Here is a 414,337-nt window from a genome sequence, read left to right on the forward strand (position 1 = left end):
CCGAGTACGGGCACACCGCCGGCGTGGAGACCACCACCGGGCCGCTCGGCCAGGGCGCCGCCAACGCGGTCGGCATGGCGATGGCCGCCCGCTACGAGCGCGGCCTGTTCGACCCGGACGCCCCGCAGGGCGAGTCACCCTTCGACCACACCGTCTGGGCGATCGTCTCCGACGGCGACCTCCAGGAGGGCGTCTCCGCCGAGGCCTCCTCGCTCGCCGGCCACCAGAAGCTCGGCAACCTGGTCTTCCTCTACGACGACAACCACATCTCCATCGAGGGCGACACCGCGACCGCCTTCTCCGAGGACGTGCTGAAGCGGTACGAGGCCTACGGCTGGCACGTGCAGCGGATCGCGCCGCTGGAGAACGGCGACGTCGACGTGCGCGCCCTGTACGACGCCCTGACCGCGGCGCGGGCCGAGACGGCACGCCCCTCGATCATCGCGATGCGCACGGTCATCGCCTGGCCCGCCCCGAACGCGCGGAACACCGAGGCCTCCCACGGCTCCGCCCTCGGCGACGACGAGGTGGCCGCCACCAAGCGCCTCCTGGGCTTCGACCCGGAGCGCTCCTTCGAGGTCCCCGACGACGTGCTCGCCCACACCCGCGCCGCCCTGGACCGGGGCGCCGAGGCGCACACCGCCTGGGACAAGCGGCTCGACGCGTGGCGCGCCGAGCAGCCGGAGCGGGCGAAGCTGCTCGACCGGGTCCTCGCCGGCCGGCTCCCCGAGGGCTGGGAGGAGCACCTGCCCGTCTTCGAGGAGGGCGGGGCGGTCGCCACCCGCGCGGCCTCCGGCAAGGTGCTCCAGGCGCTCGGCGCGGTCGTCCCCGAACTGTGGGGCGGCTCGGCCGACCTGGCCGGTTCCAACAACACCACCATCGACAAGACCTCCTCCTTCCTGCCGGAGGGCAACCCGCTGCCCGAGGCCGACCCGTACGGCCGCACCGTCCACTTCGGCATCCGCGAGTTCTCGATGGCCGCGGAGATGAACGGCATCGCCCTGCACGGCAACACCCGCATCTACGGCGGCACGTTCCTCGTGTTCTCCGACTACATGCGCAACGCCGTGCGCATGTCGGCGCTGATGCAGCTGCCGGTGACGTACGTGTGGACGCACGACTCCGTCGGTCTCGGCGAGGACGGTCCCACCCATCAGCCGGTCGAGCACCTGGCGTCGCTGCGCGCGATCCCCGGCCTGAACGTCGTCCGCCCCGCCGACGCCAACGAGACGGCGATCGCCTGGGCGGAGATCCTGCGCCGGCACAGTACCCGCCCGGCGCCGCACGGGCTGGCCCTCACCCGGCAGGGCGTGCCCGTGTACGCGCCGAACCCGGACGCGGCGAAGGGCGGTTACGTCCTGCGGGAGTCCTCGAAGGACACCCCGGACGTGATCCTGATCGCCACCGGTTCCGAGGTGCACCTGGCCGTCGCCGCGCGGGAGGCGCTGGAGGCCGAGGGGATCGGCGCCCGGGTGGTGTCGATGCCGTCCGTGGAGTGGTTCGAGGAGCAGCCGCGCGAGTACCGCGACGGCGTCCTGCCGCCGTCGGTGCGGGCCCGGGTCGCCGTCGAGGCGGGCATCGGCCTGACCTGGCACCGCTTCGTGGGGGACGCGGGACGCATCGTCTCCCTGGAGCACTTCGGTGCCTCCGCCGACGCCGCGACCCTGTTCGCCGAGTTCGGCTTCACCCCCGAGAACGTCGCCGCCGCGGCCCGGGCCTCGTTGAATTCGATCACGGGCCTTGCCGCCACCCGCGGTTGATCCGATCGCCAGAAAGAAGATGATCACAGTGACCGAAACAACCGCCACCGCGGGTGGTGCCCTGCGGCGCCTCTCCGACGAAGGCGTCTCGATCTGGCTGGACGACCTGTCCCGCGAGCGGATCACGTCCGGCAACCTGGCCGAGCTCGTCGCCGGCCGGCACGTCGTCGGCGTCACCACCAACCCGTCGATCTTCCAGGCCGCCATCGGCTCCGGCGAGGGCTACCAGGAGCAGCTCGCCGACCTCGCCGTACGGGGTGTCACGGTCGACGAGGCGGTACGGATGATGACGACCGCGGACGTGCGGGCGGCCGCCGACGTCCTGCGGTCCGTGCACACGGCCACGGGGGGCCGTGACGGCCGGGTCTCCATCGAGGTCGACCCGCGTCTCGCCCACGAGACCGCGGCCACGATCGCCGAGGCGAAGCAGCTGGCCTGGCTCGTGGACCGCCCCAACGTCATGATCAAGATTCCGGCGACGAAGGCCGGTCTCCCCGCGATCACCGAGGTCATCGGTCTCGGCATCAGCGTCAACGTCACGCTGATCTTCTCCCTGGAGCGCTACCGCGAGGTCATGGAGGCCTACCTGGCCGGCCTGGAGAAGGCCGCCGCGCGGGGCCTCGACCTCTCCACGGTCCACTCCGTCGCCTCCTTCTTCGTCTCCCGCGTCGACGCCGAGATCGACAAGCGCCTCACCGTCCTCGGCACCGACGAGGCCCTCGCGCTCCGCGGGCGGGCGGCGCTCGCCAACGCGCGGCTGGCCTACCAGGCGTACGAGGAGGTCTTCGCGGGAGACCGCTGGACCGCCCTCGCCGGGGCGAAGGCGAACAAGCAGCGTCCGCTGTGGGCATCCACCGGTGTGAAGGATCCTGCGTACAAGGACACGCTGTACGTCGACGAACTCGTGGCGCCCGGCACCGTCAACACCATGCCGGAGGCCACGCTGAACGCCACCGCCGACCACGGTGCCGTCACCGGCGACACGGTCACCGGCGGCTACGCGCAGGCCCGTGCGGACCTCGCCGCCGTGGCGGCGCTCGGCATCTCCTACGACGAGGTCGTCACCCGGTTGGAGGAAGAGGGCGTCGCCAAGTTCGCGGTGGCGTGGCAGGACCTGCTGGACGCGGTCACGAAGTCGCTGAACACCGAGGCGATCGACACCGAGGGAGCTGACGCGGAATGAGCACTGCCGGCACCGACGCCGCCTGGGACAACCCGTTGCGGGATCCCCGCGACCGGCGTCTGCCCCGTATCGCCGGCCCGTCCGGGCTCGTCATCTTCGGCGTGACCGGCGACCTGTCCCGCAAGAAGCTGATGCCCGCCGTCTACGACCTCGCCAACCGCGGCCTGCTCCCGCCGGGCTTCTCGCTCGTCGGCTTCGCCCGCCGCGACTGGGAGGACCAGGACTTCGCGCAGGTCGTCCACGACGCGGTGCGCGAGTACGCGCGGACGCCGTTCCGCGAGGAGGTCTGGCAGCAGCTCGCCGAGGGCATGCGGTTCATCCCGGGCGACTTCGACGACGACACGGCGTTCGAGCAGCTGCGCGACGCCGTCGAGGAGCTGGACCGGTCCCGCGGCACCGGCGGCAACTTCGCCTTCTACCTGTCGGTCCCGCCGAAGTTCTTCCCCAAGGTCGTCGAGCAGCTCAAGAAGCACGGGCTGGCGAACGCGCCGGACGGGTCGTGGCGGCGGGCGGTCATCGAGAAGCCGTTCGGGCACGACCTGGCGAGCGCGCAGGAGCTGAACGCGATCGTGCACGACGTGTTCGAGCCGGACCAGGTGTTCCGCATCGACCACTACCTGGGCAAGGAGACCGTCCAGAACATCCTGGCGCTGCGCTTCGCCAACCAGATGTTCGAGCCGATCTGGAACCGGTCGTACGTCGACCACGTCCAGATCACGATGGCCGAGGACATCGGCATCGGCGGCCGGGCCGGCTACTACGACGGCATCGGCTCGGCGCGCGACGTCATCCAGAACCACCTCCTGCAGCTGATGGCGCTGACCGCGATGGAGGAGCCCGCCTCCTTCGACGCGGCCTCGCTGCTGACCGAGAAGCTGAAGGTCCTCCACGCCGTGAAGCTGCCGGAGGACCTCGGCCGGCACACGGTGCGGGCGCAGTACGCGGGCGCCTGGCAGGGCGGCGAGAAGGTGCGCGGCTATCTGGAGGAGGACGGCATCGACCCGTCGTCCACCACGGACACCTACGCCGCCGTCCGGCTGAACGTCGACAACCGCCGCTGGGCGGGCGTCCCGTTCTACCTGCGCACCGGCAAGCGCCTGGGCCGCCGCGTCACCGAGATCGCGGTGGTCTTCCAGCGGGCGCCGCACTCGCCCTTCGACTCCAGCGCCACCGAGGAACTCGGTGCCAACGCGATCGTCATCCGGGTCCAGCCCGACGAGGGCGTCACCGTCCGTTTCGGCTCCAAGGTGCCGGGCACGTCGATGGAGATCCGGGACGTCACGATGGACTTCGCGTACGGCGAGTCCTTCACGGAGTCCAGCCCGGAGGCGTACGAGCGCCTCATCCTGGACGTGCTGCTCGGCGACGCCAACCTGTTCCCGCGCCACCAGGAAGTGGAAGAGTCCTGGAGGATCCTCGACCCGATCGAGGAGCACTGGGCACGGCACGGCAGGCCCGCGCAGTACGCCTCGGGAAGCTGGGGACCCGAGGAAGCCGACGAGATGCTCGCACAAGACGGACGGAGCTGGCGCAGGCCATGAAGATCGACCTGACCGACACCACGGCAAGCAAGATCAACAAGGCGCTGGTGAAGGGCCGCCGCGCCATCGGCACACCGGCCGTGGGCATGGTCCTGACGATGGTGATCGTCACGGACGAGGAGAACGCCTACGACTCGATCAAGGCGGCCGAGGAGGCCTCGCACGAGCACCCCTCGCGCACCCTGGTCGTCATCAAGCGGCACGCCCGCAGCCCCCGCGAGCGCACGCAGTCGCGGCTCGACGCCGAGGTCCGGGTGGGTTCCGAGGCCGGCACCGGGGAGACCGTGATCCTGCGGACCTACGGCGAGGTGTCCGACCACGCCGACTCCGTCGTGCTGCCGCTGCTGCTGCCGGACGCCCCGGTCGTCGTGTGGTGGCCGGTGGACGCGCCGCAGAACCCGGTCAAGGACCCGCTGGGCGCGCTCGCCCAGCGCCGGATCACCGACATGTACGCCGTCGAGCGGCCCCTCCAGGCGCTGGAGATGCGCGTGCGGTCGTACGCGCCCGGCGACACCGACCTGGCGTGGACCCGGCTGACGCCGTGGCGTTCGATGCTGGCGGCGGCGCTGGACCAGGCGCGGGTGCCGATCGTGTCGGCGGCCGTGGAGAGCGAGGCGGACAACCCGAGCGCCGAGCTGCTCGCGCGCTGGCTGGAGGCCCGGCTGAAGGTGTCCGTGGACCGGGTGGAGACCGCCGGTCCGGTCGTCACGGCCGTCCGGCTCGGCACCGGTGACGGCGAGATCGTCATCGACCGGCCCGAGGGCCCGCTGGCCACGATGTCCCTGCCAAGCCAGCCCTCGCGGACCCTCGCGCTGAAGGTCCGCCCCACCTCCGAACTGATCGCCGAGGAGCTGCGGCGCCTCGACGCGGACGAGATGTACGCCATCGCCCTGCGGGGCGAGGCCACCGAGGAGAACCCCGCCCATGTCTGACACCCCCGTGCTCACCCAGCGGCCCGAGTGGGCCGCGCTGGAGGACCACCGCGCCCGCCGACCTGCCCGGCTGCGCGAGCTGTTCGCGACGGACCCGGGACGCGCGGAGCGCTACGTGGTGCACGTCGGCGATCTGCGGATCGACTACTCCAAGCACCTCGTCACCGACGAGACTCTCGCCCTCCTCCAGGAACTGGCCGCCGCCACCGACGTGTTCGGGCTGCGGGACGCGATGTTCCGCGGCGAGAAGATCAACACCACCGAGGACCGGGCGGTCCTGCACACCGCGCTGCGCGCCCCCCGGGACGCGGTGGTCGAGGTCGACGGCGAGAACGTGGTGCCCGGTGTGCACGCGGTCCTGGACCGGATGGCGGCCTTCGCCGACCGGATCCGCTCGGGCGAGTGGACCGGTCACACCGGCCGGCCCATCAGGAACGTCGTGAACATCGGGATCGGCGGCTCCGACCTCGGCCCGGCGATGGCGTACGAGGTGCTGCGGGCCTTCACCGACCGCGCGCTGACGGTCCGTTTCGTCTCCAACGTGGACGGCGCCGACCTGCACGAGGCCGTCCGCGACCTCGACCCGGCGGAGACGCTCTTCATCGTCGCGTCGAAGACGTTCACCACCATCGAGACCATCACCAACGCCACCTCGGCCCGCGACTGGCTGCTGAAGGGGCTGGGCGGCGAGGAGAAGGCGGTCGCCAAGCACTTCGTGGCGCTGTCGACGAACGCCGGGAAGGTGTCCGACTTCGGCATCGACACGGCCAACATGTTCGAGTTCTGGGACTGGGTCGGCGGCCGCTACTCCTTCGACTCGGCGATCGGCCTGTCGCTGATGATCGCCGTCGGACCGGACCGCTTCCGCGAGATGCTCGACGGCTTCCGCCTCGTCGACGAGCACTTCCGCACCGCCCCCGCCGAGGCCAACGCCCCGCTGCTGATGGGTCTGCTGGGCATCTGGTACGGCAACTTCCACGACGCCCAGTCGCACGCGGTGCTGCCCTACTCGCACTACCTCTCCAAGTTCACCGCCTATCTCCAGCAGTTGGACATGGAGTCCAACGGCAAGTCGGTGGACCGCGACGGCAACCCGGTGGACTGGCAGACCGGGCCGGTCGTCTGGGGCACCCCGGGCACCAACGGGCAGCACGCCTACTACCAGTTGATCCACCAGGGCACCAAGCTCATCCCGGCCGACTTCATCGGCTTCGCCCGTCCTGTCGGTGAGCTGAGCGACGAACTCAAGGCCCAGCACGACCTGTTGATGGCCAACTTCTTCGCCCAGACCCAGGCGCTGGCCTTCGGCAAGACGCCGGAGGAGGTCCGCGCGGAGGGCGTGCCCGAGGAACTGGTGGCGCACAAGACGTTCCGCGGCGACCGGCCCACCACCACGATCCTGGCGCGCGAGCTGACCCCCTCGGTCCTCGGCCAGCTCATCGGCCTCTACGAGCACAAGGTGTTCGTCCAGGGCGCGGTCTGGAACATCGACTCCTTCGACCAGTGGGGCGTGGAGCTCGGCAAGGTCCTCGCCAAGCGGATCGAACCGGCCCTGACCGAGGGCACCGAGGTGCCCGGCCTGGACCCCTCCACCACCGCCCTCGTCGCCGCCTACCGCACTCTCAGGAAGTGAACTGACATGCAGCTCGGTCTCATCGGTCTCGGCAAGATGGGCGGCAACATGCGCGAGCGGATCCGCCGCGCGGGCCACACCGTCATCGGCTACGACCGCAACCCCGACGTCACCGACGTGAGCAGCCTGGCCGAACTGGTCGAAGGGCTCCAGGCACCGCGCGTCGTCTGGGTGATGGTCCCGGCCGGCGCCGCCACCCAGTCGGTCGTCGACGAGCTCGGCGGTCTGCTGGAGGCCGGCGACACGGTCGTGGACGGCGGCAACTCCCGCTGGACGGACGACGAGAAGCACGCCCGCGAGCTCGGCGCCAAGGGCATCGGCTTCGTCGACGCCGGCGTCTCCGGCGGTGTGTGGGGCCTGGAGAACGGCTACGCCCTGATGGTCGGCGGCGAGCAGGAGCACGTCGACCGGCTCCGGCCGGTCTTCGACGCGCTCAAGCCGGAGGGCCCGTACGGCTACGTCCACGCGGGCAAGGTCGGCGCCGGCCACTTCTCGAAGATGGTCCACAACGGCATCGAGTACGCCATGATGCAGGCCTACGCCGAGGGCTGGGAGCTGCTGGAGAAGGTCGACTCGGTCACCGACGTCCGCGAGGTGTTCCGCTCCTGGCAGGAGGGCACCGTCATCCGCTCCTGGCTGCTCGACCTGGCGGTCGACGCCCTCGACGAGGACGAGCACCTGGACAAGCTGCGCGGCTACGCCCAGGACTCCGGCGAGGGCCGCTGGACCGTGGAGGCCGCCATCGACAACGCGGTGCCGCTCCCGGCCATCACGGCCTCGCTGTTCGCGCGGTTCGCCTCCCGCCAGGAGGACTCGCCGCAGATGAAGATGATCGCCGCCCTGCGCAACCAGTTCGGCGGCCACGCCGTGGAGTCGGCGAAGCAGTAGGCCCGGTCGCGGGGCACGCCCGGTGAGCGGCGGGCGTGCCCCCGCTCCTGACGGTCCGTCGGACCCCGGTTGACACCGTACGGAGGGCCCGCCAGAGTCGCGGCTGATGGAGATCGACGATCTGACACCGGCCGAGCGGCGCGTCTGGCGGGCCTTCGCCACGGCACGGCCCGTGGACTTCCGGACCGCGGACGCCGGGGGCGCCCAGGACGGACCCGAACGGACCCTGCGGGCGGCCGTGTTGCGGGCGCTGCTCCTCAACGGCCCGCGGGAGCCGGGGGAAGTCGCGGCCCTCATGGTGGTCGGAGCCCGCATCACCGGTGTGCTCGACCTGCGGTACGCGACCGTCGACAGCGTCATCCGCCTCCACCACTGCCGCTTCGACGAGGCACCCCGTCTCTCCGGCGCCCAGCTCGGCTACGTCACCCTGCGCGACTCCGTGCTGCCGGGCCTGTCGGCGGACCACTGCCGGATCGACGGCGGGCTGCGCCTGACCCACTGCCGTGTCGACGGCGCGGTGATCCTGAGCAGGACCCAGATCTCGGGGGCCCTGTACCTGGACGGCGCGGAGGCCGGCGCGGACGGCCCGGCGCGGACCGCGCTCCAGCTCAACCGGATCTCCGTCGACGACGACCTCTGCGCGCGGGGCCTGCGCACCCGCGGCCTGATCCGGCTGGACGGCGCGAGCGTGGCCGGCTCGATCGACCTGGAGGAAGCCGAACTGAGCAACCCGGGGGCGCACGTCCTGGACGGGGAGTCCCTCGAGGTCGGCGCCCACATCATCGGCCGCCGCCTGCGCGCCCACGGCCGGATCGACCTGCGCGGCGCGCGCATACCCGGCCGCGTCGACCTGCTGCACGCGACGCTCTCCTCCCCCGGCGACACCGCCCTGCGCGCCAGCAGCTGCGTGATCGGCGAGATGTGGCTGCGCGGGGGCCCGCCGGTCGTGGGCAGGCTCAACCTGCGGCGCGCCGAGATCAACCAGCTCCACGTCGAGCCGGAGATGCTGCCCGGCCAGGTGCGTCTGCTCGACCTCACCTACACCTTCCTCACCCCGCACGAGCCCGCCGAGCGCCGGCTGCCCATGCTGGAGCGCGACGACGACGCGTTCGACCCGCACGCCTACGAGCAGCTCACCGCCGCCTACCGCCACGCCGGTGACGACCGGGCCGCCCGGCTGGTGCAGCTCGCCAAGCTGCGCCGGCACCGGGGCACCCTCCCCTGGTACGGCCGGCTGTGGGGGCACCTGCAGGACGCGGCCGTCGGCTACGGCTTCCGCCCGCTGCGGGCCGCCGTATGGCTGCTGTCGCTGCTGGCGGCCGGGTCGGTGGCGTTCGCGCTGGAGCACCCGCGGGCGCTCAAGGCGTCCGAGGCCCCCGACTTCGACCCGGTCTTCTACACGCTCGACCTGCTCCTGCCGGTCGTCTCGTTCGGCCAGGAGTCCGCGTTCGCCCCGTCCGGCTGGCACCGGATCCTGTCGTACGTCCTGATCCTGACCGGCTGGCTCCTGGCCTCGACCGTCGTCGCCGGTGTGACGAGGACGGTCAGCCGGCAGTAGACCGGGCCGGGGCCCGCCGGTCAGCGTTCGGCGTGCTGGGCCGCCAGCCGCACCGGAGCGTTCACGGCGCCGTAGCCCCGGTAGCCGCCGTCGCGCTGGACGAGTTCGAGGAAGACGCGGCCGACGGTGCGGGTGTAGCAGTGCCGGAAGACCCCGTGGGCGTCCCGGTCGTAGAGGATGCCCAGCTCGCGGTACGTCTCCAGCTCGCCGTCGGCGAACTCGTACCGGGCCGCGAGGTCGTCGTGGTAGTTCGCGGGGATCGGCAGGAGGCGGCCGCCGGCCTCGGTGAAGCGGCGGGCCGCCGCGACCACGTCGGGGACGGCCAGGGCGATGTGCCGGACGTGTGTCCGCCCGCGAGACGGCGAAGGTGCCGACCGAGGAGCTGGGCCGGCGCACCCGTCCGGAGGCGGCCCGGCGGGAGACGGAGACGGTGACGGCCTGAGCGACCGCGCCCCCGGGCCCCCGGACGCCGGCAGCGGCTCCGGGGGCCCGGGCGTGCCCGCGGTCAGGGCCCGCTATCCCTCGTCACCGCTCCTGGGGATGCCGTAGGCCCGCTCCACGCGTACGCGCACCACGAGGCGGCGGTCGCGGACCATGGCGGCGCGGTAGTCCTCCCAGTCGGGGTGTTCGCCCAGGAGGTCGCGGTAGAGCCGGACGAGTTCCTCGACCGTGTCGTCGTAGGGGTGCTCGGCCACCGGCGAGAGGTCGGCGGTGCCCTCGACGACCGTGTAGGCACGGCGGTCGGGCGCGGAGACGTGGTACGAGGCGCGCGGGTCGCGGCGCAGGTTGCGGGTCTTCGCCCGGTCGTCGGTGACGGAGATCCGGATGACGCCCTCGTCCGGGTGGTAGTGGTGGCTGACGTTGGACAGCTGCGGGCGCCCGTCCCGCTTGAGGGTGACCAGCACCCCGCCGGGGCCGTCGGAGAGCAGGGCGAGCAGGGCGTGCCGCGTCGAGTCCTGAGTCATGTCGGCACAACCGGCGCGGGACGCGTCCGCATTCCCGGGCGGACACCCGCACATGTGAGTAGACAGTGTCTACGCACGACTGGTAGACACTGTCCATGAGCGATGAGGAGAAGCCGGGGGCGGACCTGCGGGTCCGGCTGGTCGACGTCGGGGTGGAACTGCTGGCCCGGGAGGGCGTCGGGGCACTGACCCTGCGGGAGATCGCCCGCAGGGCGGGCGTCTCGCACGGGGCCCCGCGCCGCCACTTCCCCACCCACCTGGAACTGCTGTCGGCCATCGCCCGCAGGGGCTTCACCGACCTGTCCGGCCGGGTGGCGGCGGCCCGCGGCGACGGCACCGCGCCCGCCCGCGACCAGATCACGGAACTGGGCCGCACCTACCTGGAGTTCGCCCTCGGCAACCCCGGCATGTATGAGCTGATGTTCCGTCACGACCTGTTGGAGAGCGGCCACCTGGGGCTCCGCGACACCAGTCTCCCGCTGTTCGGCGTGCTGGTGGACCTGGTCGGCCGGGTACGGCCCGGCGCCGACGCCCGTGCGGTCACGGCGGCGCTGTGGGCGAACCTGCACGGCATCGCCCAGCTGTGGAGCTGGGGAAGCCTGCAACTCGCCACGGACACGCAAGAGTTCGAGCCGCTGCTGCGGACGGCGCTCGACGCGCACCTGGGGCCGGAGGCCGGTCGGTGAAGCGGCCTCCGATCCTGGTGAGCAGTGTGGCCGGTGCCGTGGTCGTGGCCCTGGACGGCACCGTCCTCACCGTCGCCCAGCCCACCCTGCGCCGCGACCTGGACGCCGACTTCGCCCAGGTCCAGTGGACCAGCACCGGGTATCTCGTCGCCGTGGCGAGCCTGTTGGTGTTCGCCGGGCGGCTCGGCGACCGGTACGGCCACCGGCGTACGTTCGCGGTGGGCATGCTCGGCTTCGGGGCGGCCTCCGTCGGTGTCGCGGTGGCGCCGGGCGTGGGCTGGGTGATCGCCCTGCGGGTGGTGCAGGGGGTGTTCGGGGCGCTGTTGCAGCCGGCCACGCTCGGCATGCTGCGCTCGGCGTACCCGGCGGATCGGCTGCGGCGGCCGATCGCCGTGCGGACGGCCGCGATCGGGCTGGCGGCCGCCGCCGGTCCGGTGCTGGGCGGGGCGCTGACGACGGGCTTCGGATGGCGGGCCGTGTTCCTGCTGAACGTGGTGCCGGCACTGGCCTTCGGCGCCCTCGCCCTCACCGCCGGTGGACGGGAGGGTGCGGCACGGGCGGCGGCTCCGGCCTCCTCTTCGACTCCAGCCTCCTCTCCAGCCTCCTCTTCGGCTCCGGCCCCGGCTCCAGCCTCCTCTTCGACTCCAGCCTCCTCTTCGGCTTCGGCATCGGCCTCTTCTTCGGTGTCCGCGTCCGTACGGGCTCTCGACGCGGCCGGTGCCCTCTGGCTGGCGGTGGCGCTGGCCTGCCTGGTGCACACCCTCGTCGCGCCCGGGGGGCCGGCCGGCGCGACGGGCGCGGTGGCGGCCGTGGTCGCCGGTGCCGCCTTCGTCCGCCACGAGCGCCGCGCACCGGCGCCGCTGGTGCCCGCGGCCGTCATCGGTTCCCCGCCGGTCCGGGCTGCCCTGACCCTGCTGGTCATCGTGTCGGCGGCCCTCAACGGCGGCCTGTTCGCCTGCGTGTACGTCCTCCAGGACGACCTGGGGCTCACCCCGCTGGGCACGGCCCTCGTCAGCCTCCCGCTGGCCGCGTTCCTGGTGGCCGCGGCGCCGGCGTCGGCCGTCCTGCTGCGCCGGGCCGGCGCCGTCCGAACCGTCGCGGGGGCCGTCGCCGTACTCGCCGCCGGTCTCCTCGTGCTCGCCGCCGCCCCGGGCACGGCCGCCTTCTGCGCCGGGTTCGCGCTGGTGGGCGCCGGGTTCGGGACGGTGATGGTCGCGGCCACCCACGTCGTCGTACGGCAGGCGCCCGCGGAGTCGGCCGGGGTGGCGGGCGGCCTGCAGCAGACGGCCATGAACATCGGGCCGGTGCTCGGGGTGGCGGCGGCGACCGTGCTCATGGACACGGGCGGGAGCAGGGCGCCCCTCGTCGCGCTCGCCGTGGCGGCCGCGGCGGTGCTGCCGCTGTGCCGGGCGCTTCCGGGACGGCCGCGCCCGGCCGCCACCGGGGTTCCCGCCGGCCCCGCGCCGCGCCCCGCCCCCGGCCGTCCGTCCGGCCCTCCCCACTCCGCCGATGTCCTCCCGGTGCCTCCCGCCGCCGGTCCGGGGGACGCGGGGCATCCCGTTCCCGCTGTCGAAAGGGGTCCTTTCCCGCCGTCCCTGGGCGACGATGAGGTCTGAGACCGTTCCGACGGGGTATGCCGGACCGCGCCTTGATCGAACGCACCGGAGGAGAGCCATGGCACAGCTGCGGCAACAGGTCGACCCGAGCGAGGTGGGGCTGGACGGGAAGGCGCTGGACCGCCTCGACCAGTATCTCGCCCACCACGTCGACGAGGGACGGCTGCCCGGTTTCCTCGTGGCCGTCGCCCGCGGCGGCCGGGTCGCGCACCTCACCACCCACGGCCGGCGCGACATCGCCGCCGGACTGCCCGTCGAGTCCGACACGCTGTGGCGGATCTACTCGATGACCAAGCCGGTCACCTCGGTCGCCGCGCTGATGCTGGTGGAGGAGGGCCGGCTCTCGCTCGACGACCCGGTCGCCGCGCACCTGCCGGCCTTCGCCGACCAGCGCGTGTACGTCCGGGGCTCCGGCGCGGACCTGGAGACGCGCCCGGTCGGGCAGCCGGTGCTCGTACGGCACCTGATGACCCACACCGCGGGCCTGACCTTCGCCTTCTACCACTGCCACCCGGTCGACGCCCTGTACCGCGAGGCCGGGCTGGAGTCGGCGGTGCTGCCGGGCTCGGACCTGGCCGGGACCGTCGAGGCGTACGCGCGTCTGCCGCTCCAGTTCGAGCCCGGCACGCAGTGGAACTACTCGGTGGCCGCCAACGTCCTGGGCCGGATCGTCGAGGTCGTCTCCGGCCGGCCCCTCGATGCGTTCCTCGCCGAACGGATCTTCCGTCCCCTCGGCATGCCCGACGCCGGTTTCCAGGTCACCGGCGAACAGGCGGGCCGGCTGGCGGAGTTGTACGGCGACACCGAGGACGGCGGGATCGAGCCGATCCCCGGGCTGCCCCTGTCCGGGCGGCCCCGGTTCCTGTCCGGGAGCGGCGGCATGGTGGCGACCGCGTACGACATCCACCGCTTCGCCGAGTTGCTGCGCCGCCGCGGCGAACTCGACGGCACACGCCTGCTGAAGCCCGCGACGGTGGACCTGATGACCCGCAACCATCTGCCCGGCGGCGCCGACCTGCGCACGGTCGGCAGCCGCCCCGCCCACGACGATCCCGGCAACGACGGCGTCGGCTTCGGCCTCGGCGTCTCCGTGGTGATCGACCCGGAACGCACCCGCGCCCCCTCCGGGCTCGGCACCTACGGCTGGAGCGGGGTGGCCACGACGACGTTCTGGGTCGACCCGAGCCGCGACCTCACCGTCCAGTTCTTCACGCAGGTACGGCCGAGGAGGTCGTTGAAGCTCTACCCCGACCTCAAGCGGCTGGTCCACGAAGCGGTCACGGACTGACCGCCGGGCGGTCAGGGACTGGCCCTCGGGTGGTCGTGGCCCCGGTCCCCCTCCCCGCACGGCCCGGCCGGCCCGTCGTGCGCCGGTCCCGTGATGCGCGCCGGCCGTCGCGGCCCCTGTGCGTCGCGGCGGCCGGCAGCGCGTGCGCTCACGTCCGTGCGCTCACGTCCGTGCACTCAGGACCAGTGCGCGACCGCGTCCAGGTGGGGCAGGCGGTGGTCCAGCCGCTCCCGCTTGGTGCGCAGGTACGTGATGTTGTTCTCGCACGGCTCGATCAGCAGCGGCACCTCCTCGGCGACCTGGACGCCGTTGTCCACCAGCGCCTCCCGCTTGCGCGGGTTGTTCGACATCAGGCGGACGGAGCGCACGCCCAGGTCGCGCAGGATGTCGGCGGCCACCTTGTAGTCCCGCGCGTCCACCGGGAAGCCCAGCGCCACGTTCGCCTCGACGGTGTCCAGACCCTCCGCCTGGAGCGCCATCGCCCGCAGTTTGCCCAGCAGTCCGATGCCCCGGCCCTCGTGCCCGCGCAGGTAGACGACGATGCCCCGGCCCTCGGCGACGACGGCCCGCAGCGCCGACTCGAGCTGGTCGCCGCACTCGCAGTGCTGGGAGCCGAACGCGTCACCGGTGAGGCATTCCGAGTGCAGCCGGGTCAGCACGTTCTCGGTGCCGGGATCGCCGTACACCAGGGCGACCTGCTCGTCGCCGCGGTCGTGGTCGAGGTAACCGATCGCCTGGAATTTGCCGTACACGGTGGGCAGCGGTGCATTCACCACGCGTTCCACACCGGTGCGCTGGGAGGACTTCTTGCCGAGCACGCCAAATTTGTCTGTCATGATCTGGTTCCTAAGCAGAGACGAAAGGCCGGGAAAAGATGAGTGGTTCGGGAATGCGGACGGCGCAGGCGTACGGACTCGTGCCGGCGGACACCACCGAGGACGTGCGGTCGCGGGGCGCGGACGTCCCGGTCCAGGTGGCGGTGCTGCCCGTCGGAAGCTTCGAACAGCACGGACCGTACCTGCCGTTGGCCACCGACACGCTCGTCGCGTGCGCGATCGCCGGGGAGGTGGCCGCCGCGTATCCGGTGCACCTCCTCCCTCCGGTGACCATCGCCTGCTCGCACGAGCACGCGGACTGGCCGGGAACCGTCAGCATCTCCGCCGTCACCCTTCACGCGGTGGTACAGGACATCGCGGCCTCACTGCGCCGCTCGGGCGTCGAGGCCCTGGTGCTCGTCAACGGACACGGCGGGAACTACGTCCTGGGCAACGCCGTCCAGGAGTCCTCCGCCCGCGGTGAGCGGATGGCGCTCTTCCCGGCCCCGGAGGACTGGGAGGAGGCCCGGGCGGCGGCCGGGGTGTCGACCTCGCTGCTCACCGACATGCACGCCGGGGAGATCGAGACCTCGATCCTGCTGCACACCCGTCCCGAACTCGTCCGGCCCGGTTACGAGTCCGCCGATTTCACCGCGGACGACCGTCGCCATCTGCTCACGCTGGGAATGTCCGCCTATACCGATTCGGGCGTCATCGGCCGTCCCTCCCTGGGGTCCGCGGAAAAGGGGAAGGAAATCCTGTCGAGCCTGACGGATTCCTTCGGAGCGTATTTCTCGATACTGACGTCCGGGACCACGGCGGAGGATTCCGGGGACGGTCCCGCGTAACGCGCGGCGCCGGGCCCCGCCTCCGGTGCGCCGGCGGGTACGACGGGTACGACGGCGTCGCAGGCCGTCGTACCGGAGGCGGGGTCCTCGTCCCGCGGCTCCGTGTTCCCCGGCCTCCCGCACCAGCGGGCGACGAGGACGGCGAGGCCCGGCAGCGCGGCCGCGAAGCTCAGCACCCCGTACACGACGGCGACGGCGAGCCCGGTGCCCGCGCCGAGGCCGGCGGCGCCGAACGCCCAGGCGGTGACGCCCTCGCGGGGCCCCCAGCCACCGACGTTGAGCGGCACGCCCATCGCGAGCAGCGCGAGGACCGCCAGCGGCAGCAGTGTGAGCACCGGGGCGGCGGAGCCGGCCGCGCGGGCGGCCACGACGAAGGTGGCCAGGTGGCCGGCCAGGACGACCGCCGACGACAGGGCGACGCCCGGTCCGTTGCGCCGGGACAGCAGTCCCTCGCGTGCCTCGGCGAGCGCCCTGCCCGTGCGTCCGCCCCGGCGGGCCGCCGAGGAGTTCATCCGCACGGCGAGGACGACGGCGAGCGCGCCGACCGCGCCGAGGCCGACGGCCGGCGCGAAGTGCCGTACGTCCGCCATGACGGGGGACGGCAGGGTCAGCAGGATCGTCACTCCGGCGAGGGCCAGCACGAGTTGGCCCGCCGTGCGCTCCAGGACGACGGCCCGCACGCCGCGTCCGACGTCTCCGGTGCTCTGTCCGTGGCGCACGGCGCGGTGCACGTCGCCGAGGATGCCGCCGGGCAGGGCCGCGTTGAGGAACAGCGAGCGGTAGTAGTCGGCGACGGCGGGCCCGAGCGGAAGCCGGATCCGCAGTCCACGGGCCACCAGCGCCCAACGCCACGCGCTGAACACGGTGGTGACGGCGCCGATCCCGAGCCCGAGGAGCAGGGTGACGGCGTCGATGCGCCGCAGCCCGTCCACGACGGGGCCGGTGCCCGTCCGCCACAGCAGGACGCCGAGGATCAGGACCCCGGCGAGGGTGCCGCCGTGGGTGCGCAGCGCCGCGAAACGGGAACGCGCGGCCGGCCGCGGGGCCGGCCCGGTCACGATCGTCCCGGTACGGTCCTCGGAGACGGCGGAGACGGCGGAGACGGCGGAGACGGCGGGGACGGCGGGGCCGGCAGGGGCGGCGGAGCCGGTGGCCGCCGTACCGGCCGGGGGCACGTTCACGGTGGCCGTGCGGGACGCGGGCGGGAGCACGGCCGGCCGCGCGGCGGCGTCGTGCCGGGGCCGTCGTACGGTCGCCCGCTCGCACCGCGTCGGCGGGGCCGGCGCCGGGACACGCGCGCCCGCCGTCTCCGCGCCCATCAGAGGCCGCCCGTGGGCCGGGCCAGGGCGAGGAGGTCGCTGTGGTGGACGGTGACGTGGAGTTCACCGGCCGCGCAGGCCGCCAGCCGGGCCGCGAGGTAGGTCTCGGCGCGGGCGGCGAGGCCGGGGCGCTCCTCGACGGCGGCGCCGACCCAGCCGCGCAGCCACTGGGCGGTGAGCGCCGCCTCGTAGGGGCCGAGCCGCCAGGCGCTGGGGTGCACCTTCACGGTCGCGCCGTGGTCGGCGAACGCCTCGCAGGCCGCGGTGACCGCGTCGGGGCCGAGGAGGCCGCCGCGCCGCTGGTGGTCGTTGAACGCGGCGGCGATCTCCTCGTCCATCGGGTCGGGGGCGGTCAGTTCGACGCGTCCGGCCACCGAGAGGGTCAGCAGGGCGGGGCAGCCGGCGCCCGCGCAGGCCGCGGCGAGGGTGTCGATCTCCTCGCGGGTGAGGACGTCCAGCAGCGCCGACGCGGTCACCAGCGAGGCGCCGGCCAGGGCGTCCGGGGTCAGCCGGGCGACGTCGCCGCGCCGGGTCTCGACGGTGACCCGGCTGCCGTCGGCGGCGGCCCGCGGGGAGCCGACGGCCGCGAAGTGCAGCAGGTAGGGGTCGCGGTCGTGCAGGATCCAGTGCTGGGGGCCGTCCAGGCGGGGGGCGAGCCAGCGGCCCATCGAGCCGGTGCCGCAGCCCAGGTCGTGCACGACGAGTCCGCCGGGGCGTCCGGGCAGGTCGGCCAGCCGGATCCGCAGCGGGTCCAGCAGGTCGGCCGCCCGCGCGGCGGCGTCGGCGGGCTCGCGCAGCCGCAGCCACTCGGGGGCGTAGCGGGGCGGCTCCTGCGCCGTGCCGTCCCCGTTCCCCTCCCCCTCGCGCAGCCGTACGGTCGGCCGTTCGCCGGGGCGGGTCACCGGGCCGGCGCCCGCGATCACGCCGGATGTCTGCGTCTCCATGTCCGAGGACACCTCCCGAGGTCCGGGCTGGGCGGGAATCCGCCCGGCCTGCCGTGCCAGGTCGGCCGGGGTCGGCGTGGTCTTCCTCATGCCGCCCTCCGGGGTTCGCCGGGCAGCCGGCCGAGGACGCCGGCGAGGCGCTGGGCGGTGCTCGCCCAGCCGCCCAGGGCCGCCCGCCGGCCCCGTGCGGCCGCCTTCAGCCGGCGCCGCACGTCCGCCTCGCCGAACCAGCCGCGCAGTTCGGCGGCGAGGGCTGCCGGGTCCTCCGGCGGCACGAGGATGCCGGGGACGCCGCCGTCGGGGGCGCGGCCGACCGCCTCGGGCACGCCGCCCACGTCGGTGGCGAGGACGGGGATGCCGCGGGCCAGTGCTTCGGTGACCGCCATGCCGTAGGTCTCGGCGTAGGAGGCGAGGACCATCAGGTCGGCGGCGGCGTACGCGGCGTCGAGCTGGGCGCCCGCCTTGGGGCCCGCCAGCTCCAGCCGGTCCTCAAGGCCGTACCTGCGGATGAGGCCGCGCAGGTGGGCGACGTACTCCGGGTCCTGGCCGAGGCCGCCCACGCAGGAGCAGGTCCACGGCAGGTCGGTCACCGAGGCGAGCGCCTCGATCAGCCGGTGCTGGCCCTTGCGGGGGGTGACCGCGGCCACGCACAGCAGGCGGGAGACGCCGTCGGTGCCGGAGGCGAGGGGGGCGATGTCGGCGCCCGGTGCGGCGTCGTGCACCTTGTCCGGGGCGAGGCCGTGGTGCGAGACGAGGCGGCGGACCGCCCAGTCGCTGGTGGCGATCACCGCGGGGACGGCGCGCAGCACCGCCCGTTCCCTGGTGTCGAGTTCGGCGGCGAGCACCGGGTCGAGTCCGGTCTCGTCACCGAGCGGCAGGTGCACCAGGACGGCGAGCCGCAGCCGTTCCGCCTCCGGTACGACGATCTCCGGGACGCCGCAGGCCACCAGACCGTCCAGCAGGACGACCGTGCCGTCGGGCAGCTCCCGCAGGGTGCGGGCCAGTTCGGCGCGGGCGGCGGCCCCCGGGCGGGGCCACTCACCGGCGACCCGGTGCTGGTGGACCTGCCAGCCGAAGCCGGGGAGGTCCAGGCAGACGCGGCGGTCGTAGGCGTTGCCGCCGCTGGGGTTGGCCGGGTCGTCGACGCCGCCCGGCATGACGAAGTGCACGGAACGCAGGGACATGGGGATGATTCCCCCGGTCTTCGGGGCCGCCGGGCCGGTCTTCGGGGCCGCCGGCTGCGCGGGCAGGTAGGCGAGCGGGGCCTTTTCCACGGTCACGTCGGTCACAGCGCACGCTCGTAACTCGCCCAGGCGACGTGCGACTCGTGCAGGGTGACGGAGAGGGCGGCGATGCCGCGGGCGCCCTCGCCGAGCGCGCCCCGGTGGATCCGGTCGGCGAGCCGGTCGGCGATCACCTTGGCGAGGAACTCGGTGGAGGTGTTGACTCCGGCGAAGTCGGGCTCGTTGTCGAGGTTCCTGTAGTTCAGCTCGCTGACCACGGCGCCCAGTTCCTGGGTCGCCAGGCCGATGTCGACGACGATGTTGTCGTCGTCGAGCTGTTCGCGGCGGAAGGTGGCGTCCACGAGGAACGTCGCTCCGTGCAGGCGCTGTGCGGGTCCGAAGACCTCGCCGCGGAAGCTGTGGGCGATCATGATGTGATCGCGGACCGTGACACTGAACAACGGACGACCCTCCAGGTGCGGCGCGTCTGGTCCCCCGGCCATCGGCCGCCGGGGGATGCCGTGTAGTACGGCTCTCGGCTTCCCCCCGTTCAGCCGACTTCCACTCTTTTCTCAGGTCAGGCGCTCTTGTCGTAGCGAACGCGGTGGCACAGGGCCGCGATCGCCCCGCTCGTGAGCCGGGGCATCACCTGCGGCAGCTCGTCGAAGGCGCTCTCCCCGGTGACGAGGGCGTCGAGCGCGGGGTCGGCGAGGAGTTCCAGGGCGAGGGCGAGCCGGTCGGCGTAGCTGCGGTTCGCGCGGCGCGGGGAGACGGTGCCGACCTGGCTGCTGCGGATCACCAGCCGCCGGGAGTGGAAGGCCTCGCCGAGCGGCAGGGAGACCTTGCGGTCGCCGTACCAGCTCAGTTCGAGGACGGTGCCCTCGGCGGTCAGCAGTTCCAGGGACCGGGCGAGCCCCTGCTCGGTGGCGCTGGCGTGCACCACCAGGTCGCAGCCGCCCAGCGCCTCCTCGGGGGAGGCGAAGCCGACGCCCAGTGCCTCGGCGGTCCTCGCCCGTGCCGGATCGGCGTCCACCAACTGCACGCGCACGCCCGGGAAGCGGCTGAGCAACGCGGCCACCGAGCAGCCGACCATGCCCCCGCCGACCACCGCGATCCGGTCGCCGACCAGCGGCGCCGCGTCCCACAGCGCGTTCACGGCCGTCTCGACGGTGCCGGCCAGGACGGCCCGTCCGGCGGGCACCGAGTCGGGGACGACGGTGACGGCGCTCGCCGGGACGACGAAGCGGGTCTGGTGCGGGAAGAGGGAGAAGACGGTGCGCCCGGCCAGTTCCCGGGGGCCCTCCTCCACCACCCCCACGTTGAGGTAGCCGTACTTCACGGGCGCCGGGAAGTCGCCCTCCTGGAACGGCGCCCGCATCACCGCGTGCTGGCTCTCCGGGACCCCGCCGCGGAAGACGAGGGTCTCCGTGCCGCGGCTGACCCCGGAGTACAGCGAACGGACGACGACCTCGTCCTCCGCCGGGTCCGGCAGGGTCACGTCACGGATTTCCCCCTGACCCGGCGAACCGATCCAGAACGCACGTGCGGTGCGGTTCATCGGCGTCCTCCTGAACGTTCGGGAACTTGTTCACGTACCGAGGTGTGCACAGGTCGCGCACAGTACGCGGCCTTGATCGACTCTGTCACCTGGCCGGAGGATGTGCGGTGGCCCTGAACAACATTGACGACGCGAGGCTGGTCCAGCAGGAGACCGCTGTGGGAGCGGGCGTGCAGATCCTGGTACTGGCCCTGCTCGGCGCCGGGATCGGCATGGGCCCGGCGGGCTGGGTGACCGGCCTCGTCTTCGCCGTGGCCACCTGGGCGGTGCTCTCACGGGCACTGCACCGTTCGGGTCTGCGCACGTTCGGCCCGGCGAACCGGGTCACCCTCGGCCGGGCCACCCTGGTCGGCGGGGTGACGGCCCTGGTGGCGGACTCCTTCGTGAGCGCGCCGCCGGTGTCCCTGCTGGTCGGCCTGACGGCCGTGGCCCTGCTGCTGGACGGCGTGGACGGCAAGGTGGCCCGGCGCACGAACACCTCGACGGCCCTGGGCGCACGCTTCGACATGGAGGTCGACGCGTTCCTGATCCTGGTGCTCAGCGTGTACGTCTCCATGGAACTGGGCCCCTGGGTCCTGCTGATCGGCGGCATGCGCTACGCCTTCGTCGCCGCGGCCCGCGTGGCCCCCTGGCTCAACGCCCCGCTGCCCCCGTCCTTCGCCCGCAAGACGGTCGCCGCGCTGCAGGGCATCTGCCTGCTGGTCGCGGGCGCGGACCTGCTCCCGTACGCCGGCAACTTCGCGGTGGCGCTGCTGGCCCTCGTCCTGCTGCTGTGGTCCTTCGGACGGGATGTGCTGTGGCTGTGGCGGGAGTCGCGGGTCGGGGCGGCCCGGGCGGCGGCGAGGCCGTCAGCGGCCAGGACGGCAGCGCGGCCGGCAGCGGCCAGGACGGTGACGCGGACGGGCGCGGATGCGACGGGCAAGCGGCTCGAGCTGGGTCCGGACCTGGAACTGGCCCTGGAACTGGGGCTGGCCGGACGTTAGTGCCGGGGTACGACGTCGAGGGGCCCGGTCCGCTGAGCGGACACGGGCCCTCGTCACGTCCGCGGCGCGGGCAGTGGGAACCGGGGCGGTGCCCCTGGACCAGGGCCTGTCCGGCGGATCGTGCCGGAGACGCGGGGTCCGGCACGCCCTCCCCCGGAGGGGGTGCCCCCAGCGGCGTTGTCGTCGGTCGCCGACGTCCCCCGGCCTTCGGCCGGGAGGTGCCCCCACCGCGTCGACGCCCTCCTCCGCCCTGCAGCCGGACACACCGGACCCCGCTCACCTCGGCCGCAAGGCGCCGCCGATCTCCTCCGACTTGACCCGCCGGACCGGCCCTGGGTGGGCGGCCAACGCGCGCCCCTACCCCCGCCGTGGCAACAACAGCACCGCCCCGGCCGGCACCGCCGCCAGCACGGCCCACGGCACGGCCGCCGGCAGGTCCCCGTCGAGCAGGACGCCCGTCCCCGCGCTGCCGGCCAGCACGATCACGCCGGAGACGGACGACAACGCGCCGGTGTACAGGCCGAGTCGCCCCTCCTCCGCGAGGTCGGGAAGCCAGGCCCGCGCGGCGGGCGCCACCAGCATCTGGCCGAGGGTGAGAAGGACGACGAACCCGGCGGCGGGCAGCAGCCCCGTCGTCCCGGTCGCCCCGGAGGGCACCGTGAGGGCGACGACGCCGAACCCGGCGGAGATCAGCGCCAGCCCGGCCGCCATGGAACGGCGCGGGGTGAGCCGCTCCCCCACCCACCGCGTGACGGGCAGCTGCGCGGTCACCACCAGCAGGGACGACAGCGCGAACAGCCAGGCCAGCGGCGTCTGGGAACCGGCGGCACGTTCCACCTCGGTGGGCAGGGCGAGGTAGAGCTGGTTGTAGGCGAGGAGGTGGGCACCGTACGCGCCGCACAGTGCGAGGAAACGCCGGTTGCGCAGCAACGGCGCCATGCCTCCCCGCACGTGGACACGCACGCGTCCGGGGATGTGCCGGGGCAGCAGCCGGGCGTGGCCCGCGAGGACCAGGGCGAAGACGCCGGCTCCGGCCAGGCACACCGCGCGGAAGTCGACCGCCAGCAGCAGCGCGCCGAGCAGGGGCCCGACGAACGCTCCGGCCTGCCCGGCGACGGTGAACAGCGCCAGGACGCGCGTCCGGGGCCCGCCCCCGGACTCCTCCCAGGCGACGGCCTGCCGCACCACCTCGGACTCGACGGCGGGCGAGAACAGCGCGGCGGCGAACCCGATGAGGAGCACCGCCCCGACGACCGTCCAGGCCCGCTCGGCGTACCCGAGCCATCCGAACCCGGCGATGCGCAGTACGCAGCCGGCGAGCACCACGGGCCGGATGCCGTACCGGTCGGCGAGCGCCCCGCCCACCACGAACAGCCCCTGCTGGCTGAAGGTCCGCAGCCCGAGCACGAACCCGACCGTCCAGCCGGCCATCCCGACCGCCCCGCCGAGGTGTGCGGCGAGGAAGGGCAGCACGGCGAAGAAGCCGACGTTGAAGGCGAGTTGCGTGAGGACGAGGAGCCGCAGGAGCGGCGGGAGCCGGGCCCTTTCCCGCGCACCGCGCACGATCGTCGGCGCGGTCACGTGACACCCACCGGCTGGTCCGACGCGGTGGCCGGAGTGCCGACGCGGGCCCGGGCCGTCACTGCCGTACGGCGCCGGGCCCCCCGTGTCCCGCCTCCCGCCGCCGTCACCGCGAGTGCGCCCAGGAGGGCGAGGGCGGCGGCGGGGGCGAGGACGGCCCAGGGGGCGCGTTCGGCGTAGGGCTGGTTCTCGGCGAGGAGCAGCCCCCACTCGGGTGACGGGGGCTGGGCGCCGAGGCCGAGGAAGCCGAGGGAGGCCAGCGCGAGGGCGATGCCGGGCAGGCGCAGGAGGGCGTGGCGGGTGACGGACGGCAGGACGGCCGGCAGGAGTTCGCTCCTCAGCAGGTATGTGCGGCCGGCGCCCAGCGCGCGGGTCGCGGTCAGGTGGAGGGTGGCGCGCTCCTGCCGCAGCAGCGCGGAGGTGTGCGCGGCCAGGGGCGCCCAGGCCACGACGGCGACGGCGAGGACGGGCGCCCCGGCGCCGCCGCCCTGGACGGCGGCGACGAGGAGCGCGACGAGGACGGGCGGGACGGCGTTGACGGTGTCGACGAGCGGCCCGGACAGCGCGGGCAGGCAGCCGAGCAGAACGCCGGCGAGCCAGGCGAGCGCGCTGACGGCGAGGGCGAGCAGCAGGGTGTCGAGGGCCCCGTGGGCGACCCGCGCGAGGACGTCCCGGCCGAGGGCGTCGGTGCCGAAGGGGTGGGTGAGGGAGGGGGCTCGGAGGCGGGCGGCGGTGTCGAGGGCGAGGGGGTCGCGGGGCAGGCCGAGCATGATGACGCCGGTCAGCAGAAGGCCGTAGGCAAGGGGCAGGAACCTGCGGACGGTCGGCCGTGGTGGCGGTGGCGGCCGGTGCGGGCTCTGCAGGGCGCCGTCGCGCAGCGCGGGGCCGATGAGCCGCCCGGCGGTGAGGCGTGCGGCGGTCGTGGTGACGGCGGCGAGGGCGACGAGCAGGAGGGTGCCGGCCTGGAGGACGGGCAGGTCCTGGGCGATGGCCGCCCGGAGCGTGGTGCGGCCGAGGCCGGGAATGTCGAAGATCTGTTCCACGGCGACCGAGCCGCCGGTGAGGCCGACGACGAACAGCCCGAGGTTCGGCAGCAGTCCGGGCACGCAGCGGCGCAGCGCCTGCCGGGCGACGGCGCGGCCGGGCAGTCCGCGGGCGGCGGCGGCCAGGGCCCAGGGTTCGGCGAAGGCGCCGGGGAGCTGGTCGTCGAGGAGGCGGCCGAGGACCGCGCCCGCGGGCAGGCCGAGGGCGAGCGCGGGCAGCACCGTCCACTGGGGGCCGTACCAGCCGAGGGCGGGCAGCCAGCCCCACTGCACGCCGACGACGGTGGCGAGCACGGACGCGGTGAGGAACTCGGGCAGTGCGGCGAGCACCGCCGCACCCGAGCCGCCGGCCGGCCGTCCGGCGAGGCGGCGACGGGCACCGAGGTGGAGGGTGCGGGCGCACACGGCGGCGGCCGTGACGAGGGCGACGAACAGGGCCACCGCCATCAGCAGCAGGGAGACACCGAGCGCCCCGAGGACCTCGGGCGCGACCGCGGAGCCGGAGGTCCACGAGTGTCCGGCGTCCCCGCGCGGCAGCCCGGCGAGCCACCGGCCGAGCAGGCGCAAAGGGCCGTCGTCGAGGTCGAGTCGGGCTCGGATGTCGGCGAGCACCTCGGGGGTGGGGTCACGGTCGGCGGACCGGGTCCTGAGCACCGTGAGCGCCGGGTCGGTGCGCGAGAGCCAGGGCAGCAGCCCGATCCCGCACACCAGCAGCACGCCCAGTACGGCGCGCCACAGCAGCGCGCCCACCCCGCTCCCCCTGCTTCCCCCACTCCCCCTGTTCCCTCTGGTCCCCCTGGTCCCCCTGGTCCTCATGGATCAGCTCCGCGTCCCGGTGCCGACGAGGGTGCGCTCGTAGGGATCGAGGAGTACGCCGCTCACCCGAGGGCCGACGCCGGTGATGACGCGCTGGTGGACCAGGGGGACGACGGCGTCGGTGCGCAGGATCGCGGCTTCGGCGGCCATGGCGGCGTCCTGCCGTTCGGCGGTGCCGTCGGCGCCCTCGGCCTTCGCCACCGCCGCGTCGACGGCCTTGTCGCAGAGCTGGGCGAGGTTGTATCCGCCGCCGCAGGTGTGGTCGCCGGCGAGGACGGCGACGGGGTCGCCGGTGTCGACGAGGGTGTTGCGGGCGAGCACGAAGGCGTCGAACTTCCCGGCGAGGGCGTCGCTCTCCAGCCGCGCGTACTCGCCCACCGTCAGCTTCACCGTGAACCCGGCCTTCTCCAGCTGCTGCTTCAGCACCTGCGCCACTTCGGGCAGTTCGGGCCGGTTGTCGTAGGTGGCGAGGGTGATGGTGGCGCCGGCGGGCGTGCCGGGACGGGTGGCCGCGGTGGGAGGTGTGCGCTTGCCCGCGGCCCAGGTGACGGCGGGGCCGTAGATGCCGGTGCCCGCGTCGGCGTGACCTTCGTAGACGTTCTTCGCGAGGACGGAGGTGTCGACGGCCGCGCGGGCGGCGGCGCGCAGCGACGCGTTCTCGAAGGCGCCGGACCGGGCGTTGAGGAGGAGGCTCGTGGTGCGGGTGGTGGCGGTCTCGCGGCGGGTGTCCGCGTCGAGGCCGGCGGCCTGGGCGACGGGGATCGCCTCGGCGACGTCGACCTGGCCGGTGCGCAGGGCGTTGGCGCGGGCGGTGCCGTCGGCGATGAAGCGGGCGTCGATGCCGGAGGCCTGGGCGCGGCCGCCCCAGTAGTCGTCGAAGCGGTCGAGACGGGCACTGGTGCTGCCCTCGACGTCGGTGAGTTCGAAGGGGCCGGTGGCGGTGCCGGCCGGGTCGGCCGCGCCCTTGGCGTCGTAGGCCTTCGGGGAGAGGATCGCCAGGCTGGGGCTGGACAGGCGCAGCGGGAGGACGGGGTCGGGTGCGTTCGTGGTGACGCGGACGGCGCCCGCGCCCTCGGCCTCGGCCTCGGCCTCGGCGGTAAGGGTGACGCCGGAGAGGGCGGCCGGGGCGGGCCTGGCCCTGACGGCGTGGGCGAGGGAGGCGGCGACGGCGGCCGGGGTGACGTCGGTGCCGTCCTGGAAGGCGGCCTCGCGCAGGGTGAACAGCCAGGTGCGGTCGTCCTCGCGCCGCCAGGACGCGGCGAGCGCGGGGGCGGCGGCGCCGTTGGCGTCGAGGGAGGTGAGCCCTTCGGTGACGCCGAGCCGGCTGAGGATCGTGGCGTCGGCGCCGTACGGGGAGAGGTTCTCGGCGGGCGGGAAGGCGAGGGCGACGCGCAGCCGGGAGCCGCCCTTCGCGTCGGCCGTGCCGCCGCCGTCGCCGCCGGAGGCGAAGCAGCCGGCGAGGGGCGCGGACAGCAGCGGGGTGAGCAGGAGGGCGGCGAGAAGCCGCGGACGGCGGTTGGGGCTCATGGGGTCTACCGGCCTGTGAGGTGGGGGGTGAGGGTCTGGGCGTGCAGGGGGATGTCGAAGTGGACGATGCCCTGGCCGCCGCCGGGCTCCTGACGCTCGTCGTGCACGACGCGGCCGAGGGACCGCCAGAAGGCTTCGGCACCCTCGACGGACGGGTCCGTGTGCAGGTAGACGGCCCGGTATCCGCCGTCGGCGGCGGCGAAGGCGAGCAGCTCGGCGACCAGCCGCCGGGCCAGGCCGCGACGCCGGTGCTCGGGGCGGATGTAGACGCGGCGCAGTTGGGCGGTCGTGCCCGAGGGGTAACGCTCGGCGACATGGCGCGGGTTGGGCGGGTGCAGGGGCCCGCGGGCGTCCAGCGCGCCGGTGCCGACGACGTGTCCCTCGCCGTCCACGGCGACCAGCAGCGCGTGCCGGGCGGGCACCAGGTAGGCGGCGGCCGGGTCGACGATGTCCCCGTGCCAGCGGGGCACGTAGCCGGTTCCGAAGTCGCGGTAGACGGTGTCGAGCATGACGGCTCGGGCACCGTCGAGGTCCTCGGGGCCCGCGGGCCTCACGCAGTACTCATGCACTTGCACATCATATGCATTAAGCCGAGCACCTTGATCCACAAAGGCGCCCGGAGGCCCCGAGGCGCACCCCCGACCCGCCCACCCGTCCGCCCGCCCACCGCCCGTCTTCCCGGCTACTCCACTCCCGTCGCGTCGACGAGTCGGACCAGGTCTCTGCGTCCGTATCCGAGCAGGCGGGCCCGGTGAACGGCCGTCAACACCAGGTGCGCGACGGTCGTGCCGGGGTGCCCGTCCCGGTCCTCACTGAGCCACTCCTGCGGTGTGTCGACGCCCAGGCTGTTCATCACCAGTCCGTGCGCGCGACGGATCTCCGCGACGGTCCCCGCGACCGCGTCGAGGAGCGTCCGCCCCGGACGCTCGCACTCCAGGGCGAAGCAGCCCCGGTCGACCGGGACGCACCCCTCCGGGGGACGCGCCCGCAGGCCCGCGTACCGCTCGTCCGCGAAACCGGCGGCCTCGAACTCCTCGAACCCCTCGAACTCCTCGTGCACCAGGGAGAACCGGTGGAAGCCGGGCGGAACCGGGGGCGGAGGCGGCGTGTACTCCCACCCGGCGTCCTCGTACAACCGCCGCTTGACCTCCTCCGCGTCGACGTGGGTCACGGTGAGACCCGACCCCTCGTTCCGACCGGTGGTCGTGCCGTCCGGGTTGCGACGGAAAGTCAGACCCATGCGTGCCCCCGTTTGCCGCGATGAAGGATGAACGCGTTGAACACGATGAGCGTGTTGAACGCGACCGAGATGTCCTCGTCGCTGGATCAAACGGGCCGCCGGTCCGAAGCGTGCCCGCCGCTGGCGACCTCACCCGAACGTGTGACCAGATGCCCGGGGTGGCAGGCGTACACCACCGGGCAGGGCCGCCCGGCGTTCGCCGGTCGACGACCGCGAACCGCTCGGACGGCCCTGTCTTCACGCGTACTCGACCGGCCACGCCTTCACGCGTACTCGACCGGCCACGCCTTCACGCGTACTCGGCCGGCCGCGCCCGTGGACCCGACGCGTGACGAGGACCGGTACCAGCCCCCACGCTCATCGATCACGTACACAGCCGGGGCGTCGCCCACACCAACGCCATCGTCCCGAAGCCCCCTCGGCCGGAAGGAATCACGAACCTCCCCCTGGGAGGCCTTCCGTTCGTCTGGCATCACAGGGTTGCCCGGCGCGCCACGACACGTCCGGGCACATGGTCGTCAGCCGTTCAGCAGCTCCTCGATCTCCTTCATCCGGTCCTCGCTCAGCGGCCCGTGCGCCACGGCTGCCGCGTTCTCCTCCGCCTGGGCCACCGAGCGGAACCCGGGGATCGGCAGACTGTGCGGGCTACGGGCCCACAGCCAGGCCAGTGCGCCCTGGGCCAGCGTGCGTCCACCGCTGGTCAGCACCTCCCGGACGGCCGCCACCCGCTCCGCCCAGACGGGAGCGGGCACTCCGCCCTCGCCGTACCAGGTGAGCCAGGCCGGGGGCACCGCGCGGATGTCGCCGGCGTCGACGGGTCCGCCGTCCGTCCGCGTCTTCTTGGCCAGCAGTCCCATCGCGAGAGGGCTGCGGTTGATGCTCGTGAGGTCCCGGTCGGCGCAGAGCGCGAACATCTCCGGCGCGTCCTGCAGCACGTTGGCCGCGTGCTGGGCGGCGAAGCAGTGCGGGCCGTCGGCGAACAGCGCGGCTCTCCGCGGGTCGTCCGTGCTCCACGCGTAGCCGCGTATCAACCCCTCCCGCACCAATTCCTCGCAGACGTCCCGCAGTTCGAGGGCCCGGTCGAGGGGTGCGTCGGACAGATGGAGCTGGTACAGGTCCACGCGGTCGGTGCCGAGACGTTCCAGGGAGGCCGTGAGCGCCCGGCGAACGTAGCGGGGCGAGTCGTCGGTGCCCGTGAGGGTCCGGGTGCGCTCGTCGAAGGTGTTGCCCCACTTGGTCGCGATGACGACCTCGTCCCGTCGTCCCCGCAGGGCTCGTCCGAGGACACGTTCACTGTGACCGGCACCGTAGGTGTCGGCCGTGTCGAAGAAGGTGATGCCGAGGTCCAGTGCCCGGTGCACCGCGGCGACGGACTCGTCGTCGTCGACCCTGCCCCACCCGAGCGGATTGCCGTCGGGGTCCTGCCATTCACCGCCGATCGCCCAGCACCCGAATCCCAGTGCGCCGACCTCGATGTCGCTGTGTCCCAGCTTTCTGTGCTGCAAGGCGTTCATACGAGGGGACCTTAGGGGTTCGGCGATGCCTGCACACAAGGGCATCATCACCCCCGGTGACCACATAGAACCTTTCTGGTCACTTCTCGCGTGCCCGATACAGGGTCTTGACATGCGACTTTCGTGCCCGCATTGGCAACGTTGCCGACATCGTTGTCCATCAAAACGGACAAAGCCGTGGAAGCGCTCCCACGCCCAACGTGAAGTCGACATGCCCGTGTTGCCCGCGCGCCATCCGCCCGACACGGCCGACGGGGGCTCGACATCGGCTACATGCTTTCGCTGACGCCTCGTCAGATCATGATGTTCCTTCACCTGGCACCTGACTCCATGTCATCGTTCCGGTGCGACGGCCCGCCAGCGCCGACGGACGTCCCGCTCCAGCGTTCACCGATCTCTTCGCACGACGCAACGAACGGAACCAGCGTGAAACAGCCTTCCCCCACATACGTGCTTCCAGCTCTGTCATATGCCGGAGTCGTATGTCAGAGCGTTCTCGCCGTCGACAAGCCGACACTGCCGGAGTCGTCCCTCTCCGTGAGCCGCGGCGCGAACCACCTCCTCTTCAGCGCCGCACAGACGGAGACTCCGACGTGCTTAACCGCGTAGTGGTCACAGGCAGCAGCGGCATGCTCGGCACCGCGCTGGTGCGGCGGCTGGCCGAGAGCGGCTGCGAGGTCGTAGGAATCGACCTGACGCACCGTAGCGACTCACCCGCCGCCCGGCTGGTCACGGGCGACATCCGCGACGCCGCTCTGCTGCGGCAGGCCGTCAAGGGCGCCGACCTGGTGGTGCACAGCGCCTCGGCCCTCCCCAGCTATCCCCCGGCCCAGATCGACTCCATCGTCGTCGAGGGAACGCGCACGGTGCTCGCCGCGGCGGCGAGCGAGAACGTGCCGCGCGTCGTTCATCTGTCGACGGGGTCCGTGTACGGACTGCCCACCCAGGTGCCGACGCCGGAGACCCACCCCCGCCGGCCGATCGACCCCTACGGCACGGCGAAGGCCCGGGCCGAGGAGCTGGTGGAGAAGGCCCGCGCCGACGGCATGGTCGTTCCCGTGCTCCGCCCGAAGACGTTCCTGGGGCCGGGACGTCTCGGCATCTTCGCGATGCTCTTCGAATGGGCCGACGAGGGACACCACTTCCCCGTGCTCGGCGACGGCCGCGTACGCAGCCAGATGCTGGACGTCGAGGACCTCATCGACGTCGTCCTGCTGGCCGCCGAGGCCCCCGCGGAGGACGTCAACACGGAATTCAACGTGGGCTCCGCGGAGTTCGGCACCCTGCGGGAGGACTTCCAGACGGTGCTCGACGCCGCCGGGCACGGCAAGCGTGTCATCGGACTGCCGATGAGACCCGCGGTGGCGACCCTGGAGCTGCTCGCCCGGGCCCGCCTCTCCCCCGTCTACATGCGACTCATCCACAAGCTGCGCATGGACTCCTATATGGACATCACCCGCATGCAGGAGCGGCTGGGCTTCACGCCGCGTCACTCCAACCGCGAGGCCATCCTGCGCAGTTTCGCGTGGTGGCGGTCCCAGTCACGCCGCGGTGGTGCCGGAGCAGGCGGCAGGACCAGCCGCGACGCCTGGGGTCAGGGAGCGCTCAAACTGGCGAAGGCGGTCTTCTGAACCGTTGTGAGACCGGCTCGAGAGCATTCGCGCACCCCCGCCCCTCACATCGGTCCTGAGGAGAGTCATGCCCGGCGTCAACTCCACGGTGTCCCCCGTCCCTTCGCCCCCCGCTCCCGCCTCGTCCGCTCCCACCGTCCCCGGCGCCTCCGCTGCCACGGCGCCCACCCCTTCCGTCGTCCTCCCGGCGCCTGCCGCGCACAGCGCTTCCCCGGTGGCGCAACCGCCTGCCGCCCCTCCGCACCGCGTGCTGCGCGTCCCCCGTGCGCTGCTGCGCCTGTCACGGCCCTACCAGTGGGCGAAGAACCCGGTCGTCATCGCTCTGCCGGCGGTCCTCCTGCACCGGGGTACGGCACAAGCGGCGCTCGCGGTGCTGTCGGCGACGGCCCTGTTCACCCTGGCCTCGATAGCCGTCTACGTGCTCAACGACATCCTCGACCGGGAGCGCGACCGCCTGAACCCCGCCAAGAGCCACCGCCCGCTGGCCTCCGGCGAGTTGTCCCCCGGTGCGGCCTGGACCTACCTGGCCGTGGTCTGCGCCGCCCTCACGGCGGGCGTCGCCCTGGCCTCCCTGGAACGGGCTTGGCCGGTGCTGGTGTACCTGGCGCTCAACCTCGCCTACAGCTACCGGCTGAAGCACGTGTCGCTCGTCGACGCCTTCGTGGTCGCCGTGGGCTTCGTCCTGCGCGCCGTCCAGGGTTACCTGGCGCTGGACGCCCGACCGTCGTCCTGGTTGCTGCTGACGGTGTTGACCGGCTGCCTGCTGCTCGCACTCGGCAAGCGCCGCAGGGAACTCCTCGACGTCGGCGGGGAGCACCGGCCTGCCCTCGCCGGGTACTCGGTGCAGTTCATCGACTACCTCACCCTGGTCAGCGCCACCTTGTGCGCGGTGGCCCTCGGGATCTACCTGACGGCCGCTCCCGACGAGAGCCCCGAAGCCACGGCTCTCGTCTTCCTGACGCTGGGCACCTCGGTGCTCGCCGTCTTCCGCTATCTGCAGTTGCTGCTCGTGGGCGACGGCGGCGCCGACCCGGTGCGCACGCTGTTCCGGGACCGGTTGATGGTCGGCTGCGGCCTCGTGTGGGCCGGCGCCTTCATGTTGCTCTCCTGAGGCCCGCACGACGCCCCGCGGGCGCGCCACCCCAACCTCCACGCCCGCCGGCCTCACAGCCTCCACCGCTCCTTTCTCCCCCCTCGTATCCGCTGTTCCTTGTGTGTCCCGCTGCCCCCGGCCGCGCCCAGGCGGTCGCGAGGCCCCTTCGCGACCGGCGAGAAGAACGCGGGCCAGGTGCGCGGCGGCAGTACGGGCCGTGCGGCACCGGGACACGGCGGACCGGCGGTCGGCGGCACGAACCGAAGAGTCAAGAAAGTAAGGACCCCATGGAAGAACCACTGGTCTCCCTGATCATCCCCAACTACAACTACGGGCGCTCCCTGGGCCTGTGCATCCGGTCCGCCAAGGACCAGGACTACCCGAACCTGGAGATCATCGTCGTCGACGACTGCAGCACGGACGGCTCCGCGGAGATCGCGCAGTCCTACGGTGTGACCGTGGTGAGCACCGGCACCAACAGCGGAGTCGCCGTCGCCCGCAACACCGGAGCCGCCCGGGCCCGCGGCAGCATCCTCTTCTTCCTCGACTCGGACGTGGCGCTGAGTCCCGGTGCCGTCCGCGCCGCCGTCGACCTGCTGCGGGACAACCCGGGGATCGGCGCGGTGTGCGGCATGTACGAGCCCGAGCCGTTGATCCGGGACAGCCTCGTCGAGGAGTGCCGCTGCCTCCAGGCGTACTACTGGAGGACCAGTTCCGAGGGCACGGTGAGTTTCCTGATCTCCGCCATGTGCGCCATGCGCGTGGAGGTTTTCGAGGAGATCGGCCCGTTCAACCCGAAACTGCGGCAGACCGAGGAGATAGATTACGGGCAGCGGCTCAGCCAGCGCTACGACCTGCTGCTCACCCCGGCCGTCCGGGGCGCGCACGACGACGATCACGAGATGTGGCCGCTGGTGCGGAAGATCTTCACTCGGGGACGGCTGCGCGTCCCGCTCTATGCCCGGCGCAAGCGGTTCGCCAAGGGCTTCGAGACGGCTTCCCGCTCCTGGGCGAGCCTCGCCTCCGCGCTGGCGGTGGTGTCGCTGGCGGCTCCGGTCGTGCTGGGCCCGGCCGGGTGGGCGCTGCCGGCCCTGCTGTTCGGCGCCGTCATCGGTCTCGACTTCGGCATGTACCGTTTCGTCGCCGCGCGGCGCGGACCGCTGTTCATGCCCGCCTTCTTCGGCGTGCAACTGGCCTTCAACCTCACCGTCGTGGCGGGAGTGGCCTTCGGCGCGGCGCACTGGCTGCTCTCCCCGTCGTTCCGCAGGCTGTACGACCGCGACCACGCGGTCCCGTCCGCCGCGGCCGCCCTGTGACCGTCTTCCATGGGCCGGCTCCCGAGGGCACCGTCCTCGAGGAGCCCGGTCCGGACAGCGGAGAACGGGCCCGTACGAGCCGTCCCGGGCAGGGCCGCGCGGTCCGCTTCCTGGTGACTCTGGCCGTGCTGTGGGCCTGTTACACGGTGCTGCAGCGTCTGATCAGCGGCCGCTGGTGGGTGATGCTGGCACCCGATCTGGTGCCGCCCGTGACCTTCCTGCTGGTGCCGGTGCTGCTGATCGCGGCGGCCGGTGTCCTGGCGCTGCGGCGGAACAGGCGGCGCGAGCGGGGAGCCGGCGTCGCGGTCGCGAGCGGGGCCGAGGAGGTTTCCGACCCGTCGGGCAGCGGGGTCCCGGCGAGCGCCGGCACTCCGGCCTCCGGTTCCGTCACGGGTCCGGGGCTCCGCGGGCGTACGGCGCCGGGGCGCCGCGCGCGCGGTACGGCCCTGCTCCTGGTGTGCTGCCTGGCGCTCGTCTCGGCCGCGGTGAGCTGGCCCCGCAACGGGATACGGCTGTCCGCGCTGACCCACCAGGTCTCGTCCGCCACCGGTGACCTGCGCGTCGTCTCCTGGAACACCACCTGGTGGGGCCAGGACGTCGACACCGACCGGTTCTGGGCGACACTGCGGGCCCAGCGGGCGGACGTCTACCTGCTGCAGGAGTACATCCACGGCATCGACTACCGGCAGGAGAACCTGAGGCCGGTCGACGACCTGGCGCGCATCAGCCGGGAGTTCCCCGGCTATCACGTCGTCTCCCGGGGTGAGCTGATCACGCTGTCCCGCTTCCCCGTGACCGGATACGAGCTGGTGGGCCCGGGCAGCGCGGTCGCCGACCGGCCCGACGCACCGTGGCTGGAGGTGTACCGCGCGGTGAAGACCCTCCGCGTCGACATCCGGGTGGACGGCCGGCCCCTGTCCCTGTACAACGTCCACATCCCCGTGCAGATCGATCCCGGACCGCACCTCGTCTCCCCTTCGTTCTTCGGCATGTTGCGGGAGCGGCAGCGGACCCGGACGGCACAGTTCGAAGGGCTCGAGGCGGAACTGCGCGAGCAGCGCCGACGTGGTGCCGCCGCCGTGATCGCGGGGGACTTCAACAGCAGCCCCGTGATGGGGGAGATGGACGAGCTGCGCGCCACCCTGCGCGACGCGGCGGACAGCGGCGGCGGTCTCTACCCCCGTACCTGGAACGAACTCGTCCCGGTTCTCGGCCTGTGGCGGCTCGACTGGGCGTTCTCCACCGGCGCGGTCACCGTGGACAGCTACCGCTTCGACGACATGAACAGCTTGTCCGATCACCGAGCGCAGATCCTGGAGGTGTCCCTGTGACCGGCACCGACCCCGCGGCGGCGGCCGTTCCCGGTGACGGCGCCGGCGATCCCGGCGGCGCGCCTCCCCGGGTGTCCGTGGTCATCCCCAACTACAACTACGCGGGGACGCTGGAACTGTGCCTGGCCTCCCTGCGCCGGCAGACCCTCCAGCCGTTCGAGATCATCGTGTCGGACGACGCGAGCACCGACGACTCCGTCGCCGTCGCGGAGCGCTTCGGCTGCCGGGTCCTGCGCGCCGGCACCAACCGCGGTGTCTCCACCGCGCGCAACGCCGGGGCCGCCGCCGCGCGGGGCGACATCCTGTTCTTCCTCGACTCCGACCAGGCCCTGTCCCCCGACTCGCTGGAGAACGCCGTACGGCTGCTCCGGGCGGACCCCGCACTCGGCTGTGTGCACGGCATCATCGACGCCGTACCCCTCGTGGACCACGGGCCGGTCGAGTGGTACCGCACCCTGCACGCCCATCACTGGCGTCTCAAGGGAGTGGGTCCGACCCCCACCGCGTTCTTCGCCGCGGCGGCCGTACCCCGCCGGGTCTTCGAAGAGATCGGCCCCTTCCATCCCGCGCTGCGCGACAGCGAGGACGTGGAGTACAGCGAACGGCTCTCCGCCCGTTACGGCATCCTGCTCACCGACCAGGTGGTCGCCGCCCACGACGAGGAGCACCGGCTCGGTCCCATGCTGCGCGAGCAGTTCCGGCGGGCCCAGTACCTGCTCCCCTTCGCCGCCGCCCACCGCCGCCGCCCCGGAGCGCTGCGGGCGAACAGCATGCTGGGGGTGGCGGCGGCCACGTTCACCGTCGCCACCGTGCCGGCCGCCGTCCTCGCCGCGCCCCTCGGTGTGCTTCCCGTCCTCGGGATCATGGCGTTCGCCTGCGCCGATCCGTCCCTGCTGCGCTTCGTGCGGCGCCGGCGGGGGCTCGGTTTCCTGCCGCTGTTCATCGGGCTGCACCTGCTGGTCAACCTGCAGATCGCGCTCGGCGCCGGCACGGGCTGGCTGCGCAGCAGGTTCGACCCCGGCTTCGGCAGGGTCGTCGGCGGTCCGTCCCGCGGCACGGACCTCTCCGCCGGGTCCGACGCGGGCCCGGGCGTCGGCAGGCCCGACGCGGTCGAAGGACGAACGGGATGACCGAAGCCGTGCACCACACCAGCAACGCGCCTGTCGTTCACCCGGGACAGACCGGCCTGCCCCTTCCCGGGCAGTCGCACGGAGCGTCCGGGGGAGCCCCCGGGGAGCCGGACTCCGGACATCCGGCGGTACCGGCCGTCCCGGCCAGGGAGCCCGGTGTCCGGGCCGGCGCGCGCACACGGGCCGTGCGGGAAGGAGTCCGGCCGCCTGACGACGGTACGCCAACGGGCGCCGGCGGAGCGCCGGCGGGCAGGCGCGGCTGGACCGCGCTGCTCCGGCCCCTCCTGGCGGCAGCGCTGATCGCCGGCGCCGGGTACGGGATGTGGCGGGCCCTCGGGGGCAGCGGTGATGTCATCGGGGAACTGCTCGCCCGTGACGGCGCCGCCCCCTGGCTGGTCGGCTCGGCCGTGGTCAACCTGGCGGGGCTGACCCTGAGCATGGCCTCCTGGCGCAGCACGGTCACCGGTCTGGGGAGCCCGCTGTCCTGGGGTCCCACGTGCCAGATCTTCGGTGCGACCGTCCTCGGGAAATACCTGCCCGGCCCTTTCTGGAGCGCCTTGGCCGGAGTGCATCTCGGGCGCCGCCACGGAGTCACCGCGCAGCGCATGGTCACGGCCTACGTCCTCAACTCCGTGGTGGTGCTGCTAACCGCCGCGGTGGTGGGAACGCTGGCGGCGCCGCGCGTGATGGGCGACGGTGCCTGGTGGTTGCTGCCGGTGGCCCTCGCCCTGGCGGTGCTGCTGCGGAAGCCGGGCGTCATCGTACGGGCGGCCGGCCGGGCGGCCCGGTTGCTGCGCCGCCCCGCGCCGGACCTGCGGGTCGCGGACGGCGACCTGCGCCGTGCGGTCGTCTGGGAAGTGCTGTCCTGGCTCGTCGGCGGCGCGCACCTGTGGATGATCGCGGTGGTGCTCGGGGCGTCCCCGGCGGGTTCCCTCGCCCTGTGCGTGGGAGGGTTCGCCCTGGCCGCGGCAGCGGGAGCGGCCGCCCTGGTGGTACCCGGTGGTGCGGGCGTGCGCGAGGTCGTTCTGATGGTGGTCCTGACGGCCGACCTGCCCTGGGCGCAGGCCGGAGCGGCGGCCCTGGCCAGCCGTGTGTGCTGCACGGTCACGGAGATCGTCGGCGCGGGTGCGGCGCTGTTGGCCGTCCGGTGGGCCCGGCCCGGCCACGACCGGGCTGCGTCCGTGGCCACCGAGGAGGTGTCCCGTGTCGTATGACACACGTCCCGCGACCCTGCGCGCCCTGGGCTCCCAGGTGGCGTGGAGCATCGTGCGCCGCGCCGAGGTGCTGCGCACCGGGAAGGCGGGCCACGACGGGAGGGGCCCCCTCCTCGCGCGCGGCCCGGTGTTCCGCGTGCCGCACGGCGACGCGGTCGCCGGACCGGTCCCCGGCAGGGGTACGGGAACGGCCGTCGACGCCGGTGGGCCGTGGAACGTGGCGAGGCCCGTCGCCCTCACCGTCGACGACGGTCCCGACCCCACGTGGACACCGGCCCTGCTCGACGTGCTCGCCGCCCACGCGGTGCAGGCCACGTTCTTCGTGATCGGCGAGCGTGCCCGGGAGCACCCCGGGCTGCTGCGACGTGTCCTGGCTGCCGGCCATCACCTGGGCAACCACTCGTACTCGCACTGCCAGCCGTTCGCCGCGCTGCCGGCGGCGGCCGTCGCCCGGGAGATGGGCGAGACCCAGCGGGTGGTGACCGGCGAGACCGGCGTCAGGCCCGCTCTGTTCAGGGCTCCGGCCGGAGGCTGGTCGCGTCGTGTGCTGGCAGCCGCACGCGTCCACGGTCTGACGCCCGTGGACTGGACGGTCGATCCCAAGGACTGGCGGGAGCCCCCCGCGGACCGTATCGCCGAGCGGGTCGCACGGGCTCGCCCGGGCGACATCGTTCTCTGCCACGACGGCGGCGGCGACCGCTCCCACACCGTGAAGGCGCTGGACCTGGCACTCACCCGGCTACGCGAACGAGGCACCCTTTTCACCGCACTGTGACGTCCCGGCCCGGCGTCGGCAGGGACCGACGCCGGGCCGGGCGACCGTACGGTTCGGGAAAGCCACCGGATCACTCCTCGGTGAGCGCCCCCTGCGCGCTTCCGCACCACCCGGCTTTCGGCGTGCGCGAGGAGTGCTCCGCGTTCGCGGCCCGTCGCTTCGCCCCACCCGCCGCCGGACGGGTCCCGGTCTGTCTCCGTGCCGCAGCGCCGACGTTCCGTGCCGCAGGGCCCGTGTCGCGCCGCAGACCGCAAAGCCGCTTCGAACGACTCGTTCAGCCGACCCGCTTCCACTCCTGGCACCGGTTCGTCTTGAAGTACTCCCCCTTGTTGAGGGTCACCCGTCCCGGCCCCTCCAGGTTGTTGTTGGCGATGATCGAGCCGAACTCGCCGCTGGCGTCCTTGGCCCGCTCCCAGTAGCAGCCGAACGCGCCCTCGGAGCCGGCCGTCTTGTACGTCCCCGGCTTGACGTCCTCGCCGACGAGGTACTCGCCCTCGCCCGAGAAGGTGGTCGCGGGGCCGGCCGGCTCGGTCTTCTTCGGCCGGGCGGTGACCGTCTCGGTGACCGTGGGGGCGGGGGCCGCCTTGCCCGCGGCGGTCTCGGTGACGGTCACCGTCGGGCGGGGTCCGGCCTTCGCGTCGGTGGTGGCGTCGGCCGCCGGCTCACCGCCGCCGCCGGCGCCGATCCCGACGCCGACGAACAGGGCGACGGCGGCGGTGGCCCCGTACTTGATCCGCTGCTTGCGGCGGGCCGCGAGCGCGAGGGGAGCCGGCGGGCCCGGCGGAACCTGCGGCATCGGGCCCCAGCCGGGCTGCGGGGCGCCGGGGGCCTGCGGCGGGGTGAAACCGGACTGCGGGGTGGAACCGGGCTGCGGGGTGGGGTTCGGGGTGGTCATGGAGTACTCCGTTCGGTGTCGCCCGGCCTGACCCGCCGTGGTGCGGGCGGGGGCGGTGAGCGAGTGGGTCGGTGCGGGCCTGTGGTGCGGAGGCGCCCGTCGGAGCGGGCATGGAAGGCACCCGCCGCGGTACGGCCCGGCGTGCCGTAACGGCACGACGTCGGGGCACGACCTCGGGGCACGGCGTCAGGGCACACCCCCGGCAGCGGACCTGCCGGAGGCCGCTCCCCTTCGGAAGCATCCACAGATAAGCACGACACTGAAAGCATCGTCAAACACGTTGACAGATTTGACGGGTGCTGTAGGTTGTTGACGTTCCCAGCCGACAGCAGAGAGCCAGGACTCCCCCCATGCCCCAGTCATCCGCCCAGGTGACCGCCGCCGAGATCTCCCGCATCGCGGGGGTCACGCGCGCCACGGTCAGCAACTGGCGCCGTCGGCATGACGACTTCCCGGCGCCGTCCGGCGGCACGGACAGCAGCCCGCTGTACGACCTGGAGTCGGTGCGCTCGTGGCTGGCCTCGCGCGGCCACGTGTCGGCGGCGAGCCCGTCGGAGGAGTTGCGCACGACTCTCCGCCTGCACGCGCAGGGCGGCGGGGGCACGTCGGACTTCCTGCTCCTCGTCCTCGCGGCGGCGGGCCTGTCACCGGAGGAGCTGACGGCCGCCGCGCAGTCGCCGGACGCGGACCTCGTCTCCCGCGCCGGGCGCGATGTGGCCACCGCGGCCGACGCCGTGCCGGCCGCGGACGCCGTCCGTTTCGAGGCGGACGACGCGGCGGTGCTGCGCGCGCTGTACACGTGCGTACGCGACGAGGGCGGGCAGGCCGCGCTGGGCGTGCTCGCGGAGCGGGAGCTGGAGGACAGCGCCGCCTCCGGTGCGTACCGGACCCCCGCGCAGCTCGCGGACCTCATCGCGCACCTGGTCCCCGGTTCCCCGGCCCGCGTCCTCGACCCGGCCTGCGGCAGCGGCACCCTCCTGGCGGCCGCCGCCCGGCGGGGCGCACGCGAGCTGTACGGCCAGGACACGCTCCCCGTGCAGGTCCGGCGCAGCGCCGTCAGCCTGATGCTGACGGCTCCGGAGGCCACGGTCACCGTGCGCGCCGCCGACAGCCTGCGCGCGGACGCCTTCCCCGGCCTGGTCGCCGACGCGGTGCTGTGCAACCCGCCGTTCGGCGTCCGCGACTGGGGCCACGACGAGCTGGCGTACGACCCGCGCTGGGCGTACGGCGTCCCGCCGCGCGCCGAGTCGGAGCTGGCGTGGGTGCAGCACGCGCTCGCCCATCTGACTCCCGGCGGTCACGCGGTCCTGATCCTGCCGCCGGCCGTGGCGGGCCGTGCGTCGGGCCGTCGCGTACGGGCGGAGCTGGTACGGAACGGAGCCCTGCGCGCCGTGATCGCCCTGCCGGTCGGCGCGTCGGTGCCGCTGCACGTCGGTCTCCAGGTCTGGGTGCTGCAACGCCCCGAGCCGGGCGGCCCGGAGCGCAAGTCGGTGCTGTTCGTGGACGCGGCGGAAGCGCCGACGGGCCCGGGAGGCGGTGGTACGGCCGGAGCCGGCCGCGCGCGGGGCGGGGCGGGCCGGTCCGCCTCCCTGGACTGGGCGGCGATCACGGCACGGGTCCTGGGGGCGTGGCGGGCGTTCGCGGAGGGCCCGGACACGTTCGAGGGCGAGCCCGGTGTCGCGCACGCGGTCGGGGTGGTGGACCTCCTGGACGACGTGGTGGACCTGACCCCGGCGCGTCTCGTACGGGCGTCACGTTCCGAGGTCGATCCGGCGGAACTGGCGGCGGAGGCCGACGCGGCGCGACGCGACCTCGTCGAGGCCGCGAAGTCCCTCGTGCGGGTGGCCGGTCACGAGGAGTGGAGCAGCGCGGGCGCCGCGGCCCGCGAGTGGCGGACGGCGACGGCGGCCGACCTCTCGCGCGGCGGGGCGCTCACCCTGCTGCGGACGGTGCCGGAGGGCGCGCGGGGCGCACGCGCGGAGGTCGGGGACGGCGAGGGGGACGGCTGGACCGGGGCCGCCCGCGCGGTCCTCACCGGCTCCGACATCGCGTGCGGGTCGGGTCCCACGGGCGACCCGGCGAAGCTGCGCGGCGCGGTGGCGCCGCCGGTCGCCGTCGGGGACGTCCTCGTGCGGGCGGTCGCGGGCGGGGACGGCCCGATGGCGCGGGTCGCGGGCGAGGAGGACGCCGGCGCGCTGCTCGGCCCGCACGTCCACCTCTTCCGGCCGGACCCGGCCCGCCTGGACGCCTGGTTCCTCGCCGGGTTCCTGGGCGCGGAGGAGAACATCGCGGGCGCGTCGACGGGCAGCACGGTCCTCACCGTCAGCCCCGGCCGGCTGCGCGTGCCGCTGCTGCCGCTGGAGGAGCAGCGGCGGTACGGGGAGGCGTTCCGGCACGTGCACGAGCTGCGGGCGGAGGCCCGGCGGGCGACGCGGCTGGCGGAGGAGACGGCGCGGCTGCTGGCGGGCGGGCTGACCGGCGGGCAGCTGCTTCCGGAGCGGGGCGGGGCGCCACGGACACCGGGGCGCGGTTCGTCCTCGTGACTTCCGTGGCCTCCGTGACTTCCATGGCCTCCGTGACTTCCGCGCCCTCCGTGGCCTCCGTGGCCTCCGTGGCTTCCGCGCCGGGAGGGGTCGACGTCTCCGTCCCGCAATCCCCGTCCCCGGCCCCCACCGCATCCACTACCGTGTCTCAGGCGCGCATCGCCGCTGATCAGACGCTCGCCATGATCGATTTTCGAGGACACACGTGCAGATCACGCCCCTGAACCCGGAGGACCCGCGCTCGCTGGGCGACTTCGACCTCCTCGGCCGGATCGGCCAGGGGGGCATGGGCCAGGTCTTCCTGGGGGAGTCGCCCGGCGGTGAGCCCGCGGCGGTGAAGGTGATCAAGCCGTCGGTCGTGGACTCCGAGTCCCGTCGGCGGTTCGCGCAGGAGATCGAGATCCTCAAGACCATCTGGGGTCCGCGCCTCGCGGCGTTCCTGGGGGCCGACGCGGAGGCGGAGCAGCCGTGGCTGGCCACCGAGTACGTGGCGGGTCCCGACCTCGCCCGGCACGTGGAGACCCACGGGCCGCTGCCGTCGGCCCTCACCGCCGCGCTCGGCGCGGTCCTCGCCGAGGCCCTGTCGGCCGTGCACACGCAGGATCTGCTGCACCGCGACCTCAAACCGGCGAACGTCCTCCTCGGCCCGAACGGCCCGAAGATCATCGACTTCGGCCTGGCCGCCTTCACCGAGTCGAGCGTGTCCCTCACCGCACCCCACCAGGTGGTCGGCACCCCGGTCTGCATGGCCCCGGAGCAGGCGGCCGGTGAGAAGCCGCTGACGCCCGCCGTGGACGTGTACGCGCTCGGCGCGGTGCTGCTGTTCGCCGCGACCGGCCACTACCCGCACCAGGCGGCGACGCCCTACATGGTCTTCCACCTGGTCACCGACCCCGGTACGGCCCCGGACCTGTCCGGTGTCCCCGCCGACCTGGTGCCGTTGCTGACGGACATGCTGGCCCACCGCGCGCAGGACCGTCCGCCGCTGGCCGAGGTGGTGGGGCGGTGCCGCTCGGTCGTCGAGGCCCACGGCCTGAAGATCGCCCAGGCGCGCCGCCGGCTCACCGCCCTCACCGCGCGGCAGCACAGTCCGGCCGTCCCGCCGCCCGCGCCCGCCCCGCCGCCCGCCGTCGCCTTCGCGGACCTGTCCACGGCGACCGCCCCGGCCGCCCGGGAACCGGCACCCCCGGCCGACGCGGTGGTGCCCGCGCCCACGCTCCCGGCCCCGCCCTCGCCCTCGACGCCTCCCGTGCTCCCGGTCCCGCCCTCGGTCGCGGGGACACCCGATCCCCGGGTGTCCTTCAGCGCCCCGCACGGCGGCACCCCGGAAGGCGCCCACGGTCACCCGCCGGCGCCGGCCCGCCCCGTGAAGCCGCTCCCCCACCGCGCGGAGCCGTCGCGCACCCCGCGCCACTCGGCGCAGGCGCGCAGAACGGCGGAGCGCATCCGGGCGGCCTACGCGGCGGGCGCGCCCTTCGCCCCGAGCCGGACCGCCTGACCGCTTGACCGACGGACCGCCTCACCGATGGACCGCCTGACCGCCTCACCGGCGGACCGCCTGACCGCGGTACGGCACCTCCCACGCCGCCCGTGACCGGCGCCCGCACCGGCCGCACCGCCCACACGGCCACACGGCCACACGGCCACACGGCCACACAGCTACACGGCCACACGGACGCGCGAACGCCGCACCCGGCGCGGCGCCCGCCCCAGCACCTCGACACGACGACCCAGGAGGCACCCGAGTGACCGCCGACCTCACCACGGCCCCCGCGACGAGCGGCGAGGACGCCCTCTTCCCGCCGGGCGCGCAGATCCTCGTACGGGACGAGGTGTGGCTGGTGCGCAACGCGACGCGGACGGAGCACGACGGCGCCCGGGTGGAGGCGGTGGGCGCGTCGGACTTCGTGCGCGACCAGGAGGCGGTGTTCTTCACCGGGCTGGACCGGATCGAGCTGCTCGACCCGAGGCGGACGCGCCTGGTGCGGGACGACTCGCCGAACTTCCGCCGTTCGCGCCTGTTCCTGGAGGCGGTGCTGCGCAAGACGCCGCTGCCGCAGGCCGAGCGGGGCCTGGCGCTCGCCGACTCGTTCCTCCTGGACGCCCTCCCCTACCAGCAGCGTCCGGCGCAGCTGGCCCTGTCGGGCCGCAACCTGCGTCCCCGCATGCTCATCGCGGACGTCGTCGGTCTCGGCAAGACGCTGGAGATCGGTCTCACCCTCGCCGAGCTGATCCGCCGGGGCCGCGGCGAGCGCATCCTGGTCGTCACCCCGCAGCACGTCCTGGAGCAGTTCCAGCACGAGTTGTGGACGCGGTTCGCGATCCCGCTGGTGCGCCTGGACTCGGTGGGCATCGAGCGGATCCAGCGGGAGATCCCGGCGGGCCGCAACCCGTTCACGTACTTCAAGCGGGTCATCGTGTCCATCGACACGCTGAAGAACACCGACCAGTACAAGCATCACCTGGAGCGGATCACCTGGGACGCGGTCGTCATCGACGAGTCGCACAACCTGATCAACAAGGGCTCGCTGCGCAACCAGCTGGCCCGCACGCTGGCCCCGCACACGGACGCCCTGCTGCTGGCGTCCGCGACCCCGCACAACGGTGACGCCCGTTCCTTCGCCGAGCTGATCTCCCTGCTGGACCCGGCCGCGATCCGCGATCCGGAGCACTACCGGGCCGACGACATCAAGCACCTGTTCATCCGGCGCACCAAGGTCAGTCCGGAGGTGCGGGAGCAGATGAAGGGCCAGTGGGCGGACCGCGGGCCCTCCCGTTCGGTCCGGGTGACGGCGACGCCGGCCGAGGAGCGGATCTTCGAGGAGCTGGCGGCGGTCTGGCTGCCGTCCGACGGCTCGAAGTCGGTCAGCGACGTGCCCCTGTTCCCGTACACGCTGCTGAAGTCCTTCCTCTCCTCCCCCGCGGCGCTGAAGGCCACGGTCGCCACGCGCATCAGGACGCTGGAGAAGAAGGACGCCCCGGAGTCGACGGCCGCCGAACGCGCGGCCCTGCACCGGCTGCTGGAGCTGTCCTCGGGCATGACGGAGGCGGACTCGGGCAAGTTCGGGGCGCTGCTGGAGCAGTTGCGGGAGATCGGGGTGGGTCCGAAGTCGGACACCCGTGTCGTGGTGTTCTCCGAGCGGGTGCAGACGTTGGAGTGGCTGGCGCGGACCGTGCCGCAGGCCCTCGGCTTCAGGGGGAAGGCGGCCCAGGAGGCGGCGCGGGTCATGCACGGCGGGCTGTCGGACGAGCAGCAGATGCAGTGCGTGGAGGACTTCGGCCTCGCGGACACGCCCGTGCGCATCCTGTTCACCGGCGACGTGGCCTCCGAGGGCGTCAACCTGCACCGCCAGTGCCACCAGCTCGTCCACTACGACGTGCCGTGGTCGCTGATCCGCATCGAGCAGCGCAACGGCCGCATCGACCGTTACGGGCAGCCGCACCGGCCGCAGTTCCGGGCGCTGATCCTGACCAGCTCCGTCGACGGCGCCAAGGACGACACTCTCGTGTCGGAACGCCTGCTGGAGCGCGAGGCGCAGGCCCATCAGGCGCTGGGCACGGCGGAGGCGGTGTCCGGCCTGTACCGGGCGGAGGCCGAGGAGAAGTCCCTCATCCAGGATCTGCTGCGGGGCCGCACCGTGGACGAGTCCCTGGACGCCGACCGCGCCTCCGGCGACGGCGACGGCGCCGACGACGGTGTGGACGACTTCCTCGCGGACTTCTTCGGCGCCGTGAACGACGAACCGGAGGGGGAGGACGAGGGCGCCGCCGACGGCGACCACGCCGGCGGCTCGGTGCCCACGGCGCACGTGCCCCGCCTGTTCGCCTCCGCCCGCGAGTTCCTGGACGAGGCGCTGCGCGAGGTCTACCCGGACGCCCACGACCGCCTCGACCTGTCCGCCGACCCCGAGACCGGCCTGCTGTCCTTCGTCCCGCCCTCCGACCTGGTCCACCGCCTCAAGGCGCTGCCCCCGGAGTACGTGCGCGAGCAGGGCCTGCGGGACCGCCTGAAGGTCACCTTCAACCGGCGGCTCGCGGACAGCAGCCTCACCCGTGCCCGCGCCTCGGCGACGTCGAGCTGGCCCGACATCTCCCTGCTGACCGACCTGCACCCGGTCATGGAGTGGCTCACCGACAAGGTCCTGGTGCGCCTGGACCGCCAGGAGGCGCCGGTGCTGACCGCCGACGTCTCCCGGCCCACGTACCTCGTGCAGGGCATCTACTCCAACGCGCTCGGCCGGCCGACCGTCGTCAAGTGGATGGCGGTCACCGAGGACGGCGACGTCGACGACGACATGGTGGCGGTGCTGCGCCGCGCGCAGGTCGGCCCGACGATGGCGAACCCGGGCCTCGCCCACGACCCGGCCGCTCTCGCCGAGGCGATCCCCGGCGTCCTGGACACCGCGGAGGCGTTCCTGGAGCGGCACCGCACGGCGTGGGACGAACCGCTGCGGGCGCCCGTCGAGGAGTACAAGACCCGCCTGGGCCTGTGGGAGCAGCCGACTCTGGCGGGCGGCGCCGCCGCGCCCGCCGGCACCCGCGAACGCCTCGCCTCCCTGGCGGACTCCCTGCTCACCACCGGCCGTCCGATGCTGCGCGTGCTCGCCGTCCTGGCGCCCGCCACCGCCCACGCCGCCTGACCTGATCCCGCAGAGGTACACGAAGATGACGTACGACAGCCTGGTCAACCGCGGTGACTACTTCTCCGCGCACTACCTCGCCGAGGTCCTCCCGAAGGATCTGAAGTCCGGTCTGCTCGCCGAGTGGAAGCAGCGCGAGGAGGACGCCGCCGGCGCCGAGCGCCCCGAGGGCGCCCTGCCCGTCACGCCGCGCGCGGGCCTGCGGACCCTGCGCCGCCCGTATTTCGCGGCGCGCTCCTACTTCACGACGGACGAGGAGCGGGCGGCGACCGGCGACGACGCCGTGACGTACGACGCCCCCGACTGGCGCGACCGCGTCCGCGCGCTGAACGCGGAGGTGCTGCGCGCCCTCGGCTACGACGCCGAGCCGGGCACGCTCACCGTCGTCCGCGCCGAGCAGTCGTACGAGGTGACGGTCGCGCACGCGGAGAAGGACCTGGTCGCCCTGGACTGCGGCTGGTCGGCCGAGCCGGACGACGCCCTGGACCCGGAGGGGGCGGGACGCCTCCTGGAGGCGCTGCGCCTGGACGGCCGGCACACCGTCGCCACCGGCTCCAAGCTGGCGTCCTTCCTGTTCGCCTGCGAGGACGCCCCGCGGTACGTGCTGCTGCTGGTCGGCGGCGTCGTCGTGCTCGCCGACCGGGCCGCGTGGGGCGAGGGCCGCTACCTCGCGGTGTCACTGGACCGGGTGCTGGAGCGCAACGACACCAAGGCGGGCGGCGAACTCGACACGGTGGCCGCCCTGTTCGGCGCCGACTCGCTGCGCACCCCGGAGGAGGGCGGCGAGAACCCCCTCGCCACGCTCCTCGACAAGTCGACGAAGCACGCGGTGGGCGTCTCCGGCGAGCTGCGCGACGGCCTGCGGCTGAGCGTCGAGCTGATCGCCAACGAGGTCCTGGACCGGCTCCGCGAGGCCGGCGTCCGCCCCGAGGAGGTCAAGGAACTCCCCGAGCTGGGGAAGCAGTTGACCCGCGAGTCGCTGCGCTACCTGTACCGGGTGCTGTTCCTGCTGTACGCGGAGGCCCGCCCCGAACTGGGCATCCTGCCCTCGGACTACCCCGAGTACCAGCTGGGCTACGGCCTCGGCCGCCTCGGCGAACTGATCGCCGAACGCGACCTCGTCGACGAGAAGTCCCGCAGGGGCTTCTACCTGTACGAGTCGCTGGACCTGCTGTTCCGCAAGGTCCAGGAGGGCCACCGCCCGCGCCGCACGCACGGCGCGGACGCGGAGCGGGCCGACTCCGTGACGGCGAAGACGTCCGAGGACGTGGGCCTGCGCTTCGAGCCGCTGCACTCCAAGCTGTTCGAGCCGGGCTCGATCCGGCTCATCGGCCGGTACGCCGTCCCGGACCCGCGCGTCGACACCGAGGCCGGGGCCGCCGGTGACGGGGGCGGCGAGCCGGGCGGGGAGCGCTTCCTCGACACCCGCCTGCGCAACGAGACCCTGTACCGGGTGCTGCGCCTGCTGATGCTGACGCGCGGCAAGCGGCGCGAGCGCGGCGGCTTCATCTCGTACGCCCAGCTCGGCATCAACCAGCTCGGCGCGGTGTACGAGGGCCTGATGTCCTACTCGGGCTTCGTCGCGGGCGAGGAGCTGTACGAGGTCGCGAAGAACGGCGACCCGAAGGACGGCTCCTGGCTGGTCCCGGCGACGAAGGCCGACGAGTACCCCGACGAGGTGTTCGTCCGCCACAAGGACGAGGACACCGGCGTGGAGGAGCGGGTGCGGTACGCGCCGGGCGCGTTCGTGTACCGCCTGTCGGGGCGCGACCGTCAGACGTCGGCCTCCTACTACACGCCCGAGTCGCTGACCCGCGTGACGGTCCAACTGGCGTTGCAGCACCGCCTGGACCAGGACGACACGGTGACGGAGGCCCGCGAACTCCTCGACTGGAAGATCTGCGAGCCGGCGCTCGGCTCGGGCGCGTTCCTCAACGAGGCGATCAACCAGGTCGCGACGGAGTACCTGCGGCGCCGCCAGGACGAGCTGGGCACCGCCATCGACACCGAGAAGTACGCGGTCGAGCTCCAGAAGGCCAAGGCGTACATCGCCCTGCACAACTCCTACGGCGTCGACCTCAACGACACGGCCGTGGAGCTGGCGGAGGTGTCGCTGTGGCTGAACACCATGCACCCCGGCATGGAGGCCCCGTGGTTCGGCCTGCACCTGCGGCGCGGCAACTCGCTGATCGGCGGCCGCAGGGAGGTCTACTCCGCCGAGCGCCTGAAGAAGGGCGGCTGGCTCGGTACGACTCCGGAACGCTTCCCTCTCTCTGAGGCGCTGGCGGGGGCGACGCTGCCCGAGGGCGCGGTGCACCACTTCCTGCTCCCGGCGAAGGAGTGGGGCGCGGTCGCCGCCGAGAAGGAGGCCAAGGCACTGGCCCCGGCGGAGGCGAAGGCACTGGCCGCCTGGCGCAAGGCGATCACCAAGTCCCCGAGTCCCGCGCAGACCAAGCGGTTGCAGGGTCTGGCGCGGCGGGCGGAGTACCTGTGGGGGCTGGTCGTGCGCCGGCTGGAGATCTCCGAGCGGGAGATCTCACGGCGCATCGACGTGTGGGGCGCGGAGGACGGCTGGCTGCGGTCGCCGGAGGTCGCGGTGCCGAGGGAGAAGGTCAAGGCCGACCTGGAGGCGGTCGACACCCCGTACTGGCGCCTGAAGACACTGATGGACGCGTGGTGCGCACTGTGGTTCTGGCCGGTGCAGGAGGCCGCGCTGCTGGACGGTACGCACGAGGCGTACGCGCGGGCGGCGGAGGTCGCCTCGCAGTCGGGCGAGTGGGTCGTGTCGACGGCCCCGGCACCGGCCTCGGTGCCGGGTCAGGCGGGGGCGCCCGTGCGGGAGACGTACGAGTCGGAGGACCTGTTCGGCGACGTCCAGGTCGTCGAGGTCAAGTCGAAGGCGGTACGGGGCGGCAGCCGCAAGGAGCAGATCCGGGGTGAGCGGCGGACGGTGATCCCGCTGGCCTCACTGGACGACTGGCTGGACTTCGCGGAGTCGCTGCTCGGCACGCAGGACGTGGCCGCGGACTCCCTGGTGGCCCACTTCGACACGCTCGACGAACTGGAGCGGTACGAGGATGAGTTGCCCGAGTGGATGGGCATGGAGCGGTTCTTCTCGCTGGAGTCGCGGTATCCGTGGGCGGGGGTGGCTCGGGATGTGGCGGAGCGGCAGGGGTTCTTTCATTGGGAGTTGGAATTCGGGCAGGTCTTTGGGGCGCGGGGCGGGTTTGACTTGCAGGTGGGGAACCCACCTTGGGTGCGACCGCGATGGCAAGAAGATGGGATTCTTGCGGAGTACGAGCCGTGGTTCGTGCTTACCGAGAACCCTAGCGCCGCCGAATGGCGGCTGCGTAAGTCGAACCTATTGGAGGAGTTCGCACCTGCACGATCCTATTTCCTGAACGAACTGAGCGCCAACACCGGGCTCGTCTCTTCGCTTGGCAGCGCCGTGACGTATCCCTTGATCGCCGGAACACAGCCGGACTTGTATCGCGCCTTCATGGTGCAAGTCTGGCAGCACCTCGCCCAGTGTGGCACCGTGGGGCTCATTCACCCGGACACGCACTTCGGCGGCGTTCGCGAAGGCACTATCCGGGCATCTGCATACAGGCACCTGCGGGTGCACGCACACTTCGTGAACTCTTCGAACTGGGCGTTCGAAGACCTGAACCGATCACAAGAGTTCGCGATGCACATCTACGGCACGCCGCAGGATCCCAACTTTCTACACCTCAGTGAGTTGCGCGGTGCCAACGTCCTGCCAGATTCGCTAGTCCATGACGGGCGGGAATCGACACCTGGGATCAAGTACAAGGGTTCGTGGGATATCCGGCCGCACCGAGAGCGCGTCGTACACGTGAACATGGATCTGCTGGCCAGTTGGCAAGCTCTGACCGGATCGACTGGTTCGATAGCACAGACTCCACTGCTTTACCCTGTCCTACGGAGTGAACAAGGGGCCATTGAGGCGTTGGCCCAGCACCCCAGCAGCCTGGCAGACTACGAGCCGCTAATCACGCGAGGATACGACGAATCCGGTGCGAAAAAGGCGGGCCTAATCCGCTGGGGCAACCAAACCGTGCAGTCCATCTCGGACGTCATCCTCCAGGGACCCCACTTCGCGGCAGCACTTCCATTCTCGAAGGAGCCGAGAATTCCCTGCCGTAGCAACAGAGACTGGGATCCAGTCGCCCCGACGGAGCTACTAAAGACGTACACCCCAGTGACTAATTACGTGCGAGCGACCGACGAAGCCACATATTTCACCGCTCAAGACTCCTGGCACGAAAGGCCGTTCACCGATTTCTTTCGGCTCGCCTGGAGAAAATTCATTCCCTTCGATAGTAGCCGCTGTCTTCACGCAGCCCTAATTCCGCCTGGCCCTGCGCATATTGATGCGGTCCGCTCGATGTCCGTTACAGATGCGCGCATCACCGCACTCAACGCAGGTTTCTGGGCATCCCTACCTCTCGACTACGTGCTGCGCATCACCGGTCGCTCGAATCTCCACGAGGGAGAAGCCCTCAAGATGCCTGCCGCAGACCCCGCCCACCCACTTGCCCCAGCCCTCCTCCTCCGTACCCTCCGTCTGAACGCCCTCACCTCGCACTACGCCCCCCTATGGCTAGAGCTGTTCGATCCCCGCTGGGCGGGGTACGAGGACTGGGCCAACCCTAACTGGCCTGATCTGAATCCCCTTGCTGCTGACCTCAATCCGGCCTGGGAATACACCACACCGCTCCGCACCGAGCACGAGCGCCGGGCCGCGCTCGTCGAGTTGGACGCCCTTGTTGCCGTCTGGCTCGGCATCACCGCCGACCAACTCGGCGCAATCTTCAAGTCGCGCTACCCGCAGCTGTACGACTACGAGTCTGCGACCTACTTCGACGCCAACGGGCGCAAAATTGCCGCAGACTTCAACACCTACGGCCACGGGCAGACCAAGCAGGACTACATCGACCTGCTGGCCTACTTGGAGAACCCGAAGACCACCCCACCTCCGACTGGCTACACCGCCCCCTTCTACAAGGCGGACCGTGAGGCTGAGATGCGCGCCGCACACGCCCACTTCCAAGCTCGCTTGGACAAGGAGATCGCCGCCGGCCGCTGGACTCCGCCTGGGAGCCGCGAGGCCTGAGTGCCGCTCCTCATAGCGAAGGTGGGCGCTTCCTTGAGAGAAGCGCCCACCTCGCAGGCCGTCGTACGCCTCCGCTCGACCGGCCATGGACGGCCAACTCACGGCGGCAACAAGCTCACATCGTCTCAAGCAACGCTGTCCACGCCGCCGAGCCGACCTTCAACACAGGCCCACCCTGCGCCACCTGCTTCGAGTCACGCACGTGGACAGCGGCGACCTCCACAGCAACCTCAACACACTCGCCGCCCGCACCACTGCTGTAGCTGCTCGTGAACCAGCGCAGTTCCGAGCAAGACTGGAGGCTCGTGTCTTCCGTGTTCATAGGTCTCCCAACAGCTTCTGAATGAAGGCCAGTGACTCCGAGGGCGTGAGGCCCTGGGCTCGCAGGATGCCGTACCGCTCCTCGTAACCCCGGACCACCGGCCGCTCACTGTAGAGGTGGCTGTGCTCGTTCACCTCCACATAGGCGATCCTCTGCGCCTTGCTCGTCTCCATCAAGGTGAACGGACCACCCATCCCGGCATGTTGGCGTCGATCGGTCGGCATGACCTGGATCTCGACGTTGCGCTGCTGGCCGTAGAGGAGGATCTGCTCCAACTGAGCCCGCATCACTGCCCTGCCTCCCAAAGGCCGCCGCAGCGTGCTCTCCTCGATGACGAAGCTGATCGTCGGCATGGACCTGCGCGAGAACACTTCCTGGCGGGCCAGCCGGGCAGCTACACGCTGGTTCACGGTCTCCTCGTCCAGAAGGGGGCGCCACATCTCGAACACCACCCGCGCGTACTCCTCGACCTGCAACAGCCCCGGCACAGCCTGGTTGGCATAAACATGCAGCTCAACCGCCCCCGCCTCCAACTTCGCCGCATCCCGGAAGAACGCCGGGTACCGCGCCCGCGCCACCTCCTCCTTCATGACCGCCAGCAGCCCGCCGGCCTCCAGCACCGCGTCCGCCCGCTCGATGAACTCCGGCCTCGGAATGCGCCGCCCCAGCTCCACCGACGCCACCATGTCCTCGCCGTACCCGAGCTTCGCGCCCAACTCCGCCCGCGTCAGCCCCCGGCTCGTCCGCAGCAACTGCAACTGCCGCCCGAAACACCGCAGGATGCCCGTCTCGCCCTCGCTGCCGCCCTGAGTCGTCACCGGTCACCTCACCCCGTCCGCCGTACAGAGGCACCCGCCCCGCGTCCCGCCGCAGGCACCCCACCGTCACTCACCACTCACTCTAGGGACACGGAACGTGACTTTCGCGCCACTTGGCGCCACTCCCCCCGTACCGCGTACCAGCACCCGCCCCCACCGCGTACAGCCCCCGCCTGTACACCCGCACCCGCGTGACCCACCACCACTCCAGGAACGCCGTGCCGTCCCTCAATGGGCTCCAAGCTGACGAGGGCGCAAGGCAACGCCACTCCATTCGTGATCTACATTTGGGTCACTTCAAGTATGTGCAGGTCACCGGGGGAGCCATGGTCGAGATTCGACACGTATGCCCACACTGCGGGCACGGTGTGGGCCGGTTGATGCGCATCAAGAAAGAAGGCGTCTCGAATTGCGCGAATTGCCACAAGAGCGACTGGAGTCGCAGGTTCCCGTTCCCCGGGGCGGATCCTGCCCGAGCGCAGTGGGAGGCTCAGGAAGCACGCCGCGTACAGCTGGAGGCGATCTTCTCCAGGGTGCCGTTGCGCAAGGAGGAGCCCGCCGACGTCGAATCCCCCGAACGCAACGCCCCAACCGCTGCGCAGCACCTTGACCCGGAAGAGGAAGAGCTCGTCCGTATCGCCCGCGAGGAGACGCCCGACAAGTCCTATCGAGCTCCCTTCACGTCCTCAGGTGCTCAACTGCCGTACGCTCCTGGCTCTCGCCTCCGCACCTGGTGTCTGATCACTGCGGTTGTCGTAGTCGTAGCAAGTGCCGCTGACATCGCTCTGGGCCGAAGCGCGACCCAGACCACTGCCGAGACCACGACCCGGCCAGCTCCGACGATCACTGTCACGATGACCGCTACGGCAACGGCGACCGAAACCGTCACCGCATCACCTGCTGATCAAGCGAAGGCACAACCCGTTGAGCCGATAGCAGAGTCGGAGTCGACGGAGGAGTCACCCTCGGTCCGAGCGGAGCCCACTCCTCAGAGCACGCCCTCCGACTCACCGGGCCGACATGACGGGAGCAACTACGACAACCTCTCACCGGAGGGACAAGAGGCGCACGACACGCTGAACTGCGCCGATGTGCCAGGCCACAAGAAGGGCAGCTGCAACGAACCCAACCGGAAGTGCAACCTGGACGGTGCTCAGGTGACCTCATCCGGAGGGATCCGGTTGACTTGTCAGATGGCCGACGACGAACGGTTGCGTTGGCTTCCTTGACGTCGTACGGGTCTACGACTCACGAGGTCGGCGCCTCTCCGAGAGAACTACCGACCTCATGAGTCGCTGTACGCCTCTGCTCGACCAGTCATGGAGCGGCCAGGCTCACGGCATCACCAAGTTCACATCGCCTCAAGCAACGCCGACCATGCCTCCGAGCCGACTCTCAGCGCAGGCCCGCCCTTCCCCACGCACTTCGAGTCACGCACATGCACGGCACTCGCCGTGAGGGCGACCTCAACGCACTCTCCGCCCGACCCCGTGCTGTAACTGCTGGTGCGCCAGGGCAGGTTCGCCTGACCGCACGTCGCTTCTTCCGCGTTCATAGCTCTCCCAGCATCTTTTGGAGGAGCCCCAGATACTCGCGTGGAGTCAGGGCCTGAGCACGCAGGATGCCGTACTGATCCTCTCGGTTCGTCAGTACCAGCAGGGCCCTCACCAGAGCGGTCGCCCATTTCAGGTCGGTGCGGGCTGGACCGCTCCGGGTTTGCTAGAGGCTCCACCAGCCCGATGGCCAACGGTTGCTGGACCAGTCTCTCTGCGGTTCGTTGCGCTGCTTTGGGACGGGGTGTCGGCAGTACCATTTGTTTCACCGATGCGAACGGGCTTATGGGAACGGAATGTTGACCGTTCCCAGGACCCTGTCACGGCACGCCCTAAACCTGTCGAGCTGAAGGACGCTAGGTAGTGACGGAATCTGTACTGGCCGGGTGTGTGCCCTGGGATCACTTCGGCATCACGTGTGTGCGCGGGTCTTCGCTCGATGAGGTGCTGTCGCGCCTGGGTGTCGCCGATCAGGCACCATATCCGCTGTGTACCCCCGAGGAGGCGTTGCAGTGCTTCGGGTGGGACGAGCAGACACCGGCGGTGAGGGTGTGCCGCAGCGGGGAGTGGATCTTTCTTCTCGATGTTGATGCGCACGGCAGGTTGCTGCAGCCATCGGTGCTCTCTGGCTTGTCCATGGGGACCGAGGCAGTGTCGGTGTGGTATCAGATGGCGGGTACGACCCGCATCGTGCACGCGCGGGACGGGGAGATCATGGCCGACTTCGATGCCTGGGCGGTTCATATGACAACGGGCGCGGATACCTCTCGCCTCTGTAGTGCTCTGGCTGACGTCGGCTTCTTCCCGGAGGACGAAGACGACTTCGACGACGATTGGTCCCCGTCCGTGATGGCGTTGGTGGCGCTGGAGCGCGCATTTGGGCTGACGCTTTCCCCGGGGGTGGCCAAAGGTGCCCTTCCGACGGTCAGCCTCCAGCACTTGCGAGGCTGACCGCCCGGCCATCGGTGGCGTGCCTGTCAGGAAGTCAGAAGGTGACTCTTATCCAGAACGGGTCGTCATCCGCGAGCAGTACGTCCTTGATGAAAACGCCGTAGGCTCCGCCCAGGTCAGTGTTCAAACTCCTGGGGATGTGGCCGCGCACGCATTTTTCGCTGCCTGAGACGGTCCCGACCGTTGTCACGGTGGGCCAGTCCAGAGCCAGGTCGTTCGTGGTCCCGGCACGGACTGCGGTGACCTGGGCGCAGTCCTTGCCGTGGTCAACGCCGTTGAGTGCACCGCTTTCGTAGGTGCCGGCGAAGGGGAACTCGTCGCAGGAGTCGTTTTGGATGGCCGGGTCAGGGGTGAACTTCGTCGCTCCGCAGATCGCGCGTCGGTTGCTGTCCTGCTGCGAGGAGCTTTGCAGGCGGTGGAGCGGCTGGCCGGTTCCACGCAGGCCCCAGTGACCGGAGAGGTTGTTCTGGGCCCACTCGATCATGTCCGCGGACGAGCCGTACTGCGCCCGTGAGATGCGCAGTGTCGGGGTGTACCAGGGAACCACGCAGCCGGCCTTGTCGAGACTGGAGAGCTTGTTGTCACAGCGGACCTCGGCGCCGCCCCATGTGATCGGCGGCAGCAGGTCGATGGCCTCGGGTGCGCCGATGGAGAGTTGGTAGTCGAGGTCGATGTAGTCGTAGACGGTGGACGGCGCATCCCTAAGGGTGTAGGTCGTTTTGAGGTTCTGTCCGTCACGGATGGAGGTCTGCACCCAGGGCTTGGTGCTCTTCGGGGTGCAGGTGGCGGAGCAGTTGGTCGTCCACGACACACCCAGATTGGCGGGCAGCGTCCCGGTGGAGGACAGCATGGTGATCTGGTCGGTCTCGGTCCACTGCAGGCTGTTGGTGGCCAGGTCCAGTTGCTGCGCGGTGGCGAACAGAGCGGTGCCGAGCTCCTTGCCGTCGCTGTCCCGGTAGGTGTACTTCACGTTCGGGTAGATCTGGCATTGCATGGTCCGGGTGGCGTACCAGGAGCCGTCCTCGTCACCGGTGCAGTCGTTCACCGGCAGCGGAGTGACGAGCGCTGCAGATGCACCAGCGTTTCCGACCGTTACGCTCGACGCAAGAGCAGCTTTGCCCTCGGCGGGTGTGAGCTGGGTCAAGCAGCTGTACGGGCGAGGTGCGGTGGCGGTGCGTGCCGCTTGTTCTGCGGCCTCTGTGCAGTCTTCTTCGCTGGGGCCGGACCGGGTGGCGCTTCCGTCCAGGCGCTCTTTGTCCGATGCGAGGGGAACCTGACTGGTGGGAGCCGAGCGTCGGTCGGCGGTGTCTGCAACAGAAGCCGTCGATTGAACTGTCGCTCCCACGAGGAGCGTAGAGGTGATCAAGGCGGGCAGGAGGATGCGTCTTAACACGGACTACCTTTCAGTAGCACCGCAGAGCCATCGGAAGGTCCGTGGCTCTCAAAGCCGGGAATCGTCGACATGATCGCAGCGGCGTTTTGCACGGACAAGACAACCCGTCAGGCTAAAAGAGCATGGCCTTGGCTGCCCGAACGCCCATACAAAGCTGCGGACATGCTGCTTTTCCGCCTCCGATGCTGTGCGTTTCGATGTCCGTACGCGCATGTCAATGCAGACTTCAGTCGCCGACTCAAAAAATGAATCTCGTGATCTCGCTCACAACGCGAGCTGAGGGCATTGTTTCCAGATCATTTACCCCTACCCGCTCCATTCGTCCCGCCAATGACGATGTGCCCAGTATGGGGAACGGCTTCAGCAGACGCGGCCGGGGAATCGGGCAGCGATCTCAACGAGCACCAAGCCCAACACCGAAGCGAGCAATCTCTTCGCGACGCCCCGCGACGGCATCTTCCACAAATCCCAGCTCGCCGCAACCGAGAGGCCTGACAGGGGGCACCCGCACACGAGAGCACGGTCGAGATGAGCCGGGTCGCCTACCGCCGGCGACGGCAAAACAGTCGGCGCGTCAGTCGAAGCGTCGCTGGGTGGGATCGATGCGACCCAAGAGGGCGCGGATCAGGTCCTGGACGGTGCCGTCATCGCGCCACTTGGTGAAGTAGTACATCACCGCACCGCACCGCACGGCGGAAGGTCGTGCGGAAGCAGGTCCCACTGGCAGCCGGTGCGGCCCTGGTAGAGGAGCGTGTTGACGATCTCCCGCACCCCATAACGGTTCTGGTGACCGCTGACCGAGCGGTGCGCGGCCTTCCATGCGGCGATCACCGGCTCGACAAGCGCCCGCTGTTCGTCGGACAGGGCGGTCCTGTAGGGCTTGCGCTCGCTCACGTTGCTCAGCCCAGTACGCCAGAGCCCGCCGATCGGCCAGAGTACCGTGCTGCCCCACGTTCAGGTGACGGCAAATCGCCTATGCACTTACATACCCCCCTCTTACGCAACCGGCTTCACGGAACCTCCACGATCGAGCTCGGTGCGTATTACAGTCTTCTCCGCGCGACTCGTCATCTTGTGTCGCGCAGGAGACAGATGGGGCGGAATCTTCCGCATGCCCAGAAGGTGCCGCCGGGGGGACTTTGTGCAGGAAATGATCATGGGTTCGAACGTGGCCCTGGCGGACCTGAGCGACGACGTCGGTTCGGTGGTCGTCAGTCTGGGCTGGGCCAGCCCCACCGGCGAGGGCGACGCGGACGTGTCGGTCCTGCTGCTGGACTCGAACGGCAAAGTACGCAGCGACGACGACTTCTACTTCTACAACCATCCGGTGGCCGCCGACGGGAGCGTGCAGCTTCTGGGCAAGACGCCGACGGCGGACGGCAGTGAGGACCGGATCAGTTTCGACCTCACCGCGGTGCCGGCCGGGATCGACCGGATCGTCGTCGCCGCGAGCAGGTACGACGGGGCCCGTTTCGGTGAGCTGGAGGACGTGAGGATCACGCTGGCCGACGCGGCCGGTGAGAGCCTCCTGCGGTTCGCCGTCGACCACGCCGGTTCCGTGACGGCGGTCATCTTCGGCGAGCTGTACAGACGCGGCGAGGAATGGAAGTTCCGCGCCGTCGGACAGGGCTACGAAACCGGTCTCGCGGGTCTGGCGTCGGACTTCGGCGTCGACGTCGAGGACGACGCGGCCGCGGAGACGGAAGCGGCGCTCGAGGCCGCCGAAGCCGATGAGCGGGCGGAGGCGACGATCCCGGCACCGGCCCCGGAGCCGGCCGGGGAACCTGCCGGGCGGGCACCGCTGGAGGCCGTTCCCTCTCCTCGCCGGCCGGAGGACGAGGCCGGTGAGCCGCGGAAGCCGGCCGCTCGTCCTCGCACCGCGAAGAAGAAGGTCGTCCTTCCCAGAACGGCGAAGAAGACGCTGGCGGAGAACGACTCCTGGAGGCAGGCCCGGCTCTTCCCGGTCTCGGTGCTCAAGACCGACCGGGACCGCGAGACGCGCGCGACCTCGGTGCTCCTGGCGGTGATGGCGCAGGTCCCGGAGTTCAGCAGGAGACTGACCGCCGGGTTCGGGGCTCCGGCCGGTCGCATGGAGACGTTCACGGAGGTCTCCCTCCCCCACGGTGAAAGTCCGCGGCGCCCGGACGGTGTGATCCGCGTGGAGCGGGCCGGCAAGCTGTGGACCGCGCTGGTCGAGACGAAGACCAACGGCAACGCGCTCAAGGCCGACCAGGTGCAGGCGTACATGGACATCGCCGCGCGCCGGGGCTACGAGGCCGTGATCACGCTGACGAACGACGTCGCGCTGGAGGGCAGTCCGCTCGTCGACGTCAAGATCGACAAGCGGCGCAAACACAAGGTGGCCCTCTGGCACCTGTCCTGGGCGGAAGTCGCGTACCAGGCGCAGATGCTGATCAGGCACGAGGGAGTGGGCAACGCGGCACACGCCTGGCTGCTCCAGGAACTGCTGCACTACCTGCAGCACGAGAACTCGGGCTGCCACGGCTTCCAGAACATGGGCCCGGCCTGGGTCCCCGTGCGCAACGGGATCGACGAGGAAACCCTCTGCCAGGGTGACGCGCGGGCACTGGAGGTGGTGGAGAGCTGGGAGCGGCTCATCCGCCAGGTCTGCCTCAGGCTGGGCGGCGAGCTCGGACAGAAGGTCCTCCCCGTCCAGCGCGCCAAGCGCGGAACGGATCCCAGGGAACGCCGCAGCCGCCTCGCCGACCAGCTCTGCCTCGACGGGCGACTCCAGGCGGAGCTGCGCATCGACGGCACCCCCGGCGTCCTGACCCTCGGCGCCGACCTGCGCACCGGCAAACTGCGCACCGGCATCGACGTACCGGCCCCCGCGCAGGGCTATCCCCTGAGCTGGGCCAAGCGGCTCGTCCGACGCCTGGCCGAGGCACCGGCGGACCTGCACGTCGAAACCCTCGTCGACAGTGAGGCCGGAGGCCCGCGCGGAACACTGGAGCGGCTCCGCCCCGAACCGGCGGACCTGCTCCCCAAGGACAACAACACCAGGATCACCGGGTTCCGCCTGTCCCTGCTCAAGAGCATGGGAAGCGGCCGCGGCAATGCCGAGACCGGCTTCATCCGCAGCGTCGACGACGCCGTGCACCGCTTCTACACCAACGTCGTCGTCCACCTGGACACCCCGACGGCGAGCCGGACACCGTCCAAGGAGGGAGCAGCGGCGGGATGACACCCGGGCGCGGACGGCCGCGAGTCCGTCCGCGCCCCTCGCGAGTCGTCCTCTCGCACGGGCCCGCACTCGGCCCGAGTTCCGCAAGGGGACACTCGCACAGCATGCGCCGAGCACCCGACGACCACCCGATCGAGACGGCCGTTCGAGCACGAAGTCCCCAGAGCATGACGCCAAAAGCCACTTACGCTTCGGGGTGCTCCGGCAGGGCGAGCCAGTCCGGCCAGGAGATCTCGCGGCCGAGGAAGCGCGGCTGCCCGAACGGCCAGTCGGCGGCGATCCACTGCGGCACCAGCGCGTCGAGGGCCTGCTCGACCTTGCCGCCCACCAGCTCGTCCACCACCCACCAGGAGATCTCGCCGTCCGCACCGGCCCGCTCCGGCGGGTCGATGTAGACGCAGCCGAGCAGAGCTGTCTCCGCCGCGTCGAACAGCGCGTAGTTGAAGGACTGGTGTGCGGCGATCTCCTTCTCGTGCCGCAACAGGTCGGCCCGGTCGGCCTCGTAGGTCATGGTGGCCGCGGGCCAGCCCCAGGCCGGGCCGAAGATGGTCCACAGCCGCTCGCGCGAACCCATCACAGCCGGATGGTCGAGCGGGGCGTCCGCCTCCCGGATCGGCCGCAGGTGATGACCACCGCCCGGCAGCGGTACCAGGACGGGATGGACGAAGTCATCGGGAAGCCAGCTCATGGCGCCCGACCGTAGCAGCGCGCGGCCGACCCCGGCGTTGCCTTGCCGGTGTTCACAGCGTCGCCCGCCGCCTCGCCCGGGCGCACGATGTCGTCGAAGTCCGCTTCGGCCCCCACGAAGCCGGCATGGCTGGTCCGGCCGTCGGGGTCCCGGAGCACCACGGCCATGCGCGTGAACGCCAGGTCGAACAGGGCACGGATCCGGGGGGGGCCACGTACTCCAGATCGTCCACGGCGCAGGGGAGGAACTGTCGGGACGCGACCGGCAGAGATCGACGAGGGGGCTGTCGACCGCCTTGACACCCGAGTAGTTGCCGAAGGCGGCGTCGGTCGGGACGTCGGAGATCCGCCGCTCGCGCACGCGCCACCGCCCGGGGCCCCGGGCCCGCACCTCGACGCCGACGTACCGTGCGCCCATGCCGCACGTCGCGGTGACGACGGTGCCCTCGCGGGTGAATGTGCCGCTCGGCGTCCGGCACGGAGTCCGTCCAGGAACCCGTCCCGCCCGGGCGCCGGGCGTCCCTCACGACCCACCACAGAGTCAAGTGCCTTGCCCGTCATACGAGTTGACATCCCTTCCCGCACAACCCACACCGGCGCACCGCCTCACGTACAGCCCCCTGCCGTACAGGTGTCGCTGCTGGTGGCACGCCCGTCGCGGCCGTCACGCTGACGGCATGCACAGCCCCTCCTCCCAGCGGCACCGGCCCTCCCCCGGCGCCACGGCGGCCACCGAGCTCGCCCTCTCCTTCACCTCGACCCCGCGAGGCGCCCGCCTGGCCCGGCTGTTCGTCGCGCACTGCCTGGACTCCTGGGGCCACCCCTACGACGGCCACGTCAACGAGACGCTGACGCTCATCACCGCCGAACTGTGCGCCAACGCCGTACGGCACGGACGCGTCCCCGGCCGGGACTTCCACGTCCGGCTGACCGCCGAGACGGACGGCGGACGGCTGCGCGTCGAGGTCTCCGACACCCGCGCGGAACACCGGCCCGCCGTCACCCCCGCCCCCACGAACCCCGACCCCGACGCCGAGTCCGGCCGCGGCCTCCTCCTCGTCACCGCCCTCGCCGACGACTGGGGCGTCACGGAGCGCCGCGGCGGCCCCGGCAAGACGGTGTGGGCGGTGCTGGACACCGCGTCGAGCGATCGGCCCGGTGTCCGGCCGTCACCGCGATGACGAAAACCTGTGCTGCTGCCGCACCAACTCTGCCTGGACACGGGCCACCCACGCGGTCCCGGGACGTGGAACCGCCCCGCCGTCTCGGTGACGGTGCTGCACCATGCGAAAAGAGCCGCCACCGCGGTCGAAGTCCCGGGCAACCCCGCACCGCTCATCAAGTGAGCGCGAGCGCGCCCGCGTCTACGCCGCCAGTGCGGGGAACACCACCACCGAGCCGTCCTTGTCGCGGGCGATCTCGATCGCCACGTCCGGCGTGGGGCCGTCGGTCGTGACGCCGTCGGCCAGCCGGTGGATCCGGTTCGCCGCGCGCATCAGGCGGTCGACCTCGACGTTGGTGAAGACGGGGCGCAGACCCTGCGGGCGTGCCAGCTCCAGCGTCGACAGGCGTTGCAGGACACCGGCGATGCCCGACTCCAGTGTGTCGAGGCGCTGCTGGGCGGACTTGAGCGCGCGAGTGAAGTTCTCGAACGGGTTGCCGGGGTCGCTCTGGGCGTGCTCGACGGCCTGCAGGACGATAACCCGCCGCTTCAACGCGATCGCCAGGGCGGCGAGTTCGAGGTGGGTGCGGAACGTGCCGCCGTCCTCGTCGACGCCGGGGAACGCCTTGGTCAGCGTGGCGATCTCGACGGCCTTGCCGTCGGGCAGCTTGTCGAGTGCGTTCCGCCACTTGGCGAGACGGTCGTCGGCGGCGCCCAGCGCCGTGTTGATGGCGTGCACCGCCGAGTCCAGTCCGAGCGAGACACCGGGCCTGCCGTGGTCGAGCAGGACGGCGGTGGCCTTGTCGATGGCGTCGCGGCAGCCGTTGAGTTCGCTGCGCTCGCCCTCGAGCTTCTCGTCGTGCAGTTGCTCCAGCAGTTCCGTGATGTGCTCGATGGCCTTCTGGCGCTTGTGGTCGGCGCTCGCGCTCACCCCCACCGCCACGGCCATGAGCACCAGCGGCGCGGCCACGGTGAGCGCCACGCTGCCGCCGACCGCGACGCCGGCGGTCGCACCGGCTCCACCGACCGCGCCCGCGGCCGCCGCCGTACCGACCGGCTGGAACGTCGCGCCGGCGACGATGCGGCCCGTCACCGAGTTCACGAGCGGGCCGCGGATGCCACCGGCCATCCCCTTCGTCGCCATCGGGCGGACGACGCCCTGCGCGAACTGGGCGGCGACCTTCGCCGGAACCACCATGCGGTACAGGCCCTCACCGGCGGCGGTCGCCGTGGCCGCAGAGGAGGAACCCCGCGCCGACTGCGTGATGAGCTGCGACAGATGCTGCGCCAGGGGGCTCGCGGCGTCGAGCGGGATGCCCCGGCCGCGGTCGAGCCCGTCGGGCAGCGGATGCGCCTCGAGTGTGGCGATCGGCTGGTCGGCCAGGACCGCCAGCACACCGCGCAGTTCGGCCAGGCGCTCGGCCGTCATCGGCCCGTCCCCGGCCAGTGCGGGCACCTGGACGTCACCGGTCGCCAGCGTCCACACCGGAACGGTCGCCTTGCGGTAGTCGATCATCGTCTCCCCCTCGTTCTCCGACGACAGCCTACGGCCGACGTCCGACGGGAACGGTACGAACCGTCGTTCGGCCACGGACGCTGCCGCCGGTGAACCGACGATCCGGCACAGCTCCCCCCACAAAAGCCGTTCCAGCGTTCCTTCGGCAGGCACCGACCGGGTGTGGCGGAGATACACGTCCAGCACGCGGCTGCGCCGCTCCACCGTTCCAGGAGATCCCGCCGGCTCGCCCGGCCATGCGGTCACCGGTCGGCTCCCGGACCCTGGTCACCCGACTGGTCACTCGGCTCCGGCGGCCCCTACTCGGCTCGCGGCATCGTCAACCGGGCGGCGACGGAGGCGAGCCAGCCGCTGGGAGCGTACGGGGCCGGAGGATCGACCTCCATTCCCAGCTCGGCAAGGGCCAGGGCGTAGTCCGACTCAGCCAGGTCGAGGGCGAGGAGTTCGTGGAGCTCACCGGTGAGCCGGGCGACGAGGTGCGGGTCGGTGCGCGCGAGGAAGTCGGCGACGGCCGCGTCGTGGTCGTCGAACTCGTCCGGCATGTCCTGGGAGAACCAACCACCGAGGAACTGTCCGAGCTCCGGGAAGCGCGCGTGCCACTCCCAGCGGGTCGCGGGCACGGCCGAGGGCGGGACCGCTCCCTCCGTGACGCTGTGCTCGATGTGGTCGGCGAGGCAGTGGAGCCACTGCTGAATCTCGCCCTCGGGCAATCCGACGTCGGGAATGGCGTAGAACTCCCCCAGCCGCCGGCGCAGTCGTCCCGCCGGGTGCTCGGCGTATTCGCGCAATTGCCGCTCCGCGACGGCCAGCGCCCACGGGCGGGTGTGCCAGGTCTGCCGCAGGTAAGCGGTCAGCGCCTGGCTCGGGCGCTCCGGTGTGTCGTCAGCCGGCTGGCCCGCGTAGGCACGGATCACCTGGTCCAGTTCGCCGTAGCGGCGGTCGTGTTCACGGGGACTCAAAGGCATGATGACCAGTCTCTACGGGTGACTACAAGTAGATGGGGAACGTGGCGTGCACGGCGAAGCCCTGTGGGCGGGACGCGTCCCGCGTAAGGATCACGCGGGCAGCCCGCACGTCGATGGGCTCCCGCCCCGCGAGCATCATCGCCTGCAACAACACCCGGCCGACCGGCTGCTCCCTGGACGGCCAGGACGCCTCGATGGCCAAACGGGAACGCGTGGATCGGGCCAGCCAGCGGTGGATCACCTGCTCGTTCGCGGTGACGACCTGCTGGGTGGCCCATTGGGCGGTTTCGTGGTCCGGGTAGGACGAAGTGACCGTACGTACGGGGCGGCCCTCAGACACGGTGACCACCTTGTGCGAGAAGAAGTGAACGGACGGGGCTGCGGTCGTGGTCGGAAAGTCTCGCGCCCCCGGGGTCCGGGTGAGTGCGTGCCTCACCTCGCCGCGCCGACGCACCGGCGAGGACGTGGATCAAGCGAGCGAGTGACAACGCCCCGACCGGATCATCGGCGAACCGTCGCACCTGTACGGGACCGACCTCGTCCAGGAACACCTTCTCGCGTGCCAGGACGAACCCCATCGTGAGCAGGGCCGCCCGGCCGTTGCCGTCGTCGAACGGATGGAAGAAGCACACATCCAGATAGGCACGTGCGGCCCGGGCTGCCAGGGGAACGTCCGTGACGATCGGGGTGGCTTGGGACAGGCACGCCTCGAACTGCTCAGGTGTCTCCTCGCACACGCCGTACCGTTCACGCCCTCCCTTGGCGAAGGCCGGGAGGCTGCGGAACGCCACGTCCGGGCGCCCGAGCACCAGCTTCTGCCACTCGACGAGCAGGCCGAAGCCGAGCGGCCGGTTGGCCGCGGCGTCCGTGCGGGCCAACCGCCAGGCTGCCCGCATGCCGACTCCACGCGTGGTGTCACCGTGTCCGTCCCGCGCGCCCGCAACCGCGTCGAGGGCGTCGTGAGTGCCCCGGATGGGACCGACCAGCTCCTCCGAGGCCTCGTGCCACGCGATCTGCGAGCGCACCCTGAGCCAGTCCTGGAGGTCGTCACGCACCATGCCCTCCGATGGCCTTGCAGGCACGGCCGACCACTTCCGCATCGGGGGCCACCCAGCTGTCGAACTCCGAGTCCACGACCTCGTCGGCCAGTTCTTCGGCCTCCATAGGACTCATCCCTGTCGATTCGAGGTACCAAGTGAGCGTCTGCGCACAGGCCCCACGCCAGGTCTCGCCGGCCCCTGTGCGTTCCACGACGAGTGTCACGAGCGGAGCGACAGCGCGTTCACGCATCCGCCGTCTCTCCTCACTGCCCGTGTCGGAACCGGGAGCGAACTGCGCGAAGACCGCAGCGATCTCCTCGAGCCAAGCACGCCATTGGAGCACGGCACTGGTGTACCGCTGCGCCTGCTGCTCCAGGTCGCCGCCGCCCAGACCACTCGTGGGCAGATTCTGGATGATCGCCCCTGAGCCGGGGGACTCGTCGACGGCGTTGTACCAGCCGAACGCCCACGAGCCGTAGTGCTCGGCAAGGCCCCGGGCGACCGCATTGTCCGACCACAGCCCTCGTGGCCGGCCCGATTCGGGGTCGGGCGAGGACACCACGTCACGCACCACGTCGAGCGCCTGGGAAGGGTCGAACGGATGTACGGTCGGATCGACGTCTCGCCACGTCATCGACGTCGGGTACCAATCGGAACTGATGACTACTCCTGCGATCTGGGGATCGGTGCCGCTGAGGCTGTCTGGGGTTGGTGCCGCTAAGGCTGTGACGGCTGCTCCGGCATCGACGTCAGGACAACGAATGGCGGGTCGAGCGAGTCATCATATTTGAGGACGGTTTTCACGCCCTTCACGTTGACGGCCTCGGCTTCCATGCCTTTGTTCTTGAATCCTTCGTTGTTCACGTCATTGGGCTGCTTGGTCACGCTGCGGCCACTGTAATCGCCGTTCGGAGCCGTCGTGTCGATCGGCAACTTGAGGTCGTTGTTCTCCGCCTTCGGCGGACGACCCAGCCACTCCGTGATCTTGGCCGAGTTCTGGTCGATGTTGTACTGCGTCAGCTCCTGCGCCTTCTCGGCCGACGTGAACGTGGACGCGGCGGCGATGGACGGCTTTCCGTGTGGCCACGCAGGCGTCGGCGGTTGTCCCTGATCCCGCAATCGCTGGGCGAGCTGCTCGTCCGTCTTCCCCACATGCTTGTCGAGGGTGTGCCCCCCGCCCATCCACTCATGGCCGGCCAGATCCACCTTGTAGACACCGTTCTTGGTGTCCTCGGGGTGGGTCCACACGTGTTCGTTCCTGAACTCGTTGAGCGCCCGCATCCCGAAGCCCTGTGCCCGCGCCTCCTGGGCCTCGAACTTCGGGGCGCTCCGATGCGCCTCGTCCAAGGGGCCCATGAGCGCGTCGAGTTTCGGGACGAGCGCGTCGACCCGTCGGTTGTACTCGGTGACGATCGCGTTCAGCTTGGCGGTGTCCATGTTCAGGACGATGCCCTGACCCAGCTGGCTCGCGCCCTTGGCAACCCCCTTGGCCACGCCTTTGAGGAAGCCCTTGACGTCGTCCATGCCGACGCCGTCCTTGAGGTTGACCTCGACCTTGGGGATCGCGTCGCGTACGGCCTCGATGTAGACGTCCCACACCTCGCGGTTGAGGTAGACGGCCGCCTCGGCGAACTCGTAGAGGAGGTCGCTGACTTTCTGAGCCGTGTCGAACAGCACGGTCATCACGGGGTGGGTGGCGGTCTGCGAGGAGGAGCTGTCGTGTTTCCACTCGTAGCCCTCACGGCTTTTGCCCCACGCCGTCGTGCCCCACAGCGAACTGCAGAAGTGACGCATCGCGTCGTGCCACTCGCTGTTGGTCTGCTGCGTGATGCTGCTGACGTTCCCGGTCAGCCCGCTCTCCGCCGTGGAGAGCGAGGTGGTCGTCGCCATCCACGCCTTCGACAGCGAGTTCAGGTAGTGCTGCTGGGGAAACGGATAGACCTCGGCGACCTTGCCCATTCGGAACGCGTGCTCGACCACCGGCCTCAACACGTCCCGGACCGGCCCCGGCACCCACTCGAGGACCCTGCGGATGAAGTCGTCGCCTCCGTCGTCGTCGCCCCACTTCAGATCGGGCACGGAGCCGTAGACGGGCGGCTTCTCGATGACCTTCGGCAACGGCTGGACGACCGGTTTCGCCTTCCCCGTGGGATCGTTGGCCGCCTCGGCCTTCGCGTAGGTGTTGGCCGTCGTGGTGAAGCCGACCGCCGCACCGCCGATGCTGACGACGCTCTTGGCCCATACCTCGAGGAAGCGGTTGCCCACCTTGACGTACGACGTCGCGAAAGCCTGGGGCGAGGTGCCGTAACCGCCGGCGTCCGGGTACTTGTGCAGCTCGTCGAGCAGGGTTTTGACACCCTTGTCCATCACCGTCTGCTGGCTCGCCACACCTGCGGAGACGCGGTGGAGGTCGGCCGGCTTGACGTCGATGGTGCCGTTCTGGCCCGGCGGCGGCGTCCCCATCAGCCGGCCCCCCAGCCGCGCAGCACGGCCTGGTGTGCCGCCGCGTAGTTGACGTGGCTCGTGGTCGCGCACTCGTGCAGCCACTTCTGGGCCGCCTGGAGGTCCTGGGCCGAGCGGTCCCACTCGTCGAGTTTGTCGACGAAGACCTCGCGGGCCTCTCCCTCCCAGGACAGGACGACCGGCACGACCCGGTCGTGGAGGTCGTCCAGGCTGTCGTTGAGCTTCTTGAGGATGTCCTCCAGCTCGGCGGCGAGCTCGCGGAGGGTGGCGAAGGAGACGGTGATGTGGCCGTCGTCCGCGCTCCCGGTTGTCATGGTTCCCCGTTTCACAGATGTCGTCGCGGTTGCCGCAAGGGCTGTCGGAGGAGCCGTCAGAAGGAGTCGAGGCTGCTGCGCGGAGGGACGGGCCCGGTGGCCTCCGGGTTCGGTGTCGACAGCTTGTCGACCTCGCTGTCGATGTCCACCGTGATCGCCCGCAATTGGGCCATCACCTCGAGTTCCTGTTCCGTGAAGCCGTCCCGGCTCAGACGGACGGCCTGCTCGATGTGCCGGATCACTTCACGGATGCGCACGGCGTCCTCGGCCGCCGCCCGGTGGAATTCCCGGTACGCCGTCGCTGCCGGCCCTCGCCAACCCGCCTCGACGCGGTCGACGATCGCGTCCATGCGCCTGACCTGTTTGTCCAGGTGGTCCTGCATGTCGTCGAGGTCGTCGGCCAGTTTGGTGAGGTCCTGGCTCGACGCCCTCAGGTCGACGCCGCCCTCTTGGCTCGCGCCTGCTCCACCCATACCCATGCTTACTACCTCCGCCCCCGTGACTTCGGCATGGCAAACCGCGTCTGCACGGTGATCGTAACCTCGTGCTCTTCCGAAGTGGGCGCCCGGCGGTGGGCCCGTGGAAGGACCGTCGACGGGCAGGCACGGTGCCTTCGGCCATGGGCGTCACCGTGCACCCGCGTCCCGTCCGTGCCGCGCGTCCGGCGTCCGGGATCCGACCAGGTGGGTACCGATGTCCGAGGTGGGCGTTATTTTTGACGCTGATCGTCACGATGCCCTCGCCGCCTGTCACGGCGCGGCGCACCCGGCGGTCGCGGTAACCGTCCCGTCCGAAAGGTCCTCGTGAAGCCCACCCTGGCCGCCGCTCAGCTCCGCGGCAGTCTGACGCAGTACCTCACGACGACGTACGCGCTGGCCGACGAGGACACGCGGCTCGCGCTGGAGCGGTTCCTCGGGGACCCGGAGACGGGCATCTTCCGGGGGCCGTACCTGCGGATCAGGACGCCGTTCCACCCCGCCGACGACGCGTGGCGGTCGGCGCTGGAGTGGCAGCCGTCGTTCACGCCGTGGCGGCACCAGGCGAGGGCGTGGCAGCGGCTGAGCACCTACCGGGGGGCCGCCGAGCCGACGCTCGTGACGACCGGCACCGGGTCGGGCAAGACCGAGTCGTTCCTGATCCCCGTGCTCGACCACTGCCGGCGGCAGAAGGCGCTGGGCCGGCGCGGGGTGAAGGCCGTCCTGCTGTACCCGATGAACGCGCTCGCCACCGACCAGGCCGGCCGCGTCGGCGACTACCTCGCGCAGCCCGAACTGGCCCAGGTGACGGCCGGCCTCTACATCGGCGACAAGCCGGACACCGACTTCCGGCGGGTGATGACCCGGCGCGAGGAGATGCGGCTGTCCCCGCCGGACGTGCTGATCACCAACTACAAGATGCTCGACCTGCTGCTCCAGCGGGCCGAGGACCGGCCGCTGTGGGAGGGCGCGGACCCGGCGTACGTGGTGCTGGACGAGTTCCACACCTACGACGGCGCGCAGGGCACCGACGTGGCGATGCTGCTGCGGCGGCTGGCGTCCGCCGTGGGCGCCTCGAAGCCGGAGCGGCCCCTCGGTTCGATCTGCCCGGTGGCGACCTCGGCGACCCTCGGGGAGGGCGGGGGCGACACCGGCGGCATCCTCGGCGTCGCCGAGCAGGTGTTCGGCGTGCCGTTCGGTCCGGACGCGGTGATCGGTGAGGAGCGGCTGAGCGCCGACGAGTTCGTCGGCGACATCGACTACGAACTGCCCGAGCCGCCCGACCCCAAGGAGGTCATCGAGGTCTCCGGCGGGCCGGGCGTGGAGTCCGACCCGGACCGGCTCGACCTGGACGGGCTCGCCGAGCGGCTGCTGGGGCGGCGCGGCCTGGACGCCTTCCAGATCGGGCGGCTGCTGAAGAAGCACGACTTCACCCACGGCGTGCTCGCGCTGCTGAACGGCGAGCCGCTCGACGAGTGGGGGCTGCGGGACCGCATGGCCCGCTTCGGGTACGCGTGGGCGCGCACCGCGCGCGAGAACCCGCGGCTGGCGCTGGAGGCGCTGTCGCGGTTCGTGGCGCTGCTGTCGTCCGCGCGGGACCCGGGGTCCGACGAACGCCGGCCGCGTCCGCTGCTGCACGTCGAGGCGCACCTGTGGGTCCGGCCGGTGGGACGGGTGCTGAGCGGCGTGGGCGCCCGGCCGGAGTTCCGCTGGTACGAGGACGAGCGGACCCTCGCGCGGCGCTCCGCGCTCACCGCGTCGTCCGCGGCCGAGGAGTCGTCGGACGGCGACGAGTGGCCGACGGCGGACTCGCGGCGGCCCGAGGCGCTGCCCGGCTCGGACACCGTGCAGCGGCCGGCCCAGGCGCACCTGCCCGCCGTCTACTGCCGGGTGTGCGGCCGTTCGGGCTGGGCGGCGCTGTCCCCGGAGGCCGATCCGCAGAAGCTGGAGATGAGCCCGCAGCGGATCTGGTCGGCGGGCCTGGGGCGTGACAAGCGACGACTGCGGTACTTCGTCTCGGCGACGCCGGCCGAGGCCCGGGACGCCCTCGCGGCGCTCACCGGCACCGCGCCCCGGCGGGCGGGCGGCGTGGATCCGCAGTCCGTGGTGGTGCTGGACGGGGCACAGGGCACCTACCGCCTGCCCGTCGCCGAGGACGCGGAGGGCTTGCAGGACGCCTGGTTCGCGCGGGCGATCCTCGACAAGAAGACCGCCGACCAGGCCGCCAAGGACGACACCTGCCCGGCGTGCGACACCGACAACGGCATCCGGTTCCTCGGCACCGCGCTCGCCGCGCTCGCCTCCGCCACGGTCACCCAGCTGTTCACCGGCGGCCAGGAGATCGCGCTGGCCCCGGAGGAACGCAAGACGCTGCTGTTCAACGACTCCACGCAGGACGCGGCACACCGCGCCGGATACGTCGCCAACGCCTCGTACAAGTTCTCGCTGCGGTCCCTCCTGGCACACCGGCTGGACGACACCGGCGCGCCGCTCCCGCTCAACGACCTGATCGGCGACGTCCTGGACTCCGTGGACGACCCGCAGGCGCTGGCCGCCGTCGTCCCGCCGGACCTGCACGACGAACCCGGCGTGGACCGGCTGCTGTCGGGGCGCGGCACCGGGGACGCGCGGACCTGGAAGCTCATCGGGGAACGGCTCGCGTTCGCGACCGTCATGGAGTTCGGGCTGCGCTCCCGGCTCGGACGCACCCTGGAACTGACCCGGACCACCGCCGCGGAGGTGGTCGTCGCCGACCCGGACCGGATCGTCGCGCTCGCCCGCGACCTCCACCTCGCGCTGCCGGGCCAGCTGGGGCTGGACGGCGGGCTGCCCACGCCCGACCGGTACCTGGCCTACGTGCGGGGGCTGCTGGAGCGGATGCGGCTGCGCGGCGGCGTGCGGCACCGGTGGCTGGACACCTGGATCAGGGAAGCCGGCGTCAACCAGTACCTGATCTCCGGGCAGCGGCCGGAGGGGATGCCCGCCTTCCCCGAGGGGTACGTGGCACCGCCCAGGTTCCTGCTCGACGGCCCCAAGGAGAAGACGAAGTTCGACACGATCACCGGCCGGGGCAACTGGTACCAGGACTGGACGCGGCGCTGCCTCGGCCTGGACGCCGCGCAGGCCACCGAGTACCTGCGCAGGCTGCTGCCGGTCCTCGCCGACGAGGACGTGCTGTCGGTGCGGACCGCCAAGGACCGCACGAGCCGCGTCTACGGGCTCCAGCCGGGCCACATCCACGTGCGGCTGCTGACGGACGACCTGGTCAACAAGGCCTTCGTGTCCTGCGAGGAGTGCGGCTGGCAGCAGGTGGTGCCGCCCGAGCGGCGCACCCGCTGGTACGGCCACCCCTGCCCGCGCTGGCGCTGCACCGGCATCCTCACCCCGCCGCAGCACGGCACGCCGTCGGCCGCAGCGGGCAGCGGCGGCTTCGGCGGGAGGCTGGAGCGCGACTACCGGGCCGACTACTACCGCCGCCTGTACCTGACCGGCGGCACCTACCGGGTCGTCACGGCCGAGCACACCGGCATGCTGACCCGGCCCGAACGCGAGCGCGTGGAGCGCACGTTCCGGCAGGGCACCCACTACACCGACCCCAACGTGCTGTCCTGCACGCCCACACTGGAACTGGGCATCGACATCGGCGACCTGTCGGCGGTGCTGCTCGGCTCGCTGCCCGGCGGCCCCGCCAACTACGTGCAGCGCGCCGGACGGGCCGGCCGCCGCACCGGCAACGCCCTGGTGGTCGCCTTCGGCGGACGCCGGGCCCGCGACCGGTACTACCTGGACGACCCGACCGAGATGATCGCCGGTGACATCGTGCCGCCGGGCTGCTACCTGTCGGCCGTCGAGATCCTGCGCCGCCAGTACACGGCGCACCTGCTGGACCGGGCCGCGCGCGGCGAACTGACCACCGCGGACGGCGAACCGCTCATGCCGGTGCCGCGCCTGTCGTCCGCGCTGTTCGGCACGACCGGCTGGTGCCAGGACCTGTCGGACGCGGCGCTCACCCACGGGGCGCGGCTGGTGGAGGAGTTCCTGGCGCTGTTCCCGCAGGCGCCCGGCGGCCCCGACGACGACCGGGGGGTGTCCGCGCACGCCGCGGACGAGCTGCGCGCGTACGCCGGCGGCGGCATCGCGCGTGCCCTGGCGGAGGCCGAGGAGGAGTGGACGGCGCGCCGCGAGGAACTGCGCCGCCGCATCGCCGCCATCGACACCGCCGTGGAAGGGCTGCTCGCCGAGGACCGGGAACAGGGCGCCGAGCGGCGCGAGCTGCTCGCCGAACGGCGTGCCACGGGCGAACTGCTGCGCCGGCTGAGCCAGACCGGCGCGCACGGCGCCCTCGTCGAACTGGGCCTGCTGCCCAACTACAGCCTCACCGACACGACCACGTCGCTGGAGGCCACGCTCTACTGGAAGGAGGCGTCCGGGGACGACGAGGGCGCGGAGGCCCCGGAGGGCGACGGCGAGCGCCGCGCCCCGACCTACCACAGTGAGACGCGCGACTACGAGCGGTCCCGCAAACTGGCCCTGACCGAGCTCGCGCCCGGCAACAGCTTCTACGTCAACGGCTACCGGCACGTCGTGCGCGCCCTCGACATCGGCAGCCCGGAGCGGCGCGCCTGGGCGGTGTGGCGCCTGTGCCCGGCCTGCGGATACGCGCGCACGCACGGCGACCCGAAGAGCGACACCTCGCCGTGCCCGCGGTGCGGTTCGCGGGAGATCGCCGACGCGGGCTGCGTGCACCACGTGCTGGAGCCCCGGCGGGTGATGTCCCGGGACAAGCGGGACGACGCCCGGGTGCGGGACGACCGCGACGAGCGGGACCGCAGGCGGTACGCGGTCCTCACCACCGTCGACATCGACCCCGCCCACCTGACGGCCGGATCGTGGCGGCACGACACCGCGGTGTTCGGCGCCGACTTCACCCGCAGGGCCGTCGTGCGCACCCTGAACCTCGGGATCGACCGGCAGGACGGCAGCAGCACGGTCCCGCTGGCCGGGGACGACGTACGCCTCAACCCGTTCCACGTGTGCACGAGTTGCGGCGGTGCGACCGCCGACGGACGGCCGGTCGTCGACCAGTCGCAGCACGCGCTCACCGCCTCCCTCGCCCGCTCCACCCGCGCGAGCGCCCACCACCAGCTGTGGTGCCCGCGCCGGCGGCTGCGCGGCGGCGGGGAGGAGCAGGGCGCCGGTCTCGACGTGCCGCTGCTGCTGGCGCACGAGCTGACGACGGAGGCCGTGCGCATCCTGCTGCCGGCGTCCGTGGCGCGGGCCAAGGAGCGGCTCGCCTCGTTCACCGCGGCCCTGTTCGCGGGCATAGCCGCCCGCTACGGCGGCGACCCCGACCACATCGACATCACCGCCGCGTCCATGCCGGACGGCGAGGACCGCGACTGGCCGCGCCGGTTCCTGGTGGTGTACGACCGGCTGCCCGGCGGCACCGGCTACCTGCACCGCCTGGCGACCTCCGACGGTTTCCGCGAGGTCCTGCTGAAGGCCCGCGAGGTCATCGAGGACTGCGACTGCCTGCGGAAGGGGCTCGACGGCTGCCACCGCTGCCTGCTGCGCCGCGTGCCGCCCGCCGACTACGACAAGGTCAGCCGCAACGAGGTCCGGCAGATGCTGGACGAACTGCTCGGCGCCGACGGCGAGCGCTGGCACACCTCGCCGGTCGCCACCACCCAGCACATCCCGATGCACCGGCAGGCCGAGAGCGACCTCGAGGTCCTGTTCATCGACACGCTGCGCGAGTGGGCCGCGCTGCCCGAGAACCGTGCCAGCGGCGACGCCTACGTCACGCCCGCCGGCACCCACGCGCTGGACCTGCGGCTGACCGCCGCCGACGGCACCACGCTGAGCTGGCGGGTGTCGCAGCAGCGGGTCCTCGACGGCACCCGCCCCGACGTCCTCTTCGAACGCGTCGACGCGCCCGGCCCGCGCGTGGCCCTCTACCTGGACGGCTACGAGTTCCACGCCGGCCGGGAGCACAACCGGGTCGGCGACGACGCCGACAAGCGCACGCGGCTGCGCGCGGAAGGGCTCAGGGTCTTCCAGCTCGCCTACGGCGACGTGCGGGAGTGGCAGCGCCGCGTCCGGGACACCGGCCGTGCGGGCGCCGGCCCGGCCGACCCGGTGTGGGAGCCGTACGGCGACCGGGCCCGCGGCAGTGCCCGTGACTACTACGCCAAGGTGTGGGGCGCCCTGCCCGGCGAACTCGCGGAGACGGTGTGGGTCAATCCGGCCGTGCAGCTCGTGGAGTACCTGCGCCGGCCGGACGCGCGGCGCTGGCAGTGGCGGGCCGAGGCCGCCCTGGCGGGTTTCATGGGCGCCGGGGCCCGCCCCGTCGCCCTGTCCCCGGACGGGCTCGGCGAGCGGATCACGGCGGCGCTGCGCGGCACCACTCCGGCGGGGCCGCGCGGGCCGGTGCAGCTGTTCACCGTCACCGACCGGTCCGGGCTGCCGCTGGTCCTCGCGGCGGACGGCCGTGCGAAGCCGCCCGCGTGGACCGGCATCGCCCTCCTCGACGACGGGCCCGGCGTCCACGCCCGGGAGGACGCGCACAAGCGCCGCTGGCGGGCCTGGCTGTACTGGTCCAACCTGCTGCAGTTCCTGGACACCGGCGGCGGCGACGCCGTCCAGCTCACCACCGGCCGCCTGGACGGGTTCCCCGTCGAGGCCCTGGCCGTCACGGGTGGGGGCGGCGTCCTGGAGAGCGTCCGCGTCACGCTCGCCGGGTCCGGGTCCGGGTCCGGGTCCGGGGCCGGGGCCGGGGCCGGGGCCGCGACCGGGGCCAGGGCCGGGTCCGGGGCCGCGACCGCCGACGGCCCGCCCGCGCCGGCCGGGGCCACCGCACCCTCGCCGCGGGCCGCGCCCGCCCCGGAGACGCCGCCCACCGCGGGCGCCGTCCCCCCGGTCCGGGACCCGGCCTGGGACCGGGTCGTCGAGCACCTCGACCCGGACGAGCCCGGCCTGCTCGCGCTCGCCGAGGCCCTCGCCGCGCGCGGTGTGCCGGTCGCCGAGGACGGACACGAACTCGACGGGAACGGCTGGCTGGCCGAGTTGGCCTGGCCCGCCGCACGCGTCGGTGTCGTCCTCGCCCCGCGCCCGCCGGAGGGCGAGGAGGAGGACCCGGAGGCCGTCGACCGCGACCGCGCGTTCGCCGCGGCCGGCTGGGAAGTGCGGCCCGCCGCCGGCTGGACCGCGGAAGACATCGCGAACCGCCTGGACGGCACACCTCCGTCCGGCGGCCGCAGCCATCGTGACCTGCCTGACGGCACCGCCACGGAGAACGGGGAGAGAGAACAACCGTGACCGGCAAGAACGTGACACTGCGCCTGCTCGACAAGGCGGACCGGGAGATCCTCAGGCTCCCCCGCCCGGTCAAGGGCGCGATCTACGACTTCCAGCACAAGTTCAAGACCAACCCCGACTCCGCGGGCCTGCGCCTCAAGCAGTTGCAGGGGCACGACAAGCTGTACTCGGCACGCGTCAACGACGAGTACCGCGCGCTGCTGCTGCGCCTGGCCGACGACGACTGGCTGATCGTCTCGGTCAAGCACCGCAAGGACGTGTACGCGCACCTGGACCGGCTCACGTACTCGGTGAACCGCGTCACCGGCGGCATCGAGTACGTGGACCTGCAGGTCGTGCAGGAGGAAGTGCTCAGCACCACGGCCCCGCGGACCACCGCACCCGCCGGGCCCGCCGGGCCCGCCCTGCCCGCCGAACCCGCCGAGTCGGCCGAGCCCGCGCGTCCCGCCGGGCCGACCCCTGCGGAGCCGCTGTTCGCCACCTGGTCGGAGCAGCAGCTCACCGACCTGGGTGTGGCCCCGCCCCTGATCCCGCTCGTCGCCGCGCTGACCACCGAGGACCAGCTCCTCGGGCTCGTCGAGTACGCGCCGCAGCTCACCGGCGAGGTGCTGCTGGCGCTGTACGACGGCAAGGCGTACGACGACGTCCTGGAGCAGGTCACCGCCCCCGTCGCGGCGCCGGAACCCGTCGACACCGAGGACTTCCGGGCCGCGGCCGACCGTCCCGCCACCATCGTCACCACGACCGACGACGCGCTGCGCGAGGCGCTGGAGGGCGAGGACTTCGGGCGCTGGAAGGTGTTCCTGCACCCCACCCAGGCCAAGCTGGTCGCGCGGGACTACAGCGGTCCGGCGCGGGTGGGCGGCGGGCCCGGCACGGGCAAGACGATCGTGGCGCTGCACCGGGTCAGGCACCTGGTCGAACAGCTCCCGGCCGGCCGCGACAAGCCGGTCCTGCTGACGACGTACAACAAGAACCTCGCGGCGGACCTGCGGTCCCGGCTGCTGGCGCTCGGCGGCGAGGTGCTGCTGTCCCGCGTCGAGATCAGCCACGTCGACCAACTGGCGCTGCGCACCGTCCGGGAGGCCGAACCGGGCAACCGCAAGAGGATCGTCGACGAGGCGCAGGCCGTCCGCGAGTGGCGCTCGCTCCTGGACGAACTCGGCGAGGACGGCTGGGACGCGGAGTTCCTCAACGACGAGTGGACGCAGGTGATCCTCGGCCAGGCCGCCACCTCCCGCACGGAATACTTCCGGGCGCGCCGCGCCGGACGCGGCCGCACGGTCACCCGTGCCGAGCGCGCCGAGATCTGGCAGCTCGCCGAACGGTTCACCCAGCGCCTGGACCGGCTGGGCGTCCAGACGTGGGACCAGGTCGCGGAACGCGCAGCCCAGTTGGAGGCGGAACGCGCCCGGCGCATCCAGGCCGTCGACCGCCGGCGGGAGGAAGCGGGCGGGCTGGACAACATCCACGTCGCCGACGGCTCGGGAGGCTGGCTGCGCTACCGGTACCGGCACATCGTGGTCGACGAGGCCCAGGACCTGCGGCCCGCGCACTGGAAGATGCTGCGCGCCATGACCGCCCCGGACCGCAACGACCTCTTCCTGGTCGGTGACACCCACCAGCGCATCTACAAGAACCAGGTGACCCTCGGCAGCCTCGGCATCAACATCCGCGGCCGGTCGTCGAAACTGTCGCTGAGCTACCGCACCACCCGGCAGATCCTGCGCTCCGCGCTGAACGTGCTCGGTGACGAGACGTACGACGACCTCGACGGCAGCGCCGAGACCCTGGCCGGGTACCGGTCCGTGCTCAGCGGCGCCGTCCCGGACCTGCACAGGCTGAACGACTGGGAGGACGAACGCGAGGCGATCACCGCGCTGATCCAGTCCTGGGGCGAGGTGCCGCACGAGCAGATCGCCATCGCCGTGCCGACCAACGACATGGCCCGTGAGGTCGCGTACACGCTGGCCCGGCACGGCATCCAGGCGCTGGAGATCGGTCCGGACGGGCCTCGTGGGGACGGCGGCGTCCACATCGGCACGATGTTCCGGTTCAAGGGGCTCGAGTACCAGCGCATGATCATCGCCGGGGTGACCGACGGGCTGGTGCCGCGTGCGCGCGTCCGGCAGCGGCGCGCCACCGACCCGGCCCGCTTCCGGACGGAGATGCAGCGCGCACGCTCGCTGCTCTTCGTCGCGGCCACGCGCGCCCGGGACAGCCTGGACGTCTTCTGGCACGGGGAGCCGAGCCCGTTCCTCGAAGAGCTGATCCGGGTCCGGCCGCCGGCCGCGGCCTGACCGCCCCCGGGGGCCGCGGCCTGACCGCCCGCCGGAGGGCCGTGCCGTGGTCGGCCGCGGCTAACGCGGCACGACGGGCCCTTGGGGTACCAGGAACGGCCGTCGGGGATCCTCCGGCGGCATCCTGCGGGTCGCGAGCGCCGGAGCGGGGGCCGGCAGGTACGGGGCGAGGGCCGCGTACACCTCCACCGCACCGCCGGGACGGTCCTCGGGACGCTTGGCGAGCAGTGCGTGCGACAGGTCCTGAAGTGCGGCAGGGGCGTCGACCCCGCTGTCGGCGAGCCGGGGCGGGGACGCGGTGAGGTGCTGGGTCACCAGCTCGGCGGGGCCCTCGCCACGGAAGGGAGGGTGGCCGGTGAGCATGTGGTGCAGCAGGCATCCCACCGCGTACAGGTCACTGCGGCCGTCCAACGGCCTGTCACCGGACAGGAGTTCCGGCGAGGCGTAGCAGACGTTGCCCAGCGCTTCGCCCGTCATGGTGAGCCGCGGGTCGGTGTCCGAGAGGACCTTCACGAGGCCGAAGTCGAGGATCTTCACCAGGCCGCTGGCGCGGACCATGACGTTCTGGGGCTTCAGGTCCCGGTGCACGAGTCCGGCGGCGTGCGCGGCGGACAGCCCCGAGCACAGTTGCGCGGCCACGGAGACCGCGGCCGCCACGGGCAGGCGTCCGTCGTCGGCGCCGTCGACGACGTTGTCGAGGGTCGTTCCGTCGACGAGCTGCATCACCAGGCAGCAGACGTCCTCGGTGACGGCCGCGTCGTACACGGTGGTGATGTTGGCGTGGTCCAGGCGGGCGGCGGCCTTGGCCTCCCTCTCGAAGCGTGCCAGGGCGGTGCCGCGCCAGTCGGGCAGCGCCAGAAGATCCGCGGCGACGGTCTTGACCGCGACGGGGCGCTCCAGATACACGTCCGTGCCCTGCCAGACGTGCCCCATCGCCCCCCTGCCCAGGATCCGCTCCAGCCGGTACCTGCCGCGCAGAATCCTGCCCGCAGCGAACTGCTCCACGTTCACGTCCTTCGGTGATTCCCCGCCGTGGCCCGTCACGTACGTGTGCCGTACATCGGGCACCGTACCCGGAGCCGGTCGCGCGAGCGGCGAGGGCCCGGACGACCCCCGGAAAAGTGAAAGCACCGGTTAACGAGTTGACAGGAAAGACGAATGTAAACGATCATCGAGGTGGCCGGGCGGCACGGTTCCCGTGTCCGGCCGACCAGGCGAGAGGCGCGCTTGCCTCCCGACGCGCGATCCACGACAACCAGCGGAGAAGGCACCACACATGAACGACACGTCGGCCTCCTACCAGCTCCTCCCCGGAGCCCCCGACTCCCCCGTGATCCTCCACGTCCCGCACTCCTCGCGGGCGATACCGGCGGCGGTGCGGCAGGACATCGTCCTCGACGACGCCGCGCTGGAGCGGGAGTTGGACCACATCACCGACTCGCACACGGCGGAGATCGCGGCGGCCGCCGCGGCGCGCTGCTCCACCGCGCCCTGGCGGTTCGTCAACCGGCTGTCCCGGCTGGTCGTCGACCCCGAACGGTTCCCGGACGAGCGGGAGGAGATGCTGTCGGTCGGCATGGGCGCGGTGTACACGCGGACCACGCACCGGGAGGAGCTGCGCCAGGCCGGGCACGACGGACGGCCGCTCGTGGAGGAGTACTTCGAGCCGTACGCCGCCGCCATGACCGACGCGGTGACGGAGCGGCTGGCGGCCGTGGGGCGGGCGGTGATCGTCGACGTGCACTCGTACCCGACCGCGCCCCTGCCGTACGAACTGCACGGCGACGGCCCGCGCCCGCCCGTCTGTCTGGGCAGCGACGGTTTCCACACCCCGGAGGGGCTGCGGCTGCGCGCCGAGCGGGCGTTCGCCGGCTTCGGCGGCACGGGGATCAACAGCCCGTTCGCCGGTACGTACGTCCCGCTGGCGTACTACGGGAAGGACCCGCGGGTCAGCGCCCTGATGATCGAGATCCGCCGGGACGTCTACATGACCGAGCCGGGCGGCCCGGCCGGCCCCGGACTGGACGCCCTCGCCGGCGCCCTCGCGGAGCTGGTCGACGCGGCGGGCGCGGCGTGATCGCGGCTGCCGGACTCTGAGCCGACCACCGGGAGCCCGAGCCCCGACGGGCTCCCGGGACACACCGAGGTGCATGTCCGCGGCGCGAGTTGACGGGCTCTCACCACAGATGTCCATCGGTGGCGGTCCGCAGCGCCCGTCCGTTGCGGCACGGGCCGCAACGGACGGCGCCGCGCAGTCACCGTGCCGCCCGGCACAGCCCTGACGACGAGCCGGGGTCACCGGGGCCCTCGCCTCGACGACGGCCCGCACAGGCATCACCGGCCTGCTGGGCCTCCACCGCACAACGGCCCGGTCTACCCGGACATGCCACCCAAGTTCGTGGGCGAGTGGCGGACGCACCGGATGACGGGAGTGCTAACCGACCCGCTGCATCGCCTTCCGGTGCCGTTCCGCCATCGTGGCCCCGGACTCCCGGCGGGCCATCCTGCGCAGGACGGACGGTGCGAGGAGCAGCCCGGCGACCGCCCAGGCGCCCAGCACGCCCACCGTCTCCAGGTACCGCCAGGACGCGCCGACCTCGGCGGCGACCGCCCCGGCCGGCAGCAGTGCGGCCCGCAGACCGAGGCCGAGCCAGTACACGGGGAAGACCTGCCCCACGATCTGCAGCCATTCGGGCAGCTTCGACAGCGGGAAGTAGATTCCGGAGACCGCGATCAGCCCCATCACCGGAAGCATCAGCAGGCCGACGGTGCGCGGGCTGTCGACGAGCGAGCCGATGACGGCGCCCATGGGCAGGGTCGCCAGGAGGCCCAGCGGCACCACCCACACCAGCGTCAGCAGCGCTCCGCCGCCCTGCCGGGCCACCCCGTCCACCAGGAACACGCCGACGACGAAGGGGAGCGCCATGGAGACGAGAGCCGTGCCCGACACCATGACGATCTTGCCGACCAGGAGGCCGACCATGCCGTGGGGCACGGCCTTGGCCCGTAGCAGCGTGCCGTCCTCGCGCTCGGTCGCGAGCAGCTGCGCCGTGGTCATCACCCCGGTGAAGGCGAGCGTCATGCCCACCATGCTCGGCAGCATGAACGCGCCCGCGGAGATGCCCGCGCCCTTCAGCGGATCGTCCCTGAGCAGGAACAGCGGCACCATGAGCAGGACCGTCCAGAGCACGTACCCGAACAGGTCCTGGCCGGAGGTGAAGGTCTGCCGGAGTTCCGTCCGGCCGCGCCGCACCCCCACCCTCGCCGCGTACCACACCGGACTCATCGCGGTCCCTCCCCGAAAGCGCGTGCCGCCCGCCCGCCGGGGCCGCTTTCCGTCTCCAGCTCCCGCACCATCGTCAGGTAGGTGTCCTCCAGGCTCGCCCGGCGCACCTCGAGACCGCCGATCGCCTCACCGTGCTCTTCGAACAGCCGGCGGACGAACCGGGTGGGTTCGGCCGTCGCCCGCTCGAAGGCCCGCCCGTCCTGCGTCCAGCGCACGGTGGCCTCCCCCGACACCTGCCGGGACAGCTCCTCGGCCGAGCCGTCGGCCACGATCCGGCCGCCGGCCAGGATGAGGATCCGGTCGGCGAGCTTCTCCGCCTCGGCGAGGTCGTGCGTGGTCAGCAGAACGGTGGTGTTCTCGTCCGCGAGCCCGCGCACCAGGCCGTGGAACTCGTTCCTGGCCTCCGGGTCCAGACCGGCGGTCGGCTCGTCCAGGAACAGCGTCTCGGGCTTGCCCACGATGCCGACGGCCACGTCGAGACGCCTGCGCTGGCCGCCCGACAGGGTGCCGACCCGCTTGTCGGCCTGCGCTGTCAGCCCCACCGCGGCGATGAGCTCGTCGGTGTCCCACGGCCGCCGGACGAGGGCGGTGGAGTACGGCGCGTAGTACGAACCGAGGTGGGCCAGCAGTTCCCGCACCCGCCACTTGCCGTGGTCGCGCCAGGACTGCAGCACGATGCCCAGGCGCGCACGCCACCGCTCGTCCCCGCGAGCCGGATCGGCGCCGAGGACGGTCACGTCACCGGCCGAGCGCATGCGAAAGCCTTCCAGGACCTCGATCGTGGTCGTCTTGCCCGCGCCGTTCGGGCCGAGCAGCACGAGGACCTCACCCCGCCGCGCCGTGAAGTCCACGCCCTTCAGCACCTCTTGGTCGCGGTAGCGCATCCGCAGGTCCCGTACGTCGATGACCGTGTCGCTCTCCGGCGGCGGACTGCTCCCCACCCCGGGCGAAGCGTGAGCGGGCGTCATCGGTGTTCCCCCGTCCGTCTCGTGATCCGTTCCCCGAGCACGGGGACCGGGGGCGTGCCGACGTCCGTGGTCATGGAACGCGTCACGGCTGTGGTCGCCGTTGCCCGTGGGCAGCAGCCGTTCACCTCTTCCCCGGACGAACACACTACCGAACGGCTCGGACCTCCCGTGCTGTTCCGCGGGCCCGGCGAACCCTCCCGCTCACAGCACCGGTTCACGCGCTCGGCCCGGCAGGCCGGTCCACCGGCACCTGACGCGCCGGGAGAAGGGCGGGTCCGCAGGAGTTTCAGCGCTTCCGGTCGCCCAGGGCCGCGGCGACCGTCACAGCGGTGCCGGCGAGAAGCGGCGTCGTCATCGCGGCGAACAGCCACCCGGGCACGTCCGGTTCGGGCGTGGAACGCCACAGCATTCCGCAGCCCGTGAGCAGGGTGAGGCCGATACACGTGTCGAACAGCAACAGGGCCCGGGCGATCCGGCGTGCCGACGCACGACTGCCGGGCCTGTTGAGCACGGACGAGGACAGCCCGGTGGCGAACGACGGCCTTTTCGTGTCCGGCAGTTCGTCGCGTGGTGTCATGCGCAGGGTCAGTTCGGCGCAGCCGGTCAGCAGCACCGTCATGCCCGTGTACACGAAGACCAGGACGAACGCGCTGCCGATCGACCGGTCCGTCCAGGCGTCCACTCCGTCGACACCGATGTGCTTCGGTATCCGCTCCGGCAGGTGGGAGTAGCGGATCGCGCCCCAGACGCCCATTGCGGCGAGGAGGACGGCGTTGGGGAGCAGCCAGAGCCGGACAGCGGAAGAAAGCACCATGGCACCGATCATCCGATGTGACGCGGGAACATCGGAACCGTTCGCGCATCCGCGTCGTGCGGGCCTGCCGCCCGCGAACGGCCCCGCGTCACGCCCGGCCCGGCGGTGGCCGGACCTCTCGTCCGCGTCCGTGACGGACCCTCAGGTCCGGTGCCGCCAACCGGGATCATCCGACCGACAGGGGGAAGAAGTCGTGCCGGGCCCGGAGGACCGGTGGCCTTCCCGTGGCCTTCCCGTGGCCTTCCCCTGGCCTTCCCGCCGGACGGTGAAGGGCATGAGGGAACAGTCCGGGACCCGGCCCGGCAGATGATCAGGTACACGGTGTTTGAAAGCGGCCCGACGGTAAACACGGTGCACTAACAGAAACTTTATACAACGAGGTAGGAGACGCGTCATGGGAATCATCGCTTGGATCCTCATCGGCCTGCTCGCGGGCTTCATCGCCAAGGCGCTGATGCCGGGCAAGGACCCCGGTGGCGCCATCATCACCATGCTCATCGGCATCGCGGGCGGCCTCCTCGGCGGCTGGCTCGGCAAGGTGATCTTCGGCGTCGACTCCATCGACGGCTTCTTCGACCTGTCCACCTGGATCGCCGCCATCGTCGGCTCCGTCATCCTCCTCGCCCTCTACCGCCTGGTCACCGGTAACCGCCACGCCCACCACCGCCACGCCTGATCCGACGCTCACAGCACACGGAACGGCTCCTCGCCCCCTGGGACGAGGAGCCGTTCTCTTTCCCACCCGACCGGCATCCGACCGGCGTCCGAACGGTCCCGTCGGCGGTGCCGCTCCCGGCGCTGCCGACGGGACCGTTCGGAACGGCATCCGCTCCGGCGGGCCGGGACCGGAGCACGGCGTGAGCACGGCGTGAGCACGGCGTGACCGCGGTTGCCGGACACTGATCCGGCCGCCGGGAGCCCGGGCCTCAGTGAGCTCCCCGGACATGCCAAAATGCTTGTTCGCAAAGCGAGTTGACGGACCCTCACCACGGGTGTCCGCCTCGGCGGTGAACAAGTCGAACGAGTTCAGGACGGAGTCAGGCCACATGTCCTCCCCCGGTAGCGGTGACCAGGGCGGTTCCCCCGCCCACGTGATCGACACGAGCAGGCCCCACCCGGCCCGGATGTACGACTACTTCCTCGGCGGGAAGGACAACTACGAGGTCGACCAGGAGGCCGCCGAGGAGTTCATGAAGGTGGCGCCCGAGGTGCGGGAGGGCGTCCGCGCCAACCGGCGTTTCCTGCGGCGCGCCGTCGAGCACGTGGTCGGCGAGGGCGGGATCCGGCAGATCCTCGACGTGGGCACGGGCCTGCCCACCGAGCCCAACGTCCATCAGATCGCGCGGGCCCTCGCACCCGAGACCCGCGTCGCCTACGTCGACAACGACCCCATCGTCAGCACGCACTCGATGGCGCTCCTCGACGAACCCGACACCTCGGTCGTCCTGGCCGACCTGCGTGATCCCCGGGGCGTCCTCGACCACCCCGAGGTGCGCGAACTCATCGACTTCGACCGGCCGGTGGCGCTGCTGCTGGTGGCCGTCGTGCACTTCATCGCCGAGGCGGAGGACCCGGACACCATCCTCGCCACCCTCCGCGACGCGCTCCCGGCCGGCTCCTACCTCGTCCTGTCGCACGCGACGGGCGACGTCCACGAGGACCGGCGGGAGGACGCCGCCGCCGTCTACCGCAAGGCCACCGCGTCCATGAACCTCCGCCCGCACGCCCGGATCCTGGACTTCTTCGGCGACTTCACCCTGATCGACCCCGGCCTGGTCCGCGTCACCGACTGGTGCCCGGAGGAGCCGCCGCGGCCCGACCTGCCGCCGATCGGCATCTACGGCGGAGTGGCCAGGAAGGACTCCTGACCCGGTCGGCCCGACGGTTTCCGCACTGACGGCCGTCACTGATGACCGGCGAGGTGGTGGGGCTCCGAGGCGGTGGGGCTCCGTGTCCGGTGCGCCTTGCCGCCTCTCCGCCCGCTCTCTTCTCCCTCTCCGTCGGGCCCCGTCCCCTCTCCCTCCCCGCCGGGCCCCATCTCCCCTCTCCCTCGGGCTCCATCCGCCCGAAGCCGCGCCGTTGTCCACTTCGTGGGACCGGCGTCTCGACACTGATGTGCGGTGTGTATAGTCCCGCCCCATGGAATCCGGCGTCGAGCTCGTCAAGCGCGCGCACATCGACCTGCTCAGGGTAGCCACGGCGCTCTGTAGCTGATTCCGCACGCCCCGCGGGCGGCGCACGCCCGTCAGGGGCCGCGCCCGTCAGGGTCTGCCTCCCCCCTCTCACGTGCTTCCGGCGTGTCCGGCGTGGTTCGACGCCGCATCGGCACCACGTCGTCGGCTCTCGGCCCCCGTCCCGCGGTACTCGGCCCTTGGTCCTCGGGGCTCGGGGCTCGGGGCTCGGTCCTCGGGGCTCGGTCCTCAGCCGTCGGTCCCACGTGACCACGGGGACTCCCCCTTCGTTCGCACCCTTCGCCCGGGCGCTCGCCTCCCGTGCCCGAACGCCGTGCCCCCCGGCACTCCTTGGAGATCTCATGACCGTGCGCCTGCACTGGTTCCTGCCCACCACGGGCGACGACCGTGACGTGGTGGGCGTGACCGCCCGCGACTCCCTCCAGTCCCGCACCACCGCCCGTCCGCCCACCCTCGACTACCTCGCCCAGGTGGCCCGTGCCGCCGAGTCCGCCGGGTTCGAGGCGGTGCTGACCCCGACCGGCAGCGACTGCGAGGACTCCTGGCTGACCACGGCCGCGCTGATCCCGCAGACCAGCCGGCTGAAGTTCCTGGTCGCCTTCCGGCCCGGCGTCATCGCGCCCCCGCTGGCCGCCCAGATGACCGCCACCTACCAACGGCTGTCCGGCGGGCGCCTGCTGCTCAACGTCGTCACCGGCTCCGACGCCGACGAGCAGCGCTCCTACGGCGACTTCCTCGCGCACGACGAGCGTTACGCCCGCACCGGCGAGTTCCTGCACCTGCTGCGCACCGCCTGGCGCGGGGAGGCGTACGACTTCGAGGGCGACCACTACCGGGTCGTGGGCGGACGGCTGCGCAGGCCGCCGCTGCCCCGGCCGCCGGTCTTCTTCGGCGGCTCCTCCGAGGCCGCGCTCCCGGTCGCCGCCCGGTACGCCGACACCTACCTCACCTGGGGCGAGCCCCCGGCGGCCGTCGCGCGGAAGATCGGCCGGGTGCGCGAACTGGCCGCCGCGGAAGGCCGCGAGCTGTCCTACGGCATCCGGCTGCACGTCATCAGCCGGGACACCGCGGCAGAGGCGTGGGCGGAGGCCGACCGCATCCTCGACGCCCTCGACCCGGTCGCGATCCGGGCCGCCCACGAGCGCTTCAGCCGCTCGGAGTCGGAGGGGCAGCGGGCGATGGCCGCGCTGAGCGGCGGTCGCACCGACCGGTTGGAGATCCACCCCAACCTGTGGGCCGGCTTCGGGCTGGTGCGCCCCGGCGCGGGCACCGCGCTCGTCGGCAGCCACGAGCAGGTCGCCGAGCGGATCGAGGAGTACGCCGCCCTCGGCATCGAGCACTTCGTCCTCTCCGGGCAGCCGCACCTGGAGGAGGCGATCCGGTTCGGCGAGTGCGTCCGGCCCCTGCTGACCCGGCAACTCATCCACATCTGAATCTTTTTGACACCTCACCACTTTTGACGCCCCCTCACTTCACCTCTGATCCTGACAAGGACTCCCCCATGCCCCGTTCCCTCGACAGAAGGTCCGCCCTGCGTCTGTTCGGCGCCGCGGGCCTCGGCCTGGGTCTCGCCGCCTGCGCCGGCCCCGGCGGCGGCTCCTCCGGTGCCGCGAGCAGCGCCTCCCCCTCCGGCCTCGCCACCTCCGGGGCCGTGAAGGGCACCGTCTCCTTCGCGCACTGGCGGGCCGAGGACAAGGCGGTGCTCGCCGGCCTGGTCAAGGCGTTCGTGAAGAAGCACCCGGACGCGGGCGTCGAGCAGGACATCGCCCCGTCCGCCGACTACCAGTCCACCGCCCTGCGCCGCATCCAGGGCTCCAGGACGGGTGACGTGTTCACCGCCTTCCGGGGAGCCCAGTTCCAGCAGATCGTCAAGGCGGGGGTGTACGCGCCGCTGACCGGCACCGGCGTCGTCGACGCGTACCAGCGAAACCTCATAGGCCCCGGCGCACAGGACGGCAAGCAGTACGGACTGCCCTACCAGCTCGTCTTCAACATGCCGCTCGCCAACACCGACGCCCTCGACAAGGCCGGCCACACCGCCGCGCCCGCGGACTGGGACGGCTTCCTGCAGCTCCTGGACGACCTGAAGGCCAAGGGGTACACGCCGCTGGCCTGGCCGGGCGGCGACTCCGCCAACGCGGGCCAGCTGCTGAACGTGATGGTGATGAACAACGCGCCGAGCGACGACGCGTTCGCCCGGATCGAGTCCGGCGCCCTGAAGGTCACCGACGACTGGTTCCTCGGCACGCTGGAGCAGTACGCCGCCCTGCGGCCCTACCTCCAGGAGCGGGCCACCGGGTCCGGCACCGACGCCGTCACCCGGCTGTTCGCCGAGGGCAAGGCCGGTCTGCTGGCCACCGGCTCCTTCCAGATGGCGGGCGTGCGCGCGCTCGGCGCGAAGTTCCCCTTCGACCTCGTCGCCCCCATCACCACCGCCGCCGGGAAGGCGAAGTACGAGGGCGTCTTCAACACCACCTTCATCCTCGGCGTCAACAGCGCCTCCACGGTGCAGCCCGCCGCCTACGCCTTCCTGGAGTTCCTCAGCGACCCCGAGAACGCCGGCACCTACGCCAACGGCACCGGTCAGCACGTCACCGTCGAGGGCGTCGAGTACACCAACGCCGACCTGAAGGCGGTCGCGCCCTGGCTGACCCGGAAGACGCTGCTCGCACCGCGCTTCCAGTTCCTGGACCTCGACATCCGCACGGCCGTCGAGAACGCGACCGTGGCGGTCGTCGGCGGCAAGAAGCCGGAGCAGGCCGCCGAGGAGGCGCAGCGTGTCATCGACCAGAAGCGGTCGTAGGCGGCGGCGCACGGCGCGGGCACTGTGGCTGTTCCCGGTGCCCGCCCTCGCCCTCTACCTGTTCTTCTTCGCCTACCCGGTCGTCCAGGGCGTGCAGTACGCGCTGACCGACTGGGACGGCTACAGCGCCGGCTACCACGACGTGGGCCTGCGCAACTTCACCGAACTCGCCGGTGGCGACGACATGTTCCGGAACGCGGCGGAGAACAACCTCAAGCTCACCCTCACCGTCGTCGTCACCCAGACCGCCCTGGCGCTGCTGCTGGCCCTCTGGCTGGTGCGCACCAGCCGCGCCTCGACGCTGCTGCGGGCCGTCTTCTTCCTGCCGACGGTCCTGTCGTCGGTGTCGGTCGCGTTCGTGTGGCGGTTCGTCTACGACCCCGACGGCGGCCTGCTCAACTCGGCGCTGCGGGCGGCCGGGCTGGACTCCCTCCAGTCGGTCTACCTCGGCAACCCGGACACGGCCGTGTTCTGGCTGGCGCTGACCCAGGTGTGGTTCCACGCGGGCCAGATGATGGTCGTCTTCATCGCGGGGCTCCAGGCGATACCGAGGGAGCTGTACGAGGCGGCGGAACTGGACGGCGCCGGCCGCCTCGCCAGGTTCCGGTACGTGACCTGGCCGTTGGTCGCCCCGGCCACCGCGATCGTCGTCGCGTACACCACCGTCCAGTCGTTCAAGGCGTTCGACCTCGTCCTCGGCCTGTCGGGCAATCCGCCGGGCCCCGCCCTCGACATCCTCTCCACCCGCATCTACACGACGTTCTCCAACAACCAGTTCGGCTACGCGGCCGCCCAGTCGGTGGTGTTCATGGCGCTCATCGCGCTGCTCACCTGGGTGCAGCGGCGGGCGACGGGAGGGGCGACCCGATGACCAGGACCGTACGCCCGATCGCGCTGGTGGCGGGCGCCGCCGTCGTCGTACTGCCGCTGCTGGTGGTGGTGTTCGGCACGTTCAAGACGCTGCCGCAGCTGTTCGACGCGCCGTTGGCCCCGCCGTCGTCGCCGACCCTGGACAACTACCGGCGGGCGGTGGGGGAGGGCGGTCTCGGTGCCGCGTTCGCCAACAGCGCCGTCGTCACGGCGGGCGCGGTGACGCTGACCCTGGTGGTGGCGAGCCTGGCCGCGTTCTTCTGCGCCCGGATTCCCGGCCGGGTGGGCTGGGCCGTCTTCGGCGTCCTGGTCGCTGGGCTCGCGGTGCCCGCGCAGGCGGCGATCGTCCCGCAGTACGTCCTCTTCGACCGTCTCGGGCTGACCGACAGCCTGCTCGGGCTGGTCCTCGTCGACGCGGTGACGACCCTGCCGACGGCCGTGTTCATCCTGGGCGGTTTCCTGCGCACGATCCCCGAGGAGCTGTACGAGGCCGCCGAACTCGACGGGGCCTCGCCGCTGCGGGCGTTCCGCTCGATCGCGCTGCCGCTGACCCGGCCGGCCCTCGCCACCACCGGCATCTTCCTGTTCGTGATGGACTGGAACGACCTGCTCTACCCCCTGCTGTTCATCCGCTCCCAGGAGCACCGCACCCTGCCGCTGGCGCTGCTCGACTTCCAGGGCGAGTTCCTCACGCAGTACCCCCTGCTGTTCGCGGGCGTCGTCATCGCCTCGGCCCCGGTGGTCGTCGTCTACGTCCTGCTGCAGCGCCACTTCGTGACGGGCCTGACGACGGGGGCGGTGCGGGGGTAGGGAGAAGGGGGGTCGGCACGGGAGTGCGGGGTCGTGACGTCGCGGGCGCGGGGGGCGCAGGGTTGCGGGGGTGCGGGGCCGTGACGTCGCAGGGTCGTGGGGCCGTGGGGTGTCGCTGCCTCTTCCTCCCGCGCCCTTTTGCCGCGAGCCCGCTCCCGTCACACTGGTGCCGCTCGGCACCGGTCCGGCCCATGTCCCGGACGGGGGAGGCGACTTGGGGGGAGCGGGTTTCGTGGTGGCACCAGACGATCCGTCCGACGACGAGGTGCGTGCGGCGCTCGCCGCGTCCCTGACGCGCGGCGGGGGCGGGCGCCCCGGTCCGCCGGCCGCGGATTTCCTCCTCACCCGCCTGCACCTCCTCGAAGGCACCGTCACCCGGTACGTCGAGCGCCGCACGGAGGAGACACGGCACCGGCCCGGCACCGTCGACCTCGCGGAACGGCCGGTCTACGACGTGCTGAGGGACTACAAGCTCGGCCCGCACGAGACGCCCCTCGACCAGCCGCTCGACCTGGTCAAACGCGGCACGCCGCACCTCAGGTCCTGCGACTGCGGCAACGGCCGGCGACGCTGTGCCGACTGCGACGGCACGAAGTACCACCCGTGCGAGCCGGCCCAGGTGTGCGCCGTGTGCCAGGGCGTCACCGCGTGCACGCAGCACCTCAAGCACGGCGGCCTGCCCGGCACCCCGCCCCGGCCGCCCAAGCAGGGCCGGGCCCACCGCCCCGACGAGCGGGTGACCTGCGAAGGCTGCCACACCCCCGACAGCGCGTGCCCCGGATGCCGGGGCTGGGGGAAGGTCACGTGCCAGGAGTGCCGGGCGAGCGGGCGCATCCCCTGCGAGCCGTGCGGGCGTAAGGGCACCGTCGAGTGCACCACCTGCAAGGGACACGGGAGCCTGACGTCCTGGACGGCGGGCCGGATCGAGTGGACCTCGCGGACCGAGAACGTGCCGCCCCCCGTCCCGCGGCCCCGGCGGGTGGCCTCGGAACTGGGCTCGGGCGGCTGGCACACCGACCGGCTCGACGCCGGCGATCCGCTTCCCGACGACCTCTCCCCCGACCACCGCGCGGCCCTCGAACCCCACCTGCGCCGGGCGAAGGCGGAGAAGGACCGTCGGGTCGTCCTCCGGCGGCTCACGGTCGTCAAGGCGACGCCGCCCGGCTCCGGCAACCTGGAGTTCTACGTCTTCCGTGGCACCGACGGACGACTCGGCGTCCTGCGGCGGCTGTCGGAGGAGGGCCGGTGGAAGGCCTCCCTCGCCGTGGCGGCGGTCGTCGCCATCGTCGTCCTCGTCCTGATCCTGGTCTCGTCCTGATCCTGGTCTCGTGATGACCTGGTCCCCTGACCTGATGGCCGGACGGCACTCCTGGGGGCGCCGCCGCGGGAGCAGGACCGGGCCAGGACGGCGGGAGGGCCGGGGCGGCGGGAGGGCCGGGGCGGCGGGAGGGCCGGGGCGGAGCGGCGGCCGTACGGCGGGGCGGGCGCGCCGACGGGGCGAACGCCCTTTCCCGCTCCGCGCACCCGCGTCCGGCACCCCGCGTCCGGCCCCCGGGTCAGGCCGCCTCCGCCACCCCCTCCCGGTGTCTGCGGATGATGTCCGCGTAGTGGCGTCCGGTGCCCTTGATGGTGCGCTCCTGGGTGCGGTAGTCGACGTGGACCAGCCCGAAGCGCTTGTCGTAGCCGTACGCCCACTCGAAGTTGTCCAGCAGCGACCAGGCGAAGTAGCCGGCCAGCGGGGCGCCCTTGCGGGCCGCGGAGGCGCAGGCCGCGAGGTGTCCGGAGAGGTACGCCCGGCGCTCGGGGTCGTCGACGGTGCCGTCGGGGCGGACGACGTCCGGGTAGGCGGAGCCGTTCTCCGTCACGTACAGGCGGCGGGCGCCGTACTCGTCGGTCAGGCGCAGCAGCAGTGCCTCGATGCCGCTCGGGTCGACCTCCCAGTCCATGCCGGTGCGCGGGACGCCCGGGCGGCGTACGGAACGGGCGTACGGGGCGGGGCCGTCGGGGTCGTCGGTGACGGTCGCCGGGAAGTAGTAGTTCAGGCCCAGCCAGTCGAGGGGTGCGGCGATCGTGTCCAGGTCGCCGCCGCGTTCCGGGAGTTCGACGCCGTAGACCTCGCGCATGTCGGCCGGGAAGCCGCGGCCGTGGACCGGGTCGAGCCACCAGCGGTTGGTGTGGCCGTCCACCCGGCGGGCGGCGGCGAGGTCCTCGGGACGGCCGGAGGCGGGGTGGACGGTGGAGAGGTTGTTGACGATGCCGACCTCGGCGCCGGGTGCCGCCGCCCGAATGGCCCGGACGGCGAGGCCGTGGCCGAGGAGCAGGTGGTAGGAGGCGCGGACGGCGGCCGTCAGGTCGGTCAGGCCGGGCGCCATCGTGCCTTCGAGGTGGCCGATCCACGCCGAGCACAGGGGTTCGTTGAGGGTGGTCCAGTGGGAGACCCGGTCGCCGAGCCGCCCGGCGACCGCCGACGCGTACGCGGCGAAGTGCTCGGCGGTGTCGCGCTCGGGCCAGCCGCCGCGGTCCTGGAGCGCCTGCGGCAGGTCCCAGTGGTAGAGGGTGACGGACGGGGTGATGCCGGCGGCCAGCAACGTGTCGATCAACCGGTCGTAGAACGCGAGACCCTTGGGGTTGACCGGGCCGTCGCCGCCCGGCATCACCCGCGGCCAGGCGATCGACATCCGGTAGGCGTTGGTGCCGAGCCGGCGCATCAGGTCGATGTCCTCGCGCCAGCGGTGGTAGTGGTCGCAGGCGATGTCGCCGTGGTCGCCGCCGGCGGTCTTCCCGGGGGTGTGCGAGAAGGTGTCCCAGATCGACGGCGAACGGCCGTCCTCCGCCACTGCTCCCTCGATCTGGTAGGCCGAGGTGGCCGTGCCCCACAGAAAGTCGTGCGGGAGTGCGGCGAGGTCGATGGTCACGGAAGTCCCTTCGGGATCACGGAGGTTGTTCACTTCACCGCTCCTGCCGTCAGGCCGGCGACGAGGTAGCGCTGCAGGAGGAGGAAGCCGGCCACCACGGGCACGCTGACGACCAGCGAGGCGGCCATGATCTGGTTCCAGTACACGTCGTTGAGGGTGGAGTAGCCCTGGAGTCCGACGGCGAGGGTGCGGGTGGTGTCGTTGGTCATGACGGAGGCGAACAGCACCTCGCCCCACGCCGTCATGAAGGCGTAGACGGCGACCGCGACGATGCCGGGGACCGCGGCCGGCACCACGACGCGGAACAGCGCCCCGAGCGGGCCGCAGCCGTCCACCAGCGCCGCCTCGTCGAGATCGCGCGGCACCGAGTCGAAGTAGCCGATCAGCATCCAGATGGAGAAGGGCAGGGAGAAGGTCAGGTACGTCAGGATCAGTCCGCCGCGCGAGCCGAACAGGGCGATGCCGGTGGCGTTGCCGATGTTGACGTAGAGCAGGAACAGCGGGAGGAGGAAGAGGATGCCGGGGAACATCTGCGTGGACAGGACGGTGACCGTGAACGCGCGCTTGCCGCGGAAGTCGTAGCGGCTCACCGCGTAGGCGCTGAACACCGCGATCACCACCGAGCAGACGGTCGCCGCGCCCGCCACGACCAGCGAGTTCACGAAGTAGCGGGCGAGCGGGACGGTCGACCAGATGTCGACGTACGGCCGGATCGTCAGGTCGCTCGGCAGCCAGCGGAACGTGCCCGAGACGTCCGCGAGCGGCTTCAGGGAGCTGGAGACCATCACGTACACCGGCAGCAGCACGAAGCCGGCGAGCAGGGTGAGGAAGACGCGCCGCGACCACAGGAACGAACGCGGCGGCGCCATGGGCGAGCGGGGCGCCGCCCGGTGGAGGTGGGTGTCAGGCACCGGCGGGCCTCCGTCCGCGTGAGGTGACGGCCAGGTACACGCCGGTCACGGCCAGCAGGAACAGCAGCAGCAGGACCGACATCGCGGAACCGGCGCCGAAGTTCCAGGTGACGAACGAGGCCTGGTAGATGTGGACCGAGACGAGGTCCGCCGCCTCCGGGGCGGCCTTGCCGAACAGGACGTAGGGCGTGTTGAAGTCGTTGAACGTCCACAGGAACAGCACCAGGACCAGGACCTGGTTCACGGCGCTCAGCGACGGCAGGGTGATCCGGCGGATCTGCTGCCACACCCCGGCGCCGTCCAGGGCGGCCGCCTCGTACAGCTCACGGGGGACGTTCTGCAGGCCGGCCATCACGATGAGGAAGGCGAACGGCCAGCCCTTCCACACCGACACGGTGAGCAGCGCGTAGAAGCTGTTGTCGCCGATCAGCCAGAAGGACGGCTTGTCGGTGAGGTGCAGCTGGTCGTGCAGGACGTGGTTCACCAGGCCGTTGTCGTGCTGGAACATGAACACCCAGGTGATGACGGCCGCGTAGACCGGCAGCGCGTAGGGCACCAGGAACAGCGCGCGCAGCAGTCCGCGGCCGCGGAAGGTGTCCTGCATGAAGATCGCCGCGGCCGTGCCGATCAGCCAGCACAGCCCCACCGACAGCAGGGTGAAGGCCACGGTGACCAGGAACGAGTGCAACAGGGCTTCGCCGACGGGGGCGTCGAAGTCGACGGACATCGCGTAGTTGTCGAGTCCGGCCCACGGGGCGGCGTCCCAGTCGCGGATGAAGAACTGGGTGAGTTCCTTGAAGCTCATCACGATGCCGATGGCCATCGGCACGAGGTGGACGAGGAGTTCGAGGATCAGGGCGGGCAGGAGGAGCAGGTAGGGCAGTCCGATCCGGCGGATCCGCCCGGGGCGGCGGGGGCCGTCCGCCGCGCCCGGGGAGTCCTTGCGCACGATGGTCTGCTCGGTGGCCTGCTCGTTGGCCGTGGTCGTCATCGTGCTCACTTCGTCGGCATCTGCTGCTGGGCCTTCTCCAGGCGGGCCTTGACCGACTCGGTGGTCACCGCCCGTCCGGCGGCCGCGTCGGCGAACAGCTCCTTCACGGCCGTACCGACCGCCGTCTCGAACTGCGACTCGTCGGCGACCTGCGGCAGCGCGGCGGCGCTCTTGGCGAGGGTGTCCTTCAGGACGGCGTTGGCCGGGGTGTTGAAGGCCGGGTCCTCCTGCGCCGCGGCGACCGGCGGGATCGAGCTGTAGGCCTTGTTGAGGATCTTCTGTTCCTCGTCGCCGGTCATGAACTTCACGAACTTCGTGGCGCCGTCGAGGTTGTCGGTGTTCTTGAAGACGGCCAGGTTGATGCCGGCGACCATCGAGTTGACCTGCGTGCCGGTGCCGGGTGTGCCCGACCGCACGGGCACGGGCGCGATGCCGTACTCGTCCTCGCCCATGCCCTGGGACGTGAGGTTGGCGGAGGCCGACTGCCAGAGCAGGAACGCCGTCCTGCCCTTGGCGAAGTCGCTGACGGACTGGTTCTGGGCGTACTCGGCGTTGCCCTGCGGGATGGCCTTGTCCTTCGCCATCAGGTCGACGTACTGCTTGACCGCGCCCACCGCGCCGTCGGAGGTGAAGTCGGGCTTGCCGTCGGAGGTGAAGAAGTCCGCGCCGTGCTGCTTGGCGAAGGTGAAGACGTGGTGGACGTTCTCGGAGACGTTCGCTCCCTCGGCGCCCAGGACCTGCTTGCCCTTCGCCCGGATCTTCTTCCCGTCGGCGACCAGCTGGTCCCAGGTCGCCGGGGGCCGGGAGATGCCCGCGTCGGCGAGGATCTGCTTGTTGTAGTAGAGCGCGTACGCCATCGAGTACAGCGGCACGGCGGCCGGGTCCTCGCCCCGCGCGCCGGTGGAGCCGAGCGCCGACGCCACGAACCGGTCCTTGCCGCCGATCCTGGCGAAGTTCGCGTCGTCCCAGGGCAGCAGCCCGCCGGTCGCCTGGAGCGAGGCCGACCAGGTGTTGCCGATGTTCAGGACGTCGGGGCCCTGCCCGGAGGTGGTGGCGGTGAGGATCCGGTTGAGCAGGTCGGACCAGGGCACGACCTCCAGCTTCACCTTGATCCCGGTCTCCTTCTCGAACTTGTCGAGCTCCGGCCGGAGGACCTTCTTGTCGATCTCCGTGCTGGCGCCCTGGTTGGACGCCCAGTACGTCAGTTCCTTCGGCGAGTCGTCGGACCCGCTCCCGTCCGTCGACGAACCGCCGCCGCAGGCCGTCACGGCCAGGGCGAGTGACATCACGACGGCGCCTGCGGCCGCGGCTCGGAGGGTACGCATGGGTCGGCTCCCGGGTCTCTCATCATGGCTTAATTTAGGACGTGAGTTAAACCTCGGACGCGAGCCGCGTCAAGAGTTTCGACGAGGGTTGTGCAACTCGGGTGCGGCGGGTGCCGCCGCCTTCGCGGGGCTCCCGCCGCCGCTCTTGTCGCGACTCGCGGCTCATGACTCGCGGCTCGTGACTCGCGGCTCATGACTCGCGGCTCACGGCTCACGGCTCGCGATTCGCGGCTCACGATTCGCGGCTCACGGCTCACGGCTCTGGTCGCCGCCCGGAGCGAGGCATGCGGGGCGGGGCCCGCGGTGCGGACGTCGCCGTCATCCGCGCCGCGGCCCCCGCCCGTACGCCCCGGAGGGGGCCTCCGGGGCGTATGGGTCCTACGGCGCCGGCTGGTCCTACGGCGCCGACACCGGTGCCGGCGTCGGGGCGTATCCCGTCGGCCGGGTCGTGAAGGTGCCGCGGCCCTGGGTGCGGCTGCGCAGCCGGGTCGCGTAGCCGAACAGTTCCGCGAGCGGCACGGTGGCGGTCACCACCGCCGCACCGCCGCGCACCTCGGAACCGGTCACCCGGCCGCGCCGGGCGGCGAGGTCGCCGAGGACCCCGCCCACGGCGTCGCCCGGCACAGTGACCGTGACCTCCACGACCGGTTCCAGCAGCACCATCGCGCAGGCCCGCAGGGCCTCACGGAGGCCGAGCCGGCCCGCCGTGCGGAAGGCCGTCTCGGAGGAGTCCTTCACGTGGGTCGACCCGTCGGTCAGCGTGACCCGCAGGCCGGTCACCGTGTGCCCGCCCAGGGGGCCCTCGGCGAGGGCGTCCCGGCAGCCGGCCTCGACGGCACGGACGTACTCCTGCGGCACCCGCCCGCCGACCACGGTGGACCGGAAGTCGAACCCGTCCTCCAGCGGCTCCACGTCGAGCACGACGTGCGCGAACTGACCGGCGCCGCCGTCCTGTTTGACGTGCCGGAAGACCAGTCGGGACACGCCGCGGCCGACCGTCTCCCGGTAGGTGACGCGCGGCCGGCCGACGTTGACCTCCAGGCCGTGGGCGAGGCGGATCTTCTCCACCGCGACCTCCAGGTGCAGCTCGCCCATGCCCGAGAGCACGGTCTGGCCGGTCTCGGCGTCGGTGCGCACCGTGAGCGACGGGTCCTCCTCGGCCAGCCGGGCGATCGCCGAGACCAGCCGGTCGGCGTCGGTGCCGCGCCGCGGTTCGACCGCGACGGAGACGACGGGATCGGCGACCCCGGGCGGTTCGAGGACCAGCGGGGCGTCCGGCGCGCACAGGGTCGAGCCCGCGCGGGCCGCCTTCAGCCCGATCACGGCCACGATGTCCCCGGCGACCGCCCGTTCCAGTGGGGCGTGCCGGTCGGCCTGGACCCGCAGGATGCGGCCGACGCGCTCGCTCCGGCCGGCGGTCGCGTCCCACAGCGCGTCTCCCTTCCCGATCGTCCCGGAGTACACCCGCAGGTAGGTGAGCCTGCCGGTGGGGGTGGCGTGGACCTTGAACACGAGGGCCGCCAACGGTGCGGCGGGGTCGGCCGGCCGTCGCTCGTCGACACCGTCGTGCACACCGCGTACCGCCGGCACGTCCAGTGGCGACGGCAGATAGGCGACCACGGCGTCGAGCAACGGCTCGATCCCGCGGTTGCGGTAGGCCGAGCCGCACAGCACGACCACTCCGTCACCGGTGCGGGTCAGGTCGCGCAGCGCCGTGACGAGCGTCCCGGCCGTCAGCGTCTCCCGGTCGCAGAACTCCTCCAGCGCGGCCGGATGCCGTTCCGCGACCGCCTCCTCCAGCAGTCGGCGGCGGCGCAGCGCCTCCTCCCGCAGTGCGTCGGGCACGGGTCCCTCCACGGCCGCCCCGCCGTCGTCGTCCCAGGTCAGCGCCCGCATCCGGAGCAGGTCGACGACGCCGGCGAAGGCGTCCTCGGCGCCGATCGGCAACTGGACGACGAGCGGGACGGGATGCAGCCGTTCCCGGATCGACGCCACTGCCGCGTCGAGGTCGGCGCCCGCCCGGTCCAGCTTGTTGACGAACGCGATCCTCGGCACGCCGTGCCGGTCGGCCTGCCGCCACACGGACTCGCTCTGCGGCTCCACCCCCGCGACGGCGTCGAACACCGCGACCGCCCCGTCCAGCACCCGCAGCGAGCGCTCCACCTCGTCGGCGAAGTCGACGTGTCCCGGGGTGTCGATCAGGTTGACGCGGTGGCCGTCCCAGTCGCAGCTGACGGCCGCGGCGAAGATGGTGATCCCGCGGTCGCGCTCCTGAGGGTCGAAGTCGGTGACGGTGGTGCCGTCGTGGACCTCACCGCGCTTGTGCGTGGTACCGGTGGCGAAGAGGATCCGCTCCGTGACGGTGGTCTTGCCCGCGTCGACGTGGGCGAGGATGCCCAGATTGCGTACGGCGGCGAGGTGACGGTCGAGGTTGTTGCGCACGGCCCATGGCCTTTCGAGGTGTGTCTCGTGAAAGGGGCGGCGCGATTGCTGACGGGACGCCAGTCGACGTGACGACGGAGCCGCCACCCCGAGGCAGGGTGCGCCAAGGGGTGGCTCCGTAGCGGTGACTGACGTGGCGTCAGACCATCCGGTGCCGGCCGCGCCGCGGGCACCGGACGGACAAGGACACGAGGATCACCTCGTAGCGGGAACGGGGAGCCGCGGCGGCGTGGTCACTCATGGCCGGGCTCCCCTCGTTCGTCGCGGTGCGGCGCGGCCCTGTTCGTGGGCGGCGCTCGATGGAGCGAGTGTAGGGAGGAAGGGTCCGGCGGGGCACGCGCTTTTCCCGGACCCCCGGGAGACCTCGGTCGAACCGGGCGGCCAGGACGAGCGATCAGGCCGAGCGGTCAGGACGGGCGGTCAGGACGGGTAGAAGTGCCGCCGTACCTTCCTCAGCCACGCGTCGGCGGCCCTCTCGTCGGGGTGTTCGGGCAGCACACTGCGGGCTTCGTCGAACGCCGCCTCGTACCGGCGCAGCAGCGGAAGGGCGGCATCGGGATCGGCCGCCACCTGTTCGCCGAAGCGGTGGAAGCTCTCCGGGTCGTCGACGCGGATGCTCAACGTGCCCGTGGTGTACAGCTCGTAGCCCTGCCCGCACAGCCTCTTGAGGTGCCGGGCGTGCTTGGCGGTCCGCTTGCGCGTGTCGGCGGAGAACGAGCCGTCGCCGCGGCCGAGCAGCCTGCGGAACTGCTGGGTGGCGTAACCGAGGTAGGCGTCCCGGACGCGCCGGGCGCTCAGGAAGGTCGTACGGATGCCGACGAGTTCGTCGCCGAGCGGGGTGCGCACCTCGTACAACTCGTCCGGCAGCCAGACGAGTTCCGTGACGGTGGGATTGCCGCCGAGCGCGAGCCGGCACCACTTGGCGGCCTCGTGCAGGGTCCGGTCGGGTGCCGTGCTGACGTGGGACTCCTTCGGCGGGTGCAGGCCGTGCAGCTCCTCGGTGGGCGCCGCGAACAGGCCGAGCCGGTCCACGTCGGACCCGGCGTGCGCGAGCCCGTAGGCGGTCGAGCCGACCACGCCGGACAGCAGGATGTTCTGGACGGTCACGGACTCCCCCGGTGGTGATCGGCCGACACCGCGAGAAGGTGGCGGAAGTCGTCATGATGCCCCGGCGACCGGCCCCACCACCTCGCATTTTCCGGCCCGCCCCCGTCGCCCGGGACCCGCCGCGGGCCTGTTCGGCCACCGGGTCACCGGACTGCCGGGCCGGGGCCGGAGGGCCACCGGGCCACTGGACCGAGGCAGGACGGCCTCAGGGTCGCCGGCCGGCAGCGCGGCTCGGTCGCGTCACGGCCCGGTCGCGCCATGGCCCGGTCGCGCGGCCGGGCGGCGCCTCGCCCACCCACACTGCCCCGCCCTCCCACGCTGTCGTGCCCACCCAGGCTGTCGTGCCCGCGCGCACCGCCCCGCCCCACCGCCCGACCGCCGCACCCCCTCGCCTCCACCGCCCCACCGCCGCGTCCTCACCTCCCTCCCGCACCCGGCGTAACCCTCACCCGTATGGCTCCCTGCGTTGGTCGAGCGGCCGGGCCGGTGGTGCGGTGGAGGCGAGGGGGGCCGCCCGGGCACACCTGCGCCGGGAACACGTCCCGTCCTCACCCGCCCCGTCCCGGCCGTCCCCGCCCGTCCCGTCCCGACCGCCCTCAGGAGGCAAACGTGATCACCCCTCGCCCGACCGGCCGCCCGTCCCGACCGGCGCGGAACGCCGCCGCTCCGGACCCGGCCCTGCCGCGTACGGCCCCGCCCGCCGCGGCGGCACCCCGCACGGCGGGCCGTCGGGCCCGCGCGGCCCGCCCGGTCCGTGTCCTGGCCGCCGCGATGGCCACCGGGACGCTGCTCGCCACGGCGGCCTGTGCCGGCGGGGACGACAACACGTCGGCCGAGTCGGAGACCGCCGCCGCCACCGTCGCCGAGCGGCCCCTCGCCGCGCGGACCACCACCCCGTCCCCGTCCACCACCCCGTCCCCGTCCGCCCCCTCGTCGTCGGCCGCCGGCAAGTCGGCCAGTGCCACCCCGTCGCCCACCGCCACCCTCTCGGAGACCGGCGCCCGGAACGCGCTGATCACCGCGGCGGACATCGAGGACGACTGGGTCCAGGTGAAGAACCCGCAGGGCTGGAGCGACAAGCTGCTCATCGGGCAGGTGGACGCGGCCCAGTTCGTCACCGGCAAGACCGACGCGGCCGACTGCCAGCGCCTGGTCGACGCGCTCTACGACGACACCCTGCTCGGCAGCCCGTCCGGGGCGTCGGCGCTGAACGGCTTCCAGGAGGGCGACTCCCGGCTGCTCTACCAGGTCGCCGCCTACCAGAAGGACACGCTCGACAAGTCGATGGACTGGCTGGGGAAGCTGCCCGACACGTGCGACCAGTTCACCCTGACCGGCGGCGACAGCGGCGACCGTACCGTGCAGGTCGTGGAGGCCTCGCTGCCCAAGGAGGGCGACGCCAGGCAGGGCCTCACCGTGACGGTGAAGGGCACCTCGAACGGCGACCCCGTGACGCTCACCCTCGACGTCGCCGTCGTCCGGGTCGGCGACGACGCCATCACGGTCACCAACGGCGGGCTCGACGGCGCCGACGAGGACACCACCAAGGCCGCCGTGGAGCAGGGCACCAAGCGCCTCAAGGAGGTCCTGGCGGGCCGTACGCCGACCCCGACGCCGAGCATGCTCGACTGATCCCCGACAGAACCCGACCCCCGACCCCCGAACCCGGCCGTCACCCCGCGCAGCAGCAGTCCCTGCCCCGCCGCGCTCACGCTGCCCGTGCGGGGCGGGCGGCCGGACCGCCGCCCCGAGCGGGTCACCGACGCGCTGCGGCCCGGCACGCCGACGGCCGGACCGGACGACGGACCGGACGACGGACCGGACGGACCGATGGACGCGGACACTCCCGACGGGCCGGTCGGGCCGGTGCCATGTCACACGGCGGACGTCTGTGATCTTTGTCGCTGGTTGGGCGGAGTGACCGATGGGCAGGCACTGCGGGTGTCCGTAGAGGTGGTGTCTTTCCTGTGGGGGAAACCGTGAGAGTGTGTGTGATCGGTGCGGGCCTGTCGGGGCTGGCCACGGCACGGGCCCTCAAGACGGCCGGTGTCGACTTCGTGTGCCTGGAGAGGTCGGCCGACGTGGGCGGCATCTGGCGCCGCCCCGGGGCCGGGGAGCGCGGACCGGGTTACCTGTCGCTGCACCTCAACACGACCAAGAAGCTGACCGGTTACGCCGACTACCCGATGCCGGCCTCCTACCCGGTCTATCCCCGGCACAGCCAGATGGCCGCCTACCTGCGGTCGTTCGCCGAGTGGGCCGGCGTCCTGGACCACGTCGAGCTGGAGACGGCCGTGGAGTCCGTGCGGCAGGAGGCCGACGGTTCCTGGACGGTCGCCGTCGTGGACGCCGCGGGCGTGCGCGGCACACGGAGCTTCACCCATGTCGTCGTCGCGTCGGGGCACAACACCGAGCCCCTGCTGCCCACTCCGCCGCCCGGAGCGGACACCTTCACCGGAACGATCCTGCACGCCCTGGACTACCGCGACGGCAGTGACTACGCGGGTCGGGAGGTGGTCGTCGTCGGGCTCGGCGCCTCGGCGGTGGACATCGCGGCGGACCTCTCCCGGTACGCGGCGACCACCCTGCTCTCGGTGCGCCGGGGCCTGCACATCCTGCCCAAGCAGTTGTACGGCACACCGCTCGACGAGGTGGCCGAGGCGCCGTGGTGGACGAGCATGTCGCTGGAGGAGCAGCGCGGTTTCATCGAGCAGGCCCTGCTCGTGGCCCGCGGCAGGCTCTCGGACTACGGCCTGCCCGAGCCGGACCATCCGCTGTTCGCCTCGGCCGTGACCATCTCGGACGAGATACTCACCCGCATCCGGCACGGCGGGGTCGTCCCCAAACCCGCCATCGCCTCCCTCGCCGGGGACCGGGTGGTCTTCACCGACGGGACGTCCGCGCGGGCCGACGCGATCGTGCACTGCACCGGCTACCGCATGGCGTTCCCGTTCCTGCCGCCCGGTTGCCCGATCGGACCGCGGGGCTCGGTCGAGTTGTACAAGCGGGTCGTCGCGCCCGGCCACGCCGGTCTGTACTTCGTCGGCCTGGTCCGGCCGCACGGCTCCATCACCCGGCTCGTGGAGGCGCAGTCGCGCTGGATCGCGCGGATCGTCACGGGAGAGGCGGTGCTGCCGGAGCCGGAGGTCATGCGCAAGGAGGTCGCCGACCACCTCAGCGGCATCGCGGGCCAGTACGGCCAGGCGGAGGGCGCCTCGATCCAGGTGAACGTGGTGCCGTATCTCCAGGAGCTGCAAGCGGTGTGACGGACCGTCGGTGAGAGGTCGGCAAGCGGCGGGGGCTCCCCCGCGGGCCGGCCCCTTCGCCGTGCTTCGCCGCACTTCGCCGTGCCACGGCCCTCAGCTCGCGCGTTCCGCCGCCGCGCCACGGGGCCCGGTCACGTCGCCCCGTCACGTCACGTCACGTCGCCGTGGCTGCGGGGCGCGGCGGTGGGGCGCGGCGGTGGGAGGGGAGCGGTCCGGCGTCATCGGCGTACGGCTCCCCGGGAAGTGTCCCCCGGTACCCGCCGGTTACCGCACGGTCGCGGGCTCGGCGGGCAGCAGACCGACGGGCGGGCGCACCGCGTACGCCTCCGAGGAGAGGTACGTCGTGACCCGGGGCGGCTGCCCCTGCTGGTGGGCGAGCGCCAGGTAGGCGACGAGTCCCACCCCCTCCTCCGGGCCGCGGTCGGTGAGCGCGGACACGGCCGCCGACAGCGGGGCGGGGTCCTGCCCGTAGCGGCCGAGCAGGACGGTGGCGCGGGTGAGAGCCTCGCCGTCGTGCGGCGCGTAGTCCCGGACCGGGACGTAGAGGGTGAAGCCGCTGGGCAGGCCGGAGGCGCTCTCGGTGAAGGCGTGGCAGGACTGCACGGGGCGCCGCACCGCCGGAGCCGGGGCCAGGGCCGTCTCCGAGCCGCCGCCGTCCGCCTCGTCCTGGCCCGCCGCGATGCGGAAGAACTCCTCGTTCTGCTCGGCCCTCTCGGCCTCCGCGGCCCGGGGAAGGCCGCCGGTGCGGGACAGTGCGCCGGCCTCCGCGGCCGACAGGTCCTGGTGGGCGAGGTAGACCTTCACCCTGGGTTCCGCCCAGTCGCCCAGATCCAGGGCGAAGAACAGGTGGCGGTCGTGCGGCGGCAGCGCCGCGAACGCGTCGTGGTGGCCGAGCCGCCGCAGCGCCTCGCGCACCGTCGCGGCGGCGTGCCCGCGGCCGTTGGCCGCGGGGTTGAGGTAGACCTTGACCTTGGGGACGCCGCCGGGGCGCAGTTCGAGCGCGCACCACAGGGCGAACGGGCCCTCGGGCGACGGCGGCAGGAACAGGTCCTCGAGTTCGTCGAGCCGGTCGGTGGCGAAGCCCCAGCGCGCCGCTGTCTCGCGGACGGCCCGCAGCCCGAGACGTCCGTTCTGCGCCAGGTCGCCGACCGCGCAGCCCGGCTCCAGCAGCACCCGGAGTGTGGGCGCCGCGCCCGGCACGAAGGAGAGCGAGAACTCCACCGGGGTGTGGTCGTCGGAGAGGAACGTCGGGTTCGGGGGCGGCAGGTCCAGCGGCCGTGCGGCGGCCGCGCCCAGCATGGCGGTGAGGGTACGCGCGTAGACCTCGGCGTCATGGGCGGTGAGTCCCACGACCTCGCACAGGCGCAGCAGTTGGCGGGTGGTGTGGCCGCCGAGCGTGTCGGTGCCGGTGAGTCCCGGCGCGTCGGGCCGGGTGGCGGTCACCGGCCCTCCTGCCACGAGCCGGAGCCGACATGAAGATACCCGCCGGTGGGGGCGGGTATCTCGAGGCTCAACACCGCGGGGTGTTGGTGGGGAACGGTGTTGGTGGATATGTGGTCCACGTCAACTCCTCGGGCTGGTGGGACATGCGCATTACCGCATGGCTCACTACCCCTGAGGTTGAACCGTCATACAAGAGTGAAGACTTGGTCGGTGTTGTGTGAATCACCTCGTCAGCCAGTTGAGGAACTGGCTCCACACTCCCGCGCGTTCGGACCGGGCGCCCGGCTGGGGCTGCTGCGGACGGGCGGGGGCCTCGGTGTGCGCCGGGGCGGCCGGCTTGCGCGCGGCCACCGGGGTGAACCGTGCGGGCAGCGCGACGAGTCCCCGGTTGAAGGGGCCGGGGCGCCAGGTCAGGCTCTCCTCGGGGACGGCGAGTTCGACGTCGGGGAGCCGGTTGAGGAGGTTCTCCAGCGCCGTCACGGTGATCTGCCGGGCGGGGTCCTTGGACGGGCAGGCGTGCGGGCCGGCGCTCCATGCCAGGTGGGCGCGGTTGCTGCCCGCCTGGCGGGCGGCCGTCAGCGCGGGGCCGGTGTTGGCGGCGGCGAAGCTGACCAGGACCAGGTCGCCCGCCTGGAACTTCTGACCGGCGAACTCCATATCGGCGGCCGGGTAGTGCGGGGCGAGGTTCTGCATGGGCGGGTTCTCCCACAGCGTGTCGTCGATCGCCTCGTCGATCAGACCGCCCTGGTTGGCGTACGCGTCGTGGGTCAGCAGCCGGTGCAGGGTGTTGCCGATCAGGTTGCGCAGCGGCTCGTTGCCCCCGACCAGCAGGAGAGCCAGCTGGTGGACCATCTCCTCGTCGGTGAGGGCGGCCTGGTGCTCCATGAGCCAGGAGGTGACGTCGTCACCGGGCTTGACCCGCTTGAGCGCGACGAGTTCGCCCACGGCGCCGAACAGCACACCCATCGCGCGCTCGGCGTTGACGCCGTCGAACATGCCGCTGATGCCGTAGACGACGCGGTCGCCGATGTCCGGCGGGCAGCCGAAGAGTTCGTTGAACACGAACAGCGGGAGCTGCTTGGCGTAGTCGCCGAGCAGGTCCGCCGAGCCACGGGAACCGAACTGGGAGATCAGGTAGTTGGAGACCTGCTCGGTGGTGTGGCTCAGCTTGCGCGTGTCGACGCGGGCCATGCTGTCCGTCACGGCCTGGCGCAGCCTGAGGTGTTCGGCGCCGTCGCTGAACATGCAGTTGGGCCGGTAGGCCAGCACGGGCGCGACCGGGCTGTCGGGCGAGATCTTGCCCTCGTTGAAGTGCCGCCAGCGCCGCGCGTCCTTGCGGAACGAGCCCGAGTCCTGAAGAAGTTGCAGGGCGGTGGCGTAGTCCGTGACGAGGGTGGCCTCGACGCCGGGGGCGAGTTCGACCGGGGCGGTCGGCCCGTAGTGACGCAGGTAGCTGTAGTAGGCCTGCGGGTCAGCGGCGAACTCCGGTCCGTGGAGCGGCACTCGGGCGCCGCTGTGGTGCGCCGGGCACCCGGGCGGGGGCACGGGAGCGGTGGGTTGGTCCATTGATGCTCCTAGTGGGCACGGTCCTGCAAGTGGCGGACGAGAGTGATGAGCGCTTCGGCCGACGACCGCTCGTCCCGCGCGTCGCAGGTGACGACGGGGGTGTCGTCGAGCAGGTCCAGCGCGTCGCGCAGGGCGGTCTCGTCCCGCAGGGGGGAGCCGTCGAAGTGGTTGACGGCGATGGCGTAGTCCAGCCCGTACTGCTCGATCAGGTCGATCACGGCGAACGAGTCCGCGAGCCGTTCGGGGTCGACCAGGACGAGGGCGCCGAGCGCGCCGCGGGCCATGTCCTCCCACATCTGCACGAAACGCTGCTGTCCGGGCGTCCCGAACAGGTAGAGCACGACCCGGTCGCTGATGGTGAGGCGACCGAAGTCCATGGCGACCGTGGTGGTGACCTTGCCCTGGACCCCCTTGAGGTCGTCGACGGACTCGGCGGCCCGCGTCATCGTCTCCTCGGTGGACAGCGGGGTGATCTCGGAGATCGCCCCGATGAACGTGGTCTTGCCCACCGCGAAGTGGCCGACGACGAGGATCTTCACCGCCGTCTGCGACGCGCCCTCACGGACGTACGCCTGCTCATCCAAACTTGGCCCTGAGACCATTCAGCACCTCCTCCAGGATCTCCCGGTCGGCGAGGGGTGCCCGCTGCACGGGCGGGCGGGTGATGAGGTAGCCGCCCTCGGTGAGGGCGGCGAGGAGGATCTTCACCACACCGAGGGGCAGTTGGGTGTGCCCGGCGATCTCGGCGACCGACAGGTAGCCCGCCGAGCACAGCTCGAGCAGGCTCTGCTCCTCCGGGGACAGCCGGGTCGGCCGCTGCTGGTGGTCGGCCGCCGCCGTCACCAGGGTGATGAGGGAGAGCTGCTCCTCGTCGGGCAGTCCACGTCCCTTGGTGATGACGTACGGACGCACTAACTCCGCTGTCTGGGGCTCCAGTTCGTCGAAGCCGGTCATGACCGTGCGCCGAGGTTCTCGCGCGGCGGTGTCGTCAGCGCCTTGCCGAGCTGGCCGACGAGCTGCTGCATCCGGAAGGTGATGTCCGCCATGTCGACCTCGGGCGAGGCGGAGACGCCGAGGTAGGCGCCCTCTCCGGCGGAGATCAGGAAGACCCAGCCGCCGTCGAACTCGACCAGTGTCTGCCGCCACCGCTGCTGGGCGTCCTCGCAGAAGAAGGCCAGGGAGCGGCTGAGTGACTGCACACCGCTCATGGCGGCGGCCACCCGGTCCGCGTCGTCCTTTCCGAAGTCCTGCGTCCGGGCCATCAGCAGGCCGTCGGCGGATATCAGGACGGCGTGCAGGGCCCCGGGTATCTCCAGGGCGCTGTCAAGCATCCATGACAGATCGTCGTTCACGAGAACTCATGCCCTTCGCTGCTTGCGCCACGTGTGCTGCTGGACTGTTCCGCGGGGTCCGCAGGGGTGGCCCGCCGGCCGGACTGGGTACCGCGCTGGAAGGCGCCCATGATCGCCGCCGTCTCCGCGCCCGAGCGGGAGGGGGCGGCGGCGGCCGGTGCGCTGCCGGGCACGATGGCCATCGGCCGCTTGCGGCGCCGCTTGGGCAGGCCGTCGACGGTGGTGCTCGGGGCCGGCGCGACCTCGGGGCCGCCACGGGTGGGTGCGGCCACGGCGACGGGCGGGACGACCGGCGCCGGTTCCTTCTGCTCGGGTGCGTTGGTGAGCAGGTCGTGCGGCAGGAGCAGGACCGCGCGGACGCCGCCGTAGGGCGAGCTGGAGTCCACCGAGACCTCGAAGCCGAAACGCTCGGCGAGGACGCCGATCACCGCGAATCCGAACTGCGGCGGGTTGCCGAGCCCGGAGACGCCCGAGACGCGGTCGCTGGAGAGGAGTTTCTCCGCGCGGGCCCGCTCTTCGTCGTTCATGCCGACACCGGCGTCGTCCACGACGATGCAAATGCCCTTGGGCACGGTGCGAATGTTGATTTCGACGACGGTGTCCGGGCTGGAATAGCTGGTCGCGTTGTCGAGGAGTTCGGCGAGGGCCAGTGCGACCGGTTCCACGGCGCGGCTGGTGATGCCGAAATCGACCTGCGAGAGAATTTCCACCCGCCGGTAGTGGCGGATCCTGCCCTGGGCGCTGCGGACCACGTCGTAGACCGACGCCACTTCACGCTGACGTCCCAGCCAGCCGTCGCAGAGGACGGCGATGGACTGGGCCCGGCGGCCGAACTGGGAGTTCGTGTGGTCGATCTCCAGAAGGTCCTGGAGGATGACCGACTCGCCGTACTTGCTCTGGAGCCGGGAGACGATCAACTGCTGTTCCGCGGCGAGGCCCTGAAGGGTCCGCATGGCGGACTTCAGGACTGTTTTCGTTGCCTCTTCGGCTCTTTCCTGCGCCGCCTCGACGGATTTCGCGTACCCGTTCTCCAGCTCAGTGTGCTGAGCCCTGAGATCTGCGAACTCCTGCCTTAACGTCCGCGCCGCCCTCCGTTGACGAACGATGAGGGCGACGGCGACGAGCACGGCGACGAGGAGAGCCCAGAGTATCGGGTTCTGTATGTAATCAGTCATAAGACTCTCTTCAAGGCGACTGACGGCCAGTTGCTGCATTCCCGTCAATGCGGGTGGACCGGCGGGACCGCCCGCATCGGGACCACCGCCCGGACTGTCCCCGTAGTCGGGGATGTCGTCCTTCACCCATCCGCCCGCTCTACAAGCGCCGTGATCGTATCACCACGCGAAGCGGTCACAGACCGCCAACATGGGCGGTCCGGATGAACATTGACGGACCGTCAGCGAACGGGAGCCGAGCCGCTCTCGACACAACCGATAAACGGGCTTCCGCGGCATTCGGGGGCAATCGAGGTGTTGGGAGGGTTTCCCCGGGAGTGGACACATCCGAATACGAGAAAACCCGCCTCCGGGAACCCCGGGGCGGGTGACTTCTGTGCACATACTCTTCGCCACCCTCCCCTCACCGAGTGGAGCGCACTCGATACGGAGGGTGATACGTGTCCGAGGGGGGACTTGAACCCCCACGCCCGATAAAGGGCACTAGCACCTCAAGCTAGCGCGTCTGCCATTCCGCCACCCGGACCAGGTGTCTGTCACTGCGGCTGTTCCCCGCGGCGACATGGACAACAATACCAAGCTTTCGGAGTGCGTCTCACCCGAGTATTCGCTGGCCGGGGGCCTGCGGACGTCCTGGTGACGCACGCTCCGCAGCGTCACGGAGCGTACCCGCGTGCTCACGAGTGCTCACGGGCGCTCGCGGGGCGCCCCGGCCTACGGCGTCGACGGCGCGTTCGCCGGCACGGTCGTCCGTGGGGCGGCCCTCCCCGGTCCGGACCGGGGAGGGCCGCCCCACGCGTGCGGGAACGTCAGCACTTCTCGCGCAGCGAGTGCAGGTGTTCGCTCGAACGCCGGGCGAAGGTGAGGGAACCGGCCGGGTTGTCGTGTTCCGCCTGCCAGTGGTGGGCGAGCCGCTCGCCCCGCAGCCGGGTCACGGCGGAGATGAACCGCTGGTAGTCGATGTCGCCGTCGCCCACGTCGGTCATGCGGTAGCCGTAGGTGTTCGCCGGGTCGCTCACCCCGTCCTTGACGTGGAAGAGCGGGTAGCGGTGCGGCTGCCTGAGGACGTAGTCGAGCGGTTCGAACGGTGCGGGCGTGCCGTCGGGCCGCTCGGAGAAGCGGAACTGGCCCGAGTAGGCCCAGAAGATGTCCATCTCCAGGAACACCAGGTCGGGGTCGGTCTCGGCGAGCAGGACGTCATAGAGGCGGACCTCGGGGTCGTCGGTGGCGAAGGAGAACTCCTCGGAGTGGTTGTGCTGGTAGAACTTCATGCCCCGGGCCCTGGCCGCGGCGCCGTAGGTGTTGAAGTCCTCGGCCGCGCGCTTCCACGCGTCGACGGTGGAGCCGTAGCGGAACGGACCGGAGGCGGTGCCGATGTGCCTGAGGCCGAGGGCCTGGGCGTCGTCGAGGACCTTGGTGAGGTTCTGGGCGAAGGTGTAGGCGTTCGGGTCGTCGGAGTGGTAGCCGACGTGGCTGCCGATGGGCGTCAGGCCGTGGTCGCGGGCCAGCCGCCTGAGCTGCTTCAGGGTGATGGGGCCGGCGGAACCCTGCGTGTATCCGGCGAACTCCACCTCGTCGTAGCCGTACTTCTCCAGTTCGGCGAAGACGGGCGCGAAGCCGAGCGTGGAGACCTTGTCGCGGAGGCTGTAGAGCTGGATGCCGAGCCGGCCGGGAGGCAGGACCGGCCGGCCGTGGCCGCCGGTCGTCGTGCCGGTCGTCGTCGCGGCCGCGGGGGCGGCGGTCGCGGGGGCGGCGGCGCCCAGCAGGGCGGCGGCGGTGGCGCCCGCGGCCACGCCGAGCATGCCTCGTCTGGTGAGGCGGTGGGTGAGTTCGGGGTCGGGCTGGGAGATGCGGCTCATGCCTGGAACTCCTCGTGGTCGGAGGCCGTTGTCAGTGGTGAGTGCTCCACTTGTGACCGGTCAGGAGAGACCGGCCAGGTGCAGCAGCAGGGACTTCACATCGGTGGCCGCGACCCGGTCACCGACAGCGCGGGGGGTGGAGCAGATGAGAAGCGGACCGTCGTCGTCGCTCGCCGGAAGACGGCCGTGGCTGCCCCGGACAGGTGACGGATCGAGGGGCACGACCGCCATGCGGTAGCGCATGCCGAGCTTCTTGCGCGCCAGGGCGGTGGCGGCCTTGACCTTCACATAGGGGTCGAGCGGGTCCATGAACAGCTCGACCGGGTCGTAGCCGGGTTTGCGATGGATCTCGACGAGCTGCGCGAAGTCGGGTGCGCGGGCGTCGTCGAGCCAGTAGTAGTACGTGAACCAGGCGTCCGGCTCCGCGACGGCGACCAGCTCGCCGGAGCGCGGATGGTCGAGGTGATGCGCCTTCTTGCCCTCGTCGTCGAGGAGTTCGCCGACGCCGGGCAGAGCGGCGAGTACGGCCCGGGTGGCGTCCAGGTCCTCGGGACGGCGCACGTAGACGTGGGCGAGCTGGTGGTCGGCGACCGCGAAGGCGCGGGAGGCCATCGGGTCGAGGTACTCCATGCCGTCCTGGGTGTGGACCTCGAGGAGGCCGGCGCGGCGCAGGGCGCGGTTGATGTCCACGGGCCGGTTCACGCGGGTGATGCCGTACTCGGACAGGGCGACGACGGTACGGCCCTCGGCGCGGGCGTCGTCGAGGAGCGGGGCCACGGCGGCGTCGAGGTCGGCGGCCGCCTTCAGGGAGCGCGGGTCGTCGGGGCCGAAGCGCTGGAGGTCGTAGTCGAGGTGGGGGAGGTAGCACAGGGTCAGGTCGGGCCGGCGGGTGCGCAGGATGTGGCGGGTGGCGTCGATGATCCACTGGCTGGAGACCAGGTCGGCGCCGGGGCCCCAGAAGTGGAACAGGGGGAATGTGCCGAACTTCTCGGTCAGTTCGTCGTGCAGGGCGGGCGGCCGGGTGTAGCAGTCGGGTTCCTTGCGGCCGTCGGCGTAGTAGACGGGGCGGGGGGTGACGGTGATGTCGGTGTCGGCGCCCATGGCGTACCACCAGCAGATGTTGGCGACCGTGTAGCCGGGGTGGGCCCGGCGGGCGGCGTCCCACAGCTTGTCGCCGGTGACGAGTCCGTTGTGCTGGCGCCACAGCAGGACGTCGCCGAGTTCGCGGAAGTACCAGCCGTTGCCGACGATGCCGTGTTCCGACGGGAGGGTGCCGGTGAGGAAGGTGGACTGGGCGGCGCAGGTGACGGCGGGCAGGACGGTGCCGAGGGGGGCCAGGGAGCCCCTCTGCGCCAGGGACTTGAGGTGGGGCATGTGGTCGAGGAGACGGGGGGTGAGACCGACGACGTCGAGGACGAGGAGGGGGGTGGGGTCGGTCATGGAAGCTCCTTCAGGCCGAGGTCCGTCAGCAGGTCGCGGGCCAGGGTGAGTTCGGCGGCGATGCCGTCGGCGAGCCGGGTGCGGTCGCGGGGGCGCAGCTCGGGCGGGAGGGCCTGCCAGGTGTAGGTCTCGACCTCGAGGTGGCGGGTGAGGGGGTGCGGGCCGCCGACGAGCCGGGTCAGGACGGATTTCAGGACGGGCAGCGTGGAGGTGAGGGGCGCGGCGGGGGCCGCGTGCAGCGGGACGTGGAAGTGGGAGCGCCAGGGAGCCGCGTCGGGCAGGGCGTCGCCGGCCAGGGCCTCGTCGAGGTCGTCGGTGCCGCGCAGGCCGGCGGGGGTGGAGGTGCGGGTCTGGTGCAGGAAGCGGGGTTCGGCGAAGGCGGCCAAGGCCTTGCGGACCTCGGGGAGGTGGGGCTGTTCGGCGTGCAGGGCGGCGGAGAGCTGGGACTTGACCACGGGCACGCCGGCCCGGGTGAGGTCGTCCAGGGCGGTGTGCGGGTCTTCGAAGGAGGTGGCGAGGTGGCAGGTGTCGACGCAGATGCCGACGCGGTCGTGGGCGATCGCGGTGAGCGGGGCGATGGCGTCGCGGGTGGTCTCGACGACGCAGCCGGGTTCCGGTTCCAGGGCGACCCGGATGGAGCGTCCGGTCAGCTCCTCGAGGGCGTCGAGGCGTTCGGCGAGGGTGCGCAGGGCGGTGCGGGCCGTCTCCGCCCGCTGCTCGTCGCAGGCGGTGCGCCAGGCCAGTGGCAGGGTGGAGATGCTGCCGTCGGTGACGTCGTCGGGGAGGAGTCCGGCGAGGACGCGGGCCAGGGAGGTGGTGTGTTCCAGGCGCTCGGGGTCGGCCCAGTCGGGTCTGTAGACCCGGTACTTGACCTCTTGCGCGCCGAAGCCCTCGTAGGGGAAGCCGTTGAGGGTGACGACCTCCAGGCCGCGCCGGTCGAGTTCGCAGCGCAGTCCGCGCAGGGCGGCGGGGTCGGTGACGAGGGCGTGCGCGGCGTCCTTGGCGAGCCACAGGCCGATGCCGAGCCTGTCCCGGCCGAGGCGGCGGCGGACCGGTTCGCAGTGGTCGCGGAGCTGGGCGAGGACGCCGTCCAGGGTTTCGGCGGGGTGCACGTTGGTGCAGTAGGCGAGGTGGACGGTGGTGCCGTCGGGGTGGCGGAAGCGCATGGCTCACGCCTCCGTGGCGGGGGCGCCGGCCGACCGGGGCTCGTCCTTCGGGGCGCCGCGCAGGACGGAGTTGCCCTCGTGGGTGGCGCCGGTGGCGTCGACGTCGAGGTTCAGGCGGCCGCTGAGCCCGTAGAAGGCGACGGGGTTGCGCCACAGGACCAGGTCGACGTCGTCCTCGGTGAAGCCCTCGGCGAGCATCAGGTCGGCGACCTTGCGGGTCTTGAGGGGGTCGCTCCTCCCCCAGTCGGCGGCGGAGTTCACCAGGACCTGCTCGGGACCGTGGGCGCGCAGGATCGCGACCATCCGTTCCTCGTCCATCTTGGTGTCCGGGTAGACGGAGAAGCCGAGCCAGGCGCCGCTGTCCTTGGCCTCCTTGACGGTGGTCTCGTTGAGGTGGTCGACCAGGACCCGGTCGGTGGGCAGGGCGGACTCCCGGACGACGTCCAGGGTGCGGCGCAGTCCCGCGAGCTTGTCGCGGTGCGGAGTGTGCACCAGCGCGGGCAGTCCGTGGTCGGCGGCGAGCTGGAGCTGGGCGGCGAGGGCGGTGTCCTCGGCGGGGGTCATGGAGTCGTAGCCGATCTCGCCGACGGCCACCACGTTGTCCTTGACGAGATACCGGGGCAGCGCGTCGAGGACGGGCGTGCAGCGCGGGTCGTTGGCCTCCTTGGGGTTGAGGGCGAGGGTGCAGTGGTGGGCGATGCCGTACTGGGCGGCGCGGAAGGGTTCCCAGCCGAGGAGGGCGTCGAAGTGGTCGAGGAAGGAGGCCGGGGAGGTGCGGGGCTGGCCGAGCCAGAAGGAGGGCTCGACGACGGCGCGGACGCCCGCGGCGTACATGGCCTCGTAGTCGTCGGTGGTGCGCGACGTCATGTGGATGTGGGGGTCGAAGATGCGCATCAGGACTCCTTGCCGTGGGGGTCGTCCGTGCCGTGCGGCGGAGTGGCGGGGGCGGACTCGGCCAGGGCCAGGACGCGGTGCAGGTCCTCGGGGACGGGGCGGCCGGCGGCGGTGCGTTCCGCGGCGTGGTCGCCGAGCATGCGGGCGAGTTCGTCGTCGCCCCGGGCGCGTCGGTCCAGGTCCGCCACGTGGTCGAGGCCGATGCCGGTGAACAGGCACTTCAGGACCGCGTGCCGCCAGGCGTGGGCGCCGAGGTGGCGGGCGGCGTAGGGGCCGAGGGCGGCGGCGACGAGCCGGGTGTCGTTGGTGCGCAGGGCGTCCTCGACGAGCGGGAGGGCGGCGGGGCCGTCGGGCACGAGGTGCGGCAGGGCGTGGAGGACGGCGCGGCGTTCGTCGGCGGTGCCCTGGAGGTAGACCCGGCTCAGCGCGTCGGCGTCGGCGTGGGCCGCGTGCAGGATGAGGACGCGGGCGGCGTCGGCGTGGGCGGGGCCGCAGCGGCGGCCGGCCTCGGCCAGGCGCAGCTCCCACACGGAGATGGGCCCGTGGGTGCCGGGGTGGGCGGCGGCCTCGTCCAGGGCCTGGTGGAGCCAGGCGCGGGCGGCTGCGCCCAGCCGGTCGTCGAGGCGGCGGCGCAGTTCGGCGGGCGGGGTGAGGGCGGGGGTGGTGCCGTCGCCGGGGGTCGCCGGTCCGCCGGTGGTGTCTGCCTCCGGGGTGGCCGGTGCGGCATGCGGGCGGGTCATGGGGTTCTGCTCCCTTCGGGGGTGGCGGAGGGATCACCGTGCGGTGGGACGGGGACGGAAGGGGTGGCGTGGCGGAGGAACGGGAGGGAGCGGGCGGCGAAGTGGGGGCCCGCGTGGGAGTGGCGGGGCAGTTCGACGACCGTCAGGCCCTGGTAGCCGGTGGCGGCGAGGGCCGCGAGGACGGGCGGGAAGTCGATCTCGCCGTCGCCGAGGGGGAGGTGTTCGTGGACGCCTCGGCGCATGTCCTCGATCTGGACGTGGCGCAGCCAGGGGGCGGCCTCGCGTACGCAGTCGGCGGGCGGACGGGGCTCGAGGCACTGGCAGTGGCCGAGGTCCAGGGTGAGGCCGAAGGGCTCGGGGTCGCCGAGCGTGCGGCGCAGGTGGTGGAAGTCGGCGAGGGTGGCGAGGAGGTGGCCGGGTTCGGGTTCGACGGCGAGGGGGACGCCGGCGCCGGCGGCGGCGTCCAGGACGGGGGTGAGGGTCTCGGCGAGGCGTTTCCAGGCGGTGTCCTCGTCGGTGCCGGCGGGGACGGTGCCGCTGAAGCAGTGCACGGCGTGCGCGCCGAGGTCGGCGGCGACGCGGACCGCCCGCAGGAGGAGGTCGACGCGGCGGGCGCGGTCGTCCGGGTCGGCGTCCAGCAGCGAGGGGCCGTGCTTGCGGCGGGGGTCGAGCACGTAGCGGGCACCGGTCTCCACGGTCACACCGAGACCGAGCCCGTCCAGCCGGTGCGCCACCCGGCGGGTGCGGGCGGCGAGGTCCGGGGCGAGCGGGTCGAGGTGCATGTGGTCGAGGGTCAGGCCCACGCCGTCGTAGCCGAGGTCGGCGAGGAGGGCGAGGGCGTCGTCGAGGCGGAGGTCGGCGAGGCCGTTGGTGCCGTAGCCGAAGCGGAGGGAGGTGCCGGCGCGCCGGTTCACGTCCCGGGCCCCGTCCGCGCGTGCGGATCGGCTCGTGTCCCGGGCCGTGTCCCCGCCCGGGCCGTGACCGCCACCGCTCCCCTCCCGGCCCACGTGCCGGACCGCGCGACCCGTCACGTCCTGACCCCCCTCCACGGCCGGGACACGGGCGTCCCCGACCGCCTCCCGGTTCACGTACCGGCCCGGACGGCCGCTCCCCTCCCGGCTCGTGTCCCCGCCAGGGCCCCGACCGTCCCCGGCCGCCTCCCGGCTTGCGTACCGGGCCGGGCCGCCGCCCGCGTCCCGGCTCGCCCCCGGGGCCGGGACGCGGCCGTCCCCGGTGACGTCCTGGCTCGCGCCCTGGTTCGGGTTCCGGCTCACGTGATGCTCACCTTCCTCATGCCGGTCCTCCTCGCGAACATCCGGCCGGCCGGGGCGAGGGCAGCGACCAGGAGGGACGTGGCGGTCGCGCCGGAACGGGCGGCGAGTGCGGCTTGGAGCGGGATCGTGGCGCGGATGCCGCCGCCGACGGCGCGCTGGGTGAGCGGGGGTGAGGGGTTGAGCGTGGCGTGGAAGTAGGGCCGGGCGGCCGTGACGGCGTAGGCGGCGCCCAGGGCGGTGGCCAGTGCCGTGGCAGGCAACGTTTGCCCGTGAAGGAACGGCGGCCGGTGCGTGCTCTCGGCGTGCCGGCCGGAGGCCCTCGTACTGGACGTGCTCGGGTCTTCGGCCGGTGCGGCGAGAGTGCGTGCCGGGCGTCGCGACGGGGCGAACGTTGCCTGTCGCGGCACTAGGACGCCGGTGGCCCGGGGCGTGCCCTCGGCCGGGCCGGAGCCCGGCAGGCCGGGGGCGGCTGCTGCCCGTCGGCCTGCCGGGAGTCGGGTGCGGCGGTGGGTGACCAGCCGGGTCAGCGCCCCCGTCGTCGCGAGGGCCGCCAGCGGGGCCAGGGCCGAGCCGCCGGTGGTCTCCCGGCGGGACACGGCCGTGACCGCGAGGGTGTGGCTGCCGAGCAGCGCGGCGGAGGGCAGGGCGGCGCGGGTGCCGCCGCCGGTGGCCGCGGCGCCCAGGAGCAGGTCGAGTCCGCGGGCGGCGGCCATGGCCGCGGGACCGGCGGGCGTGTGCTTCAGGGCGAGGTCGTAGGCCCAGACGGTCGCCGCCAGGGACGCGGCCACCGCGAGGGCGGGCCGTCCCGCGCCGGCGGCGAGCGCCAGCCCGGCGCCGGTGAGGGCACCGGCGGCGGTGAGCGCGGCGGCCGGGCGGATGCGGCCGGACGGCAGCGGGCGGTGCGGGCGCTCCACGGCGTCCTCGGCGCGGTCCGCCCAGTCGTTCAGGGCCATGCCGGCCTCGTACAGGCACACGGAGGAGCCGATCGCGAGCAGGGTCCGCGGCCCGGGGCGCGCACCGGCCGCCGCCGCGCCGGCCAGGGCGTCGCCGGGGACGGTGAAGAGGGCGGGCAGCCGGAGCAGTTCGGCCCAGGCGCCCGCGCGGCCCGCGTACGGGCGCGGGTTGCGGGAGGCGGCCTCGTCCCCGGGAACCGTCCCGCCCGTCGCCGCGCCCATCAGGGCGGACCCGGCGACGGTGAACAGCACGGGCAGCCGCAGCGGTCCGGCCCACCTGCCCGCGCAGGTCGGGCCAGCTGTCGCCGTCGGCCCGGTCGGCGCGGGTGTGGCCTTCGCCGAGGCGGTCGTGCGGCTCACCGCCGGGCCTCGCGGTCGTCGGCGCCGTCCCGCAGCCGCTCGGCGAAACGCCTCAGCTTCGTGTACTGCTCGGCCAGGGACGCGGGGCCGTCGCCGACCGGGTCCTTGAAGTAGAAGCCCAGTTCGCCCAGGGGGCCGGTCAGGCCGTTCTGCCGGGCGCGGGCGGTCAGCCGGGCCAGGTCCAGGACGAGCGGGGCCGCGAGGGCCGAGTCGCAGCCCTGCCAGGTGGTCTGGAGGACCATGCGGGTGCCGAGGAAACCGTCGAAGGCGATGTGGTCCCAGGCGGTCTTCCAGTCGCCGAGGGCGGGCACGTCGTCGATGTGCACCTGGCCCTCGGGGGTGGTGCCGAGGGTGTCGGCGAGGACGCGTTCCTTGCCGGCGTTCTTGGCGGCGGCGGCCGCCGGGTCGGCCAGGGCGGCTCCGTCGCCACCGCCCAGGAGGTTGGTGCCGGACCAGGCCCGCACGGCGAGGGCCCGCTGCGCGAACATCGGCCCGAGGACGGACCGCAGCAGTGTCTGCCCGGTCTTGCCGTCGCGGCCGGCGTACGGCAGGCCCGAGGCGGCGGCGAGCGGAGCCAGCGCCGGGTGGTGCAGGCCCGTGGAGGGGGTGAAGTTGACGTAGGGGCAGCTGGCACGCAGGGCGGCCGCCGCGTAGAGGGAGCTGGGCGGCAGGGTGCCGTCGGTGGGGGCCGGCTCGGTGGAGGCGACGTTGATCACGACGGCGCCCGCGAGGTCCCGGCGGCGCACGAAGTCGCGGATGTCGGCCGCGAACACGTCGATCCACCGGTCCCGGGTGCGGCCGGTGTCGCCGGGCGGCGGGCCGCCGGGCCTGATGTCCCGGTCGGCGGCGACGAGTTCGGCGTGCACGGCGGACGGCAGGCCGTGCGGCAGGACGCCGCCGTCGGCGAGATGCTCGGCGCGCTTGGGCAGCGGGCAGTCGTCGGTGTCGTGACCGCCGAAGACGAGGGACGACAGCGGCGGCAGACCGCAGGAGGTGAAGCCGGGCGTCTCGGTGACCATGCCGGTCGGCGGGTGGAGTCCGGCGGCGACGGCGGCGCAGCCCGCGATCGCGGTCGTGGCGACGGATCCTCGTGCGCCGATGAACCAGACGCCGAAGCGGGGGGCCGGGGTGGGGGTGGGGGTGGGGAGGGACGGTTCGGCGGACATGGGCAGCCTCCTTGTCGTACGCGAACCTGGTGCGAGCGCCGGAGGGGGACGAGCGGGGTGCCGGGCGCGGGGCCCGGCGGGACGGCGGGCGGAGGTCCGGCGTCCTCCGCCCGCCGCCGTTCCGGTCGCCCCAGGGCCTCTCGTTCGGGTCAGGCCGGGCTCGCGGGCCCTGGCACCGCCCCTCGCCGCGTTGTCGTCGGTCGCCAGGGCTCCGCCCCGACTCCCTCCTCCGCCTTGCGAGACACGGCACCGGGCCCCGCTCCCTGATCCGGCCCGACCCGAACGAAAGACCCTAGGAGCGCAGTTCCTTCAGCTGGATGTCGCGGAAGGAGACCTGGTCGCCGGCGCCGTGGTTCTGCAGGCCGATGTAGCCGTCGGTCAGGCTCCGCTCGGGGTCCTTGTTGGTGAAGTCGTTGATCTTGACTCCGTTGAGGAACACCTGGAGGCGTTCGCCCTGGACCTTGATCTCGTAGGAGTTCCACTGGCCGGGCGGGCGCAGGACCTGGTCACGGGCCTTGATGTTCGCCGACTTGAACGAGTAGACGGAGCCCGTGGTGCGGTCGGCCGCGTCCGTGGCGTCGATCTGGATCTCGTAGCCCTTGTTCACCGCGGACCAGGGGTCGTCGGAGGCCGGGAAGCCCACGAAGATCCCGGAGTTGTCGTCGCCCCGCATCTTCCAGTCGAGCTTGAGCGAGTACGACTTCAGCTCCTTGGCCTGGTACCAGAGCAGTCCCATGCCGCCCTCGGACTGCAGGGTGCCGTCCTTGACGTCGAACTTTCCGGGGCCGGCCTGCTTCCAGCCGTCCAGGGTCCGGCCGTTGAAGATCTGCCGGTAGCCCTTGTCCGGCTTGCAGTCCGCCTTCACCTGGCCGGTGGCGTACTGGAGGCCGCCGAGCAGGTGGGCCCGGAAGGCCTCGTCGGCGTACGACTCCTTGGTGTGGCCGCCGCCGGTGTAGAAGGACCGGCCGCCGCCGTAGCTCTGGCACCAGGCGATCGGGTGGTCGCCCTTCATGGTGCCGCCGCTGTAGGTCGTCTCGTCGAGGGTGGCGAGGACCTTGGCCTGCTCGCGCGGGTTGGTGCGGTAGTTGTACCACTCGTCGGTGCGCTCCCAGGTGTCGCCCAGGTGCGCGGTGGCGGGGTGGTCGTGGTCGTGGACGCGCACGGTGGCCTTCTGGACGGCCGGGTGCGAGTCGAAGTAGGCGCCGACGAGGCCGCCGTAGAACTCCCAGTCGTACTCGGTGTCGGCGGCGGCGTGGATGCCCAGGTAGCCGCCGCCGTTCCTGACGTAGTCCTCGAACGCTTTCTGCTGTTCGGCGTCGAGGACGTCACCGGTGGTGGACAGGAAGGCCACCGCGTCGTACTTGGCGAGGTTGGCGGTGGTGAACTGCCGGGCCTCCTCGGTCGCCGTGACCGAGATGCCGGCCGGGGCGCCCAGTTCCTTCAGCGCGGCGACGCCCTCCGGGATGGAGTCGTGCCGGAAGCCGGCCGTCTTCGAGAAGACCAGGACCTTCTTGCCGGCCGTGAACGGCTCGGTGGAGAACTCGAAGTCGTCGATGTCGTACAGCGCGCCCTCGCCGCCCCGGAAGACCAGGTAGATCTCCGTCGTCTTCTTCGGCAATGACCGCAGCGGCACGTCGACGTCCTGGAAGGTCTCCCAGCCGCCGGTCGGCGGGATGTACGCCGAGCCGTGGAGGGTGCCGGTGGGCGAGCCGGTGCGCAGTTCGATGAAGCCGCCCGCGCCGCCGGAGGAGGCCCGTACGGTCATCTTCTTCTGTCCGTCGAACTTGTAGGGGCTGAAGGAGATCCAGTCGCCGTCGTCGATGTCGCCGACGGTCCTGCCGCCGTTGGCGCCGGTCTTGTCGATCACCGACACGCCCTGCTGGGCGCCGAAGTGCTCGGCCTGGCGGTGCAGCGGCTGGAGCACGGTGCGGGCGGTGCCGGTCAGCGCCTCCTGGCCGTTCGCCCCGCCGTCGGTGTAACTGGCGCCGACGACACCGTAGACGTTGGCGTTGGGGTCGTGACCGCCGTCCCCGGCAGGCGGCTGGAGGGTGCCCTCGCAGCCCGTCTCACTGGTCAGTTCGTGGGCGTGGGAGTCGTGGCCGAGGCTGTAGGCGACCTTGACCCTGGAGCAGTCGATCCGCTCCTCGGGGTCGGTGACGGTCACCTTGAACGGCACGGGCTCGCCGAAGGCGGCCAGGCTGCCGTTGCCCGGAACGGTGATCTTCACCGTGGGTTCGGTGTTGCCGACCACGATCCGGACACTGGCGTTGCCGGTGTTGCCCTCGGGGTCCTTCGCGGTGAAGGTCGCGGTGTAGGTGCCGGCCTTCTTGTATCGGTGGGTGGGGGTGAGGCCCTCGCCCGTGGTGCCGTCGCCGAAGTCCCAGCCGTACGTGAGGTCCGGGGAGTCGGCGTCCTTGGCGCTGCCGGTGAACTCGACCCGCAGCCCGGCCGCGCCGGACGTCTTGTCCGCGTCGGCCTCGGCGATCGGGGAGAAGCCGTCCTCGGCGTTCTCGATGCGGTACAGCGCGGAGTCCTTGTCACCCTGGAACCAGGACAGGCCGTAGTCGAGGACGTAGAGCGCGCCGTCGGGGCCGAACTCCATGTCCATGATCTGGGTGCCGGTCCACGGGAAGTCGTTGATCTTCGCGACCGTGCCGTCGGGTCCGTCCTCGGTCTGCTCGATCCGCTTGATCCAGCGGCGGCCGAACTCGCCGGCGAAGAAGTCGCCGTCGTACGCCTCGGGGAACTTCACCGAGGAGTCGAGGTCGGGGTCGTAGCGGTAGACCGGGCCGCCCATCGGGGACTCTGAGCCGTTGCCGAACTCGGGTACGGAGCCGCCGTCGTAGGGGATCCAGGCGGCCTGCGCGGGCGGCAGGTCGACGAGGCCGGTGTTGTGCGGGGAGGTGTTCTCCGGGGCGGCGCAGTCGAACTTCTCGCCGGAGGCGCCGGTGGCGAAGTCGTAGTCGTTGTAGGCGTCGTTGTCGCCGGTGCAGAACGGCCAGCCGAAGTTGGCGGGCTTGGTGACCTTGGCGAACTCGACCTGTCCCGCCGGGCCCCGGTTCGGGTCGGCGGCGCCGGCGTCGGGGCCGTAGTCACCCACGTAGATGATGCCGGTCTTCTTGTCGATGTTCATCCGGAACGGATTGCGGAAGCCCATCGCGTAGATCTCGGGGCGGGTCTTCTCGGTGCCGGGGGCGAAGAGGTTGCCCTCCGGGACGGTGTACGAGCCGTCCTCGGCGACCTTGATGCGGAGGATCTTGCCGCGCAGGTCGTCGGTGTTGCCGGCGCTGCGGCGGGCGTCGAAGGCCGGGTTGCGGTTCGCCCGCTCGTCGATCGGCGTGAAGCCGTCGGAGGAGAAGGGGTTGGTGTCGTCGCCGGTGGACAGGTAGAGGTTGCCCTCGGCGTCGAAGGCGATGTCGCCGCCGACGTGGCAGCAGGTGCCGCGGGAGGCCGCGACGTCCAGGACCTTCTTCTCGCTGGCCGGGTCCAGTGTGCCGTTGGGGTTGAGGACGAACCGGGAGAGGCGGTTGACGCCGTCGAACTTCTTGAAGTCCTCGGCGGTGCCGGTCTCCGGGGCGTCGCCCGCGGGGGTGTCGAGGGGCGGGGCGTAGTAGAGGTAGATCGCCCGGTTGTTCTCGAAGTCCGGGTCGATGCCGACGCCCTGCAGGCCCTCCTCGTCGTGGCTGTAGACGTCGAGCTTGCCGGCGACCTTGGTGACGCCGCCCTGGTCGGTGAGGCGCAGCGTGCCGTCGCGCGAGGTGTGCAGGACGCTGCGGTCCGGGAGCACGGCGAGCGACATCGGCTCGCCCGTCTCGGGCTCGCCCTTGGCGAGCGGCACCTGCTGGAACTGCCCCTCGGCGGCTGCCGGTCCGTCGTGCTCCGGGTGGCCGGGGTGGGCGCCGGCGACGGTCGCCGGGGCGCCCACGGCCAGCAGCAGGCCGGTGAACAGGGCGAGACCGGTACGAAGTCCTGAACGACGCCTCGTGGTGTGGGTGGATGTGAGTCTGCTTCTGTGCACGAAGTCCCTCCGGGAACGGGGTGGGGCCGTACGGAACAGGTGCGAGGAGGTGTGGTGCGTGCGGTGCGTGCGGGTGCCGGGGTGCGCCGTCACCCCGGAGGCGTGGGTGTCCTGAACACATCAGGGACGGCAACCGCGTTCTTCCGGAGCTCTTCCGGAGCTCTTCCGGAGCTCTTCCGGAGCTCTTCCGGAGCTCTTCCGGAGCTCTTCCGGAGCTCTTCCGGAGCGAAGACCCCTTGGGCCGGGACCGGTCGGTCTTTTCCCCGGCCCGGGACAGGGCGGCATTCGGGCAGGCCGGGTCCGGGGACCGACGGATGTGCCGGTCTCCGTGCCCGACCTGCCGTCGGGCGCGGCTCAGCTGTTGAACGCGGCGTCGAAGGACGCGCTGGGCGGCTCGAAGTCGTAGGCCTTGAGGTGCTTCAGCGCCTCGGGGGCGCCCTGGAGCCGGTCCATGCCGGCGTCCTCCCACTCCACGGAGACCGGGCCGCGGTAGTCGATCGAGCGCAGCATCCGGAAGACGTCCTCCCAGGGGACGTCGCCGTGGCCGGCGGAGACGAAGTCCCAGCCGCGGCGCGGGTCGCCCCAGGGCAGGTGGGAGCCGAGGCGGCCGTTGCGGCCGTCGAGGCGTCTGCGAGCCTCCTTGCAGTCCACGTGGTAGATCCGGTCGCGGAAGTCCCACAGGAAGCCGACCGGGTCGAGGTCCTGCCACACGAAGTGGCTGGGGTCGAAGTTGAGGCCGAAGGCCGGCCGGCGGCCGACCGCGTCCAGCGTGCGTACGGTCGTCCAGTAGTCGTAGGCGATCTCGCTCGGGTGGACCTCGTGCGCGAACCGCACGCCCTCCGCGTCGAAGACGTCGAGGATGGGGTTCCAGCGCTCGGCGAAGTCCTCGTAACCGCGCTCGATCATGGTGTCGGGGGCGGGCGGGAACATGGCCACCAGGTGCCAGATGGCGGAGCCGGTGAAGCCGACGACGGTGTCGACGCCGAACGCGGCCGCCGCGCGGGCGGTGTCGGCGATCTCGGCGGCGGCCCGCCGCCGGACGCCCTCCGGTTCGCCGTCCCCCCAGATCCGGGCGGGCAGGATGGCCCGGTGGCGTTCGTCGATGATGGCGTCGCAGACGGCCTGGCCCACGAGGTGGTTGGAGACGGCCCAGCAGCGCAGGCCGTACTTGTCGAGCAGGGCCCGCCGGGAGTCCAGGTACGCCGGGTCGGCGAGGGCCTTGTCGACCTCGAAGTGGTCTCCCCAGCAGGCGAGTTCGAGGCCGTCGTAGCCGAAGTCGCGGGCCAGCCGGCAGACCTCCTCCAGGGGGAGGTCCGCCCACTGGCCGGTGAAGAGTGTGAACCTGCGCGGCATGCTGGAAGCCTCCTCAGTCGGCGATCGGGGTGTAGACGGAGTTCTTCTCGGCGCTCTCCTCGACCGCCGCGAGGACGCGCTGGACCTGGAGGCCGTCGGCGAAGGAGGGCTGCGGCCTGCTGCCGCCGGCGATCGCGTGGACGAGGTCGCGGGCCTGGTGGACGAAGGTGTGCTCGTAGCCGAGGCCGTGGCCCGGCGGCCACCAGCCTTCCAGGTAGGGGTGGTCGGGCTCGGTGACGAGGATGCGGCGGAAGCCGGCGTGGCTGCCGGGCTCGGTGGCGTCGTGGAACCACAGCTCGTTGAGCCGCTCCAGGTCGAAGGCCAACGAGCCGAGTTCACCGTTGAGTTCGAGGCGCAGGGCGTTCTTGCGGCCGGTGGCGTAGCGGGTCGCCTCGAAGGAGGCGAGGGCACCGGAGGCGAAGCGGCCGGTGAACACGGCGGCGTCGTCGACGGTGACCGTCCCGGTGGCAGTACCAGGATCGGTACCAGTACCAGTACCGGGACCGGTTGTGGTGCCAGTACCGCTGGCGGTGCCGCCCCCGGCGGCCAGGCCCTCGGTCGGTCCGCCGGGCAGCGGCCGCCGCCGTACGAACGTCTCGGTGAGCGCGGAGACCCCGGCCAGCCGCTCCCCCACGAGGTGCTGTGCGAGATCGACGATGTGCGCGCCGAGGTCGCCGAGGGAACCGGATCCCGCCCGTTCCCGGCGCAGTCGCCACGTGAGCGGGAACTGCGGGTCGTTGAGCCAGTCCTGGAGATACGACACCCGGACGTGCCGCAGGCGGCCGAGCCGTCCCTCGGCGACCATGCGCCGGGCCAGCGCGGTGGCGGGGACGCGACGGTAGTTGAAGCCGACCATCGACAGCCGGCCCCGTTCCGCGAACGCGGTCTCGGCGGCGCGCGCCATGGCCTCGGCCTCCTCGACCGTGTTGGCGAGGGGCTTCTCGCACAGGACGTGCTTGCCGGCGGCCAGCGCGGCGAGCGCGATCTCGGCATGACTGTCGCCGGGGGTGCAGATGTCGACGAGGTCCACGTCGTCGCGGGCGACCAGCGCCCGCCAGTCGGTCTCGGTCGTCGCCCACCCGTGCCGGTCGGCCGCCGCGCGGACGGCCGCGGCGTCACGGCCGCAGAGCGCGGTGAGCACCGGGCGCAGGGGCAGGTCGAAGACGCGGCCCGCGGTGCGCCAGCCCTGGGAGTGGGCGGCGCCCATGAAGGCGTAGCCGACCATGCCGACGCGCAGCGGCGGCTTCCCCGTACGGGCCCCGTCGGACGCTTGCGGCTGTGCCATTCGGATGTCCTCCTCGTCGTCGTGGCGGGCGGGGACGGGCCCCACCCGTGGGCTGGTCAGGCCCGTGGGGCGGGGCTCCTCACCGGAAGCCGGTGGACATGTACCGGTCCACGTTCTCCTTGTCGACGACGGCCGAGTAGCAGGTCACCGACGAAGGGATCTCGAACTCCGCGAGGCCGCCGACGCCCTTGCCCTGGCCGAGGGCACGGGCGAGGTCGATGGCGGAGGCGGCCATGGTCGGCGGGTACAGGACGGTGGCCTTGAGGACGCCGTTGTCCTGTTTGATCGCCTGGAACGCGGAGAGGGCGCCCGCCCCGCCGACCATCATGAAGTCGTCGCGCCCGGCCTGCTCGACGGCGCGCAGCGCGCCCACGCCCTGGTCGTCGTCGTGGTTCCACAGCGCGTCGAACTCCGACTGCGCCTGGAGGAGCTGGGCCATCTTCGCCTGCCCCGACTCGACGGTGAAGTCGGCTGCCTGGCGGGCCACCTTCTTGATGTTGGGGTAGTTCTTCAGGGCGTCGTCGAAGCCCTGGGTGCGCTGCTTGGTGAGTTCCAGGTTGTCCAGGCCGGCCAGTTCGACGACGCGGGCGCCGACCTTGCCCTTGAGTTTCTCGCCGATGTAGTGGCCGGCGTTCAGGCCCATGCCGTAGTTGTCGCCGCCGACCCAGCACCGGTACGCCTGGGGGGTGTTGAAGATCCGGTCGAGGTTGACGACGGGGATGCCGGCGCGCATCGCCTTCAGGCCGACCTGGGTCAGGGCCTTGCCGTCGGCGGGCAGGATCACCAGGACGTCGACCTTCTTGTTGATGAGGGTCTCGATCTGGCCGATCTGCTGGGCGGTGTCGTTGGAGCCCTCGGTGATCTCCAGGGTGACGTCGGAGTACTTCCCGGCCCGGCTCTTGGCGTTGTCGTTGATGGCGTTGAGCCAGCCGTGGTCGGCCTGCGGTCCGGCGAAGCCGATGGTGACCTGTTTGCCGGGCTTGTCGTCCGCGGCCGGCCGGGTGTCGGCGGCGGGTTCCTCGTCCTTGGGGTCGTTGCTCGTGCAGCCGGTCAGGAGGGCACCGGCCGAGGCGGCGGCGGTCCCGAGGAGCAGGCCTCGGCGACTGGTGAGGCGGCTCGGAAATCTCATCGGCTCTGGCATGGCGGTGAACCCTTTCCTCAGGTCGTGCTCGCGGTACGGCGCTGGACCAGCACGGCGGCGACGATGATCGCGCCCTTGGCGATCTGCTGGACGTCGCTCTGCAGGTTGTTGAGGGCGAAGATGTTGGTGATCGTGGTGAAGATCAGGACGCCGAGCACGGAGCCGACGATGGTGCCGCGGCCCCCGCTGAGCAGGGTGCCGCCGATGATCGCGGCGGCGATGGCGTCGAGTTCGTAGAGGTTGCCGTTGGTGTTCTGGCCCGAGCCGGACAGGACGATCAGCAGGAAGGCGGCGATGCCGCAGCACAGTCCGGACAGCAGGTAGAGGTAGAGCCGCTGGCGGCGCACGTCGATGCCGGCCAGGCGGGCGGCTTCCGCGTTGCCGCCGACCGCGACCGTGCGCCGGCCGAAGGTGGTGCGGTTCAGCACGAGCCAGCCGATGACCGTCACGACGGCGAAGACCATGACGAGGGGCGGCACGCCGAGGACGTACGCGTCGCGCTCGCCGAGGTCGAGGATGCCGTCGGAGGTGACGATCTGCGTCTTGCCGTCGGTGATCTGCAGCGCGAGTCCGCGGGCGGAGGCCAGCATCGCGAGGGTGGCGATGAACGGGACCATTCCGCCGTAGGCGATGAGGAGGCCGTTGACGAGGCCGCAGCCGAGGCCGACGAGGACGGCGGTGAAGAGGATGCCTCCGAAGCCGTACTCCTGGGTGGCGAGCGTGGTGGCCCACACGGAGGCGAGGGCGACGATGGCGCCGACGGAGAGGTCGATGCCGCCGGAGGTGATGACGAAGGTCATGCCGACCGTGACGACGCCGATCACCGAGGCCTGGGTGAGGACGAGTTGGAGGTTGCGGGTGTCGAGGAACTCGTCGGGCCTGGTGATGCCGCCGATCACGACGAGGACGGCGAGGACGCCGAGCAGCGACAGGGTGCGGACGTCGGCGCGGGCCATCAGGCCCCGCCAGGCCGGGGGTTGGGCCGGGGGCATCTTGTCGGTGCTGTCGCGCGGCGGGGAGACGGGCTGCGTCATGACGCCGGACTTCCTTCCATGACGAGGTCGAGTACGCGGTGTTCGTCCAGTTCGCGGGCGGGCGCGGTGTGGACCACGCGTCCCTCCCGGAGCACCAGGACCCGGTCGGCGAGGCCGAGGACCTCCGGCACCTCGCTGGAGACGAGCAGCACGGCGAGGCCTTCGTCGGCCAGTCGGCGGACGACCGCGTACAGCTCGGCGCGGGCGCCGACGTCGACCCCTCGGGTGGGTTCGTCGAGCAGCAGGACGCGGCAGCCGCGCAGCAGCCAGCGGGCCAGGACGGCCTTCTGCTGGTTGCCGCCGGACAGGGTCCGTACCGGTGCGGACGGGTTGTCGGGGCGCAGCGACAGTTCACGGGTCGCCGCGCGGGCCGCGCCCCGTTCGGCGCCGCGGTCGATCCAGCCGCCGCGCGAGAAGCGGGAGAGGGAGGAGACGGAGACGTTGCGGGTGACGGACTCCAGCATCAGCAGGGCCTGGGCCTTGCGTTCCTCGGGGGCGAGGCCCAGGCCGGCGCGTACGGCGGCCCGCACGCTGCCCGGCCGCAACGGCTTTCCGTCCACCACGACGTGACCGGCCGTGGGTCGACGGGCGCCGTAGACCGTCTCCAGGATCTCGGAGCGGCCGGAGCCGACCAGCCCGGCGAGTCCGACGATCTCCCCCGGCCGCAGGTCGAGGTCGAGCGGCTCGAACTCGCCCTCCCTGGCCAGCCCGCGCACCTCCAGCAAGGGCTTCCCGCCCGTCGCCGGCACGCCGGCCGCGCGCCGTTCGGGGAAGACGTACTCGACGTTGCGGCCCGTCATCAGCGCGACGACCTCGCGGGTGGGTGTCGACTTCGCGGGCAGCCCGCCGGCCACCGCCCGGCCGTCCTTGAGCACCGTGACCCGGTCGCCGATGCGGCGGATCTCCTCCAGGCGGTGGGAGATGTGGACGACGGCCACACCCTCCGCCGTCAGGTCACCGACGATGCGGAAGAGGTTGTCGACCTCGTCCGGGTCGAGGGCGGCGGACGGTTCGTCCATCACGATCAGCCGGACGTCGTGGGAGAGGGCCCGCGCCATGGAGACGACCTGCTGCTGGGCCGCGGACAACTCCCCCACCGGAGCGGCCGGATCGATCTCCGTGTGCCCGAGCCGCCGCAGCAGGGTCTCCGTCGCCCGACGGGCCGTCCTGGTGCGGACGACGAATCCCGCGGCGGTGGGTTCGTGGCCGAGGTGGACGTTCTCCGCCACCGACAGGTGCTCCACCAGGTCGAGTTCCTGGTAGATGGTGGCGATGCCGAGGCGCATGGCGGCGATCGGCGAGCGCAGGGTGACCGGTTCGCCGCGCCAGCGGATGGTGCCGCCGTCGGGCTGGTGGGCACCGGCCAGCACCTTGATGAGGGTGGACTTGCCGGCCCCGTTCTGACCGAGCAGGCAGTGCACTTCACCGGCCTGGACGTCGAGGTCGACGCCGTCCAGGGCCCGGACGCCGGGGAACGACTTGGTGATGCCGGACATGCTGAGCAGCGGTGGTTCTGGTGCCATGTGGATTCCCCTCGGCGGGCGTGCGGGCCGGAGTCAGGGCAGAACGCCAGGAATCGGGCGCTCTTGAGGTGGCGCGGGGCAGGCGAGAGCGAGGCGGAGCGGGGCGGAGCAGGGCGCTGTGCCGGTGGTGCCGTACGAAGCGGGCTGGCGGGTTCGTCGGAGGACTGGGGCGGACGGCCGGTGCGAACGGAGTGGCTGCGCGGGTGAGAACAGGTCGCCGGTGCGAACGGAGTGGCTACGCGGGTGAGAACAAGTGGTCGCTGATGAGGCGGGCCGCGCCGATCACTCCGGCGGTGGGGCCCAACTCGCCCAGGACGATGGGCAGATTGCCGGTCGCCAGGGGCAGCGACTGGCGGTAGACCTGGGTGCGGATGGCGGCCAGCAGGGTGTGGCCGAGGCCGGTCACCCCGCCGCCGATCACGACCAGGCCGGGGTTGAAGAACGAGACGAGTCCGGCGATGACCTGACCGACCCGGTTGCCGCCCTCACGGATCAGGTCGAGGGCGGTGGCGTCGCCCGCGGCCGCCGCGGCGGCGACGTCGACGGCGGTGAGGCCGCCGTTCGTCTCCAGCCGTGCCGCGAGTTCCGCCGACAGACCCTGCTGGGCCGCTTCCACGGCGTCACGGGCCAGCGCCGCGCCGCTGAAGTAGGCCTCCAGGCAGCCACGGTTGCCGCAGGCGCAGGGCCGGCCGTCGGGCACCACCTGGATGTGCCCGATGTCGCCCGCGCTGCCGGTGGTGCCGCGGTAGACCTGCCCGCCGACGACGATGCCGCAGCCGATGCCGGTGCCGATCTTGACGCACAGGAAGTCGGCGACGGTGCGGGCGACGCCCGCGTGCTGCTCCCCCATCGCCATGAGGTTCACGTCGTTGTCGACCATGACCGGGCAGCCGAGTTCCTGGCTGAGCGCCTCCCGCACGGGGAAGCCGTCCCAGCCCGGCATGATCGGCGGCGCGACCGGTACGCCTTCGGGGAAGCGGACCGGGCCGGGGACGCCGATGCCGGCGCCGTCGAAGCCCTCGGCGAGTCCCGTCGCCTTCAACTTCGCCGCCATGGCGAGCACTTGCTCGAAGACCACGACCGGTCCCTCACGTACGTCGAGGGGCTGGTTGAGGTGTCCGAGCGTCTCCAGTTCGGCGTTGGTGACGGCGACGTCGACCGAGGTCGCGCCGATGTCCACGCCGAGGAAACGGAGTTGGGGATTGAGCCGGACGTTGTGCGAACGGCGGCCGCCGCGCGAGGCGGCGAGCCCGTCGGCCACGACCAGCCCCGTCTCCAGCAGCCGGTCCACCTCCACGGCCAGTTTGGACCGCGAGAGGTCGACCTGATCGCCGAGCTGTGCACGGGAGTTGGGACCTCCGTCGCGCAGCAGCCGCAGCAGCCGGGCCTGATGCGCGTTCGCGGGTCGTGCCGTCATGCGTCTCACGAACCCCTCCCCGCCTCGATCGGCCGCCTGGTGTCCTGCTTTCGAGGGGAACGTAGCAGCGGTTGCCGGGAGTGGGAAGAAGTCGTGCACGGATTGCCGTCAACTTTCTCCACTCACTGGACAAAGAAGTGCCCCGCGGCGTGTCGAGGGCACGCAGCGCGGGGCACGGGTGCGCGGGCGCACGGAGGCAGGGGGACAGCAGGGCCGGTCGGGGTGCCGTCCGGGCGCGGCCACGGGTGCCGTCCGGGCGCGGGCACGGGGCGAATCCGGGCGCGGGCACGAGGCCGGTCCGGGTGCCGTCCGGGCGCGGGCACGGCGCCCGGCTACGCCCCCCGGCGGGCGCCGCGGATCACTGCGGGCGGGGCAGGGCAGGGCCGGGCGGGGCCGACCGCGTCACGCCGCACGCCGCCGCCCGGATCCGCGCCACCCCCCGTCACGGGCAGCGGACGACCTGCCCCGCGTACGACAGGTTGCCGCCGAAACCGAACAGCAGGACCGGATCACCGCTGGAGATCTCGCCCCGCTCCACCAGCTTGGAGAAGGCGAGCGGGATGCTCGCCGCAGAGGTGTTGCCCGATTCGGTGACGTCGCGCGCGACCACGGCGTTGACGGCGCCGATCTTCGCCGCGAGGGGCTCGATGATGCGCAGGTTCGCCTGGTGCAGCACGACGGCGGCCAGGTCCTCCGGGGCGAGGCCGGCCCGCTCGCAGGCCTGCCGGGCGAGCGGCGGCAGCCGGGTGGTGGCCCACCGGTAGACGCTCTGCCCCTCCTGCGCGAACCGGGCCGGCTGCCCCTCGATGCGCACGGCATGCCCCATCTCGGGCACCGACCCCCACAGCACGGGCCCGATCCCGGGCTCGGTCCCGACGGGGCAGGCCTCGACCACGGCGGCGCCCGCCCCGTCGCCGACGAGGACGCAGGTGGTGCGGTCGGTCCAGTCGGTCACCTCGGACATCTTGTCGGCGCCGATGACGAGCGCGCGGGTCGCGGCGCCCGCGCGGATCGTGTGGTCGGCGGTGGCGAGTGCGTGGGTGAACCCGGCGCACACCACGTTGACGTCCAGCGCGGCCGGCCCGGGGATGCCGAGCCGGGCGGCGACCCGGGCGGCCATGTTGGGCGAGCGGTCCACGGCGGTGGAGGTGGCGACCATGACCAGGTCGATGTCCGCGGGGGTGAGACCGGCCGCCGCGAGCGCCTTGGCGGCGGCGTGCCCGGCCAGCTCGTCCACCGGCTCGTCGGGACCGGCGATGTGGCGCGTGCGGATGCCCACCCGGCTCCTGATCCACTCGTCATTGGTGTCGACCAGTTCCGCCAGGTCCTCGTTGGTGAGTACCTTGGCGGGCTGGTAGTGACCGACGGCGGTGATGCGCGAGCCGTTCATTGGGGGGTCCCCCTCGTTGCCTTGGGTAGCGGGACCCACCAGTCTGATCAGTGACTCACGGGTACGCGGGTACGTGAAGCGACAGGAAACCCGCACCGGGCTTGTCGGCTTCCCGCTATCCCCTGACGACGGTGTGCGCGTGCCGCGGCACATGCCGCAACCCGACGCCGCGCGTGCAGGACAATGAGATCGTGAGGGTCACCTCGCGGCACGGCGGTCCGGTGACCCACGGCGACTTCCGCATCAAGGGCCTTTCGGCCACCAGCACGTACAGAACCGGGGCTGACGACATGGGACGAGTCACCGAACGACGCAAGGTGCTCCGCATCCGCGACGGAGCGGTCTCCAGCCGCCCGGACACGCTGGTCGCGGAGGAGCCGCTGGAGATCCGCCTCAACGGCAGACCCCTCGCCATCACCATGCGCACGCCCGGCGACGACTTCGCCCTGGCCGCCGGGTTCCTGGTCAGCGAAGGCGTCCTGGCGGAGGGGTCCGACCTGCAGAACATCGTCTACTGCGCCGGAGCGACCGTGGACGGGTCGAACACGTACAACGTCGTCGACGTACGGACCGCACCCGGCGTCACCGTTCCCGACATCACCCTCGAACGGAACGTCTACACGACCTCGTCCTGCGGCCTGTGCGGCAAGGCCAGCCTGGACGCGGTGCGTACGACGACCCGCTGGCCCGTCGCCGACACTCCCCCGCTCCGTATCTCACCGGAACTCCTCGCCGTCCTCCCCGACCGGCTGCGCGCGTCCCAGCGCGTCTTCGACAGCACCGGCGGTCTGCACGCGGCGGCCCTGTTCTCCGAGGACGGCGAGCTGCTGGACGTCCGCGAGGACGTCGGCCGGCACAACGCGGTCGACAAGCTGGTCGGCCGCGCCCTCCAGAACGGCGGCCTGCCCTTGTCCCGGGCGATCCTGCTCGTGTCGGGCCGGGCCTCGTTCGAGCTGGCCCAGAAGGCCGTGATGGTGGGCATCCCGGTACTCGCGGCGGTGTCGGCGCCGTCCTCCCTCGCGGTGGACCTGGCGGCGGAGACGGGACTGACGCTGGTGGGCTTCCTGCGGGGTACTTCCATGAACGTGTACGCGGGCGAGGACCGCATCGCCCTGCGGACGGCGGCCGCGCGGGGCTAGGGCGTGTTTCGTCCGGATCATGCCGGGCGCGCGGTGTCCCGTCTCACCGCCGGTCCGTCCCCGGGTCGGGGGCCGAGGAGCGTGCCGCCGGCGCCGCCGCCACGGCGTCGGCCGCCGCCGTCTCCGCGCTCGCCTCGGCCCGCGCCTCCGGGTCGTGCGAGCGGCGCTTGGCGATGACCGCGCAGACCATGAGCTGCATCTGGTGGAACAGCATCAGCGGCAGCACGGCGAGGGAGGCGTGCGCGCCGAACAGGACGCTCGCCATGGGCAGGCCGGAGGCCAGGGACTTCTTGGACCCGGCGAACTGGATCGCGATCCGGTCCGCGCGGTCGAACCGCAGCGCCTTCGCGCCGTACCAGGTCAGCGCGAGCATCACGGCGAGCAGTACGGCCTCGACGACCAGCAGTGCGGCGAGCCGGGCCGGGCTGACCTGGTGCCAGATGCCCTGGACCATGCCCTCGCTGAACGCGGTGTAGACGACGAGGAGGATCGAGCCGCGGTCGACGTAACCGAGGACCTTCCGGTGCCGGGCGACGAACCCGCCGATCCAGCGGCGCAGCACCTGTCCCGCCACGAAGGGCACGAGCAGTTGCAGCACGATCTTCACGAGGGAGTCCGCGGAGAAGCCGCCGCCGCTGTCGCCGAGCAGGGCGGCCGCGAGCAGCGGTGTCACGACGATGCCGACCAGGGAGGAGAAGGAGCCGGCGCAGATCGCGGCGGGCACGTTGCCGCGGGCGATCGAGGTGAAGGCGATCGAGGACTGGATGGTCGACGGGACCAGGGTCAGGAACAGCAGCCCTTGGTGGAGGGGCTGTGTGAGGAGCACCGGGACGAGGCCTCGGGTGGCCGTGCCGAGCAGCGGGAAGATCACGAAGGTGCAGGCGAGGACGGTGAGGTGCAGGCGCCAGTGCTTGAGTCCGTCGAGCGCCTCCCGGGTGGACAGGCGGGCGCCGTACAGGAAGAACAGGAAGGCGATCGCGGCCGTGGAGGCGCCGGAGGCCACGTCGGCGGCGGCGCCGCGGGCCGGCAGGAGCGCCGCGAGGCCGACCGTCCCGAGCAGCAGCAGGATGTACGGGTCGATCGGCATCCGGCTCGGCCGGCGCAGGCGTTTCACGGTGCTCCACTTGCTCGTTCGTACGGGTGCCGTGGGGCGGGAGGGCCCCCGTCCATCGTCCTCCCCGGCCCCGTGATCGGGAATCCGGTACACCGCTCTCACTGTGATCGCACGGCGTGATGACCGGTACGGTGGCCGGTGTGTACGAGCCGTCTCAGCTGCGCACCTTCCTGGCGGTCGCCCAGACCCTGAGTTTCACGCAGGCCGCCCGGCGGCTGGGGCTGCGCCAGTCGACCGTCAGCCAGCACGTGCGCCGCCTGGAGGACGCCGCGGGGCGGACGCTGTTCACCCGGGACACGCACTCGGTGGAGCTGACCGAGGACGGCGAGGCGATGCTGGGTTTCGCGCGCCGGATCCTGGAGGTGCACGAGCAGGCGACGGCGTTCTTCACGGGAACGCGGCTGCGGGGCCGGCTGCGCTTCGGCGCGTCCGAGGACTTCGTGCTGACGCGGTTGCCGGAGATCCTGGAGGGCTTCCGGCACGACCACCCGGAGGTCGACCTGGAGCTGACGGTGGAGCTGTCCGGCACGCTGCACGAGCGGCTCGCGGCCGGGAAGCTGGACCTGGTGCTGGCCAAGCGGCGCCCCGCGGACCCGCACGGCGAACTGGTCCGGCACGACGAGCTGGTGTGGATCGGCGCGGACCGGCTGCGGCTGCACCCGGACCGGCCGGTGCCGCTGATCGTCTTCCCGCCGCCGGGGATCACCCGTGCCCTGGCCCTGGAGGCGCTGGAGCGGCAGGGGCGGGCGTGGCGGATCGTGTGCACGAGCGGCAGCCTGAACGGGCTCATCGCGGCGGCCCGGGCGGGCCTGGGCGTCATGGCGCACTCGCGGGGTCTGATCCCGCCGGGCCTGGTGCGGGTCCCGGAGCGGGCGGGCCTGCCCGAACTGGGCCGGGTGGAGTTCGTCCTGGTGCACGGGCGGCGGCGGACGGCGGCGCAGGGGGCGGCGGACGCCCTGGCGGCGGCGATCCTGGCGGGCGGCGACCGCCTGCACCGGCGCGGCCCCCGCCCGGCGGACGCGGACCGGGCGCGCGAGCGACCCTAGGGTCTTTCGTTCGGATCATGCCGGGCTCGTGGGGTCCGGCATGATCCGAACGAAAGACCCTGGGCGTATCGATCACGAGAGTCGTCGACACCGGCGGGCCGCCGGCTCCTCGCGCCGGGTCCCGGCGGCGTAAGCGGGTCGGGCAGATTCGGTGGAGATTACGGGACCGAAACTTACTCTTCCGTCAGTTTCCTGTCCGACCCTTCCGCATGTGAGCCCATTTTCCGGCACTGACCAGCGCGGACGAGGACATCGCCCGCTTTCCGACCCCCTCCCGTGCCGCGCGGGCGTGGGGTAGCTTTCACGGCGCTGTGCGGCCATGGGAAGCGGGGTGCGGGGTTTGCGCGAGTTCACCAACCCTCCGTCGGCGTCGGCACCGCCAGTGGGCGGTCTGGCCGACGTCGTCTTCGAGCACGCCCGGAACGACCCGCGGCACGTGGCGCTGGGCCGCAAGGACGAGCGGGGCGACTGGCGGGACGTGACCTCCGCCGAGTTCCGCGACGAGGTCCTCGCCCTCGCCAAGGGGCTCCTCGCCGAGGGCGTCCGGTTCGGCGACCGCGTGGCGATCATGTCCCGCACCCGCTACGAGTGGACCCTCTTCGACTACGCCCTGTGGACCATCGGCGCGCAGGTCGTCCCCGTCTACTCGACCTCCTCGGCCGAGCAGTGTTTCTGGATGCTGCACGACTCCGAGGTCACCGCCGCGGTCGTCGAGCACGAGGACCACGCGATGACCATCGCCACCGTCATCGACCGCCTCCCCCGCCTGCGCCGGCTGTGGCAGCTCGACGCCGGGTGCGTGCAGGAGCTGTACGACGCCGGCGCCTCCGTCGAGGACGAGGTGGTGCACCGGCACCGGGAGGCGGTGACCCCCGAGTCGACCGCGACGGTCATCTACACGTCGGGGACGACCGGCCGCCCCAAGGGCTGTGTCATCTCGCACGGCAACTTCATGTTCGAGGCGGACACCGTCATCGAGCGCTGGGAGCCGGTGTTCCACTCCCGCAAGGGCGACGAGGCGGCGACCCTGCTGTTCCTGCCGCTCGCGCACGTCTTCGGCCGGATGGTGCAGATCGCCGCGATCCGCGGCCGGGTCCGCTTCGGCCACCAGCCCCAGCTGCAGGCCTCCGCCCTGCTGCCCGACCTGGCCGCGTTCCGGCCGACGTTCTTCCTCGCCGTGCCGTACATCTTCGAGAAGGTCTTCGACGCGGCGCGCCGCAAGGCCGAGCGGGAGGGCAGGGGCGGGGTGTTCGAGAAGGCCGTCGAGGTGGCGGTGGACCACGCGGAGGCCGTCGAGGCGAAGGCGTGGGGCATCGGGCCGGGCCCCTCGGCGGGCCTGCGCGTGCAGCACCAGCTGTTCGACAAGCTCGTCTACTCCAAGGTGCGCGCGGCCATGGGCGGCCGGGTCCGGCACGCCATGTCCGGCGGCTCGGCGATGGACCGCAGGCTCGGCCTGTTCTTCGCCGGCGCGGGCGTGCAGATCTACGAGGGCTACGGCCTGACCGAGACCACCGCGGCCGCCACCGCCAACCCGCCCGGACGCACCCGCTACGGCACCGTCGGCCAGGCCGTCCCCGGCACGAGCGTGCACATCGCGGAGGACGGCGAGATCTGGCTGCGCGGCGACAACGTCTTCCAGGGCTACCTCAACAACCCCAAGGCCACCGACGAGGCGCTGCAGGACGGCTGGCTCGCCACCGGCGACCTGGGTTCCCTCGACGAGGACGGCTACCTCACCATCACCGGCCGCAAGAAGGAGATCCTCGTCACCTCCGGCGGCAAAAGCGTTTCACCGGGCCTGCTGGAGGAACGTGTGCGGGACCACCCGCTGGTGAACCAGTGCATCGTCGTCGGCAACGACCGGCCGTTCGTCGCCGCCCTGGTCACCCTCGACCAGGAGGCCGTCGAACACTGGCTCCAGATGCGCGGCGAACCGCAGCCGGCCCCCGCCGATCTGGTGCGCGACCCGGACCTGGAGGCGGAGGTGCGCCGGGCCGTGGTGACGGCGAACACGCTGGTCTCCCAGGCCGAGTCGATCCGCACCTTCCGCATCCTCGCCCAGCCGTTCACCGAGGAGCACGGTCTGCTGACCCCGTCCCTGAAGCTGAAGCGCAGGGCTATCGAGAGCACGTACGCCGACGAGGTCGACGCGCTGTACCGGACGTGACCCCCGGCCGACGGATTCCGGGGTCAGGAATGCATGACGCCCCGTGATCGTTGACCATGGGAGTACCACTTGACGGACAACCGAAGGATCAAGAGCTCGTGAGCAGCAAGGTCCCCCCGATCATCCTGAACAACGGCGTCGAGATGCCCCAGCTGGGCTTCGGCGTCTGGCAGGTGCCGGACGACGAGGCCGAGCAGGCGGTGGCCACCGCGCTGGAGGCCGGGTACCGCAGCATCGACACAGCGGCGATCTACGGCAACGAGGAGGGCACCGGCAAGGCGCTCGCCGCCTCGGGCGTGGCCCGCGAGGACCTCTTCGTCACCACCAAGCTCTGGAACAGCGACCAGGGGTACGACGCGACGCTCCGCGCGTTCGACGTCTCGCTGGAGAAGCTGGGCCTCGACCACGTCGACCTGTACCTGATCCACTGGCCGCTGCCGGCCCGCGGTTCCTACGTCGACACCTACAAGGCGTTCGAGAAGCTCCTCGCGGACGGCCGCACGCGGGCCATCGGCGTCTCGAACTTCCTGCCGGAGCACCTGGAGCGGCTGATCGCCGAGACCTCGGTCGTCCCCGCGGTCAACCAGATCGAGCTGCACCCGCACCTCCAGCAGCACGCCTCGCGCGAGTTCCACGCGGAGCAGGGCATCGCCACCGAGGCCTGGTCCCCGCTGGGCCAGGGCAAGGGCCTCCTGGAGGTGCCGGCGATCGTCGCCATCGCCCGCAAGCACGACCGCACCCCGGCCCAGGTCGTGCTGCGCTGGCACCTCCAGATCGGCAACGTCGTGATCCCGAAGTCCGTGACGCCGTCGCGGATCAAGGAGAACATCGAGGTGTTCGACTTCAGCCTGGACACCGAGGACCTGGCCGCGATCAGCGCGCTGAACGAGGACCGGCGCATCGGTCCCGACCCGGCCACGTTCGACATCGGCTGAGCCCGCACCGGCTGAGCCCGCACGTCCGGGACGGCACGGCCGGGCCCGCGGCCCGCATGCCCCGGAGGGCGCCCCTGATGTCGGGGGGCGCCCTCCGGCGCGTCAGTTGGGCTGTCCGAGCGGGCGTACGACGACGGTGTTGACGTCGACCCCCTCGGGCTGGCGGATCGCCCACACCACGGAGTCGGCGATCTGGTCGGCGGTCAGCAGATGCCCGGGCGGCAGGCTGCCGTAGCTGTCCCAGAACGGGGTCTCCACCCGGCCCGGCGCGACCAGGGTGACGCCGACGCCCCACTCGGTGACCTGCCGGCGGGTGTTCTCGGCGAGACCGGTGACCGCCCACTTCGTCGCCCCGTAGAGGTTGCCCGGAGTGGGCACGAAGCCGGCGACGCTGCCGATCAGCACGATCCGGCCGCGGGTCTCCCTGAGCGCGTCCACGGAGGCGCGGACGAGGAAGGCGGGCCCCAGCACATTGGTCAGGACCATGTCGGTCCAGCCGGCGGGGTCGCCGTCGGCGACGGAGTCGTGGGTGGCCGTGCCGGCGTTGGCGACGACCGTGTCCAGCCGGCCGAATTCCTTGAGCGTACGGTCGACCGCCGACTGGACGTGGTCGTAGTCGGACGTGCTGCCGACGACCGTCAGCAGCCGCTCCGGCTCGCCCAGTTCCGCGGCGAAGGCGCGCAGCCTCTCCTCGCCGCGGCCCGTGACGGTGACCCGGTACCCCGCGTCCAGCAGGCGCCGCGCGACGGCGGCGCCGATGCCGCTGCCGCCGCCGGTGATGAGGGCGACGGGTGCGGCCGTCGTGTCCGGAGAGCTGTTCATGGTGGGTCCCCCCTGTGCGTTGCGCGAACGGCACGGAGTCCATCACTTGAAGTGCTCTCCAAGTCAAGTCCCTTCCGCCAAGTCCCTTTCGACCAAGTCCCTTTCGACTAGACCGACTTGACCGCGGTGTGCACCGAGTGGGCGGCCAGCACGAACACGTCCGGCCGGTGGTGCACGCCCCCCGGGTCCTGCGGGTCGAGCAGCCGGTCGAGCACGGCCCGGTCGTCCGCGTCGAGCGTGTCGCCGAAGACGTCCCGGAGCCGGCCCAGGGAGGCGGCGATGTAGGCGCGGGCCCGGTCGGAGGCCGGGGCCGGCAGGTCGAGCAGGAAGCTGCGGGTGCGGGTGTGCTTCAGGCCCGCGGCGCTCAGCAGCGCGGCCCAGTCCTCGGTCTCCTCGACGGCTCCGGGCAGGTCGGCGCGCATTTGGGCGAACCACTCGGCCTCCAGCGCGTCGAGCCGTGCCTCCAGGCCGGGGCGGCCGAATCCGAGGTCGCGCGGCAGGAACCGGCTCGGCAGACCGCCCTCCATGAGGGCCAACGTGCCGCCGGGCGCCAGCCGTTCGGCGAACGCGGCGAGGGCGGCGCGCTGGTCGCCCAGGTGGTGCAGGCTGCGGCCGGCCCAGATCAGGTCGGCGGGGTAGTCCAACTCGTCAAGAACTTGGGGCAGTTCACCGGTCAGCGTGCCGAAGCGGTCGGCGTACCCGAGTCGGCCGGCCCGCGCCTGCGCCCGCTCGAGGAGCGGTCCGGAGCCGTCGACGGCCATGACCCGTGCGCCGGGGAACACCTCGGCGAAGAGACAGGACACCACACCGGGGCCGCTGCCCGCGTCGACGATCAGCCCCGGTTCGGTCACCTCTTTCCCGAGCCAGGACAGGGCCTTCTCGTACAGCGGCGTGAACAGCTCGGCCTGGGCCTCCAGATGCGGGGCCATCTCGGCCCAGTCGATCTCGGTGCCGTTCCCGTGCCCGTGTCCATGCCCGTGCCCGTGTCCGTGCCCGTTCGTGTGTCCCGGGCCGTCGTGCCCGTGCTGCTGGTGCTGTTCGTGCTGTTCGTGCTGTTCGTGCGCCATGGTGGTCAGCCTCTCGTCCGTGGTGCCGACAGCGTGCGCCGACGCACCGGTCGGAGGCCATCTCTGTTGCCGGGACGGCAAAAAACCGGCAACCGGTTTCCCGGGGACCGCTGGTTCCCGGGGACCGCTGGTTCCCGGGGACCGCCGACCGGCCGCTCCCGGTGGACGGGAGCGGCCGGTACCGCGCCGGGGGCCGGGTGGCGCACCCCCGACGGGTCACGCGGTTACGGCAGCGGCGGGTAGGCGTTCTGCATCAGCTGCTGGAACTGGGCGGAGAACCAGTGGCCGGAGATCGGCGCGTTCGCCAGGGCGCCCGACATGTTGTTGTTGTTGCGCGGGTTGCCCGTGTACGTGGGGTCGCACATCCGGTCGAAGCCCTTGCCCTCGTCGTTCGAGATGGCACTGCTGGCACCGTCGGACTCGCCCGGCGGCTTGACCCAGACGTAGGCGTCGATCCCGGCGGCCGGAGCGGCCTGCGGGCGTTCGCCGAGGCCGGCACCGGCCTGGTTGCACCAGTTGCCGGTGTTGAGGCGGCGGTCGTAGCGGCCGCCGTCGACGTAGGTGTCGACGCTGGTCGTGGCGCCCGGTCCGGCGGGCCGGGCGGTGCCGCCCCAGCCGTTGCGGGAGGTGTCGATCAGCATGCCGATGTTGGAGTTGAAGCCGGCGGTGACCAGCTGGTTGCGGAAGGCCTGGGCGTAGGACAGCTCGTCGACGTAGCGGTTCCAGTCGACCCACTTCGACTCGCGGACCGACTTGCCGGCCACGTTGTCGTTGATGGAGAAGTTGTTCTCCTTCAGGGCGCTGTAGTTCGCCGTGTTGGTGATGAAGCCGTGGACGTCGTTGACGGTGGCGCCCTCGGTGGTCGCCGCCTCCTTCATCAGGGCCGCGCTGGGGGCGAAGTTGTCGTCCCAGCCGAGCCAGCCGTGGTGTCCGGCGTCGACGTAGTTGTAGACGTTGGGCACGTCACCGAGCTTGTTCAGGGCGTAGCCGACGCCCTTCTGGTAGTTGCCGTTGGCCTTCATCACGTCGCACTGCGGGGTGGCCGTCACGCGGCCGCCGGTGTTGGTGACGAGGTTGGGCAGCGAGTCGATCTCGACGGTGTTGACGATGCGCAGCCCGGCGTACTTGGAGTCGGCCATGATGGCCTTGATCGGGTCGATGTACTGCGTCTTGTACTTGTCGATCTCCGTCGGGCCCAGCTCGCCGTTGGAGGCGAGGGCCGCGCAGTCCCGTCCGGGCAGGTTGTAGATGACGAACTGGACGACGAGCTCGCCGGAGCCCTTCTGCTTCAGCGCCTCGTCGAGGTGGGCGCGCAGGCCCATCTTGCCGTTGGCGCCGTTGATCGCGGCGATGCGGTCGAGCCAGACGGCGGTGGGCTGGTTGGAGACGCGGCTGCCGCCGGGTTCGGCCGCGGCGTTCGCCGACCACTCGGGGTTCACGTACACCTTGGCACCGGCGTAGGGGTTGTCGACCCTGGTGCCGGGGGTGCCGGGATCGGTCGGGCCGGGGTCCGTCGGACCGGGGTCGGTGGGGCCGCCGCCGTCGACGTTGCAGGTGACGCCGTCGAGGGTGAACGTCGTCGGGAGCGCGTTACTGCCGCTGTAGGTGCCCTGGAACCCGAAGCTGGTGGAAGCGCCCGTCGCCAGCGTGCCGTTGTAGCTCTCGTTGGCGGCGGTGACGGCCGTGCCGGACTGGGTGACCTTCGCGCTCCAGGCGTTGGTGACCTTCTGGTTCCCGGCGTACGACCACTTCACGGCCCAACTCGACTTGGCGGCCGAGTTGTTGGTGACGGTCACGTTGGCGGTGAAGCCGGTGCCCCAGTCGTTCTGCACCTTGTAGTCCACCGTGCACGGTACGGCGGCGATGCCGGCGTCACCGGGGACGACGGCGAGCGCCGTCCCGGAGGCACCGGCGACCAGCGCCAGCGCGGCGAGTATCGCAGTTCTGCTACGGCTCATGAGTGCGGGATTCCTTCTCGGTCGCGAGTGTGGGGTGACGCGCTTTTCCCTGGGGGTCGTGGTCGTGGGGTGGTACCGGGGTCAGCCGTTCGGGGCGCGCGGACGATCACGCGACCCGATGCCGTACGCGGTGGATGTCCCGTCGTGGTGCGAGATCGGGGACGGACCGACGGAGCCCGGTCGGCGGCGGGGGCGCGTGGGGAGTTCCGACGGCCCTCGTCGGCACGGGAGTCGACGCCGTACGGCTGCCGGGCGGTGAGGCCGCCCGTGGGACCGGCCGGCCCGCACCTCAGCCACTGGCCGGGGTGGTCGGGGCAGGCGATCCACCGGCGAGGACCACGCGGTCGGCACCGGTCGGTGCCGGTCGACCGTACGGCGTCGACCGGATCCTGTACACACCACCGGCAGGACGGCGCCCGGGGCGAGGACGACCGTGCCGGCGACGGCTAAAAGTACTGAACGCGGGGGGTGTCGCATGAGCGAGTCCTCACAGCTCGGGCACGTCGGTACGGACGCGTCGACTGATGGAACCGCTCCCACTGGTGCCAATGAAGCTAGCGCCAAGTGTCGGCAAAGAACAGAGGGTTGCTGACTTTCTCTCAACCTTGCATGTCGAACATTTTCGACTCTTCAAGCACCTTGACCGCCTCCACCCACGTCCCCACTATGGGAGCGCTCCCACTGGTTCAAGGCTTGTTGCTCCTCCCCACTTCTCCGAGCCGCAAGGAGGAACCGGCACCATGGATCCCTCACGCAGACGCCGCACGGCGCGGCGACTGTGGACCGCCGTCCTGGCGGCCCTCGCGCTCCCCCTGGCCATGCTGGGCACCAACACGACTCCGGCCCAGGCCGCGGCACTTCAGTGCAGCGTCGACTACAAGACGAACGACTGGGGGTCCGGCTTCACCGCGGACCTCACCCTCACCAACCGCGGCACGGACCCGATCAGCGGCTGGACCCTGACGTACGCGTACGCCGGCAACCAGAAGCTGTCCAACGGCTGGAACGGCAGCTGGTCGCAGTCGGGCAAGCAGATCACGGTGACCAGCGCCTCCTACAACGGGACGATCGCCGCCGGCGCGTCGGTCGGCACCGGGGCGCAGTTCACCTACAGCGGCGGCAACGCCGCTCCCACGACCTTCTCGGTCAACGGCACCCCGTGCACCGGCGCCCACCAGCCGCCGATCGCCGTGCTGACCAGCCCGGCCGCGGGCGCGGTCTACACCCAGGGTGACGCGGTGCCGCTCGCGGCCACCGCGGCCGCCGCGGACGGCGCGACCGTCAGCAAGGTCGAGTTCTACGACGACACGACCCTGCTCGGCACGGACACCAGCGCGCCGTACTCGCTGTCGGCCTCTGGTTTGACCGTGGGCAGTCATTCGCTGGTGGCGAAGGCCTACGACAGCCTGGGCGCCTCGGCATCGTCCACGCCGGTCGGCATCACGGTCGCCTCGGGACCGGCCGTGGTGGCCTCCACGACCCAGCTCGCCGTCCAGCAGGGCAAGACGGGGACGTACGAGCTGCGCCTCTCCACCCAGCCGTCGGCCAACGTGACCGTGACGACCGCCCGGGCGAGCGGCAACACGGGACTCACGGTGACCGGTGGCGCGAGCCTGACCTTCACCCCGTCGAACTGGAACACCGCGCAGAAGGTGACCGTCACGGGCGACAGCTCCGGCACGGGCGCGGCGACCTTCGAGTCGACGGCGAACGGGCACGCGAAGGCCTCGGTCACGGTCACCCAGATCGCCGCGTCCAAGGCGTACGACGCGCGCTTCCTGGAGCTGTACGGGAAGATCACCAACCCTGCGAGCGGCTACTTCTCCCCCGAGGGGATCCCGTACCACTCGGTGGAGACGCTGATCGTCGAGGCCCCGGACCACGGGCACGAGACGACGTCGGAGGCGTACAGCTACCTGCTCTGGCTGCAGGCGATGTACGGCAAGGTCACGGGCGACTGGACCAAGTTCAACGGCGCCTGGGAGATCATGGAGAAGTACATGATCCCCACCCACGCCGACCAGCCGACGAACTCCTTCTACAACGCATCCAAGCCGGCGACGTACGCGCCGGAACTGGACACGCCCAACGAGTACCCGGCGAAGCTGGACGGCGCCGTCTCGGTGGGACCGGATCCGATCGCCGGTGAACTGAAGAGCGCGTACGGCACGGACGACGTCTACGCCATGCACTGGCTCCAGGACGTCGACAACGTCTACGGCTACGGCAACTCCCCCGGCAAGTGCGAGGCCGGTCCGGCCGACACCGGCCCGTCGTACATCAACACCTTCCAGCGCGGCGCGCAGGAGTCGGTGTGGGAGACGGTGCCGCAGCCGACCTGCGACGCCTTCAAGTACGGCGGGAAGAACGGCTACCTGGACCTGTTCACCGGTGACTCCTCCTACGCCAAGCAGTGGAAGTTCACCAACGCCCCGGACGCCGACGCGCGCGCCGTGCAGGCCGCCTACTGGGCGGACGTCTGGGCGGAGCAGCAGGGCAAGGGCAGCCAGGTCTCGGCCACCGTCGCCAAGGCGGCGAAGATGGGCGACTACCTGCGGTACGCGATGTACGACAAGTACTTCAAGAAGGTCGGCAACTGCGTGGGTCCGTCCGCCTGCCCGGCGGGCACCGGCAAGGACGCCTCGCACTACCTGCTGTCCTGGTACTACGCGTGGGGCGGCGCCACCGACACCAGCGCCGGCTGGGCCTGGCGCATCGGTTCCAGCCACGCGCACGGCGGCTACCAGAACCCCCTGGCCGCCTACGCGCTCAGCAGCTACGCCGACCTCAAGCCCAAGTCGGCCACGGGACAGGCGGACTGGGCCAAGTCGCTGACCCGGCAACTGGAGTTCTACCGGTGGCTCCAGTCCAGCGAAGGCGCCATCGCGGGCGGCGCGACCAACAGCTGGGCGGGCCGCTACGCGACTCCCCCGGCCGGGAAGTCGACCTTCTACGGCATGTACTACGACGAGCAGCCCGTCTACCACGACCCGCCGTCCAACCAGTGGTTCGGCTTCCAGGCGTGGTCGATGGAGCGGGTCGCCGAGTACTACCAGCAGACGGGTGACGCCAAGGCCAAGGCCGTGCTGGACAAGTGGGTCGACTGGGCCCTGTCCAAGACCACGGTCAACCCGGACGGCACGTTCCTGATCCCCTCCACCCTCCAGTGGTCGGGCCAGCCCGACACCTGGAACGCCTCGAGCCCCGGTGCCAACACGGGACTCCACGTCACCGTCGCCGACTACACCAACGACGTCGGCGTGGCCGCCGCGTACGCCAGGACCCTGACGTACTACGCCGCCAAGTCCGGTGACACGGAGGCGAAGGCGACCGCCAAGGCCCTCCTGGACGGCATGTGGAACAACAACCAGGACGCCCTCGGCATCGCGGTCCCCGAGACCCGCACCGACTACAACCGCTTCGACGACGCCGTGTACGTCCCGAGCGGCTGGACCGGCACCATGCCGAACGGTGACGCGATCAGCGCCTCCTCGACCTTCGACTCGATCAGGTCCTTCTACAAGAACGACCCGTCCTGGTCGAAGATCCAGAGCTACCTCGCGGGCGGAGCCGCGCCCGTGTTCACGTACCACCGGTTCTGGGCCCAGGCGGACATCGCCATGGCCATGGGCTCGTACGCGGAGCTTCTCGAATAAGCCCCCGCTAAGGCTCCGCGTACCGCGCCGGGCGGTCCCCACCCGCACAGGGGGCCGCCCGGTCGTCGCATCCGGGCTCCCCACCCGGCCCCGGCACGCTCCCGTGCCCCTCCCGCACGTCCCTGCACGTCCCTGCACGTCCCCGCACATTCCTTGACATGGCTTCTCGAGGAAGGACCCCACTGTGCGAAGAACCCGTGTCCTCACGGCCGCGCTGGCGCTCGCGGCCGGTCTGCTCGCCGGCGCCCCACCCGCGCTCGCCGCCGACAGCGCTCCGCCGGCGCCCCTGGCGGCGGAGTCGTACACCTGGAAGAACGCCCGGATCGACGGCGGCGGTTTCGTCCCGGGCATCGTCTTCAACCGCAAGGAGAAGAACCTCGCCTACGCCCGCACCGACATCGGCGGGGCCTACCGCTGGCAGCAGAGCAACAAGACCTGGACGCCGCTGCTGGACTCGGTCGGCTGGGAGAAGTGGGGGCACACGGGCGTGGTGAGCCTGGCCTCCGACTCCGTCGACCCGAACCGGGTGTACGCGGCCGTCGGCACGTACACCAACAGCTGGGACCCGGGCAACGGGGCGGTGATGCGCTCGGCGGACCGGGGCGCGAGCTGGCAGCGGACGGACCTGCCGTTCAAGCTCGGCGGCAACATGCCCGGCCGGGGCATGGGCGAGCGCCTCGCCGTCGACCCGAACCGCAACAGCGTGCTGTACCTGGGCGCGCCGAGCGGCAAGGGGCTGTGGCGGTCGACGGACTCGGGCGTCACCTGGTCGCAGGTGGCGAACTTCCCCAACGTCGGGAACTACGTGCAGGATCCGAGCGACACGAGCGGTTACGCCTCCGACAACCAGGGCATCGTCTGGGTCACCTTCGACGAGTCGACCGGGACGTCGGGCAGCGCCACGAAGACGATCTACGTCGGTGTCGCGGACACGGCCAACGCGGTGTACCGCTCGACGGACGCGGGCGCCACCTGGTCGCGGCTGGCCGGACAGCCGACGGGATACCTGGCCCACAAGGGTGTACTGGACGCCGTCAACGGTCAGCTGTACCTCGCGTACAGCGACAAGGGGGGCCCGTACGACGGCGGCAAGGGCCGGCTGTACCGGTACACGACGGCGACCGGGACCTGGACCGACATCAGTCCGGTCGCCGAGGCCGACACCTACTACGGCTTCAGCGGACTGACGCTCGACCGGCAGCGCCCCGGCACGGTGATGGCGACCGCCTACAGCTCCTGGTGGCCGGACACCCAGATCTTCCGCTCCACCGACAGCGGCGGCACCTGGACGAAGGCGTGGGACTACACCTCGTATCCCAACCGCGAGAACCGGTACACCATGGACGTCTCGTCCTCCCCCTGGCTGACCTGGGGAGCCAACCCGTCACCGCCCGAGCAGACCCCGAAGCTGGGCTGGATGACGGAGTCGCTGGAGATCGACCCCTTCGACTCGGACCGGATGATGTACGGCACGGGCGCGACGGTCTACGGCACCGAGAACCTCACCGCCTGGGACTCCGGCGGAAAATTCACCATCAAGCCCATGGTGCGGGGGCTGGAGGAGACCGCGGTCAACGACCTCGCCTCTCCCCCGGCCGGCGCCCCGCTGCTCAGCGCGCTCGGCGACATCGGCGGCTTCCGGCACACCGACCTGGACAAGGTCCCGTCGATGATGTTCACCTCGCCGAACTTCACCACCACCACGAGCCTGGACTTCGCCGGGACCAACCCGAACACGGTCGTGCGGACCGGCAACCTCGACTCGGGCCCGCACGTGGCGTTCTCGACGGACAACGGCGCCAACTGGTTCGCGGGCACCGACCCTTCGGGGGTGAGCGGCGGCGGGACGGTGGCCGCGGCGGCGGACGGCAGCCGCTTCGTGTGGAGCCCGGCGGGCGCCGGCGTGCACCACACGACGGGCTTCGGCACCTCCTGGTCGGCGTCGAGCGGCATCCCGGCCGGCGCGGTCGTGGAGTCCGACCGCGTCGACGCCAAGACGTTCTACGGTTTCAAGTCGGGCCGTTTCTACGTCAGTTCGGACGGCGGTGCGACCTTCACCGCGTCCCCGGCGACCGGTCTGCCCAGCGGGGACAGCGTGCGGTTCCAGGCGCTTCCCGGCACGAAGGGCGACATCTGGCTGGCCGGCGGGGCGAGCGACGGGGCGTACGGGCTGTGGCACTCGACGGACGGCGGTGCGAGCTTCACCAAGCTGTCCGGCGTCGAACAGGCCGACACGATCGGTTTCGGCAAGGCCGCCGCGGGCGCCTCGTACCAGACGCTGTACACCAGCGCGAAGATCGCCGGTGTGCGCGGCATCTTCCGTTCCACGGACAAGGGCGCGAGCTGGACACGGATCAACGACGACGCCCACCAGTGGGGCTGGACGGGCGCCGCGATCACGGGTGACCCGCGGGTCTACGGCCGCGTCTACATCGCGACGAACGGCCGGGGCGTGGTCTACGGCGACACCTCGGACGCCGGAGGCGGCGACGGGGGCGGCGGCACGGACCCGACGCCGTCCCCGACGGGCGCCTGCGCGGTGACGTACACCGTCACCAACCAGTGGTCCGGCGGCTTCCAGGCGGACGTGAAGCTCGCCAACACGGGGACGAGCGCCTGGTCGGGGTGGTCCCTGAACTGGGCCTTCACCGGCGGCCAGACGGTCTCCCAGCTGTGGAACGCCGAGCACACCCAGTCGGGTGCGTCGGTGACCGTGAAGAACACCGGCTGGAACGGCACCGTGGCGGCGGGCTCCTCGGTGGGCTTCGGCTTCACGGGCAGCTGGTCGGGCACGAACGCGAAACCGGCCGCCTTCAAGCTGGGCGAGCAGACCTGCGCGGTGAACTGAGGCGCACTGAGGTGAGCCGGGACGGTCGGTGAACCGGTGGGGCGCGTGCCGCTCGCGGCACGCGCCCTTCGCATGCGGTCGGTCAGGGCGTGTAGACGGTGGGCCGCGGTGCCGTCGCCATCCCGTCGCCGAGGAAGAAGCTCGGGTGCGGCGGCTGGTTGTAGGCGGTGTTCTGCCAGGCCAGGGCCGTGCGGTACTGGGTGTCGTGCAGCAGGGTGGTGATCTTGGTGCCGGTCTCGACCGGGGTGGAGTAGATGCGCAGGGCCTTGTTGTCCGTCGTCGGCCAGACCACCTCCTCGCGCCAGTCGCCGAGGATGTCCCCGGACAGGGACGGGGTGGACTTGGTGCCGTTGTTGGAGTGGACGCCGGAGGCGGTCAGCAGGCGGGTGTCGCCGGAGGTGCCGTACTTGTCGATGCGGGTGCCGTCGAGGAGTTCGCGGACGGGGTCGCCGTCCCACCAGGTGACGAAGTTGATGCTGGACGGCTCGCGGCCGAGGGAGGCGCCGGTCGCCGAGCGCAGGGTGGTGTCGGAGGCGGACCAGGCCTCGGCGCCCGCGCTGCCGGCGTAGACGTCGGCGGCGACCCCGCGGCCGTTGTCCGCGCCGGAGGCCGTCTGCCAGAGGATCTGACCGGTGCGCGCGTCCGCCATCCAGGAGCCCGGCTTGCTCGTGTCCTCGGAGACCTTGAAGTACTCCAGTCCGGGCCGGGACGGCACGAGGTCGCCGAGGTGGGCCGCGTCACCGTGGCCGAGCTTGGTCGTCCACAGGCCGCTGCCGTTGTCGTCGACGGTCATCGCGCCGTAGACGATCTCGTCCTTGCCGTCGGCGTCGACGTCGGCGACCGACAGGGCGTGGTTGCCCTGACCGTCGTAGCCCTTGCCGGAGTTGGTGGAGGAGCTGGTGTCGAAGGTCCAGCGGCGGGTGAAGGCGCCGCCCCGCCAGTCCCAGGCCGCGATCACGGTACGGGTGTAGTAGCCGCGGGCCATGACGAGCGAGGGGCGGGTGCCGTCCAGGTAGGCCGTGCCGGCGAGGAAGCGGTCGACGCGGTTGCCGTAGGAGTCGCCCCAGGAGGAGACGGTGCCGCGGGCGGGCACGTAGTCGACCGTGCCCATGGCCTTGCCGGTCTGCCCGTTGAACATGGTGAGGAACTCGGGGCCGGACAGCACGTAGCCGCTGGAGTTGCGGTGGTCGGCACCGGAGCTGCCGATGACCGCGCCGGTGCCGTCCTTGGTGCCGTCGGCGGTCTTCATGGCGACCTCGGCCCTGCCGTCGCCGTCGTAGTCGTACACCTGGAACTGCGTGTAGTGGGCGCCGGAGCGGATGTTGCGGCCCAGGTCGACGCGCCACAGGCGGGTGCCGTCGAGCTTGACGGCGTCGATGATCGTGTTGCCGGTGTAGCCGGACTGCGAGTTGTCCTTGGCGTTGGTCGGGTACCACTTGAGGACGAACTCCAGGGCGCCGTCACCGTCGAGGTCGCCGACGGAGGCGTCGTTGGCCTCGTAGGTGTAGGCCACCCCGTCGGGGGTGGTGCCGCCGGCGGGCGGGGTGATCGGCACGTCCTTGTAGCCGGTGCGGAGTTGGACGGCGTGGACGGAGTCGGCCTGTTCGACGCCGCCGACGACCGCGCGGACCGTGTAGTCGGCCTGGGCCGGGGCGCCGGAGTGGAAGAAGTTCGTGGAGCCGGTGACCGGGGTCGCGTTGACCTTCGTGCCGGCCCGGTAGACGTTGAAGGAGACGTCGCCCGGGTCGGTGCCGAGCCAGCGCCAGCTGACCAGGTTGCCGCTGTCGGTGTGCACGCTGACGACGCCCCGGTCGAGCTTCTCGACCTGGCGGGCGGTGGCCGCTTCGGCGCTGCCCTGGGTGAGCGTGGTGAGTCCGGCGCCGACGAGCACGGCCACGGCGGTCGCCGCGGCGAGGACGGCGGTCCTGCGCCGCCTGCGGTGGGTGGGGGGACGCAGAGGGGCCTGTTGCTCGGGCGGGTGCGGATGCGGATGCTGCACGAGAGGTACCTCCGGGGAGGGGGACGGGTTCCGCTCTTCCAGTCGCCGCCGACGGGCCGGGGGTTGCCGGGGTCGTCGGGCGGTTCGCCGGGACGGTCGCCGCGGCACTCGGCCGGCACGGTCACGGTCCGGACGGGGCGAGCCCCGCGGCCCGGGGCGGCGCGAGCACCTCCGTGTCCGCGCCGGGCCGGACGGACTCGTCGTGGGCGCGCGCCGTGGACCGGACGGGAACGGTGGCCCCGGTCCGGCCGCCGGCGCCGGCGCCCCGCCGGGAGCGGGCGTTCCCGGCCGACGACGGGGCCGCCCGGGTGAGCGACCGGACCACGGGCTTGGATCACGGGCTTCACGCGTCCGCCGGCGCCCCCGGCTTCCGGTACGCCTTCAGCGTGAACCAGGGGTCGGGGCGGGGCCGGTCCTGGTCGGGCAGCGCGGCCAGGCGCGCGGCGAAGGTCTCCGTGATCGTCTCGCCCGGCGGGAGGGTGACGAACCAGCCGCGCCGCAGGTCGGCGACGGTGCGGCGCGGGCTGCGGCCCTGACCCCGGCCGGGGAAGCGGCCCTGGCCCGCGGGGACGAGGCCGCGGTCGACGGCGTACGCGTCGACGAGCGAGGCCTCGTCGCGGGCCGCGCGGGGCGGGCGGGAGGCGAGGACGGCGTCGATGTCGCTGCCCACGTTGTGCGAGGCGGCCTTGTCGACGGTGGTGACGTACACGCCGCCGGGCCGCAGCACCCGCGCGCACTCGGCGACGATCGCCCGCGCGTCCGCGTCGGTCGGCGCGAGGTGGAGCAGCCACACACTGCTGACGGCGTCGAACTGCCCGCTGCGGAAGGGCAGTCGGCGGCTGTCGGCGCGCACCACGGCACCCGGCAGACGTACGGCGGCCCGGCGGACCATCGCCGCGGCGAGATCGACGCCGGTCACCCGCAGGCCGTCGCGTCCGGCGAGCCTGCGCGTGACGATGCCGGTGCCGCAGGCGACGTCGAGCAGGCCGCGCGTCCCGTCCGGCAGCAGGGCCAGGACGGCTTCCGCGGCGGCCGCCGCCCGGGGTTCACCGCCGCGTGAGGCGTCGTAGCGTGCGGCTTCCTCGTCGTAGTCCAGCACGTGGGGCCCCGTCCCGTCCGCCGCGCGTCTCAGTGCGCGCCGTGCGCCGGGGCCAGGTCCCGCACCCGGCGGGCCAGCTCGAAGTCGAGGTCGGTGACGGCGCCGCCCGCGCTGTGGGTGTTCACCGCGAGGGACACCGTGCGGTAGCCGAGGGTCAGCTCGGAGTGGTGGTTCAGCTCCTCCTGGACCTGGGCCACGTGGACGACCAGCGCGGTCGCGGCGACATGCGAGGCCAGCTCGTAGGAGCGGGTGAGCCGGCCCGCGTCGTGGGACCAGCCGGGCAGCTCCGCGAGCCGGTCGTCGATCTCCTTCTGCGACAGCGGTGCGACGGCCATGACTGGCTCCCTTCCCTGGGGTGGGCGTCGGGTACCCGTCCAGCCTGGCACAGGACGGCCGCGCCGGCCCCGGCCGGAAGGGTTCCCACCGGTTCGGGCCGGCCGCCCTCGGGCCCGGCGCGCGCGGGGTCCGCGGGGCCCCGCTCTCCGGCCACCACGGCCCGCGCGGCACCGTCGGCCGGCCCGCTCTCCGCTACGGTCGTCCGTATGACCCTTCTCGCGACCGGCACCACGGGCTCCGCCGCCTCCGCCGACCGGGGCGTCGGCCCCCTGCTGCGGGCCTGGCGGGAACGGCGCAAGGTCAGCCAGCTGGAACTGGCGCTGCGCGCGGATTCCTCGGCCCGGCACATCAGCTTCGTGGAGACGGGCCGGTCCCGGCCGAGCGAGGAGATGGTGCTGCGGCTGGCCGAGCACCTGGACGTGCCCGTGCGCGAGCGCAACGCCCTTCTGGTGGCGGCGGGTTACGCTCCCCGCTACCGCGAGACCCCGCTGGACGATCCGGCGCTGGACGCGCTGCGGGCCGGCATGGAGCGCCTGATCCAGGGCTACGAGCCGTATCCGGCGCTGGTGGTGGACGCGACGTACAACGTGCTGGCCGCCAACCGCGGCATCACCATGCTGCTGGCGGACCTCCCGGAGTCGCTGCTCGCACCGCCGCTCAACGCCATGCGGCTGACGCTGCACCCGGAGGGCCTCGCGCCGCGCATCCGCAACCTGCCCGAGTGGCGCGGGCACCTGCTGGCCCAGATGGAACGGCAGATCGCGCTGCACCGCTCCGCGCCGTTGCGGACGCTGTACGAGGAGGTCGCGGCCTATCCGGTCCCGCGGACCACGCCGGAGACCGGACCCGTCGAGGCCGTGCCGTACTTCGCGCTGCCGATGCTGATCGAGCACGAGGGCCGGACGCTGTCGTTCATCTCGTCGATCTCCACGTTCAACACGCCGATGGACGTGACGGTCGCCGAGCTGGCCATCGAGACACTGCTCCCGGCCGATCCGGCGACCGTCAAGTACCTGCATTCGCTGGTGAACTGAGTGGTCGTCGGGTGCGAGGTGATCCCGTCGTCCCTGTCGGAGCGCAGTCGGAACATGACACACTGACCGGCGTGCTTCGACACGTAGGGGAGACGTGGCGTGAGTGAAAGGCGGCCGGCGCCCACCGTGGGCCAGGTGGTACTCGGCAGACGGCTGCAGGAGTTGCGCGAGGCGGCGGGGTTCAGCCGTGAGGAGGCGGCCCGCGCACTGCGGGTGGCCCCCGCGACCGTGCGGCGCATGGAGACGGCCGAAGTCTCCCTGAAAATCCCTTATGTACAGGTGCTGTTGGAGGCCTACGGGGTGGACGAGGCGGAGACCGGCACCTTCGTCACGCTCGCCGAGGAGGCGAACCGGCCCGGCTGGTGGCAGCGGTTCCACGACGTCCTGCCGGAATGGTTCAGCCTGTACGTCAGCCTGGAGGGCGCGGCCCGTCTCATCCGCTCCTACGAACCCCACTTCGTGCCGGGCCTGTTGCAGACGGAGCGGTACGCGCGAGCCGTGCTGGAGGCCGGGACCGTCGGCCGGACCAGCCCGGAGGCCATCGAGCGGCACGTGTCGCTGCGCATGGCCCGGCAGCGGCTGCTCGAAGGGCCCCAGCCGCCCCACCTGTGGGTCGTGATGGACGAAACGGTACTGCGCCGGCCGGTCAGCGTCGACGCCGACGTCATGTACGAGCAGGTCGACAAGCTGCTGGAGCTGGCGGAGCGCGACCGGATCACCCTGCAGGTCGCGGAGTTCGCGAGCGGCCCGCACTCGGGGACGTCCGCGCCGTTCTCGCTGTTCCGGTTCGCCGAACCCGAACTGCCCGACATGGTCGTCACCGAGTACCTGTCCGGCGCGCTGTACCTGGACTCGCGCAGGGAGGTCTCCGCGCACCTGGAGGTCCTCGACCACATGACGACGCACGCCGCGTCGGCGCAGCACACGAGGAAACTGCTGCGTGATGTCCGCGGCGAGTTCTGACCGTCCGTCCCCACTCGTTCCCCTCACCAGCCACCCCTCACCAGTCACCCCTCACCAGTCACCAGTCACCAGTCACCAGTCACCGGGAGAAGACCGCGCATGACCGGACCCGAGCCCGAGGCCACCGTCCGCATCGACACCAGCAGGCCGCATCCGGCCCGGGTGTACGACTGGTGGCTGGGCGGCAAGGACAACTACCCCGTGGACGAGGAACTGGCCCGCAGGATCCTCGCCGTGGACGGCACGGTCTTACGCGGGGCACGCGCCAACCGCCGGTTCATGCAGCGGGCCGTGCGCACGGTCGCCGAGAGCGGCGTCCGCCAGTTCCTGGACATCGGCACGGGCATCCCCACCGAGCCCAATCTGCACCAGGTGGCACAGAGCGTCGCCCCCGAGTCGAGGGTCGTCTACGCCGACAACGACCCGATCGTGCTGCGGCACGCCCAGGCGCTGCTGCACGGATCGGCCGAGGGCGCCACCGAGTACGTGCACGCCGACGTCCGTGACGTCGACACCCTGCTGCACCGGGCGGCCGGCTTCCTGGACCTGGAGCGGCCGGTGTCGCTGTCCCTGGTCGCGCTGACCCACTACCTGGGCGAGGACCCGGCGGGCGACGACGTGTACGGGCTGCTGAAGCGGTACGTCGACGCGCTCGCACCGGGCAGCCACCTGATCCTCTCCCAGGTCACCCCCGACCTGAACCCGGAGGCGATCGAGAACGCCGCGAACCATTTCCGGCGCAGCGGCACCCCCTTCCACCCCCGCTCGCTGACGGAGTTCTCCCGTTTCTTCGAGGGCCTGGAGCTGCTCGGTCCGGGCGTGATCCCGGTCTCCGGCTGGCGGCCCGACCCCGAGGACGTCGCCCTGCAGGCGGACGGGATCGTGCCGGTGTACGCGGGGGTGGCCCGCAAGCCCTGAGGCCACCGGGCGCCGGGGCGCGCGGTCCCGGGGCGCGCGGTCCCGGGGCGCCGGCGCGGGTGACCCGTACGGGCGCCGTGAACGGGTACGCTCCCGCGCCCGCCCCTAGGTTCGGGACGGGGGCGAGCAGAGGGAGCGCCCTGTGACCGACACGCGGAGACCGCCCACCGGCCCCCGAACCACCGAACCCCGGACCGCCGACTCGCGGCCCACCGGCCCCCGGACCACCGACTCGTGGCCCGCCGGACCGCGGCACCTCGAACAGCCGGGCGCGGTGCCGGCACCGGCCTCGACCCCGGCCCCGCCGCGCGTGCGCCCCGTGAAGGAGGCGTGATGCCCTCGGACGCCGTGCTGTACCAGGCGGCCGCGCTCTGCCTGACGTACCCCGACCACGATCTGTACGCGAGGCTGCCCCTGCTGCGCGAAGCGGCCCCGCCCCTGCGGGAGTTCACCGACCACGCGGCCGTCACGCCACGGGCGGAGCTGGCCGGGCACTACGTGCGGGTCTTCGACTCCGAGGACCGGCACAGCCTGCGTCTGAGCCGGTGGTACGACGAGGGCGACCCGTGCGGCGGTGTCGCCCCGGCCCGCTTCGAGGACTCCTACCGGCGGCACGGGCTGGAGTTCACCGGCGAGGAGCCGCCCGACTTCCTGCCGGCGGTCCTGGAGTTCGCCGCCCGCACCGGCGACACCGGCCTGCTCACCGGGCACCGTACCGGTCTGGAGCGGCTGCGCTCCCGGCTCGCCGGCTTCGGCACACCGTACGCGTCGGTCCTGAACGCCGTGTGCGCCACACTGCCGACCGCACACGACAGACCGTAGGCGGATGACCGCGCCCGGACGACGGACGCCAGGCTACGGACGACGAACGCCAGGCTACGGGCGACGGACGACAGGCGACGGACGACGGACGACGCCCGGTGGGCGCGACCGGCCGTGGCGGGTTCACCGGGGCGGGCCGGCCGCCGGAAGGTCGCGGCGTGGTTCGCCGCGCAGCCGCACCGCGTGCCACGGCCGGTCGGTGACCAGCACGTCCACCCGGGGGTCGGCGAGGAAGGTCCGCAGTCCGGCGTCGTCGTTGACCGTCCACACCAGGGTGAACAGGCCCCGCCGGGCGGCCCCGCGCAGTACGGTGGCGCGGGCCAGCCGCTGGTGGACGGCGACGCCGTGGGCTCCGCAGGCCCGCAGGCGCCGGGCCGGGAACAGTTCGCTCGCGCGGGTCCCGGCCAGCCGGACCGTCGCGACCTCCCGGCGGTCCCGTCCCAGCGACAGGGCGGTGCGCACGCCGGGAAAGCCGCGGGTGATCGCGGCGACGGAACGGTCCTCCAGCGTCGTGGCGACGAACCCGTCCCGGCCGAGCAGTGTCACCGCGAGGTCGATCAACTCCCGCTCGTGGCCCGTCTCCTTCAGGTCCAGATGGCCGATCAGCCTGCCCGCGACCAGCGTCATGACCTCCTCGACGAGGGGGACGGCGTGTCCGGTGCGCGCGCACAGCTCGGTGTAGGTGAGGCGGGACAGCGGGGGCCCGGTGCCCGCGGCGCGCGGGTCGTGGTGGACGACGAACACGCCGTCGGCGGTGCGCCGGACGTCGAACTCCGCGTACTCGGCGCCCGAGGAGAGCGCGTCCTCGTAGGCCTCGAGGGTGGCGGCCGTACGGTGCTCGCTGCCGCCGCGGTGGGCGGAGACGGCGGGTCGTGTCATGCCTCCTCCTCACGGACGCGGCGGACGGGGCGGACGGGGCGGACGCGGCGGCCCCCCGGAAAACCCTGGCCCCGGCACCCGGCACCCGGCCGGTCGTGCGGTGGCGCGACCGGCCGGGTGTCCGGCGGCTCAGGCGAGCTTCGCGGACAGGGTGATCGGTACGGCCTTCAGGGCCTGCGAGACCGGGCAGTTGACCTTGGCCTGCTCGGCGGCGGCGAGGAAGGCGTCGTTGTCGAGACCCGGCACGGTGCCCTCCACGGTGAGGTGGATGCCCGTGATGCCCTCACCCGGCTGGAAGGTGACGTCGGCGGAGGTGACCAGCTTGGCGGGCGGGGTGCCGGCACCGGCCAGGGCGTGCGAGAAGGCCATGGAGAAGCAGCTGGAGTGGGCGGCGGCGATCAGCTCCTCCGGGCTGGTCTTCCCGTTGGCCTCCTGGGTGCGGGCGGCCCAGGTCACGGGCTGCTCGCCGATGGCACCGGAGGAGTCGAAGGTGACGACCCCGTTCCCCTCGATCAGGCTGCCTTCCCAGACGGTGTGTGCGGAGCGCGTGGTGGCCACGGTTCTTCCTTTCACATGTTTTCCCGTACGACGGTACGACGGGTTTCCGTGCCCATCCGATCACACTCCCGCTCACCGCACCCGGAAGACCGGCCCCCCCCGGGGCGTGAACGGCGGTCGGAGCCTCGCCGCGCGGGACGGCCGGGCGGCGCGGCCCGCCGTTCCACGGCGCGCACGGGCCGGTTCTTCAGGCGGCCCGCTCCTCCCGGGGCGTCTCCAGCGGTACCTGGGGCCCGTCCGATTCGCGCAGCCAGCGGCGCAGGACGTGGTGGACCTGCTCGGCGCCGGTCAGGTCGGCGCCGTCCTCGACCGGCGCGGACAGGGCGAGCGGGGACAGCAGGAACGGTTTCGACTGGGCGCCGCCGAGGCCGCCGTGGGAGCCGATCTGCTCCTCGAAGGCGAGGACCTCGCCGTCGGCGGGGTCGTGGAAGGAGTTGACCATGATGTCGGCGGTGTGCGGGAAGGAGTGGGTGCGGCGTACGGCCTCCACGGCACCCGGCTCGAACCCGGCCAGCGGGCCGGGGTCCTCGTCGAGCCGGTCGAGGGGGACCTCCGCGCCGTACGGGCCCAGCACCACTCCGCCGTGTTCCTCGCTGCGGACGAGGAGGAAGCCGATGCCGGGGTGGTTGGCGAGGGTGGTGAGCAGGGCGGGGTGGCGGGCGTCGATCTCCTCCTTGCTCATCCGGTGCGGCACGTCGGGGAAGGAGACCAGGCCGAGGTTGCCGGAGGCGAGCACGATCGGCTCCGAGCGGGGGGCCGGGCGGTGCTGTTCGCCGCCCTCCTCGACGGGCCGGTGCAGTGCGGCCCGGACGGCCGCGCGGGCCTCGGCGCCGCTGTGGGTGCGCCGCGCCCGGCGCGGCACGGGCAGCCCGCAGCCGGCCCGGACCAGGTCGGCGAGGGTGAGGCCGTAGCGGGCGCGGAAGGTCTCGCCGGGGCTCTGTCCGTGGTCGGACAGGACGACGATGCGGTACGGCCGCGGGGCGTGCTCGGCGACGTTCTCGACGAGCGCCAGCGAGCGGTCGAGGCGGGCGAGGACCTGTTCGGTGTCGCGGCCGAGCGGCCCGGAGTGGTGGGCCACCTCGTCGTAGGCGACCAGGTCGGCGTAGACGGCGCTGCGGCCGGCCAGCATGTCGCCCGTCACGGCGGCGACGACGACGTCCCGCTCGACGACGGTCGCGAAGGCGCGGATGAAGGGGTACAGGCCGCCGCGGGCCACCCGTGGCCGCTGCTTGCGCAGCCGGGCGCGGGTGGACTGGCCGATCTCCCGGCCGGTCTCCGCCACGAAGGACAGGGCGGTGCGGACGGCGTTGGCGGGGTCGGAGAAGTAGGCGAAGTACCCGGACCGGGAGCGGGTCGCGCGGCTGCGGCGGGTGGCGACGGACAGGACGAGGGCCTGTTCGTCGGCGCCGCCGCCGAAGAGGTTGCCGCGGCTGGCGCCGTCGGCGGAGAGCAGCCCACCGTCGCCGGTGCGTTCCACGGCGCGGCGCTGGAGTTCGGCGGCGCTGGTGGGGCGGTTGCAGACCACCACCTCGTGGCTGTCCTTCTCGTACCAGCGGAAGGCGGGCACGTCGAAGTTGCTGCCGTGCAGGATGCCGAGCTGGCTGGCCCCGGTCTGGCTGGACCAGTCGGTGCGCCACGGGGTGAGGCGGTGCGTGGGGCGGGCCGGCGCGCCCGGTCCGGCGCCCAGCCACTTGGCGACGGTCGGCATCAGGCCCTTCCCCACGGCGGCGGCCAGCACGTCGTGGCCGACGCCGTCGAGCTGGATGAAGACGGTGCCGTGGGTGGTGGGGCAGGCGGGGCCGCGGCCGCGGCGGCGGTCGGCGAGACGGTACAGCCGGCGCCGGTAGGCCTCGTCGTCGCGGACGGCGAGGGCGCCGCCGGTGGCGGAGGCGACGGCGGACATCACGGCGGCGACGATGACGGCGGTCTCGGGGGCGGCCTCGCTCTGGCCCGACGGGTTGAGCCGCAGGGCCAGCAGCAGCAGCGAACCGTTGAGGAAGAACACCAGCAGGCCGAGGACGAGCGCCGGCACCAGCAGCAGCAGGCGGACCAGCAGCGGCCAGGCGAGCGCCGAGAGCACGCCGAAGACACCGGCCCCGACGGCCGCGGTGACGGCGATGGTGGTGGCGCTGTCACCGTCGGGCGACTGGAGCCGGAAATCCGGCAGGATGCCCGCGAGCACCAGCATCGTGACGGTGGAGACGCCCCACACCGCGACGCTCCGCCCGGCCTGACTGACGGCCCGCCGCCAACGCCCCTGACCCACTCCCCGTACACCTCACGTCCCGGGCCGTCCTCGGTGCGGCCCTCTGCCCCATCACCTTGTCACACGGACTGTCGGCGGCGACGCCCCGACGGGAGCCGCGGGGCGCACCGCCGTCCGGGGCGGGGACGGTGCGGGCGGTCAGCGCCCGTCGTACCCGGCCGTCGGCATCGACAGCCTCCGGTGCACCCGCGCCTTCATCTGCGCGTCGTAGGCGGGTTCGGCGACGCCCACCGTCTCCACCCGCACCCCCCGCCGCGCGCACTCCTCGGCGAACTCGTCCACGGACGACAGGGCGCTCTCCAGGACCCGCCGGCTGGGCGCGACGAAGAGGTCGACGCCTGGCCTGACCCCGTCCCACAGCACGCAGTGGTCCGGCCGCAGCCCGCGCACCAGCAGTTCGCGGCTGACGACGTAGCCCCGTTCCGCGGCCCACCGCGCGCACATCGCGTGCTGGCCGCGGGAATCCACCAGGAAGGGATCGGCGTCCAATTCCTCCAGCGGTGTCAGACTCGCGATCGCCGTGACCCGCACCGGTCCCATGGCGTCCCCCTCACCTCCGGGTTTCGCCGCAGACCCTACTCCTGCCCGTAGGCTTCGGGGGAGTCGCGCGAAGGGGGCAAAGAGGTGCCGGTGGAGATCACGTGGTGGGGTCACGCCACCTGCACGATCACGGATTCGGACGTGCGTGTGCTGACCGATCCCCTGTTCGCCCGTCGGCTCGCGCATCTGCGCCGGCGCCGGGGGGCGCCGCCCCCGCCCGACGCCTGGCGCGCGGACGTGGCGCTCGTGTCGCACCTGCACTCCGATCATCTGCACATCCCCTCGCTGACGCGCCTCGCGCCGGGCACGCGCCTGCTGGTGCCCCGGGGCGCGCCGCGCGCCGTCCCGGGTCTGCGGCGCCTGCGCCACCTGCGGCTCACCGAGGTGGCACCGGGTGACGAGACGACCGTCGATGACCTGCGCGTACGGGTCGTGCCGGCGCGGCACGACGGGCGGCGGCTGCCGGTCGGCCGGCACCACTCCCCCGCGCTGGGGTACGTCGTGGAGGGCGAGGCGCGGACGTACTTCGCCGGGGACACCGGCCTGTTCGAGTCGATGGCCGAGGAGGTCGGGCCGGTCGACGTGGCGCTGCTGCCGGTGGGCGGCTGGGGGCCGTACCTCGGGCAGGGGCACCTGGACGCGGGCCGGGCCGCGGAGGCGCTGGCCCGGCTGGCGCCGCGCAGTGCGGTGCCGGTGCACTACGGCACGTACTGGCCGATCGGCATGGACGCCGTGCGCCCCCATGAGTTCCACGCGCCGGGCGAGGAGTTCGTACGCCTGGCGGCCGAGCGCGCGCCGGACGTGGTGGTGCACCGGCTCGGGCACGGGGAGAGCGTGCGCCCCGAGGTCGCGCGATGACGCCACTGGCCGCCGTCCCGGCGGTCATACCGACGGAGTCCACGCAGCAGGCGTTCGGCTACCCGTCCCTGTTCCTGCTGGTGCTGATCGGCGCGCTGGTGCCGGTGGTGCCGACGGGGGCGCTGGTGAGTTCGGCGGCCGTGGTCGCCTTCCACCAGACGGCGCCGTTCGCGCTGGCCCTGGTGTTCGTGACGGCGTCGCTGGCCGCGTTCTGCGGGGACGTCGGGCTGTACTGGCTGGGGCGGCGCGGGATGCGGTCGAAGAACGGCTCGCGCTGGCTGGCGGCGATCCGGTCGCGGGCGCCGGAGGAGCGGCTCGCGCAGGCCCAGGAGAAGCTCGCCGACCACAGCACGGCCGTACTCGTGCTGTCCCGGCTGGTGCCCGCGGGCCGCATCCCGGTGATGCTGGCCTGCCTGATGGCCGACTGGCCGGTGCGCCGGTTCGCCCGGGGCGACCTGCCGGCCTGCCTGGCGTGGGCGGTGACCTACCAGTTGATCGGCATCCTCGGCGGCTCCCTGTTCCCCGAGCCGTGGGAGGGCGTCGTGGCGGCGGTCGTCCTGACCCTGGTCGTCAGCGCGGTACCGGGCCTGTGGCGCAGGCTGCGGGAGCGGTCGACGGGGTGAGTGCCGCGGGGGGTGGGGTCGCGGGCCGTGCGCATGCGCCATGCCTCATGCCTCATGCCTCATGCCTCACAGGTGGCGGATGCCCCATGCGCCACAGGTGGCAGGTCGTCCGGGGCGACCGGTCGCGCAGCTCCCGCGTGTCCGGGGCACACCACCCGCACGCCCCTGAGCCGCACCCGCCTGCCCTCTCGCCCCCGTGCCCCGTCCCCCTTCCCCGCCCCGTCCCCCGTCCCCCGTCCAAGCGCAGCGTCACAGCACGCGTGAGCCCCCCACCGCCAGGTCCCACAGGTCCTCGCGGGGCAGGCCGGCCTTCTCCCAGGCGGCGCGGACGCGGGTGAGGGGTTCGAGGACGGGTTCGGCGGAGAGGACGAAGGTGCCCCAGTGCATGGGGGCCATCCGGCGTGCCCCCAGGTCGCGTGCCGCCCGCACCGCCTCCTCCGGGTCGCAGTGGACGTCGCTGAGCCACCAGCGGGGGTCGTAGGCGCCGATGGGCAGCAGCGCGAGGTCGATTCCTGGGTAGCGCTGTCCGATGCGGGAGAACCAGTGGCCGTAACCCGTGTCGCCCGCGAAGTAGACGCGGCGTCCGTCGGGGTCGGTGAGCACCCAGCCGCCCCACAGGGTGCGGCAGGTGTCGGTGAGGCTGCGCTTGGACCAGTGGTGGGCCGGTACGAAGTCGAAGCGCACTCCGGACAGTTCGGCCGCCTCCCACCAGTCCAGTTCGGTGACGCGGACGAACCGGCGGCGCCGGAACCAGCGGCCGAGCCCGGCGGGCACGAACACCGGTGTGCCGCGCGGGAGTCGGCGCAGCGTGGGGGCGTCGAGGTGGTCGTAGTGGTTGTGGCTGATGACGACGGCGTCGACGGGCGGCAGGTCCTCCCAGGGGACGCCGACGGGGGTGATGCGGGCCGGGGTGCCGATGATGCGGCGGGACCAGACCGGGTCGGTCAGAACGGTCAGCCCGCCGATCCGCACCACCCAACTGGCGTGTCCCGCCCAGGTGACGGCGACGGTGCGGGTGTCGACGCAGGGCAGCGGGCCGGGCTCGAAGGGCAGTCGCGCGATGTCGGCGAGGCCTTCCTTCCCGGGCCGCACGGCGCCTTCGCGGGCGAAGCGGGCGAGGGCCCGGAAGCCGGGCAGCGGGGCGGTCAGCCGGTCGTGGAAGGTGCGCGGCCACACCCGGGGTTCGCCCAGCGGGCGCGGCTCGGCGGGCGGCGGGACGGGGGAGGTCACGGGGGACTCGACCGGCGGGGTGCCGGTGTCCCGCACGGGCGTGGGGGTGGTCGACTCGGACTGCTGCGTCATCGAGGAGGCTCCCATCGCTGAGCGTCGTCACGGAGGTCGTCGAGGACCGACCTCAGGCGGGTCAACGCGCGTTGCACATGCGGCAGTTCCAACGGGTCGGGCGACATGAGGCATTCCGTGCGCCGCGCGTGCGTTCCGCCGAGCAGCATGCCCGTGGAGAGCCGTACGCGCAGCGCGCCGAGGTCGTCGCCGAAGCGGTGGCCGCCCGGCGCGGGCATGCCGAGCCGGGCGGTGAGGAGGTCCTCCAGGTCCTGTGCGTCGCCGACGCCCCGCGCGGCCGACTCCTCGCGCAGCGGCCCGAGGTCGACGTACAGGTGGCGGCCGGCGCGCGGCGGCAGCGCGAGGGCGCCCGCGGCGACGACGGCGGTGTGCGCGGCGGCGGCCACGCGCGCGTGCAGGCGTACGGCGGTGCCGACGCGCGTGGTGACGGGCTCGGGTTCGGACAGCGCGAAGGCGGCGGCCGCGGCGACGGGGGCGGCGACGCGCGCGTCGAGTGCGGTGAGGACGTCGAGCACGCGCGCGTGGAGGTCGTCCCCGGCGGCCGTGGCGGGCAGGCGGGCGACGGCGGCGGGCCAGCCGGTGGGCAGCAGGGCGCCCGCGAGGTCGCTGACGACGGTGACCCGGCCGGGCAGCATCTCGGCGGGGCTGACCAGGACGGTGTCGTGCGGGGCGTGCAGGGTGTCGCGCCAGGTCTCGTCGCTGATCAGGTGCAGGCCCTCGGCGGCGGCCGCCTCCACGGCCTCGTGCAGCACCTCGGGCGGGGCGACGGTGGCGGTGGGGTCGTCGGCGACGGACAGCACCAGCAGCCGGGGGTCGCCGCCCTCGGCGCGGATCCGGCGCACGGTCTCCAGGAGGGCGTAGGGGTCGGGGACGCCGCCGCACTCGGCGGGGGTGGGCACGTGGAAGACGGGCCGCCCCAGCAGCCGGGCGTACGGCGCCCACCAAGCCGCGCAGGGCCTCGGCACCAGGACGTCGCCGCCGAGGGCGGCGGTCAGCGCGACCAGCAGGACGGGGGCGCCGGGTGCCGCCACGACCCGGTCGGGCCCGGTGGGGGTGCCGCGCCGTTCCCAGTAGGCGCAGGCCGCGTCCAGGAGGGCGCGGCCGCCGCCGACGGGTTCGCCCTCGGGGCGTTCGGCGGCCGCGGCGAGGACGGCGGCGAGGTCGGGCAGCACGGGCAGGCCGTCCGCGGGCAGCTCGGGCCCGAAGCGGACGGGGCCGTGCCCTTCCGGTTCCGTGCCCCGCATGCCGTCCTCCGCGCCGTCGGTGCCTGGTGCCCCGCGCCCTGTGCCGCCGCCGGACCCGTCGTACGGCGGCGGGACCCCGTCCGTGTGCCGGGTGGTGCGGGACGGGGTGTCCGGGGCCGGGCGGGCCCTCGGGTGCCGAGTACCCCGTGTGCCGTCGCCCCATGGCAGCGGGCCGGGGTCGCGCCGGTCACCCCGCGGGCCGGGCGGCGTCAGACGCCCGCCGTACGGTCCCGGCGGCGCAGCCGGTGGACGGCCGCGCCGAGTGCGCCGGCGATGAGCAGCCCGCCCGCGACCAGGGCGGGGACGGAGTCGGTGAAGGTGCCGCCGGTGCCGGCGCGTACGCCGTGCTGGACGGCGGCTCCGGGGCAGGCGGCACCGTGCGACGCGGTGTCGCGGGAGGCGGCGTCCCGGGAGGCGGCGTCCCGGGAGGCGGCGTCCCGGGAGGCGGTGACGTGCGGCGCGGTGTCGCGGGAGGTGGGGCAGGGCTGGGGTGCGGGGCGGGTGGGGCAGGGGGCGGGGTGGCCGGCGGCGCACGGCTGGGGCGTGGGTGCCGCGCAGGCCGTGGGGTGCGCGGGCGCGCAGCTCGGGGCGCCGGGCACCGAGCCGTCACCCCCGCCACCACCCGCGCCGTCACCCTCACCACCACCCGCGCCGTCACCCTCACCACCGCCCGCGCCGTCACCCTCACCACCAGCCGCGCCGTCACCCCCACCGTCGCCCGCGCCGCCGCCCGTGCGGGGGACGTCGTAGGTGGCGCTCCACGGGCCGCCCTGGCCGCCGGGCGGTGCCGGGCAGGTGCCGTCGACGGTCCAGGCGGAGTCCGTTCCGACCGCGTCGGCCGGTACGTCGAGGTCCGCGGCCGGGGCGATCCGGGCGGTGCCCCGGTAGGCGGGGCCGGTCAGCTCGTCGCCGCCGGGCTCCAGGGTGAGCTCGACGGTGCCCTCCTCGAAGGCGTCCGAGGCGGCGTCGATGGTCCGTGGGGCGGGCGCGCCGAGGGGGTCGCAGGTGACGGTGACGGTGACGCTGCCCCCCGGAGCGGCCGTGGCCGGGCTGATCTCCGCCGCCGGGTCCGCGAACGCGGCCGGGGCGGCGCCGGCCAGCACGGCACCGGCCAGGGCGGCGACGGACAGGACACGGGCGGTGGGGCGCATGGGACGGCTCCTTCGGCCGACGGCTGCGAGGCACGTGTCCGTGCCTCCCGGCTATCACAGCCCGCGCGGTCCGCCACCGCCCGTGGCCGCGGTCCATTGGCGGGACGGCCGCACCCGATCGGGTGACGGGTGCGGAGCCCCGGCGCTCCCTCTCTTCGGGCTCTTCGGGCTCTTCGGGCCGCGTCCCTCAGCACCTGTTGACACGACCGGTCGCGGCACCGGCCGACCGGCCGGGACCGGCGCGTCCGCGAGATGCCCGGCTCCCCCGCGTCCACGACTTCGGCGGCGGGGACCCGGTGTCGGTTCCGGCCCCTCGGGTACGCGGAGGGCCTGCACCCGAGGAAGTGGAGGGAGACATGCAGCGAGGCAGCGCCCGGCTGAGTGTCCACCGGGACGACGAGATGAAGCACGAGCTGCAGGGCCTGCTGAGGTCCGGGCACCCCACGCGCTCCGAGGAGTGGCACGACCCCGAGCCGTCCGCGGAGGACGATCCGCAGGTCTGGGGCGGACCGGTGGTGCCGGGGGACGCGCGGGCGTCGCTGGCGACGGTACGGCTGGAACTGGCCCGCATCCTGGGCCGCAGTTCGTTCCCCGCCGGCTCCCAGGAACTGGCGAGGACCCTGCGCCGCAAGAACGCGCCGGACGCGCTCGTCGAGGCGGTACGGCGGCTGCCGCACAAGCAGCGCTACGCCACCGTGCAGGAGCTGGCCGAGACCCTGACCAGGGCCTGACCGCGGACAGAGCCCGAGCACACAGGCGCACACAGGCACACATACGGGGAAACACCGGAAAGGACGTTGAACGATCATGCGCATCGCGTTTCTGACGGCTCCCGAGGGCGTCGAGCAGGTGGAGCTGACCGACCCCTGGCAGGCGGCGGTGGACGCGGGACACGAGCCCGTGCTGGTGTCGACCGAGCGGGGCGAGGTCCAGGCCTTCAACCATCTCGACAAGGCGGACACCTTCCCCGTCGACGAGGTGGCCGGCGAGGTTTCGGCGGACTCCTTCGGCGGCCTGGTCCTGCCGGGCGGCGTCGCGAACCCCGACTTCCTGCGCACCGACGACAAGGCGGTGGCGTTCGTCAAGGCGTTCTTCGAGCAGGGCCGGCCGGTCGCCGCGATCTGCCACGCCCCGTGGACGCTGATCGAGGCGGACGTCGTGCGCGGCCGGGTGCTGACCTCCTGGCCGAGCCTGCGGACCGACATCCGCAACGCCGGCGGCGACTGGGTCGACGAGCAGGTCAAGGTCTGCGACCACGGCCCGAACAAGCTCGTGACCAGCCGCAAGCCGGACGACCTGAAGGCGTTCTGCGAGACCTTCCTGGACGTGTTCGCCCAGGAAGCCGCCTGAAGGACGCCCGAAAGACTCCCGCGCACCGGGAGGCCGGTGGGTGAAGCGGCTCCGGCGGGGTTCAGACCCGGCCGGGGCCGTTCGCCGTGCCGGGACCCCACTTGCCGACGGGCGTGCCCGGGCGGTCGGTGCCGTCGGCCCGGCCGGCGCGTTCCCGGGCGCCGTCGCGGGTGCGGGCGGGCGAGACGAAGCGGCGCGGGTTGCGGCGCAGGTACTCGCCCTCCAGCTTCGCCATCCGGTCGTTGTGGGCGCGCAGGGCGTCGTTCGAGCCGTACAGCAGGGTGTCGTGGCGGGTGCGGTGGATCGTCTCCAGCTCTTTCATGAGCTGCTGGTCGTCCAGCCTGTCGGGGTCGACTCCGGTCATCGTGGTACCCCACTCGTCGTGTGCGTCCATGGGGTCCGGGTACCCGCCCGCGCGGCACGGACGTCCGGCCGGCATCGGGGAGGGGCCATGGATCTCGCGTCCTTGAGTCCACTGTACGAACAATCCGGCTCCCGGGCCTCCGGCTGCGGCGGGCGTGCGGGCCTCCCCCGGCCCGCCCCGGCCTTCACCGGGCGGGCCCCGTCCGCTAGCGGACGCGCTCCACGCGGCGCTCGTCCCACACCGGCTCCGGGGTCTCGCGGACCCGGCCGTCGCTGCCGAAGACGAGGTAGCGGTCGAAGGAGCGGGCGAACCAGCGGTCGTGGGTGACGGCCAGGACCGTGCCCTCGAAGGCCTCCAGCCCCTCCTGGAGCGCTTCGGCGGACTCCAGGTCGAGGTTGTCGGTCGGCTCGTCGAGGAGGAGGGCGGTGACGCCCTCCAGCTCCAGCAGCAGGATCTGGAAGCGGGCCTGCTGCCCGCCGGACAGCCGCTCGAAGGCCTGCTCGGCCTGCTGGGTCAGCTCGTAGCGGCGCAGCCGGGACATGGCCGCGCCGCGGTCCTGGGAGTGCTCCTGCCACAGGATGTCCAGGAGCGTGCGGCCCAGCAGTTCCGGGTGGGCGTGGGTCTGCGCGAAGTGGCCGGGCACGACCCGCGCCCCCAGCTTCCACTCCCCCGTGTGCGCCACGGTGTCGCCGGCCAGCAGGCGCAGGAAGTGCGACTTGCCGGAGCCGTTGGAGCCGAGGACGGCGACCCGCTCGCCGTAGAAGACCTCCAGGTCGAAGGGTTTCATCAGGCCGGTCAGTTCGAGGCCCTTGCAGGTGACGGCCCGCACGCCGGTGCGGCCGCCCTTGAGGCGCATGGTGATGTCCTGCTCGCGCGGCGGCTCGGGCGGCGGGCCCGCCTCCTCGAACTTGCGCAGGCGGGTCTGCGCGGCCTGGTAGCGGGAGGCCAGCTCGTGGCTGATCGAGGCCGCCTGTCGCAGGTTCAGGACCAGCTTCTTCAGCTGGGCGTGCTTCTCGTCCCAGCGGCGGCGCAGTTCCTCGAAGCGGGCGAAGCGTTCGCGCCGGGCCTCGTGGTAGGTGGCGAAGCCGCCGCCGTGCACCCAGGCGTCGGCGCCGGCCGGTCCCGGCTCCACGGAGACGATCTTCTCGGCGGCCCGGGAGAGGAGTTCGCGGTCGTGGGAGACGAACAGGACCGTCTTGCGGGTCTCCTTCAGCCGCTCCTCCAGCCACCGCTTGCCCGGCACGTCGAGGTAGTTGTCGGGCTCGTCGAGCAGCAGCACCTCGTCGGTACCGCGCAGCAGCGCCTCCAGCACCAGCCGCTTCTGCTCGCCGCCGGACAGGGTGCGCACCTGGCGGAACTGGGCCTTGTCGTAGGGCACGCCGAGGGCGGCCGTGGTGCAGATGTCCCACAGCGTCTCGGCCTCGTACCCGTGCGCCTCGGCCCAGTCGGACAGGGCCTGCGCGTAGCTCATCTGCGCGGCCTCGTCGTCCACGGTCATGATCGCGTGCTCCGCCTCGTCGACGGCCCTCGCGGCCTCCTGGATGCGCGGCGAGGACACCGACACCAGCAGGTCCCGTACGGTCGTCTCGTCGCGTACGGAGCCCACGAACTGGCGCATCACACCGAGCCCGCCGCCGACGGTGACGGTGCCGCCGTGCGGTTTCAGCTCGCCGGAGATCAGCCGCAGCAGGGTCGTCTTGCCGGCGCCGTTGGGTCCCACCAGGGCCACGACGGCCCCTTCGCCCACCCGGAAGGACACGTCGCCGAGCAACGCCCTCCCGTCGGGGAGGTGGTACTCGAGGTGCGCGGCTTCCAGATGTCCCATGAGGGTGCATTCTGCGGGCCGTCGGCCGGATGCGGCAAACCCTTATCGATGTCTCGCCGGCGCGGTCCCCGCAGGTCGGGAGATCATCCGGCCGCGCCGAGCGGCTCGCCGGCCGGTCCGCCCCCGCCCGCGGGTGTCACGGTCGCGCCCGCCCAGGTCAGGGCCTCGAACCCGGCGGAGGGGGTGCCGTCGAGGACGATCACGCCGGTGTTGGCGAGTCGGCGGGCGGCGGCGAACGGCACGTCCACGTTGCGGGCGCGGGCCGCCGTCCAGGTGCGGATCGCGGCCCCGTGGCTGACCAGGGCGACGCGGCGGGCGCCGCTCGCGGCGGCCTCGGCGACCACGGTGTCGTAGCGCTCCAGGAACTCGGTGCCGCTCTCGCCGCCCGGCATGCGCAGCTCCAGGTCGCCGGCCGCCCAGGCGAACACGGTGCGCAGGTACCGCTCGCCCTGCTCGGACCCGCCCGGCAGGAGTTCGAGGTCGCCGGCGGAGATCTCCCGGATGCCGTCGCGCTCGAGGACGTCCAGGCCGCGGGCGGCGGCCAGCGGCGCGGCGGTGAGCCGGGTGCGCACGAGGGTGGAGACGTACAGGGCGTCGATGTCCTCGTCGGCGAGGGCCCGGGGCAGGGCGGCGGCCTGCCGCTCGCCGAGCGCCGTGAGGCCGGGGCCGGGGACGGCGGTGTCCAGCAGGCGCTGCACGTTGGTGGGGGTCTCACCGTGTCGGATCAGGAGCAGACGCATGCGCTCACCTTCCGGTGCCGTGCCGCCCCGCGCGGGGACCGGCCTCTGAAGGGTACCCGCGGGCCGCCGACGGCATCCGTCCGCCCGGGGGCTCGCCCGGGGCCGGACACCGGTCCCGGAGCACTTCACTGACGGACCGTCAGTCCATCTTTCGGAACGAACTGTCTCACTATGCGAATACGGGACTACCGTGACGCACGTCAGCCCCCGGGCTCCACCAAGTCCGGGGACCGGGCCGTGAAGGCCGTGAAGAAGGGGCCGAGCCATGCCGGAAGCGCGGGAGACCGCCGTCTACACGCACGGACACCACGAGTCGGTACTGCGGTCGCACACCTGGCGGACCGCCGCCAACTCGGCGGCGTACCTGCTCGGTTCGCTGAAGCCGCACATGAAGATCCTGGACATCGGCTGCGGTCCGGGCACCATCACCGCCGACCTGGCCGCCCTCGTCCCCGACGGCCACGTCACCGGCGCCGACCGGGCACCCGACGTCCTGGAGCAGGCGCGGGCCACGGCCGCCGGACGCGGCCTGACCAACGTCGACTTCACGGTCGCCGACGTCCACGCCCTCGACCACCCGGACGACACGTTCTGCGTGGTCCACGCCCATCAGGTGCTCCAGCACGTCGGCGACCCCGTGCGGGCGCTGCGCGAGATGCGGCGCGTCACCAGGCCCGGTGGATACGTCGCCGTCCGCGACGCGGACTACGCGGCCATGACCTGGTACCCGGCCTCGGCCGGGATGGACGACTGGCTGGACCTCTACCGCGCGGTGGCCCGCGCCAACGGCGGGGAGCCCGACGCCGGGCGCCGGCTGAAGGCCTGGGCGCGGGAGGCGGGCTTCACGGACGTCACGGCCACCTCCGCCACCTGGACCTTCAGCACCGCCGAGGAGCGGGCCTGGTGGAGCGGCCTGTGGGCCGACCGCACCCTGGCCTCCGCCTACGCGGAACGGGCCGTCGAGGGCGGCCACGCCGACGCCGGGCGGCTGGGGGCCGTGTCCGAGGCCTGGCGGGAATGGGGACGGCGGGAGGACGGCTGGTTCGCCGTTCTGCACGGGGAAATTCTATGCAAAAAGGACGCCTGAATCGCACATTCGGGGAAACTCGGCCGGCAGGAGGTCGAAACTATGGTTCCCATCCTGCTGGTACTGCTTCTGGTGCTGATTCTCTTCGGTGCCGGATTCGCAGTGAAGGTGCTCTGGTGGATCGCGATCGCGGTTCTCGTTCTCTGGCTCCTGGGGTTCCTGATGCGCGGTACCACCGCGGGCGGGGGCCGGGGCCGCTGGTACAGGTGGTGAGTCGGCCCCGGGAGCGTCTCACCGCCGCCCCCGCGGGCGGCATCCCGTAGGGCGCCTCATTCCCGGGGCAGCAGGGGTCCGAGCGGCCCGAGGTCCAGATTCAGGTCCTCGGGCCGCAGGCCGTAGCGGTCGCGCAGTTCCGTCATCCGGTCGTCGAGCAGCATCAGCGTGAGCCCGATCCGCTCCTCCTGCTCCTCGGACAGGTCGCCCTGGTCGAAGCGGCGCAGCGCCTGCCGTTCCATCAGCTGACGCAGCAGCTCGACGACGGTGAGGACGAGCTTGATCAGATCCCGCTCGACCGTGTCGGGCTCGAGATCGACATGACGCTCGCTCGGCGTGGTCACGAAAGCTCCTCCCAGGGCGACGGAACGTTCTCGTTCACAGAGCTGATCAGCGCGTTGAGATCGATGCGGACCAGGTCGACGTCCGCGATCCGCAGGGTGATGTCGCCCTTGATGACGACCCCGCCGGCCAGCAGCCGGTCGAGCAGGTCGACGAGGGCGATCTCGCGGCGCTCCACGACGGTCATGAGCCGGCCTCCCCCGCGCTCCCGCCGCTCTCCTCGCCCCTGCCGCGGTCCCCGCCCCGCACACCCTCGTCCGCCGGGGGATCCACGAAGGAATACGCCGCCCACGGTCCCGTGAGTTCGACGCGCATTCCGGGTTCCTCGTCCTTCGTACGGTCCACGCGTTCCACGAATTCCTCGGATTCCGTGCGGGGCACGAGATAGGCGGCGTTCAGCACGTTCTGTCCCGAGGAACGGGAGAGGGCGGAGTTCTGCGGTGCGTGGAGGCGGGCCGCGTCCGCGTGCTCCGAGAGCAGGGAGTGCAGCCGGCCGGCGAACCGTTCCGCCCGCTGCCAGGTGTCCTCCTGCGCCCTCGCCTTCCTGCGCCGCTGAAGGAGGTAGTCGCGCCCCGAGGCGGGTTTCGCCGGCCCGGCGTCCGGGCCGGCGGTCTCCTCGCCCGTGGGCTCCACGTAGACCTTCACACCCCACTCCACGCGCCCCTCCAGCCGGTCCAGGGTGCGCCGGAAGAACTCCTCGCGTTCCTCCATCATCACGCGGACGCCGCTGTCGTCGCGGAAGACGGTGGCGAGCCGCAGGGGCAGCGGCGTGGTGACCGCGGTGAGCGCGTCGATCACCTGCTGGTGGCCGCGCGCGGTCGCGGCCAGCCAGTCCAGGTCCTCCAGGTGGGCGCGGAGCGGTTCCTCGGCGAAGTCCTGTGCGGGCACGTCGCTGACGACGGCGATCAGGCCGTGGTGGTGCAGCATCTTGGCCGGCGCGCCCGCCACACCCGTCAGCTCGGCCTGCAGAGGCGCTCCGACCGGCCGGCAGACGGCGTACACGTACCGCAGTCCGGTCATGAGGACTCCTCCCCGGTGCGGGCACGGCCCGGCTCCAGTTCCTCCAGGCGAGCCAGTCGTTCACGCAACTCGGCGTTCTCCTTGGTGAGTTGGTCACGTCTGGCCCGGGTGGACAGCGCCGGGTCGTCCTCCCACCAGTCGATGCCCATCTCCTTGGCCTTGTCGACCGAGGCGACGATGAGGCGGAGCTTGATCGTGAGCAGTTCGATGTCGAGCAGGTTGATGCGGATGTCACCGGCGATGACGATGCCCTTGTCGAGGACGCGTTCCAGGATGTCCGCGAGGTTGGCGCCGCCGCCCTGGCCGTACGGTTCCGGCATCCGGCTCGGCATGCTCATCGACGGCTCCTCCTGTCCTCGTCCTCCGGGGCCTCTTCCTCGTCTTCCTCGTCCTCTTCGTCGTACTCGTCGGCCTCGGCCTCGGGCTCGCCCTCCTCCTCGTCCTCTTCGTACTCGGCCTCGGGCTCACCCTCCTCGTCCTCTTCCTCCTCCTCGTACTCGCCCTCGGGCTCCTCGTCGTACTCCGCCTCCGGCTCGTCCTCGTCGTACTCGCCCTCGGCCTCCTCCGACTCCTCGGGCTCCTCCGACTCCTCGGATTCCTCCGACTCCTCGGCTTCTTTCTCCTCCTCGGCCAGGGCGTCCTCGTGGGAGCGGACGATCTCGCCGTCGCGGATCTCACCGCGCCAGCCGTCCTCCGCCTCCCCCTTGAGGGTGATGAAGCGGGCGAAGTTCTTCAGGTCGAGGCGGGCACGGCGGCCCTGGGCGCGCCAGATGTTGCCGGTCTTCTCGAACAGGCCCGTCGGGTAGTACTCCATGACCAGCACGACGCGGGTGAGGTTCTCGGCGATCTCGTGGAAGGAGATGACGCCCTTGGTGGTGCCCTTGGCGCCCTCGGACGTCCAGGAGATCCGGTCGTCCGGGACCTGCTCGGTGGTCTTCGCCTTCCAGCTCCGGTTGGACCAGAAGACCTTCAGCTGCCAGTCGCTGCTGGTGTCGTCGGCGCGGCTGGCGCTCTTGACGCCCTTGGCGAAGGTGCTGAAGTCCTGGTACTTGGTCCACTGGTCGTAGGCGGTGCGCAGTGGCACGCCGACGTCGATCTGCTCCATGATGACGGTGGGCTTGGAGCCCGACCCGCTCTTGCGCTTGCCCTTGCCCTTGCCGCCACCGAGGTTCTTGAAGGCGCCGGTCACCTTGTCCTTGATGTTCGAGGCGCCGAGTTCCATCGCGGTGCGCATCGGGCTCTTGCCCTCGGCCAGCTTGCGGCCTCCGTCGAGGGCCATCTTGGCCAGACCGGGGCTCTTGCCCTCGGCGATGTCGTTGAGTTTGCCGGTGGTCTCACCGAGCTTGCGGCCGACGCCGACCAGCACGCGCTGGGCCTGCGCGGCGAGGTACTCCTGCGCCTCCGCCTTGAGCCGGTCGGCGGCCTCGCTCTGCGCGAGGTCCGTCAGCGGGTTGCCGCCTGCCTTGTCCGTCGCCTCGCCGGCCGCGGACTTCGCCGATCCCAGTGCCTCGGTCATCACTCACCGCCTCCCTTCGACCGCCGGGTCCGCGACGTGGTCTTCGCGGCCGTCTTCCGGGCCGAGCCGGCGGTCTTCTGCGAGGCCGCCCCGCGCGCGGACGCCTTCTTGGCGGGGGCCTTCTTCGCCGCGGTCTTCTTGGCGGGGGCCTTCTTCGCCGGGGCCTTCTTCGCCGCGGTCTTCTTGGCCGTCGCCTTCTTGCGCGGCGGCTCCTCCTCCTCGGGCTCTTCCTCCTCGGGCTCTTCCTCTTCGGGCTCTTCCTCGGCCTCGTCGGCCCGGTCCTCGGCGTCCTCGTCCTCGTCGCCCTCGTCGGCCCGGTCCTCGGCGTCCTCGTCGTAGTCCTCGCCCTCGTCCTCGTCGCGCGCGGACTCGGGCTCCTCGTACTCGTCCTCGTCGTCCGCCTCGTCCCGCGACTTCCCGCCCGGCACGTCGGGGACGACGCCGTCGAGCTCGTCGCGGACCCGGTTCGTACGGCTGTGCAGCCGGTCGGCGAGGGCGCTCATCTGCCGCTCGACCATCGCGCCCGAGGCGGCCTTGCCGACACCGCGCAGCTCGCCGCGGAGCTGTTCGGTGATCTCCTTGAACTGCGGGTTGTCCTTGAGCTGCTGGGACACCAGGTCGGCCACGCCGCGCGGGGTCAGGTTCAGCTTCTTGCCCGCGACCATCGAGCCGACGGCGAGCGCCAGTTTCATCTTCTTGCTGCGTCCCAGGAGGTATCCGGCCCCTACCGCGAGGCCCAGTCCCACTCGGTTCATCGTGCTGTCCCGTCGTCGGTTCCCGTACTCCTGCGCATGGCGATGTCCAGCCGGTCGAGGAGCTCGTCCTCCATCCGGTCGAACTCCTCCTCCGTGATCGCTCCGTCCTCCAACTGCTCCTCGAGACGGGAGAGTTCGGCCCGAACCGTGGCGGGGTCGTAATAGATCCGCTCGGCCTCCTGAACGACCTGCTGGATCACCCAGCCGCTGCCGCGCACCGGGGCGAACGGCAACAGCAGCACCTCTGAGATCAGGCCCATCTCCCTGCTCCTTCGCTGGTGTGCCCCCGCTAGCCGGCCGCCGGTACGGCGGGCTTCGCGGGGCCGGGCTCGACGAAGCTGTACGGCGGCAGCGGGCCGTTCACCCGCACTTCCAGGTGGGGACGGCTCTCGCGCAGTCCGTCCGCCGCCTCCAGGAAGCGCGCGGCCTCGTCCCGGTCCACCAGGAACGAGACGTTGGCCAGCCAGCCGGTGGACTCGGGACCCGGCTCGACGCTCGCCGCGAGGGGCTCCAGGACCCGCTGCACCTCCGCCGCGTCCTCGGCCTCACGGGCCTTGACCGCGGCCGCCACCATCTCGCCGAGCTGGATCTTCTGCTCGTACGAGCCGCCGCCGGCCTGCCGGTTCGCCTCGGCCATCGCGCGCAGCTCGGGGCTGTCCGCCATCACCTGGTGCAGCACGGCGTCCTCGACGTGGGATGCCTTGATGTTGTACTCGACCTTGTTCTCGAGCGCCCGCAGCCGCTCCAGGTAGTGCTCGGCGCGCTCGGTCAGGACGCCGGTGACCGCGTCGTCGTCGGGGGCGACGCTGCCGAACCGCATGGGCAGTACGCACCCCTCCGCACCCGCCTCGCCGAGGACGGTCTGGTGGGCGAGGAGATCGCGGCGCTTGGGCCGCAGGTTCTCGGGAGCATCGCTGACGACGGCCGCGAGATCACCCGCGTGCAGCACCCGTACCGGCAGCGGGGGCTCTCCCACCCCGCTCAGCCCCTCCGGGAGGGCGGGGTGCGAAGCGGCGGTGATGCCGTAGACGTAGGTGCTCACTCCTGCTCCTCCTTCCGGCGCGCGGACGTCGACTTGCGCGTACGCGGCCTGGACTCGGTCTCGCCTTCCTCACGGGCCTGCTTGAAGGCGCCGGAGATGGTCTCGGCGGCGCCGGACAGCGCCCCCTTGGACTTGCCGCGCGCGCCGGACTCGGTGACGTCACCGACGATCTCGGGCAGGCCGGGGCTCTTGCGCGGGCCCGCCTCCAGGTCGAGACGGTTGCACGCCTCGGCAAACCGCAGGTAGGTGTCGACACTGGCCACGACGACCCGTATGTCGATCTTCAGGATCTCGATGCCGACCAGAGAAACCCGCACGAAGGCGTCGATGACGAGCCCCCTGTCGAGGACGAGTTCCAGGACGTCGTAGAGGCCGCTGGAGCCGCCTCCGCCACCGGACTGTTGTGCCGGGACCACGGTCATGCCGACCGCACCTCCTTGTGTGTGATGAATGGTGTGTGATGAACGGTTGTGGGGCCGGGCCGTTCGACGGGCGAACGGCCTACCGGCCACCGGAGCGCGCGTCGGACCGCCCGCGCTCGTAACGGCGGATGCGGCGGTAGCCGGTCAGCTGGCCCTCCGGGTCGAGTTCGACCTCGTAGCTCGCCATGAGGCTCATGGTGTCGGGCACCCGCTCGAGTTCGAGGACCTCGACCTCCAGGGACCAGCCGTCTTCGGTCTGCGAGAAGGACGAGACGCTCTCGGCGGTCATGCCGGTCAGCTCGGCGAGCTGGGCACGCGCCTGGCGCAGCACCTCCATGGGCTTCGGCCGGTCGTCCGTCACGGTGTCGTCCTCGCCCTCTTTCCGGTCGTCGGTCGGGGAACCGCCCTTCGGGGGTCTCCGCGAACTCCGCGTGTTTCGTGAAGCCTGTGTGTCTGCCGTGTTCTTTGTGTTGGACATGGCCACCTCTTCCTTCCGTGTGGCCGGAAGGACCATGGCCAAACCTCCAGGAGCACACGCGTCTGGGCCGGTCGCGGCACGTCCTGCACACCGGCGGTAGGTGCATCAGACACGCAGCGCGTCGAGGCGGCGCCGGGCGGGCCCCAGGGCACGTCCGGCGCCGCTCGTCCCGGACCACGGCCGGGTCCGGGCCTGCTCGAGGGCGTCGGCGACGGTCCACCGGCGGGGCCCGAGACCGGGGTCGTCGAGCTGGTCCCGGGCGATGGGCATGGCGACGGGGGCGCCGGGACGGGCGCGCACGGTGAAGGGGGCGACGGCGGTCTGCGCGTAGCCGTTGCGCTGCACGTCGAGGTAGAGCCGCTTCCCCCGGTCCTTCTTGCGGGCGGCGGTGGTCAGCTGCTCCGGATGTCCGGCGGCGAGCAGCTCGGCGGCGTCCCGCGCAAAGGTGCGCACCTCGTCGAAGCCGTGCTGTCCGTCCAGGGGGACGACGACGTGCAGTCCGCGCGAGCCGGTGGTCATCAGGGCGAAGGGCAGCCGCACCTCGTCGAGCAGGTCGCCCAGCCACCGGGCCGCCTCGCGCACCGCGGCGAAGTCGTCCCCGGAGGGGTCCAGGTCGAAGATCATCAGGTCGGGGCGGTCGGCCCGGCCGGCCCGCGACAGCCAGCGGTGGAAGGTGAGACAGGCCTGGTCGGCGAGGAACACGAGGGTGGCGGTGTCGTCGCAGACGGTGTGCAGGACGGTGCCGTCCTCCTTGCCGACCCGCGTCCGGGTGATCCACCGCGGGTAGTGCCCGGGGGTGTTCTTCTGCATGAACCGGGGGCCGTCGACGCCGTCCGGATGCCGTTCCAGCATCAGCGGCCGGCCGCGCAGCTGCGGCAGCATGAACGGGGCCACCGACCGGTAGTACGCCACCAGGTCGCCCTTGGTGTACTCCTCGCCGTCGGCACCGGCCGGGAAGAGCACCTTGCCCGGCCGGTGCACCTCGACGGTGCGGCGTCCGGCCCGCACCCGGCGAACGTCGCCGCCTTCTGGACGGCCGCCGTCGCCCTCAGGGCGGGCGCCGTCGTCCTCAGGGCGGGCGCCGTCACCGTCCGGACGACGGCCGTCGCCGCGGGACCGGCCGCCGTCGCTCACGGGACGACCGCCGTCTCCACCAGCAGTCGGGCGGAGGCGGCGATCGACTCGGCGTCGATGCCCGCCGCGTGCAGTTGCTCCTCGGGGCTCGCCGAACCCGGCATCGTCCGCACGGCGAGCCGCACGAGGCGGGGCACCGGGCGCCCGTCGGTGAAGGCGTCGAGGACCGCGTCGCCGAGTCCGCCCTCCTCGTGGTGGTCCTCCACGGTCACCAGGCAGCCGGTCTCCTCGGCGGCGCGCCGCAGGGTGTCCCGGTCGACGGGCTTGACGGAGTACAGGTCGATCACCCGGACCGGGATGCCCTCGGCGTCGAGGGCGTCGGCGGCCTTCAGCGCCTCGTGCACGGTCACGCCGGCCGCGACGAGGGTCAGCCGGTCGCCGCCGGAGGCGCGCAGCACCTTGCTGCCGCCGACCGGGAACTCCTCGTCGGGCCCGTAGATCACCGGGCTCTCGCCGCGCGAGGTGCGCAGGTAGCGGATGCCGTCGAGCCCGGCCATGGCGGCGACCAGGTGGGCGGTCTGGTTGGCGTCGCACGGGTACAGGACCGTGGAGCCGTGCACGGCCCGGAACATCGCCAGGTCCTCCAGGCCCATCTGCGAGGGCCCGTCCTGGCCGATGGCCACCCCGGCGTGCGAGCCGACCAGATTGATCCCGGCGCCACTGACGGCCGCCATGCGCACGAAGTCGTACGCCCGGGTCAGGAAGGCCGCGAACGTGGAGGCGAAGGGCACCCGGCCGCAGCCGGCCATGCCGACCGCGGTGGCGACGAGCTGCTGCTCGGCGATATAGCACTCGAAGAAGCGGTCGGGGTGCTCCTTGGCGAAGAACTCGGTGCGGGTGGAGTCGCCGACCTCCCCGTCGAGGGCGACGACGTCGCCGCGGGCCGCGCCGAGGGCGGCGAGGGCCTGCCCGAAGGCGTCGCGGGTGGCGACACCCTTCTCGGGATCGCCCTTCTCCCAGCGGGGCAGGTCGAGACGGCCGGTGGGCACCGAGTGCAGCATGCGGGTGGCGGGCGGCTCGTGCACCTCGACGCGCAGGTCGCGGATCCCGCCGAGTTCCGCGATCGCCTCGTCGGCGTCCGGCAGCGGCTTGCCGTGCAGCCCCTCGCGGTCCTGGACGGCCTCGACGCCCCTGCCCTTCAGGGTGCGGGCGAGGATCGCGGTGGGCTGGCCCTTGGTGGAGACCGCCTCGCCGTAGGCGCGGTCGACGGCGTCCACGTCGTGGCCGTCCACCTCGACGGTGTGCCAGTCGAAGGCCTGGAAGCGGCGGGCGTAGGCGTCGAGGTCGTGGCCGTGCCGGGTGGGGCCGCGCTGGCCGAGCCGGTTGACGTCGACGATCACCGTGAGGTTGTCCAGGTGCTCGTGGCCCGCATGCTCGGCGGCCTCCCACACCGAGCCCTCGGCCATCTCGCTGTCCCCGCACAGCACCCACACCCGGTGGTCGGAGTGGTCCAGCCGCTTGCCCGCGAGGGCGATGCCCACGCCCACGGGCAGCCCCTGGCCGAGGGAGCCGGTGGCCGTCTCGACCCAGGGCAGGCGCTGCGGGGTGGGGTGCCCTTCGAGGCGGCTGCCGAGTGCGCGGAAGGTGAGGAGCTCCTCGTCGTCGATCGCGCCGGCCGCCTTGTACGCCGCGTACAGCAGCGGGGAGGCGTGGCCCTTGGAGAGGACGAAACGGTCGTTGGCCGGGTGTGCGGGACGGTCGAAGTCGTAGCGGAGGTGGTTCGCCAGCAGGACGGCCATCAGGTCCGCGGCGGACATCGACGAGGTCGGGTGCCCGGACCCCGCGGCGGCGGAGGCACGGACGCTGTCCACTCGCAACTGCTGGGCGAGCTCGCTGAGTTCGGCGGTGTCCATCGGGTTACTGCTCTCCTTCTCGGGGGAGGGGACGCGGCTGGTCACCGGCGGGCCCGGGGCCGGGCCGGCTTTCGGCGGGCCCACCGCCGGGCTGGTTCTTCGCCGGTTCGCCGCCGGGCTGGTTCTTCGCGGGCTCACGGCCCGGCTGGTTCTTCGCGGGCTCGCCGCCCGGCTGGTTCTTCGCCGGTTCCGGTGCCTGGCGGTGCCCGGCCTGCTCGTTCTTCACCGGCTCGGGGGTCGGTGAGGTGATCGTCCGGGAGGTGTCGTCACCGCCGCCTCCGCCCAGGGCCTTCTGCCCGGTGGTGGCGGGAACGCCGGCCGCGGACGTCGCGTCCCGCTGCCGTTCGCGTCCGTCCGGCATCCGCGCCAGTTCCGGCGAGGCCGTGTCCAAGGGCACCGACCAGGACCGGACGAGGCCCAACTGGACGGCCTGGCGCGGCAGTACGGCGTCCAGCAGCCAGTCGGCCGCGACGCGCACGCGGTTGCCGGGCATGGCGGCCAGGTGGTAGCCGCGGGTGACCGCGCCGGCCGGCAGCCCCGACAGCGGGACGCCCAGCGGGTTCGCGGCGGCCTTGACCCCGCCGAGGTCGACGACGAAGCCCATGTCCTTGTGCCGGTAGGGCCGCAGCTCGCGCCCGGTCAGCGAGGCGGCGATGTTGTGTGCGGCGACCTTGCCCTGCCGCCAGGCGTGCTGTGCCGTCATGGGCGTGTACGCCCCCGGCTTCTCCAGATCGGGTACGGCGGCGGCGTCACCGCACGCGAACACCTCGGGCCTGCCCGGCACGCGCAGGGTCGGCTCGACGAGGAGCCGCCCCCGCTCCATGGGCAGCCCGAGGGACTCCGCGAGGGGATCGGGCCGTACGCCCACGCACCACACGAGGGTGCGGGTGTCGACGAACTCGCCGTCGGTGAGCAGGACTCCGTCCGGGGTGGCCTCCTTCACGGAGGTTCCCATCCGCACGTCGACGCCGCGTTCGCGCAGCACCCGGTCGGCGGTGGTGGAGAGCCGCTCGTCGAGTTCGGGCAGGACGCGGTCGGCGACGTCGAGCAGCAGCCAGCGCGGCCGCATGCCCTTGCGCAGGGGGTGGGCGCGCACCAGCGCGTCGGTGAACAGCTGCCCGTGGGCGGCGACTTCGGTACCGGTGTAGCCGGCGCCGACCACCACGAACGTACAGCGGGCCGTGCAGAGCGCGGCGTCGTCGGCGGAGGAGGCCAGTTCGACCTGCCGGGTCACGTGGTCGCGCAGGTAGAGCGCCTCGGGCAGGCCGCGGAAGCCGTGCGCGTGCTCGGCGACGCCGGGGATGGGCAGCAGCTTGTTGACGCTGCCGGCGGCCAGCACCAGCCGGTCGTAGCCGAGGGTGCCCGCCTCGCCCTCGGGGCCGGTGTAGTGCACGGTGCGCCCGTCGAGGTCGATGCGGCCGGCCTCGCCGAGCACCAGCCGCACGTCCGGCAGGTTGCCGGCGAGGGAGACGGTGACCCGGCGCGGTTCGAGGATGCCGGCGGCCACCTGGGGCAGCAGGGGCAGGTAGAGGAAGTAGTCGGTCGGGTTCAGCAGGGTGATGTCGGCCCGGCCGCGGGCCGCCCGCGCGAGGGTGCGGGCCGTGCGGTATCCGGCGAAGCCGGCTCCGACGATCACGATGCGGGGTCGACTCACGTTCGCCTCCGGTGGCCCCGCGCCGTCGGGGCCGCGGGGAAGTGTGTCGTACGGGGGTTTCCGCGTCCCCCCGGGCAGACCCGCCAAACGTCCGCGGGCCCCGCGGAGCCCCGTGGGACCCCGGTTTCCCGCCCGCGCGCGGGGCACCCCGGACCGCGACCGCCCACCCGCCGCACCCCGGCGGAGGTACCCCCGCGGCCGAGTACGGCTGTTTCCCGTCCTGCGAGGAGTCCGGCCCCGGCTTCCCGTCCTGCGAGGAGTTCGGCCCCGGCTCCGGTCACCACGGCGGTCCTGCCGCGCGTCCACGTCGTGGGTCGGGCCCGGTCGGGTCAGGCCCGGTGGTGGGGCGTCTCGGGGTCGATGCGGCCGGGCCGCGGCGCCTCGCCCGGCTCGGGGACGCCCACGCTGGGTGCGGCGGTCGGCATCGGCGGGTAGGGCGTGCCGGTGGCCGCCCCCGTGGGCGGTGCGGCGGGTCCCGGCTGTGCGGACGGGACCGTGCCGTGGTGGGCCGGGTGCGGGCGGGCGGCGCTGCGCAGGACGTAGGCCAGCACGCCGAGGAGGGCCGCGGTGATCAGGGCGGCGGCCCAGTCGGGCAGCCCGATGTCGAGGGCGAGGCCCACGGCCAGCGCGACGGCGGCTCCCGCGTACAGGGCGAGCGCGCCGGAGGCGGCGTACAGCGTGGCCCTGCGGCGCTGCTTGCGGGTCTGTTCGCGCAGTTCCTCGCGGATGGTCTCGCGTGCCACCTGCGCCAGCTCGTCGACGAGGTGCTTGTCCAGATGCTCCAGGTGATCGATGCGCTCCATTCCTCCCGGGTACCCGGCGCCATCGGCCGGTAACGCGGTGCGGGGCGGGTGCGCGCCGGCCCGGCGGGGGCCGCCGAGGGGATCGTGAAGGGATCTCCGCGGCCCGTCCGGCCCAACTAGGCTTTCGCGCATGAACATTCTGGGAGCCACCCTGCGTGTCTGCGTGGACGATCTGGAAGCCGCCGTCCCCTTCTACGAGCGCCTCTCGGGCGCCCCGGCGCTGCGCTTCGAGCGCGGCGGCGTGCGGGTCGCCGCGGTCGGCTGCTTCCTGCTGATGAGCGGGCCCGCGGCCGAGCTGGAGGTGCTGCGCAAGGTCGCCGCGACGATCGCCGTGACGGACGTCGACCAGGCGTACAAGACGCTGGACGAGCTGGGCGCGGACATCATCGCGGGCCCGGTGGCGACCCCGGCGGGCCGCAACCTGATCGTGCGGCATCCGGACGGCGCGGTGTACGAGTACGTGGACCGCCGCCCGGCGTGAGGCGGACGGCGGACGGCGGACGGCGGACGGCGGACGGCGGGCGGCGGGCGGCGGTTCAGGAGCGGCCGAGGGCGGTGACGTCGAGGCCCGCGCAGCGCGGCGAGGTGAGCAACGGCCGCAGCGGCGCGACGAGTTCGTCGGGGAGGAGACCGTTCGGGTCGGGACTGTCGACGGCGGGCACGACCGTCGGGTCGAGGACGTCGGCGTCCAGGTGCACCCGGAAGCCGTCCGGTTCGGGGCGCGCGAAGGCGCGTGCGGTGGCCTCGCCGAGCATCTCAGGTCCTCCCTCGCGCAGTTCGCCCACGGTGACGACGGGCATCCCCAGGGCCGCGGGTTCGGCGGTGTCGTCGGCGAACTCGTCGCGGATGCCGGGGAACCGCACGTCCTCGTCGCGCAGAACGGTGCCGGGGGCGGGCGCGGTCCCCGGTGGGAGGGGGCGTCGAGCACCACGAAATTCCGCATGCCCGGCGTCCTCGCCGACGTACAGTCGGGCATTCGACGGCTTTCCCGCGGACCACGCGGGACATGCGGGACACGAAGGAGCGGACGCGGTGAGCGAGCAGACGGCCGAGCGGCACACCTACCGGGTCATCGTCCGGGGCACCTGGGACGGTCTGACGGAGGCTGCGCGTGCCCGGCTGCTCTCCGAGGCCGCCGAGCACGGCCTGACGAGCATGCGGTTCACCGAGGAGGGATCGCTGACGTACGAGCCGTCGCCGCTGAAGCACTTCTCGCTGCGGTACGTGGTGGTCTCGGACGCGGCGGACGGCGAGGAGATGGCGGGCGCGCTCGCCGAGGAGCGCGCCGAGACGACGCTGCGGGAGCTGGGCTACGGCTTCACGGGCCTGAAGTCGACGGTCACGGACCTGGACACGATGAAGATCAACCGGAAGGGCGGGCGGTCCCGGGGGACCGCGGGGAACGCGGGGCATCCGGGGAACGCGGGGAGCGCATCTCGGCGGTGAGCGCCCACCGCTCGTGGTCGCGCCAGTCCCCGTCGATGTGGATCATCTTCGGGGAGAAGCCCTCCAGCCGGAACCCGCAGGCCCGCGCGAGGGCGATCGAGGCGGCGTTGCCGGGCTGCACGTTGATCTCCAGCCGGTGCAGCCGCATCGGCCCGAAGGCGTGGGCCACCACGAGGTCGAGCCCCTCGCGCATCAGTCCGCGCCCGGCGGCGTGCGCGAAGGCGCCGTAGCCGAGCGCGCCGCACTGGAAGCCGCCGCCGACGATGTTGTTGATGTTGATGAACCCGGCGACGGCCCCGTCGTCCAGGGTGCACACGAGGAACCCGGCCTTCGTCGGGTCCTCGATGAGCCGTCCCGCGTAGGCCCGGTACGCCTCGGCGGTGGCCGGCGGGAACAGCCACGGACGGTGCAGGTCCCTGCTCTCCCGGACCCGGGCCGTGAACTCGTCCGCGTCGGCGTGGGAGAAGTGGCGTATGCCCACGCGGGAGCCCTCGGCGAGGTGGCGGGATGTGGTGTGCGGCATCGGGCCAGCGTACGGCGTGGTCGGTCGCGCCGTCTGACGGCGTACGCGCCGCACAGCGCGCCGACGACCCCGGTGGCGGGCATCGCCGTCCACAGCGGCACCGTCACCGTCACCTCGGGGACCAGCAGCCTGATCCGGATGGCGCCGGTGTTCTCGAAGATGAAGATCAGGGCGAGGAGGGCGAGCGCCAGGACGGTGATCCGGGTGGGCGTCGGCGCGCCCCCCGGCCCGCTGGTCTTCCCGCCGCTCTCGGAGGTCTCCGGACTCATACGACCAGGGTGGGCCCGCCGGCACCCTCCCGCGCGGCGGAGGACTGCCCCCGGGTGACGCCCCGGCCGCCCGTCCCGGATGCTCGCTCCGGCCGGTGGTGGCCTGCCGGTGCCGGGCCCGACGGGTGACGGGCCGGGCGGCTGACGGGCCGGGCGGCTGACGGGCCCGACGGCTGACGGGCCCGGCGGAAGTGGTCAGCTCAGGGCGGGCGTGGCGAGGGTGAGCGTGCCGGCGTCCGCGTCGAGTTCGGCGGCGACCCCGAAGGGCACCGTCAGGGCGCCGTCGCAGTGGCCGAAGCCGAGTTCCTCGACGACCGGCACGCCGAGCCCGCCGAGCCGGTCGGCCAGCACGGGCCGCAGTTCCTCGTAGGGGCCGCACTGCGCCCAGGAGCCCAGCGCGATCCCGGCGACGCCGTCGAGCCAGCCGGTGCGCAGGAGGTGGGTGAGCGTCCGGTCGACGCGGTACGGCCGTTCCCCGACGTCCTCCAGGAGCAGCAGTCCGCCGCGGGCGCCGGAGCGGGTGTGCGGGGTGCCGTACCCGGTGGCGAGGAGGGTGAGGCAGCCGCCGAGGGTGACGCCGCGGGCCCGGCCGGGAGCGAGGGCGGTGCCGGTGGAGGTGAGGGTGCGGACGGCCTCCGGGGCGAACAGGGTGGCCCTGAGATGCTCCTGGGCGCGGGAGTTCTTCACGAAGTCGACGCCGGCGGCGACGGGGCCGTACAGCGTGACCAGGCCGAGGCGGACGGCGAACGCCTCCTGCAGGGTGGTGCTGTCGCTGAAGCCGAGGAACACCTTCGGCCCGGCGGCCCGCATGGCCTCCCAGTCGAGCAGGTCCACCATGCGCTGGGCGCCGTACCCGCCGCGCGCGCAGATCACCGCGTCGACGGACGGGTCGCACCAGGCGCGCTGGAGGTCGGCGGCCCGGTCGGCGTCGGTGCCGGCCAGGTGGGGCAACGCGCCGTGCACGTCGAGGACGTGGGGTGCGGCGAACGGGTCGAGGTCCCAGCCGCGCAGCAGGTCGAGGCCGGCCTGGAGCCGTTCCTCGGCGACGGGTCCGCTGGGCGCGACGACCGCCACCCGGGCGCCGGGGGCGAGCCGGGGCGGCCGTACGAGTTCCTTCACCTGACCAGCTCCAGAGTGGGGACGCCGGGCGTGTTCAGCCCGAACACCTGTGCGTACAGGGACAGTTCGGCCTCCAGGGCGCGCACCACCGTCTCGGCCCGCCGGAAGCCGTGCCCCTCGCCCTCGAAGGCGAGGTAGGCGTGCGGCACTCCGCGTCCCGCGATGCGGGCGAGGAGCCGCTCGGCCTGGGCCGGCGGGCAGATCACGTCGTCGAGGCCCTGGAGCAGCAGGAACGGTACGCCGATGCGGTCGGCGTGCTCGACGGGCGAGCGTTCCGCGTAGCGGGCGGGCACCTCGTCGAGGGGGCCGACCAGGGTGTCGAGGTAGCGCGACTCGAAGTCGTGGGTCTCCCCCGTCGCCCAGGCCGTGAGGTCGAGGACGGGGTAGCTGATCGTGCCGCAGGCGTAGACGTCGGTGCCGGCCAGGGACGCGGCGGCGGTCCAGCCGCCCGCGCTGCCGCCGCGGATCGCCAGCCGGCCGCGGTCGGCGGTGCCCTCGTCGGCGAGGGCGAGGGCGACGGCGGCGCAGTCCTCGACGTCGACGACCCCCCACTGCCCGCGCAGCCGGTCCCGGTACGCGCGCCCGTACCCGGTCGACCCGCCGTAGTCGACCTCGGCGACGCCGATGCCGCGGGAGGTGAAGTAGGCGATCTCCAGGTCCAGTACGAGCGGGGAGCGGTCGGTGGGCCCGCCGTGCGCCCAGATCACGTAGGGCGGCGGTTCGGCGCCGGGGGCGGCGCAGTCGGGGTTGCGCGGCGGGTGGACGTGGGCGTGGATCTCGCGGCCGTCGGGGCCGGTGAAGGTGCGGATCCGGGGTTCGGGGTAGTACGCGGGGTCCACGGCGTCCTCGTGCCCGGCGCCGATCACCCGGGCGCGGCCGGTACGCACGTCCAGTTCGACGACCTCGTGGGCGCTGCGCGGGCCGGCGCCGACGGCGACGACCCGCTCCCCGTGCACGGCGAGGGTGGAGGCGAACTCGGTCCAGGGCCCGGCGACGTCGACGACCTCACCGGTCTCGGGGTCGAGGACGCCGAGCGCGGTGGCCCCGCGGCCGTGCACGACGGCGACGAGGCCGTCCGCCAGCGGGGCGAACCAGCGGTGGCCGAGCTTCCAGAGCGCGCCGCCGAACTCCTCCTCGCGCGGGCACACGGGCCGGTGGTCCCGGTACAGGTTCCACCAGCCCGTACGGTCGCTCGCGTACAGCAGACAGCCGTCCGTCGACCAGTCGACCTGCGCGATCGACTCCTCGGGACCGCCGGCCACCACGCGGGGTTCCCCGAACGTCCCGTCGGCGCCGACCTCGGCGACCAGGACCTCCGTGCCGTCCCACGGCATCCGCGGATGGTCCCAGGCCAGCCAGGCGGCCCGTCGGCCGTCGGGCGACAGCCGGGCTCCGGTGACGAACCGCCGCCGCGCGTCGGTGAGTTCGCGCACGGCACCGCGGTCCGCGGCCGCCGAGCCGTCCAGCGGCACGGCGGCCAGGACCCGGCGCACGTCGGTGGGTCCGTCGCCGGTGAACTCCTCCAGCACGCACCACACTTCGTCACGCCCGGGCGGGAACTGCGGTTCCGCCCAGCGCAGTCCGCCGCCCACCTCCGACACCGGGGTCAGCGGACGGGGCTCGCCGCCGGGCTCGCAGGCGTACAGGCGCTGGTCGGCGAAGTGCACGAACACCACCAGGGTCCGGCCGCCCAGCACCCGGCCCGCCCAGGGCTGTCCGCCGTACTCGAGGACCCTGCTGCGCACGTTCCACGGCGCGGGCAGGACCGACTCCTCGGTACCGTCGGCCCGCCGTCGCACCAGCGTGCGCCGGCCGCCCTCGGCGGGCCGGGGGGCCGTCCACCACACCTCGTCGCCGACGAAACCGACGTACTCGGGACGCCCGTCGTGCGCGGCGGCGAGACGCGCGTCGAGGGGGGAGGGCCAGGCGCCGTACGGCAGGTTCTGCACGTCTCGCTCCTCTAGGCCGTGCGCAGGAAACGGTCGAGGACGTCGACGCCGAAGTGCAGCGCCTCGACGGGGACCCGTTCGTCGACGCCGTGGAAGAGGGCCTGGTAGTCGAGGCCCTCCGGCAGCTTCAGCGGGGCGAAGCCGTAGCCGGTGATCCCGAGCCGCGAGAACTGCTTGGCGTCCGTGCCGCCGGACATGCAGTACGGCACCACGTGGCCCTGCGGCGCGAACTCCTCGACGGCCGCCCGCATCCTGGCGTACGTCGGCGAGTCCACCGGCGCCTGGAGGGCGACCTCGCGGTGCGCGAACTCCCAGTTCACGTCGGGGCCGGTCAGCGTGTCGAGGGTGGCGCGGAACTCGTCCTCGCAGCCGGCGAGATACCGCCCGTCGACGTACGCCACCGCCTCCCCCGGAATCACGTTGACCTTGTAACCGGCTTCCAGCATGGTCGGGTTGGCGCTGTTGCGGACGGTCGCCTCGACCAGTTTGGCCGCCGGGCCGAGCTTCTCCAGCAGAGCGTCCACGTCGTCCAGGTCGGCCTCGATGCCGTAGAGGGCGGCGATCTCGGTGAGCGCGGCGGTCACCGTGGGGGTGAGCCGCAGCGGCCACTCGTGCTCGCCGATGCGGGTGATCGCTGCGGCCAGCCGGGTCACCGCGTTCTCCCGGTTGACCTTGGAGCCGTGTCCCGCGCGTCCGCGCGCGGTCAGCTTCAGCCAGCCGGTGCCGCGTTCCCCGGCCGCGATGGGGTAGATCTCGCGTCCGGTGCCGTCGTGGAAGGTGAACGCGCCCGACTCGCTGATGCCCTCCGTGCAGCCTTCGAAGAGGTGGGGGTGGCGGTCCGCGAGGAACCCGGAACCGTCCTCGGCGCTGGCCTCCTCGTCCGCCGTGAAGGCGACGACGACATCGCGCCGGGGCCGGACGCCCTCGCGGGCCCAGGACCGGACGACGGCGAGGATCATCGCGTCCATGTTCTTCATGTCGACGGCCCCGCGCCCCCACACGACGCCGTCGCGCACCTCCCCGGAGAAGGGGTGCACGCGCCAGTCCGCGGGCTCGGCCGGCACCACGTCCAGGTGCCCGTGGACGAGCAGGGCGTCCGCCGACGGGTCGGTGCCCTCGATGCGGGCGACCACGTTGGTGCGGCCCGGCGTGCGTTCGAGGAGCGTCGGCTCCAGGCCCGCCGCGGCGAGCTGTTCGGCCGCGTACTCGGCGGCAGGCCGCTCCCGGCAGTCCCCGCCGCCCCGGTTGGTCGTGTCGATCCGGATGAGGTCCGAGGTGAACCGCACGACCTCGTCCCTCGCCTGCCCGTCAGCCATACTGCTCCTCCACCGCGGCCGAGACGACCGTCGTGACCGCCTTGAACGTGCGAATGCCCTCGTACATGGTGCCGCTGGTGTAGGCGACCCTGCGCTCCGCGGTCCGCGCCACGCCCGGCACCACGGTCGCGGCCATCGCCAGGTGCTCGGCGTCGAACTCGACCGCGACGGTGAACGGTCCCGCGTCCACCGGCTCCCCGCGGACCGCGAGCCCGGCGGCCTCCTTCGCCGCGGCCCGGATGTCCGCGGCGGTCCTGGCCGGGGTCCGGCACACCGCCGCGTACCGCGACACGTGGTCCTTGACGGCGACCTTCAGCGCCTCGGGCGCGTACCCGAGCGCGTCCTCGCAGGCCACGTCGTCACCGGTGACCAGCACGACCGGCACCCCGTACTCGGCGACGACCCGCGCGTTGAGCAGCCCCTCGCTGGCCCGCACGTCGTTCAGCCACACCCCGGTGATGGAGTTGGCGAGGTAGGTGTGGGCGAGGACGCCCTCCGCGCCGGCTCCGGCGTGGTAGCCGACGAACGCGATCCCGTCGACGTCGCCGTGCTGGACGCCCTCCACCATCGACAGCGACTTGTGCCGCCCGGTGAGCATCTGCGCCCGCTCGTCGAGCCGCTCCAGGAGCAGGTTGCGCATCGTCCAGTGCGCCTCGTTGATCAGGACCTCGTCGGCGCCGCCGTCGAAGAACCCGAGGACGGCCGCGTTGACGTCGGAGGTGAACAGCGCCCGGCACCGCTCCCACTGCGGCGTCCCCGGCAGCACGTCGGCCGGCCAGGTGACGCCGGTGGCGCCCTCCATGTCGGCGCTGATCAGGATTTTCATGCCCGCGTCCGTCCTCTTTCGGGAAACCCCCTGAGCTTAACGGTCCTCCGGACGGCCGGCGGAGGGCCTGCCCGGCGGGACAGGCGCACGGCGGCCGCGGCGGCCGACGCCGGGACGCCCTGCCCGGCGGCGGGCCCGTACGGTGTGTCGCCCGCCGGTGGCGCGGACCGGCTCCGTACGCGCTCCCGCACGCTTCGCGCGGGCGGCGTACGCCGCGCCGTGCGCCCCCTCGGCCGTGGGAGGCCGGTCAGCGTCCGGGGAGGGTCAGTTCGAACCAGACCGACTTGCCCGCGGCGGTCCGGCTGGCGCCCCATTCCCGGGCCAGCGCGCTCACCACCCGCAGCCCGCGCCCGGACTCGTCGTCGGGCCCCGCGCTCAGCAGGGTCGGCAGCTCGTGGTCGTCGTCGTCCACCTCGCACAGCAGCGTCTCGCCGCGCACCAACCGCAGGGTGAGCGGCCGTCCGTGCGCGTGCCGCAGGGCGTTGGTCACCACCTCGCCGACCATCAGCTCGGCCGGGTCGGCCAACCGCGCGAGCCGCCAGTCGTGGAGCTGTTCACGGACCGCGGCGCGGGCCCGGCCGGCCTGGGCGGGGTCGAGGGCAAGGGTCCATTCGGCGACGTCGCCGGGTTCGATGCCGCGGAGACGGGCCATCAGGAGGGCCACGTCGTCCTTGCGGCTGCCCCGGCCGGCCTTCGAGAACGTCGCGGCGAGGGCGCGGACGATGGTGTCGCAGGCGTCGTCCATGGAGGCGGCCGGGTGGGCGGCGGACTCGCACAGGGCCGCCAGGCCCACGCCGATGTCCTCGCCGCGCGTCTCGACGAGTCCGTCGGTGCACATCACGAGCCGGTCGCCGGGCGCCACGCGCACGCGTACCTCCTCGAAGGGCACTCCGCCGACGCCGACGGGGGCGCCGGTGGGCAGGTCGAGCAGTTCGCCGCGGCCGTCGTCGGCGCGCACCAGCACGGGCGGGACGTGGCCCGCGTTGGCGAGGTGCAGTTCGCCCGCGATCGGGTCGTAGACGGCGTACAGGCAGGTGGCGAGGTAGGTGTCGCCGAGGCGCCGGGCGAGGTCGTCGAGGTTGCGCAGGAGTTGCGCGGGCGGCAGGTCGAGCGCCGCCATGGTCTGCACGGCCGTGCGCAACTGGCCCATCCTGGCGGCGGAGTGGAGACCGTGGCCCATCACGTCGCCGACGACGAGCGCGGTGCGGGCGCCGGGCAGTTTCACGGAGTCGAACCAGTCGCCGCCGACCCGCCCCAGCAGGGTGCCGGGCAGATAGCGGGTGGCGATGTCGCAGCCCGCCATCCGCGGCGGTATGTGCGGCAGCATGCTGTCCTGGAGGGTGTCGGCGACGCTCTCCTGATACGTGTACATGCGCGCGTTGTCCAGCACCAGGCCCGCGCGGGCGGCGAGTTCGGCGCCGGTGACCCGGTCCATGTCGTCGAACTCGACGCGCTCGGGGTGGCGCAGCAGGACCATGAAGCCGAGGACGACGTCGCGTGCCTTCAGCGGGACGACGAGCATCGATCGGCCCGTGATCAGGGGTCGGAGGTCCCGCTTGTCGAACTGCGAGGCGACGGCGTGGCCCAGCTGCTCGCCGATGCGCGGGACGAGGACGGGTTCGCCGCTGGTCATGCACTGGAAGAACGGGGTGTGCTCCGGAAAGGGCATGGCCTCGCCGACGGGCACGACGTCGTCCCAGCGGCCGGGTTCGTCGGTGTGCTCCAGGGCGACCCGGTGCCACATGGTCGTGGTGTCCGGCACGCCGTCGGGGAACTCCTCGCCGGCGAGCACCTGTTCGCGCAGATAGGTGCAGGCGACGTCGGTGAAGCGCGGTACGACGGCCCTGCTGACCTCGCCTATGGTGCGGGACAGGTCGAGGGAGGTGCCGATCCTCCCGCTGACCTCGTTGAGGAACTCCAGGCGCTCGCGGACGGCGGCGTGCTCGAGGTCCTCGCCCTCGTCGTCGGGGTCCTCGGGCGCGGGCCGGCCGGCGGCCGCGGCGCGGGCGGCCCGCTCGCGGCGGACCCTGCGCTCGACGCGCCGCGCGACCCCCCAGTCGGGGGTGACGGGCACCCGGTCGTTCTGGCTGAACTCCAGGATGGGATAGCCCAGTTCGAGGACCTGGGAGACGATGCGGGCGCTGTCGTCGACGCTCATGCTGGGCAGGATCTCGGGGAGCCTGCGGGCGAGGTCCTCGGCGCCGGGGAAATCGGTGTGCAGGGCGAAGCCGGGCGCGATGCGCTCGACGCGCGGGCCGTCGTCCCGGTCGGGCCGGTGCAGGCCCTCGGCGTCGGCGGCCAGCACCAGCAGCCGCTCACTGCCCGGGCCGACCAGGGGGTACGCCCACCACAGCACGTCGACGCGGTTCCTCTCCCACCCCGCGGGCCGGGGCTCCGTCCCGCCGCGCTCGGGCACGGTCAGCCGGGCCCGCCCGGCGGACGGGTAACCCGGCCCGCGGTCCAGGGAGTCGCCCGGGCCGGGTCCGAGGTCGCCGTAGGGTGCGTGGTCGTGGCACGGCAGGTGGTCGTCGTACGGCGGGTGGTCGTCGTACGGCGGGTGGTCGTCGTACGGCGGGTGGTCGTCGATGTCGGGGAGGGCGCCCGAGACGGGCAGCAGGTCGATGGCGGGCTCGCCGATCGCCTCTTCCCTGGGGACGCCGAACAGCCGGCGGGCGCCGCTGCTCCAGTGCGAGACGAGGCCGGCCCGGTCGACGACGACCACGGCGAGCGGAATGCGTCCGGCGTCCGCGGCCTCGGGTGGCGCACCGCTCTCCGCTCCGCGGCTGGGAGGTATGTCCCTCTCGGTGCCACGGTCCATGGCCCAGACCCTCTCTCCCCAGAGCTGCACATGATCTCCCCCGCAGTCCCCACCGTACGGCGCGCGCCGTACGGGATGTGCGGCAATTCTGGAATTGGTTTCACCGGGGAAGTGCTGGGTAACGGGCTTCCCCGGGGTTCTCTCAGTCCTCGTGGCCCAGTTGCAGATCACGCTCCGTGCGGCCGCCGCCGGCCACCTGCAGCACGGTGGCGACCGGCGGGTAACCCGCGGCGATGACGGTGTACTCGCCGGAGGACAGGTCGACGAAGCGGAAGGTGCCGTCCGGGCCCGTGGTGAGGGTGTCCACCACGTTGCCCGCGGCGTCCAGGAGCGTCACGCGCGCGTCCTCGACGGGCCGCCCGCCGGTCGCCCGGACCGTGCCGCGCAGCACGGCGCCGCCGGCGAGTTCGACGTCCTGGCGGGTCTCCCGCGAGGCCTGCACGGTGACCGGCAGCGCGGCGGGGCGGAAGGCGGGGGCGCTGGCGGCGAGGGTGTACTCGCCGGCCACCAGCTCGGTGATGACGTACCCGCCCTCGCGCCCGCTGCGGGTACTGGCGACGACCTCGCCGTGGACGTTGGTGAGGGTGACGGCGGCGTCCCGCACGGGCGTGCCGTCGGCGGTGACGACGGCCCCGGCGAGGCGTCCGGCACCGCCGAGGACGACGTCCAGCTCGACGGGGCGCTCGCCGACGGTCACGGAGACCGCCTGCGGCTGGTGCCCGCCGGCGGCGGCGATCAGGACGTACGACCCGGAGCCGGGCGTGGCCAGCGCGTACCGTCCGTCCTCGCCGCTGGCGCCGCGCCCGATCTGCTGCCCGGCCACGTCGATGAGGGTGAGCGCGGCGCGCGGCACGGCGGTTCCGTCGGGGTGCTGCACCGTGCCGCAGACGGGGATGCCCGCGGTGTACGCGGCGCGGGCCTGCGGGACGGTGGCGGTCACGGACGCGGGTTCCGTTTCGGTGGCGTGGTGGGACACCAGCGGTTTCTCCTTGAGGAAGAAGGCGAGCACGAGGCCGAGGGCGAGCACCGGTACCAGGTACAGGAAGATCCTCGGCATGGCGTCGGCGTACGCGTCGATGTAGGCGTCGCGCAGCGCCGGGGGCAGGGTGTGGACGAGCTGCGGGGTGATCGACTCGGGGTCGGGGAGGCCGGCACCGGCGTCCGCGCCGCCGGGGAGACGCTCGCGCAGGGAGTCGGTGAGCCGGTTCGCGAAGAGGGTGCCGAAGACGGCGGCGCCGACGCTGCCGCCGATCTGGCGGAAGTAGTTGTGGGCGCTGGTGGCGGTGCCGAGGTCGGCGGGGCGCACGGAGTTCTGCACGGCGAGGACGAGGACGGGCATCACCAGCCCGATGCCGGCGCCGAGGACCGCCATCCAGAGGCTGTAGTGCAGCCGGGGCGTGTCGGCCTCGAGCCGGGACAGCAGCCACATGCCGACCACGGCGAGGGCGCTACCGAGGACGGGGTACACCCGGTAGCGGCCGGTGTGGGTGATGAGCTGTCCGGAGACGACCGAGGTGACGACGATGCCGCCCATCATGGGCAGCATGAGCAGTCCGGACTCGGTGGCGGAGGCGCCGTCGACCATCTGGAGGAAGGTCGGCAGATAGCTGGCGGCGCCGAAGAGGGCGACGCCGGTCACCAGCCCCACGAGGCTGGTCAGGGTGAAGACGGAGTCGCGGAACAGCCGCAGCGGGATGAGGGGTTCGGCGGCGAAGCGCTCGGCGACCAGGAAGAGGACGGTGGCCAGGGCGGCGCCCGCGCCGAGGGACAGGATGAGGCGCGAGTCCCAGGCGTGCTCGGTGCCGCCCCAACTGGTCAGCAGGACCAGGCAGGTGGAGGCGGCGGCGAGCAGCAGGGTGCCGAGCACGTCGAAGCGGGGCCTGGTGCGCGGCTTGGGCAGCTTGAGGACGACGGCGACGACGGCGAGGGTGAGCACGCCGAAGGGGACGTTGATGTAGAAGCACCAGCGCCAGGACAGGTGGTCGGTGAAGTAGCCGCCGAGCAGCGGTCCCGCGACGGAGGCGAGGCCGAAGGCGGCGCCGATGAGGCCCATGAAGCGGGCGCGCCGCCGGGGCGGCACGATGTCCGCGATGATCGCCTGTACGCCGATCATGAGCCCGCCGGCGCCGACGCCCTGCACGGCGCGGAAGGCGATCAGCTGGTCCATGGTCCGCGCCCGTCCGGCCAGCGCGGAGCCGACGACGAAGACGACGATGGCGAACTGGAAGACGCCCTTGCGGCCGAGGAGGTCGCCGAGCTTGCCGTAGACCGGCAGTCCGACGGTGGCGGTGAGCAGGTAGGCGGTGATCGCCCAGGACATCTTGTCCAGGCCGTGCAGTTCGCCGACGATCTTCGGCAGCGCGGTGGCGACGATCATCTGCTCCAGCGCCGCGAGGAGCAGCGCGAGCATGAGCGCGAAGAAGACCAGCCGCACCCGGCGGGGGCTCGGCCCGGCATGCCGAGCGGCCTCGGGCGCGGCGGGCGGCGGAGGCGCCGTCGCCGGTGCGCTCCGCGCTCCGTCGTGCAGGTCTTCCTGCACCAGAGTGGTCCCACCCACCTACCGCTCCCCTCGTCGCACCTGCCGCACAAGTCCCGCGTGAAGCGACAACTCCGAGCAAGTGCGACGAGTCACGGCGTCGACCCGGTCCGGAGGGAGAACCACTCGAACCGGTGAGGTGGAGCGACGGTCAGGAGTCGTCGGGCTCTTGACCTGCGGTGAGCCGCCCGTCGAGGGCGGGCTACTTCTCGACCTCGGTGGCGAGGTTGCCGAGGATCGCGTCGTAGATCCGGCCGAGGCCCTTGGGGGCGAAGGTCCTCTCGAAGAAGCCGCCGATGCCGCCGGCGCCGGTCCAGGTGGTGGTCACGACGACGCGGGACCTGCCCTCCCCTGCCGGGGTGACCCGCCAGACGGTGACCATGGAGGAGTTGCGGTCCTTCTCGACCAGTTCGCCGTCGGTGGGCTCGGTGACCTCCAGGAGACAGTCGCGGACGCGCTTGCTGGTGGCCTGGAGCTTCCAGTGGACGAGGGTGCCCTCTCCGTCGCCGCCCTCGCGCACCTCGTACTCGCTGAACTGCTCCGGCAGCAGCTTCGCGCGCGTGCCGCTGTAGTCGGCGATCGCGTCGAACACCGTGTCCGGGGCCGCCGCGACGACCCGCTCGGTGGTGGCCTCGACCTGCGCCATGGGGTTCCTCCAGGTCCTTGTTGCTCGGTGGTTCCTCGGATCGGGGCAAGCCAACCACCCCGGTCCCCGGCCGCCCAAATCGGGGTTGCGGAAGCGGTCGCGGGCCGGTCGGAAAGCACCCTCGCACGATCATGGGGACAAGTGTTCTCTCGCGAGTCCAGTGCTGCCGAGGAGGCCTCACGGGCTGGGAGAACCCCGCCGCGGAACCCGCCGCGGCGGCCCGCCACGACCGGCCGCCCGAGCCGGTGGCGGAGCCCGCCGCGGCCGGACCGAACCGGCTCGGCCCGCTCCGAGCGCGTTCGTGGGGAACCGGCGGACCAATCGGGTCAAGTATCGGCGGAACAGGTTCTTCCGGGCGCCGATTCCGGGACGATGCGCCGAGGACCGTGATCCACGCGGTCCGTCGACCTCCGTCCTGGGAGGACCCCATGAGGAAACGCGCAGCAGCGCTGTGCGGTGCCGCCGCCGTCGTGGCCGGGGCGTTGACCGCCGTGCCCGCCGACGCGATCCCGTCGCCCGCCGCACGGGCCGCGCCGGCGGCCGGACCCGTCTGGGAGAAGTGCGGCACCACCGACCACCCGACGCTGCAGTGCGCGTCCCTGGAGGTGCCGCTCGACCACGCCGACCCGGGCGGGGAGCGGATCACGCTCGCGCTGTCCCGGGTGCCGCACACCGCCGGGACGTACCAGGGGCCGCTGCTCGTCAACCCGGGCGGGCCCGGCGGCAGCGGACTGACGCTCGCCGGATTCGTCGCGTCGTCGCTGCCGAAGGAGGTGGCCGCGCAGTACGACGTCATCGGCTTCGACCCGCGCGGGGTGGGCCGGAGCACGCCGGCCCTGAACTGCCGGCCGGGCCACTTCGCCCCGGTGCGCCCGGACTCCGTCCCGTCCACCGGTGAGATCGAGCGCGCCAACCTCGCGCGGGTGAAGGCCTTCGCCGAGGACTGCGGGAAGAAGTACGCGCGCGTGCTGCCGTACATGGACACCCTGAGCGCGGTCCGGGACATGGACGCGATCCGCCGGGCCGTCGGCGCGCCGCAACTGAACTACTTCGGTTACTCGTACGGCACCTACCTCGGCGCGGTCTACGCCAAGCTGTACCCGCAGCGGGTGCGGCGCCTGGTCCTCGACTCGATCGTCGACCCCACCGGCGTCTGGTACGACAACAACCTCACGCAGGACCAGGCCTTCGACGACCGCCACCGTGCCCTGATGGCGTGGATCGCGCGGCACGACGCCACCTACCGGCTCGGCACCGACCCGGACCGCGTCGAGGCGAAGTGGTACGCCATGCGGGCCGCCCTGGCGGGGGAACCGGCGGGAGGCAAGGTGGGGGCCGCCGAGCTGGAGGACACCTTCATGCCGGGCGGTTACTACAACGGCTACTGGCCGTACCTGGCCGACGCGTTCGCCGCGTACGTCAACGACCGCGACGCCGATCCGCTGATCGAGACGTACGAGAACTTCGGCGCGGTCGACGCCGCCGGGGGCAACGGCTACAGCGTCTACACGGCGGTGCAGTGCCGCGACGCCCACTGGCCGCGCGACTGGGACGAATGGCGCTCCGACAACTGGTCGGCCCACCGGAAGGCGCCGTTCATGACCTGGAGCAACGCCTGGTACAACGCGCCGTGCGCGTTCTGGCCGACCCCCTCGCGGGGACCGGTGGACGTCGCGAACGGCCGGCTGTCGCCGGCGCTGCTGTTCCAGGCGACGGACGACGCGGCCACCCCCTACGAGGGCGGCGCGATGATGCACGCCCTGCTCGGCGGATCCAGCCTCGTCGTCGAGGAGGGCGGCGGCAACCACGGCATCACGCTGAGCGGGAACACCTGCCTGGACAAGCACCTGGCGGCCTATCTGAGCGACGGCACGGTGCCGCGCGGGACCGGCCGGGCCGACGCGGTGTGCGAGGCGCTGCCCGACCCGGAGCCGCTGAGCGCGAAGGTCGGCTCGGGGACGGCGCACGGTACGACGCTGCACGGGCTGCTCGGCTTCCGCGGCTGACGCACCGTCGGCCGCGACCCCGTCGGGGGCGTTGTCACACCCGTGGTCCACCATGGACGCATGAGTGAGCTGACCAGGATTCCCGCTCCCGACGGCGTCGCCGCCTCCGCCCAGTACACGCACGTCGTGCTGGGCACGGGCCGTTTCGTGGCCGTCTCGGGCCAGCTGCCCCTGGACGAGCGGGGCCGGACGGTCGGCGAGGGCGATCCGCGGGCCCAGGCCCGTCAGGTCTTCGAGAACCTGCGGCGCTGCCTGGCCGCCGCCGGGGCGACCTTCGACGACGTCGTCAAACTCACCTACTTCGTCACCGACATGGCGCACATGCCGGCGATCCGCGAGGCCCGCGCCGCACACATGGCCGACGACCGGCTGCCGGCCGCCTCGGCCGTGCAGGTGGCCGCGCTGGTCCGGCCGGAGTTCCTGATGGAGATCGAGGCGTTCGCGGTGGTCGGCGCATGACGGCCCTCCGGGTGCGCGAGATGACCCTCGGCGACTGCGACCGCGTCTCGGAGATCCGCGTCCGCGGCTGGCAGAGCGCCTACCGGGGCCTGATGCCGCAGTCCCACCTCGACGCCCTCAGCGTGACCGAGGACGCCGAGCGGCGCCGCGGCTGGTTCACGCGCGGCGACGGCAGTGTGGTGAACCTGGTCGCGGAGCGGGCCGGCGAGGTGGTGGGCTGGGCCGCGCACGGCGCCTACCGCGAGGGCGAAGTGCGCACCGAGGAGGCCGAGTTGTACGCGATCTACGTCGACCCGGCGCGCGTCGGCGGCGGCATCGGAGGGGCGCTCCTGGCCGAGTCGGTACGGCGGAGCACGGCCGCCGGCCACCGCCGCATGCACCTGTGGGTCCTCAGGGACAACACCCCGGCCCGCCGCTTCTACGAACGTGCGGGCTTTCGCGCGGACGGCGCGGAGGAACCCTTCGAGGTGGCAGGCGCGCGGGTACCGGAGGTCCGTTACACCCGGTCCTTGACGGCCTGACGGCCTGACGGCCTGACGGCCTGACGGCCTGGCTGCCCTGGCGCCCGCGACCGGATCGCCTGACACCCGACGGCTGACGGCTGACACCCGACGGCTGACGGCTGACGGCTGACGGCTGACGGCTGACGGCTGACGGCTGACGGCTGACGGCTGACGGCTGACGGCCGGTCTACGGCACTGCCCCGCAGCCCGGCAACCCGGCGCCCAGTGGCCGGCACTCCGACCGGCCCGGGGCCCGGCGAATCCCATCGGCCCACGGTCCGGCAGACCGGTGGCCCACGGCGTGGTAAGCATGCGGCACCGCAGCCCGGTCCCGGCAGTCCCGCCGACCCCCATCTGCCCCGCCCAGCCCGGTGAGCCGCCATCTCACGGGACCGGCGGCCACGGCCCACGGTCCGGCAGACCGGTGGCCCACGGCGTGGTAAGCATGCGGCACCGCAGCCCGGTCCCGGCAGTCCCGCCGACCCCCACCTGCCCCGCCCAGCCCGGTGAGCCGCCATCTCACGGGACCGGCGGCCACGGCCAGGCAAAACCAGGGCCCGGCAGCCCGGCAGTCCCAGCGGTTCCCTCCCGTCCTGTCGGCCCGGTGAGCCACCGGACCGCCTCCGCGAGCCCGCGGCTGAGGCCCCGGCGCCCGGCCGACGCGACGCTCCGGCCCGGTGCCCCGTCCCGACCCGCCCTTCCGCTCACCGCTGCCGGGGGATGCGCGCCAGCGCGCGCACCGCGGCCTCGGCGAGGAGAGGGTGGGCGAGGGCGTCGTCGAGGACGGGGCGGGCGCGGGCGTCGCCCAGGTCGCCGAGGCCGTCCACGCACGCGAGGGCGACCCGCCGGTACGGGTCGTGCGGGCGCAGCCGCCGCCGCAGCGTGGTGATCAGCGCGGGCACCGCCTCGGGTGCGCGCAGTTCCACCAGGAGCCGGACGGGGTGCAGGGCGTAGGCGACGCGCAGTTCGTTGGTCGCGAGGGCGGCCGCCGCCCGGGCGGTGCGCGGGTCGCCCAGGCGGGCCAGGGCGTGAGCGGCGGAGGCACAGCGGGGCGGGTCGCGGTGGTTCAGGAAGAGGACGAGGGCCTCGAAGGCGCGCCGGTCCCCGGCCAGTCCGAGGCGGAACGCGGCCAGCTCCCTCGCCCACAGGGGCTGTCCGGCGGCGGTGAGCACCTCCGCGAGCGCGTCGCGGTCCCAGGTCGCCGCCAACTCCTCGAAGGCGGCGCTCCCTCCCGACTCCTGCCGTAAGCGCTCCGTGAGCGATCGCAACTCTTCGTCCATGGAGCCGAGCCTAGAGCGGTGGCGTCGGCGCCGGGACGCACATCACAAACACGGGGGCTGGCGCGCTCGTTACCCACCGGTTAAGCTCATACGAGCGAGTTACCCACTCGCACCCCCGTTCGTGACGGCCTGGTGACGCAGCCGCCGCGGCGGAGTCGGTTCGGTACTTCAGGTACCGCTTCGCACGACCCGGCCACGGGACAGGGCCGGTCGGTCATCACCGTTCCCCGGACGTGTGCACGTCCGCCGTGACGGCCCCGGGCGTGTGCGCTCGCAGCCCGGCAACACCCGCACCGAGCACTCCTCTTCACGCACCCCCGGTGCGTCCGGACCGTTCTTCGGGACCGCCGGACGCACCCGGGGCCGCTTCCAGTCGTCACCCTCATTCCTGGAGTCCCGCCATGGCCACTCCCCTGTCCCCCGCCCCCCTCTCCGACCTGCGGACGATCGCCGTCGTCGGTCTCGGCACCATGGGCACCGGCATCGCCGAGGTCCTGGCCAAGGCCGGCCGCACCGTGATCGGCATCGACGTCAGCGAGGCCCAGGCCGCGCGGTCGCTCGCCGCCCTGGAGGCCGCCACCGCCCGTGCCGTGGAGCGCGGCCGGCTCACCGGCCAGGAGCGCACCGACGTCCTCGCCCGGGTCCGCACCTCCACCGACCTCGCGGCGGCGGCCGACGCCGACCTGGTGATCGAGGTGGCGCCGGAGTCGTACGAGATCAAGCAGCAGATCTTCCGGGAGCTGGACGGGATCGTGCGCCCCGAGGCGATCCTGGCGACCGGCACCAACGCGCTGTCCGTCACCCGGCTCGCCGCCGACTCGGCGCGCCCCGAGCGGGTGCTCGGCCTGCACTTCTTCAACCCGGCGCCGGCGATGAAGCTGGTCGAGGTCGTCTCCTCGGTGCTGACCGCTCCCGCCGCCGTCGCCGCGGTCACCGACCTCGCCCTCGACCTGGGCAAGGAGCCGGTGGCGGTCGGGGACCGCCCCGGTTTCGTCGCGGACGGGCTGCTGTTCGGCTACCTCAACCAGGCCGCCGCGATGTACGAGGCGAAGTACGCCTCCCGCGAGGACATCGACGCCGCGATGCGGCTCGGCTGCGGTCTGCCGATGGGCCCGCTCGCCCTGCTCGACCTGATCGGCGTCGACACCGCGCGGACGGTCCTGGAGGCCATGTACGCCGAGTCCCACGACCGGCTGCACGCCCCCGCGCCGATCCTCAAGCAGCTCGGCGAGGCGGGCCTGACCGGCCGCAAGTCGGGCCGCGGCTTCTACACCTACGACGCCCCCGGCAGCGCGACGGTCGTGCCCGACGCCCTGACGCCCGTCGCCGGCGCGTCCGGCACCCCCGGCCGTCCGGTGCGCGCCGTCGGTGTGGCCGGCTCGGGCACGATGGCCTCCGGCATCGCCGAGGTGTTCGCGAAGGCGGGCCACGACGTCGTCCTGGCCGCCCGCAGCGAGGAGAAGGCGCAGACGGCGAAGGCCCGGATCGGCAAGTCCCTCGCGCGTTCCGTGGACAAGGGCCGGCTCACCGCCGAGGCCGCCGCGCAGACGCTGGAGCGGATCACCCCGGCCGGCTCCTACGACGCCTTCGCCGACGTCGACCTGGCCGTCGAGGCGGTCGCCGAGGACCTGGACGTCAAGCGGCAGCTGTTCGCGGCACTGGACAAGGTGTGCAAGCCGGGCGCGGTGCTGGCCACGACCACCTCCTCGCTGCCGGTCGTCGCGCTGGCCCGCGCCACCTCGCGTCCGCAGGACGTGATCGGCATGCACTTCTTCAACCCGGCGCCCGCGATGAAGCTGGTCGAGGTCGTCCGCACGGTGCTGACGGCCGAGGACGTCCACGCGACGGTCCACGAGGTCTGCGCCAGGATCAGGAAGCACGCCGTGGACTGCGGCGACCGGGCGGGCTTCATCGTCAACGCCCTGCTGTTCCCGTACCTCAACAACGCGATCAAGATGGTGCAGGAGCACTACGCGTCGCTCGACGACATCGACGCGGCGATGAAGCTGGGCGGCGGCTACCCGATGGGCCCCTTCGAGCTGCTGGACGTCGTCGGACTGGACGTCTCGCTGGCGATCGAGAAGGTCCTGCACCGCGAGTTCCGCGACCCGGGGCTGGCCCCGGCGCCGCTCCTGGAGCACCTGGTGGCCGCGGGCTGCCTCGGCCGCAAGACGGGCCGTGGCTTCCGCGAACATGCCCGCCGCTGACGGCGCCGGCGACCGGTTCAGGGCCGGTGAGGACTGGGGCGGGCTGCTCGGACCGGCGGCCCCTCCCCCGCCCGCGCGGGGCGGGGGAGGGGCCGGACACGCGCGCCGAGCTGCGCACATGCAGTACGTTCAGGGCATGCCCCAGCCCGCCAAGTCCTCACGTACACCAGCCACGCCCGACGCGCCGGAGAGTGCCGCCGGCTCCCGCGCGGCGGCCCAGCGGCTCAAGATGCGCCGCGAACTGGCGGCTGCCGCGATGGAGCTGTTCGCGACCAAGGGGTACGAGGCCACCACCGTCGACGAGATCGCGGCCGCGGCCGGGGTCGCCCGCCGCACCTTCTTCCGCCACTTCCGCTCCAAGGAAGAGGCGATCTTCCCCGATCACGACGACACCCTGATCCGCGCCGAGGCGGTGCTGAACGCGGCTCCCGCGCACGAGCACCCGCTCGACACGGTGTGCCGCGGCATCAAGGAAGTGATGAGGATGTACGCGGCCCGGCCGGAGATCTCGGTCGCCCGCTACAAGCTCACCCGCGAGGTGCCCACCCTGCGCGAGGCGGAGATCGCGTCGGTGGCGCGCTACGAGCGCTTGTTCACCCGTTACCTGCTGGGCCACTTCGACGAGCACGCCCACGACGACGACGCCAACGACGACCCGCTGCTGGCCGAGGTCGCCGCCTCCGCGGTGGTCACCGCCCACAACCACGTCCTGCGGCGCTGGCTGCGGGCCGGCGGCCAGGGCGACGTCGAGGCCCAGCTCGACCACGCCTTCGGGATCGTGCGGAAGACGTTCGGCACCGGCATCGGCGCCGGACGCAGCACCGCCGGGGCGCGTCCGGCCGCCGCGGCGGTCTCCGAGCAGGGCGAGGTCCTGGTGACGGTCGCCCGCACCGACGCCCCGCTGCACGAGGTCATGCGGACCATCGAGCAGGCGCTCAAGGAGCGCTGAACCACCCCTCACGAGCCCATGGCGCTGTGACGACGGCCACCCCACCGGGTGGCCGTTTTGGCATGTCAGAGCACCTTTTCCCGCGGATTTCCGAGCCCGTTCGATCGATCATCGCTCATTTGTCACGTAAAGATTTCATCTGAGGCGAAGTTCTGGCACTCAGTGCCTTGCGGGGTGACACGCGGTGTCATACGTTGAAGGAGTCCGGGCGGCCGGCGTGCAGAGACCTTTCGTACGTCGGCTGTCCCCGCAAGCCCTCCCCCAGCGCCCCACCGGCCGGGGGGACCCCGGCTCGCGCGCCCGGACGCCTGCGTCACAGGCAACCTCCCGCGCCACAAAGCGCCGCCGCACAGCACCACCCGCCGAACCGACGGCACACCCCCACCCACCCTCAGCAGCACCGACGTAACCATCGGCGCCCCTCCCTCAGGGCGCTCACCGCCGGAGGCAACACCGTGACCGTGAAGGACATCCTGGACGCGATCCAGTCGCCGGACTCGACGCCGGACGACTTCGCCGCTCTGCCGCTCCCCGAGTCGTACCGCGCGATCACCGTGCACAAGGACGAGACGGAGATGTTCGCGGGCCTCGCGACCCGTGACAAGGACCCGCGCAAGTCGATCCACCTCGACGACGTGCCGCTGCCCGAACTGGGCCCGGGCGAGGCTCTGGTGGCCGTCATGGCCTCCTCCGTCAACTACAACTCGGTGTGGACCTCGATCTTCGAGCCGCTGTCGACCTTCGGGTTCCTGGAGCGCTACGGCCGCACCAACGACCTCGCCAAGCGCCACGACCTGCCGTACCACATCATCGGCTCCGACCTCGCGGGCGTCGTGCTGCGCACCGGTCCGGGCGTGAACGCCTGGAAGCCCGGTGACGAGGTCGTCGCGCACTGCCTGTCGGTCGAGCTGGAGTCCAGCGACGGCCACAACGACACGATGCTCGACCCCGAGCAGCGCATCTGGGGCTTCGAGACCAACTTCGGCGGCCTCGCCGAGATCGCGCTGGTCAAGTCCAACCAGCTGATGCCCAAGCCGGACCACCTCAGCTGGGAGGAGGCCGCCGCCCCGGGCCTGGTCAACTCCACCGCCTACCGGCAGCTCGTCTCCCGCAACGGCGCCGGCATGAAGCAGGGCGACAACGTCCTGATCTGGGGCGCCAGCGGCGGACTCGGCTCCTACGCCACGCAGTTCGCGCTGGCCGGCGGCGCCAACCCGATCTGTGTGGTGAGCAGCCCCCAGAAGGCGGACATCTGCCGGGCCATGGGCGCCGAGGCGATCATCGACCGCAACGCCGAGGACTACCGGTTCTGGAAGGACGAGCACACCCAGGACCCCAAGGAGTGGAAGCGCTTCGGCAAGCGCATCCGCGAACTGACCGGCGGCGAGGACATCGACATCGTCTTCGAGCACCCCGGCCGCGAGACCTTCGGCGCGAGCGTCTACGTCACCCGCAAGGGCGGCACCATCACCACCTGCGCCTCGACCTCGGGCTACATGCACGAGTACGACAACCGCTACCTGTGGATGTCGCTGAAGCGGATCATCGGCTCGCACTTCGCGAACTACCGCGAGGCCTGGGAGGCCAACCGCCTCATCGCCAAGGGCAGGATCCACCCCACCCTGTCGAAGGTCTACTCCCTGGAGGAGACCGGCCAGGCCGCCTACGACGTGCACCGCAACCTCCACCAGGGCAAGGTCGGCGTGCTGTGCCTGGCCCCCGAGGAGGGCCTGGGCGTGCGCGACGAGGAGAAGCGCGCCCGGCACATCGACGCCATCAACCGCTTCCGCAACATCTGAGACACCCGGGGTCATAGATGACTGAGCGTCAGAAGGACCGGCCGTGGCTCATGCGCACGTACGCCGGTCACTCCACGGCAGAGGCGTCCAACGAGCTGTACCGGCGCAACCTCGCCAAGGGCCAGACGGGCCTGTCGGTGGCGTTCGACCTGCCGACGCAGACCGGCTACGACTCCGACCACGTCCTCGCCCGCGGCGAGGTCGGCCGGGTCGGCGTGCCGGTGGCCCACCTCGGTGACATGCGCCGGCTGTTCCAGGACATCCCCCTGGAGCAGATGAACACCTCGATGACCATCAACGCCACCGCCATGTGGCTGCTGGCGCTCTACCAGGTCGTCGCCGAGGAGCAGGGTGCGGACATCACCCGGCTCCAGGGCACGACCCAGAACGACATCGTCAAGGAGTACCTGTCCCGCGGCACGCACGTGTTCCCGCCGGGACCCTCGCTCCGCCTGACGACGGACATGATCGCGTACACGGTCTCCCACATGCCGAAGTGGAACCCGATCAACATCTGCAGCTACCACCTGCAGGAGGCGGGCGCCACGCCGGTCCAGGAGATCGCGTACGCGATGTCGACGGCGATCGCCGTGCTGGACGCGGTCCGCGACGGCGGCCAGGTGCCGCAGGAGCGCATGGGCGACGTCGTCGGCCGCATCTCCTTCTTCGTCAACGCGGGCGTCCGCTTCGTCGAGGAGATGTGCAAGATGCGCGCCTTCGGCCGCATCTGGGACCGCGTCACGCGCGAGCGGTACGGCATCGAGGACCCCAAGCACCGCCGCTTCCGCTACGGCGTCCAGGTCAACTCCCTCGGACTGACCGAGGCGCAGCCGGAGAACAACGTCCAGCGGATCGTGCTGGAGATGCTGGCCGTGACCCTGTCCAAGGACGCACGCGCGCGTGCCGTGCAGCTGCCGGCCTGGAACGAGGCGCTGGGCCTGCCCCGCCCCTGGGACCAGCAGTGGTCGCTGCGCATGCAGCAGGTGCTGGCCTACGAGAGCGACCTGCTGGAGTACGACGACATCTTCGAGGGCTCGAAGGTGATCGAGGCGAAGGTGGGCGAGCTGGTCGAGGAGTCGCTCGCGGAGATCGAGCGGATCCAGGAGATGGGCGGCGCGATGGCCGCCGTCGAGTCCGGCTACCTCAAGTCGCAGCTCGTCTCCTCGCACGCCGAGCGCAGGGCCCGGATCGAGTCCGGGCAGGAGAAGATCATCGGCGTCAACGTCTTCGAGACGACGGAGCCCAACCCGCTCACCGCGGATCTCGACACGGCCATCCAGACGGTCGATCCGGCGGTCGAGGCCCGGGTCGTCACCTCTCTGCGGAACTGGCGCGACACGCGCTACCAGCCGCCCTTCAACCATCCGCGCCCGTGCAAGGCGCTGGAGAAGCTGAAGGAGGCCGCCAAGGGCACCGCCAACCTCATGGAGGCCACCCTGGAGTGCGCCCGCGCCGGGGTCACGACCGGCGAGTGGGCCGGGGCGCTGCGCGAGGTGTTCGGCGAGTTCCGCGCCCCGACCGGCGTGTCGTCGGCGCCGGTGGCGGTGCCGGCCGAGGAGGGCTCGGCCATGGCCGACGTCCGCCGCAGGGTCGACGTGACCGCGAAGGACATGGGCGTCGGCAAGCTGCGCTTCCTGGTCGGCAAGCCGGGCCTGGACGGGCACTCCAACGGCGCCGAGCAGATCGCCGTCCGCGCGCGGGACGCCGGCTTCGAGGTGGTCTACCAGGGCATCCGGCTGACGCCCGAGCAGATCGTGGACGCCGCGCTGGAGGAGGACGTGCACGCCGTGGGCCTGTCCATCCTGTCCGGCTCGCACGCCCAGCTGGTGCCCGACGTCCTCGAACGGCTGCGTGTGGCCGGTGCCACAGACATCCCGGTGATCGCCGGTGGCATCATCCCGAATGGAGACGCCGAACGGCTCAGGGCCGCCGGCGTGGCCGCGGTCTTCACCCCGAAGGACTTCGACATCACCGGAATCATCGGCCGCATCGTCGACGAGATCCGGAAAGCGAACAAGCTCGACCCCCTGGAGGTCCCCGCATGACTGTCAACCGTCTTCGTCCGCGGCGCTCCTGTCTGGCCGTTCCGGGCAGCAACCCGCGCTTCCTGGAGAAGGCGCAGGGCCTCCCGGCGGACCAGGTCTTCCTCGACCTGGAGGACGCGTGCGCGCCGCTCGCCAAGCCCGAGGCGCGGCACACCATCGTCAAGTTCCTCAACGAGGGCGACTGGACGGGCAAGACGCGGGTGGTCCGGGTCAACGACTGGACGACCGAGTGGACGTACCGCGACGTCGTGACGGTGGTCGAGGGGGCCGGACCCAACCTCGACTGCATCATGCTGCCGAAGGTGCAGAACGCCCAGCAGGTCGTGGCGCTGGACCTCCTCCTCACCCAGATCGAGAAGACCATGGGCTTCGAGGTCGGCCGGATCGGCATCGAGGCGCAGATCGAGAACGCCCAGGGCCTCAACAACGTCAACGAGATCGCGCAGGCCTCCCCGCGCATCGAGACGATCATCTTCGGCCCGGCCGACTTCATGGCGTCGATCAACATGAAGACGCTGGTCGTGGGCGAGCAGCCGCCCGGCTACCCGGCGGACGCCTACCACTACATCCTGATGAAGATCCTGATGGCCGCCCGCGCCAACGACCTCCAGGCCATCGACGGCCCCTACCTCCAGATCCGCAACGTCGACGGCTACCGCGAGGTCGCGCGGCGCGCCGCCGCGCTCGGCTTCGACGGCAAGTGGGTGCTGCACCCGGGCCAGGTCGAGGCGTCCAACGAGATCTTCTCGCCGTCCCAGGAGGACTACGACCACGCCGAGCTGATCCTGGACGCGTACGACTACTACACGTCCGAGGCGGGCGGCAAGAAGGGCTCCGCGATGCTCGGCGACGAGATGATCGACGAGGCCAGCCGCAAGATGGCCCTGGTCGTCTCCGGCAAGGGGCGCGCCGCCGGCATGCAGCGCACCAGCAAGTTCGAGATCCCGGAGGGCTGAGCGCGATGCAGTTCGGACGCACCTACGAGGAGTTCGAGGTCGGCGCGGTCTACAAGCACTGGCCCGGGAAGACGGTCACGGAGTACGACGACCACCTCTTCTGCCTCCTCACCATGAACCACCACCCGCTCCACATGGACAGCAACTACGCGGAGCACACGACCGACTTCGGCAAGAACGTCGTCGTCGGGAACTACGTCTACTCGCTGCTGCTCGGCATGTCCGTGCCGGACGTCTCCGGCAAGGCGATCGCCAACCTGGAGATCGAGTCGCTGCGGCACGTGGCGCCGACCTTCCACGGCGACACGATCTACGGCGAGACGACCGTGCTCGACAAGTGGCCGTCGAAGTCGAAGAACGACCGCGGGATCGTCCACGTCGAGACCAAGGGCTACAAGCAGGACGGCACGCTGGTCTGCGTGTTCCGCCGCAAGGTCATGGTGCCCACGGAGACGTACATCAAGGAGCGCGGCGGCGAGCAGCCCGGCCGCCCGGAGCTGAACGACCCCTCGGAAAAGACGGAGAAGTAGCCATGGCGCGACTCGCCCAGACCGCCGGTCTGACGGACGTCCAGCAGGAGATCCTCGCCACCGTCCGCGACTTCGTGGACAAGGAGATCATCCCGGTCGCCACCGAGCTGGAGCACCGCGACGAGTACCCGCAGGCGATCGTGGACGGCCTGAAGGAACTGGGGCTGTTCGGCCTGATGATCCCCGAGGAGTACGGGGGCCTGGGCGAGTCGCTCCTCACCTACGCCCTGTGCGTCGAGGAGATCGCCCGCGGCTGGATGTCCGTCTCCGGCATCATCAACACGCACTTCATCGTGGCGTACATGCTCAAGCAGCACGGTACCCAGGAGCAGAAGGACCACTTCCTGCCGCGGATGGCGGCCGGCGACATCCGGGGTGCGTTCTCGATGTCGGAGCCGGGGCTCGGCTCCGACGTGTCGGCGATCACGTCGAAGGCGGTGCGGGACGGCGAGGAGTACGTCCTCAACGGCCAGAAGATGTGGCTGACGAACGGCGGCACGTCCTCGCTGGTGGCCGTTCTCGTGCGAAGTGACGAAGGACACCCCGAGGGGACCGCGCCCCACAGGTCGATGACGACCTTCCTGGTGGAGAAGGAGCCGGGCTTCGGCGAGGTCCGCCCGGGCCTCACCATCCCGGGCAAGATCGACAAGATGGGCTACAAGGGCGTCGACACCACCGAGCTGATCATGGACGGCCTGCGCGTTCCCGCGGACCGGGTGCTCGGCGGGGTCACCGGCCGCGGTTTTTACCAAATGATGGACGGCGTGGAGGTCGGCCGCGTCAACGTCGCCGCGCGTGGCTGCGGCGTCGCCCAGCGTGCCTTCGAGCTGGGTGTGGGGTACGCCCAGCAGCGGCACACCTTCGGCAAGCCGATCGCCCAGCACCAGGCCATCCAGTTCAAACTGGCCGAGATGGCTACCAAGGTCGAGGCCGCCCATGCCATGATGGTGAACGCCGCACGCAAAAAGGACTCCGGGGAACGAAACGACCTCGAGGCAGGGATGGCGAAGTACCTCGCCTCCGAGTACTGCAAGGAGGTCGTGGAGGACGCCTTCCGGATCCACGGCGGCTACGGCTTCTCCAAGGAGTACGAGATCGAGCGCCTCTACCGGGAGGCCCCGATGCTGCTCATCGGGGAAGGCACGGCCGAGATCCAGAAGATGATCATCGGGCGCAGACTGCTCGAAGAGTATCGATTCCAGGGCTAGATGCCCGGTTGGGGGTGTTTTCTTCGAGAAGAAGATCACACCCCGTCAACCGCCCCATGCCGTCGACTCGGCTTCCTGGCTTACCCAGTTACGGCCCGGAACCGCTACGATCGCGGGTAAAGCCGCCGTCCCCCTGTCGAAGCGCGGCATCATCCGCTACGAAGGTCATCCATGCCCCACAGCCAAACCTCTGCACCTCGCGACAGCCTGGCCGGCGTACGCCTTGCGCGCGGAGCATCGCCGTGGCTCCTCCCGACCGTCGCCACCGCCGCCGTCAGCCTGGTCCGCGCCCGCCGCTCGGGTGTCGCCAAGGCCGTCGCCGTGCCCGCCACCGCTCTCGCGGCGGGCATGCTGTGGTTCTTCCGCGACCCCGAGCGCGAGATCGCGTCCGGCAGGGTCATCTCCCCCGCCGACGGTGTGGTGCAGAGCATCATGCCGTGGAAGGACGGACGGACCCGGGTCGCGATCTTCATGAGCCCGCTCAACGTCCACGTCAACCGCGCCCCGCTGGCCGGCACGGTGACGTCGGTCGAGCACATCCCGGGCGGGTTCGTGCCGGCCTTCAACAAGGAGAGCGAGAACAACGAGCGCGTCGTCTGGCACTTCGACACCGAGCTCGGTGACATCGAGATGATCCAGATCGCCGGAGCCGTCGCCCGCCGCATCGTCCCCTACATCCCCGAGGGCACGAAGGTCGAGCAGGGCGAGCGCATCGGCCTCATCCGCTTCGGCTCCCGCGTCGACATCTACCTGCCCGAGGGCGTGGACGTCGCGGTCGAGGTGGGACAGAAGACCGTGGCGGGGGTGACTCGCATTGACCGTGATTGACCCGGAGACCCAGGGGGGCTGGGTGCCCGAGGCCGACGAGGTGGACGAAGAGGAGGAGATGCCGCTCTCCCTCCGCCTGTCGATAGCCGACACCCTCACCCTCGGCAACGCCACGTGCGGATTCATGGCGGTGTACTTCACCACCACCGGCATCCTCATCCCGCACCTCACCGACAGCCAGGAATCCGGCATGGCGCGCAACAGCGCGGCCACGGCGGTCATCCTGATGCTCTGCGCCGCGGTCTTCGACCTGTTCGACGGCCTGGTGGCGCGCAAGCTGCGCTCGTCGCCGATGGGCGCGGAGCTGGACAACCTCTCCGACCTGATCAGCTTCGGCCTGGCACCGGCGTACTTCGTCCTCGTCTACGGCATGGTGGCGGACGACGCCTACCAGCGAGTGGCCGCGGTCGGGGCGATCGTCGTGCTGCTGGCGGTGGTGCTGAGACTCGCGCGCTTCTCCTGTGTGACCCCGACGAACGGCATGTTCCAGGGCATGCCGTCACCGTTCGGAGCGCTGACGGTCGTGTCGATCGTGCTGCTGGAGCTGCCCTTCGTGGCGACGCTCCTCGCCATCCTGGGCACCGCCTGGCTGATGGTGAGCCGGGTCGAGTACCCGAAGCCGCGGGGCCGCCTGGCCGGCGCGATGCTCGGCTGGATCGTGCTGTCGATGGGTCTGCTGACCGCCTGGGCCTTCGACGCCCCCGGTGGCCAGCTGCTGCTCCAGACGGGGTGCGCGCTCCAGCTGGTCATGGGCGCGGTCATCCCGCTGTTCGCCACGGCCCGCCGGGTGAACAACTTCCGCGGCAACCGGCGCGAGGCGCGGGCGGCACAGCTGCCGTAGCCCTCTCCCCTCACCGACGGGTGTGGCCCGGACCTTCGAGGTCCGGGCCACACCCGTTTCGTCCGCCGGTCCCTGTCGCCCTCCCCCGCCTCGTGGCGGATCGGCCGGCCCGGATCAGGTCAGGTCAGGTCAGGAAGTCCCGGCCGATCCGCTCCGCGACCCGCTCGAGGATCGGGCCGGCCTCCGCGATGCACGTGGCGACGTCCGGCTCGGCGTCCGTGAGCGGATAGGCCCGCCGGATGCCGGCCCGGCCCAGGGCCTCGGGCGGCAGCGCCAGACGGCCGCACACCGCGACGACCTCCTTGCCGGCCGCACGGGCCGCCGCGGCGACCCCGGCGGGCGCCTTGCCGTGCAGGGTCTGCTCGTCGAGGGACCCCTCGCCGGTGATCACCAGCTCGGCCCGCTCCAGCGACGGCGCGAACCCCAGCACGTCCAGCATGACCTCGATGCCGGCCCGGAACCGGGCGCCGAGCAGCAGGGCGCCGTACCCGATGCCGCCCGCGGCGCCCGCCCCCGGCGCGGCGGCGTACTCGGCGGCGCGCGGCCCGACCGAGGTCTCCAGCACCGTGGCGTAGTGCGTGAGCGCCGAGTCCAGCGCCGCCACGTCGTCCGGCGAGGCGCCCTTCTGCGGGCCGTAGACCGCCGGGGCGCCCTTGGGACCGGTCAGCGGATTGTCGACGTCGCTGGCCAGGACGAGTTCCACGGAGGCCAGGCGCGGGTCGAGACCGGAGAGGTCCGCGCTCGCCAGGTCCGCGAGACCGCCGCCGCCCGGTGGGACGGGCGCGCCGTCCGCGGTCAGGAAGCGGGCGCCCAGCGCGGACAGCATGCCCGCGCCACCGTCCGTGGTGGCGCTGCCGCCGACCCCGAACACGATCGTGCGCACCCCCGCGTCCAGCGCGGCCCGCAGCAGCTCGCCCGAGCCGTACGTGGAGGCCGTCAGCGGGGCGAACACGCCGGCCGGCAGCCGTTGCAGTCCGCTCGCCTCGGCCATCTCCACCACGGCGGTGTCGCCGCGCAGCGCGAACGCGGCGGTGACCTCCTGCCCGAGGGGGCCGGCGACCCGCACCTCCCGGCGTTCGAACCCGGCCGCGACCGCCGCGGCGACCGTGCCGTCGCCGCCGTCGGCGACCGGCAGGGCCTCGACCTCGACCTCCGGCAGGGCCCGGCGCAGTCCGGCCGTCACCCGCTCGGCGACCTCGACGGCCGTCAGCGAGCCCTTGAACTTGTCCGCGGCCACGAGCACCCTGCGGGTGCCCCGCGCTCCAGCGTCCGCCACTTCCATCCCCTTGCTCTCCCGGGCCCACGCGCATCGGGGCCAGTCGCGCCGCTGCGACCTTAACCGGCGGGCGCCCTCGCCGTCATGCCCTGTCCGGGCCGTGAACAGCCACGACGCCACCGCCAGCGGCCCCCGTCCCCTGCGGGCCGGGCGCGGACGGGCGGCGCGCGGGGACGCGGCAGGTCGCGGGATCGGGTAGACCGGAAGCATGACCGCTGTGGGCAACGAGCCCGGACTCGCCGACCGCGTCCTCGGGGGCTGGCTGGGCCGCATCGCCGGGAACATGCTGGGCAAACCGGTCGAGCAGGGCGACCTGTGGACGCGCGAACGCATCGACCGCTACCTGCGGCGGGCGGACGCCCTGCCGCTCACCGACTACCTGCCCGAACCGGCCCCCGGCCACGACGGGCCGCCGCTGCGCCCCGAGTGGCGCCAGTGCGTCCGCGGCCGCGTCCACGGCAGCTGCCGCGACGACGACATCGACTACGCCGTCCTGGGCCTGGACCTCCTGGAGACCCACGGCTTCGGCTTCAGCACCGAGCAGGTCGGCGATCTGTGGCTGCTGCGGCTGCCGTACCTCCAGACGTTCACCGCGGAGCGCGCGGCCTACCGCAATCTCGCGAACGGGCTGAAGCCGCCGCTGACGGCGACGTACGACAACCCGTACCAGGAGTGGATCGGCGCCCTGATCCGCGCCGACATCCACGGGTGGACCAGCCCGGGCCTGCCCCGCCGCGCCGCCGCGCTGGCCCGCCGGGACGCGGTGCTGTCGCACACCGGCAACGGGGTCTACGGGGCGATGTGGGCGGCGGCGCTGGTGTCGGCCGCCTTCACCGCGCCGTCGGTGCGGCACGCCGTGGACGAGGCGCTGGCGGTGATCCCGGCGAGCAGCCGCCTCGCCCGGACCGTACGCCGGGTCACCTCCCTCCACGGCACCGGTCTGAGCTGGGAGGACACGCTCAGCACGGTGGCGGAGGAGACGGCGGGCCTGGGCTGGATCCACACGGTCCCCAACGCCGCCGTCCTCACCGCCGGGCTGCTGTACGGCGACGGGGACTTCACCCGCACCATCGCCCTCACCGTGCGCGGCGGCCTGGACACCGACTCCAACGGGGCGACGGCCGGTTCCGTGGCCGGGGTGCTGACCGGAGCGGCCGCGATCCCCGCGCAGTGGACGGAGCCGCTGGAGGACACCGTGCGCAGTGCCGTGTTCGGCTTCGACGGGGTGCGGATCAGCGAGCTCGCGGGGCGCACACTGCGGCTGGTGGGGGCGGACACCCCGTGAACGGGCCGGTCCCCCGCCTCCGCGCGCGGCGTCGGCGGGCACGGGACCGGACATCCGGCTGGATACCCTTCGGGGATGACCACCACTGACTACGCCACGTACATCGCCTCGCTGCCCCGCGTCCTGGCCGGCGCCGCCACGCTCTTCCGGGACGCGCGGGGGCGGGTGCTGCTGGTCGAGCCCAACTACCGCGCCGGGTGGGTGCTCCCGGGCGGCACGGTCGAGTCCGACGACGGTGAGACCCCGCGCCGGGGCGCGCGCCGCGAGACGCTGGAGGAGATCGGCCTCGACCGCGAGCCGGGACGGCTGCTCGCCGTGGACTGGGTGCAGGGTCAGAACCGGCCACCGCTGGTGGCGTACGTGTACGACGGCGGAGTCCTCGACGAGGAGGACCTCAAGGCGATCCGCCTCCAGGAGGAGGAGCTGCTGTCCTGGCGGCTGGTGCCGCGCGAGGAGATCACCGACCACCTCCTGGGCACCCTCGGCCACCGGGTGCTGGCCGCGCTGGACGTCCTGGCCGACGGCTCTGGGACGGCGGAGCTGGAGAACGGCCACCGGGTGGCGTGACGGGCGGACCCGCGGGTTCCGCGGGGCGCCCTCGCCGGGGGCGGAGCGTTCGTGGCGGTCTCAGCCCTCCACGTCACGCGGCTTGACGTCCACCGCGCGCAGCGCCTCGTCGCGGGTGGCGGTCCGCGCCTCGGTGCGGTGACCGCGCTCGATGTAGTCGCGCACCACGAGTTCGACGGCGTCCCGGGGACTCCCCACACCGGTGAGCACCATGACCTCGACGACGAGATCGGCGTCGAGGGAGATTTCGACCTTGGCCATGGCCGGACGATAGCACCGGCCGGGACCGCTCGGTGTCCGTTCGCGGACCCCGGCGGCCCCCGCCGGACGACGGTGACGCCCCGGCGGCCGGTGGGGGCCGTCGGGGCGTCGGGGCGTCGAGGCGTCGGGGCGGAGCGCGTGGGGGTGGGCGGTCCGCCCGCCGGGCAGGCCCTAGTTGCCGCCGAAGGTGACGACCAGCCGGCCGTCCGAGGCGTAGGACCAGTGCAGGGCCCCGGAGTAGGACGAGCAGCGGGAGCCGTTCGTGCCGGACCAGAACTGGTTGGTGCCGTCGGCGCTGCCGATGATCCGGTCGTTGGTGCCGCTGCCGCTGCGGCAGGAGGTGTTGCCCCGGAACACCGAGGTGCCGGCGTCGAAGTTGAAGTTGCGCTGGGCGTTGTCGATGCTGATGTTGTCCGACACCGTCATGGAGCCGGGGTTGCTGTTGTAGGTGAAGCCGTGCTTGCCGTTGTGGTAGGCGATGCTGCGCCGGACGATGTGGTCGACCGCGATGTCCTCGCCGCCGAGCTTGTATCCGTTGCGGTCGCCGTTGCCGGCCTGGGAGCCGTCGCTGAGGGTGCCGTTGTCGTAGGCGAGGGAGTCCTCGATGGTGACCGGGCCGATCGGGCCGGTGTCCGACTTGGTGTAGAGGTCCCAGCCGTCGTCGATGTTGTTGTGGGACACGGCGTAGCGGAAGACGTTCCCGGGGCCGGTGGTGAGCTTGGCGGCGAAGCCGTCGGCGTCCTCGCCGTCAGAGTCGGCGTTGTCGTGCGACTCCGCGCTCAGGATGAGGTTGTTCGACGGCCACTGGCTGCTGGGGGTGCTGGACAGCATCCGGGAGAGCTGCAGGCCGGTGTCGCGGTTGAAGCGGGTCACCGTGCGCTCGATGACGTTGTTGCTGCCGCCGACGAAGATGCCGTTGTCCCCGGCGCGTTCGACGACGATCCCCTTGATGTGCCAGTACGACCCGTTGACGGCGAGGCCGCGGTTGGCGGGGTCCTCGGCCTGGGCGGAGAAGTTCAGGACCGGCGTCTCACCGGGGTAGGCGAGGAGTTCGGTGCGGTCGGCGGCGGTGCCGTTGTTGCCCGCCGGGATGGTGACCGTCTGGGCGTGGCGGTACGTTCCGCCGCGCAGGTAGATGGTGCCGCCGGGGGTGATGCGGCTGATCGCCGAGGTGAGCGTGGTGGGCGCCGTCTGGGTGCCGGCGGCGCCGTCGGTGCCGTCGGGCGCCACGTAGAGGGCGGTCGCCGAGGGCGGCGGGGTGGTGGTGCCGCCGGTCTCGGCGTCGAGGTGGTCGATGTTGGGCAGTCCGGCGGCCGTGGTGGGGCTGAGCCGGATGATGTTGCTGCCCGACGTCACCGGCACCGACAGCGTCTTCGTCGTCCACGCGCCCCAGGTGCCGGTGCTCTCGAAGGAGACCGTGGTGGCCGACGAGCCGTTCACCGTGAGGGTCGCGGGCCGGGCGGCGGTCGTCCCGTTGGCGAAGCGGACGCCGAGCGTCGCCGTGCCGGCGGCGGAGGCGTTCACGGTGAACTGCACCGACGCGCCGACCGCGTTGGTGGCGTTGCAGAATCCGCTGCCGGAGTAGCCGGCCCAGTCGGAGTCGATGGTGCCGGTGCAGACCGCGGGCGAGGTCTCCGCCTCGTAGCGGGTGGACGCTGCCTGCGCCGTGTTGCCGGACAACGCGACGACTGTGCCGGCCAGCAGGCCGACGCACGCGATGACGGGTCTCCGTTGCATCGTTCTCTCCAGGTGGTTGCGGCTCTACCGACGAGGGTTCGCTGACCCCTTTGCCCTGCGGCGGGCCCGGTGCGACCATACGGCTGGTTCGACGAGGTGAACACGGCGGACGACCGGGCTCGGCACGCAGAGGACGAAAGCGCTTACCCCCTGGAAGGTAAGCACTTGCCATGAGCGCGTCAACGGCCCTGCATGTGATTGTTGTTCAGAGACGTGAACGAGAACGGTTCGAACCCGGCGGAGCCTAGAAGAGTGCCGCGGCGCCCCTTCCGCTCTCGAAGTCCAGCAGCTGCCGCTTGCGTTCCAGGCCGCCGCCGTAACCGGTGAGGCTGCCGTTCGCGCCGACGACACGGTGGCAGGGGACGATGATGCCGACCGGGTTCCGGCCGTTGGCGAGACCCACGGCGCGGGAGGCGGTCGGCCGGCCGAGGGCCTCGGCGAGTTCACCGTAGGTGCGGGTCTCGCCGTAGGGGATCTGCCGCAGGGCCTCCCAGACCGTGCGCTGGAACGGTGTGCCGTGCAGCCTGAGCGGGAGCGTGAAATCCTTCGACTCGCCCGCGAAATAGGCCTCCAACTGTTCCTCGACAGCGCCGAAGAGCGTGTCGTCGCGGGAGCCGAAGCTCTCCTCGACCGGACGGTGGCGCTGTTCGGTCATGTAGAGACCGCACAGGACACCGTCGTCGGCGACGAGCGTGAGGGGGCCGTACGGGCTGTCGATGACGGTGTACCGCTTCATGGTGCGTCCCTTCGTGAACGTGCTCAGGCCGGAAGGTGGTTGACCGGGTGGCTGCCGGTCGCCCACAGGTACTGGACGGCGTACGCCCGCCAGGGGCGCCACGCCGCCGCGCGGGCGGTCAGCGCCGCCGGGGTGGACGGCAGGCCCAACTCCTCGGCGGCGCGCCGGATTCCGAGATCGGTGGGGAGGAAGGCGTCGGGGTCGCCGAGTGCGCGCATCGCGATGACGTCGGCCGTCCAGGGGCCGAACCCGGGCAGCTCCAGCAGTCGGGCACGGGCCTCGGCCCAGTCGGACTCCACTCCCAGGTGCAGCCCGCCGCCCGCGAGTCGGGCGACGAGGGTGGTGAACGTCGTACGGCGGGTGCGGGGCATCGCCAGCGAGGCGGGGTCGAGGGCGGCGAGCGCCTCGGGCGTCGGGAAGAGGTGGGTGAGGCCGCCCTCCGGGTCGTCGACGGCGTCCCCGTACGCGGTGACCAGCCGGGCCGCGTGGGTGCGGGCCGCCGCCGTGGACACCTGCTGCCCGAGGACCGCGCGCACGGCGAGCTCCGCCTCGTCCACGGTGCGCGGGACGCGGCGGCCCGGCGCCTTGTCCACCAGCGGGGCGAGCAGCGGGTCGGCCCGCAACCGGTCGTCGACGGCCACGGGGTCGGCGTCCAGATCGAGCAGCCGCCGGCAGCGGCTGATGGCGACGGTGAGGTCCCGCAGGTCGCTGAGGGTGAGCCGGCAGGCGATGTGGTCGGGGCGCGGGGCGAGCCCCACGATCCCGTGCCCGTACGGCAGCCGCAGCGTGCGCCGGTACGCCCCGCCCCGCCACTCCTCGACGCCCGGCACGGCGGTCGCCGCGAGGTGCCCGAAGAGGTTGTCGGGGTTGAGGGGGGCGCGGAACGGCAGGCGGAGCTGGAGGGTGACGGGGGCGGCAGGGGCCGCGGCCGTTCCGGCGGGTGGCGTGCCCGGCGTCGGCCGGATCGGGGACGTCAGGGTCGCGGGTGTGGGGGTGCGGAGTGCCGTCGCGGTGGCGTCGCCGCGCTTCGGGACGCGGGCGCGCAGCTCGGTCGGGGAGAGGGCGAAGACCTCGCGCACGGTGTCGTTGAACGCGCGCACGGACGCGAAGCCCGCCGCGAACGCCACGTCGGCCATGGGCAGCGCGGTGGACTCGATGAGCAGTCGGGCGGTCTGGGCCCGCTGGGCGCGGGCCAGCGCGAGGGGGCCCGCGCCGAGTTCCGCGAGGAGCTGGCGCTCGACCTGGCGGGTGCTGTAGCCGAGGCGGCCGGCGAGGCCGGGCACGCCCTCGCGGTCGACCACGCCGTCGGCGATCAGCCGCACGGCGCGGGCCACGAGGTCGGCGCGCCGGTTCCACTCCGGGGAGCCGGGGCTGGTGTCGGGCCGGCAGCGCTTGCAGGCCCGGAACCCGGCCTGCTGGCAGGCGGCGGCGCTCGCGTGGAACACCATGTTCTCCGGTTTCGGCGCCACCACCGGGCAGCTCGGCCGGCAGTAGATGCCGGTGGTCAGGACGGCGGTGAAGAACCAGCCGTCGAACCGCGCGTCCTTGGACTGCACAGCGCGCACACAGCGTTCCCGGTCGGTGTACATCCCGTTCAGCATGCGTCCAGCATCGGCCATCGGGCCCGTCGCACGCTGGCGGGAATCCGACATCAGCCTCGCGTGTGCTGCGCCCTCGCCGGTCACCCCTGCCAGGCGCGCTCCCGCAGCAGCCGCAGCCCGTTGAGCCCGACCAGTACGGTCGACCCCTCGTGACCGGCCACACCGAGCGGCAACGGGAGGTGGCCGACGAGGTCCCACAGGACGAGGCCGGTGATGAACGTGCCGGCGATCACCAGGTTCTGCAGCACCAGTCGGCGCGCGGTCCGCGAGAGCCGTACGACCGCCGGTACGGCCGTGAGGTCGTCGCGGACCACGACGGCGTCGGCCGTCTCCAGTGCGAGGTCGGAGCCCGCCCGGCCCATCGCGAGACCCGCGTGGGCGGCGGCGAGCGCGGGCGCGTCGTTGACGCCGTCCCCGACGAACAGCACCTTGCGGCCCGCGCGGTGGAGGCCGCGGACGGCGTTCACCTTGTCCTCGGGGAGCAGGTCCGCTCGGACGTCCGTGATGCCGGTGGCCTCGGCGACGCGGGCGGCGGCGGGTGCGTTGTCGCCGGTGAGGAGGACCGGGGTGGTGCCGGTGAGCCCGGCGAGGGCGGCGGTGGCGGCCGGGGCGGCGGGGCGGAGGCGGTCGGTGAGGACGAGGGTGCCGACGGGGGTGGCGTCGCGGGTGACGAGGACGGTGGTGCCGGCCGGGGGGCGGGGGTGCGGGCGGTCGAGGCGGGAGTGGCGGGGAGCGGGATCGTGTGTGCCGGCGCCCGCCGGCAGGTGGGTGTCCCCCGTCCTGCCCACCTCCACCACGCGCCCGTCCACCACGGCGCCGACCCCGCGTCCCGGGGTCGCCACGAAGTCCCGTGCCGGGGAGATCCGCAGTCCGCGGGCGCGGGCCGCTTCCACGACCGCCCGCGCCAGCGGGTGTTCGCTGGGGTGCTCGGCGGCCGCGGCCAGGGCGAGGAGGGCGTCGGCGTCGAGGCCGGAGCCCGGCAGCGGGCACACGTCGGTGACCTCGGGTGCTCCCTCGGTGAGGGTGCCCGTCTTGTCGAGGGCGGCGGTGTCGATCTCGCCGAGGCGTTCCATGGCGACGGCGGACTTGACCAGGACGCCGTGCCGGCCGGCGGTGGCGATGGCGGACAGCAGCGGCGGCATGGTGGCCAGGACGACCGCGCACGGCGACGCGACGATCATGAAGGTCATCGCGCGGAGCAGGGCGTCGGTGAGGTCCGCGCCGAAGGCGAGCGGCAGGGCGAAGACGGCGAGGGTGGCGGCCACGACGGCGACGGCGTAGCGCTGCTCGATCTTCTCGATGAACAACTGCGTCGGCGCCTTGGTGCGGGAGGCCTCCTCGACGAGGGTGACGATGCGGGCGATGACGGAGTCGGCGGGGTCGCGTTCGACGCGCACGCGGAGGGCGCCGGTGCCGTTGAGGGTGCCGGCGAAGACGTCGTCGCCGGGACGCTTGACCACCGGCAGCGGTTCGCCGGTGACGGTCGCCTGGTCGGCCTCGCTGACCCCGTCGACGACGCGGCCGTCGCCGCCGATGCGTTCGCCGGGGCGGACCAGCAGCAGGTCGCCGACGCGGAGTTCGGCGGCCGGGACGGTTTCCTCCCCGTCGTCGGTGAGGCGGGTGGCGGTGTCCGGGGCCAGGTCGAGGAGGCCGCGGACGGAGTCGGCGGTGCGGGCGGTGGCCAGCGCCTCCAGGGCGCCGGAGGTGGCGAAGATGACGATCAGCAGGGCTCCGTCGAAGACCTGCCCGATCGCGGCCGCCCCGAGCGCGGCGACGATCATCAGCAGGTCGACGTCGAGGGTCTTCTCACGCAGGGCCCGCAGCCCTTCGAGGGCCGGTTCCCAGCCGCCGGCCGCATAGGCGACCGCGTACGGGATTCCGTACGCCCACGACGGTGCGCCGCCGACGTCGAAGCCCAGGCCGGCCAGGAAGGCGACCGTGGCCGCGAGGGCCCAGCGGGCCTCCGGAAGGGCGAGGAGGCGGGTGCGGCGGCGGGGCGCCGCCGGGCCCGCGGCGGTGGGGGGAGAGGCAAGGGTGTTGGACAACGTGGACACCCGCCCCACCATACAGGAACACATGAAGACTCATTCATTCGTTCATGTCAGGTGGGTAAGATACCGGCATGGGTCATGGAGCCGTCACCACCACAGCCACCGAGCGCGTGCGCCTGGACGCGGACAACGTGGCGAAGGTGGCCACCACCCTCCAGGCCCTCTCCACCCCCTCCCGGCTGCTGATCCTCGCGCGCCTGCGCGAAGGCCCGCTCCCCGCCACGGAGTTGGCCGCCGCGGTGGGCATGGAGCAGTCCGCGTGCTCGCACCAGCTGCGGCTGCTGCGCAACCTGGGCCTCGTGGTCGGCGAGCGGCGCGGCCGTTCGGTCGTCTACGCGCTGCACGACCACCACGTCGCCGAACTCCTCGACCAGGCCGTCTACCACGTGGAGCACCTGCGCCTGGGCATCAGCGACACCTCCGAGTGACCCGCCACCCGCCGCACCGCCGAGCCCGGGCCGGCAAAAGCCGCCCTTCCCCCGTCAGCCGGTCTTCGCCCGTCAGCCGGTCTTCGCCAGCCAGGACGCCAGGGCCCGGAGCACGAGCACGTCGACCGCCATCACCACCACCGACCACAGGGGTTCGTACGGCAGGAAGAGGAACTGGGCGACGAGGCCGAGCGAGGCGAGGAGGACGCCCGGGACACGGGCCCGGGGGGAGCCCCGCAGGAGGCTCGCGCCGGTGACGGCGGCCAGGAGGCCCAGGACGAGGTGGATCCAGCCCCAGCCGGTGAGGCTCAGCCCGTAGACGTACGAGCCGACCCGGGCGTAGATGTCGTCCTCGGCGATCGCGGCGACGCCCTGGAGGAGGGCGAGGAACCCGCCGCACAGCATCAGGGTGCCGGCGAGGGTCACGCAGCCGCCGACCCCGGTGCCGGACCGGTCGGGCGGGCGGGGTCCGCCGCGCGGCACGGACCAGGCGGTGCCGATCTCACCCGTCGGGCCGCCTCGGGGGCGGACCTCCGGCGGCCGCTCGCGCCCGGCCCGCTCGTCGCCCGGACCACCCGGACCACCCGAGCCGCCCTTGCCGCCCCCGCCGCCCCCGCCGCCCGAGCGGCTCGTGTCCCCCTGCGGGGTGCCACCGTCCGCCATGGTGCCCTCCCTGGTCAGCCGGCGCTGTCCGCGGGCGCGGTCCACCGGCTGCCAGGACACCGTGGGTCCGCGGCGGGGGCGAGCGCGGCGGGACCGTCCGGGTGAACGGGCCCGCCGCCCTTCTCACATGTTGATCATGTGTCCGGCCAGGCCGTGCACGGCCTCCTTGACGGCCTCGCTCAGGGTGGGGTGGGCGTGGACGTTGCGGGCGACCTCGTGGACGGTGAGGTCCCACTGCTGGGCCAGGGTCAGCTCGGGCAGCAGCTCGGTGACGTCGGGGCCGATGAGGTGGCCGCCGAGCAGCTCGCCGTACCTGGCGTCGCTGATCAGTTTCACGAACCCGGTGGTGTCGCCGAGCCCGTGCGACTTGCCGTTGGCGGTGAAGGGGAACTTGGCGACCTTGACGTCGTACCCGAGGTCGCGGGCCTGGGCCTCGGTGTGGCCGAAGCTGGCGATCTGGGGCTGGCAGAAGGTGGCGCGGGGGATCATCGCGTAGTCGAGTTCCATGGTCTCCGCGTCGGCGAGGGTCTCGGCGGCGACGACGCCCATCGCCTCGGCCGCGTGCGCGAGCATCAGCTTGGCGGTGACGTCACCGATGGCGTAGATGTGCGGGACCGACGTGCGGCAGCGGCCGTCCACGTCGACGGCGCCGCGCTCGGTGACCGTCACGCCGGTGTTCTCCAGGCCGTAACCGGTCACGTTCGGGGCGAAGCCGATGGCCTGGAGGACCTTGTCGGTCTCCAGGACCTGCTGGGCGCCGTCCTTGCCGGTGACGGTGACCCGGACCCGCGGGCCGGACTCGTCGATCGCGTCGACGCGCGTCGAGGTGAGCACGTCGATGCCCAGCCGGCGGTACTGCCTGGCCAGTTCGGCGGAGACCTCGGCGTCCTCCAGCGGCGCCATCCGGTCCAGGAACTCGACGATCGTGACCTTCACGCCGTAGTGGTGCAGGACGTAGGCGAACTCGATGCCGATCGCGCCGGCTCCCGCGATGACGATCGACTGCGGCAGGTCCTCGGCGAGGATCTGCTCCTCGTAGGTCACCACCCGGGCGCTGCGCTTGGTGCCGGGCAGCAGCTTCGGGGTGGCGCCGGTGGCGATGATGCAGTGCGTGAACCCGATGGTGCGGGTCTCGCCGTCGTAACCGCTCACCTGGAGCGTGTGCGGGTCGAGGAAGGTGCCGCGGCCGTCGTACTCGGTGATCTTGTTCTTCTTCATCAGGAAGTGGACGCCCTTGACGCGGCCGTCGGCGACCTTGCGGCTGCGGCGGTAGGCCTCGCCGTAGTCGAAGGAGACCTCTCCGTCGACCTTGATCCCGAACGTCTTCGCCTCACGGGTGAAGATGTGCGCGAGTTCGGCGTTGCGCAGGAGGGCCTTGGTCGGGATGCAGCCCACGTTCAGACAGACGCCGCCCCAGTACTTCTCCTCCACGACGGCGACGCGTTTCCCCAGCTGGGCGGCGCGCACCGCGGCGACGTAGCCGCCGGGCCCGGCGCCGAGTACGACGACGTCGAAGTGCTCGTCCTGCTCCACCATGGGACGTTCCTCTTCCTTGCTCGGCGTTATCCGTTCCGTGGTGGATTGTTCCGCTCCCCCGCGCCCGCCGCCACAGAGATCGTCGCGGTGTGTCCGAGATCGCTGTCGGGACCGCTGTGGAGAGGACCCGTCGGGACGGCTCCGGCAGGTCCTCTCCGCCGTGGGTGCGGGTGGCGCGTCTACTCCGTCGCCGTCGGCCGGCGCGAGGCCGCCGTGGCGTCCGCGACACGGCTCAGCGGACGCAGCCGGTAGGTGTACGCGTAGTCGCGGTCGGCGAACAGCTTGTACTCGTCGTGGGTGTGCGCGCCCCAGCTGTTGTCACCGCCGACGCCCATCTGCCGGTGGCTCAGGCGCAGGACGACCTCGGGGCGGGGGGTGAGCTGGTAGTCGTGGCGGGCGCCGACCGACAGGTCCTCGGGCGTGAAGTGGGAGGCGTTGACCTCCAGCAGGGGTTCGCCGGTGGCGAGCAGGCCGGCGCCGTCGCGGTCGGTGAGGGCGATCCAGCGCACGTCGGTCCTGTTGCCGTTCTCCTGCGGGCGGATGTACGGCGTCCACTGGCCGGTCACCGTCCCGGAGTACAGGCCCACGTCGGTGCCGTCGTTGCGGTCCCAGTGGTTCTCCTCGGGGCCGCGGCCGTAGTAGTGGACGTGCTCCAGGCGGGCCGGCAGGAACAGGATGCTCCCGACCTCCGGGAGGTACGGCAGGTCCGCGGCGCCCGGACGCAGGGTGTGGTCGACCTTGATCTCGGCGTTCCCGAACACGGTGTAGATGGTGGTGTACGACGACGGGGTCGTGGTCGGCAGGGTGCCGGTGACCTCGATCCGCACGGCCCGGTCGCGCAGGGCGCGCACGCTCACACCGGTGACCGTGCGACGGGTGCCCGCGTCGCGCCAGGTGCGGTTGCGAGTGTGCTGGCCGTTGCCGAGGTCGTTGTCGGTGGGCGCCCGCCAGAAGTTGGGCGCCGGCCCCGAGACGACGAGGGGGACGCCGTCCGCCTCGTAGGAGGTGATGACGCCGGTGCGCTTGTCGACGGTGACGGAGAAGTCCCGGCCGGTGACGGTGACCGTCGTGCCGCCGTCCTCGTGGATGAGGGCGGGCACGCTCCGGAGGGGGACGGGGGTGACGGCCGGACTGCCCGCTTCCAGGGGGAGTTGATGCCGCGCCACCTCGAATCCGGCCTCGGCCCAGGGGGTGGACTCCCGGAGGGTGAAGGACAGTTCGAGGAAGTACTCGCTGCCGGGCGGCGGGGCGGTGGGCAGCTTCACGGGGACGGTGACGTCCTTGCGGGTCAGCGGCGGCACGTCGAGCTGGCCGCGGGTCAGCCGGCCCTTCCGGGTGACCTTCCCGTCGGTGACGAGCGACCAGGTCGCGTCGAAGGCGCGGAGGTTGGTGAAGAGGTGCTCGTTGGTCAGCGTGACCGCGCCGGGGCCGCCGCCGGGCACCGCCGCCGCGTCGACGGCCTGGTGGACGCGCTTGACCTCGGCGGCCTTGCCGGTGTGGCGGCGGTCGGCGGTGACGATGCCGTCGGCGACGAAGGCGCCGTCGTTGGGCAGGTCGCCCCAGTCGCCGCCGTAGGCGAGGAAGGTCTTCTCGCGCGGCTGCCTCTCGTCGACGGCGACGGTCGCCGCGTCGAACCAGAACCGCACGCCGTCGTCGCCGGGACCGCGGTCGTCGTCGGCGAGTTCGGCCGCGGTCAGCGCGCGGGCGTGGACGCGGGCGCGGCGGATGGTGCCGCTGAACTCGCGCGTGTGGTTGTCGGTGTCGTTGCCGAGGGCGAGGGGCGCGGTGTTGCCGCTCGGGCGGCGGGTGGTGGCGCGGGTGGCCCGTACCACGCCGTCGACGTACAGGGTGAGGGTGCCGGCGTCCGCGTCGAAGACGCCCGCGACGTGGTGTTCGCGGCCGGTCCAGTCCTCGGGGACGGTCCAGTTGGCGGTGATCCACTGGCCGCCGCCGTGGATGAAGAACTCCAGGGTCCGGTCGTTCTGCTTCAGGGCGTACTGGGTGTCGCCCTTGGCGATGATCGGCTGGTGGTAACCGGTGAAGCGGGGGGTGACCCAGGCCTCCAGGGTGAGGGAGCCGGTGAGGTCGAGGCCGGGGTCGCGGGCGAAGACGGTGGCTCCGGAGACACCCCGGGCGCGGTCGAAGGTGCCGCTGGACGCCATGAGTTCACCGCGGAGCCGGGCGGGACCGCTCTCGGTGAACAACGTGCGGGCCGGCGTGGGCCAGTTGAGGGACTGGTCGACGAAGTCCCAGATCCAGCCGCCCTGGAGGACGTCGTGGCGGCGGACGAGGTCCCAGTACTTCTTGAAGTTGCCGGTGGAGTTCCCCATCGAGTGGCTGTACTCGATCATGACGTACGGCCGGGTGTCGGCGGTGTCCTTCGCGCGCTGTTCGACGCGTTGGGGGCTGTCGTACATCTCGGAGCGGATGTCGCTGACGCCGGGGCGGTCGTCGCCCTCGTACTGGATGACGCGGGTGGGGTCGTAGGAGCGGATCCAGTCGTGCATGGCGGTGAAGGTGCTGCCGCCGCCGGCCTCGTTGCCGAGGGACCAGATGACGACCGAGGCGTGGTTCTTGTCGCGGTGGACCATGTTCTGGGCGCGGGCCACGCAGGCGGCCGTCCAGTCGGGGTGGTCGCCGGGGTACCGGTCGCGGATGCCGTGGGTCTCGAGGTTGGTCTCGTCGACGAGGTAGAGGCCGTACTCGTCGGCGAGTTCGTACCACTGCGGGTTGTTCGGGTAGTGCGAGGTGCGGACGGAGTTCATGTTCAGCCGCTTGATGATCCTGATGTCCTGGATCATGTCGGCGCGGGTGAGGGCGGTGCCGCGGGCGGGGTGCATCTCGTGCCGGTTGGTGCCGCGGAAGGAGACGGGGCGGCCGTTGATGCGCATCAGCCCGTCCTTGAGGGCGAACTCGCGCAGGCCGACCCGGTGGGAGAGGGTCTCGATCACCTTTCCGGCGGGGTCGCGCAGGCGCAGGACGGCGGTGTGGAGGTAGGGGTCCTCGGCGGACCAGAGGCGGGGGGAGGGGACGGCCCGCGCGGCGCGTACGGTCGTCTCGCCGCCGGGGTCGAGGTCGACGGTCTGCCGGAGCGGGCGGGGCCAGACGGGGTGCCCGTCGGCGTCGTACAGAAGGGTGTCGACGGTGTACCGTCCGCCGGATCCGCCCGCGTAGTCCCGCACGCTCGCCGTGACCGCCAGCTCCGCGGTGGTGTGGTCGGCGCCGAGCGGGGTGTCCAGCTTGAAGTCGCGCAGGTGGACGGCCGGGGTGGAGAAGAGGTAGACCGAGCGGAAGATGCCGCTCAGCCTGATCATGTCCTGGTCCTCCAGCCAGTCGCCGTCGGAGTAGCGGTACACCTCGACGGCGATCTGGTTGGTGCCGGGCTTCAGGTGGTCGGTGATGTCGTACTCGGCGGGGGTGCAGGAGTCCTCGTGGTAGCCGACGAGACGGCCGTTGATCCACACGTAGTGCGCGGACTTGACCCCTTCGAAGTGCAGGAACGTCCGTCGCCCGGCCCAGTTCGCGGGCACGGTGAAGGTGCGCCGGTACTGGCCGACGGGGTTGTGGCGGGTGGGTGCGGCGGGCGGCTGCGGGTTCTCGCCGTGGCCGTTGGGGCCCCAGTACGGGTAGGTGATGTTGACGTAGATCGGGCGGTCGTACCCGTGCAGCTGCCAGACCGACGGGACGGGGATGGTGCCCCAGGAGCTGTCGTCGAGGTCGGTGCGGTGGAAGTCGGCGTCGCGGTCGTCGGGGCGGTCGGCGTGCGCGAACCTCCAGGTCCCGTCGAGGTCGATCCGGTAGGGGGAGCGGGTGCGGTCGGCGGCGAGGGCCTGGGCGAGGTCCGCGTACGGCATGAGGGTGGTGTGGGGTGGTTCGGTGCCGAGCCGGAAGACGTCGAGCCGGCCGTTCCACTCCGGGGTCGTCTCCGCGGCGGCGGCGCGGCGGCCGGCGGCGGGGGCGGAGAGGGCGAGCGCGCCGAGTACGGCGGCCGATCCCTCGAGGAGACGACGACGGCTGACGGCCACCCGCGGGGGGCGGTCCGGCCGGTGCATGGACGACACGTGCGGGTGCGACATGACCATGACCTTCCTCGTGGCGAACCGTGCGGCTGCACGGGACGGAGGGTGCGTCAGATCTTGTCCGTTGGTGTTGACAAACCGAACAGGGACGCGCCGGTATTGGCCGAATATCAACTCAACTCGGCGCAACGCGACTTGACGGGGATCACCCTGGGTGACCGCCCGTCAGTAGACGTCGCGCACGTACCGTTTGTCGGCGGCCAGCTGCTTGACGTACGCCGCCGCCTCCGGCTCCCCCAGGCCGCCGTGGACGACGGCGACGTCCCGCAGGGCCTCGTCGACGTCCCTGGCCATGCGGGAGGCGTCCCCGCAGACGTAGAAATGGGCGCCGTCCCGCAGCCAGGACCACAGCTGGGAGCCGTGCTCGCGCATTCTGTCCTGCACGTAGATCTTGGCGCGCTGGTCGCGCGAGAAGGCGGTGTCCAGGCGTTCCAGGGTGCCGTCGGCGAGCAGGTCGGTCAGTTCCTCCTCGTAGAGGAAGTCGGTGGCCCGGCGCTGCTCGCCGAAGAACAGCCAGTTGGGGGCCCGGTGCCCGCGCGCGCGGCGCTCCTCGAGGAAGCCGACGAACGGCGCCACGCCGGTGCCGGGTCCCACCATCACCATCGGGGTCGACGGATCGGCGGGCGGCCGGAAGTGCGGTGAGCGCTGCACGTGCACCGGCACCCCGGTGCCCGGCCCGGCGTCGGCCAGGAAGGGTGAGCAGACACCCTGCCGGGAGCGGCCCGCCAGGTTCTCGTACCGCACGACGGAGACGGTGAGCGAGACGAGGTGGGGGTCGGTGAGCGGGCTCGACGAGATGGAGTACAGGCGCGGCTGGAGCCGTCCGAGCGCCTCGGCCCAGTCCTGCGCCCCGGCCCGCACCCCGAACTCGGCGGCCACGTCGACGGCCTGCCGCCCCCAGGACCACTTCGCCAGCTCGCCCTTGTTGTCCGGGCGCAGCAGTTTGCGCAGCTCGCGGGGGTCGCGGGCGCGGTCGGCGGTGAACCGCAGCAGGGCGGGGGTGATCCGGGTGATGTCGAGGTGGCGCAGCAGGGCCTCGTCGAGCGCGACCTCCCCGACACCGTTCAGCCGGACCCGCGCGTGCGCGTCGAGCCCGGTGACGGAGAGCCATTCCGCGACCAGGCCGGGTGCGTTGAGGGGGCGCACTCCGAGGGCGTCCCCGGCCTCGTAGACGAGCGGGGTCCCGCCGTCGCGGGTGTCGAAGGTGAAGCGGCGCACCTCCTTGCCGGAACCGGGCCGGCTCAGCAACCGGTTGCCGACCAGACGGGCGGTCACGGGAGCGGGGCGCCCGGAGCGGCGTGCGGTGGCGGTGACGGGCGAGGAAGACGCGGTCGATGGGACCGGTGGGGCAGATGGGGCTGGTGGGGCCGGTGGGGCCTGGGTGAGGAGCCCGGCCGCCGGTGCGGGCCGCACCGCCTGTCCGGTCCCCGCCGCTCCGGTCCCCGCCGCTTCCCCGGGTCCGGCCTCCTCGAGCGCGCCGAGCACCTGGTCCAGCCAGGCGTCGGCCTGCGGCTCGTAGTCCGGTTCGCAGTCGGTGCGGGGCGCCAGCCGTACGGCGCCCAGCTCGTCCATGCGGTGGTCGAGCCGGCGTCCGTGTCCGCAGAAGTCGTCGTAGGAGGAGTCCCCGAGGGCGAGGACGGCGTAGCGGCGGCCGGTCAGGCGTCCGGCGTCCAGGCCGGCCAGGCCGTCCCAGAAGCCGGCGCCGTTGTCGGGGGCGTCGCCGTCGCCGAAGGTGCTGGTGATCAGCAGGAGATCGGCGTCGGAGGGCAGGGCGGCGGGGTCGGCCTCGTCCATGGCGACGAGGGCGGGGGTGTGGCCGCCCGCGGCGAGCCGGTCGGCGGTGACGGCGGCGACCTCCTCGGCGTTGCCGGTCTGCGAGGCCCACAGGATCACCACCCGGCGTCCCGCGGGCCGCCGCGGCGCGGTGCCGGTGACCGGGTGGGCGCCGGGACCCTCGCCGGTGCGGGAGTACATCCCGGCCAGGGTGCCGTTGACCCAGAGGGCGTGGTCCGGGCTGAAGGGCGCGTCCGGCGGCAGCACCGGTACGCCGGGGGCACCGGCCGGGATCCCCGCGAGGAACCCGACCAGGTACCGCCGTTCCGGCTCGGTCAGGACCGGCGGCGGGACGGGCTCCAGACCGAACGCGGCGGCCGCGGAGTCGGACGGGGAGCCTGACGGGGAGAGGGCCGGCGCGGCGGGGGCCGCGGTGGCGGGGAACACGGCGCCGGGAGTCGCGGTGGCGGGACGGACCACGGTCGGCCCGACGGCCGGCGGGGGCGCCGGCAGGCTGCCGGGCGCCCGCACGCTCACCGGCGTCGACACCCGGCTCAGCGACACCGCGCACACCTTCAGCTCCGGCTGGAAGGAGAGCGGGTCGACGGCGTCGCCGGTCACGGCGTTGACGCTGAGGTACTCGCCGAACAGGTCGTTCCAGTGGAAGGGCGCGAAGCAGGAGCCGGGCAGCACCCGGTCGGTGACGACGGCGGGCAGCACGGCCCGGCCGCGCCGCGAGGCGACCTCCACCGAGTCGCCGTCGGCTATCCCGAGCCCGGCCGCGTCCTCGGGGTGCACCTCGACGAACGGGCCCGGATCGAGCTTGTTGAGCTTGGCCACCTTCGCCGTCTTGGTCAGGGTGTGCCACTGGTGCTGGAGGCGGCCGGTGTTGAGGACGAACGGGTAGTCGTCGTCCGGCATCTCGGCGGGCGGGACGTGCGGGCGGGCGTGGAAGACCGCGCGGCCGGTGGGGGTGGGAAAGGTGAGCGAGCCGTCCTCGTCGACGTACCGGACGGGGTTGCGGTGGGGGCCGTCGGCGGTGGCGGCCGGCCACTGCACGGGGGTGGCGCGCAGCCGCTCGTACGTCACTCCGCGCAGGTCGTAGCCGGTCCGCGGGTTGTGGAAGCGCTTGATCTCCTCGAAGATCTGCTCCGCGCTGTCGTAGGAGAAGCCGCTCTCGTAGCCCATCGCGCGGGCCACGGCCGCGATCAGCCGCCAGTCGGCCGTGGCCTCGCCGGGCGGGTCGGTGGCGGGGCGGGCCAGAGTGAGGTTGCGTTCGCTGTTGACGAGGACGCCCTCGGTCTCGGTCCACAGCGCGCCGGGCAGGACGACGTCGGCGTAGGCGTTGGTCTCCGTCTCGGAGAAGACGTCCTGCGCGACGACGAACTCGGCGGCCTCCAGGCCCTCGATGACCGTGCGGCGGTTGGCGACGGAGGCGACGGGGTTGGTGCAGATGATCCAGCAGGCCTTGATGTCGCCCGCGGCCATCTTCCGGAACATCTCGACGGTGCCCTTGCCGACGCCGTCGGCGCGGATCGTGCCGGGTTCCAGCCCCCACACGTCCTCGGCGAAGGCCCGGTCGGCGTCGACGAGCACGGACCGCTGTCCGGGCAGGCCGGGGCCCATGTAGCCCATCTCCCGGCCGCCCATGGCGTTGGGCTGGCCGGTGAGGGAGAACGGGCCGCTGCCGGGACGGCAGATCCTGCCGGTGGCGAGGTGGAGGTTGACCAGCGCGTTGGTGTTCCAGGTGCCGTGCGTGGACTGGTTGAGGCCCATCGTCCAGCAGCTGGTCCACTCCCCCGCCTCGCCGATCAGCCGGGCCGCCTCGCGCAGGTCGGCCTCGGGGATGCCGGTGATGCCGGAGACGGTCGCGGGCGGGTAGTCGGCGAGGAACTCCGGCATCGCCTCCCAGCCCTCGGTGTGCGCGGCGATGAAGGCGGGGTCGGTGTGCCCGTTCTCGTGCAGGAGGTGCAGGAGACCGTTGAGCAGGGCGAGGTCGGTACCCGGCCTGATCTGCAGGAACAGGTCGGCCTTGGCGGCGGTGGCGGTGCGGCGGGGGTCGACGACGATCAGTTTCGCGCCCGCCTTGACCCGGTCCGTCATCCGCAGGAAGAGGATCGGGTGGCAGTCGGCCGTGTTGGAGCCGATGACGAGGAAGACGTCCGCCCGGTCGAGGTCCTCGTAGGAGCCCGGGGGGCCGTCCGCCCCGAGGGACAGCTTGTAGCCGGTTCCCGCGCTGGCCATGCACAGCCGCGAGTTGGACTCGATCTGGTTGCTGCGCAGGTACCCCTTGACCAGTTTGTTCGCGAGGTACTGCGCTTCGAGGCTCAGCTGGCCGGAGACGTAGAGGGCGACCGCGTCGGAGCCGTGCTCGTCGACGACGGCGCGCAGCCGGCGTGCCGTCTCGGCGACGGCCGCGTCGACGGGCGTCGGCTCGGGTTCCTCGCCGCGGTCCGGGCGGACCAGGGCGGTGGTGAGCCGGCCGGGCGCGGCGAGCAGGTCGGCGGTGGTGGCGCCCTTGGTGCACAGCCGGCCGCGGTTCGCCGGGTGCTCCTTGTCGCCGGACGCCTTCAGGACCGTACGGCGTCCGTCCGCTCCGCGGCCCACGTCGAGGACCAGGCCGCAGCCGACGCCGCAGTACGAGCAGACCGTGCGCACCTTCGTCGTGCTGTCGGTCCGCGGGTCCGGCACGGCCACGGGCGCCCCCTTCTTCCTGACGATCGGCCTCACAGAAGCCGCTCTTCCTGACGACCGGCCTGGTGAGAGCCACCGCGAGCCTTCCGCGACGGTACGAACCGTGCATTACACAGGTGTCTCCCGGACCGGCCGCCGGGGGTTAATCCCGGCGCACAGCGGAGGACTGCCGGATGTGAGCGGGCACGCGCGCGGCGGCCCGCGCTCGGGCTCACCGGCGGGGCACCGGTCCGGTGGGAACGGGAACGAGGGGGGGCGGGGGCGGGGGCGGGGGCGGCCGTGCTCCCCTCAGCCCAGTCGCGCGGCGAACGCCGTGTACGCCTGTTCGTCGAAGAGGACGAACCTGACCTCCTCCACCGCCGTCGGCGTCGCCCGTACGGTCTCCACCGCGATCCGCGCGGCGTCGTCCACGGGCCAGCCGTAGATGCCGGCGGAGACGGCCGGGAAGGCGACGGTGCGGGCGCCGAGTTCGTCGGCGACGCGCAGGGACTCGCGGTAGCAGGAGGCCAGCAGCTCCGAGCGGTCCTCCTCGGCGCTGTGGCGGGGGCCGACCGTGTGGATCACCCAGCGGGCGGGAAGCCGGCCGGCGGTGGTGGCGACGGCCCGGCCGGCGGGCAGTCCCTTGCCGAGATGTCCGGCGCGGAGCCTGCGGCACTCCTCCAGGACGGCGGGGCCGCCGCGGCGGTGGATGGCGCCGTCGACCCCGCCGCCGCCCAGCAGTGAGGAGTTGGCGGCGTTGACGACGGCGTCCACGGACTGCGTGGTGATGTCGCCCCGGACGAAGGTGACGGCGGTCATGGCGGATCGGCCTCTCTCCGCGAAGGCGGGGTCTGCGAAGACGGGGTCGGTGAGGACGGGCGCTGTGAAGACGGGGTCGGTGATGCGGTGACGGCGGTGTTACGGCTGCTGCTGCCGCAGTCTGCGCCAGACCGCCTTGGCCGCGTTGTGGCCGGACATGCCGTGGACTCCGGGGCCGGGCGGGGTGGCCGAGGAGCAGATGAAGACGGCCGGGTGCGGGGTGGAGTACGGGGACAGGGAGAGTCTGGGGCGCAGCAGGAGCTGGAGACCGGACGCCGCGCCGGTGCCGATGTCGCCGCCGACGTAGTTGGCGTTGCGGGCGGCGAGTTCGGCGGGGCCGGCGATCGCGCGGGCCAGGACGCGGTCGCGGAATCCCGGCGCGAAGCGCTCCAGCTGGCGTTCCATCGTGTCGGTGAGGTCGCCGCTCCAGCCGTTGGGCACGTGGGCGTAGGCCCAGAAGACCTGCTGGCCGGCCGGGGCCCGGGTGGGGTCCACGACACCGGGCTGCACCGTGATCATGAACGGCTTCCGCGGGGGGCGGCCCTCCCGGGAGGCGGCGCGCAGGGCGGCGCCGATCTCCGCGCTGTCCGCGCCGATCTGGACCGTGGTGGCGCGGCGGGCCTCGTCGGCGGTCCAGGGGACCGGGCCGTCGAGCGCGTAGTCGATCTTGTAGACGCCGGCGCCGTACCGGTAGCGCTCGTAGAAGCGGCCGAGGCCGGCGATGCGGGCCAGGGCGGTGGGCGAGGTGTCGAAGACGTAGGCGCGGGCCGGGGGCAGGTCGTCGAGGCGCTTGACCTCGTAGTCGGTGTGGATGGCGCCGCCGAGGTCCTTCAGGTAGGCGGCCAGGGCGTCCGAGATGGCCTGGGAACCGCCGCGGACCACCGGCCAGCCGCGGGCGTGCGCGGCGAGCGCGAAGACCAGGCCGACCGCGCCGGTGGCGAAACCGCCGAGGGGGGCCATGACGTGGGCGACGAGTCCGGCGAAGAGGGTCCTGGCCTTCTCGTCGTGGAAGCGGCGGGTCAGCCAGGTGGACGGGGCCAGGCCGACCAGTCCGAAACGGGCGAGGGTGACGGGATCGCGGGGCAGTGCCGTCAGCGGCAGCGACATGAAGTCCCGGACCAGGGCGTCCCACTTGGGCAGGAAGGGCTCGACCAGCCTGCGGTACGCGCCCGCGTCGCGGGGGCCGAAGGAGGCCGCCGTCTCGGCGACCGAGCGGGACAGCACGGCCGCGCTGCCGTCGGGGAAGGGGTGCGCCATGGCCAGCTCGGAGTGGAGCCATTCGAGGCCGTACCGCTCCAGGGGCAGGGCGCGGAACGCGGGCGAGTTGACGCCGAGGGGGTGTGCGGCGGAGCACGGGTCGTGACGGAAGCCGGGGAGGGTGAGTTCCTCGGTGCGGGCGCCGCCGCCCACCGTGTCCTTCGCCTCGAAGAGGGCCACGGAGAAACCGCGGCGGGCCAGCTCCGCGGCGGCCGTCAGGCCGTTCGGCCCCGCTCCCACCACGACGACATCGAGCATCGACGACACTTGGACCCCTTCGTCAGCCGGCGGCCTCCGGGATCAGGATATGCCGGGAGCACGACGGCGTAGGCGGCGCGGTGGAACGTGGCCGTGGACCGCCGCCGACGCGGACGCCCTCACGGCCGGGGGCGAGGTTCAGGGGCGGGGACCCGGAAGGCCGGGGGTCAGGTCGGGAGGGCGAGGTTCAGGGGCGGGTCCCGGACAGCAGGCCGGTCACCCGCCGGGCCGTCGCCGCGTCCCGGGCGGCCGTGAACGGCAGGGAGTTGCCGCCCGTGATCCTGAACGGCTCGCCGGTGAGGGTGAGATGGGCGCCGCCCGCCTCCTCGACCAGCAGCAGTCCGGCCGCGTGATCCCAGGCCGCTTCCCAGGAGAAGGCCGTGGAGTCCAGCTCACCGCGGGCCACGGCGAGATACTCCAGGCCCGCCGAGCCGCAGGCGCGCGGGGCGACGCCGTCCGTCCACAGACCGAGCAGGGCGCGCTTCTGGTCGTCGGTGGTGTAGTCGGGGTGCGAGGTCGCCACCGTGAGGTCGCGGCCGGGTGCGGGCGGGCCGGCGAACAGCCGCTCGCCGTCCAGGAAGGCGCCGCCGCCGCGCACGGCGGTGGCCAGCTGGTCGCGGGCGGCGGCGTACGTCCAGGAGGCGTGCACGACGCCGTGCCGGGCGAGGGCGACCAGGGTGCAGAAGCCGTCGTCGCCGTGCACGAACTGCCGGGTGCCGTCGACCGGGTCGACTATCCACACCGGGGCGTCGCCCCGTATCGCCTCGTAGACGGCCGGGTTGGCGTGCACCGCCTCCTCGCCGACGACGACCGAACCGGGCAGCAGGGCGCCGAGGGCCTCGGTGAGGTACAGCTCGGCGTTGCGGTCGGCGTCGGTGACCAGGTCGTGCGGCCCGGTCTTCTGGTCCACCTCGTGTGCGGCGAGCCGCCGGAAGCGCGGCAGGATCTCCGCGGCGGCGGCCTTGCGGACGGCGTCCGCCACGTCACCGGCGTGGCGGACGAGAAACTCGTCGATGGTTTCCGTGTCTCCGATCATGCCCCCATGAGAACACGCCCCACTGACAATCCCCGCCGCGCCGGTGCACACCCGGTGGAATCGGGATGAAGAGAGGAGAAGGGGAGGAGAAGAAGGGGAGAGAGGAGACGGGCCTCGCCTCCGGGCCTCGCCTCCAGGCCTCGCCTCCGGACCCTGCCCCGGCCTCGGCCCCGCCTCAGCGCCCCACCGCATACCCCTGCATCCCCCGTGGGTTCGCCGCCGCCGACAGGATCCCCGTCTCCGGGTCCCGGGCGACGGCGCACAGCCGGCCCTCGGACCACGGGTCGGCGACGGTCACGTCGTGGCCGCGGCCGCGGAGGTCCTCGACGACGGGCCACGGCATGCGGGACTCCACGGTCAGGCTGCCCGGCCGCATGCCGCGGGGGTAGAAGGAGCCCGGGAAGGCGTCGGTGTGCCAGTTCGGGGCGTCGATCGCGCCCTGGAGGTCCAGCCCGCCGCGCACCCGCGCGCGCAGGGCCACGGCCAGGAAGAAATGCAGCTGCCACTGGTCCTGCTGGTCGCCGCCGGGAGTGCCGAAGGCCAGGACCGGGACGCCGTCGCGCAGCGCGATCGAGGGCGTGAGGGTGGTGCGGGGGCGGCGGCCGGGGGTGAGGGAGTTCGGCAGGCCCTCCTCCAGCCAGGTCATCTGCAGCCGGGTGCCGAGCGGGAAGCCCAGTTCGGGCACGACCGGGTTGGACTGGAGCCAGCCGCCGCTGGGCGTGGCGGCGACCATGTTGCCCCAGTGGTCGACGACGTCGAGGTGGCAGGTGTCGCCGCGGGTGGTGCCGTCCGCGGCGGTCTCCGGCTCGCCCGGCACCGGCGGGGCCGGACGCCCGGCGACGGTCGGCTCGCCGGCGCCCATGGGGCTGAACCCGGTCTCGTCCGTGGTCACCGCGCGCGCGTGGGCGCTCAGCCGGGGCTCGCGTCCGCCGGGGCTGCCCGGCCGCAGCTCGTACGACGCCTTGTCGCCGATCAGCGCGCGCCGGCCGGCGTTGTACGGGACCGAGAGCAGCTCGTCCAGCGGGACCCCGGCCGCGTCGCCGTACCAGGCCTCGCGGTCGGCCATGGCGAGTTTGCAGCCCTCCACGAGGAGGTGGACGTAGTCGGCGGAGCCGTGGGCGGGCAGCTCCGGCGGGAGGAGGGCGAGTTGCTGGAGGAAGGCCGGGCCCTGGCTCCAGGGGCCCGCCTTGCAGACGGTCCAGCCGTTCCAGTCGTACGTCGCCGGCGCCTCGTAGGCCGCGGACCAGCCGGCGAGGTCGGCGGCGGTGAGGGTGCCGGCGTGGCGCTCGCCGCTGGTGTCCAGGGTGGGGCGCCCGGCCTGCCGGACGAGGGCCTCGGCGATGAATCCGCTGCGCCAGACCTCCCGCGCGGCGTCGATGCGGGCCGTCCGGTCCCCGGCGCCGGCCGTCTCGGCGAGCAGCCTCTTCCAGGTGGCGGCGAGCGCGGGGTTGCGCAACAGCCGGCCGGGGCCGGGCGCCCGGCCACCGGGCAGGTAGACCTCGGCGGAGGACGTCCACTCGGTCTCGAACAGCTCGCGCACGGTCTCGACGGTCGCGCCGACGTTCTCCACGGGCGCGTGCCCGTGCTCGGCGTAGCCGACGGCGTACTTCAGGACGTCGTCGAGGGACTTGGTGCCGTGGTCGCGGAGCAGGAGCAGCCAGGCGTCGAAGGCGCCGGGCACGGCCGCCGCGAGGGGGCCCGTGCCGGGGACGAGGTCCAGACCGAGGCCGCGGTAGTGGGCGACGGTCGCGCCGGCCGGGGCGACGCCCTGCCCGCACAGCACCCGCACCTCGCCGCCCGCGGGGGCCAGCAGGATCGGCACCTCTCCGGCGGGGCCGTTGAGGTGGGGTTCGACGACGTGCAGCACGAAGGCGCCGGCCACGGCGGCGTCGTAGGCGTTGCCGCCGTCCTCCAGGACGGCCATCGCCGACTGGGAGGCCAGCCAGTGGGTGGAGGACACCATGCCGAAGGTGCCCTGGAGGGTGGGACGGGTGGTGAACGGCACTTCTCACCTCTTCGTCGACGCGACAACCGGTGGACCGGCGCCCGGATGCTACCCCCGCCCTCGCGGCCGCGGCGGACGGCGTGTTCCGGCCGGCCGGTTTCCACCCCTGCCCGCCCGGACGAGGAGGTCCGACGGTCCCGGCGACGTGCGGAAGGCCGTCCTCGGCAGCCGTCGGTCGGCAACGGCTGCAAGGCCGGCGCGGTCCCCCGGCCCGGGGCCGTGGGCTCGGCCCAGGGCTCGCCGGGCGCCCCCAGCCGGGAGGGCCGTACCGCCCGCCGTGGCGGAAATCCTCCCCTCCGCTGTCACCGCGCCACCACGGAGCGAGTTCGCACTTCCTCCCCACAGGGAGTCGTGTGAGACTGACGTCCCCGTCCGCGTCGTGGACCTCGTCCGCGCCGTCCCCACGAAAGCGCGCCGTGCGTTCTCTCCCCCTGCCGCTCGCCCTCACCGCGCGACTGACCCCGGTGATCGTGCTCGCCTGCGCGGGCTGGGCGCTGTCGTCCGGCCCGCTCGACTCCGGGAAGGAGACCGCGGCCGAGGACACGCGGAAGTCCCGCTCGGAGTCGGCGGAGTCGTCCGAGTCGTCCGCCCCGTCCTCGACGGCGGTCACGAAGACGTACGGCGCCGCTCCCCCGCCCTGCACGAGTGTGGCCGCCAAGACGGTGAGTTCGCTGGTGCCGACCGCGAAGACGGCGGGCAAGGAGATCCCGTCGACGGACACCTCCCTGCGCCGCACCTGCTCCTGGAACGCGCTCAAGGGGTACGACTACCGGTGGCTGGACGTCTCCTTCGAGCTGCTGGAGTCCGACGAGTCCGCCGCGGCGTCGTACCAGGACCGCACCACGGAGAAGAACGGCGGCGGGGCCGTTCCGGGGCTCGGGGACGAGGGCTACTCGGTGGTGAACCTGACCACGGAGGACAAGCAGCAGACCCGTGAGGGCACCGTCATCGCGAGGGTGGCGAACGCGCTCGTCGTCGTCACCTACAACGGCAGCGACTTCGAGTCGAAGAAGGCTCCGAGCACGGACGAGATCAACAAGGGCGCGATCAAGGCGGCGAAGGAGGCGGTCGCCTCACTGAAGGCCGCCGCGGTGAACTGAGCCCGGCCGGAACTGAGCGCCGGCCGGAACAGGGCGCCGGAGGGTCCCCCACCCGCCGGCCACCCCGCCCACCCTTCCTGACACGTCACGCATCACGCGTCCTGCTCCTCACGCGTCACGCCTCACGCGTCGTGCACCACGCCTCACGCGATGGTCCTCTCCCGTCCCCTCGTCAGCATCAGCGCCACGTAGAGCGCCATCGAGGTGCCCAGGCCCACGGCCCAGCCGTAGTCGGCCAGCGGTTCCAGCGCCGGGACGGGCCGCCCGTCGACGAGCGGCTCGAAGCTCGCGCCGCCGACGGCGAGGACACCGCCCACCGCGAAGGCCACGACGGCCCGCCAGTTCCAGCCGGCGTCGTACCAGTACCGGCCTCCGGTGCGGTAGAGGTCGGTCAGGTCGAGCTTGCCGCGGCGCAGGATCCAGTAGTCGGCGATGAGGATGCCGGCGACCGTGCCGAGTAGCCCGCCGACCAGGCCGAGCCAGGTGAAGATGTAGCCCTGCGGGTCGGAGTACAGCTTCCACGGGAAGATCAGCACACCGAGCACGCAGGTGGCGAGCGCACCGGTGCGGAAACTGATCCTCCGGGGCGCGATGTTGGAGAAGTCGAAGGCCGGCGAGACCAGGTTGGCCGCGATGTTCACCGACAGCGTCGCCACCAGCACGGTCACCAGCGCGAACAGCAGTCCCACGACGTTGTCCGTCTTGGCGGCGAGCTGTACCGGATCCCAGATCGTCTCGCCGTACACGGCCTGCGAACCGGAGGTGACCAGCACCGACAGCAGGGCGAACAACGTCATGGTCGTGGGCAGACCAAGAGCTTGCCCCCACGTCTGCGCCTTCTGCGACTTGCCGTAGCGCGTGAAGTCGGGGATGTTCAGCGACAGCGTCGACCAGAAGCCGATCATGCCCATGAGGGACGGCCAGAAGAGCTTCCAGAAGTCGCCGCCCCAGCCCAGCTTCGACGGCTGGTCGAGCAACGGGCCGAAACCGCCGGCCTTGTCGCTCATCCAGACCAGCATCACGAGCGCGCCGACGAGGACGAAGGGCGCGGCCCAGTTCTCGAAGCGGCGAATCGTCTCCATGCCCCGGTAGATGATCGCGACCTGGAGCGCCCAGAAGATCGCGAACGACAGCCACATCGTCCAGGGGTGGCCGCCGAACGCCCCGGCCTCGCTCCAGCCGTTGCCGATCAGTTTTCCGGCCAGGAAGTAGATCGCCTCGCCGCCGATCCAGGTCTGGATGCCGAACCAGCCGCACGCCACCAACGCCCTTACGACGGCGGGGAGGTTGGCGCCGCGGATGCCGAAGGAGGCGCGGGCGAAGACCGGGAAGGGGATGCCGTACTTCGGTCCCGCGTGCCCGGTGAGCAGCATCGGCACCAGCACGATCAGGTTGGCGAGGGCGATGGTGAGCACCGCCTGCTTCCAGTCCATGCCGACGGCGATCAGACCGGAGGCGAGGGTCCACGAGGCCGTGTTGTGGGCCATGCCGATCCACAGCGCGGAGAAGTTGTACGTGGTCCAGGTGCGCTTCTCGACGGGGACCGGCAGCAGGTCCTCGTTGGCGTAGGGGCCGCTGGGCGGCGGCGAACCAGGGGCGATCTCCACCCGGCCGTCGGCGAGGGTGACTTGGGAGGTCGGCGGTATGGCCGTGGGAGCGGTGTCGGTCATGGGCAGGCCAATCGAACGAGGTGGGACGGGAGAGGCCGTGCGGGCGGTACCGAGGGGGGTGCGCGGGAAGGCGCCCTGGGCCCCCTTCCCCGGACGGCGGGAAGGGGGAGTTCTGAGGGGGTCGGCGGGCCGGCGACCGAGCCGGCGCCCGTTCAACAGTTGACGACAAGTCAGCCGGTTTTGGCAGGTCGGATGTTGACGGCGGGTCAGCCGTTGACGGCGGGGATCACCCGGGAGCCGTAGGCGTCGATGGTGGCCTCCTGCGCGTCGTGCATGTCGTAGACGGCGAACTGGTCGACGCCCAGCTCCCGCAGCGCGTTCAGCTTCTCGACGTGCTTCTCCACCGGACCGACGAGGCAGAAGCGGTCGACGATCTCGTCGGGCACGAACCGGGTGTCGGGGTTGTCGGCGCGGCCGTGGTGCGCGTAGTCGTAGCCCTCCCGGGCCTTGATGTAGTCGGTGAGTTCGTCGGGTACGGCGGCGGAGTGCTCGCCGTACTTGGAGACCAGGTCGGCGACGTGGTTGCCGACCATCCCGCCGAACCAGCGGCACTGCTCGCGGGCGTGGGCGAGCGCCTCGGGCGAGTCGTCCTCGGTGACGTACGCAGGGGCGGCGACGCAGATCTTCACCTCGGCGGGGTCGCGGCCGGCGGCGACGGCGGCGTCCTTCACCGTCTTGACCATGTACTCGGTGAGGTACAGGTCGGCGAGCTGGAGGATGAAGCCGTCGGCCTCCTCGCCGGTCATCTTCAGCGCCTTGGGACCGTACGCGGCCATCCAGACGGGGAGTTCGGCGCCCGGCTTGATCCACGGGAACCTGATCACCGTGCCGCCGAGGTCGGCCTCGTCGCCGCGGCCGAGGGCGCGGATGACCTTCATGGCGTCGCTGATGCGGGCGAGGGTGTTGGGCTTGCGGCCCGCGACGCGCATCGCGGAGTCGCCGCGGCCGATGCCGCACACCGTGCGGTTGCCGAACATGTCGTTGAGGGTGGCGAAGGTGGAGGCGGTGACCTCCCAGGTACGGGTGCCCGGGTTGGTGACCATCGGACCGACCGTCAACGTGCTGGTGTTGGCCAGGATCTGACTGTAGATCACGAACGGCTCCTGCCAGAGCACGGCCGAGTCGAAGGTCCACCCGTGGGTGAAGCCGTTGCGTTCGGCCCGCTGCATCAGGCTGATGACCTTCGAGGCGGGCGGGTCGGTCTGCAGGACGAGTCCGAAGTCCATGGCACCACTCCTAGGTGAGGTACTGACAGGTGGAGCGCGGGATGTAGGCGCCGTGACCGGCGCGACCGGTGTACTCCCGCTCGGTGATGACGGGCTCGCCCCGCGAGAGGACCGTCTCGACGCGGCCGGTGATCCGCTTGCCCTCGTACGCCGAGTAGTCGACGTTCATGTGGTGGGTCTCGGCGGAGACGGTCTGCTCCGCGTGCGGGTCGTAGATCACGACGTCCGCGTCGGCGCCCGGGGCGATGGTGCCCTTCTTCGGGTACATGCCGAACATGCGCGCCGGGGTGGCGCAGGCGATCTCGATCCAGCGGCGGCGCGAGATGTGTCCGTCGACGACGGCCTGGTGGAGCAGGTCCATGCGGTTCTCGACGCCGGGCAGACCGTTGGGGATCTTGGAGAAGTCGCCCCGGCCCAGCTCCTTCTGGCCCGTGAAGCAGAAGGGGCAGTGGTCCGTCGACACCACCTGGAGGTCGTTGGTGCGCAGTCCCTGCCACAGCTTGGCCTGGTGCTCCCTGGGGCGCAGGGGCGTGCTGCACACGTACTTGGAGCCCTCGAAGCCGGGCTCGGCGAGGTTGTCGGTGGACAGGAACAGGTACTGCGGGCAGGTCTCGCCGAAGACGTTCAGCCCCTCGTCGCGCGCCCGGGCCAGTTCCGTGACCGCTTCCATCGCCGACACGTGCACCACGTAGAGGGGGGCGCCGGCGACCTGCGCGAGTCTGATGGCGCGGTGGGTCGCCTCGGCCTCCAGCAGTGCCTTGCGCACCTCGCCGTGGTGGCGGGGGTCGGTCTCGCCGCGGGCGAGGGCCTGCTCGACGAGGACGTCGATGGCGATGCCGTTCTCCGCGTGCATCATGATCAGGCCGCCGTTCTCGGCGGAGCGCTGCATGGCGCGCAGGATCTGGCCGTCGTCGCTGTAGAAGACGCCCGGATACGCCATGAACTGCTTGAAGGAGGTCACGCCCTCCTCCACCAGCAGGTCCATCTCCTTGAGCGTCTCCTGGTTCACGTCGGAGACGATCATGTGGAAGGCGTAGTCGATCGCGCAGTTGCCCTCGGCCTTGGCGTGCCAGGCGTCCAGGCCCGCGCGCAGGGTGTGGCCGACGCTCTGCACGGCGAAGTCGACGATCGTCGTGGTGCCGCCCCAGGCGGCCGCGCGGGTGCCGGTCTCGAAGGTGTCGGAGGCGAAGGTGCCGCCGAACGGCAGCTCCATGTGGGTGTGGGCGTCGACCCCGCCCGGGATGACGTACTTCCCGGTGGCGTCGATGACCCTCCCCCACCCTTCGGGCGGGGGCGCCCCCGTCTCGCTTCGCTCGGCGGTCCAGGCCTGGGCGGCCGGGGTGCCGGAGGCGGCGAGGGCGGCGATACGGCCGTCCTCGATCAGGACGTCGGCGTGGATCTCGTCGGACGCGGTGATGACGAGGCCACCCCGGATGACGGTTCGGCTGCTCATGCTCCCTCTCCTGCCGTGCTCAACACGTGCGTCGTGCCGGGGGACCGCCGCCGGCCCGGCCCCGTGCACCGGACCGGCGGCGGTCGCGGCCTGCTACGGGGCGGTCAGCGGCGGGTAGGCGTCGGGACGGCGGTCCCGGTAGAACTGCCAGCGGTCGCGGACCTCGCGCAGCTTGGCCATGTCCAGGTCGCGGACGACGAGTTCGCTCTCCTTGTCGCTCGCCACCTCGCCGACGAACTGCGCCTCCGGGTCCACGAAGTACGAGGTCCCGTAGAAGTCGTTGTCGCCCAGTTCCTCGACGCCGACCCGGTTGATCGCGCCGACGAAGTACTCGTTGGCGACGGCCGCCGCCGGCTGCTCCAGCTGCCACAGGTAGGCGGACAGGCCGCGCGAGGTGGCGGACGGGTTGAAGACGATCTCGGCGCCCGCCAGGCCCAGGGCGCGCCAGCCCTCGGGGAAGTGACGGTCGTAGCAGATGTACACGCCGATCCTGCCCACGGCGGTGTCGAAGACCGGCCAGCCGACGTTGCCGGGACGGAAGTAGAACTTCTCCCAGAAGCCCTTCACCTGCGGGATGTGGTGCTTGCGGTACTTGCCGAGGTACGAGCCGTCGGCGTCGATCACCGCGGCGGTGTTGTAGAGGACGCCGGGCTGCTCCTCCTCGTACATCGGCAGCACCAGGACGATGCCGTGCTCGCGGGCGAGGGCCCGGAACCGCTCGACGATCGGCCCGTCGGGGATCCGCTCGGCGTACTCGTAGAACGTCGGGTCCTGGACCTGGCAGAAGTACGGCCCGTAGAACAGTTCCTGGAAACACAGGACTTGGGCACCCTGGGCGGCCGCGTCGCGCACCGCCTGCTCGTGCACCCGGATCATCGACTCCTTGTCGCCGGTCCACGCGGTCTGGAAGACGGCGGCTCGGACCACTTGGCTCATCGGGACCTCCGGTCGCTCGGTGTGCGAGGAGCCTAGGAAGTCCGAAAGCGGGCTTTGAGGTGCACCGTGTCACGTCCGGGGGCATCCGGCGTGCCACGGTGTCACGACCTCGTCGACACATGTTTCACCACCGTTTTCCCAGGTCGTCGCATGTTTCACTGTTGTTGCGCGTCGTGCGCGAGGAGGGCGATGTGCACCGACGCGGCCTGCTCGAAGTCGTCGAGGTCCACGCCGAGCCGCGCCTGGATCGCCTCCAGCCGCCGGTACAGCGCGGGCCGTGACACGTGGTGGAGCTGGGCGGTGCGGGACTTGTTGCGGCCGGTGGCGAGGTAGGTGCGCAGGACGGCGAGCAGATCGTCGCCGGCCGCGCACAGCAGCCCGTCCAGTTCCCGTTCGGCGAAGGCCTGCACGTGCGGGTCGTCCCGCAACAGCCGTATCAGGCCCCGCAGGTGGACGTCCTTGAGGCGGACGACGGCCGGCAGGTCGAGGACGGCGGAGGAGTCGGCGACGGCGTCGGCGACGTGCCGGGCCTCGCGCAGTCCGGCGGGTACGTCGTCCCAGGCGGTGCGGGGGGACGCGGCGGCCACGACGGTGCCGCTCTCCCCGGACTCGGTGCGCAGCCGGGCCGCGAAGTGCGCGGTGAGCGCCTCGGCGTCCTGGTCCCGGGCCAGGCTGAGCAGGACGGCGGTGGCGCCGTCGGCGAGTTCGGCGACCAGTCCGGCCATGCCCAGCAGGCGCAGCAGCCGCTCGAGTGGGGTGCGGTGGCCGTCGCGGACGACCAGCGGGACGAAGGTGCGCCGGTTGACCGGCAGTCCGGCGGCCCGCGCCCGGGGCAGCAGCTGGCGGGCCGCCACGACGCCGGAGACCAGGTCGGTGAGGAGGCCCTGCGCGGACTGCTCCTCCCAGGAGTGGGCGGAGGCGCCGCCGAGCATGCGGTGCAGGACGAGGGCCTCGGCGGCCCGGTCGGCGAGCAGCCGCCCGCCGGCGGTGTCGCCGCGGTAGCCGCAGAGCATGATCTGGCCCCAGCGTTCGCCGCGTCCGCCCAGTTCTGCGCGGATCCAGCCGTCGCCCTCGGTGCCTCCCCCAGTGCCTGAACGGCCTGGGTGGTGCCCCCATGCCTGCCGGGCGATGCGTTCCCAGTCGCGCAGCACGTCGTCGACCGCGGACCGCTCCCCCGCGGTCGCGAGGACCCGGTGGGCGAGGTTGGTGACGACGACGGGACAGCCGGTGTGGTGGGCGATCTCGTCGAGCAGGTGTTGCAGCGGCGCACCGGCGGTGATGAGCGCGGTGAGCGCGGTGCGTACGGCCTCGGAGAGGCTGACGGCGGCGAACTTGCGCCGCACCAGGCGCGCCTGGACCTCCTCGGTGAGTTCCGCGAAGGGGAAGGGCCGGTGCAGGACGACCATGGGCAGTCCGCACCGTTCGGCGGCGCGCCGCATCATGGCCGGCGTGGCCGCGAAGGCCCTCCCGAGACCGAGGACGACGGCGGCGGCCTCCGCCCGGTGCAGCGAACGGACGTACTCGGCCTGGGCGTTCTCGTCACCGGCGAGCAGCACTCCGGTGGTGAGGACCATCTCGCCGCCGCTGAGCATCACGCCGACGTCGGCGGCCTCGGCGACGTGCACCCAGCGCACGGGCCGGTCGAGCTGGGCCGCGCCGGCCACCACCTCGGGCTCCCCGGCCAGCACGCGTTCCAGCGCGAGGACCTGACGGACCGACAGGGCGGGTTCCAGGGGCTCGACGGGCCCCGGGTGCTCCCGGATGGTGGTGGTCATGGCGTGGTTCCCTTGGCTCAGGCGCCGCTGTGTGCGCTCGGGCGGTGCCGGTGCGTCGGGCACCGCCGGGTGCGCTCGGACACCGCGGTGCGGCCGCTCGGGCGCTACCGCGTGCCTCTCAGCGCGCTGTCGAGGATCGCGGCGCCCTCCTCGGCCTCCGCGACGGTCAGGGACAGGGGCGGGGCGATGCGCAGGGCGCTGGTGCTGTGGCCGCCGCCCTTGCCGATCAGCAGGCCGTCGGCGCGGGCGGCCTCCAGGACGGCGGCGGCCCGGTCGGGGTCGGCCCGGTCGGTGCCGGGCTCGGTCAGTTCGATCCCGATCATCAGCCCGCGGCCGCGCACCTCGCGCACGCCCGGATCCTGCGCGGCGGCGGCCCGCAGCCGTTCGATGAGCAGTCCGCCGACCCGCCGGGCGTTGCCCTGGAGGTCGTGCTCCAGCAGGTGGGTGAGGTTGGCGAGGCCGGCGGCCATGGTGACCTGGGTGCCGCCGAAGGTGGAGATGCTGTTGGCGTCGAGGCAGTTCATGATCTCGGAGCGGGCGATCACCCCGCCGACGGACATGCCGTTGCCGATGCCCTTGGCGAAGGTCACGATGTCGGGCGGGCCGTTGCGGTCGTGTGCCTGCCAGCCCCAGAAGTGGTCGCCGGTGCGGCCCCAGCCGGTCTGCACCTCGTCGGCGATCCACAGGATCCCGTGTGCGTCCAGCACTTCCCGGAACGCCGCGTACAGCCCGTCGGGCGGGGACGTGAAGCCGCCGACGCCCTGGACCGGCTCGGCGATCAGGGCGGCGGGCGGCCGGGTGTGGCCGAGCAGGTCCTTCAGGTCCTCGACGCAGGCCGCGATGAAGGCGGTGTCGTCGAGCGCGGCGTACGGGCCGCGGGTGCGCACGCCTCCGTGGACGTACAGCGTCTGGAGCGGGGACAGCGAGGTGGGCGACCAGCCGCGGTTGCCGGTGATGCCGACGGCGCTGAAGGAGCGGCCGTGGTAGCTGTTGCGCATCGCCAGGATCGTGTTGCTGCGCCGGTGGGCGGTGGCGAGCAGCAGGGCGGTGTCGTTGGCCTCGGTTCCGGAGGTGGTGAAGAAGACGCGGGCGTCCGGGATGCCGCTCAGCCGGGCGATGCGCTCGGCGAGTTCGACCATCGGGCGGTTGAGGTAGAGCGTGGAGGAGTGGATGATCCGTCCGGCCTGCTCGCTCACCGCCTTGGTGACCTCGGGCAGCGCGTGCGCGGTCATGGTCGTGAGGATGCCGCCGAAGAAGTCGAGGTACTTGTTCCCCTCGGCGTCCCACACGTGGCGGCCCTCGCCGTGGGTGAGTTCCAGCGGCCGGTCGTAGTAGAGCGCGAGCCAGTCCGGCAGGACCCGGCGGTGGCGGGCGTGGAGGTCGTTCACGGCCGCACCAGCCCTTCGTAGGCGTCGGGCCGGCGGTCGCGGTAGAAGGCCCACGTCCGCCGCACCTCCTCGACCAGGTCGAGGTCGAGGTCGCGGACGAGGAGTTCCTCGTCCTTGTCGCCGGCGGTCCCGCCGACGACCTGTCCGCGCGGGTCGACGAAGTAGGAGGTGCCGTAGAAGTCGTTGTCGCCGTACTCCTCGACGCCGACCCGGTTGATGGCGGCGACGAAGTACTGGTTGGCCACGGCGGCCGCGGGCTGTTCGAGCTGCCAGAGGTGGGCGGAGAGCCCCCGGTGGGTGGCGGACGGGTTGTAGACCAGCTGGGCGCCGCCCAGGCCGAGCTGGCGCCAGCCCTCGGGGAAGTGGCGGTCGTAGCAGATGTAGACGCCGACCTTGCCGACGGCGGTGTCGAAGACCGGCCAGCCGAGGTTGCCGGGACGGAAGTAGTACTTCTCCCAGAAGCCCTTCACCTGCGGGATGTGGTGCTTGCGGTACTTGCCGAGGTAGGTGCCGTCGGCGTCGATCACGGCCGCGGTGTTGTAGTAGAAGCCGGACTGCTCGATCTCGAAGACCGGGACGACGGTCACCATGCCCGTCTCGCGGGCCAGCTCCTGCATACGGCGCACGGTCGGCCCGTCGGGGACCGGCTCGGCCCAGCGGTAGTGCTCCGGCTCCTGGACCTGGCAGAAGTAGGGGGCGTTGAAGACTTCCTGGAAACCGATGATCCGCGCGCCCTGCCGGGCCGCCTCGCGGGCGTGCTCCTCGTGTTTCGCCACCATGGACTCGGTGTCGCCGGTCCAGGTGGCCTGGACCAGGGCGGCACGTACGACGTTGGCCATGAGCTGCTCCTTCGGCGGAAGACGTCAGAGCCCTCTACGCCCGTAGAAGCGGGCCGTAGAGGGACGAACGTAAGCCTCCGGGACGGGCTTGCCAAGACCATCGTCGTTAACCCGCGGAGTCGATCGCGTTTCACACTCAGGTGGGTGAGTCGGAGGCGTACGGCGTACCGGCGGGGTCCGGGGTTCAGGTCGTGAAGCCGGCGACCCGCAGGGCGTGCACCAGGTCCCAGTGCCGCTCGTCCGACACGCCGCGGGCGGCCTCCAGCAGCAGCGGAACCAGGAGCTGCGGGTCGGGGGCGACGCTGCGGGCCGCCTCCTCGGGGGTGCGGACGCGGACGTAGGCGTCCAGCAGCGCCTCCACCTCGCGGTGGCGGCCCTCGGCCGCCAGGGCGCCGACGGCCTCCCCGATCTCGCCGGCCGGACGGGCGACGCCCTGCCGCAGGATCTGCTCACCGTCGGCCGTGCGGCCCGCCTCGACCAGGGCGTCCGCCGCGGCGACGAGCCGGTCGGCGGGCAGCGAGGCGGCCTCCCACAGCAGGGTCGTCCAGTCGGCGGTGAGTCCGGACCGCTGAAGGCCCTCGGCGAGCAGCGGGATCCGGGCGGCGGGCCAGTACGCCAGCTCGACGAGCAGCACGTGCGCCTCGCCGCTGCGGCCCTCGGCGCGGAGCCGGATCAGCCGTTGCACCGCCTCGGCGGTCTCCCCGCGGGCCGTCGCGTCCACCGGCCCGGCCGACGGCTCGGGCCGGGGCTGCGGCTCCTCGGCGGCGGCCCCGGCGAACCGGGCACCGCGCGGGGTGCGGCGGGTGCGCGGCGCGGGCGCCGGCGACGGCGTCCCGGCGGCGGGGGGTACGGCGACGGGGCCGGCCGCCTCCTCGGTCATCCCGGCGAACCGCGCACCGCCCCGGCGGCGCTTGCGCTGCCGGGGGACGGCGGCGGAGGCGGCGTCGTCGTCCGGGGCGGGCTCGTGGGCGACGGGTTCGGCGCGTGCCCGGTCGTGGGCGGACGGTGCCTCGTGGACGGCTCGTGCCTCGTGGACAGCTCGTGCCTCGTGGACGGCCCGTGCCTCGTGGGAGTCGGTGCCGGTGTCCTCCGGGCCGCGGACGGCGAAAGCGTCCGGGGCCGGCCCGGGGTGCGGAGATGCCGGGGAGTGCGGGAGTCGGCGGCCCTCGGCCCGGCCGGCGCGGCCCCCGCCGGCGCCGCCCCCACCGATGCCACCTCCGCCGCGTCGGTCGACGTCGGCCATGCGGCGGCGGAGTTCGGCGCAGCGGGCGGTGGCCCGTTCGTGGTCGTCGTGGGCCCAGGCCAGGTCGAGGCGGACGGCCTCGGCCTCCTCGCGGGTGGTCGCGGCGGCGAGGAGGCGGCCCAGTTCGGCCTCCCGGCCGGCGGCGTGGCGCTGTTCGCGGAGCATGGCGTCGAGCCGGTCCCCGAGGGCGTCACGGGCGCCGGGGCGGGCGTCCTGGGCGGCAAGGGCCGCGATGTGCAGGGGCCGGGCCCGTTCCGCCTCCCGGGTGGCGGCGGGGGCGCCGTAGTGCGCGGCGAGGTCCTGGAGGAGGGCCTCCACGACGTCCCAGGGCGGCACCTCACGGCCGTCGAGGCAGGCGCGCATACCGTCCGGGTCGCGCTGCCAGAAGACCGCGCACCAGCCGGCGCCCTGATCCAGGCGCGCCAGCAGTCCGTCCAGGTAGTTCGCGAACTCCCTCAGTTGCCTTGGGAGTTGATCCAAAGTCATCGCCCAGCTCCCGCCCGACCGGAACACTCCGGTCCGTAGGGAACACCATGCGTGTTACAGCGCGGCTACGGGGAGTTTTCGGAGAAGACGCGGCGATCTCCCGCCGCGCCGCCGGCCGGTGGCGGTCGACCGTCGACGACTGACGGTCGGCGGTCGGTCGCCATCGGCCGGCGGTCGGTCGCCGGAGCGGGTTCCCGTACGGCGGGCAACCGCTCAGGCGACCCGGCCGACCACGTGCGCCGGACCCCCCGCGTCGGCCGCGCCCCCCTGCGGGACCGCCACCAGCGCGCACCGCGCCGCCAGTTCGTCCATGGACAGGCCGAGCGCACGGGCGAGGGCGGCGACGGTGAAGAAGGCCGGAGTCGGCGCCCGGCCGGTCTCGATCTTGCGGAGCGTCTCGGCGGAGATGCCGGCGCCCGCCGCGATCACGGCCATGCTGCGACCGCCTCGGGCCTCGCGGAGCAGGGCGCCGAGCCGCTCGCCGCGTTCGCGCTCTTCGGGGGTCAGCGGGGTGCGTACCATGAAGCCATTCTAATACCGGTATAACAATTGGCGCGATGGGACCGGAGCGGTGGGACCGGAGAAGGGCACGCGGGGGCGATCGCGGGAACGGGGCCGCACGCCCCGGCCGAACGGCAGCCGCCCCCGCCCCGCCGCCCCCGGAGTCGTCCCGAAGCTGCCCCGAGACCGCCGCCGGACCCGCTCCGAAGCCAGCCCGGCGTCTTCGCGCCGAGTCGAGGACGAAGCAGGACATGCCGCCCCAAAAGGAACGTGTCATCGTGGTGTAGCCCGGCACGGACACGAAACTCGTCGGCACCGGCAACGCAGTCGATGGAAACGGAACGCCATGACCAGCGGCTACATCGGCCCGGAGGGGGACCCCTTCGGTGAATTCCTGGCCCGCTTCTTCGGCGGGCCCCGCCCCGGCCCCCGCCAGATCAACATCGGCCAGCTCCTCAGCCAGCCGGCCAGGGAACTGGTCCGCGGCGCGGCCCAGTACGCCGCCGAGCACGGCAGCCGGGACCTGGACACCGAGCACCTGTTGCGCGCCGCCCTCGCGGCGGAGCCGACGCGCGGTCTGCTCAGCCGCGCCGGGGCGGACCCCGACTCCCTCGCGACGGAGATCGACGAGCGCTCGGGCCCCGTGCAGCACCCGCCGGGCGAGGTGCCGCCGCCCACCTCGCTGTCGCTGACGCCGGCCGCCAAGCGGGCCCTGCTGGACGCCCACGACCTGGCGCGCTCGCGCGGCAACGGCTACATCGGCCCCGAGCACGTGCTGAGCGCGCTCGCCGCGAACCCGGACTCCGCGGCCGGGCACATCCTCAACGCGGCCCGCTTCGCGCCGTCCGCCGGCCCGTCCGAGCCCTCGGACGCCATGCCCGCCCAGTCCCGCCAGGAACGGCAGCGTCCCACCTCCACGCCCACCCTGGACAAGTACGGCCGGGACCTCACCGACCTGGCGCGCCAGGGCCGTATCGACCCGGTGATCGGCCGGGACGACGAGATCGAGCAGACGATCGAGGTGCTGTCCCGGCGCGGCAAGAACAACCCCGTGCTGATCGGTGACGCGGGGGTCGGCAAGACCGCGATCGTGGAGGGGCTCGCCCAGCGCATCGCGGACGGTGACGTGCCGGACGTGCTGGCCGACCGCCGGGTCGTCGCCCTGGACCTGACCGCCGTGGTGGCCGGCACTCGTTACCGGGGCGATTTCGAGGAGCGCCTCAACGCCATCGTGAACGAGATCCGCGAGCACTCCGACCAGCTGATCGTGTTCATCGACGAGTTGCACACGGTCGTGGGCGCGGGCGGCGGCGGCGAGTCGGGTTCGATGGACGCGGGCAACATCCTCAAGCCGGCCCTGGCCCGCGGCGAGCTGCACGTCGTGGGCGCGACGACGCTGGAGGAGTACCGGCGGATCGAGAAGGACGCGGCACTGGCCCGCCGGTTCCAGCCGGTCCTGGTGCCGGAGCCGTCGGCCGCGGACGCGATCGAGATCCTGCGCGGTCTGCGCGACCGGTACGAGGCCCACCACCAGGTCCGCTACACCGACGAGGCGCTGGTGGCGGCCGTGGAGCTGTCCGACCGCTACCTCACCGACCGGCGGCTGCCCGACAAGGCCATCGACCTCATCGACCAGGCGGGCGCCCGGGTGCGCCTCGGGGCCCGCAGGAAGGGCACGGACGTGCGCGCCATGGAGCGCGAGGTCGAACAGCTCACCCGTGACAAGGATCAGGCGGCGGCCGACGAGCAGTACGAGCAGGCCACCCGACTGCGGGACCGCATCGTCGAGTTGAAGCAGCGGATGACGGACGCGGCCGGGGGCGGCGAGGTCGACGAGGGCCAGCACCTGGAGGTCACCACCGAGGCCGTCGCCGAGGTCGTCTCCCGGCAGACCGGCATCCCCGTCGCCAGTCTCACCCAGGAGGAGAAGGACCGCCTGCTCGGTCTGGAGCAGCATCTGCACGAGCGGGTCGTCGGCCAGGACGAGGCCGTACGGGTCGTCTCGGACGCGGTGCTGCGCTCGCGTGCCGGGCTGTCGAGCCCGGACCGGCCGATCGGCAGCTTCCTGTTCCTCGGCCCGACCGGCGTCGGCAAGACCGAACTGGCCCGCGCCCTCGCCGAGGCGCTGTTCGGCAGCGAGGAGCGGATGATCCGCCTGGACATGAGCGAGTACCAGGAGCGGCACACCGTGAGCCGCCTGGTGGGCGCCCCGCCCGGTTACGTCGGCCACGAGGAGGCGGGCCAGCTGACCGAGGCGGTGCGCCGGCACCCGTACTCGCTGCTGCTGCTCGACGAGGTGGAGAAGGCCCACCCGGACGTCTTCAACATCCTGCTCCAGGTCCTCGACGACGGACGGCTGACCGACGCGCAGGGCCGCACGGTCGACTTCACCAACACGGTGATCGTGATGACCAGCAACCTGGGTTCGGAGGCGATCACGCGGCGCGGTGCCGGCATCGGTTTCGGGGCCGGCGGCGCGGACGCGGACGAGGAGGCGCGCCGGGAGCAGGTCATGCGCCCGCTGCGCGAGCACTTCCGGCCGGAGTTCCTCAACCGCATCGACGAGATCGTCGTCTTCCGTCAGCTCAGCACCGACCAACTGCGGCGGATCACCGACCTGTTGCTGGAAGGTACCCGCCGGCTGGTGCACTCGCAGGGCATCACCGTGCGGTTCTCCGCCGCCGCCGTCGACTGGCTCGCCGAGCGCGGGTACCAGCCCGAGTACGGCGCCCGCCCGCTGCGCCGCACCATCCAGCGCGAGGTCGACAACCAGTTGTCGCGGCTGCTGCTCGACGGGCGGGTCCAGGAGGGCGCCGCCGTGACGGTCGACGTCGAGGACGGGCGGCTCGCGTTCCGCACGAGCAGCGACGAGCCGCCCGCTCCCGAACGGTGAGGCCGCCGGCCTGAAACGGCCTGAGACAGTCTGAGGCACACGGTCGGGAGCGGGCGGCGTGGTGCCGCCGGTTTCCTACGGCGCCGGCAGCACCACCTGTGCCGAACCGCCGCCCCGCCGCACGGTCTCGGCCGCCGCCAGCCACTTGCCGTTCGGCAGCCGCTGCACGCCGGTCGTGGCGCCGATCTCCGGATTGAGCTTGAACGAGTGCCCGATGGCCTCCAGTTGCCCGGCGAGGTCACTGCCGTAGAGGCCGGGTTCGAGTTCCGTCTGGGCGGCGTTGCGCTGGCTGGCGCGGGGGGCCGCGATGGCGTCCACGAGCGGGAGCCCGCGGTCGAGGAACCCGGTGAGGGTCTGGAGCACGGTGGTGATGATGGTCGCGCCGCCGGGCGAACCGAGGGCCACCACCGGCAGGTGGTGCCGGTCGAGGACGATGGTCGGCGAGATCGACGAACGCGGCCGCTTGCCCGGACCGGGCAGGTTCGGGTCGTGCACGGCCGGATTCGCCGGGGCGAAGGAGAAGTCCGTCAGCTCGTTGTTGAGGATGAATCCGCGGCCGGGGACGGTGATGCCGCTGCCGCCGGTCTGCTCGATGGTGAGCGTGTAGGAGACGACGTTCCCCCACTTGTCGGCGACCGTCAGGTGGGTGGTGTTCTCGCCCTCGTACGTCGTCGGCGCCGCCGTGCCGCCGCCGGCGCAGGCCGCCGGCCGGCGCGGGTCGCCCGGTGCGAGGGGGCTGGTCAGCACCGCGTCGTCCCTGATCAGGCACTCCCGCGAGTCGGCGTACCGCTGCGACAGCAGTTCCTTCGCCGGTACGTCCTCGAAGGCGGGGTCGCCGACCCAGCGCCCGCGGTCGGCGAAGGCGATGCGGCTGGCCTCGATGAACCGGTGCAGGTACTGGGCCCGGCTCGCCTTGGAGAGGTCGGTCCGCTCCAGGATGTTGAGGGCTTCGCCGACGGTCGTGCCGCCGGAGGAGGAGGGGGCGATGGAGTACACGCCGAGGCCGCGGTAGGTGGTCTCGGTGGGCGCCTGGAGCTTGGCGCGGTAGGCGGCGAGGTCCTTCGCGGACAGCTCGCCGGGCCGGGCGTTCCAGCCCGAGTCCGGGTCCACGGGCGGCTTGTTGACGGTGTCGACGATGTCCTCGGCGATGTCGCCCCGGTAGAGGGCGCCGACCCCCTTGCGCCCCAGCTCGGCGTAGGTGCGGGCGAGATCGGGGTTCTTGAAGGTGGAGCCGACGACCGGGAGTTGTCCGCCGGGCAGGAACAGCTCGGCGGTGTCGGGGAAGTGGCGGAAGCGGGTCTCGTTGGCGGCGGTCTGACTGCGGAAGGTGGCGTCGACGGTGAAGCCGTCGCGGGCGAGGCGCTCGGCGGGCTTGAGCACCGTGCCGAGCTTCCTGCTGCCCCACCGGTCGAGGGCCGTCGCCCAGGTGGCGGGCGTGCCCGGGGTGCCGACGGCGAGTCCGCTGCTGACGGCGTCGGCGAAGGCGAGGGGCTTGCCGTTCTCGACGAAGAGGTCCGCGCCGGCGGTCAGCGGCGCGGTCTCCCGGCCGTCGATCGTGCGCACGGTGCGGGACTTGGCGTCGTAGTAGACGAAGTAGCCGCCTCCGCCGATGCCGGAGGAGTAGGGCTCGGTGACGCCGAGGGCGGCGGCGGTGGCGACGGCCGCGTCGACCGCGTTGCCGCCCTTGCGCAGCACCTCGATGCCGGCCGCGGAGGCGTCCGCGTCGACACTGGCCACGGCGCCGCCGTAGCCCACGGCGACGGGTACCTTCTCGACCGGTGCCTTCTCGACGGCCGGCTTCTCGACGGCCGGCTTCTCGACGGCCGGCTTTCCGGCGGCGGCGGGTGGCGCCGCCGCCCCCACCGAGACCACGGCGGCCGAAACCGCCAGGACCGACAGTTTCCGCGCGGCCGACAGTTTCCGCGCGACAGAGCGACGCATCCGTACCTCCAGTCCGGGAACGTCCGCGCAGCGTAACCACAACACCGGTGCCCCGACAGCCCTCTTCCGGGCCGTGTCGTACGACTGTCACACATCGAACACGGGTACGTTCCGGCCATGGGACCCCACTACTATGCGCGCCCATGAATGACGACGTGCGCAACATCGTTCTGGGCGTGGTCGCGGCCGGCATCAGTGCCGCGCTCGGCTGGGTGGCCCGCACCTACCTCTGGCGGCGGAAACTACGGCGCAAGCAGGCCTTCTTCGGCCTGCCGGACAACTCGGAGTGCCTGCTCGTCGTCAACCGCGATCCGGCGAGCCCGGAGCCTGCGGTCCACCGCATCGACGTCTTCGCGCTCCTGGAGCTGTCCGCGCTGATCAAGGACTGCGGCGCCAACGTCCAGGTGGTCACGCAGGACGCGGCCCAGCAGGGGTTCGGGGAGCGCACCGAGTTCTGCGTCGGCGGCCCCGCCTCCAACCGGCGCATGATGGCGCACATGTCGGCGATGCTGCCCGGTGTGCGGGTCAACGTCGATGCCGAACCGGGCCCGGACCGGGGCGCGTTCCAGATCGGCACCGAACGCCACCGGCTGGAGGCGGGCGTCACCGAGTACGTGCTGCTGGCCCGGCTCACCGCCGCCCAACGCCGGGACGCGCGGCCGGTGTTCCTCTTCTGCGGCCAGCGCGCGATCACCAACCAGGCCGCCACCCGCTACCTGGCCCGCAACCACGAGCGCCTGTACCGCAAGCACGGGAACAACTCCTTCGTGCTGCTGCTGAAGGTCGTCAACTCCCAGGCGTACGGCCCCGACGTGGTGGAGCTGGTCGCCGACGTGACGCGGGCGGCCCAGACGCCGCTGCCCGCGCAGTCCGTCTCCCCCCGCACCTCGCACCGCGCGTCCTGAGCCCCGTCGCCGGCAAGCCGTGCGGCGCGGACCGGGAGCCGTCGTCCACGGCGTACGACGTCCTGGCGGGGCACCGGCCGGCCGGGGGGGCGTCGACACGGTCGACCCGCTCCCCGACGAGCACAACCCGTCCGGCGCGCGGCTGACCTTCTCCTCGCCGGCGAACGACCCGTGGTACGGGGCGATTCCGCTGTGCGAACAGTGATCTCCGGCCGGCGCCGGGCGGGTATGGCTCCTCGAGTGCTGCCCCTGCGGCCCGGACGAACGACCCATCCTAGACGAGGGTCGCCGGGGGGTCATGGCGGGAGTGCACAGTTCTAATGCTTGAGGATCTTGGAGAGGAAGTCCTTGGCCCGGTCGCTGCGCGGATCGGTGAAGAACTCGTCCGGGCTGCGGTCCTCGACGACGCGGCCGTCGGCCATGAAGACCACGCGGTTCGCGGCCGAGCGCGCGAAGCCCATCTCGTGGGTGACGACGACCATCGTCATGCCGTCCCGGGCGAGCTGCCGCATGACCTCCAGCACCTCGTTGATCATCTCCGGGTCCAGGGCGGAGGTCGGCTCGTCGAACAGCAGCGCCTTGGGCTCCATGGCGAGGGCCCGGGCGATGGCCACGCGCTGCTGCTGGCCGCCGGAGAGCTGTGCGGGGTACTTGTCGGCCTGATCGGCCACACCGACCCGGTCGAGCAGGGCACGGGCTTTCTCCTCGGCCTTCTTCTTGTCGGTCCTGCGGACCTTGATCTGGCCCAGTGTCACGTTCTGGAGCACGCTCTTGTGCGCGAACAGGTTGAACGACTGGAAGACCATGCCGACGTCGGCGCGCAACCGCGCCAGTTCCCTCCCCTCCGCCGGCAACGGTCTGCCGTCCAGCAGGATCGTGCCGGACCGGATGGGCTCCAGCCGGTTGATCGCCCGGCAGAGCGTCGACTTGCCCGACCCCGACGGGCCGATGATCACGACCACCTCCCCCTTGCCGACCGTGAGGTCGATGTCCTGGAGGACATGCAGCTCCCCGAAGTACTTGTTGACGTCACGCAGCTCGATCAACGGATCGACGGCCATGCGCAGCCCTACTCACTCTCGGCTGTCCCGTGCTGCCGCAAACTATCCAGACAAAACGGACTTACAGATACGACACGCACCTTTCGGGCATTAGCCGTATTTACGCCCCACCGTGGATCGTCGCCCCACCCCCCGCCCCGCACCCCCGCCGCACGCCTCCGCCGCACGCCTCAGACCTCCGCCACCTCGCCGTAGTGCTGGGACAGCTCCGGGACGCCGTTCACGGCCCACTCCTGCCCGGCGGTCACCACGTCGAACTCCCGGCCCGACGCGATCCGTACGACGGGCTGGCCGCCGGGCCAGACCTCCCAGACGGCGCCGGGGACGGTGCGCACGATGACCGTGCCGAGGTAGAGGCCCGCGTCGTTGCCCAGCCAGGGCAGGATCTCCTCGTCGTCGCGCCAGCGCGGCAGCAGCTGGTCGAGCGCCTCCAACGAGGCCGGTGTGTCGTCGAGCCGGATGCCCTCCCGCTCCGCCAGGGTGCGCAGCAGCTCGCACTCGGAGAGGAGTTCGGCGACCCCTTCGGGGTCCGCGGCGGTCAGCGTCGCCTCGGCGTGCTTCTTGCGCCTGCTGCCCAGGAAAGGGATGTTCATACGCCCAGCGTGGCATTCACACCGGCGCGCGCACCACAGGCGCGCGGACAGCCGCGAGCGGCCGGAACCCCCTCCCCCGCCCGCCCGGTGGATCGACCGGCGGGCGGCGCTTTCACGACCGTCGCGGCGCCCGGACGGACGACCTGACGGACGGACGACCGGACGGACGGACGGGAGGAGGCGGTACGGGAGGGGGGGGAGTCGCCACGTCCGGACGGGGTCGGTACGTGCGGCGGCCGTCGCGCGGTGCTCCCGGGCCGGCCCCCGGCCGTCGGCCCGGCCCTCCCCCCTCACCGGCCGGCCCCGCACGCGGGCCTACACGTCGAGGTCGACGACGACCGGCGCGTGGTCCGAGGCGCCCTTGCCCTTGCGCTCCTCGCGGTCGACGTAGGAGTCCTTCACGGCCTTGGCGAAGGACGCGTTGCCGTAGACCAGGTCGATGCGCATGCCGCGGTTCTTGGGGAAGCCGAGCTGGCGGTAGTCCCAGTAGGTGAACGGGTGGTCGTACTTCAGGGGGCGCGGGACGACGTCGGAGAGGCCCGTCTCGCGCAGGGCGGCGAGGGCGGCGCGCTCGGCGGGGGTGACGTGGGTGGAGCCCTCGAAGACGGCCACGTCGAACACGTCGTCGTCGGTCGGGGCCACGTTGTAGTCGCCCAGCACGGCGAAGGGGCGGCTGCCTCCCGCGTCACCGGCGACGGCGGCCCGGAGGGCCTCGAACCACTGCAGCTTGTAGGCGTAGTGCGGGTGGTCCACCTCCCGGCCGTTGGGGACGTAGACCGACCAGAGGCGGACCGGACCGCAGGTCGCGGAGATCGCGCGGGGCTCGGCGGCGCCCTCGTACCCCGGATCGCCGGGCAGGCCCTTGACCACGTCCTCCAGACCGACCCGGGAGACCACCGCCACGCCGTTCCACCGCCCGGTGGCGTTGACCGCCGCCTCGTAGCCCAGCTCGCGCAGCTGGTCGAACGGGAACTGCGCCTCGGCGACCTTGGCCTCCTGGAGGCAGAGCACGTCGGTGCCGCTGCTCTCCAGCCAGGCCAGGAGCCTCGGCAGGCGGGCGGTGATCGAGTTCACGTTCCAGGTCGCGATGCGCATGACCGACAACTTACCCGCAGGGTCCGACAACGCCCTCGCTCAGATCTGCGCCGACGCCCCCGACGCCAGCCGCTGGTGGTCCGCGCCGCCGAGATTGCCCAGGTGGGTGTCGTAGATCGGGCGGGCGAGGTCGGTGAGGAGGGCGTCGTGGATGTCGTAGACCCGCCGCGGCCGGACCTCCCTGACGTACTCGATCACCTCGGCGATCTTGTTCCAGGGGGCCATGACCGGGACGAGGAGGGTCTCCACCGGGTGGTCGGGGACGGTGAGGGCGTCACCGGGGTGGAAGACGCGGCCGCCGTCGATCAGGAAGCCGACGTTGGTGACGCGCGGCAGGTCCGGGTGGATCACGGCGTGCAGTTCGCCGTGGACCCGGACGTCGAAGCCCGCCGCGGTGAAGGCGTCGCCGTGGCCGACGGTGTGGACGCGTCCCGGGAAGGCGCTCGCGATCTTCTCCGCGACCGACCGGAGGGTCCAGATCTCGGCGGCCGGGTCGGCCTCCAGGGCCGCCCGCAGCCGCTCCTCGCTGAAGTGGTCGGGGTGCTCGTGCGTGACGAGGATCGCGTCCGCGCCGAGCGCGGCGTCCGCCTCGGTGAACCCGCCCGGGTCGAGGACGAGGGTGCGGCCGTCCTTCTCCAGGCGGACGCAGGCGTGCGACTTCTTCGTGAGCTTCATGGGAGCCGGGGGCGGCATGGGGGTCTCGGGAGTCCTGGGCCGGTCGGGGGTGGTGGGCCGGTCGGGGGTGGTGGGGGTCATGGCCCCATCCTGCCCCCGCCGGGCGGCCGGCTCACTCGGTGGGCGTCGTCTCCTCCCGGATGACCTGCTGCGCCACGCGGAACGCCCGGTTCGCGGCGGGTACGCCGCAGTAGACCGCCGTCTGGAGCAGCACCTCCTTGATCTCGTCCGGGGTGAGGCCGTTGCGCAGGGCGGCACGGGTGTGGGCGGCCAGCTCGTCGAGGTGCCCGCCGGCCACCAGCGCGGTCAGGGCGACGCAGGAGCGCGAGCGCCGGTCGAGGCCGGGGCGGTCCCAGATCTCCCCCCAGGAGTAACGGGTGACCAGCTCCTGGAAGTCGCCCGAGAAGTCGTCGGCCTGCGCCAGCTCCCGGTCCACGTGGGCGTCGCCGAGGACCTCGCGCCGCACCTTCAGCCCGGCGTCGTACGGGTCGGGGCGGCCCATGACCTGCGGGGGCGCGACCACGGGGGCGGGCGCGATCTCGGCGATCGGCGCGGCCTGCGGCGGCGCGGGCTGCACTGGCCTGAGGGAGACGCCGGGGACGGCGGTCTGGCCCGTGCTGTGCTCGTACGCCGGCTGCCAGGCGGTGGAGAAGTGCCGGACCAGCAGGTCGGTGACGGCGGCGGGCTGCTCGACCGGCACCAGGTGGGAGGCGCCGGGAACGACGGCGAGCCGGGCGTCCGGGATGCCCGCGACGAGGGTGCGGGCCTCGGCGGGGCCGGTGACCTGGTCGTCCGAGCCGACGAGGACCAGCGTCGGCACGCCGACCATGCCGAGTTCGGCCCGCACGTCGAAGGAGGCGAGCGCCTCGCAGGCCGCGATGTAGCAGCCGGGGTCGGTGGTGCGCACCATCTGTACGGCCCACTCGGTGATCGCGGGCTGGGCGGCGGCGAAGCCGCTGGTGAACCAGCGGTCGGGCGAGGTGCGGGCGATGGGGTCGAGGCCGTTGGTGCGTACGATCACCCCTCGCTGCCGGAACTCGTCCGCCGTGCCGAACCGCGGCGAGGCCGCGATCAGCGCGAGCGAGGCGACCCGCTCGGGACGACGCAGCGCCAGCTCCACACCGACCGCGCCCCCGAGCGCACAACCCGCGTAGCCGAAGCGCTGCACGCCGAGCGCGTCGAGCGTGGCGAGCAGCCGCTCGGCGAGGTCGCCGACGGAACCCGCCGGATAGGCCGGCGCCCCGCCGTGGCCGGGCAGGTCGAAGCGGAAGATCCTCCACTGCTGGGCCAGTTCGGGAACCTGGCGGTCCCACATGTGCCATGTGGTACCCAGTGAGGGACCCAGGATCAGGACCGGAGCGTCTTCCGGCCCGTCAAAGCGGTATTGCAGGGTGTTCGGTGGCGTCTCACTCACGCCCCAGACTTTCTCACGTATCGCCGAGCCCTCGTCACGGGGGCTTGAGGGAAGGCGGACGGCATCGTGCCGCGAGAGCCGGAACCTCCCGGGTCGCACCGCGTTTCGGGGCCGTCTCCGACGCCGGGCGGGAGGAAGCCCAGGGGCTCGTTCCAGGTCGGAGAAGCGGTGCGGTGTCCCCGACGGAGCGGGAGGGTTCCTCCGCGGCGCCGCCTGGCAGGCCGTCGGCCGCGGCCTCCGGCCAGGTCGCGACGACGTTCCGCAGCCGCGCTCCGGGCTCCGGGCTCCGGGCTCCGGGCTCCGGGCTCCGGGCTCCGGGCTCCGGCAGCAGGGTCCGGGCCGAGGCGGGGGTGTTGACGGTGGCGAGGGGCAGGTCGCCCTCGTGGAAGCAGGCGTCGAGCAGCGGCTCCTCGATCGGCGGACGCACGGCGCGTGTCCCGTGCCCTGCCTGCCGGTCACCCCGAGGCCAGCTGTTCCGTTATCTCCTTGATCCAACCGGCGCTCTTCGCCGGGTCGTTGAGGGTGTCGGCCCACACTTCCGGATCCAGCTTGTGGTTGGTGGGGCCTGATTTGAGAGCGACGAGGAGGGCCCTCGCGGATTCCCTCATCTCGGCCGTCGCGTTGCCGCTGCCGGGGATGTCGGGGCCCGCCGCCAGGGCGTAGATCTCGCGCGCCATGGCCTGGCGTTCGCCCTGCGACACCTTCTTCCAGAACTTCAGGGCGTGCTTCAGGGATTCGCCGCGGGACGCGGCCTCCGCCGGGGTCCCTCCCTCCGGCGCCCAGCGCTCGGGGTGGCGGGCCTCCTCGTAGCGCTTCGTGGCGGCACGGAGCGCCTTGTACATGGTGACGCCGAAGACGAGGCCGGCGCCGGCCCCGGCGAGGCCCCATCCGACCGGGTTGCTCGCCAGCCCGGCCGTTCCCGCCGCGACCGCCGTCACGACGCCGGCCGCGGCCTTGGTGGATTCGCCCACCGCGCCGCCGACCGTCTCCTTGCCGATCTTGGTGAGCTGCTTCTTCTTCGCGTACCCCTGCACCGTGCTCAGCTTTTCCACGTCGTTCTCGGCGCGCTGGAGGCTCTCTGCGGCGTCACGGGCTTCCCCCATCGCCTCCCAGGCGGCGTCGACGGCCTCGGAAACGAGTTCCAGCCGCCCCTCGCCCTCGTGCTTCCAGTAGGCATCCAGCGCGACGTACGCCTCCGCCGCGGCCCAGTTGGCCTGCTCCCGCGACTCGTTCAGCCGGGCCAGTGACCCCGCGTGGACGAGGTGGGGATCTCCGAGCTCCTTGATCTTCTTGTACTTGCGGGCCGCTCCCCCGACGCGGAAGGCCGCCCGCGCGCCCTTGATCGCGCCGATGGAAGCGCTGGCGACACCGCTCGCCTCGGACGCCACCGCGGCGTCCGCCGCCTTCTGGACCTTGGTGACCTCCTTGGCGATGGCGGCGCTGTAGCTTCCCGAACCGGCGGCGCCGACGACCGTGTCGGTCCCCTTGGTCTTGGCCTTCTTCTTCGCCGTGTGGTGGCCGGCCCCGGTCCGGTGCTTCTCGAGGTCCTTCATGTTCTTGTACGCGTCCATGCCGCTGACCACGGTGCCGGCGGCCTCCGTGAGGAGGTTCCCCGACGCGGCGGAGGTCCCCGAGGCGGCGGCGGAGTGCTTGAGGCCCTCGTTGGCCGCGGCGGCGGCCTGCTGGGTGAAGCCCGCGTTGGTGGGGGTCTGGACACCCTTGATGAAGGTGTCGATGGGCTCGAGGTTCTTCTTGAACCTGTCCAGGAGCCCGGCGATCCGGTCGCGGTAGTTCTTCTTCTTCGCTCCGGCGGACGCGCCGCCGTTCTCCGGCGCCTTCCCCTTGTCCGCGCCCCTGGCACGCTGCACCGCCGCGGTCGTGGCCCGGTTGCCGGCGCTGGACTGCATCCGGAGGAGGGCGTGCTCCACCGAGTTCCCGGACGGACTCCCGGTCCGGTTCCCCTCCCGGCGCTGCCGGGCCGACGCCAGGACGGCTGCGGACTGCCGTGTCGAGGTGCGGTGGACCGGGGTGCTCATGGACGTGCCTCTCCTGCTGCCGGACCGGGCGAGGCGAAGGTAGCCGGGCACGGCCAACAGGAGGGGGTCGGAAGGGAAACTCTTCGGGGACGCCGTGGAACACGTTGTGGGAGAACCCGTCTCGGACTTGGGGCGGCGTCCGGAATCTCGCTCCGGGCCCGGGGCGCGGCCGTCAGGTGCTGGAGCGGACGACCAGGCGGGTCGGAAGGATCAGCGGGGTGGGGTCCTGCCCGTTGACGAGCGCGACGAGCATGCGCGCCATCTCCCGCCCGAAAGCCTGTACGGGCTGATGGACCGTGGTGAGCGGCGGATCGGCGATCCGGGCGACCGCCAGGTCGTCGAAGCCGACCACGGCGACGTCGGCGGGGACCCGTCGGCCGGCCTCGCGCAACGTGCGCAGCGCTCCCGCCGCCATGTTGTCGTTGGCGGCGAACACCCCGTCCACCTCGGGACGGTCCGCCAGCAGGGCGGCCATGGCGGCGGCCCCGCTGGGCTCGGTGAAGTCGCCCTCCCGCGGAGGGAGCGGATCGAGTCCGGCGCCCAGCAGAGCGTCCCGGTAACCGCGGTACCGGGCGCGCCCGGCCTCGGTGTCCAGGCGCCCGCAGATCGCGGCCACGCGTCTGCGGCCGCGCGCGACCAGGTGCTCGGTCGCCTGGCGTGCTCCGCCGACGTTGTCGACGTCCACGTACCAGCGGGGGGCCGGACCGACCGGGCGTCCGCCGAACACCACGGGCATCTGCGCCTCGTCGGCCATGCGGGTCAGCGGATCGTCCTCGCGCAGCGCCATCAGCATGACCCCGTCCGCGCCCCTGGACCGAAGGAGCTCCTGGACCCTCTTGCGGCCCCGGTCGGAAGCGGCCAGGCACAGCATCAGATGCAGGTCGGCCTCCTCCAGGGCGGCCGACGCCCCCACGATCACCTGGGCGAAGAACGGATCGGCGAAGATCGACGGATCCTCTCCCGAGACGACCAGGGCGGCCGCTCCCGTCTGGCGCATGGCCAGGGCGCGGGCGGTCGGATTGGGGACGTAACCGAGTTGCCGGACGGCCTGTTCGACCGCCTCACGCTTGGCGCGGCTGACGTGCGGGGCGTTGTTGAGGACGCGGGAGGCCACGGAGCGGGAGACACCGGCGCGTTCGGCCACCTCGTCGAGCGTCGGCTGCCGACGCGGCGCATCCTCTGCCATGAACCGTGAGCCCTTCCCTCGCGACCGGACGGGCAGCCTCTCACCCCGGCCCGTGCCGCTGCCACCCGCCTGGCGGACGGCGGGGGGGCCGGCGAGGACCCGCAAGGGCCGACCGACTGGGAGCGCTTCCAGTTTCCGAACCCTCCGGTCTTCCGGCAGGCGCATCCCAGAGCGTGCTTGCGCGTCGACTCTTGACAGTCCACCTGCCCCGTCACACCATACCGACCACGCCCCGACGGTTTGCCGGGCACCTGGAAGCGCTTCCAGTGGGAGCGCTCCCGGAACAGGTCGCACCACCGCACTTCCTCAGCGCGTCGCACGCTCGGGACGAGAGCGTGCGACGCATCCCTGCCAGGAGAACGAGGTTCCGTCATGCGCCGCAGACTCCGCGCCCTGACCGCAGCACTCTTAGCCCTGCCGCTGGCGTTCGCCGCCGCACCGTCCGCCCACGCGGCCGACCCGACCACCATGACCAGCGGGTTCTACGTGGACCCCGACTCCAGCGCGAAGAGGTGGGTGGCAGCCAACCCCGGCGACGGCCGGACCGCCGCGATCGACGCGTCCATCGCCAACACGCCGACGGCCCGTTGGTTCGGCTCCTGGAGCGGCACCATCGGCACCGCCACGGGTGCCTACGTCGGAGCGGCGGACCAACGGGACAAGCTGCCCCTCCTCGTCGCCTACAACGTCTACAACCGCGACTACTGCGGCGGGCACTCCGCCGGCGGAGCCGCTTCGCCGTCCGCCTACGCCGACTGGATCGCCCAGTTCGCCGGCGGGATCGGCAACCGCCCGGCCGTCGTCATCCTCGAACCGGACTCCCTCGGGGACTACGGCTGCATGAACCAGGCGCAGATCGACGAACGCGAGGGCATGCTCACCGGCGCCCTCGCCCAGTTCAACCGCCAGGCCCCCAACACCTGGGTCTACATGGACGCCGGCAACCCGCGCTGGGTCGACGCGGCGACCATGGCCCGGCGCCTGCACGAAGCCGGCCTCCGTCAGGCCCACGGCTTCTCGCTCAACGTCTCCAACTACTTCACCACCGCGGAGAACACCGCCTACGGCAACGCCGTCAACAGGGAACTCGGTGCCCGCTTCGGCTACACCAAGCCGTTCGTCGTGGACACCAGCCGCAACGGCAACGGCTCCGACGGGCAGTGGTGCAACCCCTCGGGCCGCCGCATCGGCACGCCCACCCGGACGGGCGGAGGAGCCGAGATGCTCCTGTGGATCAAAGCCCCGGGCGAGTCGGACGGCAACTGCGGCGTCGGAGCCGGCTCCACGGCCGGGCAGTTCCTCCCCGAGGTGGCGTACAAGATGATCTACGGCTACTGATCCGGGACTCCGCCGCCCGCCCGGGCGACCGGCACTCCACCGGAGCGGGCGGCGGTTCCGTCGGGGCGGTCAGCAGTCCGCCGGAGCGGACGGGGGGTCCGCCGGGGCGGCGGCCGTTCCCTCGGCCACCCCGTCGACCGGGGAGCGGCCAGGGGCCGCGCAGCCCGCGGCACCGCGCGTCGAAGGGCACCGGCTAAGGCGGTGGTTCACAGGTCGTCGGCCCAGGTGGCCAGGCCGGTCAGGGCGCCCACCGGGTCGGTGTCGGGGGTGCCGCGGGGCCACCAGTCGTCCTGGCCGGGCTCCGATTCGTACGGGTACCACAGACCGTCGCGGCCGAGGCGGAGTTGGACGTGGCCGCGGGGGTGGGTGAGGTGGTTGCGCCAGGGGCGGAAGGCGGGGAGGTCGGCGGCGCGGAGAAGGGGGCGGGCCCGGTCGAAGCGGCCGGCGGGCGGGTCCCAGAGGTCCTCCAGGACGGCGAGTCCGTCCGGGCCGCCCTGCCGCCAGGCGGCGACCGCGCGGGCCAGCTCGCCCGGGGTGCGGCCGGCGGCGGAGGCCAGGGAGGCGTAGAGGGCGCGGCTGGTGGCGGTCAGGCCGGAACCGGGACGCGCCGCGGCGAGCCGTACGGCGTCCTGCCAGAGGGTCAGTCCGCCGATCTCGTCGTGACCGGTGGTCAGCAGCGCGTGGGCGCGGAGGGCGGCGTCGGTGGCGAGCTGGTCGAGGGCGAAGGAGTCGGGGCCGCCCGGCACGGCGGGGTAGGCGGGCGGCTGTTCGGGGTGCGGCGGCGGGGGCAGGGGCGCCGGCAACGGCGGGAGCCGGCGTGCGGCGAGGGCGTCGGTGGCGCGGATGCCCGGCACGGGTTCCGGCTCCTGCTCCTGGGCGGCGCGGGCCGCCCGCGCGGCGTTGCGGCGGGACAGCGTGTCGAGCAGTTCGCGTTCGCCCCGGCCGCGCAGCAGGAGCAGGACGAACGGGTCGGCGTCGAGGAGCCGCGCGGTCTGGTAGCAGAGGGCGGCGACGTGCTTGCAGGGGTGTCCGCGGTCGGGGCAGCTGCACTGGGGGGCGAGGTCGCCCGGGCCGGGGAGCAGCGGCACGCCGTAGTCGGCGAGAGACTCGGGCATCTCCTTGTCGAGCAGCGCGGCGATGTGCACCGGCCGCTCGACCGCGGCGTCCAGGAACCGCTCCCAGTCCTCGTCGCCGAGAGTGCGCAGACGCACCTGGACCCGGTAGGGCCGGGCCCGGCTGCCCCGCACGTACGCCAGGACCAGGCCGGGCGTGACGGTGATGGCGTCCACGTGGCCCCGCTCGGCGTAACCCCGCCCGCGCGCCAGCCGCTCGGCGTCGAGAGCGCCCTCCTCCAGCGCGGCGATCCAGGCATCGCCCCACCAGGTCTCGGCGAATCCGCCGCCCGCCCCGGCCAGCCGGGGAGCGAGGGCGGGGAAGGTGCGGCGGTGATCGCCGTCGCGGGCGGGGGCGGCCATGGAGGGGGGGACGGCGGGGCCATGAGCGGCCGGGGCGGGGGTCGCAGGGGCCGTAGCGGGCGTCGGGGCGAGGGACGCGGGAGCCGGGGCAGGCGTCGGGACGGCCGGGGAACGGGGGGCGGCGTCGGGGGCGGCCACTGGGCGGGGGGCCGGACCGAGGGCCGTCACCGAGCGGGGGGCCGGGTAGGGCGAACCGGTCTCCCCGGATGCGGATCCGGTCGGCCCGGGGGCTTCGGCCGCTGCCGCGGGGTCGGTTTCCGACGGCATCCGGAAGGCGTCCTCGGCGAAGGTCCGTACGTCCCGCGCGCGGGCCACGGCGGCACGGCCGGCGGGGCGGCCGGTGCTCGCGGCCGCGCCGGGGTTCGCGGCGGGAGCTGCCGCGGGGCGGGCAGCCCGGAGCGCACTCGCGCCGTCTCCCGGTTCGCCGGTTTCCGGCGGCGTCCGCCGTGCCTGTGCGCGGGCCGCACGCAGGGCCTCCCGCGCCACGTCGCCGGGCCGGGCGCCGGACCCGCCCCGCGGCCCGTGGGGGGCCGGGGGTACGTCCGCTGCCGGGGGGACGTCGGTCCGCGGGGCCTCCTCGCGCTGCCGGGGGGCCTCGGCCGCGCGTCGCAGAGCCGCGCGGGCGGCGTCCCCCGGGCGGGGCGGAGTGCCTTCGGGCTGCCGTGTGCCGGACTCCGCGGGCGCGGTCTCCCGCCGCGGCCGGTCCGGGCGCGCCTCGGCGGGTTCCGTGGGCGCGGACGCGGACGCGGATGCCGGTGCCGCGTCGTCGGCGCGCTCCCGTGCCGCCCGCAGGGCCCGGCGGACCGCCTCGGCCGGACCGGTCTCCCCGGCCGGACCGCTGGTGCCCGTCTCCGCCATCACGCCTCCCTCCGCAGCCTGACCAGGTCGGACAGTTCACGGTCCGTCAGCTCGGTGAGGGCGGACTCGCCGGAGCCGAGGATCGCGTCGGCGAGGGCGCGTTTGGCCTGGAGCATCTCCGCGATGCGGTCCTCGACGGTGCCCTCGGTGATGAGGCGGTGGACCTGGACCGGCTGGGTCTGGCCGATGCGGTAGGCGCGATCGGTGGCCTGTTCCTCCACGGCCGGGTTCCACCAGCGGTCGAAGTGGACGACATGACCTGCGCGGGTGAGGTTCAGGCCGGTGCCGGCCGCCTTCAGCGACAGGACCAGGACGGGGGTCGCACCGTCCTGGAAACGGTCCACCATGCGCTCGCGCTCGGGCACCGGCGTACCGCCGTGCAGGAGCTCCACCGGGACGGCGCGGCCGGCCAGGTGGGCGGTGATCAGTCGGGCCATGCCGACGTACTGGGTGAAGACCAGGGCCGAGCCGTCCTCGGCCAGCAGGGTGTCCAGCAACTCGTCCAGCAGGGCGAGTTTGCCGGACCGGGCGGCGAGGGCGTCGCCGGTGGCGGGGGCCTGCTCCTTGAGGTAGAGCGCCGGGTGGTCGCAGATCTGCTTGAGCGCGCCGAGCAGCTTGAGGACCAGGCCCCGGCGGGCGATGCCGTCCGCCGTCTCGATGACGTGCAGCGACTCGCGCACCACCGCCTCGTACAGCGCGGCCTGTTCGCGGGTGAGCGGGACGGGGTGGTCGGTCTCTGTCTTGGGCGGCAGCTCGGGGACGATGCCGGGGTCGGACTTCTTGCGCCGCAGCAGGAACGGGCGGACCAGGCGGGCGAGCCGCTCGACGGCCTCCTCGTCCTCGCCGTTCTCCACCGCGCGCGCGTGGCGGGCGCGGAAGGCCTTCAGGGGGCCGAGCAGGCCCGGTGTCGTCCAGTCCAGGAGGGCCCACAGCTCGGAGAGGTTGTTCTCGACGGGGGTGCCGGTGAGGGCCACGCGTGCGGGGGCGGGGATGGTGCGCAGTGCCTTCGCGGTGGCCGAGAAGGGGTTCTTGACGTGCTGGGCCTCGTCGGCGACGACCAGGCCCCACGGCTGCCGGGCCAGGGTGGCGGCGGCCGAGCGCATGGTGCCGTAGGTGGTGAGGACGAAGCCGCCGGTGAGGTCGTCCAGGGTGCGGTCGGAGCCGTGGAAGCGGCGGACGGGGACGCCGGGGGCGAACCGCGTGATCTCCCGCTGCCAGTTGCCGAGGAGGGAGGCGGGGCAGATCACGAGGGTGGGTTCGGGGCGGGCCCGGCGCAGGTGGAGGGCGATGAGGGTGACCGTCTTGCCGAGGCCCATGTCGTCGGCGAGGCAGCCGCCGAGGCCGAGGGAGGTCATGAGGTCGAGCCAGGCCAGGCCGCGCAGTTGGTAGTCGCGCAGGGTGGCGTCGAGGCCGGGGGGCGGCTCGGCGGGCCGGAGGCCGGCGGTGAGGCGGTCGCGCAGGGTGGCGAGCGCGCCGACGGGGACCGCCTCCATGGTCTCGCCGTCGACCTCGGCGGTGCCGCTGAGGGCGACGGAGAGGGCGTCCACCGGGTCCAGCAGGCCCAGTTCGCGTTTGCGGGCCTTGCGGACGAGGGCGGGGTCGACGAGCACCCACCGGTCGCGCAGCCGGACGACGGGGCGGTGGGCCTCGGCGAGGGTGTCCATCTCGGCCTCGCTGAGGGGGTCGCCGCCGAGGGCGAGCTGCCAGCGGAACTGGAGCAGGTCCTCGCTCTCGAAGAAGCCGGTGCCGTCGGTCGCGGAGCCCGGCGCGGGCCGGACCACCGCGGCCGCGCTGAGGTCCTGGGCGAGGTCGCGCGGCCAGTGCACGGCGACCCCGGCCGCCGCGAGGCGGGTCGCGGCCACGCCGAGGAGGTCGTTCAGTTCGTCCTCGGACAGGGCCAGCACGTCGAGGGTGCGCGCGTCCTGGTCGGCGAGGCGGGCAAGGGGCGCCCAGACCCGGGCGGCGCGCCGCAGGGCCAGGGCGGCGTCCACGCGGGCGCGTGGCCCGAAGGCGGCGTCGGCCCGGCCCGACCACAGGGCCGCCGCGTCGGTCACCAGGGTCGGGTCGGCGAGGCTGTGCACCTGGACGACGGCGGCTCCGGCGCGCCGGGCTCCTTCGCCGTCGTCGAACAGGTCGTACGCCGACAGGTCGAGGCGCAGGGAGATCCGCACGCCCGCGTCCATGCCGGCGGCGACCTCGGCCGCCCAGTCCTGGGCGCCGGGCAGCCGCTGCGGACGGCGGTCGGCGAAGGGCCTCCCGGACGCGTGGGGCGCGGCGGGGGTGCGGGGCAGGGTGTCGGCGACGGCGTCCAGGAAGGAGCGCATCAGGGCCTCCGGCTGCGGCAGCCGGAGGGGACCGGGGCCGGGCAGCGGGACGGCGTGGCCCTCGTACGGCAGGGCGGCGGCGACGGCGCGCAGGTGGGCGACGTCCTCCGGTTCGAGCGGGCCGGCCCGCCAGGCGTCGTGGCCGGCCGGGGTGAGGCCCGGCAGGAGCCGGCCGCGGGCGGTGAGCCGCAGCGCGTGCAGGGCGGCGGCGCCCCAACAGGCGGTCGCGGGGTGGGCTGCGGGGTCGTGCCGGGCGCGCACCAGGAGCGGGAGGGCCGCCTCGACGGGCAGGGAGAGGGCGGGGGCCTGCCGGCGGCGGACCGAGGTCCCGTGCCGGCGGACGACGGTCAGTTCGGTGCGCTCGGCGTGTGCCGGCCCGGGCAGCGGGCCGTCGTCCGGGTCCCAGAAGGCGACCCGGCCCTCGCGCGGGAGGGGCGCGGGCAGGAAGACGGCGGCGAGGCGCGCGCCGACGAGTTCCGCCGGGTGTCCGGCGACCCCGCTCGTGTCGCTCATGCTCGGTGTCCACCTCCCGCCCGCATGTCTGGCCAGTTGTCCCCGACTCTACGGGCGGGGTCTGACAACCGGTCCGGGGGAGGCGTCCCAGGGGTCCCGGGGACCCTAGGGAACGGTGCGCGAGACGACGTACACCATGGGGAATATCGGGTTGCCGGTGTTCACCACCACGTCCTGGGTGGGCTGGGGGTCCTTCTGCCTGCGGACGAAGCCGTAGTAGTCGCCGGGCCGGGAGCCGGGTCCGGAGAACTTCCAGCCGGTGACGTCCCGGTCGCGCCCGCTGATCGTGATGTCGTCCTTCTCCAGGTCGGACCGGCTGTAGCCGAGTTCGGCGAGGAAGGCGTCCAGGCCCGCGTGGGTGGTCTGGAACTGGACGTAGAGACGGCTGGTCCGCCAGTTGTTCGTCTCGTAGTAGGCGACCTTGTTCGACGGGTGCGGGACCGGCACCTGGTAGAGGCGCTGCTGGACCTTGGACGGCCAGGCCTCGGTGAGTCCGGTCGCCGAGTACTTGGCCTCCTTGTCCTTGCCGCTGTCGCGGCTCTGGTTGGCGGAGATCACCAGGTAGCCGGCCGGGACGCCGATGAGCAGCACGATGATGAGCAGGGTGAGCGCGCGGCGGCGGATCACGTGGCCGCGGGTCTCGGGTGTGCGGGTCTCGGGTGTGCGGGACGGTTCGTCCGGGGACGCGGACCGGTGGGACAGGGCGGCCGTCACGCCGTGTCCCCGGTGGCGCGGCGGGCGGCCTCCGCGAACCGCTCGAAGCGTTCGTGGCGCTCGACGCGGCGCCGGTTGGCGCGCCGGAAGCGGCGGGCGACGAGGCGGGCGAGGTCGGCGGCGCCGACCATGCCGGCCTCCGGGCCGAGCTGGGCGCGGACGATGCGGGCCTCGGGGCGGTAGCCGCGTCCGGTGAGCTGCCGCTTGAACGCGTCGCGCGCGGGGCCGATGAGCAGGTCGTCGGCGGCGGAGACACCGCCGCCGATCACGAAGCAGGACGGGTCGAGGGCGGCGGCGAGGTTGGCGATGCCGACGCCGAGCCACTGGCCGATGTCCTGGAGCAGTTCGACGCACATCGCGTCGCCCTCGCGGGCCAGTTCGGTGATCATCGGGCCGGTGATGTCACCGATCTGCCCCTTGACGTGCTCGATGATCCCGTACGCCACCGGGGAGTCGGCGGCGGCCAGCTCCTTGGCCTCTCTGACCAGCGCGTTCCCGGAGCTGTACTGCTCCCAGCAGCCGCGGTTGCCGCACGGGCAGCGGTGGCCGCCGGGCACCACCTGCATGTGGCCGAACTCGCCCGCGACGCCGTACTTGCCGCGCTTGACCTGGCCGTCCTCCAGGATGGCGCCGCCGATGCCGGTCCCGAGGGTGATCATGACGAGGTGGTCCTCGCCGCGGCCGGCGCCGAAGCGCCATTCCGCCCAGGCGGCGGTGTTGGCGTCGTTGTCGACGAGGACGGGCACCGCGAGGCGGCCGGCGATGCGGTCGCGCAGCGGCTCGTTGCGCCAGGACAGGTGGGGGGCGAACAGGACGCGGTTGCGGTCGGCGTCGACCCAGCCGGCGGCGCCGATGCCGACCGCGTGGACGTCGTGCCGGTCGGACAGGTCCAGGACCAGTTCCACGATCGTGTCCTCGACGACCTTGGGGCTCTTGGACTTGTCCGGGGTCTCCGTGCGGACCTTCTCCAGGATGTTGCCGTCCGCGTCGACGACGCCCGCCATCACCTTGGTGCCGCCGATGTCGATCCCGACCGTGGGCACCCGGGGTGCGGTCAGGTGGGAGCGGCGCTCGCGGGTGCCGACCGTGCGCAGCGCGGTGGCTCGGCGGGAGCCGATGGGGGCGGTGAGGTCGCGGTAGGTGCTCATCGTGGCCGATTCTGCCGCACGGGTACCCGCGGTGCCGAACGCGGGAGGCAGGGGGCGCGCGCGTTGCCGGCCGCGGGCGCGTCGCGGCCTGTCGCGCCCGCGCGGCGGCACCGCCCCGCTCCCCTCAGGGGCGCCGCAGCTCGTGGCGCAGGGCGTCCAGGTCGCTGCCGCCCGCCATCTGCTCGGTCAGCTCCTCCAGGGTGATCTCGTCCCGCGTGTGGCTTCCCACCATGGTCCCCCGCCGCAGCAGCACGAACCGGTCGCCCACCAGGTGGGCGTGGTGGGGGTTGTGGGTGATCAGTACGACCCCCAGGCCCCGGTCGCGGGCGGCGGCCACGTATTTCAGGACCATGCCGGACTGCTTGACGCCCAGGGCGGCCGTCGGCTCGTCGAGGATCAGGACCTTCGCGCCGAAGTACACCGCGCGGGCGATGGCGACGCACTGGCGTTCGCCGCCGGAGAGGGTGCCGATGGGCTGGTCCACGTCGCGCAGGTCGATGCCCATGCGCAGGAGTTCGGCGTGGGTGGTGCGGCGCATGAGGTCGACGTCCATGCGCTTGAAGGGGCCGGCGCCCTTGCGGGGTTCCGAGCCGAGGAAGAAGTTGCGCCAGACCGGCATCAGCGGGACGACGGCCAGGTCCTGGTGGACGGTGGCGATGCCGCGGTCCAGGGCCTCGCGCGGGGAGGACAGCCGGGTCTCCTCGCCGTCGAGGCTGAGGGTGCCGCCGTCGTGCCCGTGCAGACCGGCGATGATCTTGATGAGGGTGGACTTGCCCGCGCCGTTGTCGCCGAGGACGCAGGTGATGCTGCCGGCGTGGACCTCCAGGGAGACGCCTTGGAGGGCGCGGACGTTGCCGTAGTGCTTGCTGACGTCGGACAGTTCGACGAGCGGCGTACGGCTGCCGGCCGGTGCAGATGCCGGTGCAGGTGCCGGTGTCCGGGTCACTTGGTGGCCTCCGCCCGCTTGCGGACCCAGGCGTTGAGCAGGGTCGCGAGGAGCAGCATCGCTCCGAGGAAGAACGTGAACCAGTCGGGGTTCCATTCGGCGAAGACGATGCCCTTGCTCGTCATGCCGAAGATGAGCGCGCCGACCGCCGATCCGGCCGCGCTGCCGTAGCCGCCGGTGATCAGGCAGCCGCCGATGACGGCGGCGATGATGTAGGTCAGCTCGTTGCCGACGCCCTCGCCGGACTGGACGACGTCGTACGAGAACAGCAGGTGCTGGCCGGAGATCCAGGCGCCGAGGGCGACGCCCATGTACAGGCCGATCTTGGTCTTCCCGACGGGCACGCCGACCGCGCGGGCGGCGTCCTGGTTGCCGCCGACGGCGAGGATCCAGTTGCCGGCGCGGGTGCGCAGCAGGATCCAGGTGGCCACCGCGACCAGGGCGAACCACCACAGGATCGTGATCTTGAAGTTGACGCCGCCGACGGTCAGGGTGGACGCGAAGACGTCGTGGGCGCTCGGGAAGCCCTCCATGTCGGCGATGGTCTTCGTCGAGACGGTGCCGTCGATCAGCTTGGTGAAGCCGAGGTTCATGCCGGTCAGCATCAGGAAGGTGCCGAGCGTGATGATGAAGCTGGGCAGCCCGGTGCGGGTGAGCAGGAAGCCGTTGAAGGCGCCGACGGCCAGGGTGACCAGCAGGGAGACCGCGACGCCGACCCAGACGTTCGCCGTCATCTGGTAGCTGAACATCGACGACACCAGCGCCGAGGACGTGACCATCACGCCGGCCGAGAGGTCGAACTCGCCGCCGATCATCAGCAGCGCGACCGGGACGGCCATGATGCCGATGGTCGAGGACGCGTACAGGACCGTGCTGAGGCTGCCCGCGCGCAGGAAGCTGTCGGCGGCGAGGGCGAAGAAGACGAACACCGCGAGCGCGCCGACGACCGAGCCCAGTTCGGGGCGGCCGAGGAGCCTGCGCAGCGGGGAGACCCGCAGCAGGCGTTCGTCCGGGGCGACCGCGCTCATCGGGTGCCCCGCTCGGTGTACGCGGCCAGCTCGTCCGCCTGGTCCTTCGTGATGATCTGCGGTCCGGTCAGGACGGGCCTGCCGCCGCCGAGGACGTCGCCGTTGTACTTGTACAGCCACAGCAGGTCGACGGCCTGGTAGCCCTGGAGGTACGGCTGCTGGTCGACGGCGAAGCCGAGGGTGTCGTCCGCCAGGCCGGCGGCCACCTTGGCGTTGAGGTCGAAGGTGTCGATCTCGGCCTTGCTGCCGGCGCCCTGCCGGGCCTTGACGGCGGTGTCGGCGAACGGCGCGCCGAGGGTGACGACGGCGTCGGTCGACGGGTCGGCCTGAAGCCTGGCCTCGATGGCCGACTGCACGTCGGGCATGTTGGTGCCGGTGACGTAGAGGTCGGTCACCGTGCCGGTGAAGGTCTTGGCGACGCCGTCGCAGCGCTGCTCGTGCCCGACGTTGCCCTGCTCGTGCAGGACGCAGATCGCCTTCTTCTTCCCGCGCCGGTTCAGCTCCTCGCCGACGGCCTCGCCGGCGATCGTCTCGTCCTGGCCGACGTGGGTGAGCGCACCGAACGCCTTCGACTCCGCCGAGCCGGAGTTCACCGTGATCACGGGGATGCCCGCCTCGCGGGCGCGGGCGAGGGCGGCCTTCATCGCGTCGGGCTTGGCGAGGGTGACGATGATGCCGTCGACCTTCTTGTCGACCGCCGCGTCGACGAGCTGCGCCTGCTGCTGGGCCTCGTCGTCGTGGGAGTACAGGAAGTTGATGTTGTCCTTGACGGCGGCCTGCTTCGCGCCGCTCTGGACGATGTCCCAGAAGGTGTCGCCGTCACCCGAGTGGGTGATCATCGCGAAGGTCCAGCGGGGGGTGTCGACCGCCGCCCGGCCCTGCGCGGCCGCGGCCTTCCGGGCGTCCTCGGCACGCTTTCCCCCGGTACTGCTGCACCCCGCGAGGGAGACGCAGAGCACCCCCGCCAACGCGATCCCTGTCCAGGTCCCAAACCGTGCCACGAGGCCGTGCCCTTCTTGCCGTGTGCTGCCGTACGCGCGCCTCCGGCGTTCTCTCACCGGACGCAAACGCCCCAGTATCGAACACGGGGATCACGCGTCGCGCGGCCGGGGACCGCGCGCCGGTCGCATTGTCCGGACAATGCGACGCGGGCGGCCCTCGGGAGGGTGCGCGCCACGGCAGGGTGCGCGCTACGGCCGCACCAGCAGCTGGAACTCGAAGGAGTAGCGGGCGGGGCGGTAGATGTGGTCGCCGAACTCGACCGCGCGGCCCGTGTCGTCGAAGGTGGTGCGCCGCATGGTGAGCAGCGGGGCGCCCTCCGGCTCGGTGAGGCGCTCGGCCTCGGCGGCGGTGGCGGCGCGGGCACCGATGGACTGCCGGGCGCTGTGCAGGGTGATCCCGGCCGCCCGCATCATCCGGTACAGGCCCGTGGTCTCCAGCTGGGCGGTGTCCAGCTCCAGCAGGCCGGGCGGGATGTGGTTGGACAGGTACGCCATCGGCTCCCCGTGCGCGAGCCGCAGCCGTTCCACGCGGTGCACCTCGCTGCCCTCGGCCACCGCGAGCGCGGCGGCGACCTCGGCGGACGCGGGGACGACGGTGTTGACCAGGACCGTCGTCGCGGGGCGCTGGCCGGCCGCCTCCAGGTCGTCGTAGAGGCTGCTCAGTTCCAGGGGCCGTTTGACCTGGCTGTGCACGACCTGGGTGCCGACGCCCCGGCGGCGGACCAGCAGGCCCTTGTCGACGAGGGACTGGATGGCCTGGCGGACGGTCGGGCGGGACAGGCCGAGCCGGGCGGCGAGCTCGATCTCGTTGCCCAGCAGGCTGCCCGGGGTGAGCACTCCGTGCTCGATCGCCGCCTCCAGCTGCTGGGACAGCTGGAAGTACAACGGCACCGGAGAGCTTCGGTCCACGCGGAGTTCGAGCTGCACGGTCGGGTCCACCTCTGGTTTCGGCACGGGCTCGAGCGTAGCTCCGTGGCCGGTTGACGGGAAGTCGTGTAGTCAGATTGTCCGGACAAACGCATTGACAGGTCACGGCCTCCGGCGTCACCTTGATTCCATGCGCATCGGGGTCATCGGGACGGGCCGCATCGGCACCATTCATGCGAACACACTCAGCCGTCACCGCGAGGTCGGATCCCTCATCCTGACGGACACGGAACCCGCGCGGGCGGCGGAGCTGGCGCTGCGGCTGGGAGAGACGGCCGCGCCGGGGGTCGAGGAGATCTTCCGGTGGGGCGTGGACGCCGTGGTGATCACCACCGCGACCTCGGCCCACGCCGAACTGATCGGCCGGGCGGCGCGCTCCGGGCTGCCCGTGTTCTGCGAGAAGCCGATAGCCCTGGACCTGGCCGGCACCCTGGCGGCGATCGCCGAGGTGGAGGCCGCCGGAACGGTCCTCCAGATGGGGTTCCAGCGCCGCTTCGACGCCGGGTACACGGGCGCCCGCGAGGCGGTCCGCTCGGGCCGGCTCGGGCGGTTGCACACCGTGCGCGCGGTGACCTCCGACCAGTCACCGCCGCCCGCCGCGTGGCTGCCGGTCTCCGGCGGCCTGTTCCGGGACGCGCTGATCAACGACTTCGACGTCCTGCGCTGGGTGACCGGGCGCGAGGTGACCGACGTGTACGCCGCCGGATCGGACGCCGGGCCCGCGATGTTCCGCGCCGCGGGAGACGTCGACACCGCGGCCGCGGTCCTCACCCTCGACGACGGCACCCTCGCCACGGCCACGGCGACGCGGCTGAACGGCGCGGGGTACGACGTCCGCATGGAACTGGCCGGGGAACTCGACCAGGTCGTGGTGGGACTCGACGACCGCACGCCGATCGCCTCCACCGAGCCGACCGGGCCGCCGGCGGCCGACAAGCCGTGGACCGGCTTCCTGGAGCGCTTCGGTCCCGCGTACGAGGCGGAGCTGATCGCCTTCGTCGACGTCGTACGGGGCGGGCGGGCCAACCCCTGCGACGGCCGCGAGGCCCTCCAGGCATTGCGGATCGCCGAGGCCTGCGAGGTGTCCCGGCGCGAGCGGCGGGCCGTGTCGCTGGCGGAGGTCCCGGACTCGCCGGACTCCACGGGGGCGTAGCGGGCGGTGCGCGCCGTGCCCCGACGGTGTGGGCGTCGGACGGCGTTCGCGGCACGTGTGGTGTGCGTGATGCGTGCGGCGCCTGCGGTGCGCACGGTGCCGCAGGCGCAGCGCGGGAAACGCCCGGTGCGGGCGGGGGACACGCGGTGCCGGTGCCGTCAGCGGCGGGCCGGGCCGCACCTCACCGCGCCGCCGGACCGCTCTCCTGCTCCCCCGGCACCGCCAGTACGGTGCCCTGCGCCACCGCGCACAGCCGTTCGGTGCCGTCCTCGGCGACGGTGTGCAGGTCGCAGCGGACGACCGCCTGGCGGCGGCCCGCCTGGACCACCTCGGCGCGGGCGCGCAGCGTGCGGCCGGTGGCGGGGCGGACGTACTGGATGGAGAAGCCGCCGGTGAGCACGGCCGGTCCCAGTGCCGCTCCGCCCGCGAAGGTGAGCGCGTTGTCCGCGGCGTAGGAGAGGACTCCGCCGTGCGCGAAGCCGTTCTGCTGGTGGAGTTCCTCCCTGAGGTCGACCTCCAGAGTGGCGCAGCCCTCGCCGAAGGCGGTGAGGCGGGCGCCGATCAGCCTGCTGAAGGGCTGGCTGTCCAGCACGGCGCGGGCGGCGGCCAGGTCGAAGCGGCCGGTCGGTGACGTCGTCATGGCTCTCCCTGACTGGGCGGATCACTGACCCGGGCGGATCACTGACCCGGGGCGTCGACGGGGACGGGACGGCCGTCGCGGGTCCGCCCCGGCCGGCGGGTTCGCCGTCAGTCGCCGTCCTCCAACAGTCCCGCGTCGTACGTCAGCAGGGCGATCTGCACCCGGTTGTTGAGGTCGAGCTTGGCCAGGACGCGGGAGACGTGGGTCTTGACGGTGGCGACGCTCATGTACAGCGCGGCGGCGATCTCGGCGTTGGACAGGCCGCGCCCGACGGCGACCGCGACCTCGCGCTCCCGTTCGGCCAGGGCGGCGACGCGCTCACGCGCGCGTGCCCGCCGGGTGTCGGCGGCGGTCCCGGCCGCGTGGGCCATGAGCCGGCGGGTGACGGTGGGCGACAGGACGGGGTCGCCGGCCGCGACCCGCCGTACGGCGTCGACGATCTGGGCGGGCGGGGTGTCCTTGAGGACGAACCCGGCGGCACCCGCGCGCAGGGCGCGCAGCACGTGCTCGTCGGCGTGGAAGGTGGTGAGGACCACGACCTGCGGGGCGTCCGCCCGGGCGCGCAGCCGCTGGGTGGCGGTGAGTCCGTCCACCGTGGGCATCCGGATGTCCATCAGGACGACGTCGGGGCGGGTGCGGTCGACGAGTTCCTCGACCTCGCCGCCGTCGGCGGCCTCACCGACGATCTCGATGTCCTCGGCGCCGCCCATCATGAGGGACAGACCGGCCCGCACCAAGGGGTCGTCGTCGACGAGGAGGAGTCTGATCGCAGTCATGGGCCCTACGTAATCACGTACGAGGCCGGCGAGTTGGCCTGCGGCGGCAGTCTTGCGGTGACGGTGCCGCGGTCCTCGGCCTTCCGGAGATCGGCGCCGCGGTCATCGGCACGGCGTCCATCGACACCGAGGCCATCCGCACCGAAGCCATCCGCGCCGAGGCCGTCGGCGCCACCGGCGATCGGCCTTCCGGTGCCGGCCCTCGCACCCGACACGCCCCGCCCCGACCCGAGCCCGGTTCCGCGTCACGCGGTGCGGGGCCACGGCAGCCATGCGCGCACCTCGAAGCCGCCGTCCTCGCGCGGGCCGTGTTCCAGACGGCCGCCGGTGAGGGTCGCGCGTTCGGTGAGACCGATCAGGCCCTGGCCCGAGCCGGGGACGGACGGGACGTCACCCTCCGGAGCGGGATTGCGGACCGTGACCGTGAGGCCTTCTCCGGGGGCGCCGGCGACCGTCACCGCGGCCTCCGTGCCCGGCGCGTGCTTGCGGGTGTTGGTGAGGCACTCCTGGGTGATGCGGTAGGCGGTCCGGCCGACGGACGAGGGCACGGCGGCCGAGTCGGTGACCCGCTGGTCGAGGACGACCTTCATGCCCGCCTCGCGGGACTCGGCGACCAGCGCGTCCAGGGCGGCCAGCGTCGGCTGGGGGCGGCCGGTGTCGTCGGGCTCGCCGGCCCGCAGGACACCGATGATCTCCCGCAGGTCCTGGAGGGCCTCGTGGGCGCTCTCGCGGATGACCCCGGCCGCGCGCGTGATCTCCTCGCGGGGCGCGTCCGGCCGGAACTCCAGTGCGCCCGCGTGCACACTGAGCAGGGTCAGCCGGTGGGCGAGCACGTCGTGCATCTCGCGGGCGATGGCCTCGCGGGCCAGCCGCTGCGCCTGCTCGGCCCGCAGCCGCGCCTCCGTCTCCGCGCGCCTGGCCCGGTCCCGCAGGCTCAGCATCAGCTGCCGCTTGGACCGCACGAGCATGCCCCAGCCGATGACCACGAGGGTGATCAGCGCCGTCCACGCGACGGCCGGCCCGTACTCCAGGTCGGGGTCGGGGCGGACCCGCAGCAGCAGCGGGACCGCGGCGAGCTGGAGGCCGCCGATCCAGGCGACGTACCGGAGGGGCCGGTGCACGGCGAGGGTGAAGAGGGCGATCGTGCAGGCACCGGCCGAGGTGGTGGAGAGGAAGGCGAAGGGGATCGTCGCGGCGGCGAGGCCTACGGGCAGGCGGCGGCGCAGCCACACCGCGGCGCAGGACAGCGCGCCGAGCACCTGGTCGGCGGCGAGGAGGGACCGCGGGAGGTCCTCCTGCTCGGTGAGCGTGTCCGCCACCAGCAGGCCGAGGACGACGGCCAGCACGAAGCAGGTGAAGTCGACGAGCCAGTCGCGCACGGTACGCCGGGGCCGTCGTCCGGAGCGCGCGAACGGCCCGGATTCCGGGTCCAGTTCCGTGGCGACGGCGGACGGCAGCAGCCATCGGCGCGTCGGGAAGGCCGCTGCCACCGGTGCCGGCGTCGGCCGGTCGTCACCTCTCATGGCCGACAAACCTACGCAGCGCGGGGCGGCAGCACCCCGCCCCGGCCGGGATCGGCGACCCGCGCCGGAGGAACACCGCCGAAAGTCGCGGCGCCGCCGGCCGAGGGTGTAGTCGGCGACCGCCGGAGGGTGGGTGCGACGGCCGACCGAGGATGCACCCGGCCGCCGCCCGCGGGTGGGCTTCCCCCCGCCGACGCGGGCCTTGCGGCGCACGCCCTTCGCCTCGCGGCCGATGTCCGTGGGGGGACGGCGGGGCGAGGGTCTGGGGCATGAGACAACTGCTGGAGGCACTCGGTTTCATCGCCCTGGTCCAGGGCGTCGCCGGCCTGGTGCACGAGTTCACCGACCTGGACTGGGGACTCGTGCAGCGGCTCGGCGTCCTCGACGGCTACGAGGTCTACGCGAGCGGCGCGCTCCTGGTGCTCGCGTTCGCCCTGTTCGCCGCCGCGGAGAGCCGGAAGCCCGGCTGAACGCGGGCCGGGCTTCCGGCCGGTGGCACCGTTCTCCGTGGGCCGACCGGGTCAGCAGTCGTAGTCGACCAGGTCGAAGCTCGCGTAGTGGTCGGCGGTGTAGTAGTCCTCCTCGTACTGCTGACCGGTCACGATGCGGCGCGCGCCGCGCGTGGAGGAGCCCGGCGTCTTGACCGTGTACTCGTGGTAGTAGCCCGAGGATTTCGAGGGCAGGACGCCTTCCCGGTTCTGGAAGACGGATCCGTCCTGCGAGTACGGGAACGGGCCGCCCTGGTCGATCAGCCGCAGCGTGGTGTACGCCTGCGAGGGCAGGTCGCTGTAGCAGATGCTGCCGACCGCGGTCGCCGCGGCGTCCGCCGGTCCGGCGGAGACGGTTCCGCCGACGAGGAGGGCGGACAGGAGGGCGGCGGCGCCGCCTGCGCGAGTGATTCGTGGGGGGAATCTCATGCCTCCATGATGACGCGCGTAGACGATGGCATGTCAATGACAACTTGGAAGATTTTTCCGTCAAGTGCGATGAGTTTTCCGGTAGTTAACCTGAGCCGGGCTCCGAGGAGAGAGACGAAGGGGCCGGCCGGCGGGTGGGGCCGCGGGGGACCCCGCCGCCCCTTCCCGGCCCGGCGCCGGGGGCCGCCGCCCCCGGACGGGCGCGATGCCCCGGCTCAGCCGCCCAGTTCCCGGTGCCTGGCCCAAAGGGTCGCCGCGCCGTCCTCCGTCAGGGAGCCGATGAGGCGCAGCCGCGAGATGCCCCCGTCCGGATAGATGTCCACGCGCGCGTGGGTGCCCACCACCGGCGCGGGGAGCACGAAGCGGTGGTTCGTGTCCGGCTGGAGGCGGGTGCGTGCGAGGACCTCCCGCCAGCCACCTTCCTCACCGTTCTCGCCGTTCTCGCCGTTCTCGCCGTTCTCGCCGTTCTCGCCGTTCTCGCCGTCCCGCACGGACACCGCCGCCCAGCCGGCGCTGTTGCCCTTGAGGTACGCCGTGTCGATCTCCAGTGCCCGGATCTCCGCCCGCGCCGCCAGCCGGTACCGGATCCAGTCGTTGCCCCGGTCCCGGCGCCGCCGCGTCTCCCAGCCGTCGTCCATCGTGCGGGAGCGTCCCGGCCGGATGGTGTTGACGGCCGGTGAGTAGAACAGGTCGGAGGCGTCCTCGGCCTGCCCGCCGTTCTCCAGGGCGACGACGTCGAAGGTGCCGAGGACGGCGAGCCACTCGGGGTCCGGGACGACCTCGCCGTACACGCGGAGGCGGGCGATGCCCCCGTCGGGGTGCTGGTTGACCCGCAGGTGCGTGAAGCGCCGTTCGACCGACACGGCGAAGCCGTTCGCCGCGTGGCCGCCGACGGGGGTGCGCGGGACGAGCGTCGTCCAGGTGACGTCGTCCCCGAGGAGTTCCTCGGGCGACGGCGAGCCCGGCACCGAGGCGCCCTCGACCGACACGGCCTGCGGATGGTTGCCGCGGAAGTGGGCCGTGTCGACGACGATCCCGCGGATCACGCCGGGCGCGCCGAGCCGGACCAGCGCCCAGTCGTGGTCGTCGGGCGCCGGCCACGGGTGCTCGGCAAAGACGCCGCGGCGCCGGCGGGTCTCCCAGCCGTCCATGACCTTGCCCTTGTGCCCGAAGTGCCCGGGGTCGAACTCGGCGGGCCCGGGCAGCAGCAGGTTCTCCCGCTGGGCGAAGAACTCGTCGTTGGCGGCGACGACGGCGGCGCCGAGCTGCCGGTCGGCGAGGTTGACGTGGTGGGTGAAGGGGAGGTCGGCGGTGCGGTGGTCCGCGTAGGGGTCGCCGCCGCCGTAGGGGTTCGCGTCGCCGGTGAAGCGGGGAATCGCCGTCACGGTGATCAGGGGTTCCTTTCGGAGGTCGGCCGGGTGCGGGCGGGTGCCGGGTGCGTCGGTGGCCGCGGGTTCAGTGGCCACGGGTGAGGAGGCGGCCCTTCGGTTCGGTGAACTCGCCGTCGGCGAGGATGCGTTCGCCGCGCAGCCAGGTGGACTTCACTACGCCGTGCAGGGTCTTGCCGGCGTAGGCGGTGACGCGGTTGCGGTGCTGGAGGGCCGCCGGGTCGACGGTGAACGTCTCGTCGGGCGCGAGGACCGCGAAGTCGGCGTCCCGGCCCGCCTCGATGGCGCCCTTGCGGTCGAGGCCGACGAGCGCCGCCGTGCGCGTCGACATCCAGCGGACCACGTCCTCCAGGCCGTGGCCGCGCCGCCTCGCCTCCGTCCAGACGGCGGCGAGACTGAGTTGCAGGCCGGAGATGCCGCCCCAGGCGGTGGCGAAGTCGCCGGTCTTGAGGTCGGCGGTGGACGGGGAGTGGTCGGTGACCACGCAGTCGATGGTGCCGTCGGCCAGCGCCTGCCACAGGAGGTCCTGGTTGGCGGCCTCCCGGATGGGCGGGCAGCACTTGAACTCGCTCGCGCCGTCGGGCACTTCCTCGGCGGTGAGGGTGAGGTAGTGCGGACAGGTCTCGACCGTGACACGCACGCCCTCGGCCTTCGCGGCGGCGATCAGCGGCAGCGCGTCGCCGGAGGACAGGTGCAGGACGTGCACGCGCGCGTGGAGGCGTTTCGCCTGCGCGACGAGGCTCGCGACGGCGGTGTCCTCGGCGTCGCGCGGACGGCTGGCGAGGAAGTCGGCGTACCGGGGCCCGCCCCGCCGGGGGGCGGCGTCGAGGTGGCGGGGGTCCTCGGCGTGCACGATGAGCAGGCCGTCGAACCCGGCGATCTCGGCCAGCGAGCGGGCCAGTCGGTCCTGGTCGAGGTGGGGGAACTCGTCGACGCCGGACGGCGAGAGGAAGGCCTTGAAGCCGAAGACGCCGGCGTCGTGCAGCGGGCGCAGGTCCGCGACGTTGCCGGGCAGGGCGCCGCCCCAGAAGCCGACGTCGATGTGCGCCTTGCCGGCGGCCACCCGCCGCTTGGTGCGGAGGTGTTCGACCGTCGTGGTCGGCGGGAGGGAGTTGAGCGGCATGTCGACGAGGGTGGTGATGCCGCCGGCCGCCGCCGCGCGCGTGGCGGTCCAGAAGCCCTCCCATTCGGTGCGGCCCGGGTCGTTGACGTGGACGTGCGTGTCGACGAGGCCGGGCAGCAGGACGTCGTCGCCGAGGTCCTCCAGGCGGGCGCCGGGCGGTGTGGCGGCGTCGTACGGGAGTACGGCCGTGATCGTTCCTGCGGACACCGCGACCGAGGCGGCGCGGGTCCCTTCCGCAGTGATGACGCGCGTCGAGCGCAGTACCAGTTCGGCGTCGGACACCCGGATCCCTCTCTGCCGCCGTTCACTTCCGGGAGACGGAAGGAGGCCGGGGACGCGCTCGGGGGCGCACCCCGCGCAACCTCCCCGTAACAAAATTCAACGTTCTGTTGAAGGAGTCTTCACTCCCGGCCGTCGCGCCGTCAAGGGCACGCTTCTCCCCCTTGCACCCGTCACCACCACCCTGGTTCTCTCCACAGAGCGAAATCGATGTTCCGGAAAACAGAACACCGTCCGCACCAGCGAGGGGGCCACCGACCGCCGGGTAGGCTTCAGCCCTTCCCGCCGGTCTCGAAAGGAACGCGCCGTGCCGACGTCCAGCACCACCGACTCAGCCAAGTCCAGCAGCGGCGGGGTCCAGTCCCTCGAGCGCGCCTTCGACCTGCTGGAGCGGATGGCGGACGCGGGCGGGGAGGTCGGCCTCAGCGAACTGTCCGCGAGCAGCGGTCTCCCGCTGCCGACGATCCACCGGCTGATGCGCACCCTGGTCGCCTGCGGGTACGTCCGCCAGCAGCCGAACCGCCGCTACGCGCTCGGCCCGCGGCTGATCCGTCTCGGCGAGTCCTCCGCCCGGCTGCTCGGCACCTGGGCCCGCCCCCACCTGGCCCGCCTGGTCGAGGAGACCGGCGAGACGGCCAACATGGCGCTGCTGGACGGCGACGAGGTCGTGTACGTGGCGCAGGTGCCGTCGAAGCACTCGATGCGGATGTTCACCGAGGTCGGCCGTCGCGTCCTGCCGCACTCCACGGGCGTGGGGAAGGCCCTGCTCGCGGGCTTCCCGGACGCCGAGGTGCGCGCGCTGCTCGCCCGCACCGGCATGCCGGCCGCGACGGACCGGACGATCACCACCCCGGAGGGCTTCCTGGCGGCCCTGGAGGAGGTCCGCGGCACCGGTTACGCGGTGGACGACAACGAGCAGGAGATCGGCGTGCGCTGCCTGGCGGTCCCGGTGCCCGACTCCCCCACCGCGGCGGCCGTCTCGATCTCCGGCCCGGCGGGCCGCGTCACCGAGTCCGCCACCGAGAGGATCGTGCCGGTGCTCCAGCAGGTGGCCCGGGAACTGTCCGAGGCACTGTCGCACCCGGGCGGCACGACGGCCTGAGGCCCGGCCGCCCCGCCGGGCGGGCCACCCGCCCGGCGGACCCTCACCCGCGCCCCGGCTCCCCGAACAGCTCCACCGCGCTCCGCACGTCCGACAACCCCCGCGCCAGCGCGCTCACCGAGCCGATCGCACCCGCGATCAGCAGCAGGGAGCGGCGCAGCCGGGGCGTCTCCGGGATGCCGTGGGACGCCATCGCGGCGAGCGCGGCGAGTTCGTCCTCGGCGATGATCCGGTCCGGGAACTCGGCCGGATGCGCGGCGAGTTCGCGGCGCAGCCGGGACACCGCCGTCCGCAGTTCCGCCACCCTCGGATCCTCTTCGCTGCCGGCCACCGGCCTCTGCCCCAAACTCCGCAACCCGACTCCCCCCTGCGCACGTTCTCGTGCGTCCGTACATGGCGCCCTCGTGACGGTGGTCAGGCGCGCCGAGGACGCGGGCCAGTAAACGGCACCTGGCACCCGCTCCGCCACACCGGGGGCCGGAATTCAGCCCCGCGACACCACGCGGCCGACGCCCCGTCAGGTATGCAGGAACCATGACGCACACGGAAGCCCAGGTCGCCGGACTGCTCCTCGCCGCGGGCGGGGGGCGGCGCCTCGGCGGACGCCCGAAAGCGCTGTTGACGCACCGGGGGCGCCCGCTCGTCGAACACACGGTCGAGGCGCTGCGCGCGGCCGGCTGCACGCGCGTGCACGTGGTGCTGGGGGCCGCCGCCGACGCCGTACGGGAGCGGGCGCGGCTCGGCGGGTGCGTGGTGGTGGTGAATCCGGGCTGGGAGCAGGGCATGGGCGGCTCGCTGCGGGCGGGCCTGGACTCGCTGGCCGGGACGGGGGCGCGGGCCGCGCTGGTCTGCCTGGTGGACCAGCCGGGCATCGGGGAGCGGGCGCTGGCGCGGGTGCTCGCCTCCTACGAGGACGAGACGTCGCTGGCGTCCGCCGCCTACGACGGGAGGCGGGGGCACCCCGTGCTGCTCGGCGCCGCCCACTGGGACGGCGTCGCGGCGGCCGCGACCGGCGACCGGGGGGCACGCGGCTACCTGACGGCCCACGAGGAGGAGATCCGGCTGGTGGAGTGCGGGGACGTGGCGCGGCCGTACGACATCGACACCGTCGACGACCTGGCCCTCCTCGAGTGACCGGGCGAACGGGGTGGCACCCGGAGTGGCACGCGGAGCCGCCTCCCCCGCCCCCGGAGGGTCTCGGCATCAACAAACCATTGAACTTCCACGATGAGGAAATTAGTATCCACTGGCCAGAAGCGCTCGGTCGTTCCCCGAGCGCTCCCCGCCGCACCCGGGCCTCCTGGCACCCGGTGCCAGGCTCGCTGAAGGAAGTGACCGCTCATGTCCGCACCCGTGCCGTCCCCGGCGGCCGTCGTCGACGCCGGAACCCTGCCCCGGCAGGAGGAGGTCCTCACCGACGCGGCCCTGTCCTTCGTGGCCGAGCTGCACCGCCGGTTCACACCGCGCCGTGACGAACTCCTCGCCCGCCGTGCGGAGCGCCGCGCCGGGATCGCCCGCACCGGCACGCTCGACTTCCTCCCGGAAACCGCCGCGATCCGCGCCGACGACTCCTGGAAGGTGGCCCCCGCACCCGCCGCGCTGGAGGACCGCCGCGTCGAGATCACCGGCCCCACCGACCGCAGGATGACCGTCAACGCCCTCAACTCGGGCGCGAAGGTCTGGCTCGCGGACTTCGAGGACGCCTCCGCGCCCACCTGGGAGAACGTCGTCGGCGGCCAGCTCAACCTGATCGACGCGTACCGCGGGAACATCGACTTCACCGACCCGGGGTCCGGCAAGTCGTACGCCCTGCGCCCCAACGAGGAGCTGGCGACCGTCGTCATGCGTCCGCGCGGCTGGCACCTCGACGAGCGGCACCTGCGGGTCGACGGCCGGGCGGTCCCCGGCGCCCTCGTCGACTTCGGCCTGTACTTCTTCCACAACGCCCGGCGGCTGCTCGACCTCGGCAAGGGACCGTACTTCTACCTCCCGAAGACCGAGTCGCACCTCGAAGCCCGCCTGTGGAACGACGTGTTCGTGTTCGCGCAGGACCACGTCGGCATCCCGCGGGGCACCGTGCGCGCGACCGTCCTCATCGAAACGATCACCGCCGCGTACGAGATGGAGGAGATCCTCTACGAACTCCGCGACCACGCGTCGGGGTTGAACGCGGGCCGCTGGGACTACCTGTTCTCCCTCATCAAGAACTTCCGGGACGGCGGCGCCAGGTTCGTGCTGCCGGACCGCAACGCCGTCACGATGACCGCCCCGTTCATGCGGGCCTACACCGAACTCCTCGTGCGCACCTGCCACAAGCGCGGCGCCCACGCCATCGGCGGGATGGCGGCCTTCATCCCGTCCCGCCGGGACCCCGAGGTCAACAAGGTCGCCTTCGAGAAGGTCCGGGCCGACAAGGACCGTGAGGCGAACGACGGTTTCGACGGTTCCTGGGTCGCCCACCCCGATCTGGTGCCGATCGCCATGGAGTCCTTCGACCGGGTGCTCGGCGACCGGCCCCACCAGAAGGACCGGCTGCGCGAGGACGTCCACGTCAGGGCGGCCGACCTGATCGCCGTCGACTCGCTGGAGGCGCGCCCGACGTACGCCGGCCTCGTCAACGCCGTGCAGGTCGGCATCCGTTACATCGAGGCGTGGCTGCGCGGACTGGGCGCGGTCGCCATCTTCAACCTGATGGAGGACGCGGCCACGGCCGAGATCTCCCGCTCGCAGATCTGGCAGTGGATCGACGCGGGCGTCGAGGTCGAGCGCGACGGCACGACGGTGCGGGTGACGCCGGAGCTGACCCGCGAGGTGGCCGCCGCCGAGCTGGCCGCGATCCGCGCGGAGACCGGCGAGGAGGCCTTCGCGGCCGGCCACTGGCAGCAGGCCCACGACCTGCTGCTGACGGTCGCCCTCGACGAGGACTACGCCGACTTCCTCACCCTGCCGGCCTACGAGCAGCTCGAGGGCTGACGCCCCGACGGCTCATTCCGGCGCATCCGCCCCGTCCGGTCCATCCGCCCCGTCCGGCGCATCCGCCCCGGCCGGTCCATCCGATCCGTCCGTTCTGTCCGAGTGGCCCAGGGATCTCCCCGGGGCCACCCGGTCCCGGACGAGCCGCTTGACCGCGGTGGGCTCCGGGAAACCCTGCTCGCGGCGGTCCCAGACGACCTCGTCGCCGACCCGGACGACGAAGACCCCGCCCCTGCCCGGCCTGAGGGCCAGTTCGGTCAGCTCCGCCTCGAAGGTGGTGAGCAGCTCCTGCGCCAGCCAGGCCGCGCGGGGCAGCCAGCGGCACTGGGTGCAGTACTCGATCTCGACCCGCCGCGGGTCGCCCTCTTCGGGCCGTGTGTCCGTCATCCGAGGTGAACCGACCAATCCTGTTCCGCGGCCGGCTTGCCGTGCAGGTCGGGGACCCGCTTGAGCCAGTCCGGCCGTCCTTGCCGCGTCCTCGCCGCCCGCCGGGCCTCCTCGGCGGCGAGTTCGTCCCCGGTGGGGAAGTCCGTGGGCAGCCAGGCCGCGGAGGCCCGTGCGCGCGCGTGGAGGTGGTCCACGTAGGCCGTCCTGGCCTCGTCGGCGGTGACGAAGGCGGGCTCGTCCAGCAGCCAGGCGTCCGGGACCTCGGCCACGATCCGCCGCAGGAGTTCCTCGGTGACCCTGGGCGCCAGTTCGGCGTCGGCGGCCCGGACGTCGGGCGCGTAGCGGCCGAGGGCGTGGTGGCGGAAGTCGTACCTCTTCGCCGGGTCGGAGCCGTCCCAGCGGTGGTGGAAGACGAGGGCGGCCCCGTGGTCGATCAGCCACAGGCGCGGCGGCACGGTGCCGAGCGTGGGCCACACCATCAGGTTGGAGCTGTGCACGGTCCGGTCGACGTTGACCGTGAGGGCGTCGAGCCAGACGATCCGGCCGGCCTCCAGGGGGTCCACCGGGAACACCTCGGCGACCTCGGGGGTGAAGTCCCGCGCGCCCGGCAGGTGGTCCATGCCGAGGTTGAGGCCGTGGCTGGCGGCGTGCAGGTCGCGCACCTCCTGGTGGGGCTCGTCGTCGGCGATCGCCGGGTCGAAGTGGACCAGGACCAGTTCCGGGAAGCGCAGCCCGAGCGCCCGCGCCAGCTCGCCCACGACCACCTCGGCGACCAGCGCCTTGCGGCCCTGCGCGGAGCCGGTGAACTTCACGACGTACGTACCCAGGTCGTCGGCCTCGACGACGCCGGGGACGGAGCCGCCGGAGTGGAGGGGTTCGACGTAGCGGGTCGCGGTGACCTCTCTCAGCATCGTCCGAGGCTCCGCGGCTCTTCGACCGGCATTCTCGTCTTCCCGTCTCCCGGCAGTCCGTCCATGGCGGTGCGGCCCTTGCTCGGCCTCGGGCGTGAGGCGAAGCAAGGTAACCAAGCGTGACACAGACTTCTTCCCGTCGTCCTCCGCCCCCGGGCCGCGGGACGACGTACATCCGGCGTGCCTGCCGCGCAGGCCGCGGTGCAGGCCGGGGCCGGTCCCGGTGCCGTCGTCGCCCGGGCCGCCCCCGCTCGACAGCTCGGGGAACCCGGGGCGGCAGCGCTTCTCGTGCGAGGGGTGAGGCAGGCGATTGAGCGGTCAGCAATCGAACAGCGAACTTGCATTCCCGCGCGCATTCCTGAGCACTTCGGCAGAGATGCATACTTCGACCCTCGGGTGTACGTTCGAAGTGAGCGCCATTGAAGACATCTTTCCCGTGGGCGCGAGACGAACTGTCGACCACTCCCAAGACCGCCCCGTTCCGGAAGTATTCCGCGAACATCGATTTCGCGCCCCGCAAACAGGAGGCCCGAAATGTCGGATCCAGTACTCAGAAAAGGCGACAGTGGCCCTTCCGTCATTCGCTTGCAGAATGATTTGAATACCCACGGATACTCCGTCGGGCAGGTGGACGGAATATTCGGCAACAAGACCGACGCGGCGGTCCGTCAATTCCAATCCGACCACGGTTTGTCCGTCGACGGGATCGTCGGTTCGGCCACCTGGAACGCACTCGAAGGGCCGGTTCCCGTCACGGAGGTCACTTTCGACCTCTCCGACTTCCCGTCACTCGCGCTCATGTTCCGCCACGGAGCCGACGAAGACATCGACGGGTACTTGGATGAGCTGGGGGTCGGTTCCTGATGGCCTGCGAATTGCAAAAAATTGCCACCGCCGTCGCCCTCGCCAACGCCGTGGCCTCGACGCCGGGCGTCGCGTTCGGCGCTGTCGCTCCTCCCCTGGAACCGCTGCTGGCGGCCAGGATGTGGCTGTCCTGGGTCGGTGCACTGGTCGCTCTCGGCTCGCTCGCGAAATGTCTTGACGACGCCGGACGAGGCCAGGACGCCGAATCGCTCAGGAGGGAGATCGACAAGCTGAAAGGGGAGATGGAAACCATAAAGAACGGCGTCCCCCACTGACCCGGCCCCGTTGTCCGCTGCTGATGCTCCAGCCGTAGACCTTGATCTTCGCGGGATCCGGGTCAGGCACGTGGTGATCACCGGTGACCGGTCTCGGCGCCTTCGCCGGAGGAGGTTCGTGATGACGCACGAGGGCGGCCTGAGGCTGCATCTGCAGCGTGTCCTCCACGCACCGCGCCCGGCCGTGTTCCGCGCGCTGACCGAGCCGCGGGAACTGGCCAAGTGGTGGGGCCCTGACGGGTTCACCATCCCGCGTGTGGAAAGCGACCTCCGGCCGGGAGGCGGTTACCGGATCGCGATGCAGCCTCCGGAAGGCGTCCTCTTCCACCTGGTGGGGGAATTCCTCGAGGTCGACCCTCCGGAACGTCTGTCGTACACCTTCCGGTGGGAGGATCCCGATCCGGAGGATCAAGAGACGGTGGTGACGCTGTCGCTTCGTGATGTCGGCGGTACGTCGGTCGAGCTGGTCTTCGACCAGGGCGACTTCGCCACTGAGCGGCGCCGGGCCCTTCACGAGGAGGGCTGGACCCAGGGGCTCGACAAGCTGGAGGAGCTGTTGTCGTCGGCCACGTCGGCCTGAGACCTTCGCCGCGGGGAGGTGCCCTGTCGTCTGCTTTCACCGCGGGGAGGGGCCCTGTCGTCGGCCGTGCCTGTCTTCGTGCCGTCCTGACCGGCGAGACCGCGATCCACGGCTGGAGCACCCGGCCTCCCGAATTTCTTTGTCGTCGGAGCCGTCGACATCGTCGGACGGTCGGGCCTGCCGGCACGCGAGGACCCGCGCCGGTGGAAACGGCGCACGCCGTCGGCGCGAGCACCGCCACGAGCGGGGGCCGCACCGCACGCGGAACACACGGACCGGGAACCCGCGAGAGCTCCGGCAACGGGAACCCTCGAGAGCTCCGGCAAGCGGTCGCGCGTCGAACAGCGGTCGCCTCGCGCCGCGTGCCGACCGGCGCGGTTCAGATCATGTACCCGCCAGCGGGTTGGGCAACGGCAGGTAGCGGGCGGCGGCGCCGTCCGCTGCCGTCCAGCGCAGCAGGAGGTTGGTCTTGCCCGGCAGGGTGGGCGCCGTGAGGAGGGCGCGTGCCTCGGGGAGGTCGTGGCGGGCCAGCTCGCGGCGGGCGGCGGGCCAGGGGTCGAGGCCGGGGTGGTGTTCGGCCAGGGCGGCGGCGACCTCGGTGAGGTGGTTGACGACCAGGCAGTACACGAGCCGTTCCCAGCCGGCGGCCCGCTCGACGTCGGGCAGCAGCTTGACACCCTCGGCGTCCCGGAACAGGGCCTGTACCGGGAGTCCGGCGGCGTCGACGGCGACGAGGGTGTTCTGGAGGTGGGCCTCCAGGACGACGCCGTGGTCGGCGAAGGCGGCGAGCGCCGGGGGGACGACCGCGCGCAGGTACGCCTCCCACCAGAGCGCCGGGTCGGCCGCGCCGGCGAGCGGGCTGCCCTCGAAGCCCTCCACCAGGCCGGCGGCGAGCAGCGGGGTCGCGCCGGGCGTCACGTGCGCGTGCAGCCCGTCGCGGACCAGCACGGCGAGTTCCTCGAAGGCGAAGTCCGCGGTGCGGTACCCGCGGTCGCTGAGCCAGGCCGCGGGGCCGCCGGCCGCCTCGAAGGCCTTGGCGACGGCCGCGTCGGTCCGGCGGAGCTCGAGCAGGTCGTGCCGCCACAGCCGGCGGATGTCGTTGGTGATGCGCACATCCAGGCTGACCTTCAGGAACAGGTCCCGTGCGGGTGCGTACAGGGTGCGCACGGCGGCCGTCGGCCAGGCCTCGAAGGCGGTGGTGCCGAGCCGGACCAGACGGCCGTCGGCGAAGGCGGGGGCGAGCGCGGCGCGGGCCAGGTCGAGCTGCCAGGGGTGGGCGGGCAGCAGCCGGTAGCCGGGCGGGGCCTCGCCGAGGGCGTCCAGCGCGGTGGTGTCGCCCTCCTCCACCACCGTGTCCTCGCGCAGCCCCAGCAGCACCAGTGGGAAGCGGGCGTACGCCTCGGGCGCGTACGGCAGCCAGCTCCCGGGCGGGCCGCCGCCGCGGGTCTTGGGGGCGGGGTGGTGGGGATGGCCGGTGAGGAGGGACTGCTCGGAGCGCAGGTAGGGGTCCTCGGGCGGGGCGGCACGCGCGCGTGCGGCGAGGAGCGCGGCGACGGCGTCCCTGCTGTCCAGCATCTCGGCGGGCAGCCCGGGGTTGGTGAGGCCGGTGCGGTGCTGCAGTTCCGTGCCGGCCAGGCCGACCAGGCCACGATGGTCGAGGCGGTGCCAGACGCCGTCCGCGCGCACCTCGGGTTCGGCGGGCCGCCGGGTGCCGCGCACCCGCAGCAGGCGTCCGGAGGGCAGCCGGTACACCTGCCGTACGGCGTCCCCGACCCCGGCCCCGTCCCCGTCGCCGTCTGCGGAGTGCGGTTCGGCCACCTCCCGCAGCAGGCAGTTCAGCAGCGGCGCGGCCGCGAGGGCGTCGGCGCGCGCGGCGAGGCTGTCGGCGCGCGCGGCGAAGCCGTCGACCGGGGGGATGAGGTCCACGCGTTCCACTGGTTCCTTACGGTTCTTTCGGGCGGAGAAGATCAGTATCGCCGGGGTCGCGACCCGTCCGTGACGTCCCGCTCGTGCCCGACCTGTACCGACCTGTACCCGACCCGTACCCGAGGAGCCCGCCCGTGCACCGTCCCCCCACCGCCGAGGCCGAGCTGGCCGCCGGTCTCGCCGCCGTGCGCCCCGCGCTCGGCGAGCGGTTCGCGGCCGAGCTGCCCGGCGCCCGCGCGGCCGTGCTGACCCGTCTGTGGCGGGCGCTCGCGCACGAGCCGCTGCCGTGGGTCGTGCGCCGGGAGCCGTCCCGGGACGGCCTGACGCTGCGCCTCGCCGACGGTCGCCGCCTGCACGGCCCGCGCTGCGACCCGTACGCGACCGCCGACCGGGTGCGGGCCGTCGACCTGGACGGGACGGCGTACGACGATCCCGCGCGGCTGACGGCGGCCCTCGCCGTGCCGCACGGCGAGGGCTTCGCCGCCGAACTGGCGGACAGTACGGCGTCGTTGGCGCTGTCGCGGGCGGGGCAGGAGCCCGCCGGCCGGGAGCCCGGAGATCGGGAACCCGTCGGCCGGGAGCCCGGGGGGCGCCACCCGCGGGAGTGGCCCGCGCACGACTGGGAGTGGGAGCAGCGGGTGGTCGACGGGCACCCGTACCACCCCAACTGCCGTTCACGGCCGGGTTTCTCGGCGGCCGAGCAGTTGGCGTACGGGCCGGAGCACCGGCCGCCGCCGGTGCGGCTGGATCTGCTGCCGGTGCCGGCCGGCGAGTGTCTCGTGTCGGGCGGGTGGCCCGCCGGACTGCGCGACGGCGGACGGCTGCTGATCCCCGTGCACCCCTGGCAGGCGGCGCACGTGCTGAGGCGGTCGGGCGCGGAGGGCGTCGCCGCGCATCCGCTGATGTCGCTGCGCACGCTCGCGGTGCCGGGCGGACCGCACGTGAAGACGGCGCTGAGCGCCCGGCTCACGTCGTCGGTGCGGGACATCTCGGTGGGTTCGGTCGCCGCTTCGGCGGCCCTGTCGGCGTTCGCGGAGGGCATGGCGGAACGCACGGACGGCCTGCTGCACACGACCCGCTCGCTCGGGGCGGTCACCGCGAACTCCCCGGACCTGGCGGCCGTGCTGCGGGAGTCGCCCGCCGTGTACGCGGGACCGGGCGAGCACGTCGTCCCGGTGGCCGCCCTCGCCGGCACCGGACTGCCGTCCTCGCCCGCCTGGTCGGCACGGTTCGCCCGGCTCGCGCTGACCGTGGGGCTGCGGCTGCTGGAGCAGGGCGTGGCGCTGGAGGCGCACGGCCAGAACCTGCTGGTGGTGCTGTCGGCGTCGGGGGCGCCGGTGCGGCTGGTCTACCGGGACCTGGCCGACATCCGGGTCAGCCCGGCGCGGCTGGCCCGGCACGGCGTGGCGGCGCCGGAGCTGCCGGCCCGGATCCTGACGGACGACGTGCCGGCCCTGCGCCGCAAACTGTTCGGCTCACTGGTGGCGGGCGCGCTGGCGGCCGCCGTGGGCGGCGGGGAGGCGCTGGGCACGGCGCTGGCCGCGGCCCTCGCGGGGATGCCGGACACGGCGGACCTGCGGGCGCTGCGCGAGGAGCCGGTGCCGGTGAAGGCGCTGACGCTGATGCGGCTGTCGCCGGAGGTGTCCGGGGACCAGTGGGCGCGGCTGCCCAACCCGCTCGCGGGGCACGGGTTCTGAGTCCGCCTTTCCCGGTCCGTTTTGAAGCGGGACACCTCCGGTCAATAGGATCCGCCGATGATCAGAACACAACGGCTGGCGGCGGGCGTCTGCGCCCTGCTCGCCGCGCTCGCGGCCGGGCTCGCGTTCCCGGCCGGGGCGGTCGCCGACGAGACCACAGCCAATGCGCCCAAGGTCGACCTGGTTCTCGACGTCAGCGGTTCGATGCGGACCAAGGACATGGACGGCGGGACGCGGATGGCCGCGGCCAAGCAGGCGTTCAACGAGGTACTGGACGCGACCCCGGAGAACGTCCTTCTCGGCATCCGCACCCTGGGCGCCAACTACCCGGGCGACGACCAGAAGACGGGCTGCAAGGACACCGCGCAGCTCTACCCGGTGGGCCCGCTGGACCGCACCGAGGCCAAGACCGCGGTGGCCACCCTGTCCCCCACCGGCTGGACGCCGATCGGCCCCGCGCTGCTGAAGGCGGCCGGCGACCTCGACGGGGGCACCGGCTCCAAGCGGATCGTGCTGATCAGCGACGGCGAGGACACCTGCGCCCCGCTCGACCCGTGCGAGGTGGCCCGCGAGATAGCGGCCAAGGGCATCGGCCTGACCATCGACACCCTCGGCCTGGTGCCGAACGTGAAGATGCGGCAGCAGCTCAGCTGCATCGCCGAGGCCACCGGCGGCAGCTACACCTCGGTCGAGCACACCGAAGAACTCACGGACCGCGTCAACCAGTTGGTGGACCGGGCGGCGGACCCCGTGGTGACGCCGGTCGCCACGCAGGGCGCGGACTCCTGCGCGAAGGCGCCGACGCTGAAGTCGGGCCTGTACACGGACCGCGAGGAGTTCGGCCAGGAGCGCTGGTACCGCGTGGACCTGGACCCGGGCAAGGAGCTGCGGGCCTCGGTGAGCGTGTCCGCGGACCGGGCGATGAACCCCGACTACGGGGTGCTGCTGCGGGCGGTCACGGTGCACGGCCGGGAGATCGTGCGCGGTGAGGCGGCGGGCAACGGCCGTACCGACGTCATCTCGACCGGTCTGCGCTACCCGAAGGCGGAGAGCGACGACGACGAGGCGCCGGCCGAGACGGTGTGCGTGCAGGTGACCAACTCCTACTCGGCGGCCGCGGGTGTGAAGACCACGCCGGGCATGCCGCTGGAGCTGACCGTGGACGTGGTCGACGGGCCGTCGCAGGCGAGCGACGTGGCCTCGTTCGGTCTCGGGCGCGGCTGGTGGCTGCTCGGCGCCCTGGTGCTGGCCGGCTTCCTGGCGGGTCTGCTGTGGGGCTGGCTGTCACGCTGGCGTGTCGCGGTCTGGAGGACCAACTGATGCGGATCGACCAGGTACGGATGAACCCGGTGCGGATGAACCGGGCACGGATGAACCGGGTGCGGATGAACCGGGTGCGGGTCACCCGTGCGCTGAGCACGGCCCTGCTGGCGCTCGGCCTCGCGGCCGCGCCGGCCGCCGCCGACTCCACGCCGTCCGCGAGCCCCTCGGACGACGGCTCGGCGCCCACGACCGCGGGCACGTCGTTCCGTACGGCGACTGAGGTCGACCAGGGGGAGACGGCGACCGCGAGCGGCTCCGCGGGCGACTACCTGTACTGGTCGTTCCCGGCCGACGCGGAACAGCGGCCCACCGTGAAGGCGAAGGTGAAGCTGCCCGCCGAGCACGCCGGGCAGACCTGGCAGGTCGACGTGTACGACGGTCTGCGGCGCCGCCAGGCCTGCCAGTACGGCGCGCAGACCCGCACCGCCGCCCCCGGCGCCGGCTCGGTGGAGCTGGCCTGCGTCCTGCGCACGGTCCGCGCCTGGTCGGAGCCGTGGGCCGACGACCCGCTGCCCGGCACGTACTACGTCCGGCTGACCGTCGTCGGCCTGAAGACGGCCGACCTCGGTCTGCCGGTGAACGCCGAACTGCGGGTCGAGTCCAAGGACATCGGCGGCGCGGCGGCGGTGGACGGCTCGCTGGCCGAACCCCTGGTGCCGGGCATCGCCGTGACGTCGGCGGCGGAGGACGACGAGGACTCGTCGGCCTCCGCCGTGCTGTCGAGCATCGAGCCGGACGACGGCTGGTCGTCCCACTGGTGGTCGGACCGCTGGGTGTGGACCGCGATCGGCGGCATGCTGGCCGCGCTCGCCGGGATCGGCGGGTACGTGCTGACCCGCGGTCCGGGGCGGCCGAGGCAGGTGCCACCGGGCGCCTGACGCTTGGTGCTCGACGCTTGACGCGCCCTCGGAAGGCCCGCCCCGTGCGGGCCTTCCGCCTTCCTCAGGCCTCCCGCAGCTCCTTGGCGAGGGTGCCCTCGCCGCTCACCTCGACGCGTCCGGCACGCACGGCCTCGACCAGGCTCAACTCGCCCCGGGCCACGGCCGTGCAGGTGCCGGTGTCCATGACGAGCAGGGCGTCGGGTTCGCCGGGGGCCGCCCCGTGGCCGTAGACGGGACCCTCCTGCGCACCGGCGAAGAGGTGGAAGTGCCCTTCCTCCAGACGTACTTCGACGAGCCCCTCGCCCTCCAGCGCGCGCAGCAGGGGCAGGGCGAACCAGTGGGCGCGGATCGCGTCGGTGGGCCCGCGCCCACCGAGTTCCGCCTGCCCCCACGCACCGAGGGCCTGGAGCACCGGCAGCAACGCGCGCCCCCGTCCGGTGAGTTCGTAGACGTACGCCGCGCCGGGCGGCGGCAGCCGGCGCCGGGTCGCCAGTCCGTCGCGCTCCATGTCCCTCAGCCGCGACGCGAGGACGTCCGTGCTCACGCCGGGCAGGTCGGCGTGCAGGTCGGTGTAGCGGCGCGGGCCGGCGAGCAGCTCCCGGACGATCAGCAGGGTCCAGCGGTCGCCGACGGCGTCGAGGGCGCGGGCGGCGGAACAGTACTGGTCGTAGCTTCGGCGAGGTGGCATGCGACGCAGTCTAGACATGTCGTTGGACTTTCCAAGCTCGAACTTGGTAAAACCAAGCAACACCAGATACCGGAGGGGCGCATGGAGTTCCGGCAGTCGAACAAGCTCAGCGAGGTCTGTTACGAGATCCGCGGCCCGGTCATCGAGCACGCCGACGCGCTGGAGGCGGCGGGGCACAGCGTGCTGCGCCTGAACACCGGCAACCCGGCCGTCTTCGGCTTCGAGGCGCCGGAGGAGATCCTCCAGGACATGATCCGGATGCTCCCGCAGGCCCACGGCTACACGGACTCGCGCGGCATCCTCCCGGCCCGCCGGGCGGTCGCCCAGCGCTACCAGGACCGGGGCCTGGACGTCGACGTCGACGACGTGTGGCTCGGCAACGGCGTCTCGGAGCTGGTCTCCATGGCCGTACAGGCGCTGGTCGAGGACGGCGACGAGATCCTGATCCCGGCCCCCGACTTCCCGCTGTGGACGGCCGTCACCACGCTCGCGGGCGGCAAGGCGGTCCACTACCTCTGCGACGAGCAGGCCGACTGGTACCCGGACCTGGACGACATGGCGTCCAAGATCACCGACCGCACCAAGGCCGTCGTCATCATCAACCCCAACAACCCCACCGGCGCGGTCTACCCGAAGGAGATCATCGAGGGCATCCTCGACCTGGCCCGCCGGCACGGCCTGATGGTCTTCGCCGACGAGATCTACGACCAGATCCTCTACGACGACGCCGTGCACCACTCGGCCGCCGCGCTCGCCCCCGACCTGGTGGTCCTGACCTTCTGCGGGCTGTCCAAGACGTACCGGGTGGCGGGGTTCCGCTCCGGCTGGCTGGTCGTGACCGGCCCGAAGCAGCACGCCAAGGACTACCTCGAGGGCCTCACCATGCTGGCCTCCATGCGGCTGTGCGCCAACGCGCCCGCCCAGTACGCCATCCAGGCCGCGCTCGGCGGCCGGCAGTCCGTCCGCGAGCTGACCGCGCCGGGCGGCAGGCTGCGCGAACAACGCGACATCGCCTGGGAGAAGCTCAACGAGATCCCCGGCGTCTCCTGCGTGAAACCCAGGGGCGCCCTGTACGCGTTCCCGCGCATCGACCCCAAGGTCCACCCCATCCACGACGACGAGAAGTTCGTCCTGGACCTGCTGCTGCGCGAGAAGATCCAGGTGGTCCAGGGAACCGGTTTCAACTGGCCGACCCCGGACCACTTCCGCATCCTCACCCTCCCGCACGCGGAGGACCTGGAGGCGGCGATCGGGCGCATCGGACGTTTCCTGAGCGGCTACCGGCAGTAGGAGACCGCGGGTGGCGGAGCGCGGCGTCCGCGGATCACCGGCCCACGACGGTCCGGCACACGACAGTCCGGCACCCCGCGGTACGAAGCACCGGCGCACGCCTGTGCGACTCTGTGCGGCATGGGTGATCTTTTCCTGGTCCGGCACGGAGAGACCGCGTGGTCGCGCTCCGGCCGGCACACCGGACTGACGGACGTCCCGCTCACCGAGCACGGCCGGGACGAGGCGCGGCGCCTGGTGCCGCTCATCCGCTCGCACCGGATCGGCGCGGCGTTCTCCAGCCCGCTCCAGCGGGCGCGGGAGACCGCGGAGCTGATCGGGCTGCACGAGGTGCAGGTCGACGCGGACCTGAAGGAGTGGGACTACGGCGGGTACGAGGGCGTCACGACCGTCGAGATCCAGCGGGAGCGGCCGGGCTGGTTCCTGTTCACGGACGGTGTCGCGCCCGGCCCGCCCGAGCATCCCGGTGAGACGGCCGAACAGGTCGGGGAGCGGGCCGACCGGGTGCTGGCGATGGCGGACGCGGCGCTCGCCAACACCGAGGGGTGCGTGGTGCTGGTGGCGCACGGGCACTTCCTGCGGGTGCTCACGGCCCGCCGGCTCGGCCTGCCGCCGTCGGCCGGGGCCCTGTTCCAACTGGCGACCGGGGCGCTGTGCCGGCTCGGCACGGAACACCGTCGGCATGTGATCTCGGGGTGGAACATCCGGCCGGGAGCCTGAGGGCCGGGGCCTGAGGGCCGGACCGTCGGCGGTCGGGCCGGGCTGTCGGTGCCGGGTCGTAACCTTCACAGCAGTGGTACAGCCGTACCGTCGCCGGGGAGGGAGCACACCGTGACACGTCCGCCGACCGCCGCCCAGCGGCGTGTCATCGACGCCGCCGATCCCGTCACCGGGCGCCTGCGGGGCACGCCGGCCCAGCTGGCCGCGCTGGTCGGACGGGGGCTCGCCTTCCGGCACCCGCGCCCGCCGCACGACCACTTCCTCACCCCGGCCGGGCACCGGATCCGGGAGGCGGAGCCCGAGGCGGAGCCCGCCGCCGCGGACGACTCCCCGCGCGCGGGGACCGGTGTGTTCGCCGCGCGGGTCGGCGGGGAGGAGGAACCGCCGGACGGCGGGCCGGCGCGGCTGCGGGAGGTGCGCGGCGCCTGGCAGGGACTGCTGGAGCTGCGCCGGATGACCAACCCGGACGGGGCGGTGGACCGGCCGTGCGGATGGGAGCGTACGCATCTGGTGCCGGCCGCCGCGCTCGCCCTGGAGGCGGCCGGACACCGGCCCGCCGGACCGGACGCCGCCGGACCGGGGGCCGACAGACCGGACGCCGACGGCTACCGGGTGCGCGCCACTCCGCAGCCGGACGCCGTCGCCGTGCGCGGGCCGGACGACGGGACGCTGCGGGACTGCGCGGCGACCCTGGAGAAGGCGGGCTGGCAGGCGAGCGAGCACACCGACCCCCGGAACAGGACGCGTTATCTGCTGGCTTCCCCGCGCCGGGTGTGACCGGCGTGCCAAGATCGGCGGGCAGGGCATCGACCGTGCTCGTCGAGGAGAAGGGGAAACCGTGAGCGAGCCGTTTTCCGTGCGGGTCACCGTCCGCGGATACGAGACCGACGTGCAGGGCCATCTCAACCAGAGCGTGTACATCAACTACGCGGAGCACGCGCGCTGGTCGCTGCTCCAGGCCGCCGGCATCACCCAGGCGGGGCTGATCGGCCGGGGCATCGGCCCCGTCGCCCTGGAGACCACCGTCCGCTACCGGCGTGAACTGCTCGCGGGCGACGAGGTCGACGTGACGTGCGCCTTCGAATGGAGCGGCGGCAAGACGTTCCGCATCGAGCAGACCATCCGCAGGACGGACGGCACGGTCGCGGCCGAACTCTCCGGGGTGGGCGGCCTGCTGGACCTGAAGACCCGGCGGATGGTCGCCGATCCCCAGGACCGCTTCAAGGAACTGGCCTCCGACCCGAGCCTGTTCGGACTCTGACCGACCGGCCCGTCGGCATGGACGACGCCGTGGACTCCGCCATGGACGACACCGTGGCGCGGGCCGGACCGTTTCCGGCGCGCGCGTCCACGTGCGCCCCGGTCACGGCCGCCGTGGCCCCTTGCGGGTCCAGGGCCACCGGCCGGGAGCCGTCCCTCCCGGCCGGAGTCCCAAGGGGTCGGTCCGGTCAGGCCCGGGCGGCGATCCGGGCCAGCCGCCGGGCCTCCTCGCGCGTGGCGCGGGCGATCGCGTCCTCGTCGGCGGTGAGCAGCCGGCCGTCCTCCACGATCTGACGGCCGTTGACGAAGGAGGCGGTGACCGGGGCCGCCGCGCCGAGGACCAGCGCGGTCACCGGGTCGGCGATGGAGGCGTGGGCGAGGGTGTCCATCCGCCACAGCACCAGGTCGGCGAGCTTGCCCGGCTCCAGCGAGCCGATCTGGTCCGCCCGGCCGAGGACCCGGGCGCCGCCGGAGGTGCCGAGGCGCAGCGCCTGGCGGGCGTTCAGGGCGGCCTCGCGGTGGGCGCCGAGGCGGTTGACGAGGAGGGCGTTGCGCAGCTCGGTGTGGAGTTCGCCGGACTCGTTGGACGCCGTGCCGTCGACGCCGAGGCCGACCGGGACGCCGGCCGCGAGCATGTCCGGCACCCGTGCGATCCCGGCCGCCAGGCGGGCGTTGGAGGACGGGCAGTGCGCGACACCGGTCCCCGTCCGGGCGAAGGCGTCGATGTCGGAGTCGTTCATGTGGACGCAGTGCGCCATCCACACGTCCTCGCCGAGCCAGCCGGTGGACTCGAAGTAGTCGGTGGGACCCATGCCGAACAGTTCGTGGCAGAACTTCTCCTCCTCGACCGTCTCGGAGCCGTGGGTGTGCAGCCGCACGCCGAGCCGGCGGGCCAGCTCGGCGCCCTGGCGGAGGAGTTCGGTGGAGACGGAGAAGGGGGAGCAGGGGGCGACGGCGACCTGGGTCATGGCGTCGAAGGAGGCGTCGTGGTGGCGCCGTACGGTCTCCTCGGTGGCGGCGAGCGCACCGTCCAGGGTCTCGACGGCGAAGTCCGGGGGCAGGCCGCCGTCCTTCTCGCTGCGGTCCATGGAGCCGCGGGCGAGGGTGAAGCGCACCCCCATGTCGCGGGCGGCGCCGATGATCGCGCCGGACAGGTCGCCGGAGCCGCGCGGGAAGACGTAGTGGTGGTCCATGGCGGTGGTGACACCGCCGCGGGCCATCATCGCGAGGGAGCCCTGCGCGGCGGCGCGGACCATCGGCTCGTCGATGCGGGCCCAGGTGGGGTAGAGCGCGACCAGCCAGTCGAACAGGTTGTGGTCCGTGGCCAGGCCGCGGGTGATCCACTGGTAGAAGTGGTGGTGGGTGTTGACCAGGCCGGGGGTGACCAGGTGCCCGGTGGCGTCGATGCGGCGGGCGACGTCCTCCAGGCCTTCCGGGGCCGGACCCGCGCCGACGCTCTCGATGCGGTTGCCGGCGATGACGACGTGCCCGTCCGCGTACTCGGTGTCGTGGGCGTCGACGGTCGCGATCGCGCAGTTCTCGATGACGATGCGCCGGTCTGCTGCCATGGTTCGTCCTTTGCGGTGGGAGGGAGAGGGCACGGCAGGACCCTGGGAGGTTCGAGTGCCGTGACCGGGGGCGGAACGGAGGGGACACGGTGACGGTTCCCCGCCGGTGACCGTTCCCCCGGCCACGGGTGCCGCGGTGGAGGGTGTCAGAGGTTGGTGAGGTCCGCCGGGATGCGGGCCTCGCAGCCGTCCCGCAGGACGGTCGCCTCGATGAGGCCGTAGGGCCGGTCGGCGGCGAGGTAGACGGCTCCGTCGGGGGTGTCGTTCTTCAGCCCGAACGGCTCCAGGTCCACGAGGAAGTGGTGCTTGTTCGGGAGGGAGAAGCGGACCTCGTCGATCTCGTCGCGGTGCTCGATGATCCGCGAGCCCATCTGGTACAGCGTCTGCTGGAGCGAGCGGGAGTAGGTCTCGGCGAACGCCCGGAGCAGGTGCTTCCTCGTCTGCTCGTAGGACTCCTCCCAGTCCGGCGTCTCCCGTTCGCCGTCGGTCCAGTTGAACCGCCAGCGCGCGGACACCTCGGTGGCGAGGACGCGGTCGCGGGTCTCGGGGAGCGTCGTGTACCTGTCCTTGACGTAGCCCCGGAACTCGGAGTCGGTGGAGTTCATGACCACCAGGTCCTTGAGACCGGAGACGACCTCCCACGACGAGCCGTCGAAAGTCGTCTGGGCGAGGCGGGTCTCCTGGCCCTGGCGGACGAAGGAGTGCTTGCCGCCGGACGTCTCGATCCGCGCCCAGGCGTACTCCTCGACGCGTATGCGGGCCCGGTGGATGTGCTCCTGCGAGGTGACGAAGTGGCGGGCGAGGTGGATGCCGAACTGCTCGGCGGACTCGATGCCGTACTCCTTGGCGAACGCGTACACCGTGTTCTTCGTGGTGTCGGTCGGCAGCACGTGGGCGTTCGAGCCGGAGTGGTGGACCTCGTCCATGTCGCCGCTCAGCGACACCGAGACGTTGAGGTCCTTGATGTGGTGGGTGTCGCCGTCCCGCGTGATCCTGACGACTCGGTTCTCGGCCTTGCCGTACTGGTTCTGTCCCAGAATGGTGGGCATTGCTCGCTAGCTCCCTCGGTAAACGGAGTAGCCGAACGGGTTGAGCAGCAGCGGCACGTGGTAGTGCTCGCCCGGCACGACGGCGAACGTGATCGCCACCTCCGGGAAGAACACGCCCGGTCCGCTGTCCCGGTTCGCGGGGGCGTCCTGCTGCGCATCGGCTTGTTTCTTCGCGGTTCTCCCCAGGTACGGCTCCACGGCGAAGTCGAGCCGTACGTGGGTGGTTCCCTCCGGCAGGGGCGGGAGGTCCTTGCAGCGGCCGTCCGCGTCGGTCGCGGAACCGCCGAGCGCCCGCCAGTCCGCGTCCCGGCCCGGGCGGGCCGAGAGGTGGACGGCGACGCCCTCCGCGGGGCGGCCGACGCTGGTGTCCAGGATGTGCGTGGACACGGAGGCGGTGGTGCCGGAGCTGGTGCCGGTACTCGTGCCGGGGCTGGTGCTCATGGTGTCGGGCGTCCTTCTCGGTCGTCTCGGTCGTCCCCGACGAGTCGTGCCAGGCGGATGCGGTTGATCCTGCCCAGTTCGGCGCGGACGATCTCCCGTTCGCGTTCCGGCGGGTTGCCGAGCCGTTCCCGCACGGCGTCCCGCATCTGCTCGCCGGTGCGGCCGGTCGCGCAGATCAGGAAGACGTGGCCGAACCTCTCCTGGTAGGCCAGGTTCAGTTCGAGCATCTGCGCCCTCAGCGCCTCGGAGGCGCCGGCCATGCCGCGCTGCTCGCGGGCGGAGGCCGGATCGCCGGGCCGGGGGCGGCCGATGGGCGGGTGCCCGGCCATCGCCTCGTCCAGGTCCGCGGCGCTCAGGCGGTCCATGGCGGCGTCACTGGTGGCGTACAGGTCCTCGGCCGTGGCGTACGGGCGGGCCGCCGCCAGGTGCTCGGCCCAGGTGGTGGAGGCGCAGGCCTCGTGGAGCGCGGCGAGGGCCGCGGACTCCCCCAGGGCGTTGAACCGGGCCAGCCCCGGGAGCGGGCAAGTCGACGTCACGGGAGCCTCCGTGGCCGTGAACGGCCGTCGTACCGAACGAACTGCCGCCAGCTAACGCCCACCCGCCACAACCCGTCAACACTTTGTTGAAAATTCCGGGTTAACGAATGCGGAGCCCGCGCGAGGTCGCCGGCGTCCGCTCAGTCGCCCTTCTCGCGGTTGAGGTAGTTGTAGACGGTGAAACGGCTCACGCCGAGCGCGCCGGCCACGGTCTCCACGCCGTGCCGCACCGAGAAGGCGCCGCGCGCCTCCAGCGTCCGGACGAGCTCCTGCTTGGCCTTGCGGTCCAGATCCGCGAGGGGCTTGCCCTTCTTGCGCTCCATCGCGGCCAGGATGTGGTCGAGGGAGTCGGCGAGCTGCGGCAGCCGTACGGCGACGGCGTCCGCGTCCTCCCAGGACAGCACGACGTCGTCGGGGCCGGCCTCGTCCGGCGGGACCAGCTCCCCGCCCATGGCGTCGACCAGCGGTTTCACGGCGGCGATGAAGGACTCCTGCCCGGTCCCGGTCACTCGCCCTCCCCGAGCACGTTGACCTGGAGGGAGATCCGGGTGGCGCCGGCCTCCAGGGTCCTGCGGAGCAGGGCGTCGACCGCGCCGAGCACGGAGTCGGCGCGGCCCTCCACGGTGTTGCCGAAGGGGCCGACGTCCACGGCGTCCAGGTCGGCGGCCTCGACGACCTCACGGGCGACCAGCGCGTGCGCGGGCGCCTCGTCGAGATCGAAGGGCTCGGTGGTGAACTCAACCCTCAGTCGCACGCGCCCCACACCTCTCCGACCTGCCTGACCTGTGCTTCTCATGACTGTCCTCCCCTGGGAGGCGATCCGGGCACGGCCTGTCGGCGCACGGCAGAACCGCTCGCACGGCTCCCGGACCCCGACCTTAACCGACCGGCGGGTCGGTCCGGGCGGCGTCGGCGCCCCGGCTCCGCGGCACCCCTGCGGGGGCGCCGAGCGGGGACGGGCGGGCCCTGCCCGTCCCGGCGTGCGGAAGGCCCTCGCCCGCAGGAGCCTGAGGGCATGGGCAATCCGACGCAGCATCCGCACATCGTGGTCCACCCGCCGGCCCTGGACGGCTCCCGCCGGGTCACCCAGGACGACGCCACCCTCGGGATCGCCACGCACCTCGACGACGTCGTCGAGATCCTCCGCCTCGCCGACCTGGACCGCGTCGAGGTGGAGGAGACCGACCTCGTCGAATGGCAGGGCGGCGGTCCCGACGACTGGCCCGGACTGTCGGAACACCACGGACAGCACCAGGCGTAGGCCGGGTACGACCGCCTCGGACCGGCCTCCGCACACGGATCGACGGGCTTCGACGGCCCCCGGGCACGGGCACATCCCGGTCGCCCGGGGCCCGCCGGTACGGGGAGGAGGCGGGGAACACCGTCAAGAGACGGACAAGCAGGGGCGGCCTGGAGGACGATGGGCGCCATGTCCGAGAGTGTGCCGGTGCACTGCCCGGCCTGCCGGCGTCACCGGTCCGACGGCGTCACCGGCCACCGTAGTCACGCCGCAGTTCCACCTTGCGCACCTTCCCGGACACCGTCATCGGGAAGGCGTCCAGCACCTGGAGCCGGCTCGGGACCTTGTAGTGCGCCAGCCTGCCCTCGCAGTAGGCGCGCACCTCCTCCAGGGTCGGCGGCGCGGCGCCGTCGTGCGGGATCACGCAGGCCAGCACCTCCTCGCCGTACTTCTCGTGCGGTACGCCGACGACCTGGACGTCCCTGATCTTCGGGTGGCCGTAGAGGAACTCCTCGACCTCGCGCGGGTAGATGTTCTCGCCGCCGCGGATGATCATGTCCTTGATGCGGCCGACGATCTCGACGTACCCGTCCTCCCGCATGTGCGCCAGGTCGCCGGTGTGCATCCAGCGGCCGGGGTCGATGGCCTCCGCGGTCTTTTCGGGATCGTTCCAGTAGCCGAGCATCACGCTGTACCCGCGGGTGCACAGCTCACCGGCGGTGCCGCGCGGCCGGGTCACGCCGGTGACCGGGTCGACGATCTTGACCTCGATGTGCGGGAGCACGCGGCCGACGGTGCCGGTGCGGTGCTCCAGGTCGTCGTCGCGGCGGGTCTGGAGGGAGACCGGGGACGTCTCGGTCATGCCGTAGCAGATGGAGACCTCCGCCATGTGCATCTCGGCGACCACCCGTTTCATCACCTCGACCGGGCAGGGCGAGCCCGCCATGATGCCGGTGCGCAGCGACGAGAGGTCGTACGTCGCGAAGTCGGGCAGGTTGAGCTCCGCGATGAACATGGTCGGGACGCCGTACAGGGAGGTGCACCTCTCCCGCTGGACGGCGTCCAGGGTCGCCTTCGGGTCGAAGGACGGCGCCGGGATCACCATGCAGGCGCCGTGCGAGGTGGCCGCGAGATTTCCCATCACCATGCCGAAACAGTGGTAGAACGGGACCGGGACGCAGACCCGGTCCTGCTCGCTGTACCCGATCATCTCCCCGACGAAGTAACCGTTGTTGAGGATGTTGTGGTGGGAGAGGGTCGCCCCCTTGGGGAAGCCCGTGGTGCCCGAGGTGTACTGGATGTTGATCGGGTCGTCGCACGACAACTCGTCGGCCCTGGCGCGCAGTTCCCCGGGCCGGACCGCGGACGCGCGGCCGAGCAGGGCGTCCCATTCCGGCTCCCCGAAGAACACCGCCTCTCGCAACCGCGGGCAGCCGCCGCGCACCTGGTCGACCATGGCCCGGTAGTCGCTCGTCCGGTGGCGGGCGGAGGCGAACAGCAGGGAGACACCGGCCTGTTCGAGGACGTACGCGACCTCGTGCGTGCGGTAGGCCGGATTGATGTTCACCATGATCGCGCCGACGCGGGCGGTGGCGTACTGGACGAGCACCCACTCGGGGCAGTTGACCGCCCAGACGCCCACCCGGTCCCCCTTGGCGACCCCGCTCGCCAGCAGCGCGCGGGCCAGCCGGTCGACGTCCGCCGAGAACTCGGCGTAGGTCCAGCGCCGGCCGGAGGGCACGTCGACCAGCGCCTCGCGTTCCGGCCAGGCGGCGACGGCCCGTTCCAGGTTGCCGCCGATCGTGTCGCCGAGCAGCGCCGTGGTGCCCGTGCCATGGCTGTAGGACGCCGCGGTCACCGGAAGTCCTCCTCGCGGTACTCGTCCGCCGACCCGCCGGCCGTGGCCTCGCGCAGCTCGATGCGGCGGATCTTGCCGGAGACGGTCTTGGGCAGCGGCGCGAACTCCAGGCGGCGGATGCGCTTGTAGGGCGCGAGGGTCTCGCGGGAGTGCTCGAACAGGACCTTCGCGGTACCGGGACCGGGCTCCCAGCCCTCGGCCAGGACGACGTACGCCTTGGGCACGGCCAGCCGCAGCTCGTCCGGGGCGGGGACCACGGCCGCCTCGGCGACGGCCTCGTGCTCCAGCAGCGCGCTCTCCAGCTCGAAGGGGCTGATCTTGTAGTCGGACGCCTTGAAGACGTCGTCGCCGCGCCCGACGTAGGTGATGTAGCCGTTCTCGTCGCGTTCCCCGATGTCGCCGGTGCGGTAGTAGCCGCCCGCCATCGCCTCCGCCGTGCGGTCGGCGTCACCGTGGTAACCGGCCATCAGGCCGACCGGCCGGGCCGACAGGTCGAGCGCGATCTCGCCCTCGGTGACGCCGGGCGCGCCGGACACCGGGTCGAGCAGCTCGACGCGGTAGCCGGGGCTCGGGCGGCCCATGGAGCCGGTCTTCAGCGTCTGACCGGGGCTGTTGGCGATCTGCACGGCCGTCTCCGTCTGGCCGAAGCCGTCCCGGATCGTCACGCCCCAGGCCCGCCGGACCTGTTCGATGACCTCGGGGTTCAGCGGCTCGCCCGCCGCGACGGCCTCGCGCGGCGGGGTGCGCAGCTGGGTCAGGTCGGCCTGGATGAGCATGCGCCACACGGTCGGCGGGGCGCAGAAGGTCGTCACCCCGGCACGGTCCATCTCCGCCATCAGGCGGGCCGGGTCGAAGCGCGTGTAGTTGTGGATGAAGACGGTGGCCTCGGCGTTCCACGGCGCGAAGAGGTTCGACCAGGCGTGCTTGGCCCAGCCGGGTGAGGAGATGTTGAGGTGCACGTCGCCGGGCCGGAGGCCGATCCAGTACATGGTCGCCAGGTGCCCGATCGGGTACGACACGTGCGTGTGCTCGACCAGCTTGGGGCGGGCCGTCGTGCCGGAGGTGAAGTACAGCATCAGCGGGTCGTCGGCGAGGGTCGGCCCGTCGGGCAGGAACTCGGCGGAGGCCTGGTACGCGTCCTCGTACCGCTGCCAGCCCTCGGGCACGCCGCCGACGGCGATGCGCGTGTAGCCGCCGGGCACGTCGTCGAACTTGCCGGCGTCCTCGGCGCGCACCACGACGTGGCGGACCCGGCCGCGTTCGACGCGGTCGCGCAGGTCGGCGGGGCCGAGCAGCGGTGTCGCCGGGACGACCACCGCGCGCAGCTTCATCGCGGCGAGCGCCGTCTCCCACAGTTCGGCCTGGTTGCCGAGCATGACGAGGATCCGGTCCTCGGGGCCGACGCCGCGCTCGCGCAGCAGGTTGGCGACGCGGTCGGACCGCTCGGACAGCTCGGCGAAGGAGAGGCGGACCTCGGAGCCGTCCTCCTCGACGATGTGCAGCGCGGTGCGGTCGTTGCCCTCCGCGATGACGTCGAACCAGTCCAGGGCCCAGTTGAAGTGCTCGGGCCGGGGCCAGTCGAAGCCCTCGTACGCGGTCTCGTAGTCCTCTCGGTGTTCCAGCAGGAAGTCCCGTGCCCTGCGGAACTGCTCCGTCGCCGTCGTCATCTGTCCTCCTGGTTGCCGGACCATTGCCGGGCGGCTCTCTGCCATCGTGTAATCCGTGATACAGGTCTCACCACCCCCGAACGGGGGGCACCGCGGCGAACCGCCGCGGAGAAGGGCGGGCAGGTGACAGCGGCGGACACGGCCGGAGTGGTGGAGATGCGCGGCGCGCTGGCGCGGCTGCGGCGGGCGACGGGACTGCCGGTCGCCTTCGGCGGGCTCGTCGAACCGGGGCGCCCGCGGATGCGCATCAGCGAGCTGAGCGGCGCGGCCACCCCGGCGCTGCGCGGGCTCGCGGTGACCTCGGGCAACGGGCTCGGCGGAAAGGCGGTCGCCCTGGGCCGTCCGTGCGCCGTGACCGACTACTCCCTCTCCCGGCAGATCAGCCACGAGTACGACACGGCGGTCGCCGAGGAGGGCCTGCGCTCGGTCCTCGCGGTCCCGGTGGTGGTGCGCCGCCGGGTGCGCGGTGTCCTGTACGGGGCGCTGCGCACGGCCCAGCCGCTGGGCGACCGCACGCTGAACGCGGCCGTCGACGTGGCGCGGGACGTCGAGCAGACCCTGGCGGTCGGGGACGAGGCCCGGGACCTGCTGGCGGCGGCCCGCCCGGAGCCGCGGGCCGGGTCGGCGGCGGGCTGGGAGCAGGTGCGGGAGGCCCACGCCTGTCTGCGCGCCCTCGCCCCGCGCATCGCCGACCCGGTGCTGCGCGCGGAGCTCCTGGAGGCCTGCGGGCTGCTCACCCGGGGCGCGCCGTCGCCGGCGGTCGCCCTGGCGCCCCGCGAGCTGGACGTGCTGGCGTACGTGGCGGCGGGCACGACCAACCGGACGGCCGCCGAACGGCTGGGCCTGCGCCCGGAGACGGTCAAGGGCTACCTCCGGTCCGCGATGCGGAAGCTGGGCGCCCACACGCGCGGGGAGGCGGTGGTCGCGGCACGGAGGGCGGGGCTGCTGCCGTAGCGGCGGCGGGGGCGGTGCGGGAGCGTAAGGATCAAGCCAGGGAGAGGCCGGGACGATGAGAGTTCATTCAAACGTCACCTCGATGAATTTCCGTATGCTCCCGTTGTTATCTCCCTCACGACGCCGTCCTTCCGGATTTCAAAGAGACGTTGCCTAGAATTCGGTCGGACACGACACTCGGAGGGAGCGGTGACCGTGCGACGGGACTTCAAGGAGCCTGCCAGATGCCGCCCCGACCTGGTCATCGGCAGGGACGAGCTGTTCACCTCCGCCCGCGAGCAGCTGACCCGCGGCGGCAGTGTGCTGCTGCACGGCCCGGCCGGAATAGGAAAGTCGACCGTGCTGCGGGCATTGGCCGCGGATTACGGCGACGCGGCGCGCACCGTCCTGCGCTGCTCGGCCACCGAGTCCGAAAGCCACCTCCCCTTCCTGGCCCTGGCCGATCTGTTCGGCCTGGTCCTGGACGAGGTGGCCGACAAGCTGCCCTCCGCCCAGCGCACCGCCCTGGAGTCGGCGCTGACCGGCCGCGGCGAGTCGACGCTGCAACGCGACGGCCTCGCCCTGCGCCTGGCCGTGCTCTCGGCGCTGCGCGCCCTCGCCGCCGCCGGACCCGTGCTGCTCGTCGCCGACGACATGCAGTGGCTCGACTCCGCGAGCTCCGAACTCCTCGGCTTCGCCGCCCGCCGCCTCGGTGACACCCCCGTCCAGCTGCTCTGCGCGGTCCGGACCGAGGGGCAGGAGTACGACCGCCATCTACGCGCGTCTCCGCCCGACACCCTCGCCGTCCGCCTGAACCCCCTCTCGCGCGCCCAGGTCTCCGCGCTGCTCGACCACCGCGGCTACACCGACCTGCCCCGTTCGACGGTCCGCGAGATCCACCGCACCAGCGGCGGCAACCCCCTGTTCGCCCTGGAGCTGGGCCGCGCCCTCGGCGAGAACCCGACCCCGCCGCGCCCCGGCGAGCCGCTGCCCGTGCCCACCTCGCTGCGCGCCCTGGTGCTCAGCCGGCTCGACATGCTCTCCGACGAGGCGCGCCGCACCCTGCTGGTGGCCAGCGCGGGCGCCCGCCCCACGCTCGCGCTGCTGCACGCGGCCGGCCGCGAGAACGCCGAGGCGGAGACCGCCCAGGCCGCCGCGCTCGGCCTGCTGGCGACGGAGCCGGAGGGGCCGGCCGTGCGCTTCGCGCACCCGCTGATCTCGGCGGCGCTGTACGCGGAGGCGCCCGCGCAGGAGCGGCGGGCCGCGCACACCGCGCTGTCCACGGCCGCCTCCGACCCGATCGAGCGGGCCCGGCACCTGGCGCTGTCGACCACCGGCACCGACCCCGAGGTGGCCGCCCGGCTCTCGGAGGCCGCCGCGCTGGCCCGGGACCGGGGGGCGCCCTCGGTGGCGGCCTCGCTCGGGCTGCTCGCGGCCCGGCACACCCCCGCGGACGGCGGACCGGCCCCGGACGAGCGGCGGCTGGAGGCCGCCGAGGACGCGATCATCGCCGGCGAGGTGGACCTCGCCCGGGACATCGCCCGCGAGGTGCTGACGCGGGCGACGGCGCCCGCCGAGCGGGTGCGGGCCTGGATGGTGGTGATCGAGGCGGCCGGGCAGGCGCTCGGTGACGTCGACGCCGTCTACCCGCAGGTGCTCGCCGACGCGGGCGACGACCCCGTGCTGCTCGCGCAGGTCCACTACCAGCTGGCCTGGCGCGGGCTGGTGGTGCAGGGGGACTTCGCGGAGGCGCGGGAGCAGGCGGCGCACGCCGCGGAGCTGGCCGCGCGCGGCGCGGACCGGCGCAGCGAGCTGATGGCGCTGGCCCTCCAGGCGTCGACGGAGACGCTCATGGGGCATCCGGACGCGCCCGTGACGATCAAGCGGGCGCTGAAGGAGCCTCAGGACCCGTACGTGGCGTGCCATCACAACGGGCCGGGCGCGGCCAGGTTCCGCTGGCTGCTGATGAGCGATCAGCTGTCCGAGGCCCGCTCGACGATCACGGCGTTGCTGCGCGAGGTGCGCCGGCGCGGCATGGTCGAGAGCGAGGTGCACTTCCAGCGTTTCCTCGCGGAGACCGAACTGCGTTCCGGGCACTGCGGGCGTGCCCTGGACCTGGCCCGCGAGAGCCTGCGGCTGGCCCGCGACTCGGGGATCGGCCTGGGCGCCTCCGCGATGCTCGCCTCCCTCGCCGAGGCGTCCGGCGGCGAGGTGGGCCGCGCGCTGGAGCTGGCCCGGGAGGCCGCGGGGCGCGCCGAGGAGGACGGCGACCAGATGTACCTGTCGCGGGCCCTGGCCGCCCTGGGTCACGCCCGGTTGGTCGCCGGGGACGCCGCGGGCGCGGTGGCCTCGCTGCGCCGGGTGCGGGAGCTGGAGACCGGACTCGGCATCAACGACCCGGCCCGCGGCCGCTGGCAGGGCGACCTCGCCGAGGCGCTGGTGCGGGTGGGCGAGCCGGGTGAGGCGCAGGAGGTCGTCGACGTCACGCGTGAGGACGCGCTGCGGCTGGGCCGCGAGAGCATCCTGGCGACGCTGGACCGGGCGGAGGCGCTGGTGCGGGCCGCGCGGGGCGACCAGGAGGGCGCGCTGGCCCGTCTGACGTCCGTTCAGGACCGGTTCGCCAAGCTGGGGTACGGGCTGGAGGAGGCACGGGCGGCGTTCGCCGTGGCCCGGCTGCGCACCCGGCGGCCGGGTCCGACGTCGTACGACGAGGCGGCGCGGCTGTTCCGGCGGTGCCGGGCACTGCCGTGGCTGCGTCAGGTGGAGGCGGCGGCCGCCGAGGAGACGGCCGCGCCGGCCGTCGTGCCGGTGCCGGCGCCGGTGCCCGCGTTCGACGCGCTGGAGGGGCTGGCGTCGATGGAGCGTCAGGTGGCGGCGCTGGTGATGGAGGGCGCCACCAACCGGGAGATAGCCGCGCGGCTGTTCATCAGCGTCAAGACGGTGGAGGCGACCCTGACCCGGGTCTACCGCAAGCTGGGGATCCGCTCGCGGGTGGACATCGTCCGGCTGGCGGCGGGGCACCACGCGAAGTGACGGCCGGGCGGGTTCACCGGCTGCGCGGGTCCGGTGCGCCCGGGTTCGCGGAGCGCGGGGACCCGGTCCGGTGACCTGAGCGCGGGTTCCCGGTGCGACCGAGGGTTTTCCCTCCCCAACTCCCTTAGGGGGTTCCCTCATTGGGGCCGGGACGCACCCGGTCCTAGCGTAAGGGACGTGCCGCTCGCCGGGCACACGGGGGTCGGTCCCGAGACCTCCGTGCACTCCCCCCACACCCGCGCGCCCCCCACCGGCAACTCCCTCAACAAGGAGATCGATGTTCGGGCTCACCCGTGCCAAGAAGGCCGCGGCCCTCGCGACGGCCTCGGCCGCCGCGGTCGCGACCGCCCTGCTCAGCGCCCCCACCGCTGTCGCAGCCCCCCAGCCGATCGTCGGCGGCACCACCACCACCACGACCGCGTACCCGTTCATGATGCAGATCACGGACGCCTCGCAGAACCAGTTCTGCGGCGGCACCCTGGTGTCGGCGACCAAGGTGGTCACCGCGGCCCACTGCATGGTCGGCGAGACGACCAGCAGCGTGCGGGTGGTCGGCGGCCGCACCTACCTCAGCGGCACGAACGGCACGGTCAGCCGGGTCAGCAAGATCTGGATCAACCCGGACTACACCGACGCCACCAACGGCGACGACGTGGCCGTCCTGACCCTGTCCACGTCGATGCCGTACACCACGGCGTCGTACGTCACCTCCTCCCAGACCGGCGTGTACGCGGCCGGCACCACGGCCCGCGTCCTCGGCTGGGGCACGACCTCGGCGAACGGCAGCTCCTCCAACCAGCTGCGCACCGCGACCGTACCGATCGTGTCCAACTCCAGCTGCGCGAGCAGCTACGGCTCCGACTTCGTCGCGAGCGACATGGTGTGCGCCGGATACACCTCCGGCGGCGTAGACACCTGCCAGGGCGACAGCGGCGGTCCCCTGCTCATCGGGGGCGTCCTGGCAGGCATCACTTCATGGGGCGAGGGTTGCGCGCAGGCCGGTTACCCGGGTGTCTACACCCGGCTGACCACCTTCTCCAACCTCGTGACCGCGCAGGTGAACTCGTAAGTCACCGCGCGACCCGGAAGAACCCCTGAGCATCCCTCAGGTGAATGACCGGGGGGCGCTGCGAGCCTCCACGAGCGGCCCGCAGCGCCCCCTCTCCACGTGCCGGATCCCCCCCGGCACCCGGACGCGCGCCGGACCGCCGCCCTGTGGGCGCTGGTCCGCGTCAGCCGGCGGGTGGGGGCGGTTCCCGCGGAGCCGTCGGCAGGACGAGGTGGGCGAGGTCGCCGGGCGGCGGTGTGGTCATCGACCACAGCGGGGCGGCGGCGCCGTCGGCGACGGCGGCCGGGGCGTCGGTGAGGTTCATCCGCTCGCGCAGCCGGCCGTAGAAGTCCGTCGGTCCGAGCCGGACCGCCCGCAGCCGGCGCGACGCCGCGTAGACGCCGATCCAGTCGCCCGGGTCGAGGACGCCGCGCACCTGGCCGTCGATGCTGACGGCGGCCCGGCCCGACCGTTCGAGGACGCGCAGGCCGACGGGCTCGTCCGGGGCCGTCACCACCGACCGGTCGAACGCCATGTGCGGGGCGACGGGGGTGAAGACCAGGACCTCGGCGCGCGGCGAGACGACGGGGCCGCCGGCGGCGAAGCTGTAGGCGGTCGAGCCGGTCGGGGTCGCCACCAGCAGGGCGTCGGCGGAGTAGGAGGCCAGGAGCCGTCCGGCGACGTAGACGCCGACGGAGACCTGGCGGTCCCTCGACAGCTTCTCCAGCACGATGTCGTTCAGCGCGAAGACGCGCAGCGGGATGCCCCACTCGTCGTCGGTCTCGCAGTCCTCGCGCACCCGCGGCGGCGGCAGGAGCGGCCCGCGCCCGTACTTCAGCAGCGCCTCCATCTCCTCGGGCACCTCCAGCCGGCGCGAGGCGCGCAGGGTCAGCAGCAACCGGCTCTCCACGGTGAGCCGGTCCTCCCGTACGGCGTCCAGTGCGGTGCGCACCTCGACGGCGGGCACCTCGGTGAGGAAGCCGACGCGGCCCAGGTCGACGCCGAGGACCAGGGCGTCGTTCTCGGCGGCGAGCCGGGCGCCGCGCAGGAACGTGCCGTCGCCGCCGAGGGTGACGACGAGGTCGGGATTGCCGGCGGCCTCCAGTTCCTCCCGCGCGCTGTGCCGCCCGCCGTCCCGCCACACGTCGATGTCCGCGCACGCCACGGCGTGCTCCGCGCACCAGGCGCGCACGACGCGGGCGGCCTCCGCGGCCTCCGGGCGCCCTCCGTGCACGACGAGCCCGAGCCGACCCACCGTCATACCGGCCTCCCCATCGCCTCGCCGGACCGCCGCACCGCCAGCAAAACACCGCCGGAGCCGCACCGCCACACAGGCCGCACGTCCCACACCGCCCGCCGCCCGCCGTACCGCGTCGTGGCCGTGACCGGGGTCCTGAGTCCGGGGTCCGGGGTCCGGGGTCCGGGGTCAGTGTCCGCGGGCCGCGCCGACGGCGCTCAGGGTGCGCAGTGCCGCCCGCTTCAGGGCGGGGTGGTCGCGCACCAGGCGGTGTGCGGCGCGCACGGGTTCGCGGCGGAGCCAGTGCAGGGCGGCTCCCGGGCCGGTCGTGCGCAGTGCTCCTTCGTGGACCAGGAGGTCGCCCGTCTTGAAGGAGTTCTTGTACGCCGCCTCGCCCCGGCCGAAGTCGAAGAGGTGGATGCCGGAGGCGGCGGCGGCCTCGATCATGCGGAGGTAGAGGACGCGGCCGGGCGAGTAGGTGGCGAGGGTGCGGTCGTAGGAGGGGAACCAGCAGGAGAAGACGGTGCGCGAGCGCAGGCCGAAATGGGCCGCGACGGGCCGGTCGGCGGCGTAGAGCACCGAGAGGATGCCGGAGCAGTGGGGTGAGGCGGTGCCGGCGAGGAGGCCGACGAGCCGGGTGATCCACGGCTGGGCGAACGGGTCGCGGCGGCCGGTGCGCCGGTAGTGGGCGGACTTCCAGGAGATGAGGGCGCGCAGGGCCGCCGGGTCGCGTTCGTCGTGGACGAAGCGCAGCGGGCCCAGGTTGCGGACCATGCGGCGCTCCTGCGCCCTGGCCGTCTTGAGGAATCCGCGCGCGTGCTCGCGCAGATGCCGCTCGTAGTGCTCGAAGCCGGGGACGAGGTCGACGACGGGCGAGGCGAACTGCCCGGTGGCGTAGGGCAGGAACAGGTCCTGGCCGCTTTCGAGGTGGTTGAACTCCCAGGCGTTGAGCGAGCAGGCCCGCATCAGGTGCTGCGCCTCCAGGTGGACGTCCGGCTCGAGCACGGCGCCCTGGCAGTCGGAGACGCCCAGCCCGACCGCGCGGCCGTAGCCCCAGGGGCCGCGCTGGTGGGGGAAGTAGCCGACGGGCCGTCCCCCGCGGCGCAGGACGGCCACCCGGGTGTCGGGCCGGACCCGGCCGACGGCCTGGGTGAACTCGGCGCTCATGAAGGGGTTCGCGACGGTGGCGGTCGTGACGCGCAGGTCGTTCCACGACGCGAGGTCCGCGGGGGCCAGGTCCCCGGGGTGGACGAGGTCGATGCGCGGTGTGGTCATGCGGACTCCTGGTGTCGCGGGGAGCGGGCGGCACGGCCGACGAACACCCTGGCCGGCCCGTTCCTTTCGGCCCGTCCATGATCCGCGAGAAGGGTGACCGCCGTTTCCCGAACGGGAGGATTGCCCGATGTGAACGTTCAGCCGAAGAATCGCGGATACGGGTGAACCGCCTCGGGGCGGCGCACGGAGGCGGCCGCCCGCCGCGCCCGCCGGGCGACGGGAGCGCGGTGGACGGCCGCCGGTGACGAGGACGACGGAGTTCTTGATCGCGGTCGTGGGGTTCCTCCCGGGCCCCGCAACGAGAAAGCCGATCGGTCTCCCGCGTCAAAGACGCCTCGCCTCCGCGAACCTCCGCCGACCCCATTGACGAGTGCATGCCCAACCCCTATCTTCTGGCCGAAGTTACGAACTGTGTTCGAAATAACGGACAAGGGACGGTCCTGTATGCCTCGGATGTTCCGTCGGCGCACCCCCGCACTGCCGCGCACCCGCGCGCTGCTCACAGCCGGAGCGGTGGCCCTGGCGGCCGCCTGCTTCGCCGGTCCCGCCGGCACCGCCCGGGCCGCCGTGCCCGCCTCCCCCGGCGTGACCTACACGAACCCGCTCGCGGAGAAGCGCGCGGACCCGCACATCTTCAAGCACACGGACGGCTACTACTACTTCACCGCCACGGTCCCCGAGTACGACCGCATCGTGCTGCGCCGGGCGGCGACCGTCCAGGGCCTGGCCACGGCCCCCGAGACCACCATCTGGACGAAGCACGCGAGCGGGGTCATGGGCGCCCACATCTGGGCGCCGGAGATCCACTTCATCGACGGCAGGTGGTACGTCTACTTCGCGGCCGGCGCCACGGACGACGTGTGGGCGATCCGCATGTACGTCCTGGAGGGCACCGGCGGCAACCCGCTCACCGCGGCCTGGGCCGAGAAGGGCCGGATCAGGACCACGTGGGAGAGCTTCTCGCTGGACGCCACCACGTTCGTCGTGAACGGCGTGCGCTACCTCGCCTGGGCACAGCGCAACCCGGCCGAGGAGAACAACACCAGCCTCTTCGTCGCGAAGATGGCGAACCCCTGGACGATCACCGGGACTCCGGCGGAGATCTCGCGGCCCACCCTGGCCTGGGAGACCGTCGGCTACAAGGTCAACGAGGGGCCGGCCGTCATCCAGCACGGCGGCAGGGTCTTCATGAGCTACTCGGCGAGCGCGACCGACGCCAACTACTGCCTCGGCCTGCTGACCGCCTCCGCGACCGCCGACCTCACCGATCCGTCCTCCTGGACGAAGAGTTCGCAACCGGTGTTCAAGAGCAACGCGGCGACCTCGCAGTACGGGCCCGGCCACAACTCCTTCACCGTCTCCGAGGACGGCAGGTCCGACATCCTCGTGTACCACGACCGCAGCTACAAGGACATCACCGGCGACCCGCTGAACGACCCCAACCGCCGCACCCGCGTGCAGAAGCTGTACTGGAAGGCCGACGGCACCCCCGACTTCGGCATCCCGGTCGCGGACGGGGTCACCCCGCAGCGCTTCTCCTCGGACAACCTCCCGGACCGCTTCGTCCGGCACTGGGAGTACCGCGCCCGCGTCGAGGCGGACGTGAGCCCGCTGGCGGACTCACAGTTCCGGGTCGTGCCCGGACTCGCGGGCAGCGGCACGGTCTCGCTGGAGTCGGCCAACTTCCCCGGTCACTACCTGCGCCACAAGAACTTCGAGGTGTGGGTGGAGAAGAACGACGGCACCGCGCGGTTCGCGGCCGACGCCACGTTCCACCGGCGTGCGGGCCTGTCCGACGCGGCGGGGGTGTCGTACGAGTCGTACAACTACGCGGGCCGCTACCTGCGGCACTACGACCACCTGCTGTACGTGCAGGCACCGAGCACGGCGACGGACCGCGCGGACGCGACGTTCCACGCCCAGTGAGGCATCCCCTCCACCGCCTCCCCTGGCACCGGCGTCTGCCGCGAGAGCTTCGTGACAGGCGCCGCGGGGCAGGCCGCCGAGGCGGGTGGACCAGGGAATAATCCCAGGTCATCCGCTATACGCCCTGTGTATAGTCCCGGCATGCCTTCTCCGACCAAGAAGATGAAGAAAACGGGGATCCCGTTCCGCGCGGCCGGGGCCGGTGTCGTCGCCGCCTGCCTGGCCCTGGCCCTGACGGGCTGCGCCGGGCTCGACACCACCGCACCCGGCGCCGTGCGCGCCGAACCCGCGTCCACCGCGCAGGCGGCCCGCTTCGGCACCGTCGACTGCCGTGCGGCGAAGTGCGTCGCGCTCACCTTCGACGCGGGCCCGAGCGAGAACTCCGCCCGCCTGCTGGACATCCTGAAGGAGAAACAGGTCCCGGCGACCTTCTTCCTCCTCGGCAAGCGGCACATCGAGAAGTACCCGCAGCTCGTCACGCGCATGGCCGCCGAGGGTCACGAGGTGGCCAGTCACACCTGGGACCACAAGATACTGACGGAGCTGACGCCTCGGGAGATACGCGAGGAACTGGAGCGCCCCAACCGGGAGATAGAGCGCCTCACCGGCCGCCGCCCCACCCTGATGCGCCCGCCCCAGGGCCGTACCGACGACACCGTGCACGAGGTCTGCCGGGAGCTGGGCCTGGCGGAGGTGCTGTGGAGCGTGACCGCCAAGGACTACACGACGGAGGACTCCGCGCTGATCCGGCGCCGGGTCCTCGACCGGACCGAGCGGGACGGCATCATCCTGCTGCACGACATCTACGCCGGGACGGTGCCCGCGGTGCCCGGGATCGTCGACGCGCTGAAGGAACGCGGTTACGTCTTCGTCACCGTGCCCCAACTCCTCGCGCCGGGGCGGGCGGAGGCCGGAAAGGTCTACCGCTGACCGGGCCGGTCGGGATGCGGCCGCGCGTCCCGCGCCCCCGCGCACCCGCCCGGACTGGGCCAACCGTGTGAGCCGCCGGCGAACGCGCCGCCGCGTCCGGGGGACTCCTTACGATCACTGTGTGGCGACCTTCCAGTTCGAACGCACGGCACCGCTCCCCCTCGACGAGGCCTGGCGGCGGCTCACCGAGTGGACCCGGCACGGTGATGTGGTCCCGCTGACCCGCGTCACCGTGCTCACCCCCGGGCCGACCCGGGAGGGCACCGTGTTCGTGGCCCGGTCCGGGATCGGACCGCTGGCCTTCGACGACCGCATGGAGGTCACCGTCTGGTGCCCGCCGGACGACGGCGGACCGGGCCTGTGCCGGCTGGAGAAGCGCGGTCGCACGGTCCGGGGCTGGGCGGAGATCGAGGTCCGCCCCGGCCCCGGCGGCCGGACCCGGGTCGTCTGGCGCGAGGAGATCCGCTCGCCCCTCGCGCCGCCCTTCCTCGACCCGCTCGTGAGCCCCGTCGCCCGCGCGGTCTTCGGCCGGGCGGCCAACCGTCTGCTGCGCCGGGGCTGACGCATCGTCACCACGACCCCGGTGCCACCCCCGCCCCGCGCCCCGTCCGGGAGCGCGCGGGGCGCGAACGGCCGTTCCGTGCCGCAGCACACGCCCCGAGAACCCCTTGGGCAGCCCCCTGAACCCGTGAAAAGGTGCCCCCATGACGGATGTCGACGTGCGGGTGGACGAGGTCGAGGCGCTGGCGGCGGACGGGCTGCGCTGGCTGCTCGGGGCCGCTCGGGAGACCGGGGACGGGGGCCTCGGATGGCCCGCCGTCCCCTCCGGCACGACGGTCGAGGCGGACCTGTACAACGGGACGGCCGGCATCGTGCCGACGCTGCTGGAGGCACGGCGGCACTTCGGGGACGACGGCTACGGCGACGCCGCCCTGCGCGCGGCACGCTTCCTCGCGGTCGCCGCCGAGGCGGACGAGGACGACTCGCTGTACTTCGGCCGTACCGGGATCGCCCTCGTCCTGCACGCCGTCCACCGCGAACTCGGCGACAGCGCGGCCGGGGCCGCCGCCGGGCGGGCCCTGGCACGGGTGCGGTCACGGTTCGACGGGACGCGCTGGGGCGAGTTGTTCGAGCTGATGGGCGGCAACGCGGGCATCGGCCTCGGCGCGCTCGCGACGGGCGACGCCGAACTGGCCGTACGGGCGATGGAACCGTACCTGCGGACGGCCGAGGAGACGCCGGCGGGCGTGCGGTGGGCCCACCGGCCCGGCATCGAGGCGCGGCTGCACCACATCTCGCACGGCACGCTCGGGATCGTGTACGCACTGGCCGCCGTCGGCCGGGCGACCGGCCGCACGGACCTGGTGGAGCTGGCGCGGGCCGGGGCCGCGGACGTCGTGGCCCGCGACGAGACGGGCGGTACCGGTTTCCTGGCCCCGCACTCCGACCCGCAGTACCGGCCCGATCTCGTCGAGCGGTACAGCTACGGCTGGTGCCACGGCCCGGCCGGGGACGCCCAGGTCTTCCGGCTGCTGCGGGACGCCCTGGCCGAGCCCGCCTGGCAGGAGCTCGCCGACCGCTGCTGGCACACCGTCACGCACTCCGGGCTGCCGAGCCGGCTGCGCCCCGGCTTCTGGGACAACAACGGCCGCTGCTGCGGCACGGCGGGAGTGCTGGCGCTGGCCTGCGACCGGATCGCGGAGCAGGACGAGCCGCCCGGGTTCGCGCGGGTCCTGGTCGCCGACCTCGTGACCCGGGCGACCCGCGACGCCGACGGCGCCCGCTGGTCCAACATCGAGCACCGGGCCGACCCGAGCGTCCTGGAACCGCGCACCGGCTGGAACGCGGGCGGCGCGGGCATCGTGCGCGAGCTGCTGCGCTTCGTCCGCCTGAGCGGGTCGGGCGACCCGCACTACGCGTTCGCCTGGCCGGACCAGCCGGTGGTCCGCCGGACGGCCGCCCCGGCGTCGGCGGCGCTCCCGGCCCAGACGGCACTTCGGGCTCAGGCCACCGAGCCGATCCTCCCGGCCGGCGGCGACGGGGCGTCGTGATGGATCGGGGTGTGCGCCCCGGTCAGCGGGACCCCGCTGCCCCCGCGCCGGCCGGCGACGATCTCCGCGGCGATCGACAACGCGGTCTCCTCGGGCGTACGGGCGCCCAGGTCGAGCCCGATGGGTGACCGCAGCCGGGCCAGCTCCAGCTCGGTGACGCCGACCTCGCGCAGCCGTTCGTCGCGGTCGAGGTGGGTGCGGCGGGAGCCCATGGCGCCGACGTAGGCGACCGGCAGGCGCAGGGCGAGCCGGAGCAGCGGCACGTCGAACTTGGCGTCGTGGGTGAGGACGCACAGGACCGTCCGCGCGTCCACCTCCGTGCGCTCCAGGTACCGGTGCGGCCAGTCGACGACGACCTCGTCGGCCTCGGGGAAGCGGGCACGGGTGGCGAACACCGGGCGGGCGTCGCACACCGTGACGCGGTAGCCGAGGAACCCGCCGATCCGCACCAGCGCCGAGGCGAAGTCGATCGCGCCGAACACGATCATCCGCGGCGGCGGCACCGAGGCCTCGACGAGCACGGTGAGCGGGGCGCCGCAGCGGGAGCCCTGTTCGCCGACCTCCAGCGTGCCGGTGCGGCCCGCGTCGAGCAGGGCGCCGGCCTCGGCGGCCACCGTGCGGTCCAGTTCGGGGTGGGCGCCGAAGCCGCCGTCGTGGGAGCCGTCGGGGCGCACGAGCAGGGCGCGGCCGAGGAGTCCGGCCGGTCCGCCCACGACGCGGGCCAGCGCCGCCGGTGTGCCGGACGCGGCGGCCCGCAGACCGGCCGCGACGACCGGGCGGACCGGGTCGCCGGCCCGCACCGGGGTGACGAGGACGTCGACGACGCCGCCGCAGGTCAGGCCGACGGCGAAGGCGTCGTCGTCGCTGTAGCCGAAGCGTTCGAGGACGGACTCCCCGTCGGCGAGGGCCTGTTGGCACAGCGCGTACACCGCGCCCTCCACACAGCCGCCGGAGACCGAGCCGATCGCCGTGCCGTCGGCGTCCACCGCGATGGCGGCGCCCGGCCGGCGGGGTGCGCTGCCGCCGACGGCCACCACGGTGGCGACGGCGAAGTCACGGCCCTGCTCGACCCACCGGTTCAGCTCCTCGGCGATGTCCAGCATGTCTCGGTCTCCTTGACTGCGGTCGGATGGAGGGCGGCGGGCTGCGGCCGGCGGACGCCCGGCCGGCTCTCGACGGGGTGGCGGGCGAGGTACCCCGGGAAGACCACCGTCAAGCGCCCATGAGGGCGCCGGTCTCCCCGGAGTGACGTGCCGGTTCAGCCCGTGACGGGGGCTGTTCCGGTGAGGTGCTCGGGGCGGACCGGGGTCCGGTTCAGCTCCAGCCCGGTGGCGTCGCGGATCGCCGCGAGCACCGCCGGGGTCGAGGACAGGGTCGGGGCCTCACCGACGCCGCGCAGGCCGTAGGGGGCGTGGTCGTCGGCGAGTTCGAGGACGTCGACCGGGATGGTCGGGGTGTCGAGGATGGTCGGGATCAGGTAGTCGGTGAAGGAGGGGTTGCGCACCTTCGCGGTCCTCGGGTCGACGACGATCTCCTCCATCACCGCGATCCCCAGGCCCTGGACGGTGCCGCCCTGGATCTGGCCGAGGACGGACAGCGGGTTGAGGGCCTTGCCGACGTCCTGGGCGCAGGCCAGTTCGACGACCTTCACCATGCCCAGCTCGGTGTCGACCTCGACGACCGCGCGGTGGGCGGCGAAGGAGTACTGCACATGGCCGAAACCCTGGCCGGTGCGCAGGTCGAAGGGCTCGGTGGGCCGGTGCCGCCACTCCTCCTCGACCTCCACCGCCTCCTCGCCGAGGACGTCCACCAGGTCGGCGAGCACCTCGCCGCCGTCGGTGACGACCTTGCCGCCCTCCAGCAGGAGTTCGGCGGTGGCCCAGGCGGGGTGGTGGGAGCCGAACTTGCGGCGTCCGATCTCCAGCACCTTCTCCCGGACCCGCTCGCAGGAGTTCTTCACGGCGCCGCCGGTGACGTACGTCTGCCGGGAGGCGGAGGTCGAACCGGCGCTGCCCACTTCGGTGTTGGCGGGATGGATGGTCACCTGGGCGACGCCCAGCTCGGTGCGGGCGATCTGCGCGTGGACGGTGACGCCGCCCTGGCCGACCTCCGCCATCGCGGTGTGCACGGTGGCCACCGGCTCCCCGCCGACCACCTCCATCCGCACCCGGGCGGTGGAGTAGTCGTCGAAGCCCTCGGAGAAACCGACGTTCTTGATGCCGACCGCGTAGCCGATGCCGCGGACGACGCCCTCGCCGTGCGTGGTGTTGGACAGACCGCCGGGCAACTGTCGTACGTCCGCGCCCTCGCTGGACTCCCACTCGCGCTCCGGCGGCAGCGGCATCGCCTTGACGCGGCGCAGGAGTTCGGCGACCGGGGCCGGGGAGTCGACGATCTGGCCGGTGGGCATGACCGCGCCCTGTTCCATGGCGTTGAGCTGCCGGAACTCCACCGGATCCAGGCCCAGTTCCTTCGCCACCTTGTCCATCTGGGCCTCGTAGGCGAAGCAGGCCTGGACCGCGCCGAAGCCGCGCATCGCGCCGCACGGCGGGTTGTTGGTGTAGAGGGCGACGGCCTCGATGTCCACGTCGTCGACGACGTAGGGGCCGATGCCGAGCGAGGCGGCGTTGCCGACGACGGCCGGGGAGGCGGAGGCGTACGCGCCGCCGTCGAGGACGATGCGGCACTTCACGTGGGTGAGCCTGCCGTCCCTGGTCGCACCGTGCTCGTAGGACAGCCGGGCCGGGTGGCGGTGGACGTGGCCGAAGAAGGACTCGAAGCGGTTGTAGACGATCTTGACGGGTCTGCCGGTGCGCAGGGCCAGCAGGCAGGCGTGGATCTGCATGGACAGGTCCTCGCGGCCGCCGAACGCGCCGCCGACGCCGGCCAGGGTCATCCGGACCTTGTCCTCGGGCAGGCCGAGGACGGGCGCGATCTGGCGCAGGTCGGAGTGGAGCCACTGGGTGGCGATGTAGAGGTGGACGCCGCCGTCCTCCTCGGGGACGGCGAGGCCGGACTCGGGGCCGAGGAAGGCCTGGTCCTGCATGCCGAAGGTGTACTCGCCCCGGACGATCACGTCGGCCCGCGCGGCCGCCGCGGCCGCGTCGCCGCGGACGATGGGCTGGCGGTGGAGGATGTTGGGGTGCGGGACGTGGCCGATGTGGTGGTCGTCGCGGTCCTCGTGGACGAGGACGGCGTCGGGGGCGGTGGCGGAGGCCTCGTCGGTGACGACGGGCAGTTCGCGGTACTCGACCCGGATCCTCGCGGCGGCGCGGCGGGCGGTCTCCGGGTGGTCGGCGGCGACGATCGCGACCGGCTCGCCGTGGTGGCGGACCTTGCCGTGGGCGAGGACGGGGGTGTCCTGGATCTCCAGGCCGTAGTTCCGGATCTCCGTCGGCAGGTCGTCGTACGTCATGACGGCGTGGACGCCCGGCAGGGCGAGGGCCTCGGCGGTGTCGATGGAGACGATCTCGGCGTGCGCGACGGTGGAGCGCAGGATCTGGCCCCAGAGCATGTCCTCGTGCCACATGTCGGACGAGTAGGCGAACTCACCGGTGACCTTGAGGGTGCCGTCGGGGCGGAGTGTGGACTCGCCGATGCCGCCCCCGGCCGGCGCACCCTGGGTGATCCTGGTGGGCGTGCCGTCGGGGGAGGACGCCGCGCGGGGGGAGGCGGTGCGGTGGGAGGCGGTGCGGTGGGAGGCGGTGGACATCGTCAGACCCCCTCCGACTGCCGGGCGGCCGCCAGGCGGACCGCGTCCATGATCTTCTCGTAGCCGGTGCAGCGGCACAGGTTGCCCGAGAGCGCCTCGCGGATGTCCGCGTCGGTCGGGTTCGGGGTGCGCTCCAGCATCTCGTCGGCGGCGACCAGCAGCCCCGGGGTGCAGAAGCCGCACTGGACGGCGCCGGCGTCGATGAACGCCTTCTGGATCGGGGCGAGTTCGCCGCCCTCGCCGGTGTGCGAGTCCGCGCTCCCGGTCTGCCGGGTTCCGGCCTCGTCGAGCGAGGTGCCGCCGTGGGCGCCGGTCGCGCGGGAGCGCTCCCTGGCGTACTCCGCGAGGCCTTCCACGGTGACGACCTCGCGGCCCTCGACCTGACCGGCGGCGACCAGGCAGGAACAGACCGGGACGCCGTCGAGGCGGACGGTGCAGGAGCCGCACTCGCCCTGCTCGCAGGCGTTCTTGGAGCCGGGCAGGCCGAGCCGCTCGCGCAGGACGTACAGCAGGGACTCGCCCTCCCACACGTCGTCGGCCTCCTGCGGACGTCCGTTGACGGTGAAGTTGACGCGCATCAGGCAGCGCCTCCCTTTCGACGGGTGGTGCGGTCGGCGCCGCGGTACGACTCCCAGGTCCAGGTCAGGGTCCGGCGGGCCATGACGCCGACCGCGTGGCGGCGGTAGCTCGCGGTGCCGCGGACGTCGTCGATCGGGTTGCAGGCGGCGGCGCACAGGTCCGCGAACCGCTTGGCGACCGACGGGGTGATGATCTTTCCGCTGTCCCAGAAGCCGTCCTCGTCGAGCGCGGCTTCGAGGAACTCCTCCGCGGTCCTCGCCCGGACGGGGGTGGGCGCGGCCGAGCCGATCCCGGTGCGGACCGTGCGGGTCTCGGGGTGCAGGGCCAGTCCGAAGGCGCACACGGCGATGACCATGGCGTTGCGGGTGCCGACCTTGGAGTACTGCTGGGGGCCGTCGGCCTTCCGGACGTGCACGGCGCGGATCAGTTCGTCGGCGGCGAGCGCGTTGCGCTTCACCCCGGTGTAGAAGTCGTCGATGGGGATGCGGCGGGAGCCGCGCACCGACTCGACCTCGACCTCGGCGCCGGCCGCGAGGAGGGCGGGGTGGGCGTCGCCGGCCGGGGAGGCGGTGCCGAGGTTGCCGCCGACGCCGCCGCGGTTGCGGATCTGCGGGGAGGCCACGGTGTGCGAGGCGAGGGCGAGGCCGGGCAGCTCGGACCGCAGGTTCTCCATGATCCTCGTGTAGGGGACGGAGGCACCCAGCCGCACCGAGTCCTCGCCGGCCTCCCACTCGTACAGGTCCCCGATCCGGCCCAGGTCGAGGAGGTACTCGGGCCGCCGGTGGTCGAAGTTGATCTCGACCATCACGTCGGTGCCACCCGCGATCGGCACGGCGGTGGGGTGCTCGGCCTTCGCGGCGAGCGCCTCCTGCCAGCTGGCGGGGCGAAGGAAGTCCATGACCGGCTCTCTTCTTGGTCTCGTGGGTCTTGATCTCGCGGGTCTTGATCTCGCGGGTCTTGATCTCGTCGGGCTTGATCTCGTCGGGCTCGGTCTCGTGATTCGTCGGTTCGGGCCGGATCGGGTGCGGCGGTCCCGGCTTTTTCTTGTGATGTTCACGCGGATCGGGGCCAGTACACAGCTCCGTACTCCGCCCGGGTCAGTCACGGAAACCATGAAGGAGTTGGCTGGTCGGGGCGGGCATCTTGTAGATTCGTATGAACGGAGGCCATCGGTAACCTCCCGGTTCTCCCGTGGAAACGTGAGAAACGACCCGGCAGTCCGAGAATGCCGCTCGTGCGGGTGCTCATGGGGGCCGGGAGCCCGTCGCCGGGACCCGCTCGACCCCGCGACCCCTCACCCTTCATCGTAGATTTCCGGACAAAGAACGGCGGCGACGAGAATGCGGCTGCGCGCACTGCTGGACACCGACGCGCTGGGCCTGCGGCTGCTCGGCGGCCAGGACGAACTGGACCGCGCGGTACGCGGCGTCATGACCACCGACCTGCGGGACCCCAGCCGCTACCTCTCCGGCGGCGAGCTGGTGCTCACCGGGCTGGCCTGGCGCCGGGACGCCGCCGACTCCGAGCCGTTCGTACGGCTCCTGGTGCGGGCCGGGGTGGCGGCGCTCGCCGCCGGCGAGGCCGAACTGGGCGACGTGCCCGACGACCTGGTCCTGGCCTGCGCCCGGCACCGGCTGCCGCTGTTCGCGGTGCACGAGTCGGTGGCGTTCGCGACGATCACCGAGCACGTCGTGCGCCAGGTGTCCGGGGAGCGTGCCGGGGACCTCGCGGCGGTCGTGGACCGGCACCGCCGGATGATGACCTCGGGACCGGCGGGCGGCGGTCCCGACGTGGTCCTGGACCTGCTCGGCTCCGACCTGGACCTGCGCGCCTGGGTGCTGTCGCCCACGGGCCGGCTCGTCGCGGGCCCGAAGACGGCGGGGCCGGGGCTGCCGGCCGAGGTGTGCGCGAAGCTGGCGGCGGAACACCTGGCGGCCGCCCGCACCGGTCGGCGGGGCCCGCACCGGGTGGTCCTCGACGGTGCGACGTACTCGCTGTTCCCGGTCCGCAGCGGCGGGCGGGACCGGCGGGCCGCGGGTGACGTGCGCGAGACGGTGCTGTCGGACTGGCTGCTGGCCGTCGAGGCGGACGCCGGGGACTGGGCGGAGGAGCGGCTCGACCTGCTCCAGGGCGTCACCCAGCTCATCTCGGTCGAGCGGGACCGGCGGGACGCGGCGCGCACGGTGCGCAGACGGCTCGCCCAGGAGGTCCTCGAACTGGTCCAGACGGGCGCGGCGCCCGCCGAGATCGCGGCCCGGCTGCGGGTGGCGGCGCCGGTACTGCTGCCCGGGCTGGGGGCCGCGCCGCACTGGCAGGTCGTCGTGGCGCGCGTCGAGTGGGACGGCGCGGAAGGGGGTGCGACCGAGGGCGGTCCGATCGCCCAGTCCCTCCTGGAGGAGATCCTGGTCGACCCGCACGCCACCGGCCCCGAGCCCTCCGACCGCATCGCCGTCGCCCACACCGGTGACGAGGCCGTCGCCCTCGTCCCCCTCCCGGCGGTCGCCGGCGAGCACGACGGACCGGGTTCCGGGGTCCTCGCCGACACCCTGCTGGCCTCCGTGCGGGAGCCGCTGGCCGCGGGCCTCGACGGCGACGGCCGGGTCACGCTCGGCGTCAGCGCGGCGGTGCACTCGGCGGAGGGGCTGCGGGGTGCCCTGGAGGAGGCCCGGCACGCCCGCCGGGTGGCGGCGGCCCGCCCGGGCCGGGTGTGCGCGGCGGGCCACCAGGAGCTGGCCTCGCACGTCCTGCTGCTGCCCTTCGTCCCCGACGACGTCCGGCGGGCCTTCACCGCCCGTCTCCTGGACCCCCTGCGCGACTACGACCGGCGGCACCGCGCCGAGCTGATCCCGACGCTGGAGGCGTTCCTGGACTGCGACGGCTCCTGGACCCGCTGCGCGTCCCGGCTCCACCTGCACGTCAACACACTGCGCTACCGCGTCGGCCGGATCGAGCAGTTGACGGGCCGGGACCTCTCGCGCCTCGAGGACAAGCTGGACTTCTTCCTGGCCCTGCGGATGAGCTGAAACCCGGGGGACGCCCGGGGCCCACGACTTTGTGAAAAGCTTCACCCGCCCCCTTGGCCCGGCCCGTCATTCGTGTTGAGATGCGGCCACCACTCGAAGCTCGACGGTGTGCTGGGCCTGCCCTTCGGATCAGGTCGTCGTGGGGGGCGGTGCCTTGCCGTGCCGATGAGCGGGACGCGGTGCGTGCGACTGCGGGGCGCGGGAGGAAGCCGACGCGAAGCGTCGAGGACCGACGGCGACGCCGCGGACGCGCGGGCCGGGCCCCGTGACCCCGAGCTGATCCGAAGGACAGGACCCTGGGGAGGGCAACGTGGCGCATTCCGCCATGTCGGGCAATGGAACGACCGCTGGTGACGATCCCCTCCAGACCGCGGTGTGGCGGTTGCGCTCGCGGGCCTGCTGGGCCGACGCCGCGGCGTTACTGCCGCCGGACAGCGCGGCGGGGGCCGTCCAGCGGGCGGCCCTCCTCGTGGAGCGGTGCCTCTACACCGAGCGGGGCTGGCAGGAGGCGGAGGACGCGCTGCGGACGGCCGAGGCCCTCGCCCACACCGACGAGGAACGGGGCGCGGCCGCTTGCGAACGGGGGCACTTGGCGTACGCGGCGACGGTGCACGGGGTGCGCGACCGGGCCGACGAGGCGCGGGCCGCGCTCGGCCGGGCGGCCGCGCTGATCCCTCCGGACGCGGCGGGACGGCCCCTGCTGGACTTCCGGCGCGGACTGCTCGCGGAGAACCTGACCCGCTCCCCGCAGGCCGCGCGCGCCGCCTACCGGCGCGCGCACACGGCCGCCGAGGCCCGCTCCGACGTCCTGCTGCTGTCCTTCACCTGGCGGCACCTGGCGGGCCTCGCCCTGCGCGACGGCGACATCGCCGAGGCCCGCCACGGCTTCGCCGAGTCCCTGCGCATCCGGGAGGAGTTGGGCTACCTGGTGGGTACGGCCCCGGCGCTGGTCTCGCTGGCGGACGCGGAGACCGAGCCGGAGGCGTCCCGACTGCGCGAGGAGGCGGGACGCCTCTTCCGGCTCCTGGGCGGCGTCCCGACGTGGCTGGCCCGCCATCTGACACCACCGGCGGCCACGGCGTAGGCGGCCACGCGGTAGGCGGCCACGCGGTAGGCGGCCACGCGGTAGGCGGCCACGCGGTAGGCGCCCACGGACCGGCGGCGAGGGCGCGGGCGCTGCCGGCCGGGGCGCCCCGGATCGCGGGCGGAAAGGCCGTACCACCTTGCCGAGCAGGGGAGTCGGCAACGCCGCGACCTCCGCGCAGGGGGTCGCGGCGGCCCCGTCCGCGGCACCGGAGGGGCGTACCGGCCGGAGAGGCGTACCGGCCGGGCGGGCGCGGCGGCCGGGCGCGTCGGCCGGGCTCGACCGGCTCCTCGTGTCCGATGTCCTTCACCACGGTCGGGGCGGGCCGGGGCCCCCGGCTCACGGTGTGTCCACGCGGTGCCGTCGCTCACGGCCGGGATCCCGGCGGGAGGCCGTGACGGCGGCCGGCGGCCGGCGGGGAGACGGCAGGATGCCGACAGCCCTCAGCGTGATCCCGCGAAGTGCTCCCGCACCAGTGCCTGCACCACGTCCACGTCCCCCGCCCCCAGCGCCTCCAGCAGCGCCAGGTGCTCCGCCGCGTCCGCCACCAGGTCGGCCCGGCCGCGCGAGACGGGCCCGCCCACCAGCGGCCACTGCGAGCGGCGGTGCAGGTCGTCCGCGACGGAGACCAGTTGCCCGTTGCCGCTCAGACCGAGGACCGCGCGGTGGAAGGCGCGGTCGGACTCGGCGTACGTGGCGCGGCAGCCGGAGGCGGCGGCCCGGACGGTCGCCTCGGCGAGGGGGCGCAGCTCGGCCCAGTGTTCGGCGGGGACCGTGCGGGCGAGCCGCAGCATCACGGGGACCTCGATCAGGGCCCGCACCTCGGCCAGTTCGGCCAGCTCCCGCGTGCCGCGCACGATCACCCGGAACCCCCGGTTGGGCACGACCTCGACGGCGCCCTCCAGGGCGAGCTGCTGCATGGCCTCCCGCACCGGTGTCGCGGAGACGCCGAAGCGCTCGCCGAGGGCGGGTGCCGAGTACACCTCGCCGGGCGTCAGCTCCCCGGCGACGAGCGCGGTGCGCAGGGCGTCGAGGATCTGACCGCGGACGGAGGACCGCTGGACGAGGGGGCGGGGACGTTCGAGGGGGGTCTCGCCGTGCGTGTGCTCGCCGCGCACGGCGGCGGCATCGCCGCCGGGGCCGGGCGTCGGGCCGTCGGCGAAAGCGGGCGTCGGGCCGTCGGCGAAAGCGGGCGTCGGGCCGTCGGCGAAAGCGGGCGTCGGGCCGTCGGCGAAAGCGGGCGTCGGGCCGTCGGCGAAGGCGGGCGTCGGGCCGTCGGCGAAGGGGGCCGTCGCGCCCCGGTCCCGGTCCGTGGCGCGCGGCTGCGCGGGAACCCGCGGTCCCGTGCCGGGGGCTCCCGTGCCGGCAAAGCCCTGCGCGCTCCGCTCCACGGGTGCTCCTCCGGATCTGTCGGTACTTGGGGTCATTACGGCCGGTTGTTACTCGTCCGTCAAGCACCTTAGGCGTTACCGGCCACCGGTTCACATCCCGACCGGATTGGGTAAGGTAAGGCTTACCTCGCCCTCATCGCTGGATCGGTGGTACCGGTATGCCCTCACACCCGTCGGCCGTGACGGACGCGTACGCACGTCTCACCGCGGCCTGCCCGGGCCTGACCGTCAGGGAACTGGGGCCGGGCGAGCCCGCCCCGCGCGGCGGCGGCTGGGTGTCGGCGGCCGCGCTGGCGGAGGGCGGCGCGGAGCTGGACGCCTTCCTGGCCTGGGACGAGAACCAGGTGGTGCGGGACTACGGGCAGCGGGCCCGCCCGGACGTCGTGGCGAGCTTCGGACTGCACCGGTACGCCTGGCCGGCCTGCCTGCTGATCACCGCCCCCTGGTTCCTGCACCGCCGGGTCCCCCGCCTCCCGGTGACCCACGTCTCGTACGACCGCACCGGCGCCGGGATGCGGATGGCCGTCCGCGCGCCCGTCTCGTTCGCCTGCCTGCCGGGCGACCCGGCGGCGGCCCTGCCCGGCGCCCGGGTGGTCCCGGACGAGGAGGCCCTGCGCGCGGAGGTGCGGGCCGCCGTCGCCGAGCACCACGAGCCCGTGCTGGCCGGCTTCGGCCCGCGCACCCGGCGGCGCGGGCGCGCCCTGTGGGGCATGGTCACGGACGAGATCGTCGAGGGCCTCTGGTACGTCGCCGGCCTGTTCGGCGAGGCCGAGGGCGAACGGGCCCGCCACGAACTCGAACTGCTGCTGCCGGGCGCGACCCGGCCGTACGTCGGTTCGGCGGCCTTCCGGGAACTGACCGGACCGGACGGGAAGCCGCTGCCCACCCGGGACCGGGCGAGCTGCTGCATGTTCTACACGGTGCGCCCCGAGGACACCTGCGCCACCTGCCCGCGCACCTGCGACGCGGACCGGGTCGGCAAGCTCACCGCGCTGGCCGCGAGTTGAGTCACCCTCCGGTCGATCCGGCACCCGACGTCCCGTAAGATCACCCGAACGAGATCTCTCGGACCGTCACGGGTGCTCCACAACTTCCTCACTCGACACGGGAACTTTCCGTGGAACCACCCGTACGGGTAGTCTTATTCGAACTCAACTCCCGCCCCTCATGCGGCAGTTCGAGCAGAACGTCGCCCTGGGCATCCCCTTGCACCTCCTTGGCGGCCTCTTGCCCCGAAACCCCCTGAGGGATGGCGGGGTTGGGCCACTATGGCGGGCGTTACGCCCTATCCCAATGCAAGGGACCCCAGATGAGACTGACCGACATATCGCTGAACTGGCTGCTTCCGGGCGCCGTGCTGCTCCTGGGCATGCTGGCGGCGGTGGCGGTGCTCGCGCGCGGAAAGCGCTCCTCGGGGGAGAACACGAGCGACGACTCGTGGGAGCGCAGCGAAGAGCGCCGCAGGCGCAAGGAGGCCATATACGGCACCGCCTCCTACGTCCTGCTGTTCTGCTGCGCGGCGGTGGCCGCCGCGCTCTCCTTCCACGGACTGGTCGGCTTCGGCCGGCAGAACCTGAACCTGACCGGCGGCTGGGAGTACCTCGTGCCGTTCGGCCTGGACGGGGCGGCGATGTTCTGCTCCGTGCTCGCCGTGCGCGAGGCCAGCCACGGTGACGCGGCCCTCGGTTCGCGGATACTCGTGTGGACGTTCGCGGGTGCCGCGGCCTGGTTCAACTGGGTGCACGCTCCCCGTGGTTTCGGCCACGACGGCGCACCGCAGTTCTTCTCCGGCATGTCCCTGTCCGCGGCCGTCCTGTTCGACCGGGCACTGAAGCAGACCCGTCGGGCCGCACTGCGCGAGCAGGGCCTGGTGCCGCGTCCACTGCCGCAGATCCGTGTCGTGCGCTGGCTGCGGGCCCCCCGTGAGACGTACAAGGCGTGGTCGCTGATGCTCCTCGAGAACGTGCGCAGTCTGGACGAGGCCGTCGACGAGGTGCGCGAGGACAAGCGGCAGAAGGAGACGGCGCGCCTGCGCCGCCGCGAGCAGGACCGCGTGGAGCGCGCCCAGCTCAAGGCGATCAGCCGCGGACACCGCTTCCCCGGTCGCGGTGGCCGCCAGCTGGAGGCCCAGGCCTCCTTGGAGCGGGGCACCGAACGCGTTCCCGCGGAGCCTGCCATAGCGGCGAACTCGCCGGAACAGCTGCCCGTGCGTACGCGGCCCTCCCTCCAGCCCGTCCGTCAGAGCACTGACCCGATCACCGTCGACCTCACCGCGGAGGACGACACGATGGCCCTGCCGCGCCTGGACTCCCTGGAGCGCAAGCTCAAGGACCTGGAGCAGCAGTTCGGCTGACGCACCGTCATGGGAAGGGGGCGCGACCGGTGAGGTCGCGCCCCCTTCCCGTGTTCCCGTTCCCGTGTTCCCGCGGCCGCGTTGCCGTGGCCCTGGTTCCGCGGTCCTGGTCCCGGCGGGCCGGCGGCCCGGTGGTCCGGCGGCCCGGTGGTCCGGGCCGGTGGTCCGTCGTCCGGTCGGGCCGATGACCCGTCGGCCGGTGGCCCGCTCAGGCCAGTCCGGCGCCCAGCTCGAACCAGACCGCCTTCCCGATGCCGTGCGTCCGCACGCCCCACGCGTCCGCGAGGGACTGCACCAGGAGCAGACCCCGGCCGTGCGTGCCCTCCTCGGTGTCCCGCCCGCGCGGCCGCGGACGGCCGGCCGCGAAGTCGCGTACCTCCACCCGCAGGCCGTCCGGCCCGACGGTCGCCGTGAGCAGCGCGTCCCGGTCGGTGTGGACGAGCGCGTTGGTGACGAGTTCGCTGGTGAGCAGTTCGGCGGTATCCGACTGTCCGGGCCTTCCCCAGTGCCGCAGCAGTTCGCGCAGCGCCCGGCGCGTCTCGGGCACGGCCCGTAAGTCCGCCCGTCCGAGCCTGTGCCGGAGCTGGGACGTGTGCCCCCGCTCCCCGCCGCCGTCCGCCGTGGCCTCCCCTGTCCGCTTCCTCTCCGAGGTGTCCGCGATCACGGTCGAACCGCTGCCTCTTGCCTGCCTCTTCATGACCCCCGCCCGCGTGCCGATGTCGGTCCCCCTCCTGCTCGAACACGTTCACGGGATGCTTGCCCCCAGGGGCGGCGGGCCAGTCATGCCGGATCGGCGACGACCAGGTGTTCGGCCACGTCCCGGCGGGCCCGCAGCCTCCCCCGGCGGGTGGCGGCGGTCCTGCCCCCCGGCACCGGCGCGCGAAGTTGGCCGAAATCACCTCTACTCGGTGTGCCCGATCCGTGGCCCCGGCGCCGCACCGCACGCGGTTTCCCGTCGACGGCGCCGGGGCCGGCGTCAGGGTCGCGGCACGTTGCGGAGGTTGGAGCGGGCCATCTGGACCATGCGCCCGACGCCGCCGTCCAGCACCATCTTCGAGGCGGACAGGGCGAACCCGGTCACCATCTCGGCACTGATCTTCGGCGGGATGGACAGCGCGTTGGGGTCGGTGACGATGTCGACGAGAGCCGGACCCTTGTGCCGGAAAGCGGTCTTGAGGGCCCCCGCCACGTCCTTGGGCTTCTCCACGCGCACGCCGTGGGCGCCGCAGGCGCGGGCGACGGCGGCGAAGTCCGGGTTCTTGTTCGTGGTGCCGTGGGAGGGCAGGCCGGCGACCAGCATCTCCAGGTCCACCATGCCCAGCGAGGAGTTGTTGAAGAGGACGACCTTCACCGGCAGGTCGTGCTGGACGAGGGTGAGGAAGTCGCCCATCAGCATGGCGAATCCGCCGTCGCCCGACATCGACACGACCTGCCGTTCCCGGTCGGTGAACTGCGCGCCGATCGCCATGGGAAGCGCGTTGGCCATCGAACCGTGCGAGAAGGAACCGATCACGCGGCGGCGGCCGTTGGGCGTGAGGTAACGGGCCGCCCAGACGTTGCACATGCCGGTGTCGACGGTGAAGACGGCGTCCTCGTCGGCGAGTTCGTCGAGGACGGACGCCACGTACTCGGGGTGGATGGGCACGTGCTTCTCGACCTTGCGGGTGTACGCCTTCACGACCCCTTCGAGGGCGTCGACGTGCTTCTTCAGCATCTTGTCGAGGAACCGCCGGCTCTTCTTCTCCCGCACGCGCGGGATGAGACAGCGCAGGGTCTCCCGCACGTCGCCCCACACGGCGAGGTCCAGCTTGGAGCGCCGGCCGAGGTGCTCGGGCCGCACGTCCACCTGGGCGATCTTGACGTCGTCGGGCAGGAAGGCGTTGTACGGGAAATCGGTTCCGAGCAGGATCAGCAGGTCGCACTCGTGGGTGGCCTCGTAGGCGGCGCCGTATCCGAGGAGCCCGCTCATCCCGACGTCGAACTTGTTGTCGTACTGGATCCACTCCTTTCCGCGCAGCGCGTGGCCGATCGGTGACTTGATCTTCTCCGCGAACTCCATCACCTCGGCGTGCGCGCCCGCGGTGCCGCTGCCGCAGAACAGGGTGACCTTGTCGGCCGCGTCGATCAGCCGGACGAGCTCGTCGATCTCCGCGTCACCCGGGCGGACCGTGGGCCGGGAGGTCACGAGCGCGGTTTCCACCGCCTTCTCGGGCGCGGGCTCGGCGGCGATGTCACCGGGGAGGGAGACGACGCTGACGCCGCTGCGGCCGACGGCGTGCTGGATGGCCGTCTGGAGCAGCCGGGGCATCTGCTTCGGGCTGGAGATCAGTTCGCTGTAGTGGCTGCACTCCTGGAAGAGACGGTCGGGATGGGTCTCCTGGAAGTAGCCCAGACCGATCTCGCTGGAGGGGATCTGGGAGGCGAGCGCGAGGACCGGCGCCATCGAGCGGTGGGCGTCGTAGAGGCCGTTGATCAGGTGCAGGTTGCCGGGCCCGCAGGACCCGGCGCACGCCGTCAGCTTGCCCGTGATCTGCGCCTCCGCGCCGGCGGCGAACGCGGCGGTCTCCTCGTGGCGCACGTGCACCCAGTCGATGGCGGGGTTGCGGCGCACCGCGTCGACCACGGGGTTGAGGCTGTCGCCGACGACGCCGTAGAGGCGTTCCACTCCGGCGCGGACGAGGATGTCGACGAACTGTTCGGCGACGTTCTGTTTGGCCATGATGCTCTTCTGCCCCTTCGGTCTCCGTAGATCCTTCGGTTCCCTCCGGGTTCCATCAATCCACAGCGGACCGCGTCACGCCTCCCAAACGGCGGCGGCCGTACGGTCGTCCGCATACCCCTTAACCCTGATCCGGACGTCGGCGAGGAACGCGGCGAGGCCGGGCGGGGTCGGCGCGGACCACTGTCGGACGAGGTGGGCGGGGAGCCGGGGTTCGCCGCGCAGCGGTTCGGCGAGGCCGTCGGAGCACATCAGGAGGGTGTCACCCGGGCGGGCGAGGGAGGCCCGGAACCGGAAGGGTTCGCGCGGCGGTCCGGGGGCCGGCTCGTAGGGGCTCGGCGGGGTCGGGACGCCGAAGTCCATGGTGAGCCGGTCGCCCTCGGGGGTCTCGGCGGGCCGCGTCCCGAAGCCGACGACCGGCGCGCCGGCGGCCTCACCGACCGGTGGCTCGAGGTCCTGCCACGCGCCGTCCCGGAGGCGGAACAGTCCGCCGGGACCGACGCCGAAGAAGACCCGGACCCGGCAGGCGGGGTCGGCGGGCAGCAGCAGACAGCGCAGACCCGCCGCGTACTCGTCCGGTGCCAGGCCCTGTTCGGCGGCGCTGGCCCGCAGCCGTCCCAGGCTGCGGTCGGTGAGCCGGTGCAGCCCCGACTTCAGGTCCTCTCTCCGGGCGGCCCGCATGTCGTCGGCGAGCCGGGCGTGGCTGCGGCCCACGGCCCGCCCGATCCATCGGCAGACCTCGGCGGCCGCCCGGTGCGTGCCCGGCACGGCACGGGCGCCGGTGGCCACCGCGACCAGGATCAGCGCCTGGTCGCCGCTGCCGAAACGGGCGGTGAGCAGCGAGTCCCGGCGCGGCTCGCCCCGGAACCGCGCGGAGTCCCCGCGCACGGACGCCGCCCGTAGGGTGCAGGCCCCGTACCGGGCCCCGTCCAGCACGGTGTCCGCGACCAGGTCGTCCAGCCCGTCCGGATCGGCGGCCGGCAGCGCGGTCGGCTCGGCGTCGTAGGTGGGCGGCCCGGACCCGAGGTAGGGCTCGGCCGGCGGGAGCCCCTGCGGCGGGGGCGGGCCGGCGGGGGCCGGTGGGTGCGGGGCGTGCCGGAGCCGGTGAGGCGCATGCGCGGCGGGGGGCGGGAGCGGCGGGGTGCCGGAGGGCGGAGGGGTGCCGTCGGCGAACGGCGGCGGCTGGTGCGGGGCCGGTGGGGCTGATCCGGCCGGTGGGGCCGGTGGTGCCTGCGGTGGGGCCGGGGCGCGGTCGGCGGCCGTCGTCGGCGCGGGGGGCTCGGCCTCCGGGGCCGGGGCGGTGTGCGCCGCCTCCGGGGACGTGTGGCCGCCCGGGGTGTGCGTTCGGGGTGTGCGTTCGTCGAAGCCGGCGGGCAGGGGGCCGGGCAGGAACGTCGTCGGCCCGGCGGGGTGGTCGGCCGCCCCGGCCGGCGGGGGCGGTCCGCCCGTCGGCTCCCCCGCCCACCGGTCGGCCCGCCCGCTCGGCTCCCGGCGCGGCCCCGGCACCGGACCCGAGGCCCGCGGCTCCACGTCGCCCGGCACGTCGGCCGGGACGGCGTCGCCGGGGGCCGCGTCGCCGGGACCCCCGGTGCGGACCGTCCCCGCCGCCGAGGCGAACCTGTCGTCGAGCGAGTCCGGGCCGGTCGTGGGGCCGGTGTCCTCGGTGGTGTCGTCGTACAACTGGCCCCACCAGTCGTCCTCGTGACCGGTGGGCCTTCCCCCCTGCTGGCTCATGCCCCTGATTGTCCACCGGGAGGGCCGCGGAGGAACCGGGCATCCGAAAAAACGCGTCAGGGCCGACCCGGTGAACAACCGTGCGAACGGCGGGACGCCCCTCGGCCTGCCCGTTCTGTCCGTTTCCGGCAGGCTGGGCAGATGGGAGCGTGGGAACTCCTGCTGGTCGGCCTGGTGATCCTGCTCGGCCTGTGCGGAGTGCTGGTGCCCGGCGTGCCGGGATCGTGGCTGGTGTGGGCCGCGGTCCTGTGGTGGGCGCTGAAGGACCCCCGGCCGCTCTCCTGGCTGGTGCTGGTGGGCGCGACGGTCGCGCTGTTCCTGTCCCAGGTGGCGCGCTGGGCGCTGCCGCCGCGCCGCCTGAAGACGAGCGGCGCCACCCGCCGGATGGCCGGATACGCCGGAGCGGGGGCCCTCCTCGGCTTCTTCCTGGTGCCGGTGCTCGGTGCGATCCCGGGTTTCCTGGGCGGTGTCTACCTCTCCGAGCGGCTCCGCCTGGGCCGCCCGGACGCGGCCCGCGCCTCCCTGCGCACGGTGATGAGGGCGGGCGGATCCAGCATCCTCGCGGAACTCCTCACCTGCCTGCTGATCATGGGCGCGTGGCTGGGGGCGGTGTGGTGGGGGTAGGGCGCGGTAGCCCGGCGGTGAGGAGCGGGGGGGCCGAGCGGGCTGTCGACGCTGGTGCCGCACCAGGCAACGTTCGCCCCGTCGCGACGCCCGGCACGCTCCCCCGGAGGGGGACCCCCACTCGCCGCACCGGACGCCGCTCCTCGACGGGCAGACGTCGCCTGCCGCGGCACTAGTGACGTACGTGAGGTTCCCCCGCCGCACGCAGGTGGTGCAGGGCGTAGGTCCGCCAGGGGCGCCAGCTGTCGGGGACGTCGGCGCCGGGCGGTGCGACGTCGGGGTCGCCGAGGGCGCGGGCCCGGATCGCGGCCACGGTAGGTGCGTCCAGGCCGGGCAGGGCGAGCAGTGCCTCCTGGGCGTCGTCCCGGTCGGTACCGGCGTCGAGCCGTACGGTGCCGTCGGCGAGGGCGGTGGCGAGCACACCCAGGGGGCCGTCGGTGTCGGCGAGGGCGGCCGGTTCGGGGAAGAGGTGGGTGAGCCCGCCGCAGGGCGCGTCCAGGGCCTTGCCGTGGGCGCGGACCAGGTGCCCGGCCTCGGCGCGGCCGACCAGCGCCCGTACCGCGTGCTCCTCCGGGTCGGCGGCGCCCGGCGCGCGCAGTCCGGGCCGGGCGGCGACGAGCGGGGCGAGCCGCGGGTGCGCCGCGAGCCGTTCGTCGACGGCGTAGGGGTCGGCGTCCAGGTCGAACAGCCGGCGCAGCCGCTGGACGGCGGTGGTGAGGTCGCGCAGGTCGGTGAGGTGCAGGCGCGCGTCGAGCCAGCCGCCGGGGTGGACGGCGGCGCCGGGCACGGAGCCCGGCCGTTCCCCGACGGCGACGATGCCCGTGCCGTACGGGAGCCGGAGGGTCCGGCGGTAGGTCCGGCCGCCCGGCGGACCGCTCACCTCCTCGACTCCGGGAACGGCCTCCGCTGCGAGCAGGTCGAACACCGGGGCGGCGCAGTACGGGCCCCGGTGGGCGAGCCGCAGCGGGATCCCCGCTCCGGGCGCGGCCGTACGGTCCCCCCGCGGGGCGGCGGCCCGCAGCTGGGTGGGGGTGGCGGCGTACACCGCCCGGATCGTGTCGTTGAACTGGCGCACGCTGGCGAAGCCGGACGCGAACGCGATCTCGGTGACCGGCAGGCCGGTCGTCCGGAGCAGGACCCGGGCGGTGTGGGCGCGCTGCGCGCGGGCGAGGGCGACGGGGCCCGCGCCGAGTTCGGCGGTGAGCTGGCGCTGCACCTGGCGGGCGCTGTAGCCGAGGCGTGCGGCGAGTCCGGCGACGCCCTCCCGGTCGACGACCCCGTCGCCGATCAGCCGCATGGCGCGGCCCACGACGTCGGCGCGCACGTTCCACTCGGCGGAACCCGGACTGGCGTCCGGCCGGCACCGCCGGCAGGCCCGGAAACCCGAGCCCTGCGCGGCGGCGGCCGTCGGGAAGAAGCGCACGTTGCGCCGTTTCGGCGGCACGGCCGGGCAGCTGGGCCGGCAGTAGATGCCGGTCGTCTCGACGGCGAAGCAGAACGCGCCGTCGAACCGGGCGTCCCGGCTGCGAACCGCCTCGTACCTGCTCTCCTCGTCCATCACGGGTCCCAGTCTTCGCCCGCCCGGAGAACGCCGCCAGCGGAATTCGGACGTGGCGGTGACGGCCCGCCCCGGCCCCCCTCCCCCGCCCCGGACCGGCCGGCCGTGGAGCGGGTCCGGGCGGACGGGGGAGCCGGTCCGGGGGAATCCCTCCCGTCCGGCGGCAGGGGCCTGTTCGTCGTTCCGGCCCTGCGGCCGGGTGGCGCGGCGGGCGCGCGCCCGCTCACCACTCCCCGGTCCGCTTGGCCCGCCCGGCGGCCCGTCCGGCGGCCTGCTTGTGCTTCCAGCTCTGCCGGATGTCGCCGCGGAGCCGGGCGTCGGACTTGGCGACGATCCACCGGTTCTCGCGGACGAGCTTGCGGTAGCTGTCCAGTCGTCGGACCGGCAGCTCGCCGTCCTCCACGGCCGCGAGCACCGCGCAGCCCGGTTCGCGCTCGTGGGTGCAGTCCTGGAAGCGGCAGCCGCGGGCGAGCTCCTCGATCTCGGTGAACACCCGGCCGACGCCGTGATCCGCGTCCCACAGCCCGACGCCGCGCAGTCCGGGCGTGTCGATGAGGACGCCTCCGCCGGGCAGCGGCAGCAGGTTGCGGGTGGTCGTGGTGTGCCGGCCCTTGCCGTCCATGTCGCGGGTGGCCCGGACGTCCATGACGTCCTCGCCGACGAGCGCGTTGGCGAGGGTCGACTTGCCCGCGCCGGACGCTCCGAGCAGCACGGAGGTGCTCCGGCCGAGGAGCGCCGCGAGTTCGCCGACGCCGTGCCCGGCCATGGCGCTGGCGGTGAGCACGGGCACTCCGGGCGCGCTCTTCACGACGTCCTCGACGAGGTGTGCGAGCGTGTCCGGGTCGGTGACGAGGTCGGCCTTGGTGAGGACGACGACGGGCTGGGCGCCCGATTCCCAGGCCAGTGCCAGGAACCGTTCGACGCGCCCGAGGTCGAGTTCGACGGCGAGCGACAGGGCGACGACGGCGTGGTCGACGTTGGCCGCGAGGATCTGCCCCTCGGACCGTTTGGACGAGGTGGAGCGCACGAAGGCGGTACGGCGCGGCAGGTACGCCCGTACGTAGCGCGGGTTGCCGTCGGCGTCGACGGCGGCCCAGTCCCCGGTGCACAGCACGCGCAGGGGGTCGTGCGGGGTGACGAAGGCGGTGTCCGCGCGGACGACGCCGTCGGCGGTGACGACGTCGCACTGCCCGCGGTCGACGCGGACGACACGGCCGGGCAGCAGGCCCCGCTCGGCGTGTACGGCGAACTCGGCCGCCCATCCCTCGTCCCAGCCGTAGGGGGCGAGCGGGTGGGACGGGGCCGGGGAGGTGGAGAGGTTCACGACAGACCCTTCACAGGGGCGGTCCCGGCGGCGCGCTCGGCGGCGCGCGAAGGCTCGTGTGGTCAGCCGGGGACCGCGGAGGTGGGGTGGACGAACGTCTGGTGGCTGCGAGCAGCACCCGTGTCGGCGACAGTCATCGGTCACACCTCCTGATCCGTGTCACGTGCGTCGTGCGCGTCTGTGGCGCGTGCGTCGTCCGGGCACCGGCGGTGGCCGCCGGACGAGGCCCCGTCAGGGTAGGCGCGCGCGGGCGCCGGACGCCATCCGTTTTCCGGGGTCCGGCGCACGGCCCACGCCAGGGCGACACGGCCGCACCGTGACGCACGTCACACCCTCCGGCCGATCACTTCGGCGCCCTCTCGCCGTCATGAGGAGTGACTGTCCCGCCACAGGAAAGGACGTGACCGCCGTGAGCGCTCCCGTGAAAGGCCCCGCCGCCTATTTCCCCTCGATCGAGAAGAAGTACGGCCGTCCGGTCGCCGAGTGGCAGGAGCTGATCCGGGCCTCGCCGCTGACCCGGCACATGGAGCTGGTCGCCTGGCTCAAGTCCGAGCACGGTCTCGGACACGGGCACGCCAACGCCCTCGTGGCGCACACCCTCGCGGAGACGTCGGGGAGCTGAGCCGTCCCCCGGGACGCCGGGGTGGGACGGGGGAGGCATGGCCGCCCGGCACCCGGGGAACCCGCAGGGGACGGGTGGGGCGTCTCCGCCCGTGCCACCGCACGGACGGTAGGCTGCGTGGCCGGGAACCGGAAAGGTGTCGCCCTTCCGTCCGTGCCACGCCGGAACGAAGCAGACGGCCGGCGACCGTGGAGGAGACCGAGTGTGGATGGCACGCGCGACCGGGGGAACGCCGCTCCCCCGCACGGCGGTTCCGTGCTGGAGGTGAGCCCGTTGTCCGGTCGTGCCGGAATCCGTGTCAGTGGCGAGATCGGCGTGGCCACCCGCGGGTCCTGGGAGGGAGCGCTGGCGGACCTGGCCCGACGGCACGCGGACGTGTCCTACGTGGAGCTCTCCCGCGTGTGCTTCGTCGACGTGGCCGGCGTGTCGGCGCTCGCCGTCACCGCGATGAACCTGCCGGGCGGACGGGTCGTCGTGGAGTCCCCGCCCCCGCAGCTGTCGCGCGTGCTGGCGCTGTTCTGGCCGGCCCTGCACGGGATCGAGGTGGCGCCGCGATGACAGTCGCAGCAGACGAGAAGTTCCTCCACTCGGCACTGTTCTACCGCACGGGGCAGGAGTACACCGACCACATGGTGCCCTTCGTCCGGGAGGGCCTGGCCCTCGGCGAACCCGTGGCGGTGGCCGTGCCCGGCCCCAATCTGGAACTCGTCAGGGCCGGACTGGGTCCGGACGCCGAGGACGTCCAGTTCCTGGACATGACCGACGTCGGCCGCAACCCCGGACGGATCATCCCGGGCGTGCTGCGCGCGTTCGCCGACGCCCGTCCGCACGCGCGGGTGCGGATCGTCGGGGAGCCGGTCTGGGCCGGCCGCAGCCCGGTGGAGTACCCGGCGTGCGCGCAGCACGAGGCGCTGATCAACGCGTCCTTCGAGGGGCGGGCGGCGACCATCCTGTGCCCGTACGACGCGGGCGGCCTGGACGCGGACGTGCTCGCCGACGCGCGGATCACCCACCCCACCCTGATCGTCGACGGCCGCGAGCGGGCCAGCGAGGCCTACGACTGGCGGTTCGTGGTGGACCGGTACAACGAGGTGCTGACGCCCGCGCCGGACGCCGCCGTCTTCTCCTTCGGCTCCGCCGAACTGCCCGACGCGCGTCACTTCGCCGTCGGCCTGGCCGCGCGGCTGGGCCTGGGCGGGCAGCGGCTCCAGGACACGGAACTGGCGGTCGCGGAGCTGACGACCAACAGCGTCGTCCACGGCGGCGGACAGGGCACGCTGCGGATCTGGACCGAGGCGGGTCAGGTCGTGTGCGAGGTCAGCGACGAGGGACGGCTGATCGATCCGCTCGCCGGCCGCAGGCCGCCGGCTCGCGGCCAGATCGGCGGCCGGGGCCTGATGCTGGTGCACTACGTGGCGGACCTGGTGCGCCTGCACACGGCACCGGACGGCACGACCGTGCGGTTCTACGTCGGCCTGTAGAGGCCTTCCCCCGCTGACGCCCGGTCAGGGCGTCCCGGGCACCGGCCCGTTCGCGACCGGCGGCCCTAGGGTCTTTCGTTTGGATCAGGCCGGATCAGGGAGCGGGGTCTGGTGCCGTGTCTCGCAAGGCGGAGGAGGGAGTCAGGGCGGAGCCCTGGCGACCGACGACAACGCGGCGAGGTGCGGCACCAGGGCTCGCGAGCCCGGCCTGATCCAAACGAGAGGCCCGAAGGGGACCGACACCCCGAAGGGACGTCACGCCTGCCCGAATGACGAGGATTGTCCGCTTAGCATCTAGGGGCCCGCGCCGCGGGCTCCGGCCGCCGAGGCCGCAGACGCCCCCTGATCCTCACGGGAGCCGAGCCCCATGCGTCCGACCGGCCGTCACCGAACCCCGCTCCCCGGCGCCGCCGCCCTCCAGCGGTCCGCGGCCCTTCACGGTCCCGAACTGCACGCCGCCGCACGGCACTTGGGCCGCCGCCGGTTCCTGACGCTCACCGCCGCCGCCGCGGCCCTCGCCTTCGCCACCCACACCCCCGCCAGGGGTGCGGCCGCCGCCCGCCGGCTCGACCCGGCGAGGATCTCCGAGGACCCCTTCACCCTGGGCGTCGCCTCCGGCGACCCGCTGCCCGACTCCGTGGTCCTGTGGACCCGGATCGCTCCGGAGCCGTACGAGCCGGGCGGGGGGCTGGCCGGGCAGAGCGTCGCCGTGGAGTGGGAGGTGGCGCAGGACGAGCACTTCGGCCTGGTGGTGCGCAGCGGTACCGCCCTCGCGCTGCCCGAGTACCACCACACCCTGCACGTCGACGTCACCGGCCTGGACGCGGGACGGCCGTACTACTACCGGTTCCGGACGGGCGCCTGGACCAGCGAGACCGGCCGCACCCGCACCGCGCCGGCCCTCGGCGCCGCCCCCGGTGCGCTCTCCTTCGCGGCCGTGTCCTGCCAGGCGTACCACGACGGGTACTTCACGGCGCACCGGCATCTCGCGCAGGAGGACGTCGACGTGGTCTTCCACCTCGGGGACTACCTGTACGAGTACCCGGTGGACTCCGCCGGCGGCGCGCGCGCCTACCCGGACCGGGTGCTGCCCGCGGTGTTCGACCGGGAGACCGTCACCCTGGAGGACTACCGGCTGCGGTACGCCCTGTACAAGAGCGATCCCGACCTGCGCGCCGCCCACGCCGCCCATCCCTTCGTCGTCGCCTGGGACGACCACGAGACCGAGAACAACTACGCCGGCGCCGTCGACGAGCACGACGGCCCGCCGGCCGGGTTCCTGCTGCGGCGGGCCGCCGCCTACCGGGCCTACTGGGAGCATCAGCCGCTGCGGGCGGGCCGGGCTCCGGTCGGCCCCGACATGCCGCTGTACCGGCGTCTGCGCTGGGGCTCGCTCGCGCAGTTCGACGTCCTCGACACCCGCCAGTACCGCTCCGACCAGGCCTACGGCGACGTCCCGCACGTGCCCGGCCCCGAGTCCGACGATCCGGCGCGCACGATGACCGGCGCGGCCCAGGAGAAGTGGCTGCTGGACGGCTGGCGGGCGTCCGACGCCGTGTGGAACGTGATGCCGCAGCAGGTCTGCTTCTCCCAGCGCAGACTGTCCGCCGACGCGCAGGCGAAGATGTCGATGGACGCCTGGGACGGCTACCGCGCCTCCCGTGACCGCGTCCTGGCCGGGGCGCGGGCGGCCGGGGTGGACAACCTGGTCGTGCTGACCGGCGACGTCCACGTGGGCTACGCCTTCGACATCAAGGCCGACTTCGACGACCCGGCGTCCGAGACGGTCGGGACCGAGATCGTCACCACGTCCGTCGCCAGCGGCAAGGACGGCACCGAGCGGCCCGCCGACTGGCAGACGTACCTCACGGCCAACCCGCACCTGCGCTTCTACGACGGCCGGCGCGGCTACGTCCGGGTGCGGCTGACCCCGGAAGCGGCCCGCACCGACTTCCGCACGCTGGCGGCCGTGACGACGCCGGGCTCCCCCGTCTCCACGGCGGCGTCCTTCGTCACGGAGGCGGGGAACCCGGGACTGACGCCGGTATGACGCGGAGGTGTCACCGGGCGGCCGGTCAGGACAGGGTGCAGGCGGCGCCGTTGAGGCTGAAGCCGTACGGCGCGGTGTTCTTGTTCTGCCAGGAGGCGAGGAAGCCGAAGGAGAGGGTGCCGTCCGCCGGGACGGCCTTGTTGTAGTCGGCGGCGGTGGCGGTGACCCGCGGGCCGTCCTGGGCGACGCTCGCGTCCCACATCTGGTCGACCCGCTGACCGTCCCGGAAGGACCAGGCGACCCGCCAGGAGTCGAGCGGCTCGGCGGTGGTCACCGTGACGGTGGCCTGGAAGCCGTCGAACCACTGGTTGACCAGGTCGTACGTCACCTCGCAGGCCGCCGTGCGCGCGGTGGGCGACGAGGTGCCCTGGGGTTCCGGATCGGTCCGGCCCGTCGTCGACGGCGTACCGCCCACGGACGGCTTCGGCGCAGCGGAGGCGGCGTCGGCAGCGGTGTGCGTACCGGTCGACGAGGGGGAGGTGTCGGGCACGAGGGACGGCCCGGACGGGTTGCCGGGGCCGGCCACCGGCGTGCTGTCGGCGGGGAGGCCGCCCCGGGCGGAGTCGTCGCTCTCGCCGAACGGCATCAGCGAGGCGGCGAGGGCCAGCCCGGAGACGAGGACGGCGGCGACGAGCAGGCCGTTGCGCAGGGTGCGGGCCTTGTCGGCGGCCGGGTCGCCCCACTCGGCGTCCGGGTCGGGCGCGGGCGGGCCGCCGGCGCTCATCCGCACCTCGGCGGCGCGGCGGCGACGCTCCAGGTAGGCGAGTCCGCCCCAGCCGATCACGCCCTGGGCCAGCGCCGCCGGCAGCCCGCCGCCGTGCAGCCGCAGACAGGCCGCGGCCTCCGCGCACTCCACGCAGGTGGCGAGGTGCCGGGAGAGGTCCTCCGGCGTCTCGGCGACGGGCGAGCGGGTCACGGCGTCGAGGAGGCGGACGTAGCTGCGGCACTCGGCGTCCATCGGCGTGTCGAGATGGTTGCGGTGGCAGCGGTCCCGGAACAGGCCGCGGACCTGGTTCAGCTCCTCCATCGCGGCGGCCGGGTCCAGCCCCTGCCTGCGGGCGACGGCGCGCAGCGGCAGCGCCTCCACCTCCGCCAGCCACAGCAGCGAGGCGTCCGGCTCCTGCATGTCGCGCAGCCCGCGCAGTGCGACGGGCCGGCGCAGGGGCGGTCCGGTGTACCGGGCGGCCTTGTCGGAGTTCAGCCACAGCCGCAGGTCGGGATCGAGTCGGTGGCCCTGTCCCTGAGCCTCCCAGGCGGCCGCCGTGGTGCGTACGGCGGTCAGCAGCAGGGGGATCCGGGGCAGCCGGGACGCGCGGCGGCCGGCCGTGTGCCGGGTGCCGTCCTCGGCCGCGCGGGCCTCGCGTATGCCGAGCGCGAACGCCTCGCGGGCCAGGCCGTTGGCCGCGGTCGACCCGGAGGTGCACAGGTCGGCGTACGACAGGACGGCGTCCCAGCACTCCGAGAAGAGGGCTGCCTCGGCGGCGTCCTTGGGGGTCGGCAGGTCGGGCATGAGTCTCCTGCATCCACAAGCGAGGTCAACTCGACATGTCGGCAATGGAGTTGGGGGGAACCTCGCGGCAGTGCCAGAGCTTTTCACGAGTTGCGCACAACTGACAAGCGCGCTGTTCAGATGTCAGTACAGGACCGCCCGCGCCCCCGGACGGGGCCCTGGGGCCTCCGGCGCGGACGCGGTCCGCCCTGCGGCTCGACGCGGTGGCGCTCCTTCTTCCGCGACGGCCACGGTACCGGCTCCGGCCGTGGCCGGAGCCGGGAGCGGCCGGAGCCGGGAATGCCCGGCCGCGTGGTGACGGCCCGGTCGTGGCCGGGCCCGGGGGCCGGGCCCGGGCGCGCTCAGAGCGCCGAGGGTTCGTCCTCCGTGGCCGAGGGCTCGTTCGCCGGCAGGCTGTCCATGAAGGAGCTGACGGAGAAGACGGCACGTCCGGGGCCGGGCAGCCCGTAGCCGGGGGGCGAGGCCAGGCCGAACTCGTCCATCGTGGCCCGGTACGCCTGGAGCAGGCGGATGTGGTACTCCAGCGGCGCGCCCTGCGGGTTGGCCTTGCCGAGCGGGGTGGTCGGCTCCGGGCACCAGGTGGTGAACCGCGGGGTGATGCCGTGCGACATGAAGAAGCGCAGGCCCTCGGTGGTGGAGGCGATCGCCTCGTCGACCGTCTTGAAGCCGAAGGGCTCGGCCATCTCCACGCCCGCCACGAAGTTGGGGATGACGTTGCGCGCGCCGAAGATCTCGGCGGAGTCCAGGATGCGCTTGTGCCACTCGTCGCGGCCGACGTAGCGCTCCTTGCCCGGGCAGTACATCTTGAACAGGTACTCGTCCCACACCTCGTAGTTGGGGTGGTAGATCTGCACGCCGTGGTCCTTGAAGCGCTGCACGTCGTCGCGCGGGAGGGCCTGGGCGACGACCTTGCCGATCCAGCGGCCCGGGAAGCGCTCCTCGATGGCCTTGGCGTAGTGGCCGTAGAAGTCGGCCTCGTCGCGCCCGGAGACGGTCCTGGTGATCGCGCCGCCGGTGAGCGTGTAGGCGGTGGAGGCCTTCGCGGTGTCGTAGCGGTCGATGATCTCCAGGGCCTCGAGGACCTCCTCGACGTCCTTGACCCCGGTGTACGGCCGGCCGGCGGCCTTGTGCTGGCGCCAGTTGTGGTTGATGTCGCAGTACTGGCACTCCTCCTTGGCGCCGAAGTACTGGCAGACCCGGAAGACGGTCAGGTAGATCAGGTAGCCCCACTGGATGGTGGGGGCGACCTCCATGACGGACTTCCCGTTGGAGAGCTTGTGCCGGTAGTACTCGGGCATGGGCGGGACGCCGACGTCCGAGATCCGCTTCCCGTCGAGGTAGAGACCGAGCATCCCGTCCTCGTCGGCCGCCACCCGGTAGGGCGAGGCGGGGTTCACCCGGACCGAGACGACGGTGCGCCGCAGGTCGTAGGGCCCCCCGGTGAGGATGATCTCCTCCGGCGGGCGGCGCAGCGCGGCCTCGCCCAGCTCGGGGAGGGTGCCGTGGTCGAAGGAGAAGATGAAGTACGACTTCGGCTTGACCTCGCCGCCCTCGTTGTCGCTGAGCGCGGAGGGGTCGAAGGCCACGCCTCCGCGCAGCAGGTCCTCCTTGAGGACGGCCTCCCGCGGCACGTGCGGAAACCGCTCCATCAGATCCTCGACCAGCGCGGTACGGCTGCCCATCGTCTCTCCTCCCGGCTCAGGCGTACGACTCCTCACGGTATGCCCCCGCTCGCGCGGGGGTGGGGGCGGGGGCCCCGTGTCGCGGGCAGGGTAGGTTCCACCTGGGAATTCCTGGTTCTCGATCTCCTCGGGAGGGCGATCCGCATGGCCGAGACCGTGACCAACTGGGCGGGCAACATCACGTACGCCGCCGGGGAGCTGCACCGCCCCGCCTCGCTCGACGCGCTGCGCTCGCTCGTCGCGGCGAGCCAGCGGGTGCGGGTGCTGGGCAGCGGGCACTCCTTCAACGCGATCGCCGAGCCGGGCGCGGACGGGGTGCTGCTGTCGCTGGGCGCGCTGCCCGCCGAGGTCGAGGTGGACCCGTCGGCTCGGACGGTGCGGGTCGGCGGCGGGGTGCGGTACGCCGAGCTGGCCCGGCGGGTGCACGCGCACGGGCTGGCGCTGCCGAACATGGCCTCGCTGCCGCACATCTCGGTGGCCGGCTCGGTGGCGACCGGCACCCACGGTTCGGGAGTGGGCAACGGTCCGCTCGCGGCGCCGGTGCGGGAGGTGGAGATCGTCACGGCGGACGGTTCGACGGTCGTGATCGAGCGGGGGGACGAGCGGTTCGGCGGGGCCGTGACCTCGCTGGGCGCCCTCGGTGTCGTCACCGCGCTCACCCTGGACCTGGAGCCGGCCTTCGAGGTCGAGCAGCACCTGTTCACCGAACTCCCCCTGGACGGGCTGGACTTCGAGACCGTCGCGGCGGCGGCGTACAGCGTGAGCCTGTTCACCGACTGGCGGGCGCCCGGGTTCCGGCAGGTGTGGCTCAAGCGGCGCACCGACCGGCCCCTGGCCGACTTCCCGTGGGCGGCGCCGGCCACCGAGGCGCTGCATCCGGTGCCGGGGATGCCCGCGGTCAACTGCACCGAGCAGTTCGGGGTGCCGGGGCCGTGGCACGAGCGGTTGCCGCACTTCCGCGCGGAATTCACGCCGAGCAGCGGGAACGAGTTGCAGAGCGAGTACCTGCTGCCGCGCGAGCACGCCGCCGACGTCCTGCACGCGATCGACGGCATCCGGGAGACGGTCGCCTCCGTGCTGCAGACCTGCGAGGTGCGTACCGTCGCCGCCGACGAGCAGTGGCTGAGCCCGGCCCACGGGCGGGACTCCGTCGCCGTGCACTTCACCTGGGTCGACGACACGGCCGCCGTGCTGCCGGTGGTGCGCGAGCTGGAGGCCGTGCTGGAGCCGTTCGGGCCCCGGCCGCACTGGGGCAAGGTGTACGAACTGCCCGCCGCCGCGGTGCGCGGACGGTATCCGCGGATCGACGACTTCCGGGTGCTGGTCCGGGAACTGGATCCGGCCGGGACGTTCACCAACGCCTTCGTGCGGGACGTCCTCGGCCCGTGAGCCACGCCCCCGGCCGCGACTTCGCCGACTTCGTCAAGCCCCTTTCCTAACCCCTTGTCGAACCGTGTCGCACGCCATAGCCTGACGCCGCGCCGGTGCCGCCCCGGCCCCGGCACCGACGCGTCGGCAAGTCGGCACACCGGCAGGCCGGCACCTCGGATCCCGGGTGCCGGCACGGAAGACAGGGGGCTCTCCGGTGAAGCGCACCTCGCGTGACATCCGCACCGCGAACCGCTACGAGGTGCTGCGCCAGATCATCGCCCGGTCCCCGACCTCCCGGCAGGAGCTGGCCGCGGCCACCGGCCTCAGCCTGGCCACCGTCGCCACCCTGGTCGCTGAACTGCTCGACCTGCGCATGATCACGGAGGTCGGCTTCGAGGACTCGGCGGGCGGCCGGCCCCGTGGCCTGGTGGCCGTCAACGCCTCCGGGGGCGCGCTGATCGGCGTGGACATCGCGGAGACGTACGTCCATGTCGAGCTGTTCGACCTCGCGCTGAACGTGCTGGCCCGCGCCGAGGAGGACATCCGCCCCGGTGAGAGCCGCCCGGAGCAGGTCGTCGCCCATGTCGCCGCGGCCGTGGGCCAGGTCGTCGCGCAGGCGGGCGTCGAGACGGCCCGGGTGCTCGGGGTCGGCGTGAGCGTGCCCGGGCAGGTGGACCGGGACACCGGGATCGCCGAGTACGCGCCCAACTGGGACTGGCACGACGTGCCGTTGCGCGACCTGCTGCGCGCGCACATCGCGTACCCCCTGCACCTGGACAACCCGCTGCGCGCCTGCGCGGTGGCCGAACTGTGGTTCGGCGCCGCGCGCGGTCACGGGGACGCCGTCGTCGTCAACCTCGGCACCGGGGTCGGCGCGGGACTCGTGCTGGGCGGCGCACTGCACCGGGGGGTCAGCAACAGCGCCGGTGAGTGGGGGCACACCACGCTCGTGCTCGACGGCCGGCTGTGCCACTGCGGCAACCACGGTTGCGTGGAGACGTACGTCGGCGCGCCCGGGATCATGCAGAACCTGCGCGAACACAGCCCGCGCAGCCCGCTGCTGCACCCGGAGGACCAGACCGCCACCGTCGACGCGCTGGCCCGCGGGGTCGCCGCGGGCGATCCGGTCGCCGTCAAGGTGGTCCGGGACACCGCCCGTTATCTGGCCGCCGGCATCGCGGACCTGGTGAACCTCCTCAATCCGGAGGTCGTCGTGCTGAGCAGCTGGGTCGCCGCCCGGCTGGGCGAGCCCCTCCTCGACGAGGTCCGCGAGGCGGTCGCCCGGCATGCGCTGCGGCGTCCGCTGGACTCGACCAGGATCGTCCTCTCGCCGATCCCCACCGACCCGGTCTGCCTGGGCGCGGCGACGTTCGCGCTCGAGGGGGCGCTGCAGGCGGTGGGGCAACGGGGCGCGCAACGCGCGGCTTCCCCCGCGGCACCGTCGGCCTGACGGGCACGGGAGGCGGGGCGGGCGCCGAAGGCAGGGCCGGCGCCGGGAGCAGGGCCGGCGCCGGGGGCGGTCCGTTGCCCCTCTCCTCGCGTCCGACATCCCGAACGCCGCACAACGCTTCGAACGGGCTTCGTCCAACCCCTTGCCGAAGCATTAGCCGAAGGTTAACGTCCCGCACCGCAACGCCTTTTCGAGCCCTCTGACGCTGATGCCGCACGAGCCGCAGCCGTACTCGAGACAAGGACGTCACATGTCGGCAATGAGCAACCGCAACTGGTCCCGCCGGTCCCTTTTCCGGGCCGCGGCAGGTATGGCCGCCGCCGGCACGCTGGCCGCCTGCGGCAGCAACAACGGTCTTGGCGGCGGGAGTTCGGCGGACAGCCTCGTGCAGTACTTCCACGCCTACGGGGAGGCGGGGACCGAACAGGCCGTCAAGAAGTACGCGGCCGCGTACGACGGGGCGAAGGTCTCCACCCAGTGGATCACCGGGTCGAACTTCGAGAGCAAGCTGTTCGCGAGCCTGCTCACCGACAGCGCGCCCGACCTGTTCGAGTTCCACCCGCAGATCCAGCTGGTCAGGAGCGGGCAGGTGGCGGATCTCACCGACATCGTCGAGCCGGTCGAGGACGACTTCAACCAGGCCGACATCCAGTCGCACACGGTCGACGGGAAGGTCTACGGCGTCCGGATGATCGACGACCCGCAGTTCTTCTTCTACCGCAGGTCGCTGCTGGAGAAGGCCGGCGTGGGCGTGCCGCAGACCCTCGACGAACTGATCGAGGCCGCCGCCGCACTCACCACCGACAAGGTCAAGGGCGTCTACCTCGGGAACACGCTGCAGGCCGTCATCCGCCCGATGATCTGGGCGGCCGGTGCCGACACCCTCGACGCCGGCAACCGGCCCGCCTACCACACGGACGGCGTGGTCGAGGGCCTGAAGAAGATGCGCAAGCTGTTCACCAGCGGCGACCTGCTCCTGGACGCACCGGCCGACTACTGGGACCCCTCCGCCCTCAACCAGGGCCTGACCGCCATCCAGTTCTGCGGCATGTGGGCCATGCCGGCGATGCAGCAGGCCCTCGGCGACGACCTCGGCGTCTTCCCCTTCCCCAAGGTCGGCGACGCCGGCAAGCCCGCCGTCTACAACGGCGGTTGGTCGATGTTCGTGAACGCCAGGAGCGACCGGGCCGAGGAGGCCAAGGAGTACGTGAAGTGGCTGTGGATCGACCAGAAGGAGTACCAGGAGGACTGGGCCCTCTCCTACGGCTTCCACATCCCGCCGCGCACCTCGATCGCCCGGTCCGCCGACAAGCTCAAGTCCGGCCTGCCGGCCGAGGGCGTCAAGCTGTTCGGTGAGTACGGGCACTTCGACAACATCGGCTGGACACAGGCCATGATCAAGGCGACCGAGGACGTGTTCGCCGACTGCGTGCGCAAGGACGGTGACCCGGAGGCCTCGCTCGACACGTGCGACAAGGTCGTCGGCGCCGAACTCGACAAGCTCTTCGGATAGGCGGCGGGACGGACCACGCCATGTCGACGACCACCACGCGCGACCTCGCGCGGCCCGCCGGGGCCGGTCCCGCGAAGTCCCGGCCGCGGCGCGGGCCGAGCGGCAGCGCCACCCTCAACTTCTGGCTGTTCACCGGACCGTTCCTGATCGGCCTGCTGATCTTCGTCTACGTCCCGATCGTCTGGAGCGTCTGGCTCAGCTTCTTCGAGGCCCGGTTCACCGTCACGCCCAGTACGTTCGTCGGGTTCGACAACTACCGGTACATGCTGGAGAATGGGAACTTCACCGGTGCCCTCGTCACCTTCACCGTCTTCGCCGCGATCATCGTGCCGACCACCTGGGCGCTGTCGCTGGGGCTCGCCCTGCTGGTGAACCGGTTGCGGTTCCTGCGGGCGTTCTTCCGGTCGGTCTTCTTCCTGCCGACGGCGTGCAGTTACGTCGCCGCCTCGCTGATCTGGAAGATGTCCCTCTTCAACGGCGTCCGGTTCGGCCTGGCGAACACGGTGATCGGCTGGTTCGGAGCCGAGAACGTCGCCTGGCTCGCCGACCCCGACCCACCCTGGTACTGGCTGGTCCTCGTCACCGCGCGGCTGTGGCTGCAATCCGGGTTCTACATGATCCTCTTCCTGGCCGCGTTGCAGAACATCCCGGGCGAGCTGTACGAGGCGGCCGCCCTGGACGGCGCCAGGCCGGGCTGGCAGACCTTCCGGCACATCACGCTGCCGCAGCTGCGGGCCACCTCGACCGCGGTGATCCTGCTGTTGCTGATCGCCGCCTACCAGGCCTTCGACGAGTTCTTCAACCTGCTGTCGAAGACCACCTGGGGCCGGCCGCCGCTGGTCGAGCTGTACTACACCGCGCTGGGCGAGAGCCAGGACTACGGGGCGGGCAGCGCGGGCGCGGTGATCCTCACCCTGCTGATCGTCCTCGTCACCCTCTTCCAGGGGAAGATCATGGGTTTCGGAAGGGGTGAGGAGTCCAAGTGACCGCCACCACAGCCGAGGTGACCGAGTGACCGCCGCCGAGGTGACCGTGACCGCCGCCGGCGCGACCAGGACCGACCCGGCCGCGAGGCCGGCGCGCCCCGGCCGGCGCGCCCGCGGGGTGATGGGCTCCGCCGGACTGTACGCCGCCGTCGGCCTCGCCGCCGTCCTCTTCCTGATCCCGTTCTACGTCCTCGTCCGCAACGCGCTGGCCACCGACCCGGAGATCACCGGCGAGGAGTGGACGTTCTTCCCCGCCGACATCCGGTGGGGCAACGTCACCGAGCCGTTCGACGACCCGACGGTCGACTTCGGCCGGGCCCTGTGGAACTCGCTGGTCGTCGGTGTCCTGCACACCGTCGGCACGCTGCTGGTGTGTTCCCTGGCCGGCTACGGTCTGGCCCGGATCCCCTACCGGCACGCCGACAAGGTGTTCTACGGCGTCCTGTTCACGCTGATGGTCCCCACCGCCGTCACGTTCGTGCCCGGGTTCGTCCTGGTGTCGTCCCTCGGCTGGATCGACTCCTACCGCGGTCTGATCGTTCCGGGCCTCTTCAGTGGTTTCACCTGCTTCCTGTTCCGGCAGTACTTCCTGGGGTTCCCCAAGGAGCTGGAGGAGGCGGCGCGGGTGGACGGACTCGGCCACTGGGGCGCGTACTGGCGCGTCGTCGTCCCCAACTCCCTCAACTTCTTCGCCGCGATGGCGACCATCACCTTCATCAACGGCTGGAACTCCTTCCTGTGGCCGCTGGTCGTCGGGCAGGACCCGAGCGCCTGGACGGTGCAGGTCGCGCTGTCGTCGTACATGACCAACCAGACCGTCAACTACCACCTGATCTTCATGGCCACGGCCATGTCCATCCTGCCCCTGTTGCTGGTGTTCCTCTTCCTCCAGCGCTGGCTGGTGCAGGGGATCGCCCAGACCGGCATCAAGGGCTGAGCAAGGAGACCGATGTCTTTGCACGCCTCCCCCGTTCCCGGCGTCGCCCGGGCGGGGAGCTCCCCGTCGTCCGTCCGCTACGTCGAGGACGTGTCACCGGGCTCCGGGGCCCTCCCGCCCCGCGCCTGGTACGCGTCGTCGGACGCGAAGTCGTTTTCCTTGAACGGCAGTTGGCGCTTCCGCCTGTCGGCGACGGCCGACGCGCAGGACGAGTCGTTCACCGCTGAGGGCTACGACGCCGGGGACTGGGCCGAGGTCGCCGTCCCCGGTCACTGGGTCCTCCAGGGGCACGGCTCCCCCGTCTACACCAACCACCTCTACCCCTTCCCGGTCGACCCGCCGCGGGTGCCGACGGAGAATCCGACGGGTGACCACCTGCGGGTCTTCGACCTGCCCGAGGACTGGCCCGCCCTCGGGGAGGGGGACGCGGTCCTGCGTTTCGACGGCGTGGAGTCCTGTGCCCGGGTCTGGCTGAACGGCACGGACCTCGGCGAGTTCAAGGGCTCGCGGCTGCCGCACGAGTTCGCGGTCGGCCACCTGCTGAGGGCGGCGGGCAACGTGCTGGCGGTCCGGGTCCACCAGTGGTCGGCGGGCACATATCTGGAGGACCAGGACCAGTGGTGGCTGCCGGGCATCTTCCGTGACGTGACGCTGCTGCACCGCCCGGCGGGCAGCGCCCGCGACTTCTTCGTGCACGCCTCCTACGACCATGTGACGGGCGAGGGCACCCTGCGCGTCGACTGCGACGTCGCGGGGCGGGTCACCGTGGCCGCCCTGGACATCGATGTCGCGACGGGCGAGCCGGTGACGGTGCCCGTCGAGCCGTGGAACGCGGAGACGCCCCGGCTGTACGACGGCGAGCTGGTGACCGCGGGCGAGCGGATCCCGCTGCGCATCGGTTTCCGCACCGTCTCCCTGGACGACGGCCTGATCAAGGTGAACGGCACGGCCGTGCTGTTCAAGGGCGTCAACCGGCACGAGTGGCATCCCGTGCGGGGCCGCGCGCTCGACCCGGAGACGATGCGCGAGGACGTGCTGCTGATGAAGCGGCACAACATCAACGCCGTCCGCACCTCCCACTACCCGCCGCACCCCGCCTTCCTCGACCTGTGCGACGAGTACGGCCTGTGGGTGATCGACGAGTGCGACCTGGAGACCCACGGATTCGTCGAACAGGACTGGCGCGACAACCCCGTCGACGACGACCGCTGGACCCCGGCGCTCCTCGACCGCGCCGCCCGCATGGTGGAGCGGGACAAGAACCACCCGTCGGTGGTGATGTGGTCGCTGGGCAACGAGGCCGGCACCGGCCGCGGGCTGACCGCCATGGCCGAGTGGATCCGCGGCCGCGACACCTCGCGCCTCGTCCACTACGAGGGCGACCTCGACTGTCGTGACACCGACGTGTACTCCCGCATGTACGCCTCCCACGACGAGGTGGAGCGCATAGGCCGGGGTCTGGACGGCGGCACGGCCAGGCGGCGCCGACTGCCCTTCGTCCTCTGCGAGTACGCCCACGCCATGGGCAACGGCCCCGGCGGACTCGCCGACTACCAGCGGCTGTTCGAGGCACACGAGCGTCTGCAGGGCGCCTTCGTGTGGGAGTGGATCGACCACGGCATCGAGGACGACCGCCACGGCTACGCGTACGGCGGCGACTTCGGCGAGGAGTTGCACGACGGGAACTTCGTCTGCGACGGGCTGCTCTTCCCGGACCGCACCCCCTCCCCCGGACTCGTCGAGTTCAAGAAGGTGATCGAACCGGTCCGGATCGAGGGCGACGGCGCCGCCGGCACCGTACGGGTGCGCAACGCCCATGACTTCGCCGGTCTTTCGGGACTCGCCTTCGAGTGGTCGTACCTGGTGGACGGGGAGAGCGCCGGGACGGGCACACTCGACGTGCCGCCGCTGGCGCCCGGCGAGTCGGCCGACGTCAAGCTGCCGGAGCCGCCGGTGGACGCGCGGGGCGCCGAGTCGTGGTGGACCGTGCGGGCGTCGCTGGCGGCCGACACCGCGTGGGCGGCGAAGGGCCATCAGGTGGCGTGGGGGCAGGTCGCGGCGGCCACCCGGCCGCTGCCGTCCGTCACCCCGGAGCGTGCCCCGGTGGCCGGTGAACGGCTGATCACCCTCGGACCGGGCGTCTTCGACGCCCGCACCGGCGCGCCGACGTCGATCGGCGGTGTGCCCGTGGAGGGGCTGCGTCTCGACGTCTGGCGGGCCACCACCGACAACGACGACGGCGCCGCGTGGCAGTCGGACACCCGCTACGGCCTGCTGTGGCGCGAGCTGGGCCTGCACCGCATGCGACACCGGCTGGACGGTGTCGAGCCGGGCGACGACGCGCTGACGGTACGGACCCGGGTGGCACCGGCCGGCCGCGAGGCCGGACTCGCCGCGGTGTACCGCTGGACCTCCGACGGCAGCCGGCTGAAGCTGACGGTGTCCGTGTCGCCCGAGGGCGACTGGACGCTGCCGCTGCCCCGGCTGGGCATCCGCTTCGGGCTCTCGGAGGCCGACCGGGTGACCTGGTTCGGCGGCGGCCCGGGCGAGGCGTATCCCGACACCCGGGCGGCGTCGATGGTCGGCCGCTGGCAGTCGACCGTGGACGGTCTGCAGACGCCGTACGTCCGTCCGCAGGAGAACGGCGCCCGCGCCGACGTCCGGTGGGCGGAGATCGGCGGACTGCGCATCGAGGGCGACCCGGAGTTCTGGTTCAGCGCCCGTCGCTGGACGAACGAACAGCTCGACGCGGCCCGGCACCGCACCGACCTGGTGGCCGGCCCGACCGTGTGGGTCAACCTCGACCACGGGCAGCACGGCATCGGCTCCCAGTCCTGCGGTCCGGGCCCGCTGCCCCGGTACTTCCTGAACGCCGGTCCCGCCGAGTTCTCCTTCGTCTTCACCGCGGCCGGCTGAACCGGCGCGCCGGGCGTTTCCCCGGCCGGCCGGGTGCCGGCCGGGGAAACGACTACCGCCGGGGGGCTGCCGTGATCCACGATGACCTGCATGAACGGCCCTCACGACAGTCCCCGCTCCGTCCGGCCCGGCGAGTACCCGCTGTGGGAGGAGGCCCTGGCGCTCGTCGACCGGGACCTGGACGCTCTGCTCCCCGGCCGGGGTCCCCTGCGGCTGCTGGCCCTGCCGTCCTGGGACGAGGAGGAGGCCGAGGACGGGTCGGGGCGCGAGCACGTGTACGTCGCCCTGCCCGACGGCCGCCGGCACGGCGACCACCTCTGGCACGGCTCCGCGTCCGATCCCCACACGGCGCTCACCGAGGTCGCCGAGGCCGCGCAGGAGACCGTGCTGGAGTGCCTGTGGCAGGTCTGGCCGGTCTGCGGCGAGCACGGCCTCGGGATGCACGCGGGCCAGGAGGACGGCCGAGCGGTGTGGTGGTGCGCGGGCGGCAGCGCTCCCGGGGGCCCCGCGCACGTGCGGGCGGCGGTCGGTGAGCTGGACGCGCCGCACCGGCCGCGCCGGGCCCGCCGCAAGCCGCGCTGACCTCAGTGGTCCGCGCGGCAGGGCGTCGGTTCGGGCACCTCGAACGGGACCAGGGTGCCGCCCGCGGCGGGCATCGCGGCGAGCACCGGCTCGCCGTCCTGCCGCTGCGGGCGGACGTGGTCGTTCGTCACCAGCCTTGCCGACGAGGCCGGTTCGTCCGGGGAGTGAGCGGTGGCCGACCCGGACACGGCGGCTCGCCCCGTCTTCCACTGTTCCCCCGACTGCCCTTTCCCGTCAGACTGATTGCCACCGAATCCGAGCAGCGTTCGCCTTTCCCCGCAGTCCGCCCCCACACCGGGAGACACCCACGCCATGAGACGACGACTCCTCGGCACCCTCGCGGCCGCCACGCTCGCCCTCACCGGCCTCACGGCCACGGGCGCGACGCCCACCGCGGCCGCCGCGCCCGCCGCCGCGGCGGCCACCACCGGTTCGTTCACCGTGCTCACCTACAACGTGGCGGGTCTGCCCGAGGGCCTGAGTTCGGGCCGTCCGGCGACCAACACCCCCCTGATCTCACCGCGGCTGGGGGCGTACGACATCGTCAACGTCCAGGAGGACTTCAACTACCACGCGGCGCTGTACGCGGGGGACGACCACCCCTACCGGACCGCGACGAGCGGCGGCGTCCCGTTCGGCGACGGCCTCAACACCCTCTCCGACCACGCCTTCGAGGACTTCGAGCGGGTGCGGTGGAACGCCTGCACGGGCACCAACTGCCTCACGCCGAAGGGTTTTTCGCTGGCCCGGGTGCGACTTGCCGAAGGCGTCTTCCTGGACCTGTACAACGTGCACACCAACGCCGACTCGACGGACGACGCGATGGCCGCCCGACGGGCCAACATCGAGCAGCTGTCGGACTTCATCCAGGCGAACTCGTCCGGCAACGCGGTGATCGTGATGGGTGACACCAACACCCGTTACACCCGCGCCGAGGACAACATCCGCACCCTCGTCACCGAGAACGGGCTCACCGACCCCTGGGTGAAGCTCGTCAAGGGCGGTACGGCGCCGGACCGGGGCGCGGACGCGCTGCTCTGCCCGACGACGGCCCCGACGAACGACTGCGAGGTGGTGGACAAGGTCCTCTACCGCGGCAGCAGGCTCCTCTCGCTCGACGCCACCCGGTACCGGAACGCGTGGGCGTCCTTCCTGGACTCCGCGGGCGGCAACCTCTCCGACCATTTCCCCCACACGGTGGACTTCTCCTACACCCTCGCCTCCGGTCTGCGGGCGAGCGACTTCTTCGGCGGCCCCCACGGCACGGCGTTCACCGACGCGGACGACCTGCCGGCCGTCCCGGCCCCCCGCACCCTCACGCTGCGCGGCGGCTCCCGCGTGGACGCCGTCTCCCTGACCCACGACGGCGGTACGGTCCTCACCCACGGCGGCACCGGCGGCACGGCCACCTCACTGACCCTGGCGACGGGTGAGCACCTCACGTCCGCCAAACTGACGCAGGGTCAGAAGGACGGCCGTACGCGCGTCTTCTCTGCGTCCTTCACGACCGACAAGGGCCGCACCCTGGCGACCGGCACACCGACCGCCGACGCGAGGACCTTCACCGCCCCGTCCGGCTGGCAGATCGTCGGCTTCACGGGCCGCGCCGGAGCGGAGGTGGACAAGCTGGGGGTGGTGTACGCACCGGCCGGCTGAGGCCGCCGACGCGGACAGGCCCCGCGGGGGCACGGCTCCTCACGGGGCGGTCGCCATCGGCGTCCGGCACGGGGCCGGTGCCCCGTACCGGGGCAGCGGTTCCGGCGTCCGGCACGGTCGTGGCCGGACGCCGTCGAGGAAGCGGCGGACGATCGTGCGCGTCACCTCGGTGCCGCCGTCGGCCCGGGAGACCGGATGACGAAGGTTAGGATCCTCCCCGACCCACCGACCAAGGCCCCCCGACGAACAAGGCGTCCCCCATGCCCCGAGCCGGCCTCACCGCGGACCTCCTGGTCACGGCCGCCGCCGACCTCGCAGACGAGGCCGGGTTCGACAACGTCACCCTCTCCGCGCTGGCCCGCCGCTTCGGCGTGAAGGACGCGAGCCTGTACTCGCACGTCCGGAACATCCAGGACCTGCGGACCCGCCTCGCGCTGTACGCGGGCGCCGAGCTGATCGACCGGATCGCCCCGGCCGTCGCGGGCCGCTCCGGCAAGGAGGCCCTCGCGGCCTTCGCGGGCGCCTACCGGGAGTACGCGCTGGAGCATCCGGGACGGTACGCCGCCACCCAGATCCCCATGGACCAGACCCTGGTCGCCGAAGCCCCGGCGTTCCGCCGCACCGCCGAGATCACCTACGGCATGCTCCGCGCGTACGGCCTCCAGGAACCCGACCTCACCGACGCCGTACGTCTGCTGCGGAGCACCTTCCACGGTTACTGCGTCCTGGAGGCGGGCGGCGGCTTCGGCGCGCCCCGCGACGTCCAGCGCTCGTGGGACAAGGCGGTCGAAGCCCTGCACGCGGCCCTGACGCACTGGCCCACCGGAGAGTGACCGGACTCCTCGGGCGCCGGACTCCTCGGGCGGCGGCGAGGATCCGTCACCCAGGGGATCCGTCACCCAGGGAATCGGGGAACCGCGCGGGGAAGCGGGGAACGGCGTTTCGCGCGCGGCGACGGCCGGCGGGGCGGCGGGTCTCAGCCGGCCCGCTCCGCCGCGCTCCGCTCCACGCAGAACTCGTTGCCCTCCGGGTCCGCGAGGAGCGCCCACCCGCTGCCGTCCGGTCGGCGGTGGTCGGCGACCAGGGTGGCGCCGAGGGCGAGCAGGCGGTCGACCTCCTCGTCGCGGGTGCGGTCCTGCGGCTGGAGGTCGAGGTGCACGCGGTTCTTGACGGTCTTCCGCTCGGGGACCGTCACGAAGAGCAGGCCGGCGCCCTCGATGAGCGCCTCCTCGTCACCGGGACGGTCGTCCTCGTGGAGGGGCTCGCCGAGGACCGCGGACCAGAACTTCGCCAGGCCGTGGGCGTCCGCGCTGTCGATCGTCACGTGACGGATCTTGGAAGTCATGCCGGGATTCTCGCGCAGCCGCCTCCGCGGGGCAACGGGCGCACCGGCACCCTCGCGGCCGCCCGCCGCCTCAAGTCCCGGAAGCCGGCGGCCCGTCCGTCCCCGCCGCACCGGTGACCCGTACGGCGTCCGGCGAGACGGCCACGCGGACCTCGGGCCCCTCGCCGAAGCGGACGTGGAGGATCCCGTCCGCCGCGTCCGTCGTCCGCACCGACACGGAGTCCTCCAGCGGAACCGGGTCCGGCTCGCCGGTGAGGCGGGCGAGGACGACGAACAGCGAGGCGACGTCCCCGGTGACACCGGTGAGCGAGTCGTCCAGGCCCGCGACGGGCACGAGTTCGGCCCGCACGCCGTCCTCCTCCGCCGTCGCCCAGCCGGTCACCCGCACCGGTGTCCCGGGTTCCGCGCCGGTCACCAGGTGCGCCCGCACCTCCACGGCCCCGCGTGCGAGCACCACGCTGGTCACCCGCGCTCCGCAGCCCGCCGTGTGCCGCGACGCCGCCCAGCCGTCCCCGACCCCCAGCGGTTCGATCCCGGTGCGGCGGGGATCGCCCCCGACGACCACGCTGTTGTCGTACGGCGCCGAGGGGCCGGCCGTGGGCGCCGTCGCCGTCGAGTAGGCGAGCCGCGTGTAGTACGGGTCGTAGCGGACGTCCTCGCTGCCGTGGTTGTGGAGGCGGACCAGTCCGTCCGAACGGGTGGACTGCACCAGCCAGTTGGGGGCGGACAGGGGCGTGACCGCGTCCGCCCGTTCCACCGGCGCGGGCTCCTCCCGCGCCGTCCACACCTCGTGCTCGGGCGGAAGCAGCAGACCCAGGAATCCCTTGCTCGCCCAGTAGGGGGACGCCGGGCCCGAATACCCCTGCAGGACGTCCGGGTCGGGTCCGTGCCAGCCGAGGGTCAGCAGTCCGCGCTCGTCGACGGCCCCCCGCCGGAGGAAGTACCGCAGCGCCCCCGAGGCCAGGCGGCGGGTCTCGCCGGGGGACAGCGGGGTGTGGCCGGTCAGGGCGCCCAGCCACAGCGGGGCCGTGGTGGCGAAGCGGTAGGTGAGGGAGCGGCCCTGGCGCATCGGGGCGCCGTCGCCGCCGAACAGGCGCGCGTAGTCGGTGAGATGCCGTGCGAGCCGGCCGCCGTACAGCTCCAGCAGCCGGGGGTCGTCGTCGAGCCAGGCGTGCAGGACCGGGTAGAGGTGCATCGCCCAGCCGTTGTAGTGATCGAAGGCGCGGCCGGCGCCGTCGGTGTACCAGCCGTCGCCGACGTACCACCGCTCGACGCGCTCCAGGCCCCGGTCGATCGCCTTGCGGGCGGCATCCGATGTCCGGTCGACCGTACGCAGGAAACCGCCGACGGTCACCGGGAACAGCTCCCAGTTGCACGGCCACGGCTCGGCGGTCAGGGCGTCGCCCAGCCAGTCCGCCGCCCGCTGCCGTACGCCGTCGTCCAGCCGGTCCCACAGCTGCGGCCGGGTCAGCCGGAGCGCGAGGGCGATCGACGCCGCCTCGACCAGCGGCTGGCCGCGGTCCTCGATGCGCGGCCAGGCCCCGCGGACGCCCGCCGCGAGGCCGTCGGCGTAGCGCTCCAGGGCCGTCTCGTCGCGTCGGAAGGCCGCCAGGAGCAGCGTGCGGGCGTACCCCTCCAGGCCGTCGCTGAGGCGCCCCGACCAGCTCTCGCGGTCGCCGGGAAGGTGGTAGAGGGCGCGATCCGCGGTGGCGTAGGGCTCGACGGCGGCCAGCAGGGCGTCGGCGGCCGCCTCCCAGTGGGCGCGGGTGAGACCGGTGTGGGGGCTGAGGACGTGGTCGGGCGGGGGGAGACGCATCGCGGGCTGCTTCCTTCCGAACCGGGCGGGGCGGACGGGACCGGGCGGGGCGGACGGGGCGGGACCTGCGGCACCGGCCCCCCCCTGCCTCCGGTGCCGGCCGGTCGGCGGGCCGGTGGCGGCGGCACCCTTCCTTCCGTGCCGGCGGGCCGGGGCCGGTGGCGGCGGCCGCCGGGCCACGGGGGGGGCGGAGCCTGGGGGCGTCCCGGTTCCGGTCGGGGCGCCCCCAGGGATCTATCCCACCCGTACGAGGCCCTCCGGCACCAGACGCAGGGCGACGAGTTCGTCACGGACCAGGCCGGCGTAGACGGTGGCGCCGTGCACCGAGGTGTGCGTGTTGTCCCGCTTCTCGTTGTAGAGGTACAGGGCCTTGGATCCCTCCACGCCCAGGGACTCCACCAGGGCCTTGGTCTTCGCCGTGAGGTCGATCAGCGGGACGTCGTGCGCCGCAGCGACCGAGCGGACGACGGCGGGGTGGTCGACGCCGAGGCCGTTGACCAGCAGGGCCGTCCCGTTGTTCAGCGTGCCGTCGGCGTTGAACCAGCGGCGCACGATCGGGGTGACGAGGACCGGCTCGCCGCCCTTCGCGCGGACGCCGGCGACCAGCGTCTCCAGGTTCGCCCGGTAGGTCGCCTCGTCGGTCGTCTTGTCGTTGTGGGCGAGCTGGAGCAGCACCAGGTCGCCGCGGTGGATTTGCGGCTGGACGGCGGCCCACAGCCGCGGGTTCCCCAGATAGGTGACCGTGCTCTCCCCGGAGTCCGCGTGGTTGGCGACGGAGACGCCTTTGCGCAGGTACTGCGGGAGTTGCTGGCCCCAGCCGGAGTACGGGTCGCCCGGCTGGTCGCAGACCGTGGAGTCACCGACGAGGAAGATCTGGCGGGGGTGCCGGGCGGGGGTGACGCGGATGCCGGCGAGGGCGGGGGCCGAGCCGCCGAGGACGAGGTCCAGGCCGGGGGTTCCGTCGGCGCCGGTCGGTTCGCCCTCGGGTGTGCGGACGTTCACGGTGAAGCTGCGCGCGACGCGCTCGCCCGCCGCGACGGCGGTCTCGGGGAGCAGGGCACGCCGGGTCTCGCCGCCGACGGCGGTGCTCGACGCGGCCTCGCCGCCGAGGAGGACCTTCACGTCGTAGGTGCCGGGCGGTACGTCGAAGTGGCAGGCGGTGGCGGTGCAGCCGGCGATGCCGGGCGGCGGGCCCGCGCCGTCGTCGGCCCGGGCGGCGGGTACGGCCGTCAGGGCGGTGGCCAGGGCCAGCGCCGCCGGCACGGCGGGGGTGAAACGTCTCACTTGCGGCTCCTCGGTCGCGGCAACAGGACCTGGCGGAGGACCGTACCGCCTCTGGCAAGCGCTTTCTAGACCTCGGGGCCATTTCGCGGGATCGCCAACTCCCGTCGAGCGAAAGCCCTTTCGCGAAATCGATTCAACTGCCACGCTGACCAGTCACCCGCACCCCCACACCTCCCGAAGGAGGCACCCCCATGTCCGGATCCGACGGCCACCGGCCGGTCCGACGCCGCACCTTCGTCCTCGGCACCGCGGCCGCCGCCGGCACCGCCGCGCTCGCCGGCCCCCTCGCCGCCCCCGCGTCCGCCGCGGCCTTCGGCTGGACCGACGACGGCGCGAACTACGTCGTCGACACCGGCGCGAGCCTCGTCTTCAAGGTCGGCAAGACCAACGGCGACCTGACCTCGCTGGTCTACCGCGGCGTGGAGTACCAGGGCTACGGCGGCATGAACTCGCACATCGAGTCCGGCCTCGGCGCCTCCACCGTGTCGGTGAAGCAGTCCGGCTCGACGATCCTGATCTCCGTCGCGTACGGCACGCTCAAGCACTACTACGCGGCCCGCAGCGGCGAGAACAACGTCTACCTGTGGACGAACAAGGCCGACGCGTCCGTCTCGGCGACCCGTTACATCCTGCGCGTGAAGAAGGGCCTGTTCCTCAACGACGAGCCCGACTCCTACACGTACACCACCAGCACCATCGAGGCCTCGGACGTGTTCGCGAAGTCCGACGGCCAGACCCGCTCCAAGCACTACGCGAGGCGGCGGGTCATGGACTACGACCACGTCGGCTGGAGCGCCGGCGGCGTGGGCCTGTGGATCGTGCGCAGCAACCACGAGAAGGCCTCCGGCGGCCCCTTCTACCGGTCCCTCCTGCGCCACCAGAGCGCGGACGGCGGCGGCCTGTACGAGATCCTCTACTACGGCCAGAACCAGACCGAGGAGCAGCGCTTCGGCCTCCAGGGGCCGTACGTCATCGCGTTCACGGACGGCGGGGCCCCCTCGTCGGCGCTGTTCCCGGGCACGCTGACCACGCCGTGGGCGGACTCGCTGGGCATCGCCGGGTACGTCGGCGCGAGCGGCCGGGGACGGGTCGCGGGCGTCGGCATCACGGGGCGGAACACGGCGTACCCGTACACGGTGGGACTGGCCGGCGCGGCCGCCCAGTACTGGGGTCCGGCGCGGGCGTCGGACGGCTACTACTCCATCGGCGGGGTGCTGCCGGGGACGTACACGCTGACCGTGTACAAGAGCGAACTGGCGGTGTACAGCACACAGGTGACCGTGTCCGCCGGGTCGACGACCACCCTCAACACGATCGCGATCCCGGCCACGAACGACCCGGGCAACGCGAGCGCCGTCTGGCGCATCAACGAGTGGACCGGCACGCCCGCCAGCTTCAAGAACGCCGACCTGATGACGTACGCGCACCCCTCCGACGTGCGGGCCGCCTCCTGGACGGGCAACGTGGTGATCGGCAGCGGCAGCGAGACCTCCGCCTTCCCCTGCTACGTCTGGAAGGACGTCAACAGCGGACTGCTGGTGTACTTCCGGCTCACCGCCGCCCAGGCCGCCGCCGCGCACACCCTGCGGATCGGCGTGACGACGGCCTACGCCAACGGCCGCCCGCAGGTCGTCGTCAACGACACCTGGACCTCGGCCGTCCCCTCCCCGCCGACCCAGCCGAACACGCGGTCACTGACCAACGGTTCCTACCGGGGCAACAACCACACCTTCACCTACAGCGTCCCGGCGAGCGCCTGGCGGACGGACACCGGTCAGTACAACGTGCTGAGGATCAACGTGGTGAGCGGTTCGGGGACGACCGGCTTCCTCAGCGCGGGGACCGCTTTCGACGCGATCGACCTCCTGGCCTGACGGACCGAGGGGACGTCAGGTGCCGCGCGTCCACTGCTGGTTCGTGCCTCCGTTGCAGGTGTACGTGATGACGGCGGCGGAGTTGGCGGTGGACGCGCCGTTCACGTCCAGGCACTCGCCGCTGGCGCGGGACCTGACGGTCACGTAACCGCCCGACGCGGTGAGCGACCACTGCTGGGCGGTGGCCGTGGCGTCGCAGTCCTCCTGGGTGACGGTGCTCGCGTTCTCCCGCACGCAGAGGGAACTGTTCCTGACGACCAGCTGGTGGTAGCCGGCTCCGACCGGCTTGAACCAGTACTTCTGGTTGCCGCCGCCGTTGCAGTCGTACTGCTTGATCTGCGCGCCCTGCCAGAGGGACTGGCCGGTGACGTCGGCGCACCTGGCGGAGTGCCGGGCGACCAGTGTGTCGTACGGGGCGCTCGTGCCGGTGACCGTGCCCGCGGCCGTGTCGATCGTGACCTCCGGGGACCAGGTCAGGGACATCGAGGTCGGGGTCGGGAAGGTCACCGGCAGCCACACGGAGCGGGAGTCGTCGACGGTCCCGCCGAAGGAGTTCCCCCAGCGGTCGCCCAGGTAGAGGTAGGAGGTGCCCGAACTGCCCTGCACCGGAAGGACGTACGCCGTCTGCGAGCCGAACGCCGTCGAGTCGCCGACGTTCGTCATCGCGGACCAGGGCCCGGCCGGCGAGGTGGCGGTGGCGTACTGCTGCTGGTTGGGGCTCCAGCCGGTCGCGCCCGAGGTCAGCATGAAGTAGACGTTTCCGCGCTTGAACAGCGCCGGGGCCTCGCGGCGTCCGCCGTGCCAGGGGTCGGCGACCAGACTCGCGACACCGGTGTAGTCGGCGGTGAGCCGGTAGATCTGGAGGTCGTAGTTCTCGCGGGCGGCGGAGACCATGTACCCGGCCCCGTCGGTGTCGACGAAGACGGTGATGTCGCGGGACATGTGCTGCCCGAGCGGGCGGAAGCTGCCCTGCCACGCGTAGTCGCCGTCCACGGTGTCGGAGACGGCGACGGCGGCGCGGGCCTCGCCGTAGTCGGTGCCGTTCTCCTTGTGCATCCACATGACGAACCTGCCGGTGGACGCGTTGTACATGACCTTCGGCCGCTCGATGTTGGCGGTGGCCAGCTCCGGGTCGCTCGCCTCGGTCAGGACGTGGTTGCGGAACTCCCAGTTCTTCAGGTCGGTGGACCGGTAGGCGTCCACGTACCGGAACGTGTTGTCGGCGTTGCGGTTCTCACCGAACCAGTAGTAGTAGGTGCCGACTTTGAGCACCCCGCCGCCGTGGGCGTGCACGGGGTTGCCCGAAGTGTCCTTGAACTGGACGCCGTTGGCGACGGTCTGGGGGGCGGCCCGCGCCGGACCCGCGGTGGCGAGGGCGCCGGTCAGCGCCAGACAGAGGGCGAGCAGGACCGCGTACGCACGTCTCATGTCACGCACTCTCCTTCGAGGGCGAGAGGAGGGGCCGCACGCGGCTGCCGCTCGCCCGGGGGTCGTGACCGCCATGAGCCGTCTTCGGGCGTTCGGGACCGCGAACGGCAGGGGGAACGACGAACGCCGAAAAGGTAAGGGCGCGCCACGAGGAGGTCAACGGGTCCGACGAGACAAGGGGGAAAGCCCTTTCAGCCCGGTCCCGCGGCCCGGTCTCGCAGTCCGGTCGGCATGGTCACTCGGTCGGCGCGATCGGCTCCGGCGTCTCTCGGCGGCCGCGCAGCCACACGTACACCGGGATGCCCGCGAAGAGGAACAGCACGCCCTGGTAGACGGCGGCGTAACCCGCTCCCGCGATCAGCCAGAAGGAGAAGGCGAAGGAGAGCGCGGCCACGACGAGGTCGCGGGCCAGACCAGCGGGACGGACGCGTTCGCGGGTGCCGCGGGCCAGCCAGTACAGCTGGGCCGCGGCCGACAGCAGGTACGGGACGCAGCCGGTGAACGTGGTGATGAGGACCAGTACGCGGAACGTGGCGTCGGGGCCCGCCGTGTAGTTGAGGCCGATGAGCACCGTGCCGAGGACGGCAACGGCCCACACGCCGAAGCCGGGCACCCCGCCCTTGCCGACGCGGGCGAACGGCCGCGGGAAGAGTCCGTCGCGGGCGGCGGCGTACGGCATCTGCGCGGCCAGCAGGATCCAGCCGTTGAGGCAGCCGACGATGGAGGCGACGGCGACCAGGGAGATGACGGTGCCGCCCCAACTGCCGCCCGTGATCGCGTTCACGGCGTCGGCGAAGGGCGCTCCGGAGTCGACGAGCCGCTCGTGCGGGACCAGGCCGAACACGGCGACCGTGCCCAGCAGGTAGACGAGCGCGGATCCCAGCGTGCCGAGGACGCCCGCCCGGCCGACGGTGCGTTCGGGGTCGTCGACCTCGCCCGCGCTGACGGCCGCCGACTCCACACCGAGGAAGCTGTAGAGCAGGAGGGCGGCGGAGGCGGCGAGCGCGCCCGGAACGCTGTCCCCGGAAGCGTTGAACGGCCCGAAGTTGTCGGTGTCGACGAAGAACAGACCGACCGTGGCGACCACCAGCAGCGGGACGAACTTCAGGACGGTCGACACGATCTGCACCGTGCCCACCCAGCGGGTGCCGGCGAAGTTGGCGGCGGCCGGCAGCCACAGCGCGGCCAGCGCGACGACCGCTGCGAGGGCGTGACTGCCGTGCAGCGGTATCAGCACGTCGACGTAGCCGACGACGGCGACGGCCAGCGCGGCGATGCTGACCCAGCACATCGTCCAGTACGACCAGGCGGACAGGAAGCCGGCGAAGGGGCCGAACGCGTCGCGCGGGTACACGTACAGGCCGCCGGTGACGGGGCTGCGGCGGGCCAGCCTGCCGAAGAGGAGGGCGAGGAGGAGCGCGGCCACGGAGAGGACGACCAGGGCGAGCAGGCTGACCGTGCCGTACGGGGCGACCGCCGCGGGCAGCGCGAAGATGCCGCCGCCGATGATGTTGCCCATGACGAGGGCGGTGGCGGCGGCGAGGCCGAAGCGGCGACGGCGGGGAGCGGGTGCGGGTGCGGGGCTGAGGCCGGTGCCGGTGCCGCTGTCTGGTCCGGTACCGGGGCCGGTGGCCTCGGTGGTGTCGGTGGTGTCGGGGGAAGTCATGGCGGGTCCGTACGGGTGCGGTGGGGCGGGGAGTGCGTGATCGTAGCCCGGTGTCCCACATCGTGGGCGATCTGCTCACCTGGTGGACATCCCCGGCTCGTCCGTTCCGGGTTCGACTAGCGTCGGGGCATGACCAGCGACACCCCCTCCCCACCCGGTCCCTCCGCGCACGGCAGCCCGGCCCACGACTCCTCGGCACGGACTTCCGGCCCGCGCCGCCCCGGCCTCGCCGCGGCGCTCGCCGCCGGGACGGTGGTCCTCGACGGCGGCATGTCCAACCAGCTGGAGTCCGCCGGACACGACCTGAGCGACGAGCTGTGGTCGGCGCGCCTGCTCGCGGAGCGGCCCGAGGCCGTCACCGAGGCGCACCTCGCCTACTTCGAGGCAGGCGCGGACGTGGCCATCACCTCCAGCTACCAGGCGACTTTCGAGGGCTTCGCGAAGCGCGGGATCGACCGCGAGGAGGCGGCCCGGCTGCTCGCGCTGAGCGTGGAGCTGGCTCAGCAGGCGGCCCGGCGGGCCCGGGACGGGGGCGTTGCCCGTCGACCGTTGTGGGTGGCGGCGTCGGTGGGGCCGTACGGGGCGATGCTCGCGGACGGGTCCGAGTACCGGGGCCGTTACGGGCTGACGGTGGACGAGCTGGAGCGGTTCCACCGGCCCCGGCTGGAGGTGCTGGCGGCCGCCGGGCCGGACGTGCTGGCGCTGGAGACCGTGCCGGACGCGGAGGAGGCCGAGGCGCTGCTGCGGGCGGTGCGCGGACTGGGCGTGCCGGCCTGGCTGTCGTACAGCGTCGCGGGCGACCGCACCCGCGCCGGGCAGCCGCTGGAGGAGGCGTTCGCCCTGGCGGCGGAGGCGGACGAGGTGATCGCGGTCGGTGTGAACTGCTGTGCCCCCGAGGACGTCGAGGGCGCCGTGACGACGGCGGCGCGGGTGACCGGCAAGCCGGTCGTCGTCTACCCCAACAGCGGCGAGGCCTGGGACGCCGAGGCCCGCGCCTGGAACGGCCGCTCGACGTTCGCCCCCGAACAGGTCCTCGCCTGGCGGGACTCGGGCGCCCGGCTGATCGGCGGCTGCTGCCGGGTCGGTCCGGACGCGGTCGCGTCGATCGCGCGGACGCTGACCGCGGCGTGACCGGACCGGAGCCGTGCCCCTGGCGCGGACGGTCCGGGCGGTTCTGATGGTCCGGGCGGTCCGGGCGGTCCGGGCGGTCCGGGCGGTCCGGGCGGTCCGGGCGGTTCGGATGGTCCAGGCGGTTCAGGTGGTCAGGGCGGTGAGTCGGCGGTCCCGGCCGGGTCCCCGGCGCGGGCGGCCGGGAGTCAGTCCCGGCCGACACCTCCGGCGCGGCGCAGACGGCGGACCACCGCGCGTATCTCCGGGCCGCGCAGGGTCCGGCCGGGCCGGACGCCCGAGAGGGCGGGCGTCGGGGGCGTCCCGGTCCCTCGAACGTCCTCCGATCCTCCTCGTCCTTGCGACCCTTCCGGCTCTTCCCGCCCTCCCGGCGCTCCTCGTCCTTCCGGCCCTCCACGTCCTTCCGGCGGCTCTTCCCGCCCTCCCCGCCCTTCCGGCTCTTCCCGCCCTCCCCGCCCTTCCGGCTCTTCCCGCCCCTCTGCGGCCCGGCGGGCATCGGCCGACCACAGGGCGAGTGCACGGTCCCGTGGACCGCGTTCCGTGTACGGGGCCCTGTCGCCCTCGCCGAAGACCCGTACCGGATGCGTCGAGTCCCACGGCTCCCAGCCGGGATCGCCCGTCGCGACGAACCGCACCCACGCGCCGTGCATCGCGTCGGCCAGGTCCTGCGGAGCACCGTCCCCGGCCAGCCTCGCGGACTCGGGCAGGTCCCCCGTGTCGAAGACGAAGCCCAGCTCCAGGGCGTGGCAGGCGCCGAGGCCCGGCCGCAGCGACGGCCAGGCGAACTCGTACACGTACGACGAACCGGGGCGGGCGTCGGCCAGCCGCTGGAGCGGCTGCCGCAGCAGGTGGTCGGTGACCATCTGCCCGACCGTCTCGGCGGTCCCCGCCCCGGGGTACAGGGCCCGGTAACCGCGCGGCACCTCGGGACCGCAGCGGCAGCGGGCCATGGCGCCGGCCAGGGCGACGGCGCCGAGGCGGTCCACCCGCTCCATCAGGCCGCCCGGGACCAGCCACAACCGGTACTCGTCGCGGGTCCAGCCGAGCAGCAGGTCGGTGCCGCGGGCCGCGTCGCCGTCGGCGAGGGCGTCGAGCGGGTGGCGCGGGACGAGGTCCCCGTCGATGACGATCCCGAAGGCGGGCCCGCCGAGCACCGGGCTGCTGAGCCGGCCGATCTCCGCCTGGGTGCGCAGCAGCAGGTCCCGGTCGACGGCGGCGAAGGCCTCGGCGGTGGCCGGGACCTTCAGCCGGTTCGCCATCCGGCGGACCATGCGCCGCACCTTGTCCCGTTCGAAGGCCTCCGGCGGCCCGCTCTGCAGCACCGCCCTGCGGAACAGTCCCTGGGCCTGCGGGGCGGCGATCAGGGCGCCGGCGCTGATCGCACCGGCGGACTGCCCGGCCAGGGTGATCAGCGAGGGGTCGCCGCCGAAGGCCTCGATCGACTCGTGCACCCAGCGCAGCGCCGCGAGCTGGTCGCGCAGGCCCGGGTTGGCGGGAACGTCCGGGAACAGCCCGTAGCCCTCCACGCCCAGCCGGTGGTTGACCGAGACGAACACGACGCCGTCGCGCGCGAAGTGCCGCCCGTCGTACACGGGCACCGCCGAGGAGCCTCTGGTCAGCGCGCCCCCGTGGAACCACACCAGGACCGGCAGCCGCGCGCCCCGGCCGGGCTCGGGCGTCCAGACGTTCAGGTTGAGACAGTCGTCCCCCGGCACGACCGGGTCGGACAGGTAGGCGGCGAAGGCCTCGGAGTACGGCGGTTTCGGCGCCGTGGGTCCGAAGGCGCCGGCGTCGCGCACGCCGTCCCAGGGCTCGGGCGGCCGCGGCGGCCCGAAGCGGCGAGGCCCGAAGGGGGGCGCCGCGTACGGGATCCCCCGGAAGACCGCGATCCCGCCTTCGCGCCGGCCGCGCACCGCCCCGTACGGGGTCGTGGCCACGGGATCCCGCCAAGCCCCGGTCCCGGGTGTCGCCTGGTCCGCCGTCATCTGCCCACCAGCCCTTCGCCGCGCTCGTGCGCCGGTGACACCAGAGCACCACAGCGGCACGCGGAATTCCGGCGCACGAGTCTCCCGCAGGGCTGTTCGGCGTACCCGAGGCCGTCCAAACCCGGCCGGCGCCATCTGGCCGAGGATCCGCCGCCTCCCGGCAGGCGGCGGCCGGCCAGAAGCCGCCCGGCACCGCGCCACCCGGCCCGACGGTGGGAGGCGCGGCGGCGGCCGGCCCGACGGTGGCCGGTTCGGCGCCCACCGTCAGCCGGCCCGGCGACGGCCGACCCGGCGCCCGCCGACTCGGCGGCTCGGTGACTCGGCGACTCGGCGACTCGGCGGCTCGGCGGCTCGGCGGCTCGGCGGCTCGGCGGCTGCAAGGCCGTGTCCGACCGATTGACCCTGTCCGACGGCCCCACCTACCGTAGAAGGCGCTTTCGGAACAGGTTTCCCACGCACCCCAGGAGAGCCATGCCCAGCGCCGAGCCGCCCAGGGCCGTGTTCGCCATGGATCCGGTGCACCTCCCCCGGCTGTTCCCCGCTCCGCTCCTGAACCGGCTGCGGCGGACGGCCGACATCGACCCCTCACTCGTCGTACGGGACTTCACCGATCCGGTCGCCGCGGCCGCGCTGGCGGAGGCCGAGGTCCTGATCACCGGCTGGGGCTGCCCCCGGCTGGGCGCGGACGTGCTCGCGGCGGCTCCCCGGCTGCGTTCCGTCCTGCACGCCGCGGGCTCCGTCCGCTCGCTGGTCGGGGAACCCCTGTGGAACCACGGGGTCACCGTCTCCAGCGCGGTGGTCGGCAACGCCGTCCCGGTCGCCGAGTACACCCTCGCGATGATCCTGCTGGCCGGGAAGGACGCGTTCACCCACCGCGAGCGCTTCCGCCGCACCCACACCCACCCCACTGCCGACGAGACGGCGCCCCTCGGCAACCTCGGCCGCCGGGTGGGCGTCATCGGCGCCTCGCGCGTGGGCCGCCGGCTGCTGGAACTCCTGCGCCCCCACGCGTTCGAGGTCCTCCTGCACGACCCGTACGTCACCCCCGCCGAGGCGGTCGGACTGGGCGCGCGGCTGGTGCCGCTGGAAGACCTGCTGCGGTACAGCGACATCGTCAGCCTGCACGCGCCCGACGTCCCGGAGACCCGTCACCTGCTGGACCGGGACCGGCTGGCTCTCGTCCGCGACGGCGGCGTACTGATCAACACCTCCCGCGGCGCGCTGATCGACCACACCGCCCTCACGGACGAACTGGTCTCCGGCCGGCTGCAGGCCGTCCTCGACGTCACCGAGCCGGAGCCGCTGCCCGCCGGCTCCCCCCTCTACCGGCTCCCGAACGTGTTCCTGACCCCGCACATCGCGGGTTCCCTCGGCAACGAGCTGGAGCGGCTCGGCCGCGTCGTCGTCGGGGAACTGGAACGGCTGGCCGACGGACTGCCCCTGGCCCACGAGGTACGTCGCGCGGACCTGGCGCGGGTGGCCTGAACCGGCCCGCGGGGCCCGGCCTTCGCCCCGGAAGCCGTTCAGTCGAGGACGGCCACGGCCTCGATCTCGACCAGATGCTCGGGCACGTCCAGTGCCGCGACGCCGAGCAGGGTGCCCGGCGGCACCGGTGTGACGCCCAGCTTCGCGGCCGCCCGGGCGACCCCCTCCAGGAACAGCGGCATCTTGTCGGGGGTCCAGTCGACGACGTGGACGGTGAGCTTGGCGACGTCGTCGAAGGTGGCGCCGACACCGGCGAGGGCGGTGGCGACGTTGAGGTAGCAGCGTTCGACCTGGGCGGCGAGGTCGCCCTCGCCGACGGTGACCCCGTCGGCGTCCCAGGCCACCTGCCCGGCGACGAAGACCAGCCGGGAACCGGTCCCGACGGACACCTGCCGGTAGGCGTCGATCTCCGGCAGGCCGGGGGGATTCAGCAGGGTGATGGCCATGTCGTCCGTCTCCTTCGTGAGTTTCGTGAGCACGTGCGAGCACGCGAGTGGGCGGGGGCGGGCGTCGGTGGAGTGCTCCACCACACCCGCCCCGTGGTCACTTGTGGTTACTCGGAAACCGTAGGAGAGTGTGGGCCGACAAGGAAGAACGCACTTTTCGGTGACTGGGGAACCAGATGGTGACCAAGCGGTACGAGGGCTCGCCCGAGGACGCGGACCTGACCCGCGCGGACTCGCTCGCGCGGGAGATCTTCTCGGACGTCGCCAACAAATGGGCGCTCCTGATCATCGAGGTGCTCGGTGACCGCACGCTGCGGTTCAGCGCGCTGCGGGACGAGATCGAGGGCATCAGCCACAAGATGCTCACCCAGAACCTGCGCATGCTGGAGCGCAACGGCCTGGTGGAGCGGACCGTCCATCCCACGGTGCCGCCACGGGTCGAGTACGCGCTGACCGAGCCGGGTCACGCCCTGCGCGTGACGATCGACGGACTGTGCGACTGGACGCACCGGTACCTCGGCCACATCGAGACCTCGCGCAGGCGCTTCGAGGAGGCCTGACCGGGAGCACCCCCTCGCGGCGGCGCGCCGTCGCGCCGTGGCGACCCCTGCCGCCGTACCCGCCACACCCGCACCCGGGCCCTCGTCCGCACCGCGCGACCGTTCCCCACGTCTTCACGCCGCGCCGAGGCACACCTAGGATAGCAAGCGCTTTCTGCGAGCCGTCGGTCAGGATCGGCTCCGAAAGGGCGGTGGTCGAACGTTCGCTGGCCCTCGGGCGGGCCGGAGAGGTGGTTCCCGATGGTCCGCACGGGCAGTGCGAGCGTGGCGGCCGGGCCGACCCTGGCGGTCGTGGCCCGCGAGGCGGGGGTGTCCGTGCCCACCGCCTCGAAGGTGGTCAACGGCCGCGAGGACGTCGCTCCCGAGACCCGGCGCCGCGTCACGGAGGCGCTGGACCGGCTCGGTTACGTGCGCCGGCCCCGTTTCGACCCGGCGAAGCCGCCCCGGCTGGTCGATCTCGTGGTGCGCTCCCTGGCCAGCTCCTGGTCGGGTGCGGTCCTGCACGGCGTGGAGGAGGCGGCGCACGACGCCGGCCTGGACGTGGTCGTCTCGGCCGCCCTGTCCCGCACCCGGGCGGGCCGTCCGCAGCGGGGCTGGCTGGACAAGCTCACCGCGCGCGGTTCGGCCGGCGTGCTGTTCGACCTGGCCGAGTTGACCGAGTCCCAGTACCTGTGGCTGGAACAGCACCGGATCCCGTTCGTGATGATCGACCCGGTGCTGGAGCCGCCGCCGGGCGTGGTGTCGGTGGGCGCGGCGAACTGGCAGGGGGGCGTCACGGCGACCGAGCACCTGCTGGCCCTCGGTCACGAGCGGATCGCGGTGATCGCCGGAGCGCGCCGCCGGATGTGCAGCACCGCTCGGGTGGCCGGTTACCGCTCCGCCCTGGCCTCGGCGGGCCTCGGCCACCGCCCGGAGTACGTCCGCCACGCCGGCTTCGACGAGTCCGTGGCCCGTCACCGCATGCGCGAGCTGCTCGACCTCCCCGAGCCGCCCACGGCCGTCTTCGTGTGCTCCGACCGGATGGCGCTGGGTGTCTACGAGGCCGTGGCGGAACGGGGGTTACGGGTCCCGGACGACATCAGCGTGGTCGGCTTCGACGATCTGCCCGAGTCCCGCTGGACCACGCCGGCCCTGACCACCGTCCGCCAGCCGCTGGCCGAGATGGCGGCGACGGCCCTCCGGCTGCTGGTGCGGATGATGGACGGCGAGCACCCGGAGGGGACCCGCACGGAGCTGTCCACACGGCTGGTGGAGCGGGCGAGCACCGCGCCGCCGGGCCGGTGACGCGGCACCCGCCCGTAGTGCCTCCGGCTCCGCGGTGTCTCATCCTCCCGCGTCGACGTCGTTGTCCGGGGCTCCGTCACCGAACGACGGCAGGTCGCCGCGCTCCACCGGTTCGCCGCCTGGCGGTGCCGACGGCAGGAGGGTGTCGAGTTCGTCGGCGGAGGGGCGGTGCAGGTGATCGACGGCCTCGCGCAGGACGTCCCGGGGCACGTCCGTGCCGCCGACGCGGATGACGAAGTCCTTCTTCGGGACGGCGTACTCCGCCCACTGCCCGGCGCTGCGGTACCAGGCGTCGCCGTCGCGGACGCAGGTGACGGGTGTCGTGACGGCTTCGGTGCCGGTTCGCCGTTCGCAGGTCGCGGCGGTCACCGTGCCCCGGTCGACGGCGAGTTGCACCTGTGTCCCCTTCTGCGGGGAGACGTAGACGGCGGAGAAGCCGTCGTCTCCGAGCACGCCGACGGACTGCTGGGCGAGGGTGTGACCGGGGGCGTCGGTGGTGTACACCGCCTCCGGCGCGATGCCCAGGGCCTGTGCGCGGGAGGCCAGTTCGGCGGGGTCGGCGGGGTCGGCCCGCTCGCTGCCGCAGGCGGTGAGCAGCACGGGCCCCAGCAGCAGGGCGGGGAGCAGGCGGGCGGTACGGATCATGCGGTCATCCTGCCGCACAGGTGTTCCGCGGTAGCGGTGTTTCCGGTGACCTGGCCGACGCGGGACGGTGTGTCCGTTTCCTTCAAGACTCCTCGGACGGGCCCTGCCTACGGTGGGCCGCATGAGTCCACGATTCGATGCCATCGGCCTGGTCGTCTCCGACATGGCCGCCTCCGTCGTCTTCTACCGCCGGCTCGGCTTCGCGTTCCCCGAGGGCGCCGAGCGGGAGCCGCACGCCGAGGCCGTGGTGCCGGGCGGGCTGCGGCTGATGCTGGACACCGAGGAGACCGTCCGGTCCTTCCACCCCGGCAGGCAGACCCCGGCCCGGGGCGGCCGGCACTCCCTCGCGCTGCGCTGCGCGGACCCGGCCGAGGTCGACGCGGTGTACGGGGAGCTGGTGGGGGCCGGGTGCGCGGGCGAGCTGAAGCCGTGGGATGCCTTCTGGGGTCAGCGGTACGCCGTCGTACAGGACCCGGACGGTCACGAGGTCGACCTGTTCGCACCCCTGTTCGCACCCCTGACCGGCCCCTGAGCGGCCCCCGGCCTCTCAGCCCCGGCTCCCCCGGCCCAGCAGCACCGTCGGCGTCATGCCGCTCAGCTCCTTCACGTCCCGGGCGAAGTGCGCCTGGTCGGCATAGCCGGCACGGGTCGCGGTGTCCGCGTACGGCACCCCCCGCCGGGCCAGGCTCAGGGCGCGCTGGAGCCGCAGGACGCGGGCCAGCGTCTTGGGGCCGTAGCCGAAGGCGTGCAGGGAGCGCCGGTGCAGTTGCCGCGGGCCGAGTCCGAGTTCGTCCGCGACGGTGGCGACCGGGCGGCCCGCGGCGAGGGCGGTCACCAGTCGGCGCAGCTCGGGGTCGGGTGGGGCGGCCCGCTCCAGTGCCAGTTCCTCCAGCGCGGTCGCCGGGTGCGTCGCGGCCTCGATCCCGGCGCTCAGCCGCCGTACCGTCGCCGCGGGCCACAGGGCGGTCAGGTCCACCCGCCGGTCGCGCAGTTCGTGGGCGGGCACGCCCAGGAGGGCGGGCGCGGTGCCGGGGTGGAGGCGCACGCCCGCCCAGGCCGTGGCCGGGCCGTCGGGGACGTACGCGCGGGTGTCGGGACCGGCGACGATCAGCCTGCCCTCGTTCCACAGCAGGTCCATGCAGCCGTCGGGCAGCACGGGCCGCGGGGCGCCGCCCGGCGGGGTGCTGGTCCACACCACCGCGCCGGCGAGCCGGGAGGGCCGTTCCTCGTACACGGGGCCCAGGCTACGCGCCGCCCCGCCGCGGCCCGCGGCAGCGCCTCACCCCTCGGGGGGCCGGCACTCCTCCCCGTTCCCGTTCCCGTTCCCGTTCCCCTTCGGCGAGGTCTTCGCGTGGGTGCGCAGGCGGCCCGTGACGTCCTCCGGGGGCAGGAACCGGGACCACCGTTCGGGGAACTCGGAGGGCATGTCGGGGTCGTCGGGGTCCTCGTGGACGCGGGCGGCGGCCACCCGGGCGACGTACTCGGCGGCCTCCTCCTGCCGCAGCCGCTCGTTGGCGTCGCGGACGGCGGCCGTCGCGGCGGCCGGCCAGACGCGGTCGATGGCGGCGTTCATGGCGGCGCCGACGAGCACGGCGAACGCGGACACACCGATCCACAGCAGGACGGCGACGGCCGCGGCGAGGGAGCCGTAGATGGTGGCCCCCTCGATGGTGTTCTCCAGGTAGATGCGGAGCAGGAAGCTGCCGAGCACCCACATGGCGAGGGCGACCAGCGCGCCGGGCACGTCCTCGATCCACGGGGAGCGCACCGGCACGGACACGTGGTACAGCGTGGTCAGGAAGGCGATCGACAGCAGGATCACGACGGGCCAGTAGAGGACCTGGACGACCGTCGTCGACCACGGCACGACCCGTACGACGGCGTCGGGTCCGGCGACCATCAGGGGCAGCGCGACCGCGCCGAGCAGCAGCGCGGCGACGAACAGCAGGAACGCCACCAGCCGGGTCTTGACGATGCCGCGCACGCCGTCGAGGCCGTACATGACGGTGATCGTGTCTATGAAGACGTTCACCGCGCGCGAGCCGGACCAGAGGGCGAACAGGAAGCCGATGGAGATGACGTCGGGGCGGCCGCCCTTCATCACGTCGTCCAGGATCGGCTGGGCGATCTGCGCGACGCCCTTCTCGGACAGGACCGTGCGCGAGGCGTCGAGGAGGTTGGCCTCCAGGCTGCTGATGGTGTCGGTGCCGGTCCAGTCGTCGACGTAACCGAGCAGGCCGATGAGGCTGAGCAGCAGCGGCGGCACGGACAGCAGCGTGAAGAAGGCGGCCTCGGCGGCGAGGCCGAGGATGCGGTACTCGATGCAGGAGTTGACCGTGTCCTTGACCAGCAGCCAGGCGGTCCTGCGCTTGGAGACGTTCCGGTAGAGGGCACGCGCCCGATGAAGACGCCCGCCGGGTGCCTCGGGTTGCTCGGGTGACTGACTTGCTGGCTGCACGCCTTAAAGGTATCCGTCGTGCGGGGCCGCACTCACCTCCGGTGGGCCCCGGCGGGCGCCGTGCGGCGCGTGCCGGGCTCCCGAGGCCATGATCCCGCGTACCCGGGGGTAGGTTCGCGGTATGGCAGGCAGTACGCACACCGTGACCAACCAGCCCCCTCCCCTCCTCGGGCACGACGTCTACGGCACCGACCGGGCCCTGGTGGCCGCGGTGGAGCGGCACCTCGATCCGGAACTGCTCGACGAGGCGCGCGGCGAGCTGTCGGCGCTGGGCCGGGCCGCCGGGTCGGCGCAGCTCCAGGAGTGGGCGGTGCAGGCGAACGAGAATCCGCCCGAGCTGCGCACGCACGACCGCTACGGGCACCGCGTCGACGAGGTCGCCTTCCATCCCGCGTGGCACCGGCTGCTGGGCAAGGGGGTCGGCGCGGGGCTGACCGCGGCCTGGACGCGTCCGGGCGGACACGTGCGGCGGGCGGCGGGCTTCCTGGTGTGGACGCAGGTGGAGGCCGGAAACGGCTGTCCGCTGTCCATGACGCACGCGGCGGTGCCCGCGCTGCGCACCGACCCGGAGCTGGCGGCCGAGTGGGTGCCGCGGCTGACGTCCACGGTCTACGAACGGGAGCTGCGGCCCGCCGGGCACAAGGCGGGGGCGCTGTTCGGGATGGGGATGACGGAGAAGCAGGGCGGCAGCGACGTCCGGGCGAACACGACGTCCGCGCGGCCGCTGGCCGAGGCCGGGACCTATGTGCTGACGGGGCACAAGTGGTTCTGTTCGGCACCGATGTCGGACGGTTTCCTGGTGCTGGCGCAGGCCGCGGAGGGGCTGACGTGCTTCCTGGTGCCGCGGGTGCTGGAGGACGGCACGCGCAACCCGTTCCTGATCCAGCGCCTCAAGGACAAACTGGGCAACCGGTCGAACGCCTCCGCCGAGGTGGAGTTCGACGGGACGTGGGCCCGCCGGGTCGGTGAGGAGGGGCGCGGGGTGCGCACCATCATCGACATGGTGGCGGCGACCCGGCTCGACTGCGTCCTGGGGTCGGCGGGGCTGATGCGGGCGGCGGTCGCGCAGGCGGTGCACCACAGCGCGTACCGGGAGGCGTTCGGCGGGAGACTCCTCGACAAGCCGTTGATGCGCAACGTGCTGGCCGATCTCGCGCTGGAGTCGGAGGCGGCGACGGTTCTGGGCCTGCGGCTCGCGGCGGCCTGCGACGACGACGGCGAGCAGGAGCGGGCACTGCTGCGGATCGCGGTGCCGGCCGCCAAGTACTGGGTGACCAAGCGGTGCACGCCGGTGACGGTGGAGGCCGCGGAGTGCCTGGGCGGCAACGGGTACGTGGAGGAGTCGGGGATGCCCCGGCTGGTGCGCGAGTCGCCGCTGAACTCGGTCTGGGAGGGCGCGGGCAACGTCCAGGCGCTGGACGTGCTGCGGGCGTTGCGTCGCGAGCCGCAGGCGCTGAACGCGTTCCTCCAGGAGGTGGGGCGGGCGCGCGGGGCGGATCACCGGCTGGACGCGGCGATCAAGGACCTGCTGACCGAACTGGCCGATCTGGACGGTGCGGAGGCGCGGGCGCGGCGGATCGCGGAGCGGTTCGCGCTGGTGTTGCAGGGGTCGCTGCTGGTCCGGTTCGCGCCGCCGGAGGTGGCCGACGCGTTCTGCGCCTCGCGGCTGGGCGGCGACGGCGGTGCCGCCTTCGGGACGCTGCCCCACACGCTGGACCTGCGGGCGCTCGTGGAGCGGGCCCGGCCCGTGCCGTGACCGGCGGGAACGGGAGGAACGGGAGGAACGGGAGCGGGCCCGACGGGTCCCCTCCCGGCGCGCCCTCCCTGTTTCCGTACGAAGTCTCCGTCCGGAGTTTCCGTACGGATATGAGGTCTTCACCCCCTCACGGGCGCCGACTGCCGTAGCATCCCTCTACGGGTCACCCCACCTGCTCCTAGGGCAACGCAAGGATCGTCAGGCGCAGTTGGCCCGCCTCGGGAGGACGAATGAAGCAGCGTGGCCGACATCGCCGGCGCAGGCGGGGCAGGGTGCTGCGCGGTTTCCTGACGGGAACCGCCCTCGCGCTCACCGCGGCCGCCACCATGATCAGTGCTTCCCAGGCGACGGTCTCCGACGGCCCCGGCGCCCTGGAACCGCTCACGTCGTCCGCCGACACGGCCGCGTTGCGGCTGACGGAGGAGGCGGTGCCGCCGGCCGACCTGGACCGGCTCGCCGCGGGGATGGGCCCGTCGATCGGGGTCGGCGAGGCGCTGAGCGGCGCCGCCCGTTCACTGCGCGACGCGGCCGACTGCACCGGGGGCGAGCGCGACGCCCTGCCCGTCTCCCCGAAAGCCACCCGCGCGTACTGCTGGAACGCCGACGACACCGCCGGCTGGGAGCCGGGCGCCGTCACCACCTCGGGCGACGCGGACGAGGACGGCCGCTGGGGCGCGCACCGGGTGATCGTCTCCGGCTGGTCGCGCGGCTCGGGCCCGGTCGCCGACCGGGGTCTGGCCCGGGTGGCGTTCGTGGACGCCGACGACATGGACCGGCTCTCCTACACCTGGGCGCTGCTGGCCGTCCCCGTGGACGGGGGGCGCGACTACCGGGGCCTGGTCTCCCGGGTCTCCGGCATGGTCTGGTACCAGGACAAACTGCTGGTGACCGCCGGCGACGGGGACCGGGCCGCGCTGTACGTGTACGACGTCAACCGCATCCACCGCACCACGGTCGCCGGTGCGGCGGTCGGCCGGGTGCCCGGCGGCTGGTCGGCGCACGGCGCCCCGTACGTCCTGCCGGCCGTGGCCTCCTACCGGCTGAGCGGCGGCTCCGGCGCCCCGCGCCCGGCCACCGTGTCCCTGGACCGCAGCACCGCGCCGGACACCCTCGTCGCCGGGGAGTGGACCCTCGACGACGGCGACCGGGGCGCCCGGCTGTGGCGGTACGCCTTCGACACCGCGCCCGGCCGGGCCGGTCTCCTCGCCGGTGACCCGGCGGGGCGGGTCGGCGTGACGCAGGCGTACCGCACCGAGGCGAACGGGGTGCGCGGTGTGCTGTCGTACGAGGACGGCTGGTACGTGAGCCGGGGCGGCGCCGAGGACGGGCGCGGGTCGCTGTGGCGGCAGGACGCGGACGGCGCGCGGGCCGCGCGCTGCGGCGCCGACGACAGCCGGGACTGCTGGAGCCCGCGGACCGAGTCGTTGTCGTACTGGGCCCAGACCGGTGACGTGTGGACGCAGTCCGGCCGGACGCTGTTCGCGCTGCCGCTGGCCTCGATCGACAGATCCGCGGAGTAGATGATTCCCTGACGGGCATGACCGACATCCCCGTGACCACCTGGTCCCTGGAGCAGACCGCGCCGGGCGACCTGCGGCCGGCCGCCGCGCCCGAGGGCGACGTGCGGATCGTGCGCTCCGCGGTGCCCTCGCCCGAGTTCAGCCGTTTCCTGTACGCCTCCGTCGGCGGGGACATCCGCTGGATCGACCGGCTGGGCTGGACGTACGCGCGGTGGCGGGAGCATCTGGGCCGGCCGGGCGTGGAGACCTGGGTGGCGTACGACCGGGGGACGCCCGCGGGGTACGTGGAGCTGGAACCGCAGGACGACGGGGCCGTCGAGATCGTCTACTTCGGGCTGATCCCGGCCTTCCGCGGGCGGCGGATCGGCGGCCACCTGCTGTCGTACGGCGCCGCGCGCGCCTGGGACCTCGCGGACCGCTGGCCGGGGCTGCCGCAGACGAAGCGGGTGTGGCTGCACACGTGCAGCCTGGACGGCGAGCACGCGATGGACAACTACCGGCGCCGCGGGTTCAGGCTGTTCGACACCACGGTCGAGGAGAAGCCCGAGGTGGCCGCCCCGGGTCCCTGGCCGGGTGCATACCCCGTCTGACCTGCGTCGACAAGACATCACGCACAGCATGTGACAGACACCACCCTGGTCTCACATAGCGGGACCAGGGTGTCCACATGACGGACGAAGCTGGACTGTGTCCAGATCGCCGTGACACGCTTCCGTCATGTCTGGAACTGGAATTGCCTTGGTGAGTCGGCGGCACGTCGATCTCGGCCGCATGTCCAGCGCCATCTGTCCGGCGAGCTGACGAGCCGAAGCCCCGCCGACAGCCCCCTCCAGCCTCCCTCCGCGCAACGACGCGCACCTGTGCCCCGGTGCGCTCCCGCCTGCGCAGGTCAGGGTCGTCCGCCCGGCACCCGACCACCGTTCCTCATGGACGGCGCCCCGCGCCGGCCCCTTCCCGTCACTGTCCCGAAGGACGTATTCACGATGGCCGCCACCCCCGACAACCCTGCCGCCTCAGCGCCCCGCCGCAAGGTGAGCCGTCACCGCGGCGAGGGTCAGTGGGCCGCGGGGCACTTCACCCCGCTCAACGGCAACGAGCAGTTCAAGAAGGACGACGACGGTCTCAATGTGCGGACACGCATTGAGACGATCTACTCCAAGCGCGGCTTCGACTCGATCGACCCCAACGACCTGCGCGGGCGGATGCGCTGGTGGGGGCTCTACACCCAGCGCAAGCCCGGGATCGACGGCGGCAAGACCGCCGTCCTGGCGCCGGAGGAGCTGGACGACGAGTTCTTCATGCTGCGGGTCCGGATCGACGGCGGCCGGCTCACGACGCGGCAGCTGCGGGTGATCGGCGAGATCTCGCAGGAGTTCGCGCGCGGCACCGCGGACATCACCGACCGGCAGAACGTGCAGTACCACTGGATCCGCATCGAGGACGTGCCGGAGATCTGGAACCGCCTGGAGGCGGTCGGCCTGTCCACCACCGAGGCCTGCGGTGACACGCCCCGCACCATCCTCGGCTCGCCCGTCGCCGGCATCGCCGAGGACGAGATCATCGACGGCACCCCGGCCATCGAGGAGATGCACCGCCGGATCGTCGGCAACCCGGCCTTCTCGAACCTGCCCCGCAAGTTCAAGACCGCGGTCTCCGGTTCGCCGCTGCTGGACGTGGCGCACGAGATCAACGACGTCGCCTTCGTCGGCGTCGACCACCCCGAGCACGGTCCCGGTTTCGACGTGTGGGTCGGCGGCGGCCTGTCCACCAACCCGAAGATCGGCGTCCGGCTCGGCGCCTGGGTGCCGCTGGACGAGGTCCCGGACGTGCACGAGGGCGTCGTCTCCGTCTTCCGCGACTACGGCTACCGGCGGCTGCGCAACCGCGCCCGCCTGAAGTTCCTGGTCGCCGACTGGGGTCCGGAGAAGTTCCGCCAGGTCCTGGAGGACGAGTACCTGCGGCGCAGGCTCGTCGACGGCCCCGCCCCCGCCCAGCCCGTCGAGCGCTGGCGCGACCACGTCGGCGTGCACCGCCAGAAGGACGGCCGTTTCTACGTCGGTTTCGCACCGCGCGTCGGCCGCGTGGACGGCGCCACCCTGACGAAGATCGCGGACCTGGCCGAGGCGCACGGCTCGGGCCGGGTCCGGACCACCGTCGAACAGAAGATGATCATCCTCGATGTCGAGGAGGACCGGGTCGAGTCGCTGGTCGAGGCCCTCGGGGCGCTGGACCTGACCGCCAAGCCCTCCCCGTTCCGGCGCGGCACGATGGCCTGCACCGGCATCGAGTACTGCAAGCTCGCCATCGTCGAGACCAAGCAGCGCGGCTCCACCCTGATCGACGAACTCGAGCGCCGCATCCCGGAGTTCGACGAACCGATCACCATCAACCTCAACGGCTGCCCGAACGCGTGCGCCCGCATCCAGGTGGCGGACATCGGTCTCAAGGGCCAGCTGGTCCTCAACGACGCGGGTGAGCAGGTCGAGGGCTTCCAGGTGCACCTGGGCGGAGCGCTCGGACTCGAGGCCGGTTTCGGCCGCAAGGTCCGCGGCCTGAAGGTCACCTCGGACGAACTGCCCGACTACGTCGAGCGGGTGCTCAAGCGGTTCCAGGCCGAGCGCGAGGACGGCGAGCGGTTCGCCGTGTGGGCCGCGCGAGCGGGCGAGGAGGCCCTGTCGTGAGCACGGCGGACGAGACGGGGGGCGCGGCATGAGCGAGCGCGCCGCCCCCTTCCACTGCCCCTACTGCGGCGACGAGGACCTGCGTCCCGGTGAGCAGGGCCCCGGCGCCTGGGAATGCGGCGCGTGCAACCGCGCATTCCAGCTGAAGTTCCTCGGGCTGCTCGCCCGGGGAGTCCGGCGCACCGACAACGGAGGGGAGGCGATATGACGACTGCTCAGGAAAACCGCACCGCCGAGGAGTTGAAGTCGCTCGCCGAGCAGGCGGGCCGCGACCTGGAGGACGCCTCCGCGCTGGAGATCCTCCGGTGGGCCGCGGACACCTTCGGCAAGGAGTTCTGCGTGACCTCGTCCATGGAGGACGCGGTGGTGGCCCATCTGGCCTCCCGCGTGCTCAAGGGCGTGGACGTGGTCTTCCTCGACACCGGCTACCACTTCCCCGAGACCATCGGCACCCGGGACGCGGTCGAGGCCGTGATGGACGTCAACGTCATCACCCTCACCCCGCGGCAGACGGTCGCCGAGCAGGACGCCGAGTACGGCCCGAAGCTGCACGACCGCGACCCCGACCTGTGCTGCGCGCTCCGCAAGGTGCGGCCGCTGGAAGAGGGCCTGAAGGGCTACCGGGCCTGGGCGACCGGGCTGCGCCGCGACGAGTCCCCCACCCGGGCGAACACGCCGGTCGTCGGCTGGGACGAGAAGCGGCGGAAGGTCAAGGTCTCCCCCATCGCCCGCTGGACCCAGGACGACGTGGACGCCTACGTCGCCGAGCACGGCGTACTGACCAACCCCCTGCTGACGGACGGCTACACCTCCGTCGGCTGCGCCCCCTGCACCCGCCGGGTCCTGGAGGGCGAGGACGCGCGCGCCGGCCGCTGGGCGGGCCGCGCGAAGACCGAGTGCGGGCTGCACGGATGACGGGCGCCGAGACGATCGGAACGACTCACCCGGCCCCCGTCTCCCCTGCTGTGACAGAAGCGATCACTGCGACCCAGGAGAATCACGTGACGACCGGAGCCACCGTCTGGCTCACGGGTCTGCCGAGTGCCGGCAAGACCACCATCGCGTACGAGCTGGCCGCCCGGCTGCGCGAGGAGGGCCACCGCGTCGAGGTCCTCGACGGCGACGAGATCCGCGAGTTCATCTCCGCGGGCCTCGGCTTCGGCCGCGAGGACCGGCACACCAACGTGCAGCGCATCGGTTTCCTCGCCGAACTGCTCGCCCGCAACGGTGTGAAGGCGCTCGTGCCGGTGATCGCGCCGTACGCCGACAGCCGCGAGGCCGTTCGCAAGCGCCACGAGGAGGGCGCGACGGCGTACCTGGAGGTGCACGTGGCCACCCCGGTCGAGGTGTGCAGCGAGCGGGACGTCAAGGGCCTGTACGCCAAGCAGGCGGCGGGCGAGCTGACCGGGCTCACCGGGGTCGACGACCCCTACGAGGTCCCCGAGCGGCCCGATCTGCGGATCGAGTCCCAGAACCAGACCGTCAAGGAGTCCGCGGCGTCGGTGTACGCCCTGCTCAGCGAGAGGGGACTGGTGTGACGACCGTCGCACGGACCGAGGAGGGCACGGACTCCCCGTACGCCCTCAGCCACCTGGACTCCCTGGAGTCGGAGGCGGTGCACATCTTCCGCGAGGTGGCGGGCGAGTTCGAGAACCCGGTGATCCTGTTCTCCGGCGGCAAGGACTCCATCGTCATGCTGCACCTGGCGCTGAAGGCGTTCACGCCGGCGCCGGTGCCGTTCGCGCTGCTGCACGTGGACACCGGGCACAACTTCCCCGAGGTCCTCGACTACCGCGACCGCGCGGTCGCGAAGCACGGGCTGCGGCTGCACGTGGCCTCGGTGCAGGACTACATCGACCGCGGAGTGCTCAAGGAGCGCCCGGACGGGACCCGCAACCCGCTGCAGACGCTGCCGCTGACGGAGAAGATCCAGGCCGAGCGGTTCGACGCGGTCTTCGGCGGCGGGCGGCGCGACGAGGAGAAGGCCCGCGCCAAGGAGCGGGTGTTCTCCCTGCGGGACGAGTTCTCCCAGTGGGACCCGCGCCGCCAGCGCCCCGAGCTGTGGAACCTGTACAACGGCCGGCACGCCCCCGGTGAGCACGTGCGCGTCTTCCCGCTGTCGAACTGGACCGAGCTGGACGTGTGGCAGTACATCGCCCGCGAGGGCATCGAACTGCCGGAGATCTACTTCGCCCACGAACGCGAGGTGTTCCCACGGGCCGGGATGTGGCTGACGGCCGGCGAGTGGGGCGGCCCGAAGGAGGGCGAGAAGGTCGAGAAGCGCCTGGTGCGCTACCGCACCGTCGGTGACATGTCCTGCACCGGCGCCGTCGACTCGGACGCGCTGACGCTGGAGCAGGTCATCGCCGAGATCGCCGCCTCCCGGCTGACCGAACGCGGCGCCACCCGCGCCGACGACAAGATGTCCGAGGCCGCGATGGAAGACCGCAAGCGCGAGGGGTACTTCTAAGCATGAGCACGATCACGACCGAGGAACTCGCGGCCACCACCCTGCTGCGGTTCGCCACCGCCGGTTCCGTCGACGACGGCAAGTCCACGCTGGTGGGCCGGCTGCTGCACGACTCCAAGTCGATCCTCACCGACCAGCTGGAGGCCGTGGAACGCGCCTCGGCGAGCCGCGGCCAGGAGGGCCCCGACCTCGCGCTGCTCACCGACGGCCTGCGCGCCGAACGCGAGCAGGGCATCACCATCGACGTGGCCTACCGCTACTTCGCCACGGCCCGGCGCCGGTTCATCCTCGCCGACACCCCCGGCCACGTGCAGTACACCCGCAACATGGTCACGGGTGCCTCCACGGCCGAGCTGACGGTGATCCTCGTCGACGCCCGCAACGGCGTCGTCGAGCAGACCCGCCGCCACGCCGCGATCGCCGCCCTGCTGCGCGTCCCGCACGTGGTGCTCGCCGTCAACAAGATGGACCTCGTCGGCTACCAGGAGTCCGTCTTCGCCGCGATCGCCGAGGAGTTCACCGCCTACGCGGGCGAGCTGGGCGTTCCCGAGGTGACCGCGATCCCGATCTCCGCGCTCGCCGGGGACAACGTGGTGGAGCCGTCGGCGACCATGGACTGGTACGGCGGGCCGACCTTCCTGGAGCACCTGGAGACGGTCCCGGTCAGCCACGACCTGGCGCACTGCCACGCGCGGCTGCCCGTGCAGTACGTGATCCGGCCGCAGACCGCCGAGCACCCCGACTACCGCGGTTACGCGGGCCAGATCGCCGCCGGCACGTTCCGGGTGGGCGAGCAGGTCACGGTGCTGCCGTCCGGCCGCTCCACGAGGATCGCGGGCATCGACCTGCTCGGCACGCCGGTCGACGTGGCCTGGACGACGCAGTCGGTGACCGTCCTGCTGGAGGACGACATCGACGTCTCGCGCGGTGACCTGATCGTGCCCAGCAAGGACGCCCCGCCGACCACGCAGGACGTCGAGGCGACCGTGTGCCACGTCGCCGACGCGCCGCTGACCGTCGGCCACCGGGTGCTGCTCAGACACGGCACCCGCACCGTCAAGGCGATCGTCAAGGACATCCCCTCCCGTCTCACCCTCGACGACCTGTCCCTGCACCCGCACCCGGGACAGCTCGTCGCCAACGACATCGGCCGGGTGAAGATCCGCACCGCCGAGCCGCTGCCGGTGGACTCCTACGCCGACTCGCGCCGCACCGGCTCGTTCATCCTGATCGACCCGAGCGACGGCACCACCCTCACCGCGGGCATGGTCGGCGAGTCGTTCGCCTCCCCCGAGCCGGTCAAGGACCCGGCCGAGGACGACGGGTGGGACTTCTGACGTGAACTCCACCGACTACTACTCCACGTTCGCGAAGGAGGGCGGCCGCGTCGGCAGCGGCGCCGTCGGCAGCGGGCAGGGCGGAGTGGCGCGATGTGTGCGCTGACGTACGCGCACTGCCCGCGCGCCCGCACCCCCCACCGCCGTAGACGAAAACCTGCCGACCCCCCGGCCACGACCTGAGAGACCGTGACCGCCGGGCCGACGAGAGGAAGACCTCCCGTGCCTGCCAACCTTCCCCTCCCCCGGCTCCGTCCGGACGGGGGCAGCCCTCGCCGCCTGCTTCGCCGCGGCCTCGCCGTCATGGCGGTGCTTCCCCTCCTGACCCTCGCCGCCTGCGGTTACGGCTCGAAGGCCGAGGACGAGCCGGCCCGGCAGAAGGTCGCCGCCGGGGCGGAGAAGGTCGACGGTCTCGACTCCGTCAGGATCGGCTACTTCGGCAACCTCACGCACGGGACCGCCCTCGTCGGCGTGAACAAGGGCTACTTCCAGCAGGCTCTCGGCGCCACCGAGGCGTCGTACCAGGTCTTCAACGCCGGCCCGTCCGAGATCGAGGCGCTCAACTCCGGCTCCATCGACATCGGCTGGATCGGCCCCTCCCCCGCCATCAACGGCTACACCAAGTCGAACGGCAAGAACCTGCGCATCATCGGCGGTTCCGCCTCCGGCGGCGTGAAGCTCGTCGTCGACCCGAAGAAGATCAAGTCCCTGAAGGACGTCAAGGGCAAGAAGATCGCGACCCCGCAGCTCGGCAACACCCAGGACGTCGCGTTCCTCAACTGGATCTCCGAGCAGGGCTGGAAGGTCGACGCGGAGAGCGGCAAGGGCGACGTCTCCGTCGTCCGCACCGACAACAAGATCACCCCCGACGCCTACAGGTCCGGCTCCGTCGACGGCGCCTGGGTGCCCGAGCCGACCGCGTCCAAGCTGGTCGCCGAGGGCGCGAAGGTGCTGCTCGACGAGTCCGACCTGTGGCCCGAGAAGAAGTTCGTGATCACGAACATCATCGTGTCGCAGAAGTTCCTCAAGGAGCACCCGAAGGCCGTCGAGGCGGTCCTGAAGGCGTCGGCCGACGTCAACGAGTACATCGACGCCCACCCGGACGAGGCGAAGGCGGCGGCGAACGCGCAGCTGAAGGCGGACTCCGGCAAGGCACTGCCCGCGGAGGTGCTGGACCCGGCCTGGAAGTCCATCCGGTTCACCGACGACCCGCTGGCGGCCACGCTGAACAGCGAGGCCCGGCACGCGGTCGAGGCCGGCCTGCTGGACGACCCGCTGCTGGACGGCATCTACGACCTCGCGCCCCTGAACAAGGTCCTTCGGGCCGCGGGTGAGCCCACCGTCGACGACGCCGGCCTCGGCGTCGAGTAACCACGCAACCACGAGAGTTCCCAGGAGGTGACGACCATGGCAACCACCCTGGCCAAGGCCGCCGACGGCACCGAGTCGGTGGCCCACGCCGCCCGCATCGAGCACGTCTCGAAGTCCTTCACCGGCCCCGCCGGGCCGCAGCTCGTCCTGGACGACATCACCCTCGATGTCGCGCCGGGCGAGTTCGTCACCCTCCTGGGGGCCTCCGGCTGCGGCAAGTCGACGCTGCTGAACCTGGTGGCGGGGCTCGACGCCCCGACCGCCGGCCGGATCAGCACCGACGGGCGGCCGGCCCTGATGTTCCAGGAGCACGCCCTGTTCCCGTGGCTCACCGCGGGCAAGAACATCGAACTCGCCCTGAAACTGGGGGGAGTTGCCAAGAACGACCGGCGCGGCCGCGCCGAGGAGCTGCTCGAACTGGTCCGGCTGAAGGGCTCGTACGGCAAGCGGGTGCACGAACTGTCCGGCGGTATGCGCCAGCGGGTGGCGCTGGCGCGGGCCCTCGCCCAGGACGCGCGGCTGCTGCTGATGGACGAGCCGTTCGCGGCGCTCGACGCGATCACGCGGGACGTGCTGCACGACGAACTCACCCGGATCTGGGCGGAGACGGGCCTCTCGGTGCTGTTCGTCACGCACAACGTGCGGGAGGCGGTGCGGCTCGCGCAGCGCGTCGTGCTCCTGTCCTCCCGGCCGGGCCGGGTGGCGCGCGAGTGGACGGTCGGCATTCCGCAGCCGCGCCGCATCGAGGACGCTCCCGTCGCCGAGCTGTCCCTGGAGATCACCGAAGTCCTGCGTGGGGAGATCCGCCGTCATGGCCAGCACTGAGACCAGCGACCCGACGGCGAAGGCCCCGGTCCGCGACAACGGCATCGCGGGGGTGGAGGCGGGCCTCGACGCCCTCGAGACGTCGACGGCGGCCGGTACGACCTTCCGCCAGACCTTCGTCAACAAGATCCTGCCGCCGATCGTCGCGGTCGCGGTGGTCCTGGTGGTCTGGCAGGCGCTGATCACCTTCAGGGTCGTCGACGACCCGGCGAAGCTGCCGTCCCCGTCCGACGTGGGCGCCGAGTTCAAGAACGCGTGGCTGGAGGGCAAGCTCCTCGGGTACATCTGGACCAGCGTCTCGCGTGGTCTGCTGGGCTTCCTGATGGCGCTCGCCATCGGCACCCCGCTGGGTCTGCTGGTGGCCCGGGTGAAGTTCGTGCGCGCCGCGATCGGCCCGGTCCTGTCCGGTCTGCAGTCGCTGCCGTCGGTGGCGTGGGTGCCGCCCGCGGTGATCTGGCTGGGCCTGGACAACTCGATGATGTACGCGGTGATCCTGCTCGGCGCGGTCCCCTCCATCGCCAACGGCCTGGTCTCCGGCATCGACCAGGTGCCGCCGCTGTTCCTGCGGGCGGGCCGCACGATGGGCGCGACCGGGCTGAAGGGCGCCTGGCACATCGTGCTGCCGGCCTCCCTGCCCGGTTACCTGAGCGGTCTGAAGCAGGGCTGGGCCTTCTCCTGGCGGTCGCTGATGGCGGCGGAGATCATCGCCTCCTCCCCCGACCTGGGCATCGGCCTGGGCGCGCTGCTGGAGAACGGCCGCAACGCCAGCTCCATGGCGATGGTGTTCGAGGCGATCGTCCTGATCCTGTTCGTCGGCATCGCCATCGACCTGCTGATCTTCAGCCCGCTGGAGCGACGGGTGCTGCGCGGGCGCGGACTGCTGGTGAAGGGCTGATCCTCGTGTGCCGAGAACCGGTCCTCCTCGTCATCGCCCACGGCAGCCGCGATCCGCGGCACGCGGCGACCGTCCACGCCCTCGTGCGGCGGGTGCGGTCGCTGCGGCCCGGGCTGCGGGTGGAGACCGGTTTCCTGGACTTCAACGTCCCGTCCGTGCAAGGCGTGCTGGAGTCGCTGGCGGCGGAGGGCGTGCGTGACGTGGTGGCGCTCCCGCTGCTGCTGACGCGCGCGTTCCACGCCAAGGCGGACATCCCGGCCGTCCTGCGGGACGCTCCGCGCCGGCTGCGGATCCACCAGGCGGAGGTGCTCGGCCCCTCCCCGCTGCTGCTCTCCGCTCTGGAACGGCGGCTGTACGAGGCGGGGCTGACGCCCGCCGACAAGTCCTCGACCGGGGTCGTGCTGGCCTCGGCGGGGTCCACGGACCCGGAGGCGATCGCGGTGATCGCAGACATCGCGCGGGAGTGGTGGCACACCGGTTGGTGCGCCGTGCGACCCGCGTTCGCCTCCGCATCACTGCCGCGCACCGAGGACGCGGTGCGCGAACTGCGCGAGCTGGGCTGCTCCACGGTGGCGGTCGCCCCGTACGTCCTGGCCCCCGGCTTCCTCCCCGACCGCATCGCCCGGGGCGCGGCGCGGGCGGACGTCCTCGCCGAGGTGCTGGGCCCGTCCCCCGAGGTGGCCCGCGTCCTGCTGGAGCGGTACGACGCGGCCCGCGTCCCGATGCCGGCGGCGGTCGGGGCCTGAGGGCCCTGCCCGCGGGCGGGAACGGGCCGGGCGGCCGGGACGGCCGGGACGGCCGGGACGGCCGGGACGGTCACGCGTAGGACAGGCCGCCCACCCTGGTCCGCTTCAGCTCGAAGAAGTCGGGGTCGGCCGCCAGCACGCGGAAGGCGTCGAAGAGTTCCGCGGCCCGCTCCCCGCGCGGGACGGCGCGCAGCACGGGCCCGAACCACACCGCCCCGTCCACGTGGATCGTCGGTGTGCCGACGTAGGCGCCGGAGTCCGGCTCGGCCCCCGCCGCGTGGGTGCGGCGGACGGCGTCGTCGTACGAGGGGTCGTGGGCGGCCCCGGACAGACCGGCGGGCAGGCCCAGTTCGGCGAGGGCGTCGGCGATCACGGCGTCGAAGTCCTTGACCCCCTGCACGTGGATGCGGGTGCCGAGCGCGGTGTAGAGGTCCCGCAGGATCGCGTCGCCGTGCTGCCGGGCCGCCGCGACGGCGACCCGGACCGGGCCGATCGAGCTGTCGACCAGCGCGCGGTACCAGTCCGGCAGTTCGTTGCCCTCGTTGTGCAGATACAGGCTCATGACCCGGAACCGGAGGTCGAGCGGGCGCCGCCGTTCGACCTCCAGCAGCCAGCGGGAGGTGATCCAGGCGAACGGGCAGGCGGGGTCGAACCAGAGGTCGACACGGGGGCGGGCGGGGGCGGGCGTGTGGGTCATGCCGGCGACGGTAGTCCCCCGGTGGGCCTTTGCCGTGGCCCAATCGGGAGCGTCTTCAGTGGCCCACCCGGGCGCCCTGCCGCGGTGGTCCGGCCCGGCGGACCGGACAGCGGGGCGTGACCCTGATCATCGGCCCCGAGAGCCGGCGATAGATGTAGGGGGCCGCTGTCCTCCCCAGCGGTGAGACGGCGGGGTCCGAGGGGAGGAGCCGGGCGGCCCGCACCTCGTCGAACAGCACGACGAGATGGCTTTATACGCCCCCTACCTTCGAAGGGAGAGGTGGCGGCAGGGGGCTGCCACCGCACCTCGAGGGAGAAAGCCCGTCATGGGGAACGGAGATTCACGGGTGCGGGGCATCGCCGCGCGGGCCGGCGGCTGGAGTGCCCGGCACCGCTGGACGGCCGTCGGGATCTGGGTGCTGTTCGTGTTCCTGGCGATGGCCCTGGGTTCGGCGGCCGGCCGGGTCGACGTCAAGGACAGCGACCAGCTCAAGGGGGAGACGCACACCGCCGCCAAGATCATCGAGGACGCCGGGATCGAGGAGCCCGCGAGCGAGACGGTCCTCGTCCAGGCCAAGGACACGAAGCTGAAGGCCACCGACGCCGCGTTTCGCGAGGCCGTCGAGGCGGTCGTCACGGCCGTCGAGGGCACCGGCAAGGTCACCGAGGTCACCTCGCCGTACGACTCGCGGACGATCTCGAAGGACGGCCGCAGCGCGCTGGTGCAGTTCGACGTGCGCGGCGACTCCGACACCGCCGGCGAGCGGATCGAGCCGGTCCTGAAGGCCGTCGAGGGCGTGCAGAAGGACCACGAGGCGCTGCGGATCGAGGAGATCGGCGGCGCCAGCATGATGAAGACGTTCGACGACGCGTTCGGCGACGACTTCCAGAAGGCCGAGTACTCCGCGGTGCCGGTGGCCCTCGGCATTCTGCTCATCGCGTTCGGCGCCCTGGTGGCCGCCCTGCTCCCGGTGCTGCTCGCGGTCACCGCGATCATGGCGACGATGGGCCTCATGGGCGTCGTCAGCCACGTCATGCCGATGAGCGATACCGCCAACTCCGTTATGCTGCTGGTCGGCCTGGCCGTCGGCGTCGACTACTGCCTGTTCTACCTGCGCCGCGAGCGCGAGGAGCGCGAGGCGGGCCGGGACGGGCAGACCGCGCTGCGGATCGCCGCCGCGACCAGCGGCCGGGCGATCATCGTCTCCGGTGTCACCGTGTGCGTGGCGATGGCGGGCATGCTGTTCACCGGGCTCGCCGAGTTCGAGGCGATGGGCCTGGCCTCGCTGATGGTGGTGGCCGTGGCCATGGTCGGCTCCGTGACCGTGCTGCCCGCGCTCCTGTCGCTGCTGGGCGAGCGGGTCGAGAAGGGCCGCATCCCCTTCCTGCGGCGCCGTGCCCGCAAGGGCGGGGGCGGGGGCGAGAGCCGGTTCTGGTCGGCCGTCCTCAAGGGCGTCCTGGCCCGGCCCCTGGTCTCCGTGCTCGTCGCGGCCGGCGCGCTGCTGGCCATCGCGGCCCCCGCGCTCGGCATGAAGACCCAGAACCTCACCCTGGACCAGGAGTTCGGCGACTCGCTGCCGATCGTGCAGACCTACAACCGGGTCAACGAGGCCTTCCCCGGCGGCTCCGACCCGGCCGAGGTGGTCGTCCGGGCGAAGGACATCAACGCCCCCGAGGTGAAGTCGGCGCTCGCCGACTTCCGCGAGCGGGCGATCAGTTCGGGCGCCTCCCGCGGCCCCGTCGAGATCAAGCTGCACGACGCGCAGAACATCGCCTTCGTGTACGTCCCGCTGGTCGGCGGTTCCGACCTGGACAAGGCGGGCGCGAGCCTGGACAAGCTGCGTGACGACGTACGGCCCGCGACGCTCGGGAAGGTGGACGGCGTCGAGGCGCCCATCACCGGGCAGGTGGCCGGTTCCAAGGACTTCAACGACCAGCTGGCCGGAGCCGTCGTCCCGGTCTTCGCGTTCGTCGTCGTCTTCGCCTTCGCGCTGATGCTGCTCTCGTTCCGCTCGCTGACGATCGCGATCACCTCGATCGTGCTCAACCTGCTGTCCGTGGGCGCCGCCTACGGCATCCTCGTGGGGGTCTTCCAGCACGGCTGGGGCGCGTCCCTGGTGGGCGCGGAGGGCGTCGGCGCCATCGTCACCTGGCTGCCGCTGTTCCTCTTCGTGATCCTGTTCGGCCTGTCGATGGACTACCACGTGTTCGTGGTCTCCCGGATCCGCGAGGCGCGGCTGCGCGGCCGTACCACGCGGGACGCCATCACCCACGGTGTCGTCACCACGGCCGGGGTCGTGACCAGTGCCGCCGTCATCATGGTCGCCGTCTTCGCGATCTTCGGCACGCTGTCCATGCAGTCCATGAAGCAGATGGGCGTCGGCCTGGCCGCCGCGGTCCTGATCGACGCGACGGTCATCCGGGGCGTGCTGCTCCCGGCGGTGATGGCGCTGCTCGGCGAGCGCAACTGGTACCTGCCGACGTGGCTGCACCGGCTGCCCGACCTGACGCACGACGAGTCGGCCGAGGCCTTCGAGCCGACGGCGAGGGACGACGAGGGCGAGCCGGTGCGGGTGTGACCCGCTGACCCGAACCGCACGCCTCCGGAACCCCGGATCACCGGAGCCCTGAAGCCGGGCAGCCGGAGCCGGAGCCGGGGAGCCGGAGCCGGAGCCGGGGAGCCGGAGCCCTGGAGCCAGGGAGCCAGAGGCGTGGAGCCAGGGAGCCAGAGGCGTGGAGCCAGGGAGCCAGAGGCGTGGAGCCGGGGAGCCCGAAGTCGCCCCGGCCGGGGCCCGTCGATCACCGGGGAGTCGACGGGCCCCCACCCGTGTCCACCGGGACGCGGGTGGGGGCCGGGGACGGCTACCGGGCGGGCAGTTCGGCCTCGATGAGGTCGGCCGCCCGGCGGGTGCCGCCCTCCCCGGCCATGTCGGCCCGGATCGCCTTCAGGCGCCGGGCCACCTCCGCGTCGTCGACCAGGGCCAGGGCGGCGGCGCGCAGTGTCCCGGCGGTGGCCTCCTCGGCGGGGACGTGGCGGGCGACCCCGAGCTCTTGGAGCACGTCCGCGTTGCCGAACTGGTCAGCGGCCTGCGGTACGGCGATCATCGGCGTCGCCGTCGCCATCCCCTCCTGGCTGCCCCCGGCGCCGGCGTGGGTGACGAACAGGTCGGCCTGCCGCAGCACGGCCAGCTGCGGAACCCAGGAACGCACTTCCACGTTCGCGGGCACGTCGCCCAGCTCGGCGGGGTCGACGTGCCTGCCGATCTGGAGCACGAGGTGCCAGCCGGGCAGGCCGGCGAAGGCCTGGACGCAGGCGCGGTAGAAGTCCGGCCGCTTGGTGAAGGCGGAGCCCAGGGAGACGAGCACGACCTTCTCGGCGCCGGCCGGCCGGGGCCAGTCGCCCTCCGCGGTGCGGTCGCCCTGGCAGGCGCCGACGAAGGTGTACACGCTCTCGTCGACCCGGTCGGCGTTCGGCTGGAGCGCCTTCGGGATGAGCACCAGGGAGCGGGCGGGCCGGCCGACGAAGTCGTCGGGGTGGGCGGTGATGCCGTTCTCCTCCAGCCAGGCGTGGAAGCGGGCGTAGTAGGCCCGGCCGCGCGCGGTCCTCTTCGGCTCGGCCCACATCGGTTCGGCGACCTCCTGCTCGTAGCCCTCCCAGGCGACGAGGGCCGGTGAGAGGGAGATCGCGGGCACGCCCCAGCGGTGGGCGAGGACGCGGGCCGGGTAGGAGGCGATGTCGTGCAGGACGAGGTCGGGCTCGTCGCCCTCGTAGGCCTCGATCAGCTGGGGCAGCGCCTGCACGGCGTCGGCGAGGAAGGGTTCCACGTGGTCGAGGAGGGTGGAGCCCCAGGCCGACGGGTCGGCGTCGGGCGAGGGCAGGGTGGAGTGCCACGGCTTCACCTCGGCGCCGGTCGCGGCGACCTTGTCGGCGAGGGCGGGCGGGACGGCGTAGGTGACCCGGTGCCCGCGGGCGACGAGTTCGCGGATCACCTCCAGGCTGGGGTTCACATGGCCGTGGGCGGCGATGGAGAACATGGCGATGTGCGCGGGTGCGGTCATGTGATCGACGATAGGCGAGACGATACGTCTCGTACAACGCAATAACGTGCGGTGCCCCCGGGCTCCGCCCTCCAGCCGGTCGCGCGGCCCGTCCGGGCCGTTCGCACCGCTGGAGCACTCCCGGAAGGCCGGGGTGGCCGCCTCGTCCTTCCCCTCCGGGCAGCAGCGCACCGACTGCGCGCGGCGGGGCGCAGGTGGGCGGGCGAGGACGATGCCGGTGGTCCGGTCGTGCTCGGTGGCGTGCAGCGCCCGGTGGGCGAGCGTCCTCGCGCCCGCGGGCGGCACCCGGTCGCCCGGGGCCTGGCGGACCATGGGGGCGGCCCCGTCCCGCTCGTGAAGCGGGGGTGCGCCGTCAAGGCACCGCGCACACGGTCCGACCTGTGCGAATGCGAGACTGGGCGCCGGACGGCCGGTTCCCGACGTCGTCCCGGCAGGAGCAGACGGTCACGACAGGGAGGCGGACGATGGACGAGGCACGCGCGAGGGACGTACTGGCCGCGGCGGGGCTGCCGGCCGGCGGGGCGCGACTGCTCGCCCTGGGCGAGAACGCGGTGTTCGCCGCCGGTGACCTGGTGGTGAAGGTCGGCCGGGACGCCGAGCTGCTGGAGCGGGCCCGGCGCGAGCTGGAGGTCGCGGCCTGGCTGGCGGACGCGGGCGTCCCGGCGGTGCGGGCGGCCGAGGCGAAGCCCCTGCTGGTCGAGGGGCACCCGGTGACGGTGTGGCACCGGCTGCCGGACCCGGTGCGGCCCGCCGAGCCCCGGGACCTGGCCGGACTCCTGCGTCTCGTGCACGCGCTGCCCTCCCCCTCCTTCACCCTGCCGCCGCGCGATCTGCTGGCCGGTGTGGAGCGCTGGCTGCGGCTGGCCGGCGACGCGGTCGACCCGGCGGACGCGGCGTACCTGCGCGAGCGGCGGGACGGCTTCGCGGCGGCCGCCGCCGCGCTCACGCCCCATCTGCCGCCCGGCCCGATCCACGGCGACGCGCTCCCCCGCAATGTGCACGTCGGCCCCGAAGGGCCGGTCCTGGTCGACCTGGAGACCTTCTCCGCCGACCTGCGCGAGCACGACCTGGTCGTCCTCGCTCTCTCCCGCGACCGCTACGGCCTGCCCGCCGAGGCCTACGACTCCTTCACCGTCGCCTACGGCTGGGACGTGCGGGAGTGGGAGGGCTGCGCGGTGCTGCGGGGCGCCCGGGAGACGGCGAGCTGCGCCTGGGTGGCCCAGCACGCGCCGGCCGACCCCAAGGCGCTGGCCGAGTTCGGGCGCCGGGTGGCGTCGCTGCGCGACGGGGACGAGTCGGTGCGCTGGTACCCCTTCTGAGCCGCGCCCGGACGCCCCTGGTGAGCCCTGAGGGGCCGGCTCCGGCGTCTGCCCCGCACCGCCCGGCGGCCGTGGGCCGGGTTCAGAGGGTGTGGCTGTCCGCCGGCTCCCGCACCGGCCAGACGCCGTCGACGACGGCGTCCGCGTCGCCCTTGCGGCGCAGGAAGTCCTGGAAGTCCGCCGCCCAGGCCGCGTACCACTCGATCTGGCGGCGGTGCAGCTCCGCCGGGCCGAGGGAGGCGACCTTGGGGTGGCGCTCGGCTATCGCGCGGGCCAGGCGGGCGGCGGCGAGGGCGTCGGCGCGGGCGTCGTGCGCCGCGTCGAGGGTGACGCCGTACTCGGCGCAGACCGCTTCGAGGTTGCGCTTGCCGCGGCGGTAGCGGTCGGCCCAGCGGTCGATGGTGTACGGGTCGACGACCGGGGCGGGGTCGAGGCCGCCAAGGCGGTCGCGCAGGGAGGGCAGGCCGTGTCTGCGCAGTTCGGCGGAGAGCAGGGTCAGGTCGAAGGCCGCGTTGTAGGCGACGACGGGGACGCCGGTGCGCCAGTAGGAGGTGAGGACGCCGGCGATGGCGTCCGCGACCTCGTCGGCCGGACGGCCCTCGGAGGTCGCCCGTTCGTTGCTGATGCCGTGGACCGCCACCGCCTCCGCCGGGATCTCCACGCCCGGGTCGGCCAGCCATTCCCGGCCCCCGAGGACCTGCCCGTCCCTGACCTCGATCACGGCGCCCGTGACGATGCGCGCCTCACGCGGGTCGGTCCCCGTCGTCTCCAGGTCGAAGCCGATGAGCAGTTCGCGGTGCCAGGCCATGGTGGCCCCCCTTCTCGGTGGTGCTTTCCCCCAGTGGTCTCCACCTTCGCATGCACCACTGACAACCAGAGGAACGCGTTCCGCTCACCCCCGGGACGTTCCGGACAACTGCCGCAGACCACCCATGGACGATCGGGACAACCGGCCCGGACCGCCAGCGAACGACCAGGGCGCCGGTTGCGGACCCCCGCGAACGGTCAGGACACCGGCCGCGAGTCCGCCCAGGCCAGCTCGAACTCCTCGCGGTAGGAGGAGAAAAGTCCGCCTTCGTCGACCTCGCCCGACTTGACCACCCGGTTGCCGTTGCGCAGCACCAGCACCGGCGCCTCCATGCCGCGCATGCGCCGCAGATAGGACTGCACGACCGCGATCCCGTCGGTGCCGTCGCCGTCGACCAGGTAGGCGGTGAAGCGGGGCGTCTCGTCGTAGACCTGGATCTGGAAGGCGCCGGGGTCGCGCAGCCGGGAGCGGACCCGGCGCATGTGGAGGATGTTCATCTCCACGGACCGGCTCAGTTCGCCCCGCTTCATGCCGAGTTCGCGCTCGCGGCGCTTCACCGCGCTGGAGGCCGGGTTGAGGAACAGCAGCCGCACCCGGGCGCCCGCCTCCGCCAGCCGGACGAGCCGCCGGCCGGAGAAGTTCTGCACGAGCAGGTTGAGGCCGATGCCGATCGCGTCGAGCCGGCGGGCCCCGTCGAAGATGTCCTCGGCGGGGAACTGGCGCAGCAGCCGCACCCGGTCGGAGTGGACGGCGACCACGTCCGCGTACCGGTCGCCGACGAGGTCCTCGACGGCGTCCACGGGCAGCCGGCGCGCGGAGGGGACGTCGCCGCCGGTGCCGAGCATCTCCAGCAGGCGCGCGGAGGCGCGTTCGGCCTGGTTCAGGACGGCTTCGGACAGCGCCCGGTTGCGGGAGACGACGTTGCGGGTCACCTCCAGCTCGTCCAGGGCGAGTTCGACGTCCCGGCGGTCGTCGATGTACGGCTCGAAGCAGGGCCAGTGCTGCACCATCAGTTCCCGCAGCTGCGGCAGGGTGAGGAAGGAGATCACGTTGTCGTCGGCCGGATCGAGCAAGTAGCCCTTGCGGCGGCTGACTTCGCGGACGGCGACGGCGCGCTGCACCCACTCCTGGCCGGCGGGTCCGGCCGCGGCGACCACCCATTCGTCGCCGTGGACGGGTTCGTAGATGGGCCGCAGCACGGCGGCCACCACGGCGCGCAGCCGCTGTTCGACGAGGTTCAGCCAGATGTAGGCCCGGCCGGCCCGCTGGGCGCGGGTGCGCACCTCGCGCCAGGCCTCGGCGTCCCAGTCCAGCTCCGGCCCGATGGCGCCCTCCATCGGCCGGGCCAGGGACACCGTACCGGGCGGGACGTCTGTGGAGCCCCCCTCGCGACTGTCGTCACCAGGGGGCAGCTCCAGCCCTCCCGAGCCCACCCGCGCACCGCCTTCCGCTCCCCCGAGCATCCCCGTCCCAACGATCAAGGAAGGGTACTCCGGGAGCGGTCGGCGGTGCAGCCGGATGGACAGGGTCGTTTCTCAACTTCCGGTGCGCGGACGTCCGTTCTCGCCGACGAGGGCGGACGGAGTGAGCGGGCTCATAGCGGTGACGTCCCTGGGGGCGATGGAGAATCCCTGCCAGTGCACCGGCATGGGCTGCTGGTCCTCGTCCCGCGCGACATGGTGGAAGCCCACGTTCACCCAGGCCACGGGGTGGGTGAGGGCCTGTCCGTTCACCCACTTGTCGACGGTCGTGGGATGCCCGGAAGCGCACAGCCGGACGTTGTTGTTGGCGTACCGCTCACACTTGTCGTACTGCGTGAAGTAGATGTCGTGCCGGGTGAAGGCGCGGCCCGGGTACTTGCTGCTGACGCCGGGGACGATCTCGTACGACCGCGGGTGGCCGTCCTTGTTCTTGCCGGTGGTGCTGACCACGCGCCACCAGCGCATGTTCTTGGCGTCGCCCGCGAGTTCCTTGGTGACGGGGGTGCGGGTGGTCTTGTTGGTGGGGGCCTGGGCGCCGCTGGCGGGCGGCTTGACCACCGAGTCGTACTGCTCGACCTTGTTCTTCGACCCGTCGATGCCGAAGTCGAGCCGCCAGAACACGTTGTGGTTGTGGCTGGTGGCGTAGGCCCTGGCGCCCTTGCCTATCGGCCAGCCGCGGCCGTCGCCCGCGTCGTAGTCGAAGGGCGAGAGGCTGCCGGTGGCGCCGACGTTCATGGAGACGGTGCCGTCGTCGGAGAAGCGCCACTCGGTGATGTACTCGTACCAGCTCACCTTGTTGACGGTGTAGACGAGCAGGTCCTTGCCCTGCGCCTGGTACACCTTCCCGGAGTCGGTCTGCATCCGGTAGGCGTGGCCGCGGGCCCGCGTGGTGGTGCACAGGCCCTTCACGTTGGGGTTCTCGGAGTTGTAGGCGTCGGGGACCTTCACCGTCTTGATGGTGCCGCCGGGGCACTCGGCGGGACTCATGTTGACCAGGCCCGAGCCGAAGTTGTAGTCGGTGATGTCGTTGTACTCGTTGGAGCCGTCGTCGTACGGCACGTGGATCTGGGCGAGTTTGGCGCTGTTGAGGACTCTGATCGGGCGGGCCTCGCCGCGCGGCTGGTAGGAGACCTTCTCCAGGACGAGCCCGGACTTGGACTCGAAGCGCCAGCACATGCTCCAGGTCGTGCCGCCCGAGAGTTTCTGCTGGATGCGGTAGGCGGCGCTGCAGTCGGCGGCGGCCGCGGGGGCGGCCTTCGGCCGGGCGGCGGCCGGGGCGGTGCCGGTCGCGGACACTCCGGCGGCCAGCGCGGCCACGGACAGGCCGAGGGCCGCGCCCCTGCGGGCACGGCTGATCGCGGGCGGCCGGTGGCCGCCGTTCGGGTGGTTCAGGCGCATGCGGACATGACTCCCTGTGCGTCACCCTCCCGGGGCAGGCAGCGCGGCCGCGCGGGAGGTGCGGGTCGGAAAAGTGGACGGAAGGGGGCGCTCAGCGGGTGAGCGCGGCCACCTTGCGGGTACTGAGGTCGATCACCAGGGACCGGGTGTCGATCCACGGGCCGTTCTTCACCTTCAGCAGCAGCCGGGCGCAGCGGTGGATCCCGCACTGGTCGAAGGCGGCGGGCTGGGCGCCCGGCACCGCGCGGTACACCATGCTGGAGAGCTGCAGCTGCTCCGGTGAGGTGAGCTTCTTGCCGGTGGCGTCCTGGTAGTCGGCGCGCAGGCCCGCACCGAGCGGGTCGGCGATCAGCAGCGCGGCCGCCTCGGTGTTCTCGGCGCGGCTGAGCGGCGGCTGGACGCCCCGTCCGCTGTCGGTGGCCTCGACCTTGCCGGTGTCCAGGTTGACGGTCCGGGTGACGAGCGTGTCGTCCTCGTAGTCGTAGAACGTCACCTCGGCGCGGCGGGGTGCCGAGGGGTCGTCGATCTCGTCCGCGCCGGGTTCGGCGAGGTCCACGCCGAGGTGCTGCGGGCCGCGGTCGCCGTCGACGTCCCGGCTCGCGTCGAGCAGCTGCCGGTTGAGCGCGATGCGCTCGACACGGGCGATCTCGTCGTCGGTCAGCGGGTCGCGGCCGGTGCCGCGCTCGCCCTCGGCGGGCGCCCGCTCGACGACCCCGGGCGCCACCGCCGCCGCGCCGCCCTGCTGTCCCGCACCGTCCTGTCCCGCACCGTCCTGTGCGGCGTCCTGCCCGCCGGCCGTCACCCGGCCGGCCGATCCCCCTCCGGTTCCTTCCGCCCCCGCCGTGCCCGGCAGGGTGATCGCGATCATCGCGGCTGTCGCGGCCACCGCGACGGCCGCGCCTGCCACCACCTTGCCCAGGTGGCGGCGCACTGTCGTGCGCACATCTTCCCCCTACTCCCCCCTGTGCCCCGGGAGTACGTTGTAGGCCCCACTGGTTCGGCGTACGCCGAATGGGGCGTATGCACTGGTCGCCCGGTAAGAGGGACGTAAGTCACAGGTGGTTCCCTCACTTTCCTGGAGACTCGGTGCGAAGGCGGTCCCGGCGGAGCAGCACACCTGGAAGAGTCGTGTCCATGCAGGTCTGGCCTGGAGAGGCATATCCCCTCGGCGCCACGTACGACGGCGCCGGTACGAACTTCGCGGTCTTCACGGAGGCCGCGGACCGAGTAGAGCTGTGTCTGCTGCACGACGACGGCTCGGAGACGGCGGTGGAACTTCGCGAGAGCGACGCCTTCGTCCGGCACGCATACGTGCCGGGCATCATGCCGGGGCAGCGCTACGGCTTCCGGGTGCACGGGCCGTACGCGCCCGAGCGCGGGGCGCGCTGCAACTCGGCGAAGCTGCTGCTCGACCCGTACGCGAAGGCGATCAGCGGTGCGGTGCAGTGGGGCGAGGAGGTGTACGGCTACCACTTCGGAGCGCCCGACAAGCGCAACGACCTCGACTCGGCGCCCCACACGATGACGTCCGTGGTGGTCAACCCCTACTTCGACTGGGGCGACGACCGGCGCCCCCGCACCGAGTACCACCACACGGTGATCTACGAGGCGCACGTCAAGGGCCTCACGATGCTCCATCCGGGGCTGCCGGAGGAGCTGCGCGGCACCTACGCCGCCCTGGCGCACCCGGCGATCATCGAACACCTCACCGAGCTGGGCGTCACGGCGCTGGAGCTGATGCCCGTGCACCAGTTCGTCAACGATCACCGCCTGGTCGACATGGGCCTCAACAACTACTGGGGCTACAACACGATCGGCTTCTTCGCCCCGCACAACGCCTACGCCTCCTGGGGCGACCGCGGGCAGCAGGTCCTGGAGTTCAAGTCGGCGGTGCGGGCGCTGCACGAGGCGGGCATCGAGGTGATCCTCGACGTGGTCTACAACCACACCGCCGAGGGCAACCACCTGGGCCCGACGCTGTCCTTCCGGGGCATCGACAACGCGCAGTACTACCGGCTGGCGGACGACCCGCGGTACTACATGGACACCACCGGGACCGGGAACTCGCTGCTCATGCGGTCCCCCCACGTACTCCAGATGATCATGGACTCGTTGCGGTACTGGGTCACCGAGATGCACGTCGACGGGTTCCGCTTCGACCTCGCGGCGACCCTGGCCCGCCAGTTCCACGAGGTGGACCGGCTGTCGTCGTTCTTCGACCTGGTGCAGCAGGACCCGGTCGTCTCCCAGGTGAAGCTGATCGCCGAACCGTGGGACGTGGGCGAGGGCGGCTACCAGGTGGGGAACTTCCCGCCGCTGTGGACCGAGTGGAACGGCAAGTACCGCGACACCGTGCGGGACGTGTGGCGGGGCGAGCAGCGCGCGCTCGCCGAGTTCGCCTCCCGGCTGACCGGCTCCTCCGACCTGTACCAGGACGACGGGCGCCGGCCGCTGGCCTCGATCAACTTCGTGACCTGCCACGACGGGTTCACGCTGAGCGACCTGGTGTCGTACAACGAGAAGCACAATGACGCCAACGGCGAGGACAACCGGGACGGCGAGAGCCACAACCGGTCCTGGAACTGCGGCGTCGAGGGCGACACCGACGACCCGGACGTGCGGGAGCTGCGGTCCCGGCAGATGCGGAACTTCATGGCGACGCTGATGCTGTCGCAGGGCGTGCCCATGATCAGCCACGGCGACGAGGTGGCGCGCACCCAGCGCGGCAACAACAACGCCTACTGCCAGGACAGCGAGCTGTCGTGGGTGGAGTGGCCCGACCCCGAGGGGGAGGGCGACCGGATGCTCGACTTCACGCGGGCGATCGTGCGGCTGCGCAAGGAGCACCCCGTGTTCCGCCGCCGCCGCTTCTTCCACGGACGGCCCGTGGAGGGGACGCACGACGACCTGTCGGACATCGCGTGGTTCACCCCGGAGGGCAAGGAGATGGCCCAGCGGGACTGGAACTCGGCGCAGGCCTCGACACTGACGGTGTTCCTCAACGGCAACGCGATCTCCGAGCCGGGCTCGCGCGGGGAACGGATCACCGACGACTCCTTCCTGCTGATGTTCAACGCCTCCCCGAAGACCCTGGAGTTCGTGGTGCCGGTCGACCACGGCCGACAGTGGCAGGTGGTCGTGGACACGGCGAACCCGGAGTCCGTGCGGGGGGAGACGCCCGTGCGGGTCGCGGCCGGTGACCGGCTGACCCTGGTCGACCGGAGCATGATCGTCCTCCAGCGGCCCGCGTAGGCCGGCGGCCGGCGGTGGGCGCCGGCCGGTGGCCGGGATGACGCCCGGCGGCCGGGATGACACGAAAGGGGGCAGGGCGGGTACGTAGGTCTGCATGACCTCTGAGCGCCCTGTCCCCGTCGTGCCCACGGCCACCTACCGGCTCCAGCTCCAGCCCGGGTTCCCGTTCGGGGCCGCGGCGGCGGCCGTGCCGTACCTGGCCTCGCTCGGCGTGTCGCATCTGCACCTGTCGCCCGTGCTGGAGGCGGTGCCCGGCTCCCCGCACGGCTACGACGTGGTCGACCACACGCGCGTGCGGGCGGAGCTGGGCGGCGAGGAGGGGCTGCGGGCCCTGTCGCGCACGGCGCGCGAGCACGGGCTCGGACTGGTCGTGGACATCGTGCCCAACCACATGGCCATGGCCCCGCGGCACAACCGCGCCCTGTGGGAGGTGCTGCGGGAGGGCCCGCGGTCGCCGTACGCGCGCTGGTTCGACATCGACTGGGAGGCGCAGGGCGGCCGGGTGCTGCTGCCCGTCCTCGGCGCCCCGGTGGGCGAGGTCCTCGACGAGCTGCGCGTCGACGGGGACGTCCTGCGCTACTACGACCACGCGTTCCCGCTGCGCGAGGGGACCGCGGACCTGCCGCTGCCCGAGCTGCTGGACGCCCAGTGGTACCGGCCGGCGTGGTGGCGGCTGGCCCGTACGGAACTGAACTACCGGCGGTTCTTCAGCATCTCGGAGCTGATCGGGGTGCGGGTGGAGGACCCGGAGGTGTTCGACGCCACGCACGGCAAGATCCTCCAGCTGCTGCACGAGGGCGTGGTGGACGGGCTGCGCGTCGACCACCCGGACGGGCTCGCCGACCCCGACGCCTACCTGGCGCGGCTGCACGGGGCGAGCGGGGGCCGCTGGACGGTCGTGGAGAAGATCCTCGCCGACGGCGAACGGCTGCCGGACGCCTGGCCGGTCGCGGGCACCACCGGCTACGACGCCCTGCGCCACGTCGACGGGCTGTTCACGGACCCCGCGGGCGCCGGGGAGCTGCTGGGGCTGTACCGGCGGTTCGCGGCCCCGCGGGCGGACCGGGGCGGGGACTGGGCGGCGACGGTGCGGCGGGCGGCGTACGCAGTGCTCGGGCACGAGCTGGCGACCGAGCTGGACCGGCTGACGCGGGCGGCCACACGCGCGTGCGCGGCGTCGCCGGATCCGGCGCTGCGCGACCGGGCGCCCTGGGCGCTGCGCACCGCGCTGGAGGAGCTGCTGGTGCGCATGGAGGTCTACCGGCCGTACGTCTCGGGCGACGCGGCCGCCGTCGTCACCGAGGAGGCCGCCGAGGAGGCCCGGCTCGCCTTCGTCGTCCCCGAGGAGGCGGGCGCCGTGGACGTGGTGCGCGGCCTGGTGCTGGGCGGCGGGGAGGGGCCGGAGGCGGTGGAGTTCCGCGCCCGGTTCGCGCAGACGGCGTCCGCGCTGCGGGCCAAGTCGGTCGAGGACACGGCGTTCTACCGGTACGTGCCGCTGCTCTCGGCGAACGAGGTCGGCGGCGATCCCGGCCGGCAGGGCGTCTCCCCCGCCGCCTTCCACGCGTACTGCGTGCGCGTGCAGCGCGACTGGCCGCTCACCGGGACGGTCCTGTCCACGCACGACACCAAGCGCAGCGCCGACGTCCGGGCGGCGCTGGCCGTGCTCACCGAGTGCCCGGAACGCTGGGCGGAGGTCCTGGAGCAGGTGACGCACGCCGGGGAGGGCGTGCCGGACGGGCAGCTGGCGTGGGCGGCCTGGCAGACCGTGTTCGGGCTCGGGCCGGCCGCCCCGGAGCGCGTCCGGGAGGCCCTGCTCAAGCATGTGCGCGAGGCGGGCATGTACACGAGCTGGACGGAGCAGGAGCCGCCGTACGAGGAGGCCGTGGCGGCGTTCGTCACGGCGGGGCCGTGCGGGGTGCCGGGTGAGCGGGTGGCCGCCCTGCGGGAGGCGCTCGCGCCGCACGTCCGGGCGAACGTGCTGGGCGCGGCGCTGGTGCAGCTGACGATGCCGGGGGTGCCGGACGTCTACCAGGGCACGGAGGGCGAGTACCTGGCCCTGGTCGACCCCGACAACCGGCGCCCCGTCCGTTTCCCGCCGGCGGACGCCGGCCCCGAAGGCCTCGGTGCCGAGGGGATCGGCACCGGGGGCGCCGGCGTCAAGGAGGCCGTGACGGCGGCGGCGCTGCGGCTGCGCCGCCGGCATCCGGACGCCTTCGGTCCGGCGGCGACGTACGAGCCGCTGCCCGCCGAGGGGCCGGCCGCGGACCACTGCCTGGCCTTCGCCCGCTCCGGCCGGGTCGTCACGGCAGCCACCCGGCTGTCCCTGCGCCTGGCGGAGGCGGGCGGCTGGGGGGACACCCGGCTCACGCTCCCTCCGGGCAGGTGGGTGGACGCCCTGGATCCCGGCCGGGAGTTCACGGGCCACGCGCGCGTGGCGGAACTGTTCGGGCGGCTGCCGGTGGCGCTGCTGGAGAGGGTGGGGTGACACGCCTGGTACCACGCCCACCGCCACGGCGGCCTGAGCGCGGTCGTGGAGGTGCCGATGTGGGCGAGCGACCTGGTCGACGACCAGGCGCCGCACCCGGATCCCGCGGAGGCGATCCGAAGGCTGGCGGGGCGGCTGCTGCGGGACGCGCGGGAGGTGGAGCGGGTGCTGGCGGAGGCCTCGCCGCGGCTGGAGGACGTCGACGGGCCGCTGCTGCGGGCGGCCCGCTGGGTGCTGGAGCTGGTGCCGGGGCTGGCCGCCGACTGGACGCACACGCCCCCGGCCGACACCACGGTGGCGTACGTCGGGAGTGTGGACGCCTTCGCCCGTCGGCTGCCGCTGCGGGCGGCGGCGATGCTGTGGCGGGTGCTGCGGGAGCGCGACGACCGGGCGGCGCCCCGTCTGGAGCGTCTCGTGGCGGGGTGGAGCGACGCGTTCGCCGAGCGGTTCCGGGCCCGCTGGGTGCCGTTGGAGCACCAGGTCGAGCACCAGTCCCGCACGGTCGTCGCGGCGGCCCTGCACGCGCGCGAGGGGGCACCGCGGCAGCCGTAGGGGCCGGCCCGGCGCGGAACACCGGGCCCCGCCCCGGCGGATCGGGCCGGGCCGGGCACCGTTCGCCGCGCCCACGCCGTCCGCTCCGGCACCGCCGAGGCCGGCGCTACCCCGCCCGGGTGGCCGTCGCCCTGCCGCGGGCCCAGGGTGGGGGCATCGCCCCGTCCCCGGAACCACGCGCGTGTCCCGGATCGGGGAGAACACCGCCGCCGACGGCATCCGGCTCACCCCCGCGGTGCTCGACGGTCTCTCCGGCCTGCCCTCCCCCGGCAGCCGGAGAAGCCCACCCGGAGGGCGCCCGGCAGACGCTCGAACGCCGAGAACCCCCATGACCTCACGACTCCCAGGAGTTTTCATGCAGACCGTCACCCTGAACAACGGCGTCGACATGCCGATCCTCGGCTTCGGCGTGTACCAGATCCCACCGGAGGAGACCGAGCGAGCCGTCGGCGACGCCCTCGCCGCCGGCTACCGGTCCTTGGACACGGCCGCCGCGTACGGGAACGAGGAGGCCGTCGGCCGCGCGATCCGCAGCAGCGGCGTCCCGCGCGAGGACCTGTTCGTCACGACCAAGCTGTGGGTCTCCGACGCCGGTGAGGAAAGGGCGAAGCGCGCCTTCGGCACCTCGCTGCGCAAGCTCGGCCTGGACCACCTCGACCTGTACCTGATCCACCAGCCCTACGGCGACGTCTACGGCTCCTGGCGGGCCATGGAGGCCCTGCACCGCGAGGGTCTCGTCCGGGCGATCGGGGTGTCGAACTTCTACCCGGACCGGCTCGTGGACCTGATCGACCACAACGAGATCACCCCGGCGGTGAACCAGGTCGAGACCCACCCGTTCTTCCAGCGCGCCGCGGAGCAGGACCTGATGCGCGAGCGCGGGGTGCAGATCGAGTCGTGGGGCCCGTTCGCCGAGGGGCGCAACAACCTCTTCACCGACCCGCGCCTGAGCGGGATCGCCGCCGCGCACGGCAAGTCCGTGGCGCAGGTCGTGCTGCGCTGGCTCGTCCAGCGCGGGGTCGTCGTCATTCCGAAGTCGGTGCGCGCCGACCGGATGGCGGAGAACCTCGACGTCTTCGACTTCGCTCTCACCGACGACCAGATGGCGGCCGTCGCCGCCCTGGACACCGGGGCGTCGCTGTTCTTCGACCACCGCGACCCGGCCATGGTCAGCCGGCTCGGCAACGTCACCCTCGGCTCCTGAACCGCCCGGAGGAAAGTCCATGACGGCCTGGAACGACTCGGACCTGCGGAAGGCCGGCGCCGCGAGCGGCCCCCCGCAAGCCCTCCCGAGATCCGAGGAGCCTCGCCGACGCGCGCCACCCTGCTGCACGGTGCCGACGACGTCCGTGTCGAGGACGTCGCCGACCGCGCCGGGCGTCACCCAGGGGGCGGGCGGCTCCGGACACGCCCACGCGCGCGTGCCCGGAGCCGGCCTCACACCTCGGGCAGCTCGGACAGTCCGGGAAGTCCGGGAAGTTCGGGGAGTCCGGGAAGTTCGGGGAGTCCGGGGAGTTCGGGGAGCCGGTCGTCGTCCAGGGCGAACACCGCGCCCGTCTCCGCGAGCATCACGCAGGTGTTGGAGAAGGTCCTCGTGTACTCGACGGGGCGGCCGTGCCACCGGCCGCTCGCGCGGGCGGTCACGGGCGCGTACAGGAGGGAACAGACGGCCTCGCGCGGCGCGACGGCGTCGATGTCGCCGTTCGCCGCCGTGAGGTCGGCGCAGGCCTCGGCGGCGCGGGAGTGGCCCTGGGGCGGGTCGCACAGCAGGAGCGTGCCGCGGGTGTCACCGGAGCGGGAGTCGCCCGTGGTGACGCTGAGCCGGAGTCCGTCGCCGGGCAGGAGTCCGTCGCCGGGCAGGACGTGACCGGGCGCCGACGCCCGGGCGGGGGCGACGGCCACGGCGACGAGGAGGAGGGCGGCCGTGACGGGCAGGGCGACCAGGAGGCTGGGTGCGGGGAAGTGCTTCATTCCCGGTGCATCGGCACGGGGGCCCCGGTTCCCCAGTCCGGCTCACCCGATCGTGCGGGCGCGCAGGCCGGCCGTGCGGCCAGTTCGAACGCGGCGAGGACGACCCTGGTCTGGTACTCCACCTGGCGGGCGACGGGGATCCAGCGGGCCCCCAGACCGTCGTGGTAGTCGGCGCACCACGCGTCGATGAGCGCGTCCAGCTCCGGCAGCGCGCCGGCCGGATCGTGCCCGGACCCCGCGACGAGCTGGTGCAGCAGGCCCGCGGTGCGCACGGCGATACGGCGGCCGGCGATGCGCAGGGCGGCCAGGTGGGCGGTGTTCAGGGGCGGGAGCGGACGGGTGGGGTCGCCGGTGTCGGGATCCCAGGCGTCGGCGAGGCCGGGGCAGACGAGGAGGTAGTCGTCGACGGGGGCGAGCAGGCGGGCGGTGTCGGGTGCGCCGGGGAGATGGGGCCGCACGCGTGCGAGAACGCGTTCCAGGAGGCGGGTCTCGTGGCGCAGGGTCCGGCTCACCGCGCGGAGCACGGCGTCGCGGTCGGCGGGCGGTGAGCCGTCCTCGACGGCGGCGACGCCCCACATGGGCGCCTCGACGACCGCGGTGACGGTGCCGTGCCGGTGCGGGTGGTACCAGGTCGACTCGACGGCGGCCTCGGTGATGGCGGCGGCCAGGTCGCGCGGGCGCGGCGGCGGGATCCGGTGGACGGCGGGTCCGAGTTCCGGCCAGTACAGGGTGTCGTAGGGGCCGAGTTCGCGGGGGATGCCGAGACGGGCGGCGGCGTGGGCCACGCGCTGGGGCATTCCGGGCAGGTCACGGGTGAGTTCGACGAAGCCGCCGCCGACGTCGACACCGTGCAGCGAACCTTGGAAGAAAGGTTTCAGCTCGTCCTGGAGGCCGAGCAGCGCCCGGGTCTCGGGCAGCGCCGCGGCCTGCGCCCCGTCGGGCAGCCACTCGGGCTGTTCCAGGAAGCCGGGCCGGAAGAAGTGCCGGAAGTAGCGGCCGAGGGTGTACGGGCCGGACAGCCAGCCCTCGTTGCGGCGCAGTCCGTCGGGGTCGAGGCAGAGCAGCAGGTTCCAGGTGGCGTCGGCGTCCTCGGTGAGCCGGGGGTCGGCGAGGACGCGTTCGGCGAGCCGCAGGACGGTGCCGCCGCCCACGGGTTCGTTGGCGTGCGGCCCGGCGACGACCAGGGCCTGCCGGCTGCCGTGGCCCACGGAGAGCAGCCACAGGGGCGTGCCCGCGCGCGAGACGCCGACGCGGCGCAGCCGGGTGTCGCGGGGCCGGCGGGCGACGAGCGCGGCCGCGCGGGCCGCGAGTTCGTCCACGGTCGGGTAGCGCCGAAGTGCCGGCAGGACACACCTCCGCGTCGGGAGCGCCTTCGGTTCACCGGGAGTGCCGGGTGCACACACAGTGAGTCATGACCCGGAAGGTACGTCAACACCGCCCCGGGCGCCTCGACTTGCCGGGCGGGCCCGGCATCTCTCCCGCGGACCGGGCCGGCCCGCGGCCCGGCGCGACCCGCACGGGAGGCTCCGGGGTCTTCCGTCTCGATCGTGCCGGACCCCGCGGGCCCGGCACGGTCCGAACGACAGGGCCTGGGGTCTTTCGTTTGGATCAGGCCGGATCAGGGAGCGGGGCCTGGTGCCGTTCATCGCGAGGCGGAGGAGGGCGCCATGGCGGAGCCATGGCAACCGACGACAACGCGGCGAGGGACGGTGCCAGGCCCCGCGAGCCCGGCATGATCCGAACGAGAGGCCCTAGTTCACCGAGAGGCGGAACGCCATCCGTCCGAACGCGACCTGGTCGCCCTCGCGGACCACGGCGGCGCCGATGACACGCCGTCCGTTGACGGTCGTGCCGTTGGTCGAGCCGAGGTCGCGCAGGATCCACATGCCGCCCTGGCGGCTGAGTTCGGCGTGCACGCGCGAGACGCTGTCGTGGGTCAGCCGCAGGCCGCTGGCGGGGTCGCGGCCGATGCGCAGCGCCCGCTCGGTGCCGGGGTGCGGCAGCAGCAGCTTGGGCAGCCGCTCGGCCTGCCAGGCCCTGCGCAGCCGTACGGTGAAGCCGGAGACGGCCTCGACGGTGCCGAACACGGCCCGCGAGAAGCGGCTCTCCCTGGGCAGGTCGGCGGTGAGGACCGCCAGTTCGTCCGAGCGGCGGGCGGCGAGCGCCAGTTCCATGCGCCGGATGAACGTGTCGTGGGAGAGACGGCCCATGGCGACACCGTCACGGAGCACCTTCAGTGCCCTGTCGCGCTCCACGTCGGACAGGCGCGCGGGGTACGTGTTGAACTCGAATGACGACGTCACGCTCGTGATTGTCGGTCAGTGGGCGTCGACTGTCCAGAAAACGGGAAAACGGCGCCCCGGCGCGCGTGCCCGGAGCGGACCGCTACGACACCGGCCGCGAAGGGAGTGTTCGTGCGGCGGATCGACCTCGTTTGGAGCACGATGGGTCGGGCTACATCACGGTGAGCAGACGAAGGGGAACCGTCCGTGCAGTTCGAGGTGTGGGCACCGCAGGCCGAACGTGTGACGCTCCAGTGCGAGGACGTGACGCGCGCGTTGGAGCGCGACGCCGCGCGGCCGGGGTGGTGGACAGGTGAGGCGGAGGCGCGGGACGGCACCCGGTACGGCTTCGCGGTGGACGACGGCCCCGTGCGGCCGGATCCGCGGTCGCGCCGTCAGCCGGACGGGCCCGACGGGCTGAGCGCGGTCGTCGACCACGGCCGGTACGCGTGGCGGGCGCGGTGGCCGGGGCGGCCGCTGCCGGGTGCGGTGCTGTACGAGCTGCACGTGGGCACGTACACCCCCGAGGGCACCCTGGACGCGGCGGCCGACCGGCTCGCCCACCTCGTCGAACTCGGTGTGACCCACGTGGAGTTGATGCCGTTGTGCCCCTTCCCCGGCCGGCACGGCTGGGGCTACGAGGGGGTGTCGCTGTGGGCGGTGCACGAGCCGTACGGCGGTCCCGAGGCGCTGAAGCGGTTCGTCGACCGGGCGCACGAGCTGGGCCTGGGGGTGGTCCTGGACGTCGTGCACAACCACCTGGGCCCGTCGGGCAATTACCTGCCCGTGTTCGGGCCGTACTTCACCGACACGCACCACACCCCGTGGGGTTCGGCCGTCAATCTGGACGCGCCCGGCTCGGACGAGGTGCGGGCGTTCCTGCTGGGCAGCGCGCTGGCGTGGCTGCGCGACTACCGGATCGACGGGCTGCGGCTGGACGCGGTGCACGCGCTGGCCGACACGCGCGCGTACCCGTTCCTGGAGGAACTGTCGGAGTCGGTGGACGCGCTCGCCGAGGAGACGGGCCGGCCGCTGTTCCTGATCGCCGAGTCCGACCTGAACGACCCGCGGCTGATCACGCCCCGCCGGGAGGGCGGCCTGGGGCTGCACGCGCAGTGGAACGACGACTTCCACCACGCCCTGCACACCGCCCTGACCGGCGAGTCCCAGGGCTACTACGCCGACTTCGGGCGTGATCCGTTCGCCGCGCTCGCCAAGACCCTCACCGGCGGGTTCTTCCACGACGGCACCTGGTCCAGCTTCCGCGGCCGGTCCCACGGCCGGCCGCTGGACCGTAACCGGCTGCCCGCGCACCGGCTCCTCGGCTACTCCCAGACCCACGACCAGGTGGGCAACCGCGCCCAGGGCGACCGGCTCGCGGCCTCCCTCTCCCCCGGCCTGCTGGCCTGCGCGGCGACGCTGACACTGACCTCGCCGTACACGCCGATGCTGTTCATGGGCGAGGAGTGGGCGGCGGGCACGCCCTGGCAGTTCTTCACCGACCACACCGACCCGGAGCTGGCGGAGGCGGTGCGGCGGGGCAGGCGGCGGGAGTTCGCGGAGCACGGCTGGGCGGAGGAGGACGTGCCGGACCCGCAGGACCCGGCGACCCGGGACCGCTCCTGCCTGGACTGGTCGGAACCGGAGCGCGAGCCCCACGCGCGCGTGCTGGCCTGGTACCGCCGGCTGATCGCCCTGCGGCACGCCCACGCCGACCTCACCGACCCCGACCTGGCGGACCTCAAGATCGCCTACGACGCGCAGGCCCGCTGGCTGGCCTTCCGCCGCGGGGACGTCCGGGTGGCCGTGAACCTCGGCAAGGCACCGGCGGAGATCCCGCTCGGCACCCGCCCCGCGCGCGTGCTGGCCGCGTGGGAGCCGGTGGAGACGGCGGGCGCGGACGGGCTGCTGCGCCTGCCCGGGGAGTCCTGCGTGGTCCTGGAGCAGGACTGAGGGCCACCGCACGAAATGGGGCGGGCACCAGGGCGTGTTTCGAAAGTGGCGTCGTCTGCCCGAAGGGCAGGCCCGGCGGCGTCCGGTGCGTGCGATCGCAAGGCGGAGGGTCGCCCCGATACCG

At 72.9% G+C, this 414,337-nt stretch carries 334 protein-coding genes, 1 tRNA gene and 6 pseudogenes (1 of these 341 cut by a window edge); 145 read left to right on the forward strand and 196 right to left on the reverse strand.

All coding sequences use genetic code 11. The features are described 5' to 3' along the window. From tkt to ACH4N1_RS08385, 7 genes are all read left to right on the forward strand, one after another. A protein-coding gene (gene tkt, locus ACH4N1_RS08355; protein WP_398095497.1) for a transketolase crosses the window boundary here: on the forward strand, positions 1-1,760 show its 3' portion. It extends 334 nt beyond the left edge of the window; only the last 1,760 of its 2,094 coding nucleotides appear in the window; its start codon lies off the left edge, out of view; the stop codon is at positions 1,758-1,760. Between the two features lie 19 nt (positions 1,761-1,779). After that, positions 1,780-2,943, forward strand: a complete 1,164-nt coding sequence (gene tal / locus ACH4N1_RS08360; RefSeq protein ID WP_398095498.1) for a transaldolase — start codon at positions 1,780-1,782, stop codon at positions 2,941-2,943. Continuing rightward, on the forward strand, positions 2,940-4,484 hold the full coding sequence (gene zwf, locus ACH4N1_RS08365; RefSeq protein WP_398095500.1) for a glucose-6-phosphate dehydrogenase: 1,545 nt from the start codon (positions 2,940-2,942) through the stop codon (positions 4,482-4,484). Before tal ends, zwf begins: the two co-directional genes overlap by 4 nt. Next, on the forward strand, positions 4,481-5,416 hold the full coding sequence (opcA, locus tag ACH4N1_RS08370; protein ID WP_398095501.1) for a glucose-6-phosphate dehydrogenase assembly protein OpcA: 936 nt from the start codon (positions 4,481-4,483) through the stop codon (positions 5,414-5,416). The genes zwf and opcA overlap by 4 nt, the downstream gene beginning before the upstream one ends. Next, positions 5,409-7,049 (forward strand): glucose-6-phosphate isomerase, encoded by a 1,641-nt coding sequence (gene pgi / locus ACH4N1_RS08375; protein ID WP_398095502.1) that lies wholly within the window; start codon positions 5,409-5,411, stop codon positions 7,047-7,049. The genes opcA and pgi overlap by 8 nt, the downstream gene beginning before the upstream one ends. Positions 7,050-7,055: 6 nt before the next feature. Then, positions 7,056-7,937, forward strand: a complete 882-nt coding sequence (gene gnd, locus ACH4N1_RS08380; protein WP_398095503.1) for a phosphogluconate dehydrogenase (NAD(+)-dependent, decarboxylating) — start codon at positions 7,056-7,058, stop codon at positions 7,935-7,937. Positions 7,938-8,043: 106 nt separating this feature from the next. Next, a complete protein-coding gene (locus ACH4N1_RS08385; RefSeq protein ID WP_398095504.1) occupies positions 8,044-9,495 on the forward strand; it encodes a membrane-associated oxidoreductase in 1,452 nt (483 codons plus the stop codon). Positions 9,496-9,515: 20 nt separating this feature from the next. On the opposite strand, the pseudogene ACH4N1_RS08390 reads toward ACH4N1_RS08385, so the two are convergent. Both ACH4N1_RS08390 and ACH4N1_RS08395 read right to left on the reverse strand, forming a co-directional pair. Further along, positions 9,516-9,923: pseudogene (locus ACH4N1_RS08390) on the reverse strand (sugar phosphate isomerase/epimerase and 4-hydroxyphenylpyruvate domain-containing protein); the annotation flags it as partial. Between the two features lie 87 nt (positions 9,924-10,010). After that, complete coding sequence (locus tag ACH4N1_RS08395; RefSeq protein WP_398095506.1) at positions 10,011-10,460, reverse strand: PPOX class F420-dependent oxidoreductase; 450 nt, start codon at positions 10,458-10,460, stop codon at positions 10,011-10,013. Positions 10,461-10,555: 95 nt separating this feature from the next. On the opposite strand from ACH4N1_RS08395, the gene ACH4N1_RS08400 reads away from it, so the two are divergent. From ACH4N1_RS08400 to ACH4N1_RS08410, 3 genes are read left to right on the forward strand one after another with little or no spacing between them, the layout of a single operon-like run. Further along, complete coding sequence (locus ACH4N1_RS08400; RefSeq protein ID WP_398095507.1) at positions 10,556-11,146, forward strand: TetR/AcrR family transcriptional regulator; 591 nt, start codon at positions 10,556-10,558, stop codon at positions 11,144-11,146. After that, the gene (locus tag ACH4N1_RS08405) at positions 11,143-12,762 is read left to right on the forward strand and encodes an MFS transporter (RefSeq protein WP_398095509.1); all 1,620 of its coding nucleotides are present in this window, start codon (positions 11,143-11,145) and stop codon (positions 12,760-12,762) included. Before ACH4N1_RS08400 ends, ACH4N1_RS08405 begins: the two co-directional genes overlap by 4 nt. A 58-nt stretch (positions 12,763-12,820) precedes the next feature. Beyond that, positions 12,821-14,050, forward strand: coding sequence for a serine hydrolase domain-containing protein (locus tag ACH4N1_RS08410; protein ID WP_398095510.1), 1,230 nt, complete (start codon positions 12,821-12,823; stop codon positions 14,048-14,050). Between the two features lie 176 nt (positions 14,051-14,226). On the opposite strand, the gene ribA is transcribed toward ACH4N1_RS08410, so the two are convergent. Then, on the reverse strand, positions 14,227-14,886 hold the full coding sequence (gene ribA / locus ACH4N1_RS08415; RefSeq protein ID WP_366060044.1) for a GTP cyclohydrolase II: 660 nt from the start codon (positions 14,884-14,886) through the stop codon (positions 14,227-14,229). A gap of 38 nt (positions 14,887-14,924) precedes the next feature. Here ribA and ACH4N1_RS08420 point away from each other — a divergent pair, with 38 nt between their 5' ends. After that, the gene (locus ACH4N1_RS08420; RefSeq protein WP_398095511.1) at positions 14,925-15,713 is read left to right on the forward strand and encodes a creatininase family protein; all 789 of its coding nucleotides are present in this window, start codon (positions 14,925-14,927) and stop codon (positions 15,711-15,713) included. Between the two features lie 212 nt (positions 15,714-15,925). On the opposite strand, the pseudogene ACH4N1_RS08425 reads toward ACH4N1_RS08420, so the two are convergent. From ACH4N1_RS08425 to ACH4N1_RS08445, 5 genes and pseudogenes are all read right to left on the reverse strand, one after another. Further along, a pseudogene (locus tag ACH4N1_RS08425) lies at positions 15,926-17,032 on the reverse strand (lysylphosphatidylglycerol synthase transmembrane domain-containing protein); the annotation flags it as partial. Continuing rightward, positions 17,032-18,066 (reverse strand): class I SAM-dependent methyltransferase, encoded by a 1,035-nt coding sequence (locus ACH4N1_RS08430; protein ID WP_398095513.1) that lies wholly within the window; start codon positions 18,064-18,066, stop codon positions 17,032-17,034. The gene ACH4N1_RS08430 and the pseudogene ACH4N1_RS08425, both read right to left, overlap by 1 nt. Further along, a complete protein-coding gene (locus ACH4N1_RS08435; RefSeq protein ID WP_398095514.1) occupies positions 18,063-19,265 on the reverse strand; it encodes a glycosyltransferase family 4 protein in 1,203 nt (400 codons plus the stop codon). Before ACH4N1_RS08435 ends, ACH4N1_RS08430 begins: the two co-directional genes overlap by 4 nt. Continuing rightward, complete coding sequence (locus ACH4N1_RS08440) at positions 19,262-19,660, reverse strand: 6-pyruvoyl tetrahydropterin synthase family protein (protein WP_382783504.1); 399 nt, start codon at positions 19,658-19,660, stop codon at positions 19,262-19,264. Before ACH4N1_RS08440 ends, ACH4N1_RS08435 begins: the two co-directional genes overlap by 4 nt. Before the next feature lie 116 nt (positions 19,661-19,776). After that, positions 19,777-20,757, reverse strand: a complete 981-nt coding sequence (locus ACH4N1_RS08445) for a zinc-binding alcohol dehydrogenase (protein WP_398095516.1) — start codon at positions 20,755-20,757, stop codon at positions 19,777-19,779. A 107-nt stretch (positions 20,758-20,864) separates the two neighbouring features. Here ACH4N1_RS08445 and ACH4N1_RS08450 point away from each other — a divergent pair, with 107 nt between their 5' ends. After that, positions 20,865-21,740 carry a CDP-alcohol phosphatidyltransferase family protein gene (locus tag ACH4N1_RS08450; RefSeq protein WP_398095518.1) on the forward strand — a complete coding sequence of 292 codons (876 nt, stop codon included), beginning with the start codon at positions 20,865-20,867 and terminating at the stop codon, positions 21,738-21,740. Positions 21,741-22,097: 357 nt separating this feature from the next. On the opposite strand, the gene ACH4N1_RS08455 is transcribed toward ACH4N1_RS08450, so the two are convergent. From ACH4N1_RS08455 to ACH4N1_RS08480, 6 genes are all read right to left on the reverse strand, one after another. After that, entirely contained in the window at positions 22,098-23,321 is a 1,224-nt protein-coding gene (locus ACH4N1_RS08455; protein ID WP_398095519.1) for an MDR family MFS transporter, read from the reverse strand. Then, a complete protein-coding gene (locus tag ACH4N1_RS08460) occupies positions 23,318-25,114 on the reverse strand; it encodes an ABC transporter permease subunit (RefSeq protein WP_398095520.1) in 1,797 nt (598 codons plus the stop codon). Before ACH4N1_RS08460 ends, ACH4N1_RS08455 begins: the two co-directional genes overlap by 4 nt. Positions 25,115-25,183: 69 nt before the next feature. Then, a complete protein-coding gene (locus tag ACH4N1_RS08465) occupies positions 25,184-26,707 on the reverse strand; it encodes an ABC transporter substrate-binding protein (protein WP_398095521.1) in 1,524 nt (507 codons plus the stop codon). A 5-nt stretch (positions 26,708-26,712) separates the two neighbouring features. Further along, a complete protein-coding gene (locus tag ACH4N1_RS08470) occupies positions 26,713-27,276 on the reverse strand; it encodes a GNAT family N-acetyltransferase (RefSeq protein ID WP_398095522.1) in 564 nt (187 codons plus the stop codon). Between the two features lie 113 nt (positions 27,277-27,389). Next, positions 27,390-27,947 (reverse strand): hypothetical protein, encoded by a 558-nt coding sequence (locus tag ACH4N1_RS08475; RefSeq protein WP_398095524.1) that lies wholly within the window; start codon positions 27,945-27,947, stop codon positions 27,390-27,392. Between the two features lie 518 nt (positions 27,948-28,465). Beyond that, positions 28,466-29,461 (reverse strand): aldo/keto reductase, encoded by a 996-nt coding sequence (locus ACH4N1_RS08480; RefSeq protein ID WP_398095525.1) that lies wholly within the window; start codon positions 29,459-29,461, stop codon positions 28,466-28,468. A 593-nt stretch (positions 29,462-30,054) separates the two neighbouring features. Here ACH4N1_RS08480 and ACH4N1_RS08485 point away from each other — a divergent pair. The 7 genes from ACH4N1_RS08485 to ACH4N1_RS08515 all read left to right on the forward strand — a co-directional run bounded on the left by ACH4N1_RS08485 (position 30,055) and on the right by ACH4N1_RS08515 (position 37,951). Continuing rightward, on the forward strand, positions 30,055-31,092 hold the full coding sequence (locus ACH4N1_RS08485; protein WP_398095526.1) for an NAD-dependent epimerase/dehydratase family protein: 1,038 nt from the start codon (positions 30,055-30,057) through the stop codon (positions 31,090-31,092). Positions 31,093-31,306: 214 nt separating this feature from the next. Further along, entirely contained in the window at positions 31,307-32,203 is an 897-nt protein-coding gene (locus ACH4N1_RS08490) for a UbiA prenyltransferase family protein (RefSeq protein ID WP_398095528.1), read from the forward strand. Between the two features lie 269 nt (positions 32,204-32,472). Continuing rightward, positions 32,473-33,501, forward strand: coding sequence for a glycosyltransferase family 2 protein (locus ACH4N1_RS08495; RefSeq protein ID WP_398095530.1), 1,029 nt, complete (start codon positions 32,473-32,475; stop codon positions 33,499-33,501). Then, positions 33,498-34,832, forward strand: a complete 1,335-nt coding sequence (locus ACH4N1_RS08500; protein WP_398095531.1) for an endonuclease/exonuclease/phosphatase family protein — start codon at positions 33,498-33,500, stop codon at positions 34,830-34,832. Before ACH4N1_RS08495 ends, ACH4N1_RS08500 begins: the two co-directional genes overlap by 4 nt. Further along, the gene (locus tag ACH4N1_RS08505; protein ID WP_398095532.1) at positions 34,829-35,962 is read left to right on the forward strand and encodes a glycosyltransferase family 2 protein; all 1,134 of its coding nucleotides are present in this window, start codon (positions 34,829-34,831) and stop codon (positions 35,960-35,962) included. Before ACH4N1_RS08500 ends, ACH4N1_RS08505 begins: the two co-directional genes overlap by 4 nt. Before the next feature lie 185 nt (positions 35,963-36,147). Next, positions 36,148-37,176 (forward strand): lysylphosphatidylglycerol synthase domain-containing protein, encoded by a 1,029-nt coding sequence (locus ACH4N1_RS08510; RefSeq protein ID WP_398095534.1) that lies wholly within the window; start codon positions 36,148-36,150, stop codon positions 37,174-37,176. Beyond that, entirely contained in the window at positions 37,166-37,951 is a 786-nt protein-coding gene (locus ACH4N1_RS08515) for a polysaccharide deacetylase family protein (RefSeq protein ID WP_398095536.1), read from the forward strand. Before ACH4N1_RS08510 ends, ACH4N1_RS08515 begins: the two co-directional genes overlap by 11 nt. 274 nt (positions 37,952-38,225) lie before the next feature. Here ACH4N1_RS08515 and ACH4N1_RS08520 read toward each other — a convergent pair whose 3' ends face one another. After that, the gene (locus ACH4N1_RS08520) at positions 38,226-38,846 is read right to left on the reverse strand and encodes a hypothetical protein (RefSeq protein ID WP_398095537.1); all 621 of its coding nucleotides are present in this window, start codon (positions 38,844-38,846) and stop codon (positions 38,226-38,228) included. Between the two features lie 350 nt (positions 38,847-39,196). Between ACH4N1_RS08520 and ACH4N1_RS08525 the strand changes: the two genes are divergently transcribed. The 4 genes from ACH4N1_RS08525 (at position 39,197) to ACH4N1_RS08540 (ending at position 51,166) form a co-directional block, all read left to right on the forward strand. Continuing rightward, positions 39,197-41,389 carry an N-6 DNA methylase gene (locus ACH4N1_RS08525; protein ID WP_398095539.1) on the forward strand — a complete coding sequence of 731 codons (2,193 nt, stop codon included), beginning with the start codon at positions 39,197-39,199 and terminating at the stop codon, positions 41,387-41,389. Positions 41,390-41,594: 205 nt separating this feature from the next. Further along, complete coding sequence (locus tag ACH4N1_RS08530) at positions 41,595-42,887, forward strand: serine/threonine-protein kinase (protein ID WP_398095540.1); 1,293 nt, start codon at positions 41,595-41,597, stop codon at positions 42,885-42,887. A 247-nt stretch (positions 42,888-43,134) separates the two neighbouring features. Next, positions 43,135-46,029 carry an SNF2-related protein gene (locus tag ACH4N1_RS08535; protein WP_398095542.1) on the forward strand — a complete coding sequence of 965 codons (2,895 nt, stop codon included), beginning with the start codon at positions 43,135-43,137 and terminating at the stop codon, positions 46,027-46,029. 25 nt (positions 46,030-46,054) lie between these two features. After that, positions 46,055-51,166, forward strand: a complete 5,112-nt coding sequence (locus ACH4N1_RS08540; protein ID WP_398095544.1) for a class I SAM-dependent DNA methyltransferase — start codon at positions 46,055-46,057, stop codon at positions 51,164-51,166. 115 nt (positions 51,167-51,281) lie between these two features. Here the strand turns inward: ACH4N1_RS08540 and ACH4N1_RS08545 are convergent, their stop codons facing one another. The 3 genes from ACH4N1_RS08545 to ACH4N1_RS08555 form a co-directional block, all read right to left on the reverse strand. Continuing rightward, positions 51,282-51,488 carry a DUF397 domain-containing protein gene (locus tag ACH4N1_RS08545; protein WP_398095546.1) on the reverse strand — a complete coding sequence of 69 codons (207 nt, stop codon included), beginning with the start codon at positions 51,486-51,488 and terminating at the stop codon, positions 51,282-51,284. Then, positions 51,485-52,306 (reverse strand): Scr1 family TA system antitoxin-like transcriptional regulator, encoded by an 822-nt coding sequence (locus tag ACH4N1_RS08550; protein ID WP_398095547.1) that lies wholly within the window; start codon positions 52,304-52,306, stop codon positions 51,485-51,487. The genes ACH4N1_RS08545 and ACH4N1_RS08550 overlap by 4 nt, the downstream gene beginning before the upstream one ends. Positions 52,307-53,657: 1,351 nt before the next feature. Continuing rightward, positions 53,658-54,119 (reverse strand): DUF397 domain-containing protein, encoded by a 462-nt coding sequence (locus ACH4N1_RS08555; RefSeq protein WP_398095959.1) that lies wholly within the window; start codon positions 54,117-54,119, stop codon positions 53,658-53,660. Between the two features lie 103 nt (positions 54,120-54,222). Between ACH4N1_RS08555 and ACH4N1_RS08560 the strand changes: the two genes are divergently transcribed. Continuing rightward, positions 54,223-54,810, forward strand: a complete 588-nt coding sequence (locus ACH4N1_RS08560; RefSeq protein ID WP_398095548.1) for a DUF6461 domain-containing protein — start codon at positions 54,223-54,225, stop codon at positions 54,808-54,810. Positions 54,811-54,844: 34 nt separating this feature from the next. Here ACH4N1_RS08560 and ACH4N1_RS08565 read toward each other — a convergent pair whose 3' ends face one another. After that, on the reverse strand, positions 54,845-55,954 hold the full coding sequence (locus ACH4N1_RS08565) for a hypothetical protein (RefSeq protein WP_398095549.1): 1,110 nt from the start codon (positions 55,952-55,954) through the stop codon (positions 54,845-54,847). A gap of 921 nt (positions 55,955-56,875) precedes the next feature. Continuing rightward, positions 56,876-57,097, reverse strand: coding sequence for a transposase (locus ACH4N1_RS08570; protein ID WP_398095550.1), 222 nt, complete (start codon positions 57,095-57,097; stop codon positions 56,876-56,878). A 256-nt stretch (positions 57,098-57,353) separates the two neighbouring features. Between ACH4N1_RS08570 and ACH4N1_RS08575 the strand changes: the two genes are divergently transcribed. Next, positions 57,354-59,408, forward strand: coding sequence for a TerD family protein (locus tag ACH4N1_RS08575; RefSeq protein WP_398095551.1), 2,055 nt, complete (start codon positions 57,354-57,356; stop codon positions 59,406-59,408). A gap of 184 nt (positions 59,409-59,592) precedes the next feature. Here ACH4N1_RS08575 and ACH4N1_RS08580 read toward each other — a convergent pair whose 3' ends face one another. Both ACH4N1_RS08580 and ACH4N1_RS08585 read right to left on the reverse strand, forming a co-directional pair. Further along, complete coding sequence (locus ACH4N1_RS08580; RefSeq protein WP_398095552.1) at positions 59,593-60,096, reverse strand: GNAT family N-acetyltransferase; 504 nt, start codon at positions 60,094-60,096, stop codon at positions 59,593-59,595. Beyond that, a complete protein-coding gene (locus ACH4N1_RS08585; protein ID WP_398095553.1) occupies positions 60,093-60,263 on the reverse strand; it encodes a hypothetical protein in 171 nt (56 codons plus the stop codon). The genes ACH4N1_RS08580 and ACH4N1_RS08585 overlap by 4 nt, the downstream gene beginning before the upstream one ends. A 509-nt stretch (positions 60,264-60,772) precedes the next feature. On the opposite strand from ACH4N1_RS08585, the gene ACH4N1_RS08590 reads away from it, so the two are divergent. After that, positions 60,773-61,276: an ATP-binding protein gene (locus tag ACH4N1_RS08590; RefSeq protein ID WP_398095555.1), complete on the forward strand. Its 504-nt coding sequence runs from the start codon at positions 60,773-60,775 to the stop codon at positions 61,274-61,276. A gap of 183 nt (positions 61,277-61,459) precedes the next feature. On the opposite strand, the gene ACH4N1_RS08595 is transcribed toward ACH4N1_RS08590, so the two are convergent. The 8 genes from ACH4N1_RS08595 to ACH4N1_RS08630 all read right to left on the reverse strand — a co-directional run bounded on the left by ACH4N1_RS08595 (position 61,460) and on the right by ACH4N1_RS08630 (position 68,034). Then, complete coding sequence (locus tag ACH4N1_RS08595; protein ID WP_398095961.1) at positions 61,460-62,773, reverse strand: hypothetical protein; 1,314 nt, start codon at positions 62,771-62,773, stop codon at positions 61,460-61,462. Positions 62,774-63,072: 299 nt separating this feature from the next. Beyond that, positions 63,073-63,738 (reverse strand): contact-dependent growth inhibition system immunity protein, encoded by a 666-nt coding sequence (locus ACH4N1_RS08600; RefSeq protein ID WP_398095556.1) that lies wholly within the window; start codon positions 63,736-63,738, stop codon positions 63,073-63,075. Between the two features lie 22 nt (positions 63,739-63,760). Continuing rightward, positions 63,761-64,078 (reverse strand): RNase A-like domain-containing protein, encoded by a 318-nt coding sequence (locus ACH4N1_RS08605; RefSeq protein ID WP_398095558.1) that lies wholly within the window; start codon positions 64,076-64,078, stop codon positions 63,761-63,763. Continuing rightward, positions 64,071-64,796: a Fic family protein gene (locus tag ACH4N1_RS08610; RefSeq protein WP_398095560.1), complete on the reverse strand. Its 726-nt coding sequence runs from the start codon at positions 64,794-64,796 to the stop codon at positions 64,071-64,073. The genes ACH4N1_RS08605 and ACH4N1_RS08610 overlap by 8 nt, the downstream gene beginning before the upstream one ends. Further along, on the reverse strand, positions 64,786-65,412 hold the full coding sequence (locus tag ACH4N1_RS08615; RefSeq protein WP_398095562.1) for a hypothetical protein: 627 nt from the start codon (positions 65,410-65,412) through the stop codon (positions 64,786-64,788). Before ACH4N1_RS08615 ends, ACH4N1_RS08610 begins: the two co-directional genes overlap by 11 nt. 83 nt (positions 65,413-65,495) lie before the next feature. Continuing rightward, complete coding sequence (locus ACH4N1_RS08620; RefSeq protein WP_398095564.1) at positions 65,496-67,241, reverse strand: RNase A-like domain-containing protein; 1,746 nt, start codon at positions 67,239-67,241, stop codon at positions 65,496-65,498. After that, on the reverse strand, positions 67,241-67,555 hold the full coding sequence (locus tag ACH4N1_RS08625) for a WXG100 family type VII secretion target (RefSeq protein ID WP_366059993.1): 315 nt from the start codon (positions 67,553-67,555) through the stop codon (positions 67,241-67,243). The genes ACH4N1_RS08620 and ACH4N1_RS08625 overlap by 1 nt, the downstream gene beginning before the upstream one ends. Before the next feature lie 56 nt (positions 67,556-67,611). Beyond that, entirely contained in the window at positions 67,612-68,034 is a 423-nt protein-coding gene (locus ACH4N1_RS08630) for a WXG100 family type VII secretion target (RefSeq protein WP_398095566.1), read from the reverse strand. A gap of 324 nt (positions 68,035-68,358) precedes the next feature. Here ACH4N1_RS08630 and ACH4N1_RS08635 point away from each other — a divergent pair, with 324 nt between their 5' ends. After that, positions 68,359-75,348 (forward strand): DEAD/DEAH box helicase, encoded by a 6,990-nt coding sequence (locus ACH4N1_RS08635; RefSeq protein ID WP_398095568.1) that lies wholly within the window; start codon positions 68,359-68,361, stop codon positions 75,346-75,348. Further along, positions 75,345-77,648, forward strand: a complete 2,304-nt coding sequence (locus tag ACH4N1_RS08640; protein ID WP_398095570.1) for a UvrD-helicase domain-containing protein — start codon at positions 75,345-75,347, stop codon at positions 77,646-77,648. Before ACH4N1_RS08635 ends, ACH4N1_RS08640 begins: the two co-directional genes overlap by 4 nt. Positions 77,649-77,708: 60 nt before the next feature. On the opposite strand, the gene ACH4N1_RS08645 is transcribed toward ACH4N1_RS08640, so the two are convergent. Then, entirely contained in the window at positions 77,709-78,653 is a 945-nt protein-coding gene (locus tag ACH4N1_RS08645) for a serine/threonine-protein kinase (protein WP_398095571.1), read from the reverse strand. 271 nt (positions 78,654-78,924) lie between these two features. Here ACH4N1_RS08645 and ACH4N1_RS08650 point away from each other — a divergent pair, with 271 nt between their 5' ends. Then, entirely contained in the window at positions 78,925-79,725 is an 801-nt protein-coding gene (locus tag ACH4N1_RS08650) for an N-formylglutamate amidohydrolase (protein WP_398095573.1), read from the forward strand. 357 nt (positions 79,726-80,082) lie between these two features. On the opposite strand, the gene ACH4N1_RS08655 is transcribed toward ACH4N1_RS08650, so the two are convergent. The 3 genes from ACH4N1_RS08655 to ACH4N1_RS08665 form a co-directional block, all read right to left on the reverse strand. After that, complete coding sequence (locus ACH4N1_RS08655; protein WP_398095574.1) at positions 80,083-80,934, reverse strand: ABC transporter permease; 852 nt, start codon at positions 80,932-80,934, stop codon at positions 80,083-80,085. Beyond that, positions 80,931-81,902 (reverse strand): ABC transporter ATP-binding protein, encoded by a 972-nt coding sequence (locus ACH4N1_RS08660; RefSeq protein WP_398095575.1) that lies wholly within the window; start codon positions 81,900-81,902, stop codon positions 80,931-80,933. The genes ACH4N1_RS08655 and ACH4N1_RS08660 overlap by 4 nt, the downstream gene beginning before the upstream one ends. A 286-nt stretch (positions 81,903-82,188) precedes the next feature. Then, positions 82,189-82,716: a DUF1648 domain-containing protein gene (locus ACH4N1_RS08665; RefSeq protein ID WP_398095577.1), complete on the reverse strand. Its 528-nt coding sequence runs from the start codon at positions 82,714-82,716 to the stop codon at positions 82,189-82,191. Between the two features lie 394 nt (positions 82,717-83,110). Between ACH4N1_RS08665 and ACH4N1_RS08670 the strand changes: the two genes are divergently transcribed. The 8 genes from ACH4N1_RS08670 (at position 83,111) to ACH4N1_RS08705 (ending at position 90,709) form a co-directional block, all read left to right on the forward strand. Continuing rightward, on the forward strand, positions 83,111-83,392 hold the full coding sequence (locus tag ACH4N1_RS08670) for a GlsB/YeaQ/YmgE family stress response membrane protein (RefSeq protein ID WP_363088796.1): 282 nt from the start codon (positions 83,111-83,113) through the stop codon (positions 83,390-83,392). A 370-nt stretch (positions 83,393-83,762) separates the two neighbouring features. Next, positions 83,763-84,584 (forward strand): SAM-dependent methyltransferase, encoded by an 822-nt coding sequence (locus ACH4N1_RS08675; RefSeq protein ID WP_398095578.1) that lies wholly within the window; start codon positions 83,763-83,765, stop codon positions 84,582-84,584. A gap of 271 nt (positions 84,585-84,855) precedes the next feature. Then, the gene (locus ACH4N1_RS08680; RefSeq protein ID WP_350328511.1) at positions 84,856-84,930 is read left to right on the forward strand and encodes a putative leader peptide; all 75 of its coding nucleotides are present in this window, start codon (positions 84,856-84,858) and stop codon (positions 84,928-84,930) included. A 319-nt stretch (positions 84,931-85,249) separates the two neighbouring features. After that, positions 85,250-86,341: an LLM class flavin-dependent oxidoreductase gene (locus ACH4N1_RS08685; RefSeq protein ID WP_398095579.1), complete on the forward strand. Its 1,092-nt coding sequence runs from the start codon at positions 85,250-85,252 to the stop codon at positions 86,339-86,341. A gap of 68 nt (positions 86,342-86,409) precedes the next feature. Next, positions 86,410-87,711 carry an ABC transporter substrate-binding protein gene (locus ACH4N1_RS08690; RefSeq protein ID WP_398095580.1) on the forward strand — a complete coding sequence of 434 codons (1,302 nt, stop codon included), beginning with the start codon at positions 86,410-86,412 and terminating at the stop codon, positions 87,709-87,711. After that, the gene (locus ACH4N1_RS08695; protein WP_398095581.1) at positions 87,686-88,582 is read left to right on the forward strand and encodes a carbohydrate ABC transporter permease; all 897 of its coding nucleotides are present in this window, start codon (positions 87,686-87,688) and stop codon (positions 88,580-88,582) included. Before ACH4N1_RS08690 ends, ACH4N1_RS08695 begins: the two co-directional genes overlap by 26 nt. Next, positions 88,579-89,391, forward strand: a complete 813-nt coding sequence (locus ACH4N1_RS08700; RefSeq protein ID WP_398095582.1) for a carbohydrate ABC transporter permease — start codon at positions 88,579-88,581, stop codon at positions 89,389-89,391. The genes ACH4N1_RS08695 and ACH4N1_RS08700 overlap by 4 nt, the downstream gene beginning before the upstream one ends. 232 nt (positions 89,392-89,623) lie before the next feature. Further along, a complete protein-coding gene (locus ACH4N1_RS08705; RefSeq protein ID WP_398095583.1) occupies positions 89,624-90,709 on the forward strand; it encodes a hypothetical protein in 1,086 nt (361 codons plus the stop codon). A 238-nt stretch (positions 90,710-90,947) separates the two neighbouring features. Here the strand turns inward: ACH4N1_RS08705 and ACH4N1_RS08710 are convergent, their stop codons facing one another. From ACH4N1_RS08710 to ACH4N1_RS08735, 6 genes are all read right to left on the reverse strand, one after another. Further along, on the reverse strand, positions 90,948-92,306 hold the full coding sequence (locus ACH4N1_RS08710; protein ID WP_398095584.1) for a GH1 family beta-glucosidase: 1,359 nt from the start codon (positions 92,304-92,306) through the stop codon (positions 90,948-90,950). A 29-nt stretch (positions 92,307-92,335) separates the two neighbouring features. Beyond that, a complete protein-coding gene (locus ACH4N1_RS08715; RefSeq protein WP_398095963.1) occupies positions 92,336-93,175 on the reverse strand; it encodes a carbohydrate ABC transporter permease in 840 nt (279 codons plus the stop codon). Between the two features lie 34 nt (positions 93,176-93,209). After that, positions 93,210-94,208, reverse strand: a complete 999-nt coding sequence (locus tag ACH4N1_RS08720; protein WP_398095965.1) for a carbohydrate ABC transporter permease — start codon at positions 94,206-94,208, stop codon at positions 93,210-93,212. Positions 94,209-94,213: 5 nt separating this feature from the next. Next, complete coding sequence (locus tag ACH4N1_RS08725) at positions 94,214-95,533, reverse strand: ABC transporter substrate-binding protein (protein ID WP_398095585.1); 1,320 nt, start codon at positions 95,531-95,533, stop codon at positions 94,214-94,216. 396 nt (positions 95,534-95,929) lie between these two features. Then, a complete protein-coding gene (gene fusA, locus ACH4N1_RS08730; protein WP_398095587.1) occupies positions 95,930-97,975 on the reverse strand; it encodes an elongation factor G in 2,046 nt (681 codons plus the stop codon). A gap of 420 nt (positions 97,976-98,395) precedes the next feature. After that, positions 98,396-99,082: a DNA polymerase beta superfamily protein gene (locus ACH4N1_RS08735; protein ID WP_398095589.1), complete on the reverse strand. Its 687-nt coding sequence runs from the start codon at positions 99,080-99,082 to the stop codon at positions 98,396-98,398. A 771-nt stretch (positions 99,083-99,853) separates the two neighbouring features. Here ACH4N1_RS08735 and ACH4N1_RS08740 point away from each other — a divergent pair. Both ACH4N1_RS08740 and ACH4N1_RS08745 read left to right on the forward strand, forming a co-directional pair. After that, positions 99,854-100,714 (forward strand): hypothetical protein, encoded by an 861-nt coding sequence (locus ACH4N1_RS08740; RefSeq protein WP_398095966.1) that lies wholly within the window; start codon positions 99,854-99,856, stop codon positions 100,712-100,714. Between the two features lie 347 nt (positions 100,715-101,061). Further along, positions 101,062-102,348, forward strand: coding sequence for a flavin-containing monooxygenase (locus ACH4N1_RS08745; RefSeq protein ID WP_398095591.1), 1,287 nt, complete (start codon positions 101,062-101,064; stop codon positions 102,346-102,348). Between the two features lie 264 nt (positions 102,349-102,612). Here the strand turns inward: ACH4N1_RS08745 and ACH4N1_RS08750 are convergent, their stop codons facing one another. The 23 genes from ACH4N1_RS08750 to ACH4N1_RS08860 form a co-directional block, all read right to left on the reverse strand. Next, entirely contained in the window at positions 102,613-103,791 is a 1,179-nt protein-coding gene (locus tag ACH4N1_RS08750; protein ID WP_398095593.1) for a tryptophan dimethylallyltransferase family protein, read from the reverse strand. Between the two features lie 222 nt (positions 103,792-104,013). Then, positions 104,014-105,357 carry a cytochrome P450 gene (locus ACH4N1_RS08755; protein ID WP_398095594.1) on the reverse strand — a complete coding sequence of 448 codons (1,344 nt, stop codon included), beginning with the start codon at positions 105,355-105,357 and terminating at the stop codon, positions 104,014-104,016. Positions 105,358-105,365: 8 nt separating this feature from the next. Next, positions 105,366-105,959 (reverse strand): ATP/GTP-binding protein, encoded by a 594-nt coding sequence (locus ACH4N1_RS08760; protein ID WP_392248820.1) that lies wholly within the window; start codon positions 105,957-105,959, stop codon positions 105,366-105,368. Continuing rightward, entirely contained in the window at positions 105,934-106,311 is a 378-nt protein-coding gene (locus ACH4N1_RS08765) for a DUF742 domain-containing protein (protein WP_398095595.1), read from the reverse strand. Before ACH4N1_RS08765 ends, ACH4N1_RS08760 begins: the two co-directional genes overlap by 26 nt. Next, positions 106,308-106,709, reverse strand: a complete 402-nt coding sequence (locus ACH4N1_RS08770; protein ID WP_392248818.1) for a roadblock/LC7 domain-containing protein — start codon at positions 106,707-106,709, stop codon at positions 106,308-106,310. The genes ACH4N1_RS08765 and ACH4N1_RS08770 overlap by 4 nt, the downstream gene beginning before the upstream one ends. After that, positions 106,706-107,884, reverse strand: coding sequence for a sensor histidine kinase (locus tag ACH4N1_RS08775; RefSeq protein ID WP_398095968.1), 1,179 nt, complete (start codon positions 107,882-107,884; stop codon positions 106,706-106,708). The genes ACH4N1_RS08770 and ACH4N1_RS08775 overlap by 4 nt, the downstream gene beginning before the upstream one ends. Before the next feature lie 441 nt (positions 107,885-108,325). Beyond that, positions 108,326-108,410 (reverse strand) — tRNA-Leu (locus tag ACH4N1_RS08780). Between the two features lie 283 nt (positions 108,411-108,693). Further along, positions 108,694-109,743, reverse strand: a complete 1,050-nt coding sequence (locus ACH4N1_RS08785; protein WP_398095597.1) for a sugar phosphate isomerase/epimerase family protein — start codon at positions 109,741-109,743, stop codon at positions 108,694-108,696. 60 nt (positions 109,744-109,803) lie between these two features. Continuing rightward, on the reverse strand, positions 109,804-111,183 hold the full coding sequence (locus ACH4N1_RS08790; RefSeq protein ID WP_398095598.1) for a nucleotide pyrophosphatase/phosphodiesterase family protein: 1,380 nt from the start codon (positions 111,181-111,183) through the stop codon (positions 109,804-109,806). After that, entirely contained in the window at positions 111,180-112,349 is a 1,170-nt protein-coding gene (gene eboE, locus ACH4N1_RS08795) for a metabolite traffic protein EboE (RefSeq protein ID WP_398095599.1), read from the reverse strand. The genes ACH4N1_RS08790 and eboE overlap by 4 nt, the downstream gene beginning before the upstream one ends. A 3-nt stretch (positions 112,350-112,352) precedes the next feature. Further along, positions 112,353-113,243 (reverse strand): TatD family hydrolase, encoded by an 891-nt coding sequence (locus tag ACH4N1_RS08800; protein ID WP_398095601.1) that lies wholly within the window; start codon positions 113,241-113,243, stop codon positions 112,353-112,355. After that, positions 113,243-113,983, reverse strand: a complete 741-nt coding sequence (locus tag ACH4N1_RS08805; RefSeq protein ID WP_398095602.1) for an EboA domain-containing protein — start codon at positions 113,981-113,983, stop codon at positions 113,243-113,245. The genes ACH4N1_RS08800 and ACH4N1_RS08805 overlap by 1 nt, the downstream gene beginning before the upstream one ends. After that, positions 113,980-114,897: a sugar phosphate isomerase/epimerase family protein gene (locus tag ACH4N1_RS08810; RefSeq protein WP_398095603.1), complete on the reverse strand. Its 918-nt coding sequence runs from the start codon at positions 114,895-114,897 to the stop codon at positions 113,980-113,982. The genes ACH4N1_RS08805 and ACH4N1_RS08810 overlap by 4 nt, the downstream gene beginning before the upstream one ends. Positions 114,898-115,253: 356 nt before the next feature. Beyond that, positions 115,254-116,570 (reverse strand): SCO3242 family prenyltransferase, encoded by a 1,317-nt coding sequence (locus ACH4N1_RS08815; protein WP_398095605.1) that lies wholly within the window; start codon positions 116,568-116,570, stop codon positions 115,254-115,256. Further along, positions 116,567-117,736, reverse strand: a complete 1,170-nt coding sequence (locus tag ACH4N1_RS08820) for an inositol-3-phosphate synthase (protein ID WP_398095607.1) — start codon at positions 117,734-117,736, stop codon at positions 116,567-116,569. The genes ACH4N1_RS08815 and ACH4N1_RS08820 overlap by 4 nt, the downstream gene beginning before the upstream one ends. A 292-nt stretch (positions 117,737-118,028) precedes the next feature. Continuing rightward, positions 118,029-121,754 (reverse strand): ThuA domain-containing protein, encoded by a 3,726-nt coding sequence (locus ACH4N1_RS08825; RefSeq protein ID WP_398095608.1) that lies wholly within the window; start codon positions 121,752-121,754, stop codon positions 118,029-118,031. A 354-nt stretch (positions 121,755-122,108) separates the two neighbouring features. Then, positions 122,109-123,107 (reverse strand): sugar phosphate isomerase/epimerase family protein, encoded by a 999-nt coding sequence (locus tag ACH4N1_RS08830; RefSeq protein WP_366061458.1) that lies wholly within the window; start codon positions 123,105-123,107, stop codon positions 122,109-122,111. A 13-nt stretch (positions 123,108-123,120) separates the two neighbouring features. Continuing rightward, positions 123,121-124,392, reverse strand: coding sequence for a Gfo/Idh/MocA family protein (locus ACH4N1_RS08835; protein ID WP_398095610.1), 1,272 nt, complete (start codon positions 124,390-124,392; stop codon positions 123,121-123,123). 79 nt (positions 124,393-124,471) lie between these two features. Further along, on the reverse strand, positions 124,472-125,521 hold the full coding sequence (locus ACH4N1_RS08840) for a substrate-binding domain-containing protein (protein ID WP_398095612.1): 1,050 nt from the start codon (positions 125,519-125,521) through the stop codon (positions 124,472-124,474). A 29-nt stretch (positions 125,522-125,550) separates the two neighbouring features. Continuing rightward, the gene (locus ACH4N1_RS08845) at positions 125,551-126,567 is read right to left on the reverse strand and encodes an ABC transporter permease (protein WP_398095614.1); all 1,017 of its coding nucleotides are present in this window, start codon (positions 126,565-126,567) and stop codon (positions 125,551-125,553) included. After that, positions 126,564-128,090 carry a sugar ABC transporter ATP-binding protein gene (locus ACH4N1_RS08850; RefSeq protein ID WP_398095615.1) on the reverse strand — a complete coding sequence of 509 codons (1,527 nt, stop codon included), beginning with the start codon at positions 128,088-128,090 and terminating at the stop codon, positions 126,564-126,566. Before ACH4N1_RS08850 ends, ACH4N1_RS08845 begins: the two co-directional genes overlap by 4 nt. A gap of 235 nt (positions 128,091-128,325) precedes the next feature. Beyond that, on the reverse strand, positions 128,326-129,507 hold the full coding sequence (locus tag ACH4N1_RS08855) for an ROK family protein (RefSeq protein ID WP_398095617.1): 1,182 nt from the start codon (positions 129,505-129,507) through the stop codon (positions 128,326-128,328). A gap of 442 nt (positions 129,508-129,949) precedes the next feature. Further along, positions 129,950-130,897 carry a beta-ketoacyl-ACP synthase III gene (locus ACH4N1_RS08860; protein ID WP_398095618.1) on the reverse strand — a complete coding sequence of 316 codons (948 nt, stop codon included), beginning with the start codon at positions 130,895-130,897 and terminating at the stop codon, positions 129,950-129,952. A gap of 290 nt (positions 130,898-131,187) precedes the next feature. On the opposite strand from ACH4N1_RS08860, the gene fdhD reads away from it, so the two are divergent. Beyond that, positions 131,188-132,036, forward strand: coding sequence for a formate dehydrogenase accessory sulfurtransferase FdhD (gene fdhD / locus ACH4N1_RS08865; protein WP_398095971.1), 849 nt, complete (start codon positions 131,188-131,190; stop codon positions 132,034-132,036). A 43-nt stretch (positions 132,037-132,079) separates the two neighbouring features. Here the strand turns inward: fdhD and ACH4N1_RS08870 are convergent, their stop codons facing one another. Continuing rightward, positions 132,080-133,150 (reverse strand): bile acid:sodium symporter family protein, encoded by a 1,071-nt coding sequence (locus tag ACH4N1_RS08870; RefSeq protein WP_398095619.1) that lies wholly within the window; start codon positions 133,148-133,150, stop codon positions 132,080-132,082. Positions 133,151-133,290: 140 nt separating this feature from the next. On the opposite strand from ACH4N1_RS08870, the gene ACH4N1_RS08875 reads away from it, so the two are divergent. From ACH4N1_RS08875 to ACH4N1_RS08885, 3 genes are all read left to right on the forward strand, one after another. After that, on the forward strand, positions 133,291-134,196 hold the full coding sequence (locus tag ACH4N1_RS08875) for a LysR substrate-binding domain-containing protein (protein WP_398095621.1): 906 nt from the start codon (positions 133,291-133,293) through the stop codon (positions 134,194-134,196). Between the two features lie 340 nt (positions 134,197-134,536). Beyond that, positions 134,537-136,363 carry an AMP-dependent synthetase/ligase gene (locus ACH4N1_RS08880; protein ID WP_398095622.1) on the forward strand — a complete coding sequence of 609 codons (1,827 nt, stop codon included), beginning with the start codon at positions 134,537-134,539 and terminating at the stop codon, positions 136,361-136,363. A 98-nt stretch (positions 136,364-136,461) separates the two neighbouring features. Then, on the forward strand, positions 136,462-137,298 hold the full coding sequence (locus ACH4N1_RS08885; RefSeq protein ID WP_398095623.1) for an aldo/keto reductase: 837 nt from the start codon (positions 136,462-136,464) through the stop codon (positions 137,296-137,298). Positions 137,299-137,400: 102 nt separating this feature from the next. Here ACH4N1_RS08885 and ACH4N1_RS08890 read toward each other — a convergent pair whose 3' ends face one another. The 3 genes from ACH4N1_RS08890 to ACH4N1_RS08900 form a co-directional block, all read right to left on the reverse strand. Continuing rightward, positions 137,401-138,120, reverse strand: coding sequence for an SDR family oxidoreductase (locus ACH4N1_RS08890; protein ID WP_398095625.1), 720 nt, complete (start codon positions 138,118-138,120; stop codon positions 137,401-137,403). A 107-nt stretch (positions 138,121-138,227) separates the two neighbouring features. Next, positions 138,228-139,187, reverse strand: coding sequence for a class I SAM-dependent methyltransferase (locus tag ACH4N1_RS08895; protein WP_398095627.1), 960 nt, complete (start codon positions 139,185-139,187; stop codon positions 138,228-138,230). A gap of 224 nt (positions 139,188-139,411) precedes the next feature. Next, the gene (locus ACH4N1_RS08900) at positions 139,412-141,145 is read right to left on the reverse strand and encodes a glycoside hydrolase family 6 protein (RefSeq protein WP_398095629.1); all 1,734 of its coding nucleotides are present in this window, start codon (positions 141,143-141,145) and stop codon (positions 139,412-139,414) included. A 740-nt stretch (positions 141,146-141,885) separates the two neighbouring features. On the opposite strand from ACH4N1_RS08900, the gene ACH4N1_RS08905 reads away from it, so the two are divergent. Together ACH4N1_RS08905 and ACH4N1_RS08910 are read left to right on the forward strand one after the other, a co-directional pair. Continuing rightward, the gene (locus tag ACH4N1_RS08905; protein ID WP_398095630.1) at positions 141,886-144,801 is read left to right on the forward strand and encodes a glycoside hydrolase family 48 protein; all 2,916 of its coding nucleotides are present in this window, start codon (positions 141,886-141,888) and stop codon (positions 144,799-144,801) included. 184 nt (positions 144,802-144,985) lie between these two features. Continuing rightward, positions 144,986-147,649, forward strand: coding sequence for a cellulose binding domain-containing protein (locus ACH4N1_RS08910; RefSeq protein ID WP_398095631.1), 2,664 nt, complete (start codon positions 144,986-144,988; stop codon positions 147,647-147,649). 82 nt (positions 147,650-147,731) lie between these two features. Here ACH4N1_RS08910 and ACH4N1_RS08915 read toward each other — a convergent pair whose 3' ends face one another. The 3 genes from ACH4N1_RS08915 to ACH4N1_RS08925 form a co-directional block, all read right to left on the reverse strand. Then, on the reverse strand, positions 147,732-149,648 hold the full coding sequence (locus ACH4N1_RS08915) for a rhamnogalacturonan lyase (RefSeq protein ID WP_398095633.1): 1,917 nt from the start codon (positions 149,646-149,648) through the stop codon (positions 147,732-147,734). 343 nt (positions 149,649-149,991) lie between these two features. After that, positions 149,992-150,747 carry a class I SAM-dependent methyltransferase gene (locus ACH4N1_RS08920; RefSeq protein ID WP_398095635.1) on the reverse strand — a complete coding sequence of 252 codons (756 nt, stop codon included), beginning with the start codon at positions 150,745-150,747 and terminating at the stop codon, positions 149,992-149,994. Between the two features lie 29 nt (positions 150,748-150,776). Further along, positions 150,777-151,082, reverse strand: a complete 306-nt coding sequence (locus ACH4N1_RS08925) for a 4a-hydroxytetrahydrobiopterin dehydratase (RefSeq protein ID WP_398095637.1) — start codon at positions 151,080-151,082, stop codon at positions 150,777-150,779. 207 nt (positions 151,083-151,289) lie between these two features. Here ACH4N1_RS08925 and ACH4N1_RS08930 point away from each other — a divergent pair, with 207 nt between their 5' ends. The 4 genes from ACH4N1_RS08930 to ACH4N1_RS08945 all read left to right on the forward strand — a co-directional run bounded on the left by ACH4N1_RS08930 (position 151,290) and on the right by ACH4N1_RS08945 (position 154,820). Then, positions 151,290-152,117, forward strand: a complete 828-nt coding sequence (locus ACH4N1_RS08930) for a helix-turn-helix domain-containing protein (protein WP_398095638.1) — start codon at positions 151,290-151,292, stop codon at positions 152,115-152,117. A 99-nt stretch (positions 152,118-152,216) separates the two neighbouring features. Next, positions 152,217-153,080 carry a helix-turn-helix domain-containing protein gene (locus ACH4N1_RS08935; protein ID WP_398095639.1) on the forward strand — a complete coding sequence of 288 codons (864 nt, stop codon included), beginning with the start codon at positions 152,217-152,219 and terminating at the stop codon, positions 153,078-153,080. 99 nt (positions 153,081-153,179) lie between these two features. Further along, positions 153,180-153,998 carry an SAM-dependent methyltransferase gene (locus ACH4N1_RS08940; protein WP_398095640.1) on the forward strand — a complete coding sequence of 273 codons (819 nt, stop codon included), beginning with the start codon at positions 153,180-153,182 and terminating at the stop codon, positions 153,996-153,998. A gap of 333 nt (positions 153,999-154,331) precedes the next feature. After that, entirely contained in the window at positions 154,332-154,820 is a 489-nt protein-coding gene (locus ACH4N1_RS08945; protein WP_398095642.1) for a nitrate reductase molybdenum cofactor assembly chaperone, read from the forward strand. A 123-nt stretch (positions 154,821-154,943) separates the two neighbouring features. Here the strand turns inward: ACH4N1_RS08945 and ACH4N1_RS08950 are convergent, their stop codons facing one another. The 4 genes from ACH4N1_RS08950 to ACH4N1_RS08965 all read right to left on the reverse strand — a co-directional run bounded on the left by ACH4N1_RS08950 (position 154,944) and on the right by ACH4N1_RS08965 (position 159,063). After that, a complete protein-coding gene (locus tag ACH4N1_RS08950) occupies positions 154,944-155,699 on the reverse strand; it encodes a glycerophosphodiester phosphodiesterase family protein (RefSeq protein WP_398095643.1) in 756 nt (251 codons plus the stop codon). A gap of 129 nt (positions 155,700-155,828) precedes the next feature. After that, on the reverse strand, positions 155,829-156,257 hold the full coding sequence (locus ACH4N1_RS08955) for an OsmC family protein (protein WP_398095645.1): 429 nt from the start codon (positions 156,255-156,257) through the stop codon (positions 155,829-155,831). Positions 156,258-156,444: 187 nt separating this feature from the next. After that, on the reverse strand, positions 156,445-158,523 hold the full coding sequence (locus tag ACH4N1_RS08960; RefSeq protein WP_398095647.1) for a phage holin family protein: 2,079 nt from the start codon (positions 158,521-158,523) through the stop codon (positions 156,445-156,447). Between the two features lie 138 nt (positions 158,524-158,661). Further along, complete coding sequence (locus tag ACH4N1_RS08965) at positions 158,662-159,063, reverse strand: hypothetical protein (RefSeq protein WP_366061483.1); 402 nt, start codon at positions 159,061-159,063, stop codon at positions 158,662-158,664. Between the two features lie 84 nt (positions 159,064-159,147). Here ACH4N1_RS08965 and ACH4N1_RS08970 point away from each other — a divergent pair, with 84 nt between their 5' ends. Both ACH4N1_RS08970 and ACH4N1_RS08975 read left to right on the forward strand, forming a co-directional pair. Continuing rightward, on the forward strand, positions 159,148-159,921 hold the full coding sequence (locus ACH4N1_RS08970; RefSeq protein WP_398095649.1) for an MBL fold metallo-hydrolase: 774 nt from the start codon (positions 159,148-159,150) through the stop codon (positions 159,919-159,921). After that, complete coding sequence (locus tag ACH4N1_RS08975) at positions 159,918-160,544, forward strand: DedA family protein (RefSeq protein ID WP_382790808.1); 627 nt, start codon at positions 159,918-159,920, stop codon at positions 160,542-160,544. The genes ACH4N1_RS08970 and ACH4N1_RS08975 overlap by 4 nt, the downstream gene beginning before the upstream one ends. Positions 160,545-160,793: 249 nt before the next feature. Here ACH4N1_RS08975 and ACH4N1_RS08980 read toward each other — a convergent pair whose 3' ends face one another. From ACH4N1_RS08980 to ACH4N1_RS08990, 3 genes are all read right to left on the reverse strand, one after another. Then, positions 160,794-161,846: an MBL fold metallo-hydrolase gene (locus ACH4N1_RS08980; RefSeq protein ID WP_398095650.1), complete on the reverse strand. Its 1,053-nt coding sequence runs from the start codon at positions 161,844-161,846 to the stop codon at positions 160,794-160,796. Continuing rightward, the gene (locus tag ACH4N1_RS08985) at positions 161,843-163,090 is read right to left on the reverse strand and encodes an aminotransferase class I/II-fold pyridoxal phosphate-dependent enzyme (protein ID WP_398095652.1); all 1,248 of its coding nucleotides are present in this window, start codon (positions 163,088-163,090) and stop codon (positions 161,843-161,845) included. Before ACH4N1_RS08985 ends, ACH4N1_RS08980 begins: the two co-directional genes overlap by 4 nt. A 209-nt stretch (positions 163,091-163,299) precedes the next feature. Next, positions 163,300-164,241, reverse strand: a complete 942-nt coding sequence (locus tag ACH4N1_RS08990; protein WP_398095653.1) for a hypothetical protein — start codon at positions 164,239-164,241, stop codon at positions 163,300-163,302. Between the two features lie 356 nt (positions 164,242-164,597). Between ACH4N1_RS08990 and ACH4N1_RS08995 the strand changes: the two genes are divergently transcribed. Both ACH4N1_RS08995 and ACH4N1_RS09000 read left to right on the forward strand, forming a co-directional pair. Then, complete coding sequence (locus tag ACH4N1_RS08995) at positions 164,598-164,972, forward strand: DUF2795 domain-containing protein (protein ID WP_398095655.1); 375 nt, start codon at positions 164,598-164,600, stop codon at positions 164,970-164,972. 76 nt (positions 164,973-165,048) lie between these two features. After that, positions 165,049-165,591, forward strand: a complete 543-nt coding sequence (locus ACH4N1_RS09000; protein ID WP_398095656.1) for a type 1 glutamine amidotransferase domain-containing protein — start codon at positions 165,049-165,051, stop codon at positions 165,589-165,591. Positions 165,592-165,652: 61 nt separating this feature from the next. On the opposite strand, the gene ACH4N1_RS09005 is transcribed toward ACH4N1_RS09000, so the two are convergent. The 3 genes from ACH4N1_RS09005 to ACH4N1_RS09015 all read right to left on the reverse strand — a co-directional run bounded on the left by ACH4N1_RS09005 (position 165,653) and on the right by ACH4N1_RS09015 (position 168,520). Continuing rightward, the gene (locus tag ACH4N1_RS09005) at positions 165,653-165,985 is read right to left on the reverse strand and encodes a DUF6158 family protein (protein WP_366058061.1); all 333 of its coding nucleotides are present in this window, start codon (positions 165,983-165,985) and stop codon (positions 165,653-165,655) included. Positions 165,986-166,160: 175 nt separating this feature from the next. Further along, complete coding sequence (locus ACH4N1_RS09010) at positions 166,161-167,780, reverse strand: ATP-binding cassette domain-containing protein (RefSeq protein WP_398095657.1); 1,620 nt, start codon at positions 167,778-167,780, stop codon at positions 166,161-166,163. Between the two features lie 83 nt (positions 167,781-167,863). After that, the gene (locus tag ACH4N1_RS09015) at positions 167,864-168,520 is read right to left on the reverse strand and encodes a histidine phosphatase family protein (RefSeq protein WP_398095659.1); all 657 of its coding nucleotides are present in this window, start codon (positions 168,518-168,520) and stop codon (positions 167,864-167,866) included. Positions 168,521-168,785: 265 nt separating this feature from the next. Between ACH4N1_RS09015 and ACH4N1_RS09020 the strand changes: the two genes are divergently transcribed. Then, a complete protein-coding gene (locus ACH4N1_RS09020; RefSeq protein ID WP_398095660.1) occupies positions 168,786-169,607 on the forward strand; it encodes a methyltransferase domain-containing protein in 822 nt (273 codons plus the stop codon). Between the two features lie 42 nt (positions 169,608-169,649). After that, positions 169,650-169,820, forward strand: a complete 171-nt coding sequence (locus ACH4N1_RS09025; protein ID WP_356561562.1) for a hydrophobic protein — start codon at positions 169,650-169,652, stop codon at positions 169,818-169,820. Between the two features lie 56 nt (positions 169,821-169,876). On the opposite strand, the gene ACH4N1_RS09030 is transcribed toward ACH4N1_RS09025, so the two are convergent. The 14 genes from ACH4N1_RS09030 to ACH4N1_RS09095 all read right to left on the reverse strand — a co-directional run bounded on the left by ACH4N1_RS09030 (position 169,877) and on the right by ACH4N1_RS09095 (position 180,839). Continuing rightward, the gene (locus tag ACH4N1_RS09030; protein ID WP_382792808.1) at positions 169,877-170,164 is read right to left on the reverse strand and encodes a gas vesicle protein K; all 288 of its coding nucleotides are present in this window, start codon (positions 170,162-170,164) and stop codon (positions 169,877-169,879) included. Further along, positions 170,161-170,349, reverse strand: coding sequence for a gas vesicle protein (locus ACH4N1_RS09035; RefSeq protein ID WP_363088727.1), 189 nt, complete (start codon positions 170,347-170,349; stop codon positions 170,161-170,163). The genes ACH4N1_RS09030 and ACH4N1_RS09035 overlap by 4 nt, the downstream gene beginning before the upstream one ends. Continuing rightward, the gene (locus ACH4N1_RS09040; RefSeq protein WP_398095663.1) at positions 170,346-171,182 is read right to left on the reverse strand and encodes a GvpL/GvpF family gas vesicle protein; all 837 of its coding nucleotides are present in this window, start codon (positions 171,180-171,182) and stop codon (positions 170,346-170,348) included. Before ACH4N1_RS09040 ends, ACH4N1_RS09035 begins: the two co-directional genes overlap by 4 nt. Next, the gene (locus ACH4N1_RS09045; protein ID WP_398095665.1) at positions 171,179-171,520 is read right to left on the reverse strand and encodes a gas vesicle protein; all 342 of its coding nucleotides are present in this window, start codon (positions 171,518-171,520) and stop codon (positions 171,179-171,181) included. The genes ACH4N1_RS09040 and ACH4N1_RS09045 overlap by 4 nt, the downstream gene beginning before the upstream one ends. Beyond that, entirely contained in the window at positions 171,517-172,698 is a 1,182-nt protein-coding gene (locus tag ACH4N1_RS09050; RefSeq protein ID WP_398095666.1) for an SRPBCC family protein, read from the reverse strand. The genes ACH4N1_RS09045 and ACH4N1_RS09050 overlap by 4 nt, the downstream gene beginning before the upstream one ends. Next, entirely contained in the window at positions 172,698-173,453 is a 756-nt protein-coding gene (locus ACH4N1_RS09055; RefSeq protein ID WP_398095668.1) for a DNA primase, read from the reverse strand. Before ACH4N1_RS09055 ends, ACH4N1_RS09050 begins: the two co-directional genes overlap by 1 nt. Beyond that, complete coding sequence (locus ACH4N1_RS09060) at positions 173,450-173,713, reverse strand: gas vesicle protein GvpG (protein ID WP_366058051.1); 264 nt, start codon at positions 173,711-173,713, stop codon at positions 173,450-173,452. The genes ACH4N1_RS09055 and ACH4N1_RS09060 overlap by 4 nt, the downstream gene beginning before the upstream one ends. 29 nt (positions 173,714-173,742) lie before the next feature. Beyond that, positions 173,743-174,495, reverse strand: coding sequence for a GvpL/GvpF family gas vesicle protein (locus tag ACH4N1_RS09065; protein WP_398095669.1), 753 nt, complete (start codon positions 174,493-174,495; stop codon positions 173,743-173,745). Continuing rightward, on the reverse strand, positions 174,492-174,917 hold the full coding sequence (locus ACH4N1_RS09070) for a gas vesicle structural protein GvpA (RefSeq protein ID WP_363088720.1): 426 nt from the start codon (positions 174,915-174,917) through the stop codon (positions 174,492-174,494). The genes ACH4N1_RS09065 and ACH4N1_RS09070 overlap by 4 nt, the downstream gene beginning before the upstream one ends. A 79-nt stretch (positions 174,918-174,996) precedes the next feature. Continuing rightward, a complete protein-coding gene (locus ACH4N1_RS09075) occupies positions 174,997-175,395 on the reverse strand; it encodes a gas vesicle protein (protein ID WP_398095671.1) in 399 nt (132 codons plus the stop codon). A gap of 105 nt (positions 175,396-175,500) precedes the next feature. Further along, entirely contained in the window at positions 175,501-176,403 is a 903-nt protein-coding gene (gene ligD / locus ACH4N1_RS09080) for a non-homologous end-joining DNA ligase (RefSeq protein ID WP_398095672.1), read from the reverse strand. A 122-nt stretch (positions 176,404-176,525) separates the two neighbouring features. Next, positions 176,526-178,382, reverse strand: a complete 1,857-nt coding sequence (locus ACH4N1_RS09085; protein WP_398095674.1) for a transketolase — start codon at positions 178,380-178,382, stop codon at positions 176,526-176,528. Between the two features lie 4 nt (positions 178,383-178,386). After that, a complete protein-coding gene (locus tag ACH4N1_RS09090; RefSeq protein ID WP_398095675.1) occupies positions 178,387-180,036 on the reverse strand; it encodes an FAD-dependent oxidoreductase in 1,650 nt (549 codons plus the stop codon). A gap of 329 nt (positions 180,037-180,365) precedes the next feature. Then, positions 180,366-180,839: a phage holin family protein gene (locus tag ACH4N1_RS09095; RefSeq protein WP_398095676.1), complete on the reverse strand. Its 474-nt coding sequence runs from the start codon at positions 180,837-180,839 to the stop codon at positions 180,366-180,368. A 130-nt stretch (positions 180,840-180,969) separates the two neighbouring features. On the opposite strand from ACH4N1_RS09095, the gene ACH4N1_RS09100 reads away from it, so the two are divergent. Then, the gene (locus ACH4N1_RS09100) at positions 180,970-181,320 is read left to right on the forward strand and encodes a VOC family protein (protein ID WP_398095677.1); all 351 of its coding nucleotides are present in this window, start codon (positions 180,970-180,972) and stop codon (positions 181,318-181,320) included. A gap of 73 nt (positions 181,321-181,393) precedes the next feature. On the opposite strand, the pseudogene ACH4N1_RS09105 reads toward ACH4N1_RS09100, so the two are convergent. Next, positions 181,394-181,717, reverse strand: a pseudogene (locus ACH4N1_RS09105) (arginase family protein); the annotation flags it as partial. 154 nt (positions 181,718-181,871) lie between these two features. Here ACH4N1_RS09105 and ACH4N1_RS09110 point away from each other — a divergent pair. Further along, positions 181,872-182,285 (forward strand): DUF6204 family protein, encoded by a 414-nt coding sequence (locus ACH4N1_RS09110; RefSeq protein ID WP_398095678.1) that lies wholly within the window; start codon positions 181,872-181,874, stop codon positions 182,283-182,285. Here ACH4N1_RS09110 and ACH4N1_RS09115 read toward each other — a convergent pair. The 8 genes from ACH4N1_RS09115 to ACH4N1_RS09150 form a co-directional block, all read right to left on the reverse strand. Next, positions 182,203-182,808: a GNAT family N-acetyltransferase gene (locus ACH4N1_RS09115; RefSeq protein WP_398095679.1), complete on the reverse strand. Its 606-nt coding sequence runs from the start codon at positions 182,806-182,808 to the stop codon at positions 182,203-182,205. The two genes, ACH4N1_RS09110 and ACH4N1_RS09115, sit on opposite strands and share 83 nt — an antisense overlap. A 464-nt stretch (positions 182,809-183,272) precedes the next feature. Then, positions 183,273-184,196, reverse strand: coding sequence for an LD-carboxypeptidase (locus ACH4N1_RS09120; RefSeq protein ID WP_398095680.1), 924 nt, complete (start codon positions 184,194-184,196; stop codon positions 183,273-183,275). Continuing rightward, positions 184,193-186,145, reverse strand: a complete 1,953-nt coding sequence (locus ACH4N1_RS09125) for a prolyl oligopeptidase family serine peptidase (protein ID WP_398095681.1) — start codon at positions 186,143-186,145, stop codon at positions 184,193-184,195. Before ACH4N1_RS09125 ends, ACH4N1_RS09120 begins: the two co-directional genes overlap by 4 nt. Before the next feature lie 11 nt (positions 186,146-186,156). After that, positions 186,157-187,461: a M20/M25/M40 family metallo-hydrolase gene (locus ACH4N1_RS09130; protein WP_398095682.1), complete on the reverse strand. Its 1,305-nt coding sequence runs from the start codon at positions 187,459-187,461 to the stop codon at positions 186,157-186,159. After that, the gene (locus ACH4N1_RS09135; protein ID WP_398095684.1) at positions 187,454-188,287 is read right to left on the reverse strand and encodes a M55 family metallopeptidase; all 834 of its coding nucleotides are present in this window, start codon (positions 188,285-188,287) and stop codon (positions 187,454-187,456) included. The genes ACH4N1_RS09130 and ACH4N1_RS09135 overlap by 8 nt, the downstream gene beginning before the upstream one ends. A gap of 247 nt (positions 188,288-188,534) precedes the next feature. Then, positions 188,535-191,105 (reverse strand): SpoIIE family protein phosphatase, encoded by a 2,571-nt coding sequence (locus ACH4N1_RS09140; protein WP_398095685.1) that lies wholly within the window; start codon positions 191,103-191,105, stop codon positions 188,535-188,537. Positions 191,106-191,247: 142 nt separating this feature from the next. After that, entirely contained in the window at positions 191,248-193,662 is a 2,415-nt protein-coding gene (locus ACH4N1_RS09145; protein WP_398095686.1) for an MFS transporter, read from the reverse strand. Between the two features lie 181 nt (positions 193,663-193,843). Beyond that, positions 193,844-194,287, reverse strand: coding sequence for an SRPBCC family protein (locus tag ACH4N1_RS09150; protein WP_398095687.1), 444 nt, complete (start codon positions 194,285-194,287; stop codon positions 193,844-193,846). A 428-nt stretch (positions 194,288-194,715) separates the two neighbouring features. Here ACH4N1_RS09150 and ACH4N1_RS09155 point away from each other — a divergent pair, with 428 nt between their 5' ends. From ACH4N1_RS09155 to ACH4N1_RS09165, 3 genes are read left to right on the forward strand one after another with little or no spacing between them, the layout of a single operon-like run. After that, positions 194,716-196,293, forward strand: a complete 1,578-nt coding sequence (locus ACH4N1_RS09155) for an alpha/beta hydrolase (protein ID WP_398095689.1) — start codon at positions 194,716-194,718, stop codon at positions 196,291-196,293. Positions 196,294-196,353: 60 nt separating this feature from the next. Next, positions 196,354-196,752, forward strand: a complete 399-nt coding sequence (locus ACH4N1_RS09160) for a RidA family protein (RefSeq protein WP_398095690.1) — start codon at positions 196,354-196,356, stop codon at positions 196,750-196,752. Further along, positions 196,749-197,273 carry a GNAT family N-acetyltransferase gene (locus tag ACH4N1_RS09165; RefSeq protein ID WP_398095692.1) on the forward strand — a complete coding sequence of 175 codons (525 nt, stop codon included), beginning with the start codon at positions 196,749-196,751 and terminating at the stop codon, positions 197,271-197,273. The genes ACH4N1_RS09160 and ACH4N1_RS09165 overlap by 4 nt, the downstream gene beginning before the upstream one ends. Before the next feature lie 686 nt (positions 197,274-197,959). Here the strand turns inward: ACH4N1_RS09165 and ACH4N1_RS09170 are convergent. Further along, positions 197,960-198,535: an adenylosuccinate lyase gene (locus tag ACH4N1_RS09170; protein ID WP_398095694.1), complete on the reverse strand. Its 576-nt coding sequence runs from the start codon at positions 198,533-198,535 to the stop codon at positions 197,960-197,962. Between the two features lie 401 nt (positions 198,536-198,936). On the opposite strand from ACH4N1_RS09170, the gene ACH4N1_RS09175 reads away from it, so the two are divergent. The 9 genes from ACH4N1_RS09175 to pssA all read left to right on the forward strand — a co-directional run bounded on the left by ACH4N1_RS09175 (position 198,937) and on the right by pssA (position 209,898). Beyond that, positions 198,937-200,742: a 3-hydroxyacyl-CoA dehydrogenase family protein gene (locus tag ACH4N1_RS09175; protein ID WP_398095696.1), complete on the forward strand. Its 1,806-nt coding sequence runs from the start codon at positions 198,937-198,939 to the stop codon at positions 200,740-200,742. A 136-nt stretch (positions 200,743-200,878) separates the two neighbouring features. Further along, entirely contained in the window at positions 200,879-201,691 is an 813-nt protein-coding gene (locus ACH4N1_RS09180) for a TetR family transcriptional regulator (RefSeq protein WP_398095697.1), read from the forward strand. Positions 201,692-202,146: 455 nt separating this feature from the next. Further along, positions 202,147-203,490, forward strand: a complete 1,344-nt coding sequence (gene ccrA, locus ACH4N1_RS09185; protein WP_398095699.1) for a crotonyl-CoA carboxylase/reductase — start codon at positions 202,147-202,149, stop codon at positions 203,488-203,490. 17 nt (positions 203,491-203,507) lie between these two features. Then, positions 203,508-205,535 (forward strand): protein meaA, encoded by a 2,028-nt coding sequence (locus ACH4N1_RS09190; protein ID WP_398095701.1) that lies wholly within the window; start codon positions 203,508-203,510, stop codon positions 205,533-205,535. Beyond that, positions 205,532-206,491, forward strand: a complete 960-nt coding sequence (locus tag ACH4N1_RS09195) for an HpcH/HpaI aldolase/citrate lyase family protein (RefSeq protein WP_398095703.1) — start codon at positions 205,532-205,534, stop codon at positions 206,489-206,491. The genes ACH4N1_RS09190 and ACH4N1_RS09195 overlap by 4 nt, the downstream gene beginning before the upstream one ends. Before the next feature lie 5 nt (positions 206,492-206,496). Then, on the forward strand, positions 206,497-207,021 hold the full coding sequence (locus ACH4N1_RS09200; protein WP_392245937.1) for a MaoC family dehydratase: 525 nt from the start codon (positions 206,497-206,499) through the stop codon (positions 207,019-207,021). A gap of 2 nt (positions 207,022-207,023) precedes the next feature. Then, positions 207,024-208,229, forward strand: a complete 1,206-nt coding sequence (locus ACH4N1_RS09205; RefSeq protein ID WP_398095705.1) for an acyl-CoA dehydrogenase family protein — start codon at positions 207,024-207,026, stop codon at positions 208,227-208,229. Positions 208,230-208,400: 171 nt separating this feature from the next. Further along, a complete protein-coding gene (locus ACH4N1_RS09210; RefSeq protein ID WP_073496205.1) occupies positions 208,401-209,057 on the forward strand; it encodes a phosphatidylserine decarboxylase in 657 nt (218 codons plus the stop codon). 22 nt (positions 209,058-209,079) lie between these two features. Further along, positions 209,080-209,898, forward strand: a complete 819-nt coding sequence (gene pssA / locus ACH4N1_RS09215; protein ID WP_398095973.1) for a CDP-diacylglycerol--serine O-phosphatidyltransferase — start codon at positions 209,080-209,082, stop codon at positions 209,896-209,898. 124 nt (positions 209,899-210,022) lie between these two features. Here the strand turns inward: pssA and ACH4N1_RS09220 are convergent, their stop codons facing one another. Beyond that, positions 210,023-211,141, reverse strand: a complete 1,119-nt coding sequence (locus tag ACH4N1_RS09220) for a glycerate kinase (protein WP_398095974.1) — start codon at positions 211,139-211,141, stop codon at positions 210,023-210,025. A gap of 241 nt (positions 211,142-211,382) precedes the next feature. Here ACH4N1_RS09220 and ACH4N1_RS09225 point away from each other — a divergent pair, with 241 nt between their 5' ends. After that, positions 211,383-212,459, forward strand: coding sequence for an ADP-ribosylglycohydrolase family protein (locus ACH4N1_RS09225; RefSeq protein WP_398095706.1), 1,077 nt, complete (start codon positions 211,383-211,385; stop codon positions 212,457-212,459). Positions 212,460-212,534: 75 nt separating this feature from the next. Then, complete coding sequence (locus tag ACH4N1_RS09230) at positions 212,535-213,026, forward strand: NUDIX domain-containing protein (RefSeq protein WP_398095707.1); 492 nt, start codon at positions 212,535-212,537, stop codon at positions 213,024-213,026. A 60-nt stretch (positions 213,027-213,086) separates the two neighbouring features. Here the strand turns inward: ACH4N1_RS09230 and ACH4N1_RS09235 are convergent, their stop codons facing one another. The 5 genes from ACH4N1_RS09235 to ACH4N1_RS09255 all read right to left on the reverse strand — a co-directional run bounded on the left by ACH4N1_RS09235 (position 213,087) and on the right by ACH4N1_RS09255 (position 219,427). Next, on the reverse strand, positions 213,087-213,287 hold the full coding sequence (locus tag ACH4N1_RS09235; protein WP_382792503.1) for a type II toxin-antitoxin system VapB family antitoxin: 201 nt from the start codon (positions 213,285-213,287) through the stop codon (positions 213,087-213,089). 171 nt (positions 213,288-213,458) lie between these two features. Beyond that, positions 213,459-215,024, reverse strand: coding sequence for a right-handed parallel beta-helix repeat-containing protein (locus tag ACH4N1_RS09240; protein ID WP_398095709.1), 1,566 nt, complete (start codon positions 215,022-215,024; stop codon positions 213,459-213,461). 244 nt (positions 215,025-215,268) lie between these two features. Beyond that, entirely contained in the window at positions 215,269-215,760 is a 492-nt protein-coding gene (locus ACH4N1_RS09245) for a methylated-DNA--[protein]-cysteine S-methyltransferase (protein ID WP_398095711.1), read from the reverse strand. 23 nt (positions 215,761-215,783) lie between these two features. Next, positions 215,784-217,361 carry an AlkA N-terminal domain-containing protein gene (locus ACH4N1_RS09250; protein WP_398095713.1) on the reverse strand — a complete coding sequence of 526 codons (1,578 nt, stop codon included), beginning with the start codon at positions 217,359-217,361 and terminating at the stop codon, positions 215,784-215,786. Between the two features lie 80 nt (positions 217,362-217,441). After that, on the reverse strand, positions 217,442-219,427 hold the full coding sequence (locus ACH4N1_RS09255; RefSeq protein WP_398095976.1) for a heavy metal translocating P-type ATPase: 1,986 nt from the start codon (positions 219,425-219,427) through the stop codon (positions 217,442-217,444). Between the two features lie 56 nt (positions 219,428-219,483). Here ACH4N1_RS09255 and ACH4N1_RS09260 point away from each other — a divergent pair, with 56 nt between their 5' ends. After that, the gene (locus ACH4N1_RS09260; RefSeq protein ID WP_366058014.1) at positions 219,484-219,840 is read left to right on the forward strand and encodes a metalloregulator ArsR/SmtB family transcription factor; all 357 of its coding nucleotides are present in this window, start codon (positions 219,484-219,486) and stop codon (positions 219,838-219,840) included. A 72-nt stretch (positions 219,841-219,912) separates the two neighbouring features. Here the strand turns inward: ACH4N1_RS09260 and ACH4N1_RS09265 are convergent, their stop codons facing one another. From ACH4N1_RS09265 to ACH4N1_RS09300, 8 genes are all read right to left on the reverse strand, one after another. Next, positions 219,913-220,563, reverse strand: coding sequence for a hypothetical protein (locus tag ACH4N1_RS09265; protein ID WP_398095716.1), 651 nt, complete (start codon positions 220,561-220,563; stop codon positions 219,913-219,915). 63 nt (positions 220,564-220,626) lie between these two features. Beyond that, positions 220,627-222,039, reverse strand: coding sequence for a dihydrolipoyl dehydrogenase (gene lpdA / locus ACH4N1_RS09270; RefSeq protein WP_398095718.1), 1,413 nt, complete (start codon positions 222,037-222,039; stop codon positions 220,627-220,629). 179 nt (positions 222,040-222,218) lie between these two features. After that, a complete protein-coding gene (locus tag ACH4N1_RS09275) occupies positions 222,219-226,115 on the reverse strand; it encodes a glycoside hydrolase family 2 TIM barrel-domain containing protein (RefSeq protein ID WP_398095720.1) in 3,897 nt (1,298 codons plus the stop codon). A gap of 168 nt (positions 226,116-226,283) precedes the next feature. Further along, positions 226,284-230,588, reverse strand: a complete 4,305-nt coding sequence (locus ACH4N1_RS09280) for a molybdopterin-dependent oxidoreductase (RefSeq protein ID WP_398095721.1) — start codon at positions 230,586-230,588, stop codon at positions 226,284-226,286. Positions 230,589-230,873: 285 nt separating this feature from the next. Beyond that, positions 230,874-231,383 carry an O-acetyl-ADP-ribose deacetylase gene (locus tag ACH4N1_RS09285; protein WP_398095723.1) on the reverse strand — a complete coding sequence of 170 codons (510 nt, stop codon included), beginning with the start codon at positions 231,381-231,383 and terminating at the stop codon, positions 230,874-230,876. A gap of 99 nt (positions 231,384-231,482) precedes the next feature. Next, positions 231,483-232,898 carry a phytoene desaturase family protein gene (locus ACH4N1_RS09290; protein WP_398095978.1) on the reverse strand — a complete coding sequence of 472 codons (1,416 nt, stop codon included), beginning with the start codon at positions 232,896-232,898 and terminating at the stop codon, positions 231,483-231,485. Between the two features lie 187 nt (positions 232,899-233,085). Continuing rightward, positions 233,086-233,934, reverse strand: coding sequence for an inositol monophosphatase family protein (locus ACH4N1_RS09295; protein WP_398095725.1), 849 nt, complete (start codon positions 233,932-233,934; stop codon positions 233,086-233,088). 175 nt (positions 233,935-234,109) lie between these two features. Continuing rightward, complete coding sequence (locus tag ACH4N1_RS09300) at positions 234,110-235,897, reverse strand: gamma-glutamyltransferase family protein (RefSeq protein ID WP_398095979.1); 1,788 nt, start codon at positions 235,895-235,897, stop codon at positions 234,110-234,112. Positions 235,898-236,355: 458 nt separating this feature from the next. Here ACH4N1_RS09300 and ACH4N1_RS09305 point away from each other — a divergent pair, with 458 nt between their 5' ends. Beyond that, complete coding sequence (locus ACH4N1_RS09305) at positions 236,356-237,039, forward strand: hypothetical protein (RefSeq protein ID WP_398095727.1); 684 nt, start codon at positions 236,356-236,358, stop codon at positions 237,037-237,039. 143 nt (positions 237,040-237,182) lie between these two features. Here the strand turns inward: ACH4N1_RS09305 and ACH4N1_RS09310 are convergent, their stop codons facing one another. From ACH4N1_RS09310 to ACH4N1_RS09350, 9 genes are all read right to left on the reverse strand, one after another. Further along, positions 237,183-238,709 (reverse strand): NCS1 family nucleobase:cation symporter-1, encoded by a 1,527-nt coding sequence (locus ACH4N1_RS09310; protein ID WP_398095728.1) that lies wholly within the window; start codon positions 238,707-238,709, stop codon positions 237,183-237,185. A 206-nt stretch (positions 238,710-238,915) separates the two neighbouring features. Then, positions 238,916-239,935 carry a TIGR03842 family LLM class F420-dependent oxidoreductase gene (locus tag ACH4N1_RS09315; RefSeq protein ID WP_398095730.1) on the reverse strand — a complete coding sequence of 340 codons (1,020 nt, stop codon included), beginning with the start codon at positions 239,933-239,935 and terminating at the stop codon, positions 238,916-238,918. Between the two features lie 10 nt (positions 239,936-239,945). Then, positions 239,946-241,388 carry a dihydropyrimidinase gene (gene hydA, locus ACH4N1_RS09320; protein WP_398095731.1) on the reverse strand — a complete coding sequence of 481 codons (1,443 nt, stop codon included), beginning with the start codon at positions 241,386-241,388 and terminating at the stop codon, positions 239,946-239,948. 93 nt (positions 241,389-241,481) lie between these two features. After that, complete coding sequence (locus ACH4N1_RS09325; protein ID WP_398095732.1) at positions 241,482-242,324, reverse strand: nitrilase-related carbon-nitrogen hydrolase; 843 nt, start codon at positions 242,322-242,324, stop codon at positions 241,482-241,484. A 155-nt stretch (positions 242,325-242,479) separates the two neighbouring features. Then, complete coding sequence (locus ACH4N1_RS09330) at positions 242,480-244,099, reverse strand: PucR family transcriptional regulator (RefSeq protein ID WP_398095734.1); 1,620 nt, start codon at positions 244,097-244,099, stop codon at positions 242,480-242,482. A gap of 104 nt (positions 244,100-244,203) precedes the next feature. After that, positions 244,204-245,487 (reverse strand): aspartate aminotransferase family protein, encoded by a 1,284-nt coding sequence (locus tag ACH4N1_RS09335; protein ID WP_398095735.1) that lies wholly within the window; start codon positions 245,485-245,487, stop codon positions 244,204-244,206. Continuing rightward, positions 245,484-246,326, reverse strand: coding sequence for a nitrilase-related carbon-nitrogen hydrolase (locus ACH4N1_RS09340; RefSeq protein ID WP_398095736.1), 843 nt, complete (start codon positions 246,324-246,326; stop codon positions 245,484-245,486). The genes ACH4N1_RS09335 and ACH4N1_RS09340 overlap by 4 nt, the downstream gene beginning before the upstream one ends. Before the next feature lie 184 nt (positions 246,327-246,510). Further along, positions 246,511-248,055 carry a hypothetical protein gene (locus tag ACH4N1_RS09345; RefSeq protein WP_398095737.1) on the reverse strand — a complete coding sequence of 515 codons (1,545 nt, stop codon included), beginning with the start codon at positions 248,053-248,055 and terminating at the stop codon, positions 246,511-246,513. Between the two features lie 213 nt (positions 248,056-248,268). Continuing rightward, complete coding sequence (locus ACH4N1_RS09350; protein ID WP_398095739.1) at positions 248,269-248,577, reverse strand: helix-turn-helix domain-containing protein; 309 nt, start codon at positions 248,575-248,577, stop codon at positions 248,269-248,271. Between the two features lie 325 nt (positions 248,578-248,902). Between ACH4N1_RS09350 and ACH4N1_RS09355 the strand changes: the two genes are divergently transcribed. Beyond that, positions 248,903-251,449: an ATP-dependent Clp protease ATP-binding subunit gene (locus ACH4N1_RS09355; RefSeq protein WP_398095741.1), complete on the forward strand. Its 2,547-nt coding sequence runs from the start codon at positions 248,903-248,905 to the stop codon at positions 251,447-251,449. Positions 251,450-251,524: 75 nt separating this feature from the next. Here ACH4N1_RS09355 and ggt read toward each other — a convergent pair whose 3' ends face one another. Continuing rightward, positions 251,525-253,390: a gamma-glutamyltransferase gene (gene ggt, locus ACH4N1_RS09360; RefSeq protein ID WP_398095742.1), complete on the reverse strand. Its 1,866-nt coding sequence runs from the start codon at positions 253,388-253,390 to the stop codon at positions 251,525-251,527. A gap of 143 nt (positions 253,391-253,533) precedes the next feature. Between ggt and ACH4N1_RS09365 the strand changes: the two genes are divergently transcribed. Next, positions 253,534-254,295, forward strand: coding sequence for a hypothetical protein (locus ACH4N1_RS09365; protein WP_398095743.1), 762 nt, complete (start codon positions 253,534-253,536; stop codon positions 254,293-254,295). Between the two features lie 11 nt (positions 254,296-254,306). Further along, a pseudogene (locus ACH4N1_RS09370) lies at positions 254,307-254,500 on the forward strand (acyl esterase); the annotation flags it as partial. Positions 254,501-254,612: 112 nt separating this feature from the next. Here ACH4N1_RS09370 and ACH4N1_RS09375 read toward each other — a convergent pair. From ACH4N1_RS09375 to ACH4N1_RS09405, 7 genes are all read right to left on the reverse strand, one after another. After that, entirely contained in the window at positions 254,613-255,356 is a 744-nt protein-coding gene (locus ACH4N1_RS09375) for an amino acid ABC transporter ATP-binding protein (protein WP_398095745.1), read from the reverse strand. 170 nt (positions 255,357-255,526) lie between these two features. Next, positions 255,527-255,949 (reverse strand): DUF6278 family protein, encoded by a 423-nt coding sequence (locus tag ACH4N1_RS09380; protein WP_398095746.1) that lies wholly within the window; start codon positions 255,947-255,949, stop codon positions 255,527-255,529. A 315-nt stretch (positions 255,950-256,264) separates the two neighbouring features. Next, complete coding sequence (locus tag ACH4N1_RS09385) at positions 256,265-257,044, reverse strand: exodeoxyribonuclease III (protein ID WP_398095748.1); 780 nt, start codon at positions 257,042-257,044, stop codon at positions 256,265-256,267. A 39-nt stretch (positions 257,045-257,083) separates the two neighbouring features. Further along, complete coding sequence (locus ACH4N1_RS09390; protein WP_398095980.1) at positions 257,084-257,719, reverse strand: MBL fold metallo-hydrolase; 636 nt, start codon at positions 257,717-257,719, stop codon at positions 257,084-257,086. 112 nt (positions 257,720-257,831) lie between these two features. Continuing rightward, positions 257,832-259,133, reverse strand: a complete 1,302-nt coding sequence (pcaC, locus tag ACH4N1_RS09395) for a 4-carboxymuconolactone decarboxylase (RefSeq protein ID WP_398095749.1) — start codon at positions 259,131-259,133, stop codon at positions 257,832-257,834. 455 nt (positions 259,134-259,588) lie between these two features. Beyond that, positions 259,589-261,169, reverse strand: coding sequence for a hypothetical protein (locus ACH4N1_RS09400; protein WP_398095751.1), 1,581 nt, complete (start codon positions 261,167-261,169; stop codon positions 259,589-259,591). Positions 261,170-261,341: 172 nt separating this feature from the next. Beyond that, on the reverse strand, positions 261,342-262,355 hold the full coding sequence (locus tag ACH4N1_RS09405) for a LacI family DNA-binding transcriptional regulator (RefSeq protein WP_398095752.1): 1,014 nt from the start codon (positions 262,353-262,355) through the stop codon (positions 261,342-261,344). Positions 262,356-262,727: 372 nt separating this feature from the next. Here ACH4N1_RS09405 and ACH4N1_RS09410 point away from each other — a divergent pair, with 372 nt between their 5' ends. Next, positions 262,728-263,693: a glycoside hydrolase family 6 protein gene (locus tag ACH4N1_RS09410; protein ID WP_398095753.1), complete on the forward strand. Its 966-nt coding sequence runs from the start codon at positions 262,728-262,730 to the stop codon at positions 263,691-263,693. 206 nt (positions 263,694-263,899) lie between these two features. On the opposite strand, the gene ACH4N1_RS09415 is transcribed toward ACH4N1_RS09410, so the two are convergent. The 8 genes from ACH4N1_RS09415 to ACH4N1_RS09450 form a co-directional block, all read right to left on the reverse strand. Next, positions 263,900-266,026 (reverse strand): SWIM zinc finger family protein, encoded by a 2,127-nt coding sequence (locus tag ACH4N1_RS09415; protein WP_398095755.1) that lies wholly within the window; start codon positions 266,024-266,026, stop codon positions 263,900-263,902. After that, complete coding sequence (locus tag ACH4N1_RS09420; RefSeq protein WP_398095756.1) at positions 266,026-268,863, reverse strand: SNF2-related protein; 2,838 nt, start codon at positions 268,861-268,863, stop codon at positions 266,026-266,028. The genes ACH4N1_RS09415 and ACH4N1_RS09420 overlap by 1 nt, the downstream gene beginning before the upstream one ends. A gap of 105 nt (positions 268,864-268,968) precedes the next feature. After that, positions 268,969-269,577: a sugar kinase gene (locus ACH4N1_RS09425; RefSeq protein ID WP_398095758.1), complete on the reverse strand. Its 609-nt coding sequence runs from the start codon at positions 269,575-269,577 to the stop codon at positions 268,969-268,971. Continuing rightward, on the reverse strand, positions 269,574-270,725 hold the full coding sequence (locus ACH4N1_RS09430) for an ROK family glucokinase (RefSeq protein ID WP_363088663.1): 1,152 nt from the start codon (positions 270,723-270,725) through the stop codon (positions 269,574-269,576). Before ACH4N1_RS09430 ends, ACH4N1_RS09425 begins: the two co-directional genes overlap by 4 nt. Before the next feature lie 124 nt (positions 270,726-270,849). Beyond that, the gene (locus tag ACH4N1_RS09435) at positions 270,850-271,671 is read right to left on the reverse strand and encodes an ATP-binding cassette domain-containing protein (RefSeq protein ID WP_398095759.1); all 822 of its coding nucleotides are present in this window, start codon (positions 271,669-271,671) and stop codon (positions 270,850-270,852) included. Next, the gene (locus ACH4N1_RS09440; protein WP_398095761.1) at positions 271,668-272,699 is read right to left on the reverse strand and encodes an ABC transporter permease; all 1,032 of its coding nucleotides are present in this window, start codon (positions 272,697-272,699) and stop codon (positions 271,668-271,670) included. Before ACH4N1_RS09440 ends, ACH4N1_RS09435 begins: the two co-directional genes overlap by 4 nt. Next, positions 272,696-273,700 carry a sugar ABC transporter substrate-binding protein gene (locus ACH4N1_RS09445; RefSeq protein ID WP_398095762.1) on the reverse strand — a complete coding sequence of 335 codons (1,005 nt, stop codon included), beginning with the start codon at positions 273,698-273,700 and terminating at the stop codon, positions 272,696-272,698. The genes ACH4N1_RS09440 and ACH4N1_RS09445 overlap by 4 nt, the downstream gene beginning before the upstream one ends. Before the next feature lie 189 nt (positions 273,701-273,889). Next, positions 273,890-274,627, reverse strand: a complete 738-nt coding sequence (locus ACH4N1_RS09450; RefSeq protein WP_398095982.1) for a GntR family transcriptional regulator — start codon at positions 274,625-274,627, stop codon at positions 273,890-273,892. Positions 274,628-274,757: 130 nt separating this feature from the next. On the opposite strand from ACH4N1_RS09450, the gene ACH4N1_RS09455 reads away from it, so the two are divergent. Beyond that, positions 274,758-275,780: a Gfo/Idh/MocA family oxidoreductase gene (locus tag ACH4N1_RS09455; protein ID WP_398095764.1), complete on the forward strand. Its 1,023-nt coding sequence runs from the start codon at positions 274,758-274,760 to the stop codon at positions 275,778-275,780. Positions 275,781-275,961: 181 nt separating this feature from the next. Here ACH4N1_RS09455 and ACH4N1_RS09460 read toward each other — a convergent pair whose 3' ends face one another. From ACH4N1_RS09460 to ACH4N1_RS09470, 3 genes are all read right to left on the reverse strand, one after another. Continuing rightward, positions 275,962-276,420: a PaaI family thioesterase gene (locus ACH4N1_RS09460; RefSeq protein ID WP_398095766.1), complete on the reverse strand. Its 459-nt coding sequence runs from the start codon at positions 276,418-276,420 to the stop codon at positions 275,962-275,964. A 107-nt stretch (positions 276,421-276,527) separates the two neighbouring features. Continuing rightward, the gene (locus ACH4N1_RS09465; RefSeq protein ID WP_398095768.1) at positions 276,528-277,196 is read right to left on the reverse strand and encodes a response regulator; all 669 of its coding nucleotides are present in this window, start codon (positions 277,194-277,196) and stop codon (positions 276,528-276,530) included. Between the two features lie 245 nt (positions 277,197-277,441). After that, positions 277,442-278,719 carry a sensor histidine kinase gene (locus tag ACH4N1_RS09470; protein WP_398095769.1) on the reverse strand — a complete coding sequence of 426 codons (1,278 nt, stop codon included), beginning with the start codon at positions 278,717-278,719 and terminating at the stop codon, positions 277,442-277,444. A 269-nt stretch (positions 278,720-278,988) separates the two neighbouring features. Between ACH4N1_RS09470 and ACH4N1_RS09475 the strand changes: the two genes are divergently transcribed. Beyond that, a complete protein-coding gene (locus ACH4N1_RS09475; protein WP_398095770.1) occupies positions 278,989-279,189 on the forward strand; it encodes a hypothetical protein in 201 nt (66 codons plus the stop codon). A gap of 51 nt (positions 279,190-279,240) precedes the next feature. On the opposite strand, the gene ACH4N1_RS09480 is transcribed toward ACH4N1_RS09475, so the two are convergent. From ACH4N1_RS09480 to allB, 3 genes are all read right to left on the reverse strand, one after another. Continuing rightward, the gene (locus ACH4N1_RS09480; protein ID WP_398095772.1) at positions 279,241-279,636 is read right to left on the reverse strand and encodes a ribonuclease domain-containing protein; all 396 of its coding nucleotides are present in this window, start codon (positions 279,634-279,636) and stop codon (positions 279,241-279,243) included. A 215-nt stretch (positions 279,637-279,851) separates the two neighbouring features. Further along, positions 279,852-281,021 (reverse strand): allantoicase, encoded by a 1,170-nt coding sequence (alc, locus tag ACH4N1_RS09485; protein WP_398095773.1) that lies wholly within the window; start codon positions 281,019-281,021, stop codon positions 279,852-279,854. A 70-nt stretch (positions 281,022-281,091) separates the two neighbouring features. Next, positions 281,092-282,429 (reverse strand): allantoinase AllB, encoded by a 1,338-nt coding sequence (gene allB, locus ACH4N1_RS09490; RefSeq protein ID WP_398095774.1) that lies wholly within the window; start codon positions 282,427-282,429, stop codon positions 281,092-281,094. Between the two features lie 304 nt (positions 282,430-282,733). Here allB and ACH4N1_RS09495 point away from each other — a divergent pair, with 304 nt between their 5' ends. After that, positions 282,734-283,528 carry an IclR family transcriptional regulator gene (locus ACH4N1_RS09495; RefSeq protein WP_398095776.1) on the forward strand — a complete coding sequence of 265 codons (795 nt, stop codon included), beginning with the start codon at positions 282,734-282,736 and terminating at the stop codon, positions 283,526-283,528. Positions 283,529-283,571: 43 nt separating this feature from the next. On the opposite strand, the gene ACH4N1_RS09500 is transcribed toward ACH4N1_RS09495, so the two are convergent. Beyond that, positions 283,572-283,859: a DUF5955 family protein gene (locus ACH4N1_RS09500; protein ID WP_398095778.1), complete on the reverse strand. Its 288-nt coding sequence runs from the start codon at positions 283,857-283,859 to the stop codon at positions 283,572-283,574. 203 nt (positions 283,860-284,062) lie between these two features. Between ACH4N1_RS09500 and ACH4N1_RS09505 the strand changes: the two genes are divergently transcribed. Both ACH4N1_RS09505 and aceB read left to right on the forward strand, forming a co-directional pair. Next, on the forward strand, positions 284,063-284,662 hold the full coding sequence (locus ACH4N1_RS09505) for an NTP transferase domain-containing protein (RefSeq protein WP_398095780.1): 600 nt from the start codon (positions 284,063-284,065) through the stop codon (positions 284,660-284,662). A 207-nt stretch (positions 284,663-284,869) separates the two neighbouring features. After that, positions 284,870-286,501 carry a malate synthase A gene (gene aceB, locus ACH4N1_RS09510; protein ID WP_398095782.1) on the forward strand — a complete coding sequence of 544 codons (1,632 nt, stop codon included), beginning with the start codon at positions 284,870-284,872 and terminating at the stop codon, positions 286,499-286,501. A 12-nt stretch (positions 286,502-286,513) separates the two neighbouring features. Here the strand turns inward: aceB and ACH4N1_RS09515 are convergent, their stop codons facing one another. Then, complete coding sequence (locus ACH4N1_RS09515; protein WP_398095783.1) at positions 286,514-286,888, reverse strand: SelT/SelW/SelH family protein; 375 nt, start codon at positions 286,886-286,888, stop codon at positions 286,514-286,516. After that, positions 286,885-287,799, reverse strand: coding sequence for a HipA family kinase (locus tag ACH4N1_RS09520; protein WP_398095785.1), 915 nt, complete (start codon positions 287,797-287,799; stop codon positions 286,885-286,887). Before ACH4N1_RS09520 ends, ACH4N1_RS09515 begins: the two co-directional genes overlap by 4 nt. A 534-nt stretch (positions 287,800-288,333) precedes the next feature. Here ACH4N1_RS09520 and ACH4N1_RS09525 point away from each other — a divergent pair. The 3 genes from ACH4N1_RS09525 to ACH4N1_RS09535 all read left to right on the forward strand — a co-directional run bounded on the left by ACH4N1_RS09525 (position 288,334) and on the right by ACH4N1_RS09535 (position 289,518). After that, positions 288,334-288,663 (forward strand): peptidoglycan-binding protein, encoded by a 330-nt coding sequence (locus tag ACH4N1_RS09525; protein ID WP_398095787.1) that lies wholly within the window; start codon positions 288,334-288,336, stop codon positions 288,661-288,663. After that, on the forward strand, positions 288,663-288,938 hold the full coding sequence (locus ACH4N1_RS09530; protein WP_398095789.1) for a hypothetical protein: 276 nt from the start codon (positions 288,663-288,665) through the stop codon (positions 288,936-288,938). The genes ACH4N1_RS09525 and ACH4N1_RS09530 overlap by 1 nt, the downstream gene beginning before the upstream one ends. 121 nt (positions 288,939-289,059) lie before the next feature. After that, on the forward strand, positions 289,060-289,518 hold the full coding sequence (locus tag ACH4N1_RS09535) for an SRPBCC domain-containing protein (protein ID WP_398095791.1): 459 nt from the start codon (positions 289,060-289,062) through the stop codon (positions 289,516-289,518). 384 nt (positions 289,519-289,902) lie between these two features. Here the strand turns inward: ACH4N1_RS09535 and ACH4N1_RS09540 are convergent, their stop codons facing one another. Then, positions 289,903-291,453 carry an IucA/IucC family protein gene (locus tag ACH4N1_RS09540; RefSeq protein WP_398095793.1) on the reverse strand — a complete coding sequence of 517 codons (1,551 nt, stop codon included), beginning with the start codon at positions 291,451-291,453 and terminating at the stop codon, positions 289,903-289,905. Positions 291,454-291,578: 125 nt separating this feature from the next. On the opposite strand from ACH4N1_RS09540, the gene ACH4N1_RS09545 reads away from it, so the two are divergent. The 3 genes from ACH4N1_RS09545 to ACH4N1_RS09555 all read left to right on the forward strand — a co-directional run bounded on the left by ACH4N1_RS09545 (position 291,579) and on the right by ACH4N1_RS09555 (position 295,342). Further along, positions 291,579-293,141: an IucA/IucC family protein gene (locus tag ACH4N1_RS09545; RefSeq protein WP_398095794.1), complete on the forward strand. Its 1,563-nt coding sequence runs from the start codon at positions 291,579-291,581 to the stop codon at positions 293,139-293,141. A 57-nt stretch (positions 293,142-293,198) separates the two neighbouring features. Further along, a complete protein-coding gene (locus ACH4N1_RS09550) occupies positions 293,199-294,461 on the forward strand; it encodes a VWA domain-containing protein (RefSeq protein WP_398095796.1) in 1,263 nt (420 codons plus the stop codon). A gap of 74 nt (positions 294,462-294,535) precedes the next feature. After that, on the forward strand, positions 294,536-295,342 hold the full coding sequence (locus tag ACH4N1_RS09555; protein ID WP_398095984.1) for a hypothetical protein: 807 nt from the start codon (positions 294,536-294,538) through the stop codon (positions 295,340-295,342). Positions 295,343-295,406: 64 nt separating this feature from the next. On the opposite strand, the gene ACH4N1_RS09560 is transcribed toward ACH4N1_RS09555, so the two are convergent. Next, positions 295,407-296,033 carry a winged helix-turn-helix transcriptional regulator gene (locus tag ACH4N1_RS09560; RefSeq protein WP_398095798.1) on the reverse strand — a complete coding sequence of 209 codons (627 nt, stop codon included), beginning with the start codon at positions 296,031-296,033 and terminating at the stop codon, positions 295,407-295,409. An 81-nt stretch (positions 296,034-296,114) separates the two neighbouring features. Here ACH4N1_RS09560 and ACH4N1_RS09565 point away from each other — a divergent pair, with 81 nt between their 5' ends. The 4 genes from ACH4N1_RS09565 to ACH4N1_RS09580 all read left to right on the forward strand — a co-directional run bounded on the left by ACH4N1_RS09565 (position 296,115) and on the right by ACH4N1_RS09580 (position 299,304). Beyond that, the gene (locus ACH4N1_RS09565; RefSeq protein WP_398095800.1) at positions 296,115-297,323 is read left to right on the forward strand and encodes a pyridoxal phosphate-dependent aminotransferase; all 1,209 of its coding nucleotides are present in this window, start codon (positions 296,115-296,117) and stop codon (positions 297,321-297,323) included. 120 nt (positions 297,324-297,443) lie between these two features. Continuing rightward, the gene (locus ACH4N1_RS09570) at positions 297,444-298,043 is read left to right on the forward strand and encodes a histidine phosphatase family protein (RefSeq protein ID WP_382793250.1); all 600 of its coding nucleotides are present in this window, start codon (positions 297,444-297,446) and stop codon (positions 298,041-298,043) included. A gap of 111 nt (positions 298,044-298,154) precedes the next feature. Next, positions 298,155-298,820, forward strand: coding sequence for a hypothetical protein (locus tag ACH4N1_RS09575; RefSeq protein ID WP_398095802.1), 666 nt, complete (start codon positions 298,155-298,157; stop codon positions 298,818-298,820). Between the two features lie 61 nt (positions 298,821-298,881). Further along, positions 298,882-299,304, forward strand: a complete 423-nt coding sequence (locus ACH4N1_RS09580) for an acyl-CoA thioesterase (protein ID WP_398095804.1) — start codon at positions 298,882-298,884, stop codon at positions 299,302-299,304. A gap of 187 nt (positions 299,305-299,491) precedes the next feature. On the opposite strand, the gene ACH4N1_RS09585 is transcribed toward ACH4N1_RS09580, so the two are convergent. The 6 genes from ACH4N1_RS09585 to ACH4N1_RS09610 all read right to left on the reverse strand — a co-directional run bounded on the left by ACH4N1_RS09585 (position 299,492) and on the right by ACH4N1_RS09610 (position 303,651). Then, positions 299,492-300,871, reverse strand: coding sequence for an 8-oxoguanine deaminase (locus ACH4N1_RS09585; RefSeq protein WP_398095806.1), 1,380 nt, complete (start codon positions 300,869-300,871; stop codon positions 299,492-299,494). Positions 300,872-301,017: 146 nt separating this feature from the next. After that, positions 301,018-301,920, reverse strand: a complete 903-nt coding sequence (gene pucL / locus ACH4N1_RS09590; RefSeq protein WP_398095808.1) for a factor-independent urate hydroxylase — start codon at positions 301,918-301,920, stop codon at positions 301,018-301,020. Between the two features lie 6 nt (positions 301,921-301,926). Then, positions 301,927-302,361 carry a hydroxyisourate hydrolase gene (gene uraH / locus ACH4N1_RS09595; RefSeq protein WP_398095810.1) on the reverse strand — a complete coding sequence of 145 codons (435 nt, stop codon included), beginning with the start codon at positions 302,359-302,361 and terminating at the stop codon, positions 301,927-301,929. Further along, a complete protein-coding gene (gene uraD, locus ACH4N1_RS09600; protein ID WP_398095812.1) occupies positions 302,358-302,897 on the reverse strand; it encodes a 2-oxo-4-hydroxy-4-carboxy-5-ureidoimidazoline decarboxylase in 540 nt (179 codons plus the stop codon). The genes uraH and uraD overlap by 4 nt, the downstream gene beginning before the upstream one ends. A gap of 140 nt (positions 302,898-303,037) precedes the next feature. Next, positions 303,038-303,406, reverse strand: a complete 369-nt coding sequence (locus ACH4N1_RS09605) for a helix-turn-helix domain-containing protein (protein ID WP_398095814.1) — start codon at positions 303,404-303,406, stop codon at positions 303,038-303,040. Next, positions 303,403-303,651: a hypothetical protein gene (locus tag ACH4N1_RS09610; RefSeq protein ID WP_398095816.1), complete on the reverse strand. Its 249-nt coding sequence runs from the start codon at positions 303,649-303,651 to the stop codon at positions 303,403-303,405. The genes ACH4N1_RS09605 and ACH4N1_RS09610 overlap by 4 nt, the downstream gene beginning before the upstream one ends. Positions 303,652-303,912: 261 nt before the next feature. On the opposite strand from ACH4N1_RS09610, the gene ACH4N1_RS09615 reads away from it, so the two are divergent. Continuing rightward, the gene (locus ACH4N1_RS09615; protein ID WP_398095817.1) at positions 303,913-304,158 is read left to right on the forward strand and encodes a hypothetical protein; all 246 of its coding nucleotides are present in this window, start codon (positions 303,913-303,915) and stop codon (positions 304,156-304,158) included. Between the two features lie 226 nt (positions 304,159-304,384). Here ACH4N1_RS09615 and ACH4N1_RS09620 read toward each other — a convergent pair whose 3' ends face one another. Both ACH4N1_RS09620 and ACH4N1_RS09625 read right to left on the reverse strand, forming a co-directional pair. Next, positions 304,385-305,995, reverse strand: coding sequence for an AMP-binding protein (locus tag ACH4N1_RS09620; RefSeq protein ID WP_398095819.1), 1,611 nt, complete (start codon positions 305,993-305,995; stop codon positions 304,385-304,387). Beyond that, the gene (locus ACH4N1_RS09625; RefSeq protein ID WP_398095820.1) at positions 305,992-307,662 is read right to left on the reverse strand and encodes an AMP-binding protein; all 1,671 of its coding nucleotides are present in this window, start codon (positions 307,660-307,662) and stop codon (positions 305,992-305,994) included. The genes ACH4N1_RS09620 and ACH4N1_RS09625 overlap by 4 nt, the downstream gene beginning before the upstream one ends. Before the next feature lie 156 nt (positions 307,663-307,818). Here ACH4N1_RS09625 and ACH4N1_RS09630 point away from each other — a divergent pair, with 156 nt between their 5' ends. The 3 genes from ACH4N1_RS09630 (at position 307,819) to ACH4N1_RS09640 (ending at position 312,697) form a co-directional block, all read left to right on the forward strand. Beyond that, positions 307,819-308,616 (forward strand): response regulator transcription factor, encoded by a 798-nt coding sequence (locus tag ACH4N1_RS09630; protein ID WP_398095985.1) that lies wholly within the window; start codon positions 307,819-307,821, stop codon positions 308,614-308,616. 189 nt (positions 308,617-308,805) lie between these two features. Beyond that, positions 308,806-311,628, forward strand: a complete 2,823-nt coding sequence (locus ACH4N1_RS09635) for an AAA family ATPase (RefSeq protein ID WP_398095822.1) — start codon at positions 308,806-308,808, stop codon at positions 311,626-311,628. Between the two features lie 277 nt (positions 311,629-311,905). Continuing rightward, entirely contained in the window at positions 311,906-312,697 is a 792-nt protein-coding gene (locus tag ACH4N1_RS09640) for a S1 family peptidase (RefSeq protein ID WP_398095823.1), read from the forward strand. 163 nt (positions 312,698-312,860) lie between these two features. Here ACH4N1_RS09640 and ACH4N1_RS09645 read toward each other — a convergent pair whose 3' ends face one another. Together ACH4N1_RS09645 and ACH4N1_RS09650 are read right to left on the reverse strand one after the other, a co-directional pair. Beyond that, on the reverse strand, positions 312,861-313,937 hold the full coding sequence (locus tag ACH4N1_RS09645; RefSeq protein WP_398095824.1) for an NAD(+)/NADH kinase: 1,077 nt from the start codon (positions 313,935-313,937) through the stop codon (positions 312,861-312,863). A gap of 165 nt (positions 313,938-314,102) precedes the next feature. Next, complete coding sequence (locus ACH4N1_RS09650) at positions 314,103-315,188, reverse strand: GNAT family N-acetyltransferase (protein ID WP_398095825.1); 1,086 nt, start codon at positions 315,186-315,188, stop codon at positions 314,103-314,105. A 453-nt stretch (positions 315,189-315,641) separates the two neighbouring features. Between ACH4N1_RS09650 and ACH4N1_RS09655 the strand changes: the two genes are divergently transcribed. The 4 genes from ACH4N1_RS09655 to ACH4N1_RS09670 all read left to right on the forward strand — a co-directional run bounded on the left by ACH4N1_RS09655 (position 315,642) and on the right by ACH4N1_RS09670 (position 320,095). Continuing rightward, positions 315,642-317,114 carry a family 43 glycosylhydrolase gene (locus tag ACH4N1_RS09655; RefSeq protein ID WP_398095986.1) on the forward strand — a complete coding sequence of 491 codons (1,473 nt, stop codon included), beginning with the start codon at positions 315,642-315,644 and terminating at the stop codon, positions 317,112-317,114. Positions 317,115-317,276: 162 nt separating this feature from the next. After that, the gene (locus ACH4N1_RS09660) at positions 317,277-318,044 is read left to right on the forward strand and encodes a polysaccharide deacetylase family protein (RefSeq protein ID WP_398095988.1); all 768 of its coding nucleotides are present in this window, start codon (positions 317,277-317,279) and stop codon (positions 318,042-318,044) included. 121 nt (positions 318,045-318,165) lie between these two features. Further along, positions 318,166-318,606 carry an SRPBCC family protein gene (locus ACH4N1_RS09665; protein ID WP_398095827.1) on the forward strand — a complete coding sequence of 147 codons (441 nt, stop codon included), beginning with the start codon at positions 318,166-318,168 and terminating at the stop codon, positions 318,604-318,606. 142 nt (positions 318,607-318,748) lie between these two features. After that, on the forward strand, positions 318,749-320,095 hold the full coding sequence (locus tag ACH4N1_RS09670; protein ID WP_398095829.1) for a lanthionine synthetase LanC family protein: 1,347 nt from the start codon (positions 318,749-318,751) through the stop codon (positions 320,093-320,095). On the opposite strand, the gene ACH4N1_RS09675 is transcribed toward ACH4N1_RS09670, so the two are convergent. The 4 genes from ACH4N1_RS09675 to ACH4N1_RS09690 form a co-directional block, all read right to left on the reverse strand. Further along, entirely contained in the window at positions 320,047-321,198 is a 1,152-nt protein-coding gene (locus ACH4N1_RS09675) for an XdhC family protein (protein WP_398095830.1), read from the reverse strand. The two genes, ACH4N1_RS09670 and ACH4N1_RS09675, sit on opposite strands and share 49 nt — an antisense overlap. A 155-nt stretch (positions 321,199-321,353) precedes the next feature. Further along, positions 321,354-323,807 carry a xanthine dehydrogenase family protein molybdopterin-binding subunit gene (locus ACH4N1_RS09680; protein ID WP_398095832.1) on the reverse strand — a complete coding sequence of 818 codons (2,454 nt, stop codon included), beginning with the start codon at positions 323,805-323,807 and terminating at the stop codon, positions 321,354-321,356. A 2-nt stretch (positions 323,808-323,809) separates the two neighbouring features. Beyond that, complete coding sequence (locus ACH4N1_RS09685) at positions 323,810-324,385, reverse strand: (2Fe-2S)-binding protein (RefSeq protein WP_398095834.1); 576 nt, start codon at positions 324,383-324,385, stop codon at positions 323,810-323,812. After that, positions 324,385-325,284, reverse strand: a complete 900-nt coding sequence (locus tag ACH4N1_RS09690) for an FAD binding domain-containing protein (RefSeq protein WP_398095836.1) — start codon at positions 325,282-325,284, stop codon at positions 324,385-324,387. Before ACH4N1_RS09690 ends, ACH4N1_RS09685 begins: the two co-directional genes overlap by 1 nt. Positions 325,285-325,726: 442 nt before the next feature. Between ACH4N1_RS09690 and ACH4N1_RS09695 the strand changes: the two genes are divergently transcribed. Both ACH4N1_RS09695 and ACH4N1_RS09700 read left to right on the forward strand, forming a co-directional pair. Continuing rightward, a complete protein-coding gene (locus ACH4N1_RS09695) occupies positions 325,727-327,409 on the forward strand; it encodes a PucR family transcriptional regulator (RefSeq protein ID WP_398095838.1) in 1,683 nt (560 codons plus the stop codon). Positions 327,410-327,719: 310 nt separating this feature from the next. Then, entirely contained in the window at positions 327,720-328,493 is a 774-nt protein-coding gene (locus ACH4N1_RS09700; RefSeq protein WP_398095839.1) for a hypothetical protein, read from the forward strand. A gap of 443 nt (positions 328,494-328,936) precedes the next feature. Here ACH4N1_RS09700 and ACH4N1_RS09705 read toward each other — a convergent pair whose 3' ends face one another. Continuing rightward, the gene (locus ACH4N1_RS09705) at positions 328,937-329,884 is read right to left on the reverse strand and encodes an FCD domain-containing protein (protein ID WP_398095840.1); all 948 of its coding nucleotides are present in this window, start codon (positions 329,882-329,884) and stop codon (positions 328,937-328,939) included. Between the two features lie 158 nt (positions 329,885-330,042). On the opposite strand from ACH4N1_RS09705, the gene ACH4N1_RS09710 reads away from it, so the two are divergent. After that, positions 330,043-330,891, forward strand: a complete 849-nt coding sequence (locus ACH4N1_RS09710) for a (2Fe-2S)-binding protein (RefSeq protein ID WP_398095842.1) — start codon at positions 330,043-330,045, stop codon at positions 330,889-330,891. Between the two features lie 302 nt (positions 330,892-331,193). After that, positions 331,194-332,237 carry a DUF2637 domain-containing protein gene (locus tag ACH4N1_RS09715; protein WP_398095844.1) on the forward strand — a complete coding sequence of 348 codons (1,044 nt, stop codon included), beginning with the start codon at positions 331,194-331,196 and terminating at the stop codon, positions 332,235-332,237. Between the two features lie 208 nt (positions 332,238-332,445). Here ACH4N1_RS09715 and ACH4N1_RS09720 read toward each other — a convergent pair whose 3' ends face one another. The 3 genes from ACH4N1_RS09720 to ACH4N1_RS09730 all read right to left on the reverse strand — a co-directional run bounded on the left by ACH4N1_RS09720 (position 332,446) and on the right by ACH4N1_RS09730 (position 336,690). Beyond that, positions 332,446-332,934 (reverse strand): ATP-binding protein, encoded by a 489-nt coding sequence (locus ACH4N1_RS09720; protein ID WP_398095846.1) that lies wholly within the window; start codon positions 332,932-332,934, stop codon positions 332,446-332,448. A 279-nt stretch (positions 332,935-333,213) separates the two neighbouring features. Beyond that, positions 333,214-334,956 carry a pyruvate dehydrogenase gene (locus tag ACH4N1_RS09725; protein WP_398095848.1) on the reverse strand — a complete coding sequence of 581 codons (1,743 nt, stop codon included), beginning with the start codon at positions 334,954-334,956 and terminating at the stop codon, positions 333,214-333,216. A 75-nt stretch (positions 334,957-335,031) separates the two neighbouring features. Continuing rightward, complete coding sequence (locus ACH4N1_RS09730) at positions 335,032-336,690, reverse strand: protein phosphatase 2C domain-containing protein (protein WP_398095850.1); 1,659 nt, start codon at positions 336,688-336,690, stop codon at positions 335,032-335,034. 141 nt (positions 336,691-336,831) lie between these two features. Here ACH4N1_RS09730 and ACH4N1_RS09735 point away from each other — a divergent pair, with 141 nt between their 5' ends. Continuing rightward, the gene (locus ACH4N1_RS09735) at positions 336,832-337,314 is read left to right on the forward strand and encodes a DUF456 domain-containing protein (RefSeq protein ID WP_398095851.1); all 483 of its coding nucleotides are present in this window, start codon (positions 336,832-336,834) and stop codon (positions 337,312-337,314) included. Between the two features lie 172 nt (positions 337,315-337,486). Here ACH4N1_RS09735 and ACH4N1_RS09740 read toward each other — a convergent pair whose 3' ends face one another. Together ACH4N1_RS09740 and rsgA are read right to left on the reverse strand one after the other, a co-directional pair. After that, positions 337,487-338,872 (reverse strand): DNA-3-methyladenine glycosylase 2 family protein, encoded by a 1,386-nt coding sequence (locus tag ACH4N1_RS09740; protein ID WP_398095990.1) that lies wholly within the window; start codon positions 338,870-338,872, stop codon positions 337,487-337,489. 223 nt (positions 338,873-339,095) lie between these two features. Further along, entirely contained in the window at positions 339,096-340,196 is a 1,101-nt protein-coding gene (gene rsgA, locus ACH4N1_RS09745) for a ribosome small subunit-dependent GTPase A (RefSeq protein WP_398095853.1), read from the reverse strand. Positions 340,197-340,605: 409 nt separating this feature from the next. Between rsgA and ACH4N1_RS09750 the strand changes: the two genes are divergently transcribed. From ACH4N1_RS09750 to ACH4N1_RS09765, 4 genes are all read left to right on the forward strand, one after another. Beyond that, the gene (locus ACH4N1_RS09750; RefSeq protein WP_398095855.1) at positions 340,606-340,818 is read left to right on the forward strand and encodes a DUF4287 domain-containing protein; all 213 of its coding nucleotides are present in this window, start codon (positions 340,606-340,608) and stop codon (positions 340,816-340,818) included. Positions 340,819-341,022: 204 nt separating this feature from the next. Then, positions 341,023-341,376 carry an STAS domain-containing protein gene (locus tag ACH4N1_RS09755; RefSeq protein ID WP_398095857.1) on the forward strand — a complete coding sequence of 118 codons (354 nt, stop codon included), beginning with the start codon at positions 341,023-341,025 and terminating at the stop codon, positions 341,374-341,376. After that, the gene (locus tag ACH4N1_RS09760; protein WP_398095859.1) at positions 341,373-342,299 is read left to right on the forward strand and encodes an anti-sigma factor RsbA family regulatory protein; all 927 of its coding nucleotides are present in this window, start codon (positions 341,373-341,375) and stop codon (positions 342,297-342,299) included. The genes ACH4N1_RS09755 and ACH4N1_RS09760 overlap by 4 nt, the downstream gene beginning before the upstream one ends. 367 nt (positions 342,300-342,666) lie before the next feature. Next, positions 342,667-344,349 (forward strand): alkaline phosphatase D family protein, encoded by a 1,683-nt coding sequence (locus tag ACH4N1_RS09765; RefSeq protein WP_398095861.1) that lies wholly within the window; start codon positions 342,667-342,669, stop codon positions 344,347-344,349. Between the two features lie 25 nt (positions 344,350-344,374). Here the strand turns inward: ACH4N1_RS09765 and ACH4N1_RS09770 are convergent, their stop codons facing one another. Continuing rightward, on the reverse strand, positions 344,375-345,859 hold the full coding sequence (locus tag ACH4N1_RS09770) for a cellulose binding domain-containing protein (RefSeq protein WP_398095862.1): 1,485 nt from the start codon (positions 345,857-345,859) through the stop codon (positions 344,375-344,377). Between the two features lie 341 nt (positions 345,860-346,200). Continuing rightward, a complete protein-coding gene (locus ACH4N1_RS09775; protein ID WP_398095863.1) occupies positions 346,201-347,541 on the reverse strand; it encodes a radical SAM protein in 1,341 nt (446 codons plus the stop codon). Between the two features lie 144 nt (positions 347,542-347,685). On the opposite strand from ACH4N1_RS09775, the gene ACH4N1_RS09780 reads away from it, so the two are divergent. From ACH4N1_RS09780 to ACH4N1_RS09810, 7 genes are all read left to right on the forward strand, one after another. Beyond that, positions 347,686-348,930 carry an FAD-binding protein gene (locus tag ACH4N1_RS09780; protein WP_398095865.1) on the forward strand — a complete coding sequence of 415 codons (1,245 nt, stop codon included), beginning with the start codon at positions 347,686-347,688 and terminating at the stop codon, positions 348,928-348,930. 196 nt (positions 348,931-349,126) lie between these two features. Then, positions 349,127-350,362, forward strand: coding sequence for an ROK family protein (locus ACH4N1_RS09785; RefSeq protein WP_398095867.1), 1,236 nt, complete (start codon positions 349,127-349,129; stop codon positions 350,360-350,362). A gap of 250 nt (positions 350,363-350,612) precedes the next feature. Further along, positions 350,613-351,875, forward strand: coding sequence for an ABC transporter substrate-binding protein (locus ACH4N1_RS09790; protein ID WP_398095869.1), 1,263 nt, complete (start codon positions 350,613-350,615; stop codon positions 351,873-351,875). 20 nt (positions 351,876-351,895) lie between these two features. Continuing rightward, complete coding sequence (locus ACH4N1_RS09795; RefSeq protein ID WP_398095871.1) at positions 351,896-352,861, forward strand: carbohydrate ABC transporter permease; 966 nt, start codon at positions 351,896-351,898, stop codon at positions 352,859-352,861. A gap of 121 nt (positions 352,862-352,982) precedes the next feature. Further along, positions 352,983-353,798 carry a carbohydrate ABC transporter permease gene (locus ACH4N1_RS09800; protein WP_398095992.1) on the forward strand — a complete coding sequence of 272 codons (816 nt, stop codon included), beginning with the start codon at positions 352,983-352,985 and terminating at the stop codon, positions 353,796-353,798. 12 nt (positions 353,799-353,810) lie between these two features. After that, the gene (locus tag ACH4N1_RS09805) at positions 353,811-356,714 is read left to right on the forward strand and encodes a glycoside hydrolase family 2 TIM barrel-domain containing protein (RefSeq protein ID WP_398095873.1); all 2,904 of its coding nucleotides are present in this window, start codon (positions 353,811-353,813) and stop codon (positions 356,712-356,714) included. Between the two features lie 90 nt (positions 356,715-356,804). Then, positions 356,805-357,296, forward strand: coding sequence for a hypothetical protein (locus tag ACH4N1_RS09810; protein ID WP_398095875.1), 492 nt, complete (start codon positions 356,805-356,807; stop codon positions 357,294-357,296). 2 nt (positions 357,297-357,298) lie between these two features. Here the strand turns inward: ACH4N1_RS09810 and ACH4N1_RS09815 are convergent, their stop codons facing one another. Continuing rightward, positions 357,299-357,427 carry a hypothetical protein gene (locus ACH4N1_RS09815; protein ID WP_398095877.1) on the reverse strand — a complete coding sequence of 43 codons (129 nt, stop codon included), beginning with the start codon at positions 357,425-357,427 and terminating at the stop codon, positions 357,299-357,301. A gap of 181 nt (positions 357,428-357,608) precedes the next feature. Here ACH4N1_RS09815 and ACH4N1_RS09820 point away from each other — a divergent pair, with 181 nt between their 5' ends. Beyond that, positions 357,609-358,952 (forward strand): jacalin-like lectin, encoded by a 1,344-nt coding sequence (locus ACH4N1_RS09820; RefSeq protein WP_398095879.1) that lies wholly within the window; start codon positions 357,609-357,611, stop codon positions 358,950-358,952. Between the two features lie 260 nt (positions 358,953-359,212). Further along, the gene (locus ACH4N1_RS09825) at positions 359,213-359,785 is read left to right on the forward strand and encodes a TetR/AcrR family transcriptional regulator (RefSeq protein ID WP_398095881.1); all 573 of its coding nucleotides are present in this window, start codon (positions 359,213-359,215) and stop codon (positions 359,783-359,785) included. 143 nt (positions 359,786-359,928) lie between these two features. On the opposite strand, the gene ACH4N1_RS09830 is transcribed toward ACH4N1_RS09825, so the two are convergent. The 3 genes from ACH4N1_RS09830 to ACH4N1_RS09840 all read right to left on the reverse strand — a co-directional run bounded on the left by ACH4N1_RS09830 (position 359,929) and on the right by ACH4N1_RS09840 (position 363,397). Beyond that, positions 359,929-360,297, reverse strand: a complete 369-nt coding sequence (locus tag ACH4N1_RS09830) for a VOC family protein (protein ID WP_398095883.1) — start codon at positions 360,295-360,297, stop codon at positions 359,929-359,931. Between the two features lie 70 nt (positions 360,298-360,367). After that, entirely contained in the window at positions 360,368-362,113 is a 1,746-nt protein-coding gene (locus ACH4N1_RS09835; RefSeq protein ID WP_398095885.1) for a DUF2264 domain-containing protein, read from the reverse strand. A 234-nt stretch (positions 362,114-362,347) separates the two neighbouring features. Continuing rightward, a complete protein-coding gene (locus ACH4N1_RS09840) occupies positions 362,348-363,397 on the reverse strand; it encodes a rhamnogalacturonan acetylesterase (RefSeq protein ID WP_398095886.1) in 1,050 nt (349 codons plus the stop codon). Positions 363,398-363,588: 191 nt separating this feature from the next. On the opposite strand from ACH4N1_RS09840, the gene ACH4N1_RS09845 reads away from it, so the two are divergent. Beyond that, positions 363,589-365,271: a rhamnogalacturonan lyase B N-terminal domain-containing protein gene (locus ACH4N1_RS09845; RefSeq protein WP_398095888.1), complete on the forward strand. Its 1,683-nt coding sequence runs from the start codon at positions 363,589-363,591 to the stop codon at positions 365,269-365,271. A 15-nt stretch (positions 365,272-365,286) separates the two neighbouring features. On the opposite strand, the gene ACH4N1_RS09850 is transcribed toward ACH4N1_RS09845, so the two are convergent. Then, on the reverse strand, positions 365,287-366,699 hold the full coding sequence (locus ACH4N1_RS09850; protein ID WP_398095890.1) for an RICIN domain-containing protein: 1,413 nt from the start codon (positions 366,697-366,699) through the stop codon (positions 365,287-365,289). Positions 366,700-366,934: 235 nt separating this feature from the next. After that, the gene (locus ACH4N1_RS09855) at positions 366,935-368,365 is read right to left on the reverse strand and encodes an APC family permease (protein WP_398095891.1); all 1,431 of its coding nucleotides are present in this window, start codon (positions 368,363-368,365) and stop codon (positions 366,935-366,937) included. Positions 368,366-368,494: 129 nt separating this feature from the next. On the opposite strand from ACH4N1_RS09855, the gene mmuM reads away from it, so the two are divergent. After that, positions 368,495-369,496 (forward strand): homocysteine S-methyltransferase, encoded by a 1,002-nt coding sequence (mmuM, locus tag ACH4N1_RS09860; protein WP_398095893.1) that lies wholly within the window; start codon positions 368,495-368,497, stop codon positions 369,494-369,496. A 185-nt stretch (positions 369,497-369,681) separates the two neighbouring features. Here the strand turns inward: mmuM and ACH4N1_RS09865 are convergent, their stop codons facing one another. Next, positions 369,682-371,430, reverse strand: a complete 1,749-nt coding sequence (locus tag ACH4N1_RS09865) for a carboxylesterase/lipase family protein (RefSeq protein WP_398095894.1) — start codon at positions 371,428-371,430, stop codon at positions 369,682-369,684. A gap of 519 nt (positions 371,431-371,949) precedes the next feature. On the opposite strand from ACH4N1_RS09865, the gene ACH4N1_RS09870 reads away from it, so the two are divergent. Continuing rightward, the gene (locus ACH4N1_RS09870) at positions 371,950-372,963 is read left to right on the forward strand and encodes a hydroxyacid dehydrogenase (protein ID WP_398095896.1); all 1,014 of its coding nucleotides are present in this window, start codon (positions 371,950-371,952) and stop codon (positions 372,961-372,963) included. A 38-nt stretch (positions 372,964-373,001) separates the two neighbouring features. On the opposite strand, the gene ACH4N1_RS09875 is transcribed toward ACH4N1_RS09870, so the two are convergent. Beyond that, the gene (locus tag ACH4N1_RS09875; protein WP_398095898.1) at positions 373,002-373,409 is read right to left on the reverse strand and encodes a RidA family protein; all 408 of its coding nucleotides are present in this window, start codon (positions 373,407-373,409) and stop codon (positions 373,002-373,004) included. A gap of 176 nt (positions 373,410-373,585) precedes the next feature. Between ACH4N1_RS09875 and ACH4N1_RS09880 the strand changes: the two genes are divergently transcribed. Together ACH4N1_RS09880 and ACH4N1_RS09885 are read left to right on the forward strand one after the other, a co-directional pair. Then, positions 373,586-373,969: a winged helix-turn-helix transcriptional regulator gene (locus ACH4N1_RS09880; protein WP_382790915.1), complete on the forward strand. Its 384-nt coding sequence runs from the start codon at positions 373,586-373,588 to the stop codon at positions 373,967-373,969. 240 nt (positions 373,970-374,209) lie between these two features. After that, the gene (locus ACH4N1_RS09885; protein ID WP_382790917.1) at positions 374,210-375,253 is read left to right on the forward strand and encodes a LacI family DNA-binding transcriptional regulator; all 1,044 of its coding nucleotides are present in this window, start codon (positions 374,210-374,212) and stop codon (positions 375,251-375,253) included. 39 nt (positions 375,254-375,292) lie between these two features. On the opposite strand, the gene ACH4N1_RS09890 is transcribed toward ACH4N1_RS09885, so the two are convergent. After that, a complete protein-coding gene (locus tag ACH4N1_RS09890) occupies positions 375,293-375,898 on the reverse strand; it encodes a hypothetical protein (protein ID WP_398095901.1) in 606 nt (201 codons plus the stop codon). A 121-nt stretch (positions 375,899-376,019) separates the two neighbouring features. Between ACH4N1_RS09890 and ACH4N1_RS09895 the strand changes: the two genes are divergently transcribed. Continuing rightward, positions 376,020-376,430 (forward strand): VOC family protein, encoded by a 411-nt coding sequence (locus ACH4N1_RS09895; protein ID WP_398095903.1) that lies wholly within the window; start codon positions 376,020-376,022, stop codon positions 376,428-376,430. Between the two features lie 15 nt (positions 376,431-376,445). Here the strand turns inward: ACH4N1_RS09895 and ACH4N1_RS09900 are convergent, their stop codons facing one another. Then, positions 376,446-377,132, reverse strand: coding sequence for a helix-turn-helix domain-containing protein (locus ACH4N1_RS09900; protein ID WP_398095905.1), 687 nt, complete (start codon positions 377,130-377,132; stop codon positions 376,446-376,448). Positions 377,133-377,177: 45 nt separating this feature from the next. Next, positions 377,178-378,356 (reverse strand): YihY/virulence factor BrkB family protein, encoded by a 1,179-nt coding sequence (locus tag ACH4N1_RS09905; protein WP_398095907.1) that lies wholly within the window; start codon positions 378,354-378,356, stop codon positions 377,178-377,180. A gap of 121 nt (positions 378,357-378,477) precedes the next feature. Here ACH4N1_RS09905 and ACH4N1_RS09910 point away from each other — a divergent pair, with 121 nt between their 5' ends. The 14 genes from ACH4N1_RS09910 to ACH4N1_RS09975 all read left to right on the forward strand — a co-directional run bounded on the left by ACH4N1_RS09910 (position 378,478) and on the right by ACH4N1_RS09975 (position 391,957). Then, positions 378,478-380,112 (forward strand): acyl-CoA dehydrogenase family protein, encoded by a 1,635-nt coding sequence (locus ACH4N1_RS09910; RefSeq protein WP_398095909.1) that lies wholly within the window; start codon positions 378,478-378,480, stop codon positions 380,110-380,112. 230 nt (positions 380,113-380,342) lie between these two features. After that, positions 380,343-381,632 (forward strand): hypothetical protein, encoded by a 1,290-nt coding sequence (locus ACH4N1_RS09915; protein WP_398095911.1) that lies wholly within the window; start codon positions 380,343-380,345, stop codon positions 381,630-381,632. Positions 381,633-381,649: 17 nt separating this feature from the next. Beyond that, positions 381,650-382,222 (forward strand): GNAT family N-acetyltransferase, encoded by a 573-nt coding sequence (locus ACH4N1_RS09920; RefSeq protein WP_398095912.1) that lies wholly within the window; start codon positions 381,650-381,652, stop codon positions 382,220-382,222. 127 nt (positions 382,223-382,349) lie between these two features. Further along, positions 382,350-382,433, forward strand: coding sequence for a putative leader peptide (locus tag ACH4N1_RS09925; protein ID WP_309486338.1), 84 nt, complete (start codon positions 382,350-382,352; stop codon positions 382,431-382,433). Positions 382,434-382,615: 182 nt separating this feature from the next. Further along, the gene (locus ACH4N1_RS09930) at positions 382,616-384,313 is read left to right on the forward strand and encodes a nitrite/sulfite reductase (RefSeq protein ID WP_398095913.1); all 1,698 of its coding nucleotides are present in this window, start codon (positions 382,616-382,618) and stop codon (positions 384,311-384,313) included. Positions 384,314-384,341: 28 nt separating this feature from the next. Then, entirely contained in the window at positions 384,342-384,521 is a 180-nt protein-coding gene (locus tag ACH4N1_RS09935) for a hypothetical protein (protein ID WP_398095915.1), read from the forward strand. Next, the gene (locus tag ACH4N1_RS09940) at positions 384,518-385,228 is read left to right on the forward strand and encodes a phosphoadenylyl-sulfate reductase (protein WP_398095916.1); all 711 of its coding nucleotides are present in this window, start codon (positions 384,518-384,520) and stop codon (positions 385,226-385,228) included. Before ACH4N1_RS09935 ends, ACH4N1_RS09940 begins: the two co-directional genes overlap by 4 nt. Positions 385,229-385,314: 86 nt before the next feature. Continuing rightward, complete coding sequence (gene cysC / locus ACH4N1_RS09945) at positions 385,315-385,851, forward strand: adenylyl-sulfate kinase (RefSeq protein ID WP_398095918.1); 537 nt, start codon at positions 385,315-385,317, stop codon at positions 385,849-385,851. Continuing rightward, the gene (gene cysD, locus ACH4N1_RS09950) at positions 385,848-386,783 is read left to right on the forward strand and encodes a sulfate adenylyltransferase subunit CysD (protein WP_398095919.1); all 936 of its coding nucleotides are present in this window, start codon (positions 385,848-385,850) and stop codon (positions 386,781-386,783) included. The genes cysC and cysD overlap by 4 nt, the downstream gene beginning before the upstream one ends. Before the next feature lie 2 nt (positions 386,784-386,785). Continuing rightward, on the forward strand, positions 386,786-388,120 hold the full coding sequence (locus ACH4N1_RS09955; RefSeq protein ID WP_398095920.1) for a sulfate adenylyltransferase subunit 1: 1,335 nt from the start codon (positions 386,786-386,788) through the stop codon (positions 388,118-388,120). 303 nt (positions 388,121-388,423) lie between these two features. Beyond that, positions 388,424-389,491 (forward strand): aliphatic sulfonate ABC transporter substrate-binding protein, encoded by a 1,068-nt coding sequence (locus tag ACH4N1_RS09960; RefSeq protein WP_398095921.1) that lies wholly within the window; start codon positions 388,424-388,426, stop codon positions 389,489-389,491. Positions 389,492-389,527: 36 nt separating this feature from the next. Next, on the forward strand, positions 389,528-390,316 hold the full coding sequence (locus ACH4N1_RS09965; RefSeq protein ID WP_398095923.1) for an ABC transporter ATP-binding protein: 789 nt from the start codon (positions 389,528-389,530) through the stop codon (positions 390,314-390,316). After that, the gene (locus ACH4N1_RS09970) at positions 390,303-391,211 is read left to right on the forward strand and encodes an ABC transporter permease (RefSeq protein WP_398095924.1); all 909 of its coding nucleotides are present in this window, start codon (positions 390,303-390,305) and stop codon (positions 391,209-391,211) included. Before ACH4N1_RS09965 ends, ACH4N1_RS09970 begins: the two co-directional genes overlap by 14 nt. 5 nt (positions 391,212-391,216) lie before the next feature. After that, positions 391,217-391,957: a sirohydrochlorin chelatase gene (locus ACH4N1_RS09975; RefSeq protein WP_398095925.1), complete on the forward strand. Its 741-nt coding sequence runs from the start codon at positions 391,217-391,219 to the stop codon at positions 391,955-391,957. Between the two features lie 70 nt (positions 391,958-392,027). Here ACH4N1_RS09975 and ACH4N1_RS09980 read toward each other — a convergent pair whose 3' ends face one another. Then, a complete protein-coding gene (locus ACH4N1_RS09980) occupies positions 392,028-392,654 on the reverse strand; it encodes a DsbA family protein (protein ID WP_398095927.1) in 627 nt (208 codons plus the stop codon). Positions 392,655-392,979: 325 nt separating this feature from the next. Between ACH4N1_RS09980 and ACH4N1_RS09985 the strand changes: the two genes are divergently transcribed. Next, positions 392,980-395,232 (forward strand): MMPL family transporter, encoded by a 2,253-nt coding sequence (locus ACH4N1_RS09985; RefSeq protein WP_398095929.1) that lies wholly within the window; start codon positions 392,980-392,982, stop codon positions 395,230-395,232. A gap of 283 nt (positions 395,233-395,515) precedes the next feature. On the opposite strand, the pseudogene mgt reads toward ACH4N1_RS09985, so the two are convergent. Beyond that, positions 395,516-396,755: pseudogene (gene mgt, locus ACH4N1_RS09990) on the reverse strand (macrolide-inactivating glycosyltransferase). 421 nt (positions 396,756-397,176) lie between these two features. Between mgt and ACH4N1_RS09995 the strand changes: the two are divergent. Further along, on the forward strand, positions 397,177-398,031 hold the full coding sequence (locus ACH4N1_RS09995; protein ID WP_398095930.1) for a phosphotransferase enzyme family protein: 855 nt from the start codon (positions 397,177-397,179) through the stop codon (positions 398,029-398,031). Positions 398,032-398,113: 82 nt separating this feature from the next. Here ACH4N1_RS09995 and ACH4N1_RS10000 read toward each other — a convergent pair whose 3' ends face one another. From ACH4N1_RS10000 to ACH4N1_RS10015, 4 genes are all read right to left on the reverse strand, one after another. Further along, complete coding sequence (locus ACH4N1_RS10000; RefSeq protein WP_398095932.1) at positions 398,114-398,839, reverse strand: 3'-5' exonuclease; 726 nt, start codon at positions 398,837-398,839, stop codon at positions 398,114-398,116. Between the two features lie 197 nt (positions 398,840-399,036). Beyond that, the gene (locus ACH4N1_RS10005; RefSeq protein WP_398095994.1) at positions 399,037-400,302 is read right to left on the reverse strand and encodes an SAV2148 family HEPN domain-containing protein; all 1,266 of its coding nucleotides are present in this window, start codon (positions 400,300-400,302) and stop codon (positions 399,037-399,039) included. Positions 400,303-400,374: 72 nt separating this feature from the next. Further along, positions 400,375-401,718: a copper amine oxidase gene (locus ACH4N1_RS10010; RefSeq protein WP_398095934.1), complete on the reverse strand. Its 1,344-nt coding sequence runs from the start codon at positions 401,716-401,718 to the stop codon at positions 400,375-400,377. A gap of 91 nt (positions 401,719-401,809) precedes the next feature. Beyond that, complete coding sequence (locus tag ACH4N1_RS10015) at positions 401,810-402,661, reverse strand: Tat pathway signal sequence domain protein (RefSeq protein WP_398095936.1); 852 nt, start codon at positions 402,659-402,661, stop codon at positions 401,810-401,812. Positions 402,662-402,852: 191 nt separating this feature from the next. Here ACH4N1_RS10015 and glgX point away from each other — a divergent pair, with 191 nt between their 5' ends. The 4 genes and pseudogenes from glgX to ACH4N1_RS10035 all read left to right on the forward strand — a co-directional run bounded on the left by glgX (position 402,853) and on the right by ACH4N1_RS10035 (position 409,211). Then, positions 402,853-404,970 carry a glycogen debranching protein GlgX gene (glgX, locus tag ACH4N1_RS10020; protein WP_398095937.1) on the forward strand — a complete coding sequence of 706 codons (2,118 nt, stop codon included), beginning with the start codon at positions 402,853-402,855 and terminating at the stop codon, positions 404,968-404,970. 94 nt (positions 404,971-405,064) lie between these two features. After that, a complete protein-coding gene (gene treY, locus ACH4N1_RS10025; RefSeq protein WP_398095939.1) occupies positions 405,065-407,455 on the forward strand; it encodes a malto-oligosyltrehalose synthase in 2,391 nt (796 codons plus the stop codon). Then, a pseudogene (locus ACH4N1_RS10030) lies at positions 407,359-408,007 on the forward strand (3-hydroxyacyl-CoA dehydrogenase); the annotation flags it as partial. The gene treY and the pseudogene ACH4N1_RS10030, both read left to right, overlap by 97 nt. Before the next feature lie 355 nt (positions 408,008-408,362). Further along, on the forward strand, positions 408,363-409,211 hold the full coding sequence (locus ACH4N1_RS10035; RefSeq protein ID WP_398095940.1) for an aldo/keto reductase: 849 nt from the start codon (positions 408,363-408,365) through the stop codon (positions 409,209-409,211). Positions 409,212-409,444: 233 nt separating this feature from the next. Here ACH4N1_RS10035 and ACH4N1_RS10040 read toward each other — a convergent pair whose 3' ends face one another. From ACH4N1_RS10040 to ACH4N1_RS10050, 3 genes are all read right to left on the reverse strand, one after another. Beyond that, entirely contained in the window at positions 409,445-409,978 is a 534-nt protein-coding gene (locus tag ACH4N1_RS10040) for an SSI family serine proteinase inhibitor (RefSeq protein ID WP_398095942.1), read from the reverse strand. Next, positions 409,975-411,297, reverse strand: coding sequence for a M14 family zinc carboxypeptidase (locus ACH4N1_RS10045; protein WP_398095944.1), 1,323 nt, complete (start codon positions 411,295-411,297; stop codon positions 409,975-409,977). The genes ACH4N1_RS10040 and ACH4N1_RS10045 overlap by 4 nt, the downstream gene beginning before the upstream one ends. A gap of 432 nt (positions 411,298-411,729) precedes the next feature. Next, positions 411,730-412,281 (reverse strand): FHA domain-containing protein, encoded by a 552-nt coding sequence (locus tag ACH4N1_RS10050; RefSeq protein WP_398095946.1) that lies wholly within the window; start codon positions 412,279-412,281, stop codon positions 411,730-411,732. Positions 412,282-412,467: 186 nt separating this feature from the next. Between ACH4N1_RS10050 and treZ the strand changes: the two genes are divergently transcribed. After that, the gene (gene treZ, locus ACH4N1_RS10055; RefSeq protein ID WP_398095948.1) at positions 412,468-414,213 is read left to right on the forward strand and encodes a malto-oligosyltrehalose trehalohydrolase; all 1,746 of its coding nucleotides are present in this window, start codon (positions 412,468-412,470) and stop codon (positions 414,211-414,213) included. The last annotated feature ends 124 nt before the right edge of the window (positions 414,214-414,337 follow it).

Source organism: Streptomyces sp. NPDC017202 (assembly GCF_044331705.1).
GTDB lineage: Bacteria > Actinomycetota > Actinomycetes > Streptomycetales > Streptomycetaceae > Streptomyces.

Coding starts and splice junctions, on each gene's coding strand:
- ACH4N1_RS08420 (WP_398095511.1), top strand. CDS start 14,925: ATGAGTGGTTCGGGAATGCGGACGGCGCAGGCGTACGGACTCGTGCCG.
- ACH4N1_RS08725 (WP_398095585.1), bottom strand. CDS start 95,533: ATGCGTACCCTCCGAGCCGCGGCCGCAGGCGCCGTCGTGATGTCACTC.
- ACH4N1_RS09935 (WP_398095915.1), top strand. CDS start 384,342: ATGAGCGAGCGCGCCGCCCCCTTCCACTGCCCCTACTGCGGCGACGAG.
- ACH4N1_RS08850 (WP_398095615.1), bottom strand. CDS start 128,090: ATGGCACCAGAACCACCGCTGCTCAGCATGTCCGGCATCACCAAGTCG.
- ACH4N1_RS09255 (WP_398095976.1), bottom strand. CDS start 219,427: ATGGTGGGGCGGGTGTCCACGTTGTCCAACACCCTTGCCTCTCCCCCC.
- ACH4N1_RS09085 (WP_398095674.1), bottom strand. CDS start 178,382: ATGGACACCGCCGAACTCAGCGAGCTCGCCCAGCAGTTGCGAGTGGAC.
- ACH4N1_RS09095 (WP_398095676.1), bottom strand. CDS start 180,839: ATGGAGCGCATCGATCACCTGGAGCATCTGGACAAGCACCTCGTCGAC.
- ACH4N1_RS08835 (WP_398095610.1), bottom strand. CDS start 124,392: ATGGCACAGCCGCAAGCGTCCGACGGGGCCCGTACGGGGAAGCCGCCG.
- ACH4N1_RS09290 (WP_398095978.1), bottom strand. CDS start 232,898: ATGCTCGATGTCGTCGTGGTGGGAGCGGGGCCGAACGGCCTGACGGCC.
- ACH4N1_RS08480 (WP_398095525.1), bottom strand. CDS start 29,461: ATGAACGCCTTGCAGCACAGAAAGCTGGGACACAGCGACATCGAGGTC.
- ACH4N1_RS08660 (WP_398095575.1), bottom strand. CDS start 81,902: ATGACGCCCGCTCACGCTTCGCCCGGGGTGGGGAGCAGTCCGCCGCCG.
- ACH4N1_RS09720 (WP_398095846.1), bottom strand. CDS start 332,934: ATGAAGAGGCAGGCAAGAGGCAGCGGTTCGACCGTGATCGCGGACACC.
- ACH4N1_RS09315 (WP_398095730.1), bottom strand. CDS start 239,935: ATGGACTTCGGACTCGTCCTGCAGACCGACCCGCCCGCCTCGAAGGTC.
- ACH4N1_RS09940 (WP_398095916.1), top strand. CDS start 384,518: ATGACGACTGCTCAGGAAAACCGCACCGCCGAGGAGTTGAAGTCGCTC.
- ACH4N1_RS09300 (WP_398095979.1), bottom strand. CDS start 235,897: ATGGTGTCCTCCACCCACTGGCTGGCCTCCCAGTCGGCGATGGCCGTC.
- ACH4N1_RS08845 (WP_398095614.1), bottom strand. CDS start 126,567: ATGACGCAGCCCGTCTCCCCGCCGCGCGACAGCACCGACAAGATGCCC.
- ACH4N1_RS09250 (WP_398095713.1), bottom strand. CDS start 217,361: ATGCTGAACGGGATGTACACCGACCGGGAACGCTGTGTGCGCGCTGTG.
- ACH4N1_RS09890 (WP_398095901.1), bottom strand. CDS start 375,898: ATGATCCGTACCGCCCGCCTGCTCCCCGCCCTGCTGCTGGGGCCCGTG.
- ACH4N1_RS09835 (WP_398095885.1), bottom strand. CDS start 362,113: ATGCGTCTCCCCCCGCCCGACCACGTCCTCAGCCCCCACACCGGTCTC.
- ACH4N1_RS09520 (WP_398095785.1), bottom strand. CDS start 287,799: ATGCTGAGAGAGGTCACCGCGACCCGCTACGTCGAACCCCTCCACTCC.
- ACH4N1_RS09045 (WP_398095665.1), bottom strand. CDS start 171,520: ATGAGCATGCCGAGCCGGATGCCGGAACCGTACGGCCAGGGCGGCGGC.
- ACH4N1_RS09230 (WP_398095707.1), top strand. CDS start 212,535: ATGACCACCACTGACTACGCCACGTACATCGCCTCGCTGCCCCGCGTC.
- ACH4N1_RS09275 (WP_398095720.1), bottom strand. CDS start 226,115: ATGTCGCACCCGCACGTGTCGTCCATGCACCGGCCGGACCGCCCCCCG.
- ACH4N1_RS09475 (WP_398095770.1), top strand. CDS start 278,989: ATGAGACAACTGCTGGAGGCACTCGGTTTCATCGCCCTGGTCCAGGGC.
- ACH4N1_RS08950 (WP_398095643.1), bottom strand. CDS start 155,699: ATGACACGACCCGCCGTCTCCGCCCACCGCGGCGGCAGCGAGCACCGT.
- ACH4N1_RS08430 (WP_398095513.1), bottom strand. CDS start 18,066: ATGAGGAAGACCACGCCGACCCCGGCCGACCTGGCACGGCAGGCCGGG.
- opcA (WP_398095501.1), top strand. CDS start 4,481: ATGAAGATCGACCTGACCGACACCACGGCAAGCAAGATCAACAAGGCG.
- ACH4N1_RS08670 (WP_363088796.1), top strand. CDS start 83,111: ATGGGAATCATCGCTTGGATCCTCATCGGCCTGCTCGCGGGCTTCATC.
- ACH4N1_RS09245 (WP_398095711.1), bottom strand. CDS start 215,760: ATGAAGCGGTACACCGTCATCGACAGCCCGTACGGCCCCCTCACGCTC.
- ACH4N1_RS08785 (WP_398095597.1), bottom strand. CDS start 109,743: ATGAGCCGCATCTCCCAGCCCGACCCCGAACTCACCCACCGCCTCACC.
- ACH4N1_RS09855 (WP_398095891.1), bottom strand. CDS start 368,365: ATGACTTCCCCCGACACCACCGACACCACCGAGGCCACCGGCCCCGGT.
- ACH4N1_RS08495 (WP_398095530.1), top strand. CDS start 32,473: ATGGAAGAACCACTGGTCTCCCTGATCATCCCCAACTACAACTACGGG.
- ACH4N1_RS09680 (WP_398095832.1), bottom strand. CDS start 323,807: ATGTCCACCGCCTCCCACCGCACCGCCTCCCACCGCACCGCCTCCCCC.
- ACH4N1_RS08775 (WP_398095968.1), bottom strand. CDS start 107,884: ATGACTGATTACATACAGAACCCGATACTCTGGGCTCTCCTCGTCGCC.
- ACH4N1_RS08965 (WP_366061483.1), bottom strand. CDS start 159,063: ATGGGACCGGTGCGGGTCACGGCGATCGCGAGTCTGACACCGCTGGAG.
- ACH4N1_RS09235 (WP_382792503.1), bottom strand. CDS start 213,287: ATGGCCAAGGTCGAAATCTCCCTCGACGCCGATCTCGTCGTCGAGGTC.
- ACH4N1_RS08720 (WP_398095965.1), bottom strand. CDS start 94,208: ATGACGACCACGGCCAACGAGCAGGCCACCGAGCAGACCATCGTGCGC.
- ACH4N1_RS09100 (WP_398095677.1), top strand. CDS start 180,970: ATGAACATTCTGGGAGCCACCCTGCGTGTCTGCGTGGACGATCTGGAA.
- ACH4N1_RS09380 (WP_398095746.1), bottom strand. CDS start 255,949: ATGAACATCCCTTTCCTGGGCAGCAGGCGCAAGAAGCACGCCGAGGCG.
- ACH4N1_RS09740 (WP_398095990.1), bottom strand. CDS start 338,872: ATGGACGAGGAGAGCAGGTACGAGGCGGTTCGCAGCCGGGACGCCCGG.
- ACH4N1_RS08655 (WP_398095574.1), bottom strand. CDS start 80,934: ATGAGTCCGGTGTGGTACGCGGCGAGGGTGGGGGTGCGGCGCGGCCGG.
- ACH4N1_RS09805 (WP_398095873.1), top strand. CDS start 353,811: ATGTCTTTGCACGCCTCCCCCGTTCCCGGCGTCGCCCGGGCGGGGAGC.
- ACH4N1_RS09525 (WP_398095787.1), top strand. CDS start 288,334: ATGTCGGATCCAGTACTCAGAAAAGGCGACAGTGGCCCTTCCGTCATT.
- ACH4N1_RS09820 (WP_398095879.1), top strand. CDS start 357,609: ATGAGACGACGACTCCTCGGCACCCTCGCGGCCGCCACGCTCGCCCTC.
- ACH4N1_RS09375 (WP_398095745.1), bottom strand. CDS start 255,356: ATGGCCGTCGATCCGTTGATCGAGCTGCGTGACGTCAACAAGTACTTC.
- ACH4N1_RS08665 (WP_398095577.1), bottom strand. CDS start 82,716: ATGGTGCTTTCTTCCGCTGTCCGGCTCTGGCTGCTCCCCAACGCCGTC.
- ACH4N1_RS09895 (WP_398095903.1), top strand. CDS start 376,020: ATGAGTCCACGATTCGATGCCATCGGCCTGGTCGTCTCCGACATGGCC.
- ACH4N1_RS09790 (WP_398095869.1), top strand. CDS start 350,613: ATGTCGGCAATGAGCAACCGCAACTGGTCCCGCCGGTCCCTTTTCCGG.
- ACH4N1_RS08465 (WP_398095521.1), bottom strand. CDS start 26,707: ATGAGCCCCAACCGCCGTCCGCGGCTTCTCGCCGCCCTCCTGCTCACC.
- ACH4N1_RS09725 (WP_398095848.1), bottom strand. CDS start 334,956: ATGGCCAAACAGAACGTCGCCGAACAGTTCGTCGACATCCTCGTCCGC.
- ACH4N1_RS09800 (WP_398095992.1), top strand. CDS start 352,983: ATGGGCTCCGCCGGACTGTACGCCGCCGTCGGCCTCGCCGCCGTCCTC.
- ACH4N1_RS09410 (WP_398095753.1), top strand. CDS start 262,728: ATGCGCCGCAGACTCCGCGCCCTGACCGCAGCACTCTTAGCCCTGCCG.
- eboE (WP_398095599.1), bottom strand. CDS start 112,349: ATGCGCTTCCGCCACCCCGACGGCACCACCGTCCACCTCGCCTACTGC.
- ACH4N1_RS09670 (WP_398095829.1), top strand. CDS start 318,749: ATGACGGATGTCGACGTGCGGGTGGACGAGGTCGAGGCGCTGGCGGCG.
- ACH4N1_RS09850 (WP_398095890.1), bottom strand. CDS start 366,699: ATGAGACGTGCGTACGCGGTCCTGCTCGCCCTCTGTCTGGCGCTGACC.
- ACH4N1_RS08545 (WP_398095546.1), bottom strand. CDS start 51,488: ATGAACACGGAAGACACGAGCCTCCAGTCTTGCTCGGAACTGCGCTGG.
- ACH4N1_RS08600 (WP_398095556.1), bottom strand. CDS start 63,738: ATGCCTTTGAGTCCCCGTGAACACGACCGCCGCTACGGCGAACTGGAC.
- ACH4N1_RS09040 (WP_398095663.1), bottom strand. CDS start 171,182: ATGACCGGACTGCGGTACGTGTACGCCGTCTGCCGGCCGGTCGGAGCG.
- ACH4N1_RS09880 (WP_382790915.1), top strand. CDS start 373,586: ATGGTGACCAAGCGGTACGAGGGCTCGCCCGAGGACGCGGACCTGACC.
- ACH4N1_RS09240 (WP_398095709.1), bottom strand. CDS start 215,024: ATGCAACGGAGACCCGTCATCGCGTGCGTCGGCCTGCTGGCCGGCACA.
- ACH4N1_RS09455 (WP_398095764.1), top strand. CDS start 274,758: ATGCGCATCGGGGTCATCGGGACGGGCCGCATCGGCACCATTCATGCG.
- ACH4N1_RS08715 (WP_398095963.1), bottom strand. CDS start 93,175: ATGGCGCCGCCGCGTTCGTTCCTGTGGTCGCGGCGCGTCTTCCTCACC.
- ACH4N1_RS08985 (WP_398095652.1), bottom strand. CDS start 163,090: ATGCGGGGCACGGAACCGGAAGGGCACGGCCCCGTCCGCTTCGGGCCC.
- ACH4N1_RS09730 (WP_398095850.1), bottom strand. CDS start 336,690: ATGAGCCAGCAGGGGGGAAGGCCCACCGGTCACGAGGACGACTGGTGG.
- ACH4N1_RS09515 (WP_398095783.1), bottom strand. CDS start 286,888: ATGACGGACACACGGCCCGAAGAGGGCGACCCGCGGCGGGTCGAGATC.
- ACH4N1_RS10040 (WP_398095942.1), bottom strand. CDS start 409,978: ATGAAGCACTTCCCCGCACCCAGCCTCCTGGTCGCCCTGCCCGTCACG.
- ACH4N1_RS09130 (WP_398095682.1), bottom strand. CDS start 187,461: ATGGCTGACGGGCAGGCGAGGGACGAGGTCGTGCGGTTCACCTCGGAC.
- ACH4N1_RS08630 (WP_398095566.1), bottom strand. CDS start 68,034: ATGGGTATGGGTGGAGCAGGCGCGAGCCAAGAGGGCGGCGTCGACCTG.
- uraH (WP_398095810.1), bottom strand. CDS start 302,361: ATGAGCACCAGCCCCGGCACGAGTACCGGCACCAGCTCCGGCACCACC.
- ACH4N1_RS08400 (WP_398095507.1), top strand. CDS start 10,556: ATGAGCGATGAGGAGAAGCCGGGGGCGGACCTGCGGGTCCGGCTGGTC.
- ACH4N1_RS09260 (WP_366058014.1), top strand. CDS start 219,484: ATGGGTCATGGAGCCGTCACCACCACAGCCACCGAGCGCGTGCGCCTG.
- ACH4N1_RS08585 (WP_398095553.1), bottom strand. CDS start 60,263: ATGGCCGTGGTGCTCCGGGACCCCGACGGCCGGACCAGCCATGCCGGC.
- ACH4N1_RS08685 (WP_398095579.1), top strand. CDS start 85,250: ATGACCGTGCGCCTGCACTGGTTCCTGCCCACCACGGGCGACGACCGT.
- ACH4N1_RS08575 (WP_398095551.1), top strand. CDS start 57,354: ATGATCATGGGTTCGAACGTGGCCCTGGCGGACCTGAGCGACGACGTC.
- ACH4N1_RS09330 (WP_398095734.1), bottom strand. CDS start 244,099: ATGACCACCACCATCCGGGAGCACCCGGGGCCCGTCGAGCCCCTGGAA.
- ACH4N1_RS08940 (WP_398095640.1), top strand. CDS start 153,180: ATGACCGGACCCGAGCCCGAGGCCACCGTCCGCATCGACACCAGCAGG.
- ACH4N1_RS09995 (WP_398095930.1), top strand. CDS start 397,177: ATGGACGAGGCACGCGCGAGGGACGTACTGGCCGCGGCGGGGCTGCCG.
- ACH4N1_RS09385 (WP_398095748.1), bottom strand. CDS start 257,044: ATGCGCATCGCGACCTGGAACGTGAACTCGATCACCGCCCGCCTGCCG.
- ACH4N1_RS08620 (WP_398095564.1), bottom strand. CDS start 67,241: ATGGGGACGCCGCCGCCGGGCCAGAACGGCACCATCGACGTCAAGCCG.
- ACH4N1_RS09920 (WP_398095912.1), top strand. CDS start 381,650: ATGACCGACATCCCCGTGACCACCTGGTCCCTGGAGCAGACCGCGCCG.
- ACH4N1_RS09695 (WP_398095838.1), top strand. CDS start 325,727: ATGCGGCTGCGCGCACTGCTGGACACCGACGCGCTGGGCCTGCGGCTG.
- ACH4N1_RS08895 (WP_398095627.1), bottom strand. CDS start 139,187: ATGGCGCACGAACAGCACGAACAGCACGAACAGCACCAGCAGCACGGG.
- pgi (WP_398095502.1), top strand. CDS start 5,409: ATGTCTGACACCCCCGTGCTCACCCAGCGGCCCGAGTGGGCCGCGCTG.
- ACH4N1_RS09160 (WP_398095690.1), top strand. CDS start 196,354: ATGAGTGAGCTGACCAGGATTCCCGCTCCCGACGGCGTCGCCGCCTCC.
- ACH4N1_RS09535 (WP_398095791.1), top strand. CDS start 289,060: ATGACGCACGAGGGCGGCCTGAGGCTGCATCTGCAGCGTGTCCTCCAC.
- ACH4N1_RS09685 (WP_398095834.1), bottom strand. CDS start 324,385: ATGCGCGTCAACTTCACCGTCAACGGACGTCCGCAGGAGGCCGACGAC.
- ACH4N1_RS08925 (WP_398095637.1), bottom strand. CDS start 151,082: ATGGCCGTCGCACCGCTGTCGCAGAAGGAGATCGACGACCGGCTCGCG.
- ACH4N1_RS09390 (WP_398095980.1), bottom strand. CDS start 257,719: ATGAAGCTCACGAAGAAGTCGCACGCCTGCGTCCGCCTGGAGAAGGAC.
- ACH4N1_RS08945 (WP_398095642.1), top strand. CDS start 154,332: ATGCCCTCGGACGCCGTGCTGTACCAGGCGGCCGCGCTCTGCCTGACG.
- ACH4N1_RS09480 (WP_398095772.1), bottom strand. CDS start 279,636: ATGAGATTCCCCCCACGAATCACTCGCGCAGGCGGCGCCGCCGCCCTC.
- ACH4N1_RS10010 (WP_398095934.1), bottom strand. CDS start 401,718: ATGCGCCTGAACCACCCGAACGGCGGCCACCGGCCGCCCGCGATCAGC.
- ACH4N1_RS08540 (WP_398095544.1), top strand. CDS start 46,055: ATGACGTACGACAGCCTGGTCAACCGCGGTGACTACTTCTCCGCGCAC.
- ACH4N1_RS09020 (WP_398095660.1), top strand. CDS start 168,786: ATGCCGGAAGCGCGGGAGACCGCCGTCTACACGCACGGACACCACGAG.
- ACH4N1_RS09470 (WP_398095769.1), bottom strand. CDS start 278,719: ATGAGAGGTGACGACCGGCCGACGCCGGCACCGGTGGCAGCGGCCTTC.
- ACH4N1_RS09640 (WP_398095823.1), top strand. CDS start 311,906: ATGTTCGGGCTCACCCGTGCCAAGAAGGCCGCGGCCCTCGCGACGGCC.
- ACH4N1_RS08930 (WP_398095638.1), top strand. CDS start 151,290: ATGACCCTTCTCGCGACCGGCACCACGGGCTCCGCCGCCTCCGCCGAC.
- ACH4N1_RS09550 (WP_398095796.1), top strand. CDS start 293,199: ATGATCAGAACACAACGGCTGGCGGCGGGCGTCTGCGCCCTGCTCGCC.
- ACH4N1_RS08690 (WP_398095580.1), top strand. CDS start 86,410: ATGCCCCGTTCCCTCGACAGAAGGTCCGCCCTGCGTCTGTTCGGCGCC.
- ACH4N1_RS09180 (WP_398095697.1), top strand. CDS start 200,879: ATGCCCCAGCCCGCCAAGTCCTCACGTACACCAGCCACGCCCGACGCG.
- ACH4N1_RS09625 (WP_398095820.1), bottom strand. CDS start 307,662: ATGACGACGGCGACGGAGCAGTTCCGCAGGGCACGGGACTTCCTGCTG.
- ACH4N1_RS09845 (WP_398095888.1), top strand. CDS start 363,589: ATGTCCGGATCCGACGGCCACCGGCCGGTCCGACGCCGCACCTTCGTC.
- ACH4N1_RS09585 (WP_398095806.1), bottom strand. CDS start 300,871: ATGGCAGCAGACCGGCGCATCGTCATCGAGAACTGCGCGATCGCGACC.
- ACH4N1_RS09655 (WP_398095986.1), top strand. CDS start 315,642: ATGTTCCGTCGGCGCACCCCCGCACTGCCGCGCACCCGCGCGCTGCTC.
- ACH4N1_RS09070 (WP_363088720.1), bottom strand. CDS start 174,917: ATGACCGTGGTCCCGGCACAACAGTCCGGTGGCGGAGGCGGCTCCAGC.
- ACH4N1_RS09465 (WP_398095768.1), bottom strand. CDS start 277,196: ATGACTGCGATCAGACTCCTCCTCGTCGACGACGACCCCTTGGTGCGG.
- ACH4N1_RS09870 (WP_398095896.1), top strand. CDS start 371,950: ATGCCCAGCGCCGAGCCGCCCAGGGCCGTGTTCGCCATGGATCCGGTG.
- ACH4N1_RS10035 (WP_398095940.1), top strand. CDS start 408,363: ATGCAGACCGTCACCCTGAACAACGGCGTCGACATGCCGATCCTCGGC.
- ACH4N1_RS09775 (WP_398095863.1), bottom strand. CDS start 347,541: ATGGGCAGCCGTACCGCGCTGGTCGAGGATCTGATGGAGCGGTTTCCG.
- ACH4N1_RS09295 (WP_398095725.1), bottom strand. CDS start 233,934: ATGATCGGAGACACGGAAACCATCGACGAGTTTCTCGTCCGCCACGCC.
- ACH4N1_RS09400 (WP_398095751.1), bottom strand. CDS start 261,169: ATGAGCACCCCGGTCCACCGCACCTCGACACGGCAGTCCGCAGCCGTC.
- ACH4N1_RS09780 (WP_398095865.1), top strand. CDS start 347,686: ATGGCCGAGACCGTGACCAACTGGGCGGGCAACATCACGTACGCCGCC.
- ACH4N1_RS08890 (WP_398095625.1), bottom strand. CDS start 138,120: ATGAACAGCTCTCCGGACACGACGGCCGCACCCGTCGCCCTCATCACC.
- ACH4N1_RS09985 (WP_398095929.1), top strand. CDS start 392,980: ATGGGGAACGGAGATTCACGGGTGCGGGGCATCGCCGCGCGGGCCGGC.
- ACH4N1_RS09530 (WP_398095789.1), top strand. CDS start 288,663: ATGGCCTGCGAATTGCAAAAAATTGCCACCGCCGTCGCCCTCGCCAAC.
- ACH4N1_RS08590 (WP_398095555.1), top strand. CDS start 60,773: ATGCACAGCCCCTCCTCCCAGCGGCACCGGCCCTCCCCCGGCGCCACG.
- ACH4N1_RS09960 (WP_398095921.1), top strand. CDS start 388,424: ATGGCGGTGCTTCCCCTCCTGACCCTCGCCGCCTGCGGTTACGGCTCG.
- ACH4N1_RS09225 (WP_398095706.1), top strand. CDS start 211,383: ATGACCGCTGTGGGCAACGAGCCCGGACTCGCCGACCGCGTCCTCGGG.
- ACH4N1_RS10005 (WP_398095994.1), bottom strand. CDS start 400,302: ATGCTCGGGGGAGCGGAAGGCGGTGCGCGGGTGGGCTCGGGAGGGCTG.
- ACH4N1_RS09365 (WP_398095743.1), top strand. CDS start 253,534: ATGAATGACGACGTGCGCAACATCGTTCTGGGCGTGGTCGCGGCCGGC.
- ribA (WP_366060044.1), bottom strand. CDS start 14,886: ATGACAGACAAATTTGGCGTGCTCGGCAAGAAGTCCTCCCAGCGCACC.
- ACH4N1_RS08445 (WP_398095516.1), bottom strand. CDS start 20,757: ATGAACCGCACCGCACGTGCGTTCTGGATCGGTTCGCCGGGTCAGGGG.
- ACH4N1_RS08975 (WP_382790808.1), top strand. CDS start 159,918: ATGACGCCACTGGCCGCCGTCCCGGCGGTCATACCGACGGAGTCCACG.
- ACH4N1_RS09570 (WP_382793250.1), top strand. CDS start 297,444: ATGGGTGATCTTTTCCTGGTCCGGCACGGAGAGACCGCGTGGTCGCGC.
- ACH4N1_RS09150 (WP_398095687.1), bottom strand. CDS start 194,287: ATGGCGCAGGTCGAGGCCACCACCGAGCGGGTCGTCGCGGCGGCCCCG.
- ggt (WP_398095742.1), bottom strand. CDS start 253,390: ATGCGTCGCTCTGTCGCGCGGAAACTGTCGGCCGCGCGGAAACTGTCG.
- ACH4N1_RS09825 (WP_398095881.1), top strand. CDS start 359,213: ATGCCCCGAGCCGGCCTCACCGCGGACCTCCTGGTCACGGCCGCCGCC.
- tal (WP_398095498.1), top strand. CDS start 1,780: ATGATCACAGTGACCGAAACAACCGCCACCGCGGGTGGTGCCCTGCGG.
- ACH4N1_RS08990 (WP_398095653.1), bottom strand. CDS start 164,241: ATGCGCCCCACCGCCCGTGTCCTGTCCGTCGCCGCCCTGGCCGGTGCC.
- ACH4N1_RS08805 (WP_398095602.1), bottom strand. CDS start 113,983: ATGACCCGCCCGCATGCCGCACCGGCCACCCCGGAGGCAGACACCACC.
- ACH4N1_RS09710 (WP_398095842.1), top strand. CDS start 330,043: ATGCCCTCACACCCGTCGGCCGTGACGGACGCGTACGCACGTCTCACC.
- ACH4N1_RS09915 (WP_398095911.1), top strand. CDS start 380,343: ATGAAGCAGCGTGGCCGACATCGCCGGCGCAGGCGGGGCAGGGTGCTG.
- ACH4N1_RS08525 (WP_398095539.1), top strand. CDS start 39,197: ATGCCCCAGTCATCCGCCCAGGTGACCGCCGCCGAGATCTCCCGCATC.
- ACH4N1_RS09675 (WP_398095830.1), bottom strand. CDS start 321,198: ATGCTGGACATCGCCGAGGAGCTGAACCGGTGGGTCGAGCAGGGCCGT.
- ACH4N1_RS08555 (WP_398095959.1), bottom strand. CDS start 54,119: ATGGTACTGCCGACACCCCGTCCCAAAGCAGCGCAACGAACCGCAGAG.
- ACH4N1_RS09810 (WP_398095875.1), top strand. CDS start 356,805: ATGAACGGCCCTCACGACAGTCCCCGCTCCGTCCGGCCCGGCGAGTAC.
- ACH4N1_RS09005 (WP_366058061.1), bottom strand. CDS start 165,985: ATGGACGCACACGACGAGTGGGGTACCACGATGACCGGAGTCGACCCC.
- ACH4N1_RS09035 (WP_363088727.1), bottom strand. CDS start 170,349: ATGACCGTCGTGGAGCGCCGCGAGATCGCCCTCGTCGACCTGCTCGAC.
- ACH4N1_RS09910 (WP_398095909.1), top strand. CDS start 378,478: ATGGCAGGCAGTACGCACACCGTGACCAACCAGCCCCCTCCCCTCCTC.
- ACH4N1_RS09350 (WP_398095739.1), bottom strand. CDS start 248,577: ATGGTACGCACCCCGCTGACCCCCGAAGAGCGCGAACGCGGCGAGCGG.
- ACH4N1_RS09165 (WP_398095692.1), top strand. CDS start 196,749: ATGACGGCCCTCCGGGTGCGCGAGATGACCCTCGGCGACTGCGACCGC.
- ACH4N1_RS09980 (WP_398095927.1), bottom strand. CDS start 392,654: ATGACCCACACGCCCGCCCCCGCCCGCCCCCGTGTCGACCTCTGGTTC.
- gnd (WP_398095503.1), top strand. CDS start 7,056: ATGCAGCTCGGTCTCATCGGTCTCGGCAAGATGGGCGGCAACATGCGC.
- aceB (WP_398095782.1), top strand. CDS start 284,870: ATGTCCGCACCCGTGCCGTCCCCGGCGGCCGTCGTCGACGCCGGAACC.
- ACH4N1_RS08580 (WP_398095552.1), bottom strand. CDS start 60,096: ATGAGCTGGCTTCCCGATGACTTCGTCCATCCCGTCCTGGTACCGCTG.
- ACH4N1_RS08765 (WP_398095595.1), bottom strand. CDS start 106,311: ATGACCGGCTTCGACGAACTGGAGCCCCAGACAGCGGAGTTAGTGCGT.
- ACH4N1_RS08595 (WP_398095961.1), bottom strand. CDS start 62,773: ATGATCGACTACCGCAAGGCGACCGTTCCGGTGTGGACGCTGGCGACC.
- ACH4N1_RS08855 (WP_398095617.1), bottom strand. CDS start 129,507: ATGACGGCACGACCCGCGAACGCGCATCAGGCCCGGCTGCTGCGGCTG.
- hydA (WP_398095731.1), bottom strand. CDS start 241,388: ATGAGCAGCCGAACCGTCATCCGGGGTGGCCTCGTCATCACCGCGTCC.
- ACH4N1_RS09735 (WP_398095851.1), top strand. CDS start 336,832: ATGGGAGCGTGGGAACTCCTGCTGGTCGGCCTGGTGATCCTGCTCGGC.
- ACH4N1_RS09930 (WP_398095913.1), top strand. CDS start 382,616: ATGGCCGCCACCCCCGACAACCCTGCCGCCTCAGCGCCCCGCCGCAAG.
- ACH4N1_RS09140 (WP_398095685.1), bottom strand. CDS start 191,105: ATGGACCGTGGCACCGAGAGGGACATACCTCCCAGCCGCGGAGCGGAG.
- ACH4N1_RS09115 (WP_398095679.1), bottom strand. CDS start 182,808: ATGCCGCACACCACATCCCGCCACCTCGCCGAGGGCTCCCGCGTGGGC.
- ACH4N1_RS09345 (WP_398095737.1), bottom strand. CDS start 248,055: ATGACTTTGGATCAACTCCCAAGGCAACTGAGGGAGTTCGCGAACTAC.
- ACH4N1_RS08385 (WP_398095504.1), top strand. CDS start 8,044: ATGGAGATCGACGATCTGACACCGGCCGAGCGGCGCGTCTGGCGGGCC.
- ACH4N1_RS09795 (WP_398095871.1), top strand. CDS start 351,896: ATGTCGACGACCACCACGCGCGACCTCGCGCGGCCCGCCGGGGCCGGT.
- ACH4N1_RS08625 (WP_366059993.1), bottom strand. CDS start 67,555: ATGACAACCGGGAGCGCGGACGACGGCCACATCACCGTCTCCTTCGCC.
- ACH4N1_RS09765 (WP_398095861.1), top strand. CDS start 342,667: ATGCGTCCGACCGGCCGTCACCGAACCCCGCTCCCCGGCGCCGCCGCC.
- ACH4N1_RS08475 (WP_398095524.1), bottom strand. CDS start 27,947: ATGGGTCTGACTTTCCGTCGCAACCCGGACGGCACGACCACCGGTCGG.
- ACH4N1_RS09200 (WP_392245937.1), top strand. CDS start 206,497: ATGCAGTTCGGACGCACCTACGAGGAGTTCGAGGTCGGCGCGGTCTAC.
- ACH4N1_RS08740 (WP_398095966.1), top strand. CDS start 99,854: ATGGCCACCGGGACGCTGCTCGCCACGGCGGCCTGTGCCGGCGGGGAC.
- ACH4N1_RS09830 (WP_398095883.1), bottom strand. CDS start 360,297: ATGACTTCCAAGATCCGTCACGTGACGATCGACAGCGCGGACGCCCAC.
- ACH4N1_RS09000 (WP_398095656.1), top strand. CDS start 165,049: ATGCGCATCGCGTTTCTGACGGCTCCCGAGGGCGTCGAGCAGGTGGAG.
- ACH4N1_RS09925 (WP_309486338.1), top strand. CDS start 382,350: ATGTCTGGAACTGGAATTGCCTTGGTGAGTCGGCGGCACGTCGATCTC.
- ACH4N1_RS09195 (WP_398095703.1), top strand. CDS start 205,532: ATGACTGTCAACCGTCTTCGTCCGCGGCGCTCCTGTCTGGCCGTTCCG.
- ACH4N1_RS08610 (WP_398095560.1), bottom strand. CDS start 64,796: ATGGTGCGTGACGACCTCCAGGACTGGCTCAGGGTGCGCTCGCAGATC.
- ACH4N1_RS09135 (WP_398095684.1), bottom strand. CDS start 188,287: ATGAAAATCCTGATCAGCGCCGACATGGAGGGCGCCACCGGCGTCACC.
- ACH4N1_RS09010 (WP_398095657.1), bottom strand. CDS start 167,780: ATGGGACATCTGGAAGCCGCGCACCTCGAGTACCACCTCCCCGACGGG.
- lpdA (WP_398095718.1), bottom strand. CDS start 222,039: ATGGTGGAGCAGGACGAGCACTTCGACGTCGTCGTACTCGGCGCCGGG.
- ACH4N1_RS09355 (WP_398095741.1), top strand. CDS start 248,903: ATGACCAGCGGCTACATCGGCCCGGAGGGGGACCCCTTCGGTGAATTC.
- ACH4N1_RS09715 (WP_398095844.1), top strand. CDS start 331,194: ATGAGACTGACCGACATATCGCTGAACTGGCTGCTTCCGGGCGCCGTG.
- ACH4N1_RS08755 (WP_398095594.1), bottom strand. CDS start 105,357: ATGGACCAACCCACCGCTCCCGTGCCCCCGCCCGGGTGCCCGGCGCAC.
- ACH4N1_RS08790 (WP_398095598.1), bottom strand. CDS start 111,183: ATGACCGACCCCACCCCCCTCCTCGTCCTCGACGTCGTCGGTCTCACC.
- ACH4N1_RS09565 (WP_398095800.1), top strand. CDS start 296,115: ATGGAGTTCCGGCAGTCGAACAAGCTCAGCGAGGTCTGTTACGAGATC.
- ACH4N1_RS09075 (WP_398095671.1), bottom strand. CDS start 175,395: ATGTCCAACACAAAGAACACGGCAGACACACAGGCTTCACGAAACACG.
- ACH4N1_RS09760 (WP_398095859.1), top strand. CDS start 341,373: ATGACAGTCGCAGCAGACGAGAAGTTCCTCCACTCGGCACTGTTCTAC.
- ACH4N1_RS09060 (WP_366058051.1), bottom strand. CDS start 173,713: ATGGGCCTGATCTCAGAGGTGCTGCTGTTGCCGTTCGCCCCGGTGCGC.
- ACH4N1_RS08840 (WP_398095612.1), bottom strand. CDS start 125,521: ATGAGATTTCCGAGCCGCCTCACCAGTCGCCGAGGCCTGCTCCTCGGG.
- ACH4N1_RS09420 (WP_398095756.1), bottom strand. CDS start 268,863: ATGAGCGACACGAGCGGGGTCGCCGGACACCCGGCGGAACTCGTCGGC.
- zwf (WP_398095500.1), top strand. CDS start 2,940: ATGAGCACTGCCGGCACCGACGCCGCCTGGGACAACCCGTTGCGGGAT.
- ACH4N1_RS09965 (WP_398095923.1), top strand. CDS start 389,528: ATGGCAACCACCCTGGCCAAGGCCGCCGACGGCACCGAGTCGGTGGCC.
- ACH4N1_RS08820 (WP_398095607.1), bottom strand. CDS start 117,736: ATGTCCGCCGAACCGTCCCTCCCCACCCCCACCCCCACCCCGGCCCCC.
- ACH4N1_RS08615 (WP_398095562.1), bottom strand. CDS start 65,412: ATGACGTGGCGAGACGTCGATCCGACCGTACATCCGTTCGACCCTTCC.
- ACH4N1_RS09660 (WP_398095988.1), top strand. CDS start 317,277: ATGAAGAAAACGGGGATCCCGTTCCGCGCGGCCGGGGCCGGTGTCGTC.
- ACH4N1_RS09340 (WP_398095736.1), bottom strand. CDS start 246,326: ATGGCCAACGTCGTACGTGCCGCCCTGGTCCAGGCCACCTGGACCGGC.
- ACH4N1_RS08760 (WP_392248820.1), bottom strand. CDS start 105,959: ATGGTCTCAGGGCCAAGTTTGGATGAGCAGGCGTACGTCCGTGAGGGC.
- ACH4N1_RS08700 (WP_398095582.1), top strand. CDS start 88,579: ATGACCAGGACCGTACGCCCGATCGCGCTGGTGGCGGGCGCCGCCGTC.
- ACH4N1_RS09430 (WP_363088663.1), bottom strand. CDS start 270,725: ATGAGCACCTACCGCGACCTCACCGCCCCCATCGGCTCCCGCCGAGCC.
- ACH4N1_RS09955 (WP_398095920.1), top strand. CDS start 386,786: ATGAGCACGATCACGACCGAGGAACTCGCGGCCACCACCCTGCTGCGG.
- ACH4N1_RS08830 (WP_366061458.1), bottom strand. CDS start 123,107: ATGCCGCGCAGGTTCACACTCTTCACCGGCCAGTGGGCGGACCTCCCC.
- ACH4N1_RS09690 (WP_398095836.1), bottom strand. CDS start 325,284: ATGGACTTCCTTCGCCCCGCCAGCTGGCAGGAGGCGCTCGCCGCGAAG.
- ACH4N1_RS09645 (WP_398095824.1), bottom strand. CDS start 313,937: ATGACGGTGGGTCGGCTCGGGCTCGTCGTGCACGGAGGGCGCCCGGAG.
- ACH4N1_RS09175 (WP_398095696.1), top strand. CDS start 198,937: ATGGCCACTCCCCTGTCCCCCGCCCCCCTCTCCGACCTGCGGACGATC.
- ACH4N1_RS09615 (WP_398095817.1), top strand. CDS start 303,913: ATGGGCAATCCGACGCAGCATCCGCACATCGTGGTCCACCCGCCGGCC.
- mmuM (WP_398095893.1), top strand. CDS start 368,495: ATGACCAGCGACACCCCCTCCCCACCCGGTCCCTCCGCGCACGGCAGC.
- ACH4N1_RS08980 (WP_398095650.1), bottom strand. CDS start 161,846: ATGACGCAGCAGTCCGAGTCGACCACCCCCACGCCCGTGCGGGACACC.
- ACH4N1_RS09055 (WP_398095668.1), bottom strand. CDS start 173,453: ATGAACCGAGTGGGACTGGGCCTCGCGGTAGGGGCCGGATACCTCCTG.
- ACH4N1_RS09325 (WP_398095732.1), bottom strand. CDS start 242,324: ATGAGCCAAGTGGTCCGAGCCGCCGTCTTCCAGACCGCGTGGACCGGC.
- ACH4N1_RS09405 (WP_398095752.1), bottom strand. CDS start 262,355: ATGGCAGAGGATGCGCCGCGTCGGCAGCCGACGCTCGACGAGGTGGCC.
- ACH4N1_RS08520 (WP_398095537.1), bottom strand. CDS start 38,846: ATGACCACCCCGAACCCCACCCCGCAGCCCGGTTCCACCCCGCAGTCC.
- ACH4N1_RS10000 (WP_398095932.1), bottom strand. CDS start 398,839: ATGGCCTGGCACCGCGAACTGCTCATCGGCTTCGACCTGGAGACGACG.
- ACH4N1_RS09155 (WP_398095689.1), top strand. CDS start 194,716: ATGAGGAAACGCGCAGCAGCGCTGTGCGGTGCCGCCGCCGTCGTGGCC.
- ACH4N1_RS09285 (WP_398095723.1), bottom strand. CDS start 231,383: ATGACCGCCGTCACCTTCGTCCGGGGCGACATCACCACGCAGTCCGTG.
- ACH4N1_RS08800 (WP_398095601.1), bottom strand. CDS start 113,243: ATGCGCATCTTCGACCCCCACATCCACATGACGTCGCGCACCACCGAC.
- ACH4N1_RS08410 (WP_398095510.1), top strand. CDS start 12,821: ATGGCACAGCTGCGGCAACAGGTCGACCCGAGCGAGGTGGGGCTGGAC.
- ACH4N1_RS09630 (WP_398095985.1), top strand. CDS start 307,819: ATGCGCGGCGCGCTGGCGCGGCTGCGGCGGGCGACGGGACTGCCGGTC.
- ACH4N1_RS09170 (WP_398095694.1), bottom strand. CDS start 198,535: ATGGACGAAGAGTTGCGATCGCTCACGGAGCGCTTACGGCAGGAGTCG.
- ACH4N1_RS09015 (WP_398095659.1), bottom strand. CDS start 168,520: ATGCGTCTGCTCCTGATCCGACACGGTGAGACCCCCACCAACGTGCAG.
- ACH4N1_RS08995 (WP_398095655.1), top strand. CDS start 164,598: ATGCAGCGAGGCAGCGCCCGGCTGAGTGTCCACCGGGACGACGAGATG.
- ACH4N1_RS09560 (WP_398095798.1), bottom strand. CDS start 296,033: ATGCCACCTCGCCGAAGCTACGACCAGTACTGTTCCGCCGCCCGCGCC.
- treY (WP_398095939.1), top strand. CDS start 405,065: ATGACCTCTGAGCGCCCTGTCCCCGTCGTGCCCACGGCCACCTACCGG.
- ACH4N1_RS09205 (WP_398095705.1), top strand. CDS start 207,024: ATGGCGCGACTCGCCCAGACCGCCGGTCTGACGGACGTCCAGCAGGAG.
- ACH4N1_RS08900 (WP_398095629.1), bottom strand. CDS start 141,145: ATGAGCCGTAGCAGAACTGCGATACTCGCCGCGCTGGCGCTGGTCGCC.
- ACH4N1_RS09190 (WP_398095701.1), top strand. CDS start 203,508: ATGACTGAGCGTCAGAAGGACCGGCCGTGGCTCATGCGCACGTACGCC.
- ACH4N1_RS09970 (WP_398095924.1), top strand. CDS start 390,303: ATGGCCAGCACTGAGACCAGCGACCCGACGGCGAAGGCCCCGGTCCGC.
- pucL (WP_398095808.1), bottom strand. CDS start 301,920: ATGCCCACCATTCTGGGACAGAACCAGTACGGCAAGGCCGAGAACCGA.
- ACH4N1_RS08905 (WP_398095630.1), top strand. CDS start 141,886: ATGGATCCCTCACGCAGACGCCGCACGGCGCGGCGACTGTGGACCGCC.
- ACH4N1_RS08650 (WP_398095573.1), top strand. CDS start 78,925: ATGAACGACACGTCGGCCTCCTACCAGCTCCTCCCCGGAGCCCCCGAC.
- ACH4N1_RS09505 (WP_398095780.1), top strand. CDS start 284,063: ATGACGCACACGGAAGCCCAGGTCGCCGGACTGCTCCTCGCCGCGGGC.
- glgX (WP_398095937.1), top strand. CDS start 402,853: ATGCAGGTCTGGCCTGGAGAGGCATATCCCCTCGGCGCCACGTACGAC.
- ACH4N1_RS09650 (WP_398095825.1), bottom strand. CDS start 315,188: ATGACCACACCGCGCATCGACCTCGTCCACCCCGGGGACCTGGCCCCC.
- ACH4N1_RS09415 (WP_398095755.1), bottom strand. CDS start 266,026: ATGGCGGAGACGGGCACCAGCGGTCCGGCCGGGGAGACCGGTCCGGCC.
- ACH4N1_RS09025 (WP_356561562.1), top strand. CDS start 169,650: ATGGTTCCCATCCTGCTGGTACTGCTTCTGGTGCTGATTCTCTTCGGT.
- ACH4N1_RS09770 (WP_398095862.1), bottom strand. CDS start 345,859: ATGCCCGACCTGCCGACCCCCAAGGACGCCGCCGAGGCAGCCCTCTTC.
- ACH4N1_RS09885 (WP_382790917.1), top strand. CDS start 374,210: ATGGTCCGCACGGGCAGTGCGAGCGTGGCGGCCGGGCCGACCCTGGCG.
- ACH4N1_RS09460 (WP_398095766.1), bottom strand. CDS start 276,420: ATGACGACGTCACCGACCGGCCGCTTCGACCTGGCCGCCGCCCGCGCC.
- ACH4N1_RS09050 (WP_398095666.1), bottom strand. CDS start 172,698: ATGACCGAGGCACTGGGATCGGCGAAGTCCGCGGCCGGCGAGGCGACG.
- ACH4N1_RS08675 (WP_398095578.1), top strand. CDS start 83,763: ATGTCCTCCCCCGGTAGCGGTGACCAGGGCGGTTCCCCCGCCCACGTG.
- ACH4N1_RS08860 (WP_398095618.1), bottom strand. CDS start 130,897: ATGAACGGCTCGCGCATCACCGCCGTCGGTCACTACCAGCCCGCCAAG.
- ACH4N1_RS09210 (WP_073496205.1), top strand. CDS start 208,401: ATGCCCCACAGCCAAACCTCTGCACCTCGCGACAGCCTGGCCGGCGTA.
- ACH4N1_RS09440 (WP_398095761.1), bottom strand. CDS start 272,699: ATGAGCGCGGTCGCCCCGGACGAACGCCTGCTGCGGGTCTCCCCGCTG.
- fdhD (WP_398095971.1), top strand. CDS start 131,188: ATGGGACGAGTCACCGAACGACGCAAGGTGCTCCGCATCCGCGACGGA.
- ACH4N1_RS09310 (WP_398095728.1), bottom strand. CDS start 238,709: ATGACCGACACCGCTCCCACGGCCATACCGCCGACCTCCCAAGTCACC.
- ACH4N1_RS08395 (WP_398095506.1), bottom strand. CDS start 10,460: ATGACTCAGGACTCGACGCGGCACGCCCTGCTCGCCCTGCTCTCCGAC.
- ACH4N1_RS09875 (WP_398095898.1), bottom strand. CDS start 373,409: ATGGCCATCACCCTGCTGAATCCCCCCGGCCTGCCGGAGATCGACGCC.